Origin of the sequence: Streptomyces sp. NBC_00466 (assembly GCF_041433995.1) — a bacterium.
GTDB lineage: Bacteria > Actinomycetota > Actinomycetes > Streptomycetales > Streptomycetaceae > Streptomyces.
Window position 1 is genome coordinate 456,417 of record NZ_CP107896.1, and the last position, 461,373, is coordinate 917,789.

Sequence of the window (461,373 nt, forward strand, 5' to 3'; positions counted from 1 at the left end):
GCCAGCAGCCCCACCGCGCCGAGCAGGCCGCCGCCCAGCAGCCTGTCGACGCCCCGGGCGGTCTGGTCGGTGAAGACGGTGGCCCCCCACAACCCGAGTGCCTGGACGGCCACGAAGGAGACGCTGACGCCGAGGAGCGTGTACCAGAACATACGCGGCCGGGAGGTGTCCTGCGGCAGGTAGCGGCTGAAGTCGCTGGCGTACGGAGCCCACGACAGCGCCAGACTCAGGGCGATGGTACTGGTCAGTACGAACGCGCCGACGCGGTCGGCGCCGTGGGCACTGCCGGCGGCCGCGGGGTGGACGCTGTCCGGGAGCCTGAAGGCCAGGGCGACGAAAGCGGCGGCGAGCACGAAGGTCATCAGCTTCTGCAGCCGGTGGATCGCTTCGTAGCCCAGCACTCCGAGTGACCCTTGTCCCACCATCATCACCAGCACACCCAGCCAGAACGGCCAGCCGCAGAGCCGGGCCAGCGCGTCCCCGCCGAACAGCCCGATGAGCGCGTCCCAGGCCACCGACGACAGCCATTGCAGCAGGCCGGGCACCGTGACGGACCGGCCGAACGCGAGCCGGGCCAACGGCAGCTGGCCTGCCCCGGTGCGGCTGCCCCAGGTTCCGAGGTACGCGGTGGGAACAGCGCCGATCAAGGTGCCCAGCACAACGGCCAACAGGGCGGTGGGCAGGTCCAGACCGAGCGCGATACCGACGGTTCCGGTGAACACGCCGGTCATGGTGAGATTCGGGGCGAACCACACGGTGAAAAGCCGGCCGGGGCCGCCGTAGCGGTGCTGCCCGGGCACCGGCGCGATCCCGCGGGCCTCGATCCGCAGGTCGCCGGGCTCGGCGGGCATCCGGCCGTCGAAGACGGACCGAGGGCCTGTGGCCGTGCTGCTGGGAGCAGGTGGCAATGACATTGAGCGACATCCCTCCGCCAGTACTAACTGGTTCAGGTTCGGCGGGTGTGATCTCAGCCCCTGGGCGGGGCACCCCGTGTCCGGTACGACTGCAAGACTAACGGGCAGCGTCACGCTGTCCATGGAGAGGGTGCGTGGCTGCGGAGGGCGGCCCCGACGGGTGCCGGGTCTCAGTGGTCACCGGGCCGAACAGCCGCGCCCGGCCGCTCAGCTGGTGAAGAAGTCGCTGACCGCGGCCGAGAACTGTCCGGGCTCCAGGGCGTGCACGGTGTGGCCGACCGGGATCGTGATCGTCCGGGAGTCGGGGATCCCCGCCGCCATGTCGGGAATCCGCTCCTGCGACATGGAGCTGTCGGGGCCGCCGGCCACGATCAGTGTCGGGGCGACGATCTCGCCGAGCCGCTCGGCCCACTCGGGAGGAGGATCCCGGAGCTCGTTCTTGATGGCGAGCACCACGTTCCAGTCGTAGTCGACCGGCGCTTCGGGGCGCTCCGGTTCGGCCGCCTCCCTGGGGTACGGGGGCGGGGCCTCCTCCAGGACGAGCCGTTCCACCCGGTCCGCGTGCTCCTGGGCGAGCAGATAGGCGACGACGCCGCCCATGGAGTGGCCGACGACACCGACCCGGTCCAGTTCCAGTTCGTCCAGGAAGCCCAGCACGTCGTCGCGCATGAGCTCGAACGAGTACTCGTCCGGCCAGTCGCTCTCCCCGTGTCCCCGCAGGTCGAGGGCGTACACCCGCCACTCGTTGCCGAGTGCCCGGCCGGTCTCCTCCCAGGTCGCGGATGAGCCGCCGAGACCGTGCAGCAGCACCACCGGCGCGCCGAAGGGGTCGCCCCAGGTGCGGTACGCGAGCCGTACGTCGCCGACATCGACTACTGAGTGATCGTCCATACCGCAGACGCTACCGCGCGCGGGCCGGTACCTCCGCCGCCGTGGCGCACGGGTGTCACCCGGCGACATGGAGTCACATTCGGGCAAAATAGGCCATAGAACTCTCAGCCATCCCGACTCAACCCAGCGAGTCAGCGATCGGGAATGATCGAGGGCGCGCCCAATTCGCTCAACTCCTTTCTCCCCGGGGGGTGTACGGCCTCTTGGGCAGCTGATAGGAAAGCTTCCTAACAGAACACCGACGCTCGAACTCCCCTTGGAGGACCGGTGAAAGCCCCCCACCGCACCACCGCTGGACGCAGCAAGAGGATCATCACGCGCACCGTGCTCGGGCTGGCCCTGGTGGCCGTACCGGCCACCGCGTACGCGGCCAACGCCCCTGCGGACCACGTGAGTTTGCGCAGCATGCAGCACAGCACACAGCACGGCACGGCGCAGAGCGCACACCGCGCCGTCTCCGCGACCGGACTCGACGACCCGGCGAAGAAGGAGATCGCCATGCAGCTGGTCTCCAGTGCCGAGAACTCCTCGCTGGACTGGAAGGCCCAGTACAAGTACATCGAGGACATAGGAGACGGTCGCGGCTACACCGCCGGCATCATCGGGTTCTGCTCGGGCACCGGCGACATGCTGGACCTGGTGAAGCTGTACACCGACCGGGAGCCGGGCAACCCGCTCGCCAAGTACCTCCCCGCCCTGGAGAAGGTCAACGGCAGCGACTCGCACTCGGGCCTCGGCTCGGCCTTCGAGAGCGCGTGGAAAACCGCGGCCAAGGACACCAAGTTCCAGACCGCGCAGAACGACGAGCGCGACCGGGTCTACTTCAACCCGGCGGTCAAGCAGGGCAAGACGGACGGCATCGGGGTCCTGGGCCAGTTCGCGTACTACGACGCCATCGTCATGCACGGTGACGGCGACGACAAGACCAGCTTCAGCTCCATCCGCAAGAGGGCGCTGGCCAAGGCCAAGACCCCGGCCCAGGGAGGCAACGAGACCACGTATCTCAACGCCTTCCTCGACGCCCGCGTGTGGGCGATGCAGCAGGAGGAGGCCCACAGTGACACCAGCCGGGTCGACACCGAACAGCGCGTCTTCCTGAAGAACGGCAATCTCGACCTGCACACGCCGCTCAAGTGGAAGGTCTACGGGGACCCGTACAGCATCAGCTGACCGGTCCGCGGGTACCGGAGGGACCGGACGCCGATGGTCCTGCGGTCCGCGCACACCTGCGGGGCGCGTTCCGCACCAGTGGTGCGGTCCGCGCCCCGTATGTCATGCCACGGTCAGTCACAGCATTGTCGGTCACAGCACTGTCAGTGGAGTGCGGCTGCCGCCTTGGCCACGGCCTGGTGCGTCGCGTTGTCCTCGCCGGCCGGCCCGTCGGCATCCTCCGTGGACCCGGCGCCCTTCCTGCGCCCCAGGTGGTTGAAGGCCAGGTTGAGCACGATGGCCACCACACACCCGGTGGAGATGCCCGAGTCGAGCACCACCAGCACGTTCTTCGGGAACGAGTGGTAGAAGTCCGGCGCCGCGATCGGGATCAGCCCGATACCCAGCGAGGTGGCGACGATCAGGGCGTTCTCGCCCTTCTCCATGGCCGCGCCCGCCAGGGTCTGGACACCGCTCGCGGCGACCGAGCCGAAGAGCACGATCCCGGCACCGCCCAGCACCGGCAGCGGCACGAGCGCGATCGCGGCCGCGGCCATCGGACAGAGGCCGAGCAGGATCAGGATCCCGCCGCCGGTCGCCACGACGTACCGGCTGCGCACCTTGGTCATCGCCACCAGGCCGATGTTCTGTGCGAAGGCGCTCGCCATGAAGCTGTTGAAGAACGGGCTGATCAGGCTGGAGACGGTGTCGGCGCGCAGTCCGCCCTCGATGGTCCGCTCGTCGGCGGGCCGGCCCACCACCTTGCCGAGCGCCAGCATGTCGGCGGTCGACTCGGTCATACAGACGAGCATCACGATGCACATCGAGATGATCGCGGAGATCTCGAACTGCGGGGCGCCGAAGTGGAAGGGCGTCGGGAACCCGACCGGGTCGGCGTTGCGCATCGCGTCGAAGCTGGTCATGCCCATCGGTATGGCGGCGACCGTACCGATCACCAGACCCAGCAGGATGGCGATCTGCTGGAGGAAACCGCGGAGCAGTTTCCGCAGGGCCAGGACGATCACCAGGGTGAGCGCGGCCATGCCGATGTTCTTCATCGAGCCGTAGTCCGCGGCCCCCTGGGTCCCCTGCGACCAGCCGAAGGCGACCGGCAGCAGCGACACCCCGATGAGGGTGATGACGGTGCCGGTGACGACCGGCGGGAAGAACCGGAGCAGCTTGCTGAAATACGGGGCGAGTATGAACCCCAGCACGCTCGCCACGATGATCGCGCCGAAGATCACGGCGATGCCGTCGTGTCCACGGCCCTTGCCGATGGCGATCATCGGGCTGACTCCGCCGAACGAGACACCGTTGACGAACGGCAGCCGGGAACCGACCCGCCAGAACCCGAGGGTCTGGAACAGGGTGGCGATGCCCGCGGTGAACAGGGCCGCCCCGACGAGGAAGGCGGTCTCCTTGGCGCTGAGCCCCACGGCGGGGCCCACGATCATCGGCGGGGCGACAACTCCCGCGTACATCGCGGCCACATGCTGAAGGCCGCTGCTGAACATCTTGAAGGGCGGCAGGATTTCATCGACCGGGTGCTTCGCAGCGGTCCTTCCCTTGTCCGCTGAGATGGTGCCGGGGTCCTCGGAGGTCGCTCCGGGGGCTCCGGGTGATTCGGTGTCGGCGGCTGTTACTGCTGCATCAGTGCGAAACCTGGGCTCGGCGGCCACGGCGGCTCCTCCGGTCGGGTACACGTCGGCGGTGACGTGGGTGTCAGGGAGGTGGTGCGGAATGCAGGTGCGGCTGCGGGAGGGGTAAGGGCGGTACTGCTGTGTTTCTCGGTCAAGTACCGGGCGGGGCACGGGAGTTCCGGGGAGGGCTTCCGGGTACGTCACCGCCCCGGAGGGCGTGTGCACTCTGGGCACACACCCCCCGGTCACGGCTGCCGTGAACCCCGCTCGGGTTCGCGGCCGCCGGCCGGGGACCGTCCTCCCCGGCCGGAGCTTGTCGGACGTCAGGCCTGCGCGGCGATCTGCGCCAGGCGCCGGGCCTCGTCCCGCGTGGAGCGGGCGATGGCGTCCTCGTCCACCGTGGTCAGGTGGTTGTCCTCGACGACGGGCTTGCCGTTGACGAGGGAGAGCGTGACGGGGGCTGCGGCGCCGAAGACGAGCGCGGTCACCGGGTCGGCGATGGACGCGTGGGCGAGGGTGTCCATCTTCCACAGCACCAGGTCGGCCAGCTTCCCCGGTTCCAGCGAACCGATCTCCGCGGCACGGCCCAGGACCTGGGCTCCGCCGTACGTGCCGAGGCGCAGCGCCTGACGTGCGTTGAGGGCCGCTTCGCGGTGGGCGCCGAGGCGGTTGATGAGCAGGGCGTTGCGCAGTTCGGTGTGCAGCTCGCCGGACTCGTTGGACGCGGTGCCGTCGACCCCGAGGCCGACCGGCACGCCGGCCCTGAGCATGTCGGGGACGCGGGCGATCCCGGCCGCCAGGCGGGCGTTGGAGGACGGGCAGTGGGCGACGCCGGTCCCGGTCCGCGCGAAGGCGGCGATGTCGGAGTCGTTCATGTGGACGCAGTGCGCCATCCACACGTCGTCACCGAGCCAGCCGGTCGACTCGAAGTAGTCGGTCGGGCCCATCCCGAACAGCTCCTTGCAGAACTGCTCCTCCTCCACGGTCTCGCTGCCGTGGGTGTGCAGGCGTACGCCCTTGCGGCGCGCCAGCTCGGCCCCCTGCTTGAGCAGTTCGGTCGAGACGGAGAAGGGCGAGCAGGGCGCGACGGCGACCTGGGTCATCGAGTCGAACGAGGCGTCGTGGTGCTGGTCGACCGTCGCCTCGGTGGCCGCGAGCGCGCCTTCGAGGGTCTCGACGGCGAAGTCAGGGGGCAGCCCGCCGTCCTTCTTGCTGCGGTCCATGGAGCCGCGGGCCAGCGTGAACCGTACGCCCATCTCGGCGGCGGCGCCGATGACGGCGCTCGACAGGTCGCCGGAGCCCTGCGGGAAGACATAGTGGTGGTCCATCGCGGTGGTGACACCACCGCGGGCCATCATCGCGAGGGATCCCTGCGCGGCCGAGCGGACCATCTGCTCGTCGATGCGCGCCCAGGTCGGGTAGAGCGCGACGAGCCAGTTGAAGAGATTGTGGTCGGTGGCCACACCCCGGGTGATCCACTGGTAGAAGTGGTGGTGGGTGTTGACCAGACCCGGGGTCACCAGGTGTCCGGTGCCGTCGATCCGGCGCACGACGCCGGTGAGTCCGTCGGGGGCCTTGCCCGCGCCGACGGATTCGATGCGGTTCCCTGCGACCACGACATGGCCCGATGCGTACTCGGTGTCGTGGGCGTCGACTGTCGCGATGGCTACGTTCTCAATGACCGTGCGCGCGGCTGCCGTTGCTGCCATGGGGATACCTTCTCTCGCAGTGGCGATGTGGGCACGGCAGGACCCCAGGAGGATTTGAGTGCCGCAGCCGCGTGGCTCCGGGTGCCGAAGTAGTGAAGTGAAGTGGTGTGGCGGGTCCGGGTCCGGTACGCCGCCGCCGGCTGAGGCGGCCTGCGGCGGCGTACCGGCACGGGTTCAGAGGTTGGTCATGTCGACCGGGATACGGGGCTCGGCGCCGTCCCGCAGGATGGTCGCCTCGATGAGTCCGTACGGGCGGTCGGCCGCGAAGTAGACCTCGTTGTCGTTCTTGAGCCCGAAGGGCTCCAGGTCCACCAGGAAGTGGTGGCTGTTCGGCAGCGAGAAGCGGATCTCGTCGATCTCGCTGCGGCTGTTGATGATCCGCGCACCCATCTGGTACATGGTCTGCTGCAGCGAGAGCGAGTACGTCTCGGCGAAGGCCTGGAGCATGTGCTTCTTGCTCTGCTCGTAGGACTTGTTCCAGTTGGGCATGCGGTCCGCGTCGCTGGACCAGTTGTAACGCCACTGGGAGGAGACCGCGGTCGCGAGGATCCGGTCGTACGCCTCCTTGAGCGTCGTGTACTTGTCCTTGGCGTAGCCCCAGAACTCCGAGTTGGTGGAGTTCATCACCTTCAGGTCCTTCAGACCCGAGATGACCTGCCACTTCTCACCGTCGAAGGTGATCTCGGCGGTGCGCAGTTCCTGGCCCTTGCGGACGAAGGAGTGCTGCACCTCGTCGGCCCCGATGAACTGCGAGCTGGCGTCGGAGGTGGCGATGCGCTCCCAGGCGTACTCCTCGATCCGGATCCTGGCCCGGTGGATCCCTTCCTGGCTGGTCACGAAGTGCCGGGCCAGATGGATGCCGAACTGTTCGGCGGACTCGATGCCGTGCTCCTTGGCGAACGCGTACACCGTGTTCTTGGTGGTGTCGGTCGGCAGGACGTTGGCGTTGGAGCCGGAGTAGTGGACCTCGTCCATCTCGCCGGAGAGGGCGACCGAGACGTTCAGGTCCTTGATGTGGTGGGTGTCGCCGTCCCGCGTGATCTTGACTACGCGGTTCTCTGCTTTGCCGTACTGGTTCTGGCCGAGAATCGTGGGCATGTCGGTGCTAGCTCCCTCGGTATACGGAGTAGCCGAACGGGTTGAGCAGCAGCGGTACGTGGAAGTGCTCACCCGGGACGACGGCGAATGTGATCGCCACCTCCGGGAAGAAAGCGCCGCTGTCCCTTACGCGGGGGGCGTCCTGCTGTGCCTCGGCTTGTTTCTTGGAGAAGTACGCCTCGGTTTCGAAATCGAGGCGTACGTGGGTTGTTCCTTCCGGCAGGGCCGGCAGGTCCTTGCAGCGCCCGTCGGCGTCGGTCGCGGATCCGCCCAGCGCCGTCCACTGCTCGCCGTGGCCGCTGCGCGCGGCGAGCGAGATGGCGACACCTTCAGCGGGGCGTCCCACGCTGGTGTCCAGGATGTGCGTGGACACCGAAGCGGTGGTCTGCGTGCTCAAGACCTTCACTCTCCTTCTTCCGCGGCCGCCGCGTTCTCCGCGGTGGCCGCTGCGACCTGATTCAGCCGGATGCGGTTGATCTTGCCCAGTTCGGTGCGCACGATCGCGCACTCCTGCTCGGGCGTATTGCCGGACCGGGCCTTCATCGCGTCGCGCATCTGCTCGCCGGTGGCACCGGTCGCGCAGATCAGAAAGACATGTCCGAACTTCTCCTGGTAGGCCAGGTTCAGTTCGAGCATCTCGGCCTTGAGCTCCTCGGTGGCTCCGGCCATCCCCCGCTGTTCACGGGAGGACGTCGGGTCTCCGGGTTTCGGCCGCCCGATCGGCGGGTGCCCAGCCATCGCCTCGGCCAGATCCTCCGCGGTCAGCTCCGCCGTGGCGGCGTCACTTGCGCGAAAGAGGGCTTCAGCTGTGGCGTACGGGCGCTGGGCGAGGATTTTGCTCTCCCAGACCGAACTGGCGCAGACCTCGTGGAGCACGGCTCGCGCCGCACTGTCCCGCAGGGTGTTGAACCGGGCGAGACCCTCGGGGGTTCCGGGGTTCTCCCCCGGCAAGCGCTCTGGACTCGAAGTCACGGGGACCTCCGTGGCCTTGTATGGGCCTTGTGCTGGACGGGCTGCGGATAGCTAACGCCCTCGGAAACACCACGTCAACACTTTGTTGAAAACTTGGTGAGACAAAAACCGCCGCCCGGCATCCCGGACGGCGGTTGTCGGACGCGGCGGGGCCCACCCGGCCGCCACGGCGGCGCTCAGTCACCCTTGGCGACGTTTTCCCGGTTCAGGTAGTTGTAGACGGTGAAGCGGCTGACCCCGAGGGCGCCCGCGACGGTCTCCACGCCATGACGTACGGAGAAGGCGCCGCGCGCCTCCAGTATCCGCACCACGGCCTGTTTCGTCTTACGGTCCAGCTCCGAGAGCGGCACCCCGTGCCGTCGCTCCAGCGCCGCCAGGATGTGGTCGAGGGAGTCCGAGAGCTGCGGCAGCCGCACGGCCAGGACGTCCACCCCCTCCCAGGCGAGCACGACGTCGTCCTCCCTCGCCTGGTCCGGTACGAGGATCTCGGCCCCCATGGCGTCGACCAGCGGCTTCACCGCCGCGACGAGTGGGTGGTCTCCCGGCTCGGTCACTTCTGGTCCTCCCCGTCCTGCCCGATCACGTTCACCTGGAGGGAGACCCGGGTGGCGCCCGCGCCCAGCGCCCGGCGGAGCAGCGCGTCCACCGCGGTCAGCACCGCGTCGGACTCGCCCTCGGCGGTGTTGCCGAACGGTCCGACATCCACCGCGTCCAGCTCGGCGGCCTGGATGACCTCCCGGGCGACCACCGCATGGGGCGGCGCATCGTCCAGATCAAAGGGCTCCGTCGTGAATTCCACTCTCAATCGCACGCGCACAACCTACTGCGCGGGGGACAAAAAAAGGCAGGCCCACTTGACAGCTCAGCAGGACGACAGGCAATCTTCCATCAAGTAGAAAGTAACTTCCGCAATACGGAAGGAGCGCCGAACGCCTTATGGGCTACACGGACCAGCGCTTCGATGTGAACCTCTCGATCCTCTTCACGGAACTCCCGCTTCTGGAGCGTCCCGCGGCTGCCGCCGCGGCCGGTTTCAGCGCGGTCGAGCTGTGGTGGCCCTGGATCGAGACCCCCACCCCTCCGCAGGCCGAGCTCGACGCCCTCAAAAAGGCACTCGACGACGCCGGCACCCAGCTGGTGGGTCTCAACTTCTACGCCGGCCGGCTCCCCGGCCCGGACCGGGGCGCGCTCTCCGTTCCCGGCCAGGAGTCCGACCGTTTCCGCGCCAACATCGACATCGCGGCCGACTTCGCCGCGTCGGTCGGCTGCAAGGCGCTCAACGCGCTCTACGGCAACCGTGTCGAAGGTGTGGACCCGGCGGTCCAGGACGAGCTGGCCCTGGAGAACCTCACGGTAGCGGCCCGCGCCGCCGGCCGGGTGGGCGCGATCCTGCTCATCGAGGCGCTCAACAAGCCGGAGTCGCCGCTCTGCCCGCTGGTCAGCACTCCGGCGGCGATCGACGTGGTCAACAAGGTCAACGCCCTGACCGGGCTCGGGAACGCGAAGTTCCTGCTCGACCTGTACCACCTGTCGATGAACGGCGAGGACCTCAACGAGGTCATCGACACCTACGCCGCGCAGACCGGCCACGTGCAGATCGCGGACAACCCCGGCCGCGGCGCACCCGGTACGGGTTCGCTGCCGCTGGAGGACCTGCTCGACCGGCTGACCAAGGCCGGCTACGACGGCTGGGTCGGCCTGGAGTACAAGCCGGGCGACCGGCCGAGTGCCGACGCCTTCGGCTGGCTCCCCAACTGACCATCTCCACCCGCGTGTTGAAAGAGGACCCCCGCATGAGCAATCTCCCCAAGGTCGCATGGATCGGCCTCGGCATCATGGGCTCCCCGATGTCCGAGAACCTGATCAAGGCCGGCTACTCGGTGACCGGCTACACCCTGGAGCAGGACAAGCTGGACCGGCTGGCTGCCGCAGGCGGCACCGCCGTGTCCTCGATCGCCGAAGCGGTGCGCGACGCCGACGTGGTGATCACCATGGTGCCCGCATCGCCGCACGTCGAGGCCATCGCGTACGGTCCTGACGGCATCCTGGAGAACGCCAAGGCGGGCGCGCTGCTGATCGACATGTCGTCGATCACCCCGCAGACCTCGGTCGACCTGGGCAAGGCGGGCGGCGAGAAGGGCCTTCGCGTCCTCGACGCCCCGGTCTCCGGCGGCGAAGCCGGTGCCATCGAGGCCGTACTCTCCATCATGGTCGGCGGCGAGCAGGCCGACTTCGACGCCGCCAAGCCGATCCTGGACGCGCTGGGCAAGACCATCGTGCTCTGCGGTCCGCACGGTTCGGGCCAGACGGTGAAGGCCGCCAACCAGCTGATCGTCGCCGTCAACATCCAGGCGTGCGCCGAGGCCGTGGTCTTCCTGGAGAAGTCCGGTGTGAACCTCAGCGCGGCCCTCGACGTCCTGAACGGCGGGCTGGCCGGTTCGACCGTCCTGACGCGCAAGAAGGACAACTTCCTGAACCGCGACTTCAAGCCCGGCTTCCGGATCGACCTGCACCACAAGGACATGGGCATCGTCACCGACGCCGCCCGCAACGTCGGCGCCGCGCTTCCCGTGGGCGCGGTCGTCGCCCAGCTGGTCGCCTCGCTGCGCGCCCAGGGTGACGGCGGCCTCGACCACTCCGCCCTGCTGCGCTCGGTCGAGCGGCTCTCCGGCCAGCAGGCCTGACGCCCGCCGCCGCACCTCCGGGGCACCGTCCGGCCCCTTCCGAACTCCGGTCCGCGGCAGCGCTGACACCTGTCCTGTCGCGCCCAGGCGCTGCCGCGGTCCGGTCTCCTCACCTCAATTTCAACAAACTGTTGACGTAGCGTTCGCGGCGTATTTACGCTCCTCAAGCCGTCAGCAGCCCCAGTACGGAAGGTCCACGATGTCGAAGCGCGTGCTTACGACCGAGTCAGGCGCCCCGGTCGCCGACAACCAGAACTCTGCCACCGCCGGCGTCGGCGGTCCGATCCTCATCCAGGACCAGCACCTGCTGGAGAAGCTCGCCCGGTTCAACCGTGAGCGCATCCCGGAGCGTGTCGTCCACGCCCGCGGCTCCGGTGCGTACGGCTACTTCGAGGTGACCGACGACGTCACCGGCTTCACCCGCGCCGACTTTCTCTCCAGCGTGGGCAAGCGCACCGAGACGTTCATCCGCTTCTCCACCGTGGCCGACTCGCTGGGCGGCTCCGACGCCGTACGCGACCCCCGTGGCTTCGCGCTGAAGTTCTACACCGACGAGGGCAACTACGACCTCGTGGGGAACAACACCCCGGTCTTCTTCATCAAGGACCCCATCAAGTTCCCGGACTTCATCCACTCGCAGAAGCGTGACCCGTTCACGGGCAAGCAGGAAGCCAACAACGTCTGGGACTTCTGGGCGCACTCCCCCGAGGCCACCCACCAGGTGACCTGGCTGATGGGTGACCGCGGCATCCCCGCCTCGTACCGGCACATGAACGGCTACGGCTCGCACACCTACCAGTGGACGAACGCCCAGGGCGAGGCCTTCTTCGTCAAGTACCACTTCAAGACGAACCAGGGTGTCCGCAGCCTCTCCGCCGACCAGGCATCGGAGCTGGTGGGCAAGGACGGCGACAGCCACCAGACCGACCTGCTCCAGGCGATCGAGCGGGGCGTCAACCCGTCCTGGACGCTGCACGTCCAGATCATGCCGGCGGCCGAGGCGGCCGAGTACCGCTTCAACCCGTTCGACGTCACCAAAGTGTGGCCGCACAGCGACTACCCGCTGCAGCGCGTGGGCCGTCTCGTCCTGGACCGGAACCCGGACAACATCTTCGCCGAGGTCGAGCAGGCGGCGTTCTCGCCGAACAACTTCGTCCCCGGCATCGGTCCCTCGCCGGACAAGATGCTCCAGGGCCGTCTCTTCGCGTACGCCGACGCGCAGCGCTACCGCGTGGGCATCAACCACACGCAGCTGCCGGTCAACGCGCCGCGCAACGCGACCGCCGACAACTACGGCCGTGACGGCTCCATGGCGACCCGCTACGGCTCGCGCCACGACAAGAACTACGAGCCCAACTCCCACGCGGGCCCGGCCCAGACGGACGCGCCCCTGGCCGCCCCGCTGGCCGTGACCGGCTGGACCGGAGCGCAGGGCGCCGCCGAGCACGTGAAGGACGACGACTTCTTCCAGGCGGGCGAGCTCTACCGGCTGATGTCCGACGACGAGAAGTCGCGCCTGATCGCCAACATCGCGGGCGGCCTCTCGCAGGTCACCCTCGACGAGGTCATCGAGAAGAACCTCGCGCACTTCCACGCCGCCGACACGGAGTACGGCAAGCGCGTCGAGGAAGCGGTCCGCGCCCTGCGCGAGGACTGAGCGAACCAAAAGACGGCGCAGGTGACTTGACGGGAGGTCAGGTCGCCGGCGCAGTCCGGGCCACCGTCCCGATGAGGGGTGGCCGGCGGCCCGGACAAGCCTGCGGACCGCGGCGGAGTGACGATGCCAGTGCGGTGGTCAAGGCTCCCCCGGCGCTCTCCTGATGTGAAGGAGAGAGACCGGAGGGCCGATCGCACTCCGCCGCGGTCCCCTGCTGTCCCACTGCGGAAACCCTCCCCGCAGCCGCACCGTTCAGAGCACCACCCCAACAGCACCACCCCAATAGCTCCGCCCGGCGGCACGAATGTCCTGTCGCGCCCAGTCTCGTACCGTCGGGCGGTCACCAGCAGCACGAGCCGGAGTGCGGAACAGGGTCCACGATCCCTTGTTCCGCACTCCTTTCGTGTGCCTACCCACGCCCGTCGACCAGGCCGGATTCCCACGCCCAGGCGGCGATCTCCACGCGGTTGCGGGCGGACAGTTTGATCTGCACGTTGGCGAGGTGGGTTTTCACCGTGCCCACCGAGATGGTCAGTTCGGTGGCGATCTCGGCGTTGGTCAGCCCCCTGGCCACCAGCCGCACCAGGTCCGTCTCCCGTGCGGAGAGCGCGGTGTACGGCTCCCGTGCGGCGGGCACGGCGCTGTTGAGGCGCCGCAGCAGCCGTACGGTGATGGCCGGGCTCACCAGTGCCTCGCCCGAGGCGGCCGCCCTGATGGCCTCCACCAGCAGGGCAGGCCCGGAGTCCTTGATCAGGAACCCGGATGCGCCTTCGCTCAGGGCGCGCTGGACGTACTCGTCGTCGTCGAACGTCGTGACCACGACGACCTTCGGCGGACTCACCGTGCCGGGGCGGGTCAGTCTGCGCAGTGCCTCCAGCCCGTCCATGCGGGGCATACGGATGTCCATCAGCACCACGTCGGGCCGGTGGTGCCCGGCGAGTTCCACGGCATGTACCCCGTCCGCGGCCTCCGCGACGACGTCGATGTCGTCCTCCGCCGCGAGGATCATCGCGAACCCGGCACGGACCATGGCCTGGTCGTCGGCGATCAGCACCCGGATCGTCATGCCACCACTCCTGCCGTGGACACCGGGAGCGTCGCCTCGACGCCCCAGCCGCCGCCCGTCACCGGGCCCGCCTGGACGCTTCCGCCGATCAGGCCCACCCGCTCGTCCAGGCCCTTCAGCCCGAAGCCGCTCTGGGAGACATGGCGCGGCCGTCCGTCGTCGCTGACCCGTACGGTGATCCGGTCTCCCGAGCGGCCCACGCACACCCGTACCTCGGTGCAGCCGTGGGCGTGTTTGCGTACGTTGGTGAGGGCCTCCATCACCACCCGGTGTGCGGTGGTGGTCACTTCGACCGGCAGGTCGTCGAAGGTACCTTCCAGATCGAGCCGGGCCCGGGCGCCACCGACGGCCGAGAACTCCTCGACCAGTGAACGCACTTCGCCGATGCCCGCCAGCGGCGTCAGTGCCACTTCTCCGTCGGCGTCGCGCAGCATCCCCACCATGTGCCGCATGGAGGTCAGCGCCTCCGAGCCCGCCTGTTCGATCCGCTGCAGCGCGGGCGGCACCAGTTCGGGCCGCCGGTCCGCCATCACCTGGGCTCCCTGTGCCTGTACGACGATGCCGGTCACATGATGGGCGACGAAGTCGTGCAGGTCCCTGGCGAATTCTGTGCGCTGCTCCAGCCGGAGAGCCGCCGCCTGCCGCCGCCGGTCCACCAGAAGCAGACGCGTTCCGAGGCCGATGCCGAACGCCGTGACCGCTGCCAGGGCGAAGAGCAGCGCCATGATGGTGGTGGACTGCCGCACATCGACTGACACCGGCCGCACCACGACGGCCAGGAACAGTACGGGGACGGCCGCCGCCGCCCACGACGGCTTTCCCCGTCGGGCGACGAGCAGCAGGAGCCACACCAGCGCCGCCGGTTCGGCGAATCCCATCGCCTGCGAGCTGGCCCACATGGTCAGGTGCAGCAGGAACGAGAGGCACAGCGACACGAACGCGAGTGCGCAGGCGGCCACCGGCAGCGCCCGGCCGCCGAGCCGGGGCGATGCGATGACAAGACCGACGGCGAGCAGGGCGCCGGTCAGCTTGCCGGGGCCGTGTCTCTCGACCGAGTAGAAACCGGCGAACCCGTCCAGCAGGACGAGGGCGGCCAGGACCGTGATCAGCAGCAGCCATGCGGTCACGGGCAGTAGCCCGGTGCGCTCCTTGCCGCCGGCGGCCGTGCCGCTCCCCTTCCCCGCGGGTGCCCCCGCCGACCGGCCGAAAGTCGGATCCGGCCGCACATGATCTGTCTTTCGCCGGATCCCCCTCGGGACCCGGCCGAGGAGAGTTGTGTCCGCCGGGCGGCGTTCGCCATTCATCATCTGAGGAGCATGTCATGATCACGGAGTTCACACGCCCCGCGGGCGAACCGGCCTTCGAGGCCCATGGGCTCGGCAAGAAATACCGGCGCGGCTGGGCGTTGCGGGATGTTTCCTTCCGGCTGCCGGCCGGGCGGGTGTGCGGCCTTGTCGGCCCCAACGGCGCCGGCAAGAGCACTCTGATGGGTCTGGCGACCCACATGATCCGCCCGACGGCCGGCGACCTGCGGGTGTTCGGCGCGGTGCCGGGTTCGATGGAGGCGGTTCTGCGAACCGCCTTCCTGACCCAGGAGAAGCCGCTGTTCAAGCGCTTCACCGTGGCCGAGACCTTGCGGCTGGGCCAAGAACTCAATGCGCACTGGGACCAGGAAGTCGCCGAGGGGATCGTCAGCGCGGGCCAGGTGCCGCTGGAGGCGAGGATCGGAACACTGTCCGGCGGGCAGCGCACCCGCGTCGCCTTCGCGCTGGCCTTCGGAAAGCGTCCTGATCTGCTCATCCTCGACGAGCCGATGTCCGATCTGGACCCGCTGGTCCGCCGCGAGCTCATGGCCACGCTGACGGCGGAGGCAGCCGAACACGGCACAACGGTGCTGGTGTCCTCGCACATGCTCGCCGAGCTGGAGCACATCTGCGACTACCTCCTCGTCATCGCGAACGGCGGTCTGCGTCTCGCCGGTGAGGTGAACGAACTGCGCGCCGCACACGCCCTGTTCGCGTTCCCGTCAGACGGCTCGTCCCCCGCGGTCGCACCGCACCGGGTCATCGATTCCCGCAGCAGCGGCGATGGCCGGCCGGGCGTCCTGGTGCGGCTCGGCGGGCCGGTCGAGCACGGCAGGCAGGCCGAGCCTCCGACTCTGGAGGAGCTACTGCTCGCCTATCTGCGGTCACCCGACGCGCCCCCGCTGATCGCCCCCAGCGCCCGGGTCGGCGACATCCACGACATCATCACCCGCGACCCGAAGAAGGCTGTGACCACATGAGCACGCTCACCCGTAACCCGGCCCGTACGGCGCCCGCCGGACCCGCACGGAACAAGTGGATCCCCCGGCTCGGCGGTCCGGTCTGGCTCGTCTGGCGCCAGCACCGCGCCGCGTTCTGGACGCTCATCGCCGTCACCGTCCTCGGTGTGCTCGTCATGCTCTACCTGCGCGGGCAGATGATGGACTTCCTGGCCGCCCAGAACCCGGCCTCACGGAGGTCCGGCGGCTTGCCGCCCGAGTTCGAGACCTACGTCAACCCTCTGTTCAGCATCGGGAGTTACCTCAGCTACATCCCTGTCCTGGCAGGCGTCCTCCTCGGGGCTCCGCTCATCGCGGGCGACCTGGAGTCCGGCACCGCCAAGCTGGTGACCTCCCAGTCCGTCAGCCGACTGCGGTGGCTCATCACGAAACTCGCCCTTCCCGCCGCTATGCTCACGCTGTCGACCGGCGTGCTCACCGCCGTCCTCACCTGGTGGTGGAACCCGGTCAAGGGACTTTCCAGCGGCCTCATCTGGACCGCCTTCTTCAGTGTCACGGGGGTCACGCCGGTGGCCTACGCCCTGCTCACGTTCACCGTGGGCGTGGCGGTCGGCATGCTCCTGCGCCGCACGCTGGTGTCGATGGTGGTCACGCTCGGCATCGTCGGGGCCATCGGGTTCGTCTGGAGCGAGCTCTGGCGGAAGCTGGGACACATCATGACGATCAGCACCCACGAGGGCGTCGGACACGGCGCGGTGCCGCCGGAGCTGCCCGCCCAGGCGGAACAGCAGGGTCAGGGCACCTACTTCCTCACCAGTTCCGGAGGCCGTCTGGACTGGACCACCTGTCTCGATCAGTCGGAGCACGACAAGGCGCGCACCGCCTGCCTGGAGTCCAAGCACGTCATCGGCTACTCCATGGACTACCTCCCGGTCTCCCAGATGCACACGATGCAGTGGCTCGGAGCCGGCATCATGCTCGCCGTCGCCGCCGCCGTCACCGCTTTCGTCATCCTCTGGGGCCGCAAGCGGCTCCTGTGACCCCTGGCCTCCGGGCCCCCGGTGACACGGGCGCCGGAACGCGCAAAGGGCGGGCCGCCGTTGCCGGTGGCCCGCCCCTCTTCGTACGACGGTCAGGAAGTGATCAGCGGGCGGATCGCGGTCGGGGCGTGGCCCGGCTCGGTCGCGATGTCCTCGAACTCGTTGACCCCGGCGAGGTCGGTGCCGCTCATCGAGATGTTGGTGACCCGCTCCAGGATCGCCTCGACGACGACCGGCACGCGGTACTGCGCGGCCAGCTTCTTGGCCTCCTCGAAGGCGGGCAGCAGCTGGTCGGGCTCGGTGACCCGGATCGCCTTGCAGCCCAGCCCCTCGGCGACCTTGACGTGGTCCACGCCGTACACGCCGAGCTCGGGAGAGTTGATGTTCTCGAACTCCAGGTTGACCTGGAAGTCGATGTCGAAGTTGCGCTGCGCCTGGCGGATGAGGCCCAGGTACGCGTTGTTCACCAGGACATGGACGTACGGGATGTTGTGCTGCGCGCCGACGGCCAGCTCTTCCAGCATGAACTGGAAGTCGTAGTCCCCGGAGAGCGCGACGACCGTCGCACTGGGGTCGGCGGTGGCGACACCCAGCGCGGCCGGGATCGTCCAGCCCAGCGGGCCGGCCTGGCCGCAGTTGATCCAGTGGCGCGGCTTGTAGACGTGCAGCATCTGCGCGCCGGCGATCTGGGAGAGGCCGATGGTGGTGACGTAACGGGTGTCGGGGCCGAACGCGCGGTTCATCTCCTCGTACACACGCTGCGGCTTGATCGGCACGTTGTCGAAGTGCGTACGGCGCTGGAGCCTGGCCTTGCGGTCCTGGGCCGATGCGGCCCACTCCTTGCGGTCCGGCAGCTTGCCCGCGGCCTTCAGCTCCCGCGCGACCTCGACGAACAGCTCCAGGGCGGCCTTGGCGTCGGACGCGATCCCGAAGTCGGGGGCGAAGATCTTGCCCAGCTGGGTGGGCTCGATGTCGACGTGGACGAACTTGCGGCCCTTGGTGTACGTGTCGAGCTTGCCCGTGTGGCGGTTGGCCCAGCGGTTGCCGATGCCGAGGACGAAGTCCGACTCCATGAACGTGGCGTTGCCGTAGCGGTGCGAGGTCTGGAGGCCGACCATGCCCGCGTTCAGCTCGTGGTCGTCGGCGAGGATGCCCCAGCCCATCAGGGTCGGGATGACCGGCGTACCGGTCAGCTCGGCGAACTCCACCAGCAGTTCGGACGCGTCGGCGTTGATGATGCCGCCGCCCGCGACGATCAGCGGGCGCTCCGACTCGTTGAGGAGCGTGATCGCCTTCTCGATCTGGGCGCGGGACGCGACCGGCTTATAGACCGGCAGCGGGGTGTACGTCTCCGGGTCGAACTCGATCTCGGTGAGCTGCACGTCGATCGGCAGGTCGATGAGGACCGGTCCCGGGCGCCCCGAGCGCATCAGGTGGAACGCCTGCTGGAAGACGCCGGGGACCTGAGCGGCCTCCATGACAGTGGTCGCCGCCTTGGTGACCGGCTTGGCGATCGAGGCGATGTCGACGGCCTGGAAGTCCTCCTTCTGCATCACGGCGGTCGGAGCCTGGCCGGTGATGCAGAGGATCGGGATGGAGTCACCGGTGGCGGAGTAGAGCCCGGTGATCATGTCGGTGCCCGCGGGCCCCGACGTACCGATGCAGACGCCGATGTTGCCGGGGTGGGTACGGGTGTATCCCTCAGCCATGTGCGAGGCGCCTTCGACGTGGCGGGCGAGCGTGTGCCGCACGCCGCCGGCGGCCTTGAGGGCCGCGTAGAAGGGGTTGATCGCCGCGCCCGGCACGCCGAACGCGTTGCTGACGCCCTCGCGCTTGAGAATCTCGACTGCCGCTCGGGCAGCGGTCATACGGGGCATTGAATACTCCTGCTCGCCAGTCGGAGTGGGCCTCCTGTCGCGCCAACCTGAGATCGCCCAATTCCGCATTACGGAAGTTCATTTCTGCTATACGGAAGCAATGTAAGAGGTGGTCGTACCTGCCGTCAAGAGAAGGGGGACGGACGTGGGTCACCTGTGCGAAGTACGCCCGCCGGCCGGGCCCGTTGGTGGACGATGTCCCCATGGGAGAAGGAGCGGGAGAGGGAGCGGGGAGGGGTGCCGGAAGGGGCGCGGGCGAGTGGGCGACGAGCGCGGTCGTGCGCTGCCCGGTCTGCCTGGCGGAACACGCCTATCTGGCGACGGTCCTGCCCTGCGCCTGCGGCGCGCCGCTCGCCCCGCCGCTGCTGACGGACACACCCCCGGTGCCGATCACGCGCCGGAGCTGGTCGGACGAGTGGGTCGCGGTCCGCTGCGCCGCGTGCGGACGGGAGGGCGAGTGGCCGCGGCCCGAGATCGGCTGCTCCTGCGGTACGGTCCTGCGCCTGGCGGTGCGCCCGGTGACGGCTCCCCCGGCGGCCCCGGGCACGGCGGACCCGGACACCGCGGTTCCAGGCACCGCGGTTCCAGGCACCGCGGTTCCAGGCGCGGCAGCACCGGACGGCCCGGGTATGGATCCCGCCGGTCCCGATCCGGTCGCCGCCGACGCCACCGCCGCAGACTCCGCCGCCCCGGCCCACATCCCGCTGCCGCGCACGGCCGCCGCGCCCCGTCCCGCCTTCCGCCCCCTGGCGATCCGCACCGCGGGCGACGTGGTGTCGGCGGCGGCGCGCTATCTGGAGTGGCTGGGCTTCCGGGGGATCGTGCAGCCGGAGCGGCGGCCCCCCTCCGGGATCGATCTGCACGGCCCCGGCCTGATCGCCACGGTGGAAGCCACCACCCGGCCCGCCCTTCTGCGGGACATAGAGTGCCTGTGGCTGCACGGGATGAGTTCAGCGTCGGCGTGCGTCTTCTTCTCGCTCTCGGGGTACGCGGCCGACGCGCGCACCCGGGCCGACGAGCTGGCCGTGCCGCTCTTCGCGCTGGATCTCACCGGCACCCCGCAGCCGGTCAACGGACCGGCCGACGAACTGGTCAGTACGAGCGCGGCACAGGACTGAGCGCCGGCCCGGCCCCGGCCGGGAGCAGCGGGGCCACGGGCGTGCGTGCCAGACCCCGCGAGCCCGGCATGATCCAAACGAAGGGCTCTAGCCGTACAGCTTGCGCAGCTCCACCTTCCTGACCTTGCCGCTGACCGTCATCGGGAAGGCCTCCAGGATCCGCAGCCCGCGCGGGATCTTGTAGTGGGCCAGCCGGTCGCGGCAGAACTCCCGGATCCCGTCCAGCGTCGGCGGGTCGGCCGGATCCCGCGGGATGACACAGGCCAGCACCTCTTCGCCGTACCGCTCGTCCGGTACGCCGATCACCTGGACGTCGGCGATCTTGGGGTGGCCGTAGAGGAACTCCTCGATCTCACGCGGATAGACGTTCTCGCCGCCCCGGATGATCATGTCCTTGATCCGGCCGACGATCTGCACGTAGCCGTCCTCGCGGATGACGGCCAGATCCCCGGTGTGTATCCAGCGGCCCGCGTCGATCACCTCGGCGGTCCGCTGCGGCTCCTCCCAGTAGCCGAGCATCACGCTGTAGCCGCGGGTGCACAGCTCGCCCGGCTCACCGCGTTCCACCGTGACCCCGGTCGCCGGGTCGACGACCTTCACCTCGAGGTGCGGCAGGACCCGCCCCGCCGTCCCGGTCCGGCGCTCCAGATCGTCGTCGCGGCGGGTCTGGGTGGACACCGGCGAGGTCTCCGTCATCCCGTAGCAGATCGACACCTCGGCCATATGCATCTCGGCCACGACCCGCTTCATCACCTCGGCCGGGCAGGGCGAGCCCGCCATGATCCCGGTACGCAGCGAACTCAGGTCGTACGCCGCGAAGTCCGGGTGGTTCAGCTCCGCGATGAACATCGTGGGCACCCCGTAGAGCGAGGTGCAGCGCTCCTGCTCGACGGCGCGCAGGGTCGCCCCGGGGTCGAAGGAGGGCGCCGGGATGACGATGCAGGCGCCGTGCGACGTGGCCGCCAGATTGCCCATGACCATGCCGAAGCAGTGGTAGAAGGGCACCGGAAGGCAGATCCGGTCCTGCTCCGTGTAGCCCACCAACTCACCGACGAAGAAGCCGTTGTTGAGGATGTTGTGGTGGGAGAGGGTGGCCCCCTTCGGGAATCCGGTGGTGCCCGAGGTGTACTGGATATTGATCGGGTCGTCGCAGGACAGTGCCGCGTCGAGCTCCACCGGCCGTGCGGCGGCCGTCAGTTCGTCCCAGGTCGGGTCGCCGATGTAGTGGACGGACCGCAGCGCCGGGCAGTTGCCGCGCACCTCGCCGACCAGGGCCCGGTAGTCGGTGCCCTTGTGCTCGGTCGAGGCGATCAGTACCGAGATCCCGGCCTGCCGCAGTACGAACTCCAGCTCGTGCGCCCGGTACGCCGGGTTGATGTTGACCATGATCGCGCCGATCCGCGCGGTGGCGTACTGGACGAGCACCCACTCCGGGCAGTTGACCGCCCAGATCCCCACCCGGTCACCCTTGCCGACCCCGCTGCCGATGAACCCCCGGGCCAGCTCGTCCACCGCGGCGCCGAACCGGGCGTACGTCCACCGCCGCCCGGACGGGACATCGACGAGCGCCTCACGGTCGGGGAACGCCGCGACCGCGCGATCCAGATTCGCGCCGATCGTGTCGCCCAGGAGCGGCGTCGTACCGGTGCCGTGCGTGTACGAGAGGGTCATCGCAGCTCGCCCTCGTCGTACTCGGCGGTGGAGCCCTCCGCGGTCGCCCGGCGCAGTTCGATCCTGCGGATCTTCCCGGAGACCGTCTTGGGCAGCTCGGCGAACTCGATCCGCCGGATCCGCTTGTACGGAGCGAGCACCGCGCGCGAGTGCGCGAACAGCAGCTTCGCCGTGTCGGGGCCGGGTTCCCAGCCCTCCGCCAGGGCCACGTACGCCTTCGGGACGGCGAGCCGCAGCGGGTCGGGGGCGGGAACGACCGCAGCCTCCGCCACCGCCTCGTGCTCCAGGAGCGCGCTCTCCAGCTCGAAGGGCGAGATCTTGTAGTCGGACGCCTTGAAGACGTCGTCGGAGCGGCCGATGTAGGTGATGTAGCCGTCCGCGTCCCGCGAGCCGATGTCGCCGGTGCGGTAGTAGCCGCCGGCCATCGCGTCGGCCGTGCGCTCCGGGTCGCCGTGGTACCCGGTCATCAGGCCGACCGGCCGGGCGGAGAGGTCCAGGCAGATCTCGCCCTCACTCACCCCCGGCTCCCCGGTGACGGGGTCGAGCAGTTCGACCTTGTACCCGGGCGTCGGGCGGCCCATGGAGCCCGCCTTGAGGAGCTGGCCAGGGCTGTTGGCCACTTGGACGGCTGTTTCCGTCTGCCCGAAACCGTCCCGGATCGTCGCACCCCAGGCACGCCGTACGGCCTCGATGACCTCGGGGTTCAGCGGCTCGCCGGCGGCAACGACCTCGCGCGGCGGTGTGCGGAGCCGGGTGAGGTCGGCCTGGATCAGCATCCGCCAGACGGTCGGCGGCGCACAGAAGCACGTCACCCCCACCCGGTCCATCTCGGCCATCAGCCGTGCCGGGTCGAAGCGCGTGTAGTTGTGGATGAAGACCGTCGCCTCGGCGTTCCAGGGCGCGAACAGATTCGACCAGGCGTGCTTGGCCCATCCGGGTGAGGAGATGTTGAGGTGGACATCGCCGGGGCGCAGACCGATCCAGTACATCGTCGCCAGATGGCCGACCGGGTACGACGTGTGGGTGTGCTCCACCAGCTTGGGCCGGGCGGTCGTCCCGGAGGTGAAGTACAGCATCAGCGGATCGTCCGCGCCGGTGGCCCCGTCGGGCTCGAAGACGGCGGACGCGGTGGCGGCGTCCCCGTACGACAGCCAGCCGTCCGGGGTGTCCGCGCCGACCGCGATCCGGGTGTAATCGCCCGCCACCTCGGCGAACTTGGCGGTTTCCCCGGTCCGTACGAGCACATGGCGGGCGCCGCCGCGGTCGACCCGGTCGCGCAGATCTGCCGGTCCGAGCAGTGGAGTTGCCGGGATGACGACGGCGCGGAGCTTCATCGCGGCGAGGGCCGTCTCCCACAGCTCCTGCTGGTTGCCGAGTACGACCAGGATGCGGTCGCCGGCCCGGACGCCCTGCGCCCGGAGCCAGTTGGCGGCCCGGTCGGACCGCACGGCCATCTCCGCGAACGAGACCCTGGTCTCGGTGCCGTCCTCCTCGACGATGTGCAGCGCGGTGCTCTCGTTGTCCCGGGCGATGGTGTCGAACCAGTCGAGCGCCCAGTTGAAATGCTCGGGGCGCGGCCAGCTGAAGCCCTCGTAGGCCGTGCGGTACTCCGTACGGTGACGGAGCAGGAAGTCCCGTGCGGCCCGGAACTCCTCCGTCGCGTTGTTCGACACCATGTGTCCTCCTCATTGCGGGACTGCTGCCCAGCATCGTGTAATCAGTGCCCCGGGTCCCACCACCCCCGAACGGGGGGAAGGCGGCGTCCCGCCCGAGGAGCGCCGGAGTCCCGCCCCGGCGGAGAGGAGCGGCCGCGTGCCGGAGCCGGTCGAGGCAGTGGATATGCGGGCGGCGCTGCTGCGGATGCGCCGCGCCACCGGGCTGCCGGTCGCGTTCGGCGGCCTGCTGACGGGTACCGGGCAGCTGCGCATCGCCGAGCTCAGCGGTACGGCGACACCGGCGCTGCGCGGCCTCGCGGTATCGGCAGGCAACGGTCTCGGCGGCAAGTCGATAGCGCTGTCGCGGCCGTGCGCGGTGACCGACTACCGCTCCTCGCTCCACATCAGCCATGAGTACGACACGGCGGTGGGCGCGGAAGGGCTGCACGCGGTGCTCGCCGTGCCGGTGGTGGTGCGGCGGAAGGTGCGCGGTGTGCTGTACGGGGCGGTACGCGAGCGGCTGTCGTTCGGCGACCGGACGTACAACGCCGCGGTCGAGGCGGCCCGCGACGTGGAGCAGTCGCTGGTGGTGCGCGACGAGGTGCAGCAACGGCTGGCGGCGGCGCGCGAGCCGGTGGCCGAGCCCGGCGCGTGGGAGCAGGTGCGCGAGGCGCACAGTGAACTGCGCGCGCTGGCAACACGCATCGCGGACCCGGAGCTGCGCGACGAGCTTCTCGCCGTCTGCGCCCGGCTGGCCGGCGGCGGTGGCGGAGCCGGGCTCGAACGGCCGGTCGCGCTGGCGCCGCGCGAGGTGGACGTGCTGGCCTGGGTGGCGACCGGCGCGACGAACGCGGCGGCCGGCGCGCGGCTGGGGCTGAAGCCGGAGACCGTGAAGGGCTATCTCCGGTCCGCGATGCGCAAGCTGGGGGCGCACACCCGGCTCGAAGCGGTCGTGGCGGCCCGGCGGGCGGGCCTGCTGCCGTAACATCCCGGCCGAAGCCATGAGAAAAGCCCCAAGAGGAAGCTGCTGGAAGACAGGCGCCCAGCGGCTTCCGTCCGACGTCACTGAGCGTTCGTACGCCTTGAAACTCACGACTTAAAACTTGCGACTCACGATTCACAACCCACGACTCACACCTCACACACGACTCACACCTCACGACTTACGACTTACGGAGCAGGCATGACGTACTCATCCGCCGGGCAGCTCGTCGTCGGGCCGGCGGCCGAGGAGGACTGGCCCGTCATCAGCGGGTGGGCGCACGACGAGGGCTGGAACCCGGGGATCAGCGACGCGCGGAGCTTCTTCGCCCAGGACCCCGAGGGGTTCTTCCTCGGACGCCTCGACGGAGAGCCCGTCTCCGCTGTCTCGGTCGTCAACTACGATGCCCGCTACGCGTTTCTCGGCTGCTATCTGGTCCGCCCTGACCTGCGGGGACGCGGCCACGGCCTGGCCACCTGGCAGGCTGCGCAGGCCCACGCGGAGGGCCGGACCATCGGCCTGGACGGGGTCGTGGCCCAGCAGCACAACTACCGCAAGTCGGGGTTCACGCACGCCCACAGCACCTTCCGCCACACCGGCGTCCTGTCGCCCCGCGAGCCGACGGGTGTACGGCCGGTCCGGGCCGCGGACCACGAGGCCATCGCGGCGTACGACAGCGCGTGCTACCCGGCCGACCGCCCGCGCTTCCTGAAGCACTGGCTGACCACGGACGGACACCGCGCGTTCGTGTGCTTCGACGAGGGGCACCTGACCGGGTACGCGGTGATCCGCCCGGCGGCCGGCGGAGTCCTCCGTATCGGACCGCTGTTCGCCGATACGCCCGTGGACGCCGAGGCGCTGTACGGGGCGCTGGCAGCCGAGGCCGGTACGGCGCAGGTCGCCGTGGACGTCCCCGAGTCCAATGCGGCAGCCGTCGCACTGGTCGGGTCGCTGGGCCTCACGCCCTCCTTCGAGACGGCCCGCATGTACACGGGTCCGATCCGACCGGTCGCCGACCAGTGCGTCTACGGCATCACGACACTCGAACTCGGGTAGAGCCGGCCTCTTTCCCGCCGGGCCGGACGGTTCGAACGGGTCTGACGGGTTCGGACGGGTCTGACGGGTCGCTCTGCACATCCGCGCCCGCGGCCCACGGACAGTCCGGCCCACGGACAGCCCGGCTCACGCGTCGAGGGCGCCGAACCCGATGTCGTGGACCCCGGCCTCCGTCATGCCGGTGAGCATCCGCTCGCCTTCGTCCGCCAGGGCCGCCCGGTCGGCGCGGGTGAGCCGGGCGAACGGCTCGATGCGGAGCGTGGCCGTGGTCCGGTGCTCCTTCAGCCGCCAGATCCCGGCGAGGAACCCGTCGAGCAGGAAGCTGCCGAAGACCTGGTTGCCCACGCCGTTGCGGCCCCGGTACTCGACGGGGATGACGCGCGTACGGTCCGCGTGGGCGAGCAGCAGATTGTCGAACTCGGGCAGGAAGCGCGGTGGTGCGGGGGTGTCCTCGTCCGGCCGGGGCGCGTCGGGCAGATCGAAGAGCTCGGAGCCGCCGGGACCCCGGAAGGTGACCAGCTGCGGCCGCAGCCGCTCGAACACCGCGGCCAGCCGGGTCAGTCCAGCCCACATCTGCATGTCCTTGACCGAGGCGGGCCCGAAGGAACGCAGATAGCGCAGCACGGTCTCGTCGGGTGCCGGGGCGGGCGCCGACGCACGGCCGAGCCACTGCCCGACGGTGGTGAGCTCGACCTGCCCACTGCGGCCCCACAGGCCGCGCGGGGTCACCTGCACGAGCGGGAGGCGGCAGCGGGCGGCCACGGCGAGGGCGAGCGGGTCGGCATCCGGCCACTCCTTGAGCAGGTGCTCCCTGAGCTCCTTCATCGTGCGGGGACGCTCCTCCACCAGGCCGCGCGCCAGCTCCGCAAGACGGTCGATGTCGACCCCGGCCAGCCCGGTACGGAAGGCCTTCAGCTCACGTTCGCGTGCGGCCTGGACGAGCGGCCGCAGGGTGAGGGCGTCCTCGGCGGTGTGCAGATGAATGGTGGAGCGCAGGGTCACCATCCGTACGGCCGCACGGCTCTCCAGCAGCTCCGACAGCTCGTACGGGTCGAAATCCGCGAGCCGGGACCAGAGCTGGAAGTACGGCGGCCTGGTGTTCTGCGCCTGGAGCCCCAGCAGCCGCGTGACGGCCTCCTCGGCGGGCAGCTCGGCACGGCGCAGCAGAAGCTGGCGTTCCAGGGTGGCGCGGTTGAGTGCGCGGGTGCTGATCGGGGCCATGCGGGGCACGCTACCCGGGCGCGCGGACGCCGCCCGCCGGGACGCCACCCGCCCCGGCCGCGCCCGAGCCCGTACAGCTGGACAACACCAGCGTGGTGCAGGCGGCGCTGTACCGCGAGGGCCGCCGCGTCTCCGCCCCCGACTCGCTCGCGGAGACCTTCCGGCAGTTGCGCGAGTACCCGGACGGGATGGCCTGGATCGGTCTGCACCGTCCGACGGAGGGGGAAATCCTCTCGCTGGCCGCGGAGTTCGACCTGCGTCCGCTCGCGGTGGAGGACGCCCTGGAGGCCCATCAGCGGCCGAAGCTGGAACGGTACGGCGACACACCCTTCGTCGTGCTGCGCGCGGCGCACTAACTGATCGTTTCAGAATGAGGTTCTGAGTCGTCTCAAGCAGATGATGCTGCAGGCGAGTTGGAGGAGTCCCAGGTGGAGGTCGGCGCGTATCTCGTAGCGGATGCGGAGCCGTTTGAACTGGTGGAGCCAGGCAAAGGTCCGCTCGACAACCCACCGGGTCTTGCCCAGGCCGGAACCATGCGGGGCTCCACGGCGGGCGATCTTGGGTGTGATGCCGCGAGCTCGGATGAGACGGCGGTACTTGTCGTAGTCGTAGCCGCGGTCGGCGAACAGCCGCCGGGGCCGGTGCCGTGGCCGGCCGCGCAGACCACGGATACGGGGCATCGCGTCCAGCAGGGGCATGAGCTGAGTGACGTCGTGACGGTTTCCGCTGGTCAGAGAGACAGCGAGCGGAGTTCCGTTCCGGTCGACGATGAGGTGGTGCTTGCTGCCCGGCCGCGCTCGGTCAACCGGCGAAGGTCCGGTGTGAGCCCCCTTTGAGGGCCCTGACGTGCGAGGCATCGATCGCCGCGTCGTCCATCTCCAGCAGTCCCTCTCTACGAAGTTCTGCCAGCAGGACTTCGTGCAGGCGGGGCCACACTCCGGCCTCGGTCCAGTCCCGCAGACGACGCCAGGCCGTCACCCCACTGCACCCGACCAACTCAGCGGGGACGTCTCGCCAGCTCACACTCTTGCGCAGCACGTAAACGATCCCACGCAGAGCAGCACGGTCATCGGCAGGCAACCGCCCCGGGTAGCGGTGCCGACGCGGCGCACGAACCGGCAGCAGCGGAGACACACGTTCCCACAGGTCATCAGACACAAGATCAGCAGACACCCAACAGATCCTGCCGACACATCACCCAACTGCCAAGGGACACATGAAACTTCATTCTGAAACGATCAGTAACTCGACGCCCCCGAGGAGGTCGACTTCGGCGAGCTGCATGTCTTCACCGGCAGGGACTTCCTGATCACGGTCAGACACGGCGCGGCACCGGACCTGTCCGCGGTGCGCACCCGCATGGAGGAGACCCCGGACCTGCTGGCGCTGGGACCCGAGGCCGCGCTGTACGCGATCCTGGACGCGGTCGTCGACGGCTACGCCCCGGTCGTCACCGGCGTGCAGAACGACATCGACGAGATCGAGACCGAGGTCTTCAGCGGTGACCCGGCGGTGTCCCGCCGTATCTACGAACTCTCCCGCGAGATGGTCGAGTTCCAGCGCGCCACCCGGCCCCTCGTGGGAATGCTGCACGCTCTCATGGCGGGATTCGCCATACGGCACACACGAGGAACTGCAGCGCTACCTGCGCGACGTGGCCGACCATGTGACGCACACGAGCGAGCGCGTGGACGGATTCCGCCAAGCGCTGTTTCCTACCGGGCCCGTCCCGGGGACGACGAACAGGCGGCCGCCTGCGGCTAGCGCACGCCTCTTGCGGGCCCCGCCCCGTACACTCGTTGGACCCTGGCACACGTTCCCGGGACCAGTCAGCTCTGGTCCGGTCCCGGGAACGGAGTGGACTGCAGGCGTTGCATCCACAGGGAGCTCAGATACTGGCCGTTCTTCACGGCGTACTCGTGGAAGGTTCCGATTTCGGCGAAGCCGAACTTGCGGTGCAGGGCCACCGACACGTCGTTCGGCAGGGCGATGCCGGCGAGGGCGACATGCACCGGTTCGTCGGCCAGGAGGGCGAAGAGCCCACGGTAGAGGGCGGTTCCCAGCCCCTGTCCTCTGCTGTCCTCGCCGAGTCCGATGCTCACCTCGACCGTTTCCCGGAAAGCGTCCTGATCGCGGTAGCACTGGCTGCAGGCATAACCGAGAACCTGGTTGCCGCGCCGGGCGACGAGAATCCGGTACGGTCCCGTCTCCGCGAACTGAGCGAACCAGTCCCGCCGCTCCTCCATGCGATGCGGTCTGGTGGCGAACCGGGCGTGCGAGGTCGCGGCCATGTGATTCTGGATGGCGACGATCCCGGGCAGATCATCCGTAATCGCAGGGACGAGTTCAACAGTGGTCTCGTAAATCTCGTGCAAGAGAGGCTCCTCACCTCACGGGGGATGTCATACCGGCACGCTATGGGCGCCGTCGGCCACACAGAACCCCATGATCCGAGGGCGCTGGCCATAAGCTGCGCCTATGGCCCTGGAACTCGCGGACCTGCGCGTCTTCGTCACCGCCGCATCCGTCGGCTCGCTGTCCTCCGCAGCACGTGAGCTGCGCGTTGCGCAACCGTCCGTCAGCGAGCGGCTGCGCCGACTGGAACGGCTCGTCGGTCAGCCACTGCTCGACCGCTCCAGCCGAGGAGTGTCGCTGACGCCCGCGGGGGAACGGCTGCTGCCCCACGCGGAGCGGTGTCTGGATCTGGCGGCTCGGGCCCTGGACATTGCACGGGAGGACGACACCCAGGGCACCTTGCACGTGACCACCCACGCCAGCTACGCACCGCTGGCCGTCCCCTTCGTCATCGGTGCCCTGCAGCCGCTCAGATACGCCGTCGTGGTCGACGACCAGCACAGTCAGGACGCACTCCAGCGGGTGGCCGCGGGCACGACCGACATCGCCATCACACTGCCGATGCCGCACGCTCACGAGGTACGGCTGCACACGTTCCGCAGTGAGCCGGTCATCGCGGTCTGTCACCCGGACCACCCGCTCACGGCGCGCCCCTGCGACATTGCAGGGCTGAGCGGCCACCCCCTCGCCGTGAACCTCTGGGGCAGCGGTGCGCAGCTCTTTCAAGAACTGCTCCTGGACGCCCCCACCCGCGCGCATCAGCTCTACCGCATCAGTTCCGCCGAGACGGCAGCCGATCTCGCGCGCTCCGGGCAGGCCGTCGCCGTCCTCACCCGCGCCACGGTCGAACGCGACCTCGCCGCCCGCACCCTGGTCGAACTCGATGTGAGCGACATGCCCGAATGGCACGTCCACCTCATGGCAGCCCACCACCGCGAACGCGCCGCCGAGCCCGCCATCGCTGCCGTGATCAACGCCCTGGGCCACCTCAAGTCCTGACCCACCGCACCCACGGACACCACCACGCGGGAAGCGCCCCGTCCCCACGCATCACCAGCCTCGTCCAAGCCGTCCTCACTCTGCACCTGACCAGCTCTGACTGAAGTTGGAAAAGGCTCACTGCTATCAAGGCCCGAACCCTCTGCGAACCGGGTGCGGCGTGAGAGAGCCTGCCGTTGAAGACAGAGATCCCAAAGAGCGTCTCAGTAAGCTACTACGCTGGCAGGACTACGAGTTGAGGTCGCCGCCAACAGTCCGCCCTCATCAGACTGAGAATGATTGTGAAGCGCGTCGGGCGTGGGCGAGCGCACGAAGCCATCGGTCAATTACATCGAGCATGTCCAGCGCGGGCTGCCACTTCGGCCCGTGATGCTCGCCTTCGGGGATGCGGCAGCGGGCCCGACGGTTGGCAGCTTCGGCCTTTGTCCCAGCTGCTGGGCAGGAACAAACGCCACGACAGTGGGCACGACGCGGTGTCGGACGCGGCCTGGACACGGACCCCGATCTGGCAGTTCCCGACCTTGCCCAGGGTGGCGGAGTGCTGTCTGGCCACCCCGGGCGAGGACGTTCCGTCCTTCGGGAACCCGGTGTCGTCCACCACCCACACCTGCGGCCGCACCACCGCCACCGCCCGGCGGGCCACTCCGGCACGAACCGTGTTCACCGGCCAGGTTGACGACGTCATGAACTGCTGCAACTGCTGATGGTCCACACCCAGCCGCCCGGCCATCGGCTGCATCGACTTCCGACGCCCGTCCAACAGCAGGCCCCGCAGATACAGCCCACCCTTCACCCGCTGATCAGCACGCACCAAAGGCGCGAACACCTCCCCAGCGAACTCCTCCAACCGGCCCCTGCACGCTACGAGTTCATCAGCCCTCATACCAGCAGGAAACCACCAAGGCGACCACCTGCCTAGACACGTAACAAAGCCCTACTAGCGGTGAACCTCCACGACAGGACCGTGCTCGACGCCCTCTCGACCGGCCTCACTGGTCCTCGGCGCATCCTCACGGTCGATGCACTCACGACGGCTGCCGCCGATGCCGAACTCGGCCGTTACGTCCGGGACCGACTCCGCAACTGGGCGGAATCCAGCTCACAGAAGAAGATCGACCTCACCATCGACGTCTGCGGCGGCCCCTGGGGCTTGCAGCGGCCAGCTCTCGCTCTCACCCGCTGGGGCAAAGCTGCAGGTGGGACGCCATTCGGTGATGCCAATCCGGTCGGTGCCTTTGAGGAGCTCGCTCGCAGGGACCCCACGATGGTGCACAAGAACCTCGTTCAATGGCTGCAGAACGACGAAGCCGAGTCCGACGGGAATCCACGCCGACGGACATTGGGATCCTTCCTGGCGCTCGTCTCCAGCGACGTAGGTTCGGACGTGGTCCACGCCGCATGTCAGGACGTTCGGAGTCGGGAACGGTTCGTCCATGCCTGGCAATCACTGTTGTCCATCAATGAGTCTGCCGAAGGGGTACTCCGACAACTCACAAGGTGACAGAAGCGGTTCGAAGAGGACACGGACCATCGGGAAGTCGTCATCGCCCTGCTCGCGGAGATCTTCAGCCCGCCACGACCGCTCAGTGTTCACACCCCGATGTGTACGCTCTCAGCAGGGGCGTCGATTAGTGACGACTGCGGACTGCGCGGACATATCCATTATGATGTCCTGTTCTCTATTTTCCCCGACCACCCGGAACTCGTACCTCAGTACAGGAGGACTCTGATATGGCTTCATCTCATGCCCAGCCGCTCACCAGGCTCGGTGTGCTGACCTTCCAGGCTGACGACGAGACGCTCGCCCAGGAAGTGCGCGCTCTTGTCGATCCGGCTGCCACGCTGCGTCTCAACGGAAAGGAGTCTGACGTGGCGGGTTATCTCCGGCACGTGTCGGAGCTGCGTTCCGCTATGGACGAGGGGACGATCACTGTGCTCGACGAGGTCAGCGACGGGGCGACAGGCACCGTGGCGGCACGGGTCACGGTGCGGATGGCCATGAAGGACGGATCTGTTGTGCAGGGCGAATCGCATCTCATCGGTCGACTCGGCGACGATGGCCGGATAACGAAGATGGTCGAGATCGGTCGGCTGCTCACGCCGGAGGACGATCCGGTCGAGGCGGGCTAACCTCGATCTTGCATGACGGTCCGCCGACGAAGTCGGTGGACCGTTTCGCTTTCTGTGGTTGGTGGTGGGTATGCCGACTCTGGCGGACAAGGGCTACATCAGCGCAGGCATCGGCATCCGCATCCCCAGCCGCCGCCCAAAGGGGCAGGTCAGAGAAAGCACTTCACGTCGAAACCCGCGTGTTCAACGCTCTGGTCCGGCACGTACGCGCCCTGGGCGAACGCACCGCCGCCGAACTGAAGCAGCGACCGGGCCGACGACGTCGACGGCCTTCGCAATGAACTGCGGGTCGGCGGACCGCTCAATGGTGTGAGGCCACCGCTTGATGCGGGCGAGGCGAAGGGAACCGGGTGAACCGTCTTACGGCGAGCAGGGCCGCTGTCTCATCGAGCCGGGAGGGTGGCGTGATGTGGACACGTGGCCGGCGCTGACCGTCTGCGGGGGCTGATATGGGTCGCCCCTGGCGAGGAGCCCCATTCCCCGCGGGGCGGGTCCTTCTCGGAGGTGGGCCCTCCCGCAGGAAGCAGGGAGCGGCCCGGCCGGAGATCCCTCTTGCCGGGCCGCTTCGTGTGCACCAACTGCGTAGCCGCGCCTGGACCACGACGAGCTGACCTGACCTCATGCGGTCTCAACTGGACCACTCCGGCCCCCACAAGACGCGATCTACAACCTGCGCCACGTGGGACCGGAAACCGCCAGCGTCACCTCGCAAACTCAACTCCGTCAGCCGCTGACGGGGGCAGGCACGGCGCGCGGCGATCACTCAGCGTGCTGGTCATACAGCCAGAAGTGCTTTTGGCACCGGCGCGCTCGGCGATCTGCACGACCGCTGTGCCGCCGCACCCCTGCTCGGTGAACAGATCCCCAGCAGCCACGACAAGGCGTTCACGTGCGCCTGGTTCCCGCCGGCTCGTGGATCCATCCCAGGTGATGGGACTCTTGTGCCATCACCCTGTTAGAGTGACGGGACAAGAGTCCCATCGCTGGAGGGGGAGTTTCCATGCGTGTCTTTGTCACCGGTGGCACCGGTGATCCACCTGGCGTTCGCCAACGACTTCAGCAGCCCCGGCGCCCTCGCCAAGGCGGCCGCCGAGGAAAGCGCCGCCATCGCGACCCTCGGCGAGGAACTCGTCGGCAGCGACCGCCCCTTCGTCACCGTCTCGGGTACGCCCTCGGTGCCGGGCCGTGCCTCCACCGAGGCCGACCCGGTGTCGGCCGACGGGCCGGTCGGTGGCCGTGGCCGCGCCGTCACTTCGGCCCTGGGCCTGGCATCGCACGGTGTCCGGAGCACGGCCGTACGCCTGCCGCGCACGGTTCACAACCAGGGCACGGGCGGGTTCGCCGGGCTGCTGACGGACATCGCACGCCGGACCGGAGTGTCCGGCTACCCGGGCGACGGCGCACAGCGCTGGCCTGCCGTGCACGCGCTCGACGCGGCAGCCCTCTTCCGGCTCGCCCTGGAGCAGGCGGAAGCCGGTACCTCCTGGCACGCCGTGGCCGACGAGGGAGATCAGGTGCGTGACATCGCCGCGGTCATCGGCCGACGGCTGAACCTGTCGGTCGAGTCGGTCCCAGCGGAGACCTACGGCCCTCTCGGCCCGATCTTCGCGAACGACCAGCCCTCGTCCAGCACCCACACCCGGCAGTCGCTCGGCTGGGAGCCGAAGCACCCCAGCCTCCTGGAGGACCTGGAGAACATCCAGCCCTGACCGGCGACCGGGAGGCCCACTCACTCGGTACTCGCGCCGACAACGGCAGACCCTCACCTACGTCACCAGCGGCCGACCGTCTCGGCGCGGCGACGTGCTGTCCCCGTCCATACCCAGCCGACGCGCTCCGGCCCTTGACTTGATTCCCCCCTCATCGCCAACTCCCAAGCACGCTGACGCCGGACCACCAGCCGCGCGGCAGCAACACGTCCCGCACTGCCGGCATCCCCGTGGCGAAAGCGGGTTCCACAGCATCGCCGGCTGTGCAGCTATTCACGTCCACAACCAACAGGAGGTCCCGTCATGGTGGCAGTTGTCTTTGGTGCTCGCGGTAACGTGGGCCGTCACGTGGCCGATGGCCTGCGGGCCGCCGGTGAGCAGGTCAGAACAGTAAGCAGAACCCCAGCCGCGGGTTCGGCACCCGGGTGGGAAGCAGTCACCGCCGACCTGGATCGTCCCGAGACGCTGACCGCAGCGCTCGACGGCGCCGACAAGGTGTTCCTGTACGGAATGCTCGACCCTCAGAAGCCCTACGACATCGAGAAGGTCACCGCGACGGCCACGGCCGCGGGAATCCGGCAGGTGGTCCTGCTGTCGTCGGTGTCGGTCCTGGACCTCGATGCCGACCACCCGGTCCCCCGCCTGAACCGCACGATCGAGCAGACCATCCAACGGTCCGGCATGGACTGGACGTTCCTCAGGCCGGGGACATTCGCGACCAACACCTGTACCTGGTGGGCCGAATCGATCCGCACCGACAACGTCGTCCGCCTTCCCTATCCGCTCGCACAGTCGGCACCGGTGCACGAGAAGGACATCGCGGCGATTGCGGTGACCGCCCTGACCGAACCGGGCCACTCGCATCAGGCCTACACGATCTACGGGGCCGAGTCCCTGACCCTGCAACGGCAGGTCGAGTACATCGGCGAGGCCCTCGGCCGCCGCATCCGGATTGAACATGTCTCCGACGAGCAGGCTCGCGCGGAAGTGGGCAGAACAATGCATCCGGTCGTGGCCGAGGCGATCGTCAGTCAGTGGGCTGCAGCCAACGGCGTCCACGCCCCGACCTCCGCCATCGCCGAAAAGATCACGGGCGCGGCCCACACCTACGCCCAGTGGGCCGGCGACCACGCCGACGACTTCCGCTGAGTTGTCGTCAACCTGCGTTGCGGTCGCGCCGGTTAGAACTCCGGCCGCCGTCGACCCGCTTGGTGGCCGGCGTCGTCGGCTGGACGGGCCGGACCTCCTCCGCGGTCACCGACGTCCTTGCCGAACTGCGTGCACTGCCCGGCGGCGACCGCCTGGCCGGCATCCGCCGCCGGTACAGGGCGAGGCCGCCCCGGACCGGCTGCTGCGGTCCGAGGTGGACCGCGGCTTGGCCGCCGCCGGGGCTGCCGGTCCGGCGTACGCTGCACACCGGCGGCCTTCTACGGACGGGTGGTCAGCAATCACCAGCCCGGCTGGCCGAAGCCGATGCCGGGGGCCGTCGGGGCATGCATCAGCCCGTCGGCACCCACCACCGGCTCGCGCTGCACGGGGTTGCTGTACACCAGGGACTCGTAGTAGGTGGTGTTGGGAATCGCCATGCACAGGTGGGCGTTGACCACCCCGGGACCGTGTACCTCGGCCCGCAGTTGATAGCTGTCGGCCAGGTGCGCGATGCGCATGGCCCCGGTGATCCCGCCCTTGTACTGAGCGCTGGTCCTGACGCGTCCCGCCGAGCCGGTCGCGATGAAGTCGCCGACGTTCAAGTGCGCGCCGTCGGAGGTCTCCGCGACCAGCAGCGGGACATCGACCTGCTCGGCCAGCCAGCGGTGGGAAGTGACGCTGAACTCGCGCATCGGCTCCTCGTACCACAGGTAGCCGGCCTCGGAGATCGCACGGCCGAGGTAGACCGAGTCGGCGAGGTCGAAGCCGGCCGAGCCGTCGTACATCAGCGGGACGTCGTCACCGACGTGCGCCCGCAGCTTCTGGCAGAGGTCCGCGTCGGCCTTCGGGTCACCCCAGGCGTGCAGCTTGATGCCGACGTACCCCAGCTCCAGGCACTGGTTGGCGACGTCGAGGTACTCCTCGACGCTGCCGAAAGTGACCGTGCTCGCATAGGCGGGGATGGCCTCGCGGTAGGTGCCGAGGAGACGGTGGACCGGCTGTCCGACCGCCTTGCCGGCCAGGTCCCACAGCGCCACATCGACCAGGCCGAGAGCGTAGATCGGAAGCTCCTCGATCCGGTCCAGCTCCCACAACCGCTGCCACAGCAGCTCGCGCATCAGAGGATCGCGACCGATGAGGTCCTCGCGGATGCGACGGCCGACCAGGTCGGCGACTATCACCCCGCGTCTTGTGTGCGCCTCGCCCACCAGGCCGTCATCGGTGTGGACACGCAGGATGCCGCCCACCACGGACGGCTCCGATCCCGGAAGCCCGGCGCGCCACCGAAAGGGCGGTTGAGCCGGCAGGTCGACGAGTTCCATGGTCACATCGGTTATTCGCATGGGTATCCTTCACGGCTGCAAGTTGGACTTCAGGAGTCGGTGTCGCCGCCGGGCGCGACGCGACGCCAGATCTCCCGCTGGAACTGCTGAGCGGTCATGGAGATGTGCTCGGCCATCAGGCCCTCGGCCCTGTCCGGCTCCCCCGAGCCGATCGCGGCGGCGATCTCCTCGTGCTGCCGCGCGGCCACCAGCAGCGACCCGCCCGCGACCCCGGCCAGTCCGATGATGGTGGCCTGGCACTGCAGGCGCCGCACAGCGTCGAGGGTGGAGGCGAAGAACATGTTGGCCGCCGCATCCGCGATGCCGGCGTGGAACGCCTCGTCGGCGCTGTTGAATGCCTCGATATCCCCCTGCTCCGCCGCGAGGGACGACCGGTGTGCGGCTTCGCGCACCGCCTTGACCTGCGTCGGGGTGGCCCGCTGCGCAGCGAGGTTGGCCGTTGTGGTCTCCACGTGCCGGCGGAACTCGAACAACTCGTCCACCTGCCGCAGGTCCGCGGGGAGGAAGTTGGCCAGCGACGCCTGCCAGGAGGACTGCTCGGGCTCGGCCACGTAGATGCCGCGGCCCTTCTGTACGGACAGCCGCCCGATGGCGGAGAGGATCTTGACCGCCTCCCGGACCACGGTCCGGCTCATCTGTACCTCGTCCGCCAGATCCTTCTCGGTGGGCAGCCGCACGCCAGGCTGAAGTCCCTCCTGGACGACGTACTCAAGGATGCGTTCGGCCGCGACCTCGTATCCAGGACGGTAGGCACCCCCCGCGCCTGCCGGCGAAGGGGTCTTCTCTGAGCGGGCCAACAGTGTTCCCTCACTTCGCTCTTGCCGTCACTCGACGCCCGCTTGTCCCGGCGTCTGTCGGCCTTCATATGTTTCCTATATATCAGGCACTTCAGCTGCAGTGAAGCACATCCAGACCCTTGACGCCAAGGTCCGATGACTTCAGACTCTTCCCTGTCCAAGCCGGGCCGATTCGCCCGCTTCTTGGCACGACACCCGTTCTGAACAGCCGACTTGAGCCTCATGGCCTGCGGCACGCCTCCGGAAATTCAGCCCTGACCAGCCTTGCGGCCCTGATATGTATCAGATCTATACGCCGCGGTAATGCACTACAGATGGGATGTTCGAATGCACATTCGGCGTAGTAGCGGACACACCGGCCAGGCCGGCAGACGCTGGGCGGCACTCACCGCGGCCGCCGCTCTGGTTCTCGGTGCCACGGCCTGTTCGGGCGGCTCGGACGAGAGTAGCGCGGGCGGCAAGGTCCAGCTCACCTACCGGATATGGGACGCGACCCAGCGGCCCGCCATGCAGCACATCGTCGACGCCTTCGAGGCGGCCCACCCGTCGGTCAAGGTGAAGATCCAAGTCACCGCGAGCGCGGAGTACTGGACCAAGATGCAGGCCGACGCCACCAGCGGCAGCGCGCCCGATGTGTTCTGGATGAACGGGCCCAACGCCCAGCTCTACGAGTCGAACGGCATCCTGATGCCGCTGTCGGACAAGCTCGACGCCAACGGCGTGAAGCTCTCCGACTACCCCAAGAGCCTGGTCGGCCTCTACAACTACAAGGGCACCCAGTACGGAATCCCGAAGGACTTCGACACCGTCGGGCTCTGGTACAACAAGAAGCTGTTCGACGCGGCCGGTGTGAAGTATCCCGACGACACCTGGACCTGGAAGACCGTTCAGGACGCCGCGCGCAAGCTCACCGACGTCTCCAGGAAGCAGTACGGCATCCTGGCGCCCCCGTTCGGCCAGGAGAACTTCTACGACACCATCTTCCAGGCCGGGGGCTCGGTCATCTCGGCCGACAGGAAGTCCTCGGGCTACGACCAGCCGGCGGCCAAGACGGGGCTGAAGTTCTGGACGGACCTGGTCAAGGCGGGGTACTCGCCGTCACTGAAGTCCATGACCGACACATTCCCGAGCCAGCTCTTCGAGTCCGGCAAGGTCGCCATGTACTACGGCGGCAGCTGGGACACCCTGACGTTCGCCAAGAACAGCACCTTGAAGAAGAACATCGACGTCGCCGTCCTGCCGGAGGGGAAGAAGCGGGCGGTGGTGATCCACGGACTGGCCAACGTCGCCTACGCCAAGACCAAGCACCCCAAGGAGGCGGCCTCCTTCGTCGCCTTCCTCGGGTCCAGGCAGGCCGCGGAAATCGGAGCGAAGGAGAGCGGGGTCATCCCGGCCTTCAACAACACCCAGCAGGCCTGGGTGAAGGCCAATCCGCAGTTCCATCTGAAGTCCTTCCTGGACGAGGTCCCCTACGCGGTGCCGCTCCCCACCTCCAAGAACACCAACGTCTGGGCGAACGAGGAGCCCACCACATTCGCTCCCGCCTGGGACGGCAAGACCGACGTGGGGGCGGCCGCCCAGCAGATGGCCGGTCTGATGAACACGGCGCTGAGCAAGGAAAAGTGACCAGATGACCCGAACCGCGGCTCTCCAGCCCAGGGCCCGTGCCGCCCGTGCCGCCAACGCCGTCCCCCGGCGCGGGCGGCGCCACGGCCGCCGCCAGTGGGCCTGGGCCTCCCTCATGGTCGCGCCGATGACCATCGGCCTGGGGATCTTCTACCTGTGGCCCATCGCGCAGACCTTCTACTACAGCTTCACCCACTCCGGCCCGTTCGGCGGGCACACCTGGACCGGCACGGCCAACTACCGTGCGCTGGCCGACGATCCGACGGTGAGCCGGGCGGTGGTCAACACATTGCTGTACACCGTGATCCAGCTGGCCGGGATCCCGCTCGCGATCCTGGTGGCCGCACTGCTGAACCAGAAGAACCTGCGCGGCCGCGCGGTCTACCGGGTGCTCTACTTCCTGCCGGCCGTGACCATGCCGGTCGCCGTGGCGATGCTGTGGCGCTGGATGTACGACGGCAACTACGGCCTGGTGAACTACCTGCTGTCCACGGTGGGGATCCACGGACCGCACTGGGCCTCCGACCCCGGCGTCGCACTGTACGCGCTGGCCGCGATCGGCATCTGGATGTCCCTGGGCTACAACATGGTGATTTTCCTGGCCGGCCTCCAGGGGATACCCACCGAGTACTACGAGGCCGCGCGGGTGGACGGTGCGGGACCGGTACGGACATTCCTGCGCATCACCGTGCCCCTGCTGACTCCGAACATCTTCTTCGTCACCGTACTGACGATGATCAACTCTCTGCAGATGTTCGATATCGCCTACATGATGATGAGCACCCCCGGCTCCTCCGCCGGCGCCGCCAACCCCGCGCTGCCGAGCGTCCGGTCGATCTCGTATCTCTTCTTCCAGAAGGCCTTCGTCGAGCACGACATCGGGTTCGGGGCCGCGGTGGCCTTCATCCTGGTCGGCTTCATCGTCCTGATGACGCTCGTCCAGTTCCGTCTGCAGAAGAGGTGGGTGCACTATGCCTGAGCTCTCGTCCCGCTCCGGCCCTCCGCGCCACCGCGTCCGTTCGGTGGCCACCCACACGGTGCTCATCGCCGGTGCGGCGCTGATGATCGGCCCGTTCCTCTGGGAGGTGGTCACGGCGCTCAAGTCGTTCGCCGAGACCACCCAGTTGCCACCCACTCTCCTGCCGCACCACTGGCAGTGGTCGAACTTCACCTCGGTGTTCCACGCTCTGCCCTTCGGGCGGATGTTCCTCAACACCGTTCTGGTGACCGCCGGACGGACTGCCGGCCAGCTGCTCTTCTCGTCGATGGCCGGCTACGCCTTCGCCCGGATGCGATTCCGCGGCAGCGGGGTGCTGTTCGGGTTCTTCCTGTCGGTGCTGATGGTCCCGGGCCTGGTCTTCCTGATCCCGCAGTACGTGATCATCCAGAACCTCGGCTGGCTGAACTCCCTGCAGGGCCTGATCGTCCCGGGAATGTTCAGCGCCTTCGGCACTTTCCTGATGCGCCAGTTCTTCATGGCACTGCCGCACGACGTCGAGGAGGCCGCACGCCTCGACGGGGCCAACCCGTGGCAGATCTTCTGGCACATCGCGCTCCCGCTGGCCAGGCCCGGTCTGCTGGCACTCACCATCCTGACCACGCTGTGGTCGTGGAACGACCTGATGTTCCCGCTGGTGATCAACACCGACCCGGAGAAGATGACCCTCTCGGCCGGCCTGGCCACGCTCCAGGGTGAGCACTTCACCGACTACTCGATCCTGATGGCCGGGTCGCTCATGGCCACCGTGCCGATGATCGTCGCCTTCATCCTGCTGCAGCGCCACTTCATCCAGGGTATCGCCTTCACCGGCAGCAAGGGCTGAGCCCTGCTCGCCGCAACTCCCGGAAAGGGCAGGCACATTGAACGACATCAGGCTCGGCGTCATCGGCCTCGGCGTCCGCAGCGACCTGGCCGAGCTGGCCCACCGGCCCGGCTCCGGCTCGGTGCTGGCCGCAGTGTGCGACCGCGACCCGCGCATCCTCGCGCGCGCCGAGGACCGCTTCGGCACCCAGGTGCGGAGCACCTCGGACCACCACGAACTCCTCGATGCCGGGCTTGACGGCGTGTTCGTGCTGACCCCGGACCACACCCACGAGCAGATCGGCCTGGACTTCCTCGCGGCCGGCATCCCGGTCTTCCTGGACAAGCCGATGGCCATCACCACTGAGGGCTGCGACCGACTGCTCGCGGCGGCCCGCGAACACCGGACCCCGTTGTACGTCGGCCACAACATGCGCCACATGCCGGCCGTGGTGGCCATCCGAAAGCTGATCACCAGCGGGACCATCGGCGAGGTCAAGGCCATCTGGTGCCGCCACTTCATCGGCAACGGCGGGGACTACTACTTCAAGGACTGGCACGCCGACCGACGCAACACCACCGGGCTGCTGCTGCAGAAGGGAGCCCACGACATCGACGTCATCCACTGGCTGGCCAACGGCTGCACCCGGCGGGTGAACGCCATGGGCGGACTGACGGTCTACGGCGGCATCAGCTCACGCCGCGACCGCAGCGGGGAGCGGATGACCGAGTGGCTGTCGGACGGGAACTGGCCGCCGCTCAGCCAGACAGGGCTCAGTCCGGTGGTGGACGTCGAGGACCTGAGCATGATGCAGATGCAGCTGGACAACGGCGTTTTCGCCAGCTATCAGCAGTGCCACTACACACCGGACAACTGGCGCAACTACACCGTGATCGGCACCGAGGGGCGGCTGGAGAACTTCGGCGACACCGAGGGGGCGGAGATCCGGGTGTGGAACCGCCGTTCCACCTACCGTGCCGAGGCGGACCTGGTGGTGCCCGTACCCACCCCGCCCGGCCTGCACGGTGGCGCCGATCCGGTGCTGGTCGAGGAGTTCCTGCAGTTCGTACGCGAGGGCGGGGCCACCGTCACCTCGCCGGTGGCGGCCCGCGAGGCGGTGGCCACCGGCTGCGCGGCCACCATGTCGCTGCGGGACGGAGGCCGGGCCATCGATGTCGCTCCGGTCGACCCGGAGATGGCCGCGTACTTCGAGCAGGTCCGGCAGTAGGACCACCGAAGGGTGGGCGGCCACCCTCCGGGACCGGCGCGGCCCCCTGCTCCCCGGGGCCGGCGGACCAGAACCATCCCCCATGAACAGCCGGGCCTCCCGGCTTCCGGGCCGGCGCGTCTGCCGCCCGCGACCGTACGTCATGCCCTCCTGACCGGATCCCCGGTCACATCCCAGCAGAGGAGTTGGTTTTCCATGCCCAAGCGCCGGAACACCGCCTTGAGAGCGGCGACTGCAGCGTTCACCCTGGCCCTTGCGGCGGGCTTCGTACCGGGTGCCCAGGCGGCTCCCCACACGCCGTTCACCATCGCCGCGGGTACCCTGAGGATCGGCCTGGACCCGACCGGCACCGTCACCAGCCTGGTGGACGCGGCGAACGGCCACGACTACGCCAGCACCGACCACTTGGCACCGCTGATCAAGCTGGTCGCCGACGGCGCGGAGCAGCGGCCCACCGCCCTGTCCTACGACCATGTCCGGTCCACCTTCACCTTCACCTTCGGCGCCAAGGGGATAAAGGTCGGCATCCGGGTGGTCGGCAAGTCCGGCTACGCGACCCTGGAGGCGACCGGCGTCAGCGCTCCGCAGGGCGTGGACGTGCAGACGCTGCTGTGGGGGCCGATCACCACCGACATCTCCCAGACGGTCGGCGAGACCGTGGGTGTGGTGCACGACAAGGACTTCGCGATCGGCATCCACGGTCTCAACGACAAGACGCCGGCGGGCTGGCCGGAGGAGTACAAGGGCCTCAGCTACCCCGACGCTCCCGGGGATCCACTGTTCAACTGGGACTACGGCTGGTTCGCCGCGCACCGGACCACCTTCGGTGGCATCCTCCAGGCGTACACGTACGACTACACCAAGACCCGTAACCGGTACGTCGGTTGGGGTGACACCAACGAGCCGAGCTCGCCCGTCCCGCCGCTGAGCGGGGACGACGCCCGGATCGAGGGATCGAAGATAGCCCTGTTCGGCTCGGCCCCGGACGCCACGCTGGGCACGCTCTCCAGGATCGAGACCGGCGAGGGCCTGCCGCACCCGACGGTCGACGGACAGTGGCAGAAGACCGCGCAGGGGGCATCGCAGTCCTTCCTGGTGCTCGGAGACCTCAACAAGGACAACGTCGACCAGGCCAGTGCCTTCGCCAACCAGGCCGGGCTCCGCTACGTCTACTCGCTGCCGGGCTCCGACGGCCCCTGGCAGTCCGCCGGGCACTACCAGTTCGACTCCGCCTTCGGCGGCTCCGACGCGGGCGCCGCCCAGCTGGTCTCCAAGGCGGCGGACCACGGTGTCAAGGTCGGTGTGCACACGCTGTCCAACCTGGTCGACACCAACGACCCGTACGCCACCCCGGTGCCCAGCAAGGGCCTGGCCACCCTGGGTTCGGTGAAGCTGACCCGGCCGCTGGACGCGAGCTCCACGGTCGCCTACGTCGACGGCGATTCGGTCTTCAAGGACGGCCAGGAGAAGATCCTCAGGATCGGTGACGAGTTCGCCGAGTACTCCGCCGTGACGCAGGTGCCCGGTTCCGCCGGCGAGTACGAGGTGCGGCTCGGCTCCCGCGGCATGTGGGGCACCAGCGCCGTCGCGCACGCCGACGGCGACGCGATGGACCGTATGCGGCGCTACGCCTACGGCCAGTTCGTCGGCGGTATGCCGGTCATGGGCGACATCGCCGCCCGCTTCGCGCAGATCTCCAACACCACCGGCACCAAGTCGATGTCCTACGACGGTCTGGAGACCGGATCGCTGGCCGGTTACGGCCTGTTCGGCACCAACCGGCTGGTCAACGGCACCTACCGGAACCTCAAGTCCCAGGACGACTTCATCTCCGAGGCGAGCAATCTGCTGCCCGGCACGTGGGATGCAACCACCCGGGCGAGCTGGGGAGAGGATCATGGCCTGCCCGAGAGGGCGCCGCTGACCGCCCTCAAGTACATGCCGTACTTCGACCGCAACGACATGCCCGACATGATGGGCTGGCGCGGGTTCCGCTCCGGGTTCTCGACGCTTTCCCAGGAGTGGCTGCTGTCGAAGATGGCGGGCTACAACGCGGGCACGGGCCTTCAGACCACCGTCTCCACCCTGAAGAGCGCCGGCAACACCACCGAGGTCCTGGCTGCCTGGAAGGAGTGGGAGGCAGCACGCAACGCTCACGCGTTCACCAGCGAGCAGACGAAGGCCATGCGGGACACGGACTCCAACTGGCACCTGGAGACCGTGGTCCCCGGCAAGCAGTGGAATCTGTACGACGTCGACTTCCCGGCCGGCCCGCTGAGTGCGCCGAACGACGGCTCGCAGCACAGCTGGAGCTACACCAACACCCATGCCGCGCAGCCGGTGCAGTTCCAGCTGCAGGCGAGCGGCGGAACCGTCACCGACCCGTCGTTCACCGTTGACGGGCAGACCGTCGGCTACCGGACCACCGTGCCCTCCGGCGGTTACCTGGTCGCCGACGGCAGCGCGGATGCGAAGGTGTACGACGGCAGCTGGCACCTGGTCGACACGGTGGCCGCGCAGGGCTCCGCCACCTTCAAGTCCGGTGCCCAGAACATCGATTACCGTGCCACCGGCTCCGGCGGCACCTCCAAGATCAGCTTTCTGACCTACGGCAGCGCCCAGCGGGTGAAGGCACCGGTCACGATCGACAGTCCGGCGACAGTAAAGGGTGGCGGCACCGCGACGGTGACCACCCGCTACACCAACACCGGCACCACCACGGTGAAGAACGCCAGGATCGGCCTGGCGGTGCCCACCGGCTGGCGGGCCGAGCACACCGGCAAGGCCGGATTCCCGAGCATCGCCCCGGGTGAGACCGTCAGCGTCACCTGGCGGGTCACCCCGCCTGTGGACACCCGCGCCGGTGACAGCCAACTGGTCACCCATGTCACGAGCACCGGCGCACGGACCAGCTCGGAGGCGAGCACGCGGATCACCGTGTCCTGACCCGCTTCCCGGGCTGTCGGGGACCGCAACGGTCGGTCGGTCAGGGCGCTGACCGGCCGGTCCGGACCCGGCTGTTCTTCAACTCCACTCCTCAACTCCGAGCATCGTGTGTGGAAGAGCGCTGCGTCTGTACCGGACGTTCGAAGGGCTAGACCGGCGCGGTGGGTTTCGTGCTCATGGCGTCGGACCGGTCTCTGGTCCTGTGGCGCGGGCGTAGCGGGCGGCGAGCTCTGCGAATGCGGTGGCCAGTTGGGGTGGGCCGATGACGTCGATGTCCGTGTCGAAGCGCCCGATGGCCGAGGCGAGTCCGGTCCATGACCAGGAACCAAGGACAAGTCGGCAGTGCTGGGAGCCGAGTTCCTCGACGATTCCGTCCTGGGCGAAGGGCGCGACGTCGGCGGCCGGGAGGTGGAGAATGACTTCGCCTCGGCACGGCCAGTCGGTGGTGGTGCCGTCATTGCCGCGGAATCGGCTGATGACGAAGGTCGGGACGTCGCCGCCGGGGAGTGCGCGAGGGGCGAAGCGGGGGCCGGTGGGTGTGCGGGGCCGGATGCGGTCGACACCGAAGGTACGCCAGTCCTCGCGGTCGAGGTCCCAGGCCACGAGGTACCAGCGATGACGCCGGGTGACCAGGTGGTGGGGTTGCACGCGGCGGGGATCGTCGGCTGAGGTGCCGCCGCCCGGGGTGTAGTCGAAGCGAAGTTCCTCGCAGGCGTGGATGGCACGGCTCAGGTCCTCCAGGACCTGGGTATCGACCTGAGGAATGTCGCGGGCCGCGGGCGGTGGGACGGCGGTGACGCGCAACAGGTCGATGCGGTGACGCAGGCGGGGTGGCATGACCTGGCGGAGAGTGGCCAGGGCGCGGGTGGCGTCTTCGGCGACTGCGGTGCCGGCGACCGCGGTCTGGAGCGCGACGGCCAGGGCGACGGCCTGGCCGTCGTCGAACAGCATGGGTGGCATGTGAGCGCCGGCCTCCAGGCGGTAGCCGCCGGCCGGCCCTTTGACGGTCGTGATCAGGTAGCCGAGTTCGCGCAGCCGGTCGATGTCACGGCGCACGGTGCGCGAGGTGATGCTCAGACGCCCGGCGAGATCCTCGCCGGACCAGTCACGGTGCGTTTGAAGCAGCGAGAGCAGCGCGAGCAGCCGGGAGGAGGTCTTTTGCATGGGATCCATTCTCACCGCAGTACAGGACACATCCTGTCCTCTACCTCCGCCACAGTGGCACACGAGCCGTTCGGGAGGCATCGCTCCTGGTCACGGCAGCCGCCACCGACGACTTCGACCGTCGGCGGCGCATTCGTCACATCGAGGCAAGGAGCAGGCCATGTCCGTCACGACCACCACTCATCTGAACTTCCGGGGCGCCGCACGGGAGGCGCTGGACTTCTACCGGTCCGTCTTCGGCGGACGTACTGTCGCGGTCACTTACCAGGACGCGGGCGCCGTGCAGAACGAGAGCGAGGCGGACTGGGTGATGTGGGGCGAGGTGGCAGGCGACAACGGCTTCCACATCATGGCCTACGACGTGCCCTCGCAACTGCCCTGGAACCAGGGCGAGAACCCGTTCTTCGTCTCGGTACGCGGTGACAGCGCCGAGGAAATCAGCGCCCTGTGGGACAGGCTCGCCGAGGGCTCGGCCATCGTGCATCCGCTGGAACCCGCGCAGTGGGCGCCGCTGTACGGCATGCTCAGCGACCGCTTCGGCGTCACCTGGGTCCTGGACGTCACCGCCCCGTACAACGGCTGATCCAGCCCACCCTGAACATGCCTGCGCCGTCCGGGCCGCCGCAGCCCCACTGGCGGTCCGGACGGCGCAGGCACCAAGCACGTGGAGAAGTGGAAGGAAGCAGGGTCACCGTGCGGATGCGGAAGCTGGGACGGACCGGCATCGAAGTCAGCGCCTACTGCCTGGGCACCATGATGTTCGGCAAGATGGGCAATCCAGATCACGACGACTGCGTACGGATGATCCACCGTGCGCTCGGGGCGGGCATCAATTTCGTCGACACCGCCGATGTCTACGGCTACAGCGAGACCGAGGAGATCGTCGGAAAGGCCCTCAGGGGACGCCGTGACGAGGTCGTGCTGGCAACCAAGTTCAACGGACGGATGGGCGAGGGCCCCAACCGCAGCGGCAGTTCCCGGAGCTGGATCATCCAGGCGGTCGAGGGCTCGCTGAAGCGGCTGCGGACCGAGTACATCGATCTTTACCAGATCCACCACCCCGACCCGCACACGGACATGGAGGAGACCCTGTCCGCGCTCACCGACCTCGTGCGTGCCGGGAAGGTCCGGGCGGTCGGCTCCTCCAACCTGCCGGCCTCGGAGATCGTCGAAGCCCAGTGGGTGTCCCAGCAGCGTGGACTGCACCGCCTGCGTACCGAGCAGCCCACCTACTCCATCCTCAGCCGCGGCATCGAGCGTGAGGTCCTGCCTCTCTGCCGCCGCTACGGCCTGGGCGTCCTGGTGTGGAGCCCGCTCGCCATGGGCCTGCTCACCGGCCGCTACCGCAGGAACGCCCAACGGCCGGACAACGCCCGTATGAAGTGGGTCCCCGGGCACCTCACCGACGAACGCAAGCTTGACGCCGTCGAGCAGCTGCTCCCCCTCGCCGAAGAAGCCGGTCACACCCTCACGCACCTGGCCATGGCCTTCGCCACCAGCCACCCCGACGTCACCTCCGCCATCATCGGCCCGCGCACCATGGACCAGCTCGACGACCTGCTCACCGGCGCCACCCTCACCCTCGGCGACGACATCCTCGACGAGATCGACGCAGTCGTCCCGCCCGGCACCGACATCAGCCCGCTGGACGTGTCCTACACACCCCCCTCCCTCACACGCACGGACCTGCGCCGCCGCCCGCCCCACGAGCGAGCGGCGGCCTGAGAACGCCATGACCGTCCTCGACAGCCGCGCCCTCAACCGCGCCACCCTCGCCCGCCAGCACCTGCTCACGCGCAGCGACACATCCGCGCCCGAGGCGGTGGCCCACCTGTGCGGCCTGCAGGCGCAAGAGCCCCAGGAACCCTTCATCGGGCTCTGGTCCCGCCTGGCCGACTTCCAGCCCGGGCAACTGGACGATGCGCTGACCGGCCGCACGGTGGTGCGCACCCACCTGATGCGCCGCACCGTCCACCTCGTCGCATCGGACGACGCACTCGCCTGGCGAGCCCGTCACGACACCATGCTGCGCCAGCGGGTCCTGGGAACCTACCGGCGCGAACTGGCCGGCATCGACGTGGACGAGGTCGCCGCCGCCGGCCGCGCGGTCATGGCCGACCAGCGGCCCCGCACCATGAGCGAGCTCGTGCAAGCCGTCGAAGACCGCTGGCCCGGTCCACCACGCCGCGTCCTGGGCGAGTTGCTCATCGCGGCCCTCATCCCCATGGCCCAGCTGCCGCCCCGCGGTCTGTGGCACCGGACTGCCGGCGTGCGCAACCTGCCGTTGCCCACCTGGCTGGAACGGGACATCGCGCCCCTGACCACCGATGACAACGATCCCGTCGGGCAGCAGCTGCTACGCCGCTACCTCGCCGCCTACGGGCCCGCCGCCAGTTCGGACCTACGTGCCTGGTGCGGGCTCGCGGGACTTCCCGCCGCCGTCAAAGCCGCCCGGGAGGAACTCCTCGTCTTCCGCGACGAACACGGTCGCGAACTGCTCGACCTGCCCGACGCACCCCGCCCCCACCCCGACACCCCTGCCCCGGTCCGGTTCCTCCCGGCCTTCGACAACGCCGTCCTCGGCTACCGCGACCGCAGCCGCATCATCGACGCCGCCCACCTCGGTCTGTCCGTCGCGGGTCACCGCACCGTCCTCGTCGAGGGGCGCGTCACCGCCACCTGGACCGTGCGCGACCACCGGCTCCGCATCAGCCCCCTCCGGCCCCTCACCGCCCCGGAGCAGGAAGCCGTACGCGCCGAAGCCCAGGACCTGACCACTTTTCTGGACGAAGACATCGAGCACATCCAACTCGACACCGGAAACCGGTCGTAGGGGCCGACGGCGCACACGCGCGCCACCAGCCCCCCGCCCCACCTCGTGGCGAGGGTCTGTGATCTGCGGTGGCGTGCGTTTCGCCCGGTTGAAGGTGAAGTGCCCACAGGGCGATGACAGTGGCGGGCATCCGGTGCCGCCGATGTCAGGGCGACTTCGGCGGGTTCTTCGTGTCGAACGCGAAGAGAGTGTTCTTGGCCGCGGCCACGACCACCGCACGCCCCGCGACGGTCACACGCGGGCTTGCGCCCTGCTCGCCCGTCAGGCCGTCGGCCTGCGGATCCGTTGTCCACAGGGGTGCGCCGTCGCGCGGCGACAGCGCGACCACCCGGCCGGTGGCCGAGCTGAAGTACAGCGCCCCGGCTCCCGCCACCGGGCCCGACGCACCCTCCACGCCCGTCTGCCGCGACCACTTCTCCCCGCCGGTGGCGGGGTCGAGGGCCGTGACGCGACCGGTCTGCCCGCTCACGAAGACGCTGCCGTCCGCCATGCCGGGCGTTCCCTCGTAGGTCTTCGCCAGCCGGGAGTACGTGACCTTCCCCGAGGCCGGGTCGAACCGCGCCACCCCGTCGTAACCGGCCAGCGCCGTTCCGTCCATGTGCTCCTCGAGGAACACGAGACTGCCGTTGGCGACGCCCATCGGCACGGCGGGCCCCTTGACCGGGATGCGCCTGCCCAGTGTCCCCGAGGCGCGGTCGAGCGTGCGCAGGGTGGGGTGGCGCACCTCTGACGCATTCACCTCCGTATTCGTCGCGCACATCGCGTAGAGCTGTGCGCCCACCGGAACCGGGGCGCACTGCGCGCCCGCGGGGAACGGCGTCGTCCAGGCCACCTTGCCGCTGTGCGCGTCCCGGGCCTCGAAGCGGGAGTTGGAGGCGTCGACCGTCACGACGGTGGAGCCGATCACCACGGCGTCCCGTGTACGCCCCGTGACGGCCGTGGACTGTGCACCGGACGGCACGGACCACAGTTCCCGGCCCTTGGCCGCGTCGATGGCCACCACCTCAACGGGAGGGTTCTGCCTGTCGCCCTCGGCGGCGAAGCGGTAACCGAGCACCGTGTCGTCGGTGGCGCCCACCATGTGCATGCCCTGAGCGGGGACGCCCGGACTCTGCACCTTCCACACCTGCGAGCCGTCCACGGCCCTGATACGGGTCGCGACGACTCCGCCGCCCCCGCAGAACAGCGCATCGCCGCGCGCGACGCAGCGCAGCTCGTCGGGGATGTCCTTGCGGCCGCCCTGCACGGTCCGGTGCCATGGCGCGAAGCCGACCGGAAGTGCGACACCCGGCACACCTGGCGCCGCGGCCCTGCTCCTTGTGTCTCCGCCGCTGTTCCCCCCACCCCGGGCCGTCACCGCGGCGACCCCGCCGCCGATCGCTGCCACGGCGACCGCGGTCGCGAGCACGGGACGCCACCGGCGGCGCAGCCGGCGGCCGATGAGGGCGCCGGTGCTCCCTGTATCGGGACCGTCGAGGGTGGTCGGGGCGATCGGCGGCGGGGTGGCCTGCATCGCGAGGTGATGCTGGGTGTTCGTGTCGCGGGTGCGGCCCGCGCCTGCCCCGTCCGCGCCGGCGCCGCCGAGGTCGGCAGGCAGGTCCCGCAGCAGTACGAGGAGTTCGTCCGCCGTGGGGCGCTCCTCGGGGTCCTTTTCCAGACACGACTCGACGACCGCGCGCAGCGTCATCGGTACGGAATCCAGCGAGGGCTCCTCGTGCACCACTTGGTACGCCGTCATGTACGGGCTGTCGGCGTCGAAGGGCCCCTGCCCCGTCGCCGCGTACACCAGCAGCGTCCCGAGCGAGAAGACATCGGACCGCGGCCCCACACCACGCGGTGCCTGCAACTGTTCCGGCGACATGAAGGGTGGTGTGCCGATGACTCGCCCCGTCATCGTCAGCGTCTGCTGGTCCACCGCGCGCGAAATGCCGAAGTCGATGACGCGCGGCCCCTCGGGCGAGAGCACGACGTTCGAGGGCTTCAGGTCACGGTGGACGACGCCCACGCGGTGGATGTCGCGCAGCGCCTCCGTCAGACCGATGGCGAGTTTCCGCAGTTCCGAACCGGTCAGCGGGCCCTTCGCGGCGATGTGCTGGGCGAGCGTGTGCCCCTCGATGTAGGCCGTCGCCATCCACGGCTGCTCGGCCTCCGGGGCGGCGTCGACCACGGCGGCGGTGAACGCGCCGCTCACGCGCCTCGCCGCCGCGACCTCCTGCCGGAAACGGATGCGGAACTCGTCGTCCGCCGCGAACTGCTGGTGGATCAGTTTGATCGCGACAGGACGCCCCGAACTCGTACGGGCCAGAAAGACCGTGCCCATGCCGCCCGAGCCGAGCCGCGCCTCAAGCGGATAGCCGCCGATCTCGGCCGGATCACCTCCACGCAGCGACACTCTTCCCAACCTCTCGTCCCCCGTGCATCTCCGTCATCACGGGCCCGCGTACCTGTTCTGCCCCACAAACTAGCCGCTGGACGGTAGGGCAGAGCAAAGAGGGTGACGAACAGGGCCCCCAGGACGCCTGCTCCGTTTCAGTCGTGTTCAGTCTTGTTCAGTCGTGTTGACAAGTTCGGGTGAGCCCTCGACGACGGCACCCCGCCCGTGGCCCGAGGTCTGCTTGAAAACGGAAAGCGGTGACATGGCCGCGCCGACTCCGGGCGTACGGCGGCCGGAACGAACCTGCCGAATCCCGGCCTGGCTTCCCGTGGCATCTACACCTTCTTTTGTCTACAGAAATGTAGACCAACTACGCTGCGCATTCGAGGCGATGCCCGGTGTGACGGCGGCGCGTCGATGGCCGCACCACCGCGAGCCGCTCGATGTCCGCGCGCGGCAGCGCCGAACGGCAGATCAGGAGCGCGTTGTGGGAAAGCCGGAGTTCGCTGCCCAGGTGGATGCCACCTGCGACGGCCCGTATGTGATGAAGAAGCTGCCCGAGGTCACTCTGGCCTTCTGGATCACGAAAATCACCGCGACCACCCTCGGGGAGACAGCCGGAGACCTGTTCTCCCAGACCCTGGGAATGGGCTACTTCCTGACCACGGTTGCGCTGTTCATGCTGTTCGTGGCCACCCTGATCGTGCAGCTGCGCTCCACTCGGTACAACCCGGTCTTCTACTGGACCGTCATCCTCTCCACCAGCATGGCCGGCACCACCATGTCCGACTTCATGAACCGGGACGCCGCCGCGAAGTACCTTCCTCCGGGCACGGCATCGCTGGGCTGGGGCCCCCAGGGCCTGGGCCTCGGATACCCGGCGGGCGCCGCGATCCTGGTCTCCCTGCTGATCGCGGTCTTCATCGTCTGGAAGTTCACCGGGCAGACTTTCGCGATCACCGAGATCGTCACCTTCCGTGGCGAGGCCCTCTTCTGGGCCGCGATCCTGGTGTCCAACACACTGGGCACATCCATGGGCGACTTCCTCTCCGACAGCTCCGGCCTCGGCTATGCGGGCGGAGCACTGCTCGTCGTCACGCTCCTGGTCGTGCTCGCTGCCCTCATGCGTGTGCCGGCCGTGCCCCATGTCGCGCTGTTCTGGATCGCCTTCGTCCTCACCCGCCCACTGGGCGCCACCTTCGGGGACGCCCTCACCAAGCCGCTCGCGAAGGGCGGTCTCGATCTGGGCACCACGGGGTCATCAACGGTGCTGCTGGCCATCCTCATTGGCCTCACGAGCCACGCCGCACTGCAAGAACGCAAGCGGACCATCGCGCGCGAGACCCAGCTCGCCTAGCTACGGTGGTCCGGTTACGGTGCTCGCGTCACTGGCTCCCCGTCGGCGACGCCGTTCGCTTACCCGCCCGGAAGCTCTATGACATCTCCGGTGGCGAAGCTAGCGTGTCGGCGTGATCAGCATGGAGTGGGACGGCCTCACTGACTCCGATGTTCTCGGCGAGTGGTACCGCGAGGAGCGGAACCGGTTCGCGGACACAGCCCGGGACGCCGACTGGAACGGCCTGTTCGAGGAGTTGGGGAGGCACCCCGGGTGGGTCAACCTCCCCCGGCCCGGGAACCGCAGCGGCTTCGCGCCGCTGCATCAGGCGGCCTGGCACGGCGCTGACTTCGCCGTCGTCGCCCGGCTGCTCGCGCACGGTGCCTGGCGCACGCAGCGGAGCCGGGACGGGAAGCGCCCCGTGGACGTCGCCCGGGAGCACGGGCACACGCACCTGCTGGAGCTCCTGGAGCCGGTCGTGGTGCGGAAGCTCCCCTCCCCTCCGGAGATGCTGGAGCGTCACTTCCATGCGCTGCTGCGGGAGAAGACCGGCCACTGCTTCGAGAAGATCGAACATCTGCTGCCGCCGCTGGCTCCACTGACCGAGGGACCGGCTGTCCAGATCGTCTTCCCGGTGGTCGGCATGATGGGCGGATTCACCTACCGGCTTGAGGTGGACTGCCTGGATGTGCACGCCCACTCACGGATGGACGCCGACGACGGGCAGCACTACCGGGTCACCCCTGACGGCTGGTCCGGGGTCGAACGCCCGCACGCGCCGCCGCCTCCCCCGCCCACCTCGCAGGGCCCCGGGTCCTGACCGGCGGAGTGTCCAGGACCCGGACCCTTTCAGCGCTGCCGTCGGCGGACCAGCACTCCGGCGATCACCAGCAGCAGCGCACCACCCGCCACGTACCAGACGACCGAAGAGCCGGTCCTGGTACCTCCGTTACGGGACTCGGGTACGGGTACGGGTGCGGCCGGCGAGCGGGCCGGCAGGGCGGCGGCTTCCGGCACATCGTCGCCGACCGAGGTGAGACCGGTCGCCAGGGCTGAGTTCCAGGGCCGGTACGAACACCGCTCGCCCGGGATCCGGACGTACTCGGGGGCGTGCCAGGTGGAGGCGTTGTTGATGACGGCCGGGTCGTTGCCCCCGGCCGGTCGCCATGGCGGCGTCAGCGGGGTGGCGGAGTGCTGCCCGACGGCGCCCGGCAACTCCGCGCCGGCCGGTCCCGTACCGGTCGGCGGCAGCCCGTCGGGGTGTCCTTCGGCTTGCCCTTCGGGGTGTCCTTCGTTCAGCGAGATGTGCGCCCGTGAGCGGGGGATGAGGCTGTGCTGACCGGTCATCGGCCGGCCGCTGTCCTCGGGCCAGAACACTGAGCGTCCGTAAGCCGATTCCTCGCCCCCACCCCGTACCCGGATTCCGGCGGGGTACCGTCCGCCGTCACTGCTGCCCGCCTCGATGAGCAGGGCCGTCGGGTGGTAGTCCACGGGTGCGGTGAACACACTGGGTGTGTGCAGTGCGACGTGGTAGCCGTGCCCGGCGGGTGCGCCACCGGCGGCCATCGCCCTGTCGCGCTCGGTGGGAGCGGCGGCCGGGCACATGGCACAGGCGGTCACGGAGAGAAGGCTGGTGCGACTCATGCCCGGCACGTTAAGCACACGATTTACGGCTCACCGGGGTGTTGGGCTCTGCCGGGGACGAATGCCCTCCGCATGGGTGCGCCGGGTCCACCGGATGGCGGGTGAAGGGCGTCCGCCGCTCGGCCGGAGGGAGCCGCTCGGTCAGCTCGGTCAGCTCGGTCGAAGGGCGCCGGTGGGTGGTACGTGCGCGACAGGTGCCGCGGACGACGACGGTGGCGGACGGCCTCCCGTTAGCGGGACGTGCGCAAGGTCGTGTCCAGGATGGACATGAGCTGTGCGGCCCGGCTCGTGCCGGTCGGCGCGAGGGGGTACCGGTTGAGGACATCGATCAAGACCGGTGTGGCGCGTTGTCGAGCCTGCTCGATCAGCTTGAGCCCGACTGCGGCATCACCGCCCGCGCTCAATTCCCCCACGCGCGCCGCGCTTGCGGCGGCTCGCAGGATGTGACCTACCTGGGTGGCCTTCGCAATCGGATGGAGGTAAGCCGCAGAGGCGGCATCGCCGGCGGCACGCGCGGCGAGCCGTTCGGCTTCGGTGGCCGCTTCCTTCGCGGCGCGGTGCGCATCCAAGGAGGTGATGCGCTGGAGCTTGGTCCTTCTCGCACCGTTCACGAACTCCCGTGCGGCTTCGATGGCTGCACGAGGTCGAGGATCACTGGGGTTGGCGGCCTCGAATACAGGGAGAACTTCCTCAGCGCTCTCCACAACGTAGCGTGCGACAACGCGCAGCTCGTCCATGGTCAGCTCGAAGTCCCCAAATCCGGTCGTCACGGATCCGATCCTCCCACCAGTCAACCGCCTGAAGCCCCAAACGGTGCGCTACGACGGTAAGGAGCCACGCCCAACCGTCAACCAACCTGTGCAGCAACGTAGTTGAAGCTTCTCACTGCCATCGCCGGCCCCGATTCGCCAACTGTTAGTTAACTTTCCTGACGGTTTGAATCTTTACCGACCTGTCGATGCTCAGTCAAGGGTTGGGAGGCGAACTCGGCCACCCCGGTGGAACGGTTGACAGGCCGCCGCGCCGACGAGTAGGAATCTCCGTCAGCGGCCTGGCGCGGAAGTTCGTAACCCGACGCGCTCAGTTGATTCTGTCCCGGCTGCCCGCGGCCCGATGCCGCTCGCGCTCACTGCGGCACCAGCTCGCCGCAGCAACAAGCCAGCACTGACACCTGCGGCATGGCCGAAAACGCATCCGAATGCCCGCAGGCGTTCAGAGCTCCTCAGACACCTCCTCAGGCACGTCTTCAGGCACTCCCCCAGGTACCTCCCCCACGTCTGCCGAACCGACGGCAACCGCCCGTCAAGGAGATCCGTATGACGCCTCCCTACCCGCCCCTGCGCGCACGCCGCACCCATGACCCGTCCGGCGACGGCCCGGCCACCTCGGTTCCGGCCCGAACGCGCCGTGCCAGGAACGCCGTTGTCGCGGCCGGAACAACCGTGGCGCTCGGCCTGCTCGGAATGGCCGGATCCGCCGCATCGGCGGAGACCGCGCCTCCCCCGCCGAAGGCGCTGACGACCACCGCATCCGGGATACCCCAGTACGACCACGTCGTGGTGCTCATGGAGGAGAACAAGTTCTACGACGACATCGTGGGCAGCAAGGACGCCCCGTACATCAACTCCCTTGCCAAGCAGGGGGCTTCGTTCTCCGACTTCCACGGCACGACGCACCCCAGCCAGGGCAACTACGTGGCGCTGTACTCCGGTTCCACACACGGAGTCGCCGATGACGACTGCCCCCACGACTTCAGCGCCGACAACCTGGGCCACCAGCTGCTCGGCAGCGGCCACAGCTTCATCGGGTACTCCGAGGACCTGCCGTCCGCGGGGTCGAAGGACTGCGGTGACGACGGCGACAGCGGCTACGCCCGCAAGCACAACGGATGGGTGGACTTCGCCAACACCCCGGCCTCGTCCAACCTGGGATTCGACCGGTTCCCCTCGGACTACGGCAAGTTGCCCACGGTGTCCTTCGTGACGCCCAACCTGGACAACGACATGCACGACGGCAGCGTCAAGCAGGGCGACAGCTGGCTGAAGAAGAACCTCGACGGCTACGTCCAGTGGGCCAAGACGCACAACAGCGCCCTCATGCTGACCTGGGACGAGGACGACGGCGACGACTCGGACAACCAGATCGCCACCATGGTCGTCGGTGACCACGTGCAGCCGGGCGCCAAGTCGAAGGCCCACTACAACCACTACTCACTGCTCCGCACGCTGGAGGACATGTACGGACTCGCTCCCCTGGGGAAGGCCGCGTCGGCGAAGCCCGTCACCGACATCTGGAACACCTCCGTCGCGCCCCGGAAGGGCAAGGGAGTCGCACCGGCGGCCGCACCAGCACGCCCACCGGCCCCTGCGCCGGCCGGTAAAGCGGCAGGTGGAGCAGCCGATAGAGCAGCAGGTGGAGCAGCCGATTCGGCGGCGGATCTGACGGACCCGCACAAGAAGGACATCGCGATGCAGCTGGTGTCCAGCGCGGAGAACTCGTCGCTGGACTGGAAGGCGCAGTACACCTATGTCGAGGACATCGGCGACGGGCGCGGCTACACGGGCGGGATCGTGGGGTTCTGCTCCGGCACCGGTGACATGCTCGACCTGGTCCAGCTGTACACACAGCGGGAGCCGGGCAACCCGCTGGCCGCGTATCTGCCCGCCCTGCGCAAGGTGAACGGCAGCGACTCGCACGCCGGTCTGGGATCCGGCTTCGTCTCGGCCTGGCACACGGCGGCGTCGGACCCGGCGTTCCAGCAGGCCCAGAACGACGAGCGGGACCGGGTGTACTTCACCCCGTCCGTGGACCGGGCGAAGCAGGACGGGCTGCACGCGCTGGGGCAGTTCAGCTACTACGACGCGATGGTCATGCACGGCCCCGGGACGGACCCGGTCAGCTTCGGCGGGATCCGCGCCACGGCGATGAAGCACGCCAGGACCCCCGCACAGGGCGGCGACGAGAAGACGTATCTCAACGCCTTCCTCGACGCCCGCAAGGCCGCGATGCTCACCGAGGCCGCGCACGACGACACCAGCCGGGTCGACACGGAGCAGCGGGTGTTCCTCGCCGCCGGCAACCTCGGTCTGAACCCGCCGCTGTCCTGGAAGACGTACGGGGACCCGTACACGATCGCGCGGTGACAGCGCGGCTCACCGGGCCGGCCGGACTCTGACCGGTCCATCGACCCTGCCGGCCGGCACACACCGGTGCACGGCGTGCCGGCCGGCAGGCCCAGCGGGCATATCGGCCCAGCAGCAAGGCAGTTCAGCCGACGCGGCAGTTCCGCCGGCGCGACAGTTGCGTCGGCACAACGAGCACGAGCCAGCAGGGAGGACAGAGCCATGTACGTCTCATCGAGCCGGTCCACCCCGACGCCCGGCACCGCCGAGGGCGCGCGGCCGGGGTCCGGACGGGCGCGGGCGGCCGTGGCACCCAATGTGGTGGCCCTGGGATCGGTCAGCCTGATCACCGACATCTCATCGGAGATGATCACCGCCGTCCTGCCGATGTACGTCATCTTCACCCTCGGCCTGAGCCCCCTCCAGTTCGGCGCCCTCAACGGCATGTATTTCGGGATCACCGCTCTCGTACGCCTGGCCGGAGGGCACGCCGCGGACCGCTGGCAGCGGCGCAAACTCGTCGCGGGCAGCGGATACGCCCTGTCCGCCCTCTGCAAACTGGGCCTGTTCGCCGCGGGCGCCTCCGTACCGGCCCTCGGTGCGGTGATCGCCGCCGACCGTACGGGCAAGGGCCTGCGCACCGGACCGCGGGACGCGCTGATCTCGCTGAGCAGCACCCCCGGGACGCTGGGCCGCTCGTTCGGCATCCACCGGGCGCTGGACACCACCGGCGCCTTCCTCGGCCCGCTGGTCGCGTTCGGGCTGCTCCTGGCGGATCCGGACCGGTACGACACCGTGTTTGTCGCGAGCTTCTGCATCGCGGCGTTCGCGGTGGTGGTGCTGGCCCTGACGGTCCGCGACCGGCGCGAGACCCTGGCCGGCCCGCAGGGCGCGACCGTCCGCGCCGCGCTGCGGCTCCTCCTGCTGCCCCGCTTCCGCCGGGTGTGCATCGGCGCGGCCCTGCTGGGCACGGTGGCGCTGAGCGACTCGTTCGTCTACCTGCTGCTCCAGGAGCGCCTGGACATCGCCGTCGAGTACTTCCCGCTGCTGCCGCTCGGTACGACCGCCACCTATCTGCTGCTGGCAGTCCCGTTCGGGCAGCTCGCCGACCGGCTCGGCAGACTGCGGGTGTTCACCGGCGGGTATGTGGCGCTGCTCGGTGCGTACCTGCTGCTGTTCGGCCCGGTCGGCGGAGCGGCGCTGCTGGTCATCACTCTCGTCCTGCACGGCCTGTTCTACGCGGCCACCGACGGGGTTCTGATGGCCGCCGTCGGACCGCTGCTGCCCGCGGAACTGCGCGCCAGCGGCATGGCGCTGATCCAGACGGGCCAGTCCGTGGCGATGCTGGTCTCCTCCGTGCTGTTCGGCGCCGCCTGGACCCTCTGGGGTCTGCACGCGGCACTCGCGCTGGCGCTCGCCGCCCTGGTGACGGCGATCCTCGCCGCGCTGTGGATCCTCCCGCTCCGTGAAGAAGGCACCCGCACATGAGCCCACAGGCGAACACCACCGACACCACCGGCTCTCCGAAGAATCCGGGCCTGAGCACCAGGACGAGGGTGCTGGTCCTGGTCATGACCGCTCTGGTCCTGGCCACCACCGTCACCGGTTACGTCATGCACTCGCGGGGCGACACCGCCGCCGGGCCGACCGGCAGCATCCAGCTGGACCGGCCGGGCCGGATCCTGTTCCGCGACACCGCTCCCGGCGCCGGTTTCGGCCATGCCGCGACGGTGTCCGCGGCCCGCCCCGGCGGCGCCAGAACGACCGGAGCAGCGCGCTGCGACCGTCTCTACACCGCCCACGGAACCGGCATCTGCCTGCAGCGCAGAGGACCGGTTCCCGCCACCTACGTCAGCGTCCTCGACCGCGACATGCACCGGACCCGCCAGGTCAAGGCGGCCGGCTTCCCCAACCGTGCCCGGGTCTCCGCCAGCGGCGCGATGCTCTCCTGGACGACGTTCGTCCAGGGCGACTCCTACCTCCGCGACGACTTCTCCACCCGTACGTCGGTCCTGGACACCAGGACCGGCAAGCTCAGGAGCAACATCGAAGGGATCCCGCTCACGCTCGGAGGCAAGGCGTACCACGCGGCGGACGTGAACTACTGGGGCGTCAACTTCGCCGCCGACGACAACACCTTCTACGCGACGGTACGTACCGGGGGGCGCACCTACCTGGTCAAGGGCGACTACCGGAAGTGGACGGCGCGCACCCTGCGTACCAACGCCGAATGCCCGTCCCTGTCGCCCGACGGCACCCGCGTCGTGTTCAAGAAACGCGTCAACGCCAGCGCCAACCGCCCCTGGCGGCTGTACGTCCTGGACCTGGCGACCATGCGGGAGACCCCACTTGCCGAGGTCCACAGCATCGACGACCAGGCGGCCTGGCTGGACGGACACACGGTGATGTACGGCCGGCCCCGCGGTTCCGGCGGCGGCTGGGACGTGTGGGCGACCCCCGCCGACGGCACCGGCACCCCGCACATCCTCATCCATGACGCGACCTCCCCCGCCGTGATGAACGGCGGCGGGCAGGCGGGGCAGTCCCGGTGACCTCCCTTGCGCTGAAGTGAACTGCTCTGCGCTGACGTGAACTGCCTTGCGCTGAAAGCTGGTTCAGCCGGTCTTGCGTGCCACCCCGCCGTAGAAGCCGATCTCGTCGGAACCGGCAGGCGGCGGGGCGTCCGGGCGCCAGAACGGCACCTGGGCCAGGCCGGGTCCGATGAGCTCGAAGCCGTCGAAGAACCGCTCCACCTCGGCCCGGGAGCGCAGGTTCAGAGTGGCGGTGGCGTTGTTGTAGACGGCCTGGGCCGCACTTCGGTCGGCGAAGTCGCTCGTGGCATGCGAGAGCACCAGGAAGCTGCCGGCCGGCAGCGCGTCGCGCAGGGTGGCGACCACCTGCCCGGGCTTCTCGGCGTCGGTGAGGAAGTGGAGGATGGCGATGAGGAGCACGGCGACCGGCTCGTCGAAGTCGATGACCCGGCGGATGTCGGGGTGGTCCAGAATGGCCCGCGGGTCGCGCAGATCGGCGAGCACGACGCTGGTCGCGCCGGAGCGGCTGAGCAGTGCGTTGGCATGGGCGTTCACGATGGGGTCGTTGTCGACGTACGCGATGCGTACGTCCTGCGCCACTTCCTGGGCGGTCTCGTGCACGTTCGGCGAGGTGGGCAGTCCGGTGCCGATATCGAGGATCTGCCGGACGCCGCTGCCGATCACGTATCTGACGGCGCGCCGCAGGAAGGCCCGGTTCGCCCGTACCCCGATCCGCACCTCGGGCGCCGCGGCGGCGAGCCGCTCGGCCGCCTGCTGGTCGACCTGGTAGTTGTCCTTGCCGCCCAGCAGGTAGTCGTAGATCCGGGCGGGGTGCGGCCTGCTGGTGTCGATCCCCTCGGCACGGAAGCCGTCCTGTCTCACGCTGCGCCCCTCTCGACGACCGCCCCGGCTCCCCACCGGCGAGCGGTTGCCGACAGCTTCCCACATCAACTTCGCTGCGTATGACCGCAGTTTGTCGCGTCAGGGCCGCGGCCCGGAGCCCCGTTCCCCGGGAGGGGTTCCGGGTGTTCCGGGCCGGCGGCGTCCGGTCAGGCGAGGTCGAGGAGCTGCTCGTAGAAACCGCCGAAGCGGTTCTCCTCATCGACCAGATGGATCTCCAGGATCCAGTGGCAGCGCCATCCGGCGCGGTCGGTGCGGCGGAGCGGGGTGTCGTTGTCGGGCGTGATGTACGACTCCGCCTTCGCCCCGTCGATCGTCTCGTGCGGGAACTCGCCGACCAGATGGCCCGCGTGCCAGCCGCCCAGCGTCCAGCCCGCGTCGGCGGCCAGCCGCTCGACCTCCGCGTACAGCTGCTTCCCCGTGATGTCCGGGGCCGCCCGGAACGCCTCCCGGCCCGCCGCGAACACCGTCGCCAGGTCGTCGCGCAGCCGCTCCTTGTGAGGGTCGCCGCCGAGGACGAAGGTGCGCCCGAAGTCCGCCTCGTACTCCTCGAAGATCGGGCCGAAGTCGACGAACGCGATGTCGTCCGCACCGATCACCCGGTCCGGCGGATTCTCCTGGTACGGGAACATCGTGTGCGGGCCGGAGCGGACGATCCGCTTGTGCCAGTGTTTCGTCGTCCCGAACATGTCGTTCGCCAGGTCCCGGATCCGGTCGCTGACCTCCCGCTCACCGGCGCCCGGCGCCACCAGGTGCCTGGTCTCGACCTCCGCGAAGAGGGCCACCGCCTTGCGCTGCGCCTCCTCCAGCCCGAGCGCACGCAGTTGCTCGTCCATCCGATCAGGTACCGCCATGGTGCTGTTCCCCTGTTTCCTGGGCCTCTTGTGGTGTCGCGCGCACAATAACGAGCGACCCCTCATAGTGCGACTGGCTGCGCAGGTGACCGAAGCGCGCGTCCCATGCCCCGGACTCCAGATCCGCGCGCAGCCGGTCCGTGAACCGTTCGCGCACCCCGTCGTCCACGAAGCTCCATGCCGAGCACGCCTGCCGGGCGGCGGGGTCGAGCAGCATCTCCGGGCGCCCGTAGTACGCCTCGTTGAACCCGTCCGTGCAGTCCAGCGGGATCGGCACGGCCTGCACGCCGACGGTACCGCCGAGAGCCTCGGCCATCGCCCGGAGCGCAGGGTAGCGCCGTGCCTCGGTGTCGAGGACCTCGGGGGCGTACTCGTACAGCCAGAAGTCCCTGACCAGTTCCGGATCGCAGGTCAGCACGGCCACCGGGCCACGGGTCACCCGGCGCATCTCCCGCAGGCCCACGTCGACGTCGGACCACTGGTGCACGCTGAAGAGGGTCATCGCCCCGTCGAACTCCCCGTCCGCGAACGGCAGGTTCTCCGCCACCGCGTCCACCGCCCGGGGCAGCCCCGTGGACCGCTGGGCCCGCATCGACTCGGACGGCTCGACCGCCGTGACCGCCACTGCGGCGGACTCGTACGAACCGGCTCCCGCACCCACGTTGACGACCTTCCGGGCACCGCCCAGAGCGTCGGCGATGACTTGGGCGATCCGGGGATCGGGCCGCCGGTGGTTCGAGTAGCCGGTGCCGATGCTGCCGTAGTCGACATCACCGGCGCTGCCATCGGAGCTGCGGACATCCATGAAGATCCAAACCTCGCCTCGTGAGCAGGGAATCAGCGAAGGAGGGAAGGCCGGGCCACCGGCGGGCGCGCCGGGCCCGCGCGACGGCTCCCGCACCTCGGGCCTCCCCGCGACACCAGCCACCGTCTTCGCCTCCGCACCTATCGGGAATCCATCCCTCCTCATACTGCATCTGCCATAGCCTTGACGTAAATCAACTGGCGAATGCTCATCCCATCAACCAAACAGCTCGCAGATGTGATCCTGTGAACACCTCCAGGAAGCCGTCGCACGCCTCTGGTGGCGGAAGATACTGTGGGAGCCGTCCGGCACGGTGCCGCGAGAGGCACAGCTGACGCCGGACGGGCTGTCAAGTACGGGAATCCCAGAAGGATTGCGGAACGCTTTGAATTGCGCTAGCGGAACATCGCCGCGAGCCGCGAGCCGCGAGCCGCGAGCCGCGAGCCGCGAGCCGCGAGCCGCGAGCCGCGAGCCGCGAGCCGCGAGCCGCGAGCCGTCGTGAACGGGCGGCGCGTAATCTGGCGGGGTGGCCATGCACAGTAGTCCGCATCTGCGTGTCCCTGTGGGCCGGGATTCCCGGCGGTGGAGCACCTTCCACGCCGAGAGGACACTGGTCGTAGCGGCCCGTACGGTCACGTCCAGCGCACGCGTCCTGGAGTGCCTGCCTGCCGTACTCCGTGATGACAGCAGGGTCTCCGTCGTGTTCGCCCACGACCCCACATCCGCGTTCAACGACGGTGTCCTCGACCTTCTCCATGACGCCGGGTGCCGGGTCATGCCGTGGGACCAGCTGCGCGACGTCTCCGCGGATCTCATCATCTCGGCCAGCGAGAACGTCGACCTTCCGGAGGGCGACTGCCCGGTACTCGTGCTGCCCCACGGAGTGGGCTTCCAGAAGCTGGTACCGGACTCCCGCAGTGACCGGGCCCGGTTGTCCGGTGTGGTGCCGGACGCGCTCCTGGAGGCCGGGCGCGCCTGGCTCGCGGTGTCGCACCCCGGCCAGGAACAGCAGTTGCGCGGATCGCACCCCGGAGCCGCCGGCCGCACGCTCCTGATCGGGGACCCCTGCTTCGACGACCTCATCGCCAGCCGGCCGCACCGGGACACCTACCGCCGGGCGCTCGGCATCGCGGACCATCAGCGCCTCGTCATGCTCAGTTCGACCTGGGGCCCCACGTCCCTGCTGGGCCGCGATCCCGGGCTCCCGGCCCGTCTCCTCGGCGAGCTTCCGTACGACGAGTACCGGGTCGGCGCGATCGTGCACCCCAACGTCTGGGCGGGACACGGCGCTTGGCAGCTCAGCAATCTGCTGGCGTCCGCGCTGGAAGCCGGTCTGCTGCTGGTGCCTCCGGTGCACACCTGGCGGCCCGCCCTCGTCGCGGCCGATGCCGTCATCGGTGACCACGGCTCGGTGACGCTCTACGGTGCCTCACTCGGTATCCCGCTGCTCATCGGCTCGTTCGGCAGCGACGCGGTGCCGGGGACCGCCGTTTCCGAACTGGCGCGGGTCGCGCCCCGGCTCGATCCGCTCAAGGACCTGCGGGGGCAGGTCGAGAAGGCTGTCGATCTGCACGAGCCACGGCGATACGAGGCTGTCGCGCAGCAGGCCTTCGCCGAGCCGGGGCAGGCGCTCGCCCGACTGCGCAGCGCCGTGTACCGCCTGTTGGAGCTCCCGGAGCCGTCATCGCCGCCGCCCGGCGCGGCGGCTCTCGGCGCTCCGGAGATGGCGGTACGCGCGGTCCTGGCCTGGACCGTGACGACAGCTGTCTCCACGGACGCGGGCCAGTTGGCGGTCATGGTGGACCGCACCCCGTCGGCCGTGCACGGCGACCCCCGTGAAGGGCCCGCACAGTTCGCCCACTTGGCCTGCCAGGAGGGCGAGCGGGACGGACGGCTGGTGGACAGCGCTTCCGTGCTGTTCCGGTGCGCGCCCGCAGACAGCACCGAATCCGCCACGGGCTGGATCGCCGACACGCTCGCCCGGCTTCCCGGCTGCCTGATCGCAGCGGTAGCACTGCACGGCGGGCGCGTACTGACCGGCCTGCGGGACGGACGGATCGTGGAGGCGGCCGCGCAGACAGCCGGGCAGGTGCCTGCCCCGGATCCCGGTCTGGCGGCAGCCGTGGTCTACAGCTTCCTGCGGGCGGGAAGGCCGCTGGAGCACCCCGGGGTGGAACTGCGGCTGGGCGCCGCACGGACACAGATGCTTGCGCTGCGGGTCCTTCCCAGCGGCGGGGAATCGCGGACCGGGGCCCGGTTCAGCTGAGGTCCTCCGGATCCCGCAGCCGTTCGCGCAGCGCGTCGGCCAGTGGGCTGCCGCCCGCCTCGTAGATCTCCAGAGCCCGGGTCAGGTCGGCGCGCGCGGTGGACCGGTCGTTGCCCGGGCGCTGCGCGATACCGGCGAGCAGGACCAGAGCCTGGGCCTCGTAGTGGGTCGCCTCCTGCGCCCTGAGGGCGACCGCGGCCTCCCGCAGCGCCCGGACAGCCTCTTCCGTGTCGCCCAGGTGGTCGTGGACCTCACCGGTGGCCGCGGTCACCCGGGCCGCCATCCGCAGGTCGGAACAGGCCGTGAGCCCGGCGTGGGCGTGCCGGAGTGTGGTCAGGGCCGCCGCGGAATCGCCGTCCCGGTCCTGGGCGCGGCCCAGGAAGTAGGCGGCGATGGCGGCCCCCCGCCGCTCGCCGGCCGATTCGTTGAGTTCCAGTGAGCGCTGGTAGGCCGCGGCAGCGCGAGAGGGGTCGGCGTGGTCCAGGTACCGGCCCAGGAATTCCTGGACGGAGGCGCGCAGGGCGGTGTGATCGGCGATCTCGGCGCACGCGACGGCACTGTCGAGTTCGGTGCGGGCCCTGTCGTACTCCCCCAGGTCCATGAGCGGGCGGGAGAGCAGGCTGCGCAGCCGGCCCTCGGCGGCCGGTGCCATCGCCGCGGCGGCCGAAGCCGCGCCCAGTTCCAGTGACTCCATCCAGTCGCGAAGGTGCCTGCGGTGAAGAAAGAGCACAGTGAAGGCTTCGGACAGCTGCCACACCGGGGTGTGCAGGCCCTGCTGTGCCGCCTCGCGCAGGACGGCCAGAATGTTCGGCCGTTCGGCTTCCAGCCAGGCGAGCGGCCGCGGCGCGGACGGGGAGGCGAACGGGTCGGGGGCTCCGCCGATGACCTCGGACAGCTCGGCGATACGCAGCCGGTCCGCCCGTACCGCACGGTCGGCGAATGCGGTGAGGGCAAGGTAGTGCGTGGTGACTCTGCCGATCAACTGCCGGCGCGCGGCGGGGCTCTCCTCATCGGCGGCGCACTCCCTGGCGTGCAGCCGTACGAGTCCATGCATCCGGTAACGCCCGTCCGGCGTCGCCTCCAGCAGGCTCGCGTCGTCCAGCACGTCCAGCAGATCCTGGGCCGTGGCCGGGGGAAGTCCCGCGGCCACCGCTGCCGTGCCGGTGTCGAAGGTGCGGCCGGGGACCCAGCCGAGCAGCCGGTAGAGCCGGGCGGCGTCGGGCGGGAGCTGGGCGTAGGAGGTTCCGAATACGGCGGACACCGAATGCTCTCCTCGCAGTGACAGTGCGGCCAGACGGCCGGTCTCGTCGGCAAGTTCCGCGGCCAGGGCGGCCATGGTGAGGCGGCGGGTGGACATCAGACGGGCAGCGGCCACCTGCAGTGCGACCGGCAGCCCGGCGCACAGGCCGACCAGCTGCTCAGCGGCTGCCGGCTCGTCGTCGACGGCCTGCTGACCGCACCGCGCCGCCAGCAGTTTCAGCCCGCCGGCCGCGTCGAGCGGTTCGAGCGACATCAGCCGGGCCCCCTCGACGGCCGCGAGCTCCCCGAGTCTACTGCTGCTCGTCACCAGCACTGCGCTGCCAGGGCCTTTGGGTACCAGGGCTCTGACCTGGGCGGGCTGGTCAACGTCGTCCAGTACGAGCAGGATCCGCCGCCCGGCGGAGTGCGACCGGAACAGCTGGGTCCGCTCGGTCAGCGACTGCGGCAGATAGGCGTCTGCGACACCCAAGGCCCTCAGGCACATGCCGACCGCTTCGAAGACATCGGCTCCGCCGCCGGTCCCGCGCAGTTCAGCGAAGTCGACGTAGATCTGGCCGTCGGGGAACAGGTTCCGGGATTTCTCCGCCCACCGGCAGGCCATCGCCGTCTTGCCCACGCCCGGCAGGCCGTCGAGTGCTCCGATGTCGATGTGCGGGGAACCGTCCGCGAGCGCGGTGAAGAAGCCGTCGAGAGCGAGGAGTTCCTCGGTGCGGTTGACGAAGCGGCTGGTCCGGGCCGGCACCTGGTCGGGTTTCGCGTCCAGCGGCGCGGGCGGCTGGGCCTGGAAGACAATGCCGCCGTGGATCTGCGTGTTCTGGAAGACGGGACCGTTCTGCACTCCGCCGCTGATCTCGGCATGGGGACTCGCGTCCCACTCCACGCCCGCCTCATGAGCGAGTTCCGTCAGCAGGCTGCGGAGTTCCCGCGCGGCGGCAGGGTCCTCACGGAGGGCCCTGCGCAGTCTCTGCCGCCACTCCGCCTCGATGTCGGCCGCCGCACCTGTGTCGTCGGCCTGCCGGGCACTGCGGAGTTCGTCACGGGCGCTCTGGAGGTCCTCATCGGTCGCGCCCTCCGGGCCCGGCCGCCCGTGCTGCGCGAAGAACCGCGCCAGCCGGAGCTTGGCCCGGTCCCAGGATTCCGAGACCATGAGCCCCACCAGCGCGGTTGCCCCCGATGACGCGAGCGCCGCCAACTCAGCTTCCACCGAGCCCCCTTCGTGTCGACGTCGGGTCAGCGTACCGAGGTCACCACTGCCGTAGGGAGATCACCGCCCACTCGGGCGGTGCCGTGGGCCTTTCGTTTGCATCACGCCGCCTTCGAAGACCGCCCCGAACGCCGCCCGCGACGCGTACGGGACCAACTCCGGGGTGGCCCGCGCGCGCCGACGAATTCGTACGGGTATCAAGTGGCGTCCCGCAGGAGTTCCGCGATCCGGGTGTACCCGCGCTGCTCGGCATGGGTCAGGGCCGTCACCCCGTCGCCGTCCGGCAGGCCCGGCGTGGCACCTGCCGTGAGCAGCAGTCCGACGATCTCCTGATGCGCCGGACCCCCGTCACCGAGGATCACCGCCTCCAACAGGGCCGTCCAGCCGAGGTTGTTGACATGGTCCACGTCGATATCGGTCTCCCGCAGCAGGGCGCGTACGTAGTCGACATGGCCGCGCTCGGACGCCGGGATCAGCGCGATCCCACCGAAGCGGTTGCGCAGGGTCAGATCGGGGCCGGCCGGCAACAGCTCGCGCATCATCGCCACGCTTCCCGTGACACCGGTGGCCAGCCAGGGGCTGTCGTCGCGGTCGTCCTGGGCGTCGGGGTCGGCACCCTCGGCGACCAGGACGCGGGCGGCCCCGACGTGGTCGCCGATGGACGCGAGCAGGAGGGCGGTACGCCGGTGCCCGTCGCGGGCCTCCAGGGCGGCGCCGGCCGCCAGGGCGGCCCGCACCGCCGTCGTGTCTCCCCGGCCGGCCGCTTCCAGAAGGGTCCGGTCCTGCTCGTTCACTGTGGTCCTCCTCGGCCGGCCCGGGTTCACCCGGTGCGTGTTCGTCCCGCTCATCCTGCTCTTGTCCTCCGCTCGGCGCCCGCGCGGCGCCGCCTACTCGGTGAGAGCGGCGACGCCCGCCCGGGCGAACTTCTCGTCCAGGTCACCGGACGGGGCACCCGCGACACCGATGCCCGCGATCGGCGCGCCCTTCGCCGTGACGGATGCGCCGCCCGCGAGGAAGAGTGTGCCGGGGATGTCCTTCAGCTGAGGAGTCCGGCCCAGGCGCTTGACCAGCTCGGAGGTGGGGGCGTTCCAGGAGACCGCGGTGTACGCCTTCTTCTCGGCCGACACATAGGACTGCGGGCCGGCGCCGTCGCCGCGGAGGGTGACGACCGTGTTGCCGTCGCGGTCGACGACGGCGACCGAGACGTGCTGGTTCTCCTTCTCGGCGGCGTCGAGGGCGGCCTGCGCGGCCTTGGCCGCGCCGTCGATGTCCAGGTGGGTGGAGACCGCGAGGTCGCCCTGGTGGACGTCGCTCTGTGCCGCTGCGCCGGATGCGGCGCGGGCGGCCGGGGACGGGGAGGACGCGCTGGCGGAGACCGCGCCGAGCGTGGTGCCGGCGGCGGTCGCGGCGACGAGGGCACCGGCTACGGCGAGACGGGTGCGCCTGGAGGTGCGCTTGACGTGCTTCACGGGTCGGCTCCTGGTGAGGTGGGGTGGTGGTTTGCGGGGTGGGGTGGTGGTGCGGGGTGGGGCGGTGGTGCGGGGTGGGGCGGTGGTGCGGGGTGGGGCGGTGGTGCGGGGTGGGGCGGTGGCTCGCGGATGCGGCCGTGGCGGGGGCCGGCTGCCGGTGAGGTCCCGGCGCTGCCGTCCGCTCCTGGATCCATCCTGGGTCCGGGACCCCGCCCGGCCCGTCGGCGTACCGGCTGCAAGCGGAGCGCGGACCGGCTGATGCCCGGGTCATCCGATCGGTTGACGCAGCGCTCGCCGTGATCGACCACAATGAGGGTGTTTGCCCTGCGGGGCGGTACAGAACAGCACGGACCGCAGGAAACGGACCGCAGGAAACAGAACGTCACGACAGAAGACGACAGGACGAGGGGAGCCCCGCCGTGGCGCAGCACGCCGAAGCCGACCCGGACGCCGGATGGCTCGCCGCCGTCATGCATGTGGCTTTCTTCCTGCTGCTCGGCGGCGCCCTCACGCGCTTCCTGATCCGGCACGCCGGCGAGGCACGCATCCCCTGGATCATCGCCCTGTCCGGCGTCCTGGCCCTGCTGTACATGTTCGGACCCCCGCTCGGCGCCAGCGCCACTCCCCGCCGGCTGACCTGGCTGGCCCTGGTGGTCACCGTCTGGGTGGTCCTCGTCCTGCTGGCGCCCAGCTTCGCGTGGTGCGCGGTGCCGCTCTTCTACACCGGGCTGCGCACCCTGCCGACACGTGCGGCACTCGTCCTCGTCGGCCTGCTGACCGTCCTGGTCGTCGCCTCCCAACTGGAGCTCGCCGGCCGCTTCGACGCGGACCGGCTGCTCGCCCCGCCCGCTGTCGCCGCGATCGCCACCGCTGTCTTCCTCCACATGGAGCGGCAGACGGACCGGCAGCGCGCGCTGATCGACGACCTGATCCGTACCCGCCGTGAACTGGCCGCCACCGAGCGCCGCGAAGGGATGCTCGCCGAGCGCCAGCGCCTGTCCATGGAGATCCACGACACCCTCGCGCAGTCCCTGTCCAGCCAGCAGATGCTGCTCCAGGCCGCCGACCGGATCTGGGAGACCGACGGGGCGCTCGCCCGCACCCATGTCCGCACCGCCGAGTCGGTCACCGAGCGGGGCCTGGCCGAGGCACGCCGCTTTGTACGGGATCTGGCTCCCGCCGATCTCGCCGAGGCCGAGGCGGCCGACGGCGGCCTGGAAGAGGCGTTGCGGGCCCTGGCCGAGCGCGAGTCGGGCGCGGGGATCACTGTCCGTTTCCACGCCGAGGGCGCGTCGGCCGCTCTACCCGACCGGGTGCGGTACGCGCTGCTGCGGATCGCCCAGGGCGGGCTGGCCAACGTACGCGAGCACTCCGGTGCCACCACCGCCGCACTCACCCTGACCAGCCTGGACGACCAGGTGGTCCTCGACATCGCGGACGACGGCCGGGGCTTCGACCCCGATCGGCCCGCCGCGGACGGCCAGGATCCCCGCGGGCAGGATCCGCGCAGGCAGGGCCTGCGCGGGCACGGCCTGCCCGCAATCCGGGCACGCGCCCGCCAGCTCGGCAGCACCCTCACCATCGAGTCGGCGCCGGGCCGCGGCACCGTCCTGTCCGTGTCGGTCCCGCTGGCCGCACCCGCCCCGACTCCGATGGAGAGCCCGTGAGTACCCCGCCCCCGGTCCGGATCGTCGTCTGCGACGACCACGTCGTCGTCCGCGCGGGCCTGCTCGCTCTGCTGGGCAGCGCCCCCGGCATCGACGTGGTCGGCGAGGCCGGCACCGGGGAGGAAGCGGTGGCACTCGCCGCCAAGCTGGTCCCCGATGTGGTCCTCATGGACCTCCAGCTGGGCGCGGGCATCGACGGCGTCGAGACCACCCGCCGCATCACGTCCGCCGCGGTCCCCCCGCACGGCCCGCATGTGCTGGTCCTCACCACGTACGACACGGACGCCGACATCACCCGCGCCATCGAGGCCGGCGCCACCGGATATCTGCTGAAGGCCGTGCGCCCCGATGAACTCTTCGACGCCATCCACGCGGCGGCGCAGGGCCGCACCACGCTCTCCCCTCCGATCGCCAGCCGGGTGATGGCCCGGATGCGCAGCCCGCAGCCCTCACTCACCGGGCGGGAACTGGACATCCTCGGCCAGCTGGCCCACGGCCTCGGCAACCGTGACATCGCCCGCGCCCTGTTCATCAGCGAGGCGACCGTGAAGACCCATCTGGGCCGTATCTACAGCAAGCTGGGCGTCGAGACACGGGCGGGGGCCGTCGCGACGGCGAAGGAGCAGCGCCTCATTCCGTAATCGCTGTCCGGTTCCCTCTCCGACAGCCCATGCCCGGCACGCCGACGCCCAACCGCCCCTGCGGTGCTACGAGTTCCGCAGGGGCAAGCGGCGGGTCGGCGGGCGCGTCCGCTCGGTCAGGTCTTGCGCAGGTCGGGGGCCGGCACCCCGATGAGCACGCGGCGTACGGCATCCCACACTGCGCGCAGCGCACGGGTGACAGCCGGGGAGTCGCTGCCCATGACGCGCGCCCACGCGCCCGTGTCGTCGGGCAGCACGCTCACGCCGAAGACCAGGCCGGTGGCCGCCAGCGCCTCATGGAGGGTGTCGGCGACCAGGGCGGCGGGGGCCAGCGGTGTCAGCACGTACAGCGAGGCCATCAGGTCGTGGCCTGCGAAGACCGCGGGTCCGGTCACCCCGCCCGGGCCGTGCGGTTCGAGGCGTACGGTGTCGGCCGCGAGGAGCGTGCCGTCGGGGCGCTGGATCTCCAGATCGCTGAAGAGCATCCGGTAGGCGTGCCGCTCGTCCCGGGCCAGCCGCCCGGCCGAGATCGTCTCGCCCAGCAGTACGGTCGCCGACGGATCGGCGGTCACCAGGGTGTGCTGGTAGAAGCGCGCGTCCCGGTACGGGATCAGCGGATCGGGCAGGTACTCGACGTAACTGCCCTCCCCCGCCGTCAGGTTGACCTGCTGGGTCGCGTGGTCGAACTCCATGCGGTGCACCTTGGTGGCGGCCTGTGTCGTCAGGTGCACGGAGGTGCCGGGGCCGCAGCCGATGTCGATCCGGTTGCGGTCGGCCTGGAGGATGCCGCCGCCGGTCGACATCAGATAGGTCACCGGCATGTCGGGTCGGTGCGGGTCGATGTACAGCGGCCGCATGATCTGCAGCGGTGACTTCTGGTAGCGGTCGACGAGTTCGGTGCGGTCGCCGACGCGCGCGTAGCGCAGTTCGAGCAGGCCGACCTTGCCGGGGCGCCCGGCGGCCAGTGTGTCCGGCGGGCCGGCGAGGCCGAGCAGCCGGGCCGGTGTCCGCCGGGGTTCGTAGTGCGCGGGGTCCAGCCGCGCGGGCGCCGTGGTCACGCGGAAGCCGCCTCCTGGGCGGCTTCGTGGGCCAGGAGGAAGTCGGCGATGGTGTCGAGGCCGGCTCCGGTGAGGGAGTTGGTCAGCACGACGGGCCGCCCCTCCCGGACCTTGCGCGCGTCCGACTCCATGACCTCCAGATCGCACCGCACGTACTGGGCGATGTCGACCTTGTTGATGACGAGCAGTTCGCACTCGGTGATGCCGGGGCCCCGCTTGCGCGGCATCTTGTCGCCCTCGGCGGTGTCCAGTACGAACAGGAAGAGGTCGACCAGCGCGGGGCTGAAGGTGAGTGTCAGGTTGTCGCCGCCGCTCTCGAAGAGCAGCGTGTCCACGTCGGGGTGGCGCTCCAGGAGTTCGTCGGCCGCCGCCTGGTTCATCGTCGGGTCGTCGCGGACCGCGGTGTGCGGGCAGGCGCCGGTCTCGACACCGACGATCCGGTCCGCGTCGAGGATCCCGTCGAGCGTGCGCCGGACGTGGTTGGCGTCCTCGGTGGTGAAGATGTCGTTGGTGATGACGGCCGGGGTACGGCCGCGCGCGAACAGGATGGGGACGAGCGCCTCGATCAGAGCCGTCTTCCCCGAGCCGACCGGACCTGCGATCCCTACCCGCAGGACGCCGTCCTTGGGGCGCCGCAGGAGTTCGTCGTGGCTGTGGTGGTGCCGGGCCTGCATGGGGTCGTGCATGGTGTTCCTTCTCTGGTGTGGTGTCCTGGCCGGGGTGGCACCCCGGTGCTGTCCCTGCGGTACGGCCGTACGGCCGGGACAGCACCGGGGTGCGGCACTCCGCCTAACTGGCGAACAGCCGGGCCTCCGCCCGCTCATGGCGGCCTGCCATGATGTCCGCCATCGGTACGAAACCGCCGATGTCGGCCAACTCCCGCTCCAGGGCGGCTTCGGCGGTCTCCTCGATCACCGGCGCCGCCCGGTGCAGTACGACCTGCGCCTGACGGTGGTCGGTCAGCCGAAGCCGGAGGGCGGCCCCCACGAAACTGGCCGCGAAGGCGAACAGTTCGCAGGTGACTGCCTGCCGTACGGACACCGCGTTGCCCGCGTGGACCGCGGCGGCGACGACCGGCTGACAGCCGCGCACGGCGCCGTCCCGGTAGAGGGTGCGGTACTGCTCGATCTCCGGGGTTCCGTACACCTCCGCCGCCAGATCGAGGAGCTGCCGCCCGGTGCGGACACTCGCCTGCCGGGCCTCACGGCCCAGTTTGGTGGCGTGCAGCCGCTGCTCGACGGCGGTGACCTCCGCCCAGTCGCCGGCGGTGACCGCGCGGTGCGCGAGCGCGAGCGCGGTGGCGTCGGACGGTCCCGCGCTGTGGCGCAGCAGGTCGTTAAGGAGGGCGGGCAGCGTGCGCGGGGTCACCGCGCGGGCCTGCTGGAAGCCCTCCAGACCGTGGGAGAGGGTGTAGTAGCCGCTGGGGAAGGCCGAGTCGGTGAGCTGGAGCCCGGTCAGCAGCGCCGCTGTGGGCATCGGGTCGTTCACGCCGGGGCTCCGTTCGTGCGAGGGGGTGGTCCGCGGTGATCCGGCTGTCGGAGACCGCCGGGGGCGGTCAGACGATGTAGAAGAGGTGGTTGAGCGGGAGCCGCTCGGCGGGTTCGATCGTCGCGGGCTCGCCGTCGACGGTGACCTTGTACGTCTCCGGGTCCACCTCGATACGCGGCAGCGCGTCGTTGCGCACCATGTGCTGCTTGCCGATGGTCCGGCACCGCTGTACGGGCTCGGTCCGCCGCTGCAGGCCCAGTTCGGCGGGGACGCCCGCGGCGATGGAGGCCTGCGACATGAAGGTGACCGAGGTCTGCTGCTTGGCACGGCCGTACGAGCCGAACATCGGGCGGTAGTAGACCGGCTGAGGGGTCGGCAGCGACGCGTTGGGGTCGCCCATCAGGGCCCAGTTGACCATGCCGCCCTTGATGATCAGCTTCGGCTTGGCGCCGAAGGAGTGCATCGGCCAGAGCACGATGTCGGCGAGCTTGCCGGGCTCCAGGGAGCCGATCACATCGGCCGCGCCGACCGCGATGGCGGGGTTGATGGTCAGCTTGGCCAGGTACCGCAGCACGCGTGCGTTGTCGTTGCGGGAGCTGTCCTCGGCCAGCGGGCCCCGCAGCTCCTTGCAGTGGTGCGCGGTCTGGAACGCCCGGACGAACGACTCGCCGACCCGGCCCATGGCCTGGGAGTCCGAGGAGAAGATGCTGATCACGCCGAGGTCGTGCAGTACGGTCTCGGCCGCGATCGTCTCGGCGCGCACCCGGCTGTCGGCGAACGAGACGTCCTCGGGGATGTCGCGGGACAGGTGGTGACAGACCATCACCATGTCCAGCAGCTCGTCCACCGCGTTGACCGTGTACGGCAGCGTCGGGTTGGTGGAGGCGGGCAGGACGTTGGCCTCACCCGAGACCCGGATGATGTCCGGGGCGTGGCCGCCGCCCGCTCCCTCGGTGTGGAAGGTGTGGATGGTCCGGCCATTGATCGCGGACAGGGTGTCCTCGAAGAAACCGCCCTCGTTGAGGGTGTCGGTGTGGATGGCCATCTGCACGTCGTGCTCGTCGGCGACGCTGAGGGCGGTATCGATGGTGGCAGGGGTCGCGCCCCAGTCCTCGTGCACCTTCAGACCGGCCGCACCCGCCTCGATCTGCTCGCGCAGGGCCTCGGGCTGGCTGCCGTTGCCCTTGCCGAGCAGACCCACGTTGACCGGCAGGTCCTCCACGGCCTCCAGCATCCGGTGGATGTTCCACGGGCCGGGGGTGCAGGTCGTGCCGTTGCTGCCGTCGGTCGGCCCGGTGCCGCCGCCGAAGAAGGTGGTGATGCCGTTGGACAGACCCTCCTGGGCCTGCTGCGGCGAGATGAAGTGGATGTGCGTGTCGACGCCGCCCGCGGTGGCGATCAGGTGCTCGCCCGAGATCACCTCGGTGCCGGGGCCGATGACGAGCTTGGGGTCCACGCCGTTCTGGAGCTGCGGGTTGCCGGCCTTGCCGACCCCGACGATCAGACCGTGGCGGACACCGATGTCGCCCTTGACGACGCCGAGCACCGGGTCCATGACCACGACGTTCGTGATGACCAGGTCGAGGGCGCCCTCGCGGTTGAGCGCGGAGGGGTCCTGGGCCATGCCGTCACGGATGGCCTTGCCACCGCCGTAGACGGCCTCTTCCCCGTAGGAACCGGCGTTGTGGTCGTACTCGACCTCGACGACCAGGTTGGTGTCGGCGAGGTGGAACCGGTCGCCCACGGTGGGGCCGAACAGGTCGGTGTACTGCTTGCGCGGAATGATCGCCATCAGTGCTGAGTCCCCTCGGTGCCCGCGGTGCTGTCGGCGCCGGGCGTGTTCCCTGTGCTGTCCGTGGCTGCGTCGGCGTGGGTGAATCCCAGTTCGGCCGCGCGGCGCAGAGCGTTGCGCTTGGTGTCGGGCGCCGACAGGCCCCCGTTGACGAGTCCGGCGAATCCGACGAGCCGCCCGCCGCCGCCGAAGGCGCACAGGTCGACCTCGCGGCTGTCGCCGGGCTCGAAGCGCACGGCGGTGCCGGAGGGGATGTCCAGGCGCATTCCGAAGGCGGCTTCACGGTCGAAGCGCAGCGCGCGGTTGATCTCGAAGAAGTGGTAGTGCGACCCGATCTGGATGGCGCGGTCGCCGGTGTTGGCGACCGTCAGCCTGACCGTGGCCCGGTTGGCGTTGATCTCCACGGGGTCATCTCCGTAGAGGTAGTGGGCTCCGCCCGACATCTCTGTCTCCTCGGTGGTTCAGGCTTCAGACTTCAGGCGCTGATCGGGTCGTGACAGGTGACCAGCTTCGTCCCGTCGACGAACGCGGTCTCGACCTGAAGGACCGTGAGCATCTCGCGCACTCCGGGCATCACGTCGTCCTGAGCGACGACCTTGCGGCCCAGCTCCATGCACTCGGCGACGGTGTGGCCGTCACGTGCTGCCTCCAGGACGGCCTCGGTGATCAGCGCGGCGGCCTCGCTGTAGTTGAGCTTGGTTCCCCTGGCCCTGCGGCGGCGGGCCAGGTCGGCCACCACATAGACGTGGAGTTTGTCGATTTCGCGTGGTGCGAGATTCATGGCGTCACTCTGCTTTCTCGAACGAGATGCCGGGCCGGCCCAGCGCTGGACCCGCCGCGAGGAAGAGCCAGGTCGTCACAACGAACGGCCAGGTGAAGGGGGATCCGCCGGACGGCCGGGTGAACGCCTCCCAGGCGGCGGTGAAGGGGACCGAGGCCACGACGGCGAGCGCGGCATATCCGGCGGTCCACGGAGTGAGTGTCAGGAAGGTGGCTGCCAGCGCTATGGCGCAGAGCACCCCGTTGTAGCCGTAGAGCCCCTCGGTGATCCGGTCGGCCGGCAGTCCGGCGACGCAGGCGGTCAGCAGCGCGAGGGCGCTGGCGCCGGCCGCAGCGACGGCGGCGGCCCGCGAGGTGACGAGGATTCCGACGAGCAGGATCAGGCCCGCGTACCACTTGTCGAGGAAGAAGATCTGCCCGATGTTGTCGCAGAAGGCCCGGCCGGTCTCCGCGGCGGTCAGGGTGGTGAACCCACCGACCCGCGCGGTGGCGGTGGCCGCGGCCGGGGCCGTCGGCAGCGCGATCACCAGCGCTCCGGCGACCAGGCAGTACGGGGCCGTCAGCACGGGCAGTCCGACGCGCCCGAAGAGCCGGCCGGCCGCCGCGCTCAGTATCGGGCAGACCGCCGCACCGAGAACCGCGAGCAGGACGGTACGTCCCGACGAGCCGAAGGTGACGAGGAGAGCGATACCGGTCAGGCAACCGCAGTAGCCCTCAAGACCCTTGACGAGATTCCCGCGGTCGGCACCCAGCAGGGCGGCGGTCCCGGCGGACACCGCCGCGCCGAGCAGTCCGTACACGCCGGTACGCCATCCTTCGGCGAACAGCCCGACGGTGAACAGCAGTCCGGTCCACGGGTTCGCGCTGAAGGTGACCTGTGCGATGCCCCGCAGCTGCACTTGCCCGATCCGGAAGGGCGCCCGGCTCCTTGCCGGCACCACTTGTTCCGCCGCAGACATGTCTACTCCCTTGAGGACATGGCGAATTGGCCAGATACCCCCAGATCAGGGGGGATTGGCACTAGATCAACTTTCTGTTGAAAACCGTACGCCCGGCGCAAGCGGAGCAGAGTCCCCAAGATCGGACACCGAGCGTGTCCGGAGCGGTACGGTACGACATAACCGCTGTTGGGATGCGGCGCACCACCGGCCCACCGCGACCTGCCCCCTGTCGGCCCGGCAGCAAGTCTTGGTAAGAGGTTGAACGTCTTTTGAATGCTTCATACCTGTCATTTGACCGAACCAGGCCTGGACTGCCGGGCGCGCCGCCGACCAGGCCTTTCGGTCCGGAGGAAGCACCAGGTTGCGGGGCCGCCGTGCCGCGGCCATCCTGGAACGGCTTCGGCAGGCTCTGCCCCCTGCGTCTCCACCCGTGCATCCACCGCATGTGCGTCCGCCGCATGTGCGTCCACCGCCCCGGCAGAGCGGCATCGCCATCGGCGCGACGGTTTCCGACATCACCGTCGCCGTACCGGCCGTGTGAGGACCACCGCGGCCGCCCCCGGGGCGGCTCGCCCCGATCCCGCCTTCGACGAGCCGAAGGAGCACCGCCATGCACGCACTGATGCGTACCGCGCTCGCCACAGCAGCCCTGTGCGCCACCCTCACCGCAGGCGCGATCACCCCGAGCAATGTGCGCCAGCCGGCGGCCGCGCCGCCGTCGGCGCCCCGTACCGCGCCCCGGGCCGCGCCCCATACGGAGGGTGACACGAATCCGCCTCCGTACGACCGGCGCGCGTTCACCGAGCAGACCGTACGGCTCAGCTGGAAGGGCACCACGGCGGCCGGCCGCGCCCGTATGTGCGCGCATCCGGACAGCTTCGCCAGCCCGGCCCTCGACGCGCGCTACGCGGCGCAGCTGATCAGGGCGGAGTGCCGGTCGCACTGAGGCCGGGCCCCGGCGGCTGCCACACCGCCGGGGCGGCCCCCGGTACGGCGTTCCGGTTCAGGACGCGCCGTGGGCGGTACGGCGGCGCAGATGGAGGACTCCGCCGAGGGCCGCCGCGATCAGGACACCGCCCGCGACCAGCTCGGTGGTGTCCAGGTCGGTGAGCGAACCGCTGAGGACCGCTCTGATGCGCTTGTCCGGAGTGCCGGAGACCAGCAGCGGGACGCTGCTCCGCTGCCCCGCGCACGCGAACGTCACGTCGTACCGCTTCCCCGCCTTCGCGCCCGGGCCGACGACCACGGTCGCGGGGTGTCCGTGGTGGAGGGTGACCGGGCCGAAGGCGCCGGACGAGACAGTGACGCCGGGTGCCCGGCAGCCGGTGGCACCGAGGGTGACCGGGTCCCCCGGAGCCACCGAGCCGGGCGACACGGTGGACCCGAACGACGGGGCCCCGCCGTCGTCGCCCGCCATCGCGGCCGGGGAGGCCAGGGACAGCACGGCGGCGCTCAGCAGGGCGGCAGACCCGATACTCGTCAAGCGCATTGGGGGATACCTCCGGGCACACGATGCGGGTACAGGACCGCGGCAGCAGGCCGGTGCGGGGGCGCTGCGGCAACCGGGCTGCGGCCGGCAGGGGTGCACGGCAGAGGAACACGCGCACGGACCTGCCTGTGCAGCGGCCACGCGCTCAGCGGGAAACGCACATCACTGCGGGGCCACGGTAGGCGGCTCCACCGCGGTCTGGCGAGCCCCGCAACCCGAACGGGTCGTCAGGTTGCGCCGGACAGGCCAGCTGTACGGTCCGGCCGCTCCCCGGGGCCGGTCCCGCGCCGGGGACGGCCGGACGTCGGCCGTTCGGACTCCTCGGCGTACGCCTGAGATGCGGGCAACGCACAGTGTTTTTAACGTGACTGAATGATCATCAGACCAGCAGTACGAAGTCTCTGCACCGGAGCTGTGGTGCTGGCCGTCGGCGCCACCGCGATCGCTCCCTGTGCCGCGCTGGCCCCGCTGCCCGGCTACCGTCCACCCGGCAGCACGTCGGGGAGCGGGACCGAGGCCCCGGCGCTGCCGGGAGAGGTCTCGGCCCTGTCCTGGGTGGTCGCCGACGCGACCACCGGAGATGTGCTGGCGTCGAAGGACGCCCACCGCCATCTGCCCCCGGCCAGCACCCTCAAGACGCTCTTCGCCCTCACGGTGTTACCTCACCTGCCCGCGCGCCGGGTGCACACCGTGACCAGCGCGGATCTGAACGGCCTCGGCGCGGGGAGCAGCCGTGTCGGAGTGGTCGAGGGGCGCGCCTACCGGGTGGACGACCTGTGGCGCGGGGTCTTCCTCAGCTCGGGCGGCGACGCGGTGCACGTGCTGGCGTCCATGAACGGCGGCTGGCGGAAGACCAGGGACGAGATGCGCGAGCGCGCCGTTCAGCTGGGCGCCCAGGACACCCGTGTCATGTCCCCGGACGGCTACGACACACCCGGCCAGTACTCGTCGGCCTTCGACCTCGCGGTCTTCGGCCGCACCGGCCTGGCCGACCCGGCGTTCGCCCGGTACTGCTCGACGAGCGTCGCGGAGTTCCCCGGCGGCGTCGAAAGGTCCGGCCGGGCCGACGCCCCCTACGAGATCCAGAACACCAACCGCCTGCTGGCGGGCACCCAGGACGTCAGCCCCTACCCGGGTCTCATCGGGGTCAAGAACGGCTACACCACCGAGGCGGGCAACACCCTGATCGCCGCGGCGCACCGGGACGGCCACACGCTGATCGTGACCGTGATGAACCCTCAGGAGGGCACCGTCTACGACAATGCCCGCTCGCTTCTCGACTGGGGCTTCTCCGCGGCCGGCAAGGTGCGGCCGGTCGGCTCGCTCCGGCCCCCCGTCGCGAGGACCAGCACGACGTCGGCCGCCGGCCCCGCGCAGACCCCGGCGGACGCGGCGCTCATGGCTACCCACCACTCCACGACCAGGAAGGCGTCGGTACTGGGAGGCTTCGCGGCGGTCGGGGCCCTGCTGGCCTCGCTCTCCGCGTCGCTCTGGCTGCTGCGGCGGCGGATGCGGCGCTGAGGCGGCCAGGGCGCTCAGGCGTTCTGGCGTTATGGCGTTCAGGCGCTTGGGCCGTCACGCCGTCAGGGGCCGTCAGGGGCTCGCGCCGTCGGGTGCTCAGGCAGTCCGGTGCTCGGCCCGTCGGGTGCTCAGGCAGTCCGGTGCTCGGCCCGTCGGGTGCTCGGGTCGTCGGGTGCTCGGGCCGTAGGGGATGGCCGAGTTCAGGGATGGCGCGCGTTCAGACGATGGCGGCGCCGCTGAACAGCAGCAGCGCCACATCGATCGCGGCCACGACGACCGCCGAGGCGAACGCGGCCCGCTCCCTGCGCCGGCCCAGCAGCGTCCCCGCGACGGCGGCAGCGGTCGCCGCGGTGAGCGCGGCCAGGGACCGGCCGGAGGGCGGCCCGGCAGGTCCCAGGACCAGAACGGCGGACGCCGTGACCAGGGGGACGGGGAGCAGCAGCCGCGCCCCGTCGGGGCCGAGCCGGTGCGGCCAGCCGCGCACTCCGAGTGCCAGGTCGCTGCGGATGTCGGGCAGCACGTCGCCCAGGTGGGCGCCGATCCCCAGCAGCGCGCCCGCAGTGACGATCCACCAGACCGGCCACGGCTGTCCCGGCAGCCCCAGCGCGACGAACGCGGGCAGCGCGGCGAAGCCCACCGCGTAAGGCAGCCAGGACCAGACGCTCGCCTTGAGCCCGAGGTCGTACGCCCAGGCCCAGGCGACCCCGGTCAGATGGACGGCGCCCGCCCATGGCCCGCAGCCGAACGACAGTGGCACGCAGAGCGCCAGTGCGGTGAACGCGGCGGCCCACACCGTGCGTACGCCGACCGTGCCGTCGACGACCGGCTTGCCGCTGCGGCCCGCGGCAGTGTCCCTGCGGGCGTCGACCGCGTCGTTGCACCAGCCGACGGACAGCTGCCCGGTGAGCACGGCGGCGACGGTCAGCACACACCGCGCGGGGCTCTGCCCCGCGGACACGGCGAGTGCCGCCAGCAGCACGGTGACCGCCACGACCGGGCCGGGGTGGCACGACCCGGCGAGGGCGGCCACGACACCGCCCCGCCGGACGGCGGGCCCATCTGCCAGGGGCTGTTCGGGAGTTCCCACCCGGTGATCGTAGGCGCGGGCCACCCGCACACCGCGGTTCCGCGCGCTCTCCACACGTACGGGCGAACCGGCAGCCGGCGCCGGGGCACCGGCCAGGGTGTCGGGGGCCGTGCCCGGGGCAGGGATGCTGCAATGCAGGGCACGTCATCCCCGAGGTGGGAGAACACATTGACCCGGATCGCAGCCGTCCACGGTGTCCTGGCACCGCACCGCCACGCCCAGCACGAGATCACCGACATGGTGGCCCGCGCCTGTCTGCCCGAAGGCACCGACCGGCGGGTCCTCGACCGGCTGCACCAGAGCTCCCGGGTCCGCTCCCGCCACATGACGCTGCCGCTCGACGCGTACGAGAAGCTGGACGGGTTCGGGGCCGCCAACGACGCGTTCATCACCGGCGCGACGGAGCTCGGCACCACAGCGGTGCGGGGTGCGCTGCACGCGGCGGGGCTGCGCCCCGAGGACGTGGACCTGCTGATCTTCACTTCGGTCACCGGTATCGCCGCCCCCTCGGTCGACGCCCGGGTGGCCGGGCGGCTCGGGATGCGTCCCGACGTCAAGCGGCTGCCGCTCTTCGGGCTCGGCTGCGCCGGGGGCGCGGCGGGGCTGGCCAGGATGCACGACTACCTGCTCGGCCATCCGGACCAGGTCGCGGTGCTGCTCTCCGTCGAGCTGTGCTCCCTCACCTTCCAGCGCGGCGACAGCTCGATGGCCAATCTGATCGCCACCGCCCTCTTCGGGGACGGCGCGGGGGCCATCGTCGCCTGCGGCCCGGACCACGCCGCCGCGGAGCGCGGCCTGCCGGGGCCGACCGTCGTGGACACCCGCAGCAAGCTCTACCCCGACACCGGTTACGTCATGGGCTGGAACATCAAGAGCTCCGGCTTCCAGGTGGTGCTGGACCCGTGCGTGCCCGATCTGGTCCGCCGTCACCTCGCGGCGGACGTCACGGGTTTCCTCGCCGACCACGGGCTCAAGCCGAAGGACGTGGCCGCCTGGGTCTGCCACCCGGGCGGGCCCAAGGTGCTGGAGGCCGTGGCCGAGGCGCTCGGACTGCCACACGACGCACTCGGTGTCACCTGGCGCCACCTCGCCGACGTGGGGAATCTGTCCTCGTCGTCGGTGGTGCACGTGCTGCGCGACACCCTGGCCGGGGATCCCCCGGCCCCGGGCACACCGGGACTGCTGATGGCGATGGGCCCGGGCTTCGGCTGCGAACTGGTCCTGCTGCGCTGGTAGTCCGGCGCTCCCCCCTCTCATCAGCGAACGAGCAGGACTGAGCCGGCGAACCCCGTGATGCGGAGGACGCAGTGATTCGGAGGACCCCATGATCTGGTACGTGCTGCTGGTGGCCGCTGTCGCCGCCGAGCGCATCGCCGAACTCGTCGTCGCCCGGCGCAACGAGCGCTGGAGCATGGCGCGCGGTGCGGTCGTCGCCGGGCAGGGCCACTATCCGGCGATGGTCGCGCTGCACACCGGCCTCCTCGCGGCGTGCGTGGCCGAGGTCTGGCTGGGCGGCCGGCCGTTTCTGCCGGGGTTCGGCTGGACCATGGCTGCCGTGCTGGTGGCCGCCCAGGGGCTGCGCTGGTGGTGCATCGGGACCCTGGGGCCGCGCTGGAACACCCGGGTGATCGTCGTTCCCGGCCTGCCGCTGGTGCAGGGCGGCCCCTACCGGTGGCTACGGCATCCGAACTATGTGGCCGTGGTCGCCGAGGGCCTGGCGCTGCCGCTGGTGCACACCGCGTGGCTCACCGCGCTGGCATTCACCGGGCTCAACGCCGTGCTGCTGACCGTCCGTATCCGCTGTGAGAACGCTGCGCTGGCCGACGCGGCGTTCGCACAGCGGGCAGCGCGGTCCGGTCCCGCGGGGAACGTCACCGCGTGATCGACGTCCTGGTGGCGGGCGGCGGTCCCGCCGGGCTCGCCACCGCCGTCCACGCCGCGCAGGCCGGTCTGGAGGCGGTCGTCGTGGAGCCCAGGACCTCGCCGGTGGACAAGGCCTGCGGCGAGGGGGTCATGCCCGGCGGTGTCGCCGCGCTGCGTGCGCTGGGGGTGGCGGCGGAGGGGCGGGACCTGCGCGGCATCCGCTACCTCGACGGCCGGCACAGCGCCGAGGCGGCGTTCCGGGACGGGACCGGACTCGGGATCCGCCGCACGGTGCTGCACGCCGCGCTGCACGAGCGCGCCCGCGGGCTGGGCGTACGTATGGTCACGGGCAAGGTCGGCGAAGTGCGCCAGAGCGCCGACAGCGTGACGGCGGCCGGGCTCACCGCGCGCTGGCTGGTGGCCGCCGACGGCCTGCACTCACCGCTGCGGCGCGGCCTCGGGCTCGATCTGCCCGGCCGCTCCCCCGGCCGGTACGGACTGCGCCGCCACTACCGGTGCGCCCCGTGGACCGACTACGTGGAGGTGCACTGGTCCGCGCACGGCGAGGCGTATGTGACCCCCGTCGGCGAGGAGTTGGTCGGGGTCGCGGTGCTCAGCCGCAGCCGTCGCGGCTACGCCGAGCACCTGGCCGGGTTCCCGGCACTCAACGCGGCGCTGAGCGGGCCGTACGCGAGCGCCGTGCGCGGGGCGGGACCGCTCCGCCAGCGGGTGCAGCGCCGGGTCGCGGGGCGGGTCCTGCTCGTCGGTGACGCGGCGGGGTACGTCGATGCCCTCACCGGCGAGGGCATCGCCCTGGCCCTGGCGACTGCCGGGACAGCGGTGCGCTGCCTGGCCGCCGGCCGGCCCGCCGACTACGAGGGCGCCTGGCAGCGCCTGACCCGTCGTCACCGACTGCTGACCGGCGCCCTGTTGGCCTTCAGCGGCAGCCCGCGGACCGCGGGCCTCGTCGTGCCCGCGGCCGCCCGGCTGCCCGCCGTCTTCACGGCGGCCGTTCACGCGCTCCAGTAGCTGCCCCAGCACCTCACCGTGCCCGGGTGGGTACCGGCCGGCCGGCCGGTGTCTGTCCGCCGGTCCGGGCCGCGGTGTCGAACAGCTGGTTGGCGGGGCGCGGCAGGCCGTAGTGCTCGCGCAGCGTGCGCCCCGTGTACTCGGTGCGGAACAGTCCGCGCTCCTGGAGTATCGGCACGACCCGGTCCACGAAGGTCTCCAGCCCGGAGGGCAGCACCGCGGGCATGATGTTGAACCCGTCTGCCGCTCCGCTGTCGTACCAGTGCTCGATGGTGTCGGCCACCTGCTCCGCCGTACCGGCGAAGGTGCGGTGGCCGCGGCCGCCGCCCAGCCGTCCGATGAGCTGCCGCACGGTCAGCCGTTCGCGCCGGGCCAGCTCCACGACGAGGGTGTACCGGCTCTTCGCCCCCTCGATCTCGTCCTCGGTGGGAATGCCGTCGGGCAGCTCCTCGTCGAGCGCCAGGTCGTCCGGGGCGATCCTCAGCCGCTCGGCCAGCTGCCGCTTGGCGTACTCGGGCACGATCAACCGGTCCAGTTCGGCGTCCAGTTCACGTGCTTCGGCCTCGGTGTCGCCGATGACGGGGACGATCCCCGGCAGGATCCTGATGCCATCGGGGTCACGGCCTGCGGCCTGCGCGCGCCGCTTGACGTCCTGGTAGAAGGCGATGCCCTCCTCCAGTGTCTGCTGGGCGGTGAACACCGCCTCCGCGTAACGGGCGGCGAAGTCCTTGCCGTCCTCGCTGGAGCCCGCCTGCACCAGCAGCGGATATCCCTGCGGCGGGCGCTGGACGTTCAGCGGTCCGTCGACGCGGAAGTACGGGCCGACGTGGTCGATCCGGCGTACCCGGTCCGCCAGCGCGTGCACCCCGCGCTCCTTGTCGGCGACCACGGCGTCGTCGGCCCAGCTGTCCCACAGTTTGGTGGACACCTCGACGAACTCGGCGGCCCTGCGGTACCGGTCGCGGTGCAGCGGGGTGTCGTCGAGGCCGAAGTTGCGGGCCGCGTCGGCGCCCGCGGTGGTGACGATGTTCCAGCCGGCCCGGCCGCCGGAGACATGGTCGAGCGAGGCGAACCTGCGGGCCAGGTTGTACGGCTCGTTGTAGCTGGTGGAGGCGGTGGCGATGAGCCCGATGTGCTCGGTGGCGCCCGCCAGCGCGGTGAGCAGGACGGTGGGCTCCAGCTTGGACGAAGGCCGCCTGCCGGGGTCGCCCATCAGGACGGGGCTGTCGGCGAGGAACACCGAGTCGAGTCTGCCGCGCTCGGCGATCCGGGCGAGGTTCTTGTAGTGCTCGATGTCGGCGTTGGCGCGCGCCGGGCTCTCGGCGAGCCGCCAGGACGCCTCGTGGTGGCCGGTGGACATCAGGAACGCGTTCAGGTGCAGCGGGGTACGGCCGGGGATGGCGCCGGGGGTGCGTGGCATGACGGTGTCGTCTCCTCAGGAGGTACGCGGGTGTATGCGCGCGGGGTACGTGGAGGTACGCGCGCGGGGTGGCCAGGGGGTGCGGCGGGCGGGCGCGGGGACGACCGGGCGCCCGGGGCAAGCGCTGGGCCTACGGCTGGGGCTGGGGTTCTGCCACGCCGAGGGCGGCGAGCAGGGTGTCCCGGTACTCCTGGAACCGGGGATCGCGCCGGCTCCTGGGTGCGGCGAGGCCGACCGTCAGGTCCAGGGAGATCCGGCCGCCCTCCAGGACCAGGACCCGGTCGGCGAGTTCGACCGCCTCGTCGACATCGTGGGTCACGAGCAGCACGGCGGGCCGGTGGCGTTCGTAGAGCTCGCGCAGCAGCCCGTGCATCCTGAGCCGGGTGAGTGCGTCCAGTGCGCCGAACGGCTCGTCGGCCAGCAGCAGTTCGGGATCGCGGACCAGGGCGCGGGCGAGTGCGGCCCGCTGCTGCTCGCCGCCGGACAGTTCGTGCGGCCAGGACCGCTCACGGCCCGCCAGGCCGACCTCGTCGAGCGCGGTCAGCCCGCGCTCCCGGGCCCCGGGACCGCGCACCCCGAGCACCACGTTGTCCAGGAGGCGCAGCCAGGGCAGCAGCCGGGAGTCCTGGAAGGAGAGGGACACCCGCTCGGGGACGCTGAGTCCGCCCGAGCCGTCGACCGCGTGGTCGAGGCCGGCCACGGCCCGGAGCAGGGTGGACTTGCCCGAGCCGCTGCGGCCGAGCAGAGCGGTGAACTCGCCCCGGCCCAGCGTCAGATCGAGCTCGTGCAGGATGGTCCGGTCGCCGAAGCGGCGCACCAGCTTCGTCATCCGTACGGCCGCCGGACGCGTACCGGTCAGCCCGCCAGGGTGCGTCGCCACGACAGCGCCCTCCTTCCGATCGCCTGGACCAGGGCATCCGATACGAAGCCGAAGATCCCGTAGACCACCAGACCGACGATGATGACGTCGGACTGTGCGTACTGCTGAGCCTGGAACATCATGTAGCCGATTCCGCTGGTCGCGTTGATCTGCTCGACCACGATCAGGCCGAGCCAGGAGGCGGTCACGCCGAGCCGCAGCCCGACGAAGAAGCCGGGCAGCGAGCCGGGGCCGACCACCTTGCGGATGAACTGGAGGCGGCTGAGCCCGAGGGATTGAGCGAGTTCGACATAGCGGCTGTCGATGCCGGTCAGCGCGGCGTACGTGTTGACGTACACGGTCACCGCGACGCCGAGGGCGATGACGGTGACCTTCATCTCCTCGCCGATGCCCAGCCAGAGGATCAGCAGCGGCAGCATCGCCAGCGAGGGAATGGCCCGCTTGATCTGGAGCGGGCCGTCGAGCAGGTACTCACCGGTGCGGCTCAGTCCCGCCGCCACCGCGAGGACCGTCCCGGCCGCCACCCCAAAGAGGAGACCGAGCCCGGCGCGCTGGAGCGAGACCAGGATGTTCGCCTGGAGCCGTCCGTCGGCGGCCAGATCGCCCGCGGTGGAGAGCACGGTGCCGGGCCCCGAGAGGATCCTCGGGTCGAGAGAGCCGAGTGCCGACGAGGCCCACCAGACGAGGACCACCAGCGCGGGCCCGATCAACCGGCCGAAGGGCACGGCCCGCCCGGGCCCCAGCCGCCTGCCGGTGGCCCGGCCGGGAGACCTGGTGCGGGACCGGGGTGCGGGGTGTACGGAGCCGGGGTCCGCCAACTCGGCGTGCGCGGCCTCGGGGTGCCCGGACCCGGTCTGCACGGACCCGGACTGCGCCGGCTCGGTCTGCACGGACCCGGGCTGCACAGGCTCGGCGTGCGCCGGTTCCCGGACGCGGGTGTTCGGCAGTACTCCGGTCATGATCCCTCCCGGTAGGCGGCGGGTACGGCCTCGGCGGCCAGCCGCTCGAAGCGCCGGTCGAACAGCTTGGTGACGTCCTGCCGGGGTACGAAACCGCCCGATGCCAGCAGGTCGGCGGTCTCCTGTTCCCAGGCGATCGCCCGGTCCCAGCGCGTAGTGAAGACCGGTCTGGCGAGTGAGGCGACGATGCGTCTGCCGTCCGCCGCCGTGACGCCCTGGTCCTTGACGTAGTACCGGTCGATCCACCGGTCGGGGTGCTCCCACGCCCAGACCTGGCCACGGGCCCAGAGCGGGATGAAGTCACGGACGGCGGCGGCCCTGGCCGGGTCGTCCAGCACCTCGTCAGGTGCCCAGAGAACGGTGAGCAGGTCGACCACATCGGTGTGCACGCCCCGGGCGCCGTCCTTGCCGTACTGCCTGAGGTACTTGGTGAGCGTGGGCTCCGCGAGCGGGGCCACATCCACCTGCCTGGACTGGAGCGCGGTCAGGAACTGGGTGCTGGGCAGGGCCACGAGGGTGACGTCACTGTTGCGCAGACCGGCCTTCTTCAAGGCCCGCAGGACGACCACGCCCTGGGCCTGGCCCTGCGAGAAGCCGATCCTCTTTCCCCGGAAGTCTCCGGCCTTCGTGATCGACGAGCCGGGCGCTGTGGCGAAGACGTACGACGGGTGGTCGCGCTCCTGGACCGCCACGATCCGCGCGCCGACCCCGATCGCGGCGGCCTGGACCGGGGGAATTCCGGCATTGGCCGCGAGATCGATGGAGTGAGCACGGAATCCCTGGATGATATCGGGGCCCGCAGTCAGATTGGGCCAGTCGGAGACGGTGAACCGCAGATCCTTTTTCAGCCCGGACGGGGCGAGTTGGAGTTCTGTGGTCCGTACCGCAACCGAGAGTTCCGTTCCCGGTGGCGGGGCGCCGGACGGGAGTTTTCCGAGCGGTTTCCCGCTGGCGGCCGTCGTGGTCTGTGGGGCGCAGCCGGCGAGGCCGAGTGCCGCTCCGCCCATGAGGGCGAGAAAGGACCTGCGGCCGGCGGGAGCCGATGGCGGGAAAACTGGCATGGTGATTCCTGATCAGTGGGCGGTACGGACGGCGGAACGGTCAACAGGCTCAGAGCGGCAGGTAGTTGCCGTCGTGGAACACCAGCGGGCGCCGGCTCTCGTCGAGCCAGGAGTCCTCGACCCGGGCCACCACGATCCGGTGGTCCCCGGCCGGCACGATCTGCTCGACGCCGAGCCGCAGCCAGCCGGCCACCCCGCCGAGCACCGGCTCGCCGCCCGGCAGCCTCCGCCACTCGGTGGGCGCGGCGAACCTGTCGATGCCGCTGGTCGCGAACGTCCTGGCCAGCGACTCCTGTTCGGAGCTGAGGAAGTTGACGACGGCGGTCGTGGCGCGCTCGATGTGCGGCCAGCTGGAGGCGGTCACCGCGATCCCGAAGGACACCAGCGGCGGGTCGAGGGAGAGCGAGGTGAGTGACGTAGCGGTGAACCCGACCGGCCCCCGGCCGGAGTCGGCGGTCACGGCGACCACCCCGGCGGGATAGCGGCGGAACACCTGCCGGAACCGCTCGGGAGCGATTCCCGGAGCAATGCCGGGAGGGGAATACGTGGCCGGCGCGGGGGACGGAGTGGCAGGAGTGGCAGTGACGGTCATGATCTCCCCAGGAGGAATCGGCCCGCAGGCATGACGGATCGGCCCGGCACACCTGGGACAGGAAAGAAGAATGAGGAAGGAAGGAAAGCGAGAACCGGGAAAGCGGTGATTGCGTACGCTCATCAACGGAGCGGACGAGAACGCCCAGCGGCTATCGGGACACCCGGCCGGAGCGACAACAGAAAAGGCGGGCGAGGACGCCGGCCGACGCAGCCGCACGGCAGTCGCACACCCCGTAGGGCATGTACTGGCGAATACGCTGCGGTCCGGTCATGAATCCATCCTCGCGTCCTTTTTCCCGCCGGGTCAACAATGCAACCTTCTGAATTAATTCGGTGCACCGCGGGGAGCGTCAGCAGGCGGCGGTCACCACCGGCCAGGGGCCGAGCGGGTCCGCGTACAGGGCGCCGAGTGCCACCGCGCCGCCTGCGGTGGCCAGCACCGATTCGGTGAACGTGCCGGGCACCACGGTCTGTTCGGGGTCGTCGCAGACCAGAGAGCGCTCGCCCGCCTCCGCCCGCAGCACGGCCAGACACTCCGGCAGCCGGGCGGCTCCCGGCTCGACGACCACCAGGATTTCGGGGTCGAAGGTGTCCAGCAGCAGGGCCGCCGCCCGGCCGACGTACTGGGCCCGGCGCCTGAAGAGTTCCCGTGCGCGGGGTTCACCGGCCAGGGCCAGATCGAGCAGCTCCCTGAACACCGTTACGTACAGCCCCTGTTCGGCGGCCCGGCTCAGCAGTGCGGACTCCGAGGCCACGGAGTGGAGACAACCCGGCCTGCCGCAGGCGCAGACGGCGGAGGTGAAGGCCCCGTGGTCCGGGCCGACCGGCAGATGCGCCACACTCCCCGCCCCGGCGCGCGGCCCCAGATGGACGGTTCCGGCGGAGGTGAAGGCCGCGTCGATGACGGCGCCGACGAAGAGCAGGACCGCGCTGGTACGGGTGGTCACCTCACCGAACATCTGCTCCGCACGCGCCAACGCCCGCGCGTGGCTGTCGACATGGACCGGCAGCCCGGTGGCAGCGGTGAGGTACTCGCGTACCGGCACGTCGCGCCAGCCGAGTTGCGGATGGTCCACGATCGTCCCGGCCGCCGGGTCGACGCGGTTCCCGGTGGCCACACCGAGCCCGAGTACGGCCCTGCCGCCCGCGTGCGCGGCCACCAGCCGGGGCAGCCGCGCGGCCAGTGCGCGCAGCACCGGCCGGGGGCCGGTGTCCCGGTGGGGCTGCCGTACCTCGGCCACCACCCGGCCCCGCAGATCCATCAGGGAGAGCGTCGAGTGCGCCACGGCGATGTGCGCACCGGCCACCAGACACCGGCCGGTATCGATCTCCACCGGGATGTGCGGCCGCCCCAGACCTCGTGGCCCCGCGGTCTCCGCGGCCTCCCGGATCAGCCCGCGTGCCAGCAGCTGCCTGGAGTGACCGGTGACCGATGCGGGCGAGAGACCGGTGAGACGGGCGACGGTGGAGCGGGCGACCGGACCGTGGTCGAGGATCGCGGCGAGTACGGCGCCGGTGGCGGCACCGGCAGCACGGCGCTGCGGTCCGGCGGCCGGTATGTCGGAGCGGCGGACAGGGGTGGGACGGCGGACAGGGACGGGGCGGCGGGCGGGCGCGGGCGGACGGTCCACGGATGGCATCCCGTTGCTCGGTGGGGTGGCACTGCGGTACGGGGCTCCGCTGCGGAGCCCACACGGCAGACCCCGCCGACGAGGGCCGGCGGAGCTCTGCTTCTTCCGGGAAGGCGGCGCGCGGCCCGGGAAACCGGTGCGGGGAGGTGAAGTCAGCGGGCGGCGCGTACACCCAGGGCGGTCAGGCCCGGTGACACGCGGCGGAGCACACACGCTTCAGGTCGACATGACCACGCGTCGTCAGGTGTGCGGAAGGCTGCATGGCGCGCAACGTATCCGGCACGGCTGAACCCGGTCAAACAGCCGACCACATCATGGACAGCCGGGGCAGCGAAAGGGCTCCGCACCGGTCACCTCCTTTACGAGTAAAACACCTGCTAACCTTTTACTATGCCCAAGCACGCCAGGAGAGGACCGGAGGGCGCACGTCCCCCGCGGATCCGCCCGCTCCCCGTCAGGACCACCTTCACGCTGAGGCGCCCGGCCGACATCTGGCACAAGCCCGCACTCAGCGCGGCGGTGGCCATCGCCGTACCCGACGCGGCGCTGCTCGCGCTGGGCCGGATGGACCTCGTCCTCTACACGTCGGCCGGGGCGATGTGCGCCCTGTACGCGCACGGCCTGCCCTACGCCGCACGCGCCCGCACGCTGGTGTGGGTGGTGCTCGGCATGGTCGCGAGCCTCGCCGCCGCGCTGCTGGGCGCATCGCTGATCACCTCGCCCGCCCTGCTGGTGCTGCTCGCCTCGGTGCTGGCCGCCGTCCACAAGATGGCCTGCGACGCGACCCGGATCGGACCGCCGGGCAATCTGATCTTCACGTTCATCGCCGCATCCGCCTTCTTCGTCCCCCAGCACCTGGGGCAGCTGCCCCTTCATCTGGCCCTAGCGCTCGGCGGCGGAGCGGTGGCCTGGGCCGTCGGGATGGCTCCGGTGCTGCTCCGCCCGCGCGGGCCGGAGCGGATCGCGGTCGCCCGGGCCCTGGAGGCGGCTGCCGCGCTGTGGCGCGCGGAACAGCGCGGCTCGCTCCCCGGCCGGCGCGCCACAGCGGCGGCCGTCAACGCCGCCTGGCACACGCTCTTCCTCGTCCGGTCGGGAGACGAGGAGCGGGCCGCGCTGGAGCGACTGCTCGTCCACGCGGAGTCCGCGCTGGCCGCGCCGGCGGCGTTCCTGGCCCAGGACCGAGCCGCCGGCCCGCCTCCTGACCGGGCCCCGGACCTCATGACGGGCCCCGTGCCCGGCCCCGTGACGCACCCTGTTCCGGGCCCGGTGCCGGATCCCGGCAGGGAGGCGCAGCGGTGCGCCGACCTGGCGCGCGTCCTGCGGCGCGGCAGGTCGCTGCCCACGGTCGGGCTCACCCCCGCCGAGGACCGGGCGCTCGCCCTCCGGCTGAGGCTCCCGCCGCCCGACCGCGCCCACGGGATCCGGCCGGTGCTGGCGCGGCTGCGTCCCGGGTCCCCGCTGCTGCCCATCGGAGCGCGGGTGGCCGCCGGGTGCGCGCTCGCGGGGTGGGCCTCGCTCGCCGCCGGGGTGGGGCACCCGTACTGGGCCGTGGTCACAGCGGCCTCGCTCTTCCAGGCCAACATCACGCTCTCCTGGCAGCGGGCCGTCCAGCGCCTCATCGGCAACGTGCTGGGTCTGGCCCTCTACTTCGGGCTTCTTCCGCTGATCCACACCGGCCGGCTCGCCATGGTGCTGCTGGCGCTGGCCTTCCAGCTCGGCGCGGAGGCCTTCATGACCCGCAACTACTGGCTGGGGTCGGTGTGCGTCACCCCGATGGCACTGCTGCTGACCGAGTTCGGTACCGCCATGCCCGCCCGCACCCTGATCGCGGACCGCGCCCTGGACACCCTGACGGGCGCGGTGCTGGGGCTGCTCTGCTGCCTGCTGGTCACCAACCGCCGGGCCACCGACCGTATCGATGCGGCCCTGGTACGTGTCACGGCGGCCGAGGCCGCCGCACGGCGCCTGGTCGAGCTGCGGGCCGTCCCCGACCACACCACGGGGTGGGCCCGGGACCGCCTCGCTCTCGCGCTGGTCGAGCTGCGCGAGGCAGTCGATGTCGCCGCCGGCGAGTGGTGGCAACGCGCCCTCCCCACCGGCCCGGTCACCTCGGCCGAGCAGGACGGCCACCGCACCCTCGCACTGCTGGTACGCCGCACCGCGCCGCCGGTACCGGCCGCTTAGGAAGACAGCTCCGCCAGGGGGCAGAATCGACCCGGACCGAGAGCGAGGAGGGTGTACATGGCCGAGGACATCGTCGCGGGGGTGATCCGGCAATGGGAGCAGGTGCTGCCCGGGCTCGACACCGGCCCGATGGCGGTGATCGGACGGCTCAACCGCTGCTCCGCGCTGCTGCAGCAGGCCGCCGACGCACCGCTCCGCCGGGAGGGGCTCTCCCGGCCGGAGTTCGACGTACTCGGCACCCTGCGCAGGGTGGACCGTGAGCTCACACCGGGCCGGATCGCCCGTGAGACCTTCGCGTCGGGGGCCGCGGTGACCAAGCGCGTACGGCAGCTGGAGGAGCGCGGGCTCGTCTCCCGGCGGCCGGACGACCGCGACCGCCGCGTCTCCCACCTCTCCCTCACGGAGGAGGGCCGCACGCTGCTGGACCGGCTGCTCCCCGTCCAGCTGCGGTACGAGGCGGCCCTGCTGGACGGGATCGACGCCCAGGGCCGCGCCGAGCTGTCCGATGCGCTGAGCGAACTGCTGGTGCTGCTCGAAGGGCGGCTGGGCAGCCTCGTGGAGTGACACCGGGGCCCGCCCGGGGCGCACCCGCGCCGCCAGTCCGGCGGGGGCGGTGCTCCCCGGGCGCCTGTCCGAGGCCCGCCGCCCCGGCACGGTGCGGCGGATCGTGCATGGTCCGGCTCTTTCCGGGCACCAGCCGCTGGACAGGAACCCGAGTTGTAAGGAACGTACGACCGTGAGCTATCTCTCCACCCCAGGTTCGCCGATATACGACCAGCTGGTCCAGGAGCAGGGCGACGTGCTCGCCGAGGCGCGGAAGCTCGCCGAGGAAGCCCTCCAGCAGGCGGACCCCGCGCAGTACTGGCACGGCGCGCTGGCCCACCGGCGCCCGCCCGGGAAGGTTCCGCAGGCCTGAGCAGGCCTGCGCCGTACACCGGCCCGCATCTCCGCGGCCGGTCCGACTCGCCACCGTTCGGATCCTTTTCGATCGTGATGGCCCGGTGACGCAAAGTCTGAATCGGTTTGGTCACGACAGGCAACCCCGCCGCCCTCACCACCGTTCTTCATGGGTAGCGATTTCCGGAGGGAGATCGCCGTTCGCAAACAGACCGGAGTGAATGACGATGGTGCACCTTTCGGTTGTCGTACCGTGCTACAACGAAGCGGAGGTGGTCGGCGCCTTCCACACCGCGCTGGTCGCCGCGCTCGAACCGACCGGAGAGACCTTCGAGATCTGCTACGTCGACGACGGCAGTGGAGACCGGACACTGAGTGAACTCCGCCGGCTCGCAGCCGACGACTCACGAGTGCGCTACACCTCCTTCAGCCGCAACTTCGGCAAGGAGTCGGCGATGCTCGCCGGCCTGCGGATGGCAGCGGGCGACGCGGCCGTCCTGATGGACGCCGACCTCCAGCATCCGCCCACGCTCCTCCCGCGCATGCTCGACCTGCACCGGCACGGTTACGACCAGGTCGTCGCCCAGCGCGACCGTACGGGCGAGGGCGCGCTGCGGTCCGCGCTCAGCCGGACGTACTACCGGCTCGTCCGGCGCTGCATGGACGTCGAGGTCATCGACGGTGCGGGCGATTTCAGGCTGCTGTCCCGCCGCGCCGTGGACAGTGTGCTGTCGCTCCCGGAGAGCAACCGCTTCTCCAAGGGGATCTTCTCCTGGATCGGTTTCGACACCGTCAGCTTCACCTACCAGAACGTCGAGCGAGCGGCCGGGGAGTCGAAGTGGGGCGGGCGCCACCTGCTCAACTACGGCATCGACGGTCTGCTCTCGTTCAACAGCAAGCCGCTCCGGCTCGCCATCCACACGGGCCTCTGCCTCTTCCTCTCGGCGCTCGTCTACGCGGTGTACATCATCGGGAACGTCGTGCTCGACGGGGTGGACACCCCCGGATACACGACGCTGATCACCGCGATCGTCGCGCTCAGCGGGATCCAGCTCGCCACCCTCGGGGTCATCGGCGAGTACGTCGGGCGGATCTACCACGAGTCGAAGCGCAGGCCGCACTACGTGGTCAGCGAGACCGACGACCGCCCCAGGGACTTCTCGCCGCGCTCGGCGCTGGAGGCCGCGGGCCAGGTGCGGCCGACCTCATGAGCCCCGACGAAACCCGCACGCCCTCCGCACCTCCCCCGCCCCCGGCCGAGCCCCCGCCGCCCCCGAAGAAGGGCCGCACGCTCGGGCAGTTCGTCACGTTCGCGGCGATCGGGGTCGCCAATACCGGCGTCTATTACGCGGTGTTCGCCACGCTGAACCAGTGGATGCCGTATCTGGCGGCCCATGTGCTGGGCTGGGCCGTGGGCATCACCGTGTCGTTCCTGCTCAACTCGTACATCACCTGCCGCACCCGCCCCACCTGGCGCGCCTTCGCGCGCTACCCGGTCTCCGGCCTGGTCAACGTCGTGGGCAGCGGAATCCTGCTCTATCTCGCGGTGAGCATGCTCGGGATGAACGAGGACATCGCCGCTGTCGCGGCCGGTGTCCTCGTCACTCCCGTCTCGTTCCTGCTGGCCCGCTGGGCCATCGACTCGGGCACGGCCTCCGCGCCCGGAGAGGACCGGGTCAGGGCAGCCGCTTCGCGTGGGTGACCCGGTCCACGTGGTAGTAGTCGGCGACGCAACTCGCCGGCCAGCCGTTCGGCTTCATACCGAACGGCTCCAGCATCTTCCCCACATGCAGCGGCTTGTACGGCAGCACCTTCGCCCCGGCCGCCGACTCCTTCCGCATCCACTGGTCCTGGCGGTCCCACTTCTCGGCCCTGACGTGCATCTGGTGCCCGAGGGTGTGCAGCGGCACGGCCAGCGAGACGCAGACCCCGGCGCAGACGACGCCCGCCGCGGCCGTCAAGGCCAGCGCCCCCTGCGGGCGCAGCCGGATCGCGCGGCCCAGCAGCGCGCCGATGCCGACGAGCAGCAGGACGTACAGCAGCAGATAGTCGTTCCAGGTCCGCTGGGTGGTCAGGACGTGCTTCCCGAACACCGGGTACGTGATGACGGTGCACAGGAAGCCGGAGACCAGCAGGGCCAGCGCGCCGACGCCCGCGAGCAGGAACGGGCGGCACGGCAGCAGGGCCCCGGACCTCTCCCGGCGCGCCACCAGACCGATCACCAGGCCGACCGCGACCGCACCCAGGTACTGCCAGGTCGACACGACCGTCCAGATGATGTGGACGTACAGGTGCAGGGAGGTCGTCAGCGAGTCGGGGGACACCATCGAGGTCCCGGCGCCGAACTTCTGGCGGCGCTCACGCGAGCCCGGTGACGTCACCAGCAGCAGCACACCGATGACGACTCCTGCCATCGTGGCGAGCGCCCAGTGGCGGACGTGGCGCCGTGCGTCGGCGGTGAAGACCTGGCCGGCGAAGAGCACGACGGCCGACAGGACCACCAGGAGCACGACCGAGGTCTCCTCGGACAGCGTCCCGAGGAAGGTGCCCGCGAACACGGCGATGACCAGGGCGGCGATCCTGCCCCGGGGGCTGCGGGCCAGCAGCGCCGGGATGACCGCGGCGAGGGCGAGCACGGGGGCCACGGTGTGCGAGACGGAGGCCGCGGGCCAGAAGAACGTCTTGTACGTGTTGGTGGTGGCGAAGAGGAAGACCACGGCCGTGACGGAGGCCACGAGCAGGGGTACGCCGCGCGGCACGGTGAGCCGGCCGGCCCGGAAGGCCAGGGCGATCACCGCCCAGAGCAGCCCCACCATCAGCACGCCGCTGACCAGTCCGAACCACTGGTGGCCCGGGACTCCCGGCTCGGCGTAGAGGCCGACGAGCCAGCCGTTGGCGATCCGGCCGTTGTCGTGGAAGTAGAACTTGCCGGTGAGCCCGGAGATGCCGTGGTCACGTACGTACGGCAGGAAGCACCACTCGTCGGCGCTGGGGCGCACATACTGCCCGTACCAGGCCGCCACGGCGAGCAGGCCGAGCGGTACCAGGGAGAGGACGAGCGCCCAGGATCTGGCCAGTTCCCGGAGCGGTCCGCCGCGCCCGGGGCCTCTCGACGTCAGGTCTCCGTCGCCCGGTTGCCTGGGGACGGTGACGCTCGATGCGTCGACGGCCATGTTCACCACTGCCTCTCGGGGTTATTACCGGTCGGCCCCCAAGACGGAATTCGATGCCTGCTCGTTCCATCCCGTACCCCCTCAGGCCACGTAATTGCCCCGATCGGGTGAAGCCGGGCAGTGCGTGCCCCCGGGTCACGCACCGCCCGGGGGCGTGTCAGGCGACGGAGCCTATCCGGCCGGCCGGGCCCGTCGAGCTGTCGTGGTGGATGGGCGTGTGCGCGCCGGTGAGCGGGGCCCCGGTGCCGCCGCGCCGGTGGGCGACGATCTCCGCGCCGATCGACAGGGCGGTCTCCTCGGGGGTCCTGGCGCCGAGGTCCAGGCCGATGGGCGAGCGGAGGCGGGCCAGTTCCATCTCGGTGACGCCGACGTCGCGGAGCCGGGTGTTCCGGTCGAGGTGGGTACGGCGTGAGCCCATCGCGCCCACATAGGCGACCGGCAGGGTGAGGGCCAGTTTCAGCAGCGGCACGTCGAACTTCGCGTCGTGGGTGAGGACGCAGAGCACGGTCCTGCTGTCGACATCGGTGGACTGGAGATAGCGGTGCGGCCAGTCGACGACGATTTCGTCGGCGTCGGGGAAGCGGGTGGCGGTCGCGAAGACCGGGCGCGCGTCGCAGACGGTGACCCGGTAGCCGAGCAGTTTGCCGACGGTGACCAGGGCCGACGCGAAATCGATGGCGCCGAAGACGATCATCCGGGGCGGCGGCACGCTCGACTCGACCAGCAGCGTGAGCGGGCGCCCGCAGCGGGAGCCGTCCTCACCGATCGTGATGGTCTCGGTGCGGCCCGCGTCCAGCATGGCCAGCGCTTCGGAGACGGCGGTGCGGTCCAGCTCCCGGTGGCCGCCCAGCGTCCCCTCGTACGATCCGTCGGTGTGGACCAGCACGGCGCGGCCCAGCAGCTCGTCGGGGCCGTCGGTGATCCGGGCTACGGCCGCCGACGTGCCGGCCGCGGCGGCGGCCAGCGCGGCCACGTACGTCTCCCGCGAGGCTGCGCCGACGCGGAGCGGGGTGATCAGTATGTCGATGACTCCGCCGCAGGTCAGACCTACGGCGAAGGCATCCTCGTCGCTGTAGCCGAAGCGTTCGACGACGCTGCGGCCCGTTTCCAGGGCTTCCTGGCAGAGCTCGTAGACCGCCCCCTCCACACAGCCGCCGGAGACCGACCCGATCGCGGTGCCCTCGGTGTCCACCGCGAGTGCGGCTCCCGGGCGGCGCGGTGCGCTTCCGCCGACCGCCACCACGGTGGCGACGGCGAATTCACGTCCCTGCTCGACCCACCGGTTCAGTTCTTCGGCGATGTCCAGCATGTCGGTCTCCTCACGGATATGTGAAAGGGGGCGGGCGGCTACTTGACGCCCAGCCAGCTCTCAATGGGATGGAGTGCGAAGTAGGCCAGGAACACTGCGGTGAGTACCCACATCAGCCAGCCGATCTCCCGGAACTTGCCCTGGACGGCCTTGATGAGGACGTGGGAGATGACACCGGCCGCGATGCCCACGGTGATGGAGTAGGCGAACGGCATCAGAACGGTGGTCAGGAACACCGGGATGGAGGTGGCCTGGTCGTTCCAGTCGATGTGCTTGGCGTTGGTCAGCATCATCGAGCCGATGACGACCAGCGCGGCGGACGCGACCTGGGTGGGGATGAGCTGGGCGAGCGGGGTGAAGACCAGGCAGAGTGCGAAGCCGAGGCCGGTGACGACGCTGGCGAGGCCGGTACGCGCACCGTCGCCGACGCCCGCGGTCGACTCGACGAAAACCGTCTGGCCCGACGCCCCGGCGAGTCCGCCGACGATGCCGCCGGCGCCGTCGATGGTCAGGGCCTTGCTGAGGCCCGGCATCTTCCCGTCCTTGTCGACGAGGTTGGCCTGCTGGCCGACGCCGACGATGGTGCCGATCGCGTCGAAGAATCCGGCGAGCACCAGGGTGAAGACGATGACACCGACGGTGATGCCACCGACGTGACCGATACCGCTGAACGAGACACTGCCGAAGAGACCGAAGTCCGGCGCGCTGACGGGCGAGCCCTTGAGCGCCGGGGCGTTGAGTCCCCAGTCCTTCTGGCTGAGGCCGGCGAGCTGGTGGACGATCGCGGCGAAGACGGTGCCACCGACGATGCCGATCAGGATCGCGCCGGGGACCTTGCGGACCTGGAGCGCGAAGATCAGCAGGAGGGTGACCGCGAAGCAGAGCACCGGCCAGCCGGTGAGCATGTCACTGGTGCCCAGCTGGAGCGGCTTCGCTCCCGCGATACCGCCGGGGCCCTTCATCCCGGTGACGAAGCCTGCCTGGACCAGGCCGATGAGGCAGACGAAGAGGCCGATGCCCATCGTGATGCCGTGCTTCAGCGCCAGAGGGATGGCGTTCATGATGAGTTCGCGCAGGCCGGTGACGACCAGGAGCACGATGACTGCGCCGTAGATGATGCACATCGCGAACGCGTTGCCCCAGGTCATCTCCGGGGCGACCTGGTACGCCATCACAGCGGAGACACTGAGCCCCGCCGCGAGGGCCAGCGGCACATTGCCGATGAAGCCCATCACAAGGGTGGTGACGGCCGCGGCGAGCGCGGTGGCGGTGGTGATCTGGCCGCCGTTGAGATGGTGGCCCGTGACATCGGCGCCGGAGAGGATCACCGGGTTCAGGAGGATGATGTACGCCATCGCCATGAAGGTGGTGATGCCGCCGCGCACCTCCGTCGCGACCGTCGACCCTCTCTTCGTTATGTGAAAGTACCGGTCCAGCCAGGACCTGCCGGCCGGCTGGCGCGTGCCCGCGCCGGCGTCTTCCGGCACGGTCTCTGGCTCAAGGGACTGCTGGGTCATGGTGCCTACTCCCAAGGTTCAAAGGGGCACCCGCCTGGAGATTGGAGACGCGGGATTTGGGATGCTGCGTGGGCTGCACGACCCGGGGGACGGCCCGAGACGAATGGGTACTGCACTGTGGGGGCAAGGACCGCGAGCGGGGCGGTACTGGTGACTCCGGGCGGCGCACGCTGGGAAGTGTGACGTTCCTAGGAGGCATACGCCGCCCGGAGAGCTTGGGGCCGGTCAGGTGGCCGTGAGGTGCTCCGGCCTGACCGGGGTCCGGTTCAGTTCGAGTCCCGTCGCGTTGCGGATCGCCGCCAGAACGGCCGGCGTCGAGGACAGCGTGGGGGCCTCGCCGATGCCGCGCAGGCCGTACGGGGCGTGCTCGTCGGCCAGTTCGAGTACGTCGACCGGGATCGTCGGCGTGTCGAGGATCGTCGGGATCAGGTAGTCCGTGAAGGAGGGGTTGCGCACCTTCGCGGTCTTCGGGTCGACGATGATCTCCTCCATCACCGCGACGCCCAGGCCCTGGGTCGTACCGCCCTGGATCTGGCCGACGACGGAGAGCGGGTTGAGCGCCTTGCCGACGTCCTGGGCCACCGCGAGCTCGATGACCTTGACCAGGCCGAGTTCGGTGTCCACCTCGACGACCGCGCGGTGCGCGGCGAACGAGTACTGGACGTGCCCGTCGCCCTGGCCGGTCACCAGGTCGAAGGCGACCGTGGGACGGTGGCGCCACTCCAGTTCCAGGTCCACCGCCTCGTCCTCCAGTACGTCGACCAGGTCCGCCAGGACCTCGCCGCCGTCGGTGACGACCGTGCCGCCCTCCAGGAGGAGTTCGGCCGTCGCCCAGGCCGGGTGGTACGTGCCGAGCTTGGCCCGGCCGATCTCCAGGACCTTCTCCCGGACGGCCTCCGCGGTGTTCTTCACCGCGCCGCCGGTCATGTACGTCTGCCGGGAGGCGGATGTCGAACCGGCCGAGCCGACCTGGGTGTCGGCCGGGTGGATGGTCACCTGGTTGACGCCGAGTTCGGTGCGGACGATCTGCGCGTGGACGGTGACGCCGCCCTGGCCGACCTCGGCCATCGCGGTGTGCACGGTCGCGACGGGCTCGCCGTTGATGATCTCCATCCGCACCCGGGCGGTGGAGTAGTCGTCGAAGCCCTCGGAGAAGCCGACGTTCTTGAGGCCGACCGCGTAACCGACACCGCGTACGACGCCCTCGCCGTGCGTGGTGTTGGAGAGGCCGCCGGGCAGGGCGCGGACGTCCGCGTCCTCGCCGGCCGAGAGCCACTGCTGCTCGGGCGGCAGCGGACGCGACTTGACCAGCCGCAGCAGCTCGGCGACGGGCGCCGGCGAGTCGCAGACCTGTCCTGTCGGCAGCTTCGTGCCCTGTTCCATGGCGTTGAGCTGGCGGAACTCCACCGGATCCATGTCCAGCTTCGCCGCGAGCCTGTCCATCTGCGCCTCGTATGCGAAGCACGCCTGGACCGCGCCGAAGCCGCGCATGGCGCCGCAGGGCGGGTTGTTGGTGTAGAGCGCGAGGGCCTCGATGTCGACGTCCTCGATGACGTACGGGCCGACAGCGAGCGATGAGGCGTTGCCGACGACGGCCGGGGAGGCGGACGCGTAGGCCCCGCCGTCCAGCACGATCCGGCACTTCATGTGGGTGAGCTTGCCGTCCTTGGTGGCCCCGTGCTCGTAGTGGAGCTTCGCCGGGTGGCGGTGGACATGGCCGAAGAAGGACTCGAACCGGTTGTAGACGATCTTGACCGGCTTGCCGGTGCGGAGCGCCAGCAGGCAGGCGTGGATCTGCATCGACAGGTCCTCGCGGCCGCCGAACGCGCCGCCGACGCCGGAGAGCGTCATCCGGACCTTGTCCTCGGGCAGACCGAGGACCGGCGCGATCTGCCGCAGGTCGGAGTGCAGCCACTGGGTGGCGACGTACAGGTCGACACCGCCGTCCTCGGCGGGCACCGCGAGGCCGGACTCCGGGCCGAGGAACGCCTGGTCCTGCATACCGAAGACGTAGTCGCCCGTAACGATGACGTCGGCGCGCTTGGCGGCCTCGTCGGCGTCACCGCGGATGATCGGCTGGCGGTGCACGATGTTGGGGTGCGGGACATGGCCGATGTGGTGGTCGTCGCGGCCCTCGTGGACGAGCAGCGCGTCCGGCGCGAGCGCCGACGCCTCATCGGTGATGACGGGCAGCTCGACGTACTCGATCTTGATCTTGGCCGCGGCCCGGCGGGCCGTCTCCGGGTGGTCGGCGGCGACCAGCGCCACCGGCTCGCCGTGGTGGCGGACCTTCCCGTGGGCGAGAACCGGGGTGTCCTGGATCTCCAGGCCGTAGTTCTTCATCTCGGTGGGCAGGTCGTCGTAGGTGAGCACGGAGTAGACGCCGGACGTCGCGAGCGCCTCGGAGACGTCGATCGACCTGATTTCGGCGTGCGCGGTGGTGGAGCGGAGGGTGAAGCCCCAGAGCATGTCCTCGTGCCACATGTCGGACGAGTACGCGAACTCGCCGGTGACCTTGAGCGTGCCGTCGGGGCGGAGCGTGGACTCGCCGATGCCGCCCTTGGTCTTCGAGCCCTGCTTGATGTTGGTGGGTGAACCAGTGACGCCCATGATCAGACCGTCTCTTCCTGGCGAGCGGCCGCGAGACGGACCGCGTCGAGGATCTTCTCGTAACCGGTGCAGCGGCAGAGGTTGCCGGAGAGCGCCTCACGGATGTCCGCGTCGGACGGTGAGTCGTTCTGCTCCAGCAGTTCGTCGGCGGCGACCAGCAGACCCGGGGTGCAGAAACCGCACTGCACGGCGCCGGCGTCGATGAACGCCTGCTGGATCGGGGAGAGGTCGCCGGCCTCGCCGGTACGGCCGTCGGTCGGCTTGGACTGCCAGCGCTTGGCGGCGTCCAGGCTGGTGCCGCAGTCGGACGAGGCGCAGCCGGTGCCGGGGTGGGCGCCGTCGCGGTGCTTGGAGTAGTCCGCCAGGCCCTCGACCGTGACGACCTCGCGGCCCTCGGCCTGCCCGGCGGCGACCAGGCAGGAGCAGACCGGGACGCCGTCGAGGCGCACCGTGCAGGAGCCGCATTCGCCCTGCTCGCAGGCGTTCTTGGAACCGGGCAACCCCATGCGCTCGCGGAGCACGTAGAGCAGGCTCTCGCCCTCCCAGACGTCGTCGGCCTCCTGCTGACGGCCGTTGACCGTGAAGTTCACGCGCATTATGCGACTCCCTCTGTGCTGCGGCCGTTGCCGCGGTACGACTCCCAGGTCCAGCCGAGCGTGCGGCGGGCCATGATGCCGACGGCGTGACGGCGGTAGCCGGCCGTGCCGCGGACGTCGTCGATCGGGTTCGCCGCACCGGAGACCAGCTCCGCGAACTGCTTGGCGATCGACGGGGTGATGATCTTGCCGTTCTCCCAGAAGCCGCCCTCGTCGAGCGCCGCGTTCAGGAAGTCCTCGGCCGCCTTCGCCCGGATCGGGGTCGGGGCGGCCGAGCCGATGCCGGTGCGGACCGTGCGAGTCTCGGGGTGCAGCGCGATTCCGAAGGCGCACACCGCGATGACCATCGCGTTGCGGGTGCCGACCTTGGAGTACTGCTGCGGGCCGTCGGCCTTCTTGATGTGGACCGACTTGATGAGCTCGTCGGGTGCCAGCGCGTTGCGCTTCACACCGGTGTAGAAGTCGTCGATGGGGATCAGCCGGGATCCGCGTACCGACTCGGCCTCCACCTGGCAGTCTGCGGAGAGCAGCGCCGGGTGGGCGTCACCGGCGGGCGACGCGGTGCCGAGATTGCCGCCGACACCGCCGCGGTTGCGGATCTGCGGGGAGGCCACGGTGTGCGAAGCGAGCGCGAGACCGGGCAGCTCCGTGCGCAGGTGCTGCATGATCTTCGCGTACGGGACGGACGCGCCCAACTGGACGGTCTCCTCGCCGACATGCCACTCGCTGAGGAGGCCGATGCGGTTCAGATCCAGGAGGTACTGGGGCCGGCGGTGGTCGAAGTTGATCTCCACCATGATGTCGGTGCCACCGGCGATCGGCACAGCCGTGGGGTGCTCGGCCTTGGCGGCGAGCGCCTCCTCCCAGCTGGCGGGGCGAAGGAAGTCCATGTAGCGGCTCTCTTCTTCTCATTCGGGGTTGTTCGCTGGGGCCCGGGACGGCCGGCCCTCGACTGGATGTTCATCTGCTGTTAACGCTTGACGGCACAAGTACACAAGCCGGGCCGCGCGGGGTGCAGTCACCGAAACCATGAAGGAGTTGGCTGGTGTGCTTGGTCGTCTTGTATGTTCGAACGAAAGACGGGGTTGAGTTACCTCTTGGCTTTCCTCTGGAAACGACAAGTTCCGCCGACCGGCTGTACCAGGACGGCGGACGATACGGATCGGCGGCGACGAGATGCGGCTGCGCGCACTGCTGGACACGGACGCGCTGGGCCTGCGGCTGCTCGGCGGCGAGGACGAGCTGGACCGCACGGTCCGCGGCGTGATGACGACGGATCTGCGTGATCCGAGCCGGTACCTCACCGGGGGTGAACTGGTCCTCACGGGGCTCGCCTGGCGGCGCTCAGCCGAGGACTCCGAGCCGTTCGTACGGATCCTGGCGAGCGCCGGGGTCGCGGGGCTCGCGGCGGGCGAGGCGGAGCTGGGGGACATCCCCGACGACCTGGTGGCGGCCTGTGTGCGCCACCGGCTGCCGATCTTCGCGGTGGAGGAGTCGGTCGCCTTCGCCGTCGTCACCGAGTACGTGGTGCGGCAGGTCTCGGGCGAGCGGGCCGGGGACCTCGCCGCCGTCGTGGACCGGCACCGCAGGCTGATGACGTCGGGCCCGGCGGGCGGCGGCCCCGACGTGGTGCTCGACCTGCTGACCACCGACCTGGATCTGCACGCGTGGGTGCTCTCCCCCACCGGCCGGCAGATCGCCGGGGCGGGCGACCCGCTGCCGGAAGGGACCGGCGCCGTACTGGCGGCCGGGCACCTCGCCGCGACCCGGACCGGGCGGCGGGGGCCGCACCGGGTCACGGTGCACTCCACCTCGTACTCGCTGTTCCCGGTGCGGGGCGGCGGGCGCGGCGCGGCCTCCGGGCTCCGCGACGTCCGCGAGACGGTGCTCTCCGACTGGCTGCTCGCCGTGGAGGCGGACGCGGGCGACTGGCCCGCCGCCCGGCTGGACCTGCTCCAGGGCGTGACCCAGCTGATCGCCGTCGAGCGCGACCGGCGCGACGCGGCCCGTACCGTACGGCGCAGGCTCGCCCAGGAAGTTCTCGAACTGGTCCAGACGGGTGCGCCGCCCGCCGAGATCGCCGCCAGGCTGCGGGTGGCCGCGCCGGTGCTGATGCCGGGGATCGGGACGGCTCCGCGCTGGCAGGTGGTCGTCGCCCGGGTCGACTGGGACCAGCAGGACGGACCGGCGATCGACGGGGGCCCGGTGGCCCAGTCGCTGCTTGAGGAGATCCTGGTCGAGCAGGCGCTGCCAGGCGGCTCGGGCCCCGGTTCGTCCGACCGGATCGCGGTGGCCCACACGGGTGACGAGGCCATCGCGCTCGTGCCCCTGCCGCCGCTCGCGCCGGATGCCGGGGACGACGAGGCGGTCCAGGACCCGGGCGCCGGACTGCACGCGGACGAGCTGCTCACCTCGGTGCGCGAACCGCTCACGGCCGGGCTCGCCGACGACGGTCGGCTGACGCTCGGGGTCTCCGCGTCCGTGCACTCGGCCGAGGGGCTGCGCGGCGCCCTGGAAGAGGCCAGGCACGCCCGGCGGGTGGCCGCGGCCCGGCCCGGCCGGGTCTGCGCCGCGGGCCACCACGAGCTCGCCTCGCACGTGCTGCTGCTGCCGTTCGTCCCCGACGACGTACGGCGGGCGTTCACCGCCCGGCTCCTCGACCCGCTGCGGGACTACGACAGGCGGCACCGGGCGGAGCTGATCCCGACCCTGGAGGCGTTCCTGGACTGCGACGGTTCATGGACCCGCTGCGCGACCCGGCTGCATCTGCACGTCAACACGCTGCGCTACCGTGTCGGCCGGATCGAGCAGTTGACGGGACGTGACCTCTCGCGCCTGGAGGACAAGCTCGATTTCTTCCTGGCCCTGCGGATGAGCTGACGCACGGGGCCCTGCGGGGGTCCGCGCGGAGCCGCACATTGTGAATTGATTCACCCAACCCCTTGGCCCGGCGTGCCAATCCGTGCTGAGATGCGCCCAGACTCAACAGCTCAATGGTGCGCTCGGGGAGGGCAATGTGGCCTATACCGCCATGTCTGGTTACGGAACGACAGCTGATGACGATCCTCCACTCCAGACCGCGGTATGGCGGCTGCGCTCGCGCGGCTGCTGGGCAGACGCGGCCGCCCTGCTGGAACCGCACGCGAAGCACGACGCCGATGCGGCCCTGCACCGGGCCGCGCTGCTGATCGAGCGGTGTCTCTACACGGAGCAGGGCTGGACGGACGCGGAGGACGCCCTGCGGACGGCCGAAGCGCTCGCCCGCAGCGACGAGGCACGCGGTGCCGCGGCCTGTGAGCGCGGCCAGCTCGGTTACGCGTCAACGCTGTTGGGCGTACGGGACCGGGCCGACGAGGCGAGGGCCGCGATGGGCAGGGCGGCCGCCCTGCTCGCGCCGGGCTCGCCTGGCCGGCCGCTCCTGGACTTCCGCCGCGGGCTGATCGCCCAGAACCTCGCCGACTCGGCCCAGTCGGCGCGCGCCGCCTACCGCCGGGCCCACGCGGGCGCCACGGCGCACGGCCAGACGCTGCTGCTCTCCTTCACCTGGCGCCATCTGGCCTCGCTGGCCCTGCGGGAGGGCGAACTCGCCGAGGCCAGGCACGGCTTCACGGAGTCCCTGCGGATACGGGAGGAGCTGGGCTACCTCGTCGGTACGGCGCCGGCGCTGGCCGCGCTCGCCGACGCTGAGCCCGAACCGGAGGCGACCAGGCTGCGGGCCGAGGCGGCCCGGCTGTTCCGGCTGCTCGACGGCGTACCGACCTGGCTGGCCGCCCAGCTCACCCCACCGGCCGCGGCGGTGTGAGCGCGGCCGCGGAGTGAGCGCGGCCGCGGTGCGGGTCGGCGGTGCAGGTCGGCGGCGCGGTGCGGGAGCGCTTCGCCGGCGGCGCAGGGGCAGTTGGCGCGCGGGGCCGGCCGACGCCCCGTTCCGGTCGGCGCTCCGGTTCAGCCGGGCGCCCCGGTGAAGTGCTCCCGTACGAGCGACTGGACGACCGCGAGGTCGCGGGCGATCAGAGCGTCCAGCAGGGCGGTGTGCTCCGACGCGTCGGCGAGCAGGTCGGCCCGCCGGGTGACGGGCGCGCTCACCAGCGGCCACTGGGCCTTGCGGTGCAGGTCGTCGGCGACGGCGACCAGCTGCTCGTTCCCCGAGAGCCCGAGCACGGCCCCGTGGAAGGCACGGTCGGACTCGGCGTAGCGGGCGCGGTCGCCGACCGCGGCGGCGGAGACCGTGGCCTCGGCGAGCGGCCGCAGCCCGGCCCAGTGGTCCGCCGGGACGGCGCGCGCCAGCCGCAGCATCACCGGAACCTCGATCAGGGCCCGCACCTCGGCCAGTTCGGCGAGTTCCCGGGCGCTCCGCTCGGCGACCCGGAAGCCCCGGTTCGGCACGACCTCGACGGCACCCTCGACCGCGAGTTGCTGCATGGCCTCCCGTACCGGGGTGGCGGAGACACCGAAGCGTTCGCCGAGCGCCGGACCCGAGTAGACCTCGCCGGGGACCAGTTCGCCGTCCACCAGCGCGGTGCGCAGCGCGTCCAGGATCTGGCCACGCACCGAGTGGCGCCGCACCGGCTTCGCCCCGGCGGACCCGGGCGCGAACAGCCCGTCGGGCACCGGCCGTACGGCGGCCCCGGCCGGCCCGCAGCGGATGTGCTCGCCGCTGGCCGGCTCCGCGGCTTCCCGCTGCTCGGGGCTGCGGGCGGGATCGGGGATCCGGGCCGGGCCGGACCGGTGCGCGGACGCGTACGGCTGTCCCGCATCGCGTGCTCTGCCCTGTTCCACCTGGGTCCTCCTCCGGCGTCCTGTTCAGCACGATAGGCGGACGGGGCCTCAGTTCAAACATCGACCGAATCGGCTAAGGTAAGGCTTACCTGCCAACGATCGCGATTCGGTGGTCCCTGCATGACCGTCTCCACCTTGCTGCGCTCCCCCGTCGCCGCCTCCTACGAGCGACTGGCCGAGGTGTTCCCCGGCCTGTCCGTCACCGAGCCCGCGGCCGGACTCCTCCCGTCCGGCGACGACTGGGTGACCGCCGCCGGCCTCGCGTCGGGCGGCAGCGAGCTCGACGCCTTCCTCGACTGGGACAGCGCCCAGGTGCTCCGCGACTACGGGCAGCGGGCCCGGCCCGACGTCATCGCCGGCTTCGGCTTCCACCGGTACGCCTGGCCCGCCTGTCTGCTGATCACGGTCCCGTGGTTCCTGCACCGCAGGGTGCCGAGACTCCCGGTCGGCGCCGTCTCCTTCCAGCGCACGCTGGGCCGGATGGCCGTACGTACCGGCGATTTCGCCTGCCTGCCGGACGACCCGGCCGCCGGGGCGCCCGGCGCGTACGTGGTCGCGGACGAGGACGCGCTGCGCGCCGAGGTGCGGGCGGCGGTCACCGAGCATCTGGAACCGGTGCTCGACGGCTTCGGCCCGCGGATGCGCCGCGGCCGGCGGGCGCTGTGGGGGATGGCGACGGACGAGATCGTCGAGGGCCTCTGGTACGTCGCCCATCTGCTCGGCGAGGAGTCGCGCGGGGTGGCGGAGCTCGAACTGCTGCTGCCGGGCGCGACCGCCCCGTACGTGGGCACGGCGGGCTTCCGGGAGCTGGCCGGACCGCAGGGCCGGCCGCTGCCGACCCGCGACCGCGCGAGCTGCTGCCTCTTCTACACCGTGCGCCCCGGGGACACCTGCGTTACCTGCCCGCGCACCTGCGACGCCGACCGAGTGGCCAGGCTCAGCGCCGACACCCCTCCTTCGGCTGAGTGAATTCGAACCCAACACAGCCAGCACGCAAGGCAGTTCGATCAGATCGCCCCTATCCGGTGCTCCCCGCACTCCGTTGGCGTGCTCTTGTCCCGAAACGCTCTGGGCGCCCCGGGATCTGGGCCAATATTGCGGCCGCAATGCACTGACGCGATGCAAGGGACACCGCATGCGACTGACCGACATATCTCTGGACTGGCTGCTTCCCGGTGGCGTGATGATCGCGGGGGTCCTGGTCGCGGTGGCGGTGCTCGTGCGCGGCAGGCGCTCCGCCGACAAGGGATCAGCCGACGACACCTGGGAGCGCAGCGAGGAACGCAGACGGCACAAGGAGGCGGTCTACGGAACCGCCTCGTATCTGCTGCTGTTCTGCTGCGCGGCGGTCGCCGCCGCGCTGTCCTTCCACGGACTGGTCGGCTTCGGCCGGCAGAACCTCAATCTCACGGGCGGCTGGGAGTATCTGGTCCCGTTCGGCCTCGACGGCGCCGCCATGTTCTGTTCCGTGCTGGCGGTGCGGGAGGCGAGCCACGGTGACGCGGCGCTCGGCTCGCGGCTGCTGGTGTGGACGTTCGCCGGAGCGGCGGCCTGGTTCAACTGGGTGCACGCGCCGCGCGGCCTGGCCCACGCGGGCGCCCCGCAGTTCTTCGCGGGGATGTCGCTCTCGGCCGCGGTCCTGTTCGACCGCGCGCTGAAGCAGACCCGGGTGGCGGCGCTGCGCGAGCAGGGGCTCGTCCCCCGGCCGCTGCCGCAGATCCGGATCGTACGGTGGCTGCGCGCTCCCCGGGAGACCTTCGGCGCCTGGTCGCTGATGCTCCTGGAGGGTGTGCGGACGCTGGACGAGGCGGTCGACGAGGTCCGTGACGACCGGCGCCAGAAGGAGCAGAACCGGCTCCGGAAGCGGGAGCACGAAAAGCTGGAGCGGGCCCACCTCAAGGCGATCAACAGGCAGCACCGGTCGCTGGGGCGCGGCCGCGGCAGCCGCCAGGTGGAGGTGGCGGGCACGGCCCCGGCTGTGGGCGCGCCGAAGGCGGTCTCGGAGCCTGCCATACCCGAGCCGGGACAGCTGCCTTTACGCTCCAGGCCCTCCCTGCAGGCCGTGAAGGGTCCTGAATCCGACCGCGCCGCGGCGGGAACCGATGCCGTGACGGTCGACCTCACCGCCGAGGACGACACCCAGACGCTCCCCCGCCTCGACTCCCTGGAGCAGAAACTGAAGGACCTGGAACAGCAATTCGGCTGAGCGACGCTGCGCGATACAGCCGGGTGTCCGAACAGCCGGGTGTCCGGTTGAACGCGCTGCCGGATTCCGCCGCGCGGCACGGAGGCGGTCAGGTGTGATTCACGCCTGACCGCCTCCAAGTTCGAACCAGACCGACTTCCCCACCTCGTGCGTCCGTACGCCCCAGGCGTCCGCGAGCGCCTGCACCAGGAGCAGCCCCCGGCCGTGCGTGCTCTCGTCGGTGGCGCCCCGGGACTCCGGCTGCCCGTTCGTGAAGTCCCGTACCTCCACCCGGAGTCCGGCCGGGCCGACCCCGGCCGTGACAACCGCTCCCCGGTCCGTGTGGACCAGCGCGTTCGTCACCAGTTCGCTGGTGAGCAGCTCGGCCACATCGGCGCTGCTCTGCCTTCCGCACCGCCGCAGCAGCTCCCTGAGCCCGTGCCGTACGTCCTTCACCGCCGGCAGATCCCCCCGGCCGAGTCTGCGGTGCAGCCGTCCGCTCCGGCGCCTCCCCGGCGTGCCGGATCCCTGGCCGCACCGGTCAGGTGCGGTACTCGTGCCACTGTGACGCCCCGTCATATCCCCCGCCTGCAAGTCGTGGTGCTCTGTCGTGCTCGAACAGCCTCACGGAATGCATGCCCGGCAGGCGGGTACTCACGCATCGCGGGCGGGTGCCGTGCGCTCCGCCGGGGAAGGCAAGCGGGGAACGTCACGCCGAGCCGATCCCGTAGGAGCCGCGATGCACGACGACCGATCGCTGGTTGAGGGCCGCCTGGAGCGGGCCCTGAACCAGTTCATCCGCCCCGCGCAGTACCCGGACCGGGTGGCGCTCACCCTGTCCGTCTGGCATGCGCCAGGTGAGCCGGTGCCCGTGGCGGAGGCGTTGCGCGGCACGTACGAGCCCTTCGCGGCCGGAACGGAGTGGGGCAGGCCCTGGTCGACCAGCTGGTTCCGGCTGGAGGGCGCCGTCCCCGACGCGTGGGCCGGCCGCCGGGTCGAGGCGGTGATCGACCCGGGATTCACCGGCCAGGGACCGGGGTTCCAGGCCGAGGGGATGATCTACGACGCCGAAGGCGTGCCGGTCAAGGGCATCCATCCGCGCAACCGCCAGGTGCCCGTCGCGGCGCCGGCCGCGGGCGGCGAACCGGTGTGTCTGCTCCTTGAGGCCGCCGCCAACCCCGCGGTGCTGCAGCACGGCTTCGAACCGACACCGCTGGGCGACGTCCTGACCGCGGGCGACGAACCCGTCTACCGCTTCGCGTCAGCGGATCTCGCCGTACTGGACGAGAACGTCTGGCAGCTGGTCATCGATATCGAGGTGCTCTCCGAGCTGATGCGGGAGCTGCCCACCGACCGGAGCAGGCACCACGAGATCCTCCGCGCCCTCGAGGACATGCTGGACGCGCTGGACCTGCACGACGTTCCGGGCACGGCGGCGGCCGGACGGGAGGCGCTCGCACCCGCGCTGGCCAGGCCCGCCGAGGCGGGCGCGCACCGGATCTCGGCCGCCGGCCACGCCCATATCGACTCGGCCTGGCTGTGGCCGCTGCGCGAGACCGTACGGAAGGCGTCGCGGACCTTCGCCAATGTGACGGCGCTGGCAGCCGACTACCCGGAGCTGGTCTTCGCCTGTTCGCAGGCCCAGCAGTACGCCTGGGTCAAGGAGAACCAGCCGCATATCTGGCAGCGCATCAAGAATGCCGTGGTGGACGGGAACTGGGCTCCGGTCGGCTCCATGTGGGTGGAGTCGGACGCCAATATGCCGGGGGGCGAGGCGCTGGCCCGCCAGATCGTGCACGGCAGGCGCTTCTTCGCCGAGGAGCTGGGCGTCGAGACCGAGGAGATCTGGCTGCCGGATTCCTTCGGCTACACGGCCGCCTTCCCGCAGCTGGCGAAGCTCGCGGGGATCAGGTGGTTCCTCACCCAGAAGCTGTCCTGGAACCAGGCGAACCGGATGCCGCACCACTCCTTCTGGTGGGAGGGCATCGACGGGACCCGGGTCTTCACCCACTTCCCGCCCGTCGACACGTACAACTCCCAGCTGCATGGGGCCGAACTGGCGCACGCCGAGCGGAACTTCGCGGACAAGGGGCGTGCGACGCGCTCCCTGGTGCCGTTCGGCTGGGGTGACGGCGGGGGCGGCCCCACGCGGGAGATGCTGGAGAAGGCGCGCAGGCTCCGGGACCTGGAGGGCTCGCCGCGCGTCGAGATCGAGAAGCCGTCGGCGTTCTTCGCTGCGGCCGAGGAGGAGTACGGGCGGCAGGCGCCCGTCTGGTCCGGCGAGCTCTATCTGGAGCTGCACCGCGCCACGTACACCACGCAGGCGAAGACCAAACAGGGCAACCGCCGCAGCGAACACCTGCTGCGGGAGGCCGAGTTGTGGGCGACGGCGGCCGCGCTCCGGTCGGACACGTACAGGTATCCGCACGACGAGCTGGACCGGATCTGGAAGACCGTGCTGCTGCACCAGTTCCACGACATCCTGCCGGGTTCGTCGATCGCCTGGGTGCACCGGGAGGCGCGTGAGACCTACGCAGGGGTACGGGAGGAGCTGGAGGCGATCATCGCCGGGGCGTTCGACGCGCTCGAACTCGGCCCGGATGTACGGCCATTGACCGGAAGCCACTCCCCCAGGTCCGTGCTCAACGCCTCACCGTACGGGCGCCGCGAGGTCGTCCGCACGGCGGACGGAACCGGGGTCGCGGCGGACAGCACGGGAGGCACGGCGGACGGCACAGGCGACACGGGAGGCACGGCGGACGGCGTCCTCGCCTTCGCCGAGGTACCGCCGCTCGGTTCCGCGCCGCTCGGCGGTACGGCGCCCGGCGCCCCCGTGGTCGTGACGGCGGACGGGCCGGCGATCGTGCTGGACAACGGGCTGCTGCGGGTCACCGTGGACGCGGACGGGCTGCTGTCCTCGGTACGCGACCTGACGGCAGACCGCGAGGTCCTGGCCCCCGGCAGCCGCGGCAATCTGCTCCAGCTGCACCCCGACCACCCCAACAAGTGGGACGCCTGGGACATCGACCGGCACTACCGGCGCAGCCGCACCGACCTCACCGCCGCCGATTCGGTGGAGGTCGCCAGTGAGGGGCCGCTGCGGGCCGTGGTGCGGGTGGTGCGGACCTTCGGGGCCTCGCGTATCACCCAGGAGCTGCGGCTCGACGCGGAGAGCCCGCGCCTGGACATCGTCACCGAGGCCGACTGGCAGGAGTCCGAGAAGGTACTCAAGGCGGCCTTCCCGTTCGATGTGCACGCCGAACGGTCCACGGCCGAGATCCAGTTCGGCCATGTGCACCGCGCCACGCACACCAACACCAGCTGGGACGCGGCCCGTTTCGAGATCTGCGCGCACCGGTGGCTGCGGGTGGCCGAACCGGGGTACGGGGTCGCCGTGCTCAACGACTCGACGTACGGCCACGATGTGACGCGGGCGGAGCACCGGGACGGGCTCGGCACGACCGTACGGCTGACGCTGCTGCGCGCCCCGCACAGCCCGGACCCGGAGACCGACCTGGGGACCCACCGGTTCAGCTACGCGCTGTATCCGGGCGCCGGGGTGACCGACGCCGTACGGGAGGGTCTCGCGCTCAATCTGCCGCTGCGGACGGCGGACGCCCCCGCGCTGGCGCCGCTGGTCGCCACGGACCATCCGGCCGTGACGGTGGAGTCGGTGAAGCTCGCCGAGGACCGCAGCGGGGATGTGGTGGTGCGGCTCTACGAGTCGGCGGGCGGACGCGCGGACACCGCGGTCAGGTTCGGGTTCCCGGTGGGGCGGGCCGAGATCACCGACCTGCTGGAGCGGCCGCTGCGGGAGGTGACGGCGGACGGCGACGCGCTCACGGTGACGCTGCGCCCCTTCCAGATCCTGACCCTGCGGCTGCGCCCGGCCTGACCGCCGCCGCCCGCCCCGGGGGGGGACCACGGGGCGGGCGGCGCGCACTTCTCCCTCACGACCGGTGCACCGGCTCGACCGAGGGGCGGGCCGACTCGGTGGTTGTCGGACAGCGCCGCTCGATCCGGCCGGGAAGACCTCGGCAGACCGGATTTCCCGCGGCACGGCCGACGGCGACGACCTCGTCTATGTGACGTCGAAGGGGGCCGGGTCGTTTCCCTCCCAGATCCGGCGGGAGGCCTCTTCCGGGTAGGGCAAGGTCTTCGACTCGGTGTCCAGGACGCGAGTCAGCCGTCGATCGGGCCGGTGGGCGGGCCACCCGGGGTCGCCGGCCGTGGCGAAGCGGACCCATCCCCGCTGCAGTTCCCGGGATACCGCCGAGACCTCCGGCGTCGGCCGGTCGCCGAAGACGTGCCGGCCGGTGGGGCTGTCCAACGTGCCGAATGCCAGGGGAACGTCGATGCTGTGGCAGGCGCCCAGGACTCCGCCGGCCGCCGTGGCCGCCAGTTGCAGCTCGAAGAGGAACGACGTGCCTCCGGCTGCCTGGTTCGCCTGGGCCAGCTGCAGTGAGGGCATCCGGAAGAGGGCATCGGAGTAGACCAGTTCGAGCAGTTCTTCGGAAGTGGCCTGCGAGTGGGCGGCCCGGTAGGCCTCGGCGCCGCCCGGTCCCGGGGCGAACAGCTCAAGGGCCGTACGGGCGTCGTCGTCGGTGAAGGTGCCCAACCGCCCCATCATGACGCTGAACAGCCGGAACTCGTCGCGGGTGTGGCCGACGAGAAGCTCGATTCCGTCCGCACGGCCGCCGGCCAGCGCCCTCCAGGGCGTTTCGGTGAGCACCACGCCGTCGAGGACCGGGCACACGGCGACACCGAGCTGCGAGAACCGGCCCCAGCTCTCGCGGCGGCCGGGAAGGTCGGCGCCGAGGGCGGTGAGCTCACCGGCCAGGCGCAAGGGGTCGATGCCGGACAGGGCTTCAGCGTCAGGTGTCACACCGACCCGGCCCGCGAGCTCGGCGGCGACTTCTTCCGCCAGCGCGCGGGTGCACAGCGATCCCGGCACCGAGTGCACGATGGCCCTGCGGAACAGCCCGCGCGCCCGCTCCATCGTCAGCAGGGCCGCGATCGACCCCGCCCCGGCGGACTGTCCCGCTACCGTGACCCGGCCAGGGTCTCCGCCGAAGGCGGCGATGTTGCGCTGCACCCATTCCAGGGCCACGATCTGGTCGAGAAACCCGCGGTTGGCCGGGGCGCCGTCGACCAGGGCGAAACCCTCGACTGCCACCCGGTAGTTGATGCTCACCACGACCAGGCCCGCGTCGGTCAGGGCCGCAGGGTCGTACATCGGATCGCTGGAGGCCCCCGCGATGTAGGCACCACCGTGGATCCACACCAGCACGGGCAGCCCGGCCGTTCCCAGGGCCGGGGTGCTGACGTTGAGCGTGAGCCAGTCGTTTCCGGTCGAGCTCTCGGCCGTCGGTCCCGCCTGCGGAACCACGGGGCCGAACCCGGTCGCCTGCCTCGTCCCGTCCCACCCCTCGGCCGGGGCAGGCGCCTGGAAGCGCAGCGGCCCGACCGGCGGCCGGGCATAGGGGATGCCGCGGAACACCGCATGCTCTCCCCGCCAACACCCTGCGACGAGGCCCTCCGCAGTCCGTGCTCTCGGTTGTCCGTACATGCCACGCCCTTCCTCCACGAACGGACTCCCAGCTTTTACCGGTCAGATGTAATATGTCAACTGTATTGAAACAGGAGAGGTCAACGATGCCCAAGCAGGTGGATCACCGCGAACGCCGCGAGACGATCGCCCGAGCCCTCTGGCGCGTAGTGGAACAACGCGGCTTCACGCACGCGAGCGTCCGAGAAGTGGCCCAGGAAGCGGGCATCTCCCACGGCGCGGTGCAGCACTACTTCGCCACCCGGGAGGAGATGCTGGTCTTCGCCATGGACTTCGCGTCCGAACAGACATCACTGCGCGTCGCCGAAGGCATCAGAGAACTCGGCGACCCACCACACCCCCGTGACCTGCTCCGGGTGATGCTCACGGAGATGCTCCCGCTGCATCCCGACGCACGCGCGACGAGCCGGATGAGCGCCGCCTACGTCCTGGAGGCACTGCACAACGCGAACATCCACACCCGCGCACGCGACGGGTTGACCCACGGCCGCGACCTCGTCGAGCAGATCGTCCGCCAGGCAGTCGCCGATGGCCGCATCAGCGCCGACCGCGACCCGGCGGCAGAGACCAACCTGCTCCTGGCGCTCACCGGCCTGACCCCGCTCATCGAACTGAACGTGATCGAGCCGGCAGCGGCCCTGACCGCCGTCGACCAGCACCTCGACCGGCTGTTCAGCAACAAAACCTGACCGGCGGAGCCCAGGAACGCCGCTCCGGGCCCTGCGGCTCTGCGGCCCTACGGCCTCGGCATGTTCCGCAGGTTGGAGCGGGCCATCTGCACCATCCGGCCCACGCCGCCGTCCAGCACGATCTTGGACGCGGAGAGCGCGAAGCCGCTGACCATGTCGGCGCTGATCCGCGGCGGGATGGACAGCGCGTTCGGGTCGGTGACCACGTCCACCAGCGCGGGGCCCTTGTGCTTGAAGGCGTCCGTGAGCGCCCCGGCCAGCTGTTTCGGCTTCTCCACGCGGACGCCGTAGGCTCCCGCCGCGCGCGCGATGGCCGCGAAGTCGGAGTGCTGGTGGGTGGTGCCGTACGCGGGGAGGCCGCCCACCATCATCTCCAGCTCGACCATGCCGAGCGCGGAGTTGTTGAAGACGACGACCTTCACCGGCAGGTCGTACTGCACGAGGGTCAGGAAGTCGCCCATCAGCATCGAGAAGCCGCCGTCCCCGGACATCGCGACGACCTGCCGCTGCCGGTCGGTGAACTGGGCGCCGATGGCCTGCGGCAGGGCGTTGGCCATCGAGCCGTGACTGAAGGAACCGATCACCCGGCGGCGGCCGTTGGGTGTGAGATAGCGGGCCGCCCACACGTTGTTCATTCCGGTGTCCACCGTGAACACGGCGTCGTCGTCGGCCACTTCGTCCAGGACGGACGCAACGTACTCGGGGTGGATCGGGGTGTGCTTCTCGACCTTGCGCGTGTAGGCCTTCACGACGCCTTCGAGGGCGCCGGCGTGCTTCTTCAGCATCTTGTCGAGGAACTTGCGGCTGGTCTTCGCCTTCACCCGCGGTGTCAGCGCCAGCAGTGTCTCGCGCACATCGCCCCAGACCGCGAGGTCCAGCTTGGTACGGCGGCCGAGGTGCTCCGGACGGATGTCGACCTGGGCGATCTTCACGTCGTCGGGCAGGAAGGCGTTGTACGGGAAGTCGGTGCCGAGCAGGATCAGCAGGTCGCACTCGTGTGTGGCCTCGTAGGCGGCCCCGTAGCCGAGGAGGCCGCTCATGCCGACGTCGTACGGGTTGTCGTACTGGATCCACTCCTTGCCGCGCAGCGCGTGGCCCACCGGGGACTTGATCCGCTCGGCGAACTCCATCACCTCGGCGTGTGCGCCCGCGGTACCGCTGCCGCAGAAGAGCGTCACCCGTTCCGCCTCGTCGATCAGCCGGGCCAGCTTCTCGATCTCCGCCTCGCCCGGACGCACCGACGGTCGCGAGGTGACCAGTGCGGTCTCACCGGTCCGGTCCGGGGCCGGGGCGCCCGCGATGTCACCGGGGAGGGTCACCACGCTGACACCGCTCTGGCCGATGGCGTGCTGGATGGCGGTCTGGAGCAGTCGCGGCATCTGCTGCGGGCTGGAGATCATCTCGCTGTAGTGGCTGCACTCCTGGAACAGCCGGTCGGGATGGGTCTCCTGGAAGTACCCGAGGCCGATCTCGCTGGAGGGGATGTGCGAGGCGAGGGCGAGCACCGGCGCCATGGAGCGGTGGGCGTCGAACAGGCCGTTGACCAGATGCAGATTCCCGGGGCCGCAGGAGCCGGCGCAGGCCGCGAGCCTGCCGGTGACCTGGGCCTCGGCTCCTGCCGCGAACGCGGCGGTCTCCTCGTGCCTGACCTGGATCCAGTCGATGGCCGAGTTGCGCCGGATGGCGTCCACGACAGGGTTCAGGCTGTCGCCGACGACTCCGTACAGGCGCTCCACACCCGCGCGGACGAGGATGTCGACGAACTGCTCCGCAACGTTCTGTTTGGCCATGCCTCCATCAACCCATGCGCGCCAGGGTCGCGCCTGCGCTATTACGCCTTTTCATGACCCCGGTTCTGCTGGAACTGGTCCTCATGGCGCCGGTTCTCATTGCCCCGGTCTTCATGACCCCGGTTCTCATCGCCCTGGTCCTCATCGCCCTGGCGTTCGCCCGCCCGGGACTCCTGGAACTCCACCACGGCGCCGCCGTGCACGTGGCCCCACTCGGTCAGCACGGCGATCGGCTCCACCAGCGTCCGGCCCAGGCCGGTCAGCGCGTACTCGGCCTTGCCGCCCCCGGCGCGGCGGTCGACCAGGCCGTACCCCTGCAGCCGCCGCAGCGTCTGGGTCAGCACCTTCCGCGAGATCCCGCCGATAAGGCCGACCAGCTCACCGTGCCTGCAGGGCTCCCGGCTCAGCGCGAACAGCACGGCCACGGCCCACTTGTCGGCGATGATCTCGACCGCCAGCCGGGCAGGGCAGTCGGCGAGGAAGACGCTACCGGGGTACTCACGCACCCCCCGACGGTAGCCCGCCGCCGGGAACCAGGAGGTACCCGGCGCCCTACTAGCGTCCCCGTCAGGAGCTGCCGAGGAGGGGAAGCGAATGACGGTCGGTATCGACTGGCCGGGCGGGCGGAAGGTCGCCGCGCTGGTCACGGTCGCACTGGAGCTGTGGTCGCCCGGGCACTGGCCCGCCTATGCGCCGATGGCGGCGGCGTGGCCGCTGCCCGGCGCCGACGACACCCACAGCACATCCTGGGTGGACTACGGCGTCACCACCGGGATCCAGCGGCTGCTCGACGTCCTCGGTGACCTGCCCGCCACCGTCGGCGTCAACGGCCTCGTCGCCGAGCGGCATCCCGGCACCGTGGCGGCCGTACACGATGCGGGACACGAGATCGCCGCGCACTCCTGGGCTCAGGACGTCGTGCCCGCGCTGCTCGACACCGAAGCCGAGCGGGACAACATCCGTCGCTGCACCGAACTGCTCGGGCGAGTCACCGGCGTCCGCCCGACGGGGTGGATCAGCCCGCGCGCCACCGGTTCGAAGCACACCCCCGGCCTGCTCACCGAGGCCGGCTACCGCTGGACCGGTGACTACAGCGACCACGACCTCCCCCGGATCCTGCCCACTGCCCACGGTCCTCTGGTCTCCCTCATGCACAGCGACCACTCCGATGTCCGGGGCGCGACGGCGGGCCCGTACGCCTACCGCGACCTGCACCAGGAGCTGCTGGACCAGCTGCTCGCCGCCCCCGGGCCAGGTGTCTTCCACCTCACCGTGCACGCCCACGTCGGTGGCCGTCCGCCCCTCTCGGGCATGGTCGCCCAGATCCTCGACCGCGTCCGCGCGTCCGGCGACATCTGGGCCGCCACTCACGCTCAAGTAGCCGAGCACGTCCTCACCCACCAGGGAATGAAGCCATGACCCGCATCCTCGTCGTCGGCGGCACCGGGGCGATGGGCCGGCAGGTGGTCCGCCACCTGCTCGCCACCACCGACGCCTCCATCACCGTCCCCACCCGCGACCCGCGGTCCGCCCACGCCACTGAACTCGCCGCCACCGCCCCTGACCGGGTGAAACTGGTCCGCTCCGGCCCGGATGTCCTCGGCGTCCTGGCCGGGGAGGTGGACCAGGTGTTCGCCAACACCGACTTCTTCTCGACGGGCAGCGCCGTGGGCGAGTACCGGCAGGGCCGGGACCTGCTGGCCACCGCGCGGACGGCGGGCGTGGAACGCTTCATCTGGTCCTCGCTGGACAGCGCGGTGTCCCTGACCGGCCGCCCCGTCCCGCACTTCGACAGCAAGGCCGCGGTAGCCGCCCACATCAACCTGATGCGGTCGGAGGAAATGCTCCGTCAGGAGACCGACGGCTGGTACACGAACCATGTGTCGGTACTGACCACGGCACCGTACTTCGAGAACCTGCGGCACCGCCTCGCCCCCAGGCCGGACGGCCGGGGAGGCCTGACCTTCGTACTTCCCCTCGGCTCCGCCCGCTACCCGCTCGTCGCCCTGGAGGACATCGCCTGGTTCGCGGGCCACATGTTCGAGCACTGGCAGTCCTGGGGCGCCCGCGACCTCGCGGTGATCGGCGACAGCCTCACCGGCGACGAGATCGCCGCCACCTTCGCGCGGGCCACGGGCGTCCCCAGCGCCTACACCCCGATGCCGCACGACGAACTGCGCGCCGCCGTACCCGACTTCGCCCACGACTACGCGGCGATGTTCCAGTTCTTCGCCGACCGGGACCTCTACACCCGCGACCGGGACATCGCCCTCCTGCGCCGCCTGCACCCCGGGCTGATGACCTTCGAGGACTGGCTGCACCGCACCGGGTGGGCGGGCCGCCGGTGAACCTCAGCTCTCCCAGACCGCCGCGGCGGTGCGGTCGTCGGCGTACCCCTTGACGCGTACCTGGGCGTCGGCCAGGAACTCCGTGAGCCCCGGCGGCTCGGCCGGCGCCCAGCGCGCGGCCAGTTCGCCGGAGAGTTCCGGCTCGCCGCGCAGCGGCTCGGCGAGGCCCGCGCTGCACAGCAGCAGGGTGTCTCCGGGCCGGGCCACCGACGCGCGGAAGCGGAACGGCTCGGTGGGCGGGAGCTGCTGCGGGGTGTCCGGACGGGCGGGGAGCGGCGCCGCCGTACCGGGGTCCATGCCCGGCCAGTCGCCGGACAGGGTCCCGGACGGCGCCGAACCGAAGCCGACCACCGCTTCCCCGGCGGGCTCGGACGGGCCCGGCACCGCGGGCTCCAGGTCCTGCCAGGCGCCGTCACGGAGGCGGAACAGCCCGCCGTCCCCGACCCCGAAGAAGACCCGGGTGCGGCATTCGGGGTCTCCGGAGAGCAGCAGGCAGCGCAGGGACGCCGTGTACTCATGGGGTCCGAGGCCCAGTTCGGCGGCGCGGGCACGCAGTTTGCCGAAGCCGCGCCCGGTCAGCCGGTGCAGGCCCGATTTGAGGTCGTCCCTGCGGCCCGCCCTGATGTCCTCGGCGAGCCGCAGCCTGCTGCGTCCGACGGCTCCGCCGATCCAGCGGCAGGCGTCGGCGGCTGCGAGGTGCGCGCCTTCCGACGCGCGGGCTCCGCTGGCGACGGCGACCAGCACGAGTGCGCTGTCGCCGCTGCCGAAACGGGCGGTGAGCAGGGCGTCCCTGCGGGGCTCGCCCCGGTACCGCGCGGAGTCACCGCGTACGGAGGTGGCGCGCACGGTGTACGAGCCATAGCAGGCGCCGTCGAGGACGGTGTCGGCGACGAGTTCGTCCAGGGCGTCGGGGTGCGCGTCGGGCAGGGCGGTGGGCTCGGCGTCGTAGGTGGGCGGCCCGTCACCCACATGGGCGACTGCGGGGCGCGCGGCGGTGACGGAGGGGGCGGTGCGGGGAGCGGGGGGCGGTGCGGATGCGGGGGCGGGCGCGGATGCGGGTGTCGGTGCGGATGCGGGCGCCGGTACCGGCGCTGGGGCTGGTGCCGGTGGCGGGGTCGGCGCTGGGGCTGGTGCCGGTGGCGGGGCCGGTGCGGGCGTGGCACCGCTCCTCCCCCGCTGGAACGGGAAAGTACGGGAGGGCAGTACGCCTTCCGCAGGCGGCTCCCACGGCGCCCGGTCCCCCGGTTCGGCCACCGGCCACGGAGCGGGAAAGGAAGCGGGCCCTGAAGCGGGAACGGAAGCGGGCCCGGTCGGCGGGTACACCAGGGGCGGCAACTCCGCCTCCGTATCCGGTGGTTCCTGACCGGCCGCGCCGGGAGCCGCGTCAGCATCCACACCCCGCGCGGCGCCCACCGTCCCCGCCGCGGAGTCGAAGCGGTCGTCAAGGCTGTCGCCCTTGTCGGCGGTCGTCTGGTCCTCTGCGGTCTCGTCGTACAGCCGGCCCCACCAGTCGTCGGCGGTGGCGGGCTGCTCCCCCTGCTGACTCATGCCCCTATTGTCCATCGATGGGGTGGTCCCGGTACAGGGTGCGCGGAATTGCCCGTTGGGCCGCACCGCCCCCCACGGGGGTGCGGCCCAACGGAGTTGCGGAGAGAGGCGCCGCAAACCGCCCGATACGGTCAACCGGGCCTGCGCGGAAGCGGGTTTCTGTTACACCAGTTCGATCACCCTGGCAGAAACCGGAGTTCAACGGCGATGATGTGCCGCGGCGGAAACCCGCCGTGACTCAAAGCCGCCAGCGGATCGAGGTTCCCTTGCTCGGTGTCATAGGTCTGGACGACCTCCAGGAGTCGGCGTACCGCTCACTCGTCGCGCTGGGCGCGGCCGAAGTCGCCGATCTCGCGCACCGGCTCCAGCTCTCGGAGACCGACACGGAACGCGCCCTGCGCTCCCTCGAACGGCACGGTCTGGCCGCGCAGTCGTCCGCACGGACCGGCAGGTGGGTGGCCGCTCCGCCGGGTGTCGCGCTGGGCGCCCTGCTCACCCAGCACCGCCACGAGCTGGAACAGGCCGAGCTGACGGCCGCGTTGCTGGTCGAGGAGTTCAGGGCGGAGGCGAAGGAGCCCGCGGTACTCGACCTGGTGGAGGTGGTCACCGGGGCGAACGCCGTGTCCCAGCGTTTCCTGCAGTTGCAGCTGGGCGCAGCCGACGAGGTCTGCGCGCTGGTGACCGGCGGAAATCCGATCGCGGTGTCCAGCGGTGACAACGATGCCGAGGAACGGGCGGCGAGCCGCGGGGTCTCGTACCGGGTGGTGCTGGAGCGAGTGGTCCTGGAGGAGCCCGGCGGGATAGCCGAGCTGGCCGCGGCGCTCGGCCGCAAGGAGCAGGTACGTGTCATCGACCGGGTGCCGACGAAACTGGTGATCGCGGACCGGAGCCTGGCGATGGTGCCGCTGACCGGCCGGGGCGCGCAGCCTTCCGCCCTGGTCGTCCACGAGAGCGGGCTCCTGGAATCACTGCGGGGACTGTTCGAAGCCGTGTGGCGGGAGGCGCTGCCGCTGCGGCTGGGTCACAGTGGAGAGGTCGCCGAGGACGGCGAGCCGGGTCCCGATGCCACGGATCTGCAGATCCTCTCGCTGCTGCTCGCCGGGATGACCGACGCGAGCGTCGCCAAGCAGCTGGAGCTGGGGCTGCGGACGGTGCAGCGGCGGGTGAAAGGCCTGATGGAGCTGACCGCGGTCTCCACCCGGCTACAGCTCGGCTGGCACGCGTACGAGAAGGGCTGGGTCGCCAGGACCCCCGACCGGAACACGCCTGGACGGAACACGCCGGCCGACTCGGCCGACGGGAGCGGCTGACCGGAGCCGTGCGGCCGTGCCCCGCGCACCTGCCGGGCGCACCCGCCGGATTCGTACCGCCTCACCCGCTCCGGCGGCCGGAGGCCCGGCGCCGCGCTGCGCGAGACGGTCGCTTCCGGCACGCTTGGCAGATGAGTCTGTGGCAGCTCGTCGCGGTGGGCCTGGTGATGCTGCTCGGCCTGGTGGGGGTCCTGGTTCCCGGTGTGCCGGGGCCGGCGATCGTGTGGGCCGCCGTCGCGTGGTGGGCACTGACCGACACCACCGGCCTGGCCTGGGGCATCCTCGCCGGTGCCACGGCCCTGCTGCTGCTGAACCAGGCGCTGCGTCCGCTGCTGCCCACCCGCCGTCCGCGCGAGTCCGGGGCGCCGCGCAGGACGGTGTACATCGGCGGGGCCGCGGGCATCGTGGGCTTCTTCATCGTGCCGGTGCTCGGCGGTATCGCCGGTTTCATCGGAGGGATCTACGGGGCGGAGCGGGTGCGGCTCGGCAGCCACCGGGCCGGCCGGGCATCCACCCGTACGGTCATGCGGGCCATCGGGACGGCGGTTCTCGTCGAGCTGCTCGCCTGTCTGACCGTCATCGGCGCCTGGCTCGGCGCGCTGATCTGGGGCTAGGCCCCTTCGTTTGGGTCAGGCTGCAATACATGGGATCTCTCCCGACTCATTGACGCACCTCAGTGCCGTGTCTACCTTTCTCCGGGGGATAGCTCGGATGATTTCTTGGGTTACGAGCCGCCGGGAGGCGTCATGGCCGCTGCACCTGAACCACCGAAAAGACGGACCGTCCTCGCCACCGGCACCGCCGTCGGCGGCGCCCTGCTCACCGGGGGCCTGTCCGTGGTATCCGCGCAGGCCGCCCCGGGCGCCGCCACCGCTGCCTCACCCGCGATCACACCGACCGCCGCCCAGTCATCGGACGACAGCTGGAAGGCGATTCTCGACGACGCCGACCTCGTCTGGCAGCGGATGCCGAAGACCTGGTACGAGGGCCCGTACCTCGGCAACGGATTCCTCGGTTCGGGCATCTACGCCGAGCCCGGCCGCAACGCGGTCCGCTTCAACGTCCAGCACTCCGAGGTCACCGACCACCGCCCCGAGTTCGGCTCGCTCTTCGGCCTCGCCCGGCTGCCCATCGGCTACTTCACGCTGGAACCGGCCGGCACCATCACCGGCATCGACTGGCGTCTCGGGCTGCGCGACGCCGAGCTGACCGGCACGCTGACCACCGACCGCGGCACCCTCACCCTGCGCGCCCTGGTCCACAACTCGCTCTCGGTACTGGCCGTCGAGATCACTCCGAGCGAGGGCGAGCAGGACTTCCGCTGGGTCTTCCACCCGGCCGAGGCGATCAGCCCGCGCGCCGCTTCGAAGCCGCTCCCCGACGGCTACACGGCCAATCCGCCCGCCGTGACCGAGGAGCACAGCGGGGTGACGACCGCCGTGCAGCCGCTCCTCGCGGGCGGCCAGCATGTGACCGCGTGGCAGGAGCGCACCCACGGCACACGGCGCACGCTGTACGCCACCGTGGCGCACTCCCACCCGAAGAACACCGCACTCGACCGGGCCGTACGGCTGATACGCGGTGTGGCGCCGGTCCCCCTCGGCGTACACGCGCTGACCCACCGCGCCTGGTGGCACGGCTACTACAGCAAGAGCTTCCTGTCCGTACCCGACGCCCGCATCCAGCGCTTCTACTGGATCCAGCTCTACAAGGTCGCGTCCGCCGCCCGCGCCGACGCCCCCGTCATGGCGACGTCAGGGCCCTGGCTGGAGCCGACGCCCTGGCCCAACACCTGGTGGAATCTCAACGTCCAGCTGGAGTACTGGCTGATCCACGGCTCGAACCACCTGGAACTCGACGCGGTGACACGGGCGTTGGGCGAGTTCCGGGAGAACCTGTCGAACCAGCTGGCGGCGCCGTACCGGAAGGACTCGGCAGGCATCCCGCGCACCACCGACCCCCAGCTGGCCAACGGGGCGACCGTCGCCAACGGCGGCTACGGCGTGGGCATCCCCGGCGAGGACCCGCCGACGCCCGAGGTCGGCAACCTCACCTGGGCGCTGCACAACGTCTGGCTGAGCTACCGCCACACCATGGACGAGCGGATCCTGCGCGACACGCTCTTCCCGCTGCTGCGCAAGGCCGTCAACTACTACCTGCACTTCCTGACCCCGGGCAAGGACGGCAAGCTGCATCTGCCGGCCACCTTCTCACCGGAGTACGGGGTCGACGCCCCGGACACCAACTACGACCTGATGCTGCTGCGCTGGGGCTGCCGCACCCTGGTCGATTCGGCCGCCGTCCTGGGCATCAGGGACCCGCTGAAGGAACGCTGGCAGGAGGTGCTGGCCAGGCTGACGCCGTACCCGGTCGACGAGAACGGCTTCATGATCGGCGCGGGCGTCCCCTTCGCGATGTCCCACCGCCACTACTCGCATCTCCTCGCGGTCTACCCGCTGTACGAGCTGACCGGCCGCACCCCGGACGAACGCGCGCTGATCGAGAAGTCGCTGGCCCACTGGGTCGGCTTCGAAGGGGCCCTGCAGGGCTACACGTTCACCGGCGCCACCTCGATGTCCGCGCTGCTCGGCAAGGGCGAGGACGCGCTGAAGTACCTGGGTGAGCTGATGGCCCGCTTCATCCAGGCCAACACCATGTACAAGGAGTCGGGCCCCGTCATCGAGACGCCGCTGTCCGCGGCGCAGTCGCTGCACGACATGCTCTGCCAGTCGTGGGGCGGTGTGATCAGGGTCTTCCCGGCGGTCCCGGCGGCCTGGCGCGACCTCGTGCTCCACGACTTCCGTACCCAGGGGGCGTTCCTGCTCAGCGCGGTACGGGAGAAGGGGGTGAACCGCTGGGTCAGGGTGACCAGTGAGGCGGGCGCACCGTGTGCGGTGCGCCACGGGATCACCGGACCCGTCGACGTACGCGACGGCCACGGGCACCCGCTGCGCTACGAGGACGGGGGTGACGGCACCGTCGCCATCGCGCTCCGCAGGGGCGAGTCCGCGCTCATCACCGCGGCGGGCGACCGCCCGGATCTGACGGTGCGGCCGGTCGCTCCGAACGAACAGGCCGCCCGCTGGGGTCTGCCCGCGTGACGTGGCGGGAGGCCCACAGGCCGTGAGGGCGGGGTGTTCACTCCCCCACCGGTGAGTGAACACCCCGCCCCTGTCGGGTCCTTGCTCAGCTGAGGGTCCGGTACTCAGCGCTTGGTGCTGCTGTTGAAGAGCGACCGCGACCAGACGTAGCCGACCAGGGCGATACCGGCGCACCAGGCGAGCGAGATCCAGCCGTTGTTGCCGATCTCCGAGCCGGAGAGCAGGCCGCGCAGTGTCTCGGTCATCGGCGTGAACGGCTGGTACTCGGCGAACCAGCGCAGGCCCGGCGACATCGACCCGGCCGGTACGAACGCCGAACCGAGGAACGGCAGGAACTGGACGAGCAACGGCTTGTTGCTCGCCGACTCGACGGTCTTGGAGATCAGGCCGAGCGCCGTGGACAGCCAGGTCACCGCGAAGGCGACGGCCGCGAGGAGGCCGGCCGCGGCAAGCCACTCCAACGGGGTCGCCCCGGACCGGAAGCCGACGGCGAGCGCGACGCCGACGACCAGCACGGTGCTCAGCATGGTCTGGACGACGCTGCCGATGACATGCCCCGTCATGAACGACGAGCGTGTGATGTTCATGGTGCGGAAGCGGTTGATGATGCCCTCGGTCATGTCGGTGCAGACCGCGATCGAGGTCGACATCGAGCCGGCGGCCACCCCCATGATGATGATGCCGGGCGTCAGATAGTTCAGATACGCGCCCCGGCCACCGCCCATGCCGGCGCCGATCGAGTCACCGAAGGCGTACACGAACAGCAGCAGCATCAGGATCGGCGTCATGGCGGTGCCGAGCCCCACGGACGGATAGCGGATCGCGTGCTTGACGTTCCGCCGCAGCATCGTCATCGAGTCGTGCACGGCGTAGGTGAGGGTGCTCATCGCAGGGTCTCCTTCACGTGGAGCGCGGGGTTGGTGCTGCCGTCGCCGGTCAGGGCGAGGAACACGTCGTCGAGGTCAGGGGTGTGCACGGAGAAGTCGGCGGCGCGGGAACCGGCGGCGTCGAGCCGGTCGAGCAGGGCGCGCAGCGCGTCGAGGCCGCCGTCGCCCGCGACGCGCAGGGCGAACTGCTCGTCGTCCCGGGCCGCGCCGGGGAAAGCGGCGGCGGCGCGCTCGTACGCGTCGGGGTCGGTGAACCGCAGACGTACATGGCTCCCGGGGATCTGCGCCTTGAGCTCGTCGGCGGTGCCCTCGGCGACGATGCGGCCGCCGTCGAGTACCGCGATGCGGTCCGCCAACTGGTCGGCCTCCTCCAGGTACTGCGTGGTGAGGAAGACGGTGACGCCGCCGGCGACCAGCGAACGCACGGTCTCCCACATGGTGCGGCGGCTGCGCGGGTCCAGCCCGGTCGTCGGCTCGTCGAGGAAGATCACCCGCGGGTCGCCGACCAGCGTCATGGCGAGGTCGAGCCGGCGCCGCATACCGCCGGAGAAGAACGCGGCGCGCTTGTGTGCGACATCCGCGATCTCGAACCGCTCCAGCAACTCCCCGGCCCGCTTGCGTCCTTCGCGCTTGCCGAGGTGCAGCAGGTCGGCCATGAGGAGCAGGTTCTCCTCGGCGGTGAGCAGGTCGTCGAGTGCGGCGAACTGGCCGGTGACTCCGATCGCGTCACGCACACCGTCCGGCGACGTGGCGATGTCGTGGCCCGCCACCTGGGCCTGGCCGCCGTCGGCGGAGATGAGCGTGGACAGGATCTGCACGGTGGTGGTCTTGCCTGCGCCGTTCGGCCCGAGCAGGGCGAAGACGGTGCCGGCCGGGATGCGCAGATCGATGCCGTCGAGGACGGTCTTGTCGCCGTACGACTTGCGCAGTCCTGCGGCGGAGACGGCGAGCGGCTGTCGGCCGGCCGGCTTGGTTGTGGGCATGACAAATGAAGCCATGGAGTCCTCCATTTCGAAGGCGTGAGGGTGTGAGGGCGTGACGGCGTGACGGCGTGACGGCGCGACGAGCGGTGAAGTGGCTCTGGCCGTACGAGGGCCGGGCGGGTCAGGTCACGTCAGGGCCGAGCAGGTCAGGCCCGGGCGCGGCGGATGTCGATGTTGCCGTTCCGGGTACGGGCCCTGACCTCGACGGTGTCCTCGGACTCGTCCGGGCTGCTGGACGCGCCGAGCGCGTTGTGCACCTGGCCGAAGGCCGAGCCGGCGTCGAGCCAGGCGGCCGTGCCCTCGCGGATGCCGATCTCGATGGCACCGTTGGATGTCTCCAACTGAACGGTGCCGCAGGCGACTTCAGCGACGCGCAGGGTGCCGTTGGCGGTGGTGGCGGCGACCGAGCCCCGGGCGCGCTCGATGGAGATGTCACCGTTGGCGCCACTCACCCGCAGGTCACCCATCGCGTCACCGACGGTCGTGGTGCCGTGCGAGTTCTTCAGGACGGCGGCGCCGTCGACGGCACCGACGCGCAGACTGCCTGAGCTGGTGGAGATCTCCGCCGGGCCCTCGACGCGGTCCACCGTGATGCTGCCGTGGGACGCGGTCAGGTGCAGCGGCCCGGTGGTGTCGAGGCGGACGTCACCCGCCGAGGTCTTCACATGGACCTCGCCGAGCCGGCCCTCGCCGCGCACCTGCACCCAGGCACCGGTCATGTCCACCTGCGAGCCCGTGGGCAGTTCGACCGTCACGTCGACGGTGCCGGTGGGCCCGATGAGATAGCGCCCCTTGGGCGTCCTGATGGCCAACAGGCCGCTCGCGTACCGCACTTCGGTCTGCTTCGCCGCCTGTACGTCCCGGTCCTTCTTCGGGTCGCGGGGCTGCACATCGACGAGGGTGTCGAGCCGGTCGGCGGCGATGAACCGGATGGATCCGGCATCCATGCGGGCGGTGACCGAGATCGGTTCGGGGGTGTCGAAGGGAGTACCGAAAGGAGCGTCGAAAGAAGGCATGGCTGTCCCGTCCTCTTGGGTCTTCGTGGCGTCCCTGCTGGTGGGACGTGGTGTGGGTGAAGCGGAGTGGGGTGGGGCGAGTGAAGCGGGATGGGCGGGACGCGGTCAGCGCACCCAGCCCGTGAAGCTCTGCCCGACGGTTCGGGCGGTGCGGGTCTTCTCCGCGGTACGCGACGGGGCGCCGCCGTCAACCGCGGCCGATACGGCCCGTACCAGCCACGCGTTGGCCGACAGCCCCTCGCGGCTCGCGGCCTCCTCGGCGCGCGCCTTGAGATGGGCGGGCAGCCGCAGATTGACGCGGGCGGTGCCGCCACCGTCGTCGCCGTCGACGGGTGCCGGGGCCGGGGCCTTGAGCGGCTCGGCAGGCCCGCCGCTGCCCTCGTACGCCTCGTCGCCCGCCGGCCGCGTCACCACGAAGTCGGGGTCGAGCCCGCGCAGTCGTACGTCGACCGACCCGGGGGCGAGTTCACGGGTGACCTCGCCCATCGCGGCGGAGAGCACATTGAGCATCGTCAGGCGGGTCGCCGACTCCAGGGGAGCGGTGAGCCGCTCGGCCAGCTCCCGGGCTTCTTCGCCACCGGCTTCGGCGGCCACCGCGAGTTCGCGGCGGAGGTTGTCGACATACGGCGTGAGGTCCATGACGCCATAGTGGCACCACAGTGGCGCCATACGCAAGCCCGCAAGGGCAGACGATGACCGACCGGAGCCACCGCAACGACTCCGAACGGTCCTGACCTGCGGAAATACCTCTGTCATGAAGTTGCATCAATACGGCACCACGTGGCGCCGCCGCCTCTCCCGCACATCCGATGGCACCACGTGGTGCCAAGTGGCGCCATGTGGCACCACGTGGTGCCACCGAGGTCGCCGATGCGGCGGCGGGGTCCCCGCGCGATGCTGGGCGCATGAGCGAATTCACCGACGCCGAACGCGCCTATCTCGCCACCCAGCGCCTGGGGCGGCTGGCCACCGTCGACCCCAGGGGGCAGCCGCAGGCGAACCCGGTCGGCTTCTTTCCGCAGGAGGACGGGACCATCCTGATCGGCGGATACGCCCTCGGCACGACCAAGAAGTGGCGGAATCTGCAGACCAATCCGAAGGTCGCGCTGGTCGTGGACGACGTGGTGAGCGTGCAGCCGTGGGCGGTGCGCGGGGTGGACATCAGAGGTGAGGCCGAGTTGCTGACCGGCCCGCACGACCTGGGTTCGCACTTCAGCGACGAGCTGATCCGCATCCACCCCGCGAAGATCCACAGCTGGGGCCTGGAGTAACCCGGCAGGCCCTCCCCTGGCTGCTCACGGCTGATCGAGCCAGATGTGCCGCAGGGCGTACGAGCGCCAGGGCCGCCAGCTCTCCGCGCCCGGCTCACCGGTGAACGCCACATCGGGGTCGCCCAGCGCCCGCATCCGGATCAGCGCCGCCCCGCGCGGGGTCATACCGGGCAGCGCGAGAAGCGCCTGTTCGGCCTCGTCGCGGTCGGCTCCCGGGTCGAGGCGTACGGCGGACACCGCGCCCAGCGACGGCTCGTCGGCCAGCAGTCCGTCCGGCGCGGGGAAGAGATGGGTGAGTCCGCCGCAGGGCCGGTCGAGGGCTGTGCCATAGCGCTCGACCAGCCACTGCGACTTCTCCCGCCCGGCCAGCACCCGTACCGCGAACTCCTCGGGCTCCGCGGTACCGGGCGAGCGCAGCCCCGGGCGGCGGGCGACGAGCGGCGCGAGGCGCGGGTCGGCGGAGAGCCGTTCGTCGATGGCGTACGGATCGGCGTCCAGGTCGAAGAGCCGGCGCAGGCGCTGCACCGCGGTGGTCAGGTCCCGCAGATCGGTGAGGTGGATCCGCGCGTCCAGCCAGCGCCCGGCCGACCGCTCGCCGACGGCGGCGATGCCCGAGCCGTACGGCAGCCGCAGGGTGCGCCGGTAGGTGCGGAAGCCGGGCTTGCCCAGCACCTCCTCGATCCGCGGGATCGCCTCCCGCGCCAGCAGGTCGAAGACCTCACGTGCCGCATAGGGGCCGCGGTGGGCGAGCCGCAGCGGGATACCGGCAGCCGTCCCGGCGGCGGCCCCCGGCGCCGATGTGGCGGCCTCGGCCCTCAGCTCGCTCGGCGTGCGGGCGTAGATCTGCCGGATGGTGTCGTTGAACTGCCGCACGCTCGCGAAACCGGACGCGAACGCGATCTCCGTAACAGGCAGCCCCGTGGTCTGGAGCAGGACGCGCGCGGTGTGCGAGCGCTGTGCGCGGGCCAGCGCGACCGGGCCCGCGCCGACTTCTGCGGTCAGCTGCCGCTGGACCTGACGGGTGCTGTAGCCGAGCCGTACCGCGAGGCCCGGCACACCCTCGCGGTCGACCACCCCGTCGCCGATCATGCGCATGGCGCGGCCGACGACGTCGGCGCGGACGTTCCAGGCGGCGGAACCGGGCACGGCGTCCGGCCGGCAGCGGCGGCAGGCGCGGAATCCGCCGCCCTGGGCCGCCGCCGCCGTCGGGTAGAAGCAGACGTTCCGGCGTTTGGGTGTCACCGCCGGACAGCTGGGCCGGCAGTAGATCCCCGTGGTGCGCACAGCGAAGAAGAACTCTCCGTCGAAGCGCGCGTCGCGGCTGCTCACCGCCTCGTACCTGGTCTCTTCGTCCATCACGGTGACCAGTCTGCCCCGGCCCCCGGCCCCTCGCTGGCGGAAATCGGACAGCGCGTCCGGGACCGCGGTGCCAGGGGCCGGGGAGCGGATCCGTTCAGGGCTTGCGGACCTTGCCGCGCTTGGCCTCCATGTTGGCCCGGCCCTCCGCGCCCTTCAGTTTCCAGTCCCGCCGGATCTCGGCGCGCATCCGGGCATCGGTCCTCGCGAGGATGCGCTGGTTCTCCCGGAGCAGCTTGCGGTAGCTCTCCAGGCGGCGGACGGGCAGCGAACCGTCGTCGATGGCCGCGAGCACCGCGCACCCCGGCTCCGACTCATGGGCGCAGTCGTGGAAACGGCACTGCTCGGCGAGCGTGTCGATCTCGGAGAAGACCTGGCTGACCCCGCTCGACGCGTCCCAGAGCCCGACACCGCGCAGCCCCGGGGTGTCGATGAGGACGCCCCCGCCCGGCAGGACGAGCAGATTGCGGGTGGTGGTGGTGTGCCGGCCCTTGCCGTCCCTGTCCCGGGTGGCCTGGGTGGCCTGCACCTCCATCACGTCGGCGCCGATCAGTGCGTTGGCCAGGGTCGACTTGCCCGCGCCGGAGGCTCCGAGCAGCACGCTCGTCCCACCGGCGACCACGGCGGCCAGGACGTCCAAGCCGTCGCCGGTGGCGGAGCTGACGGGCAGCACCTGTACGCCCGGTGCGGTGGTCTCGACGTCGTCGACGAGATACGAGAGCCCGGTGGGGTCCGGTACCAGGTCGGCCTTGGTGAGGACGACCAGTGGCGTGGCGCCCGACTCCCACGCCAGAGCGAGGAACCGCTCGATCCGGCCGAGGTCGAGCTCGACGGCCAGCGACACGGCGATGATCGCGTGGTCGACGTTGGCGGCGAGGATCTGGCCCTCGGACCGGTCGGACGACGTCGAGCGCACGAAGGCGGTCCGGCGCGGCAGCAGCGCCCGTGCGAACTGCGGGTCACCGGCCGGGTCGACCGCGGCCCAGTCGCCGGTGCACACGACCCGCATGGGGTCGCGCGGTACGACGTACTCGGTGTCGGCCCGCACGAGTCCGGCCGTGGTGATGACATCGCACCGCCCGCGGTCGACGCGTACGACCCGGCCGGGCAGCAGCCCCTGTGCGGCGTAGGGGGCGAACTCGGCCTCCCAGCGCCCGTCCCAGCCGTACAGGGCGAGCGGGTGCGCGGACGCGGCGGAGGCCGCATCGGAAGAGGAGAGACCGGAAGCGGAAGAGGAGAGAGAAGACAAGGGGGAACCCTTCAAGGGGCAGCCCCGGCAGGCGACTTACAGAAGGGTCACCCGGGGACCGCGGGAGAGAGGAACGACTGGCTGAGTGCGGGCAACGCCCACCGCGGAAACGACAGTCATCGGTCACACCTCCCGGATCACACATGAAGCGGCCACAGCCATGGCGTACTGCGCCACCGCCGTGCGGAACGAGTGGGACACTAGCCCGGCCACCGCGCGCGGCACCACCTGTTTTTTCGGCCGGGCTCAATGGACGAGGTGGGCGAGGTGGCGATCAGGTGGACAGCCCCGCCGTACGGGGACTCCGGTGCGCCAGCGTGCTGCCCACCACGACGGTGGCGGCGGTGACGAGGCCGGCCAGCGGCACCGCCCAGTGGCCGGCGAAGGTGGTCGCGAGCACCAGTGGCACGCTGACCGGCAGGACCGCCTGCTGGGCCGCGCCCCGTTTGAAATGGCGTGTGTGCAGCAGCGAAACCGTGAGCAGGAACAGCGCGGTGGGCACGGTGGCTGCCGCCGCTGCCGCGACCGCCGTGATGTGCGCGTGGCCCGTCACCTGCTCGACGGTGACCTCGATACCCGAGCCGATCGCGGCGGCCGACCCGAAGACCAGATAGTGGCCGTAGCCCCAGAGGAACGCCTGCCGGTTGGAGACCAGGTGCTCGTGGATGGGCACCGCGAAGTAGATCCAGTAGGCGGCGAAGACGATGACGAGACCGCCCGCCGCGATCGGCAGCAGTTCGCCGAGTGCGGCCGACTCGTCCACCGCCGACTGCACCGCGACGGTCGCGGCGGCGACGGTCTCACCGAGCATGATGATGGTGAAGAGCCCGTAGCGCTCGGCGATGTGGCGCGGATGCCAGTGGGTCCGGTGGCGGTGTTCGGCGAACGCGGGCACCGACAGATCGGCGACGGCCATGGGCACGAAGCCCCACTGCCACACGGCGTGGGGCAGCAGCAGCAGAACGACCCAGCCGATCTGTACGACGACGAGCCCGGCCGCGTACCGCAGGGCCGTGGTCCTGGCGTCGCCCGTCTCGCTGTGCGCCGCCCGGAGCCACTGGAGCGTCAGCACGACGCGCATGATCAGGTAGCCGACGACCGCGACCCCGAAGTCGGCGTGGTCGAAGGCGCGCGGGACCCCGGCGGCGAGGACGAGCACCCCGGCGATCTGGATCAGGGTGGCGATCCGGTAGAGCACGTCGTCGGTGTCGTACGCGGACGCGAACCAGGAGAAGTTGACCCAGGCCCACCAGATCGCGAAGAACACGAGCAGATAGCCGGTGATCCCGTGGGCCGGGTGGCCTTCGGCCAGCGCGTGCACCAGACGGCTGCCCGCCTGGGACACCGCGACGACGAAGCACAGGTCGAAGAAGAGCTCCAGCGGGGTGGAGGCACGGTGCGGCTCGTCGGGGTCCCGGGCCCGCATCCGCACTCCTGGCAGCGGGAACCCGCCATGTCCCGCCCCGGACGCCGCTGTCTCTTCGCTCATCAGCGCGCCGTTCCTCCACTCGCACCCGGCACCGGCCCCGTCCCGGGCCCCTCAACACCTCACCCTGACACGCGAACCGGCCCGCAGCGAGAACTGCGGGCCGGGAAACGCGGGCCGGGCCGGGGTGCACCGGGCCGGTGCGGTGGGTCAGCCGGTGGCCGTCGTCTGCTGACCGCTGCCGCTGTCCTTCAGCCACTGCTCCCAGGAGAGGTTGAAGTCGGCGTAGCCGTTGTCACCGGCCGCCTTGCCGCGCGGGGAGCCGGTGATGGTGATCGGGTCGCCCTGCTTGACGTAGTCGTAGAACCACTTGGCGTCGGCCATCGAGAGGTGCACGCAGCCGTGCGAGCCGTAGCTGTGGCCCGGGTAGGGGTCGCCGGTCGAGTAGTGGATGTAGGTGCCGGAGTTGGTGAGGTGCACGTCCCAGGGCAGCGTCAGGTCGTAGAAGTCGGGGCTGCCCTTGGTGCAGCTGATGCCGACGCTGCACGAGGTCATGTGGACCTCCTTGGCCTTGTCCATCACGGCCATCGTGCCGTCCCAGGAGGGGAAGCTGGGGCTGCCCGCGTCGATCGGGAGGGTGCGGACCGTCTTGCCGTTGCGCGTCACCTTCATCGAGTGGCCGGGCACCGAAGCCGTGGCCTCGACGTCGTCACCGATGGTGAACTTGTGCTGGTAGTTGTGCGTGCCGTAACGGCCGTTGCCGTTGCTCACGTCCTTCAGGTCCGCGTCCAGCGTCACCTTGGTGCCGGGCTGCCAGTACTTCTCGGGCCGCCAGTCGGCGCGGGTGCTGCTGAACCAGTGCCAGGCGCCGGTGACCGGCGCGGACGTGGAGACCTTGAGGTGCTTCTCGACCTTGGCACGGGCCGAGGTGGCGACCGGGTTGGTGAAGACGACCGAGATCGGCATCGCGACCCCGACGGTCGTACCGGTCTTCGGAGCTATCGTCTCCAGCAGCATCGGCGGGCCCGCGGGGTGAGTCGGTGACGGGTGTGCGGCCGCCGACGCCTTGGGCGACCCCCCGTTCGCCGAGTCGCCCGACGCGGACGCCGAGGCACTTCCCCCACAGGCGCTCGTGCCCGCCAGTACCGCGCTGACCAGCAGTGCGATCCCTATGCCGCCCTTGACCCGCCCCATGCTCATGCTCCGCTCACATCACTGCCCGCTGAATACAACACCAGTAGAGACATTAGCCGGGGCGCGGCGGTTGCAGAACTTCTCGTAAAGCGCAGGCCAAGTCTTGGTACGGAACAGGGCACTCGGCGTGCGGCCCGTCCGGGAACGCCGGTCCAAAGAGTTTCGCCCCGGACCAATACACCTGTCCGGTGACGCTCGTTGGCCCTGATGGCCCGTAGACCAAGTACCCGCGTCAGGAGACGGCACGCATGAACAGGAAGTCCGGCAGCCGGAACGGTCGCTTGCCGCTGACCGCCGCACAGACGGGGATGTGGTTCTCCCAGGAGCTGGACGCGGAGAACCCCAACTACCGCGCGGCCGAGTTCGTCGAGATCCGGGGCCCGCTCGACCTTGAGCTGCTGGAGGAGTCCCTGCGCGAGGCCGTCGGCGAGACGCAGGCGCTGCGGGCCGGGTTCGAGACCGACGGCGAGGGCCGCACCTGGCAGCTCGTCGGGCCCGCGCCGCAGTGGTCGCTGCCGCTGGTGGACCTGCGCGGCGCTGACGACCCGTGGGCCGCCGCACACACCTGGATGTGGGACGACATGCGGTGCCCGCTGGACCTCGGGCGTCCGCCGCTCTTCACCTTCGCGGTGCTCAGGACGGCCGACGACTGCTTCCTGCTCTACATCAGCGTGCACCACATCGCGCTCGACGGTTACGGCTTCTCGCTCTTCATCCAGCGGGTGGCCGAGCTCTACTCCGCGCTGGAGTCCGGCCGGTTCCGGCCCGACCCGTCCTGGGGGACGCTGGAGGAACTGCTGTCCGACGAGGCCGCGTACCACGCGTCGGAGCGGTTCGCCGAGGACCGGGAGTACTGGGCGGCGCAGCTCGCCGGCCACCCGGCCGTGCCCGACGCGGCGGGCCGGCTGAAGTCGGTCCCGCACCGCTTCGTGCGGGAGAGCGGCCCGGTCGGCGCCCCGGCGGCCGCCGGGCTGCGGGCCCTGGCCCGGCAGGCCAGGACGAGCCTGCCGTCGGTCGCGATGGCGGCGCTCGCGCTGTACGTGCACCGGCTGAGCGGACGGGACGAGGTGTCGCTCGATCTGACGGTGACCGGCCGCACCGGAGCGGTCGCCCGTACGGTCCCGGTGATGCTGGCCAACGTACTTCCGCTGTCGGTACGTCCCGAGCCCGGCGGCACGGTCTCCGAGCTGGTACGCCACACCGCGCGGCAGGCCCGCGGGCTGCTGCGCCACCAGCGCTACCCGGCGCCGTACCTCGTCAAGGACCTCGGGGGTATCCCCACCGGGGGGTACCTGGGCGACTGGGGCATCAACATCATGGGATACGACCCGCAGTTGGCGTTCGGCCGGCACCCCGCCGTCCTGCACAACCTCTCCAACGGCCCGGTGACCGGGCTCGGCGTGAACGTGTACGACCGCCCGGCGGACGGTTCGCTGCGGATCGACTTCAACGCGGACCCCGCCCTGTACAGCGCGGAGGTCACGGCCGAGCACCACCGGCGGTTCCTGGCCCTGCTCGACACGCTGGCCACGGCGGGTCCCGACCGGCCGGTCGCGGAGATCGGGCTGCTGACGTCCGACGAGCGGCACCGGGTGGTGAGCGGCTGGAACGACACCGGGCGCCCGGTGCCCGCCGCCACGCTGACCGAGCTGTTCGAGGCCCAGGCCCGCCGTGCGCCGGAGGCGACCGCGCTGGTGTGCGGTGCGAGCGTCCTCACGTACGGCGAACTGAACGCGCGCGCCAACCGGCTGGCCCGGCTGCTGATCTCGCGCGGCGCCGGTCCGGAGACCTTCGTCGCGCTGGCGCTGCCGCGCACCGCCGACTACCCGGTCGCGCTGCTCGCGGTGCTCAAGTCGGGCGCGGCGTGCGTACCGGTGGACCCGGAGCACCCCGCCGAACGCATCCGGTATCTGCTCACCGACGCCGCCCCGCTCTGTGTCGTCACCACCGCAGCTGCCGCCCCCGGGCTGCCCGCCGCCGTGCCCGCGCTGCTGGTCGACGCCCCCGGCACCGTCAGCGAACTGGCAGCCGGGCCGGACACCGACCCCGGCGACAGCGACCGCCGGGCCCCGCTGCTGCCGCACCACCCCGCGTACGTCAGCTACACCTCGGGGTCCACCGGGGCGCCGAAGGGCGTGGTCGTCGAGCACCGCTCGCTCAGCAATCTCTGCGCCGACCACCACAGCGAACTGATCGCGCCGGCGGTCGCGGCGGCGGGCCGGCCGCTGCGGGCCGCGCTGACCGCGACGTTCACGTTCGACACCGCGTGGGAGGGTCCGCTCTTTCTGGCGGCGGGCCAGGAGCTCCATGTGATCGACGACGCCGTACGGCTGGATCCGGCGGCGCTGGCCGGCTATGCCGACCGGCACGGAATCGACTTCCTGGATGTCACGCCCTCCTATCTGCACCAGTTGATCGCCGCCGGTCTGCTCACCGGCGCCCGGCACCGCCCCCGGCTGCTGATGGTCGGCGGGGAGCCGCTGGACGAGGCGCTGTGGCAGACGCTGCGGGAGTGCCCGGACACGGCCGCGTACAACTACTACGGCCCGACCGAGTGCACGGTCGACGCCGTGTACTGCCGGCTGGACGCGGAGGGTGAGCTGCCGGTCATCGGGCGGCCCGGTCACAACGTCCGCGCCTATGTCCTGGACCCCGCCCTGAACCCGGTGCCGCCCGGGGTGCCCGGCGAACTGCACCTGGCCGGCCCGCAGGTGGCGCGCGGCTATCTCAACCGGCCCCGGCTCACGGCCGAACGTTTCCTCGCTGATCCGTTCGGTGCGCCGGGCAGCCGCATGTACCGCACAGGCGATCTCGTGCGGTGGACCACCCGGGGCACGCTGGAGTACCTCGGGCGCACCGACGACCAGCTCAGCCTCCGGGGGCTGCGCATCGAGCCGGGCGAGATCGAGACGGTGCTCACCCGCCACCCCGGGGTGGCCCGCGCGGCGGTCGCGGTACGTGAGTCTCCGCGGGGCGAACCGGTCCTGGCCGCCTATGTGGTGCCGGCCTGCCGGCAGGTCCCGGTCCCGGCGCCGAGGGCCGGGGCCGACGGTGCCCCGTCCGCCGCCGAGCTGCGGGCCTGGGCGACGGAGCGGCTGCCGGGCTACCTGGTCCCCGGCGCGTATCTGCTGCTCGGCACGTTGCCGCTCACGCCGCACGGAAAGCTCGACCGGGCCGCGCTCCCGGCGCCGGAGGCGGCGGTCGAACAGCCCGGGAGGCCCGCCCGCAGCGCGCAGGAGAAGACGCTCTGCGCGCTGTTCGCCGAGGTACTGGGCGTCGGCGACGTCAGCATCGACGACGACTTCTTCGCCCTGGGCGGGTACTCGCTGCTGGCCGCCCGGCTCATCGGCCGCATCCGTTCGTCGCTGGGCGCGGCCCTGTCCATCGGCGCGGTCTTCGAGGCGCCCACGGTGGCCGGACTGGCCCGGCTGCTCGACAGCGGCGCCGCCCAGGACCCCTTCGCGATGCTGCTGCCGCTGCGCACCGACGGTTCCCGGCCGCCGCTGTTCTGTGTCCACCCGGCGGGTGGTCTGAGCTGGTGCTATGCGGGAATGCCGCGCCATCTCGCAGCCGACCTCCCGGTGTACGGGCTGCAGGCGCGGGGGCTCACCGGGCCGGGAGGGCTGCCCGCGACCTTCGAGGAGATGGTCGCCGACTATGTGGCGCACATCCGCTCCGTACAGCCGTCCGGCCCGTACCACCTGCTGGGCTGGTCCCTGGGCGGCGCGCTGTCGCACGCCATCGCGGTCCGGCTCCAGGACCGGGGCGAACAGGTCGCCCTGCTGGCCATGCTGGACTCCCGCCCCATCGACCCGCGCAGCCGGCTCCGGTCGCTGCCCGACGACCACGCGGCCCTGGCGCTGCTGCTCGAAGCGGCCGGGCACACCCCGCAGGGCCCCGGTCTCTCGGCGCTGACCGCCACGGATGTCGCGGCGATCCTCAGCAGCGACGGCGGGAACGGGCGCCCTGCCCCGCTCACCGAGCACGACGGACTCGCCGAGCACCATGTGGCGGCGATGACCTCGGTCCTCACCAACTCGGTCCGGCTCCAGCCGACCTTCGTCGAGGGCGTGTTCGAAGGGGATCTGCTGTACTTCCACGCGACCCAGGGAAAGTCGGCGCAGTCCCTCACCGGGGAGGCGTGGCGCCCCTGGGTGACCGGGCGGATCGAGTCGCACGACATCGCGTGCACCCATCACGCCATGACCCAGGCGGCGCCGCTCGCGCACATCGGGCGGTCCCTCAACCGCCATCTGGACGCCGCCACCGCGTCCTCCGTCTGACCGGACGCAGGACGCGGTGGGGCGCCGGAAACCGTCCCCGGCGGGGCCTCCCCGGAGACATCACCACGAAGGAATCGGACACACTCAGAGGTATGAGCACCCCGGAGAGAGAAGCATTCGACGACGAACGCGTGGGTACGAGGTACCGCGCCGAAGTGGAGGCGGCGTACCGGAAGGTGGAAGTGGCAGCGGCTCCCGACGCGCAGACGCCGCTCTCGCGCGGTGTACTGACCGGGTATCAGTGGGCCCTGGGCCGGGCGGACGCGGCACCGGCCACCGGCATCACCGGCGGCGCCCCGGACCTCGGACGGCTGACCGCCGAGGTGGACGCGGTGACCGTTCAGCTGGAGGACGCGGTGCAGCGCGGTGTCCCGGACGACTATGCGCGCGGGCTGTACGACGCGCTGTCCTGGATCTGCGGCCAGAGCGACCGGCGCCCCTGACGCCGCTGCCGGCGGCGGACCCTGCTGCCGCCGGCCGGCGCTGCCCCGGGGCGGGCGGCGCCGGGCGGGCGGCTACTGCGGTGGCGCCGCTTCCGGGCCCGTGGCCGTGACCGTGACTTGGGGGTGCCCCGCCAGTGCCGCGATCTGCGCGCGGGACGAGAAGCCGAGCTTGGCCAGGATGTGTTCGACGTGGGCGTCGGCCGTGCGCTTGGAGATCACCAGCTGTTCGGAGATCTCCCGGTTGGTGAGCCCTTCGGAGACCAGCGCGGCCACCTGCCGCTCCCGGCGGGTCAGCATGTCGCCCGGAGCCGATTCCGGCTGCCGGGGCAGGCGGGTGGCCGGGGTGTCGGCATCCATGAGCGCCAGCTCGACGGCCCGGTCCAGCGGGAGTTCGGCACCCTGCGCGAACAGCCGGGCGAACTCCGCGTCCCCCAGCTCGGCGCGGACGGCTCTCTCCACCCGTGCGTGGTCGTCGAGGTACACCGCGGCCCCCATCATCGGGGAGCCGACCTTGCGCCACAGCGCCCCGGCGGCGCCCAGCAGCCAGGCCGCCCTGCTGGGGTTCGCCAGGTCGGCGGCGCCCCAGGCCAGCAGCTCCAGGCTGTTCGCCGCGCCGAACATCTCCCGGACCTCGCGGCTGCGATGCAGACCGGAGCGGGCCAGCGCCACACACTCCGCGGGCTCCCCCCGCCCCCAGGCCGCCATGGCCTCGATGACCAGGATCTGGCCCTTGATGATGCATTCGCCGCTCTCGTCGCCGAGCAGCAGCAGCGCCTTCTCGCACTCCTCGACCGCTGCGTCCGAGTCGCGCAGCACCGCGTGCATGTAGCCCTTCTGGTAGTGGAAGACGACCAGTCCCAGCCGGTCGTTGATCCGGTGCTGGCGGGCCAGCGCCTCGTCCAGCAGCCGCTGTCCCGTCTCGGGGTCGCCGAGGAGCCAGCGGACGCCGCCGGTGTAGCCGGTGGCGAGGGCGAGATCGAGCTCCGAGCCCGCCTGTCCTGCCATCTTCCTGGTCGCCTCGAATCCGGCCAGTGCCGGTTCGAGATCGCCCTGGACCAGGGCGAGAAGACTGCGCCAGAGCATCGCGAGCGCCCGTTCGCGGCAGGGTTCGGGGTCGGCGTCGATGCCCTTGCCCAGCCAGTAGCGGCCCTCCTCGGAGAGCCCGGCCGTCAGCCAGAACGGCCAGAGCCTCGCGGCCATCTCCAGTCCGGGCCTGATGCCGTCGGGCCGGGAGAGCGAGTAGTCGAGTGCGCTCCGTAGATCAGGGAGGTCACGGTACAACTCCCAGTAGAGCGTGACCTGTTCGGACGTCAGCACGGTCTCGTAGAAGTGCTGGACGCGGGTCAGATAGTGGGTGCGGTGGCGGGCGCGGCAGCGTTCCTGCTCGTCGCCCAGCGCGGCGCAGCGGTCCGCTCCGTACTCCCTGATGGTGTCGAGCAACCGGTAGCGGGAGCCGTCGTCGCCGTCCCGCTGCACCCGCAGCACCACCGACTTGTCGACCAGGGCGATGAGGTGCTCCAGGATCTCGTCGCGCGGCAGCCCGGCGCCCGAGCAGACCTCTTCGACGGCCGCCAGGTCGAACGGCCCGGCGAACACCGACAGCCGCGCCCAGAGCAGCCGTTCCTCGGCCGAGCACAGGTCGTGGCTCCAGTCGATCGCGGTGCGCAGCGTCTGGTGGCGGGGCAGCACGGCACTGCGCCGGCCACCGGTGAGCACCCGGAAGCGCTGTTCGAGCCGGGCGGTCAGCTGGTCCAGCGGGATGGCTCTGAGCCGTACGGTGGCCAGCTCGATGGCGAGCGGAATGCCGTCCAGGCGGCGGCAGAGCGCCAGCACGTCCTGGTGGTTGCCCGCGTTGATCCGGAAGCCGGGCACCACCGCAGCGGCCCGCTGCTCGAAGAGCGTCGTCGCGTCGTCGCAGGCCAGCGGTGGTACGTACAGGGTGTGTTCGCCCGGGACGTCCAGCGGCTGCCGGCTGGTGGCCAGCACCGTCACCCCGGGCGCCTCGCGCAGCAGCAGGTCGGCGAGGAACGCGCAGGCGTCGAGGTGGTGTTCGCAGGTGTCCAGGACGAGCAGCAGCCGGCGTTGCCGCAGATGCTCCATGACGACCTCGAGCAGGACCCGCCCGGACGGCTCGGCCAGCCCCAGCGCGGTCGCCACGGCCTGGGGCAGCAGCTCCGGGTCGTGCAGCGAGGAGAGCTCGGCCAGGACGACACCGTCCGCGTAGTTCCCTTTGAGGGTCAGTGCGGCGCGCAGCGCCAGCCGGCTCTTGCCGACTCCGCCGGGGCCGACGAGGGTCACCAGTCTCGCCCGCGCCACCAGCTCGCGCGTCCGATCGAGCTCCGCGGAGCGGCCGACGAATCCGGTGACTTCCGCGGGCAGTTCGCCGGTGCGCCGGCTGTAACCGAGTGCCATACCGCCCCCGCCGCGCTTCCTGAACGTCTCTGCGTACACCGCGCGTCTCTGTCGCGCACCTCAGAGTACGGGGTCCACCACGGTCAGTGACAGCGGGCGACCGGCAGAGCCACCGGACGAGCGACCCGGGCGGGCCGGGCGGGAACGTTTTCCGTAAGGGCGTTCCCAAGCCTTTCCCAAAGCCGTAACCCGCGGTACCCCGGGGACGGTTGCCCGGGGGCAGGACGCCGCGCGGTCCGGGGCGGGGATGGCGCCCTCGCCCCGGGACGGCGTACGGAGAGTCCAGGGGGCCGGGGCGTCACGTCCGATTCGTACAAGACTCCCGGCGGCCCGCTGCCTACGGTGGCGCCATGACTCAGCCGGCCACCTCAACCACCGCCCCCGCCGCGCGATTCGACGCGATCGGCCTGGTCGTCGCCGACATGGCCGCTTCGCTGGCCTTCTACCGCCGGCTCGGTCTGGACATCCCCGCCGGGGCCGACAGCCTGCCGCACGCGGAGGCGGTGCTCCCGGGAGGTCTCCGCGTCCTGTGGGACACCGAGGAGACGGTCCGCTCGTTCGACCCGGAGTGGCGCCCGCGGCCGGGCGGGCGTACCGGGCTCTGTTTCGCCTGCGACTCCCCAGCCGGCGTCGACGCCTTGTACGCGGCGCTGGTCGGGGCGGGGCATCGCGGGCACCTCAAGCCCTGGGACGCGGTCTGGGGCCAGCGCTACGCGACGCTGCTCGACCCGGACGGCTGCGAGGTGTCGCTGTTCGCCGAGACTCCGCGGGCCGCCAGGTAGGAGCTGAGGGACATACCGGCCAGGCTGCGCATCTCCCGGGCGAGATGGGCCTGGTCGGTGCATCCGGCGGCCGCAGCGGCGACCGCGTACGGCACCCCGTCAGTGACGAGGGCCAGTGCGCGCTGGAGGCGCAGCACCCGGGCGAGGGTCTTCGGGCCGTAGCCGAAGGCGTCCAGCGAACGGCGGTGCAACTGGCGGGCGCCGAGCCCGACCGCGTCCGCCGCCGCGGCCACGGTCCATCCGGCACCGAGATACGCGGCGACGGCCTGCGGCAGCGGGTCGGGCGGGGCGGTGAACGCCGCGCGGCGCAGGGCGAGCCGTTCCAGCGCGGCGGCCGGATCGGGGGCCGCGTCGATCCGCTCGGTGAGTCTGCGCGTGCCGGCGCCGGGCCACAGGGTGCTCAGCTCGACCCGCCGGTCGCGCAGTTCGTGCGCCGGCACACCGAGATACGCCGGTGCCGTGCCGGGGGCGAAGCGCACTCCGGCGTACCGGTCGGCGGGTGCGGCGTCCGGTACGAAGGCACGGGTGTCGGGTCCGGCGACCAGCAGGCTGCCGCCGGTCCAGAGCAGGTCCACGCACCCGTCGGGCAGCACCGGGTACGCGGCCCCGCCGCGCACGGTGCGCGTCCACACGACGGCTCCGGCCAGCCGGGAGGCCCACTCTGCGTACACCCTCGCCAGACTAGTGCCGGCTCGGTGGCGTGGGGACGCCGTCAGTCCTGGTCCGGTGTCGACCGTCTGTCCTCGGGCTTCTTCGTGCGCAGGCGGGCGGTGACGTCCTCGGGGGGCAGGAATTTCGACCAGCGCTCGGGGAATTCGGACGGCATGTCCGACCCTTCGTCGTCGGCCTCGGGGGCTCCGGCACCCGGGTGGTCCGGGGTGTGCGCTCCGCCCTCGGGGCGGGCGGTCTGCTGGAGCCGGAGCCGCTCGTTCGCCGCGCGTGCCGCCGCTTTGGCCACCGAGGGCCAGATCCGGTCGATCGCCGCGTTGACCGCGGCGCCGACCAGGACGGCGAAGGCCGAGACCCCGATCCACAGCAGTACCGCGACCGGCGCGGCCAGTGAGCCGTAGATCGTCGGTCCCTCGACCGTGCTCGTGAGGTAGATGCGCAGCAGCAGGCTCCCCAGGAACCACATGCACAGCGCCACCAGGGCCCCCGGCGTGTCCTCGATCCAGGGCGAGCGCACCGGTACCGACACGTGGTAGAGCGTGGTGAGGAAGGCGATCGACAGCAGGATGACAACCGGCCAGTACAGGACCGCGATGACCTGTTCGGCGCCGGGCACGAACTGCACGACCCGGTCGGGGCCCGCCACCGCGAGGGGCAGCACCACCGCCCCGATCACCAGCGCGACGACGTACAGCACGATGGAGAGCAGCCGGGTCATGACGATGCCGCGCCGGCCGTCCAGCCCGTACATCACCGTGATCGTGTCGATGAAGACGTTCACCGCCCGTGATCCGGACCACAGGGCGAAGGCGAAACCGATGGAGACGACGTCGGGGCGCTTGCCGTGCGTGACGTTCTCCAGGAGCGGCTCGGCGAAGTCGTGGACACCCCGGTCGGAGAGGACCGTGCTCGCCGCGTGCAGGATGTTCTTCTCCAGGCTGGCGACGGTATGGGTGTCGGTCCAGCCGTCGACGTAGCCGAGCAGTGCGATCAGACTGAGCAGCAGCGGCGGCAGGGAGAGCAGCGTGAAGAACGCCGCCTCGGCCGCGAGCCCCAGGATCCGGTACTCCATGCACGAGTTGATGGTGTCCTTGAGGAGCAACCACGCCATTCTGCGTTTGGAGACATTGCGATAGAGGGCTCTGGCCCGATGGAGCAGACCCGGATGCTGCTCCCCTGTTTCATTTGCTGCCTGCACCTCCATACCGTAGCCCCATGGCACCGAGCACTCACACAGTGACCAACCAGCCTCCGCCGCTGGTGGGACATGACGTCTTCACGACCGACCGGGTCCTGGCCGAGGCCGTGGACCGGCACACCGCGCCGGAACTCGTCGACGGCGTACGGGAGGAGCTGGCCGAGCTGGGCCGCAGCGCCGGGTCCGCGCAGGCGCGCGAGTGGGGATTCCAGGCGAACGAGAACCCGCCGCGGCTGCGGACCCACGACCGCTACGGGCACCGGATCGACGAGGTCGAGTTCCATCCGGCCTGGCACCGGCTGCTCGGCAAGGCCGTGTCGGCGGGGCTCACGGACGCCTGGGGCCGGCCGGCCGGGCATGTGCGGCGTGCGGCCGGGTTCCTGGTGTGGTCGCAGGTCGAGGCGGGGCACGGCTGCCCGGTGTCGATGACCCATGCGGCGGTGCCCGCGCTGCGGGCCGACCCCGCCCTCGCCGCCGAGTGGGAGCCGCGGCTCACCTCGCACGTGTACGAACGGGAGCTGGGGTCCCCGGGCCGGAAGCCGGGTGCGCTGTTCGGGATGGCGATGACGGAGAAGCAGGGCGGCAGCGACGTCCGCGCCAACACGACCGCCGCGGTGCCGGCCGCGGGGGACGGCGGTGCATATCTGCTCACCGGCCACAAGTGGTTCTGCTCGGCGCCGATGTCCGACGGTTTCCTGGTGCTGGCGCAGGCGCCGGACGGGCCGACCTGCTTCCTGGTGCCCCGGGTGCTGGCGGACGGGGAGCGCAACGTCTTCGCGATCCAGCGGCTCAAGGACAAGCTCGGCAACCGGTCCAACGCGTCGGCGGAGGTCGAGTTCGACGGGACCCGGGCGCGCCGGGTGGGTGATGAGGGCCGGGGGGTGCGCACCATCATCGAGATGGTGGCGGCGACCCGGCTGGACTGCGCGATCGGTTCCGCCGCGCTGATGCGGCAGGCGGTGGCGCAGGCGGTGCACCACGCCACGTACCGCAGGGCGTTCGGCGGGGAGCTGATCGACAAGCCGCTGATGCGCAACGTCCTGGCCGATCTGGCGCTGGAGTCGGAGGCGGCGACGACGCTGGCGATGCGGCTGGCCGCCGCGTACGACAGCGACACGGAGGAGGAGCGGGCGTTCCTCCGGCTCGCGGTGCCGGCCGCCAAGTACTGGGTGACCAAACGCTGTACGCCTGTGGTGGCGGAGGCTCTCGAATGCCTGGGCGGCAACGGCTACGTGGAGGAGTCGGGGCTCCCCCGGCTGCTGCGCGAGTCGCCGCTCAACTCCATCTGGGAGGGCTCGGGGAACGTACAGGCGCTGGACGTGCTGCGGGCGCTCCAGCGCGAGCCGCAGGCGCTCAACGCGTTCCTCCAGGAGGTGGGCAGGGCGCGCGGCGCCGACCACCGGCTGGACCGGGCGATCCGGGACCTGCTCACCGAACTCGCCGATCTGGACGGCATCGAGGCCCGTGCGCGCCGGGTCGCCGAGCGCATCGCGCTGGTGCTCCAGGGGTCGCTGCTGGTGCGCTGGGCGCCGCCGGAGGTCGCCGACGCGTTCTGCGCCTCGCGGCTGGGCGGTGACTGGGGTACGGCGTTCGGGACGCTGCCGCACACCCTGGATCTGGGGTCGGTCGTCGACCGGGCACGGGCCGCCGCGTAGGGCCTTTCGTTTGGATCAGGCCGGATCAGGGAGCGGGGTCTGGTGCACTGCGTTCGCTTCGCTCACTTCGTCTCGGCTCTTTGATTGCCCTTTGGATGCCGAGCGCAGCTGCAAGGCGGAGGATTGAGGCGATTGGGGCCTCCCCTGTTCGAGCGAAGCCGAGAACTTGGGGAAGGAGCCATGGTGATTGACGACAACGCCGCAGATGCGCGTGCCAGACCCCGCGAGCCCGGCATGATCCAAACGAGAGGCCCTACGCGGAGCCGGCGGACCCGGTCCAGGGCGCCTGCGGGCAGCACGGGGACCAGCCGGGGTTGATGCTGCGCCGACACGGCACCACCCCGGCTGGGCAGCCCCCACCCTCGTACAACCGGGGGTACTTACGCCAGGGTTGCAGACGGTTGCACAGGTTCTGCTGAAGTCCGGTGCGCCGGGTCCCCGGAGATGCACGATGGGGCACCGCGTCAACCGGCCCAGCTGGACCATCAGTCCGACGTCCAGTGCGACGTCGTGGATCACATTCGGGAGTACCCATGAGGACCGGAGCCACCAACGCGGCCGGCCCCCCGGCCCGGCACACCCGCGAGACCGCCCGCACCCTGCACGGGATACGTGAGGCGACGCTGGCCGGGGACCGTCCGGAGGTCGCGCCGCGCCCCGTCATCGGCGCTTCGTGGCAGCGGATGCTCCGGATCGGCCTCGACCCGGAGCGGGACACCAGCAGTGTGCTGCTGGGTACGGAGGAGCTGGAGCACCGGCGCAGATCGACCGCGCTCGGTGAGCTGCTGCCGACGCTCAGCCGCGGACTCGCCTCGGTCGCCGACGCGTCGATGCAGGTCATGGTGGTCACCGATGGAGACGGCCGGGTGCTGTGGCGGGAGGGCAACCGGGCCGTCCTGCGCCGCGCCAACGGTATCTGGCTGCAGGAGGGCGCCGCCTGGAGCGAGGGCTCCACCGGGACCAACGCGGTCGGCACCGTCCTGGCGACCGGCCAGACCGTCCAGGTGCACTCCGCCGAGCACTACGTCCGAACACTGCAGGAGTGGACCTGCGCCGCCGCGCCCGTGCAGGATCCGCGCGACGGGCGGCTGCTCGGGGTGATCGACGTCAGCGGCCCCGACTCCACCTTCCATCCGGCGATGCTCGCGCTGGTGGACTCGGTGGCCCGGCTGGCGGCGGCGGAGCTGCGGGACCGGCATCTCGAATCCGTCGAACGGCTGCGGTCGGTGGCCGCGCCGATCCTGAGCAGGGTGGGCGGCCGGGCCCTGGTGGTGGACGCGCACGGCTGGCCCGCCGCGGTGACCGGGATGCCGCCGGCCGGCCGCCTGCCGCTGGCCAAGTCCTTCGGCCCGGGGCGGGTCTGGCTGCCCTCGCTCGGGATGTGCTCGGTGGAGCCGCTGCCCGGGGGCTGGCTGATCCGGCTGGACGAGGAGGGGCCCGGGGTGCGGGAGCCGGCCGGCGGGGCCGCGGTGAGCCGCGTCGTTCTCGATCTGAGCGGACGAAGGCGCTGGTCGGTGACCGTGTCGGGAGCGTCCGGCAGCTGGACCCAGGATCTGACGCCCCGCCACGCGGAGCTGCTGTACGTGCTGAGCCTGCACCGCGAGGGCCGCACAGCGGCCGAGCTGGCGGACGACCTGTTCGGCGACGCGACCCGGACGGTGACGGTGCGCGCGGAGATGTCGCGGGTGCGCCGCGGTCTCGCCGAGGTGCTGGCGCACCGCCCGTACCGGTTCGCCGAAGGGGTCGAGGTGGCGGTCACGGGCCCGGACGACCCGGCGGAACTGCTTCCGCACTCGACGGCGCCCGCCGTGCGCCGGTCGGTTCCGCAGGCGGGAATTGTCTCCTGAACAGACATCCATTAGCTTAGGTGAGCCTAACCTAATGGAACGGGGACAAGGGTGAGCACCGAGCTGCACCGCGACCACTGGGGCATTCCGCATCTGCGGGCGGACAGCGCGGCAGCCCTGGCCCACGCGCAGGGCCGCAACGCGGCGACGGACCGCGCCTGGCAGCTGGAGACCGAGCGGCACCGGGCCCAGGGAACCAGCGCCGCCTTCCTGGGCCCCGATGCCGTCGCCTGGGACAGCTTCGCCCGGCAGGTCAGGCTGGCGGACACCGCCCGACGCTGCTACGCGCGCCTCGACGCGGACACCGCCGGATGGGTCCGCTCGTACACCGACGGCGTCAACGCCGGACTGGCCGAAGGGGCCAGGAACGCGACGGAGTTCGCCACGGCCGGTCTGGAGCCGGGCAGTTGGCAGCCGTGGACGCCGCTGGCGGTCTGGCTGTCCACTCACATCCTCTTCGCCGGATTCCCCGCCAAGCTGTGGCGCGAGGAAGCGGCCGCCGCGCTGGGCGACCGGGCCCTCGGCCTCTTCGCGACCGACGGCCCGCGCACCGCGGGCAGCAACGGCTGGCTGGTCACCGGGGCACGCACCGCGAGTGGCGCACCGATCCTCGCGGGCGACCCGCACCGCTTCATCGAGGCGCCAGGCGTCTACCAGCAGATCCACCTGGCCTGCCCGGAGTTCGACGTGGCGGGCCTCGCCGTGCCGGGCGTTCCCGGCATCGCGCACTTCGGGCACACGTCGGCGGTGGCCTGGTCGATCACCAACGCCATGGCCGACTACCAGGACCTCTACCGGGAGCGCCTGCGGCGCACCGGCGCGGGTGTGGAGGCGTGCGGCCCGGACGGCTGGGAGCCCGCCCCCTCGCACACCGAGACCATCGAGGTGGCGGGCGGCGAGCCGGTCGCGGTGGAGGTGACCGAGACCGCACGCGGCCCGGTCATCGTCGGCGGCCCGGGCGCCCCTTCGGCGATCAGCCTCCGCTATCCCCCGCGGGTGACCGGTGAACTCGGCTTCGAGGCACTGCCGTTGCTGCTGCGCGCCCGTACGGTCGCCGATGTGGACCGGGCCTTCGACCGGTGGGCCGAGCCCGTCAACGTCGTCCAGGCCGCGGACACCCGGGGCGGTCTGCTGCACCGGGTCGCCGGGGCGGTTCCGGTGCGCGACCGGGAGAACGGGCTGGGTGTCGTCCCCGGCTGGGAGGCGCGGTACGCCTGGCGCGGTACGCGTGCGCCCCTGCCGCGCGAGGCAGTCGACGGGGCGGCGGCCGACGGGGTAGCGGCGGACGGGCTGACAGCGGACGGGACGGCGGCCGACGGGCTGGCGGCACACGGGATCGCGGTGATGGCCAACCAGCGGGGACTGGCCGCCCCACTCGGGGTCGAGTTCGCTCCCCCGCACCGGGCCCGGCGGATACGGGAGTTGCTGGCCGGGGCGGAGAACTGGTCGGCGCCCGGCATGGCCGCGGTGCATATGGACACCCGGCTGCCCGCGGAGCAGCCCCTGCTCGATCTGCTGGACGGGCTCGACGAGCCGGGTCCCGGTGCGACCGCCCTGCAAGAGCGGCTGGCCGGCTGGGACCGCAGGATGGATGCCGCGAGCAGGGAGGCCGCCGCGTACGCCGCTCTCCGTGCGGCCGTGGTGCGGCGGCTGGCCGGACACCCGGCGCTCGCCGCCCTGGCCGGGCCCGGGGTGGCCGGGACGTATCCGGAGGTCTTCCGCCCCTGGCTGGCCCTGGTCACCCGGGTCGCCTTCGCACTGGACGGCCTGCTCACGTCGGAGCTGCTGCCGGAGACCGAGCGGGCGGCGCTCGTCCGGGCGGCGGCCGAGGAGACCGCGCCGCCGGACGTCCCATGGGGCGAACTGCACCGGCTCGCCCCGTGGCAGGCGCTGCCCGGCGAGCCGGGCGGCCCGTCGGGACCGCCGCCCGGCGGATGGCCCGGCCTCTCCGGCGACCACGACTGCGTCCTGTCCACCTCCAGCGTCCCCGGACTCACCCACCGCGCCGCCCGGGCATCCACCGCCCGGTATGTCTGGGATCTGGCCCGGCGCGACGACAGCCTCTGGGCGGTACCGCTCGGGGCGTCCGGCGTACCCGGCGATCCCCACCGGCTCGACCAGCTGCCGCTGTGGGTACGCGGCGGGCTCGTCCCCGTGATCACCGACTGGCAACAGCTGAGGAGCTCCATGACCACCGTGCACGAGCAGCGGGTGGACGGATTCGGGACCGTCCGGATCAGCCCGGTCGACCCGCGGCGGGACAGCGCCCTGATCCACAGCTGGGTCAGCCAGGAGCGGGCCCGCTTCTGGGGCATGGGCGACGCGAGCCCGGCGGACGTCCAGGAGACGTACGCGTACGTCGACTCGCTGACCACGCACCACGCGTATCTGCTGTACCGCGACGGCGTACCCGCGGCGCTCTTCCAGAGCTACGAGCCGGAGGCCGACCCGGTGGGCGACTGCTACGACGTCCAGCCCGGCGACCACGGGATCCATCTGCTGATCGGCCCCGCCGACGGCAGGCCCGAGCACGGCTTCACCACCACACTGCTGAGCGTGTTCCTGCGCTTCGTCCTCGCGGATCCCTCCCGGCAGCGCATCGTCGTCGAACCGGATGTCCGCAACCAGAAGGTGATCGACCGGCTGGCGGGCTTCGGCTTCGAACTCGGCCCGGAGATCGACAAACCGGAGAAGCGGGCCCGTCTCGCGTTCCTGCGCCGGGGGTCCGCGGGGCTGCTGTGAGCCACCGCGCCACCGCGTGATTCGCTGGTCCTCATGAAGAGCGAGCGCACCGTCACCGTGACCACCTGGTACCTGGAGCAGACCTCCCCGGCCGATCTGCGCCCGGCCGCCGAGCCCGCCGGCGACATCCGGATCGTCCGGGCCGAGGTCCCTTCCCCCGAGTTCAGCCGGTACCTCTACGCCTCCGTGGGCGGGGACATCCGCTGGACGGACCGGCTCTCGATGCCGTACGCCCAGTGGCAGGAGCTGCTCGCCCGGCCGGGCACCGAGACCTGGGTGGCGTACGACCGGGGCACCCCGGCCGGATACGTGGAGCTCTGCGCGCACGACGACGGGGCCGTGGAGATCATGTACTTCGGGCTGATCCCGGCCTTCCGGGGGCGGCGGATCGGCGGCCACCTCCTCACGTACGGCATCCGGCGGGCCTGGGACCTCGCCGACCGCACCCCCGGGCGGGCGGCGACCGAGCGGGTCTGGGTGCACACCTGCAGCAAGGACGGCGCCCACGCGATGGACAACTACCTGAGCCGCGGGTTCCGGCTCTTCAGGACCGAGACCGAGGAGGAGCCGGACGTCGAGACTCCGGGCCCGTGGCCGGGCGCGGACGTATGAGCCCGGCTGCATGAGCCCGGCCGTATGAGTCCGGCCGTATGAGCCCGGCCGTATGAGTCCCGCCGCATGAAGCAACCGCATGACCCCACCGCGTGACGGACACCACACCGTCCCATGATACGAGACCATCTCGTCCACATAATGGATAGTAGTGGACTGGCGCGAGATCGCCGTGACACGCTTCCGTCATGTCTGGAACTGGAATTGCCTTGGTGAGTCGACGCCACGTCGATCTCGGCCGCATGTCCAGCGCCATCTGTCCGGCGCGCTGATCTCCACCAGCCACGCCGTTTTCCCGCCGTCCCCGTCGTAGCGGACGAGCGAAGTCCCCCGCTGGGGTCCTGCAATCCCACCGCCACCGTGCCCTGCCGTGAACCGGCAGGTCACAGGGGTCCCTTCAGCGTGATCAACCGCCCCGTCGAGCCGCCACAGAAGGACGAAGCATCATGGCCGCCAGCCCTGGAACACCCCCGCCAGCCGCGCCCCGACGCAAGGTCAGCCGTCACCGTGGCGAAGGCCAGTGGGCCAAGGGCCACTTCACCCCGCTGAACGGCAACGAGCAGACCAAGAAGGACGACGACGGTCTCAATGTGCGGACACGTATTGAGACGATCTACGCCAAGCGCGGGTTCGGCTCCATCGACGGCGGCGATCTGCGCGGCCGGATGCGCTGGTGGGGTCTCTACACCCAGCGCGAGCAGGGCATCGACGGAGGCAAGACCGCGGTCCTCGAACCGGAGGAGCTGGACGCCGAGTTCTTCATGATGCGGGTGCGCATCGACGGCGGCCGCCTCACCACCGAGCAGCTGCGGGTCATAGGCGAGGTCTCGCAGGAGTTCGCACGCGGCACCGCCGACCTCACCGACCGGCAGAACATCCAGTTCCACTGGATCCGGATCGAGGACGTCCCGGAGATCTGGCGGCGTCTGGAGGCGGTCGGCCTCTCGACCACCGAGGCGTGCGGTGACACCCCCCGTACGATCCTCGGCTCCCCGGTGGCGGGCGTCGCCGAGAACGAGATCATCGACGGCACCTGGGCCATCGACGAGATCCAGCGCCGCTTCATCGGCAATCCCGCGTTCTCCAACCTGCCGCGGAAGTTCAAGACCGCGATCTCCGGTTCCCCGCAGCTCGATGTGGCGCACGAGATCAACGACGTCGCGTTCGTCGGTGTCGACCACCCCGACAACGGCCCGGGTTTCGACCTGTGGGTGGGCGGCGGGCTCTCCACCAACCCGAAGCTCGGTGTCCGGCTCGGCGCCTGGGTGCCGCTCGACGAGGTGCCCGATGTCTTCGAAGGCGTCATCTCGATCTTCCGGGACTACGGCTACCGCCGGCTGCGCAACCGCGCCCGGCTGAAGTTCCTGGTCGCCGACTGGGGTCCGGAGAAGTTCCGGCAGATCCTGGAGGACGAGTACCTCCAGCGGAAGCTGACCGACGGCCCCGCGCCCGAGCAGCCCGCCGGCGTCTGGCGCGACCACCTCGGAGTGCACAAGCAGCAGGACGGCCGCTTCTACGTGGGGTTCGCGCCCCGCGTGGGACGGGTGGACGGCACGACCCTGACGAAGATCGCCGAGGTCGCCGAGGCACACGGCTCCGGGCGGCTGCGGACCACCGCCGAGCAGAAGATGATCGTGCTGGACATCGAGGAGTCGCAGGTCGACTCGGTGGTCTCCGCTCTCGAAGGGCTCGACCTCAAGGTCAACGCCTCGCCGTTCCGGCGCTCCACCATGGCCTGCACCGGCATCGAGTACTGCAAGCTGGCGATCGTCGAGACCAAGGCGCGCGGTGCCTCGCTCATCGACGAACTGGAGCGCCGCATCCCGGAGTTCGACGAGCCGATCACCATCAACATCAACGGCTGCCCCAACGCCTGCGCCCGTATCCAGGTCGCCGACATCGGCCTCAAGGGCCAGCTGATGCTGGACAGCGAAGGCAACCAGGTCGAGGGCTTCCAGGTGCACCTGGGCGGCGCGCTGGGACTCGACGCGGGATTCGGCCGCAAGGTCCGCGGGCTGAAGGTCACCGCGGACGAACTGCCCGACTACGTCGAGCGGGTGCTGAAGAACTTCCAGGCCGAGCGCGCGGACGGCGAGCGGTTCGCGACCTGGGCCGCACGCGCGGACGCGGAGTCCCTCTCATGAGTGAGCGGGCGGCGCCCTTCTTCTGCCCGTACTGCGGCGACGAGGACCTGCGCCCCCACGAGACAGGGCACGGCGCCTGGGAATGCGCGGCGTGCAACCGCGCATTCCAGCTGAAGTTCCTCGGGCTGCTGGCCCGCGGGCTCCAGCACCACGCGGCCAACAGCGTTGAAGGGGACGGGATATGACCGGCACTGCGGCGACCGAGGATCCGAAGGCCCTCGCCGAGCGCGCGGGCCGCGAACTGGAGGACGCGTCGCCCCTGGAGATCCTCACCTGGGCGGCCGGCACCTTCGGCAAGCGCTTCTGCGTGACCTCCTCCATGGAGGACGCGGTGGTCGCCCACCTGGCCTCCCGCGCCTTCCCCGGGGTGGATGTCGTCTTCCTCGACACCGGCTACCACTTCCCCGAGACCATCGGCACCCGCGACGCGGTGGAGGCCGTGATGGACGTCAACGTCATCACGCTGCTGCCCTGGCAGACCGTCGCCGAGCAGGACGCCGAGTACGGCCCGGAGCTGCACGACCGGGACCCCGACCTGTGCTGCGCGCTGCGCAAGGTGAAGCCCCTGGAGGACGGGCTCAGGAACTACTCGGCCTGGGCGACCGGCCTGCGCCGCGACGAGTCCCCCACCCGGGCGGACACCCCCGTCGTCGGCTGGGACGAGAAGCGGCAGAAGACCAAGATCTCGCCGATCGCCCGCTGGACGCAGGACGACGTGGAGGCGTACGTCGCCGAGCACGGCGTCCTCACCAACCCGCTGCTGATGGACGGATACCCCTCCATCGGCTGCGCACCGTGCACCCGGCGGGTCGCGGAGGGCGAGGACGCCCGCGCCGGCCGCTGGGCCGGACGGAACAAGACCGAGTGCGGGCTGCACGGCTGATGACGAAGGATCAGGAGAACGAGATGACGACGGACCAGGGAGCCACTGTCTGGCTCACCGGTCTGCCGAGCGCGGGCAAGACCACCATCGCCCACGAACTCGCGGACACCCTCCGCGGCGAGGGCCACCGGGTGGAGGTGCTCGACGGCGACGAGATCCGCGAGTTCCTCTCGGCGGGCCTCGGCTTCAGTCGCGAGGACCGGCACACCAACGTCCAGCGGATCGGCTTCGTCGCCGAACTGCTGGCGTCCAACGGCGTGAAGGCGCTGGTGCCGGTCATCGCGCCGTACGCGGACAGCCGCGACGCGGTGCGCAAGCGGCACGCGAGCACCGGCGCCGCGTATCTGGAGGTGCATGTCGCGACCCCGGTCGAGGTGTGCTCCGTACGCGATGTGAAGGGCCTGTACGCCAAGCAGGCGGCAGGCGAGATCTCCGGTCTCACCGGCGTTGACGACCCCTACGAGGCGCCGGAGACCCCGGACCTGCGCATCGAGTCGCACACCCAGACCGTGCAGGAGTCCGCAGCCGCGCTGCACGCGCTGCTCACCGAGAGGGGCCTGGCCCGATGACGACCGCCGCCACTGTCACCGAAGGTACCGACAGCCCGTTCGCCCTGAGCCACCTGGACGCCCTGGAGTCCGAGGCCGTCCACATCTTCCGCGAGGTCGCGGGCGAGTTCGAGCGGCCGGTGATCCTCTTCTCCGGCGGCAAGGACTCCATCCTCATGCTGCATCTGGCGCTGAAGGCCTTCGCCCCGGCCTCCGTGCCGTTCTCGCTGCTGCACGTCGACACCGGGCACAACTTCCCCGAGGTGCTGGCCTACCGCGACCGCGTGGTGGCCGAGCACGGGCTGCGGCTCCATGTGGCCTCCGTCCAGGAGTACATCGACGCCGGGAAGCTGCGTGAACGGCCCGACGGGCTGCGCAACCCGCTCCAGACCGTCCCGCTGACCGAGGGCATCCAGCAGCACCGATTCGACGCGGTGTTCGGCGGCGGACGCCGCGACGAGGAGAAGGCGCGCGCCAAGGAGCGGGTCTTCTCGCTGCGCGACGAGTTCTCCCAGTGGGACCCGCGCCGCCAGCGCCCCGAACTGTGGCAGCTCTACAACGGCCGCCACGCGCCCGGCGAGCACGTCCGGGTCTTCCCGCTCTCCAACTGGACCGAGCTGGACGTCTGGCAGTACATCGAGCGGGAGCAGATCGCCCTTCCGGAGATCTACTTCGCGCACGAGCGCGAGGTGTTCAAGCGGTCCGGCATGTGGCTGACCCCCGGCGAGTGGGGCGGGCCCAAGGACACCGAGACCGTCGAGACCCGGCTGGTGCGCTACCGCACCGTCGGCGACATGTCCTGCACCGGCGCCGTCGACTCCGACGCCACCACGCTCGACGCAGTGATCACCGAGATCGCCGCCTCCCGGCTGACCGAGCGGGGCGCGACCCGCGCCGACGACAAGATGTCCGAGGCCGCGATGGAAGACCGTAAGCGCGAGGGGTACTTCTAAAATGACCACGTCAACCGACCGGTCGGCCGAGCAGCTTTCGGCCACCACGCTGCTGCGCTTCGCCACCGCGGGCTCCGTCGACGACGGCAAGTCCACCCTGGTGGGACGGCTGCTGCACGACTCCAAGTCGATCTTCACGGATCAGCTGGAGGCCGTCGAGCAGGCATCGATAGGCCGTGGCCAGGAGACCCCCGACCTGGCACTGCTCACCGACGGGCTGCGCGCCGAGCGCGAGCAGGGCATCACCATCGATGTCGCGTACCGCTACTTCGCCACGCCCCGGCGCCGGTTCATCCTCGCGGACACCCCGGGCCATGTGCAGTACACCCGGAACATGGTGACCGGCGCCTCCACCGCCGAGCTCGCCGTGGTGCTGGTCGACGCCCGCAACGGCGTGGTCGAGCAGACCCGCCGCCATGCCGCCGTCGCCGCGCTGCTGCGGGTGCCGCATGTGGTGCTCGCCGTGAACAAGATGGACCTGGTCGAGTACGCCGAGCCGGTGTTCGCCGCCATCGCCGAGGAGTTCACCGCGTACGCGGCCTCGCTCGGTGTCCCGGAGATCACCGCGATCCCGATCTCCGCGCTGGCCGGTGACAATGTGGTGGAGCCGTCCGCCCACATGGACTGGTACGGCGGCCCGACCGTCCTCGAACACCTGGAGACGGTCCCCGCCAGTCACGACCTCACCGGCTGCAAGGCGCGCTTCCCCGTCCAGTACGTCATCCGCCCGCAGACCGCGGAGCACCCCGACTACCGCGGATACGCGGGCCAGATCGCCTCGGGCGCACTGCGGGTCGGTGAGGCGGTCACGGTGCTGCCGTCCGGCCGTACGTCGACCATCGCCGGCATCGACGTACTGGGGCAGAGCGCGGACATCGCCTGGGCCCCGCAGTCGGTGACCGTGCGGCTCACCGACGACCTCGACATCTCGCGCGGCGATCTGATCGCACCGACCGAGCACGCCCCGGTGCCGACCCAGGACGTCCTGGCGACGGTCTGCCATGTGGCCGACTCGGCGCTGTCGGTGGGCCAGCGGGTGCTGCTCAAGCACACCACCCGCACGGTCAAGGCGATCGTCAAGGACATCCCGTCCCGGCTGACCCTGGACGACCTGTCGCAGCACCCGGCGCCCGGTCAGCTGGTCGCCAACGACATCGGCCGGGTCGTCATCCGCACCGCCGAGCCGCTGGCGCTCGACGCGTACGCGGACTCGCGGCGCACCGGCTCCTTCCTGCTGATCGACCCGGCCGACGGCACCACGCTGGCCGCCGGGATGGCGGGCGACGCGTTCGCCGCCGCGGCTGAGGCCGTGGCGGAGACCGCCGAGACCGCACCGGACGAGGCCGGGTGGGACTTCTAGTGTCACGGCAGGCCATGGCAGTGGACATCTACGCCACCTTCGCGAAGGAGGGCGGCCGGATCGGCAGCGGCGCCCTGGGCAGCGGGCAGGGCGGGGTCGGGCGATGTGCGTGAAGGCGTACGCGCACTGCCTGCGCGCCCGGAATCACCACTCGCCGCACCAGACCCGGCGAAGACCTGGAAGACCAGCCGACCGCCCGGCGGTGTCCTGAGGGACGCCCGCACCGGGCCATCGAGAGGAAACCCTCCCGTGCCTGCCACTCCCCCCCTGCGCCGCGGCCTCGCGGTCGCCGCCGCCCTCCCGCTGCTGGCCGTGGCGCTCACCGCCTGCGGCTACGGATCGGCCAAGGCCAAGGACGACCCGGGCACGTCCCACGTCGCGGCCGGGGCCAAGAAACTCTCCGCCGACTCGGTGCGGATCGGTTACTTCCCGAACCTCACCCATGCCACCGCGCTGGTGGGCGACCAGCAGGGGATATTCCAGAAGGAGCTGGGCGGGACCCAGCTCAAGGCGTCCACCTTCAACGCGGGGCCCTCCGAGATCGAGGCGCTCAACTCCGGCTCGATCGACATCGGCTGGATCGGCCCGTCCCCGGCGATCAACGCGTACACGAAGTCCCAGGGCAAGAGCCTGCGCATCATCGGCGGCTCCGCCTCCGGCGGCGTCAAGCTGGTGGTCAACCCGAAGAAGATCAAGACCCTGGACGACGTCAAGGGCAAGAAGATCGCCACCCCGCAGCTCGGCAACACCCAGGACGTCGCGTTCCTCAACTGGATCGCCGGCAAGGGGTGGAAGACCAATGCCACCAGCGGCAAGGGCGACGTCTCCGTGGTCCGCACGGACAACAGCGTGACCCCGGACGCGTACGCCTCCGGTTCCATCGACGGTGCCTGGGTCCCGGAGCCGACCGCGTCCAAACTGGTGGCGAAGGGGGCCAAGGTGCTGCTCGACGAGAGCGACCTGTGGCCGCAGAAGAAGTTCGTGATCACGAACATCGTGGTGTCGCAGAAGTTCCTCAAGGAGCACCCGGACGTCGTCGAGGCCGTACTGCGCGGTTCGGTGAAGACCAACGCCTGGATCAAGGCCCACCCGGACGCGGCGAAGGCGTCGGCCAACGCCGCGCTGAAGAAGCTGTCCGGCAAGGCACTGCCCGCCGATGTGCTCGACCCCGCGTGGAAGTCGATCCAGACCACGGACGACCCGCTCGCGGCGACGCTCAGCACGGAGGCGGGCCACGCGGTCAAGTCCGGTCTGCTGCAGCAGCCCGACCTCAAGGGCATCTACGACCTGCGGCCGCTCAACAAGGTCCTCAAGGCCGCCGGGCAGCCGTCCGTCCCCGACGCCGGTCTCGGCGTCAAGTAGCCCCGGATCCAGACCCGTTCCCAGGAGGTGACGACCATGGCCACAGCACTCGCCAAGGCCGACGACCGGACCGCGGTGACGCACGCGGCCCGTATCGGCCACGTCTCGAAGTCCTTCGGCGGACCCGCCGGGCAGCTCGTACTCGACGACATCACCCTCGACGTCGCACCGGGCGAGTTCGTCACGCTCCTGGGGGCGTCGGGCTGCGGGAAGTCCACCCTGCTCAATCTGGTGGCCGGACTCGACGCGCCGACGTCGGGGACCATCACGACCCCGGGCGGCCGGCCTGCGCTGATGTTCCAGGAGCACGCGCTGTTCCCGTGGCTGACCGCGGGCAAGAACATCGAACTGGCGCTGCGGCTGCGGGGCGTGCCCAAGGCCGGCCGGCGGGACGAGGCGGAGCGGCTGCTCGCTCTCGTACGGCTGGAGGGCGCGTACGCCAAGCGGGTGCACGAGCTGTCCGGCGGGATGCGCCAGCGGGTGGCGCTGGCGCGCGCGCTGGCCCAGGACAGCCAACTGCTGCTGATGGATGAGCCGTTCGCGGCGCTCGACGCCATCACCCGCGACGTACTGCACGACGAACTGACCCGGATCTGGCGCGAGACGAGCGTCTCGGTCCTCTTCGTCACCCACAACGTGCGCGAGGCGGTGCGGCTCGCCGAGCGGGTGGTGCTGCTCTCCTCGCGGCCGGGCCGGGTGGCGCGCGAGTGGGCGGTGGACATTCCGCATCCGCGCCGGATCGAGGACTCCGCGGTCGCGGAGCTCTCGGTGGAGATCACTGAACAACTGCGTGGGGAGATCCGCCGACATGGCCGACACTGACGTCAGGACGGACGAGCTGGCCGGCCTGGAAGCGGGTCTGGACGCGCTCGACACCGTACGGGTGGACCGGGTCCCGGTCCGCCAGGTGCTGGTGGGGAAAGTACTGCCGCCCGCGGTGGCGGTGGTGCTGGTGCTGGTCGTCTGGCAGATCCTGATCTGGGCGAAGGTCACCGACAGCTACAAACTGCCCTCGCCCGCCCAGGTGTGGGGCGAGGTGACCGACGCCTGGGCGCAGGGCACCCTGCTCGGCTTCATCTGGACGAGCGTCTCGCGCGGCATGCTGGGCTTCCTGCTGGCGCTCGTGATCGGGACTCCGCTGGGGCTCCTGGTGTCGCGGGTGAAGTTCGTCCGCGCGGCGATCGGCCCGGTCCTCTCAGGCCTCCAGTCCCTGCCGTCGGTCGCCTGGGTGCCGCCCGCGGTGATCTGGCTGGGGCTCAACGACACGATGATGTACGCGGTGATCCTGCTGGGCGCGGTCCCCTCGATCGCCAACGGCCTCGTCTCCGGCGTCGACCAGGTCCCGCCGCTCTATCTGCGCGCCGGCCGTACGCTCGGCGCTTCGGGTCTGCGCGGCACCTGGCATGTGGTGCTGCCCGCCTCGCTGCCCGGATATCTGGCGGGCCTGAAGCAGGGCTGGGCGTTCTCCTGGCGCTCGCTGATGGCGGCGGAGATCATCGCGTCGTCGCCCGATCTGGGCGTGGGGCTCGGCCAGTTGCTGGAGCAGGGCCGGGAGACCAGCAGCATGTCGATGGTCTTCCTGGCCATCTTCCTGATCCTCATCGTCGGTATCGCCATCGACCTGCTCATCTTCAGTCCGCTGGAGCGGCGCGTGCTGCGCGGCCGCGGTCTGCTGGTCAGGAGCTGAACGGGGATGTACGACGACCGTCCGGTGCTCCTCGTCGTCGCGCACGGCAGCCGTGACCCCCGCCATGCCGCGACCGTCCGTGCGCTGACCCGGCGGGTGCGGTCACTGCGCCCCGGGGTTCGGGTGGAGACCGCGTTCCTGGACTTCGCGGTGCCGTCGGTGCCGCGGGTGCTCGAACGGCTGGCCTCCGAAGGCGTACGGGATGTGGTGGCCCTTCCGCTCCTGCTGACCCGGGCCTTCCACGCCAAGTGGGACATCCCGGGGGTGCTGCGCGGGGCACCGGCCGGGATGCGGGTGCGCCAGGCGGAGGTGCTCGGCCCGTCCCCGCTGCTGCTGACCGCGCTGGAACGGCGGCTGTACGAAGCGGGGCTCACCCCGTCCCTGAAACGCTCGACGGGGCTGGTCCTGGCCTCGGCGGGCTCCACTGACCCGGAGGCGATCGCAGTGATCGCTGAAATTGCGCGGGAGCTGCGGCACACCGGTTGGTGCGCCGTGCGGCCTGCGTTCGCCTCCGCTGCTCTGCCCCGTACGGAGGACGCGGTACGGGAGTTGCGGGCATACGGCGCCGACCGCGTCGCGGTGGCGCCGTATGTCATCGCGCCGGGCCGGCTGCCGGACCGTATCGAGGCGGGTGCCCGCGCGGCCGGCGCCGATGTGCTGGCCGGTGTGCTGGGTCCCTGCGGTGAGCTGGCCCGGCTGCTGCTGGCCAGGTACGACGAGGCACGGGTGCGGGCGCCGGCGGCACTGAGCGCCTGACGCCGGGCGACGACGTGCGTGGCCCGTACCGTCACCGGCACGTCGGCGGGCACCACGCGGGTGCGCGGTGCCCGCCGGCGTGCGGTGGTTCTGCTGTCCGGCTTCCCTATCCGGCGCTGGTGGTCGCCGTGACCGTGGCCGCCGGGCCCACGCCCGCCGCGGTGACGGAGGCGACTGTCACGGTGTAGCCGGTGCCCGGCTTGAGACCGCCGATCACCCGGAACATCCCCTTGCCCGAGGGCTGTCCGACCATCGCGTCCCGGCCGGTGACCTCGATGGTGCGGCCGTCGGAGACCGTGAGGCGGTAGCCGGTGAGCTTGGCGTCACCCATGTTCTTGGGCGGCGTCCAGGCGAGGGTCGCGGCCGTCGCCTCGGTGCGGAGCTTCGGGCCCGTCGGCGCGTCGGGCAGCACGGTGACCGCCGTCGGGACGAGCGGGGCGGATGCGAGTGAGGGCGCGCTGCTCCCGTGCGCGTTGGCCGCGGTGACAGTGACGGTGAAGGGGCCGCCGCCGGCGGGGAGTCCGCCGATGCGAATGTACGCCAGCCGCTTGTAGTCGGCTGCCGACACGGTCTGCCGCGCGGCCTCGGTGCCGTCCGGCCGCAGGGCGTGCGCCGTGTAGCTGAGGACCGGCGAACCCCCGTCGGCGAAGACCGGGTTGAAGATGGCGTACAGGGCGTCCGCCCCTGCCGTGCTGGTACCGACCCTGGACGGCGCCTCGGGAACGGAGACGGCTCCCGCGGTGCGGCTGAGGACGTCCCGGTACGCGGGCTCGATTCCCGCGGCGGCGACGATCGCGGCGGGGGCGTCCGACGGTGCGGCCATGATGTGGTTGCCGGTCGTCACCAGCCCCTTGTTGTCGCCGTCGGCGGTGCCTTCCTCCCACCAGTTGTCCTTGACGAGCGTCGGGTCGTTGTTGCCGAGCTGGTCGCGGTAGTCGGTGTGACGGCTGGCGACATTGGCGTACGAGGCGCCGTAGAGCACATTGCCCTCGACGGTCTCGTAGGTGCAGCCGTTGTCGGTGTAGACGCTCTTGCCCAGGCCCCACTGGTCGTGGATGACATTGCCCGTGACCTTCTCGCCGTCTGCCAGCGAAGTGCCGGTCAGGCCCTGGGTGTAGATCCCGCCGCCGTCGTCGAACATCTGCATGTAGTCGAAGATGAGGTTGTCGCTCACCGCGTTGTCATGGCTGGCGTTGGGGGTCGCGGGTGAGCCGACCTTGTCGGGCCAGCCGCCCCAGCCCATGGAGATCGCGCTGTAGCCGAGATGGTCGAGCTGGTTGTGCGCGATGGTGTTGTGCTGGGTGTACCCGTTGAGAATGCCGACCGAGCCGTGGAACTCGCGCGGCAGGGCGTACAGATGGTTGTCCGTCACTTCGACGTGGTCGGCGGGGGTACTGCCGTCGACTCCACCGATCTCCAGGCCGTTGCCCGAGATGTCGGTGAAGGTGTTGCCCCGGACCCTGGAGTCGCTGGTTCCGGTGCCCAGTTGCAGGCCGGCGGCGCCGAGGTGGGTGAAGTCGTCGTCGCTGAATTCGATGCGGGTACCGTAGGTGAAGGAGACGTTCCCCGGCATCGGGGTCCAGGAGGCGAACGGGCAGGTGCCGCCCTTCACGAACCCGCAGAGGCCCTGGGTGGCCCAGCCGTTGGCGCCGGTGATGGTGTAGCCCGCCTGGATCTCGGAGAAGCCCTCGGGCTTGGACGGGGTCAGCCAGGTCGCGTAGCTGAACTGCACCCCGCGGAAGGCGACATCGTGGACCGGGGCGGCTGCGGTGCCCCGCCCGTCGACGAGCTTCTCCGCCGCCGCGGCCTCGACGTCCGCGTGCCGGATGTCCTCCCCCTTGCGCGGGAGGTAGTAGACCGTGTGGGCTGTACGGTCCAGGTACCACTCGCCGGGCTGGTCGAGGAGTTCGTAGGCGTTCTCGATGTAGGACGCCTTGGCGTCGTTGGTGAGATGTCCTGGGCCGACCATGGAGACGGTGCGCCCGGGGATGTCCGGGAACTCCACCCGCTTGTTGGAGTTGTCCCAGCAGGGCTGGGCCATGGTGAGCGTGGTGCCCTTGGCCGCGGCGATCCGGCAGCGGGGCTCGGTCCACTGGCCCAGGCCGTTGCGCTCGACGTTCCAGAGCTCCTCGCCGCTGGAGTACACGAATTCGGCGTCGGACGGGTGGCGCCAGTGGGCGATGGTGTCCACCGTCGTGGTGTACCCGGACGCGGTGGCGGTCAGCCCCACGGGCACCTCGCCCCGCGTGCGCTGGGCCCGGACTCCGTCGACGTACAACTGGCGGGTGTCGGTGAGCCCTTGGGGTGCGGGCGCCGAGTAGAGGCCGGGGCGCCCGTGGACCGGCTTCCAGCCCTGGACCTTCTTGCCGCCGCTGATGACGGTGGAGCCGGTGCCCTGCCAGATGATCCGGTGTCCGCCGCGCCCGGAGTCCCTCGCATCGAGGACGAGCGGCTCCGTCGTCCGGTAGGTACCCGACGCGAGGTGAACGGTGAGATCTCCGTCGTGGCCGGCGGATCTGACCCGGGCCAGATCCCGGGCGCGCTGAAGGCTTCTGACGGGGTGGCGGGCGGTGCCCTGGGCGTGGTCGTCGCCGGACGGGGTGACATACACGTCCGCTGAGTGCGAACCGGCGGAGCCGCCGGCACCGGAGTCGGCTCCGGCCGCGGTCACGCTGCCAGGGACGCCGAGCGCCAGGACGGCGGAGAGAGCCGCGACAAGCGTGGCTCTTCGGGGTGCGAGCATCTTCCCTCCCATGGAATCAGGTTCATATGGCAGGAGAAAGGTAGGAGGGTTGAGATGCAGCGGTCAACGGATCCGACAAGAATGCCGATAGGATCCGACTGATTCCTTTCAGATCATCGGAGGACTCCGGGCGTCCGAACAGCCAACAGCAGGCCCCCGCTCAGCCGAAGTCGAGGCTGCCGGTGCGGGTGCGCTTCAGCTCGAAGAAGTCCGGGCACCCGGCGAGCACCCGCACGCTGTCGAAGATCCGGGCCGCCTCCTCGCCGCGCGGGATCGAGCCGAGAACCGGGCCGAAGTAGACGGCGCCGTCCAGGTGGAGCGTCGGGGTCCCGACGTAGGCACCCTCCGCCGGGTCCTTCCCCGCGTCGTGGCTGCGGCGGACCGCGTCGTCGTACGCCGTCGAGTGCGCCGCGTCCGCGAGGGCGGCGGGCAGTCCGGTCTCAGCGAGGGACTCCGCGATCACCTGGTCGAAGTCCTCGTTCTTCCCGGCGTGGATCCTGGTGCCGAGCGCGGTGTAGAGGTCGCGGAGCACCTGGTCCCCGTGCTCCTGGGCAGCGGCGACGGCCACCCGTACCGGGCCGATCGACTTGTCGACCAACTCGCGGTACCAGTCGGGCAGTTCGTTGCCCTCGTTGTGGAGGTAGAGGCTCATCACCCGGAAGCGGACGTCGATGTCCCGGTGCTGCTCGACCTCCAGGATCCAGCGTGAGGTGATCCAGGCGAAGGGGCAGGCGGGGTCGAAGTAGAAGTCGAGAGTCGTCATACGGACGAGGTTATGGCCGCAATGGCCTCCCCACGTGGGCCACTTGGGGAGGGATTCAGCGGGCCACTCCGGCCGGTCCTCGCAGCGCGGGGCGGCCGGGCTCACTTCATGCGGCACGTTCAGCACCGCTCCGCGTTCAGTACCGCTTCGCCGTTCAGTGCTGGGTCGCGTCGGCCACCAGCGCGGCCAGCTCGGCGGCCGGCATGGAGCCCGCGGGCCGGCGCTCTCGCGCGAAGGTGTTGGCCACCCGCTGGAGTACGTCGTTCACCGGGGTCCGCACCCCGTGCAGCCGGCCGAGCAGGGCGATCTCACCGTTGAGGAAGTCGGCCTCGATGGTGCCCGTGCCCCGGCTGAGGCTCTGCCACGAGGACCCGCCGCCGCGCGGCTGCCCCTCGACCGGTAGCTGGGTGATCCTGTCGCCGCGCGCCCGCTGCTGCTCCTCGGCACTCGCGGCCTCGATCCCGGCTGCTGCGTAGACGGCGCGCCCCTCGGCATCCGCCTGCCGGAGCAGCTCCTCCACGATGGCGTCAGCGGTGGGGTCCGTGCCGTGGATCCCGCAGGCCGCCGTGAGCGAATTGACCAGGTTCGAGAGGAGTTTGCCGTACTTCCAGCGCATCACGTCGGGGACGACCGGCGCCTCGAACGGGGCCTTCTCCAGATCCGCCGCGATCTGCCGGGCGGTACGGTCCGTGCCCTCCGGATAGCGGCCGATGTGCAGTATCCCGGAGAGCGGGGAACCGCCCGCGGCGACGGAGCCCGGCTCCAGGAAGGTCGCGGGCAGCCAGACGCACAGGCCGTACACCCGGCGGAAGCTGCGCAGCGCGAGGCGTTCGCTCTCCACACCGTTCTGCGCGCAGACCAGCGGGAGCACCTCGGCGGCCGTCGCGCCGGTCCCGGCCACCGGGCGCGGGCCCCAGGCGTCGAGGGCCGCGACGCTGTCCTGCGTCTTCACCGTCAGGACCAGGACGTCATCGGGGCGCAGTTCCACCGCTTCGGGGCCGTCGGCGACCGGCAGTGCGAGTGTGCGGGCACCCTCCGGGGTCGCGATCCGCAGCCCGCCGTCCCGGAGTGCCTCGTAGTGCGCCCCGCGGGCCACCAGAACCACTTCGCTGCCGCTCTCGGACAGCTGTCCGCCGATGATGCCGCCGACCGCGCCGGCTCCGATGATGATGTAGCGCATCCCCGGACTCTGGCACAGCCGGACGGCGCCGGGCCATGATCCAAGGCACATTCCGGCCCCTTGCCGGGCCTCCCGTACGGCGTCCCGGTCCCCGTACGGCGTCCCGCTCCCGGCACCGCGCAGCCGGCCGGACCGGGAGCAGCCGGGCGCCGTCGGCGCGCTGCGGCCGGAGGGTAGGATCCGGTACATCGGCCTGGACACGATGACCGCCGACCAGCTTGAGCAGGCGCTGTCCCCGACCGGGACCGTCTCGGCGCAGAGCCGCCTCCCTCTCCTCGACCGCGCGTCGGCTGGCGTACGAGCGGAGTGCGAGACGCGCGGCCTCGCCTTTCTGCCCTGGTTCCCGCTGCCGGACGGCGCGCACCGGCCGGTGAGGCCCCCTCGGTACTCACCCCGGCAGCGGGCCGCCATGGCGCCGACCGAGAAAGAGACTGAAGGAGCTGAACGACCTGTGAGCACCGTCGTGATCCGTGCGGACGACGTCGATTTCGTACGGGACGGGAACCTGCTGCTGGACTCGGTCTCGCTGACCGTGCACAGCGGGGAGCACTGGGCGCTGCTCGGTGCCAACGGCGCGGGCAAGTCGACCCTGCTCGGGCTGTTGGGCGCGGTGGCGCACCCCACCCGGGGCAGGGTGGAGATTCTCGGGCGGACACTCGGCCGGGTGGACCTGCGGGAACTCCGCTCCCATCTGGGGCACATCAACCCGCGCCATCCGCTGCACTCACCGCTGCGGGTCCGCGATGTCGTGCTGACCGGTCTCACCAACTCCATCGAGCCCGTGCCGCGCTGGTCGCCGACCGATGAGCAGGTCAAGCGGGCCGACCGGCTGCTGACCATGCTGGGTATGGGCGGCGAGAAGGCCGAGTCGCGCTGGCCGACGCTGTCGCAGGGCGAGCGGGGGCGGACCCTGATCGCCCGCGCGCTGATGCCGAGCCCCCGTCTCGTACTTCTCGACGAGCCGGCCACCGGACTGGACCTGGCCGCCCGCGAACAACTGCTGACCAGCCTGGACGAGCTGCGCGCCGAGCACCCGGAGCTGGCGACGATCCTCGTCACCCACCATCTGGAGGAGCTGCCCGCGTCCACGACGCACGCGATGCTGCTACGCGGTGGCGCCTGCCTGGGCTCGGGGCCGGCCGACGAGGTCCTCACCACCGACCAGGTCAGCAAGTGCTTCGACCATCCGGTGCGGATCACTCGCACGGACGGCCGCTGGGCGGCCCGTTCGGAGCGGGCCGCCCAGCGCTGACGGCGGGTCACGGCGGATGGCGAGGGGCGCCGGTCAGCCGCCGGTCATCTCGGCCAGCTTGAGCACGGTGTTCCAGTTGCGGGAGGTGCCGATGACTCCCTTGTTCACGCCGGGCCTGCTCAGGGCCTGAGCGAGCTTGGAGCGGCCGAGCCCGTCCGGGGCGTACAGATAGAGCGCCCTGTCGCCGAGCCTGAACTCCTCGGGCAGATAGGCTTGCTGGTCGATCGCGGCGTACCGCTCGGGCCCGACGGGGCCGGACAAGTAGGTGACATGCAGCTGCTTGCCCTGGAGTCCGGCCGACTGGAAGGGGCAGTCGTCGGCCACGGCCCGCAGATAGCGGGCGCCGCGGACCAGGCAGTCCACCGTGAAGCCGAAGCGGTCGGCGATGGCCTCCTGCACTGCGGCCGCCAGCTTGTCCTCGCCGGCCGTTTCACTGCTGAAGACGGCGTTCCCGCTGTTGAGGTATGTACGGACGTCGTCGTGGCCGAGTCCGGTGAGCAGCTCTCTGAGGTCCGCCATGGGGACCTTCCTGGTGCCGCCCACGTTGATCCCGCGCAGCAGTACCGCGTATCTGGTCGTCATGGGGACGAAGATAGACGGCGCGCTCCCCGCGGGCAGCCGCTTCCCCCGGCTGCTGCTGCGGCAGCGCGCGCTGCCGGTGCGGGGGCGCGGGGGCACCGGCCGGCAGGGCCTACTGTGCGGGCAGTTCCGCCTCGATGAGGTCGGCCGCGCGCCGGGTGCCTCCTTCCGCCGCCATCTCGGCACCGATCCGCGCGAGCCGCCGGGCGACCTCCGGGTCGTCGGCCAGGGCGAGCACCGCTTCGCGCAGTGTCGCCGCGGTGGCATCGGCCATCGGTATGTGCCGGGCCACGCCCAGCGACTGGAGCATGTCCGCGTTGGAGAACTGGTCCACGGCCTGCGGGACGGCGACCATCGGGGTCGCCGTGGCCAGCCCCTCCTGGCTGCCGCCCGCACCCGCGTGGGTGATGAAGGCGTCAGCCTGCCGGAGCACGGCCGGCTGCGGGACCCAGCGCGCCACCTCGAAGTTGTCCGGGACCGGGCCCAGTTCGGAGACCTCGACGTACTTGCCGATCTGGAGCACCACATGCCAGCCGGGCAAGTCACCGAAGGCCGCTATGCACTCGCGGTAGAAGCCGGGCTGCTTGGTGAAGGTCGAGCCGAGCGAGACGAGCAGCACCTTCTCGGCGCCCTCCGGACGCTGCCAGTCCGTCTGGGCCTCGGGGTCGCCCTGGCAGCTGCCGACGAAGGTGTACGTGGTGTCGTCCACCCGGTCGGCGTTGGGCTGCATCGCGCGCGGGATGAGGACGATGCTGCGGCGGGGGCGGCCGACGAACGGGTCGGGGTGCTCGTCGATGCCGTTCTCCTCCAGCCAGGCGTGGAAGCGCGCGTAGTAGGCCCGGCCCCGCTCGGTCGCCATGAGCTGGGCGACCACCGGCTCGCCGACCTCCTCCTCGTACCCCTGCCAGGCGACAAGGTTCGGGGAGAGCGAGATGCCGGGGATGCCCCAGCGGCGGGACAGCACCCTCGCCGGGTAGGAGGTGATGTCGTGCAGGATCAGGTCGGGTATGCCCACGCCGTCCGGCCCCTCGTGCGCCTCGGTCAGCTGCGGCAGCGCCGCGATGGCGTCGCGGAGGAACGGCTCGATGTTCTCGATCACCTCGGTGCCCCAGGCCTCGGGGTCGTCGTCGGTGGGCAGGGTCGACGTGTAGATGACGGGCTCGGCGCCGGTCTCCGCGACCTTCTCGGCGAAGGAGGCCGGGATCGCGTAGGTGACGCGGTGGCCGCGGGCGACGAGTTCCCTGATCACTTCGATGCTCGGGTTCACGTGCCCGGCGGCCGCGATGGAGAACATGGCGATATGGGCACGCTTCGGTGAAGTCATGCCACGACGGTAGGCGAGACGAGACGTCTCGTGCAACTTAATTGGACGGAGCCCAGGACCACCCTCGGATGCCGGGCCCCGCCTGCACGGATGCGAAACTTGGCCCGTTCCAACGAGAGCGGGAGACACCACATGGACGAGTCAACGGCGCGGGACATACTGCGCACGGCCGGTCTGGCGAAGGACGCGGAGCTGCTGGCGCTGGGCGAGAACGCGGTCTTCGCGGACGGCGGGCTCGTCATCAAGGTGGGCAGGGCCCCGGAACTGCTGGAGCGCGCGGAGCGCGAACTGTCCGTGGCGGGCTGGCTGGCGGAGGCGGGCATCCCCGCGGTGCGCGCGGCCGAGCCGTCGCCCCGGCTGGTGGACGGGCACCCGGTCACGCTCTGGCACCGGCTCCCCGACGCGGTCCGCCCGGCCGGACCCGCGGACCTCGCGACACTGCTGCGCTCCGTCCACACGCTGCCCGCACCGGACTTCGCGCTCCCCCGGCGCGAACTCCTGGGCGGGGTCGAACGCTGGCTGCGGCTCGCGGGCGACGCCGTCGACCCGGCGGACGCGGACTACCTCCGCGAGCGCCGCGACGGCTTCGCGTCGGCGGCGGCCGCACTGACACCCCGTCTCACCCCGGGCCCGATCCACGGCGACGCGCTCCCGCGCAACGTCCATGTCACCCCGCAAGGGCCGGTCCTGGTCGACCTGGAGACGTTCTCGTCGGACCTGCGGGAGCACGATCTGGTCGTCATGGCCCTCTCCCGCGACCGCTACGGGGTGCCCCCGGAGGCGTACGACTCCTTCGTCCGCACCTACGGCTGGGACGTCCGCGAATGGGAGGGCTGCACGGTCCTGCGCGGCGCCCGCGAGACGGCAAGCTGCGCCTGGGTCGCCCAGCACGCCCCGGCCAACCCCCGGGCGCTCGACGAGTTCCGCCGCAGGGTGGCATCACTGCGCGAGAACGACCCCGGGGTCCGGTGGTATCCGTTCTAGAGGCCGCATCGGCCGCTCAACGGCGCCGCCCGGCCCTGGCCAGCACCCGCCGTCCGGTCCCTGCGCACCGCAACGAGCTTCTGCGTACCCGCCCGTTCCGCCCCACCGGCTCCGCCCGGCCCGCTCCGTCTCACCGGCTCCGGGGGATGACCGGCCAGGCCGCCTCGACGACCGCCGCCGGGTCGGCGGTGCGTCGCAGATATGCCTCCAGCGAGGCCGACTGCTCGGCTGCCGCACGTACCTGGAGGCCGTGCAGGTCCGCCAACGGCATCGTCCCGACGGGCTGGTGCAGCTCCCCCATGCGGCGCACCACCCGGACGGCGGCCACCGCGTCCGCGCTCGCGTCGTGCGCGTCGTCGAGCGCCACCCCGTAGTAGGCGCACAGCGCCTGGAGGGCGCGCTTGCCCCTGCGGTACTTGTCGACGTGTTTGTCGATCACCAGCGGATCGATGACGGGCGACGGCACAGTGCCGAGCCGCTCGCTGACCGACGCCACCCCGTGACGCCGGCACTCACGGTCCAGCAGCGACAGGTCGTACCGCGCGTTCATCACCACCACCGGGACCCCCGAGCGCAGCACCTCGGCGACCGTGTGAGCGATCTCCTCGACGGCGGAGGCCGCCCGGGCCCCGTGCTCGCGGGCGTGGTCCGTCGAGATGCCGTGGATCGCCGCCGCCTGCTCGGGTATCGCGACCCCGGGGTCGATCAGCCAGGTGCGCTGCTCCTCGATGCCGCCGTCCGCGTCCAGCCGTACGACCGCCGCCGTGACGATGCGGTCGGTCTCGACGTCGGTGCCTGTCGTCTCCAGGTCGAAGCCGACCAGTGGTCCCCGGTGCCAGCTCATGGCGGCCCTCCTTGATGGTGCGTCGTTGTACGTCCCCCAGCTGGTGACCACCCTCGCACGCGCCACTGACAACGGGTCCGGCCGCCCGGTCACCGGGCCGGCGGCGCGCCCCGGGGCGGTCGAGCGCGGCGAATCCCCCGGCCGCCGGACGGCCCCGTACCCCCTGAGGGGCACCGCACTCCCGGTGAGGCCCTGTCAGGAAACCGGCCGCGAATCGCCCCATACGGACTCGAACTCGTCCCGGTACGTCTCGAAGAGGCCGTGCTCCGAGTCCTGCCCGTGCCGGACCACCGCACGCCCGCCGCCCCGTAGCACCAGGACCGGCGCCTCCATCCCGCGCGCCCGGCGCAGATACGACTGGACGACCGCGAGACCGTCCGCACCGTCGCCGTCGACCAGGCAGGCCATGAAGCGCGGCGTCTCGTCGAACACATGGATCTCGAAGGCCCCGGGATCCCGGAGCCGGGACCGCACCCGGCGCATGTGCAGGATGTTCGTCTCCACCGCGCGGCTCAGTTCACCCTTCTTGAGCCCCAGTTCCCGCTCGCGCCGCTTGACCGCGCTGCTGGCGGGGTTGAGGAAGAGCAGCCGGACCCGGCACCCCGACTCGGCCAGCCGGACCAGCCTGCGGCCCGAGAAGTTCTGGACGAGGAGGTTCAGGCCTATCCCTATCGCGTCGAGCCTGCGCGCCCCGCCGAACAGGTCCTCGGCGGGGAGCTGCCGCTGGAGCCGGACGCGGTCCGGGTGGACGCCGATGACGTCCGCGTACCGGTCCCCCACCAGGTCCTCGACCGCGTCCACCGGGAGCCGGTCGGCGGACGGCGCGCCCGACCCCGCGCCCAGGATGTTCAGCAGGCGTGACGAGGCCCGTTCGGCCTGGGCCAGCACCGCCTCGGAGAGCGCGCGGTTGCGGGAGACCACGTTGCGGGTGACCTCCAGCTCGTCCAGGGCCAGTTCCACGTCGCGCCGGTCGTCGTAGTACGGCTCGAAGCACGGCCAGTGCTGGACCATCAGCTCGCGCAGCTGCGGCAGGGTGAGGAAGCTCAGGACGTTGTCGTCGGCCGGGTCGAGCAGATAGCCCTTGCGGCGCGAGACCTCCCGTACGGCTACGGCGCGCTGCACCCACTCCTGGCCGGCCGGGCCCGCGGCCGCGACCACCCAGTCGTCGGCGTGCACCGGTTCGTAGATGGGGCGCAGCACGGCGGCCACCACCGCGCGGAGGCGCTGCTCGACCAGGTTCAGCCAGATGTAGGCGCGCCCCGCGCGCTGCGCCCGGGTCCGCACCTCGTTCCAGGCGCCGGCGTCCCAGTCGAGTTCCGCCCCGATCTCCACCGGCCTCGCCAGGGAAACCGCCCCGGGTGGGACACCTGCGGAGCCCCCGTCGTGACCCGGGTCACCTGGGGGCAGCTCCAGCCCTCCCGAGCCCACCCGCGTACCGCCTTTCACTGCCCCTGCAACGATCAAGGAAGGGTACTCCGCGCGCGGGAGCCGGTGCAGCCGGATGCACAGCCTACTTTCCCAACTCCCGTATTCGCGGTGACCGTTCTCCCCGGCCGCACGGGGCCGAGTGAGGGGATTCATAGTGGTTCGTGGCGAGGACGCGCTGACACGCGTGACTCGGTGCCTGATGTGGAAGAGTCGTGCCCATGCAGGTCTGGCCGGGACAGACATACCCGCTCGGTGCCACGTACGACGGCGCCGGGACCAATTTCGCGGTCTTTTCGGAGGCCGCCGACCGAATCGAGTTGTGCCTGCTGCACGACGACGGCTCAGAGACGGCGGTGGAGCTGAGGGAGACGGACGCCTTCGTACGCCATGCCTATCTGCCCGGCATCATGCCGGGCCAGCGGTACGGGTTCCGGGTGCACGGCCCGTACGCGCCGGAGAGCGGGCAGCGCTGCAACTCGGCGAAGCTGCTCCTCGATCCGTACGCCAAGGCGGTGAGCGGCGAGGTCAGATGGGACGAGTCGGTGTACGGCTACCACTTCGGCCGGCCGAACTCGCGCAACGACCTGGACTCCGCCCCGCACACCATGACGTCGGTGGTGGTCAACCCGTACTTCGACTGGGGCGACGACCGGCTGCCACGGACCCCGTACCACGAGACGGTGCTCTACGAGGCCCACGTGAAGGGCCTGACCATGCTCCATCCGGCGCTCCCCGACGAGATGCGCGGGACGTACGCGGCGCTGGCGCACCCGGCGGTCATCGAGCATCTGACCGGGCTCGGGGTCACAGCGCTGGAGCTGATGCCCGTTCACCAGTTCGTCAACGACCACCGGCTGGCGGACAGCGGGCTCTCGAACTACTGGGGCTACAACACGATCGGGTTCTTCGCCCCGCACAACGCGTACGCCTCCTGGGGTGACCGCGGTGAACAGGTGCTCGAATTCAAGCAAGCGGTACGGGCGCTGCACGAGGCCGGGATCGAGGTCATCCTCGACGTGGTCTACAACCACACGGCGGAGGGCAACCACCTGGGCCCGACGCTCTCCTTCCGCGGCCTGGACAACGCCTCCTACTACCGGCTGACGGACGATCCGCGCTACTACATGGACACCACGGGCACCGGCAACAGCCTGCTGATGCGCTCCCCGCACGTCCTCCAGCTGATCATGGATTCGCTGCGCTACTGGGTGACCGAGATGCACATCGACGGCTTCCGCTTCGACCTGGCGGCGACCCTGGCCCGGCAGTTCCACGAGGTGGACCGGCTGTCGTCCTTCTTCGACCTGGTGCAGCAGGACCCGGTGGTCTCCCAGGTGAAGCTGATCGCGGAGCCGTGGGACGTGGGCGAGGGCGGCTACCAGGTGGGGAACTTCCCGCCGATGTGGACCGAGTGGAACGGCAAGTACCGCGACACCGTACGGGACCTGTGGCGGGGCGAGCCGCGCACGCTCGCGGAGTTCGCCGGGCGGCTGACCGGCTCGTCGGACCTGTACCAGGACGACGGGCGGCGCCCGCTCGCCTCGATCAACTTCACCACCTGCCACGACGGGTTCACGCTGCACGACCTGGTGGCGTACAACGACAAGCACAACGAGGCGAACGGCGAGAACAACCGGGACGGCGAGAGCCACAACCGGTCCTGGAACTGCGGCGCCGAGGGCGACACCGACGACCCCGGGGTGCTGGAGCTGAGGGGCCGCCAGATGCGGAACTTCGTGGCCACGCTGCTGCTCTCGCAGGGGGTGCCGATGCTGAGCCACGGCGACGAGTTCGGCCGTACGCAGCACGGCAACAACAACGCGTACTGCCAGGACAGCGAGCTGGCCTGGGTGCACTGGCCAGGGTCGGAAGGGGCCGCGGCGGAGGAAGGCGGCTCCGCGGAGGAAGGCTCAGGCACGAGCACCCTGCTGGCCTTCACCCGTGCGATGGTGGCGCTGCGCCGCGAGCATCCGGTCTTCCGGCGGCGGCGCTTCTTCCACGGCCGCCCGGTGGAGGGCACCCACGACGACCTCTCCGACATCGCCTGGTTCACCCCGGAGGGCGAGGAGATGGTCCAGCGCGACTGGCAGGCGGCGAACGCCAAGGCCCTGTCGGTCTTCCTGAACGGGAACGCCATCTCGGAGCCGGGGACGCGCGGCGAGCGCATCGCCGACGACTCGTTCCTGCTGATGTTCAACGCGAGCGCGGAGGAGATCGAGTTCCTGGTGCCGGTGAACCACGGCAGGCAGTGGGAGGTCGTCGTGGACACGGCCCATGAGGACGGTGTGCCGTCGGGGCCCGGCCCGAAGGTGGACGCCGGGGACCGGCTGGCGCTGATCGGACGGAGCCTGGCCGTGCTGAAACGGCCGGCCTGACCGGCTGCGGTGGGGTGACACCGGTCTGACGGGCCGCCAGGTGGACGGCGCCGGCCTGACGGGCCGCCGGGTGACAGGGAGCCCGCGAAACGGGGTACGTAGGTTCCCATGACGCCCACTGCGACGTACCGGCTCCAGATCCAGCCGGAGTTCCCGTTCCCGGCCGCCGAGGCAGCGGTGCCGTATCTGGCGGCCCTCGGTGTCTCGCACCTCCATCTGTCGCCCGTGCTGGACGCCGTCCCCGGCTCCACGCACGGCTACGACGTCGTGGACCACACCCGGGTCCGCGACGAGCTGGGCGGCGAGGCCGGGCTGCGGGCGCTGGCCCACACCGCGCGCACGCACGGGCTCGGGCTCGTCGTGGACATCGTGCCGAACCACATGGCGGCGGCCCCCCGGTTCAACCGGCCGCTGTGGGAGGTGCTGCGCGAGGGGCCGGTCTCGCCGTACGCGCGCTGGTTCGACATCGACTGGGAGGCGGGCGGCGGCAAGGTCCTGCTGCCCGTGCTCGGCCACCGGCTCGGTGACGAGCTGGAGCGGCTGCGGGTCGACGGGGAGGTGCTGCGCTATTACGGCCAGGCCTTTCCGCTGCGCGAGGGCACGGCGGGGCTGCCGCTGCCCGAGCTGCTCGACGCCCAGTGGTACCGGCTCACCTGGTGGCGGCTCGCCCGCACCGAGCTCAACTACCGCCGCTTCTTCACCATCTCCGACCTGATCGGGGTGCGCGTCGAGGACCCGGCCGTCTTCGACGCCACCCACGCCAAGATCCTGGAGCTGATGGACGACGGCGTCATCGAGGGGCTGCGGATCGACCACCCGGACGGGCTCGCCGACCCCGGCGCGTATCTGCGGCGGCTCGGCGAGGCGACGGGCGGGCGCTGGACGGTCGTGGAGAAGATCCTCACCGGCGAAGAGCAGCTGCCCGCCGACTGGGCGGTCGCGGGGACCACCGGTTACGACGCGCTGCACCGGATCGACGGCCTGTTCACCGACCCGGCGGGCGCCGACGAGCTGGTGCGCCGCTACCGGGACTACGCGGGTGCCCCCGGCGACCGCGGCGGCTACTGGGAGTCGACGGTCCGCCGGGCCGCGTACAAGGTCATCACCCATGAGCTGGCGGCCGAGACCGCCTTCCTGGTCCGCACCGCCGAGCGGATCTGCGCGGCGGACCCGGCGCTGCGCGATCACGCGCCGTGGGCGCTGCGGGCCGCGCTGCGCGAGCTGCTGGTACGGATGCCCGTCTACCGGCCGTATGTGACCGCGGGCGGGCCGACGCCCGACACCGCGGAGGCCACGCTGGACCCGGATACGGTACGGCAGGCCGCCGCGTCCTTCACCGTGCCCGAGGAGTCGGCCGCCGTCGGGGTCGTACGGGACCTGGCGCTCGGCAGGCTGGGCGGCGGCCCCGACCGCGCCGCCTTCTGCGCCCGGTTCGCGCAGACCGCTTCGGCGCTGCGCGCCAAGTCCGTGGAGGACACCGCCTTCTACCGGTACGCGCCGCTGGTGTCGGCGGGCGAGGTCGGCGGCGACCCGGGGGCTCCGGCGGTGAGCCCGGCGCGGTTCCACGCGTTCTGCGCGCGGGCGGCCCGCGACTGGCCGGCCGGCGGGACGGTACTGACCACGCACGACACCAAGCGGAGCGCGGACGTCCGGGCGCGGATCGCGGTCCTCACCGAGTGCCCGGAGCAGTGGGCCGCGCTGCTGGACCGGCTGACCACTCCGGCACCCGATCCGCAGCTGGCGTGGGTGGCCTGGCAGAGCGCGTTCGGCTTCGGGCTGCCCGACCGGGACCGGCTCGGACCCGCGCTGCTGAAGTCGGTGCGCGAGGCGGGGCTGCACACCAGCTGGACCGAGCAGGACGAGGCGTACGAGCAGGCGGTCGCCGACTTCACGGCGGCGGGGCCCGCGGGTCCCCCGCAGTCGGCCGTCGCCGCGTTCGCCCGCGGGCTGGCCCCGTACGTACGGGCCAATGTGCTGGGCGCCGCGCTGGTCCACCTCACGATGCCCGGCGTGCCCGACGTCTACCAGGGCACGGAGGGCACGTACATCGCACTGGTGGACCCGGACAACCGCAGGCCGCCGGTGCCCGTCGACCCGTCGGACGAGAAGCTGGCGCTGACGACCACGGCGCTGCTGCTGCGCCGCGACTGCCCGGAGGTCTTCGGCGAGTCGGGGACGTACGCACCGCTGGCGCCGGAGGGCCCCGCGGCGGACCACTGCCTGGCCTTCTGCCGCTCGGGCGAGGCCGTCACCGCGGTGACCCGGCTGTCACTGCGGCTCGAACAGGAGGGCGGCTGGCGCGACACGGAACTGCCGCTGCCCGCCGGGGTGTGGCTCGATCTGCTGGCGCCTGAGCGGGAGTTCACCGGGCGGGTCGCCCTGAGCGAGCTGTTCGCCGTACGGCCGGTGGCGCTGCTCAAGCGGGTCGTACCGGCGTCCGCGGCCGGGTGAGCGTCCCCGGCCCCCGCTGAACCTCCGTACGCAGCACAGTGGTTGAGCGGCCACCGGGGTCACTGCGCCGAGAGCCGGAAGTGGATCCGTCCGAAGCCGACCGAGTCCCCGTCGCGTACGGCGACCGCGCCGGTGACCCGGTGTCCGTTGACCGTCGTCCCGTTGGCCGAGCCGAGGTCGCGCAACACCCACAGCCCGGCCTGCACACCGAGTTCGGCGTGCATCCGCGACACCGTCTCGTGGTTCAGCCGCAGGCCGTTGACCGGGTCGCGGCCTATGCGCAGCGGGTACGGACCGGGCGCGGGCAGCAGCAGCTTCGGCAGCCGCTCGGTGACCCAGGCCCTGCGCATCCGGCCGGGGAAGGCCGACACCTGGCCCACCGCGCCCAGCAGCCGGTGCGACCAGCCGGTCCCGCTCTCCAAGTCCGCGGTGAGAGCGGCCAGTTCGTCGGACCTGCGGGCCGCCAGGGCCAGTTCCATCCGGTGCATGAAGGTGTCGTGGGAGAGCTTGCCCTGGACCGCGCCCTCCTTGAGTACGCCGACCACCCGGTCGCGCTCGACGTCGGACAGCCGGGCAGGAGCCGTGTTCGGCTCATGGGCGGGCGCCGGGGGCTCTGAAGAGGACATCACAGGATTGATTGTCGGCCGGACCCGATCGAGGTGTCCAGGCGCCCCCGGGTTTGCGATATCCATGTGACCACGCCGGACATCGATTGTTACGGTCTGCGGACATCCCCCTGTCCCAGGAGCCGAATTGCCCGACCAACCGCACGGCCACGAGCTGGTGATCCGCCCGTTGACCGGGCCGGACGAGCTCGCCCTCTTCCGCAGCCTGCCCTACGTCCTCGACCATGAACTCGCCGACGACCTCGCGGGCGGCCTGCGCCGTCCCGAGTGGATGTGGGTGGCACTGCGCGGCGACCGCGTACTGGCACGGGCCGCCTGGTGGGCCCCCGCGCCCGGCGCCGCCCCGTACACGCTCGACTTCTTCGATCTGGACGACAGCCTGCCCGAGCCGGAGCGCGGCGAGACCGGCGTGCGGCTGCTGGAGACGGCGATGGCGCGGCTCTTCCCCGCCGGGTCGGAGCGCCCCGAGTACGGCCGGTTCATCCCGCCGGACTGGCATACGGACCCGGTCGCACGCGATGTGGTCGAGGCGCGGATGCGGGCGGTGGAGCGGACCGGGGCGCGGCTGCTGGTCGAACGGCTCCGGCTGGAGTGGACGCCCGGAGCGGCGGTGGCTCCGGTGCCCGGTGGCCGGCTGGCCTTCCGCGCGGTGCGCGACCGGGAGGAACTCGTCTCGCTGATGACGCGGGTCGCCGAGGGCTCACTCGACGCCCATACCCGGATCTCGCTGGCGTCCGGGCTGAGCCCGCGCGCGGTGTCCGATGCGCAGTACGACGAGGAACTGGCCGGCTACCGCAGTCCGGGCGACTGGTGGCGGATCGCGGAGCTGCCGGACGGGGATCCGGTCGGTTTCGTGATCCCCGCACGCAACAACTACCACGCGATCATCGCGTACATCGGGGTGCTGCCCGGCCACCGGGGACACGGGTACATCGACGAGATCCTCGCCGAGGGGACCCGGATCCTCGCCGGCCAGGACGTGCCGCGCATCCGCGCGTCGACGGACGTGGGCAACGTCCCGATGGCGCGGGCCTTCGAGCGGGCCGGCTATGTGAACTTCGGGCGGGCGGTCAACATGGTGTGGGAGTGACCTGAACCGCCGGGGCGGCCTACGGATTGGAGCCGGCCCCGGCGGCTTCGCCCAGCCAGTCCAGGCGGCGCTGCTGCTCGGGCGGGATGGCGGCGTCCTCGCCGCGCGGGCCGACATTGAGCAGCAGGTTCCCGCCGTCGGACCGGACCGTCCCGAGCAGCGCGGCCAGCGCGTCACGGCCGATGAAGGAGTCCTCGCCCGAGTTCCGGTTGTAGCCGAAGCTGTGGTCGATGCCGCGGGTGATTTCGAAGGGGTCGGGGCCGGTGTAGCGGGAGTACTCCGGTGTCCTGAAGTCGTAGTACGGCGGCTTCTTGGGTACGAAGCCCTCGTCGCTGACGACGGTGCGGCGCTCCCAGCTGTTGTACGCGGCCCGCAGACCGGGCATCCGCAGTGCCCGCCACAGCGGTGTGTACGGGTAGAGCCGGTCGTTGACGACGCCGTGCGGGACGGTGAACCGGTAGTACTCCACCAGGCTCCGGATCGCGGCGCGCCCGGCGGGCCAGGCGATGTCGTTCCAGAGGATGTCCGGGTGGTACCGCCTGATCAGCTCCCGCAGTTGGGCGTCCGCGTACGCCGGGTAGGCGCCGCGCGGGACGGCGGCGACGGTGTCGGCGCCGGTCGCGATGGGGCGCGGCTGGAACGTCCAGTCGAGGCCGCCGGAGTAGTAGACACCGAAGCGCAGCCCCTCGGCCCTGACCGCTTCGGCGAACTCACCGACGACGTCGCGCGGGGTGTGCCAGCCGGGGCGGTGGGGGTTGCGCACCTCCGACGGCCAGAGGCAGTAGCCGTCGTGGTGCTTGGTGACGAGGACCGCGTAGCGGGCCCCGGCCGCGCGGAAGCGGCGCGCCCAGTCCGCCGGGTCCCAGCCGCTGAGCGCGTCGGCGAAGTCGCCGCCGAACGCGGTGTACGGGCGGCTGCCGTAGGTCTCCCGGTGGTGTGCGGAGACCGGGCTGCCGGGGAAGCGCAGGGAGTTCTCGTACCACTCGCCGTACGAGGTCCAGCCGAGGTGTGCGCGCCCCGCGGGGTCGTACGGCGGGGCCCACCCCGGCACGGACGCGGGCGTCCAGTGCACAAAGATCCCCAGCCGAGCCTGTTGCCACCACGGAGCGAGCATGGTTGAAGTATTGATCATTTCTGGGGGTGTTCGTAAGGGCGTCCGGCCTGTGAACTGCGGATCACCTCGCGGTACCACCGGTAGGAGTCCTTCGGGGTGCGCCGCATCGTCTCGTAGTCCACATGGACCAGCCCGAACCGCTGGGCGTTCCCCTCGATCCACTCGAAGTTGTCGGTGAGAGACCAGGTGAAGTAGCCGCGGACGTCGACGCCCTCGGCCATGGCCGCGTGCAGGGCGCGCAGATGACCGTCGAGGAAGTCGATCCTGCGGGAGTCCCGCACGCCGTCGTAGCTGCAGCCGTTCTCGGTGATGTAGAGCGGCGGCAGCCGGTCGCCGTAGCGGCTCTCCAGCTGGATCAGCATGTCGCGCAGCCCGTCGGGGACCACCGGCCAGCCGAAGTCCGTGACGTCGTACCCGTCTATCTCCCTGATCCCGAAGGGCAGTTCGGACGGTATGCCGAACCCGGCGAAGGTGTCGAGGGCCTGCGGGGCCGGCGCGCCGACGAGGGTGGGGTTGTAGTAGTTGACCCCGTACCAGTCGAGCGGGGCCGAGATGATCTCCAGGTCGTCGGCGACCGGTCCCGGCATCAGGGCCGCGAAGTTCTCGTCGGGGTAGGCGCCGGTGAGGAGCGGGTCGGCGAACAGCCAGTTGGAGACCGTGTCGTAGAGCCCGGCCCCGAACCGGTCCTCCTCGCTCTCGCCCGCCGTCCAGACCGGGGTGTGCGAGACGGCGATCCCGATGTTCGAGGCCCCGGCCGCGCGCAGCGCCCCGACGGCGAGGCCGTGCGCGAGCAGCTGGTGGTGGGCGGCGGGCAGCGCGTCGAAGAGCAGCTTCCTGCCGGGGGCGTGCTCGCCCAGCGCGTAGCCGAGGAGCGTCACCTCGGCCGGTTCGTTGATGGTGATCCACATCGGGACCCGGTCGGCGAGGCGTTCGGCGACGGCGCCCGCGTAGTCGGCGAAGCGGTACGCGGTGTCGCGGTTGAGCCAGCCGCCGTCCTTTTCGAGTGCGAGCGGGGTGTCCCAGTGGTAGAGCGTCGGCGCGGGGGTGATGCCCCGGTCGCACAGCTCGTCGACGAGCCGGTCGTAGAAGTCCAGGCCCGCCGGGTTGAGTGCGCCCGAACCGTCCGGGACGACGCGCGGCCAGCTCACCGAGAAGCGGAAGGCCCCGGCGCCGAGCCCGGCGAGCAGCGCCACGTCCTCGCGGTAGCGGTCGTAGAAGCCGGTGCCGAGCGAGCCGTCGGCGCCGTCCTTGATACGGCCGGGGCGGGCGGCGAAGGCGTCCCAGCCGGACGGTCCCTTGCCGTCGGTACCCGCCGCGCCCTCTGTCTGGAAGGCGGAAGCGGAGGCACCCCACAGGAAACCGGGCGGGAAGGCGGGCAGTGGCGGAATCCTCATGGCTCGCGACCCTAATGGCCCGAGTGCGCTCGCTCCAGCCCCTGATCTTGTCAAGATGAGAGCTGCCGGCCGGCCGATGGCGGTCCCGACGACACGACCTGGTCCCGACGACACGACCGAGGGGAAGCTGTGCTGTTCGAGGTGTGGGCACCGGAGAAGAGCGAAGTCACGCTGGAGCTGGCCGGGCGGGAGCTCGCCATGGAGCGTGATCCGCTGCGGGCGGGCTGGTGGGCCGTCACCGCGGATGCCGCGGACGGCGACCACTACGGCTTCCGGCTGGACGGTGGCCCTGTGCTGCCCGACCCGCGCTCGCGCCGTCAGCCCGCGGGTCCCGACGGGCTGAGCGCCGTCGTCGCGCACGACGCGTACCGGTGGCACCAGGAGTGGCCCGGCCTGGCTCTGCCGGGCGCCGTGCTGTACGAGCTGCACATCGGCACGTACACCCCCGAGGGCACCTTCGACGCGGCGTCCGGGCGTCTTGACCATCTGGCCGCGCTGGGCGTCACCCATGTGGAGCTGATGCCGGTCTGCCCCTTCCCCGGCCGGCACGGCTGGGGGTACGAGGGGGTCTCGCTGTGGGCGGTGCACGAACCGTACGGCGGCCCGGACGGGCTGAAGCGCTTCGTCGACGCGGCTCACGAACGCGGGCTGGGGGTCGTGCTGGACGTGGTCCACAACCACCTGGGCCCGTCCGGCAACCATCTGCCCTCCTACGGCCCGTACTTCACCGACACTCACCACACCCCGTGGGGCTCGGCGGTGAATCTGGACGCGCCCGGCTCCGACGAGGTCCGGGCGTATCTGCTGGGGAGCGCGCTGGCCTGGCTGCGCGACTACCGGATCGACGGGCTGCGTCTCGACGCCGTCCACGCGCTCACCGACGGGCGGGCGCTGACCTTCCTGGAGGAGCTGTCGGCCGCCACCGACACCCTCTCGGCCGGGCTCGGGCGACCGCTCTTCCTGATCGCCGAGTCGGATCTCTGCGATCCCCGGACCACGACTCCGCGCGGGGCGGGCGGTCTTGGTGTGCACGCCCAGTGGAACGACGACTTCCACCACGCCCTGCACACCTCGCTGACCGGTGAATCCCAGGGGTACTACGCCGATTTCGCCCGCGCGCCGCTGGCCGCCCTGGCCAAGACGCTCACCCGGGTCTTCTTCCACGACGGTACGTACTCGACGTTCCGCGGCCGGACCCACGGCCGGCCCGTGCACCGCGTGTCGACGCCCGCGCACCGCTTCGTCGGCTTCTCGCAGAGCCATGACCAGATCGGCAACCGGGCACTCGGCGACCGGCTCTCGGCGACCCTGCCGCCCGGTCTGCTGGCGTGCGCGGCAACCCTGGTGCTCACCGGGCCGTCCGTGCCGATGCTGTTCATGGGCGAGGAGTGGGGGGCGGCCACTCCGTGGCAGTTCTTCACCGACCACACCGATCCGGACCTGGCGGAGGCCGTACGGAACGGCCGGCGCCGCGAGTTCGCCGAGCACGGCTGGGCGGAGGCGGACATCCCGGACCCGCAGTCGCCCGCCACCAGGGAGCGGTCCTGTCTGAACTGGGGCGAGCTGGACGGCGGCCACCACTCGCGGCTGCTCGCCTGGTACCGCGAGCTGATCGCGCTGCGCCGCACCTGCCCCGACCTGGTCGACCCGGATCTGGCCGCGGTCAAGGTGGCGTACGACGAGGACGACCGCTGGCTGGCACTCCGCAGGGGCGATCTGCGGATCGCGGTCAACCTCGGCGCCGGGGCCGCCCGGATCCCGCTGAACGGGCGCGGCGGCCGGATCCTGGCCTCCTGGGAGCCGGTCCGGCCGCCGGGCCCCGACGGTCTCCTCCTGCTGCCGCCGGAATCGTGTGTCGTACTGACGGATTCGTAGCGGCCCGTCATCGGTGAGGTGATGCGGGGCGGCTACTCGACGATCGCCAGCTCGCGCCGGGTGGTGTTCAGCCGCCGCCCGCCGTCCCCGGTGACGGTCACGATGTCCTCGATCCGCACGCCGAAGCGGCCGGGGAGGTAGATGCCCGGCTCGACGGAGAAGCACATACCGGGCACCAGCGGCTGCTCCTCGCCCTCGATCATGTACGGGGGCTCATGGGTGGTGACACCGATGCCGTGGCCGGTGCGGTGGATGAACCGCTCGCCGTACCCGGCTTCGGTGATGACCGCGCGCGCCACCCGGTCGATCTCCTGGCAGGCGATGCCGGGACGCACCGCCCGGCAGCCCGCGTCCTGCGCCTCGCGGACAATGTCGTGCACCCGCTGCTCCTCGGCGTCCGGGGCGCCGACGTGGACGGTGCGGGAGGTGTCGGAGCCGTACCCCTCCTTGAGGCCGCCGAAGTCCAGGACGACCATGTCGCCGGTCCCGATGACCCGTTCGCCCGCCTCGTGGTGCGGGTTGGCGCCGTTCGGGCCGGAGCCGACCACCGTGAAGTCCACCTGCGAGTGCCCGAACTGCCGCAGCAGCGCGGCCAGATCGGCCGCGACGTCGGATTCCCTGCGCCCGGAGAAACGGACCTTGAGGATCTCCTCGTACGTGGCGTCGGCCGCGGCGCCCGCCGCTTCGAGGCGGGCCAGCTCGGGCGCGTCCTTCACGGCCCGCAGCATCGGCAGGGCTTCCGTCAGCGACTGGTACGAGCTGTCGGGCAGGGCGCGCTGGAGCCCGAGCAGATGCATCGCCCATCCGTTGTCGCTGACCGCGAACCGGCCGTCCGGGCTGAGGAGCTCGGCGGTGATGCCGTACGGATCCTTCCCGTCCGTCCAGTCCAGCAGGGTGAGCGCGGGGGCGCCGACGGCGTGTTCGGCGTCCGCGGCCTCCAGCGTCGGTACGACGAGGACCGGGTCCTGGCCTGCCGTGATGACCAGCATGGTCATCCGCTCGGTGGCTGCGGTCGGCCGGTAGCCGGTGAGGTGGACGAGGTCGGGGCCGGGGGCGACGAGCACTCCGGCGAGTCCGGCGTCGGCCGCGCTCTGTGCGGCACGGGCCATACGGGCGCGGTAGTCGTCGGCGGTGAACGGTACGGGTTCGGTGGACATGGCCCCATCCTGCCGGGCCGCGCCCGCGGACGCGACGCGTTGTCGTGAGCAGTGTGCCTCTCAGAGGTGCGGCACGAGCAGGTCGGCCCGGTCCCTGGTGCGCTCGATGAGCCGGGCGTTGGCCTCGTCGGACCGGTGCACCCAGCGCTCGGCCTCCGCGCGGCTCCTGCCGTACCGGATGTGACGCTCGACGAGTCTCCGGACGCGGGCCTCGTTCCCGGGGCTCCGGGGGCTTTCGTCACCGATGAACCACGCCTCGTCGAGCAGGGCCCTCACACGCGGCCAGTGCAGCAGATAGTTCCCCTCGGTGATCACGAGCGGCACGCCGGGGTCGACCGCCACCGATCCCGCGACGGGTTCCTCCAGCGCGCGGTCGAAGGCGGGCGCGTACACCACGTCGCTGCCGGGCGTACGCAGCCGGGCGAGCAGTGCCACGTACCCGGCGTCGTCAAAAGTGTCGGGAGCGCCCTTGCGGTCGGCGCGGCCGAGGCGGCGCAGTTCGGCCCCGGCGAGGTGGAAACCGTCCATCGGCACCACGACGGCACTCGGCCCGAGCGCGTCGGCGAGACCGGCGGCGAGCGTGGACTTCCCGGCGCCCGGCGGGCCGGCGATGCCAAGGATCCGCCGGTGCCCGGCCCCGGCGAGCAGCCGGGCACGGTCGATGAGGTGCTGCGCAGTCATGGCGGCCATTGTCGCCACAGCTGGCGCCTCCGCGCGAGCGGGTACGTGAGCCGTACGGTTCGGTCGCCGTCCTCGAGGACCTCCACGGGAACCGGTGGGACCTTCTGCAACCGGCGTGAGAGTCATGTCGGACATGGCTGTTACGTTTCCCGTATGACGTTTTACGGACGTGCCATCGCTCTCCTCGTGGACCGGCCGGAGCTGGCCGAAGTGGCGGCGTTCCCCTTCGGTTTCGACGTGGCCGGGGCTGCGCACGGCGCGGCGGTCCGGCTGGCGTCGGGCGCCCCGCTGGAGGCGGTGGCCGGGGACGGTGCGGGTGGCACGTTCTTCGTGTGCGGCGGAGGGCCCGTGCTGTACGCATCGGGTGACGGCACGGCCGGGCTCGTCGCCGCGAGCGCCGACGAGGCGCTGGAGCTGGCGGTCGGGCTGCCCGGGTGGCTCGGTCTGGTGCGTCTGTCCCCCGCCGGGGCCGGGGCGGGACTGCCTGCCGCGGTGACCGCGTCGGAGGAGGCGATACGGGAGTCGCAGCCGGATCTCGACGCCCGGCGGGCCGCACTGCGCGGGGCGCTGGGGCTGCCCGTCCGCTCCCCCGCCGAGCTGTTCGCCCGGCTGCACACGGCCCTGCTCCGTACCGAGCCGGACCATCTGCTGCTCGACACGGCCGGCGGCCGGGCCCGCGCGCGGCTCGATCCGCATCCGCGCACGCCCCTGCGCGAGACGGTGCTGAGTCCCGGTCTGGCGGATCTGGCCCGGCTCCGCGACGACACGGCGCAGTGGGCCGAAGTGACGGGCGACAAGGCGCGGCGCGCCACGGTGCTGCGTGCGGCGCAGTTCGACCGGCAGGACCGCGATCTGCCGCTGCTGCGCTGTCTGCTGGCGGCCGAGACCGCTGATGCGGGGACGAGTGAGGAGCTGCGGCTCGCCGCCGTACTGGTCGCGCTGCACGGCAGCGCGGAGGATCTGCCGCTGCTGCGCGCCGCCCATGCCGCACCTCAGGCCGCCCGTTGGGGCCTGCCCGAGATCCCCGAGCAGCCGGGAGCCGTCGCGGAGTGGGCGCGCGGGCTCGACGGCTCGCACCTGGGCGATGACCCCGCACGGGAGCCTGAGCTGACCTGGATACGGCTGGCCAGGCGGCAGGGCCGCACCGAGCTCGCACGGGTGGCGCTGCTGCGCATCCTGGACGCAGCCGTAGCAGCCGCCTCCGGTGAACAGGCCGATCTGCTGCGGGTGCTGAGCGTCGAGCTGGAGGCGCTCGGCGACCTCGGCCAGGCGGCGCGCGCCCAGTCCGGGCACGCCGCTCTGGTGGACGAGCCGCGCGACCGGGGGGTGGCGTGCCGCAGGCTCGCCGAGCTCGAGCGGCGCACCGGTGACCTGCCGGCGGCCTGGCGGACCCTGCGGCCGGTCCCGGAGATCCTCGACACGGACGGTTCCGAGCGGCGGTGGCGGCGGCTGGGCCTGGGACGGATGGTCGCCGCCGAGCACTTCGAGCTCGCCCGGGCGGCCGCCGGCGCGGGAATCGCGCCGATCGCCCTGGAGTCGCTGGCCGTCGCCAGAGAACTGCACGCCGGAATGGGCAAGTCCGCCCAGCGGAGCCTCGGCATGCTGGCCCAGGAGACGAAGTGGGCCGTGGCCCGGCTCAAGTAGCACCGCGGGTGGGCCGTGGCCCGGCTGAAATCGCACCGCGCGGCAGCAGGCGGCGCGCTGTTCGGCTGTCCGGGCTTCGGCGGCAGGCACGCTTCCGTACCTGCCGCCGGAGCAATCCGTGTCCGCACAGCCGCGTCCGGCTCACGGTGCCCCCCGTCCCGGCGCCGCGACCGGCCCCCGGCCCGTCTCGTCAGACGGTGCTTCCGACCAGCTTGACCAGCCCGGTGACGGTGTCCGCCATCGCCTGCCGCCCGGCCTTGAGGTACTTCCGCGAGTCGACCGCATCGGGCTGCGCCGTCAGCACCTCACGGATCGCCGCGGTCATGGCGATGTTCAGCGCCGTACCGATGTTGACCTTGGCGATACCGCCGGTGACGGCCGCCGACAGTTCGGCGTCCGGCACCCCGGAGGAGCCGTGCAGCACCAGCGGCACGCCGACGGTATCCCGCAGCCTGCCGAGCAGTTCGTGGTCGAGGACCGCGGTGCGCGAGGTCATCGCGTGCGAGCTGCCGATCGCGACGGCGAGCGCGTCCACCCCGGACTCGGCCACAAAGGCGGCGGCCTCCTCCGGACGGGTCCGCGCTCCGGGTGCGTGCGCGTCCAGCGGCGCCGCCCCGTCCTTGCCTCCGACCTCGCCCAACTCGGCCTCGATCCACAGCCCCTGGGCATGCGCCCAGGCGGCCGCATCACGGGTCGCGGCGAGGTTCTCCGCGTACGGAAGGTGCGCTGCGTCGTACATCACCGAGCTGAACCCGGCGTCGGCGGCCTGCCTCAGCAGGGCGTCGCTCTTCACGTGGTCGAGGTGGAGGGCGACCGGTACGGCTGCCGCCCCGGCCAGTTCGGCGGCGGCGCGGGCCAGCGGAAGCACCTGGCCCTGCCGGTACTTCACCGCGTTCTCGCTGATCTGGAGGATGACCGGGGAGCCAGCCGCCTCGGCCCCGGCTATCACCGCCTCGGCGTGCTCCAGCGTGATGATGTTGAACGCGGCCACCGCGCCGCGCCGCGCGGCGGCGTCCGCGACCAGCGCGCCGCTCTCGGCAAGGGACATCGCTCAGCCCTCGGCGAGGATGACGGAGCGGGTGAGGTGACGCGGCGAGTCCGGGTCGAGGCCGCGCGCGGCCGCGATGGCGACGGCGAGGCGCTGTGCCCGTACCAGCTCGGCGAGCGGGTCGAGACCGCCGGCCACCCACATCCCGCGGGTGGAGCGGACCTGCTCCTCCAGGCCCTCGGGGGTCTCGCCGAACATCCAGGTGGCGGTGCCCTCGGTGGTGATGCTGATCGGACCGTGGCGGTACTCCATGGCCGGGTACGCCTCGGTCCAGGAGAGCGACGCCTCCCGCATCTTCAGCGCGGCCTCCTGCGCCAGGCCGTTGCTCCAGCCGCGGCCGAGGAAGGTGAACTGCGAGCAGTCCACGAGCCCTTCGGGCAGCGGCTCGGCGAGCGCGGTCCGCGCGTCGGCCACCACGGCGTCCGTGTGCAGGCCGAGGTGGGCGCGGAGCAGGGTGAGCGCGGTGGTGGCGAACCGGGTCTGGACGACGGACTGCTCGTCGGCGAAGTCGAGGACGACGATGTCGTCGGCGGCCTCCATGACCGGGGTCTTGGGGTCACCGGTGATGGCGGTCGTCCGGGCCTGTCCCCGTACCCTGCCGAGGAGTTCGAGCACCTCGGTCGTGGTGCCCGAGCGGCTGAGTGCGATCACCCGGTCGTAGCTGCGGCTGAAGGGGAACTCGGACGCGGCGAAGGCGTCGGTCTCCCCCTGGCCCGCCCCCTCCCGCAGCGCGGCCACGGCCTGCGCCATGAACCACGAGGTACCGCAGCCGACGATCGCGACGCGCTCCCCGGCGGCCGGCAGCGCCGCCGCCTGGCTCCCGGCCAGCGCCGCGGCGCGCTCCCAGCACTCGGGCTGACTGGCCAGCTCGTTCTGGACATGGCTCATGCTGATCCACCCCTCAAGGTAATGATTGTTTCTGCAAGATACTGCGTTGTTTCAAGCACAATCAAGCAAGTAAGCGTTTCTGGGTTAAGGTCACAGCGTTCCACCGAAGAGGAGAGTGCGAGAGATGTCCCAGTCCCGCGACGCGCGTTGGAAGGCACTCCTGGAACTGCTCGTCGAGCAGGGCCGCCTCGATGTCGAAGCGGCGGCTCTCGCCCTCGATGTCTCGGCCGCCACCATCAGGCGCGATTTCGACCAACTCGCCCAGCAGCAGATGCTGGTGCGCACCCGCGGCGGCGCCGTCGTCCACGGTGTCAGCTATGAACTCCCGCTGCGCTACAAGACAGCCCGGCGCGCCTCCGAGAAGCAGCGCATCGCGCAGGCCGTGGCCGAGCTGATCACCGCGGGCGAGGCGGTCGGCCTGACCGGCGGCACCACCACCACGGAGGTGGCCCGCGCGCTCGCCGTCCGGCCCGACCTGGCGTCCGGCACCCCGGCGCTCACCGTCGTGACCAACGCGCTGAACATCGCCAACGAGCTGGCGATCAGGCCCCAGTTCAAGATCGTGGTGACCGGCGGGGTGGCCCGCCCCCAGTCGTACGAGCTGACGGGCCCCCTCGCCGACGGCGTACTCGGCCAGATCACCATGGACACCGCCGTGCTCGGGGTGAACGGCTTCGATGTCGTCCATGGCGCCGCCGCGCACCACGAGGACGAGGCGGGCATCAACCGGCTGCTGTGCGAGCGCGCCGAGCGCGTGGTCGTCGCGGCGGACTCCACCAAGCTCGGGACCCGTGCCTTCGCCAGGATCTGCACCACCGACCAGGTGGACACCCTGGTCACGGACACCGGCATCAGTGAGGAGATGACCGCTCTCTTCACCGATGCCGGTGTCGAGGTCATCGCGGTGTGAGCCCCGGAGCCGCGTCCCGCGCGCCCCGCTGCTGCCCCGACTCGAAGTAGGCGATCAGCTCCGGGTCCAGCGGCGGTACGTCGTACGGCGTCCCGCCGGACCGCAGCGACTGCGTGGCCATCACTCCGGCGGCCACACTCATCCGGGCGGCGACCGGCGAGGTGTCGGTCACCCCGCCGTCCCTGGCGAAGCGGCAGAACTCACCGATGATCCGCTCGTCCGAACCGCCGTGCGAGCCCTTCGAGTCCGGCACCTTGTAGACCACGTCGGCGTCGGCCCGGTAGCCGGTCGGGCCGGTGTTCCAGACCTTGACCTCGTCGCCCGGCCGGTCGCCGAAGTTCTCCAGACGTCCCTCGGTCCCGATGACCGTGTAGTTGCGGAAGTAGTCGGGGCTGAAGTGGCACTGCTGGTAGGCGGCGATCACGCCGTTGTCCAGCCGCATGTTCATGACCGACACGTCCTCGACGTCCACCACGTGGTGGAGGTCCTTGCGGGTGGCCGGCGGCCAGTCGAACTCCCGCAGCCAGCCGTCGGGCCGCGGGGTGCCCGGCTCGCGGCGCGGCAGGTCCCCGTACATCATGAGGTCGCCCATGGCGTTGACGCGCGAGGTGTAGCCGTTGGCCAGCCAGTGCACCACGTCGATGTCGTGGGCGGCCTTCTGGAGCAGCAGCCCGGTGGTGCGGGTGCGGTCGGCGTGCCAGTCCTTGAAGTAGTAGTCGCCGCCGTACGAGACGAAGTGCCGCACCCACACGGTCTTCGGCTCACCGATGTCGCCGCGCGCGATGATGTCGCGCATCAGCCGCACCACACCCATGTGCCGCATGTTGTGGCCGACGTAGAGCCGGGTGCCGGTCTCGTGTGCGGTGCGCAGGATGGTGTCGCACTGTTCGACGGTGATGCCGAGCGGCTTCTCCACGTACACCGGCTTGCCCGCGCGCAGGATGTCGCAGGCGACGGCCTCGTGGGTGTCGTCGGGGGTGGCCACGATGACGGCGTCGACCGTGTCGTCGTCGAGCAGCTTGCGGTAGTCGTCCACGGCGACCGCCCCGGCGAACCGGTCCGCCACCGTGGCCCGCACGGCGGGGTCGGTGTCGGCGACGGCGGTCACGACGGACCCGGCGCCGGGACGGTGGGCGGCATCGGCCAGATTGGCCCGCAGACCGAGGCCGACCACGCCGATACGGAGGTCTTGCATGGTGCTCCTTGAACGCAGTTGTGCGGATGCGGCGGTGGTGGCGGTGGCGGTACCGCCGGTCACTTGGTGGTCAGCGCGATGGACTTCTCGAACTCGGCGCGGATCTTGTCTCCGCCGCCGGAGCGCCAGGTGCGCACCAGGCCGTCGTATGCCGAGACCGGCTTGCGCCCGGCGACGATGTCCTTGATGCCGTCGTTGACGGCCATCGTCAGCGAGGCGCCCTGGCTGGCGTTCGTGTCGGAGTAGTGGCCGACCGTCGGGTTGATCACGGCCATGGCGATGAGCTTCTTCTGCCAGTCGTGGATCCGGCGGGTCAGATCGGCCTGGCCCGGCAGGTAGAGGTACTCGGGTGCGTTGGCCAGGAAGGAGACCGGCATCCCCGTCGTCACGGCTTCCGCGTTGCCCTTGTCCGTCAGCTCGACGTCGCCCTTCGCTGTGCGGTGGAAGTGCGTTCCCTCGATCCCGTTGTCGAGGAACAGCCGCTCCTCGGTGCCGAACGGGGCAGCGAGGTAGTCGAGGACCTTGAGGAGCATGTCCAGACGCTTCTTGTCGGCCTTCTTGTTGATCGCGGTGAAGCCGACCGAGCCGAGACCGTAGTAGAAGTGCGGGGTCACCCCGGCCTTGGCGGCGAACGGAAGGATCATCCCGAAGGGGAAGTTGTATGTCTTGACGTCCACCAGGAAGGAGGGGAAGGACTGGACGTACGCGCCGAGGGAGCCCTGCGCCATCTTCTCGCGGGTCGTGGTGAGGTTCGGGTCCGGCCAGAACAGCCCGGCCTTGCTGACCTTCACTCCGAATTCCAGCGCCTCGCGGTATTCGTCGGTCTCGAACTGGTGGACCAGTTTGCCGTTCTTCAGGGACCATCCGGAGGGGGCGCCGAACCACTGGGCGTACATGCCGACATGGTTCACATAGGCGGGCTCCAGAACGTACTTGTGGCGCTTGACGTCCAGCAGTTCCTTGCCCTTGGCGAGGAAGTCATCGGCGCTGGTGAAAGTGGCACCGCCGACCGGCTTCCAGAAGTCCTCATTGGTGACATAGACCTGGCCCATACGGCCGTACGCCACCGGTACGCCGAAGATCTTGCCGTTGATGACGGCCGTCTTCCAGGCGAATTCCGGGAGGTTGGCGAGGTTCGGGTACTTCTTGACCGCGTCGCCCGAGAGATGCGCGGTGAGGTCCTGGAACTTCGCGTCCAGCAGTTCGGGAATCCGGCGCAGCCCCTGGTTCGGGGGAATCCACACGAGGTCGGGAATCTCGCCGCCCGCTATCGCCGCGTTGAACTTGGACGAGTAGCTGTCGTCGGTGGTCTCGACGACGATGTTCATCCTGAATTCCGAACCCAGGCGCTTGTTGAGCTCCTTCCAGTAGGCGTTCTTGCCCATCGCGGGAGCCGGCGTCGTGAAGGTCTCCGTCAGAGCGGTGATCGGTGAGCCGTCGCCGGGCGGCGCGGCGACCGACTTGACCAGGTTCTTCGGGTAGCGGAGGTAGGCGGCGTCCAGGCCCTCAGCGCTGCCCGCGAGGTCCGGCGCCGCGACCTTGGCGGGCACGTACGTCGGGAGCTTGACCTTGTTGAACGCTTCGGCGCCCTTGCCCGCGGCAGCGGTCCCGGTGGAACACCCGGTGAGCGTCGACATTCCGGTGGCGGCGAGTCCGACGACACCCGCGGCGCCGAGGAACGTACGCCGGTTGACGTGCTGAGAAGACATGATTCTCCTGGGAAGGCAGGACCGGTGAGAGGGATCGGCCGGTGAGAGAGGTCAGCCCTTGACGGCGCCCGTGAGGACACCCTTGGCGAAGTGCTTCTGCAGGAACGGGTAGACCAGCAGGATCGGCACGAGCGCGATGATGAGCACGGCCATCTGGAGTGAGATCGAGGGCGGCAGCACATTCACGCCGAGTGCGTGGGCGTTGATCGTCTCGCCCTGGACGACATACGAGCGCAGGATGACCTGGAGCGGGTATTTCCCCGAGTCGTTCATGAACAGCAGGGCGTTGAAGAAACTGTTCCAGTAACTGACCGCGTAGAAGAGTCCCGCCACCGCGATGACGGCCTTGGAGAGCGGCAGCACGATGCGGCAGAGAATGGCCAGTTCACCCGCGCCGTCGAGACGTGCGGCCTCGTACAGCTCGGTGGGAATTCCCTGGAAGAACGCCCGCACCACGATCACGTTGAACACATTGAGCAGGACCGGCAGGATCAGCGACGCATAACTGTCGAGCAGACCGAGCTGCTGCACCACGAGATATGTGGGGATGATGCCCGGCGCGAACAGGAAGGTGCCGAGCACGATCAGCAGGATGGGCTTGCCCATCAGCATCCCGGGCCGGGAGAGGCCGTAGGCCAGCGTGACCGTGCAGAGCAGGCTGAGCGCGGTGCCGATCAGGGTGATCCCGATGCTCACCAGCGTCGCCCGGGTCACCACACCGCCCTGGAGCAGCACGCTGTACGCCTGGAACGTCGGGTGGTGCGGAATGAGCACGTAACCGCCGCGCGCCTCCAGCTCCTTCTGGCCGGCCAGGCTGGTGCCGAGCGCCAGCAGGAACGGGTACGTCACCATGACGACGATCAGCGCGAGCGCGAGCGCCTTCGCGCCCTGGCCGAACCAGCTGGGGCGTTCCATCCACGGTGGGCGCTGCCCGCCGGACCGCAGCCGGGCCAGGTAGTTCTCTCGCTTCGGAGCGACTGACGTGGTCATCGGTAGACCCCCTGCTCACCGAAGCGGTGGGCCAGCTTGTTCGCCGCGACGATCAGCCCGAGGCCGATCACGCCCTTCATCAGCCCTGCGGCCGTGCTCATGCCCCAGTCCCCGTCGATCACGCCGTGGTAGTAGACGTAGGTGTCGAGCACTTCCGACGCATCGGGTCCCACCGCGTCGCGCTGGAGCAGCATCTGCTCGAAACCGACCGAGAGGATGTCGCCGAGGCGCAGGATCAGCATCATGATGATCACCGGCCGGATCCCGGGCAGGGTGACGTGCCACATGCGCCGCCAGGTGCCCGCGCCGTCCATCGCGGCCGACTCGTACTGCGTCATGTCGATGGAGGCCATCGCGGCGAGGAAGATGATCGCGCCGTAGCCGCAGTCCTTCCAGATCATCTCCGAGGTGACGAGCACCTTGAAGGTGTCCGGGTTGCTCATGATGTTGCCGACCGCGAGGCCGTGGTTCTGCAGCAGGCTGGTGACCGTGCCGGTACCGCCGAAGACCTGCTGGAACATCGCCACGACCACGACCCAGGACAGGAAGTGCGGGAGGTACACGACGGTCTGGACGAGCCGCCTGACCTTCTCCCCGACCAGGGAGTTGAGCAGCAGCGCCAGGGCGATGGGGGCCGGGAAGTAGAGGATCAGCTGGAGGACGGTGATCTCCAGCGTGTTGCGCACGGCGGACCAGAACTCCGGCTGGGCTAGCAGCGCGGTGAAGTTCTGGAAGCCGACGAACGGGCTCGACTTGAAGCCGAGGAACGGCTGGTAGTCCTGGAACGCGACGACGTTGCCAGCCAGCGGCAGATAGAAGAACACCGCGAAGTACAGGACGCCCGGCACACACAGCAGCAGAAGCATGCGGTCACGCCGGAACCGCTGACCGAACGACTTCCGCCCGCGAGGGCTCCCGGCCGGGGGTACGACCGGGGAGGACGGCTTGTCGTCAGGGGCTTCCGACTGAGATGTGGACGGACGGGGCGAAGTGGGCGCAGCGGCCGACACAGTCACCTCCGCGTAGAGGGTGGTCAGGGGACGCAGACCTGCCGAACCCCGTCCAAAAGCGGAATCTGGTGTTCTGGCCTGCAAGATGCACTGATCCTGCACTGCCCGAGATGGAAATGACAAGAGCTGCTCGGAAAAACCTTTGACAGCGCAGTTACGAGCACGTTTCACGCACTCTTCGAGCACGGAACGGTCTCTGACCTGCACGGCAGGGGCTCACGGGGGTCGCTTCGGCCGCCCTCGTCCCCAACTGGGCGGCGGAGAAACGGAGTACGCGGGGACGGAGACGGCCGGAGTTCACCCGGGCGCGCCGGTGTCAGTGGCCGACGGCGACCGCGGTGCGGATCAGTCCGTCCCGTATCGTCCAGGTTCCGTCGAATCCGGTGAGCGTCTTCCCGGCGACCACGGGTCCTGGCACGAGCAGCCGTGCGGTGAACGTGCCGGAGTCCGGGTCCGGGGTGATCACGGCATCCTCGAAACCGAGCCACCGGCCGGTGATCGGGTACCAGGCCTTGTACACGCTCTCCTTGGCGCTGAAGAGCAGCCGGTCCCAGCAGACCTCCGGGCGCCGGGCGGCCAGCTCCGGCAGCTGCCGCCGCTCCTCGGCCACGGTGACCAGCTGCAGTTCTCCCTGACCCGGCATCGGGAGGTGCGGCTCGGCGTCCATGCCGAGCGCCACCACATCGGCCGCGCGGGCCACGGCGGCCGCACGGTAACCCGCGCAGTGCGTCATGGCGCCGACGATCCCGGCGGGCCACAGCGGCTCGCCCCGGGCGCCGCGCAGGATGGCGGCGGGCGCCACTCCGAGCTGGGCCAGCGCCGCCCGGGCGCAGGCCCGCGCCGTCGCGAACTCGGCCCTGCGGGAGGGCACCGCGCGCGCCACCAACTGCTCCTCCCCGGGGAGGAGCGGGGCCGTCTCCACGGGGTCACCGTAGGACTCGACCAGCACGACCGAACCGGTCACCGGCTCCCTCGCGCCCGGCTCCCCCGCCTCCGCCTCCGCCTCCGCCTCCAGTGCGAACGCCCCGAACCTGCCGGTTCGCAGACCGGGCCCCGGGATGCCCCCCGGCTGTGTCATCCGCACGTCAGATCCTCAACCCGGCCGAGAGCAGGGACAGTTGACGGTCGAAGAGCGCGGCGAGATCCTCGGCGCCGCCGCCCTCCGTCCAGTACCGGACGACCGCCGAGAAGACAGCGGTGATCGCCGCGGCGGCGCAGTGCACCTCAAGGTCGCCCGGTTCGCGGCCCGTTCGCTCCACGATCAGTGCGGCGACGGCGTCCTGGCTGCGCAGCTGCTCGTCCGCCGCACGCACCCTGATGGCGGGGACGGTGAAGGCGAGCCGGGTTCTGAACAGCAGCTCTTCCCGGTCGGCGCCCAGGAGTTGGGCCAGCGTGCCGGTGAACGCGTGCCGGACGGCCTCCACGACCGGTTCGCCGGCCGGCCGGGACTTCAGCGCCTCCGCGAGCACCGGGGCGTACTCGTCGACGAGGACCACGTCCTCCTTGGTGGGGAAGTACCGGAAGAAGGTGCTGGGCGAGACCTCGGCCGCCTCGGCGATCCGGTCGACCGTCGTCGCCGCGTACCCCTGCTCGGCGAAGAGGCGGTACGCCTCACGCCGGATGGTCCGCCGGGTCTTCAGCTTCTTGCGCTCGCGCAGCCCGGGAGCGGGCGTCGCGGAGGCGGTCGGGGTCTCCGTGGGGCTCATACGGTGATTCTCCGTGCCGGGGCGCTCGTGTGGCCACCTCGGTGCCGCTTCCGCAGCCAAGGCCGGAGAGGGCGGGCGCGGGCAGGGCCCCGCGGCGCTGTGGCCGCGGGGCCCTGCCCGGTTTGCTCTCAGCCCGGTACTCTCAGCCCGCGTCCGGCGTGAGCCGCAACGAGATGGAGTTGATGCAGTACCGCTGGTCGGTCGGGGTCGGATAGCCCTCGCCCTCGAAGACATGTCCGAGGTGCGAGCCGCACCTCGCGCAGCGCACCTCGATCCGGCGCATCCCGTGCGAGGTGTCCTCGATCAGTTCAACCGCGTCGGTGTCCTTCGGATCGTAGAAGGACGGCCAGCCGCAGTGCGATTCGAACTTGGTGTCCGAGCGGAAGAGCTCGGCGTCACAGGCCCGGCACGAGTAGACACCGGTCGTCTTCGTGTCCGTGTACTCGCCGACGAAGGCGGGCTCGGTGCCGGCCTTGCGCAGCACTGCGTACTCCGCTTCGGACAGCTCGGCCCGCCACTGCTCGTCCGGCTTCTCGATGTCGTACGGCATGGCGCTCCCTCAGCTCGACAGGTGGTCCAGGATCCGCGGGCCGAGGTCGGTGACGTCGCCCGCTCCCATGGTGAGAACGAGATCACCGGGCTTCGCCATTCCCGCGACGGTCGCCGGGACCTGCTCCTTGTCGTGGACGGCCGTCACGTCGGCGCCCGCCGCGCGGGCTGCATCGATGATCAGCTCGCTGGTGATGCCCGGGATCGGGTCCTCGCGGGCCGGGTAGATGTCCAGCACCACCGAGGCGTCCGCGAGGCGCAGCGCCTGGCCCATCTCGATGCCCAGCTCCTGGGTGCGGGAGAACAGGTGGGGCTGGAAGACCACCAGGATCCGCGCGTCGCCGACCGCGCCGCGCATCGCTTCGAGGTCGGCGGTCATCTCGGTGGGGTGATGGGCGTACGAGTCGACGACCTGGACCCCCGCCGCCTCGCCCTTGAGCTGGAGGCGGCGCTTGACCCCGGTGTACTTGCCGAGCGCGGACGCCAGGTTGTGCGCCGGGATACCGAGGGCGACACCGGCCGCCAGGGCGGCGACCGCGTTGTGGGCGTAGTGGCGGCCGGGGACCGAGACCGTGAAGGTCAGGAACTTCCCGTTGAGCAGGACCGTGACCTCGCTGGTCAGACCGCGCGGGGTGACCTTGTGGACGCGTACGTCGGCCGTGTCGGACGCGCCGTAGGTGACGACCTTCAGGGTGGAGAGGTCGCGGACCCGGGCGGTCAGTTCGACCGCGCCCGGCTGGTCGGCGTTGATGACCAGGGTGCCGCCGGGGACGATCTTGCCCACGAAGGTCTCGAAGGAGTCGTAGATCTCGTCCATCGAGGCGTAGTTGGCGTGGTGGTCCAGCTCGACGTTGAGGACGACGGCGACCTCGGGGTCGTACTTCTGGAAGCTGCGGTCGCTCTCGTCGGCCTCCGCGACGAAGATGTCGCCCTTGCCGTGCCGGGCGTTCGTACCGGGGCCCGCCAGGTCGCCGCCGATCGCGTACGCCGGGTCGAGCGCGAGCTCGGTCAGGGCCACGGCGAGCATCGAGGTGGTCGTCGTCTTGCCGTGCGTGCCGGCCACCGCGATGGAGCGCAGCCCCCTCATCAGCGAGGCGAGCGCGTCCGAGCGGTGCACCACCGGGATGGACAGCTCCGCGGCACGGACCAGCTCCGGGTTGTCCTCGCGGATGGCGCTGGAGACGACGACGCAGGTCGCGTCCTCCGCCAGATGCCCGGCCGCGTGGCCCACGTGCACCGTCACACCCAGCCCGCGCAGCGCCTCGGCGGCCGGGGAGTCACGGGCGTCGCTGCCGGCCACCTGGGCGCCGCGCTGGGCGAGGATCTTCGCGATGCCCGACATCCCGGCGCCGCCGATGCCGATGAAGTGCGGTCGGTCCATGGCGGTCGGGCTACCGGGTGCCATACGGGTGTCTCCCCAAGCTGTACTTCTGCGGAATGGAAGGCCCCAGCCTATTCGCTGTGCGCGAAGAGTTTGAGCACCGGTACGCCCACCTTGTGACGGGCCCGCGAGGCCCAGTCCCGGTGGAAGAACTCCTCCACGTAGTGCGGCGCGGTGAGCACGATCACCTCATCGGCCGACTCCTCCATGACCACGGACTGCAGCACATCGAGCGGATGCTCCTCGACGACCCGTCCTGCCGCCTTGCAGCCGGTGGCCCGCAGCGCCTCCAGCGACTGCAGGAGCGCGGATTCCGCCGGGATCCTCGCCGCCTGCCCTTCCGGCACCTCGGTCTCGCGGCCCGCCTCGTCGAGTTCGCCCAGGGCCACGTCGTCGATCGCCCGGAGCAGGAAGTCCGCCTGGTCGCCTCGTGGCTGCATGAGCACGATGAAGGAGACGGGATCGTCCCCGTGCAGCGTGGTCACGAACTCCACGTCCTCGGACGTCAGAGGTTTCTCGATCATCAATACGCTCGTGAACAACTGAGGGCCCTTCTGCTGAAACCATCCTTCCCCGTGCCCGCACGGGGTCTGCGATCTAAGTCTGCCCAAAGAACGGTAAGCGGAACGGTAGATTCCGCAGATTGTCAGATACGAACGTATCGGGCAAAAAGGAACCCGGCCTCTTCCAGCAGTGCGGCCAGGGCGAACCGGTCGGGCACCGCGAGCCCCGGACCACCCACGATGCGCTGGGCATCACCCGATGTGAGCATCGGCGAGAGCGTCAGGCACAGCTCGTCCAGCACCCCGGCCGACACGAACTGACCGAGCATCCGCGGCCCGCCCTCGGTCAGCAGCCGCCGGAAACCGAGAGCGACCAGCTCCCGCACGGCCCTGGCCGGGTCGACCGCACGCGCGTCCCCCGCGATCACGACCCGCGCACCCGCCTGCCGCGCCGCTTCCAGCCGGTCCTGCGGAGCCCCTGCGCCGGTGATCACCAGGGTCGGCACGAGCGGAGCGGTGAACAGCGGAAGCGAGAAGTTCAGGTCCAGACTCGCGCTGACCACCGCGATGGCCGGCGCGGGGCCCTGCCCGGCCGCCTCGCGCCGCTCGGCGAAGGCCGCCCGCGCCTTCGCCGGGCGGTACCCCTCCAGACGTACGGTTTCCGCGCCGACCACCACCACATCGGCGAGCGCGCGCAGGGTGCCGAAGATCCGCATGTCCGTCTCGGTCGAGATCGGCTGCGAGCGTCCCTCGTGCTGGGCGGCGCCGTCGAGCGAGGAGACCATGTTGGCGCGCAGCCACCCACGGTCCTGTCCGGTGTCCGCCGGATACGCGTAGGCCTCGGCGAGCTCGTCCAGGCTCCACTCACGAGCAGCCCCGCCGGGCTGCTCCGTTCCGGGAGCGGCAGGTGTCTGGTCGGTCACAGGGAGCAGGCGTCGCATGTCAGGCAGTGTGGCATGGCCATTACGCTGGGGTCGTGTCGTCGCCCATAGCTGAAGTGGTCCCCCAGTCCCTGTGCGCCCGCGAGCCGCGCGTCCCGGCCGACCGTCTGGTCGCCGAGATGGTGCCGCCACCGCGCTTCGACTCGGTCCGCTTCGATACGTACGTACCGGACCCGAACCAGCCGAGCCAGAGCGAGGCGGTGACCGTGCTCAGCGCCTTCGCCGCGGGGCTCGGCGGGGCGACGGCCAGTGGCGCGGGCCGCAAGCGCTGGTTCGGCGGCCGCAAGCCGGCCGCGCCCGCGGGGCCGCGCGGTGTCTATCTCGACGGCGGCTACGGCGTGGGCAAGACCCATCTGCTCGCCTCCCTCTGGCACGCCACGCCCGCCCCGGCGGAGCACAAGGCGTTCGGCACCTTCGTCGAACTGACCAATCTGGTCGGCGCGCTGGGCTTCCAGCAGACCGTCCAGACGCTGAGCAGCCACCGGCTGCTCTGCATCGACGAGTTCGAGCTGGACGACCCGGGCGACACCGTGCTGGTCTCCTCGCTGCTCAGCAGGCTGGTCGAGGCGGGCGTCGCACTCGCCGCCACCTCCAACACACTGCCCGGCAAGCTCGGCGAGGGCCGGTTCGCGGCGGCCGACTTCCTGCGGGAGATCCAGGGGCTCTCGGCCCACTTCAGGCCGCTGCGGATCGATGGCGACGACTACCGCCACCGGGGTCTGCCCGAGGCCCCCGCCCCGTACGACGACGAGCAGGTCACCAAGGCGGCGTACGCGACCGCCGGCGCCTCGCTCGACCCCTTCCCCGCCCTCCTCGACCATGTCGCCCGGATCCACCCGAGCCGGTACGGCGCACTGACCGAGGGCATCAGCGCGGTCTGCCTCACCGGTGTGCAGCCGGTGGACGACCAGTCGACGGCGCTGCGTCTGGTCGTACTCGCCGACCGGCTCTACGACCGGGAGGTCCCGGTACTCGCCTCCGGGCTCCCCTTCGACCGGCTCTTCAGTGACGAGATGCTGAACGGCGGATACCGCAAGAAGTACTTCCGGGCGATCTCCCGGCTGACGGCGCTGGCACGCGACGCAAAGCCGCTGGTGGGCCAGTAGGTTGGAAATCCGCCACCGGATCCGCCACCGGATCCGCCGCCTGAAGGGAATCAACATGGCCACCACGCGTGTCGCCCACACGGTCTGGGAGGGCGAGCTCTTCAAGGGCTCGGGCACGGTCACCCTCGACACCTCGGGCATCGGCGAATACCCGGTCACCTGGGCCTCCCGTGCCGAGACGGCGAACGGCAGGACCAGCCCGGAGGAGCTCATCGCGGCCGCGCACTCCAGCTGCTTCTCGATGGCCCTCTCGAACGGCCTGACCGGTGCGGGCAATCCGCCCACCAGGCTGGTCACGCAGGCGGAGGTCACCTTCCAGCCGGGCGAGGGCATCACCGGTATCCACCTCACCGTAGAGGGCGAGGTTCCGGGCATCGACGCGGACGGCTTCACCGCGGCGGCCGAGGACGCCAAGGCCAACTGCCCGGTCAGCCAGGCCCTCACGGGTACGAAGATCACGCTGAGCGCCAAGCTGAGCTGAGCCGCCGTTCCCGCCGGCCGGGCACGCCCCGGCCGGCCCGCTCTCAGCCGGAGCAGGCGGTCCGGCCCGCCTCCTGCCACTCGCAGACGGGGCAGAGCGTCGCACCGCGCGTCGACTCCGGGTACTCGGTCGGCTTGCGGCACAGCACGCACTCGGCGTAGGGAGGGCCGCCCGGTGCGGCTCCGGGTGCGGGTGCGGGTGCCGCAGGGGCCTCGCAGTAGGACTCGTCCATGCGTACGAGCCTACTCAGCCGCGCCTCTGCCTCAGCCGGGCGCTGTCTCAACCGGCCACTGTCCCAACCGGCCGCTGTCTCAGTCGGCCGCTGTCTCAGTCGGCCGCTGTCCCAACCGGGCCCCCGCCTCAGCCGGGCCGGCCGCGCTCGGCCCAGCCCCTGCCCGGCCGGGCTCCCCCGCTCAGCCCCGCCGTGCGGCGAGCGCGCTCGCGACCGCGGCCGCCGGGGCCGCGACCAGCACCGCGACGAACAGAGGCAGCACCGGGGTGTGCACGGTGCCGGTGCGCGACCCGGAGACCAGGCCGTACACCGCAGTCCGGGCGGGCGAGCCCCTGGTGACCAGCAGCAGGAGCGCGGCGAGTGAGGTGGCCGCGACCGACCAGCCCCTGCCGTGCAGCACCGGGCGGGTGAGGACCGCGCCCGCGGCGGCGCCGGTCAGCACGGAGACGAACGAGGCGAGCAGCCCGGCCACCCCGGCCGGGAGCAGCGGAACGGCCACCTGGTGGCCGGTGTCGGTCGGGGAGCTGATCAGCGTGATCACCAGGGTGCCCGCGCAGCCGAGCAGGGCCGCGCACCCCGCGGCGACGCCCAGCGAGGCGAGATGGCCCCGGCGCGGGCCGGTCGCGGCCGCGACGCAGTCGCGGGCGGCCGCAGGTTCCTGGTTGACGCAGATCCGTACCAGCCAGGCCGCGACCGGCAGCAGCGCGGCGGCGCCGTAGCCGAGCGAGTCGAGCACCGGATCGCCGCTCCCGGCGCCCACCGCGAGGAAGATCCCGTACAGCAGCACGGGCGGCAGCCAGCGCTGGGAGCGGAGCAGCAGAGCCGCCTGGTAGCGGAGCAGTGCGGTCATCGTTCCCCGTCGGTGAGCGGCTCCGCGAGAGAGCCGGCGGCGGTGACCGCGCGGATGTGCCAGGGCGGGCGCGCCGCGAGCAGGGCGCGCAACAGGGCGTCGGAGTACGCGGCGGAGACGGTGAACACCGTGGTGTCCGCCCGGCTTTCGTGCGCCGGGCTCCCCGGCAGCCCGGCGGGGACCACCGCCCCCGGCGGCCCGCCGGCCTCGATCCGGACCGCGCGCCCCCGGGCCGCGGTCTGCTGTGCCGGCACCGCGGGGACCTGGACGAGCGCGGTCCCCTCGACCCGCAGCCGCAGATCGGCCGCGCCTGCCAGACGCTGCGGATCGTGGTCGACGAAGACGGCCGTGCCACCGGCCGCGACCCGCTCGGCGACCGCGCGGTCGAGCTCCGCACGGGCCGCCGTGTCCAGGCCGGTCCAGGCCTCGTCGAGGATCAGCAACTCGGGCCCGGCCAGCAGCGCCTGGGCGACCGCGACCTTCTGTGCGGTGCCCTTGGACAGCTCGCCGATCGGTGTACGGGCATGGTCCGCCGCCCCGAAGCGGGTCAGCCACTCCTCGGCGCGCGCCGCGGCGACGGCCCGCCGCAGACCGTGGATCCGGCCGAGGTGCACGAGATAGCCGGTGGCGGTGAACGGCAGGGCGGCGGGGAAGCGTTCGGGGACGTACGCGGTGCGGGGGCGGCCCGTGATCCGGCCCGCTGTCGGGACGTCGATCCCGGCGAGCAGCCGGAGCAGGGTGGATTTTCCGCTGCCGTTGGGGCCTTCGACCCGGACCAGCGAGCGTGTGGGCAGGTCGAGGCCGACCCCGCGCAGCACCCAGGGGCCGCCGAGGCCGTACCGGCGGCCCACCTCTTCGAGCCTCAGTGCTGCTGCGGCTTCTCGGGCTTGGCCTCGCTGGGCCGTACGATCACGAATCCCTCGCCCTGGAGCATCAGTTGGACGGCTTCACCGGAGCCGCCGCGGATCATGGAGCCGATCGACTGCGAGCGGTGCAGCGAGGTCTGCAGCTGGGCGGACCAGCCGACCACCGCGTCGGTGTCGACGTAGACCGGCTGCTGCGGGGTGACCGGGATGACGATGGGGTTGCCCTCGCAGATCAGCCCGAGCTTGCCGTACCCGGTGAAGAGGCTGTTGAAGAGCCCGCCGCCCGCGATGCCCGAGCCCTTCACGGTCTTGATCTCGTACGAGAGCGTGGAGTCGAAGCACAGCACGTTGCGGCCGTTGATGGTGATCGCGTCGCCCTGCTCCACGTCGACGATGAAGCAGTTCGCCGCCTCGTGCGCGAACCAGGCCTCGCCCTGCCCGGTGACGGACATCAGCGGCAGCCCCTCGCCGGTGACGGCCCGCTTGAGCATCCCGCCTATGCCCTGGCCCTTGCGCTCGAACTGCAGACTCCCCCGGTAAGCGATCATCGCGCCCTGTCGCGCGAGCATGTCACCGTTGACGGTGTACTTGATCGACTTGGCGTTCTGCAGGGACATCCCGGGGGCTGTCGCCTGCTGCGCCATGTGCTCGGTCTGGAAAAGATCGCTCTTCATGGGGGCATCCTCACCCGGAAGATTGCCCTCCGCCAAGAATCCGCCGACAATCCGCCGGGCACCGCCGGGAATCCGGGGGAATGCGCGGGAAACCCGCCGGGACCCGACTGGCAGACTGGGGCGGATGAGCAGCAACGACAGCCCCTTCCAGGCGGAGCCGACGGCACGCGACGAGGCCCCGCAGTTCGTCCTTCCGCTGGTGGTCCACATCGAGAAGGCCGAACCTCCGGCCCGTACGGACGCACTGGAGACGGCGGCGCGTGCGGTGCTCGTGATGCTGTCGGACGAACGCTCGCTGGGCGACGGCGAATGGGCGCGGGCGATGGCGGACTGGCAGGACGCCCGGATCCGCAAGGTCGTACGGCGGGCGCGCGGCGCCGAGTGGCGCAAGGCGTCGGCGCTGCCGGGCATCACGGTCACCGGGTCCGCGGCCGAGGTACGGGTCTTCCCTCCGGTGCCGCTGGACGGCTGGCCGAAGGAGCTGGCGAAGCTCCAGGTCAGCGGCACCGACCTGGACGATTCCGGGCCGCTGCCCGCGCCGGACCGTACCGCGCCGGTCATCTGGCTCAACCCCCGGCTGGACATGTCGGCGGGCAAGTCGATGGCGCAGACCGGCCATGGCGCCCAGCTCGCCTGGTGGGAGCTTTCGGACTCCGAGCGGGACGCGTGGCGGGCCGCCGGGTTCCCGCTGTCGGTACGGACGGCGGCCCCCGGCCACTGGGGCGAACTGACCACGAGCGGGCTGCCGGTCGTGCATGACGCGGGATTCACCGAGATCGCGCCCGGGGAAACCGTCGTGACCGAAGGGGGCAGCCGCTTCTGCCCGCTCCCGCGCGGACGACGGCCGTAGGCGGGGCTGCCGGATGTCCTGGCCGGCTCGGCCGGCACGGCCGGCACCCTGCTACGACCAGTGGGCCGTCAGCCCGGGTGTGCCGGCCGGGCAGGAGTACAGCACGCCGAGAGGATGCGATGTGCCGCCCCTGGCTGTGCTCGCGCCCACCAGAAGTACGTTCCAGGGCAGTGCGCTCGCGGTCTCCACGACGATCTCGTCCCCCGACCGCCGGGTGGTGAAGACGGCCGCCTCTCCCGAGCCGTCGGGCAGCGGGACGGCCGTCACTGCCGTCGACCCGTCGGCGGGGGCGTGGACGCCCAGCGTCACACCGTCCGCCCAGTCGTACACCGGCCTGTCGGCGACCGCTCCGAACGGCACGACGGCGCCCTCCCTGGCGAGCAGCGGAAGGGTGTCGAAGCCGTGCGTCTCCCGCCGCCAGCCCCGCCCCGGGATCCGTTCCCCGGTAAGAACGTTGGTCCAGGTGCCGGCCGGCAGGTAGTACTCGACGGTGCCGTCCTCGGTGAAGACAGGCGCCACCAGCAGGTCGTCGCCGAGCATGTACTGCCGGTCGAGGAACCGGCAGGCCGGGTCGTCGGGGAACTCCAGCACCATGGCGCGCATCACCGGTGTACCCGCCCCGGCCGCCTGGACGGCGGCTCGGTACAGGTACGGCATCAGCCGGTGCTTGAGCCGGGTGAAGGAGCGGGTGACGGCGACCGCCTCGTCGCCGTAGTCCCACGGGACGCGGTAGGACCTGCTGCCGTGCAGCCGGCTGTGCGACGACAACAGCCCGAACTGGACCCAGCGTTTGAACAGTGCCGGTGTCGGCGTGCCCTCGAAGCCCCCGATGTCGTGGCTCCAGAAACCGAAGCCCGAAAGGCCGAGCGACAGCCCGCCCCGCAGCGATTCGGCCATCGCCTCGAACGACGATTCGCAGTCGCCGCCCCAGTGCACCGGCAGCCGCTGGCCTCCGGTGGTCGCCGAGCGGGCGAAGACGACGGCCTCCCCCTCGCCGCGCACCTCCCGCAGCAGGTCGAAGACGGTCTCGTTGTACAACTGCGTGTAGTAGTTGTGCATCCGCTCCGGGTCCGAGCCGTCGTACCAGGCCACGTCGACGGGCACCCGCTCGCCGAAGTCGGTCTTGAAGCAGTCCACACCCTGGTCGAGCAGCAGCCGCAGCTTGCCCGCGTACCAGTCCCGCGCCGCGGGGCTGGTGAAGTCGACCAGCGCCATGCCGGCCTGCCACCTGTCCCACTGCCATACGTCGCCGTCCGGCTTCCTCAGCAGATGCCCGAGCGCCATGCCCTCAGCGAACAGGGGTGACTTCTGGGCGATGTACGGATTGATCCATACGCAGATCCGCAGGCCCTGCTCCTTGAGCCGGGCCAGCATGCCCACCGGGTCGGGGAAGACGTCCGGGTCCCAGACGAAGTCGCTCCACTGGTACTCGCGCATCCAGAAGCAGTCGAAGTGGAAGACGCTCAGCGGAATTTCGGCCTCGGCCATGCGCGTGACGAACCGGGTGACCGTGGTCTCGTCGTAGGAGGTGGTGAAGGACGTGGACAGCCACAGGCCGAACGACCAGTCGGGCGGCAGCGCGGGGCGGCCGGTCAGCGCCGTGTAGCGGGCGAGAACCTCCTTGGGTGTCGGGCCATACACGACGAAGAATTCCAGCGACTGGTCCTCGACGCTGAACTGGACCCGCCCGACGGACTCCGAGCCGACCTCGTAGGACACCCGGCCGGGGTGGTTGACGAAGACTCCGTACCCCCGGTCGGTGAGGTGGAACGGGACATTCTTGTAGGCCTGTTCGCTGCTCGTCCCGCCGTCGGCCTGCCAGATGTCGACGCTCTGGCCGTTCCGTACGAACGGCGTGAAGCGCTCGCCGAGGCCGTACACACTCTCACCGACGCCCAGCGACAGCTGCGTGAGCATGAAGTGCCGGTCGTCATCGCCGACCGCGAAGCCGGTGCCGCGCGGGCCGACGGAGGTCAGGGCCCGGCCGCCGCCGCTGAAGTCCAGCTGCCACGGCGCCTCGGTGTCGACCGTCAACGACAGCTCACCGGAAGCGAGTTCGATGACGGATCCCCGGCGCACAACCCTGGCCGCGGAATCCTCCGACGGGCTGAGGGCGAACTCGGGCCGCCGGGGAGCCCGTCCGCCGTGGTGGGTGGTGCGGACGCCGATCACACCTTCGGCGGGCGACCAGCATTCCACCGTCAGCAGCGGCCCGTTGAGGGTGTCGCCCCGGGACGCGACCCGGCCCACCGGCGCGTACAGGGTCAGCCGGTCGCCGGTGACAACGGCGTCCGCCACGGAGACCGCATGGTGGGCACTGACGCCGGGGCGCATGAGCCAGTAGCCGTCGGTGAACTTCATCGGTTCTCCTGCTCGGGTGTGTTCCGCGATGCGTGCGGGGCTATTTGACGGAGCCGCCGGTGATCCCGGCCGCGACGTACTTCTGGGCCACCACGAGCAGGATCGCGGCCGGTACGGCGGATACGACCGCCGTCGCCATGACAGCGCCCCAGTCGCTGACGTGTGCGCCGATGTACTCGTACAGGGAGAGCGTGACCGGCTTGACGTCGTCGGTGGTGTTGAGGGTCAGCGCGAACATGAAGTCCGACCAGGCGAAGAGGAATGCGAAGAGGCCTGAGGTGATCAGGGCGTTGCGGCTCATCGGCAGGACGATGCGCCAGAACGCGGTGAACCGGTTCGCCCCGTCGACCAGCGCCGCCTCCACGACCTCCCGTGGTATGGACACCATGAAGGCCCGCAGCAGCACGATGGAGAACGGCAGCCCCAGCGAGGCATCGGCGAGGATGAGACCGAACGTCGAATTGACCAGGTTCAGATCGACGTAGGCGCTGTAGAGCGCGTTGGCGATCACGATGCCTGGCACCAGCTGCGTGATCAGGGTGCCGAAGACAATGGTGCGGCTGCCCCGCGGCCCGAGCTGGGCGAGGCCGTACGCGGCGGGTGCGGCGAGCGCCAGACACACCACCACGGCGCCGAGCGCGACCACCAGGCTGGTGCCGAGCGACCCGCCCTGGCTGCTGAGCGCGCGGTGGAAGTTCTCCCAGCCGGGCGCCGTCGGTAGCCAGTCGGTCGAGGCGAGGCTCTCGCCCGGCTGAAGGGCGATGTTGAGCATCCAGTAGAGCGGGAAGAGCAGGATGACCAGAATGATCAGTGCGATGACGGTGTTTCCGCCCCGGCGCAGTCGGCGGGTGGACATGGCGATCACTTCCCCTGGCCGAGGTTGGCGCGGTTGAACCGCAGATAGAGCACGGCGAACACCGCACTGACAAGAACGAGGATGTCGCCGACCACCGCACCCTGCCCGAAGTCCAGTTGCTGAAAGGAGAGTTGGTAGGTGACAGTGCCGAGGGTCTGGGTGGAGTCGGCGGGGCCGCCACCGGTGAGTGCGAGGATCAGGTCGAGGATCTTCACCGTCGACATGAAGCCCAGCACGAGGACGACGGTCACCACGGGACGCAGCAGCGGCAGTGTGACACTGCGGAACGTGCGCCAGGCTCCGGCGCCGTCGAGGGCCGCCGCCTCGTACAGATCGCGCGGTATCTCCTGGAGACCGCCGTAGAGGATCACCATGTTGAACGGGATGCCGATCCAGATGTTGACCAGGATCGCCGACAGCAGGGCGACGCCGGGGCTGCTGAGCCAGGACACCGGCGACGGGACGATGTGCAGATTCATCAGCAGGCTGTTGATGACACCGGTGTCCTGGTCGAGGAGTTTGCGCCAGACGACCGCCGACACCACCATCGGCACCAGCCAAGGCAACAGCAGCACCGCACGGACGAATCCGGACAGCCGGAATCGGCGGGAGAAGAACAGGGCGAGTGCGAGGCCCAGGACGAACTGGCCGAGCAGCGAGCCGAGGGTGAAGACCAAGGTGTGCCAGAGGGAGCCGGTGAAGAGCGGGTTGGCGAACACACCACGCCAGTTGTCGAGTCCGTTGAAGGGCGACTCACCGGTGAAGAAGGAACGCGGCGTGTAGTGCTGGAAGCTCATCACGACATTGCGGACGAGCGGGTAGCCGAAGAAAGCCAGCATGTACAGGACGGCCGGAGCGGCGAAGCCCCAGCGCAACAGTGTGTCGCGGCGTCTGTGCGCCCCGGGTGTCCTGGCTGCGGTGCTTCCTGCCGGTGGCGCCTGGACGGCGGCGGTGATCGTCATGGCAGTCGTCTTCTCACTCGCCGGCCGTGGCCCGTGACTGGGCCTGCTTCAGGGCCGCTTCAGGTGTGGAGCGGCCGGTCAGAACGGACTGGAAGGCGCCGGCCAGGGCGTCGGACACGGCCGGCCAGTCGGCACCGACCCGGTCGGTGCGCGAGCGTGCCGTCGCGACCTCGTCGGCGAAGGCTCCGAGCTTTGGATTCTGGGCCTTGTACGCGGCAGCCGCCGAGGTACGGGTGGGTACGTTGTTGACGGCTTCGCCCCAGGCGACCTGGTTCTTCCGCTCGTTGAGGCAGTTGATTATCTTCGCGGCGGTCCCCTGCCGCTGCTTGTCCTTGGTCTGCGGCACCGTCATCACGGTGCCGCCGATCGGCGGCACCGGCGGGCGACCGCCCTGTGGCACCGGTATCGCGGCGACCGCCCAGTGCAGATCCTTGTGCTCGCTGAGCACCGGGACCTGCCAGGGACCGTTGATCATCATCGCGGTGCGGCCCGCGATGAACTGGTCGTTGACGTCCTGCTGGTTCCAGGTGACCGCAGCGCTCGACGCCGATTTCTGGTCCACCAGGTCTTTCCACAACTGCAGCGCGGGCGCGCCCCTGCCGTTGTCGAGATGGGCCTCGTCGCCGCCGCCCGACCAGAAGAACGGCAGGAACTGGTAGACCCCGTCGGCGTCCGGCGTGGCGCTGAAGGCCATCCCGTACGTCCTGCCGTGCGTGAGCTTCCTGGCCGTCGACTCGAGCTCGTCCCAGGTGGTGGGCGGCCCCACCCCGGCCTTCTTGAGCAGGTCCACGTTGTAGATCAGGGCGAGCGAGTTGACCGAGCGGGCAATGCCGTAAAGGGTGCCGTCGAAGCTGCCCATGGTGATGGCACTGCCCGACAGCCCGGACACGTCGACACCGGCGTTCTTCAGCGGCACGAGGCCGCCCGTGTCCGCGAACTGCGGCACATCGGAGCCGTCCAGCTCCAGGATGTCGGTCAGCGAGCGGGACGAGGCCATCCGCAACGCCTTCGAGACCACTTGGCCGGCCGGGACGCTGGTCTGTCTGACCTTGACTCCGAGCGGCTTCGCGCACCCGTCGAAGAACTTCTGTTCCTGATCGTGTTCGAGGGTGTCCGTGGCCGAGTTCAGCACAGTGATCGTGCCCGGGTCGGGGACATTCCCGCAGCCGACGAGGCCGGCCACGGTCAGGAGGGCGGTGGCGGTGGCGATCGCGGCCGACGCCGCCGGGCGTCGGCGGAGGAGGTGCATGGTGGCTGCTCTCCGTTCGGTCTACGGCTCGGTGAGAAGACGGAGGTTCGATGTGCCTACATGTCGATCCGGTCGATCCGGTCGATCCGTCGAATCGATTCGATAGATCGCAGTGATGCTAAACGCTCACAGAGATGCCGACAAGAGGTGCGGCAACGCGATGAAGTGGGCCCGGCGGGCCAGGAGTTCAGCGCGGCGGCGCGGTGAACGGCGCCGCCCCCGGCAGCAGGACAGGCGCGATGAGCAGATGCCCGATGGAGGCGGCGAGCAGCTGCGCGCCGGGCTCGGATTCGCCTTCGCCTGCAGCACGCTCGCGCAAGGCCGCGGCGGCGGACACGGCGAGCCGGGAGACCTCGGTTGCCAACGTCTCGACGGGCAGTTCGATACGGGGCAGCCGGCGGCTCGACGGATCCCCCGGGAGCGAACCGATGACCACCACAGTGAGATCTTCCGGTACCCGCAGACCGGCCGCGGCCACGGACGCCATGATGTGGTGGTGCGCCGATGGATGCTGCACGACAAGAGCGGTCGGCGGCCTTCCGTGCGCGTTGCCCGCGGGCCCCGGCAGCAATGTCCGCAGCCTGCGGGCGAGCTTCGCTGCATCGTCCACGGAGTGGATCAGCCTGACGGAAGCGCCTGTTGCGCGGGCCCCTCTCCGCGCCCCGGCCATACCGCGCAACGCGTAGCTGCGCCGGGCCCCGACCTCGGCCTCGCTAGGCGCGAGATACACCATGTCGCTGTGTCCCGCGGCCGCCAGTTCGCGTACGGCGAGGGCGGCGGCCTCCTCCCAGTCGAGGTCGGTCCACGGCAGGGCGTCCTCGTCAGCGGGCCGCCCGATCAGGGCCGATGGGAAGACCAGCTCCCGTACGACGTCGATCCGCGCGTCCTCCATGTCGACGGCCATCAGGATCGCGGCGTCCGCGAGGCCGCTGAGCGCCACGCGCCGCAGCCCCCCCGCCTTGTCCTGGGAGGTGGTGAGCAGCAGGTCGTAGCCAAGGCTGCTGACGGCGTCACTGACGTCGATGGCGAATCTGCCGTCCACGGAATGCTGCACACCGGCCGCGCGCGGCAGGGCCAGGGCGATCACCTGTGTACGGCTGCTGCGCAGCGTCCGCGCGCTGGCCCGGGGGTGGTAACCGAGGGCGTCCACCGCCTCCTGGACACGTCCGCGCGTCTCCGCGGAGATGCTCCTGGAGCCGTTGAGCACATACGAGACGGTGCTCGGGGCGACACCCGCCCGCTGCGCGACGTCCCTGATGGTAGCCATCCTCGACCCCTTCGGTGGCCCGTCATCGTACCCAACACGGCACCCGGCGCCGGGCCCCCCGGCAGGTGGCGGCGTCCACGAGGCGCCGGCCAGTCGCTCCGTATGCCGCGGCGCACCGCCGGGCTGACGCACGGGCCGCAGCAGCCCCTGCCCGGCCTTCACCCCGCGGGCCGGGAACCTCAAATCAAGCTCTGAACGTCCCACCGGGTGGATTCGCCGCGGCCCCGCGGGGTCATCACCCCCGCACGCGCCCCGGCAGCGGCGGCGGAGGGGGAACCATGGAGAAGCTGGGAACCGGTATCGGATGGCGGCCGGAGATCGCCACGGCGGTGGAGGAGCTGCCGGGCATCGACTGGGTCGAGGTGGTCGCCGAGAACCTCTGCCCCGGCCATCTCCCGGACTCCCTGCTGCGGCTGCGCGAGCGCGGGGTGACGGTGGTTCCGCACGGCGTGTCCCTGAGTGTCGGCGGCGCCGAGCGCCCGGCTGCCGACCGGCTCGCGGCGCTGGCCGAGCGGGCCCTCCTGCTGGAGTCACCGCTGGTCACGGAGCACATCGCCTTCGTCAGGGCCGGGGGCCCGCTCACCGCGTCCCCCGGTCTTGAGGCCGGCCATCTGCTGCCCGTCCCGCGCACCTGGGACGCGCTGCACGTGCTGTGCGAGAACGTCCGCGTGGCCCAGGACGCCCTGCCCGTCCCGCTCGCCCTGGAGAACATCGCCGCGCTGATCTCCTGGCCGGACGAGGAGCTGACGGAGGGGCAGTTCCTGGCGGAACTGGTGGAGCGCACGGGCGTACGGCTGCTGATCGACGTGGCCAACCTCCACACCAACCACGTGAACCGCGGCGAGGACCCCGCGGCCGCCCTGGACGAACTCCCGGTGGAGGCCATCGCGTACGTCCATGTCGCGGGCGGCGTGGAGAGGGACGGTGTCTGGCACGACACCCATGCCCACCCGGTGACCGCACCGGTCCTCGACGTGCTGGCCCAGCTGCGGGACCGGGTGGACCCGCCGGGCGTGCTGCTGGAGCGGGACGACGACTTCCCGCCGGCGGCCGAGCTGGCCGGTGAACTGTCCGCGATTCGGGAGACGCTGGCGGCCCGCGGGGCCGCGCCCGCCCACAGGACCGTGACCGCCGGGGAAGGCGCCACCGCCCGGGAGACCGCGCCCGCTCGCACGACCGCGCCCGCCGAGGCCCGGGAGACCCCCGCACAGCGCCCAGCGGCGGCTTCCCCTTCCACCACCGCATCCCGGCAGCGGCTCGCCCTCACCGAGACCGCGCTGCTCTCCGCCCTGGTCGCGGGCACCCCCGCGCCCGAGGGGTTCGACACCCGGCGGCTGGGGGTGCAGAGCCGTGCGCTGGCCGCCAAGCGTGCCGACGTCGTGTCACAGGTCGCCCCCGAGTTGCCCGCCCTGCTCGGCGCCGGGTACCGGCCCGCGTTCCTGGCGTACGCCAAGTCCCGCCCGATGAGCGGTGGTTACCGGCGCGACGCGCTCGACTTCGCGGAGCAGCTGCTCCGCACCGGGCTCCCCGCCGACGCCGCGGCCCGGCGCCGGCTCACCCTCTGGTGGCAGGAGCGGTCGGCCCCGCGCCGGCCGGCCAGGGCGGTCAGGTTCGCCCGCGCGGCCCGGACCCGGCTCGGCCGCGCCTACCGGTGACTCCGGCCCGTCCGCCACCGGTCGGCCGGGTCAATGGACACCGACACCGCCGAGCGGTCCTTTACAACGTCAGCTGCCGGACGAATTATCCCTTTTATTAGCAGTTATACGAAGGGAACCCGATGAAGGCAGTCGCGCTGTACGGAACGGCGGGCGTTCTGGTGCTGTCCGGACTGGCCGCCCTGGCCGCGGCGCCGCCCGGCAGCGCGGATGCCCCGGCAGGCGCATACGCGGACGGCGGCGGCCCGGGCGGCGGCGGAACAGCCACCGCCCCGGGCACCGGAGCGGCCGAGGCCGCGGGCACCCTGACCGCGGCCGCCCGGGCCGCCGCCGCGGGGATCGTCTTCGGCAGCTGCCCGAAGAGCGAGTCGCTGCCCGCGTCCGTGCGGTGCGGCAGCGTCCGGGTCCCGCTCGACTACGCCCGGCCGGACGGCGCGCAGATCTCCCTGACCGTCAGCAGGGCGCACGCCACCGGCAAACCGGCCGACCGCCAGGGCGCGCTGATCTACAACCCGGGCGGCCCCGGCGCCTCCAGCATGTTCTTCCCGATGGCGACCGCGGTTCCCGCGTGGAAGCCGCTGGCCGCCGCGTACGACCTGGTGGGGTACGCGCCGCGCGGCGTCGGCCGCTCGGCGCCGCTCTCCTGCGAGGACCCCGCCGCGTACGCGAGGCCCGCGAAGGCGGCCCCGATCTACCCGTCGGAGGCGTTCAAGCAGCAGAAGATCGCCCAGGCGAAGGCCTACGCCCAGGGCTGCGCCCGCCGGGCGGGTGCGGCCCTGGGGCAGTACAACTCGCTGAACAACGCCCGGGATCTGGATGTGCTGCGGGCCGCGCTGGGCGAGCGGAAGCTGACCTTCATGGGCGCTTCGTACGGCACCTACTTCGGTGCGGTCTACGCGACGCTCTTCCCCTCGCACGTGCGCCGCATGGTCTTCGACTCGGCTGTCGACCCGGATCCCGCCAAGATCTGGTACCGCGACAACCTCGACCAGTCACTCGCCTTCGAGCGGCGCTGGGACGACTTCCGCACCTGGGTGGCGCTCCACGACAAGACGTACCACCTGGGGCGCGACGCGTCGGATGTGCTGGCCGGTTACGAGACGGCGCGGGCCCGGCTCGCGGACAGACCGGAGAGCGGCGTCGGCCCGGCGCAGCTGCAGAACGTCTTCCTCCAGGCCGGTTACTACGACGACGTCTGGCCTGCCGCCGCCCATGCGCTCGCCCGGTATCTGCGGGGGGATCCGAAGCCGCTGATCAAGCTGGCCGCTCCGGATCCGGCGGCGGCGAAGGCGGACGAGAACAGCACAGCGGTCTACACGGCCGTCGAGTGCAACGACGCGCACTGGCCGGCCGACTGGCGTGTCTGGGACAGGGACAACACCGCGCTGGCACGCCGGGCGCCCTTCGAGACCTGGGACAACGTCTGGATGAACCTGCCGTGCGCCTACTGGCCCGCGCCGCGGCAGCAGCCGCTCGATGTGCGCAGCTCCGACGGTGCGCTGCCGCCGACGCTGATCCTGGCCGCCGAGCGGGACGCGGCCACCCCCTACCCGGGGGCGCTGGAGCTCCAGCGGCGGCTGCGAGGGTCGGTACTGATCACTGAACGGGGCGCGGGTACGCATGGCATCGGCGGCGGCCCCAACAAGTGCGTCAACGCGTATCTGGACGGCTACCTGCTGACGGGGCGGACGCCGGTGCGGCGCGCTGTGTGCGCGCCGCACCCGCTGCCGGACCCGGTGTCGCTGGAGAAGCGGACGCTGCCGAGGCCGCGGCCCGCTCTCTGATCTTCCGGGTCATGGGTGACCGGGTCCGCCTCAGGCGAGCCCGGCCACCAGGTCGGCCACCGACTTGCGCCGGCCGGTGAAGAAGGGGACCTCTTCGCGTACATGCATCCGGGTCTCGGAGCCCCGCAGATGACGCATCAGGTCGACGATGCGGTACAGCTCGTCGGCCTCGAAGGCCAGCAGCCACTCGTAGTCGCCGAGCGAGAACGACGCGACAGTGTTGGCCCGCACGTCCGGATAGCCGCGGGCCATCTTGCCGTGCTCGGCGAGCATCCTGCGGCGGTCCTCGTCGGCCAGCAGGTACCAGTCGTAGGAGCGCACGAAGGGGTACACCGAGATGTAGTCGCGGGGGGTCTCGTCGGCGAGGAACGCCGGGATGTGCGACTTGTTGAACTCGGCGGGGCGGTGCAGCGCCATGTTCGACCAGACCGGCTCAAGAGCACGGCCGAGGCGGGTGCGCCGGAAGAGGTTGTACGCGGTCTGGAGCTCGTCCGAGGTCTCCGCGTGCCACCAGATCATCAGGTCGGCGTCGGCGCGCAGCCCGGAGACGTCGTACGTGCCGCGGACCGTGATGTCCTTGGCGGCGAGCTGGTCGAACAGCTCCTGGACCTCACCGGCCACCGCGGTGCGGTCGGTGTCGCCGGGGAGCACGTCGCGCAGCTTGAAGACGGACCACAGCGTGTAGCGCACGACCTCGTTGAGGTCCTTGGCCTTCTTGCCCGCGTTCGGGGCCTTGGGGGACGTCACGGTCTCCGGAGCATCAGTCATGCCGCTATTCTCCCGCGCCGTCGGTGGTGCCCGACGCCAGGGTTGCTGTGATCTCCTTCGCAGCCCGCTCGGCACTGGCGACACAGGCCGGAATGCCCACCCCGTCGTAGGCCGCGCCGCAGATCCGCAGGCCCGGCAGGGCGGCGACCGCGTCCCGCACCCGGGCCACCCGTGCGAGGTGGCCGACGGGGTACTGGGGCAGTCCGCCGATCCACCGGGTCACCTCGGTGGCGACCGGCTTCGCGGTGAGCCCGACGGCCTCGCCCAGGTCGCGCAGCGAGAGGTCCACCAAGTCGGCGTCCTCGCGGTGCAGATGCTCCTCGTCGCCGTAGCGGCCGAGCGAGGTCCGCAGCACGACGAGGTCCGGGTCGGCGTCGGACCAGGCCCACTTGCGGCTGGAGAAGGTGGACGCCTTGATGGAGTGGCCGTCCACGGGCGGTACGAGGAATCCCGTGCCGTCGGGGAGGTCCAGCTCGGTACGGCGGAAGGCCAGGGTGACGAGCGACATCGAGGCGTACTCGACGGCGGCCAGCTCCGCTGAGGCGGCGGGCGCCTCGTCGGCCAGCAGCGCGGAGGCCGCCCAGGCCGGGACGGCGAGCACCACGGCGTCGGCCTCAATGCCGAGGCCCCCGTCCTGCCCGCCGGTGCGGATCAGCCAGCCGTCCGGGGTGCGCCGCAGCTCCAGCGCGGGCCGGTGCAGCAGGACTTCGCCGCCCCGGGCGCGTACCGCGTCGGCCACGGCGGGCGGCAGGCTGCCGATGCCGCCGTCCAGGCCCATGAAGACCGGGCCGGACGCGGGGGTGACGCGCTGCTGGAGCGAGCGCACGGCGGCCCCGAGCGTGGGCTGGGTGCGCGCGGCCTCGTAGAGCGCGGGGACCGCGGCGCGCATCGAGGTGCGGTAGACGTCGCCCGCGTAGACCCCGCCGAGCAGCGGCTCGACGAGCCGGTCGACGACCTCGCGGCCCATCCGGTCGGCCACGTACGCGCCGAGTGCGATGTCCTCGCCGATCTCGGCCGGCGGCAGTTCGGCGTCCCGGCCGATCCGGCGGAGCCCCTCGTCGGAGAGCACGCCGCCGAGCCTGTCCGCGTCGGCCGGTACGCCCATGACGTGGCCGGTGGGCATCGGGGTCAGCGCCCCCCTGTTCCAGAGGGCGGCGCCGCTGGTGGCGGGCGGCTGGAGCGCGTCGCCCAGACCGGCCTCACGCGCGAGGGCCACCGCCTCGGGGCGCCTGGCGAGCATCGACTCGGCGCCGAGGTCGACCCGTACGCCCTCGATCTCGCCAGTGTGGAGCTTGCCGCCGACCCGGCCCGCGCCCTCCAGGACCGTCACCCGGACCCCGCTGCCGGCCAGCCGGTGCGCTGCCGCGAGACCGGAGATCCCGCCTCCGATGACGACGACATGGGCCGTACGCGTGTCCGCATTCATGCCCCCACTCTCTCAAATCCTTTCCGGCGGGCCGAACGTGGCCGTGGTCCGGTGACTCCCACGCGAGACCTCCCGCGCCGCGGGGGAATGTTCCGCGGCCCGCACACGTACCGTCCCAGAGGGATACGGAGCTGGCAGCGCCCGTACGACAGCGGCAGCGGACAGCGGCAACAGCCACGGAGGTACGCGCAATGGCAGCGGAGCGACTGGTGGTCATCGGCGGGGACGCGGCAGGCATGTCCGCCGCGTCCCAGGCCCGCAGGCTCAAGGGCCCGGAGGAGCTGGAGATCACCGCCTTCGAGCGCGGCCACTTCACCTCGTTCTCCGCGTGCGGCATCCCCTACTGGGTGGGCGGCGAGGTCGGCGAGCGCGACGACCTCGTCGCCCGCACCCCCGACGAGCACCGCGAACGGTCGATCGGCCTCCGGACGCGGACCGAGGTGACGGAGATCGACGTCGCGGGGCAGCGGGTGCACTCCCGCGACCTGGAATCGGGCGCGGCAGGCTGGACCCCGTACGACAAGCTCGTCATCGCCACGGGAGCGCGTCCGGTACGCCCCGCGCTGCCCGGCATCGACGCGCCGGGCGTGCACGGCGTACAGACGCTGGACGACGGCCAGGCCCTGATCGACTCGCTGCGGGCGGCGTCCGGCCGCCGCGCGGTGATCGTCGGGGCCGGGTACATCGGCGTCGAGATGGCGGAGGCGCTGCTGCACCGCGGGTACGAGGTGACGGTCCTGACCCGCGGCGCCCAGCCGATGTCCACGCTCGACCCGGACATGGGGACGCTGGTCCACGGCGCGATGGACGGCATGGGCATCTCCACGGTGACCGGCGCGGAGGTCACCGCGATCCGCACGGACGAGCGGGGACGAGCCCGCGCCGTCGCCACGGACGCCGCCGAATACCCGGCCGATGTGGTGGTCCTGGGGATCGGTGTGGAGCCGCAGACCGGCCTCGCTGCCGCCGCGGGGCTGCCGCTGGGCGAGTACGGCGGGCTGCTGACCGATCTGTCGATGCGGGTGCGCGGCCACCGGAACATCTGGGCGGGCGGCGACTGCGTCGAGGTCCTCGACCTGGTCTCCGGCCGGAACCGGCACATCGCGCTCGGCACGCACGCGAACAAGCACGGCCAGATCATCGGCGCCAACGCCGGTGGTGGATACGGCACGTTTCCCGGTGTGGTCGGCACCGCGGTGAGCAAGGTCTGCGATCTGGAGATCGCCAGGACCGGACTGCGGGAGAAGGACGCGGACGCGGCCGGGCTGCGGTACGTCACAGCGACCATCGAGTCGACCAACAGCGCCGGTTACTACCCGGGCGCGGCCGTGATGACGGTGAAGATGCTCGCCGAACTGCGGACCGGGCGGCTGCTCGGCACCCAGATCGTGGGGCGGGAGGGCGCGGCGAAGCGGGTGGACATCGCGGCCGTGGCGCTCACCGCGGGGATGACGGTGGAGCAGATGGTCTCGCTGGACCTGGGGTACGCGCCGCCGTTCTCACCGGTCTGGGACCCGGTGCTGGTGGCCGCGCGGAAGGCGGTCACAGCGGTGCGCCGGGCGGGCGCGTAGCCGGGCGGGGTCCTGCCGGTCGCGCCCCGGTGTGCCGGACGGTACGGGCCGTCCGGCACACCGGGAGCGGAACGGTTCAGCGGGCCGTGCGGGTGTGGACGTGCTCCACCAGCCGGGTCAGCGCGTCGGGGTCGGTCGTCGGCAGGACGCCGTGGCCGAGGTTGAAGACATGGCCTTCGAGCCCCGCCGCCGCTGCCAGTACCTCGTCCGCCTTGGCCGCGACCACCTCCGGGGTGGAGAAGAGGACGGCCGGGTCGAGGTTCCCCTGGAGCGCCTTGCCGGGGCCGACCCGGCGGGCCGCCTCGTCCAGCGGCACCCGCCAGTCGACGCCGACGACGTCCGCGCCGGCCTCACCCATCAGCCCGAGCAGCTCACCGGTGCCGACACCGAAGTGGATGCGCGGGACCCCGTACGGCGCCACCGCGTCGAAGACCTTCGCCGACGCGGGCAGCACCGAGCGCCGGTAGTCGGCCGGGGCGAGCGCGCCCACCCAGGAGTCGAAGAGCTGGACGGCGCTCGCGCCCGCCTCGATCTGGACCCGGAGGAAGGCGGAGGCGATCACGGCGAGCCGGTCGAGCAGCTCGGCCCAGAGCTCCGGGTCGCCGTACATCATCGCCTTGGTGTGCTCGTGATTGCGGGACGGGCCGCCCTCCACGAGGTAGCTGGCGAGGGTGAAGGGCGCACCGGCGAAACCGATGAGCGGCGTCTGTCCGAGCTCGGCCGTGAGCATGCCGATCGCCTCGGTGACGTACCAGACGTCGGCGGGCTCCAGATCGCGCAGCTGCGCGAGGTCCGCGCGGGTGCGGATCGGCCGGGCGATCACCGGGCCGACACCGGGCTTGATGTCGAGGTCGATCCCGATGGCCTTGAGCGGTACGACGATGTCGCTGAAGTAGACCGCCGCGTCCACCTTGTGGCGGCGGACCGGCTGCAGGGTGATCTCGGTGATCAGGTCGGGCCGCATGCACGAATCGAGCATGGCGATGCCCTCACGCACCTTGAGGTACTCGGGGAGTGAGCGGCCGGCCTGCCGCATGAACCAGACAGGCGTGTGGGACACCGGCTCCCGCCTGCACGCCTTGAGGAAGACGGAGTCGGCTGTTGGGTTCTGGGCGCCCGTGGGGCGGTCGTTGACACTCACGCCGAGAAGTTTCGCATGTGCGGGGGAAGCGGTGAGCCCGGGCCGGGTGTCCCTCCCCCCGCAACTGCCTCGTTCCGCCTAGTCTTCCCGGCATGGCTGCGGCTCAGGGACGACTTTCAGATAGCGCTGACGGTACGAACAGCGCGGAGACGGACTCCGTCCCGCCCGCGTTCAGGCAGGCGGTCGAGGCCTTGCAGTCCGCGCGTCTGAGGCCGGAGATGGAGATCGACCCGACCAAGCCGCCCCGCAAGCTCGCGCCGTACGCCTACGCGCTGGAGGCGGCGGTCGTCGAGAACGACAACGACCTGGCGGACGGCAGGCTCGTCCTGCTCCACGACCCCGCGGGCCATGACGCCTGGCAGGGGTCCTTCCGCCTGGTGACACTCGTCCGCGCGGAGCTGGAACCCGAGATGGCCGCCGACCCGCTGCTGCCCGAGGTCTGCTGGTCGTGGCTGACCGGCGCGCTGGAGGGGCGCGGACTGTCGTACGGGGAGGCCAGCGGCACGGTCACCCGCGCCGGGTCGCACTATTTCGGCGGGCTCTCGGAGCGCAAGCCCGCGACCCAGATCGAGATCCGGGCGTCCTGGACCCCGCGCGAGGGGCTGAGCGGGGTGCCGGACACCGGGGCGCATCTCGCCGCCTGGTGCGATCTGCTCTGCCAGATCGCCGGGCTGCCGCCGGTCGGGCCCCCGGACGCCGGTGTGGTCTCGCTGCCGCAGCGGCGCGGGCCCCGCGCGCACTGACGCGCTCCTCCACCGGCCCAGCTGACACCCCGGCCCGCCGGTCCGCCGGCGCACTACCCGGGGGCCCGGCCGGCGCACTGCCTGACGCGCCGGCGGACCCACCGGCCGGCGCACAGGCGGCACGAACAGCGCCTTCGCAAACACGGGCATCTTTCGAACGATCGGTCAGGCATCCGATTTGCCCGAATTGTTACTCACTAAATCGTGATCATTCTCTAAAGGCGGGCGGGTTTGCTGCCGAAGAAGTCTGTGACCCTTCAAGCACGGTTCGCCCCGGCTCTTCCCCCGGCCGGCGTTCGTTCCGCACCTTCCCAGGAGGCCTGGTGTCCGTTCTCCTTGAGCAGCCCGCAAGCCTGGTCGCCTACCGCCCGAACAAGCCGACGGCCATGGTCGTCGTGGCCGACCCACGTGTCCGCTCCACCGTCACCCGCCACCTGTGGGCCCTTGGAGTACGTGACGTCATCGAGGCGTCGTCCATCGCGGAGGCCCGTCCCCGCGTCGGCAAACCACGTGACATCTGCGTGGCCGACGTCCACCTGCCCGACGGTTCCGGGCTGACCCTGCTGTCCGAGACCCGGGCCGCAGGCTGGCCCAACGGTCTGGCCCTCTCCGCCGCCGACGACATCGGCGCCGTGCGCAACGCCCTCGCGGGCGGCGTCAAGGGCTATGTCGTCACCGGCACCCGCAACAACATCGGCCATCCGACCCGGCCCGGCGCCGCACCCATCGGCGCCGCCCGGATGCAGCGCCGCCCCCCGGGTACCCCGAGCCACCCGGGCGGCTACCGCGAGCTCTCCGGCCGTGAGGTCGAAGTGCTGCGGCTGGTTGCCGAAGGCCAGTCCAACAAGGCCATCGGCGTCTCCATGGGGCTCTCCGCCCTGACCGTCAAGAGCCACCTCGCCCGCATCGCGCGCAAGCTCGGCACGGGTGACCGGGCCGGGATGGTCGCGGTGGCACTCCGTACCGGAATCATCCACTGACGTGACCCGTCCGACAGGGCCGGCCACGAATCGGAACTGACTGGTTTCAGCCCCCTCAGCACCCGCCGACGCAGCGTTACGTCGGCGGGTGCTGTGCGTTCACCGATACCCTTGACGGGTGACCGACGCTCAAGAGACCGCAGCAGAGACAGCACTGCGAACCACTGGGGGCGCTCCCCCGGACGACGTCGAACAGGCGCCGATCCCCTTGCTGGAGCCCCGCGAGGGCATTCCGCCGGTGGTAGCCACCGATGAAGCACTGGCCGCTGTCGTGGCGGCGTTCGCCGCGGGGACGGGGCCTGTCGCCGTCGACGCCGAGCGCGCGTCCGGCTACCGGTACGGGCAGCGCGCGTACCTGGTGCAGCTGCGCCGCGAGGGCGCGGGCAGCGCCCTCGTCGATCCGGTCGGCTGCCCCGACCTCTCCTCCCTCGGAGCGGCCATCGCCGACGCCGAGTGGGTGCTGCACGCCGCGACACAGGACCTCCCGTGCCTGCGGGAAATAGGCATGATTCCCACCCGGATCTTCGACACCGAGCTGGCCGGGCGGCTGGCCGGTTTCCCGCGGGTCGGCCTCGGCGCGATGGTCGAGAGCGTGCTGGGCTTCACGCTGGAGAAGGGCCACTCGGCGGTCGACTGGTCGACCCGCCCGCTGCCCGAGCCGTGGCTGCGCTACGCCGCGCTCGACGTGGAACTGCTGGTCGACCTCCGGGACGCCCTGGAGGAGGAGCTGGAGCGGCAGGGGAAGCTGGGCTGGGCGATGGAGGAGTTCGACGCCATTGCGTCGGCGCCGCCCGCCCCGCCGCGCAAGGACCCCTGGCGCCGTACGTCCGGGATGCACAAGGTGCGCAGGCGCCGCCAGATGGCGGTGGTACGGGAGCTGTGGAACACCCGCGACGCGGTGGCGCAGCGGCGTGATGTCTCCCCCGGGAAGGTCCTCGGGGACGGTGCGATCGTCGAGGCCGCCCTCGGCCTCCCGGTGAATCTCCAGGAGCTCACCGCGCTGCCCGGCTTCGGCCACCGCATGGGCAAGCGCCAGCTGGAGCAGTGGCAGGCGGCCGTCGACCGGGCCAAGGCACTCCCCGACACCGCGCTTCCGCAGCCGGGCCAGCAGGTGGCGGGTCCGCCGCCGCCCCGCGCCTGGGCGGACAAGGACCCGGCGGCCGCGGCCCGGCTCTCCGCGGCCCGCGCTGCCGTGTCGGCCCTCGCCGACGAGCTGAAGATGCCGCAGGAGAATCTGATGACCCCGGACACCGTGCGCCGGGTGTGCTGGGAGCCGCCGCGGGAGCGGACCGAGGAAAAGATCTCAGCCGTTCTTTCCGAGCTCGGCGCCCGGCACTGGCAGATCGAGCAGGTCGCGCCGCTGCTGGTGAGCGCACTTCAGGACGTTCCGCAGCAGGGCTGACAACCCGGGCCTGCGGCGTCCGCCGCCGCAGGCCCGAAACCCCCAGGACCGGACCGTATCCAACACGCTTCAACAGCTTTAGGCTGTGCGACGCATCAGATTCCTTCAGCAACGCCCTTGCGAACAGAGGACTGACATGCGCACGTCATTAAGACGGTCTCTCACCGCCGCCCTCGCCGTGCTGGCTCTCAGCACCGGAGGGCTCACCGCCGCCCGGGCCGCACCCGCGACAGCCACCGCCAGGCCCGCCGCCGCCCACACCGTCGGGTACAACGACACCGCCATGACCATCGACGGCAGGCCGCTCACCATCTGGTCCGGCGAATTCCACTACTGGCGGCTGCCCAGCCCCGACGCATGGCGTGACGTACTGCAGAAGATGAAGGCGGGCGGGTTCAACGCCACGTCCATCTACTTCGACTGGGACTTCCACTCCCCCAAGCCCGGGGTGTACGACTTCAAGGGCATCCGCAATGTCGACAAGCTCCTGGACATCGCCCAGGAAGTCGGGATCTACGTCATCGCCCGCCCCGGCCCGTACATCAACGCCGAGACCGACGGCGGCGGCTTTCCCGGCTGGCTGACCACCCAGAAGGGCAAGGCCAGGACGACCGCGCCGGACTACCTGGCCGCCGCCGACGAGTGGCTGTCGAAGATCGACCCGATCATCGCCCGGCACCAACTCACCAACGGAACCGGTTCGGTGATCGCCTATCAGGTCGAGAACGAGTACTACCAGGACACCCCGGACGGGCACGCCTACATCAAGCACCTCGCGGACAAGGCGCGCGCCGACGGGATCAAGGTCCCGCTGACCGGCAACAACAGCGGCGTATTCGCCAAGGAACTGGACATCGACGGGCCCGACGCCTACCCGCAGGGCTTCAACTGCTCCAGCCCCGACAAGTGGAGCGGGCTGCCCGATCTCTCCGGCGCGAAGAAGGCGGGCAGCCCGCTGTTCCTCCCCGAGTTCCAGGGCGGGTCCTTCGACCCATGGGGCGGACCCGGATTCGACAAGTGCCGGCAGCTGACCGACGGGGACTTCGAGAAGGCCGCGTACGAGAACAACATCGCGTCCGGCGCCACCATGCAGAACTTCTACATGGCGTACGGCGGCACCTCCTGGGGCTGGCTGCCCTCTCCCGGCGCGGTCTACAGCTCGTACGACTACGGCGCGCCGATCCAGGAGGACCGGCAGCTGAGCGAGAAGTACCTCGTCGACAAGCGGCTGGGGTATCTCGTGCAGTCCGTGGCCCCGCTGACGAAGACCGGGCAGGTGACTGCGGCGGCGCCGGACAACGCGGCCGTGCAGCGGCGTGACCGGCGCAACCCGGACAACGGGACCGGGATCACCGTCGTCCGCCACAAGGACGTCAACAACAAGGCGAAGGACACCACGCATCTGGCCCTCGGCGGCTACCCCTCGGTGCCCCAGGAACCGGGAACCGCGCTGACCGTCGACGGGCGCGACTCCAAACTGCTGGTCTCCGACTACGCGATGGACCATCAGCAACTGCGGTACTCGACCTCGGAGATCATGACGCACGGCTCCTTCGGGCCGCGCGACGTGGCGCTGCTGTACGGACGTCACGGGGAGGACGGCGAGACCGTGCTGCGGTACGCCGCGAAGCCGGACGTACAGGTGACCGGCGGGACGGTGAAGCAGAGCTGGGACGCGAAGTCCGGCGATCTGCGGCTCGACTACCGGCACGATGGGCTCGCGAAGGTGCTCATCACCCCGCCCGGTGCGAAGACCCCGCTGCTGCTCCTGCTGGCCGACGACGCGACCGCCGACACCTACTGGCGGCTCGACACCCCGCAGGGTCCGGTGCTGGCCTCCGGTCCCGAGCTGCTGCGCACCAGCGCGTACGCGAACGGCGTGCTGAAGCTGACCGGCGACACCGGCAAGGCGTCGAAGCTGAACGTCGTCACCGGGGCACCCGCCACCGCCGTGACCTGGAACGGAAAGCCCGCCGATGGCGCCCTGGACACCACCGGGGCCACCCTCGCGGGACCGGAGCCGGTCACTCTCCCGAAGCTGGGCAACTGGAAGTACCAGCGCGAGACCCCGGAGGCGCAGCCCGGCTTCGACGACGCCGCCTGGCGCGCCGCCGACCAGCAGTCCCTGGCCGCCGACAACTACGGCTTCCACGCGGGCTCCGTCTGGTACCGGGGGCACTTCACCGCCCGGGGCACGGAGAGCGCCGTACAGGTCAACGCGACCACCGGCAGGGCCGGTTCGTATCTGGCCTGGCTCAACGGCAGGTATCTGGGCAGCTCCGACTCGGGCCCGCACACCTTCACCGTCCCGCCGGCCACGCTCAGACCCGGCAAGGACAACGTGCTCTCGGTGCTGGCCGCCGACATGGCGCACGAGCAGGACTGGTCGGTCGATGACGGCCACAAGCAGCCGCGCGGGCTGACCTCGGTACGGCTGGTGGGTTCGGCGAAGCAGATCAGCTGGCGGATCCAGGGCGCGCTCGGCGGCGAGAACCTCGTCGACCCGGTGCGCGGACCGCTCAACACCGGTGGTCTGTACGGCGAACGCCAGGGCATGCATCTGCCCGGCTACCCGGACGCGAAGTGGCCCGGTGTCCAGCTGCCCGACACCCGGAAGGGCGCGCCGGGAGTCTCCTGGTACCGGACCGGATTCGACCTGAAGCTGCCGAAGGACCAGGACGTCCCGATGGGGCTGACATTCTCGGACGACAAGACCAGGAACTACCGGGCGATGGTGTATGTCAACGGCTGGATGGTCGGCCTCTACATCAACGGCCTCGGGCCGCAGACCAGCTTCCCGGTCCAGCCGGGGATGCTGCGCACCGACGGCCACAACACGGTCGCCATCGCCGTCATCGGCGAGGACACGGCCGGGGACGGACTCGGCAAGGTGTCGCTGGAGGCGTACGGGAACCACACGACGCCGCTGCGGTACGGCGACATCGCGTCGCCGGGCTGGTCGGCCGCGGTGAACCACGACCCGAAGGCGACAGCGGACGTACGGATCACCGCGCCGGACACGCTCGCGCAGGGCGGCACGGGGACCGTGAACGCGACGTTCGCACCGCGTGGTTCGACCGCGCGCGATGCCTCGCTCACCCTGCGGCTGCCAAAGGGATGGACGGCCGAACCGGCGGCGAAGCAGCCGCTGGGGGACGTACGGGCCGGGCGGACGGTGGGCCGCTCCTGGAAGGTCACCGCGCCCGCCGGGTCGCAGCCGTGGTCGGCGGTACTGTCCGCGGCGGCGCAGTACGCGGGGCACGGTGCGGCGGCTGCGGCCGTGGAGGTGGCCACCCCGCCGCCGGCACCGGGCGCGGGGAGCCACGACCTCGCGGATCTGGACTTCACCGCCACCAACGGCTGGGGCCCGGTCGAACGCAACATGTCCAACGGTGAGGCGGAGGCCGGGGACGGCAGGCCGATGTCGATCGCGGGCACGGCGTACGCGAAGGGCATAGGGACGAACGCCGACAGCGACGTCACCGCCTATCTGGGCGGGGCCTGCACCCGCTTCACCGCGTCGGTCGGGGTGGACGACGAGACGGACGGCGGCGGCTCGGTGACCTTCACCGTGCTGGCCGACGGAAAACAGGTCGCCACCACTCCGGTACTCAGGGGGAAGCAGGCGGCCGTCGCACTCGACGCCGACGTGTCGGGCGCCCAGGTGGTGGACCTGGTCGTCGGTGACGGCGGGGACGACAACGGACTCGACCACGGGGACTGGGGGTCCGCTTCGGTGAGCTGTACGGGCTGAGCGCCCACCCATCGGGGCACACCGGGCGGGTCCGTTCGCGGGCCCGCCCGGTGTGTGACCTTCGACGCTCCCGGCCCGGGGACTGGGCAGCATGGTTACCCGTGGGTAGCATGGCCTGGTGCAGCGCGCTCCGGCGCGCCCGCAGCAGCAGTGCCATCCCGCACCCTGGAGGAGAGCCATCGTGCCTCGTACCATCCGGGACGTCGTCTTCGTCGACGGCGTCCGCACCCCGTTCGGCAAGGCGGGCCCGAAGGGCATCTACCACGAGACCCGCGCCGACGATCTCGTCGTGAAGGCGATCCGGGAGCTGCTGCGCCGCAACCCGGATCTGGACCCCGCGAAGATCGACGAGGTGGCCATCGCGGCGACCACGCAGATCGGCGACCAGGGCCTCACGCTTGGCCGGACCGCGGGCATCCTCGCCGGTCTGCCGCAGTCCGTACCCGGCTACTCGATCGACCGCATGTGCGCGGGCGCGCTGACCGCCGTGACCGCCACGGCCGGCTCGATCGCCTTCGGTGCGTACGACGCCGTCATCGCCGGTGGCGTCGAGCACATGGGCCGCCACCCCATGGGCGAGGGTGTCGACCCGAACCCGCGGTTCGTGAGCGAGAAGCTCGTCGACGAGTCCGCCCTCTTCATGGGCATGACCGCCGAGAACCTGCACGACCGCTACCCCACCATCACCAAGCAGCGCGCCGACGAGTACGCCGTGCGCTCGCAGGAGAAGGCGGCGAAGGCGTACGCGAACGGGAAGATCCAGCAGGACCTGGTCCCGATCTCCGTACGCAACACCAACGCCGAGGTGGGCGAGACCGGTTGGGGTCTGGTCACCGCCGACGAGCCGATGCGTCCCGGGACGACCCTGGAGAACCTCGCCGGGCTCAAGACGCCGTTCCGTACGCACGGACGCGTCACCGCGGGCAACGCCGCCGGTCTCAACGACGGTGCCACCGCCTCGATCATCGCCTCCGAGGACTTCGCACGCGAGCACAACCTCCCGGTGAGGATGCGCCTCGTCTCCTACGCCTTCGCGGGCGTCGAGCCGGAGGTCATGGGCTACGGCCCGATCCCGGCCACCGAGAAGGCACTCGCCAAGGCGGGCCTCTCGATCGAGGACATCAACCTCTTCGAGATCAACGAGGCCTTCGCGGTCCAGGTGCTCGCCTTCCTTGAGCACTACGGCATCGCGGACGACGACACACGCGTCAACCAGTACGGCGGCGCCATCGCCTACGGCCACCCCCTCGCCTCCTCCGGCGTGCGTCTGATGACGCAGCTGGCGCGGCAGTTCGAGGAGCAGCCGGAGGTCCGCTACGGCCTGACGACGATGTGTGTCGGCTTCGGCATGGGCGCCACGGTCATCTGGGAGAACCCGAACCACAAGGACGCCGGAGGCGAGAAGTGAGCACGTCCACCACCGAGCTTCTGAAGGGTGCAGCGGAGCTGTTCCCCGGCGAGGTCGTCACGTCGGCGCACGTACGCCACCTCGATCTGCCGTACGGCGCGGGCAAGTTCGCGCTGATCACGCTGGACAACGGCTTCGACCACACCAAGCCGACCACCTTCGGCCCGGGTTCGCTCGCGAACCTGAACGCCGCCATCGACCAGGTGGAGAAGGAGGCGGCCGAAGGCGCGATCGTAGGTGTCGGTATCACCGGCAAGCCGTTCATCTTCGCCGTCGGCGCCGACCTCAAGGGTGTCGAGCTCCTCAAGAACCACGACGACGCGCTGGCCATCGGCAAGGGCGGTCACGAGGTCTTCAAGCGGCTGTCCGGCCTGGCGGTCCCGACCTTCACGTACTACAACGGTGCCGCGATGGGCGGCGGTGTCGAGGTCGGTCTGCACTGCACCTACCGCACCGTCTCCAAGGCGTTGCCCGCCTTCTCGCTCCCCGAGGTCTTCCTCGGTCTGGTTCCCGGCTGGGGCGGCTGCGCCCTGCTGCCGAACCTGATCGGCGCCGAGCGTGCGGTCTCGGTCATCATCGAGAACTCGTTGAACCAGAACCGGCAGTTGAAGGGCAAGCAGGTCTTCGAGCTGGGGATCGCCGACGCGATCTTCGAGGGCGCGGACTTCCTGGAGCAGTCTCTGACCTGGACGGCGAACGTCCTCAAGGGCGACGTCAAGGTCGAGCGCCCCGCGGTCGACCGCGGCGAGTCCTGGGACCAGGCCGTCGCCAAGGGCCGCTTCATCGCCGACTCCAAAGTGCACGGCGCCGCTCCGGCCGCGTACCGCGCGCTGGACATCATCGCCGCCGCCAAGAGCGGTGACCTGCAAGCGGCCTTCGACGCCGAGGACGCCGCGCTGGCCGACCTCATCATGGGTGGGGAACTCCGCAGCGGCATCTACGCGTTCAACCTCGTACAGAAGCGCGCGAAGCGCCCGGCGGGTGCGCCGGACAAGAACCTGGCGCGTCCGGTGACGAAGGTGGGTGTGGTGGGTGCGGGCCTGATGGCCTCGCAGCTCGCGCTGCTCTTCCTGCGCCGCCTGGAGGTCCCGGTCGTCCTCACGGACATCGACCAGGAGCGGGTCGACAAGGGCGTTTCGTACGTCCACGCCGAGATCGACAAGCTGCTGCTGAAGTCCCGTATCAACCAGGACAAGGCCAACCGCCTCAAGGCCCTGGTGAGCGGTGTGCTCGACAAGGCCGAGGGCTTCGCGGACGCCGACTTCATCATCGAGGCGGTCTTCGAGGAGATCGGTGTCAAGCAGCAGGTGTTCGCGGAGGTCGAGGCGGTCGCCCCGGCGCACGCGATCCTCGCCACCAACACCTCGTCGCTCTCGGTCTCCGAGATGGCGTCGAAGCTGAAGCACCCCGAGCGGGTCGTCGGCTTCCACTTCTTCAACCCGGTCGCGATCCTGCCGCTCCTGGAGATCGTGCGCGGTGAGCAGACCGACGACGCCTCGCTGGCCACGGCGTTCGGTGTCGCGCGGAAGCTGAAGAAGACCGCGGTCCTGGTGAAGGACGCCCCGGCGTTCGTCGTCAACCGCATCCTCACCCGCTTCATGGGCGAGATCCAGAACGTCATCGACGAGGGCACCCCGGTCGAGGTCGCCGAGAAGGCCGTGGAGCCGCTCGGTCTTCCGATGTCCCCGCTGGTGCTGCTCGAACTGGTCGGCCCGGCCATCGGTCTGCACGTCTCGGAGACGCTGCACCGCGCCTTCCCCGAGCGCTTCACCGTCTCGGAGAACCTGGCCGCCGTCGTCAAGGCGGGCAAGCGCGGCTTCTACGTCTACGAGTCGGGCAAGCCCGAGCTGGACCCGGAGGTCGCCGCACTCCTCAAGCAGGGCACATCGGTGCTCACCGCCGAGCAGACCCGTGACCGGGTCCTGGACGCGGTGGCGCAGGAGATCGGCCTGATGCTGGACGAGGGTGTCGTGGCCGAGGCCCAGGACATCGACCTCTGCCTGATCACCGGCGCCGGCTGGCCCTTCCACCTCGGCGGCATCACGCCGTACCTGGACCGTGAGGGTGTGTCGCAGCGGGTGAACGGCAAGCCGTTCCTCGCGCAGGGTGTGGCGAGCGTTCCGGTCTGACCCCGGGTCTCCGCAGATCCGGAGCCCGTCGTGTGTGTGCCCGTCCCGGCGATGCCGGGGCGGGCACTCGCCGTTGCGGGGCGGCCGTCGTGGTGTGACAAAATGACCTTTCCCCGGGTTCGTGGGGATTGGGAGTCGAGTACCTGCCGGACGGCGGACGCTGGGGGGCAGGACGGTTCGTGGAGCGGCAGCGGAAGTACTCACGCAGGACCGCGCTGTGGGCGGGCGTCTCGGCGGCGGCCGCGGCCGGCGGTCTGGCCGGCGGCCGGTGGTACGCGGAGCAACAGGCGCACGGGGACGGCACGTTCGAGGCGGCGGACCGCTCGCAGATCCTGGCCCCCACCGCGCTGCACCAGACCACGGTGCCCCAGTCGTTCGCCTTCGACGACAGCCGGGGCGACATCTACGCGGTGCAGCTGGCCCAGGGCGGTCTGCGGCTGCCCGGTGAGCCGTACCGGCTGTCGAGTGCGGAGCGGGAGAAGCGCGGCGACCTCTGTGTGACGCGGCTGTCCGCGGGCGGGCGGCCGAGCGGCCATATGTTCCTGCGCGGGTTCGGCCACGGTGTCTCCCTCGGCGTCGAGCCGTCGGCTTCCGGCGCGCTCCTCTGGACGGAGTCGCAGGCCGACCCGGCGACCGGGTACGGGCGGGCCGTCACCCGGTTCCCGTTCCGGGACGGCGCTGTGCTCGACAGCGACCACCCCGGTCTGCGCCACCACCGCCCGGTGCCCGGCTCACTGGCCAACCAGCCGAGTGTCGACATGGCCGCGCGGCGGGTGATGGTGAGCTACTGGACGGTCCCGGCGTACGGGAGACGGCAGCAGTGGTACGCGGTGTACGCCATGGCCGACTTCCTCGCGGGCCGCTACGAGCCGCTGCACACCGTGCCCCAGCGGGGACGCGGCGCGGCCGAGACGTTCCAGGGGTGCGTGCTGTACGGGGACCGGGTGTACCAGCTCGCGGGCAACCCGTACACCCGGGCGTCCGGCGCCAACCCGGCCGTCTCCGGGGGCAATACCCGGGTCACCGCGATCGGCCTGAGCGGCGGCCCGGTGCCCGCTCCGCGACGGATCACCGTGGCGGCGGACCTCGCCTACCGGGAGCCGGAAGGGCTCGCCGTCAGGCTGGCGGGCGGCCCCCGGCTCTGTGTGGGCTTCGCGACCGGCAGCTCGCGGGCCAGGATGCTGGCGATCCACTCGTGCGGCCGGGCGTGACGGACCCGGGCAGGAAGAGATGCCTGGCGTGGACGTGTCGGGCCTCGTCGTCGAGGCGGTTGCCCTGCCGACGGCTTCGGCGCATGACAACGCCGTGGGCGTCGCCCTGCTGAACGGCGTACAGCGGACGGGCGGGTGCGGGGGCGGTGCCCCCGCACAGGTCATTGACCCGGCCGGGGGCCGCGTCCGAATCCCATGCGGCCGAGCAGCCGGTCGCGCCTGACCAGTGTGTGGAACAGCACCGCGCACATGTGGGCGGTGAAGACCGCGAACAGCAGGTAGGCCAGCACCGTGTGGGTCTCCCGCAGCGCCGCGTACAGGTCCTGGCCGGCGGGCAGCACCGTCGGCAGGTGCAGCGACCCGTACAGCTCGACGGGTGTACCGGCCGCCATCACCATGCCCCAGCCGACGAGCGGCTGGGCGAACATCAGGGCGTACATGAGGTATTCGGAGCCGGTCGCCGCGAGCCGTTCCCACCGGCCCATACTCGGGGGGTGGGGCGGCGGCCGGTGCAGCAGGCGGTTGATGAAGCGGATCACGACGAGGATCAGGATCAGCACCCCGAGTGGCTCGTGGACCGACCGCAGTACGGCGTAGTGGTCGAGCGAGGTCACTATGGCGACCCCGATGAACAGCATGGCGACCACTGCCGCCGCCATCGCCCAGTGCAGCAGCCGGGAGAACAGCGCGAACCTCGGCGGGGCCTCCACCTCTCCGATGCCGCCGTCGGTCCCACCGCCTGCCGTACTTCCGGAAGCATCCTCGCGAGCGTGGTCGTTCACAGGTGTGTTCACCGCAGCACCTTCGATACGTCGACGGGACTGGGCTGCTTGGGCTCGCCTGCGCGGCGCCTGTACGACTGGGCGTAGACCGCCGAACGGGCGCTGAGCAGCGGATCGTCGGATGCCGCGATCCCGTCCGGCAGGACGAGAGGGTCGAAGTTGATGTCGCGGGCATTCCCCTCGGCCTCGGTGCGCACCGCGTCGAGGGTCAGCGTCCCGGCCTCGATCGTCCTGCGGTCGGGCGGCCACGGCCGGGTGGCGTCGTGCGTGGGGTCGCCGGGGCGCCCGACCGTGAGCATCAGCCGCCAGCGCAGGGGGCGTTCCGCCAGGTTGGAGATCAGCCCGTCGAACAGGTAGTTCCTGTCCGGTGCCTTGCCCGCACCCCCTCCGTCGCCCGCCGTGCCCGGTCCGGCCGGCTGCAGTGGCGTCAGCGACCACCGCACCGGGACGGTGGCACCCGCCGCATTGGTGAAGCGGAAGGCGTTCAGGCCGTTGAAGGTGCTGTCGCCGAAGCCGGACGTGGGCGGGTGCCTCCTGTTGAACGCCATCGCCTCGGCAGTCTCCGGGTGCGCGGCGAGGAAGTCGGCCATCTTCCGTGGGTCGGGTTTTCCCGTGGCGGGCAGCGGTTTGGACGCGAGGATCCGCTCGTAGAAGCCCTCGGGCGTGCTGTCGGGGAAGACCGGAGTGTTGATCATGGCTGTGCGCCACTGCTCGCTGTTCGGGAGAGCGAAGAGGAGGCCGAGCCCCCGCACGAGAAGGCCGGCGTCGGCGATATCCGGCGCGCCGCCCGAGAGGGAGAACCGTCCCGTCACGGGGGTGGTCCGCCCGGACTCGAACACCACGGCCTTCGACACGTCGCTTCCGTCGCCGTTGGCGGTGAAGTGCCCCGAGACGCTCACCCCCTTGGCGTGGTTGCGCCGGAACCCGGGGTGTCTGCCTGCGACCTGCTCGAAGCGGTCGACGAAACGGGCGGGGGTCAGCCTGTCTTCGGGGAACAGGTCGCCGGCGTAGGCGAAGGCGCCGACGTTCGCCGCCCCGACGCCGGCCGTCGCGGCGAGCCCGAGCAGGGCGCGCCGGGTCAGGGCCGGCGTCGGGGGCGGCCGGAATGAGGGAGGGGGCTCGGCCCTCCCGCTGTCCTCGTTCACTTTCCCTCTTCCTCCGTCACTTGCCGGCGTCGAGCTTGACGACATGCCAGGCGCCCTTGACACCTTCGCCGTTGGTCTGGCCGGGCTTGGTGTCCATCGCGAAGCGGTACACCGGCTTACCGTTGTAGGAGGCCTGGACGGTGCCGTCCGCGCGCGTGAAGTGGCCGAGCGTGCCGGGGAGTTCCTTGCTGCCGACGGCGTGCGGCGTACCGGCCGTCGGCGGCCACAGGTCGGCGCACTTCCCGGAGCACGCCGACGTGCCGGTGGAATCCTTGTCGAAGGTGTAGAGGGCGAAGCCCTTGCCGTCGGTCAGCACAGTGCCGAGGCCGGTCTTCCGGGAAGCCAACTCGGCGTGCCCCGCCGTGCCGCCGGCCTCCGCGGAGGCCGAGGGCTTCTTCACCGGCTTCCCCTCGGGCTTCTGCGACTCCTGCGACCCGCCACCGCCGCAGGCCGACAGCAGAAGGGCCCCGCCCGCCGCCGTCGCCAGGGCGACGCCTGTCCGCCTGCCCACCATCCGCCTGACCGTCCAGCTGAACATCGCAACTCTCCGTCCGTGTCTGTTGAATACGAGCAACAGGGGATACGGGCCCTGCACGGCGCGCGTTCACGGGCGCCGGGTGTGCGACATGTCACATGGACGGAACGGGCGACGGGGTGAAGCTTTCTGCGGCACGGCCCGTATACCCCCTGAGATCCGGTCTTCCGGCCATATGACGATGACCTCGGAGGTGATGCCATGCTGCGGCCGGTTTCGCGCAAGCGGAGGGGTCGGCTCGACGACGAAGTGGTGCTGCGCGAGGCGTACGAGGACCACGCCGGAGAGCTCTTCACCTTCGCCCGCCGCTCACTGAGCGATGCGGGGGTGGCCGAGGAGGCCGTACAGGAGACGTTTCTGCGGGCCTGGCGGTCGGCCGACCGGTACGAACCGGCGACGGCGTCGTTGCGCACCTGGCTCTTCTCGATCTGCCGCAACATCGTCATCGACGCCCACCGGGCCAGGGCCGCCCGCCCCCAGGCGGCAGACGCCGAACCGGAGGACACCGCGCCGGCCGACGCCCCCGTCCATCAGCCGCTGGAGCAGCTTCTGGTCGGGCTGCAGGTGGAGGAGGCCCTGCGCCGGCTCTCCGACCAGCACCGTTTCGTCCTCGTAGAGGTTTACCTGCGCGACCGGCCCGCCGCCGATGTGGCGGCCCAACTGGGTATCCCGGAAGGCACGGTCCGCAGCCGCGTCTACTACGCGCTCAAGGCACTCAAACTCGTCATGGAGGAAATGGGGTGGCAGGGTGACTACTGACCAGTGTCGGCACCACCGGACCCTGCTCGGCATGCACTCCATCGGGCGGCTGGATGCCACCCGGTCCGTGGCGGTGCAGGCGCATCTCGACGGCTGCCCGGACTGCCGCGCCGAACTCCGCGAACTGCGCGGCGTGGCCGGACCACTGGGCCAGGCCGACCCCGACCGGGTCGCCGAACAGCCGCCGGCCCCGCCCGCCTCCCTGCGAACCGCCATCTTCACGGAGATCGCCAAGGAGCGGCAGCCCCGGCGCCGCCGCCCCAAGGTGCTCATGCTCGCGGCCGCCGTGATCGCCGTGTGCCTCGGGGCAGGAGCCGTGGTCGCCCAGCAGGCGGCCTCGCCCCACGGCCGGCCCGTCTCCTTCACCGCCCAGCCCGCCGGCGTACGGGCGTCGGCGACGGTCGAGGGCAAGGGCTGGGGCACGATGGTGCACCTCGACATCGCCGGCCTGCCGCAGGGCAAGCGGTACATGGTCTGGCTGGAACAGCCCGACGGCAGCCGCATGCCCGCCGGCAGCTTCATCGCCGGAGGCCCCCACACCATGTCGATGCAGCTCGCGGTCGGACTTCCCATGCCCGACGCCATGGCCCTGGGCATCAGCACCCCGACCGACAAGCGCCCCCTGCTGCGCGCGCCGCTGCGCACGTGAGTCGGTGATCGCTTGAGTCCCGTGGCTTCCGGCGAGGAGCGCCCGTCAAAGGCGCATCCAGGGATGAAACAACGGGACGAAACGACCGCTGAGGGACCCGCACCTGAGGGGCCCGCACCGCGGCGTCACTGCGGCAGCGGGCGCCTCGCGGAGACCTCGGCGGTGAGGTTCCCGGCCTTCGTGGCGTAGAGGTGGCAGACCGTCTCCAGGCCGGACGCGTCGGCCGGGCCGACCACGACACCCTGCCGCGTCCGGTCGGTGACCGTCTCCGCGCGGGCCCCGCCGAGCCGCACCTCCTTGCCCACCCCCTGGTACGCAACGTGCAGGAACAGGTCCCAGAGCCCGGGGGCGACGGGCTGGAATCCGTCGGCCGCCGACAGGTCGAGCCTCGCTTCGAACCCGGCCTGCGCACGGTCGGCGCGGGTGGCGGCGTCGAGCTTGGGGGTGGGCGTGGAGTAGACGCGGAAGCGGTACTCAGCGCCGCTCGCGCGCTCGCGCAGCACCACCCGGACGGCCGGATCACGGGTCGGCAACTGCTCGATGTAGCAGTGGCCGTGCACCCTGAGCACGGTGCCCGACCAGCTCAGCCGGGTCAGCCGGTGCTTGGCCCGCAGGGTGTGGGTGATCTCGAAGTACGCGTCGGGCAGCCCCACTTCGGGGTCCCGGAAGAAGGGGTACCTACGGAAGGCGCGCCCCTCCTCCACCAGCAGGGCGGCCTTCTCCTTGCCCTGCTCGAACGCGATCATCCGCTCGGCCTCGGCGAACAGGCCCCGGCGGATCAGCTCCAGGCGTACCGAGAGCGGCCGGGGCAGCTTCCGGAACACCTCCTGGCCCGCGTGGAGTTCGAGCAGTCCACGGCATTCGGTGAGCGCGGCCAGCCGCAACTCGTGGTCCTCGCATGCCAGATAGGCGGACCCGGTGGCCTTGCCGAGCTCCAGCTCGAAGTGGCGGGCGAGCAGCTGGTCCCGGAGGGGGCCCGGCTGGACCCGTTCCGTGACGAGGGAGACCATCCGGCGGGTGAGCGCCATCCGGTCGGCGAGGGAACCGCTGAACCGGGAGGTGTTCACCCCGGCGACCCGGCGGGCCTGCTCGACGCAGACCTGTCCGGCGACGACGGAGATCCGGTCCGCGTAGAGATAGGCCAGCGCGGTGAACGCCTGGTCGTCGCCGAGGGACCAGTCCTCGGGGAAGCGCAGTCCGCAGCGGTCCACCAGCGAGCGGCGGAACAGCTTGTCGGCGCTCAGCGACCAGTACACGCGCGAGGTCGCGACATCGGCGTCGGCCACGCTCCGGGTGAACATGGAGGTGCCGACCTTCTGCCCGTCCAGGCCCGCCACCTTGCCGAGTACGACATCGGCGTCGTTCTCGTCGGCCGCCCGGACCATGGCCTTCAGCGCGCCGGGGGCGAGCCGGTCCGTGCCGCTGAGGAACAGAAGATGACGGCCGGTGGACTGCTCGATGCCCGCGTTGCGCGCCTGCGCCGGAGTGTCCGTCGCGGTGGGCGCGGACGAGCACTTCAGCGCCGGGTACCGGGCCGCCCACTGCTGGAGCGCCTCGCGGGTGCCGTCCTGGGAGCCGCGGTCGAGGACCAGCACCTCCACCAGGAATCCGTCGTCGCCCTGGGCCAGCACCGATTCGAGGCAGCCGCCGATCCGGCCGACGGCGTCGGCCACGTCGACGACCACGCTGACGTCGGGCTGTTCCTTGGGGTGGATGGACACGGGGTTCACGACGCTGATCACCAGACTTCATTGCGTACGGGGGTGGTGCGAGCGGGGCGCGGTTCAGCCGGGGAGCGCCGCGCCCTCGTGCGGCCAGGGCAGCGCACCGTGGATGTTCGGCTGCGTCCAGGGTGCGTGCGCTGTGGTGCCGGCCCCGTTGAAACCGGGCGGGGTCAGCAGCCCCGGGGTTTCGGAGAGATCACCGATGTGGATGACCACCCGGCCCTCGGCCCGCTCCCCCGACGGCGACTGTACGGCGTACTGGAAGTGGTCGTAGCCCACCGCCCCCGGAGCCGCCTGGAATGCCAGGACGCCGTCGTGGGTGACGGTCACCTGCCCGGAGCGCGGCTGGCTGTGTCCCACCAGGACCGTGCCCTGCGGCAGGCCGTCCCGTACGTCGACGAGCGCGGGCGCGTACGCGGCGTGCTCGGAGACGTTCAGGGCGCGGCCGGGGGCGGAGAAGCCCCGGATCCGCACGCCCTGGTCGGCCAGCGGTTCGGTGCGCAGCAGTCTGCGGGGGTCCCGGCCGGGGATCGCGACGGCGACCGCCGGACGCAGCGCGTGCTCCGTACTGTCCTGGCGGATCCGCAGGGTCAGCACGGCGGTCCCCGAACCGCCGCCGTCGGCGCGGGCCCGGTAGTGCCGCAGCAGGGAGGAGTACTCGGCCCCGTGGACCCCCACCACGTCCGCGGCCCCGGCGAAGGAGTCCTCGGCGAGGTAGCCGTAGGCATGTCCGATGCCCGGGCCCGCCTGGACCGTGAGGGCGATCCGGACGGTCTGCCCGGGAGCGACGGAGGCCAGGGGGTGCGCGTCGCAGTGCACGGCCGCCTGCGTCGCGCTGTCCGGGAAGCCGGGTTCCTGGATGCGGACCACGCCCAGCAGGAAGGTCATCGCCCGGCTCCTATCCGTGCCTCGCCCGGCACCTGCGCCACTCGCTCCTTGGTCAGCCGGTTGAACGTCGCTGTGTCCAGCCAGCCCATCTCGTCGGTGGTGAAGTCCGACCGGTCGAGGCTGTGCACCCAGGACGCGGGGACGAGCCCCTGGTCCCGCAGGGCGCGGGCGATGAAGCGCGAGCACTCCACCGCCGCCTCGGCGCGCAGATGGGTGTCGTCCGCGCCCTTGAGGTTGGCGACGGGGTTCTCGTACGGCCGCAGATGCGCGAAGAGCTCCCTGGCGGCGTCGCTGCCGAGCTCCTCCCACCAGGCCATGCTCTGGGCGTAGAGATCGACGAGCGGTACGGACAGCTCCTGGGCGACCTCCCGCATGGCCATCGGGTAGGTGCGCAGGAAGCGCCGCAGATTGCCGTACGCGTCGAACTTGCGCCGCTCGTGGGTGAGTACGAGGACGGGGTGCGCCTGCGCCTCCCTGGTGAGGTGCACCATCTGCCGGAGGTACTGCTGGTACGCCTCGAAGGGCTCGGTGTGCAGGCCCTCCTCCGGCTCCCAGTCGACCTGCCCGAAGCTGATCAGTACGTAGTCACCGGGGGCGGCCCGTTCGCGGATCCACTGGAAGCGGCCCCGGTCGTAGAAGCTCCGGGAACTCGCCTTCGCACGTGCGCAGTTGACGACCTCCACCGCCGGGCCGAGGAACAGCGGGAGCGTCTGCCCCCAGCCTGCCATCGGGAGGTAGTCGACGGATCGCGTCACCACCGTGGAATCGCCCGTGACGAACATCCGCCTGCGGGGCATCTCCTGCCCGTACATCGCCGTACCCTCCATCAGATCGTGTCACCGCCCACAGGTCAGAAGTACTGTTCCATCGATTCCTGCGGCCCGAGCTGCTGCCCGATCCAGCCCAGCTGCGGGAGGGGCGCGGTGGACTCCAGCGGCTGTTCCGGTACGGCGGCGGTCCCCCGGGTGAACGGGTTGGCGAGGATCGGCTCCGCGGTGTCCCCGGCCGGGAATTCGGCGATGCCCCGCGCGAACAGCTGGTTCACCGCGTCGTTGAACCGGACCATGGAGTCCCCGTCGCCGAGCAGATAGCGCTTGAGGTGCTCCCGGTGCCCGGCCAGCCGGTCCCGGCCGCCGGAGCGTGCGGCCTCGACGCAGACGGCGAGCTCCTCGCAGGACGGGCCGAGGATGTACGCGGCGGACGCCGCGGGGTTCAGCTGCTTGAAGAGCTCGGGGTCCGAGTCGGACGGGTTCGAGACCGCGTACGGCTTCTCGCTCGCCACGAAGTCGGACACGACGCTGGAGATGTCGCTGATCAGCATGTCGGCTTCGTTGAAACAGCTGTAGAGGGACGGGAGTTGCCCGGTGACCACCTGGTGGCGCTCACCGCCGCCCGCGGCCCAGAAGGTCTCGTGCCACTGGGCCTGCAGCTCCTCCCAGGTCTCCTTCGGTGGCCGGGCGAGCATGGACCTGTCCTTGTGCCAGAGGCCGTAGACCCCGACCACGGTCCATGCCTTCAGCCGGGCCATCCGGCTCTCCAGGCCGGCCAGCTTCTTGTCGCCGCCCGCCTGCGATGCGCGGGAGTTCCGGCCTTCCCTGGTGCGGTCGCGTTTGGCGTTGTCGGCTTCGAGGAGCGCCATGATGCGCCGGTGCACCCGGGTCGCCTCGGCCGACCGCTTGCCCGTCAACGGGTGCGGCTTGTAGAGGATCCGGACCGGTTCCTGCTGGTTCAGCAGCATCCGGATGAGCTTCTCGCCCATCAGGATGAGCGAGGTGTGGAACGGGTCGGCGGTCCACCCCTCCCAGGTGGGCGCGTACAGCACGGTGGTCATCCGGCCGTGCGGCCGGGCCGAGACCGACTCGACCGCGCTGAGCTGCGGGCGGCCCACCGGCACGAGGGCGGAACCGGGGATGGTGCCGCGGAGCCGCTGGTAGCGCTCCTCGCCGCCCTGGCCCGCCGTCCATATCTCGTCGTAGACCTTGCTCACCCGGTTGCTGCTGGCCAGCTTGTCGCTGTCGCCGTGTCCGATGAAGACGTGCTTGGCCTCGGCCACCCGCAGCATGTGGACGTTCTTGCCCGCATTCGCCGGATAGAGGATCACCCGGACCTCGGGCAGTTCGAGCAGGCTCAGGTCGTCGGCCTTCGGGAGGCAGACGACCGGCAGCGAGGTGTACGCGAGGAAGCGCAGCGTGGTGACCTCGCGGAGCACGATCAACGGCCGCCTGCCGAGCCGGGAGAGGGTCTCCAGCCACATGTTGACCTGGTAGGCGGAGTCACGCGCGCCGGCCGCGTAGGTGAAGTAGAGGACGACCTCGGGGCGGTACTTGGCGACCTGCTTGTTCAGGATGCGGAAGGTGCGCTCATGGCTGGGCACCCGGCGGCACTGCCTGATGGTCGGCAGCAGGATCACCATGCCGAGGACGGCGACGGTCACCGCCAGCGCGCCGCCGAGGACACAGAAGCCGATCACATGCGTGGCGCGGGATGCGATGGCGCCGGCGATGACCGCGCTGTCCAGGTGGAGCAGCTTCCGCTCGTAGGACTTGAAGGCGATCGGGGGCGGCGGCTCCGGCATGTTCAGGGCGCTGAGATCGAGGTTGCGCACGCGCACCGGGAGCGCACGGCGGCGCTTGATGAACATGCAGAGGAACGTGTACAGCAGGCGCAGCGAGTGCACGGCGGCGAAGCCGAGGAAGACCACCGTGAAGATGTCGCGGTCGTCACCGACGGTGTCCCGCAGCAGCACCAGCATGCCGAGTTCCCGTGTCAGTACACGGATGCTGAGGCCCCACTTGAGCTTGCCGAGGAAGCGGATCAGGTCCGGTTCGGCGCGGTGCAGGTAGAAGTCGGTCGCGTAGCTGAGGAGCAGGGCCGCCGTGAAGACCCAGAGGAGACCGAGGGCGCCCGAGACCAGCATGCCGAAGTAGCTCGCCAGCAGCAGGAACAGGACAAGGACGTTCTTGCCCTTGGCTATTTCGGCATGCCGGATCAGTGCGGCTATCAATCTCGTCCTCTTCTCATCGGCACAACGCACACCCGGACCCGCATCTCCCCCCAGGGCATGCGTGCGCGACAGAGCGCGGACGCGAAGCGGCACCACAGTGACGGCAAAGCTTCAGGGGGCCCCACCCAAACGTTAACCTGAGCTTTACCTGGGGTCAGAATAGTACCCGGATCAAAGATCGGGACAAGCCACCAGTACGTTACGTATCGGTAGGTTCCGGCTGTGCCCGCAGGCTGTCCGGACGCCGGTACCAGGCCCCACTACGCCCAGGGGCCGAGATCCAGCCCCTGTCCGCCCGACATCTGCCGCGTGACGGCGAGCCGGGCGTCGGGCCCGAGCGCAGCGATCGTGATCCGGCCGAGCCGGTCCCGTACCAGGGCCGGCGGAACCAGGCACCACTGCTCGGTACCCGACCACCACACACCGGAATCGGGCCGTCCGTCGACATGGAAGCCGGCCAGGCAGTATCCGTGCGCGTCGGTGGAGACCAGCACGGTACAGGCCCAGCCGCCGATGTCGACACCGGTCGCACCGGTGACCCTGCCCATCGCGTCGGAGCTCTGCAGCGCCACGGGGCCGGGGGCGTTCCACTGCCACTGGCAGAGCTCGCCGGTCCCCGCGTACCGGTAGCGCAGTGCGCCGCTCTCCGGCGCGGGCGCCAGACTGTCCGCCGCGGCATGGACGTTGGCCCCGGTGTCCACGGCCCAGGCGCCGTCGCGCCCCGTCCGGCTCCAGCGCGCCGTCCCGGGGACGTCCCGCAGCCGGGCGAAGAGCTCCACCCTGCCGTCCGGCACCCGGAGGGCCACCAGCTCGTCGGCGGTCTTCGTGCCCCGCAGATGCTGCCAGGACGACCACGAACCGTTGGGCTTCTCGTGGCGGGTGTTCACGGTGTGCTCGTCGTTGCGGATGAAGACGTGGAGCGTCCCGTCGTCGTCGAACGCGGCCACGGGGAAACCGACATGGCGGCCCCGCTGCGGTTCGGCACGGTGCGGGTTGCCCAGCGAGTGCCACGGTCCGGCCGGACGCCCCGTCTGGTACTGGGTCGCGCACACGACGTCGACGGTGACCGCGCCGCCGCGGCCCTCGGTGCGGCGCAGGCCGACCAGGCGTACATAGCCGTCCGGTCCCTGGACCACGGTCAGGCCCGGCAACAGGCCCGGCGCTTCGAGCCGTTCGGGGCCCGACCACCCGCCGCTCACACCCTCGGTCCAGCGCAGCACCGCTCCCGCGGTAGGCAGATAGCCGGAGAGACGGCCGTCGTTGCCCCTGATCAGCCAGGTGCCGGGCGGCGCGTACCGGGGGCGGAGCGCCGTGCCGGACGCGCCGGGCAGCGCCGGGGCCCGGCAGTCGACGAGGAGGGGCCGGCCGCTCTCGCGCTGGTAGGCATCGGCCGCCCGGAGAGCGGCGCACGCGGCGGCGCTGCGGCGCTGCTCCGCACCCGGGTCCACAGCGGGAGCTCCGGACGGTGCGTCGGGCCCCGTGGTGATGACCAGCACCGGTCGTACGGTGCGGAGTTCGGCCAGGACCGCCCGCGTACTGTCGTCGCGCGACGCGAGGACGCGGGGCTCTGCCTGGACCCGCCGGCCCTGCCGTACGGCGTCGGACACGGCCCGCTCGAACAGCTGCCGCTCCTGCGGTCCCCCGCTCTCCAGGCAGACCACGGTGACCTCGCCGGGACCGCCCGTACCGGCGAGCAGGTCGGCCGCGTCGGCGGGTGTGGCCGCGACGAGCAGCACCGCGCCCGCCTGCCGGGCCCCGGCCGGCCCCGCGGCCCGCGGGTCCCGCCGCCCGTACTCCTCGGCACGGGGTCCGGTTGATGCCACCATCGCGCTGTCGCTCCCTTCCGCCGCGGAGTCCGCGGTACCCGCCCCTTGGAGCCTGCCGGACAACCTCCGGGTCGGGCGGCCGCCCGCCAGGCTCTCACGCACACCAGCACGATAGACGCACACAAGAAGCACACAATTGCCTATATGCTCTGGTGCCAATTCAAACCGGCGGCAACGACACCCCCCTTCTTTTATGCGCTGTCGCACTCGACCGACCGCCAGTCCCCCCATGCCAGACGCGGTCGTCACTCCGCCACAAAGCCGATTACCGGGACCAGAGGACAACTACGGCATGACTCAGGCCACCGCCACCCCGCCCCACTCGCGCAAAGCCCCCCGGCAGCGCCGTCGTGGGCTCCGCATCGTTCTGCTCGTACTCCTGGTGCTGCTGCTCGCCGCGGGCGGGACCGCATGGTGGCTGTACAGCAACTTGAACGGCAATATCAAGGGCGTCGACATCAACAAGTCGCTCGGCAAGGACCGTCCGGAGAAACTGCCCACAACCGGGCAGAACCTGCTGGTCCTTGGATCCGACTCACGCGCCGGGGAGAACGGGAAGATAGCCGGCGGCAACGTCAGCGGCGCCCGCTCCGACACCGCGCTGGTGATCCACGTGCCCGAGGGGCGCAGCAGGGCGACCGCGGTGAGTATCCCGCGCGACACCCTGGTGACCCGGCCCGAGTGCGCCAAGTCGGACGGCTCGTCGATGCCTTCCGCGAACCGGGTCATGTTCAACTCGGTCTACTCACAGGTCGGTCCGGCCTGTGTGGTGAAGACCGTGGAGCAGATGTCCCATGTACGGATCGATCACTACATGGAGGTCGACTTCGCCGGGTTCAAGGGCCTCGTCGACGCGCTCGGCGGCGTGACCGTCAATGTCCCCCAGGACATCCACGACGGTGCCAGCGGCCTCGACCTCAAGGCGGGTCCGCAGAAGCTGAACGGCACCCAGTCGCTGGAGTTCGTACGGACCAGGCACGGCATAGGCGACGGCAGCGACCTGGGCCGGATAGGGCTCCAGCAGCAGTTCCTGCTCGACCTGCTGAGCGAAGTGCAGAAGCAGGACGTGCTGGGCAGCCCCGCCAAGACGTACAAGATCGCCAACTCCGCCACCAAGTCGCTGACCACCGACTCGGATCTGGCGTCGCTCACCAAGCTGGCGGAGTTCGCCCGCAGCATGAAGGGCGTCAACCCGGACACCATGGAGACGATCATGCTCCCGGTGCAGTACGACAAGGTCGACCCCAACCGGGTGGTGGCGGCCGAGCCGCAGGCCACGCAGTTGTGGAAGGCCATCCACACGGACACGGAGATCCCCGCGTCGGCGAAGAAGTCCCCGGCGCACGGCGGTTGATGACTGGTGCGGCCCGGATCCGTACGGACCGGTCCTGATCCAGTTCTGCTTCCGGGCTGATTCCCGTTCTGATTCCGGTACGGCCCCGCCTCCAGCGGCCCGTGCCGGAATCAGGCCCGCGAGCCGACCGCCGGACCGGCTGTTCCGGGAACCACCTGCCCCGGGTACCACCCGCCGCAGGACCGGAAGTTCAGGCCCTGGTCCACGCCGCCAGTGCGAGGCCCGGTTCCGCCTTCTGCCGGGCCACCCGCAGTGTGCCGTCATCGGCGATGGCGGCGAGCACCACCCGCCCCTCCCCGTCCACCGCCAGCGCGGGCGCGCCGACCGACGGCTCGCCGGTCTCCGTCCACCACAGGCCGTCCGCCTCGCCCTCGGTCGGGCAGGCCGCGATGGCCGGGCGGCCGTTCCTGGCGCGGTAGGCGAGGACCGTGCAGTCATAGCCCTCTATGGAGGTGCGCAGCACGGCAACCGGACCGCCGTCCGGCGCGCCGCCCAGCGCCAGCGCGCCGGCGCCCTCGCGGTGCGCGGTCACCCCGGCGCCGCCCGGGGCGCAGCCGTAGTACGTGGCGCGGCCGTCCGCGGTGCACAGGCCGGTGACGGATCCGGCGGCGGCCGTCGCCGGATACGGTTCCGCTTCGGTGAAGTCGCCGCCGGGCTCCTCCTGGTACCAGCGCGACAGCTGCTCAACGGCGGGGACCAGCAGCTCGACCCGGTCGCCGACGGCGACCGCCGCGGGCATCGCGTCCAGGAGGTGACTGCCCTTCAGGTCCTTCCACCCCTCCCACTTGCCGGAGTTGCCCTGTCTGCGCAGGCTGACACCGCCGGCCGCGTTGCGTACGAAGACATGGACCCGGCCGTCGGCGCCGACCGCAGCCGCCGGGGCCCCGACCGCGCGTGCGCGGTCCTGCTCCTTGTGCGGGTTGCCGAGGGAGTGCCAGGGGCCGAACGGCCGGCCCGTCTGGTACTGCGTCGTGTGCATCAGCTCGACACCCTTGGCGGTGGTGCGCCGGGTGATCAGATGGACATAGCTGTCCGGGCCCTGGGCCAGCGTGGCGTGGGTGAGGCCGGGGGCCTCGATGAAATGGGGCCCCGTCCAGTCGGGCCCGCCGGGCCGCTGTTCGGTCCAGCGGAGCAGACCGCCGTCCGCGGGGGCGTACGCGCTGAGGCTGCCGTCCTTGCCCCGCAGCAGCCAGCAGCTCGTGGCGGGGCCTGCGGCCTGTGCGGAACGCGACGACATGGCTGGCTGCCAGCTTTCCCTCAACCGGTCGAACGGTACCGCTGAGAATAACATTCCGCCTGGTGAGAGCGGTGAGAGCGGCGGTTGCCCGAGCCTGGCGAGGCCCGGGCACCGGCTCGGCTACTTCCGCGCCCGCTGGGACATCCGGCTGTGCCCGCGCCCGTACCAGACGTACACGACGCCGCCGATGACCATCCAGATGCCGAACCTGATCCAGGTCTCGGCCGGCAGGTTCAGCATCAGCCAGAACGAGGCCAGTGCCGAGAGGACGGGCACCAGCGGGACGAGCGGGGTCCGGAAGGCGCGCGGCAGATCCGGGCGCTGCCGGCGCAGGATGATGACTCCGACAGCCACCAGGATGAACGCGAACAGCGTCCCGATGTTGACCAGGTCGGCGAGCACGCTGATCGAGGTGAAGCCCGCCACCAGCGCCACGATCAGGCCGAGCAGGATCGTGGCGCGGTAGGGCGTACCGAACTTGGGATGCACCCGCGAGAAGACCTGGGGCAGCAGTCCGTCACGGCTCATGGCGAAGAAGACCCGGCTCTGGCCGAGCAGCAGGATCATACAGACGGAGGTGAGGCCGACGGCCGCGCCGAAGCTGATCACGCCCGCCCAGAAGGGGTGTCCGACCGACTTGAACGCGTCGGCGAGCGGGGCGTCCGTGGACAGCTGGGTGTACTTCTGCATCCCGGTGACGACGATCGAGACCGCCACGTACAGCACGGTGCAGACCGCCAGCGAGCCGAGGATGCCGCGCGGCACGTCACGCTGCGGGTTGCGGGTCTCCTCGGCCGCCGTGGCGACGATGTCGAAGCCGATGAAGGCGAAGAACACGACGGCGGCCGCGGTGAAGATGCCCATCACGCCGAAGGAGCCGGGGTTGAACCCGAAGAGCTGTACGAGCGGGGCGCTGAGGCTGCTGCTGCCCGAGCCGTGCACGGCGGGCGGGATGAAGGGGTGGTAGTTCGACCCGGTGATGAAGAACGCGCCCACGATGATGACCAGCAGGACGACGGTGACCTTCACAGCCACGATGACCGTCGTCACGCGCGAGGACAGCTTCATGCCCAGGACCAGGATCCCGGTCAGCACCAGAACCAGGATGGCCGCCAGCAGGTCGAAGCCGAACTTGCCGTTATGCGTCCCTGAGAGGACCTGCGGCATACCGATGCCGGCCGTGTCCATCAGCGAGCGCACATATCCGGACCAGCCGACCGCCACCACCGCACAGCCCAGGGCGAGTTCGAGGATGAGGTCCCAGCCGATGATCCAGGCCGGCAGTTCGCCGAGCGACGCGTACGAGAAGGTGTAGGCAGAACCCGCGACCGGCACCGTGGACGCGAACTCGGCGTAGCAGAGCGCCGCGAGGGCACAGACGACACCGGCGACCACGAAGGCGAGAGCCACCGAAGGACCCGCGGTCTCCTTGGCGATCAGCCCGGTCAGGACGAAGATCCCGGTACCGATGACGACTCCGATACCGAAGACCGTCAGATCCAGTGCGGACAGGGATTTCTTGAGGGCGTGCTCCGGCTCCTCCGTGTCCCGGATCGACTGCTCCACGGATTTCGTCCGGAAGAGACTGCTGCTCACGGGTGTACCTCCACGCTTGTAGTCCTCGCCATGATTGGAGCGCGTGAGAGCCATGTACCCCTTGGCGAGAACCTTTCACACGAATGAGCCGGCGGGACCACCCGTACAGGTAGGCCCACCGGCTCGTCCGGCGCCGCGCGGCCGCGCGCGGGCGTGGTGCGGTCAGTCGCGCGCGGGCTCGGCCGACGCGGCCGACGGGCTGTCGTACCGGCCGTCGATCTTCGCGACAAGGCCGGTGACCTGGCGCGCGATGTCCGGGGCGGTCAGCCCGATCTCGGCCATGACCTGCTTGCGCGACGCGTGGTCGAGGAAGCGCGGCGGGATGCCGAAGTCCCGCAGCGGTACGTCGACACCGGCGTCGCGGAGCGCCTGCGCGACCGCTGAACCGACGCCCCCGGCACGGCTGTTGTCCTCGACGGTGACGACCACCCGGTGCTGCTCGGCGAGCGGGGCGAGCGCCTCGTCGACGGGCTTGACCCAGCGCGGGTCGACCACGGTGGTGGAGATGCCCTGCTTGTTGAGCAGTTCGGCGATCTCCAGGCACATCGGGGCGAGCGCGCCGACGGAGACGAGCAGGACGTCCGGCGCGGTGGTGCCCGCCTCGCGCAGCACGTCCATCCCGCCGACCCGGCCGACGGCGGGGACGGCGGGGCCGACCACGCCCTTCGAGTAGCGCACCACGGTCGGCGCGTCCTCGACCCTGACGGCCTCGCGCAGCTGGGCGCGCACCTGCTCGGCGTCGCGCGGGGCGGCGATCCGCAGTGTCGGGACGCACTGGAGGATGGACATGTCCCACATGCCGTTGTGCGAGGCGCCGTCGTCGCCGGTGACCCCGGCCCGGTCCAGTACGAAGGTGACACCGCACTTGTGCAGGGCCACATCCATCAGAAGCTGGTCGAAGGCGCGGTTGAGGAAGGTCGCGTAGACCGCGAAGACCGGGTGCAGCCCGCCCGTCGCGAGACCGGCGGCGGAGACCGCCGCGTGCTGCTCCGCGATCCCCACGTCGTAGACCCGGCCGGGGAACTCCTTCGCGAACTTGGTCAGGCCGACCGGCTGGAGCATGGCCGCGGTGATGGCGACGATGTCCTCGCGCTCCCGGCCGAGTTTCACCATCTCGTCGCCGAAGACCGAGGTCCAGCTGGCGGCGGCGGCCTTGATCGGCAGGCCGGTGTCCGGGTGGATCGGGCCGATGCCGTGGAAGTGGTCGGCCTCGTCCTGCTCGGCGGGCTGGTAGCCGCGGCCCTTCTCGGTGAGGCAGTGCACGATGACGGGTCCGCCGAAGCCCTTGGCGCGCTCCAGCGCGGACTCCAGGGCCTCGATGTCGTGGCCGTCGATCGGGCCGACGTACTTCAGGCCGAGGTCCTCGAACATGCCCTGCGGGGCGATGAAGTCCTTGAGGCCCTTCTTCGCGCCGTGCAGGGTCTCGTAGAGCGGCTTGCCGACGACCGGCGTGCGCCCCAGGAGGTCCTTGCCGCGGGCCAGGAAGCGCTCGTAGCCGTCGGTCGTGCGGAGCGTGGCGAGGTGGTTGGCCATCCCGCCGATGGTGGGCGCGTAGGAGCGCTCGTTGTCGTTCACGACGATCACGAGCGGGCGGTCCTTGGCGTCGGCGATGTTGTTCAGCGCCTCCCAGGCCATCCCGCCGGTGAGCGCGCCGTCACCGATCACGGCGACGACGTGGTCGTTCTTCTTCAGTACCTGATTGGCCTTGGCGAGGCCGTCGGCCCAGCCCAGCACCGTCGAGGCGTGCGAGTTCTCGATGACGTCGTGGTCGGACTCGGCGCGCGAGGGGTAGCCGGAGAGGCCGCCCTTGGTGCGCAGCATCCCGAAGTCCTGGCGGCCGGTGAGCAGCTTGTGCACGTAGCTCTGGTGACCGGTGTCGAAGAGCACCCGGTCCTTCGGTGAGTCGAAGACGCGGTGCAGGGCGATGGTCAGCTCGACGACACCCAGATTCGGGCCGAGATGGCCACCGGTCTTGGACACGGCGTCGACGAGGAAGGTCCGGATCTCCCCGGCCAGCTGTTCCAGCTGCTCCGGGCCCAGCCTGTCCAGATCGCGCGGTCCCCTGATGCGGGTCAGCAGCGGCACCCGTGCCTCCTTGCGTTCGAACTGTGATCGAGCTTTGCCGGGTCTGTCGAGTCTAATGTTCCATCCGGGGCACTCGTCATCGGGCGGTGCGTCGTACGTCACCCGTTCGGCGGACCGGGACGCACGGGAGCCCGGCGCGGGAGTGCCCCGGCCGGGCGTCCGATGCGTGCGGGTCGTCCGCCGGGCGGTCAGGCGCGGCCCGCGGACTTCTGGGTCTTGCGGGTCACGGCGTCGATCACGACCGTGGCGAGCAGGACGCCACCGGTGATCATGTACTGGATGGGCGAGGCGATGCCCTGCAGCGACAGGCCGTACTGGATCGAGACGATCACGAGTACGCCGAGCAGCGCGTTCCAGGTACGGCCGCGGCCGCCGAAGAGGCTGGTACCGCCGATGACGGCCGCCGCGATGGCGTTCATCAGCAGGTCACCGCTGCCGGCGCCCTGGTTGGCGGTGGCGATCTTGGAGGCCAGGAAGAGTCCGCCGACGGCGGCGAACGTCCCGGCGATGGCGAAGACGGAGATCCGGATCAGCGTGACGTTGATACCGGCGCGCCTGGACGCCTCGACGCTGCCGCCGAGTGCGAAGACCTTGCGGCCGTACGTGGTACGGCGCAGGGCGAAGTCCGTGCCGACCAGCACCACCAGGAAGATCAGGACGGCGAGGGGCAGGCCCTTGTACTGGTTGTACATGTAGGCGACGGCGAGGCCGACGACCGCGAGCACGGCGGTCCGCAGCACGATCTCGCTGAGCGGCCGGGACGGCACGCCCGCGGCCTCACGGCGCCGGGCGTCGAGGAACGAGGTGAGGAAGAAGATCACCACGGCGACCACGGCGACGGCGTAGGCCACCGCCACGTCGGAGAAGTAGTAGCCGGTCATGTTGGCGATCGGGCCGCTGTCGGGCAGGTTGATCGTGCCGTTGTCCCCGAGGATCTGGAGCATGAAGCCGTTCCAGAACAGCAGACCGGCCAGGGTCACCGCGAACGCGGGAACACCGATGCGGGCGAAGAAGAAACCGTGGATCGCGCCGGCGACCGTGCCGGTGAGGATGGCGAGCACCAGGGCCAGCCACTGGTTCATCCCGTGTGTGACGTTCAGTACGGCGAAGGCGGCACCGGAGACACCGCTGACCGAGCCGACCGAGAGGTCGATCTCGCCGAGCAGCAGGACGAAGACGATACCGACGGCGATCATGCCGGTACCGACCATGGTGACCGAGATGTCGGTGAGGTTGCCCGCGGTGAGGAAGCGCGAGTTCACGCTCTGGAAGATCGCGGCGATGACGATCAGGCCGACGATCACCGGGATGGAGCCGAGCTCACCCGCGCGTATCTTGCGCCGGAACTCGGACAGATAGCCGGCGAAGCCCTGCTCGCGGACGAGCAGCCGGGGGTCGACGGCGGCCACGGCGTCGGCGGCCGGGGCCGGGGCGTCCACCGCGGCCGGCGCGACGTCCACGGCGGGGGTCTTGTCGATGCTCACTTCTGAACCTCCACACCGCGCGACGCACGACGGGTCACAGCGTTGTCCGTGGCGCCGGTGATGGCGGCGATGATCTCTTCCTGCGAGGTGGTCTTCACGTCGAAGACACCGTTGTTGCGGCCGAGCCTGAGCACCGCGACCTTGTCGGCGACGGCCTTGACGTCCGCCATGTTGTGGCTGATGAGCAGGACCGCGTGGCCGCGCTCACGGAGCCGCTCGACGAGGTCGAGGACCTGCGCGGTCTGCTCCACGCCGAGGGCCGCGGTCGGCTCGTCGAGAATGACGAGCTGGGGCTCACCGAGCATGGAGCGCGCGATGGCCACGGTCTGGCGCTGACCGCCGGAGAGCGAGGCGATCGGGATGCGCACGCTGGGGATACGGATCGAGAGCGTGGTCAGCAACTCGCGGGAGCGGCGCTCCATTTCGACCTCGTCGAGGACACCGCGCTTGCGCAGCTCCCGGCCGAGGTAGAGGTTGCCGACGACATCGATGTTGTCGCAGAGCGAGAGGTCCTGGTAGACGGTCGCGATGCCCAGGTTCTGCGCGTCGTGCGGCTTGTTGATCTGTACTGCCTTGCCTTCCCACTCGATGACACCGTCATCGATGGGGTGCACGCCTGCGATCGTCTTGACCAGCGTGGACTTTCCGGCTCCGTTGTCGCCGACCAGGGCGAGCACTTCACCGCCGTAGGCTTCGAGCTCCACATCGGTGAGCGCCTGGACGGCACCGAATCGCTTGGAGACCCCACGCAACGCCAGCACGGGCGTAGCGGACACTTGAACCATCTCCTTCGCCGCCTGACCGGCGGGGATACCGCGCTGCCATGAGAGCGCGGTGGCGTAAGGGACCCCTTGACCGGGGTGTACCGTCCGGCGCCCCGCCCCGGTAGCGGGACGGTTGGGGGGCGGGGCGCCGGACGGGCTTCAGTGAGGCGTAATTCCCTTGCGGGGCAGGGGAATTACTTCAGACCGATCTTGTCGCACGCGGCCTTGTAGGCCGGGGTGCAGATGTCGCTGACCGTGTAGATGCCGTCCTTGATGACGGTGTCCTTGATGTTCGTCTTGGTCAGTGAGTAGACCGGGAAGATCACCGAGGGGATGTTCTTCTCGCTGGCGCTGTCGACCTTGGTCTTGACGATCGAGTCGAGCTTCTGGCCCTTGGCGAGCGCCACCGCCATCTCGGCCGCGACCGGGCCCTCACGGAGGTAGGGCTTGTAGACGCTCATGTACTGCGTACCGGCCACGATGCGCTGCACACCGGCGAGTTCGGCGTCCTGACCGGTGACCGGCGGGATCGGGCTGACACCGGCGGACTTGAGGGCGGTGATGACGCCGCCCGCCATGCCGTCGTTGGCGGAGAGGACACCGATGACGTTCTTCTTGCCGATGGCGGTGATCGCGCCCTCCATGTTGGAGTTGGCGTTCTCCGGCTTCCACTCCTTGGTGTCGTACTCCTTGCCGATGTTCACCTTGCCGTCGAGGACGGAGTGAGCGCCCTTCTTGTAGTCGGCGGCGTTCGGGTCGGTCGAGGAGCCGTTCATCATGACGATCTTGCCGGACTTGGCCTTGGAGCCGAGCGCCTTCAGCAGCGCGGTGCCCTGCGTCTTGCCGACGGTCTGGTTGTCGAAGGAGACGTACGAGTCGATCGGCCCCTCGGCGAGGCGGTCGAAGGCGACGACCGGGATGCCGGCGTCCTTGGCCTTCTTGACCGAGGCGGCTATCGACTTGGCGTCCACGGCGTCCACGATGATGGCGTCCACCTGGTTGGTGACCATGGTGTCCATCTGCTGGCTCTGCGTGTCGGCCTGCTGCTTGGCGTTGACGTAGGTGATCTTGCCCTTGCCGTGCGTCAGCTCCTTGACCTTCTTCTCGATCAGGGGCTTGTCGAACTTCTCGTACCGGGCGGTCTGGTTCTCCGGCAGGAGCAGACCGATGTTGAGGGCGTCGCCCTTCTTGGCGGAGTTCGAGGACGCCTTGTCCTTCCCGCCCGACTCCTTGGCGCTGCCACAGGCCGCGAGAGAGACAGCCATAGCGGTGACGGCCACGGCCACGGCGGCACGACGCATCTGCGTGTTCACTTCAGAAACCTCCCTGACGAGGCCGCGACATTGCGGCCGAGGTGCCTGGAGTCAACTCGGCTGCCAGGCCAGCGTCAAGGAGTAAATCCTTAACGAGATGGCAACGGTGTCATTCGTTATCTAAGTGAAGGCAGGAGTGCTGGTGGGCAGCGCTGTGTCCAAAAGACTTGAATCGCCCATTTCACTGAGGACGAGCGCCAGCGCGCCGAGCACCTCGGCCCGGGCTCCGAGCGCCCCGGGGAGCACCGACAGCTGCCGTGCCGCGCTGGGGATCGCGTACCTGCCGACCGACTCCCGGATGGGGCCGAGCACGAGCTCACCGGCCTCGGCGAGGTCCCCGCCGAGCACCACCCTGGAGGGGTTCAGGAGGTTGCAGAGGTTGGCCACGCCGCTGCCGATGTGCCGGCCGACGTCCGCGATCACCCGGCGGCAGCCCGGATCGCCCCCGCGGGCGAGCTGGACGACCCGCTCGATGGTCAGACCGGTGCCGTGGCTGGACTCCAGCAGGGGCAGGACGTACCGGGCCGCCGTGAAGGTCTCCAGGCAGCCCCGGTTGCCGCAGCGGCAGACAGGGCCCGACTCGTCGAGCGTGATGTGCCCGATCTCGCCCGCCGTGCCGCCGGGGCCCCGGTAGATCTGCCCGTCGATCACCAGGCCGGCTCCCACCCCGCTGGCGACCTTGATGTAGGCGAGGTCCCTGACCCCGCGCCCGCTCCCCCAGACCAGCTCGCCGAGGGCGCCCAGGTTGGCGTCGTTGTCGACGTACACCGGCACGCCGAGCCTGGACGCCAGCTCGTCGCTCGGGTTGATGCCGGACCACCCCGGCAGGATCGACGTGGAGCCGAGGGTGCCCGACTCGACGTCGATCGGCCCCGGCACTCCGAGCCCCACACCGACGACCTTGTCGGCGCCGATGCCGGTGGCCTCGATCAGCCGGTTGACCAGCTCCTCGGCCCGGCCGAAGCCCTCCGCGGACGAGGCGTCCACATCGAGCGGCTCGGACTCCTCGGCGAGCACCTGATGGGCGAGGTTGCCCACGGCCACCCGCAGATGCGTATGCCCGAAGTCGACCCCGATCACGATGCCGGCGGACCCGCTCAGCGAGACGCTGCGGGCCCGGCGGCCGCCGGCCGAGGTCGGGGTGACCTCCACCGTGCCGCCCTCTTTCAGCTCCCGGACGATATTGGAGACCGTGGCTGCCGAGAGCCCCGTGCTGCGGGCGATCTCCGCCTGAGTGAGCGAGCCCGCCATACGCACCGCGCGTACGACCCGCTCAAGGTTGGCCCGGTGCAGAGATGTCTGCGACCCCGGAGTCTCCATCGACTCATCCACTCCTGCCACTGGCGGACGGCACGACGGCCGTCCCCGCGCGGGGCGCGTGTGTTGAACCCCGCCCTATCTCCAACATGTGAACCCTCAGCTGACCCTTTGGCGCTCTCTCCCGTCAAGACCTTGAGCAAGACCTTGAGCAAGGGCAGACACGGATGAGCGGGCGGCCCCCGGGGTGAAACGGACGAACCGCCCGACAGCGGATGCCGTCGGGCGGTTCGGGGTGGAGATCCGTCGCGGGACCGGCGCGGGACCGGCGCCGGAGCGGAAGAGGAAGTTCTACTTCAGTGCTCCCGCGGTCAGCCCCGCGACCACCTGCCGCTGGAAGATGATGTACGCCGCGAGAACCGGCAGCATCGCCATCACCAGACCGGCGAAGAGGCCGGAGTAGTCGCCCTTGTACCCCTGGCTGGTGGCCAGTTCGACCAGGCCCTGGGCCAGCACCCGCTGCTTCGGGTCGGTGTTCAGCACCGTGGGCAGCAGGTACTGGTTCCACTGGCCCAGGAAGTTGAAGATGCCCACGCTGATCAGACCCGGCTTGGCCATCGGCAGCATCACCTGGAAGAAGGTCCGGGTGTGCGAGGCACCGTCGAGCGTCGCCGCCTCGGCCACTTCTCCCGGCAGGGTGCGGAAGAACGAGGTGAGGAAGAAGACGGTGAACGGCAGTGAGTAGGCGATGTAGACCAGGATCAGGCCCTGGGTCGTGTTCAGCAGACTCATGTTGTTCATGACGAAGAACAACGGCACCAGCGCCAGGATGATCGGGAAGCTCATCCCGCCGACGAACAAGAAGTAGATGAACCGGTTCCCGGGGAAGTCGAAGCGCGCCAGCACATAGGCCGCCATCGAGCCGAGCAGCAGCGTGCCGATGAGCGAACCGCCGACGACCACGATGGTGTGCCCGAAGTACTGGCCCATGTGCGCCTGGCCCCAGGCGCGGGACCAGTTCTCGAAGTGCAGCCGGTCGGGCAGGCTCCACGGCTTGGCGAGGATGTCGTGGTCGTTCTTGAACGAGGACATCACCGCCCACAGCAGCGGCACCACGACCAGGACCGCCCAGATGATGAGCACGCCGTGCGAGAAGACGTTGAGGGTGCCGCCGCTCTTCTGCTCCGGGGGCGCGACGGGCTTGGCCGGCGGCGCGGGCTCGCGGTCCTTGGTGAGCTCGGCCGGAGGGGTGTCAGTAGTCATCTCAGAACTCCAGCCGCTCGCGCCGGCCCAGTCGCATCACGATGGCGGCGAACACCATGGTGAGCACGAGGAGGGCGACACCGATCGTTGTCGCGTATCCGGCCGCTCCGTCGCGGAACGCCGTCTGGTAGACGAACAGCGGCAGCACGGTGGTCGATTGGGCGGGGCCGCCCGGCCCCACACTCATGATGTTCACCGCGGCGAACGCCTCGGCGCCGAGGGACAGGATGCCCATGTACACCCAGCCCGACTGCACGGTGTCCCAGAGCAGCGGCAGGGTGATCCGGAAGAAGGTCGTGACCCGGCTGGCGCCGTCCAGCAGCGCCGCCTCGTAGAAGTCCTTCGGGATGGACGCCATACCGGCCGAGAAGAGCACCACGAAGAACCCAACCTGGGACCAGACCAGGACCGCGAAGATGCACCAGAGGGCCAGCTTCGGGTCGCCGAGCCAGTCCGGCTGGATGCTGTCGAGATGGATCGCGCTCAGGGCCCCGTTGAGGATGCCCCCGTCGGGGTTGTAGATGAACCTGAAGAGCAGGGCGACGATCGCGATCGACAGCACCTGCGGGAAGAAGTACGCGATCTTGTAGAACCCCGAGCCGCGTACGCCCGCGATGGCCGCGCCCTTACGGCGGCGGCCACCGACATTCAGCATGAAGGCGAAGAACAGCGCGAGGCCGAGCGTCACCAGCGGCAGCAACAGCACGAAAAGGACGCTGTGTTCCAGGGACTTCCAGAAAGTGGAGTCGTGGAGCATCCGGCTGTAGTTGTCGAAGCCGACCATCTTGAAGTCCGGGCTCAAGCCGGTCCAGTCGGTGAACGAGTAATAGATCGACTGAATGAACGGCCATATGACGAAGACGACGTACAACGCCAGTGGGACTATCAAGAATCCCACAATGAACCGGTACTTACCTTGTTGCATGGTTACCGACCCCGATCTTCCGGCGGGTGCCGCCGCTGGTGACGCGTGCTCACTGGTGCTTGTAGTGCTTGATCGACGTGTCCTTGGCCGCCGCGTCCGCGTACTGCTGGCACTTCTTGACGGCCTCGGCCGGGGTCATGCGGCCGGCCATCATCTCGCCGAGTACGGAGACGCCGATCTGCTCCTTCTGGAGCTTCACGTACCAGTCCTGGAGGCGCGGGTTGAGTACGTTGTCACCCGCGGCCTTCAGCACGTCGAGGCCCGACTGGAGGGCCGTCGACAGCTTGAGGCCGTCGGTGCCGCCGTTGAAGGCGGACAGCGACTTGACCTTGGACGTGAAGGTCTTGGACGAGGCCTCGCTGAGCATGATGCGGAGCTGGTCCATGCCCGCCTGCGGGTTCTTGGCCTTCCGCGGCACGATGAAGGGCTCACCGCCGGAGGCCCAGAGGGTGCCGTACGGCATCTTGTCCGAGGAGTCCAGGCTGGACGGCGCGCCGACCTTCATCTGGAAGTTCTTGGGCGTGGTCTTCGCCGACTCGTTCTCCACCCAGGAGCCGTTGGGGATGAAGAGCGCCTTGCCGGCGGTCCAGGCCGTCTGGGACTGGATGTGGTCGATGCCGGGCGTGCCCTTGAGGATGTAGCCCTTCTTGAAGAGCTCGTAGTAGGCGTCGAACGCCGCCTTGACCGCCGGGTGCTTCCAGGCGTTGGGCGCCAGGTCGTCGATATCGTCGAGGACCTTGCGGCCGCCGATCTTCCCGATGAAGGGGAAGAGCGAGAACGGGATGTAGTACGGGTACTTGCCCGCGTACGTCCAGCCCGCGATGCCCTTCTTCTTCGCCTTCGCGCAGACGGCGAGCATGTCGTCCCAGGTCTTGGGGTACTCGACGCCGAGGTTGTCCAGGGCGGTCTGCGAGTACCACACGCCGTAGACGGTGTACGCGTAGTTCATGATCCAGCACGGCTGACCGTCGTACTGGCCCATCTCCACGATGCCCGGCCGCAGGGTGTCCCTGACCTTCTTGCTGGGGTCGTCGACGGACGGTGCGTCCAGCAGCGGCGTCAGGTCGGTCAGCTGGTTCTTGCCGACCAGGACACCCATGTCCATCTGCTCGGCGCCCGAGTTGTCGATCAGGTCGGGCGGGGTGCCGCCATTGAAGCGCGGCTGCAGCTCCGACTGGATCTTCTGCGTGGCCGAGAAGTTGACCTTCGACTTCGGGTGCGCCTTCGAGTACAGCGCGTTGGCGGCCCTGGCGTAGTCGGTGCCGAAGCCACCGTCGAAGACGACCATGTCGAGCGGGGCGGTCTCGTTCACGCCGAGCGGGTTACTGGCGCTCGTCTTGCCCTTTTTGACCTGCTTGTCGCCGCTGCTGTCACTGCTCGCGCAGGCAGAGAGAAAACTCATCGTCGGAACGGTGATCAGGCCGAGAGCGGCAGACCGCTTGATCAGATCACGACGGCCGAGGCCCTCATTGGTGCGGGCGGAGGTGGATCCCATGCTCAAGTCCTCGCCTTCTACAGGACTCAGGCGGTGTACCGGTCGCCCGTTGAGAATTCGCCTCAGGCGAAGGGCCCCGCCACCGCGGTCAGTTGACGCTGGGGGTTGCACTGGCTGCAGGAGGGAAAGCTGGGAATGCGGCCGCGGTGCCGTGAAGCCCCCCGCCCCGATCCCCGCCCCCCTGGCCCGCCGCCAAAGACACGGCTAGGCGGACGTCGACAGGTATAGTCCACTTCCCTTCGACTGGGCAAGATCGAATGCAGGTTTGAACGTCAGTCTTTCCCGAGTTGAGACCTCACAGACATCTGGTGCACTCCGCCCACCGAGTGACACCCTCTCGTGAGAGCGCGTCCAATTCTTCCGCCCGCGCGTCGTCAACACCCTTGACTCAGATGTCACTTACCTTCCTACTGGACCTTGCGTGTCAGAGTGACAACGTTGTCCAAAGCATTCAGGCGAGAGGAAAAACCCTCATGCAGACCAGACCTCGGCACAGGGCCGGCCCGGCCGCCGCCCTGGTGGCGGCCGCTTTTGTGCTCGTCGTGGCGGGGCAGGGCGCGGCCGTCGCCCAACCCGCCCAACCCCATGTAGGGGACAAGGGGTTCAGCTCCTCGTTCGAAGCGGGCCAGCCACAGCCGGACTGGCGCAATACCGTTGAAGTAGGCCCGGACGGCCATAAACGCGCATCCGGCATCGATGGCACCATCAATGCGGGAATACCAGGCAATGTCACGGACCATGTCGTCACTCTGCGCGCCAGTGACGAGAACGCTGGAAGCGGTGAGGGCAAGGGCAGCCTCATCGATATCAATCCGGACACCAAGTGGCTGGCATTCCACCCCACGGCATGGGTGGAGTTCGATCTCGACGAGGCGGTCAAGCTCAAGACGTACGCCATGACGTCCGCCAACGACCACGACGAGCGCGACCCGAAGGACTGGACCCTCCAGGGCTCCACCGACGGCAAGGACTGGAAGACCCTCGACACCCAGCAGGGCCAGGACTTCGACAAGCGGTTCCAGACGAAGTCGTACGACATCGCGGGCGCGGACACCGCGTACGCGCACTACCGCCTCGACATCACCGCCAACCACGGGGCGACCGACGCGGTGCAGCTCGCCGACGTCCAGTTCTCGAACGGCGACACGAGCACGCCCCCGCCGTCGGACATGGTGACCCGGGTGGACAGCGGACCCACCTCGTCGCCGACCGCCAAGACGGGCGCCGGGTTCACCGGCATCAGGTCACTGCGGTACGAGGGCACGCAGAAGGGCACCGGCCGCGCGTACTCGTACAATAAGGTCTTCGACGTCAACACCACGATCAGCCGGAACACCGAGCTGTCGTACAAGGTCTTCCCGGAGATGGGCAAGACCGACCTGAACTACCCGTCCACCCATGTGGCGGTCGACCTCGCCTTCACGGACGGCACCTATCTGAGCGATCTGAAGGCCACCGACTCCAACGGCGGGCTGCTGACGCCGCAGGGGCAGGGGGCCGCCGAGCGGCTGTACGTCAACCAGTGGAACGCCGTCTCGGCGGACATCGGGACGGTCGCCGCGGGCAAGACCGTCGACCGGATCCTGGTGGCGTACGACTCCCCCAAGGGCCCGGCGACGTTCCGGGGCTGGATCGACGACATCTCGCTGGCCGCCAAGAAGGCGGAGAAGCCTTCCGCGCACCTATCGGACTACGCCCTCACCACCCGGGGCACCAATTCGAGCGGCTCCTACTCGCGCGGCAACAACTTCCCGGCGACCGCCGTCCCGAATGGCTTCAACTTCTGGACACCGGTCACCGACGCGGGCTCCACCAGCTGGCTCTACAACTACGCGAACGGCAACAACGCCGACAATCTGCCCACTCTCCAGGCCTTCAGCGCCAGCCATGAGCCGAGCCCCTGGATGGGCGACCGGCAGACCTTCCAGGTGATGCCGTCGGTGGACTCCGGCACCCCGGACGCCTCCCGGACCAAGCGCGCCCTCCCCTTCAAGCACCAGAACGAGGTCGCGAAGCCCGACTACTACGGGGTCACCTTCGAGAACGGCCTCAAGGCCGAGATGACGCCGACCGACCATGCGGCCATGATGCGGTTCACCTACCCCGGTGACAACGCAAGCATGATCTTCGACAACATCTCCAACGCAGGCGGTCTCACCCTCGATCCGAAGACCGGCACCTTCAGCGGCTACTCGGACGTCAAGAGCGGCGGCTCCACCGGCGCCACCCGGATGTTCGTGTACGGCGTCGCCGACACCCCGGTCACGGCGAGCTCGAAGCTCACCGGCGGGGGCGGCGACAACGTCACCGGCTACATGCGCTTCAAGCCGGGCAAGAACCGCACGGTCACCCTGCGCATCGCCACCTCGCTCATCGGCGTGGACCAGGCGAAGGCCAACCTCGCCCAGGAGCTCCCCGCGTCGTCGACCTTCGCGGGGACCGAGGCGAAGGCCCGCTCCCAATGGGACGCGATCCTCGGCAAGATCGAGGTGCAGGGCGCCACGCACGACCAGCTGACCTCGCTCTACTCCTCCATGTACCGGCTGTACCTGTACCCGAACTCGGGCTCGGAGAAGGTCGGTTCGAAGACGGAGTACGCAAGCCCATTCTCGGCCAAGGCCGGGGACAACACCCCGACCCACACCGGCGCCAACATCGTGAACGGCTCGGTGTACGTCAACAACGGCTTCTGGGACACCTACCGGACGACCTGGCCCGCGTACTCCTTCCTCACCCCGAAGAAGGCGGGGAAGCTGGTCGACGGCTTCGTCCAGCAGTACAAGGACGGCGGCTGGATGTCCCGCTGGTCGTCCCCCGGCTACGCGGACCTGATGACCGGCACCAGCTCCGACGTGGCGTTCGCGGACGCCTACGTCAAGGGCGTGAAGTTCGACGCGAAGACGGCGTACGAGGCAGCTGTGAAGAACGCCACGGTCGTCCCGCCCAGCTCGGGCGTCGGCCGCAAGGGCATGGACACCTCTCCCTTCACGGGCTACGCCTCCACCGCGACCAACGAGGGCATGTCGTGGTCCATGGAGGGCTACGTCAACGACTACGGCATCGCCCGGATGGGCCAGGCGCTCTACAAGAAGACCCACGAGGCCCGTTACAAGGAGGAGTCGGAGTACTTCCTCAACCGGGCGCAGAACTACGTCAAGCTGTTCGACCCCGAGATCGGCTTCTTCCAGGGCAGGACCCCGGACGGCAGCTGGCGGCTCCCGGCCTCCTCGTACGACCCGAAGGTCTGGGGTTACGACTACACCGAGACCGACGGCTGGGGGTACGCCTTCACCGCTCCGCAGGACTCGCGCGGTCTGGCCAACCTCTACGGCGGCCAGGCGGGTCTGGCGAAGAAGCTGGACACCTACTTCGCTACACCGCAGACGGCGGGCCCCGAGACCACCGGCTCGTACGGCGGTGTCATCCACGAGATGATCGAGGCGCGCGACGTGCGGATGGGCCAGTACGGCCACAGCAACCAGCCCGCCCACCATGTCACCTACATGTACGACGCGGCCGGCCAGCCCTGGAAGGCGCAGGAGAAGATCCGCTCCGTGCTCAGCAGGCTGTACGTGGGCAGTGACATCGGCCAGGGCTACCTCGGCGACGAGGACAACGGCGAGCAGTCGGCCTGGTACATCTTCTCGTCGCTCGGCTTCTACCCCCTGGTGATGGGCAGCGGCGAATTCGCCGTCGGCTCACCGCAGTTCACCAAGGCCACCGTGCACCTGGACAACGGCAGGGACCTGGTGGTCAAGGCTCCGCAGAACAGCGCCAAGAACATCTACGTCCAGGGCCTCAAGGTGAACGGCAAGGCGTGGAACTCCACCGCGCTGCCCAACGATGTTCTGCAGCGCGGCGGCACCCTGGACTTCGCCATGGGTCCCCAGCCGTCGAAGTGGGGCACCGGGAAGAACGCGGCCCCGGTCTCGATCGCCAAGGACGACAAGGTGCCGTCGCCGCGCGAGGACGCCACGAGCGGTCCCGGTGCGCTCATCGACAACACGTCGAAGACGGACGCCTCGTTCACCTCGGCCGACCTCCCTGTGAAGTCGGCGACGCGGACCGTGCAGTACACCCTCACCTCGTCGGACCGGACCAAGGCCCCGACCGGGTGGAAGCTGGAGGGGTCCACCGACGGCACGACGTGGACCACGCTGGACCAGCGCTCGGGTGAGTCGTTCGGTTACGACAAGCAGACCCGGGTCTTCTCGGTGGCCCACCCCGGCACGTACCAGAAGTACCGCCTGGTGAGCACCGGGACGGCGACGCTGGCGGAGGTGGAGCTGCTGTCCTGACCGGCGGGTGACCGACCGTACGGAGTGAACTGCTGGGGCGGGGCCTGGACTTCCGGGCCCCGCCCCTCGGTCCGTACAGAGCCCCTGTCACCGCTCCGGGCTCTGGAAACATCCGCGGCGATGCCGTATTAGTAGTGTCGGCAAACAAATTGGCCGGGGCGGCAGTCCGCGGCCACCCGGACCCTCGTCGACAAGAGGCTGAACATGCCGGACCGCTTCACCCCCACCCCCGCTGACAGGTTCACCTTCGGTCTGTGGACCGTCGGCTGGAAGGGCAACGACCCCTTCGGCGACCCGACCCGCCCCGCCCTGGACCCCGTCGAGTCCGTGGAGCGCCTGGCCGGACTGGGCGCGCACGGTGTGACCTTCCACGACGACGACCTGATCCCGTTCGGCGCGTCGGAGAGCGAGCGTTCGGCGCTCGTCGCGCGTTTCAAGGATGCGCTGGACCGCACGGGTCTCACGGTCCCGATGGCCACGACGAACCTGTTCACGCACCCCGTCTTCAAGGACGGCGGCTTCACGTCCAACGACCGCGACGTGCGCCGCTTCGCGCTGCGGAAGGTCATCCGCAACATCGATCTGGCCGTGGAGCTGGGCGCGCGGACCTATGTGGCCTGGGGCGGCCGTGAGGGCGCCGAGTCCGGGGCCGCCAAGGACGTCCGGGTGGCGCTCGACCGGATGAAGGAGGCGTTCGACCTGCTCGGCGAGTACGTCGTGGACCAGGGGTACGACCTGCGCTTCGCCATCGAGCCCAAGCCGAACGAGCCGCGCGGCGACATCCTGCTGCCCACCGTCGGCCACGCCCTGGCGTTCATCGAGCGGCTGGAGCGCCCGGAGATGTACGGCGTGAACCCGGAGGTGGGCCACGAGCAGATGGCCGGGCTGAACTTCACCCACTCCATCGCTCAGGCGATCTGGGCGGGCAAGCTCTTCCACATCGACCTCAACGGCCAGTCGGGCATCAAGTACGACCAGGACCTGCGCTTCGGAGCGGGCGACCTCCGCCAGGCGTTCTGGCTGGTCGACCTCCTGGAGAGCGCCGGTTACACCGGACCGCGCCACTTCGACTTCAAGCCGGTCCGCACCGACGGGTTCGACGGAGTCTGGGAGTCGGCGAAGAACTGTATGCGCAACTACCTGATCCTCAAGGAGCGCGCGCTGGCGTTCCGTGCCGACCCGGCCGTGCAGGAGGCGCTGGCCGCCTCGCGCCTGGACGAGCTGTCGGTACCCACAGCGGCCGACGGGGTCAAGGGCCTGCTGGCGGACCGCTCCGCGTACGAGGAGTTCGACACCGGTGCGGCCGCGGAGCGCAGCATGGCCTTCGAGGCGCTCGACCAGCTGGCCATGGAGCACCTGCTCGGCGTCCGCTGAGCCGCGCGCACGGAGAAAGGGCCGTACCCCCGCCGTGTTCAGCGGGGGTACGGCCCTTCGCGGCCTCGCGGCCCGTCCGCCCTACTTGCGGATCAGGTTGCGCAGCACGTACTGCATGATGCCGCCGTTGCGGTAGTAGTCCGCCTCACCGGGGGTGTCGATGCGGACGACCGCGTCGAACTCCACGCCGGTGTCGGTGGTGACCTTGACCGTGCGGGGCGTGGTGCCGTTGTTCAGCTCGGTCACACCGGTGAAGGAGAAGGTCTCCTGGCCGGTCAGACCGAGCGACTCGGCGGTCTTGCCCTCCGGGAACTGGAGCGGCAGGACGCCCATGCCGATGAGGTTCGAGCGGTGGATGCGCTCGTACGACTCGGCGATGACGGTCTTGACGCCGAGCAGCGCGGTGCCCTTGGCGGCCCAGTCGCGGGACGATCCGGAGCCGTACTCCTTGCCCGCCAGGACGGTCAGCGGGATGCCGGCGGCCTGGTAGTTCTGGGAGGCGTCGTAGATGAACGACACCGGCCCGTCCTCCTGGGTGAAGTCGCGGGTGTAGCCGCCCTCGGTGCCCGGCGCGATCTGGTTGCGCAGGCGGATGTTGGCGAAGGTGCCGCGGATCATGACCTCGTGGTTACCGCGGCGCGAGCCGTAGGAGTTGAAGTCGCGGCGCTCGACGCCGTGCTCCGTGAGGTACTTGCCGGCCGGGGTGTCGGCCTTGATCGCGCTGGCCGGGGAGATGTGGTCGGTGGTGACCGAGTCGCCCAGCTTGGCGAGGACCCGGGCGCCGGTGATGTCCTCGACCGGGGTGGTCTCCATCGTCATGCCCTCGAAGTACGGGGGCTTACGGACGTAGGTGGACTCGGGGTCCCACTCGAAGGTGTTGCCGGTCGGGATCGACAGCGCCTGCCACTGGGCGTCACCCGCGAAGACGTCCAGGTAGGACTTGTTGAACATGTCCTCGCCGATGGTGTTCGCCACCACGTCGTTGACCTCGGCCTCGGTGGGCCAGATGTCCTTGAGGTAGACCGGCTTGCCGTCCTGGTCGGTGCCCAGCGAGTCCTTGGTGATGTCCACCTTCATGGAGCCCGCGATGGCGTACGCGACGACCAGCGGCGGGGACGCCAGGTAGTTCATCTTGACGTCGGGGTTGATGCGCCCCTCGAAGTTGCGGTTGCCCGAGAGCACCGACGTCACGGCCAGGTCGTGGTCGTTGACGGCCTTCGAGACCTCCTCGGGCAGCGGGCCCGAGTTGCCGATGCAGGTGGTGCAGCCGTAGCCGACGAGGTTGAAGCCGACCTTGTCGAGGTACGGGGTGAGCCCGGCCTTGTCGAAGTAGTCGGTGACGACCTTCGAGCCCGGGGCGAGGGTGGTCTTGACCCAGGGCTTGCGGGTCAGGCCCTTCTCCACGGCCTTCTTCGCGACGAGCGCGGCGGCGACCATGACGTACGGGTTCGAGGTGTTGGTGCAGGAGGTGATCGCGGCGACGGTGACGGCGCCGTGGTCGATCTCGTACGTCGAGCCGTCGGGGGCCGTGACGGTGGTCGGACGGCTCGGCACGCCGTTGTGGGTGGCCGGGGCGTCGGAGGCCGGGAAGGACTCCTTGCCGGACTCCTCGTCCTCGGAGACGTAGTTGCGGACGTCCTGCGCGAACTGCGCCTTGGCGTTGGCGAGGACGATGCGGTCCTGCGGGCGCTTCGGGCCGGCGATGGAGGGGACGACCGTGGCGAGGTCGAGCTCCAGCTTCTCGGAGAAGTCGGGCTCGGCGGCCGGGTCGAGCCAGAGGCCCTGCTCCTTGGAGTACGCCTCGACGAGCGCGACCTGCTTCTCGTCGCGGCCGGTCAGGCGCAGGTAGTTCAGCGTCTCGGCGTCGATCGGGAAGATCGCGGCGGTGGAGCCGAACTCCGGCGACATGTTGCCGATGGTGGCGCGGTTCGCGAGCGAGGTGGCGGCGACGCCCTCACCGTAGAACTCGACGAACTTGCCGACGACGCCGTGCTTGCGCAGCATCTCGGTGATCGTGAGGACCAGGTCGGTGGCGGTGGTGCCGGGGTTCAGCTCGCCGGTCAGCTTGAAGCCGACGACGCGCGGGATGAGCATCGACACCGGCTGGCCCAGCATCGCGGCCTCGGCCTCGATACCGCCGACGCCCCAGCCCAGCACACCCAGGCCGTTGACCATGGTGGTGTGCGAGTCGGTGCCGACGAGGGTGTCGGGGTACGCCTGGCCGTTGCGGACCATGACGGTGCGGGCCAGGTGCTCGATGTTCACCTGGTGGACGATGCCGGTGCCCGGGGGGACGACCTTGAACTCGTCGAACGCGGTCTGGCCCCAGCGCAGGAACTGGTAGCGCTCCTTGTTGCGGCCGTACTCCAGCTCGACGTTCTGCGCGAAGGAGTCCGACGTACCGAACTTGTCGGCGATGACGGAGTGGTCGATGACCAGCTCGGCCGGGGCGAGCGGGTTGATCTGCGCCGCGTCACCGCCGAGCTCCTTGACGGCCTCGCGCATGGTGGCGAGGTCGACGACGCAGGGAACGCCGGTGAAGTCCTGCATGATCACGCGGGCCGGCGTGAACTGGATCTCCTGGCTCGGCTGGGCCTGCGAGTCCCAGCCGCCGAGCGCCCGGATGTGGTCGGCGGTGATGTTCGCGCCGTCCTCGGTACGCAGCAGGTTCTCCAGCAGCACCTTCAGGCTGTAAGGGAGGCGCGCGGAGCCCTCGACCTTGTCCAGCTTGAAGATCTCGTACGACTCGTCGCCCACGCGCAGCGTGCTGCGGGCGTCGAAGCTGTTCGCCGACACGACAGTCTCCTTCATCAAAGTGCGCGTTCTACCGTCGCCGCGCCTCATGAGCGCCGGCGCCGCGTGGTGCCGCCTGCGGCTGCTCGGCCATCCACTACAGTGAGGATTAGTTAGGTAACCCTTACCGAGCGATGACCGCGATGCGCCTCGGCAGATATCTCGATGTCGAGATAACTCTAGTACACGTCCGCGCGGAGGTCATGTGGGGCCGCCCCCTGACCGCTCTCATCCACGTGAGGCGTCTGACAGCGGAGCCAGTCGTTCCGGCTTCCTTGCCGGCGAACCCAGTCAGCGTGCACCAGCCGCAGGCCGGCGGACGGAGGCCGGTGTCACCCGGGGGACGCGCCGTCATCGTGCGCGAAGAGGCTCACCACGACCTGCCCCCTCCTGCTGCCCACAGGTCGCCCCGGGACCGGTGAAAGTCCCGTACGCCGCGCCCTGCCGCGTGATCGAATAGGGGATGAAGTCATTCTGGACCGGCACACGGGTACGTCTGCGCGGCATCGAGCCCGACGACTGGACCGCCTTCATGCGCTTCGCGGAGGACGAGGAGCGGCTGGGAGATCTGCTGCAGCCTCCCCGTTCCGCCGAGGGCTTCCGCGCCTGGGCGAAGGAGCAGGCCGCCGCCAGTCCGGACGGCGACCGCTTCCAGTTGGCGGTCGAAGCCGTCGAGACAGGGGAAATAGTCGGTGCGGTCGGCTCGCACCAGGCTGATTCATCCGCGGGCTGGTTCGAGTACGGCGTCACGATCGGCGCCGATCACCGGCGCAAGGGCTACGCGGCGGAGGCCGTGGTGATGCTGCTGCGTTTCATGTTCGCCGAGCGGCGCTATCACAAGTGCGGAGCGCGGATCTTCGCGCACAACGAAGCTTCGCTGGCACTCCAGCGCCGGCTCGGCTTCGTCGAGGAAGGCCGCCTCCGCGATCAGGTGTTCTTCGACGGCCGGCACCACGATGTCGTCATGATGGGCATCCTCGCGGACGAGTTCGCCTCGATGAACGAACGCTGATCGCCGGCCCCGGTCCAGGGCCGGCTGCCGCGCCCGGCCTCCGGCCCTGCTCGATTGCATCCTCTTCGTTCTCCTCCTCAATCTCTCCTGCCTTCCCGGCGCGGTCGGACAGTGATCACACGGGTCGGGTCTGTGCTTCGGACTGTTCGAGCAGGGCGGCGACGCTGATCAGCAGGCCCTCGCCGTGGCGCGGGGCGACGAGCTGGACGGCGACGGGCAGCCGGTCGGGGGTGAGGCCGGCCGGGATGCTGATGGCGGGGTTGCCGGTGTCGTTGAAGACGGAGGTGTAGGCCACGGGGAGGGTGCGGTCACGGAGGGCTGTGTCGAGGTCGGGACCCTCGGCGGGCCATGCGGTCGTCGGTGTGGTCGGCATGAGCAGCACGTCGTAGCGGGTGAAGACGTCGGCGGACCACTGATCGAGGAGTGCGCGGTGGGTCCAGTAGCGGGCGTGGTCGTCCGTGGTGAGGGCGCGTGACTGGTCCAGGGCGTCGGCGATCCACGGCTCGAAGTCCGCACGCCGGGCAGTGAAGGTGTCGAGGTGGGCCATGAGCCGGGCGTGGGCCAGGACCTGCTGACGCAGCCGCAGCGCCATCGGGAAGTTCTCGGCATCCGGCAGCGCGATGTCCTCGGGGGTGACCTGGTGGCCGTGGTGGCGCAGCGTGTCGGCCGCGTGGTCGACGGCCCGGCGGATCGCCGGTTGCGGCTCGGCGACTCCGAGGGTGTGCAGGACACCGACGCGCAGGCGCGGGACGGCCCGGTCGGCGCACTGGAGGTAGGAGAGGCCGGGCGCGGGAAGCGAGAACGGGTCGGCGGGGTGGTGGCCCGCGGCGAGGTCGAGGTGGAGCGCTGCGTCGCGGACGGTGCGGGTCATGCTGCTGAGGACCGTGTTGCGGGGCCAGTTGGGGAAGCGGGACGGTCCTTGCGGGATACGGCCGCGCGTCGGTTTGAGGCCGACCGCTCCGCAGAGCGCGGCGGGGACGCGGGTGGAGCCGCCGCCGTCGCCGCCGGTGGCCAGGGCGACGAACCCGGCGGCCACCGCCGCTGCGGAGCCGCCGCTGGAACCGCCGGGCGAGAGCTCCGGGTTCCACGGGTTGCGGCTGATGCCGAAGGCGTCGTTCGCCGTGTGGATCCCGGCGCCCAGCGGAGGCATGTTGGTCTTGCCGATGATGATCGCTCCGGCCGCCCGCAGCCGGGCCACGTGCACGGTGTCGCGGGTGGCGGGCGGGGCGTCGCGGAAGGCGCTGGTGCCATGACTGGTGGGGAAGCCGATGGCGTCCTCGTTGTCCTTGACGAGGATCGGCAGCCCGGTGAGGGGGCCGGGTTCCTGATCGCCCTGGGCGAGGCGTCCGGTCGCCTCGGCGGCTTCGGCCAGGGCCCGCTCGGGGTCCAGGCGGACCACTGAGTTGAGGTCGCTGTCGAGCCGCTCGATCCGCTCCAGGGTGTGGCGCATCAGCTCGGTGGGCGACAGCTCGCGGCGGTGCATCAGATCGAGGAGAGCGGTCGCGGAGGCGTACGACAGGTCGGTTGCTGGGGTGGGGGTGTTCACGGGGCGGGGTGCTCCTCGGTAGCGATGGCGGGGAAGGAAACGGGAGGGGTGGCGGTTCCTGTGTCCTCCAGGCTCAGCCCGGTGGTGCGCGGGCCGAAGGCGATGGCGACGATGCCGCCGACGAGACTCAGGACGGCCAGGAAGACGAAGACGGCGGTGTAGCCGAGCCCGGCGAAGATGGCGGCGACCAGCGACGGGGCACCGAAGTTGACGAGACGGGAGACCGCGTTGGCCGTGCCGGAGCCGAGGGCGCGGATCCGGGTGGGGAAGACCTCGGCCGAGTAGACTTGGAGGAAGGGGACGGCCATCTGGAAGAGCAGGCTGATGACGCTGCCCAGCACGAGGACGGCCGCCGTCGTGCGGGCCACTGCGAACAGGAGCAGTGTGCCCGCGGAGAGGAAGCCGAGGACGAGCTGGGTCACGCGGCGGTCCCACCGGTCGATCAGCGGGACCGCGACGAGTGCGCCGAGCGGTGCGGCGGTGGCCAGGACGGCGGACAGCAGAAGCGTGTCGTCCAGGCTGAGACCGTTCTCCGAAAGGAGCGTGGGCGTCCAGGTGTTGAAGGCCGAGTAGGCCAGCAGGCCGGCCACCCACATGGTCGTGACCGTCAGGAAGACGCGGCGGTCCGCGCCTTTCAGCAGGTCGGACGGGCGGGCCCGGCGCGCAGGCGCGGGGACGTCCGGTGTTGCCCCGGCGGGCGGGGGCGAGCCCGGCTGCACTGCGCACCGGCGCTCCACGGAGCGGACGATCTCCTCTGCCTGTTCCGTCTGTCCGCGCGAGACGAGCCAGCGGGGGCTCTCCGGCACCCAGCGATGGACCAGCCAGCCGAACACGATGCCGAACAGCCCGAGCGCGAAGACCAGACGCCAGCCCCAGCTCCACTGCGGCACGAGGAAGTAGCCCGACCAGGCGGCGACGGGGATACCGAGCGAGGCGACGACCACCTTGTACGTCTGCAGCCGCCCGCGTACGGCTGCCGGGACGAACTCGGAGAGGACGACGATCGCGACGACTGCCATGCCCTGGGCCCCGAATTGCGTGGCGAACCGGGCGATCACGAGTTGCCAGGGACTCTGTACGAGGACGCACAGGACGGCGGCCGCGCAGTAGACGGTGACGCAGCCCAGCATCGTGCGCCGGCGGCCGATCCGGTCGGCCAGAAAGCCGCCGAGTACGCCGCCGGCGAAGGCGCCGAGGGAACTGACGCCCACGATCACGGCGACGACGGACAGGGACAGGCCCCACTGGTCGCGCAGCGCGGGCGCGACGAAGGCGAACGAATACGTCTCGACCCACTCGAAGAGGATCATCCCGGCCAGTGCGAGGACCAGCCTGCGGTGGAACGGGCTGAGCGGGAGCCGGTCGAGCCGCCGGCCGAGGGCGGCGGCATGGTCGGTAGGGGTGGCGCTCATGTGTGCGGGCCTCCGGGTTGGCACGGCGCGGCGGGGGCGGTGTCAGATGACGCCGTCGGCGTGGAGGTCCGCGACCTCCTGCGAGCTCAGGCCGAGCAGTCCCTCGTAGATCTCGGTGTTGTGCTCGCCGAGTGCCGGTCCTGTCGTACGGATCTGCCCGGGGGTCTCGGACAGGCGCGGAATGGGTGCCGCCATGGGGAGCCGCCCGAAGTCCGGGTCGTCGACGGTGGTGATGGTGCCGCGCTCCAGGTAGTGCGGGTCGGCGGCGATGTCGGCGATGTTCATCAGCGGGGAGGCGGGGATGCCCGCGCTGTTGAGGAGTCCGGTGAGCTCGTCGGCGGTGTGGCGGGCGACCCAGTCGGCGATGGTGGTGTACAGGCTCTCGGCGTTCTCCGCCCGCGCGGCCCGCGTCGCGTACTGCGGCAGGCCGGGCAGTTCGGGGCGCTCCATCAGCGCCGCGAGCTTGCGGAACAGCGGGTTCGTGCCCGCGTGCAGGGAGATCCGCCGCTTGTCGGAGGTGGTGAAGTCGCTGGCGGGGACGATCTTCGGATTGCGGTTGCCGAGCCGCTCGCGAACGCGGCCGGTGGTGGCGTACGAGGTCAGCGCGTCCTCCGACGCACGGAACCCGGCCTCGTACAGCGCGAGGTCGATGACCTGGCCGCCGCCGCCCGCCGTGTCACGGTGGTAGAGCGCGGTGACCACGGAGAAGGCGCCGAGGTAGGCGGCCATGTAGTCGATGGTGGAGTATCCGCTGCGGACCGGCTCCCGGTCCGGATCGCCGGTCACATACGTCAGTCCCGCGAAGGCGCTGGCTATCCGGTCGAAGGAGCCGCGGTCGCTGTACGGGCCGGTCAGCCCGTACCCGGTGACATAGACCAGGATCGCGTCCGGCGCGATGGCACGCAGCGAGTCCGGGTCGAGGCCCCATGAGCTCAGCGTGGACGGGCGGTAGTTGGTGATCACCACATCGAAGAGCGGGACGAGGGAGCGCACCAGTCCCTGACCGTGCGGGGTCCGCAGATCCAGCGTGACCGACTTCTTGTTGCGCGCCTCCTGCGCCCAGTACGGGGAGCGTTCACCGGTCGCCGTGCCCCGGGTGAAATCTCCGTGCCGGGGCTCCTCGACCTTGACGACCTCTGCGCCGAAATCGCCCAGGAAGGTGGCGGTGACGGGGGCCGCGAGGACCGTCGAGAGATCGAGGACGCGGATACCGTCCAGGGGAAGTGCCGGTTTCGGCGGGTTCGGCGGGCTCATCGGTTTCGGCGGGTTCAGCATGCGGTGGCGCCCTTCACGCAGTACTAACGTTTCGTTATTAACGAAACGTTCTTAGCGAGACCATAGGCTGGTCACCGACGACGGGCAAGACCCTTGCGGAGGCGGGAACCGAATGAACGGCGAGAGCGGCAAACGAGCACAGAGCGCCGCTGACGAGGCGGACAAGCCCCGGCGCAGACGCCGCAGCCGCCAGGAGACGGAGGCCGACCTCCTCGCGGCGGCCCGCCGCCTGCTTCAGCGCGACGGGGTGCTCGCGGGCGTCAATCTGCGGGAGATCGCCACGGAGGCGGGCGTCAATCACGGCCAGATCTACCAGTACTTCGGCACCCGCCAGGCCCTGCTACGCGCCTCCGTCGCCGACCTGGTGGAGCGCCGGACGGCCGGGCAGCACGGACACTGGGACCTTCCGTTCGCCGAGCGCCGGAGGATGATGTTCCGCCACCGTCTCTCCGACCCCGAACTGGTCAAGCTGGAATCGCTGCTGGCACTCGACGGCGACGAGGACTTCCATCCCCTGCCCCGCTTCACCCAGACTCGCCGCAGCCTCGAACGCGACCAGGAACAGGGCGCCCTGCCCGCCGAAGCCGACGCGGTCATGGCCCATGTGATGACGGCGGCGGCACAGATGGGCTACGTCATCTTCCGTGAAGCCTATGCCCGCGACACCGGCATCCCCCTGGCCGAACTGGATGAACGGGCGGAACAGGTCTACGCGTTGATGGTGACGGCACTCACTCGCGTGGCGTCGGACGACAACGGATCCGGGGACGGAACCGAGGACGGACCCGGGGGCAAACGTGGAGACGGACCCGGGGACGAAGCGACCTGAGCTTCACCCGGCCGCCCGGGTCAACCGCAGCGGTCAGCCGCCGCGCCCGCGCCGACGACGGGACAGGGCGCCTCACCCGCTCACGCAAGCATCCAGGGGCCTCTTCGGCCGAGGCGCAGCAGTACGCCAACTCGCCACCAGGGCGGCCCACTCCGTCGGTGGGCGAAGGCGACAGGCCGCGGACAAACCGGCAGGGCAGGTCCTCCTGTGCGGCGGCGGCCCAGCTCTCCCCGCGTCGCTGGCGCAGGGAGAGCGGCGGGCAGCTCTACCGCTCCTTACGGGTTGGTCTCGGGGTGGGCGGCGCGGGACCGTACGCCGGTTGAGGTGTGGTCATGCCGGGGTGCGGTCATGTCGAGCAGGAGCACGGCGTCATGGTCGGGGGTGCCGGGTTCGGCGGTGTAGACGCCGATGCGCCGGCCGGGGGTGCCCTCCACCTGCAGGGACTGGGACGTGAGCGTGACCATGCCGACCTGGGGGTGGTGGAACGTCTTCTGCGCCGGCTTGCGTCCGGTCACCTCGTAACGCTCCCAGAGACCTGCGAAGTCGGGGCTTTTGAGGAGGAGTTCGCCGACCAGGTTGGTCAGGTCGGGGGCGTCGGGTGCCGTACCGGCCATGGCCCGCAACCGGGCGACGCAGCCGGTGATCTGCCGGTCCCAGTCGTGGAAGAGGTCGCGGGCGGCGGGGTGGAGGAAGAGGTAGCGGGCGAGGTTGCGCTGCTTGACCGGCCGGTCCTCAAGCCCGTAGTAGAGGGCGAGGCCGCCCGGATTCCAGGCCAGCATGTCCATGCTGCGGCTGATGACGTAGGCCGGGTTCGGGCGCAGCGATTCCAGCAGCAGTTCGAGGTGGGGGCCCACGGTGCGGCTGGGGGCGGGCGGCGGCTCGGGGGCGTAGCGGGCAGCGCGGGCGGCGAGCTCGCGCAGGTGCTGGTGTTGCTGGTCGTCCAGGTGCAGGGCGCGGGCGAGGGCGTCGAGGACGGAGGGGCTGGGGCGGGTCTCCTTGCCGCGTTCCAGCCGTACGTAGTAGTCGATGCTGATGCCGGCGAGGGTGGCCAGTTCCTCTCGGCGCAGGCCCGGGGTGCGGCGTACTCCGGCACCGATGGTCAGGCCGACGTGCTCGGGTCTGGTCTGGGTCCGGCGGGCGCGCAGGAAGCGGCCCAGCTCGGCGCCCTCGCTGTTCGCGCTGTTGCCGGAATCGGTGCCGTCGGATGCCATGCCTTCAGTCTCACACCGTACTGACCTGCGGCGCAGACCCGAGAGGGGCCCTGTCGTTACCCCCGAAGAACCCGCCCTGCCACATCCGTCCGATCCGGGCGAAGGTGATTGCACAAGACACCGGCAGGCCAGCCATCGCGGCCCGTGGCCGACGTCGCCGGCAGGCGCGACGACCGCGGGCAGGTGAGAGCGGAGCTGCCGGGTATGCCACGGACCGGAGACAGCGAATGCGTGCAGCAGTGATGTACGGGGCCGGAGACGTCCGCGTCGAGGACCGTCCCGACCCGAAGATCGTCCAGCCCACCGACGCCGTCGTGCGCACCCTCGCGTCGTGCGTGTGCGGCAGCGACCTGTGGCCCTACCGGTCCATGCCGGCCACCGGCACGGGACGCCCGATGGGGCACGAGTTCCTCGGCATCGTCGAGGAGACCGGTGCCGACGTGCGCCGCCTCAGGGCGGGCGACCTGGTCGTCGCCCCGTTCACGTACAGCGACAACACCTGCGACTACTGCGCCAAGGGCCTGCACATCTCCTGCCGGCACGGCGGCCGCTACGGCCTGGACGGCGTCGACGGTGGCCAGGGCGAGGCGGTGCGAGTCCCGCACTCCGACGGCACTCTGGTCAGGCTGCCCGTCGCGGCCGACTCGGCCCTGCTGCCCTCGCTGCTGGCCTTGTCGGACGTGATGACGACCGGCCACCACGGTGCCGTCACCGCCGGTGTCGCTACCGGGGACACGGTTCTGGTCATCGGGGACGGCGCGGTCGGCCTGTGCGCGGTGGCCGCCGCCGAGCGGCTGGGGGCCGAACGCATCCTCGTCATGGGCCGCCACACCGCCCGTACCGACCTGGGCCGTGAGTTCGGCGCCACCGACGTGATCGCCGAGCGCGGCGATGAGGGCATCGCCCGGGTCCGCGACCTGACCGGCGGCGTGCAGAGGGTCATCGAGGCGGTCGGCACCCGCCAGAGCCTGAACGCCGCCCTCGGCGCGGTCCTCGACGGCGGCACGATCAGCCGGCTCGGAGTCCCGCAGTACGAGGAAGGCCCCATCGGCCCGTCCGCCTTCATGCGGAATATCACGCTCACCGGCGGCGCCAGCCCTGCCCGCGCCTACATCGAGCAGCTACTGCCCGACGTCCTGGACGGCACCATCACACCCGGCCGCGTCTTCGACCGCAGCTTCCCGCTCGACGGGACCCCGGACGCCTACCGGGCCATGGCCGACCGGCAGGTACTCAAAGCCCTCATCACCCTCTGACCCCCACACCCACCCCCTCACCCACACCCACACTCTCAGGAAAGGGGTCGGCCTCCATGCGGTACGTGCCCCTGCACAACGGTGTTGAGCAGCAACGTTCCCCGCGAGGAGCTGTTCGTCACCCACAAGCTGTGGGTCCCACGGTGGCGCGCGCCCCTCCCGCGTGAGAGCTGAGACGGCACCCGTCGCCCCACCCGTCACTCCAATGGCCTACCCGGAAGAGTCGGCATCTCATATGTGAGATAGCGTCTGCTGCATGGCAGATGACTACCTCGTACGCATCGGCAAGCTCATCCGTGTCGCCCGTCAGCACCGGGGCTGGACACAGACTCAGCTGGCCGATGCGCTCGCCACGAGCCAGAGTGCCGTGAACCGCATCGAGCGCGGAAACCAGAACATCAGCCTTGAGATGATCGCCCGGATCGGCGAAGCTCTCGACAGCGAGATCGTTTCGCTGGGCTACGCCGGACCGATGCATCTGCGGGTGGTCGGCGGACGCCGGCTCTCCGGCGCGATCGACGTCAAGACGAGCAAGAACGCCTGTGTGGCGCTGCTCTGCGCCTCGTTGCTGAACAAGGGGCGGACGGTGCTGCGCAGAGTCGCACGCATCGAGGAGGTGTACCGCCTGCTAGAGGTGCTCAACTCCATCGGCGTGCGCACCCGTTGGATCAACGACGGCAAGGACCTGGAGATCGCCCCTGGCGCCGACGTGGACATGGCCGCCATCGACGCATCGGCCGCTCGCCGCACCCGCTCGATCATCATGTTCCTCGGCCCGCTGCTGCACCGCCTGGACAACTTCAAGCTGCCGTACGCGGGCGGCTGCGACCTGGGCACCCGCACCATCGAGCCCCACATGATCGCGCTGCGCCGCTTCGGTCTTGAGATCACGGCGACGGAGGGGCTCTACCACGCACAGGTGGAGCGGGGCGCCACCCCCGACCGCCCGATCGTGCTGACCGAGCGCGGCGACACCGTCACCGAGAACGCGCTGCTCGCGGCCGCGCGCAGCACCGGCGTGACCGTCATCCGCAACGCGTCCTCCAACTACATGGTCCAGGACCTGTGTTTCTTCCTGGAGGCGCTGGGCGTACGGGTGGACGGCGTGGGCACGACGACGCTGACCGTCCACGGGGTGCCGGACATCGACGTGGATGTCGACTACTCCCCCTCCGAGGACCCGGTCGAGGCGATGAGCCTGCTGGCCGCCGCCGTCGTGACGGAGTCGGAGCTGACGATCCGCCGGGTCCCCGTCGAGTTCATGGAGATCGAGCTCGCGGTACTGGAGGAGATGGGCCTCGACCACGACCGCAGCGCCGAGTACGCGGCCGACAACGGCCGGACCCGGCTGGTGGACCTGACCGTACGGCCCTCCAAGCTCGAAGCCCCGATCGACAAGATCCACCCGATGCCCTTCCCGGGGCTCAACATCGACAACGTGCCGTTCTTCGCGGCCATCGCGGCGGTCGCGCAAGGCCAGACCCTGATCCACGACTGGGTCTACGACAACCGCGCGATCTATCTGACGGACCTCAACCGGCTGGGCGGCAGGCTGCAACTCCTCGACCCGCACCGGGTACTGGTGGAAGGCCCGACCCGCTGGCGCGCCGCGGAGATGATGTGCCCGCCGGCGCTGCGTCCGGCGGTGGTCGTACTGCTGGCGATGATGGCTGCCGAGGGCACGTCGGTGCTGCGCAACGTGTACGTGATCAACCGCGGATACGAGGAGCTGGCGGAACGCCTCAACTCCGTGGGCGCACAGATCGAGATCTTCCGCGACATCTGACGGGCGGGAATTTGTGCCCCTTGGACCCAAGGGGCACAACACCTCAACATGCCAACTGAACTGCGAATACTCACCTTCACAGCCCTTCACTGATCACTGTCGCTTTTCAGTACCTTGTGCAACGCACGTGCAAGATGATCTTGAATGGCTGACAGGGCGTCAAAGATACCTGAGTAACCGTCAGTCTTCACGGAGGGTTGTCGCCGAAGTGGCCTCGCAACATCCGATGCCTGTCGGGTCACGCCGACCGGGTCTGGGCGACGAGGTGAACCGCCATCTGCCCGACGGCTCCGGCCTCGCGACGCAGCCCGGGGTCCGACCGCGCATCCAAGTCCTCCGGCTGACCCCTTCGCCACGCAGAAGAGGACCCGCACCACGCGGGCGCGTCCTCTGTCGTAGACGGGCGCCGTGTCACGGCCTGAGCCTGCGCCCACCCCGTGGGAGCACCCGCTGCGACGTCCGGGCCGACGAGGTGTCGGGCCGCCCCACGATGAGCAGCGTGACAAGTCTCCGCGCCCCAGGCTCTGGCCCTCAGCACAAAGCCCGTTCCGCCCCCGGCAACCGCGGGACACCACCCGTTTCACCTCCTGCGGCGCCCGCGTCGAATCCGACGGCACCACGCCGTTCCCGCTGACGCCTCTAGCCTCGCGATTTCGTGAAGCGGGCTGTCCGACGGGTGGTCAGGTAAGCGAAAAGTGCCTCTGACCAGCAAGAATGAGGATTGTCGAGGTCCTTGTTCCTGCTCCAGCCGGAGGCACTTCTCAGGTGAAGAAGAGTATCGGGTCGTACCCGCGTGTCCGTATCGAGGGTGGTGGCCGGGCGGTGGTCTCGCAGGCCGGGAGTGTGCTGCTGGTCGAGACCGTTCGCAAGGCCGGTTTGGACACCGCGATATCAGCGGCGCTGACGCCGTGGCGGAAGGCTCGGGCGGTGCACGATCCGGGCAAGATCCTGTTGGACGTGGCTCTGGCGGTTGCGTTGGGTGGGGACTGCCTCGCGGATGCCGGGGTGTTGCGGGCCGAGCCGGCGGTGTTCGGGCCGGTGGCTTCCGACCCGACGGTCTCCCGCCTCATCGACACCCTCGCAGCCTCCGGGGAGAAGGCCCTGCGGGCCATCCGTGCCGCGCGGGCCGAAGCGCGCGGGCGAGTCTGGCGGTTGGCCGGCGGGGAAGCGCCTGATGCGGGCGGGACGGTGACCGTCGATCTCGACGGGGTGCTGGTGATCGCGCACTCGGACAAGGAGGACGCGGCCCCGACCTGGAAGCGGACCTACGGGCATCACCCCCTGATGGGGTTCGTCGACCACGGGCCGGGCGGCACTGGTGAACCGGTCGCGGCCCAGCTCAGGCCCGGGAACGCGGGCTCGAACACGGCGGCCGACCACATCACCGCCACCCAACTGGCGTTGGCCCAGCTACCGAAGAAGTACCGGCGCGGGCACCGGACCCTGATCCGCACCGACTCCGCGGGCGGCACCCACGACTTCGTCGCCTGGCTCGCCCGGCGAGGACGGTGGCTGTCCTACTCGGTCGGCATGACAGTCACCGAGCAGGTCCACCAGCACGTGCTGAAAGTTCCGGCATCGGCCTGGACGGCGGCCGTCGAAACGGACGGAGAGATCCGCGACGGCGCCTGGGTCGCCGAACTCACCGGCGACGTCCAGGACGGCTGGCCCAAGGGCATGCGGCTGATCGTCCGCAAGGAACGACCGCACCCCGGGGCCCAGCCGCGGCTCACCGATGCGGACGGCATGCGGCTGACGTGCTTCGCCACCAACACCTCGGACCGGCCGATCGCCGAACTCGAGCTCCGTCACCGGCTGCGGGCCCGGGCCGAGGACCGCATCAGGGCCGCCCGGGCCACCGGCCGCGCAACCTCCCCCTGCACCGCACCGCCCAGAACCGCATCTGGCTGGAGATCGTCCAGATCGCGCTCGACCTGCTGGCCTGGATGCCGATGCTCGCCCTGACCGGCAAGGCCCGCCTCTGGGAACCCCGCCGACTACGGCTCCGCCTGTTCACCACGGCCGGACAGCTCGTCACCACCGGCCGTCGGCGGATCCTCCGCCTCGCCCGGCACTGGCCCTGGACCCGTCACATCACCGCAGCCCTCGACCGGCTCGCACTCCTACCAAACCCGGGATGAGCAGCGGATCACCCACCCCTACGAGAGAACCCTCCAGCCGGAGCAGTGGAACCCGGCGTCCATCCGAGACGACACTCGGGCCCTCAACCTGCCCACTCTCAACCCACGGCACGAAAACGGTCCACCGACACCGTCGACGGACCGTCACGAAAATTCGAGGCTAGCACCGATTTCCGGCGGGGCCAAACCGGCCGGTCGCCGGATCCTCGTGGAACGTCACTCCCCCTCTACCAGCCCCACGCGCCTGCGGCCCGGCCACGGAGAAAACCCCCCTATGCGCCTCGATCAGCCCCTGGTCATCCTCCGGCAGGAGGGCACACACGTCACCGCACGCACCATCGACCCCCTCACACACCAAGCCATTGCCGACGCCTCGCGGCGGGAGCACGGGTACGGGCCCTTCACCGTTCCCCTTCGCCAGCGTGGCCTGGAGTGCACCGTCGAGTACGGCCTCAGCGACTACATCGTCCACGCCGCGCTTCCCGACGGCAGCTCGCTGATCATCTCGCCACCCCAGGAACCGGCTACCGACCACCCGCCCGGTTACCCCGAAAGCTGGTTGGTGCTCCACGGGCACGACAACTCCCCAACCCACGAAGCGATCTACGACTCGGAGCCCGGCGGCCCCGATGCCGTGTGGGGTGAAAGTATCCCGAGCCTGCTCTCCGTCATCGACGCGCGGCTGGACCGGCTAAGCATGCCTCCACGACCGGAGCCGAAACGATTCGCTCGGGAGAGCGCCGCCGACGCGGTCCTTCATCGCGCGGGTTTCGTCCCTGCCTATGTCTTCGGTGAGCATCACCGGCTGCCCAGGGCTATGACCGACCCGGCCGAGCAGCGGCTGGTGGTGACACGGGCCTTCGACATGCTGCAGGCCGAGGGCTTTGACGTCTCATGCGACCCCGCTCTGCTGGACTCCGGCCTGCCTCCCGCCCGCGCCCACGAGATGGGCCTCGGCGACCGGCTAGGACACCTGGATCAGTCCATCCAGGCGTCGGCGCATACGAGCGAGGCGGTTGCCTCGCTGAGCGAACTGACCGCCCCCGGCGACGGAGTTCTCCAGCGGGTCGTGGAGATCCTCGGCACGACAGCCGACTGGTGGGAGGGGCTCGGCGACGCGACCGATGCTCACTACGCGAACCGTCTGCGCTCCATAACCGAAAGCTCGCCGTCACCACGGCGTCACGGCGGATCAGCGCTTTCCGGCGGTGGCTACGCGGCCGGCGTAGCGTTGCGTCCAGGTGGTGTCGGTGTCGACGGTGACGACCACGTCGTAACGGCCCTCCTGGGTGGGCCACATGACGACCTTCGTCCTGCCCTGGGCCACTGTGACCTTCTGGGTACGGCCGAGGTAGTCGTGGGCGGTGAGCGTGTAGGTCACCGGCTTGGTGCCGTCGTTGTGCAGCGTGAGTTTCACCTGGGCCTCGTGCTTCACGCCCTGGCCCTTCAGCAGGTCGGCCTCCGCGCGTGGGAGGCCACCGTGCCTGCTGCCCGCGGACGCGACCTGGCCGGCGAAGGAACGCACGAAGCCGTCGTTGGAGTAGATCGAGAAGGCGTACTTGCCATCGGTGGCCTTGGTGTCCCAGGTGTAGTCGCGCGGCTTGCGCGCGGTGACGGTGTACGGCGTGTTGGAGAACGCCCGGTATTTGTCGGGGAACACCTGGAAACTGAGTGCCTTGTCTTTCGGGCCACCGGCCAGGGTCATCCTGGCGGTGACCGTCCCCGACGCGCGGTCCTCCGAGATCGTCGCGTGCGGATGGAAGCTCAGCGGGCGCGGCTTCATGTGGTCGGCGGCGATCGGCTGAGAGCGCTCCACACGAGGGTCCGGGAAGGCGGCCGGGCCCGGTTGGGGGTGGGTGAAGTCGAGGGCGCTGGTCAGATCGCCCGCGATCGAGCGCCGCCAGTCGCTGATGTTGGGGCAGCGGAACGGCTTGCCGAGGTGGGCCGCCCAGGTCTCAAGGAACTTGATCGTAGAGGTCTGGTCGAATACTTCCGAGGCGACGTGCCCACCGCGCGTCCACGGCGAGACCAGCAGCATCGGCACCCGCGCCCCGAAGCCGAGCGGGTAGTCACCGGCGTACTCACGCGCCGTGCCCGGCTCGGGCCACGGCGGGAGCACGTGGTCGAACTTCCCGTCGTTCTCGTCGTAGTTGAGAATGAAGAGGGTGTGGTTCCAGATATCGGGGTTGCTCTGGAGACTGTCGAGCACCTTCTTGATGTAGCGCTCGCCGTGCTGGGTGTCCGCGCTCGGGTGCTCGGACCAGCCGTACGGCGCCACGAGCCAGGAGACTTCCGGCAGTGGGTGCTCCGCACCCGGCTGGCAGGCGTCATGGAAGTTCTTGAGGACCGCGTCGAGGTTCTCGTCGGAGTCGTCATCCGGCGTGGTCGTGCCGGAGTAGTACGTGGCATTGCCGCGCCAGATCAGCCGACGGAGCGGGTAAGAGCCAGGACGCCTGGACGAATGGGCGCATGGGGGCCGGGCCTTGGCAGCGAGGGTCAGCTGCCCGCTTCCGGCTCGTCGGGAAGGTCTGCCGGCTTCGGGGCCGGGTCAGAGCCACCCGCGGCGCCGGGCGATGCGAACCGCGTCGAGTCGACTCCTGGCTCCAGCCTTCTGCACGGTGGACAGGAGATGGTTGCGCACGGTCCCGACGGACAGGTGCAGATGCGCGGCCGTCTCCTCGGGGCTTTCGCCCTCGGCGGCCAGGCCGAGGATCTCCGACTCCCGAGGAGTCAGCGGGTTGCGTGTCTGGGCGCTGCCCATGACGGCCACATCGGTGCCGACGATGCGCTCACCCCAGCTCAGGCGTCTGATCGTCTCGACCAGCTCATCGGCCGAGGCATCGTCGGAGATCACTCCGGCGATGTCGGCCTTCAGGGCACGCTGAATGCCCCCTGCGGACAGGGTTCCCATGACCAGAAGGATCGCGGATCCGTGAAATGCCTCGCGGGTCCGCCCGAGCTTCTCGAACTCCGCCCTGCTGCCGTCGGCGAGGCAGAGGACCAGCACATCCGGGCGGGGCTCCCCGCCCGCCGGAACGGACACCACGTCGTCCGCACCTCCCAGAACCCGGATGCCCGGCCGGGACGAAAGCATGGCGGCGATGCCACTGCGCGAGAGTGCGCCCTGCGCGATGATCAGTACGCCGATGGTGTCCGGCTCGCTGTCGACCGGCGCACAACCCTGGAACCGTTCCACGGTCATCAAGGCCGAGAAGGCCCCCTCGCCCCCCTCCTCGTCTCCGCGCAGACACAGCCGGCTTGCTTCTCTTTCCGTGATGCTCACGAAACCCCCGCCCCCTCAGTACGGAAGATCAGGCCCGTTCCCTGCCGGACCTGAGCCAGGACCTGGCACCTGCTTCACGGCCACCAACCGCTGATTGATCAACGCCCCGCCCCAGCAACATGAGTTGATGCCGCGAAGCAGGAGGCTAAGCCGCTGATCCACGTCCGTCAACTCATGTGAACGAGTCAGCCATCGACTCGCACACGAGTGTGCCGCTAGATTGAGGTGGGGACGGAGGCGTGATGTGACTGATCCAGAGGGCGTCGGTGAGCGTTCGCTCGCCGCCAAGTTGAACTACCTGTTTGAGACAGTTGTGCCGGCGGGGCGCGGTCCATACAGCACGGAAGAGGTGGCACGCGCCATCTCTTCCGGCAGCGTCTCCATTTCCGGCAGCTACATCTGGCTGCTGCGCAAGGGGCAGCGCGACAACCCCACCCTCAAGCACGTCGAGGCGCTCGCCCGGTTCTTCGGGGTACCGCCGGCCTACTTCTTCGACGATCAGGTGACCCAGGACGTCGACCGCGAACTCGCTCTGATGGTCGCGCTGCGGACCGCTGGAGTGCAGCACGTGGCGCTGCGAGCCGCAGGTCTGTCACCCAAGACCCTCCGGACCATCAAAGAGATCATCGAGCATGCCCGCGAGCTCGAAGGGCTTCCGGGAGAATCGGTCACGGGGCCCGGGGGCGAGTAGTCCGGAAGCACCCATGAGGTGACTGTTTCCGGCCATCGCGGTCGAGCGGCAGCCGACGGCGACGGCTACCATTCGGGTGCCCAAACCGCTCTACGGCCACGTGACTTTGCCATCGGGTTGGAGGACGCATGCCCCAGAACGTACAAGCCCGGGAGCTTCCTCTCCTGCCGGAAGGCCGCCGGTACTGTCCTGCGGGCGGAATCGGTCAGTGCCTGTGAAGTTATCGGTGCCTGCGCAGTTGTCCGCCGTCTCCCGCTGGTGGATCGCCCACAGGAAATTCCGGCGACTGCGCCGTACGTCCGAAGAGCTGCTGGACCGGCTGGATCTGCCCGCCGGGAGCGGGATTTCGACACTCATCGACCGGCTGAGCCATACGCGCAACCGCCCCATCCAGGTGATACCGACTACGCTGGGCGCGGGCGAGCCCTGCGGAATATGGCTGGCGACGGACAGCGTCGACATCATCGTCGTCGAGGCCGACACCACTGAGTTCCACCGGGACCACATCATCGCGCACGAGTTGGCGCACATGCTGTGCAGCCATTCCGGCTCCCAGGAGTGGGAACCGGAGGACATGAGCCTGCTGTTCCCGCACCTCGATGTCGTGCGCGTGCTCGATATTCTCGGCCGGACCGCCTATCCGACCGAAGACGAACAGGCGGCGGAGATCGTCGCCTCACTGATCCTTGAGCGCGTCACCCGCCCGCCCATGGAGTCCAGATGGGCAGTGCCCTCCAGCGATGCGGAGACCGTCGCACGGATCGACCAGTCCCTGAGGCCCCCGAAATGACCGGTGTGGACTCTGCGGGCGCGTCCAGCGGAAACCCCGACGGTCTGGAGTTGCGTTGCTCGAGGTCAAGAGCACGGTCTTTCCGCTGTGCACCGCCCTCTGCGTGCTCGTTCTGCTCTACAAGCTGCGCGACGTACGCGCCCACCGCACCGACCCGGCGCTGCTGGCACTGCTCATTGCTTTCTCCTGCAAGGCAGCGTCTTTCGCACTGTCCACGCCGTGGGTCTCGGAAGCGGTGGACAGCCGTACGGGGACTCCCAATCTGGGTGCGCTGGGCATCCATCTCTTCGGCGGCGTAGCCTCCAGCGCAGCCATCCTCATCGCGATCGCCTACTGGGTCTATCCGGCGCACGAGGCTCGCCGCAAGGCCCTCTGGAGACTGCTCAGCAGCGCGCTGTGCGCCACTGTGATGGTGGCGATGTGGTTCGTGGCCGGCTCCGGGGCCCAAGGGCGGGCCACCCACTACCTGCTGCAACAGGCACACCGGCTGCCTGTCGCCCTCTACCTGCTGGTCTATGTGACCGCTTTCGGATCCGGGATGGTCGAGATCATCCGGCTGTGCCGACGATTCGGGCGTGTGGCCGGACGCCAGTGGCTGCGACGGGGTCTGTACGCCACCGGGATCGGCGCGGGTGCCTACCTCATCTACTGCATTCATCGCGCGACGGCAGTGCTCGCCGTACAGTTCGGGCTCGATCCGCTGCGCTGGGAGCTGCTCACACCGCTGGCCAACGGCATGGGAATTCTCTTTCTCTCAGTGGGGCTCACCATGCCTTCCTGGGGGCCGACGGCCTCCGAAACGCACCGCAGAATAAGCAACTTCATCAGCTACCAGCGGCTGCAACCGCTGTGGCGCGCCCTCAGCACGGCGCACCCCCACATCGTGCTGGAGCCACAGCAGTCCGCCCCTCTTGTCCGCATGATGCCCGGCAACATCAGCTACCGCCTCTACCGTGAGGTCATCGAGATCCAGGACGGGTTGCTGGCCCTCCGCCCCTACATGGATCCGGCGATCGCCACGAGCGCCCGGAAGACCGCCTTGCTGGCAGGCCTGTCGGGGAGAGCCCTGCAGGCAGCGGTACAGGCCACGGTGCTCAGCCAGGCCTTGCGGGCCAAGAGCGCCGATCCCGGCCTCCGGGTCCCCGAGGTACCCGCACCCGGGGGACCGTCTCTGCGCAAGAGTGGCGACTACGCCACAGAGGTGACCTGGCTGCTGAGTGTGGCCAGGGCATTCTCCAGTCTTCCGCCCGCCCGAAAGACCGCCCGAAAGAGGAGTTCCTCGTGAAATACCGCACGCTCGGCACGCACGGGCCACGTGTGTCATCCGTGGGTCTTGGCTGCATGGGCATGTCGATCGCCTACGGGGCCCCGGACGACACAGAGTCCGAACGCACCCTGGACCGGGCGCTCGATCTGGGTGTCACTTTCCTTGACACGGCCGACGCCTACGGACGGGGCGCCAACGAGGAACTCCTGGGCACCTGGCTGCGACGCCGGGCGGCCGACCGGGAACGCGTCGTACTGGCGACGAAGTTCGGACTGCGTCACGACGCGGATTCGGGCCGGGTGAACGTCGTGGACACGTCGGCGGGATACGTACGAACCGCCTGTCACGCCTCGATGCGACGCCTGGGTGTTGAGTACATAGACCTCTACTGCGTGCACCGCCGCGACCCCGCGACCCCCATTGAGGAAACGGTCGCCGCCATGGCCGGGCTGGTGGCAGCGGGCGACATCCGGCACCTGGCCCTCAGCGAAGTGAACGCCGGCACGCTGCGCAGGGCCCACGCCGTCCATCCCATCAGCGCCGTCCAGTTGGAGTATTCGCTCTTCACCCGGGATGTGGTGGAGGGCGACATGCTGGACACCTGCCGGGAGTTGGGCATCGCTGTGGTGGCGTACGCACCCCTCGGCCGCGCCATGCTCACCGGGAACATCACCTCATCCGGCGAGTTGAGCAGCGACGACAATCGCAGGCGATGGCCACGGTTCGCCGAGGAGAACATCCGGCACAACCTGACACTCGTCGACGCGGTGCACCAGGTCGCGGCCCGGATCGGCTGCACTCCCGCCCAGGCGGCTCTGGCCTGGCTGCTGGCCCAGGGCGAGGACATCGTCCCCATTCCCGGCACGAAGAAGAGGCACTACCTGGAGGAGAACGCGGCGGCTGCCGACGTGGCCCTGAGTACGGAGCACATCGGCCTGCTCAGGGATGCCGTGCCGGACGGCTCGGTGGCCGGCGGTCGTTATCCGGACCAGGCGATGTCCCGGCTGGGGCACTGACCCCGGCGCGGCCCGCCCCGACGTGACGCAGCCAGGATCTCCGGCACCCGGGGCGCCACCCGTGGGTATCCCACGATTTCTCCGGTGAACCGTGTTCCGCCGGTGTACCGGACCGATCCTGTGGAGAAACAGGAGCGATCAATGGAGGGGAGCGAGCCGTATGGGGTCGGAGAGGAAGCCAGCACGCCGCGTCGCCGGCACGTGGAAGCGAACCGCCGGCCTGCTCGCGGCTGCGATGGTGCTACTGGCCCCCGGTACCGGTACGGCTGTCGCGGAGGGCGCTGGTCTCACCCGTGCCTCCGCCGTGCACGCCGCCGACGCGGCCGGTGAGCCGTCGATAGCCGTGCCGTACCGCGTGGACGGACTGTGGCGGCGCGGCATCACCGGCCAGGGTGCCACCGTCGCCGTGCTCGTCTCCTTCGGAGACCCGGGCATGGAGAAGTTCATGGCGGACTACGACGAGCAGTACGCACTCCCCCCGGCCGACATCCGGCGGGTCGAGCCCTTGGGCAAGCCGCCCTCCTGCACCGACCCCGGAGTGAACACGGAGAACTGCCTGGCCTGGGTGTCGGAGAGCCGGCTCGATGTGGCGATGGTCCACTCGCTGGCACCGGGGGCGCGCATCGTGATCGCCGCGTCGCCTGTGGACGAGACCCAGGGCGACAGCGGCATGCCCGAGATGATGCGCACCCTGGACCATCTCACGCGGCACCGTCTGGCAGATGTGGTGTCCATGAGCTTCGGTTCCGTCGAGGAGAACTTCAACAGCCCCGATTCCATGCGCCGTTACGGTCGGACACTTGCCCGTGCCCGCGCCGCCGGCATAACCCTGGTCGCCTCGTCGGGAGACCATGGAGCCAGCGGCCCACTGCGCGACGACCCCGCCCTGCACCATCCCCGGCGGGTAGTGGCCTGGCCTGCGTCGGACCCCCGGGTGACCGCCGTCGGCGGCTCACTGCTGCACGTCGACCCACAGGGTCACCGCACTTCCCCCGACACACTGTGGCCCAAGTCGGGGGCGGGCCACTCCTCCGTCTTCCCGCGGCCCCCGTGGCAGCACTCCGTGGCGGGCACCGGCTCCGTGTCCGGCCGTTCGCTTCCGGACATCACGATGCAGGGAGCGGCCGGAACATCCCAGTCGGCCCCGCTCTTCGCCGGAGTGCTCGCCCTTGCGGTACAGCTGCACCACGGACCTCTGGGAAACATCAATCCGGCTCTCTACCGACTGGGCGCCGCGGGGCCGGAAGCCGGGATCGTCGATGTCACGCAGGGCGCCAACTCCTATGCCGAGGTACCGGGGTTCACGGCGGGAGACGGCTTCGACACGGCCAGCGGCTGGGGCACGGTCGACGTGCCCCGGTTCGTCCGTGCGCTGGCCCTCGCCGTGACATGAACCGGCCAGGGGACCGCCGTCCCCACCCGCTCGGCACGGCCGGGCGGACGCGGCTGTGTCAGGACGAGCGGTGGCACTTACCCGGCGGTCACCGACCGCCGGACAGGAAACGCTGGAGCGAGAGAGAGTGCACGTGAACGAGCACGCAGGCGCTGGAGCCGGTCTTCACCTGGGCGCATCGGCGCACAACCGGCCACCGGGCGGTGGCGAGGCGACACCTGGACAGCGTCCCTGGGCAGTGCGTCTCAGCGCGGTGCGCAAGGTGCACGGCAGTGGGCGCTCCGCCGTGACGGCACTCGACGGGGTCACCACGGAGTTGCCGTACGGAACGTTCACCGCTGTGATGGGCCCCTCCGGTTCGGGCAAGAGCACATTCCTGCACTGCGCGTCCGGTCTGGAGCGCCCGGACCAGGGCACCGTCGAGATCGGTGGCCGTGAGCTGGGCCCTCTGGGCGAGCGCGAGCTGACGATGCTGCGACGGGAGCGGGTCGGCTTCGTATTCCAAGGGTTCAACCTCCTCCCCGCGCTGACAGCCGAGCAGAACATCACCCTTCCCGTGCGGTTGGCGGGCCGCCGCATCCGGCTCGACCGCCCCTGGCTGGAGCGACTGCTCGAATACACCGGGCTCACTGATCGCCGCGGGCACCGGCCGGGTGAACTCTCCGGCGGTCAGCAGCAGCGGGTGGCGATCGCCCGTGCGCTCATCACCCGCCCTGAGGTGGTCTTCGCCGACGAGCCCACCGGAGCCCTGGACACCACATCGGCCCGCAAGGTACTCGAACTGCTCCGAGGCCTCGTGGCCGACATCGGCCAAACGGTCGTGATGGTCACCCACGACCCGGTGGCCGCCTCGTACGCGGACGCCGTCCTGGTCCTGACGGACGGACGCATCACCGAGGTGCTGCACGGTGCTTCGGCCGGTGCCATCGCCGAGCGCATGGCGCGACTGGGGGCCTGAAGAAATGCTTCTCCTCTTGGCATGGTGGACCATCCGTACCCGGAAGGTCTCCTTCGCCGGGTCCTTCGTGGCCATGGTCTGCGCACAGGTGCTGATCACCGCCTGCGGGGTACTGCTGGACGCCGGAAGCAGGGCAACTCCCGTCCAGGGTGGCGCGGATGTGGTGTCCTTCGTCGTACCCTTCGGCTTCGTCTGCCTGTTCGTCATGGCATTCGCGGTAGGGGGCGCGTTCTCCCTCTCCGTCCAGCAGCGGATGCGGGAGATCGCCCTCCTGCGAGCCGTCGCCGCGACACCCGGTCAGGTCCGCAGACTCATCGGGTACGAGGCGCTGGTCGTCACCGTCGTCGCCGCCGTCCCCGGGTGCGGACTCGGCGTGCTGCTCGCCGGGGGCCTGCGCGCCTGGCTGGTCGCCCAGGACATGATCCCGGACGCCTTCCCTCTCCACTTCGGCCCGCTGAGTATCCTGACCGCCCTGCTGATCTGCTGGGTGACCGCCGAAGCCGCGGTGTGGAGCAGCGGCAGAAGGGCCTCCCGGGTGCACGCCGTACAGGCGCTGGGCGAGGCCTCCCTGCCGCGCCGCCGGGCAGGTGTGGTGCGTACCTGCTGCGGTCTCGCGGTCCTGGGCGGAGGCGTCTGGGGACTCGCGGCGATCGGAAGCTCCGGGGGGTCCGACGCGGCGAACAGCGCTGTGGCGATGGTCATGGTGCTGATGGTCGCCGTGGGGCTGCTCGCCCCCTGGATCGGGAAGCTGGCGGGCGCCGGGCTCGGCCTGCTGTGTCAGGCCCTGTTCCCCGTGGTCGGTCTCCTGGTGAGGACCAACCTCGTCGCGGGCTACCGCCGGCTGGGTGCCGCGGCCACTCCGCTCGCCCTCACCGTCGCCTTCGCTGCCGTAGCGCTGTTCGTACCGCAGATGAAGTGGCACGAGCAGCAGGAGCAGGACGGGCAGCGCATGATGGCCGATCAGGTGGTCCAGAGCAACGGCAACGGACTGCCGGCCACCGCTGCCCGAACTCTCCTCAAGACTCAGGGGGCTGGTGCCGTGCTCGGCACCACGGGCACCTATGTGACGGTTCCCGTCGGCGACGACGCGTCGCAACCGGGGCCCGGCGGTATCGCGCAAGCCGTCACCGGAGGCCCGCTGGACGAGGTCCTCGACCTGGGCGTTGTACAGGGCACGATCCACGGACTGGGGCCACGGGACGTCGCGTTGAGCAGGGACCTGGCGCACCGGGCCCATGTGCGGGCCGGTGACGAGGTGCGGCTGGCCATGGAGGACGACCGGACGGAGAAGGTCAGGGTCGCGGCCGTGTACAGCCGCTCCCGCGGCTTCGGCGAGGCCGTGATTCCCCAGGGACTGACCGCCGGGCACCTGGGCGGGCAGTTGCTCCAGGATGCTGTGTACGTGCGGGCCAAGCCCGGCCGGCGGCAACAACTCGCCCATGGTCTGGTCGAGTTGCGCCGCGAGAAGCCGTCCTGGCGGGTACTCGACCGCGACGCCTACCGGGCCGAGGCGCTGCGCCGGCAGGATGCCTCCATGATCGCCACCTATCTGCTCCTGGTGGTGGTGACGGTCTTCACTTCGATCTCGGTCGTGAACACCCTGGTGATGACGACGATGGAACGCTCGGGCGAGTTCGCCCTCCTCCGCCTCGTCGGCGCCACTCGCAGACAAGTCGCCCGCATGGTGCGCCTGGAGAACGCGGTGATCGTCCTGGCCGCGCTTCTGGTCGGAGCGCTGGTCGCCGGGGCCGTCCTCGCCGTGTTCAGTCACGCGCTGACCGGATCGGCCCGCCCGCAGCTCGCGGGCACCACCCTCGCCCTCATCCTGGGCGGCGCCGGCATCCTCGCACTCGCCACCGGTGTCTCCACCACCAGCATCGCCCTCCGGCAGCGCCCCACCAGCGCCCTGCGCGGGGCCGAGTAGGCGGCTCGGCGGCACAGACCGAAAGTCGGACGGCCGCCGGCCCGAGCGGATTCCACCGCTCGGGCCGGCGGCTTTCTGCGGCGATGAGCGCACGCCATGGGAAATCCATGGAAAGACTTCCGTCGTGTGAAATCCATGCGCACAACCATGCGGAACACACTTGTCCGGCACCCACCCTCTGACCGAAAATATTACCTGTCGGCACAACAACCCGGGAGATTCCAGGAGGAATAGTGGACAAGCGCTATGACGTCTACTGCCTAGCAGACCGCTATTTCTACGACCTGCCGGACCAGAAGGCAACCGCTGAAGATCTCGAAAAGCTCTCCTTCCCTGCGGGCTCCACCGAACTTCCCACTGGATGGCGCAAGTTCGCAAAGGAGGACTGGACCGTCTGCAACCCGCCCGCGCAGCAGCTCCCGATGCAGGGATGGAAAATCCACGTCTCGGCACACGGTGGAAATGCGGATTCGATCCTGGAAGCCGTGTACGACTACTGCCTGCCGCGCGAGATATCCTTCAAGTATCTGTCCGGTCGACATGTTCTGCGGAACAGGAACCTGAAGTACTCGGACCGCGGCTCCAGCGGAAAGTTCATCACGCTGTACCCGCTGGACGAGCGAATTCTGCGTACCACTCTGGAGGAGCTCGGCGTCGAGCTCGACGGCCAACAGGGCCCCTACATCCTCAGTGATCTGCGGTGGGGGAACGGCCCCCTGTACGTGCGTTACGGGGGCTTCATCGAGCGGCACTGCATATCGGACACGGGTGCGCTGGTCGGGGCCATCGAGGACGACCGGGGAACCCTGGTGCCGGACCGCCGCGACCCGGTCTTCCACGTGCCGGCGTGGGTCTCCGTGCCCGAGTTCCTCATGCCGCACATCGAGGCGCGCAAGGACGGCACGACGGACGACATCGCCTACACCGTCGAGCGCGCCGTGCACTTCTCCAACGGGGGCGGCCTGTACGAGGCGCGGCACCGCGAGAACGGGCGCAAGGTGATCCTCAAAGAGGCACGCCCCCACGCCGGCCTCACCATGGACTCCGCTGATGCCGTGGAACGCCTCCAGCACGAGAGGGAGATCCTGGAGCGCCTCAAGGGCATCGAGGGAGTACCCGAACTCATCGACTACTTCGAGTGGGGTGGCCACCACTTCCTCGTGCAGGAGTTCATCGAAGGGGAAACACTCAGCAAGACCTTCGCTCTGCGCTACCCGCTCAACGAGCGTGCGACCAGCGCCGCCGAAGCAGCCCGTTACACGCGATGGGCTCTCGACGTCTCCCGGCAGATCGAAGCGACCGTCGCCCAGATCCACGGACGCGGCATCGTCTTCGGAGATCTGCACCCGTTCAACATCCTGGTAGGCGAGGACGGCAGAGTCTCGCTGATCGACTACGAAGTGTCGTCGGACGCTGCGGAGGGAGCCAAGCCCAGCCTGGTGAACCCCGCGTTCGCCGCACCCGCCGACCGCGTCGGATTCGACCACGACCACTACGCCCTCGGCTGTCTCCGGCTCTCGCTGTTCATGCCGCTCACCACCTTGCTGCGGCACGACTTCGGGAAGGCACACCACTTCACGGAACAGATTCGGCAGGTGTTCTCCCTGCCCGACGGCTATCTGGAGGAAGCCGTCGAGAGAATCACCGGAACCGGCCGGAAGCCGACGTCGGCGTCCGCGCCTCCGGCGCGGACCGCACTGGACCGGATACCGCGGATCACAGCCGATCCAGCCGACTGGGCGCACCTGCGCGACGCGCTCGGCCGGGCCATCCTCCACAGCGCGACCCCGGCACGCGACGACAGGCTGTTCCCCGGTGACATCGAGCAGTTCCACACCGGAGCCCTGAACCTCGCGCACGGCGCCGCCGGAGTGCTCCTCGCACTGGCCGACGCGGGGGTCGACTACCCACAGGAGTACGGGACGTGGCTCGCCCACCGCGCCCTGGCGCCGAGACCGCAGGACCGGCTCGGCCTGTACGACGGGATGCACGGGGTGGCCCACACCCTGTTGAGGCTGGGTGACGAGGACTCCGCCCGCGAGCTCGTCGCGCTGTGCCTCAAGGAGAAGTGGGAGCTCCTCGGCACCGACCTGAAGGGCGGTCTCGCCGGCATCGGGCTCAATCTCCTGGCGTTCAGCCGGCGGACGGGCGACACGGAGTATCTGCAAGCCGCGCTGCACGCCGCCGAGCTGATCGGCGAACGGCTGGGCACGGTCGACTCCGTCGCTACGACCAGCGGCGGCGGGCGCCCCTACGCCGGGCTGATGCGCGGCTCGTCCGGCCCCGCCCTCTTCTTCCTGCGCCTGTACGAGAGCACCGGCGACACCGCGGCCCTCGCGCTGTCCCGCAAGGCCCTTGAGCAGGATCTCCGCCGTTGCGTCACCCGCGACAACGGGATGATGCAGGTGAACGAGGGGTGGCGCACCATGCCGTACCTCGCGACAGGAAGCGTCGGCATCGGTCTCGTACTTGACCAGTACCTGCGGCACGACCGCGACGACCGGCTGGTCGCGGCATCGGACGCCATCGCGGAAGCCGCCTCGTCCCAGTTCTACGTGCAGTCCGACCTGTTCAACGGGCGAGCGGGGATCATCCTGTACCTCGCCGAACGCGACAGGACGCGTCCCAGCGAGCGGAGCCGCGGCGATCTCGACCGCCAGCTCGGCCTCCTCAACCTGCACGCCCTGTCCTACGGGGACGGCCTCGCCTTCCCGGGCGAGATGCTCATGCGCCTGTCCATGGACCTGGCCACCGGCGACGCCGGCGTGCTCACCGCCCTGGCAGTGGCGCTGGGCCGCAACCACCCCGGACTGCCCCTCCTCACCGCCGCCCCTTCCGCCACGCCGGAGCGGCCCGCCGCCTTCCCGGCACGGACAGCGGGACGGCGGTAGGCGGCGCCCCCGAAGCTCCCGCCCACCCGATGGGCGGGTTCCCACCAGCCGATCAGCCGAAGGGAGGTGAATCCGATGGCACTGCTCGACCTCCAGGGACTGGAGCTGCCTGAGGGCGACGATATGGCGCCCATGAGCGGCAACAGCAAGAACTGCAGCAACTCCAGCTACATCTTCTGCAACTGAACCCACGTCGGTCACGGCCGCACCGGCCGTAACGACGAGAGATGAACCGAGAGGAGGGAAGACCAATGGCGATCCTCGACCTGCAGGGCCTCGAGCTGCCCGACACGTCCGCGCAGCCGCTGGGCAGCTCGAACAGCCTGGCTTGCTCCAGCCACAGCTGGGTGGGCTGTAACTGATCGAGTAGTCCGTCCGGGTGAGCGGCATTCCATGACCGTCACCCGGTCGTCCGGCAGCGCCTCGGGGAGACTCAGAGTCCCCCCGAGGCGCTGGCCGCGTCCAGGGCCGGTCCACGGCCTTGACGATCCGCGGAAGCGAGGGGGAGACGGGTGATGGGTGGTACGGGAACACGGCTGTTGCGCACCGCGGCACGGGCGCAGGCCGGCGGTACGACCGTGCTCCTCGTCACCGGCTGTGTGAGCGCCGCCGCCCAGCTCGCGCTGCCGGCCGTCCTCGGCGAGACGGTCGACGGTCTCGTCGGCGGTGACGATTTCACGCGGTGGCTGGGGGTGTGCGGGGCGCTGGTCGTCGTCTACGTGGTCTCCGAGACGTACAGCGACTACACGGCGGGCGTGGTGCAGGCGCGTTCCGCACTCTTCCTCCGGCGGCTGGCCACCGCCCGGCTCGTGGGCGCCGGGCCCCACGCGCAGACGGCACGGGGCCCCGGCGGCTTCGCTGCCCAGCTGCTGGAAGGCGCGGGCGCGGCAGCCATGGGGAGCAACGCCGCGGTGTGGCTGGTGCTCTCCCTGCTTCCCGCGCTGGTGAGCCTGGTCATGCTCTGGCGGACGGATGTCTGGGTCGGGCTCGTCTTCAGCTGCGGACTGCCCATCGTCGCCTGGTGCCTCAGGTCGTTCGCCGCCGACAGCTCACGCCTGATCACCCGCTACCTGGAGGAGCAGAGCACGGTCTCCAGCCGGCTCGCGGAAGCGCTCGGAGGAGCCCGCACCATCGCCGCGTCCCACACCCTGGAGCGGGAGGTGGCCCGCGTCGTGGAGCCGCTGCCCAGGCTGCGCCGCAGTGGGGACGCGCTCTGGCGACTGCAGGCCAGGACCGCCGCCCGGGGAAACGTGCTCTTCCCTCTCCTGCATGTCGCGGTCCTGGCCACGGCCGGCCTCGCACTCGGACGCGGGCGCATCTCCGCGGGACAGCTGCTGGCCGTCTCGGAGTACGCAGCCATGGGAACCGGCCTCGGTATGTCCCTGCTCTTCGTCAACCAACTCGCCCGGGCCCGGGCAGGAGCGGATCAGTTGCACGCCTACACGGCGCTGGCGCCCATGGCGTATGGCGGCTCGACCCTGCCGGAGCCGACGGGGGCGCCGACAGCAGGCGTGGGCGTCGAACTCAAGGGTACGGCCGTACGACGTGACGGCCGGTCCCTCCTCTCCGGCATCGACATCTCCGTACAGGCCGGAGAACTGCTGGCCCTGGTCGGACGGTCGGGGTCGGGCAAGTCGACGGTGGCCGCGCTGATGGGCCGTCTCCTCGACCCCGACCAGGGGGAAGTTCTCCTGGACGGTGTGCCAGTACGTCAACTGACCAGAGCGGCTCTCCGCCGCTGTGTCGTGTTCGCCTTCGAAAGGCCCGAGTTGGTCGGCATGGACATCGCGGACACCATCGCCGCCGGCGCACCGCACGCCACGCTCGACGACGTGGCCCGTGCCGCCGGGCTCGCCCGCGCCGCGTCCTTCATCGAGAGGATGCCGAACGGATACCGGACCGAGGTCGAGTCCGTGGTCCTGTCCGGCGGGGAGATGCAGCGGATAGGTCTGGCCCGGGCGTTCGTACGGCCCGCGCGGCTCGTGCTGCTCGACGACGCCACGTCGAGCCTGGACATGGCGACGGAACACGAGATCGACCGGGCGTTGGCCACCGACACCTCGGGGGCCACCCGTGTGATGGTCGCCCACCGCGCCTCGAGCGCGGCCCGTGCGGACACCGTGGTCTGGCTGGAGGCCGGCCACGTGCGGGCGGTCGGTACACACAGCGGGCTGTGGGATCTGCCCGGCTATCGGGCCGTGTTCCAGGAGAGGGCAGAGTCCGGCGCGGCTCCGGGCACGGCTCCGGGCGCGGCAGGAGCCGGGCGATGACCCGGTCCGGCGGTCGCGCTGCGGGGGTGTTCCTGTGGCAGCGACTGCGCGGCGACCGGGGCCCGTTGATCCGTTTTCTGCTGTGGGCCGGTGTGGAGTCCTTGCCCGCCTTCCTCGCGGGTCGCGCCGTGGCCTCGGCGGTCGACCAGGGGTTCCTGGCCGGTGAACCGCTCGTTGGTGTCGCCTGGCTGGCCGTCCTCGCCCTGGCCTCGGCCGTGGGCGCGTTCGGGGCCCGCGGGGTGCTGCTGACCACCGCGGTGATCGTCGAGCCGCTGCGGGACACGCTGGTGACCCGCACCGTCGAGACCACCCTGCGGCACGCGCTGACCGGCAGCCGCATGCAGCAGGACCGCTCGGGTGTCGCGCGACTCACCCGCCAGGTCGAAATCGTGCGTGAGGCGGCCGGCAGCCTGCTGTCCGTGGTGTGCCGGTTCGCCTTCTCCTTCGTCGGCGTCTGCATCGGCACCCTCACGCTTGAACCCACGGCAGGGCTGCTGGTCTTCGCCCCGGTGGTCCTCGGGGTCGGCTGTTACGTCGTCTCCCTGCGCGGTGTGGTCCGCGCTCAGGTACGCAGCATCGTGGCGACCGAGTCCCTGGCCCACGAAGCCTGGCGGCTCTCCGCGGGCCTGCGTGACATCACCGCTTACGGCCTGGAGGAACCTGCACTGCGCCGCGTCGACGACGCGGCGCGCGAGAACGCGCAGGCGGAGATCGCGCTCGCCCGCCTCGCCGCGCTGCGCACGCTCGCCCTCGGCGTGGGGGGCTGGCTGCCGCTCGTCCTGGTCCTGCTCTGGGTCCGATGGGGCGCCGGTGCGATGAGCGCGGGCGCGGTGCTCGGCGTACTGACCTACATCGCGCAGAATCTCCGCCCGGCGGTGCAAGCACTGGTCCAGGGAGTGGGCACCACCGGCATCAGGCTGTTCGTCACGCTCGGCCGACTGCTCAGGGACCAGGAATCGCAGCCGGAGGAGGCCGGCCGTGGCACCGCACTCCCGCCGCCCGCCACCCCACGCGTGTCTGCCGTTCCCGACCCCCGCACCGGTGTCGGGCAGGAGAGCGCCGGAGTCGCGGTGGCCCTGGATTCGGTGTCCTTCTCCTACGCCGGGGGTACGAACGAGGTCTTCAGCGGTATCGGCCTGCGCGTGAATCCCGGGGAACACATCGCAGTCGTCGGCCCCAGTGGCATCGGCAAGTCCACACTGGCCTCCTTGCTGGCCGGCACCAACAGCCCCACACACGGCCAGATCCGCCTCGACGGCGTCAGTCTCACCACTCTCACGCCTCGCCAACAGGGTCTGATCCGCACCTACTTGCCCCAGGAGGCGTACGTCTTCACCGGGACACTCCGGGAGAACCTCCTGTACCTGACGGACGGCCCGACGGACGATCACCTGCTGGACCACGCGGTCGAAGCGTTCGGCGTCGACCGCCTGGTCTCGGAGGCGGGTGGCTACGACGGCCCCCTCCTGCCGAGTCAACTCTCCTCCGGTGAACGCCAGTTGATCGCTCTGATACGTGCGTACCTCTCACCGGCCCGGCTGACCGTCCTGGACGAGGCGACGTGCCACCTGGACCCGGCCACGGAGGCCCGAGCCGAGGGCATCATGCGGGAGCGCCCGGGCACCCTGGTCGTCGTCGCTCACCGGATCAGCTCCGCGCGGGCCGCGGACCGGGTGATGGTCCTGGACGGGGGCACCCCGCGCATAGGAAGCCACGAGCACATGCTCGCGGAATCCGGTCTCTACCGCGATCTCGTCGGCTTGTGGTCCCCGATCAGCACCACTCCATGACACGGAACGGACCTGTATCAGGGACTCAGGCGCGAGCCGGGGACCAGGGGAGCGTCGCCTCGACGCCCCAGCCGCCTGCCGCCACCGGGCCCGCCTGGACGTCTCCGCCGATCAGGCCCGCCCGCTCGGCCAGACCCTTCAGCCCGAAGCCCTTCTGGGAAACGTGGCACGGCCGCCCGTCGTCGCTGACCCGTACGGTGAGCCGGTTTCCCGAGCGATCCACGCGCACCCGCACTTCGGTGCATCCGTGGGCGTGTTTGCGTACGTTGGTGAGGGCCTCCATCACCACCCGGTGCGCGGTCGTGGTCACCTCGACCGGCAGATCGTCGAAGGCCCCTTCCAGTTCGAGCCGGGCCCGGGCCCCGCCGACGGCCGAGAACTCCGCGACGAGCGTACGCACTTCACCGATGCCCGCCAGCGGTGTCAGCGTTACTTCGCCTTCGGTGTCGCGCAGCATCCCCACCATGTGCCGCATCGAGGTCAGTGCCTCCGAACCGGCCTGTTCGATCCGCTCTAGCGCGGGCGGTACGAGTTCGGGCCGCCGGCCGGCCATCACCTGGGCTCCCTGCGCCTGTACGACGATGCCGGTCACGTGGTGGGCGACGAAGTCGTGCAGGTCCCTGGCGAACTCCGCGCGCTGTTCGAGGCGGAGGGCCGCCGCCTGCCGCCGCCGGTCCACCAGGAGCAGGCGCATACCGAGGCCGATGCCCAGCGCCGTGACCGCCGCCGGGGCGAAGAGCAGCGCCATGTTGGTGGTGGACTGCCGCACCGAGACCGACACCGGCCGCAGCACGATCGCCATGCCCAGCAGAGGACTCCTACACGACGCAGATTCGAGCGATACGCGGCGTCCTGGCCGACCGCCACACGGCGCACCCCGACAAGATCCCGGTCCGGGAGGACCGAACCACCCTGCGGGAGCCTGCCTCTCCCCGCGTGAACGCTGCTCGCGCAACCTCGCCGACCGCCCGGCGCACGGCTCCCACACCACCGTCGGCAGATTCCGCTATACGCCCCGCGCAGCCGCCCTCCCCTCCGCCCTATTCCATCCCGGTCGCTGACCGCATCCCGCCTCGGAGTGCCCCATGTCCAGTACCAGCAGAACCATCGCGGCCCTCGATCGCCCCGCTTCCCGAGCCCGCACCGGATGGATCCGCCATGCCCGCCCCCGAGCACGACCAGCTTCCCGACATCGCAGTCGGCCACCACCCCGACTTCGGCATTACCGCCACCAGCCCCAGGCAACTCGCCGCCAATGCATGGATGTTGAAGGGATTCGACTTCCACCCCGTCCCGGGTCACTCCGCGCTGTACTCGCTGGCCGATCAGCAGAACGATGGACAGGGCTGTACCACCCGGGCCGTTGCTCTGCTGCGCAAGGCCGGCTACCAGGTGGACGCGGACATCGCGTTCGACCCCTCGCTCGCCTCCTGACCCGGGCCAGTCCGCGACCGCCCCGCGCACGTGGAGCCGGACGTCGCGTTCGGCGAACACCCCCAGCTCGGCATGGTCGCCGCCACCGCCGACCATTCCTCCGCTCTCGGCGGCCGAGCCATCCTGGAAGAGCATGGCTGGCGGCACGATCCGGGCCTGGACATCTACATGCTGCCCCTGGTACCGACCCCGGCGAGGCCCTCGGAAAGTCGCCGCCGCCACCGTGTCGATGCAGCGGTCCGACTTCCAGGTGGCCGTGCAGCCGCCTCGCTCAGGACGTAGCCGCGCGCCACCCTGCCGCACGCACCACGGCGGACGCCTACTGGGTAGACGCCGGGAACAACCAGTAGTCTACTGGCAATAATATGGCGGTAATTTCCGGCCTGCCAACGAAGGACCGGGAATTACCGCCATATTGCATCTAATTTTGGAGACTTTTAATGAATGCAGAAACATTCCCGAACTCGCAACTTTACGAGAATGGATATTGCGTTGTTTTCGCGAAGCGGATAACCCCACACGAGCTGCTTACCAGGGTGGAGTGCGGCACCATCAATCCAATTCTCTTGAGCAGATCAGAGTCTGAAGCCATCAAGGCATTCGGGGAGGACCTGTCGGAAGATGACGTACCAGACCTGGATATGGACGAGTTGAACAGTAGTGAGATGACCAGAAACGATGGCCCGCTAATACGCGCTGGCTCCTATTCGTGACAATGGTGCGCAGCTCTTTGCGGCCGGCATGGTCGGTGACGTCCAGGGTGAAGTAGCGCAGGGCTGCGAACTGGGCCTTGATGCGGTTCAGCCAGGAGGAGTTAGTAGGGGTGTAGGCGATCTCGACATTGTTAGCTGCCGCCCAGGTGCCGACCCGCTGGCACTTTCTTCGTGGTCAGGTGAGGTGAGGTGAGAAGTTGTCGCAGACAATCGCGATCCGCACCGTCGGTGGGTAGAGCGAGCGCAGGTAGCGGCAGTACTCCAGGAACTGGGTGCGCCGCACGATGGGCTTGATGTGACCGTAGAGCTTGTCGTTGGTCAGGTCGAGTGCGGCGAACAGGTGTCGTACCCCGCCGTAGCGGTTGTGGTTTGCCCGCCGTCGGCGCGGTTCGCGGTCGGGGTCCTTGTGCTTGGTCAGACTCCAGGTGGAGAACGGCAGGTCGTGCTCGGTCGGCTCGGACTTCGCGATCTTCTTGATCTCACGTCGCTCGGGCAGCGTGAACGTCTTGGGCCGGCCACCCTTGTACTTCGGATAGAGCAAAATCGAAGCCGTCGGCGTTGAAGTTGTGGACCACATCCCGGACCCGGTCGTCGCCGGTGAACGACACCTCGGCAATCTTCGCCACCGGCATGCCCTGCGCGGACAGCAGCACCATCTGCGCCCCCCGCCAGGTCACACCGACCCGGTGCCCCAGCGGATGACCCGCAGCAGCCGACTGCCCTCGTCGTCGATCTCACGCACGTGTACTCGGTCTGCCACCCGCACAGCCTGACGCCCGTGGGCTGCCCAGGGCCAGGACCCGGGCGGCGCGTCACATCACAACAGGGCGAACGTTGCCTGATGCGGCACCAGTTAGGCTTTGGGTCGCCCTTGGGAGCGGCCCACAGTTTGTCAGGTACACCGGCAGAAATCCGTGCCGCTACCCACCTTCCTCGTTCCGCGCGGGCCTGAGCAGAATCCGCCACCACCTGCGCCCGCAATGCGCCCTGGACATCTCTCAGCGCCATGGAGCCCACTGCCCGCGAAGGCGGCCTGCGATAAACCGCGTTGAAAGACATGAGGCCGACGGAAACCCCGGGCACCGAACCGCGCTCCCGCCAACCGCCAACCGCCAACCGCCACGGATCCTGGCCCCGACCCTGGCCCTGGCCCTGAGGCATCTCATCCATGCCCGGCAGTTCAAAGTCGCCCGCGCCGAGGACGGCAATCACCAATCCGCCGGGGTCGTTCGCCAAGCCCCCTGGGCGACGGTCCCGCAGGTCGTCACGGCAGTGCGGTGCTGAAGCAACTCGGCATGCACGGACTGCTGTTCGCGATCGACGTCCACGATCCGCTCCAGTCCGAGCGCCGCAGCGGCAGGTCGCTGGCGATCGCCACGATAGGCAACCGCATCGAGTTGTTCATCGAGTGGGTGAACACCCATGCTCATCATCGGGGCCGCCAGGCGGCGGCAATCCCGGCCGCAACGCGAAGAGCGAGACTCTCAGCTGGACCGCTGCAAGGCCAACTTCGCGAGCATTGCCCGCATCGACACTCACGCACATCAACTCCAGTCAGCAGCCGCAGACTTGGGCCGCCAGATCACCTCTGGTCTGGTTCCGGAACCGCTGGCCGACCGGCTGCGGGAACGGGCCCCATCGTTGCAGGTCACCGTGCTGACTGGTCTCTTCCGCAACATCTGAAAGCCGTCGGAGACAACGTCGGAGACAACACCGTCACGCCCCTCCTGGCTGGCATAAATGCGAGGCGAGGGCACGCACGTATCACCGTGCGCGGCCGACTCGGCTCCAACGTGCCGGCTGCGGGTATCACGGCTCAGTTGACGGTGTGGGTGGGGTAGACCTGGACGTCGGTGTAGGCGCCCTTGATGTCGCTTGCGCCGGTGGGCCAGTTCAGGGTCACGGTGTGGGTCTCGTTCGGGGGTGTGACCAGGATGTTGGTCGGGGAGGAGAGGCTGTTGCCGCTGTTGTCGGCGGTGTAGGCGATGTCGAAGACAGCGGCGTCGCCGGGCTTGAGGGTGGTGATACGGGGCTGGGCGTGGCCGCGCTCGATGGGGTTCGAAGTGTGGTCGGCGTCCTTGATGTCGACGCCCGCGAAGCCTGTTGCCGAGCAGGTGGTCGCCCCCCGGTTCATCATGGTGATGTTGACCCTGCCGGGGTCCGCCGAGTCGGGCGCGGCGTCTATGGCCAGGTCCTTGGTCTTGCAGAACGTGGTCTTGCCGCCGGCCGCCGTGCCGTTCGAGGTTGTCTCTGCCGCGGTGCCCTGACCGGAGCCCGACTTCGCGTTGTCGGCCTGCGAGCCGTCGGAGCCGGAGTTGCTCTGCGACTTCGAGCCGGTGTCCGAGGACGACTGGTTGTCCGAGGAGGAGGAGCCCGCGGTGGACGAGGAGTCCTTGGATACCGAGCCCTGCGCGGAGTTGTCGCTGCCACAGGCGGTGAGCGAGAGGGTGGCGGCGAGGCTGACGGCGGCGAGAGCGGCGATGCGCGTGTGCTTCATGGTGTTCCCCAGGAGTGGTGATGCGGTGCATGCGGTCGGGTGTATTTCTATCTCGCACCGAGTCACAGGGGATCCTCAGCGACGTCTTCGTTCTGTCACAGGGGTACTGACCTCGCGGTCCGCCAACGCGTCACCGTACGGTCACCAGCCCGACCCCCGAGTTCGACCACCGGGGCCTGGTCCTGAGGGGTGAACTTGCTTGCCACAGCCGGTCGCCGCATCGGATCACCGGGCACCTGACCGCCTCGCGGCCCCTCATCGCGAAGGACACCGGCCTTCCGCAGTACGACGGTTCGCAGGTGTCACGCCCCAGCGCACGGTAGTGACCAGCTTGCCCGTGGTGCGGCCCGCCTCCCCCAGGCCGTGGGCACGAAGCCTGCCCCGGGCGACGAGCTCGGCCACGGCGCACATCCCGGCCTGGCCGTGCTCAACTCACAGGAGTACGACGCGGACCTGTGCCCTCTCGGCCGCCGCCCCGGCGGTGTCCTCGTCTCCCCGTGACGTGCGCGCCCCACTCCTTGGCGATCCGCCCGGCGAGATGACCGACTCCGCCGGCCGCGGCGTAGATCAGCACCCGGTGCCCTCCTACCGGATGACAGGCAGTCCCATGCGCTGACGATTCTCTGGCGCTGACGTTTCTCTGGCGCCGACGCTTCCCTCGAACTCTGCGCCGAAGCCGAGTTCTCTCCAGTGCACCACCCGCTACAGCCCTGAATGCCGTGCTGTCAGCCCACATTTCGGCAGGTGCGTCTTTGCCCGTACCGCACCGCACCGCACCGCACCGGCGGCTCTCCCGCCCGCCGGATCAAAGCGCCTCCCGGGTGCGATACCGGCAGAATTCGGGCGCCGTTCGCGGCGAGTTGTCCGTGATCCTTCCGGGGATTGTCCGCGATCGGTAACGGACGCATCCGTCGGACCGCATTCCTCGTCCTGCCAAGTGGTCGCGAGGTGACCGGGATCGGCGTGGGACTGCGAGATATGGGGCGGACATGGCACGGCACGGTGGGCGGGGCTGGTACGGCAAGGTGCTCGGAGCGGGACTCGGGGTGACGATGCTCGCCGTCGGTGCCTCCGCATGGACCGCGCAGGCCCGCTCCGCGGACCACCCCAAGGCAGCCGCCCCGGCCATGCCGGGCCGTGACGTCACACCGGTCGCAGCGACCATCGCCCATGCCTCCGACAAGGGGACCGGCGGAGTCAACATCACCATCGACGACGGCCCCGACCCCACCTGGACCCCTCAAGTACTCGACCTGCTTCAGGAGTACGGAGTGAAGGCCACCTTCTGCATGATCGGACCAGAGGCCCAGGCCCACCCCGACCTCGTGAAGAAGGTAGTCGCAGCCGGACACCGGCTCTGCGACCACACGGTCTCGCACAACACCGCCATGGACAAAGCCTCCGAGGCCTACCAGTCACAGCAGATCCTCGACGCGGAACGCATGATCACCAAAGCCTCCGGCGGCGTACGCCCCATGTACTACCGAGCCCCCGGCGGAGCCTTCACCCCCTACAGCCGCAAACTCGCCGCCTCCCACGGCATGCGGCCCCTCGGCTGGAACGTCGACAGCAAGGACTTCGAGCGCCCCGGCACCAGCACCATCATCGCCACCGTCGAAAAAGAACTCCCCAACGGACCGACAATCCTCTTCCACGACGCCGGCGGCGACCGCGCCCAGACCGTCCAGGCCCTGCGTCAGCTCCTCCCCCAACTCAAGCAAGAGGGCCACTCCTTCGGCTTCCCGGTGCGCTGACACCCGCCCCCGGACAGTCCCGGCGTTTCGTGGCCCCGGCCCCGAAACGCCGGGCACACCGGCAGCTTGCTCCCCGGCACGGGCATCCGAACCTGGCCTCAAGGGCGTTGACAAAGGGTTCGGGGCCTGTCGACCATGGAACTCACATCAAGGCTGACAACGTTGTCGGACGACGCATCGGGAGCGACGTGACCCAGTTGAATCGCAGGCGGTTCCTGTCCAGTGGGATCGCCACCGCCGGTGGTGGTGTTCTCGGCGCGCTCGGACTGTCCGGCATCGCCGACGCAGCACCGGGCGGCACCACAGGAACCGCAGGCACCGCAGGCACCGCAGCCACCCAAGGCGCCCACCTCCCCTGCATCGACAGCCACGAGATCACCAGCGGCTGGACCTTCACCGCGGCGGACGGAACGACGCCGCCCGGAGACCAGGTGGCCAGCGCGCAGCGCATAGCCGGTCTGAAGCCGGCTGTCGTGCCGGGCACACCGCTCACGAGCATGATCGCCAACGGCGAGTACCCCGACCCGCTGTACGGCCACATCGTGACCGACGCGGTCCCGGACACCCTCAAGGACACCGACTACTGGTACCGGGTCGCGTTCCCCGTACCGCGGCTGGTCCCGGGCCAGCGGTTCTGGCTGCAGTTCGACGGCATCAACTACCTCGGGACCATCTGGCTCAACGGCACCCGGGTGGGCACCATCGAGGGTGCGTTCAAACGGGGCGTCTTCGACGTCACGGACATCATCGCGAAGGCCGACGGCACCGCCCACCTCGCGGTGCTGATCGGCAAGCTGGACTACGCCGACCCCCCGGCGCTGCCGAGCTACGCCAGCGGCGTGACCCGCGGCGGGCGCAACGGAGGCGAGACCGGGATCACCTTGAAGAACGGGCCGACGTTCTTCTGTACGGCGGGCTGGGACTGGCTGCCCACCATCCCCGACCGGGACCTGGGCATCTGGCAGCCGGTCACCTGGTCCACGACGGGTCAGATCCGGCTGACCGATGTGCACGTCGATCCGACGCTCTCCGCCGATCTGAGCACGGCCGACATCGCGATCGGCCTCACCCTCGACAGCGCCTTCGGCTCACCCCGGTCCGTGGTGGTCAGGGGCACCCTCGACGGCCGCGAGTTCACCCGGACCGTCACCGTGCCGGCCGGCGCGTCCACGGTGACGGTGACGTCGCAGGACATCGCCGGCCTGCGGCTGAACCGCCCGAAGCTGTGGTGGCCCAACGGGTACGGCGACCCCCACCGCTACCGGCTCTCGATCGGCGTCGAGTCCGGCGGCCAGGTCCACGACGAGCGGACGGTGGACTTCGGCGTCCGGCGGATCGAGTACACCAAGCCGATCCAGTCACAGACCGGCACACCGACGGACTGCCTGGCGATCACCGTCAACAACCAGCCGATCATGGTGATGGGCGGCAACTGGGGCCTGGACGAGGCGCTCAAGCGCATCCCGCGGGAGCGGCTCCGCGAGCAGGTGTGGCTGCACAGCGAGGCCAACCTCAACCTGATCCGGAACTGGAACGGCCAGAGCAGCACCGAAGACTTCTACGAGGCGTGCGACGAGTTCGGCATCCTCGTCTGGCAGGACTTCTTCTGCTCGACCGAAGGCCCCGCGCCGGCGAACGTCACCCGCGACCTGGACAACATCCGGGACTGCATCGTGCGGTTCCGCAACCACCCGTCGGTCCTGCTGTGGTGCGGCGGCAACGAGGGCCCGCCGCCGCAGCCGCTCGTCGACGGTCTGGACGCGCTGGTCGCCGAACTGGACCCCAAGCGCGCCTCGCTGACGAGTTCGGCCGGCGACACCGGCAAGAACCCCATTGGCGGGTACAGCTCGGGCGGGCCGTACCACTGGGTCACCCCCAGCACCCACTTCGGCCTCAACGACGGCACGCACTGGCCGCCGTTCCACAACGAGGTCGGTTCGTACTCGATCCCGACGCTGGAGTTCATCAAGAAGATGATCCCCGAGGCGTCGTGGGAGCACCCGGACGACTCCTGGGCCGACCGGGACGTCAACGGCAATGGCGGCAACGGCGGCGGCGCGGGCTATCTGCAGCTCACCGCGGAGCGCTACGGCGAGCTGCAGAATCTCCCGGACTTCGCCCGCAAGTCCCAGCTGATGAACTACGAGTGCATCAAGGCGATCTACGAGGCGCACGCCGCGAACATGGAGAGCGCTTCGCCGGGCAAGCCGTACCCGCGCACCGGCGTCATCATGTGGATGACCAATCCCGCGCAGCCCAGTTTCGTCTGGCAGATGTACACCCACGACCTGGAGGCGCACTCGTCGTTCTACGCGGTCCAGCACGCCTGCCGGCGGGTCAACGTGATCCTCAACAGCAAGACGTACGACGTGGTGGTGGCCAATCACACCCGGGCGGCTGTGCGGGGCACCATCGCCGTCACCCTCTACGACCTGGACGGGAAGGCGTTCGACAACACCTCCTGGCGCGTCGGCGGGGCAGCGGCGTCCGACCACACGGTGATCGGCAACCTCGCCACGCAGCTGAACGGCGCACCTTCCGACGTGGCCTTCGTCCGGCTCTCGTTCAAGGACGCGCACGGCGCCGAACTGGTCCGCAACTTCTACTGGATCGAGAACCCGGACCGGGCCGCCGGATTCCTGAGCCTGAACGATGTGGCCCCGGCCGCTGTCTCCGTCGTGGCCGACGTGAAGCACGGGAGGGACAGCATCGAGCTGACGGCGGAGGTCGAGAACATCGGCAAGGCCGTGGCACTGATGGTGCACCTGCAGGTGTACGACACCCGGACCGGTGAACGCATCCTGCCGGCGACGTTCGACGACAACTACCTGAACCTGGTGGGCGGCGAGTCGAGCACTGTCAGGGTCCGGCTGGACACCGGTCAGGTCCGCGACCACAAGGACATCGGGGTGCGGATCGACGGCTGGAAGATCGATCAGCGCGCCTCCCGGCTGCGGGGACACGGCCTGGCCGTCACCTTCAACAAGGCAGCGCTGTCGACCCAGCCGCCGGCGAAGACCTTCGGCGGCTGACCGGAACGCCCGGGTATGGCCGGCCGCGGCCGGCCATACCCGTCATCCGGGCCCTCGCCCGCCCCGCTCAGGTCGGGGGCACATCACGTCGACGGCGGCGGGACACAAGTCCCGTGCCGGCGACCACGCATCCGATGGCCAGAACCTTGCCCGCCCCGTAGTAGAAGGACCAGTCGCCATCGGCCGTCTTCCCGGTCAGCAGCAACCACAGCAGCAGCGCGATACCGGCCGCGACGAGCAGTACGCCTCCCGGCCGGCCGAGGCCGGCCCACCAGGGTTCGTCGCTGATCGGCGGGTTCTCGGCCTCCTGCGGTCCTCCGCCGTCTCCCTCGGCATCCCTCACCTGTTCTCTTCCCCTTCGACGGTCGCAGCGTGTTGATCGACTACAGGGCAGGACGAAGTCCGCTCCGGAAAGGTTCCGGCCCGACAAGGTTCCGGCCCGGTCCGGACGGGAGGCCTTAACTGTTCTGTCCAGCCCCGTCGTGGACCCGGACGATGCCGCTGTAGGTGGAGATGTAGGCGGAACCGTCGGGACCGAGGGTGATCGGGGACCAGTTGTTGTTGTAGGTGTCGCCGGTCCCGGTCAGGGTACGGAAGCGGGTCGTACCGGTGCGCCAGTCGATGGCGGTGAGGTACCAGGCGTCAACTCCCTTGCTGCTGTACGGCTTGGAGTAGGCGTACAGCAGGCCGTTGGAGCGGGAGAGCTTGGTGACGACTGTGGGCGACTGTTCCTTGCTGGTCCAGGCGACGTTGCAGCCGTCGCCCGCCTTGTCGACCTCGATCTTGGTGATTCCGCCGGGGGTGCTCATGCCGCCCTGGGTGCTCTTGATGGACGTGTAGCCGTAGTCGTTCTCCACCGTGAAGCCGTTGCCCCACGCGGTCAGCGAGTTCTCGGTGGCGGATGCGCCGGGCCGGAAGACGGGAACGGAGCAGACCAGGCGGTTGCCGTTGACGTGGCTGCCGCGCCGGTAGACCAGGACGTGCATGCGTGGGTCTGCGTTGTCGGTGATGCCTACGTAGCTGTTGCCCAGCAGGGCGGGGGTGGCGCCTGTGCCCTGGTTGATCTGGCCGGGCTTGGTGCGGGTCCCTCGGTCGTACGTCTCGCGCCAGTCGGTCCGCGGCGTCCCGTCCGGCGCCGCGTGCATCTTGTACAGGGCGTGGTCGGTGGCGATGAAGGCGCCGTCGGGGCCGGTGGAGAAGGAGTTCTCGATCTGCTCGCCCGTGAGGCCGGCCGTCCTGACCGTGCCGGTCTTGGGGTTGACGGTGCCGACGCGGCCGTGGTCGCTGACCCACCACAGCAGACCGCGGTAGTCGGGCTGGACCGCGGTCACCGGGTCGCACTCCCCCACCGGGTCCGGGTCGGCCGCGGTGGCGCAGTCGTGCGGCAGATGGCTACGCAGGTTCCAGTCGTCGGCCTGCTTGAACTCCCACCTTCCGGAGGTGGTGCGCCGCACCGTCAGCCGCTGGATGCGCTGGTCGGCGCCGGCGATGACGATCCGGTCGTGGTTGTCCAGGTAGTAGTAGGAGCCAGAGGTGTCGGAGAACATCAGGGCGGGGTTGTGGGTCGCCGCTGCCTGGTACGTGGAGGGGCGGACCGGCAGGGGGTAGGTCGCCAGGTCCTTGAGGGTGCTGGGGTCTTCCAGCCGCAGGGTCGGCCGGTGCGACGCGGCGCCGCAGTTGAGGACCATCAGCCCGTTGCGCAGAAACGTGGCCGCCGCGCACTGGCCGGGCTCGCCGGGGTCGGTGACCTTGCCGGCACTGGTGACCCGGGGGTGGCGCCCCAACGGACCTTCCTGCGGCTGGGTGTTGCTCGCATAGCTGTCGCCGTGCATGGCGCTCCGCCCGTCCTGCGCCATGAACGGGTTGTGGACCTCGCTGCCCGGCACGGGGTGAGGGCCGGCCGGGCGGCCGGTGGAACCGCGGGCCTGACTCATGCCGGGGCCGTCCGGCAGTGGCCCGGCCTGTGCCGCTCCGGCGGCGGCGAGCACCAACGCGACGGCCCCGGCTTGCGATACGGCCCGCGTCGCGACGCGACGCAGCTTCGAGGTGCGGAATTTCATGAGGGATCCTCCCCAGGCGCTCAGAAATAAGGCGAGTGCCTTAGCAACGTACACGAACCTTTAAGGCGAGTGCCTTACAATGGGGTTCATGACCAGAGGGAACACGACACGTGAGGCCATGGCCGAGGTGGCCCTGCGCATGTTCGCCGAGCGGGGGATCGACGCCGTCTCACTCCGGGAGATCACCGCGGCGTCGGGTCAGCGCAACAAGTCAGCGGCCCAGTACCACTTCGGCAGCAAGGAACAGCTCGTCCGGGAGATCTTCGAACGCCATACGGGGCGGGTGAACATGCACCGCCGGCAGCTGCTGGCCGCCCTGTACGAGAACGGCCGGCAGCCCACCCTGGAAGGACTGGCCGACGCCCTCATCCATCCGCTGGCCGACACGCTCATCGAGCACGAGCACAGCCATTACGCGCGTTTCCTCGCCCAAGTAGCCACTCCCCCATGGACGTTGGTCCTCGTACCGGCCGATCCGGCGGCGACAGAGAGCGTACGGACGGTCTTCAGTGAAATCGTCCGGCTCCTGGACGACCTGCCCCAAGCCGTCCTGCGCACCCGGCTCGCCCTGGCCATGATGCTCACGGTCCGCGCCCTGGCCGCGTGTGAGCACGCCATGGAACACAGCGGGTCCGACAACGCGCGGCGAGTCGCGCTCCTCACCGCCAACCTCATCGACAGCGCCATCGGAATCCTGCGGGCACCCGTCTCCGAGGCCACGCGCAGGCTCCTCCCCCCGGACCCGGAGCCGGTCACCGGCGACGACAACTGGTCCTGGCACTTTCTCGTCGGCGCCGAAGCGGGGTTCTGACCACAGAGCGGGTCCACATTGTGGCGCCATGTTCGAGCAAATCAAAGTTCCGCGTGAAAACGCTTCGTCGCCGGCCCTCAGGAGCACAGGGCCGGCGACGAATGCAACAGGAGCGGATCAAGCCCCTTGCGCGATATGGCTCGACAGCAGAAATGTCACCGCACAAGAGGTCTGTCTGCCGGGGTTCAGCAGAAGTGCGGAATGGCACCGATGTTGGCGATGTACCGCGCCGACACGAAGTTGCCCTTGGGCGTCTTGTACCAGAGGTCATTACCCTGCACGTTCTGGCCGCGCACCTTGCACACGATCGGAACGATCGAGTTGAACGAGTAGGAACCGACGACCCGGAAGCGCTGGCTGGGCCCGCTCCGCACCAGCACACCCGTCCTGGAGATCACGCGGCCCTTGAACAGGGACATGGCTGCGGGGGCAGTCATCTGGTCCTTGTTGGCCGTGCCGTTGCTGAGGTCGCCGGCCAGGGCGGGACCGGCGGCCAGGCCGACGGCCATCGCACCGGCAGTCAGTGCCATGACGAGCTTGCTGGTCTTGGGCTTGGGGAACACGCATTGCCTCCACGAGGTCACAGACCGATGGGTAGATGCCGTGAGACGACGCCCCCGTATACGCGCCGACACGGACGGCTCACTGCTCGCACAATCCGCCGTCGAACGGCCAACAGAGGGAAACGAATCGCCTCAGCAAGACGAAGCTACTGCGGCCGCCACAGCAACCACCCCAGCGCGCAATTCGACACACGGCGCGATCTCCTGAATGGGCGTACGAGCTTGGTCCGTTCGGGGGAATTCAACTGTGCAGCCGGATCTCAGGGCGGATCAGCGGCTTCAACGACTCCGTACGGTCAAAAGGCTCGACCGGCCTCCGTACCGCTACGGGCGGAACAGGCGCCGTCGGGCGATCAGTTCGACGGTCACGGCAACGGCGACGGCCTGCACGGCCATGAGGGCGATCAGGACGAACAGCTGCGCAGCGCCGGCCATCAGCGGACTCGCACCCCCCAGGAGCATGCCCACGAACGCCCCGGGAAGGGTCACCAGCCCGACGGTACGCGTCTGATCCAGCCCCGGGAGCAGGGCGTCGGATGCCGCGGGCCGCGCGATCTCCATCCGCGCGTCCCGGTCGTAGAAGCCCAGAGCCATCGCGGCCTCGACCTCTCCCCGGCGCTGTTCCAGCTGGTCGAGGGCGCGGCGTCCCGCGAGCACCGTCGCTGTGAGGGCGCCGCCGATGAGAATGCCGGTGATCGGAATGAGCACGAGGCCCTTGAGGGGAACCAGCCCCGTCAGCAGCAGAGCGGCCACCGTGGGGACGACGCCTGCGGCGAGGGGCGCGGCGGTGAGCCACCAGGTGTGGTTGCTGGTCAGCCGTCGGCCTGCCGTGCGTACGGCGACGGCGAACATCACGACCAGGAACGCGCCCAGCCCCGCCACCCTGGTGACCGCCCAGGTGATGATCAGGGACACCGCGGCGAGCTGAGCGGCCGCACGCACTCCTGCGATCAGGATTTCCCGCGGGCGGGCGGTCGAGGAATCAGGGGACAGCCGGCAGAAGTAGGCGACCCCCGCCGCCACCGCCAGCAGCACCATCAGCAGTACGCCGAGGGTGATGTTGACCGGCAGAAGAGACTTCGCGCTCAGGGGCACATGTCTCACCGTAAGGGGCACCATCGGCACTTGCAGCCCTGTCGGCCCGGGCAGACCTGGCCCGTCCTGCTCACGCCCCCTCCAACAGCCGTGCGGGAAAAGGCCGTTGACGATCACCGGCCGACGCCGGGCGCTCAGTGGCTCAGGATGTTCGCCGCCACGATCAGGAGCCCGAGCAGCATGTCCACGCCGCCGGTCCGGGACGCCCTGCCCCAGCCGCGGCCGGCCACGCGTGCGGCCCAGAGCCCCCAGCCGAACAGCGCCACCGTGTTGATCCCCAGGGAGACCGCGATCGCGCCCTCCTCGCCCCACCAGCCCTCGTGCGCGCCGAGCAGGGCGGCCACCGTGGGCAGTACCGCGGCGGCGAGCGGCCACTCGGTGAGCACCGACCGTACGGTGCTGCTGGTGACCGGTACTCCGTCGGCCGTCCGGTGGGCGATGGCATGGGCGTAGCCGTGCGCCGCCGCCGACGCGAGTGACGTGAGCAGCACCCAGAGCGCGTCGTACCCGGGGTCCGGACTGCCGTTGTCGTTGCCCAGCGCGGCGGCCAGCGCGCTGGCGAGAATCGTTCCGTAGATACCGCCGAACAGCAGCCGCTGCAGTGGTTCGGCGCGCCGAGCCGGGGGGACGGGAACACTCAGGCTGGCGGGCAAGGCGCATCCTCCATGGCGAGCGGGCCACTCCGCATGGATCAGTACAGATCAGCGCGGATCAGCACGGATCAATACGGGTCATTACGGGTCATTTCTATGTTGGCGGCTATTCCGTATAGAGAGATACAACCGCATACCGCCGCGATTCCCCCGTATCTGTTTACGGGAGCCCCGCGACCCGTCCGCCTGCTCGCCCCGGAGCGCGGCGGGGCGGCGGGGCGCGTGTGAGGCTCCCGTGCGGTATCCAGAGACATGAGCCCGCTGCGGATACTGCGCCCGCTCCACGAGGACCGACCACGCCCGAGGGCGCTCATCGCGGTGCCGTTCGCCCTGATCGCCGTCGTCACGGTGCTCGACATCTTCGCGCCACCGGACGTCCACCTCGGCCCTTTTCTCGTGGCGGCTCCGGCGATCACGGCGTCGTTCGCCGGACCCCGTATGACCGGCTTCGTCGGTGCGGTCGCCGTCCTGGCCCAGTCGCTGGTGGGTATCGCGCGCACCAGCATCAACGACCTCAATCACACGTACCAGATCGCCGCGCTGTTCCTGATCTCCGTCTTCGTCACCTTCTTCGCCCATCTGCGGGAGCGGCACTCACGGGAGATGAACCACCTCCGCTGGGTGGCACAGGCGGTGCAGCGCGTGGTGATGCCTCCGCTGCCCGAGCAGAGCGGGACGCTGCGGATCGCGTCGCGCTATCTGGCCGCGGAGGCGGAGGCGCAGCTCGGCGGCGATCTGTACGCGGTCGCCCGTACGGCCGGGGGCTCCCGCGTGATCGTCGGAGACGTACGCGGCAAGGGGCTCGACGCGATGGGCGAAGCCGCCCAGGTCCTGGGCTCCTTCCGGGCCCTGACCCACCAGGAACCGGGACTTCCGCAAGCCGTGGCCCGGCTGGAGGCCGGGGTCGCCGCGTACGGAGACGGGCTGCCGCCCACGGAGGGGGACGACGGTCGCGGTACGGAGGCCTTCGTGACCGCTGCCGTGCTGGACATCCCGGACGCCGACCCGGAACTCCGCCTGGTCAGCTGCGGGCATCCGCCACCCCTGCTGCTGCGGTCCGGCCGGGTCCTCTCGCTCGACGTCCGGGAGCCCGCGCCGCCTCTGGGACTGGGAGCTCTGACCGGTTCCGCCTTCACCGCCCAGACGTTCCCCTTCGGCGTCGGCGACATCCTGCTCCTGTATACGGACGCCGTCATCGAGTCCCGCGACCGGGCGGGCCGCTTCTACCCGCTGCCCGACCGGATCGCGTCGTTCCGCGCCGAAGGGCCGGATGCGCTGCTGGACGACCTCTGCGCCGATCTGCTGCGCCATGCGGACGGCAGCCTGGGCGACGACGCGGCCATGGTCGCCATCGAACGGCTCGCGGCACCCTGACCGCACGGGGCTCCGAACAGCCCCTGTTCCAGGCATCCGCGGACCCAGCACGGGCCCTGTGCGGGCCCGGACCGGCACTCGGGGACATTCATCCTGAAGGATTAATAATCATGATCAATCGGGCACGTCCGGCAAATAGCCAACGACCACAAGACCCTATATGGGCACCTTGCTGAATTTCCGTCAGATGCCAGAAAGATAACGCTTCCCCAGGAACGTCACCCCATCCCGTGGTGCTAAGATCATCACGCTTGCCAGGCGGTACCAAACCCGCTATGGCGCTTAATCGCGCAGCGCGTCGGGCCAGAATTCCGCCACCCCGGGGGGAACTTTGCCATCAGCCGGGCCTATCAAGGCAGTCGGGCAGGAGAACGCGCGCGACCGATCCCGTATGTCTGCGGCCACGAGTGCACTCGACCGCGCCCCCGAGACATTCAGAGCCCGGCGGCCCCGCCACCCGAAGAGAGCCTTATGACTCAGTACCTCCAGGATCCAGCACTCTGGGCTTTGATAGCTGGTACTCCTGTCGCCGCTACCGCGATCGTTCGCGGAAGAAAGTCGATTTCCAAGCTCCGCACGGAAAAACAGGAACTCCGAAGCCACTACTCCACCCTGGAAGAACACTACGCGGAATCCGTCGAAGAGGCGAAAGAGCGGGCCGAGGAGGCCACCAAGACCGCTCTTAAATCCGCAATGCGGACGCTTCAGGGCCTCGCGAGTGAGCAGCAGCTCGCAATTTCGAAACTCCAGGACAAGTACGGAGAACTTCATATCCTCCAGGATCTCCTGGACATCGACCATATGAACTCCCAGTTCGCACGGCGCGCCCAGTCCATTGCCGTGCTCTGCGACGGCTGGCTCGGCCGTCAGCGCACCGACGCGTCGCTCTATGACGTGGTCCGCAGCGCGAAGGGCCGTATCCGCCACTTCACCCGTGTGGAGATCCGGACCCAGAGCCATTTCGCCATCGTGAGCCGCGCGGTCGAACCGGTCGCCCTGACACTCGCGGAACTGCTCGACAACGCCACCAGTTACTCGGCGCCGGAAACCATGATCGAGATCAACATCCGGCCGGTCCCCAAGGGCGTCTGCATCATTGTCGACGACGCCGGTGTCGGCATGAACGAGGAGGAGAAGAGCCGCGCGGCCAAGCTGCTTTCGAGTGAGCGCTCCCCCGGTGTCGCGGGACTCGGCAACCCGCCGCAGTTCGGATTCACCGTGATCGGCGTGCTCGCCGCACGCTACGGATTCAGTGTCTCCGTGGACACCACGTCGCCCTATGGCGGTGTGCGCGCGGTCGTGCTCCTGCCCGACGACCTCCTTACGTCGATGCCGGAACCCGCCCCCCAGCCCCAGGCGAAGGAGATACCCACCGTGGCAGCGTCCTCCCCGATGCCGCCCGAAGAGGGTTCGGCGGCAGCACCGGAACCGGCTCCCGCGACCACCTTCGGCGGTCTGCCGAAACGCAGCAGAAGGGGGCCGATCTCCATCGTGCCGGAATCCGGCCCCGAGGCCGCCCCTGCCAGGTCGACCGAGCAGATCGCCTCGGTCATGGGGGCGTTCCAGCGGGGGACCCAGTCGGGACGCCGTTCCACCAGTGCAAGCAGCGAAGGGCCTGAGACTCAGTGAACTACGACCTGTCATGGATGCTTGACAGCGCCCTGGAAGTCCCCGAAGCGCGGCACGCGATCCTCGTCTCGGCGGACGGTCTGCTCATGGCCCGCTCGAAGGAGGTCGGCAAGGACCAAGGCGACACCATCGCCGCCGCGATGAGCGGCATGCAGTCGCTGAGCCGCACGGTGGCCGACTTCTGCGGCCGCCCGCCGAGCGACCGCCCCCAGTGGCGCCAGACGCTGGTCGAGTTCGAGCACGGCTGGGTGTTCCTCAACTCCGCAGGGGAGGGCGCCTACCTCGCCGTCTCGGCCTCCCCCGAGGTCGACATGGCGGAGATCTCCTTCCGTATGCAGCAGTTGGTCGGCCAGCTCGGCAAGGCACTGACCAGTCCCCCGCGCGAGATTGCCGACGCCGACGCATGACGACGACAGAGGAGCCGGACCAGGAGCCGGAAGCCCCGCAATTAGTGCGTCCGTACGTCATCACGAACGGCCGCAGCCTGGTGGACGATCACGAGCTCTCGCTGATCACGCTGGTCACGGTGGGCGAGAACTGTCCCGCGATCGGCCATCTCGACCCGGAGAAGCGCCGGTTGGTCGAGCTGTGCTCGGGGGGATACCTCGCGGTCGCCGAGATCGCAGGGCACACCCAGCTGCCCGTCGGTATTGTCCGCGTCCTGCTCGCCGATCTCACCGATGCGGGATACCTCTACACGCGCAAACCCATTCCGCGGGCCGAGCGTGTCGAACGACGCATACTCGAAGAGGTGCTGAATGGCCTTCAAGCCCGTTTCGGATAGCGGCGTCTATCTGAACGAAACAGTGCAGACCGCGGCGAAGATCCTGGTGGTCGGGCACTTTGCTGTCGGCAAGACGACATTCATCGGAACGATGTCGGAGATCCCTCCGCTGCGGACCGAAGAAGTCATGACCCGGGCCGGCGAGGAAATAGACGACCTCAAGGGAACGCGCGGCAAGACCACGACAACCGTCGCGATGGACTTCGGACGTCTCACGCTGAGTGAGAATCTGGTGCTCTATCTCTTCGGAACACCGGGGCAGCAGCGCTTCGTCCAGGTGTGGGAAGACATGTCGCGCGGGGCGCTCGGAGCTCTCGTACTGGTCGATCCCGAGCGGCTCCAGGAGTCGTTCCCCGTGATGGACCTGGTGGAGCAGTACGGCATTCCGTACACCATCGCCGTCAACCGGTTCGACATCGGGACGAATCACGAGGACGCGGAGATCAGAGAAGCTCTCGACCTGCTTCCCGAGACACCTCTGGTGAGTTGCGACGCGCGCGATCAGCGCTCGTCCGCGAATGCTCTGATCGTCCTCGTCCGCTATCTTCAGTCGCGCCTTTCCTAGGAGTTCGGCATGCAATACCGTTCCGAAGCCCAGGGCCCGCCCCCGGGCTGCCCCGCCCACAACAGCGGCAAGAGCGTTCCGCTGTACGGGCCCGAGTTCGCCGCCGATCCCGATGCCTACTACGAGCACATGCGGGCGTACGGCACGGCGGCACCTGTCGAGCTGTCCCCCGGCGTGGAGGCTCATCTCGTCACGGACTACGCGGCCGCGCTCCATGTACTGCAGAATCCGGACGTGTTCGCGCGGGACTCGCGCCGCTGGCGCGCCCTGAACGAGGGTCAGGTACCGCTGGACAGCCCGATCCTGCCGATGATGGCGTACCGGCCGAACTGTCTGTTCACCGACGGCAGCGATCATCTGAGGTTGCGTCAGGCCGTGACCTCGTCGCTGGGCCGGATCGACACGCACCGGGTGAGCCGGCACGTCGACCGGGTGGCGATGTATCTCATCGAGCAGTTCAGCGGCCGCGGCCGGGCCGATCTGATCGCCGAGTACGCCCAGTTGGTGCCGCTGCTGGTGTTCAACGATCTCTTCGGCTGCCCCCCGGAGATCGGCGACCGGCTGGTGTACGGGATCTCCTGCCTCTTCGACGGCGTCGACGTCGAGAAGGCCGGCGAGATCCTGACGGAGTCCCTGTTCGAACTGGTCACGCTCAAGCGCGCCCAGCCCGGTGAGGACATCACCTCCTGGCTGATGCAGCACGAGGCGCGGCTGTCGGACGAGGAAATGATCCACCAGCTGGTCATGCTCATCGGGGCCGGAACCGAGCCCACCCAGAACATCATCGCCAACGCACTGCGGCTGCTCCTCTCCGACGACAAGTACTCGGGCGGCCAGCACTCGGCGGGGCTGCTCGTCGAGGACGCCATCAACGACGTCCTCTGGAACGGGCCGCCGATAGCCAACTACGCGGCGCACTACCCCCTGTACGACGTCGACCTCTCCGGTACGACGCTTCGCGCCGGCGACCCGGTCGTCATCAGCTTCGCCGCAGCCAACAGCGATCCGGCCCTGTCGGTGAGCCGTCAGACGCTCAGCAAGCGCGCGCACCTCGCCTGGGGTGCGGGCGTGCACGCCTGCCCAGCCAAGGATCCCGCGCTACTGATCTCGGTCCTGGCGATCGAGAAGCTCCTCAACACCCTGCCGGACATCGACCTGGCGGTGCCCACCGACACCCTGACCTGGCGGCCGGGCCCCTTCCACCGTGCGCTCGCCGCACTGCCCGCCCGCTTTACGCCCGAACACAGGGAAAAGCACACATCCAGGCCTTACGCGACCGGCCCGCGCATACCGGAAAACACACCCGCACCACAGGGCCGTGGAAAGCCGGAAAAGGGTAGCTGGTGGAGTGGATTCCTGACCTGGTGGAAGGTGTGACATCCACAACACCATGAGTGACTTTACCGTCGCATGAACGTTCAGGCGGACGGGTAGACAGGGTTGGCAAATCTTACGTGATCTCTGCAGCAAGGAGTCGCAGTGAAGCTTTCTCTGGCTACCCGGCCCGTCGAAAGGCGCACGATCGTTTCGCTTTTCTCGCGTATGCGAACGCCGGCAGGCCAGGCGAATCCTTTCCCTTTCTACACGAAACTCAGGGAAATGGGGGACGTGTTCCCGGCTCCATGGGGCGGGTACCTGGTCACCCCCTACGACCTGTGTGACCAGGTGCTTAGGGACCGTTCGTGGACTGTTCCGAGCAGCGAGTGGCGTACTCGGCAGGAGGACGCCGCTCGCTGGAGCGCACCCGCCTCGCTCCAGATGGGCGACACCCTCCCCATGCTCAATCCGCCGGATCACACCCGAATGCGGCGCTCCATGGGGCACATGTTCGACCGCAAATCACTTGAGATAATGAGTCATTCGGTCGACAGGAACACCGATCGACTGCTCGACCGGCTGACGGAGAAATTGCAGGACGGTGAAGCCGATTTCTGCAAACTGGTGAGCGATGAATTGCCAGTCGCTGTCATCGGCGAATGGCTCGGCCTGCCACCTGACGATTACCCTCTCATGCGCGATCTCACACACGACCAGGTATTCACTCAGGAATTATTTCCCTCGCACAGTCAGCTCGCGCTCTCGGATTCCGCTACAGCCCGACTGCGGGAGTATTTCACTGCCCTGATCCGGGAGCGCCGCCGGAACCCGGGGAACGATCCAGTGTCGGGCTGGATCCGGACCTGGGACGGGCTGGAGCCCGACCGGGGCGCCGCCGACGAAGCGGTCTACTCCCTCGCGCTCTTCGTGGTGCTCGCCGGACTCGAAACCACCTCCCACCTGCTCTCCGCCTCGGTACGGCTGCTGCTTGAACACCCGCTCCAGCTGGAGTGGCTGCGCGCGCACCCCGAGCACCTGCCGGACGTGATCGACGAGGTGCTGCGCTACGACCCGCCGATCCACATGATCAGCAGGATCGCCCCGGCGGACACCGTGCTCGGCGACGTGCTGATCCGCAAGGACGAGATGGTGCAGCTGCTCGTCGGCACCGCGCACCACGATCCGGCGAAGCACGACGACGCCGAATTGTTCAACATCCACCGCAGGGCTTCGCACTTGAGCTTCGGCGGCGGAATTCACTACTGCCTCGGGGCCCCGCTCGCGCGGCTGGAGGCAACATCCCTGCTGACCGGTGTGCTCAGGCGACTGCCGGGGCTGCGTATCAGCGGCTCCCCGGTCTGGGCGCCACGCGTGGCATTCCGCCGGCTCACGGAACTCATGGTCGTCCAGGACTGAAGGGCCGACAGGCCGACCGGCCCTTCGGAAAATCGGAATGCCTCAGTCAGCCCGAGGGAACTGCATATGCCACGGGCAAGAGCAAAAGGAATAGAAGCACATCGTGGAAGATCTCAAGACTCTCCGTGTGACGCATGAAGGTGCCGTACTGAAAGTGGAGTTGAGTACTCCGGAGACCGGCAATGCGATCTCCGGTCGCATGCTCGACGAACTCCTGTCCGTACTCGATGACTTGCACGACGATCCCGGAATCAGAGTGCTGGTGCTGTCCGGCTCGGGGGACAATTTCTGCCTCGGCGGTGAGCGCAGCGAATTCGCCACGCTGCTCGCCACGGAGCCCGGCGGCGCCGGGCTCCACGCGCTGGGCAACAAGGCGCGCCGGGTCTGCGACGCGCTCGCCACCGCCCACGCGGTGACCATCGCCCGGCTGCACGGCGGCGTGATCGGCGCCGGTCTCGGACTTGCCGTCTTCTGCGATCTGCGGGTCGGCGCGGACACCAGCCGGTACCGGATGCCCGAGCTGGGGCTCGGCGTTCCGCCCGCCTGGGGTGGCGTACTGCCCCGGCTGCTCAACGAAGCGGGAACCGCCAGAGTCCGCGAACTGATCCTGACCTCGGACAACTTCGGCGCGGCGAAGGCGGCCGAGCTCTCCGTACTCCACAAGGTCGTTGCGGAGAGCGAGCTGGACGGCGCCGTCGCCCGGTGGATCAGACCGCTGGTCCGCCGGTCGCCCGCCGCGCTGCGCAGCGCGAAGGTCATGCTCAACGCCTACGCGGGGGCCAGCCGGCTCGCGGACGCCTCGCTCTTCGACACGGAACTGCTGCTCGCATCGGTGACCGCCGCCGAAGCGGCGCGGCAGCGCTGACGCGACGGCCGTACGGAGGGGCCGCCGGGCCACCCCCCGGCTCAGCCCCCTCAGCTGTCACCGGCGATGAACTCCCGCAGCGCCGCGACCAGTTGTTCCGGATGGTCCTCCGCGATCAGCGTCCCGCTGTCCTCGATCTCCAGGAGCCGTCCCTGCGGCAGCAGTTCGGCGAGGCGCCGGCCGTGGGCCCTTGGCATCATGCGGTCCTCCAGTGCCCACACCACCAGCGCGGGCTTGTCGAACGTCCGCAGTCCCTCCGCGGCCTCCAGCAGCTCGCCCTTGCGTACGCCCAGACCGTAGCGGCGGAAGTCCTCACGGATCGCCTTGTCGGTGAGGAGCGGGCGCAGCCAGCCGTCGACGATCTCGTCGGGCACGGGCCGCTTGGTGAGCGCTCCGAAGCCCACCGGCAGACGGCGCAGCGGCTTGATCGCGAGCGTACGGACCAGCAGGGGGATGCCGCCCGGCATCCGGCAGGCCAGCACGATCAGCTTGCCCGGGATGCCCGGCGGGTAGTTGTCGAAGGCCTCACAGGACGTCAGGACCAGCCGGGCGAGCCGCTCCGGGTGCCGGGCGGCGACGGTCTGGGCGCGGCCGCAGTCGTTCTCGACGAGGGTGACGTCCCGCAGCTCCAGCCGGTCGAGGAACTCGGCGATGAGCTCCGCCACCGAGCCAGGGGTCAGCGGTACGTCGCGGCGCATCGGGGTGCGGTGCGCGCCGTACGGCAGGGTGGGCGCGAGCACGCGGTGGCCGGGGCGCAGCCCCTCGATCACCTTGCGCCAGACCGTGGCGTCGTGGACGAGCCCATGGAGGAGGACGACGACGGGGCCTGCGCCACCGGTGTCCACGTAGTCGACAGTGCCTGCGGTGAGTGAGATCTCGGGCATGTCAGGACAGTACGGCGACTCCGTCGATTTCCACCATCGCCTGCTCGTCCCAGAGCCGCGTGGCGCCGATCACCGCCATGGCCGGGTAGTCGCGGCCGGCCAGCTTCCGCCAGATACGGCCCAGTTCGGCGGCGTGGACGCGGTAGGCGGCGACATCGGTGGCGTACACCGTGACCCGCGCGAGGTCGGACGGACCGCCGCCGGCGGCGCGCAGCGCGGTGAGCAGGTTCGAGAGCGCCACCTCGAACTGGGCCGGAAGGGTGGCTCCGGTGACCTCGCCCGCCCGGTCCAGCGCGGTCTGCCCCGCCAGGAAGACCAGCCGGGTCCCGGTGGCGGCGACGGCGTGGGAGAACCCGGTGGGCGGGGAGAGATCCGGCGGGTTGACTCGGTCGAGGCTCATGCGTACAGCTCCTTGGCGATGACGGTCCGCTGGACCTCGGTGGCGCCCTCGTAGATCCGCGGGGCCCGGACCTCGCGGTAGAGGTGTTCGAGGAGGTGGCCGCGCTGGAGGGCGCGCGCGCCGTGCAGCTGGACCGCGGTGTCCACGACGTACTGGGCGGTCTCGGTGGCGAAGAGTTTCGCCATGGCGGAGCGTTTCGCGATGCCGGGGTCGCCCGCGTCGCAGGCGGCCGCGGCCGCGTGGACCAGGAGGCGTGCGGCCTCGGTGCGGGTGGCCATCTCGGCGACCTGGTGGGCCACCGCCTGCAGGTCCTTCAGCGGGCCGCCGAACGCGGTACGCCGGGACGTGTGGCCGATGGTCGCGTCCAGGGCGGCCTGTGCCATGCCGACGGCGAATGCGCCCACGCTGGGGCGGAAGAGGTTCAGGGTGTTCATCGCGACCCGGAAGCCCCGGTCCGGCTCGCCCAGGACGTCCTGTGGCCCGACCGGCACCCCGTCGAAGTCGAGCGTCCCGATGGGGTGCGGTGAGAGCATGTCGAGCCGCGAACCCGTCAGCCCCTGGCGGCCGGCCGGCACCAGGAACGCGGTGACCCCGCGGGCTCCGGCGCCCTCGGTCGTACGGGCGAAGACGGTGTAGAAGTCGGCGTCGGGGGCGTTGGAGATCCAGCACTTCGCACCGGTCAGCCGCCATCCGCCGCCGTCCGGGGCGGCGTTGAGCTCCAGTGCGGCGGCATCCGACCCGGCGCCTGGCTCGCTCAGCGCGAAGGCGGCGACGGCCCGGCCCGCGATCACTTCGGGCAGCAGCCGCTCGCGCTGGTCCGCGGTGCCGGCCTGGACGAGGGCGTAACTGCCGAGCCCCTGGAGCGCCAGCGCGGTCTCCGCCTCGGTGCAGCCGTACGCCAGCGATTCGCGCAGCAGACAGAGGTCCAGCGCGCCCGCGCTGAACAGCCGCTCCAGCAGGCCCAGTTCGCCGAGGGCAGCGACCAGGGGGCGGTTGACCCGGCCGGGCTCCCCGGCCGCGGCGAGCGGACCGAGCCGTTCGGCGGCCAGGGTGCGCAGTTCGGCGCACCACTTCCGCTGGTCCGGATCCAGTGCGAATGCGGTCATCCCCGATCCCCTCTATCGTGAACCGTTGACTGTCGTCACGCAAACGATACGCTCCATATGCGATGCCGCCTAAGGGGGCGATCCTGTGATGGAGCTGAAAACCTCAGCGCACGTCGACACTTTTCCCCGCGACCAGCTGCCGCCCGCCGACCGGTGGCCCCGGCTGCTCCTCGATGATCTTCCCGGGCCGGCGTATCCGGACCGGCTCAACTGCGGGGCGGAGCTGCTGGACCGGACCGTCGAGCGCTTCGGCGCCGACCGCCCCGCCTTCCGTACCGGCACCGGTGAGCTGTGGACGTACGGCGAACTCCGGGCCGAGGTCGGCCGTATCGCCCATGTGCTCACATCGGATCTCGGGGTCGTGCCGGGCAACCGGGTGCTGCTGCGCGGTCCCACCACACCGCATCTCGCGGCCTGCTGGCTCGCGGTGATGAAGGCGGGCGCGGTGGCGGTGACCGTACTGGCCACCCAGCGCCCGCACGAGCTGGCCGAGGTGTGCTCCCTCGCCCGGATCAGCCATGCGCTGTGCGACATCCGCGCCGTCGACGACCTGGTGAAGGCGGAGGCCCCCGCGCTGCGGATCACCACGTACGGCGGCGAGGGGCCGCAGGACCTGCTGCGGCTGGCAGCGGCCAGACCCGATGTGTACGAGGCCGTCGCGACCTCCGCCGACGATGTGGCGCTGATCGCCTTCACATCCGGCACCACCGGGCGGCCGAAGGGCTGTATGCACTTCCACCGCGATGTGCTGGCCGTCGCTGACACCTTCGCGCGGTACGTGCTGAAGCCCCGCCCCGACGACGTCTTCGCGGGCAGCCCGCCGCTCGGTTTCACCTTCGGCCTGGGCGGTCTGGTGGTCTTCCCGCTGCGCGCCGGCGCCTCGGCCCTCCTGCTCGAACGGTCCGGGCCGCGCCAGCTGCTGCCCGCGCTCGCCAGGCACCGGGTGTCGGTGCTGTTCACGGCGCCGACCGCGTACCGCACGATGCTGGACGGGCTGGACTCGTACGACCTCTCGGCGCTGCGGCGCTGTGTCTCGGCCGGGGAGCATCTGCCCGCGGCCACCTGGCACGCCTGGCACGAGCGGACCGGACTGCGCATCATCAACGGCATCGGTGCGACGGAGCTGCTGCACATCTTCATCTCGGCCGCGGACGAGGCCGTGCGCCCCGGGACGACGGGCGTTCCGGTGCCCGGCTGGCAGGCGCGGGTGGTGGACGGCTCCGGCCGCCCGGTGCCCGACGGCGAGCCGGGTCTGCTCGCGGTGCGCGGCCCGGTGGGCTGCCGCTATCTGGCCGACGAACGCCAGTCGGAGTACGTGCGGGACGGCTGGAACCTCACCGGCGATACGTATCTGCGCGACGGGGACGGCTACTTCACCTATGTGGCACGCGCCGACGACATGATCATTTCCGCCGGGTACAACATCGCGGGCCCCGAGGTCGAGGGCGCGCTGCTGCGCCATCCCGACGTCCTGGAGGCAGCGGTGGTGGGCCGCCCGGACCCGGAACGGGGGCAGGTGGTGGTGGCGCATGTGGTGCTGCGCGCGGGGGCGGCGCGGGAGGCGGAGCCGCTGCGGGAGTTCGTGAAGTCGGAGCTGGCGCCGCACAAGTGCCCGCGGGTGGTGGTGTTCGCGGACGCGCTGCCGCGGACCGGGACGGGGAAGCTCCAGCGGTTCCGGCTGGGGTGAGCGGGTCGACGACGCGGGCCCCGCCCCGGAAACTCACGTGCCGCGCGCGCCACCGCCCCGCACCATGGGCAGCATGACATGGACCTTCACCCGGGACCTGGACGACTTTCTCACCACCGCGGAGCCTGCCGTCGCCGCACACCCCGCCCAGAACACGCTCCTCCTGACCATTACCGCTGCCCTCAAGCGCCATGGTCCGCGCTTCTACGGGGACGGCGCGCCGCTTTACGGCTGGTGGCGCTCTCCGGCCGGTGCGGTGGACGGCGCCGTCGTGTGGACGCCGCCGCATCCTCTGCAGGTCGGGGTGGTGCCCGACGAAGCCATGCCATCGCTCGCGAACGCCTTCGACGAGTGGGGGGTGACCGCCGTCAACGCCGAACGGTCCGTGGCCGACGCGCTCACCGCCTCGTGGCCCGACCGGACCACCACTCAGGAGCAACGCCTCTACCGGCTGTCCGAGTTGATCCCGCCGTCGCCCTGCCCTGCCGGGCGGGCCCGGGCCGCCACGGCCGCCGACCGTGAGCTGCTGACGGAGTGGCACCGCGCCTTCGGCCGCGACACGGGGCAGCCGGTGGCCCGGGTCGCGAGCTCCGTCGACGACCGGATCTCGTACGGCGGGCTGGCTCTCTGGGAGCACCGGGGCGTCCCGGTGTCCATGGCCGGGGTGACCCGTCCCACCGCGGGCACTGTCCGCGTCGCCCCCGTGTACACCCCGCCCGGCCTGCGCGGTCGCGGCTACGCGGCGGCGGTCACCGCGCACATCAGCCGCGCGGCGCTGGACGCGGGCGTGGCCGGTGTGCTGCTCTTCACCGACGTCGCCAACCAGACCAGCAACGGCGTGTACCGGCGCATCGGATACCGTCCGGTTGCCGACCGGGCCGTCGTCACCAGGACGCTCGGCGCAGCCGTCACTTGAGGGTGAGTCTCGGCTTCGGGGCGTCGGTTCTGCCGGTCCTGGGGGCGCGGCTGCCCGCCCGATACGGGAGGGGCCAGGGTGCGGCCGGGCCCTCGTACCCCTGCTCCGCCGCCGCGTGCAGGGTCCAGTGCGGGTCGTACAGGTGGGGGCGGGCCAGCGCGCAGAGGTCCGTACGGCCCGCGAGCAGCAGCGAGTTGACATCGTCCCAGGAGGAGATCGCGCCCACCGCGACCACCGGTATGTCCAGTTCGTTGCGGATCCGGTCGGCGAAGGGGGTCTGGTACGAGCGGCCGAACGCGGGTTTCTCGCCAGGGACGACCTGCCCCGTGGACACGTCGATCGCGTCCGCCCCGTGGGCGGCGAAGGCGCGGGCGATCCCGACCGCCTCGTCGGGTGTCGTACCACCGGGTGCCCAGTCGGCGGCGGAGATACGGACCGTCATCGGCCGGTCGTCGGGCCAGACGGCCCGCACCGCGTCGAAGACCTCCAGGGGGAAACGCAGGCGGCCCCGGAGCGGGCCCCCGTAGCCGTCGGTGCGCAGATTGGTGAGCGGGGAGAGGAAGCCGGAGAGCAGATAGCCGTGCGCGCAGTGCAGTTCGAGCAGGTCGAAGCCCGCCCGCGCGGCGCGGCGGGCCGCCTCGGTGAACTGTTCGCGCACCGCGCTGAGTCCGGCCGCGTCCAGTTCCGCCGGGACCTGGCTGACGCCCGGCAGGTACGGAAGCGGGGACGCGGCCGACAGCGGCCAGTTGCCGTCCGGGAGCGGCTCGTCCATGCCGTCCCACATGAGGCGGGTGGATCCCTTGCGGCCGGAGTGCCCGAGCTGGACCCCGATGGCGGTGCCTGGCGACTGCTCGTGCACGAAGGAGGTGACGCGGCGCCAGGCCGTCGCCTGTTCGCCGGAGTAGAGACCGGTGCAGCCGGGTGTGATGCGGCCCTCGGGGCTCACGCACACCATCTCGGTCATCACCAGACCGGCGCCGCCGAGGGCGCGGGCGCCCAGGTGGACGAGGTGGAGGTCGCCGGGGACACCGTCGTGCGCCGAGTACATGTCCATGGGCGAGACGACGACGCGGTTGCGCAGTTCGAGACCGCGCAGCCGCAGCGGGGTGAACATCGGCGGTGTGCCGTCCCGGCAGCCGAAGTCGCGTTCCACGGTGTCCGTGAAGGCGCGGTCGCGCAGCCGCAGATTGCCGTGCGTGACCCGGCGGCTGCGGGTGAGCAGGTTGAAGGCGAACTCCCGTGGTGGCTGTCCCAGATACATGTCCAGCTGCTCGAACCACTCCAGGCTGGCTCCGGCCGCCCGCTGGGTGGAGGCGACGACCGGGCGGCGCTCGCTCTCGTACGCGGCGAGGGCCGACGGCAGGTCGGGCTGCTCCTCGATGTTCGCCGCCAGCGCGAGGGCGTCCTCGACGGCGAGCTTGGTGCCGGAGCCGATGGAAAAGTGCGCGGTGTGGGCGGCGTCGCCGATCAGCACCGTGTTCCCGTGCGACCAGCGGTCGTTGACCACGGTGCGGAACGCGGTCCAGGTGGAGTTGTTGCCGGTGAGCGGCCTCCCGCCGAGCGCGTCGGCGAAGATCCGGGCGCACCGCCCGGTGGACTCCCGCTCGTCGCAGCGGTCGAGCCCGGCGGCCCGCCAGACCTCCTCGCGCATCTCGACGATGACGGTGGAGGCCTTGGGCCCGTACGGGTAGCCGTGCAGTTGCATCACGCCGTGCGCGGTCTCGGCGATCTCGAAGCGGAAAGCGTCGAAGGCGAAGGGCGCGGAGAGCCAGATGTAGCGGCAGCGGTGGGTGGTGACACGGGGCGCGAAGACCTCGGCGTAGGCCCGGCGGGTGGCGCTGTGCACTCCGTCGGCGGCGACCACCAGGTCGTGGTTCGCGGCCAGTTCGGCGGGCGGGGGTGCCTCGGTGCGGAAGCGGATCCGTACGCCCAGCGCGCGGCAGCGCTCGTGCAGGATCTCCAGGAGGCGGCGCCTGCCGAGCGCCGCGAAGCCGTGGCCGCCCGAGGTCAGGGTGGTGCCGCGGTGGACGATGTCGATGTCGTCCCACCGTACGAACTCATCCTGGAGCGCGCGGTGGACGGCCGGGTCCGCCTGCTCGATGCCGCCGAGGGTCTCGTCGGAGAGGACGACACCGAAGCCGAAGGTGTCGTCGGGGGCGTTGCGCTCCCAGACGGTGACGGACCGGGCGGGATCGAGCCGCTTGAGCAGGGCCGCCGCGTAGAGCCCGCCGGGCCCGCCGCCGACGACCGCGACCCGCAGGGCGGCGCCGGGGCGCTCCCCCGTACCGGCCGCCACGGCTACCTGCCCTGCCACTTGGGGGGCCGCTTCTCGGTGAAGGCGGCGTGGAACTCGGCGTAGTCCTCACCGTTCATTAGCAACGCCTGGGTGGTGGCGTCCAGTTCGACCGCGGCGGCGAGCGGCATGTCGAGTTCGGCGGTGAGCAGCGCCTTGGTCTGCGCGTACGCGAGCGCCGGGCCCCCGGCGAGGCGGCGGGCCAGCGCGGCGGCCCGCTCGTCCGCCCGGCCCTCGTCGGTCAGCTCGCTGATCAGGCCGATCCGCTCTGCCTCCGGCGCCAGTACGGGTTCCCCCAGCATCAGCAGCCGGGTCGCGTGCCCGAGGCCGACGACGCGCGGCAGCAGATAGGCGGCGCCCATGTCGCCGCCGGACAGCCCGACCCGGGTGAAGAGGAACGCGAAGCGGGCGGTCGGGTCGGCGACCCGGAAGTCGGCGGCCAGCGCGAGGACCGCGCCCGCGCCCGCCGCGACCCCGTGCACGGCGGCGATCACCGGGAAGGGGCACTCCCGCAGCGCCCGGACGACCTGTCCGGTCATCCGGTTGAAGTCGAGGAGCTGGGCGGTGTCCAGGGCCAGGGTGGCGCCGATGATCTCCTCGACGTCGCCGCCCGAGCAGAATCCGCGCCCCTCGCCGGCGAGAACGAGCGCGCGTACCGACCGCTCGCGGGACAGCTCGGCGAGCAGATCGCGCAGATCCGCGTAGGCGCCGAAGGTGAGGGCGTTGAGCTTTCCGGGGCGCGCGAAGGTGACGGTCGCGATCCCGTCCTGCCTGGTCACACGGAGATGGTCCCAGTGCTCCACAGAGTCTGCTGAGCCGGAAAAGGGGCTCATGGTGTGCGGCCTCCTTCGGTCGGGGGACTCGTCCGGAGACCGGTCGGAGACCCGGTGGAAGAGCGGCGTGCCCCATCAAATTATCACTCCCCCGTGACTACCGTCACGAGTACGCGATAAAGAAAATGACGGAGAACGTGACAGAGCCTCCCACCGGAAGTCCCGTCAGAATGTGGCACAGGTCCCATTTCCTCCCGGCCGCTGCCTCTACTCGCAACGCCTCCGGCTCCGTATCGTTGAAATCAGGACAACCCCCTCCACACCGAACGGAACTCCAGCCGTGCCGGACACCTCGCGCCCCGCCTCGTGGCGCATCGCTCTGCCGCACACCGCGGCCGCGGTGCCGATAGCGCGTGCGCTGATCCGTACGGTGCTCGCCGACCTGGAGGGCGAGGACGCCGCGGACTCCGACACGGCCGAGCTCCTCACGTCCGAGCTGGTCGCCAACGCCGTGGAGCACACGCTCGGCAGCGACCCCATCGAGCTGGTCGTGGAGGTCCTGCACACCGGCTGCCAGGTCGAGGTGCATGACCGGGACCCGGTGGCGCCCGGCGCGCTGACCCGGACGCCGCCGGCCGGCCCGCCCGACCCCTTGCAGGAACACGGCCGCGGCCTGCTGCTCATCCGGACGCTCAGCTCGTCCTACGGCCACCGCCCGACCGAGCACGGGAAGGCCGTCTGGTTCACGCTGCCGGCGGGTCCTGCGGACTGAGGGGTCCTTAAAGCTGCTGCGCTCCGAGCCGCGAGCGGCGGCGCCCGTAGGCGGCGTAGACGACTGCCCCCGCCAGCAGGAAGCCCGCGAACTGGAGCCAGGTCCGCCAGCCGGTCCCGTACATCAGGTACACACAGAACCCGACCCCCAGCACAGGGCTGACGGGGAACAGCGGCACCCGGAAAGTGCGCGGGAGCTCCGGGTGGCTGCGGCGCAGCGCGATCACCGCGACGTTCACGGCCACCATCGTGGCCAGCGCCCCGATCGTTGTCAGGTTCACCACCACGTCGAGCGAGGCGAACGCGGCCGGAACGGCGACGACGGTCGCCACGATCCAGGTATTGGAGACCGGCGTCGAGGTCTTCGGGGAGACCTTCTCGAAGACCGCGGGGACCAGCCCGTCGCGGGACATCGACATCAGGATGCGGGTCTGCCCGTACATCACGGCGAGCACCACCGATGCGATGGCGACGACCGCGCCGAACGCGATGACACCGCCGCCGACCGATGAGCCGGTGACCTGGTTGACGATCAGGGAGAGCGCGGCGGGCCGGTCGGCGACGGCGGGCGCCCCGAACGCGCCGATGGCCGCCACGGCGACCGCGCAGTAGAGCACAGTGACGATGCCGATACAGATCATGATCGCGAGCGGGATGTTGCGCCGAGGGTTCCTGACCTCCTCGCCGGCCGTGGTGATCGCGTCGAAGCCGATGTACGAGAAGAACGCGATCGAGGCGCCCGAGGTGATGCCGCCGACACCGTCGGGTGCGAACGGCACCAGGTGGCCGTCCCGGAACGCGGTGAAGGCGATGGCGCAGAAGGCCAGCAGGATGCCGATCTTCAGGACGGCCATCGCGGCCGTGGCGCGGGCGCTCTCCCGGACACCGCGCACCAGCAGCACGGCGGCGAGTCCGATCACCACGACGGCGGGCAGATTGATCACTCCGCCGTCGCCGGGGCCGCTGGAGAGCACGGCCGGCAGCTGCCATCCGGTGAGGCTGTTCAGCAGTTCGTTGAGGTACTGACTCCACCCGACGGCGACCGCGCTCACCGAGATGCCGTACTCCAGGAACAGGCACCAGCCGACCAGGAAGGCGGTGCGCTCGCCGAGCGTGGCGTACGCGAAGGAGTACGAGCTGCCCGACACCGGGATCGCGCCCCCCAGCTCGGCGAAGGAGAACGCCGTGAAGACACAGGTGATCGCGGCGAGCACGAACGAGACCATCACCGCGGGACCCGACTTGGCCACGGTGTCGGAGAGGCCGACGAAGATCCCGGTCCCGACGATGGCCCCGACACCGAAGCACACCAGCTGGAAGAGCCCCATGGTGCGCCGGAGGCCGTGCCCCTCCAGATCCGCGCCGGATTCGGCGATCAGGAGTTCGGGGGACTTGACGCGCAGTCCCGGCGAACGGGGCAGCCGGGGCGGACGCGGTTCTGCGGGGCGGGGGGAACGCATGGGGGCGGGTCTCTTTCCGGACGTGCGCGGAGCGGCGCGCACAGCAGCACACACAGCGAAGTGGGGTTCGAGCGTGCGAGCCCGAACCCCACCAATGGACGACATAGTAGCCGCCTTATCGCATATTCACCCAATTGGGCGTATGACTATCCCTTGCCCGCCAGGGTGGCGACCAGGACGGCCTTGATCGTATGCATCCGGTTCTCCGCCTCGTCGAACACGACCGAGTGCTCCGACTCGAAGACCTCGTCGGTCACCTCGAGCTCGCTCAGCCCGAACTGCGCGTGGATCTCGCGCCCGACCTTGGTACCCAGGTCGTGGAAGGCGGGCAGGCAGTGCAGGAACTTGACCCCCGGGTTGCCGGTGGCGCGCAGCACGTCCATCGTCACGGCGTACGGCCTGAGCGCGGTGATGCGCTCGGCCCAGACCTCCTTCGGCTCCCCCATCGACACCCAGACATCGGTGACGACGAAGTCACAGCCCTGCACGGCCTCGGTGATGTCCTCGGTGAGGGTGACGGTCCCGCCGCTCGCCGCGGCCAGCTTCCGCGCCTGCGCGACGACGTCGTCGGCGGGCCAGTAGGTGCGGGGTGCGGCGATCCGGACGTCGAGTCCGAGGAGCGCACCGGTGATCAGGTAGGAGTTGCCCATGTTGAAGCGGGCGTCGCCGAGATAGGCGAAGGCGATCTGCTCCAGCGGCTTGTCCGTGTGCTCGGTCATGGTGAGCACGTCGGCCAGCATCTGGGTGGGGTGCCAGTCGTCGGTGAGTCCGTTGTAGACGGGGACCCCGGCGTGCTCGGCGAGCTCCTCGACATGCGGCTGGCTGTCACCGCGGTACTCAATGGCGTCGAACATCCGGCCGAGCACCCGGGCGGTGTCCTTGAAGGACTCCTTGTGCCCGATCTGTGAACCGGAGGGGTCGAGGTACGTCGTCGACGCCCCCTGGTCGGCGGCGGCCACCTCGAAGGCGCAGCGCGTCCTGGTCGAGGTCTTCTCGAAGATCAGGGCGATGTTCCGGCCGCGCAGCCGCTGCACTTCGGTGCCCGACTTCTTGGCCGCCTTGAGCTCGGCGGCCAGCTCGACCAGAGCGCGGAACTCCTCCGCGGTGAAGTCGAGCTCCTTGAGGAAGTGGCGGCCTGCGAGGTCTATCGCCATGGTGGCTGCTCCTTGGGGCGCGAATAGAGGGAGAGGGACGGGACGCAATGGAATTCTATGCGATTGAACGCATCACTATACGGTACGCCGTCAAACGGCATCCCGCTGGACCGGGCAGCTCATGCACCGCGGCCCTCCCCTGCCCCGCCCCAGCTCGCTGCCGGGAATCTCGATGACTTCGATGCCCTCCTTGCGCAGATGCGTGTTGGTGGTGAAATTCCGCTCGTACGCCACGACCACACCCGGCTCGACGGCGAGGACGTTGCAGCCGTCGTCCCACTGCTCGCGCTCCGCCGAGTGCACGTCCTGGGTCGCGGTCAGCACCCGGATACCGCTCAGCCCCAGCGCCCCGGCGATGGCGTCGTGCATCCGCTCCGGCGGGTGGTCGGTGACCTTCAACTCCTGGTCACCGTCGCCCGGTTCGATGGTGTACGAGCGGAGCATCCCGAGTCCCGCGTACTGGGTGAAGGTGTCTCCGTCGACCATCGTCATCACGGTGTCCAGATGCATGAACGCCCGCCGCTTGGGCATGTCGAGCGCCACGATGGTGCGCGCGGAGCCGGCCGCGAAGAGTCCGCGGGCCAGCATCTCCACCGCCTGCGGGGTGGTCCGTTCGCTCATCCCGATCAGGACGGCGCCGTTGCCGATGACCAGGACGTCGCCGCCCTCGATCGTGGACGGGTAGTCGACCTGCCCCTGCGACCAGTGGTGGAAGGCGCCCGAGCCGGTGAAGAGCGGGTGGTGGCGGTAGATCGCCTCGAAGTGGACGGTCTCGCGCTGCCTGGCGGGCCAGCGCATCGCGTTGATGGAGACACCGTCGTAGATCCAGGCCGATGTGTCCCGGGTGAACAGGTGGTTCGGCAGCGGATCGAGCAGGAAGTCGTCCAGATCCATCACATGGAAGCGGACCGAGACCGGCTCCCGGTACCGCTCCAGGAACTCCCGTTTGGTCATTCCGCCGACCAGCACCTCCGCCAGGTCACCGACGGACAGGTCGTCGAAGACCGTCCGCAGATGGTGGGTGGCGAGCGGGCCGTACTCCTTCTCGTCGAAGACCCGGTCCAGGATGAGCGTGCGGGCCTCGGGCACCTCCAGCGACTCCCGCAGCAGGTCGTCGAAGAGATGCACCTCCACACCCCGCTCCCGCAGGACGTTGGCGAACCCGTCGTGCTCCTGGCGGGCGCGGCGCACCCACAGCACGTCGTCGAAGAGCAGTGCGTCCTTGTTGCTGGGGGTGAGCCGCTTCAGTTCCAGACCCGGCCGGTGAAGGATGACGCGGCGCAGCGGCCCCGTCTCGGAGTCGACGTGGAATCCCATCCCCCCATCCTGTCCCCGGTCGGCCCCGCTCACCCCTGAAGGTGCGGGGATGAGCGGGGCGTGTCCGGCCGCGCCCGTGTCCGTCTCCCGGGGGCGGGCGCCGCTCAGAGCCTCGGGTCCACCGGCTCCGACTCCAGGGCCAGCACGGCGAAGACCGCCTCATGGATCCGCCAGAGCGGTTCGCCGTCGGCGAGCCGGTCCAGCGCCTCCAGGCCGAGGGCGTACTCGCGCAGGGCGAGGGAGCGCTTGTGGCCGAGGAAGCGCTGACGGAGCCTGGCCAGGTTGTCCGGGCGGGTGTACTCGGGGCCGTAGATGATCCGCAGGTACTCGCGGCCGCGCACCTTGATGCCCGGCTGGACGAGCCGGCCCTTGCCGTCGCGTACCAGCGCCTGGAGCGGTTTGACGACCATGCCCTCACCACCGCGCCCGGTCATCTCCAGCCACCAGTCGGTGCCCGAGCGGACGGACTCCTTGTCGCCCGTGTCGACGATCAGCCGGCGGGTGGTCCGCAGGAGGCCGCTCTGGTCGTGCTCGACCAGCCGGTCGAGCCAGGCCAGCTGCTCGTCGTGGGGTACGGCGGCGAGGGAGCGGCCCTCGGCCGCGAGCAGCTGGAACGGTGCGAGCCGTACGCCGTCCAGGCCGTCCGTCGTCCAGCAGTACCGCCGGTACGCCTCGGTGAAGGCGACCGCGTCATCGGCCCTCGCGCGCTGCCCGGCGAGCAGCCCCCCGACCTCCACGCCCCGCGCGGCGGCGGCTTCCAGTGCCCCGACGACGCCGGGGAACACGGCGCGCGACGCGGCGCCCACCGCCGCGTACTGCTTGCGCAGCAGCCCCGTGGCCTTGAGCGACCAGGGCATCAGTTCCGCGTCGAGCAGCAGCCAGCCGGTGGCCAGTTCGTCCCAGAGTCCGGCGTCGGTGACGGCCGTGCGCAGCCGTCCGAGGATCTCCTCGGTGACGGCGGGGTCGTCGAAGAAGGGGCGGCCGGTCCTGGTGTGCAGCGAACCGGTCGGCCCGGACACCCCGAAGCGCTCACTCGCTGCTTCGGCATCCCGGCAGACGAGGGCGATCGCGCGCGAGCCCATGTGCTTCTCCTCGCACACGACCTTCGCGACACCGTCCGTCCTGTACTGGGCGAAGGCCTCGGCGGGATGTTCCAGATAGCCGTCCAGATGCGAGCTGCCCGTGGGGGACATGGTCGGCGGAAGGTACGCGAGCAGCTGCGGGTCGACCGCGAAACGGCTCATGACCTCCAGCGCCGCCGCCGCGTTCTCCTCGCGGACCGCGACCCGGCCGGTGTGCCGGGTCTCCACGACGCGCCGGCCGCTGACGTCGGCGAGGTCGAGCGGGCGGCCGTCGTGGCCGCCCGGCGCCTCGGTGGTGAGCGGGCGGACCGGTTCGTACCAGACCTGTTCCGCGGGGACGTCGACCAGTTCGCGCTCGGGCCAGCGCAGCGCCGTCATCCGCCCGCCGAAGACCGCGCCGGTGTCCAGGCAGAGGGTGTTGTTGATCCAGCTGGTGCTCGGGACGGGCGTGTGTCCGTAGACGACGGCGGCGCGGCCCCGGTAGTCCTCGGCCCACGGGTAGCGCACGGGCAGGCCGAACTCGTCGGTCTCGCCCGTCGTGTCCCCGTACAGCGCGTGGGAGCGGACCCGGCCGGAGGTGCGGCCGTGGTACTTCTCGGGCAGCCCGGCATGGCAGACGACGAGCCGGCCGCCGTCCAGGACGTAGTGGCTGACGAGCCCGTCGACGAACTCCCGCACCCGCTCGCGGAATTCCGGGTCCCGCGCGTCCTCCTTCTCCAGCTGCTCGATGGTCTCGGCGAGTCCGTGACTGTGCTGGACCTTCCGTCCCCTGAGGTAACGGCCGAGCTTGTTCTCGTGGTTCCCGGGCACACAGAGCGCGTTGCCCGCGGCGACCATCGACATGACCCGGCGCAGCACACCCGGGCTGTCCGGGCCGCGGTCCACCAGGTCGCCGACGAAGACCGCGGTACGGCCTTCGGGGTGCGCACCGTCGGTGTAGCCGAGACGGGTGAGCAGGGATTCCAGTTCGGAGCTGCAGCCGTGGACGTCACCGATGATGTCGAAGGGGCCGGTGAGATGGGTGAGGTCGTTGTACCGCTTCTCCAGGACGACTTCGGCCGCATCGGCCTCCGCCGCGCTGCGCAGGATGTGCACCTTGCGGAAGCCTTCGCGCTCCAGGCCGCGCAGCGAACGGCGCAGTTCGCGGCGGTGCCGCTGGATGACGTGGCGGGGCATACCGGCCCGGCCGGGGCGTACGGCGTTGCGCTCGGCGCACACCTCCTCGGGCAGGTCGAGCACGATCGCGATGGGCAGTACGTCGTGCTCGCGCGCCAGCCGCACCAGCTGCTTGCGGCTCTCGGGCTGCACGTTCGTCGCGTTCCCTGTCAAGTTCTACTGTTCACATCGAGCGAATCCCGGCGGGGCCATGAACGCGGTTGACTCACTGCCTCAGTTGGTGGACGGGGCGCAGCCTGCGGTGCTTAGCGGTCGGTTTCTTCGAGAGGGCTCGGGAATTCCAATCGGGAAGCTGGATCCCCCCAAGGAGCATGGTCGCCTCCGCATGCGCCAAGTAATGTGACTCCGCATGATCGAAGCCGAATATGAGATCAGCGAGGATCTGGTCCGCGACCTGCTGCGGGACCAGCATCCGGACTTGGCCGCGCTGCCCATCCGCGAGGTGGTGGGCGGCTGGGGCAACCAGATGTGGCGCCTCGGGGACGAGTTGGCGGTCCGCATGCAGCGGATGGACACCAACCCGGATCTGCAGCTGAAGGAGCGCCGGTGGCTGCCGACCCTGGCCTCGGGCCTGCCGCTGCCGATCCCGGTCCCCGTGCGGGACGGTGCGCCGTCCGAGCGCTTCCCCAAGATCTGGACCGTCATGACATGGGTTGAGGGCACGCCGCTGGACCACGGCTCGATCACCCGCAGCGACCATGCGGCCGACATCCTGGCGGCCTTCCTCAAGGCACTGCATGTGGAGGCGCCCGCAGAAGCGCCGGACGCCTCGGACCGCGGCGGTCATCCCAAGGAGTGCACGGAAGGCTTTGAGCACTTCCTGAGGGCGGTGGATCTCGGCGACTTCGCGGAGGACGACATCCGGGCCGTGTGGGACGACGCGGCCGCGGCTCCCGGGTGGGAGGGCCCGCGGGTGTGGGTTCACGGCGACTTGCATCCCGCGAACGTCGTCGTCGCGGAGGGGACACTGGCGGGCGTCGTCGACTTCGGCGATGTCTTCGCCGGCGACCCGGCATGGGACCTGGCGGCCGCCTGGGTGCTGCTCCCTGCGGGCGGCTCCTCGCGGTTCTTCGACAGCTATGCGCAGGCGGACGAGGGGGCGGTCCGACGGGCGCGTGGGCTGGCCGCAATGAAGAGTCTGTTCCTGATGCTGATGGGCCAGAACGGGGACCGCGGCCTGCCCGGTGGCAAGCCGAACTGGGGGCCCGCAGGCCGGTCGGCACTTGATCGTGTCCTGAAGGGCCTTTGACACCGGCATCGATCGACCGGGCCTCTCTGGCCGCCGTGCACTCGGCCGCCGCGTCGCTCACCCCCGCTGTCACTTCGAAGCAGCTCCCGCAGTCACGCAGAATGACAGCCCTGGGAGCCTGACGGCTTCAGGCCTTCGGCGGGCGGAGCGGAACGACGTTGTTCGGTGCAGGTGCGTTTCCTGCTTGCCTGTCGTCCTCTTGAGTGAGCACAGCGCTGGCGAGGGCGAGCCTCGTCACCTGCTGGCGGAGCTCTTCGATCTCGGCTCTCTGATTGGCAATGGTCTTCTTCAGCTTGGTGACCGTTTCCCGGAGTCGTTTCTCGGTCTCCGGGACTTGGTGGGTTTCGACGCGGACACGTTCGTAGAACTCGTTCTTCAGGTCGACGTGCCGTTTGAGGAGGGCCATGCGGTGGACGTCGGCCTCGGCGGCGAGGGCGACGACGGTGAGGCTGCCGTTGGAGGCGGTGGCCTGTCCGGTCAGGAGTCGGTCCATGGCCTCGCGGATGCGGGCGCGCTCGTTCTGGTGCTGGTGGTTCATGTGAGGGCCTCTGCGGGGTGCGCGGTGCTGTCGTGGGTGGCGGCCGTCTCGCGGAGTCGGTGGGCGTTGGCCCGCAGGCGTCTGCTGACCGGGCCGGGGGTGTGGGCGGCGAACTGGTCGAGTTCGTTGGCACGTTCACGAAGAAGGCGGGCGTGGGTGTCCGTGCGGACCGTGTTGCCGCAGCCGGGCCGGCAGTCGTACTGCCGTGGGGCGGTCGCGCCGGGCTCTGGCTCGCAGAGCGCGTTGTCGTGCTTGAAGGCACAGATCAGGAACGCGTCGGGGTTGTCGTAGAGCACGATGCCGTCGCGGGCCAGAAAGGTGCTGGCCTTCCTGGCGAAGGTGCGGGGGACAATACGCCCCTCGAAGCGAGGGGTATGGGCGGCGGCGGTCAAGGCTCGGCGGGCTGCGGGCCCGGATACCTTCTCTCCGGCGGCAACGCGGTCACGCAGCCGCGCTGCGGTGTCGGCGGCGGCGAGGGCCGTTTCGACGTCGAGGATGGCGTGGATGCCGCGGCGGCCGCGGGCGCCGTAGCCACTTGAGGTGCGGGCATCGAGGACGGTCCGCATGTGCCCGTACTGAATGGCGAGCGCGATCAACCCTCCGGGACGTCGGGCAATGTGCCAGGCAAGAGATCTTCTGAACCGCCCCAGACCGATCGCGCCGTGGGGATCGTTCGGGATGGCCTGGTCGGACAACTCCTGCGCCCTGGCCTCGCGGTTCACCCAGGTCACGAAGGCTTCGATGCGCAAGGCCAGCGTGGACTTCTTCAGCGCGCCCCCATATCCGTGGCGCGAGTGGAACTCGTGGTGGGCGGTGCCGAGGAGGAGTTCCCCTTCCGGAACCATCCGCTCCAGCACGCGGATGGCGTGGACCACCGGCGTGATCGCGACCCAGGGCACTTGGCGTACTTCACCAGCCGAGATGTGGTTGCCGTCGTCGTCTGTGACGGTCTTGTAGTGATGGCTGTGGATCAGGTGCTGACCCTCGGCGCCGTCAACGCCTGGTTCGGGGTCGGGGCAGCAGCCGGAACGCAGTCCCTGCATCTCCTGCGGACGCATCCCGGTCAGGTAGAGCAGGACGATCGTCGCGGCCGTACCCAGGTTCCGCATCAGTTCGGCGGCCTCGTTGAAGTCCACATGCTCGCGCCATGGCTTGCCGTTGATCTGCCCGGTGACCGGCACCCGCAGCGGACAGGGCCCTGGCCGCGACGCGGCGATCTCCGCGAGCCCGTGCTGCTTGACGAACCTCCAAACCTGACCGCGGTTGGAGCCGGTGAGTGCGGCGATGTAGGTGGCGGCCACCTGGATCTCGCGTTTGCCAGAGCTCGCCGGCAGCGGGTGACCGGCCCGCGCCATGGGCAGCAACCACTCCTCAAGCCCAGCCCATCCGGCTGGCGTGGCCTTCGTGGCGGCGGCAACGGCGATCAGTCGGCGGCGCTCGGCCCAGGCCGCCAGGATGTCGTCGGCGAACTCGTCGACAAAGCGGATGGCCCAGATCAACAGCGGCCCGAGAACAAGCGGGTCCAACGGCTCCGTCGCGTTCTCCCCGCCCGCGGCCGTCATGGCTGGGGGCAGGAAGTCGTCGACTCCCTCTGTCTCCCATGGAGGTCGGGTGATGCCCGTGGAGCGGGCGCTGAGCTGGTCGAATGCCCACAGGTTCGTCAAACGGACAGCGATGATCGCTGCGGTGTCACGGGACACTCGGACCATGCGCTCGCTTGCATAGGCTCGCCACTGTGTGTCGGTGCAGGCGTGCAGGCTGGTGATCTGGCGTTCGTGCAGCCAGCGGGCGAGGCGCATCCACTCCTGGCAGGTGGCGAGCATATCGGTGCCGCCCGAACGAGATCGCGCCTGGACGCCTCGGGTTTGGAGGTAGGTGGGCCTCAACTGGCCGTTGATCATTGTCCAGGTGGCTAGTTTCACCTGGTCCCGAAGGGGGCCCGGGCAGTTCTTCCAGTGGAGGTTGACCAGACCGGTGCCAGGATTGTCGATGAGCGGCGCCATGGACCACACCTCGTCCTGGTAACGCGAGTTCGGGTGCGTGTTGCCGGGGCTGATCCACTCAGGCAGCACCACGGGACTGTCCGGGCGGGGCATGGCGAGCACGTACGTATCGGTCTCGGCAGCGGTGCCGACGGCGGTCATGGGGCGAGCTCTCCCTTCAGTAGAAGGTGGACCAGGGTGCGGTCCTCGTCGTTCACGCGGGCGAGCGCCGCGTTCCAGGCCACCGGGCCGACCTTGTCGCGCAGGTCCTCAAGACGGAGCACGTGTTCGCTCCACCGCTCGTGCCACGAGCGGTCGGGCAGGACGGAGCGGAGACTGTTCAGCTCTCGGTGCAGCTGGGCGAGCCGTGGGTGATGGCCGGGATGGACACGGGCGTTGGGGCAGGCCAGGCAGAGCATGAAGTCCGCTCCGCAGCCGCCTTGCGCGTCGGGCCAGGGGCTGGACGTCTCGTCCGCGCAGTCCGCGGCCACGGTCTGTCCGTGCCCCGGGTCCGGGGTGTCGGCGATGTCGCCGGCGAACATCACGGCCTGGGCCTGGGCGAGGGCCTCTTTGGCGCCAGCCTCGAAGACGCTCCGCGAGGCCCTTTGAACATGCTCATCTGGCAGCATGTAGATGCTCTCGTGAGTGCCCTGCGCGTGCTGAAGGGGACGCCCCTCTCGTGTCACCGCGGTTCTGCGGGTCCGCTGGAACGGCGCCCCTCCCAGACCATGCGTGATCCCCCAGTGCTGTGCGTCGCCGTTTCCGATACCGAACGACAGAGGGCCCACTGGGCGGGGCCGTTCCGTGTGCTGATGTCGCTTGCTGGGGTAGTGCATACGCGCGACCATCAGAAAGTCGGTGCCGGGCTCCAGCCGGGCGGCAAGAGTCCGTCCGTGTGCGGTGGCCTCCAGCGCCTGAGTGATCAGCCTGCCAGCCGAATCGGCTCCGGAGTCGGTGGCGTTCTCCGTGGAAAACCACCAGCCTCCGCCTTGCCGGCGCTTCTCCACCTGAATCTGGTAGGTCACCGTGGCCGTCCCTCCGGCCGACGGGGCCGTGGTCGGGGCCGGCAACCGGTCATAGACCGATAGATTCCAGCCGAACCGGGCGGTCAACAGCACGGCCAGCGCCGTGAGCTCGGAACGGGAGAGAAACAGCCTGCCCCACGTGCACTCCGAGCCGGTGCCGCCCAGAAGTCGGCGTTCTCTCACGTTCACCGCTCCGCTCGGCGAGACCGTGTGCGGGACGTAGCCGGTCCGCGCAAGGTGGTCGAGAATTTCACCGAGGCGCCCCTCCCTGCTGCCCTCAGTCAGGTCACCGGCCCGCCAGCTCTCCAGCAGGCGTGTGTTCTCACGGATCCGCAGCAGAGCGGTTCGGAACTGCCGCTGTGCCGCCAGCAGCACCCGCTCCCGCTCATCCTCTCCGTACGACTGCTTGATCGGCACCTGCTTAGGAATGCGGCGAGCCAGTTCCTCACCCACCGGCCCGCCGGCCAGCCTCGGATCCGCCCGCAGCAACGGCCTCACCTGACGCAGCACACTCTTCCCGCTGTTGGTGCCGATGTGCGCCGCGCGCCAGCGCTTGAGCATGGCGGTGGTCAGATCCCCCAGGTCTTCCGGGGGATGCTCCAGCTCGGAGACGAAGCGCGCGAACGCCTTCACCGTGATCCAGGAAGCCTGCGCGGTCATATGACTGTTCCAGCCCGCAGACCGGGCCGCGAAGACCCTGGCCAGTGACCGCTGCATCAGCTCGGCAACCGGCAACTCGGCGAAGTCGAACGGCATCTCGTATCCGGCCTTGTTGACGACCGCCACCACGAGCCCGTCGGGAGCCAGCGGCGGCTCGGTGCGGTGATCGGCCGGCGGCAAGGCGGCTCGCCGTCCCCGCCCGGTCACCGGGCCGCCTCAAGGACAGCGTCGATGTCCTGGATGCCCTGCGACTCCCGGGCGAGCCGGGTGAACACACCCTCCAGGTCCTCGACCTGCTGTTCCTCCTCACCGACGGGTTCGGCCGCAGCCAGGATCGACTCCAGTTGCAGGTGCGCGACCGGCGCGAGGTAGTGCCGTTTCGTCACCTCCACGTCCGCATGACCGAGGAGGGTCTTCACCAGCCACCACGGATCGCCGAACAGCAACGCGAAGTCCCGCCGGTCCGCGGCCGAGAGCCCATAGCGTGTCTCCACCAGCTGGTTCAGCAAGACCAGCATGTAGAGGGCCATCGAATGACGCGCGGCGTGCGGCGTGGCGTACGGGCTCTTGCCGCGTACCTCCGCCAGCCGGAAATCCCGCTCGACCTCCCGTTCTCCCACGGTGAGCAGGACTTCCTCACAGCGCAGGTTCGCCGCCCTGAACACGCCGTTCCACCGGTCCGGGGCCATCGGCAGGCCCTGCTCCGTCAGCCACAACCACGCCGGCTCCGGCCCGTCCGGGCCATCCAGGAACAGCCACTGCCGCTCACGCCATCCCAGACGGCTGAGTTCTTGCTCACCGGCGACGCCGTTCGCGTCGACCCACTCGATCTTCGGTCTCAGGCCCCGCGTCACCTTCGTGACCAGCCGCATCATGGGCAGCCGCTCGTAGCGGCCTTCCGCCTGGGCGCGCTGCACCGCCCACGCGCGCTCCGACTCGACGTATGCCTCGGCCTGGCCGACCGCGTCCACCGACACGTAGAAGACCCGGCTCTGCTTCGACCGCGTGACCGCCGCGGCGACGCGGCCATGGCAGTAGCGGCCGAACCGCAAGCGCTGGCTGGGCAGTTCGAAGGTGAGCAGCGAACCACCCTCCTGCCGGCGCAGGCCGGAGCTGAGCAGCAGCTGCACGAAGCTGGTGTTGCGCAACTCCGTCCGCGACTCCCACCCTGGCACCGGCATTCCTGTACGACTGAGGCCGCGGAGCCCGATGTCCGACCACAGACCCCAGGTCCGCGGCGTCAGCCACAGCACCCGCGAGCTCACCGAGTCCGCCGCCCGGTCCCCGCGCCGCACGATGTCCACCGGCATCGGGGCCACCTTCGCCCACCGGAACAGCTTGGTGAACGCGGCCGCCTCACGGTTCCACTTCGTCCCGCTGATTTGGCGCGGATTCTGCGGAGCCCGGCATCTCCAGTGCCGGTAGTCCGCCAAGTCCTGCCTGGTCGCCTGCTTCCATAGAACTCCGCGCGAGGACAGGAAAGTCAACAACGGCCGGATATCCGTCGCGTAATTCCGCTTGGTTTCCCGCTCCAGATCCCGGAATTCGACGGACCGAACGAAATACAGCAGGTCCCGGTCCACCGTTCCGTCCGGCGCCACGAACACCGGATCACCAGGCCGCAGACCGATCCGGGCGACCTCGACCGGCAGGTCCCGTATCCCAAGGACACCCTCAGGCGGCAGCGATCCCCACTGCCCCGGATCGGGCACCCACACCACGTACCAGTCGTGCAACTGACGCCTCCCCTGACGCTTGAACACGCCCAATCATCAGGGAAGTGGCGTCCACCACGGTCAGCCGCCCGGCGGCCAGCCGCTTCCCGGCGATGTAGTGGAGGACGTCGAAGGCGTCGCCGCTGGCGCTCTGGTCGTTCTCGTCGTCGGCCACCAGGCCGCGGCAGAAGTCCGACGAGATGATCTCGGTGGGCTTGAAGTGCCGGTGCGCGAAGGTGGACTTGCCCGAACCGGTGGCCCCGATGAGGACCACGAGGGAGAGGTCGGTCACCGGGAGGACGCGCGGGCCGGGACTTGCAGCGCTGCTGGTGTCGCCGCTGCTTCTGGTGTAGTCAGTACCGCTCATGCCGCTTCCGCCTCCTTCGGGGCTGTGGTGGATTCCTGGGCTGTCGTGTATCCCGGAACTGTCGTGGATCCCGGAGCCGCGGCGGACTTCGAGGTCATGGTGAACACGGCGAGCTGGGTCGGCGGGCCCACCTCGGGGTCGTCGGGCCCCACGGCCCTGAACTCCACGCCGTATCCGTGCCGTTCGGCCACCTTTCCGGCCCAGCCCCGGAACTCCTCGCGGGTCCACTCGAAACGGTGGTCCCCGTGGCGCGCCTGCCCGGCGGGCAGGCTCTCCCAGCGCACGTTGTACTCGACGTTCGGCGTGGTCACCAGGACGGTCTGCGGCCGCGCGGCGCCGAAGACCGCGTACTCCAGCGCGGGCAGCCGCTCCGGGTCGACATGCTCGATGACCTCGCTCAGCACCGCGGCGTCGTACCGCCTGAGCCGCTTGTCGGTGTACGCGAGAGAGCCCTGGATGAGCTTCACCCGGGCCGCACGGCGCTCGCCGAGCTGGTCCAGACGGAGCCTGCGGGCCGCGATGTTCAGCGCGCGCATCGACACATCCATGCCGACGACTTCGGTGAAGCGGGTGTCCTTCAGCAGCTCCTGCACCAACTGGCCCTGGCCGCAGCCCAGGTCGAGCACCCGGCCCGCGCCGGCCGTGCGCAGCGCGTCCAGGATCGCCGCACGGCGCTGCGCCGCCAGCGGTACCGGCTTCTCCTCGGTGTCCGTGGTCTCGTCGACGGCGTTGTCGATCGACTCGACCTCGGTGTCGTCGGCCTCCGCAAGCCGCACCAGCTCAAGGGCCTCCATCGCCTGCCGGGTCAGTCCCCAGCGCCGCGACAGATAGCGGCTGGTGATCAGTTTCTGCTCGGGGTGCCCGGCCAGCCAGCCCTCGCCCGCGCGCAGCAGTTTGCCGACCTCGTCGGGTGCCACCCAGTAGTGCTTGGCGTCATCGAGGACGGGCAGCAGCACATAGAGCTGGCGCAGCGCGTCGGCGAGCCGCAGCTCGCCTTCGAGCACGAGACGCACGTACCGCGATTCGCCCCACTCCGGGAACTTCTCGTCCAGGGCGACCGGCTCCGCCTTCACCCGCTCCCAGCCGAGCGGGGCGAAGAGCCTGTGCACCAGGCCCGGGCCACCGCCGGCGGGCAGCGCGGGCACCTCGATCCGCAGCGGCATCGGGGTCTCGGCCCGCTCCGGGAGCGCGGTGCACACGCCGCGCAGAGCGCTCTTGAAGACCGTGGTCATGGCGACGGACAGCAGCGAGGACGCGGCGTACGGCCGGTCGTTGACGTACTGGGCGAGCGCCGCGTCGGGTGCGCCGCCGCGCCCCTTGCCCTTGCCGCGCCGTACCAGCGCCACCGGGTCCACCTCCAGCAGCAGCGCGGCCGTGCAGCGCTCGGCGGTGGCCTCCGGATAGAAGACGTGCGCCGTGCCGTGCGAGGTGGAGAACGCCTGCGCCTTGTCGGGATGCTTGTGCAGCAGGAAGCCGAGGTCGGTGGCGGGGCGCTCTGGGGTGCCGGTGGTGCTGATCGTCAGGAACACGGGTCCGAGTATCACCCGGTTGGCCGGGCCCGACCAGAGGTTTTCATGGTCTTCGAGGCGGCTTCCGGAGCCGTGCCAGTGCCGCGATCTCCGCCGGGCCGACCCGGCAGCAGCCGCCGATCAGTCTGGCTCCTGCCTGCTCCCAGCCGTCCACCTTCGCGGCCGCGAAGGTGGAGCGGCCACGCCAGCCGCGGCCCTCCGCGTCCCACTGCTCGCCACTGTTCGGATAGACCACGACGGGCTTGCCGGTGGCCGACGACGCGAGCTCCACGGCCCGGTCCACGTCCCCCGACACACAGCAGTTCACGCCCACGGCGACGACCTGGTCCCGGCCCGCCGCGAGTGCGAAGGCCTCGGCCAGCGGCTGCCCGGCCCGGGTGCGCTCACCTGTGACGCTGTACGAGAGCCAGACCGGCGTCCCGGATCCGGCGGCCGCCCGCAGCAGCGCCTCGGCCTCGTCGGTGTCCGGCACCGTCTCCAGCGCGAGCACATCGGGACCGGCCGCGGCCAGCGCCTCGATCCGCGGCCGGTGGAAACGCTCCAGCTCCCGGACGGTGAGCCCGTACCGCCCGCGGTACTCACTGCCGTCGGCGAGCATCGCGCCGTAGGGACCGACGGAGGCGGCGACCCAGACCTCGCGGTCCGCCGTCCCGGTGGCCTCCCGGGCCAGCAGCACACTGCGGGCCAGCAGCCCGGCGGCCTCGGCCCGGCCGACGCCGCGCCGCGCGAAGCCCTCGAACGTGGCCTGGTAGCTCGCGGTGATGAGCACCTGGGCGCCCGCCCGTACATAGGCCGTGTGCGCCGCCACGATCTGCTGGGGATCGTCGGCGAGCAGCCGCGCCGACCAGAGCGCGTCGGAGAGATCACAGCCCTGCGCCTCCAGCTGGTTGGAGAGTCCACCGTCAAGGACGACGGTGGACTCGGCCAGCGCGGCGGCGAGTGTACGGACGGGGCGCACTACGTCAGCTGGGAGAGGACCTGCGAGGAGATCAGCTCCAGGTGGTCCAGATCGTCGAGGTCGAGCACCTGGAGGTAGATGCGTGACGCACCGATGGCCTCATAGCGGCCGATCTTGTCCACGACCTGGGCGGGCGAGCCGCCGAGCCCGTTCGCCTTCACGTCCGCCGTGTCACGCCCGATGGCCTCCGCGCGGCGCGCCACCTCGGCATCGTCCTTGCCGACACAGACGACCAGCGCGTTGGAGTACACCAGGTCGTCCGCCCGGCCGGCCGCCTTGGCCGCTTCCCTGACCCGTCCGAACTGCCGCTCGCTGTCCTCGATCGAGGCGAACGGGATATTGAACTCATCGGCGTACCGCGCGGCGAGCCGCGGGGTACGGGTCGCCCCGTGCCCGCCGATCAGCACAGGCACCTTCGCCTGGGCGGGCTTGGGCAGCGCGGGCGAGTCGCTGAGCTGGTAATAGGTGCCGTCATAGCTGAAGGTCTCACCGACCCTGGTCTCCCAGAGCCCGGTGATGATGGCCAGCTGCTCCTCCAGGCGGCCGAACTTCTCCCTGGGGAACGGAATCCCGTACGCCCGGTGCTCCTCCTCGAACCAGCCCGCGCCCAGGCCCAGTTCGACGCGGCCTCCGGACATCTGGTCGACCTGCGCCACCTGAATGGCGAGGACACCGGGCAGCCGGAACGTGCCCGCCGTCATCAGCGTCCCGAGACGGATCCGCCGGGTCTCACGGGCGAGACCGGCCAGCGTGATCCAGGCGTCGGTGGGGCCGGGGAGGCCGTCCCCCGATCCCATCCGCAGATAGTGGTCCGAGCGGTAGAAGGCATCGAAGCCGAGGTCCTCGGTTGCCTTGGCGACGGTCAGCAGAGTGTCATAGCTCGCCCCTTGCTGGGGCTCAGTGAAGATTCGAAGATCCATGCATCCATCCTGCACCTTCGACCGCCCCCCGACGCCTCCCGCAGTGCCCGCCGGGCTGGTGTCCGGCGATTCCCCGCACCGCCACCGGGAGACCACCGACCCGACCGGTCGGGCCCGCCTGCACCCGTCTCGCCCCTCCCCGCGGAACAACCCCCGTCTCCACCCGCGTCTCCGCCTCACACCCTGGGGCCTCCCCCTCCCCCTCCCCTCTCCCTCCGGCTCTACCTCGGGGTCCTCTCCGCGTCCCGCTCCTCCAGCTTCCGCAGCATTCCGCGCACCCGGTCACCCGACTCGTCCGCCGCGTCCATTGCCTCGATGCACTGCCAGTAGACCGACTCCTCGTCGGTCCCGCAGGCGACACCGACCAGGGCGATCCCCACCTCGCCGAGCAGCACCCCGAGCGCCGTCAACACCTCCCGCACATCGGATACTTCGGTCAGCTGCGCGGCTCGTATCAGTCCGCCGCGCACCGTCGGCACTTCGAGCGCCCCGCAGCCCCGGCCGCCCGATTCGCTGAGCGCCCGCGCTTCGGCCCGCAGCTCCTGCGGACCGCGCAGCGCCAGATGCCCGCCCACGGCGCCGGAGAGCGCCTGCGCCTGCCAGGCCTCCACCATGGTGTCCCGTTCCGGAAGGCTCCGTGCCAGAGCGTCCCGGCTGATTGCGATGAGCCGCACCCCGTCCATCCCTGTCCCCGTTCGTATGACTTACCGTCTCCCCTTTCATTACCCAGAGTGAGGGTGGATGGACCATAAAGCCAGAGGAATTCGGAAATCTGTGGACGCAAGACGCATTGTTGATAACTCACTCACTCCGGAGAGTGACGATCCACGGTGCGCTTCGCTGGAAAACGTGACTCATTTCGGTCAATTTTGTCCGAAAGTGCCGTAAGGACATCGATCTCCAGCACCTCGCAGAACTGCAGCAGATACGCGAAAACATCGGCGACCTCGTCCGCCACCCGGTGCGCCGACCCGGGATCGTCCATCACCCGCGCCGACTCCTCGGGCGTCAGCCACTGAAAGATCTCGACCAGTTCGGACGCCTCGACGCTCAGCGCCGCGGCCAGGTTCTTCGGTGTGTGGTACGGCTGCCAGTCCCGCGCCGCGGCGAACTCGGCCAGCCTGCGCTGCAATTGCGCTACATCCAGTTCAGTCACGCGCCCAGGTCTACCACCGAGACACCCGCCAGCTCACCGGCCCACCGGGCGTCCGACGCCGTGCCCACCACCCTGATGTGGCCCTGGCCGCAGATCGCCGCGGCGAGCGCGGTGAGCTCGCGCGCCTGCCGCGGATCGAGGGAGCGGTCGAACCCGTCGGCCAGCACTGTCAGCGACTGCATCGCGGGCGGCACCTCACCCGCGGGATCCACCGCGAGCACGCCGGGCCCGGTGAGCAGCACAAGTGCGAGCGCGAGATAGCGCAGTTCGCCCTCGCCCAGCCGCTCCACCGGTGTGCCCGCACCACTGCCCCGGCCGAGCACCGCCCGTACCCGCCCGTCGGTCAGCTCCTTCGCCACGAGCCCCGCCACCGGCCCCGCGCACCCCGCACGCGCCGCGGCGACCAGCTGCCGGTGCCGGTTCGCGCACTCGGACTGGGTGCGGTACAGCACCGAAGCCAGGTTGTCGCACCCCCGCCGCAGCAGCCCCGCACCGGCGGCCACCGGACGGCGCATCCGGTGCGGCTGGGGGTCGCAGGCGAAGACCGAGCGCAGCGCCACCACCACCTGCTCGGCAGCGGCCAGCACCTTCAGCTGTCCGTCCGTCTTGCCCGCCACCCGCAGCGGAAGCAGCGCGGTCCCCATCCGGTCGTCGGGCAGCGGCGCCCGGGTCACCGGGACCGCGCCCGCCGTGTGCCAGGCGGCCTGCACCGTCCTGCGGGCCGGATCACGCAGCGCCGTGGAGAGCAGCAACTGACCGTCGGCGGTGAGCCGTTCGCCCACCACACGCAGTTCGGGCTCGGCCTGCACCGCCAGATCGAGGTGTACGGGGCCGGCCAGGCCGTCGACGGTGCAGCCGATCCGGAATCCCCGCCGCCCCTGCGCGTCCGCGCCGGCCCACTCCGGGACACAGCTGCCCGGGTCCTCGAAGACCTCACCGAGCTCGTCCCCCGCGCCGAGCCGCGCCAGCGCCTCGTACACCTGGAGCGCGCTCGTCTTACCGCTCCCGCTCGCCCCGGTGAACAGGGTCAGCGGGGCGAGCGGGAAGGCGGCGGCGCGGTGCGACTTGAAAGCCGAAAGCCGCAGTTCGGTGACCGTGGGGCGTGCGTAGGTTGCGTCCATGGTCCGGACCGTACGCACGCGTCACGGTGGCGAACCGTTCCGCCTGCATGACCTTCCTACGATCGGGGGACTGCGGCCGCCGCGATCCCCTCCACCTCCATGCCGGCCGGGGCCAGCAGGAAGACGTTCTTGTCGACCCGGTGCATCCCGCTGCCGAGGCCGAAGACCACGCCGCTGCTGAAGTCCAGGATGCGCTTGGCCACTTCGGTCTCCGCCCCGGTCAGGTCGAGCAGCACCGGCACCTGCCCGACGAGGTACTCGGCGACTTCACGGGCGTCCGCGAAGACCTGGACGCGCAGGACCACGAAACGGCGCTGCTCGGCCGCGTACTCGTTGGGGATCGTCTCGTGATCGACTCGCGAGGGCCATTCGTTGCGCCCGCGCAGCGGCACCACCTGGGCGAGCCCCTCCCACTGCTCGTCGGTGACGTCGTACTCGTCGTACCTGCTCACCGGACCACCTCGGCTGGACTTTCTATCTGCATCAGCCAATTCTGACCCCCTTCACCCGTTCGGCCCAACACCGACACGGATGAGTGCCTTGATCAGCGCCGGGTGTGAGCGCACTCACTCCGCATACTCACTCCGCGAGAGCCTCCAGCGCATCGGCCACCGAGGCGAAGAACCGGGTGTGGGATCTGGCGCTGTCCGGGGCTTCCGGGTTCCACGGCAGGACCCGGGCGCAGCCGATGAGGCGCAGCCAGTCGTGGTTGCCGCGCAGTTCACCGAGGGATGTGGCGTTCGACCGGACGTCCGCGAGCACGACACCGGGGCGCAGCGCCGCCGCCTCCGCCCAGCTGACGGTGGCCCAGTTCGCACCCGCGCCGTCGGGCGGCCGCACCATGCCGACGCCGTGCTCCGTCAGCTCGCGCAACTCGGGCCAGGCGCCTGGGCGTGCCAGATGCACCTGGTCGGGTCCGGCGGGCGAGAGCGCGAGCACCCCCGGCCGGGACGGCAGGTCCGCCGCCAGGCGGAGCCGCTGGTGTGCGGCGTCCAGCGCCTGCTGCTGTTCTCCGTCGCCGCGGGCCCCCAGCGAACGGGCGAGCGCGCCGAACCGGCCCCTGATCCCGTCCAGCGTGTGGGTCTGCCCCACGTCGATGACCACGACGGGAACCTGCTCCCCCAGATGTTTGGCGGTGTCCGGGTCCAGTCCGTACACCTGGCCGCCGCCGTAGCTGACCGCCACCACGAGGTCCGGGCCGCCGCTGAGCAGGGTGTCCAGGTCCAGTGTGCCGCCCGCCCCCAGATAGCGGACGTCGTCGGGCGGCAGCGACCCTGCCTTCGCCGGGTCGACCGCCGCCCCGTCGTGCAGTGAGCCGAAGACCGCGTGCGGGGCCAGTCCGTGGTCCCACAGAGTGGCTCCGGCCCGGATGTACGCCGTCACTCTCGACGGTGTCCGCGCGGCCGTCGACAGCTGTCCACGGTCGTCGGAGAACTGCCAGCCTGCTGGTTCCATGACGTTTCGCGCCCCCTCCGGGTCAGCGCCGTCCGGCCTTCCGGGCGCCGCACACCCGTACCTGCCCAGCGCGTCTGTACGGCATTCGGAGCGGGTACGGCATTCCGGGCCGGCCGGTCGGCCCACGTCCGGGATCCGCGCACCGCCGGGATCCGCGCACGTACGGGATCCGCGCACCGCCGGGATTCGCGCACCACCCCGTACTCGGCCACGGTTGAGTAGCGGTACTCACGTCACGGCCGCCCGGTTCCGGCAGTCTGGAAGCAACGGGAAGCAGCGGGAAGCGGGGGAACGCGACCCACGAACACGCATACGCGGGGCCTGCGGTGACAGGCAGGAGCGGCATCCCGGTCACAACGACACGACGGTGGTGGAGAGACGATGAACGGCAAGAACCTGGTGCGGCGGATCGGCCGGACAGTGGCGGGTGACTGGGTCTCGCGCGGGTACCTCGTGGTCATCGCGGCCCTGCTGGTCTGGGTGTGGGTGGACACCACACTGGTCTCACACCCGGACGCGTCGTTCTCCGGCGTGTACCCGATCCTGCTCACCATGCCGACCAGCCTGCTTCTGCTGCTGCCGGGCGTCGGGGCACCGCTGATGTGGGTCGTGCTCGTGGCGGCGGCTCTGGTCAACTCGACGGTCATCAGCCTGACCGTCCGCCGGGCCTTCGGACACGGGCAGGGTCACGGGCCCAGCAGCAGCCGCCGCGTCGGCCCCGGTGCGGCCTCGACCCGGTGACGTACCCATTGACGTACCCGTGACGTGCCCGGCCGGAGGACCCGGCCCCTGCCGGACCCGCCCGCCCGGTGCCGTCCGCCCGGTCCCGTCCGCGTTGCCCGGGCGGGCGGATGCGGGAGAATGACGACATGCAGAGACTCTCTCTCGAAGCCCTGGCCCGCCAGCAGATCGAACTGGCGGCCACGGCCGGTGGCGGTCACACAGCGGACACCGTCTACGGCGGTCATGAGAAGGTCCTGCGCCAGACGGTCATCGGGATGACGCGCGGCTCGCACCTCGCCGAGCACGAGAATCCCGGCGAGGCCACGGTGCAGGTACTGCACGGCCGGGTACGGCTCTCGGCGGGCGACCTGTCCTGGGAGGGCCGTCAGGGCGACCTGATCATCGTGCCCGACAACCGCCACCGGGTGGAGGCCCTGGAGGACTCCGCCCTTCTGCTGACCGTGGCCAAACTGCTCTGACGGCACCGGACGCACCGCCTGACGGGCGGACCGTAGCTGCGGCACCGGAGCCGGTGCCGGTGCCGGTGCCGGTGCCGGTGCGGGGTAGCCTCAGCGGCCGGAATGTTTCGGCCGAACGGGCAGCGGGGGTACGGCAGTGAGCGGCGAGCACGATGGTATACCGGGAGAACCCCAACGCGTCCGGCCGGAACGGTCGTTGGGCAGGCTGCCCGCGGTCGTCAGAGGCGGCGCGACCCTCGCCCTGCTGATCGCGGTGGCAGCGGTGGGCCTGCTGTTCCTGCCGATGTCCCCGACGGTGCCCGATCCTTTCGAGCGCGCCGATGTCAACTCCACCGTGCAGGTGACCTGCGGCTCGGTTCTCAACCCTGCGGGCGACGACGCGCTGGCGGACCACCGCGACACCGCGCCGGCCTGCGGATCCGCCCGCGTCCAGCGCGCGGGATGGTCAGGCGTGGGGCTCGGCGCCGCCTTCGTCGTGCTGGTGCTGTCACTGCTCATGGGCGACGGGTTGTCCGACGACCCCGCGACGGCCCAGGAGCGGCCCGGCGTCACACCGGGGCAGGGCGGCACGGACACCAGGTAGTTCATGGTGCCGGCTTGGTGCGCCTCACTCCGGGCCGGTGCGGGCGTCCGGTTCCGAGACGACATCGAGCAACAGCGGCAGAAACGTGACAGCCAGGTGCTCCGGGGCCAGGGTGTCCGATTCGACGAGGCTCTGGGTCAGCGCCCCTTCGTGAATGGCGGTCGTCAGGCGGGCCAGCGAGTCGAGGTCGACGGTCGGTGTGCGGCCGAGGCGCTCGAAGAGACGGCTCAGGAGGGCGACGATCCGTTCGCGCAGAAGGCGGTCGTGCTCCGCCAGCGTGCGGGCCGCCTCGGGATGCCGGATGGCGTGCAGGGTGAACTCCGTCGACAGCAGGAACCACCCGCGCTCGGCCTCGTCGACGGCGCTCATGCGGGTGATCAGGGTCCGCAGCGGATCGTCCATGGTGTCGGGCACGGCGTCGGGCATGGTGTCGAGTTCGTCGACCGCTTGGGCCAGCCGCTCGGTCACCCGCTGTGCCTGCAGGTCGAACAACGCGAAGAACAGCTCTTCCTTGGTGCGGAAGTTGGAGTAGAACGCCCCCCGCGTCAGCCCGGCACGCTCGCAGATCACCTCGATGGAGGCCCCGTAGAAACCGCGCTCGGCGAAGGTCTCCCGGGCCGCTTCGAGCAACCGCGCGGTGGTCTGCGGGCGGCGCTTGGTGGGCCCCTTCGGCATGGATTCCCTCCCGGCCATTGACACCTCGGTGCGACTCTCCGCATGATACAGCACTGTATCCGATACAGATCTGCATCCGATACGACTCCGTATCTCACGCGTCAACACGTTCACGTACCCCGATCGGTACTCACCGGTACCAATTCACCGGTACTCACCGGTACTCATCGGTACTCGACGAGGAGGCCACTCCATGAAGACGTCCACCGCAGCACCGCACCCCGGCATCGGTCCGGTCCCGCCCGGATTCGAGGCGATGCTCCCGCCCACGTTCGACTCCGTGGCCGAGGAGCGGCTGCACCGCAAGCAGGAACTCGCCGCCGCGTTCCGCCTGTTCGGCATGTTCGGGTTCTCCGAGGGCGTGGCCGGCCACATCACCGCGCGCGACCCGGAGAACCCCGACTGGTTCTGGGTGAACCCCTTCGGGATGAGCTTCCGCCAGATCAAGGTCTCCGACCTCATCCTGGTCGACCACGCCGGCGCCGTCGTCGAGGGCCGGCGCCCCGTCAACCGTGCCGCCTTCTGCATCCACTCCGAGGTTCACCGGGCCCGCCCGGACGTCGTGGCCGCCGCTCACGCCCATTCCGTCCACGGCAAGGCGTTCTCCACGCTGCGCCGGCGCCTCGACCCGCTCACCCAGGACGCCTGCGCCTTCTTCGAGGACCACGGGCTCTACGAGGACTTCCGCGGCGTCGTCAACGACACGGAGGAGGGCCGCAGGATCGGCGCGGCGCTCGGCCCGCACAAGGCCGTGGTCCTCGCCAACCACGGTCTGCTGACGGTCGGACAGAGCGTGGCCGAGGCGGCCTGGTGGTTCATCACGATGGAACGCTCCTGCCAGGCACAGCTGCTGGCGATGGCGGCCGGCACCCCGTACTCCATCGACCGGGAGACCGCCCTCCAGGTGCGGGAGCAGATCGGCAGCCCGCTGTCGGGCTGGTTCCAGCTGCGCCCGCTGTGGGACCAGATCACCGAGGAGCAGCCGGACCTGTTCGACTGACGGCCGGAGCGGCCGGCTCACCTCCGGGAGAACGCGGTGTGGCGGTCCCGCCGCTCCTCGGCGCCATCGCCGAAGCGGCCACTTCCGAAGTCGCCTTCGCCGTACTCGCCCCCGGCCCGGTCCTCACCATCGTGAGGGCCCTTCTCACACCGCAGGACACGCACGGTTTCACCACTGCCCTGCTCCGCACCACCCCGCCCGGCCTGTCCGTCCGTATCGCGAAGGAATCTCAATGATCGTGTCAAGCCGCCTGCGTGACCGGTGGGGCGGAGGTGAAGAGCCTTCCGTCACGCAGCATCGCCCAGAGCACGTCGATCCGGCGTCGGGCGAGCGCGAGCAGGGCCTGGGTGTGCAGCAGTCCTTCGCCCCGCTTCTTGAGGTAGTAGTCCCGGGAGGGACCGGGTCGCATCATCGCGGTCTGTGCGGCCATGTAGAAGACGTGTCGCAGGCGACGGTTGTAGCGCTTGGGCCGGTGGTGGTTTCCGGTGCGGCGGCCGGAGTCCCGGGGCACCGGTGCCAGGCCGGCGTGCGAGGCCAGGCGGCCCGCATCGCGGTAGCCGGACAGGTCACCGACGATGGCGACGAACTCGGCACCGAGGATCGGGCCCATGCCGGGCATGGACTCGATGATCTCCGCACGGTCGTCGGATCGGAAGGTCTCGCGGATCTCCCGGTCGTTGTCCTTGATCCGCTCGTCCAGGGCCAGGAGCTGGTGAGCGAGATCGCAGACCAGTTTCGCAGCCCGCTTCTCGCCGGGCAGCGTGATCTGCTGGGACCGGGCGGCCTCGAATGCCCTGGCCGCTACGGTGTCGGCGCCGCGGACCTTGCGTCGTTCCAGCCAGGTGGTCAGCCGCTTGACGCCAATCCGGCGCAGGGCGGCCGGGGTCTGGTACTCGGTCAGCATGACGACCGGGCCCTTGGCCGAGGAGTAGTCGAAGGCACGTTCCAGTGCGGGGCAGATGCCGACCAGCAGGTCGCGGAGCCGGTTGATGATCCTGACCCGGTCGGCGATCAGATCGGCCCGGTAGTTCGTCAGCACCCTCAGATCCGAGACCAGCTCGGGGGGTGTGTCGAGGGGAGCGAAGTCCCGCCGCATGCGGGCCTGGTCGGCGATGACCCGGGCGTCCTTGGCATCGGTCTTCCCCTCGCCCTTGTAGGCGCCGGTCATGCGGTTGACGGTCCGCCCGGGCACGTAGACAACCTGCTGGCCGTGCGCGACCAGCAGGGCCACGAGCAGGGTGGAAGCCCGGCCGGAGATGTCCACCGCCCACCGCACCTCGTCCGCCTTCTCGCGGGCGGTCTCGATCAGGGTGAGGATCTGCGTCTCGTCGTTGATGACCTTTGTGGAGAACAGCGTCTCGCCGTCCGCGTCGAGGGCCACGGCCCAGTGGTGTCCCTTGCCGGCGTCGATGCCGACCCATATCCGCCTGCCAGACGTGCTCAAAGCCGTCGCTCCATGTCCCTCGTGACCAGCACTTCACGGTCCGAAGAACACCCCGCCGACAGGTCCCTAACCAGCGATAACCGCAGTTCTCAATCAGTGGTCGGAGCGTCCCGGAGGACCGGGCGGCCATTCCTTCCAAGTCATCAACGACAGACCCTCATCAGCCACACCCGGTCCTCCCGGACCGCCTCACATTCTTAGGGAGCCCTCATGACGACCGCACCGCCCAGTGCCCTCCTGGTCGGCCTGGACCGGCAACTGCCGGATCTGACCGCCTTGTACCGCGATCTGCACGCCCAACCGGAGCTGTCCCACCAGGAGTTCCGCACCGCGGGCGTCGTCGCCGCCCGGCTGCGTGCCCAGGGGTGGCAGGTCACCGAAGGCGTCGGCGGCACCGGTGTGGTCGGCGTGCTGACCAACGGGGACGGGCCCGTGGTGCTGTTGCGCGCAGACATGGACGCGCTGCCCGTACGGGAGGAGACCGGTCTGCCCTACGCCTCCACGGCGACCGGCACCGACCCGGACGGCAACGAGGTGCCCGTCATGCACGCCTGCGGGCACGACCTGCACGTGACCTGCCTGCTGGGAGCCTGCGGGCAGCTCGCCGGCCACCGCCACGCCTGGCGGGGCACGGTCGTGGCCGTCTTCCAGCCGGCCGAGGAGGACTGCGGGGCCCCGGCGATGGTCGCGGACGGGTTCCTCGACCGGTTCCCGCGCCCGGACGTCTGCCTGGCCCAGCATGCGGCGCCCGCGCCGGTGGGCATAGTCGGCACCCGGCCCGGCACGGTGATGGCCGCGTCGGACGCGCTGGCCGTCCGGCTGTTCGGCAGAGGCGGGCACGGATCGACCCCGGCGGCCACCGTCGACCCCGTCGTCATGGCTTCCGCTGTCGTGATGAGGCTGCAGACGGTCGTCGCCCGCGAGGTACCCGCGGACCAACTGGCCGTCCTCACCGTGGGATCGATCCACGCGGGCACCCGGGAGAACGTCATTGCCGACACCGCCGACCTCAGGATCAGCGTCAGGAGCGCGACCCCGGCCGTACGCGGCCGCCTCCTCTCGGCGATCCGGCGGATCGTCCACGCCGAAGCCGCAGCTTCGGGCGCGCCGAAGGAACCCGAGATCACCGCCCTGGCCGAATTCCCCGTGACCGTCAACGATCCGGAGGCCACCGAGACCGTACTGGGTGCGTTCCGCGCCACGCTCGCGTCCCCGAGCGTGATCGCACTGCCCCAGCCCCTCACCGGCAGCGAGGATTTCGGGGCCTTCGGTGCGGCGCTCGGCGCGCCATCGGTGTACTGGATCTTCGGCGCTCTCGACCCCGCGGCGTTCGGTGACGCCGACCTGTCGGCCGACGGGGTTCCCGCGGAGATACCGCACAACCACTCCCCGCGGTTCGCCCCGGTCCCCGACCCGGCCATCGGGCTCGGCGTACGCCATCTGCTCACCGCCGCGACGCCCTGGCTCGCCCCCGGCGTCCACCCGGCCCCCGGGGGCCATACGGCGCGTCCGCCCCGCACCGTGGACCGTTCGCACGGCCGGGGGCTGCCTCCGTCAGGGGCATGACCAGGTGAGATGCTGCTGACCGGCGGCAGCCGCAGCACACGGGAGGACAGTACGTTGAAGACCGCGACAGCGACCACGGTGCCGGAGGGTGCGGTCGTTCACTTCGGGAGGCACGCATGACCTCCCGGGCCTACCTTTCCGAACTGTTCTCCCTGGACGGCCTGGTCGCCGTCGTGACCGGTGGGAGTTCCGGCATCGGCCGCAGCATCGCCGGGGCACTCGGCCGGGCGGGTGCGAGCGTCGTCATCGTGGCGCGCAGGGAGGCGGAACTGGCCGCCACCGTCGGCGAACTGACGGCCGACGGCTGCCGGGCGGCCTGGGTGAGCGCCGACCTGGGCACCCGCGCAGGCGTGCGCGCGGCGGCCGAAGAGGCAGTCGGGGCGTTCGGCGAGCCCGACATCCTCGTCAACTCCGCCGGGGTCAACCTGCGTCCGCCGATGGGTGAGCTGGACGACGAGGTGTGGGACACCACGATGTCCGTGAACCTGGAGGCGCCCTACCTGCTGGGGCAGCGGTTCGGCCCCGGCATGGCCGGGCGCGGCTTCGGGCGGATCATCCACGTCACCTCGCAGCAAGCACACCGGGCCTTCGTCCAGAGCGGTGCCTACGGGGTGTCCAAGGGGGCCTTGGAGTCCCTGGCCCGTTCGCAGGCCGAGGCATGGTCGCCGCACGGCGTCACCTGCAACACGCTCGTGCCCGGTTTCGTGATGACACCGCTCAACGAGCGGCTCTCGTCCGACCCCGCGAAAACAGCCGAACTGGCCGCGCGCACGATGGTCGGACGCAACGGCCTGGCCGAGGACTTCGAGGGCGCGGCGGTGTTCCTGGCCAGCCGCGCCTCCGCGTATGTCACGGGTCAGGCGATCTTCGTCGACGGCGGGCTGTCCGTTCACTGACCTGCGGCAACTCCGGCTTCATGGCTGCCGGGTGCGCGGTTCCGGGTAGCGGCAGTGCACGACGAGCCAGGTGAACGTATCGAGGTCGGCCAGGTCGAGACCGAATGCGGTCTGGATCTTTTCGATCCGGTAGCGGGCGGTGTTGACGTGAATACCGAGCGCCGCGGCGGTCGCGGTGAAATTGCGGTTGTTGTCGACATGGACCTGAAGCGTCCGGAAGTTACGGCATGTGAAGAAGACCTTCGGCAGCGTGAGCGTTCTCCGCGACGTGACGCTCGACGTCGAGCAGGGCCAGGTGGTGTGTGTCCTCGGCTCGTCCGGGGCCGGCAAATCGACTCTGATGCGCTGCGTCGCCCACCTCGAACCGGTTGACGCAGGCACGATCAGCGTGCGGGGCCGGCCAACTCCTCGGCTACGAACGGCGCGGCAACCGCCTGCACGAGATCCGGGAAGCCGAACCGTGCCGGCAGCGGCGCGGAATCGGCATGGTCTTCCAGCACTTCAACCTGTTCGGCCATCTCACGGCCCTCGCCGCGCACTCCCCGTCCCCCTGGGCCGGCCAGCGCTCAGCGGATGAGCGTCAGCTCAGGAGCATCTGAGCGTCCAGTGCCGCCACCCACTCGTACCACTGGTCCATCCCCTCACCCGTCGTCGCGGACACCGTCAGCACGCGTACGTCCGGGTTGACGGAGCGCGCGTACGCCTCGCACCGGGCCACGTCGAAGTCGACGTACGGCAGCAGATCGGCCTTGTTGATGAGGACCAGGTCGGCAGCGCCGAACATATAGGGGTACTTGAGCGGCTTGTCGGTGCCCTCGGTGACCGAGATGATGACGATCCTGCTGCTCTCGCCCAGGTCGAAGAGGGCCGGGCACACCAGGTTCCCCACGTTCTCCACGAGGACCAGCGCCCCCTCTTCCGGTGCGAGGGCCGTCAGTGCGCCCTTCATCATCCCGGCGTCGAGGTGGCAGCCCGCGCCGGTGTTCACCTGCACCACCGCGCATCCGGCGCGCTTGATGCGGTCGGCGTCGAGCATGGTCTCCTGGTCGCCCTCGACCACGGCCACCGGCCGCCGTCCGGAGAAGTCCCTGATGGTGCGCTCCAGCAGGGTCGTCTTGCCCGCGCCGGGTGAACTCATCAGGTTCACCGCCAGGATGCGCCGCTCGGCGAGCCAGGCCCGGTTGCGCTCCGCCTGGAGCTCGTTCTTGGCGAGCACCCGCTGCTCAAGGGTGACTGTCTCGCCGGTGTCACGGGCGCCCTCGTCCTCGTGACGGCCGGGACTGTGGTCATGGTCGTGGCCGTGGTCGTCGTCATGGTCGTGGCCGTGGCCGTGGTGCGGACGGCCGGTGGCCCGTGTGTGGTCCTCGCGGGGCAGCGAAATCCGCGTGCCGCCGCCCTCGTCGCCGCAACCGCAGGTACCGCACATGGGTCAGCCCACTTTCATCGAGATGATCTGCAGTTCACGCCCCGACGTGATCTCCACGTCGGCGCTGCCGCACGGACAGAGCAGTACGGGATCGGGCAGGGCGAAGTCCTGTTCGCAGGTACGGCAGCGTGCCGCTCCCGGCGGCTGGTCGATCTCCAGTCGCGCGCCCTCGGCCACCGTGCCCGCCGTGATCAGGTCGAAGCAGAACCGCATCGACTCGGCCACGACCGCCGTGAGCACTCCGACCCGCACACTGACCGTGCGGACCGGTCTGCCTCCGGCGCGTTCGCAGACCATGTCGACGACGCTCTGCGTGATCGATAATTCATGCATCTCTGCCTCGTTCCCGCATCGGTGGCACGACCGTAGGACCTGAATCCCGGGCGTGCCTCTTACGGTTGGTTCGGTCGGCCCTTTTCCCTTTCCCGGTTCATTCGACCGGCGCAATCAGGACCTGGGCGCAGGGAGAAATGGCCGCGAGTTCTGTCCTGCCGGTTCGTATCCGGTGTTCACACCGCCGAATGGCACGGCCCTGGGGCGCCCATACGGATTTCTTCTCGCGTTGACAGGACGCTCACACCGGGCCTAGATGGTAGCAATGTGATCGAAAACATACTCGTGAACCAGGCGCCCCGGTCCAGTGCTGACTGGAAAGGGGAACGCCGGTCCCGGAAGGCGGCAGAGCTATGCCGACAGAAGCAGCGGTAAAGGCAGAAGAGACGCTGATCCACGTTCTCTGGATCAATGCTGGACTCAGTTGTGACGGCGATTCCGTGGCGCTGACGGCGGCCACTCAGCCCAGCATCGAGGAGATCGCGCTCGGCGCCCTGCCCGGCCTTCCCCAGGTCGCGGTGCACTGGCCGCTGATCGACTTCGAGTGCGGGCCGAACGGCGGCGCCGACGACTTCCTCGAGTGGTTCTTCAAGGCCGACCGAGGAGAGCTGGAGCCGTTCGTCCTGGTCGTGGAGGGGTCGATCCCCAACGAGCAGTTGCACGACGAGGGGTACTGGTGCGGCTTCGGCAACGACCCCGCCACCGGACAGCCGATGACCACCAGCGAGTGGATCGACCGGCTCGCGCCGAAGGCCACCGCGATCGTCGCGGTCGGGACCTGCGCGACCTACGGTGGTATCCACGCCATGTCGGGCAACCCGACGGGTGCGATGGGAGTGCCCGACTACCTGGGCTGGGACTGGAAGTCCAAGGCGGGGATTCCGATCGTGTGCGTTCCCGGCTGCCCGATCCAGCCGGACAACCTGTCCGAGACACTGACCTATCTGCTCTACATGGCCACGGACCAGGCCCCGATGATTCCGCTCGATGACGCGCTGCGCCCTTCCTGGCTGTTCGGACAGACGGTCCACGAGGGGTGCGACAGGGCCGGCTACTACGAGCAGGGTGATTTCGCCACCGAATACGGATCGCCGAAGTGCATTGTCAAACTCGGCTGCTGGGGACCCGCGGTCAAGTGCAATGTGCCGAAACGCGGCTGGATGAACGGTATCGGCGGCTGCCCCAACGTCGGCGGAATCTGCATCGGCTGCACCATGCCCGGATTCCCGGACAAGTTCATGCCGTTCATGGATGAGCCGCCCGGCGGGAAACTCTCGTCGAACGCGGTCGGACTGTACGGCGCGACCATGCGCCGGCTGCGCAACCTGACCACTCACACGCTGGACCAGGAGCCCAAGTGGCGCCGGCCCGGCAGGACTCTCACGACCGGTGCCACCCGCAACTGGTAACCGACCACAACGGACAGAAAGATGAGGCGGCGCAATGACCGCGACGCAACGCAGGGGTGGCAGCGGGAAACAGGGCAAGGACGGCCTTGTCGAGATGGCGTGGGACCCCATCACCCGCATCGTCGGCAGCCTGGGCATCTACACGAAGATCGATTTCAAGCAGAAGGTGGTGGCCGAGTGCCACAGCACCAGCTCCATCTTCCGCGGCTACTCGGTCTTCATGAAGGGCAAGGACCCGCGCGACGCGCACTTCATCACCAGCCGCATCTGCGGTATCTGCGGAGACAACCACGCCACGTGTTCCTGCTACGCGCAGAACATGGCGTACGGGGTGAAGCCGCCGCACATCGGTGAGTGGATCGTCAACCTCGGCGAGGCCGCGGAGTACATGTTCGACCACAACATCTTCCAGGAGAACCTGGTCGGGGTCGACTACTGCGAGAAGATGGTCGCGGAGACCAACCCGGGCGTGCTGGAGCAGGCCAACCGCACGCCGTCACCGCACGCCGAGGCCCACGGGTACAAGACCATCGGCGACATCATGCGCTCGCTGAACCCGTTCACCGGTGAGTTCTACCGCGAGGCGCTCCAGGTCAGCCGCATGACCCGGGAGATGTTCTGCCTCATGGAGGGCAGGCACGTACACCCCTCCACGCTCTACCCGGGCGGCGTGGGCACCGTGGCGACCGTGCAGCTGATGACGGACTACATCACCCGGCTCCAGCGCTACGTCGAGTTCATGAAGAAGGTCGTGCCGATGCACGACGACCTCTTCGACTTCTTCTACGAGGCACTGCCCGGCTACGAGAAGGTCGGCAACCGGCGCATCCTGCTGGGCTGCTGGGGCTCGTTCCAGGACCCGGAGCACTGCAACTTCAAGTACCAGGACATGACCGAGTGGGGACGGAAGATGTACGTCACCCCCGGTGTGGTCGTGGACGGGAAACTGGTCACCACCGACCTGGTGAAGATCAACCTGGGCATCCGGATCCTCCTCGGCTCGTCGTACTACGGCGACTGGGAGGAGCAGGAGATGTTCGTGAGCCACGACCCGCTCGGCAACCCCGTCGACCGCAGGCACCCGTGGAACCAGCACACCAACCCGCAGCCGCAGAAGCGGGATCTGGACGACAAGTACAGCTGGGTGATGTCGCCGCGCTGGTTCGACGGCAAGGACTACCTCGCGCTCGACACCGGCGGCGGCCCGCTGGCCCGGCTGTGGACCACCGCGCTGGCCGGGCTCGTCGACATCGGGTACGTCCAGTCCACCGGCAACAGCGTCAAGATCAACCTCCCGAAGACCGCGCTCAAGGGCCCGGTGGAACTGGAGTGGCACGTCCCGAAGTGGAGCAACACGATCGAGCGCAACCGGGCGCGCACCTACTTCCAGGCGTACGCGGCCGCCTGCGCGCTGCACTTCGCGGAGAAGGCCCTCGTGGAGATCCGCGCGGGCCGGACGAAGACCTGGGAGAAGTTCGAGGTCCCGGAGGAGGGCGTCGGCTGCGGCTTCACCGAGGCGGTGCGCGGCGTGCTCTCGCACCACATGGTGATCCGGGACGGCAAGATCACCAACTACCACCCGTACCCGCCGACCCCCTGGAACGCGAGCCCCCGCGACAACTTCGGTACGCCGGGGCCGTACGAGGACGCGGTGCAGGGCCAGCCGATCTTCGAGGAGAACGACCGGGAGAACTTCAAGGGGATCGACATCATGCGCACGGTGCGCAGCTTCGACCCCTGTCTGCCCTGCGGTGTGCACATGTATCTAGGCGAGGGCAAGAAGCTGGAACTGCTGCACTCCCCCACCCAGTCGGCTGGCAGCGAGTGATGGCACAGGAGACCGTGTCCGCACAGGAGACCGTGTCCGGGCCCGCCGACTGGCGGGCGGCCGGCGACCGTATCGACACCCTGATCGCCGCCAGCGCGGCGGGCGGCGCCGTCGCCCGCGAGCGCAGCGAGGAACTGGTCCGGCTCGTCACGGACTTCTACGGCGCGGGTCTTGAGCGGCTGCTCGGCCTGGTGCACGAGCACGGCCGGCTGGACGACGAGGTGCTGGCGGCCCTGGCGGCCGACGACCTGGTGGCCAGTCTGCTGCTGGTGCACGGGCTGCACCCGTACGGGGTGGAGACCCGGGTCGAGGAGGCCCTGGAAAGCGTCCGGCCGTATCTCGGTTCGCACGGAGGCGATGTGGAGCTGCTGGGCGTCACGGCCGACGGCGTCGTGACGCTGCGGCTGCTCGGCAGCTGCGACGGGTGTCCCTCGTCGTCCGCCACGCTCAAGCTGGCCGTGCGGAGCGCGGTCGAGGCCGCGGCCCCGGAGATCACCGGGATCGAGGTGGAGGCACCGGCCGCGGGCGGTGCCGGCGGACCCGGGCCGCTGGTCACGGTGGACTCGCTGTTCTCCCGGCTCCACGAGGCGGCCTCGGCTCCGGGCGACGGCGGTTCGTCCTGGGAGGCCGTGCCGGGTCTCGACGCCCTGGAGCCCGGTGGCGTACGGCACTTCACCGCGAGCGCGATCCCGGTGCTGGCCTGCCGGATCGGCTCCGACCTGTTCGCCTTCCGTGACTGGTGCGCGCGGTGCGAACGGTCCCTGGAGGGCGCGGTGCCCGCCCGCCGGCTGGGCGGCGCGTCCGGTGACGGTGTGCTGCGGTGCCCCGGCTGCCGTGCGCACTACGACGTACGTCGGGCCGGTGCCTGTCTCGACGAGGACGGGCTGCACCTGGACCCGCTGCCCCTGCTCGTGGACGGCCCGACGGTCTCCGTCGCGGTGCCAGCCCCGGTCTCCGCGTGAGCGCCCCGGGCCGTACGGCGACCCCGGTGTCCGCGCTGCGGCGGATCACCCGCGACCGCCCTCAGTTGGCGGCCGGTGAGCGCTGCGAGATGTGCGCGGAGCCGGTCGCCCCCGAGCACGCGCACGTGGTGAACCTGGAGAGCCGCGCGCTGATGTGCAGCTGCCGTGCCTGCTATCTCCTCTTCACCGATGAGGGCGCGCAACTGCGCTACCGGGCGGTGCCGGAACGGTATCTCCGCTTCGACGGGGTGCCGTTGGACGCACGGGCCTGGGACGAACTCCAGATCCCGGTGGGTCTGGCGTTCCTCTTCCGCAACTCGGTGCAGGACCGCACGGTCGCGTTCTACCCCGGGCCCGCGGGCGCCACCGAGTCCGAACTGCCGCTGGAGGCCTGGGATTCCATCGTCGGCGCGGCGCCCGCGCTCGCGGTGCTGCGCCCCGACGTGGAGGCGCTGCTGATCCGCCGCCCCGGCACCGGGGACGGCTCGTGCCATCTGGTCCCCATCGACGCCTGCTACGAGCTGGTCGGCCGGCTGCGGACGCTGTGGCGCGGCTTCGACGGCGGCCGTGAGGCGCACGCGGCGATGGACGCCTTCTTCACGCAGGTACGGGACCGCAGCAGGACCGTCCCGGTGGAGGGGGTCTCGTGAGCGGCACGGACTTCTCCGTACTGGACTTCTCGGTGCTCGACGTGGTGGCCGAACCGTACGCGGCAGCACCCCAGTTGACGGCGAGGCTGCGGATCGAGGAGAGCAGCGGCGAGCGGATCCACGCGATCGTGCTGCAGTGCCAGGTCCGTATCGAACCGCAGCGCCGCTCGTACGACGCAGCCGAGGAGGAGGGGTTGCGCGGGCTGTTCGGGGAGCGGTCCCGGTGGGCGGACACCCTGCGGCCGTTCCTCTGGATGCAGTGCAACACCACGGTCCAGGGGTTCACCGGCGCCACCGAGGTCGACCTCGCGCTGCCCTGCACCTACGACTTCGACGTAACCGGCTCCCGGTATCTGCACGCACTCGGGGAGGGCGCGGTCCCGCTCACGCTGCTCTTCTCGGGCACCGTCTTCACCAAGGGCAGCGCCGGTTTCGGTGTACGGCAGGTGCCCTGGGACTGCGAGGCCCGTCATCCGATGCCCGTCGCGGTGTGGCGGGAGATGATCGCCGCCCACTTCCCGAACGCCGGGTGGATCAGGCTCGACCACGACGTCATCACCGAGTTCGCGGGCTTCCGCGCCCAGCGCGGGCTGATCAGCTGGGAAGAGACGGTCCACACCCTGCTGGCCGAGACCGGAGAGGTGGTCCCGTGACCCCCGTGAACGCCCTGAGCCTGGACCACGTCCGTACGGTCGCCGACGCGGTGCTGTACGAGGGCTACCTGCTGTATCCGTACCGGGCCAGCTCCCACAAGAACCGGTCCCGCTGGCAGTTCGGGGTGCTGGGGCCGCCCTCCGCGGCGCCCGCCTGCTTCGGCGAGGAGCCGGACATGGCGATGCAGTGTCTGCTGGCCCCGGACGGGTCCCCCGCCGCCGTCACGGTTCATCTGCGCTTCCTTCAGGTGCAGATGCGTGAGGTGCAGCGCCGCGAGACGGACGGCGGCCACACCCCGGTCCCCGAACTGACCGTCGACGGCGACCGGTTGCTGAGCTGGGAGGAGGCCGTCGAGCAGGAGATCGTGCTGCCCGGGCTCTCTCTCGCGGAGCCGGTCGATGAGCGGCGGACGGTGGCCGGTGGCGAGGACGTGGAGCAGCTGGCGGACGCGGACGGCGCACCGGTCGGGCGGATCGTACGGCGCCGGCTTCCGCTGGACGTCCGGATCCGGGTGGGCGCCACCGCGGACGACGGTCTGCTGCGGCTGTCGCTCGCCGTGGCCAACGAGCACCCGGGAACGCCCGGATCCAAGGATGAAGCGATCCGCAGCTCGCTGATCGGGGCGCATCTGATCCTGCGGGCGCACGGCGGCGAGTTTGTCTCGCTGCTCGAACCGCCGGAGCACGCGGTGGCCGCCGCCGCCCGCTGCCGGCAGCGCAGGTGCTGGCCGGTGCTGGCCGGGGCCGAGGGCTCGGCCGACACCGTCCTGGGCGCGCCGATCATCCTCTACGACTACCCGGAGGTGGCCGAGCAGAGTCCGGGCGCCCTCTTCGACTCCACCGAGATCGACGAGATCCTGACCCTGCGGGTCATGACCATGACCGAGCAGGAGAAGGCGGAGGCGCGGGCCACCGATCCCCGGGCCAGGGAGATCATCGAACGCTGCGACGCCATGTCCGCCGCGGATCTCCAGCAGTTGCACGGGCTGCTGCGCGAACCGCACGCGCCGGCGGCTCCGGGCTCGCTGCCGCAGCTGAACGCCGACGTCCGGGACAGTGAGCCGCCCGCGTTCGACACCGGCGGCGCGCCCTGGTGGGACCCCGCGTCGGACGCGGCCGTCCGTCCGGCGTCCGACGCGGTGGTCATCAACGGCGTCAGCGTCTCGCAGGGCAGCCTGGTGCGGGTGCACCCCTCGCGCCGCGCGGACGCCCAGGACCTGTTCTTCGCCGGTCAGGTGGCGCGGGTGACCGCGGTGCTCTCGGACGTCGACGGCGGGACGCATGTCGCCCTGGTCCTCGTCGACGACCCGGCGGCGGACATGCACGACTGGTACGGCCGTTACTTCTATTTCGCCCCCGACGAGCTGGAGCCCCTGCCCGCCGGGACCACCCTCGAAAACCGAGAGGAGAGCTCATCGTGAAGACCCTTGGCGTGATCACCGCAGTCGCGGGCGCAGTTCTGGTGGCAGCCGCTGTGGCCGTGGGAGTCCAGTCGATCCCGGACATCCGCCGGTATCTGCGAATGCGTTCGATGTGAACGCCCCGTCGGCCCCGGCGCCCGGCCCGGCAGCAGCCCGGACGTGGCGCCGGTGACGGATCGCGTATTGGTGGCCGGGGTCGGCAACCTCTTCCTGGGCGACGACGGCTTCGGCCCCGAGGTGGTCCGCGCGCTGGCCGGTGCGGACACACTGCCGCCCGGCGTCCGCGTCGTGGACTACGGAATCCGGGGCATGCACCTCGCGTACGACCTGCTGGACGGGTACGGCGCGCTGGTGCTGGTCGACGCCTGCCCGGGCGGGGGGCCGCCCGGCGAGGTGACCGTACTCGAAGTGGGGCCGGACGACCTCGGTTCGGGTGAATTCGATGCACACGGTATGAATCCGGTCGCAGTGCTGGCAAATCTGGAACAACTGGGCGGTACCCTTCCGTCCACCTACGTCGTGGGCTGCACCCCCGCCGACGTCGGTGAGGGCATCGGGCTCAGCCCCGCGGTACTCGCGGCGGTGCCCGCGGCCATGGACGCCGTACGGATTCTGGTGGGCCGGCTGCTGCCCGCCGAGCCCGCCCCGACCAGGAGGTCCTGATCATGTGCCTTGGCATTCCGGGGCGGGTCGTGGAGCTCGTCGACGGATATGCCGGCCAGCTCGCGCTCGTCGATGTCGAGGGCGCGCGGCGGCGCGTCAACGTCGGGATGCTCGACTCCCCTCCGGCCGACGGCGACTGGGTGCTTCTCCACATGGGCTTCGCGCTGGAGGTCATCGACGCGGCGAAGGCCGGGGAGGCGCTCTCCGGCCTGGAGATGATGGGCCGGGCCCGCGACGAGCAGCCCGCGCCCGGTGACTCCCCGCCCGTTGATGTCGTGCGCGTTGAAGTCTCGCCCGGTGAGCCCGCGACCGTTGTTGAGGTCGCGCCCGGTGGGCCCGTGCCCCGTGCGGCCGCGGTGGACCGGCTGCGGCGGCGGTTCGAGGTGCACGGTGTGGTCCAGGGGGTCGGGTTCCGGCCCTTCGTCTACGTCAGCGCCCGTGAACTCGCCCTCAGCGGCTCGGTGGTGAACACCGGCTCCGGTGTGGTCGCCGAAGTCGAGGGCGCGGCAGAGGCGGTGGCCGAGTTCGGCAGGAGACTGCGTACGGACGCGCCGGTGCTCGCCGTGGTCGAGTCCGTCCATGAGTCGGACCTGCCGCCCCTCGGCGGAACGGAGTTCGCCATCGGCGAGTCCCGTGGGGAAGGGCCCGCCCGCACCCTGGTCTCACCCGATGTCGCCACGTGCTGGGAGTGCCTGGACGAGATGCGCGATCCGGCGAACCGCCGCTACCGCCATCCCTTCATCACCTGCACCCACTGCGGCCCCCGGTTCACCATCGTCACCGGTGTGCCGTACGACCGGGCGGCCACCACGATGGCCGCCTTCGAGATGTGCGCCGACTGCCGGGCGGAGTACGGCGATCCGGGCGACCGCCGCTTCCACGCCCAGCCGGTCGCCTGCCACGCGTGCGGGCCGACGCTCGAACTGGTCCGCAAGGACGGGGCGCCGGCGGCCGCCGGCGAGGACGCGTTGCGGGGGGCCAGGGAGCTGCTGGCCGACGGCCGGATCCTCGCGGTGAAGGGGCTCGGCGGCTACCACCTCGCATGCGACGCCCGCAACGAGGCGGCGGTGGCCGAGCTGCGGCGGCGCAAGCGGCGCGGGGGCAAGCCCTTCGCGGTGATGGTCGCGGACACCGGTGTGACGGCCGGGCTGGTGACGCTGACCGGGGACGAGGAGCGGCTGCTGACCAGTGCCCGCCGGCCGATCGTGCTGCTGCCGCGGCGCGGGACGCCGGAGGGGGCCGGGGTCGCCGGTTCGGTGGCGCCGGGCAGCCCGGATCTGGGGCTGATGCTCCCGTACACCCCCCTGCATGTCCTGCTCTTCGGTATCGGGGACGACCGGCCGGGTCCCGACGCGCTGGTGATGACCTCGGCCAACCTGGCGGGTGAGCCGATCACCACCGACGACGATGCGGCCCTCACCGGACTGGCGCCGCTGGCCGATGCCTGGCTGCGGCACGACCGGCGGATCGAGGTGCCCTGCGACGACTCGGTCAGCCGGTTCGTGGCGGGCGCGGAGCTTCCGCTGCGCCGGTCCCGCGGGTACGCCCCGCTGCCGCTGGCGCTGCCCTTCGACGTACCGCCGCTCCTCGCGGTCGGCGCGGATCTCAAGAACACCTGCGCGCTCGGCGACGGACGGTACGCCTGGGTGAGCCAGCACATCGGTGACATGGACGATCTGGCCACGGCCGACGCGTTGACCAGGACCGAGCGGCAGCTGGAACGGATCACCGGGGTCGAGCCCGGACAGCTGGTGGCCGATCTGCACCCCGGCTACCGGTCGGGCGCCTGGGCCGTGGCGCACGCCGGGTCCCGGCCGGTGCGGCGGGTGCAGCACCACCACGCCCACGTCGCGTCGGTCATGGGCGAGCACGGCGTCGGGGCGGACGAGAGCGTGATCGGTGTGGCCTTCGACGGCACGGGCGCCGGTACGGACGGGGCCGCGTGGGGCGGCGAGGTGCTGATCGCCGGGTACAAGTCGTTCGAGCGGGCGGCGCACCTGGGGTACGTGCCGCTGGCGGGCGGCGACGCGAGTGTGCTGCGGCCGTACCGGATGGCGCTGGCCCACCTCCGTGCGGCCGGGGTCGCCTGGGACGAGCGGCTGCCGTCCGTACGGGCGTGCCCGCCGAGAGAACGGGATGTGCTGGCCCACCAGTTGGGTACCGGGTTCGGCTGTGTGCCGACGTCGAGCATGGGCCGGCTCTTCGACGCGGTGGCCTCGCTGGCCGGGGTCCGGCACGAGGTGGAGTACGAGGCCGAGGCCGCGATCGGCCTTGAGGGTCTTGCCAGGTCGGCCGGGCCGGACGGAGCGGGTGCGGACGGCCGGTACTCCTTCGGGATCCGGGAAGCGGTGGACGGCGGGCCCGCCGTCGCCGACCCCGGCCCGGTCGTGCGCGCGGTGGTCTCGGACGTACGGGCGGGGGCGCCGGCCGAGCTGATCGCGGCGCGCTTCCACGCCTGCGTCGCCGCCCTGACCGTCTCCCTCGCCGAACTCGCCCGCGCCCGTACGGGGCTCGGGGTGGTGGCTCTCGGCGGTGGTGTCTTCCAGAACGCCGTACTGCTCGGAGCGGTCCAACAGGGCCTGGAAGCAGCGGACTTCACTGTCCTGCGGCCGAGGCTCCTGCCCCCGAACGATGGAGGCATCGCCCTGGGGCAGCTGCTGATCGCCGCGTCGGGCTGACCCCCGTACGCCAGGTCATCCGTACAGATTCACGCGATCCACGGGGATCCACAGAGAAGAGGGACCATGTGTCTGGCAGTTCCGGGGCGCGTCCTGAGTACCGCCGACGTCGACGGCACGTTGATGGCCGATGTCGACTTCGGCGGAGTACGCAAAGAGGTGTGCCTCCAGTACATCCCGGATGTGACGGCCGGTGAGTACGTCATCGTGCACGTCGGGTTCGCCATCCAGCGCCTCGACGAGGAGTCGGCCCGGCGGACCCTGGCCGATTTCGACAGGCTCGGCATCCTGGAGGAGGAGTTCGGCGACGGCTTCGAACTCGCCGCACGGGCCGCGCAGCAGGAATACCCCGAAGGAGTCGGCCGGTGAAGTATCTCGACGAGTTCAGCAACCCCGACCTGGCGAAGCGCCTGATCGACCAGATCCACGCGGCGACCACGCGGCCGTGGGCCATGATGGAGGTCTGCGGCGGCCAGACCCATTCGATCATCCGGCACGGAATCGACCAACTGCTGCCCGAAGGCGTTGAGTTGATCCACGGGCCGGGGTGCCCGGTCTGCGTCACCCCGCTGGAGATCATCGACCGGGCGCTCGCCATCGCGGCCCGGCCGGGGGTCATCTTCTGCTCTTTCGGTGACATGCTCCGGGTGCCGGGCAGCAGCCAGGACCTGTTCTCGGTGAAGAGCGCGGGAGGGGACGTCCGGGTGGTGTACTCGCCACTCGACGCGCTGAAGCTGGCCCGGGAGAACCCGGACCGGGAGGTCGTCTTCTTCGGGATCGGCTTCGAGACCACGGCCCCCGCCAACGCGATGACCGTGTACCAGGCCAAGCGCCTGGGCGTACGGAACTTCTCCCTGCTGGTCTCCCACGTCCTGGTGCCGCCCGCGATCTCGGCGATCATGGAGTCCGCCACCTGCCGGGTGCAGGCCTTCCTGGCCGCCGGGCATGTGTGCAGCGTGATGGGCACCGCGGAGTACCCGCCGCTGGCGGAGAAGTACCGGGTGCCGATCGTCGTCACCGGCTTCGAGCCGCTGGACATCCTCGAAGGCATCCGGCGCACGGTCGTCCAGCTCGAAGAGGGCCGGCACGAAGTGGAGAACGCCTACTCCCGCGCCGTACGCGAGGAGGGCAACCTGCCCGCCATGGAGATGCTGCGGGATGTCTTCGAGGTGACCGACCGGACGTGGCGCGGCATCGGAATGATCCCGCGCAGCGGCTGGCGGCTGGCGCCCGGTTACGCCGAGTTCGACGCGGAGCAGCGCTTCGACGTGACCGGTATCCATACGGCCGAGTCGTCCCTGTGCCGGTCGGGCGAGGTCCTCCAGGGCCTGATCAAGCCGCATGAGTGCGCGGCCTTCGGCAAGGAGTGCACCCCGCGCAACCCGCTGGGAGCCACGATGGTGTCGTCCGAGGGCGCCTGCGCCGCCTACCACACGTACCGCCGACTGGAACTGGTCGAAGCCAAGTGACCGAAACGACGCAGTCCCCCGCCGAGCTCGACTTCGAGAGCTGGGTCTGTCCGGTCCCGCTGCGCGAGACGCCGTCCGTGGTGATGGGCCACGGCGGCGGCGGCGCGATGTCGGGCGAGCTGATCGAGCATCTCTTCCTGCCCGCGTACGGTGCCGCGGCCGCGGCCGAACTGGGCGACTCCGCGGTGCTGTCCGTCGGCGGCGGCCCCCGGCTCGCCTTCTCCACCGACTCCTATGTGGTGAAGCCGATGTTCTTCCCCGGCGGGTCGATCGGCGATCTGGCGGTGAACGGCACGGTGAACGACCTCGCGATGTCGGGCGCCGTACCGCTGTTCCTGTCGACGGCCTTTATCCTGCAGGAGGGCACCGGGCTCGGTGAACTCGGCCGTATCGCTGAGGCGTTGGGTGCCGCGGCCCGGTCCGCCGGGGTGCGGCTGGTCACCGGGGACACCAAGGTCGTCGACAACGCCAGCGGCGACGGTGTCTTCATCAACACCGCCGGAATCGGCATGGTGCCCGACGGCGTCGACATCGGGCCGCGCCGTGCGCGCCCCGGGGACGCCGTGCTCGTCAGCGGTGACATCGGGGTGCACGGGGTGGCGGTGATGAGCTGCCGGGACGGCCTTGAGTTCGGCACCACGGTCGAGAGCGACACGGCCGCGCTGCACGGCCTCGTCGCCGGCATGATCGCCACCGGCGCGGATCTGCATGTGCTGCGGGACCCGACCCGTGGCGGTGTCGCGGCCTCACTGAACGAGATCGCCCGTGCTTCGGATGTCGGTATCGAGCTGGTGGAGCGGGAGTTGCCGGTTCCGGACACGGTGCGCGACGCGTGCAGTCTGCTGGGGCTCGACCCGCTCCAGGTGGCCAACGAGGGCAAGCTGATCGCGGTGGTCCCCGGCGAGAGCGCGGACCAGGTCCTCGCGGCGCTCCGGGCCCACCCCCTGGGCCGCTCGGCCTGCCGGATCGGCACCTGCGTCCCGGACCACGCCGGGATGGTGGTGGCCAGGACCGGGCTCGGCGGCAGCCGGGTGGTCGGGCTGCCGATCGGCGAGCAGCTGCCCCGGATCTGCTGAATGAGCGCCGCCGGCGCGCTGCTGTTCGCGCGATACGCCTATCCCCCCAACGAACTCGGCTACTGCGGTCCTGACGACGCTGCCGCGCTGCTGCGCCCCGGCGCGCCGGCCGGGATGGAGGAGCGGGCCCGGCAGTTCGACGGTGCCTGGTGCTATCTCGAATTCCTGGCGGAATCCGCGGGCATCCCCGATCCGCTCGATGTCCGGGTGGTGGAGGCGTACTGGATCGGCAACGAACTGCTGGACCTGGCCGACTCCGCGGCGCTGGTGGACCGGCTGCTCGAACGGTTCCGGGGACAGCCGGGCGGCACCTGGCGGGAGGCGGCGCACCGGGCCCTCCCGCACCACAGCTTCCAGGTGTTCGACGTGTACCCGTGGGCGGAGCTGCTGCGCGCGGGCGGCAGCCCGGTCGCGCTGTCCGTGCTCGACCAGTGCCGTATCCGTACGGGTGTGGTCGTCGGCGTCGACGGCGAGTCGGCCACGGTGGAGTCCCGTCCGCTGACCTGGGACGGGAAGGTGCTCGTACCGGGGCCGCCACGGCGGGAATCGGTCCGCTGGTCCACGGGCGGCAGGTCACTGATCGCCGGGGTCTCCCCCGGCGACCGGGTGGCGCTGCACTGGGACTGGGTCTGCGACGTGCTCAGCGACGATCAGGCCGCGCGCATCGAGTCGATCGAGGGCCGGCGGCACGGCGCGGTCCCGGAGAGCGCCGTCTCATGCTCTGACCGGGAAGGTTCGACCAACCGCGAACCGCAGCCCCCGAACGCCGACGGGGCAGGTTCAGGAGAAGGACAGCGGCAGAAGGACGACTCAGGAGGCGAACTGCTCGATCTCCCCCGCGAAGACGATGACCTGGTCGATGAGGCTCCGTCGCAGATGGACGACATCCGTTCCCGCCAGGCGGGGGCCTCCATCGGGCGTGGTGAAGACCCACTGGTACCGGGCCCATTCGTCAGGCATGTCCACCGCTGAGCAGCGCACCATCGTGCCGGTCCCCGCCGGGTGGCGCCGGATGTCCAGCACGAACCGCTCGACCGCCGCGATTCCTTCGCTGCGACCCAACGGTCCCCAGAAGACCACGTCCGAGGTCAGGGCCTGGGAGAGCAGGGCAGTCACATAGCTGTCGTCCGAGGCGTTGAACGCGGAGATGAACGTGTCGATCGCGGAGCGTGCGGTCTCTTCCTGCATGCCTCAGTAATACCAGCGTTTCGCGTGCGCTCGTCCCACGAGCCACCTTCCGATCACGGTGAGCCATCCCGGTCACAGCACCAGCGGCAGAGGCCCGGGGTGCGGCGGTCCGTACGTCAGGACGGCGCCCCGGGCGGTACGGCGCCCGGCACCACCTCACGCACCACGTCCATCAGGGCCCGCGCCCGGTGCGTCTGGCGCACTCCGGCGACCTGGGCGAGCACCAGGTCCAGCGGGGTGTGCGCACTGGACAGCGGGAGCGCGACGACCTCACCGCCGCTGTACGTCTGAGCCGTGGCCGGCAGCTGGTTGAGGACCGAGAACCCGTGTCCGCGCGCCACCAGCGAGCGCACCGTCTCATAGCTCTGGGTGCGGTGGCGGACGACCGGGCGGGTGCCCGTCGCGTTCACCATCGACCAGAAGTAGTCGCGGCTGTACGGCAGATCGAGGAGTACGAGCGGTTCGCCGGCCAGCTCGGCCAGGTCGACCGATTTCCGTCCGGCCAGCCGGTGGTCCGCGGCGACCAGGGCGTGGGCGGGCACGGTGGCCACGGTCTCCCGCTGGACCTCGGGGCCGAACCCGAGGTCGTAGGTCAGCGCCCAGTCGATCCGGCCCTCGCCCAATGCCCGGCCCAGCTCGGTCGCTTCGGCCTCCAGCACGCTCACCTCGACGCCGGGGCAGCGGTCGGCGAACTCGGTGAGCAGCGCCGGGAGGAAGAACGGCGCCAGCGTGATGAAGCAGCCCAGCGCCACCGGCCCGGTCAGCTCCGCGCCCGTCCCCTTCGCCTCGTCGGCGACCTCCCTCGCGTGCGCCAGAAGCTTCCGGGCCTCCTGCAGCAGACGGCTTCCCGCAGGGGTCGGTGTCAGCCCCTTGGCCCGGCGCCGGAGGAACAGCTGCACGCCGAGCTCGTGCTCCAGGTTGGACACGGCCGTGGAGACCGCCGACTGGGCGATCAGCAGGCGTTCGGCGGCGCCCGTCATGCTGCCCGCCTCGGCCGCGGCGACGAAGTAGCGCAGCTGGACCAGGGTGAACGCGACAGGTGGCATGGGCAGTCCCTCTGCTGGATCCGGTGCGGAGAACGGTGCGGAGAACGGTGCGGAGAACCGTATCTCTATTTCCGATGAACCGGTTCCAAAAGATTAGCTTTACCGATGCCGATCGCTCCTCCCATAGTGGTCCCACCACACGCGGCCGCTCCCGGACCGCCGAGCTCCGTCCGTCACACCTCCGGGCAGCCGGTGACCGTGCGGGCGTAACCGGCGATCATCCGCAGCGCGGCCGTGCGGTCCACCGCGGTGTTGCGGCTGACGATGTGCAGGCCGTAGCCGTCCTCCAGGGTCACCAGATTGCGGGCGGTGTCCTGGAGGGGTTCGGTCAGCGTGAAGTCGCCCGACGCGGCGCCGAGTTCGAGGATCGTCGCGTACAGCGCGGTCTCCCGGGCGAAGAGCGAGCCCATGAGCGCGGCGTGCGAAGCGCTGCGGTCGGCCCTGCTGTGCAGTTCGTACAGCAGCCGGTGCGCGGCGTCGTCGGCGTCGGCCGGCAGGCCGGAGGCGATGGCCTCGCGCAGCCGTGCCACCGGGTCCGCGATGTGGTCCGTACGGCTGTGCCGGTCGGCGAGGAACCGCTCGACGGCGCCCTGGTGGACCTCGAAGACGAGGTCGTCGAGGTCCGGGTAGTAGTAGAGGACCGAACCGGCGGAGACGCCCGCCTCGGCCGCGATGTCCTTGATCCGCAGGCCGGCGATGCCCCGTTCGGAAATCGCCCGGCCGGCCGCGTCTATCAGCGCCTCGCGTCGGGCTCCTTGGTTCTTGGGTCGAGCCATGAAGTCATTCTCCGTCCGTCGATTCAAGTTACCTGATTTCAAGATGCCGTTGGTATTGACGGCATCATTCATCATTGTTTGAATCTCGCATCAAAGAATCCGGCCCTTGCAGGGCGCCCGCCGAACGGCGCCGAGGAGGCAGCATGGAAGACCACTCGCCGCCCGTCCCGGGTGTCGTGGAAAGCCGCACCATCGACGCTGTCCCCGCCGCCGAGCGGCACGGCCGCACCCGCGACCTGTTCACCATCTGGTTCAGCGCGAACCTGGGCCCGCTGACCGTCGTCACCGGCGCCCTCGCCCCCACCGCTTTCGGCCTCTCCTTCTGGTGGAGCCTGGCGGCCCTGCTGGCCGGCCATCTCGGCGGCGGCTTCCTCATGGCCCTGCACTCGGCGCAGGGCCCGCAGCTCGGCGTGCCGCAGATGATCCAGAGCCGGGGCCAGTTCGGCTCGGTGGGCGCCCTCGCCGTGGTCGTCGTCGTCATCGTCATGTACCAGGGGTTCTTCGCCTCCAATCTGGTCGTCGGCGCCCAGTCGCTGAGCGAGGTGACCCCGGTGGGACAGCACACGGGCGTGCTGCTCGGCGCTGTGGTCAGCCTGGTCGTCGCCGTGGTGGGGTACCGCCTCATGCACCGGATCGGCGCCCTCACCAGCTGGGTGTTCGGAGCCGTCCAACTGGTGGGCGCCGTATGGCTGTTCACCGGCGGCCTGCCCGACGGCTTCCTGACCCGGGGCGGCTTCAGCATCGGCGGGTTCCTCGGCGTGGTCTCCGTCGGCGCGCTCTGGCAGATCGCGTACGCGCCGTACGTCTCGGACTACTCGCGCTATATGCCGGCCGACCGCGCCGGCGTCCGCTCGACGCTGTGGTGCACCTACGCCGGGTGCGTACTCGGCAGCCTGCTCCCGATGGTGGTCGGCGCGGCGATCGGCCTGGCCGGCGGCGACAACCCGATCGCGGCGCTGGACGGTCTGCTCGGCCACACGCTCGGACAGCTCACCCTGTGGAGCTTCGCCCTGGTCACCATGCTCACCAACTCGATGAACCTGTACGGGGCCGTGCTGTGCGCGGTCACCGCGGTGCAGACCTTCGCGCACCGCTGGCTGCCCCGCGCCACCGGCCGCGCCGTCCTGGGGACCCTGCTCACCGCACTCTCCGTCGTCCTGGCACTCTGGCTCGCCGGCTCCTTCATGAGCAGCTATCTCGATCTGATCTACGTCCTGCAGTACGTCCTGATCCCGTGGACGGCGATCAACCTCGTCGACTTCTATCTGATCCGGCACGGCGACTACGACATCGCGTCGTTCTTCGCCAGGGACGGCGGGATCTACGGCCGCTGGAACCCGACAGCCCTGGGGGTCTACGTACTCGGCATCCTCGCCGAGATCCCGTTCATGGCGCAGTCCCTCTACACCGGGCCCATCGCCCACGCACTCGGCGACACCGACCTCGGCTGGATCGCGGGGCTCGTGGTCACCGTCCCCGTGTATCTGCTGGCCGCCCGGCTGACCGAGCGCAGGCGCCGCGCGGCCGCCCGTACCGAATCCGCCGGCACCGAATCCGCCGGCACCGAGTCCCCCGACACCACAACACCGCCCGCATCCCCCGCACCGACCTCCGGAGCCCCGACCGTATGAACACCCACGCCGACTGGCTGCGGCGCGCCGCAGCCCTCGACTTCCGTACCCGCGTCTTCACCGACGGCCGCTGGACCGACGCCGCCGACGGAGCCACCTTCGCCACCGTCGATCCGGCCACCGGCCGGACCGTGGCCCGGATCGCGCAGGGCGGCGCGCCCGAGATCGACGCCGCAGTCCGGGCCGCCCGTACCGCCTTCGACGACGGCCGCTGGTCCCGCACCGACCCCGCCGTCCGCAAACGGGTGCTGCTGCGCCTCGCCGCACTCATCGAGGCGAACGGCCCCGAACTGGCGCTCCTCGACACCCTCGACATGGGCAAGCCGATCACGGAGTCGTACGGCACCGACGTGCCCGGCGCAGCCGGCTGCTTCGCCTGGTACGCGGAGGCAGCCGACAAGCTGTACGACGAGGTCGCCCCCACCCCGCCGGGCAGTCTCGCGCTCGTCCGGCGCGCGCCGCTCGGGGTCGTCGGCGCCGTGGTGCCGTGGAACTTCCCGCTGGACATCGCCACCTGGAAGCTCGCGCCCGCGCTGGCAGCGGGCAACAGCGTCGTCCTCAAGCCCGCCGAGCAGTCCCCGCTCTCGGCGCTGCGGCTGGCCGAACTCGCCGCGGAGGCCGGGCTGCCGGACGGGGTGCTCAATGTCGTCCCCGGCCCCGGTCCGACGGCCGGGCGCGCGCTCGGGCTGCACCCGGACGTGGACACTCTGGTCTTCACCGGCTCCACGTCCGTCGGCAAGCAGTTCCTGTCGTACGCGGCCGAATCCAACATGAAGCAGGTGTGGCCGGAAGCCGGCGGCAAGAGCCCCTGCCTGGTCTTCGCCGACGCCGACCTGGACGCCGCGGCGGAACGCGCCGCGTGGGGCTTCCTCTACAACGCGGGCCAGGTCTGCTCCGCCAACACCCGGCTGCTCGTGGACGCCTCGATCGCCGACGAGTTCACGGACCGGGTCGTCAAGCACACCGCCGCCTATGTGCCGGGCGATCCGCTCGATCCGGCCACCCGGCTCGGCCCGCTGGTCGACGAGCGGCAGGCGGCCCGGATCCTCGATACGGTCACCGGGTCCGGCGGCCGTATCGCCTGCGGAGGTACCCGCCCCGAGCGGGACGGCGCCTATCTGGACCCGACCGTGGTCACAGGTCTCGCCCCGGACGCGCCGCTGGCCCGCGAAGAGCTCTTCGGGCCGGTGCTGACCGTGCTGCCGTTCACCGGTGAGGCGGACGCGGTACGGATCGCCAACGACTCCCCGTACGGGCTCGCCGCGTCGCTCTGGACCCGCGACCTCTCCCGCGCCCACCGGGTCGCCGACGCGCTGCGGGCCGGGACGGTCTCGGTGAACACCGTCGACGCGCTGAGTCCGGCCACCCCCTTCGGCGGGTTCAAGCAGTCGGGCTTCGGACGCGATCTCTCCCTGCACTCCTTCGACAAGTACACCGGCCTGAAGACGACTTGGATCGACTACGCATGAACACACGTGTTCTGGACGAGATCGACCGGCGCGCCGACGACCTGGTCAGCCTCACCTGCGACCTGGTGGCCTTCGACACGACCGTGCGCGGCAGCGCGGACGAACCCGCCCGCGACGAGGCCGACCTCCAGGAGTACCTGGCGGGCCGGCTGCGCGCGGCCGGTGCCACCGCCGATGTCTTCACCCCGGCCGCCGGCGGCCTGCCCGCGTCACCGCAGACGCCGCCCGGCCTCGGCTTCGACGGGCGCCCGCAGCTGATCGCCCGCTTCCCCGGCACGGGCGGCGGCCGGTCGCTGCTGTTCAACGGCCACATCGACGTGGTGTCCGCCGAGCCCAGGGCCGCCTGGACCAGTGATCCGTTCCGCGCCGAGGTCCGCGACGGGCGGCTGTACGGGCGTGGCACCTGCGACATGAAGGGCGGCATCGCGGCTGCGGTCGTCGCCGCCGAGGCGCTCGCCGCCCTCGGTGTCCGGCTCCCCGGCGACCTGCTGATCAACACCGCGACCGACGAGGAGTGGAACGGCGCGGGCACCCTCGCATCGGTCCACCACGGCGTACGCGCCGACGCGGCGATCGTCCCGGAACCGACCGACCTCGACGTCGTCACCGCGCAGCGGGGCATTCTCGGCGGCACCGTCACCGTCGCGGGCCGCCCCGGGCACGCCGAACACCCGCCGGGAGACTGGCGGGCCGGGGGCGCCGTCAACGCCATCGAGAAGACCCTTCCGGTACTCGCCGCCCTCCAGGGGCTGCGCGAGCGCTGGGCGGCCGACCCCGCGCACCGGCACCCGCTGCTGCCGCCCCCTTCGATCGTGCCGACCACCGTCCACGGCGGCGAGTGGTGGGTGACCTACCCGGCCTCCTGCGAAGTCGGCCTCGACATCACCTATCTGCCGGTCCAGGCCGACGACGGAGGCTGGGCGAGCCGGGTACGGGACGACATCGAACGGACGGTACGGGCGGCCTGTGCGGAGGACGGCTGGCTCACCGCGCATCCGCCCCGGTTCGCCTGGGACACCGAACTGCCGCCCGCCGAGGTCGGCTCCGGCCATCCGCTGGTCAACCGGCTCGCCGCCTGCGCCACGGCGCTGGGCCGCACGCCCCGGGTCCTCGGCGAACCCTCCTGGACCGACGCGGCGACGCTCACCCGCATCGGCGGCACGCCCGCCGTCTGCCTGGGCCCCACCGCGACCCGGCCGGACGGATCGCCGACCCTCCACACCATCGACGAGTACATCGAGGTCAGCGATCTCGTCGACACCGCGAAGGCGCTGGCACTGGCCGCCGTCGAACTGACCGGCCCCGCCTGACCGCCCACACAGCTCTTTCCGTCACCACACCTCAGCGCACAGGAACGAAAGGACGCACGGCCATGCCCTTCAGCCATGCCGAACTCGCCGCCACCGACCGGGCCCACATCATCCATCCATACCTCCCCGGGACCGCCGAGGAGCGGGTCGTGATGACCGGCGGCGCCGGCTGCCGGCTCACGGACGCCGAGGGCCGCTCGTACCTCGACGCGACCGGCGGGCTCTGGCTCGCCCAGATCGGCCACGGCCGTGAGGAGGTCGCCCAGGTCGCCTTCGACCAGATGAAGCAGCTGGAGTACTTCACCAGTTTCTGGGAGTTCTCCAACGACAAGGCCATCGCGCTCGCCGCCCGGCTGGCCTCGCTCGCCCCCGCGGGCCTGGACCACGTCTACTTCACATCGGGCGGCTCCGAGGGCAACGAGGCCGCCATCAAGATGGCCCGCTACTACCACCACCGGCGCGGCGACACCGACCGCACCTGGATCCTGGCCCGCGACAAGGCGTACCACGGCATCGGCTACGGCGGCGGCTCCGCCACCGGATTCCCCGTCTACCACGAGGGGTTCGCCCCGATGATGCCGCACGTCTCGCATCTCACCCCGCCGTGGCCGTACCGGACCGAGCTGTACGGCGGCCAGGACCCCACCGACTTCCTGATCGCCGAACTGGAGGCCCGTATCGCGGAGATCGGGCCCGGCAACATCGCCGCCATGATCGGTGAGCCCATCATGGGCGTCGGCGGGATGCTCGTGCCGCCGGCCGACTACTGGCCGCGGGTGCGCGAAGTCCTCGACCGGCACGGGATCCTGCTCATCTTCGACGAGGTCGTCACCGCGTACGGGCGCGTCGGCGAGTGGTTCGCGGCCCAGCACTTCGATGTCACCCCCGACATCATCGTCACCGCCAAGGGCATCACCTCCGGGTACACCCCGCTCGGCGCGCTCCTCGTCGCCGACCGGGTCGCCGAGGTGCTGCTGCGCGACCACGGCTTCCCGATGGGCTACACGTACAACGGCCATCCGGTGGCGGCGGCCGTGGCCCTGGCCAACCTCGACATCATCGAACGTGAGGGGCTGCTCGGCCGCGCCGTCACCATGGGCGCCCGGCTGCACGCCGAACTGGACGCGCAGCTGGGCGAGTTGCCGATCGTCGGCGAGATCAGGTCGGTCGGCATGATGCTGGCCGTCGAACTCGTCGCCGACCGCGGGACCCGTGCCCCGCTCCCGCTGGATCCCGCCCGGATGCCGCACGACGTCATCCGGCGCGAGACCGGGGTCATCGTCCGCGACTCGGCGCACAGCCTGGTGCTGTCGCCGCCGCTGATCATGACGGACGCCGAGGCCAAGGAGGCCGCGGTGGCGCTGCGTTCGGTCCTGGAACGCACCCTCCCCACCGGCGAGGTCCAGGCCTGATCACCACCGGGCGGGACCATCCCGGGACTCCCCTCCGCACGGGAGGCCCGGGGTGGTCCCGCCTGCCGCCGGGAACGCCATCAGCCGACCGCAACCGTTCGCCACGTGCCTGCCCGCGGCGCGTGCCCAGCAGGAGGACCCAGTGTCTGCACCACCGGCCTCACCCGCACCAGCCGCCGTGCCCCCGCCACCCCATCTCTCCCGCAGCCTGCGCCGCTTCGACATCATGGCCATGGGCATCGCCGCCGTCATCTCCTTCGACGTGGTCGGCCAGATCGCCACCGGCGGCGGCGAGGCAGTCACCTGGACCGCCGTCATCGCGCTCCTCTTCCTCGTCCCGTACGCCCTGCTCTTCGCGGAGACCGGCGCCGCCTTCCCGCAGGAGGGCGGCCCCTATGTCTGGGTCAAGCTCGCCTACGGCAAGGCGACGGCCGCGCTCACCACCCTCTTCTACTGGGTCACCAACCCGGTCTGGCTGGGCGGTTCGCTGGTCTTCGCCGCTTCCGACGCGTGGAACAGCTATGTGTCACACCTGGGCAGCGGCACCTTCGCCGACTACGCCTTCAAGCTCGTCTTCATCTGGGCCTCGATCCTGACCGCCGTCGTCTCGCTGCGCCGCGGCAAATGGATCACTACGGCCGGTGCGGTCGTCAAGGTGGGCTGTGTGCTCCTGTTCACCGGAACCGCCCTGGCCTACGGTCTGCAGCACGGTTTCGCGGGCCTGCACCACGCGCGGTTCACGCCGACCACCGCGGGATTCCTCTCCCTGGTCCCCGTCCTGCTCTTCGCGTACGTGGGCTTCGAGGCCCCGAACGCGGCCGGTGACGAGATGCACGACGCCAAGCGCGACGTCCCCGTCTCCATCGCGGTCTCCGCGTCCGTCGCGACCTGCTGCTATCTGCTGCCCGTGCTCGCCATCCTGTCCGTGGCACCCGCCGACAAGGTCACCGGCATCGGCGGGTTCATGGAAGCCGCGGCCCTGGTCTTCGGGGTGTACGGCTCCTGGAGCGGCCCGCTGCTGACCGCGGCCGGGGTGATGTTCGCCTTCGCGCTGCTCACCCAGGGCAGCGCCTGGATGATCGTCAGCGACCGTATGCAGGCCATGGCGGCGGCCGACGGCGGCTTCTTCGGCCGCTCGCTCGGCGCCTTCCACCGCGGGCTCGGCACCCCGGTACGGATGAACCTGGTGTCGGGGATCACCGCCACGATCTTCATGATCGCCGCGACGAACCTCGTACGGGGCGACAGCGCGGCGGTCTTCGGCGTCGTCCTCACCGTCGCCATCACCACACTGCTGCTCTCGTACCTGGTCGTCGTACCGGCGCTCGTCACCCTGCGCCACCGCCACCGCGACGTCCCCCGCCCTTACACGGTGCCCTTCGGCACCGCGGGCTTCCGGGTCTGCGCGGTCCTCGTCTACGCCTGGATCCTGGTCGGCTCCTGGGTCGCGCTCTTCCCCGGCACCCTGGAAGCGGTCCTCGGTGTCGGCTACGGCTTCCGGCAGACCTGGGGCGTCACGCGCACCACGTTCGAGGCGTTCACGCTCGGCACGGTGCTGCTCCTGCTCGCCATCGGCGCACTCGGCCGGGGCGTGGGTGCGGTCCGGGACCGCGCGGCGCGTACGGAGGAGGCGTCCGGCACCGCCGGATCCGCCGCGCGCGTACACACCACGGCCCCGTAGGCACCCGCCTCCAGCCCGCTCCCCCACCCTGCCGCCGACCCCGGTCGCACCGCCGGTCGCACCGCCGGTCGCACCGCCGTCAAACATGGGATGTTAGGTTGATTGGAGGTATTGGACCTGGAGGTGGACATGCCGCTACGCGCGACGGAGCGCTCCAGCCTGGTCGGACGCGTGATCGACCAGCTGCAGACCCTGATCGAGTCACGGGAGTGGCCGGTCGGTACGAAGATTCCGGCCGAGCCGGTCCTGGTGGAGCTGCTGGGGGTCGGCCGCAACACGGTGCGCGAGGCGGTGCGCGCGCTGGTGCACAGCGGCATGCTGGAGCCGCGCCAGGGCGACGGGACCTATGTACGCGCCGCCGACGACCTCGGCGCCGCGCTGCTGCGGCGGCTGCGGCGGGCGAGCCATCTGGAGGCGCTGGAGGTCCGTGCCGGTCTTGAGCGCGACGCCGCCCGGCTGGCGGCCGAACGCCGCACCCCCGAGGACGTGGCCGCGCTGCGGGCAGCCCTGCGGCGCCGCGACGAGACCAGGCGGGAGCCCGATCCCGCCGAGTTCGTGGACGCGGACGTCTCCTTCCACCACACGGTGGTGGCCGCAGCGCACAACGGGATGCTCACCGATCTGTACAGCCATCTCACCGACGGGCTGCGCGCCACGGTCACCTCCGTCACCGACGCTCCGCTGCCGGACGGGCCGCGCTTCCAGCTGGATTCGCACGCCGCCCTGGTGGACGCGATCGAAGCGGCGGACGCCGACCGGGCGGTCCACTGTGTCGAGCAGTACATCAACGAGACCATCGCCTCCGTACGGACCCTGCAGGACGCGGACCCCCTGCCCGGCGGGCCCGACGGCGGCGGAACCGGCCCCGGTACGAGCACCGGCGCGAACACCGGAGGCCGCTCATGAAGGGCACCCCCGCCGGCATGAAGGGCGCGCCCGCCGAGCAGGGCGCGACCCGGCCGCCCGGCGAGCGGATACCGGCCGCACCGGCGTCCGCGCCGGCCCGGGACGCGGTGCGGCCGGGCGGGCTGCTCGCGTTCGGCGTGATCGTCCTGGCGCTGAATCTGCGCCCCGCCCTGGTCGCCGCGTCGCCGCTGCTCGACACCATCCGCACCGACACGGGCATGTCCGCCACCGCGGTCGGGCTGTTGACCACCCTGCCGCTGCTCTGCTTCGGCCTGCTGGCCCCCTTCGCACCGCGCCTGGGACGCAGGTTCGGCATGGAGCCCGCGCTGCTGGGCACCATGGTGCTGATCTGCGCCGGAACCGCGCTGCGGCTGGTGCCGTCGATGGCGGCGCTGCTCGGCGGCACCGTCATCGTCGGCGCGGGCATCGCCGTCGCCAACGTCCTGCTGCCCGGGGTCATCAAGCGCGACTTCCCGCACCGGGTCGGCCTGATGACGGGCCTCTACTCGATGTCGCTGTTCGGCGGCGCCGCTCTGGCGGCCGGTATCACCGTCCCCGTCGAGCACGCCGCGCACCTGGACTGGCGCTCCACGCTGGCGCTCTGGGGGCTGCTCGGTGTGCTGGCGGTCATCGTCTGGGCCCCGCAGATCCGCCGCCACAGCCGGGCCACCGCGGCCGAGGCCCGCAGCGCGGCGCACCCCGTGCGGGGGCTCTGGCGGCACCCGGTCGCCTGGCTGGTCACCGGCTACATGGGCCTGCAGTCCCTCTCGTACTACGCCGCAGCTGCCTGGCTGCCGACCATCCTGGGCAACGCGGGGATGGCCGAAGGCACCGCGGGATGGATGCTGTCGTTCTCCAGCCTGCTGGGGATCGCCGGGGCCTTCGTCTCCCCGGTCCTCGCCTCACGGGGCGTGCGGCCCGGGCTGCTGGCGACGGTCGGTGCGGTGCTGACCATGGGCGGCTTCGCGGGTCTCGTCATGGCCCCGGTGAGCGGGGCCTACCTCTGGATGGTGCTGCTCGGGCTCGGCCAGGGCGCGGCGATCTCGCTGGCGATGCTGTTCATCGTGCAGCGGGCGCCGGACGGCCGCCACGCCGCACAACTGTCCAGCATGGCGCAGTGCTTCGGCTATCTGCTGGCCTCGGTGGGGCCGCTCGCGCTGGGCGCCGTGCACCAGCTGACCGACAGCTGGACGGTGCCGCTGGTGATGCTCATCGTGCTGCTCGTGCCGCAGGCGGTCATCGGCGTCGGTGCCGCCCGCGACCGCCACGCGGCGCCGGAGCAGGGCACGCGGGACCGGGGAACGCGGGACTGACGGACCTGCCGGGACACCACCGCCGGCCGGACGGTGCTGTGCGGGCCACTCGCCCGCACAGCCGGTCCGGCCGGCGGTTCGTTCTGCTGCCCGGCTTACTGCCCCGATGCCGGGTGGAGCCGGATGTCGTGGTGCATCTCGCCGTCCGTGCGCGTCACCGAGAGGAACTCGGCGCGCGGAGCGTGGGACGAGCCGGCCGCGATGAGCGTGTACGTGCCGGGCTCCAGACCGGTGATCCGGTAGCGGCCGCCTGCCGCCCGGACGCCTGCCTGGCGCTTGCCCCGGGAACTGACGACCGTGATCCAGGCACCGCAGTCGACCGGGTGGTCGTCGCACCGGACGGAACCGCTGACCGTGACCGAACCGCCGGTCCTCGAACCGCCGGTCCTCGAACCGCCGGCGTTCGGGCCGCCGCTGTTCCGCGCCCGGTCCGGTCCGCTGCCGACCGTGCGGGCGGCGTCCTGCGCGGGCACCGCCGTCCCGGGCCCTGCCGGGTGCCCGGCCCGGGCCGTGACCGGTCCGCGCGGTCCAGGCGTGCTGCCCGGCTTCCGCTCGTCGGCCTGCCGCCGGGTGTGTGCGGCCCACGCCGCGAGGACCTCCTGGGTACGGCGCTCCCGTGGCGTGGTGGGCGGCGTCCCTGCGGCTGCTTCGGCCGGCGCGGTGACCGGCTCGGCGGACGCGGTGACGGTCTCCAGACCGCGGCCCTCGGCGAATCCGGCCAGCACCTCGTCCAGCGCGGCCAGTTCCCTGAGCGCGGTGTGCAGCCGGTCGGCGCGGGGACCTGCCGGGGCGCCCCGCAGCTGCCCTTCGAGGTCACGGACGAGCGGGCTCACCCGGACCCAGGTGCCGCCGGGCTCCCCGGTCGAAAAGTGCCGGTCGAGCTCCCGCAGCGACTCCAGGAGCGTCTGCGTGATCCGCTCGACGTGCCCGGTGAGCCGGGGCCCGAGATCGATGTCGACATCGGCCGCGGCGGCGAGTGCCCGTGCGTGCGCGGTGGCGGTGGCGAGGAGCGCGAGCCGGTTCTCGGCACCGCGTCCCCGTATCCCCAGCGGCATCCGGACCAGCGGCCGGGCCACACTGCGGACCTGGAACAGGGCCGCGTCGACCCCGCGGGCCGCGCCGCGCAGCCGGACCGGGGCCTCGGGGTCCTCCCAGCGTTCGCGGACCTGGCTGATCAGGTGCTCCAGCGCCGCGACATAGCCGCGATCGGCCTCCTGGGCGACCTTCCGGGTGGAGAGCGGGAAGATCAGCGCGGCGCAGGCGGTGGCGACGAGGATGCCGAGCCCGTTGTCCAGCAGACGCTCGCCCAGCAGGTGGTCCATCCTGCTGTACGGGGTCGACATCCCGTACAGCTGGACGAGAGCGGTGACGAGTCCCACGACCCAGTAGGCGTACTGGCGCTGCATGCCCCAGGCGCCCAGGGCCAGTCCCGCCACGATGACCAGCAGGGTCCAGTAGATGTGGCCGGGGCCGATGACATGGAGCAGCCAGATGCCGATCACCGCACCGGCGACCGTGCCGACCATGCGGTGGGCGAGCTTGCGCAGCCGCTCGTGTGTGGTGTTGGTGCCGAACAGCGTGATCATCACGCCGACCAGTCCCCAGTAGAAGCGCCGGGGGTCGATGGCGTCGGTGATCGGGCAGACGATGGCGCAGGCGACCGCCGCGTGCAGCGGTACGCGTACGTACGGGACGACGCGCCGCCAGCCCTTCAGCTCCTGGGCCGCCGCGACCCGCCGGGCGACCGCGCCGGTTCCGGCCGGGCGGTTCTGCTCCAGGGCGACCGTGGGCTGGAAGGGCACCTTGGCGCGGGCCTTCGGCGCGTTCCAGCCGAGTTCGAGCCAGTGCGCGAGTGAGTCGGCGAGCGAGTCGAGGAGGTGGCCGACCCTCCGGGCCAGCATCGCGGCCTCGGCCTCGTCGGGGCTCGCGTTCCGGTCGGAGAGGACCTCGGTGGCCTGCTGCTGGATGAGCCGGGCCGCCGGGTGCAGGGCGTCGGCCCGGCCGAGCGGGGTGTCGCGGGCGACGACCAGCGCGACGACCAGCGCCTCGCGCAGCCGCGGCGGCACGGGCATCCGGGCGAGCCGCTGCACCGCCTGGCCTATGCCCTGCAGGGCGAGCTCGGCGTCGAAGAGGTACTGGTGCAGCAGTTCGGCGGTGTGCGGGTCGGCGGCGACCTCGGGCTGGGCGAGGCGGCCGTCGATGGTGACGGTGGTGATGTTGAGACGGCGGAGGCTCCGCCGCATCCGCTTGATGGCGACGTCGTGGTCGGCGTCGGGGTCCAGCGCCGCGGTGGCGGCGTCACCGACCCGGCGCGCCTCGACGACGAACGCGCGCTGGGTACGGAGCAGGTCCTCGCGGGGCATCGGGCAGCAGAGCAGCAGCCGGGTGGCGAGGATGGCCACCGCGGACACCAGCGCCACGACGAACAGCTTCCCGCACAGGTTCAGCGGGATGGCCGCCATCATGCCGACCATGAACGAGTTGAAGAGCATCATGCCGGTGAGCAGCCCGAGCCGCCCGAACCGCGCGAGGAAGAACGTCAGCGCGAGCGCCACCACCATCAGGGTGAGCTGCAGCGCACGGTCGTCGCTCAGCCAAGCGGCGAGCGGCAGCACGGCCGAGTAGGGGAACGGCATCCACAGGATGGCGCGGGTCAGCCGGAGCGGGGTGTTCTCCGCGATGGCGAACGCGCTCATCAGGCCCATCATGCCGCCGACCATCATGCCGAGCATGGCCGGCAGGGTCAGGGCGTGGGACATCCCGTAACCGACGGCGAGGCCGGTGGTGACGGCGACCAGCGAGCGCCACCCGGACTGCAGCTGGCCGAGACCGGGGTCGGCGGCGAGTACCCCGTCCCACCAGCGTCTCGGCCCGCCGACCCGGCGGGGTGCGACGGAGCCTCCGGTACGGGGTGGCCTGCCCCCGTCCCCTTCGGCTGCGGATTCGGTGGCTTGCGCGGCTTCGGTGGCTGGGGTGGTCAACTGACCTCCGGTTCGACGGCCTGCAGAAGGGTGGACACCGCATCCCGGGCCAGTCCCACAGCCCGCTCCGGATCGTCGACGTTCGTGCCCAGCCCTTCGAGAAGGGCCGACGCCATACGCTGCCGCGCCCGCTCCAGGAGCTCTCCGCCGGCAGGTGTGAGCGACGCCTCGACAACGCGCCGGTCCTTGGAGCAGCGTTCGCGCCCGATGAGTCCGCGCTCCTCCAGCTCCTGGAGGAGCAGGGTCACCCGCGGCTGGGCGATGCCGGTGTAGGCGGCGATCTCGGTGACCCGGCGCGGCCTGGGTTCCAGGGCGTCGAGTACGGCGGCGTGGCTGCGCGGAAGTCCGAATTCCCCGGCCCTGAAGAGCGCCTGGGAGAGCCGTCCGATGCCTCGCAGGAGTCCTCGGGCGGCGTCCTCGATCCGCTGCTCGTCGGATGCCGAAGATAGATGCATATCGCAATTATATATTGCCGTCAGGTGTGCTCATCGACGTACCGGCGGCCGGGCGGCACCGTCAGCCCGCGCGAACGGTGCGGCCCCGGCGGATGTCAGCCCCGCTTGTCCCCACCGTTGTGCCGGGCCCACGGGTGCCGCAGATGGATCCACACGTCCCGCGCCCGGCGTCCGGCCTCGGTACGGCTGGCGGCGACCAGCGTGCGCGCCTGGTCCGGGGTCTCCACCATGGGGCCCGAGCCGCGCAGCGGCCGGCCCGCCGTCTCGTGCAGGAAATAGGTGGCGATGAATCCGATGACCCCGGCGACCATCAGGTAGTACGCGGGGACCATGTCGTTCTTGGTGACCTCGACCAGGCCCGATGCGATCAGCGGCGTCGTACCGCCGAAGAGCGAGACCGAGACGTTGAACGAGATCGACAGGGCCCCGTAGCGCAGCCGGGTCGGGAAGAGCGCGGGCAGGGTGGACGCCGACGTACCGGCGAAGCACACCAGCAGCAGACCCAGGATGAGGCAGCCGAACGCGGGCTGCAGGATGCCGCCCTGCTTGATCAGGAGGAACGCCGGAATCGAGAGGGCGATGAGCGCGATACTGCCCGCCATGAAGACGGGCCTGCGGCCCCAGCGGTCGGAGCTGCGGCCCACCGTGGTGATGGTGAGCACCACCACGATCATGGTGCCGAGCACCAGCAGCTGGGCGGTGAGCGCGTCCTGGCCGAGCGTCTCGGTCATGAAGGTCGGCAGGTACGAGGTCACCATGTAGTTGGTCACGTTGTAGAGCAGGACAAGCCCCATGCAGATGAGCACCGCCTGCCAGTGCTGGGTGAAGATCTCCTTCAGCCGTCCGTGGCCGGACTGCCGGGCCACTTCCACCGGGTCCTCGTCGCCCTCGTCGTGCGGCGCCTTCGCGTACTCCGCCGCGGCCTCCTCGGCCTGGCGCTTGAAGGCGGGGGTCTCCTCCAGCCGCAGCCGCATGTAGAGGCCGATCAGCCCGAGGGGCCCGGCCACCAGGAACGGGATCCGCCAGCCCCAGTGCACCATTCCGTCGTGCCCGAGCGCCGCGGTCAGGATGGTGACGATGCCGGAACCGAGCGAGTAGCCGACGAACGTACCGAAGTCCAGCCAACTGCCCAGGAATCCACGCCTCTTGTCGGGTGAGTACTCGGCGATATAGGTGGTCGCTCCGGCATATTCACCACCGGTGGAGAAACCCTGCACGAGCCGGCAGACGAGCAGCAGGATCGGCGCGGTGAACCCGATCGAGTCGTAACTCGGCAGGAACGCGACGGCGAATGTACTGATCGCCATCATGATCATGGTCGCGGCGAGTACGCGTTTACGGCCGATACGGTCGCCGAGCGGGCCGAACACCAGGCCGCCGAGAGGCCGCACGAGGAATGCCGCGGCGAACGTGGCGAAGGTGGACACGACCTGCGCCCCGGGCGAGCTGGAAGGGAAGAAGACCTCGCCGAGGATGCCCGCCAAATAGGCGTACACACCGAAGTCGAACCACTCCATCATGTTGCCGAGAGCGGATGCGGACACCGCCCTGCGCACTTCGGGTTTGTCGGTGACCGTCACGTCCTCGACACTCAGTGACCGTTTGCGGCGCCGTAGCAGGATACGGAGGAGCCGGTCGTTGGCGGAGTTCGATCCGCCGGACGGCCTTGATTCTCGTCGGGGGCGTCCCTTGCTCATGTCATCCCGTCTGCAGAGCGGCATTTTCCGCGTTCATCATCGCTTCGGTCTCCCCTGTCCAGTTTCTTCGGGGAAACACAGAGACCGCGTGTCGGCGCGGCCTCGGGCACAACCGTCCGCAATACGGAGTGCCGGACCACTCCGTACCCCGTATTGCCGGGACAATGCAGCTGCGAAATCCCGGCCGCCCACGCCAACCGCGCCATCAGTGCAGTACAGCGCGCGGACGGCCGCACCGCAGCCGGTACGGACCACGGGCCGCCGGTCACCGGCCGCCGACCACGACCGCGAACCACGAACAGATCCGGAGAAAGGCATGATCCCCCAGGAGACAGGCGATTTCGGTACGGCCGCTGGGGAAACGGCGGACGGCGAGGCCGGAAAAGTCACATCCGAGCAGTGGAAATGGTCGGTGCTGGCCGGTATGGCCTCCTACATGGACGCCGGATCCATCGTCGCGCTGGGCGCGGGGCTCGTGATGTTCCAGTCGTATCTGCACCTGAGCTCGAATGCCGTGGGGCTGCTCGCGGCGCTGGGACCCAATGCGGTCGGCTGTGCCATCGGCGCGTTCATCGGGGGCCGGCTGGGTGACACGCTGGGCCGCAAACGCATCTACAAGTACGATCTGCTGGTCTATGCGGCGGGAATTCTCTGCATCGCTCTCGCGGTCAACCCGCTGATGCTTTTTCTGGGCACTTTTGTCGTAGGACTCGCCGTGGGCGCGGACGTCCCCACTTCTCTCGCGCTGGTGGGTGAGTTCGCACCGGCGTCGGCGCGTGGAAAGCTGCTCGGATTCACTCAGATCGCCTGGAGTCTGGGCCCGGTCATCGTGCTCCTGCTCGCGCTCGCCCTCGCCCCGTTCGGCCTGCTCGGCATTCGACTGGTGTTTCTCCAGCTGTTCGTCGTGGCACTGGTCACGTGGGCGCTGCGGCGCGGTCTGGCGGAATCGGCGCGCTGGAAAAGGGCGTTCGCCTCGGGAATGCAGGCACGGCCCACCGCGAGGGCACTCTTCCGGGGGCCGAACCGGAACGCGCTGATCTGGACCGGGACGATCTACCTCTTCTGGGGACTGGCCGCCGCGACCAACGGCATCTTCACCCCGTACATGATCAGGACCCTGCACGCGGGCAGCCAGTCGGCGGGGGTGGGACTCGCCTGTGCGGGGTTCGTGGTGAGCATCGGCGCGGCGCTGCTGTTCATGAGCTACGTCGACCGGAGTCACCTCACCCGCAAATGGATGTGGGGTGCGGGCGGCGCCATGCAGGTCATCGCCTATGTCAGCTATCTGGTTCTGCCGTTCACCATCCCGGTGATCATCCTGAACATCGTGCTCTTCGCGGTGGGCGGGACATTCGCCGGGGAGCCGCTCTACAAGATCTTCAGCCAGGAGCTGTTCCCGACCATGCTGCGCGGCACGGCCCAGGGCTTCACCTTCGGCCTCTCGCGGACCTTCGTCGGCATCTGGAGCCTGTTCGTACCGGCGCTCGCCAGCACCGGCATCCGGCCGGTGGCCGCGCTGCTGGCCGTGTTCCTGGTGATCAGCGGGGCGGTCGGCTTCTTCTTCATGCCCGACACGGCGGGCAAGTCGCTGGAGGAGATCGAGGCGGAGCGCGCCTTCGCCTGAGCGGGCCCGCCCCACTTCTGCCACCGCGTACGCACGTGGCGGATCTGGGCGGATTTACCGTGAACTTTCTGGCTGTCTTCCGCATCCCACTGCTTGGAAACGTGAAGAACGCGCACCGCATTGCTGAGAAGCGCACCATTTGAGAGTGGAGATCGATCGACATGGCTGAGCAGTATCGGAACAGCACCGCCCGGCGCGCAGGCGCCCGCACCCGCATCGCCCGCCGTATAGGCGGCGCGGGGCTCGCCGTCGTCGCTGTCGCCGGACTCGGGCTCGCCGGTGCCGGGGCCGCCCAGGCGGCGTCCGTGCCCACCTGCGCCACCTCGGGGCTCACTGCCTCCTTCGGGCAGGGGCTGGCCGGCGGCATGAACCACGAGGGCGTCGTCCTCAAGCTCAAGAACACCAGCGGCCACACCTGCGACCTGCGCGGCTACCCGGGACTCGGCCTCCAGGACGCCGGCCACCACACACTGGCCTCCAAGGTGCACTGGGGCAGCACGTGGTATGCCAAGGGCCCGGCCAAGCAGACGCTGACCCTCAAGAACGGCCAGAGCGCCGAGTCGGTCATCGCCTGGACGCACGCCAACACCGGTACGTCCGACGCCCGGCACGCCTCCTACCTGGTGGTCACACCGCCCGCGTCCACCACGCACAAGACGCTGAAGTTCCCGCAGTGGGTCGACAACGGTGAGCTCGACGTCACCGCGCTCGCCACGCACATCAGCGTCAACGGCTGATCAGGGCACCAGGGCACAGAGGAAGGGGGCGGGCCGCAGGTGCGGCCCGCCCCCTTCCGGTTCCTGCTCCTGGTTCCCGCGTCCTGTGCTCAGCTGCCCGAGCCTGCCGAGAACGCCCCGACCTGCGGCCCCGAGTTTCCGTCCGTCGGCACCGGGCCACCGTTCCACGGCACGATCAGCGCGACCTGCTCGTCCGGCGGAGTGACCCGTACGGTCGGCGGTGTCACCTTGCCCGACCCCGACACGTCCGGGTTGCTGAACGACAGCGGCGCCCAGGCGCTCGCTCCGGGTGCCACCTTCACCGGCCCGCCGGAGGAGCCGGTGCGTGCGGGATCCACCGAGACCTGGCCGCCCCCGTTGTCCACGAAGGCCAGGCCCGGGAAACCGCTGACGGTGCAGGTGTGGCCGGACTTGTTGGTGAGGACCAGTGCGAAGTTCTCCTGCCCCGCGCCGGGGTGGTCGTCGCCGATCGAAAGACCGAGTTCCGAGGTGTGGCAGCGGGTCGAGCGGTTCGGTGCGGGTGAGTTCCCGCCTCCGCCGCCGCTGCTGCTCCTCGGCGGAGTCGCACCGCTGGTGCCGGAGCTCTTCGACCCGGACGGGGTGACAGGCGGCTCCGATCCGCTGCCGGACCCCACCGGCTGCGGGGGCGGTCCCTTGCTGCTGTCGGCCGCGGGGACCGAAGCGCCGCTGGTCACCGGGCCGCCGACGCTGGCCACCTTCTGCGGACCCGAGTCGGCGTTGCCGCACCCGCTGAGCAGCAGCGCGCCCGCGACGGCCGCGGTCGCGGCGCCGGCGAGCAGGCCCCGGCGGGCGGCGAATCCGGTCCTCTCGCCGGCCCCGGTCAGATGGTCGTCGCTGCCCCGCTGTCCTGGATTCGGCATGGTGCCTACCGTCCCTTCTGTGACGTCCCTATGACTACCTCCGATGACCGGAAGGACCGAAAAGTTCACGCAGTAGCCCGCACACTCCGCAGAATGCGGTCGGTGGCGTCGGCGCCGAAACTCTCGGCGCACCTGATCTGCACGTACACCGGCGGACTGCCCTTGGCGACCGGGACCAGCGCGACTTCCTTGAGGCTCCTGCCCTCGGTTCCGCAGACATCCCAGGTGCGGACGGTGCCGTGCCACCGGCTGTCCGAGTACGTCGTCGTGGCGGCGGCCTTGCAGCCCGGGTGCGTGCTCTTCTTCACCTTCGCGGTCAGGGCCGCCGAACTGTCAGTGCCGGTACCGGCCGTACCGGCGAACACGCCGTCGTCGTCCGTCCGCAGATCGGACCAGCCCGAGACGGAGTCCGCCACTGTCAGACCGGGCCGGTGCGTACCGTCGAGGCCGAGGACGCCGGGCGACCAGCCGGAGTCGGCCAGTTGCACGGCCCAGGCGTGCGGGACTTCCAGACTGAGCTTCCCGGTGGCGTCGCTGACCTTCTCCGTACTGGGCGGCCTCTGCTCCCACAGGGTCAGCGCCGTTCCCGCCCCGGCGGCGACGGCCACGGCCGTCAGCACGATCAGTACGGTCCGCAGGGTCCGGGGACGCCGCGTACGAGCATGCGGCGAGTCACCGGCCCCGCCGGGTGCGGCAGGCACCGGCGACGCGGAGGCCCCCGGCTGCCCAGGAGTCCCGGGCGAAGTGAAGGACGCCGGGGCCCCCGGCGAGGCGACGTATTCGGGTGGGCCGAAGACCCCGGAGAACGCAACGGCTTCCGGGGAGGGCGACGGTGCCGCGGATGCGCCCGGATCCGGGGGTACGGGCGAGCCGAACACCGGACCCGGAGGCACGGGCGTCGGGTCACCAGGGACCGAAGGTGCACCGGAAGCCGTCGGTACGGGCGAACCGGCAGGAGCCAAAGGTGCACCGGAGGAAGGAGGTATGGGTGAACCAGCAGGGACCGAAGGTGCACCGGAGGAGGACGGTATGGGCGAACCGGCAGGGGCCGAAGGTACGGGCGAGCCGCCGGGGACGTCCGGCACCGGCGAGCCTGCCGGGGCAGAAGCCACGCCCGAGCCCAGCGGGACGCCAGGTACGGGCGAGCCCGCCGTGGCAGCAGAGACGCCCGAGCCGCCCGGGGCCGGTTCCGCCGCCCCGGACGTGAGCAGCTCCCGCACCCTCTCCAGTTCCGCCGTGAACGCCCGCGCGCTCTCCCAGCGACGCTCCCGGTCCGGGTCCATGGCCCGCTGCACCGCTGCCACGACCGGCGCCGCCAGGCCGGGCCGCAGCTCGTCGGCCGGGAGCACCTTGCCAGGCGGGCCGGGGACCGTGCCGGTGAGCAGGTGGTGGAGGACGGCGCCGAGACTGTAGACGTCGGCGCGCGGGTCGATGCCGTCGTACGGCTGCGCCTGCTCGGGTGCCATATAGCCGCTGCTGCCCGCGATCACGGTGAGGCCGGACGCCTGCGCCAGGTTCTTCGCCAGGCCCAGGTCCGCGATGAGTACCCGCTCGGTGCCGCCCGGCCGGCCCTTGAGCAGGATGTTCGACGGTTTGATGTCCCGGTGCACGATGTCCGCGTCGTGCAGTGCGGCCGCGCCGCGCGCCGCCTCGGCGGTCAGCCGCAGCGCCTCGTCCACATCGAGCTCGCCCGCGGTCAACAGGTCGTCCAGGGTGCCGTGATCGGCGTACTCCATGACGAAGTAGGGCCGCCCGTCAGGGAGATCACCGATGTCGAAGACCTGGACCACGCCACCCGAGTTCGCCCTGCGCAGCAATCGCGCCTCCGCCACGAAGCGTTCCCGGATGTCCAGGCGGTACGACCAGTTGTCGGCCATCACCTTCACCGCGACCTCGGCGTGCAGCCGTTCGTCGTGGGCCAGCCACACCACGGCGAAGGCCCCCGTGCCGAGGCGCCGCAGTACGCGGTACCGGCCAATCTCTTCTGGTACGGACATGTGGCTATCATGCATGGGTGATCCCCCAGCGAGTCCAGCCGGCCCGACCGGCGGACACCCTCCCGTGACCCGGCCCGCCGATGGAACAGAGGCCCTGGCCATCCAGGCGTCCGGCGGCGACCAGGCAGCCCTGGACGCCCTGCTCCGGGACATCAGTCCCGATGTGCTGCGCCGCTGTGCCCGGTTCCTCCTGTACCGCGAGGACGCCGAGGAGGCCGCCCAGGACGTGCTCGTCCAAGTGGCGCGCAACATCCACCGCTTCGAGGGCCGCAGCAAGTTCAGCACCTGGCTGTACACGGTGGTCGCCAACTGCTCGCGGCAGAAGTACCGCGAGCTCAAGCGGCGCTCGGCGGAGACCCCGCTGACCACGGCGGAGACGACCCACCCCGACCCGCGTACCACCAGCGTGATCGCGGGCTCGCGCGTCGATCTGCTCGAAGCGCTGGAGCGGCTGGAGCGCGAGGCCCCGCAGCTGGTGACGCCGCTGATCTACCGCGACATCTGCGAACTCGACTACGCGGAGATCGCCGACCGGATGAACCTGCCCGTCGGCACCGTGAAGTCCCGGCTGCACCGCGCCCGCCAGCAGGTCAGGCCCTGGCTGATCGGCGGGGACACGGCCGAAGGGCCGGGCGGCGCCGAAGCCTGAGGGCCGGCGCAGGCCATGCCCGGGTATGCCGGACATGACGGGTTCGGAAACCCTCGACGAGACCGAAGAACGTGATGAAGCTTTCACAAGGCGTGGAGTGGGGTCTGCACTGTGCCACGTTGCTCGCCCAGGTGCCGCCCGGCGGGCTGATGCGCCGCGACGCGCTGGCCGGCCACTTCGGCCTGCCCGAGGCGTATCTGTCCAAGCACCTCCAGGCGATGACCAGAGCCGGTGTGCTGTACGCCAACTCCGGCCCGAAGGGCGGCTACCGGCTGGCCCGCGCCCCCGAGTCGGTGTCCGTCCTGGATGTGGTGGAGGCCATCGAGGGCGCCGCGCCGCCCTTCGTCTGCCAGGAGATCCGGCAGCGCGGAACCGGCGCCTCCTCTCCCGCGGAGTGCCGGCGCCCCTGCGTGGTCAACACCGTGATGAACGAGGCCGACGAGGCCTGGCGCGCCTCGCTGCGCTCGGTCACCATCGCCGGACTCGTCGCGCGGCTGCCCGATTCGGTGCGTACGCGCAACGAGGAGACGCTCCCGCGGTCGGCTCACTGAGTGCCGGTCGGGCACCGGCCGGCTTCATTCCACGAGAGGCCCCGTAGCCCTCCCGGCGGCCAACCCCAGGCGCCGCGCGTCGTGTTCGGGCCGGATCGCGGCGATGGCCACCGCTCCCGCGACGAACATGACGCCCGCGGCGAGGAGAAAGGCGGTGCGATAGCCCGCCTGCTGGGTCGCCCCCGCGTCGATGAGGTGGCCGGTGACGGCCGGAACCACGAGGCCGGGAAGGGTGCCAGTGGCGGCGACGATACCGAACACCGCGCCTCGCTGGGAGGTGGGGACGGCCTCTGCCGTGGTCATGTAGTGCAGGGGAACAGCTACGGAGCCACAGGCGAAGGCCACACCGATGAGCAGGACGCGGGGGCCCTGTGCGTCGATCAGGGGGAAAACCGCCATGGCCACCGCCGCGACGCACACGGCAGCGCCCTGCAGCCCACCGCACGACCAACGACTCGGCACACCACGGGACTTGAGCAGGTCGACGAACGGCGAGACCGTCAACAGCAGGACGAGGCTGAAGGCCGCGACGACGCTGATGGTGGTCGCGGCGGTCCCCGCCGTCATACCGAGCTGTGTCCGGAGGTAGGCGGGCAGCCACGCCTGGCTCAGGGACAGCGCCCAGGAGGCTCCGAAAGCGCTGGATATGCTCCCCAGCACCGTGCCGTTGAGCAGCAGTCTGCGGTAGGGCAGCCGGTCGGAGGTCTGTGGCGCGGCGGGGCTGTGGGGCGTCCGGCGAGTCTCGTCGTACGGACCGTCATGTCCGCCCTTCCACCACACCAGGCTCCAGACCGCGCTGGTCACGCCGAGGGCCGCGAAGGCCGAACGCCAGCCGAAGGCGCTGATGAGCCAGGTGACCACCGGCGCGGCGACCAGGGTGCCCAGGGCCGCGCCGCCGATCTGCAGCGCCGATGGCAGCCCGCGCCGCTCGGGCGGGAACCACTTGTACAGGGCGTGCATGGACATCGAGGCGGCGGGCCCTTCGGCGGCGCCGAGCAGCAGGCGGCCGGCGACGAGGGTGGGGACCGTGGCCACGACGAGAACCGGGAGCTGAGCCACCGCCCACAGCAGCCCCATGGCGAACAGCAGCAGCCGGCTGGACAGGCGCGCCGAGAAGAACCCGACGACCAGGCCGGAGAGGCTGAACAGCAGGAAGAAGGAGCTGGAGACCAGCCCGTAGGTGCTGTTGCTGATGTGCAGCTCGTCCATCACCGGGACTGCGGCCAGTCCCAGGACGGACTTGTCGGCGAAGTTGACGACCATGAAGGCCACGATCAGGGCCGTGACCAGCCAGGCGCGGCGACGGTCGTAGGAGGGTGAGGGAGATGGCGCTGTGCGGCCGTCGGTGTCTCCGTCGGCAGAAGACCGGAGTTGGGGGCGGGGCCGGGATCTGGGTCGGGGTGCCAAGAGTGACTCCTGCGGGTTCGGGGAAGAGCAGGGGGCCGGGGTGCCGGGCAGGTGCGTGCCCGGCGGGCGGCTCGCCGGCCGGCGGCTGCCCGGCGGGCGGAGCAGGGGGGCGGAGCGCTGGACGGTTCCCCGGCGCACACCTGCCCGGCCGGCGGCGGCCGTTCAGATCAGCGACTTGGCTATCGCGTTCTTGTGGATCTCGCTGGTGCCGGTGACGACACGGAACATGCGCAGCGTCCGGAAGATCTGCTCGACCTCGTGGCCTCGGGTGAGCCCGGCCTTGCCGTGGATCTGTACGGCCTCGTCGGCGACGCGGAAACAGGACTCGGCGGTGAGCAGCTTGCACATGTTGGCCTCGACGGCGATGTTCGCCCCCTGGTCGGCGCGGGCTGCCGTGGCCATGACCGCGGAGCGGGCGGCGTAGATGTCGGTGGCCATGTCGGCGAGCTTGTGCTGGATGGCCTGGAGGGCGAGGAGCGGCTGCCCGAAGGCGATGCGGCTCTTGGAGTACTCCACCGACAGGTCCCAGGCGCGCCGTGCCGCACCGATGAGCGAGGGGCAGTGCAGGAGGCGGTTGAGGGTGATGCGGCCGATGCCGATGCGCAGTCCCTGGCCGGTCTCGCCCAGCAGGTTCGCGGCGGGGACGCGGCAGCCGTCGAAGTCCAGGTCCCCTTCCATCTGCTGTCCTGACATGGGGACTTCGCCGTCGAGGACCCGGCAGCCGGGGCTGTCGAGGTCGACGAGGAACGCGCTGTACGACTCCTCCGTACCGGCCATGCGGGCGACGACGACGGCGAAGTCGGCGAAGGGGGCGGCCGAGCTGAACACCTTCCGTCCGGTGAGCAGGTAGGAATCGCCGTCGGGTGTGGCGGTGGTGGTCATGCGCCGTACGTCCGAGCCCGCGTCCTGCTCGGTGATGGAGAAGCAGCAGGCACGTTCGCCCCGGATGACGGGGAGCAGATAGCGCTCCAGCTGGTACTCGGTCGCGTACTTCACGATGGAGCCGGCGCGCAGCGGTCCGCCCATGTCGCCGAGGACCGAGTGGGACAACACGGCGCCGGATGCGGTCAGTTCCTCCTTCAGAGCGCAGAGTTCGACCAGGCTCAGCCCCTGCCCGCCCAGCTCGGTGGGCAGGCTGACGCCGTAGAAGCCGAGTTCGCGGCTGCGTTTCCAGACGTGTTCGAGAGTCGGCCGGTCCAGCTTGGTCTCGGGGGTCAGGCCCCGCTCGCGCTCGTACGGGATGAGTTCCTCGTGGAGGTAGCGGCGCAGGTCGGCGACCAGTGCCTGAAGGCGCGGGTTGTCGTCGTAGGAGGGTTCGAGGGTGAAGGGCATGGGGTGGCTCCTGTTCAGCGGAGTGCGGCGGGCTTCGCGGGGCGGGCGGCGGCAGACCTCAGTGGACGCGGCGCTCGGCGCCCGCCCAGTAGGGGTCGCGGATCGCCCGGCGGTCGACCTTGCCGTTGGGGTTGTGGGGCAGCGCGGCGACGAAGTCGACCGAGCGCGGCTTCTTCATGCTCGCCAGGTGTTCGGCGCAGAACTCGATGAGCCCGGCCTCGGTCGGCGTGCTGCCCTCGCGCGGCACGACGACGGCCTTGACCGCCTCGCCCCACCGGTCGTCCGGGACGCCGACCACGGCAGCCGCGTACACCTCCGGATGCTCGTGCAGGACGGACTCGACCTCGACGGCGTAGATGTTGAAACCGCCGGAGATGATCATGTCCTTCTTGCGGTCGACGATGAAGACGTAGCCGTCCGCGCGGCGGCGCGCGAGGTCGCCGGTGAGGAACCAGCCGTCGCGGAAGGAGGCGGCGGTGAGGTCCGGTTCATTGAAGTACCCGGGTACGACGTCGGGGCCCCGTACGGCTATCTCCCCGACCTCGCCGTCCGGCACCGGCACCCCGTGTTCGTCCACGACCGCGACCTCGGCCTCGGCACGCGGCCGGCCGCAGGACAGCAGCAGCTCCTCGTCCTCGCCCTCGATGGCGCGCCGGTGGTCCTCCGTCGACAGGAACAGCACTCCCGATGTGGTCTCCCCGCAGCCGTACCCCTGGGAGAGCACCGGACCGAACAACTCCCAGGCCTCGCGGATGCGCTGGGGCGACATGGGCGCGGCCCCGTAGATCAGCTGGCGCAGCGTGGAGACGTCGTAGGAGCGGGCGTCCGGCAGCGCGAGCACGGTGTTGACCATGGTCGGGACGACGAACGCGTGCGTCGCGCCCTCCCGTTGGACGGCGGCGAGGAAGCCCTCGGCGTCCCAGCTCGGCAGCACCACCGCGCACCCGCCCGCGAAGAAGATGCCGAGCAGCGGCATACCCGAGGCGTGGGTCACCGGCCCGGCCAGGATCTGCCGGTCGCCGGGGCCGACACGGGTGTCCGGGCCCATCACCATCTTGCGCATCACCGCGGCACGGTTGCCGTACGTCTGGATCGCGGCCTTGAGCTTGCCCGTCGAGCCGGAGGTGAAGTGAAGGACGGCGGGGTCGCCGTCGTCGCAGTCGGTGTCGACAGGCTCGGGCGCGGTTTCGGCGAGGAGGCCGGCGTAGCCGGGACCGAGGTCGCTCGGCCCGTCGTAGCCGATCACCGTCCCTACCCCGCTGACGGGCACCGCGTGCCGCGCCGCGTCCAGGTGGGCGGCGTCGGCAAGGAGGACGCGCGCCCCCGACTCGCGCAGCAGATGGGCCACTTCCCGCTCACCGAGCCGGGCGTTGACCGGGGCGCGCACCAGCGCCGCCTTGTAGAGGGCCATCTCCGTGACGACGAGTTCCGCGCGGTTGGCCGCCAGGGTCGCCACACAGTCGCCCTTGCGGAGACCCAGGCCGCGCAGTGCGGTTGCCAGCCGGTCGCTGTGCTCGTCGAGGGCCGCGTAGGTGAGCCGGGTCGTCCCGCAGACCACGGCTTCGGCGTCGGGCTGATGGCTGGTCGTCCTGCGTAGGTACCGTCCGAGGTTCATCGCGCTCCATCACCAGTTCCTGGGCAATCGTTTCTGAACACTCCGTCCAGTAACAATCTTGATGTATGGGAACGTAAATGCAGCGTTAGTGTCAGGTCAACGGTTCGCACGAAGAGGAAATAATCCGGCCATGAAGCCCGCAGCCCCGAAACCCGCCGAGGACCGCCGCGTCCGCCGCACCCGCCACGCACTGCGCTCGGCTCTCGTCGACCTTGTCCTGGACCACGGGTTCCACGCGATCACCGTGGAGGAGCTCACCGAGCGCGCCGACGTCGCCCGCGCCACCTTCTACGCCCACTACCGCGACAAGGAGGACCTGCTCGTCGATGTCGTCCGGGAACTCGCCGCGGACCGGGACCGGTTGCTGCCGGCCGTCGAACAGGCCCAGGCCCAGGGCTTCACCGGCCTGCCGGTTCTCTACATCTTCCAGCACGCGGAGCAGGAGAAGCCCGTCTACCGGGTCATCCTCCGGGGCGAGGGCGACGGCCGGGCGCTGCGGGAGTTCACCGAGATCATCTGCGACCGCGTCGAGCGCCTCTTCCGCGAACGCGCCGGAGAGCTCGGCGTCACCCCCCGCATCCCCTTCGACGTCATCGCGCGGGCATGGACGGGCGAGCTCATCGGGATGCTGACCTGGTGGGTGGAGAACGACACGGGCTACAGCGCGGCCGAGATCACCGGGCATCTGCGGGACCTGTCCGTGTACGGACGGGTGTGGGCCTCGGGGCTGACACCGTCGGACGCGCCGGGAGCCGTCGACAGCGCACCCTGACCGCTCGCCCCTCCCTCAGCCGCTCACCCCCCTATTTACTGAACACTTCGTATGGTATCTATCGGTACTTCAGGCCGCTGGACAACCGACAGGAGTGAGCGCATGACGCAGCCGGTGGAGATGTCCTCGTTGGGGGACCTCGTCTGGGCACGAGGTTTCACGGATCCGGCGTGGGTGCGCCGGCACAATGCCGCAGGCCGTGAGGCGGTGCCCAGCCGCCGGGTCTGGCGTGGCCGGAACCAGCCGTGGGAACTGCCCGCGACAGAGCGGGACTCCGGCATCGACAGCCTCCGGCTCACCACGCCGGACGGCCGCGCGATCCCTCTCCCCGAGGTGTTCGCCGCGGCCCAGACGGACGCCTTCGTCGTCCTCCACCGGGGCACCGTCGTGCACGAGAGGTACCTGCACGGCTACGAGGCCCACGTGCCGCACTTCAACGCATCGGCGGCGAAGTCGTACGCAGGCCTGCTGGCGGCGGTACTCGAACACGAGGGACTGCTCGACCGGACGGCCCGGGTCACCACGTACGTCCCCGAACTGGCGGGAACCGCCTTCGGCGAGGCCGAGGTCGGCCACCTGCTCCACATGGGCACGCGGATGAGTTACGCGGGCCGCCCCTACGACAAGGCGCTCGAAGCCCAGCGCTACGCCGCCATCCTCGCCCCGCGACTGCGCCCGTACGGCTACACGGGCCCGGTGACCATCCGCGAACACCTCGCCACCGCACGGGCGACCGGCGCCCCCGGCGCCGGGTTCCGCTACGAGAACGGCAATGTGGAGGCGCTCGCCGAAGTCCTGCGCCGGATCACCGGAACAACCACATCCGCGCTGCTGTCCGAACTCCTCTGGTCCCGCATCGGGGCGGAGGAGGACGCCTACTACATCCTTGACTCCGAAGGCGCCGAGGCCGCCTGCGGCGGTTACAGTGCGACAGCGCGGGACGTGGCCAGGCTCGGCGAGATGATCCGCTGCGGCGGTGCGGCCGGCGACCGGCAGGTGGTGCCGGAGTCCGTCGCCGCCGGCATCACCGCCCCGGTCCCGGAGTACACCCGGCGCGTCCGCTTCCCCGCGGCCCCCGCGACCACGCCCGCCACCCTCTCGTACCACGACCTGTGGTGGATTCCGAACGACCCGCACGGCTCCTTCATGGCCAGCGGCATCCACGGCCAGCGCCTGTTCGTCTCGCCCGGACTCGACCTCGTCATCGTGCACTTCGCCTCCCAGGTCATGTCACCCGCGGTGCCGCAAGTCCCCCTGATCGAGGCCTTTCTGCTGGTGGGCGCCCACCTCAACGGCACCCGTCCGCACAGCTGAGGGGCAGGCCGTCCACCGGGTGCGCCGGGGGCCGCCGCGCGCCCCGGCTACCAGGGGGCGATCGGCTGCACCCCCACCCGGCGCCCCTCGGCGTCGAGCAGATGACCCATGCGTTTGACCGTGTGCAGGCCGACGATGCGGTCGGTCACCGTGAGGGTGGGCAGCCGGGCGCACAGCGCGGTCTCACGGCGCTGGATGTCACCGAGGTCGTGCACCCAGAGCGTGACGAATATGTTCGCGGGACCGGTCACGGCCGCGACCAGGCGGCATTCGGGCAGGGCGGCCAGGGTGCGGTGGACGGTGCCGATGTCGCGCGCCGGCACCTGGCCGAGCAGCGAGACCGGGACCGGATGCCCGGCCAGCGCGGAGGCGATGTCGCAGCGGAAGGTCAGGACCGACGAGTCCGTGAGACGGCGCAGCCGGCGGCGGACGGTGGCCGGGCTGGCGGCCGTGCGCTCGGCGAGTTCGGCCAGCCCGAGCCGGCCGTCGCGGACCAGCTCGTCGAGCAGGGCCCGGTCGACGGCGTCGAGTGCGAGCGTACGGGCGTGCTCCCCCACCGCCGCCGGGCTGCCGAGCGCCGTCAGCTGGGCGGGGGCCAGGGAGCGCAGCCGCCAGCGGCTGCCCTCGACATACAGCGACGTGGCGAACAGGCAGGTCACCGATGTGATGCCCGGCATCGGGTCCAGCTTCTCGCTGAGGAACCGGCTGAGCGCCGTCAGATCCGGAGCGAGCACATCGAGCAGCAGATCGGCGGTGCCGTGGCCGGTCAGCTCGATCGTCACGGCCTCCGGGAGCGCGCTCAGCTCCGCCATCAGCCGGGGGCGGTCCCTGGGGAGGCAGCGCAGCAGGACGAAGGCCGAGCAGCGGTTACGGGAGAACTCGCGCCCGGGCGCCGCGTACACCCAGGCGAGCCCCTCGCCGGTCAGCCGTTCCCAGCGCCGGGCCAGCGTGCCCGCGGTCACGCCGAGCAGCGGCGCCAGCTCCGACCAGGAGGCTCTGGGCCGCAGCTGGAGGGCGTTCACCAGGGCGAGGTCGAGTTCGCTGGTGGTGACCGTTTCTCGCATCACAAGGCCTCCCTACGGACGAATCCATGAATATTCGAGGTCGTTCGTGCCTCGGCCCGCACAGTAGCGACGACATTCGGTTCCGGCCACCCATGATCCACCGGCCCCCAGTCATCCAGAGGTGAAGCTGTGCTTCCACGTATATCGGGAACGGGACGCGGATCCGGAACTCTGAGTTCCGGACCGGGCATGCTCGCGACGATGGCGTTCGTGATCCTGCTGAGCGGCATCGCCCAGGGCTATCTGACGCCGCTGCTGCCCGCGGTGGGCCTCAGTCTGCACATCAGCACCGTGGGGCAGAACAACATCTATCTGCTGTCCCAGGTGGCCTTCGCGGTGATGACACCGCTGCTCTCGCGCCTCGGTGACCTGTACGGGCACCGCAGGCTCCTGCGGGTGTCCATCGCGATGGTGGCGGGCGGCTCGCTGCTGATCGCCGTGCATCCGGCCACCGTGACGCTGGCCGTCGGGGTCGTGCTCCAGGGCGCCGTCGTCGGCTTCTTCCCGCTGCTCGTGGGCATCCTGCGCTCCCGCGCACCCGAGCGGAACCGCAGCGGGATCTCCCTCCTGGTGGGGGTCCTGCTTCTGTCGATCGGCGTGGGGGGCCTGGTGGCGGGCGCGCTCAGCGAGCGGCACGCCGAGGCCGGACTGTGGACGGCAGTCCCGGTCGCCGCCCTCGCCGTGGTGGCTGGAATTGTGCTGCCCGCCAGCGACGCACCACGCGGCGGCCGCTTCCACTACGGGGCGGCCGTGCTGCTCACCGCGGGTCTGGTGGCGCTCGTCCTGGTCCTCGCGCAGGGCGGTACGTGGGGCTGGGGAGCACCTCGTACGCTCGCTCTCGCCGTCGCGGCCGTCGTCCTCCTCGCGATCTGGGTGACGGTCGAGCGGCGCTCGGCGAACCCGCTGGTCAGCGTGCGAATGCTGAGCAATCCCCGGCTCGCGGTGGTGAGTTGCTTCACCTTCTGCGCCTCCTTCGGCACGATCGGCTTCCTCGGCGCCAACGCCCTCTTCCTGGGCGCTTCGCGGTCCGCGACCGGTTACGGCATGGACCTGGGACCGCAGGCCATCGCCACGATCTCGCTCGCCATGGTGACCGCCGGATTCGCCGGTTCCGCGCTGACCCCGCGCCTCACCCGGCAGCTCGGCGACCGCGCCGTGCTCGCCTCGGCCGGCGGCCTGGTCGCCATCGGCTTCCTGGGGATGATCCTCTTCCACCGCACCCTCACCCAGTACGTGATCTGCGCCCTGGTGGTGGGGCTCGCCACCGGACTCTTCGAGTCGATCACGCGGACCCTGTCCGCCGAGGCCGTCGCGGAACAGGAGACGGCCCTGGCCGTCGGCCTCAACGAACTGGCCCTGTCCCTGGGCGCGGCCATCGGCGCCGCCGTGATCGGCGCGTTCTTCGCGGCCCACGTCAAGGCCGGCACCACACACATCGCCGAGTCCGGCTACCTGTGGGGCTGGGGCGCGTGCGCCGTCATCGCCCTCGCCGGCACGGCACTGGCGCTGCGCTACCGCAGCCCGCGAGAGACCGACCCCGCGCATGAACAGCACCTGACACAGAGCGGAGAGCTCGCATGACGGACACCCCCGACGTTCGAAGGACCGTGGCCGAAGCGGTCAGCTCCTGGAGCGAGCAGCTCGTGGCCCTCAGCCACGGACTGCACGACGAACCCGAGACCGCTCTCCAGGAGCACCGCGCCGCCGCCAGGATCGGGAACCTGCTGGAGACGGCGGGCTTCACGGTCGACCGGGGGGTCGCGGACCTCCCCACGGCCCTCGTCGCCACGTGCGGGACCGGCGACCTCGTCATCGGGTACTGCGCCGAGTACGACGCCCTGCCCGGCATCGGCCACGCCTGCGGGCACAACGTCAACGGAGCCTCGGCCGTCGGCGCCGCCCTCGGCCTCGCCGCCGTGGCAGACGAACTCGGCCTGACGGTCAAGCTGATCGGCACACCGGCCGAGGAGGACATCGGCGGGAAGGTACTCCTCCTCGACGCCGGAGTCTTCGACGACGTGGCCGCAGCGATGATGGTGCATGCCGCGCCGGAGGACAGCGTCGGCGCCTCCTCACTGGCCATCGGCTCCTGGGACATCACGTACCGGGGCAAGCCGTCGCACGCCGCGCTCGCCCCCTGGGAAGGGGTCAACGCCCTCGACGCGATGACCGTCGCGCAGACCGCCGTCGGGCTGCTCCGCCAGCAGTTGCCGCCCGGTGTGGTCGTCCACGGCATCGTCACCGACGGCGGCCAGGCCGTGAACGTCATACCGGCCCGCACCCGCGCGCGCTGGGAGGTCAGGGCCCTGACGGTGGAACAGCTCGCCGAGGCGTGGCAGCGGGTACGGGCCTGCTTCGAGGCCGGGGCCCTCGCCACCGGGGCCGAGCTCGAAGTGGCCCCGCACGGAAGGGACTTCGCCGATCTGCGGCAGGACGCCGACATGACGCAGGCGTACGTGGAGGCCCTCGGCGAAGTGGGGCGCACGGCGACACTGCGGCACGGCGAGTCGATGGCGTCGACCGACATGGGCAACGTCTCGCGGCGCGTACCCACGATCCACCCGACGATCGGCTACGAGACGGGCGGCGCCAGGCAGCACACCCCCGAGTTCACCGCGTACGGCAAGAGCCCGGGCGCCGACCGGGCGGTACTGGACGGCGCCACGGCCCTGGCCCTGACGGGCACCGCTCTGGCGGCGTCGCCGGCCCGGCGGAACCGGCTGTTGGAAGGGGTGCGGGAGCGGCAGCCGAGCCGGGCGAACCACCAGGCGGCGCAGCAGCCCGCCGGCACGGAGACGGCCGCGCGCGCCGCTGCCGGGGCCGCGTAAGGGCCGCACGAGGGGGCGTCGGGCCACGCGTCGCCGCGACGGGGGGGACGTCAGGCCGCGCGTCGCTGCCGCACGGCGTTGATCCGTCGCATCCCCGCGAAGACCGGCAGGACGGCTGCCACCAGCACCTGCAGGGTGCAGCCTGTGACCATCAGCGACTCACCGCCCGCGATACCGGTGGCCCAGGCCACCAGGCACCCGATGTTGGCCGATCCCCACACGATGGTGGCCACCGCCAGCTTGCCGGTGGGCTTCGGGTACTCGACCCGGCTCACCATCAGCCAGGCGACGCCCAGGACTGCGAGCAGGGTTGGCACGAACGGCAGTTGAAGCAGGACGATCGAGACGACGGTGAGGGCGGCGAAGGGAATCGGCATGCCCTGGAACATGCCGTCCTGCATCGTGGTGCAGGAGAACCGGGCCAGCCTCAGCAGCCCGGCCAGCAGCACGGCGAGGCCGGCCACGACGACGAGGCCCGGGTAGTCGGTGCCGCTGACCAGCCCCCAGACGACGACGAAGTAGGCCGGTGCGAGACCGAAACTGATCAGGTCGGAGAGGTTGTCGAGCTCGGCCCCCATGCCGGAGCTGCGGAACCTGCGTGCGACCAGCCCGTCGCACAGGTCGAACAGCGAGGCCATCAGCATGAGCAGGACCGCGGTGGCACCGGCCTGGCGCACCTGCCCCACTCCCTGGCCCGGACCGTCGCCGAGGTAGGGGACCAGGACGTTGGTCGTGATGAAGTACACCGAGGCGAAGCCGCATACCGCGTTGCCGAGGGTCAGCACATCGGCGATCGACAGCCGCGAAGGGGACACCGTGTTCTGAGCGTGCTCAGCGGGTTCCTCTGTTGTCCATGACGCCGGAAGCTCGGAATCGGTAACGCTCAACGGTCTCTCCTTCTGGACTCTCTGGCAGGGGACGGAGCCGACCGTGCGGATGGCCGCAGCCGGGCGGCGGCGCCGGTGGCCAGGACGGTCGAAGCCCTGACCGTACAGCCGAGCAGCACCGTCGGCCCAATGCACCGATCAGACCGGGATCTCGGTCAACCAGTCCATGTACTGCGGGGATTGATCCCGGTCGGCGGGATGGTCACCACTCCGGGCCAAGGCCACGGATCAAGAGCCGGACCGGAAATGACACCCTTGCCGCTTCCTTGCGTACGTCATACGCTGAGCGTACGCGATACGCCTCGCGTGTGGCGTACGCACCTCGAAGGGGAGAGCGATGAACACCAAGACCAAGGCAGGAACCAAGGAGTGGGCGGGCCTCGCGGTCCTCACCCTCGGGTCGCTGTTGATCATGCTGGACATCGGCGTGCTGAACTTCGCCGTACCGGCCATGAGTGCCGATCTGCGGCCCAGCGCACCCGAGTTGCTGTGGATCATGGATATCTACCCGTTCGCACTTGCCGGGTTACTCATTCCGATGGGGTGGGTGGGCGACAGGATCGGCCGGCGCAAGCTCCTGATCACCGGTGCGCTGCTGTTCGGCGCTGCCTCGGCCTGCGCGGCCATGGCGACCACCCCCGAGGCCCTGATCGCCTCCCGGGCCCTGCTCGGTGTGGCGGCCGCGCCGGTGACACCCACCGTGCTCGGAATGATCCGCGTCATGTTCGACGACGCCGACCAGCGCAGGACCGCCATCGCGGCCTGGACCGGCGTGCTCACCAGCAGCACCGCGTTCGGCCCCGTCATCGGCGGCCTGTTGCTCAATCACTTCTGGTGGGGGTCGGTCTTCCTCATCAACATCCCGGTCATGGTCCTGCTGGTGGCGCTCGCGCCGTTCCTGCTCCCCGAGCACCGCGACCCGTCGCGCGGCAAGCTGGACGCGATCGGTGCCGTGCTCTCCTTCGCGGCGATCCTCACGGTGGTGTACGGCGTCAAGGAGTCCGCCGTGAACGGCTACAGCCCGAGCGCGGTGCTCAGCATCGCCGCCGGGCTCGCTCTCGGCTTCGCTTTCGTACAGCGCCAGCGCACGGTGGCCGGCCCGCTGCTCGACCTGGAACTCTTCCGCTACCGGGCGTTCAGCGGTTCGGTGGCCATCACCCTGATCGTCCACGGCACGCTCATCGGCATCAACCTGCTGGTGAACCAGTACCTGATGTCCGTCCTGGGGATGCGCCCCTTCACGGCGGCCCTGTGGTCGCTCGCGGCGTTCCCGGTGGTCGCCATGGCCGCGCCGATCACGGCCACGTACTCACGCCGCGTTCGCCCAGGCAACTTCCTTGCCTGCGGCATGGTGGTCATGGCGGTCGGCTGCGGGCTGCTGTTCTTCGTCCGGGCGGACTCCCCTGTGCTGTTCGTCATGGCGGGTGTCGCCCTCATCGCTGCCGGTCTGCTGATGGTGAAGGCACGGGTCGCCGACATCGTCCTGACCGCCGCGCCGCCCGAGCGCGCCGGCTCGTCCGCGGCTGTGTCGGAGACCGCCAACGAACTGGGCAACGCCCTCGGCTTCGCCGCCTTCGGCACCATCGGCCTGGCCGTGTTCCACCATCGGATGGCCGACGTACATCCCCGCGGCCTGTCCAGCAGCGATCTCGACGCGGCCCGGGGCAGCATCGGCGGCACCACGTCGGCGGCCGGCCGGCTGACCGGCGGGACCGCCGACAGCCTGCTGCACGCCGGACGTGAAGCCTTCACCCACGGTCTCGACCTGGCGGCGCTGACAGCTGCGGGCGTCCTCGGGGTGACCGCCGTGCTCAGTGCGATCCTGTTGCGCAAGGAGCCGATCGCCGCTCCCGCACCGGCCGGGGCGGCCGGGGCGGCCGGGGCGGCCGGGAGCGTGCCGCCCCGGGTGGCGGATGCCGCACGGTGAGGACCGGCACGGCTCCGGCGGTGTCCCGTCCGCGACCGGACGGGACACCGCCGGACAGTAAAATCCAGCGAGGAACGACGGACCATGCAGACTGGAGCCAGGTGAGGCGGGACGCCTGCGAAGGCCGCGCCGCCACCGTGCGGTCGTCCGCGCGCCATCACCTTCCATTCCTCTCCCCCGAAGGCGAGCATCAGGTGAGCACCGTAGACAAGGGGAGCGCCCTCCCGCCGAGCGTGGCACGGCTCTGGGAGTCCCGGCGCCGTGTGCCCCGGAGCTCCCTGCCCGAGCTGAGCCAGGAGCGCATCGTCGCGGAAGCGGTCAGGTTCGCCGACTCCGACGGCCTGGCGAAGCTGTCCATGGCCCGGCTCGCCGAACGGCTGGGCTGCGCGACCATGTCGCTGTACCGCCATGTGGCGACAAAGGACGACCTGCTGGTCTTCATGCTCGACACCGCGTACGGGAAGCCGCCCTTTCCTGAGACCCCGGTGGAGAACTGGCGTGCGGGACTGGAGCGTTGGACGACCGAGCTGCTCGCCGTCTACCGCCGCCACCCCTGGATGCTGCAGATCCCGACGGCCGGCCCGCCGCTGGAGCCCGGGCAGCTGTCCTGGATGGAGTGCGGGCTGCAGATGCTGCACAGCACCGGGCTCAGCGCGACCGAGAAGTTCTCCGTCGTGCTCCTCATGAACGGCTATGTGCACGCCGGTACGAAGCTGTCCACGGCGGCCCTGCAGCTGCCGGGCGACGACGGGGCCACGATGCCGCAGTACGGACGGCTCCTGGCGAAGCTCGTGGACGCGGACCACTTCCCTGTCCTGAGCGAGCTCATCACGGCCGGCGTCATCGACGCCCCCACCGATGAGTTCGTCTTCGGACTCCAGCGGGTCCTCGACGGTGTCGAGGTCATGGTGAACGCGCGCCAGGAGAGCCCGGGGGCCTCCTGACGCGCGTCAGACACGCGCGCATCAGGCACTGGCACGTCGGGCTCGGCGGAATGTCAGACCTGTCTGCCAGGCTCCGGTCATGGAGATGACGCTGCAACTGACGATCGACTGCACCGACATACAGAGACTGGTGGCGTTCTGGAGCGAAGCTCTGGGATACGTACCCGAACCTCCGCCGGGCGGCCATGCCACGTGGCGGGAGTACTGGGCGGCCATGGGGGTGCCCGAGGAGGAGTTGCCTGCCGGTGCGGGCGACACCCCGGAGTCGATCGTCGATCCCGCAGGGCAGGGGCCGCGGGTGTGGTTCCAGCAGGTGCCGGAGCTCAAGGCCGCCAAGAACCGGATACACCTCGACCTGAAGGTCGGCGGCGGGCGCGACGTCCCGTTGACGGTCCGCACCCAGCGGGTCACCGCCACGGTGGAAAGACTGACCGAAGCCGGCGCCGGAGTACTCCGGATCACGGATGAGCCGGACATGGGGCACTACGGCGTCGTACTGCAGGACCCGGAAGGCAACGAGTTCTGCGTGGTCTAGGAACCGTGGGCCGGACAGCGGTGGCGGCCGACGGCTCGGCTCACATCGTGGTGTCGCGTGCGGCGACCACCGCTTCCACCAGGCCGAGTCCTTCGGCGCGGTGTGCCGCGATCGCGTCGAACCAGCCCCGCAGAGCGGACCGGACATCGTGTACGAACTGCTGCGCGGCCGGGGCGAGTACCCCGGAGCGGTGCACGACTCCGAAGGGGGACTCGATCAGGGGGTCTGTCTCGACGACGCAGGCGCCGGCGTCCAACGCGGTCGCGCACATGCGCAACGGCAGAAAGGCCTGGAACCCCGAGCCCAGCACGAAGGCCAGCTGTGCAGTCCGGCTGGGGACGTTGGCCCCGATCACCGCCTCGATCCCGTGCGCGGCCAGGGCCGTGCGCACCGCGTCGTCCTCGTTGGGGGCGGCCTGCCGGCAGGCCAGTGGCAGGTCACCGATTTCCGAGAGGGGGACGCTGCCGGCCTCCGGCGGCCGGTGCCCCTGCGGCCGTACCAGCAGCAGCCGTTGCACGCCCAGCTCGACGAAGTGGAGGTCGCTGCGGAGTTCGGACTCCAGGGTGAATCCCAGCTCGGCCTGGCCGTCCGCCACCGCCGTGACGAGTTCGTGCCGGGATCCGACCTCGCTGATGTCCAGCCGGACGGCCGGGTACTTGTGGGTGAACCCGCCGGCCCAGGAGGCCACCGCCTCACCCGACATGTCCGGCGTGCACATCACAGTGAGGACTCCCCCGCCGACCTCGCGGGCGCTGCGCATGGCGTCCTGAGCGGCGACCACGTCGTCCAGCACCCGGCGGGCCAGCGGGACAAGTTCCAGGCCCGCGGAAGTGGGCACGAGACGGCGGCCTGTGCGGTGGAACAGGGAGACCTTCAGCTCCCGTTCCAGGGCACGGATCGAGCTGGAGACGGTGGGCTGGGACAGGTAGAGCCGCTCTGCGGCACGGGCCAGACCGCCGTGGTCCACCACTGCCATGAAGTGCTCCAGCTGTCGCAGTTCCACGGTGGTCCCGCTCCTTTCCCGCTTTCCCTGCTTTCCCACAGCACAGCACAACACAGCGCGCCCGGGTGTCCGGTGACCGCCCGTGGTCCGTCCCTCAACCGGCCCTGCGGTGTCTGCGGTGCCTGCGGTGCCTGCGGACCGATTGCGCCCCGTCCCCGATCCCGCCGATCCCGCCCCTCGTCGAGGCCGCTCACCCGCTCGCGGCCTGCCCGCGGGTCGCGCGGTAGGTGTCGGGAAGTGTGCCGTCCCGCAGCACCTGCCGGGTCACCGCCCGCCCAAGGTTGCGCTCGTGCACCGGAGATGAGCCCTCATAGATGCGCAGCGCCCGCACGTCCCGCCACATCCGGGGCACGGGGTGGTCGCCGACGATGCCCTCGCCGCCGAGCAGTTGGACGCAGCGGTCCGCCACCCGGCTCGCCATCTCGGAACAGAACAGCTTGGCCGCGGCGATGCGGTGCCGTGGGACGGTTGCCGAGTCGAACGCCCGCGCCGCCTCCATGGTCAGCGCCCGTCCGGCTTCCAGTTCCGCGAAGCACGCGCCGAGGTCCGCCTGAACCGCCCCGAGGTCGGCGAGCGGCGCCCCGAACTGCCTTCGGCCCAGCAGGTGTTCGGCGGTCTCCTCCAGCATCCGGGTGGCCTGTCCGACGCAGGTGGCCGCGACGTGCAGACGGGCATGGTTGATGCCGCGGAGCGCTGCGGCGAACCCGGTGCCGGGTGAACCGCCGAGGAGGGCCGAGTCGTTCACCCGTACGCCTGTCAGCTCGATCTCGGCCACCGGGGCCTCGGCGTGGCCGTTCATCCGGGTGGGGAGGCGGGTGGTGACGCCGTCGGCTGCACGCGGAACCAGGAAGGCGGATACGCCCCTTGCGCCGTCGGCCGCCTCCCCGGTCCGGGCGAAGACGACCAGGTCGTCCGCCCAGTGGGCATTGGTGATGTAGCGCTTGCGGCCGTCGATGACCCAGCCGCCGTCGACCCTGCGCGCGGTCGTGGTCAGCGAGGCGGCATCCGAACCCGCCTCGGGTTCGGTCAGGGCGAACGCGGTGATGTGCTCGCCCGCCGCCATCTTCGGCAGGAGCCCTTCCCGCTGCTCATCGGTGCCGTGGTCGAGGATCGCCTGGGAGCACAGCCCGATCACGGTGGAGAAGCGCGAGCGGTAGACGCATGAGGCACGGGTGAACTCCATGGTGAGCCTGACCTGCTCGGTCATGCTCCACTCCAGGCCACCGAGGTGCCGGGGAATCGACACCGCGAACAGTCCGTTGTGGGCGAGCGCCCGCATGACGTGTTCCGGCACCGCGCCCGCCGCCACCATCTCGGGCTCGGCGGGGATGAGTACCTCGTCGGTCAGGGTGGCCACGCGCTTCAGGTACTCCTCGAAGCCGAGCGGGAAGACGTCCGGGTCGATCATGCTGGTTCCTCCTTCGGTGCGGCGGCTCCGGCGTCCGCGCAGACGACGACACCGTCCTCGGTCAGTGCACGGATCTCCGCCGGGGTCCTGCCCAGTTCGGCCAGGACGCGGCCGGTGTGCTCCCCCACGCCGGGCGCGGGCAGTGAAGTGGCGGGGCGCGTCCCGCCCAGGGAGAAGGGTGTGGTCGGCGCGGTGTAGGCGGCCCGTTCGCCGGTGCAGTCGGCGATCAGCCCGGACGCGAGCACATCGGCGTCCCCGACGACCTCGTCGAAACGCCGTACCGCCCCGCAGACGATGCCCGCGGACCGCAGCCGCTCCACGGCCTCCGCCCGGTCGAGCCGCCCCAGGGTGTCGTGCAGCAGGTCGAGCAGTTCCGGACGGTGGGCGACCCGGGCGGGATTCGTGGCGAACCGCGGGTCGGTGACGAGACCGGGGCGGCCGATCAGCTCGCACAGGGCCGCGAACTTCTCGGCGGTGTACGCCGAGACGACCAGCGCGCCACCATCGCGGGTGCGCACCAGATCGGCGGCGGGCGCCGCCAGCGCCTGCCCGTTGCCGCGCCGTCGCGGGGCGGCACCGCTCAGCTCGTACTCGGCCCAGGTGGCCGCCTGGGCGTGCACCACCGCCTCCATGAGCGAGGTTTCCACCACCTCGCCCCGGCCGGTGGCGGCACGCTGCAGGAGTGCTGCCAGGATCCCGGAGGTGAGCGCCTGGGCGGCCAGGACGTCGGCGATGGTGAAGCCCACCCGCTGCGGTTCGCCGTCCGCGGCCCCGGTGAGGTCCATGACGGCGAACTCCGCCTGCGCGGCGATGTCCAGACCGGCCCGGCACGCCGACGGTCCGCGGGTGCCGAAGCCGGTGACGAATCCGTAGACGAGTCGGGGGTGGCGCGCCAGCAGGGTGTCCGGGCCGAGGCCCAGTCGCTCGCTCACGCCGTGCCGGAAGTTGTGCAGGAGCACATCCGCCGAGGCCACGAGGTCACGTACCACCTGCCGGCCGGCCGGAGCCCGCAGGTCGACGGCGATACTGCGCTTGCCCCGGTTGTTGGCCCGCACCATCGCCGTACCGAAGTGGCCGATGCCACGTGCCTGGTCCCCTGCCGGAGGTTCCACCTTGATGACGTCGGCGCCCAGGTCGGCGAGGTTCTGGCCGGCCCCCGGCGCCGCTATGTACTGACCGAAGTCCACCACGCGCAGGCCGGCCAGCGGGCGGATGCCCGTCGTGGTGCTCATCGGGCCACCTCCGCGGTCACGGCCCGGCGGCGTGCGGTCTCGGCCAGCAGCGCCGCGCGGGAGCGTGCCGGGTTCAGCAGGAGGCCCCCGGCGACGGCGAAGACCACGATGGCGGTCCCGACGACGAGGAAGCCGTCGGCGTAGCCCTGGGCCACGGTGCGGGCCGCGTCCACGATGGCGCCGAGCGCCCAGGGGGCGACGATGCCGGCGATGCTGTAGACGGCGATGATGCAGCCGAAGAAGCCGGGGCGGTGCCGGCGCGGCAGAAAGTCCGCCGCGCCGGCGAAGGCTACCGAGAACGCCACACTGTTGATCGAGAAGGCGGCCACCACCAGGACCAGTTGCGGGATCCCCGGCGAAATCTGCGTGAAGGCGACCATGGCCAGCCCCGCGAAGCAGAGGAAGCCCATGGTGAGGTAGCCGCGTGCGGCCCGGGCCGAGTATCCCGCCCGCAGCAGGCGCCCGGACAGCAGCCCCGCGCCGAGCAGGACGACGATTGCGAACCCGTAGGGCAGCGTGACCAGCAGGCCGACGGTCTGCTGGGAGTAGCCCATCCCCCCGTGCAGGAACGACGGCAGCCAGGCGACCTTGAGCGAGGTGATGAGGTACCCGGCGAACGAGAGCAGCGCCAGCCCCCAGAAACTCCCGTCGCGCAACAGCGTTGTCAGCGGCACGTCGATGTCGCCGTTGGGATCCTCGGCCTGCTCCGCGCGGGCGGACCGGCCGACGGGTGTCCCCTGCGGCCCCATGCCCGGCTCCCGGCGGGTCACGAGCCACCAGATCACCACCCAGACCAGGCCGACCACGACGAACACGGAGAACGCGACATGCCAGTTCCAGGTGAGGATCACCCAGGTGACGAGGGGGGCGGCGGCCAACGGCCCGACCGATGAACCCGCGTTGACCACGGCCCCGGCGAAGGCCCGCTGCTCCGGCGCGAAGCGGTCCGCGACGACGGACTGGCACAGGACGTGCGCCGGGCCCTCGAAGAAGCCGAGCATCATCCGCGAAACGATCAGCACCGTGAGGGTGGTGGGCACGGCGAGCGGCGCCATGCTCAGCATCCAGGCGAGCATGAGCAGCGCGGCGGACCATCGCCAGCCGATCCGCCGGAAGCCCAGCGCGAGTACGACCGCGCCCGCGGCGAACAGCCAGAAGAAGGAGCTCGACACCAGGCCGTACTGTCCGGCGTCGAGCCCGAGTTCTTTCTCGACGTCGGGAGCGGCGAGCCCGATCGCCGCCTTGTCCGCGAAGTTGAGCGTGAAGAAGGCGAGGAGCAGGCCGATGATCCACCAGTCCTTCGGCAACACCCCCCGCCGGGGGCTCCTCCCCTCCCCGGGCCCGGCCGTCACCTGCGACGCTGCGTGCGCGGTCACGTTCACCTCCACAGTCCCGCATCACCGGGAAGAGCGATGCAGACCACAGGCAACCGGAGGAGAGCGGTCCGCAACAACCACGGGTTTCCGCAGGGAGCCTTCGGCGATTCCGAAGTCCCGCTGCCGATGGGGTTGGCCGCACACCGGCCCAACGCGGAGGGCGTCGCCCAGTTCTACGAGACCCGGGCCGGAGGTGAGCGCGGCCTGATGGCAGCCAACCTGTACCGCTCGGCCGCCTCTTACGCACGCTCCGGCCGGGCTTGAACACCGCCGGGGAGGTCAGCTCTCGAATCAGCTCTCGAATCAGCTCTCGATGCGCAGCTGAGGCTGCAGCACTCTGAAGCGGCACCCTTCGCCTGGTGCCGAGCGCAGTTCGATGCGGCCGCCGTGGGCGGTGACCAGGGCATGGACGATGGCGAGCCCGAGGCCGGAGCCTCCGCCCGTGCTACGGCTGCGTGAGGTGTCTGCGCGGTAGAAGCGCTCGAAGACCCGCTCCTGTTCGTCCGCTGTCAGACCCGGACCCGTGTCCTCGATCTCAAGCACGGCCCGGCCGTCGAGGGAGCCCACGCCGATGCGGATGCCGCTGTCGGACGGTGTGTGGTTCAGGGCGTTGCCGACCAGGTTGCTGACCACTTGGCGCAGCCGGGCCTCGTCCGCGAGCGCCGGAGCCGAGGCTGCCTTTCCCTCATCGGGGCCGGTCAGGCTGACGGACCGGGTGGGGGCCATGGCCTGGATATCGTGCAGGGCGTCGATCGCGAGGGTGCGCAGATCCATGGGGGCCAGGTCCAGCGGGTACGGCGCAGGGGTCGCCGGTGCGGACTGTGCCGGGGGGTTGCTCTCGTCGAGTTTCGCGAGCAGCAGCATGTCCTGGACGAGCCTGCCCAGGCGTTCGGATTCCCGGGCGATGCGTTCCATGGTCTCGTCGACGCTCTCCCGGGTCGGCAGCGCGCCCATGCGGTAGAGGTCCGTGTATCCCTTGATGCCGACCAGCGGGGTACGCATTTCGTGACTGGCGTCGGCCACGAAGCGGCGCATACGCGCCTCGGCCTCCTCTCTGGCCTGGAAGGCGGTCTCGATCTGGACGAGCCTCCCGTTGAGCGAGGCAGTGAGCCGACCCGTTTCGGTGCGCGGCCCGGCCAGCGTGGGCACACGGCGGGACAGGTCGCCGTGGGCGATGGCCGCCGCGGTCTCCTCGATACGGGTCAGGGGGCCGAGGCCCGAGCGCACGGCGAGCCAGCCGACCGACGTGAGGACGCACAGCAGGACGCTGCCCACCGTTGCGGAGATGCTCCGGATCTCGTTCACGATGTCGTCCACCTGGCTGAGAGACGCGGCCACAACCACGTTGACCGGCGTGTTGAAGGCGGCATCCAAGGGGCCGTTGGGTGCCTGGTGAGGCACTGCGTTGACCCGCCAACGCCCCGTACCGTCCCGGGAGTCGACGGTGAATGGTTTGCCCTGCCTCACCGTGACGGCGTCGGCGTCGAGAACCGGCAGATCGGGACCACCGCCGGGCGATGTCTTCTCCGCGGGGAGCTCGTTCAGGACTTCCCCCTGAGCGTTCACGTACAGGACCGGGTGCTGAACTGGTTCCACCGCGAGGGAATCTGTGGGCCCTGTGCCGGTTCCAGAGCAGCGACGGGCAGCCGGGCGCAAATCTGCGTGGTGACGTTCAACCGGGAATCGGCCTGCTTCATCAGGTACCCATCCAGCGCGTTGATCACGAAGAACCCGTTGGTCAGCAGGCCGACAGCCAGCAGTGTCGCCGCGAGGAACAGCAGGCGGGCGCGGAGGGAGTAACGGTTCACGGCCGGCCGGGTCCGGACGTCGCCGCACTCACGATCACGGGCGCGGTCCGCGCATGACGTAGCCAACCCCGTGCACCGTGTGGATGAGTTTGGGACCACCGTTGTCGATCTTGCGCCGCAGGTAGCTGAAATAGCTGTCCACGATGCTGGGGTCGCCACCGAAGTCGTAGCGTCAGACGTGTTCCAGGATCTGCGGTTTGGACACCGTGCTCCCCGGGTTGGAGAGGAGGAAATGCAGGAGCCGGAATTCGGTCGGAGAAAGCCGGATCGGAACACCTGCTCTGGTGACCTGGTGCCCCTCGGGATCGAGTTCGAGGTCGGCAATCACCAGCGTCGCATGAGGATTTCCTTTGGTCCTTCTCAGGATGGCTTGAATACGGGCAATCAGCTCTTCGAGGTCGAAGGGTTTGGTGACGTAGTCGTCACCGCCCAGGAGGAGGCCGTTGACCTTGTCCTGGGTGGCCTCTCGCGCGGTGAGGAAGATGACGGGGACGGGACCGAGGCGATGGATGTCTGCCGGGTTCGGCTGCTCACGCAGGCGCCGGATGACTTCGAAGCCGTCCATGTCCGGCAGCATGACGTCGAGCAGCACCAGGTCAGGGGGGTTCTGGGCTGCCCTGTCCAGGGCCTGTTCGCCGTTGGCGGCCGTATCCACGGTGAAGCCGGCATGGCGCAGTGCGGTCGGCAGCAGCTCCCGGACGGTCTGCTCGTCGTCGACGACGAGCAGGTTCCCGCCGGCTGCCGGAAGGGGAGTGGTCATCCTCGGCATCCTGGACAGCGGTGTTCGCCTTGCGGCGCGGTCATGAGTTCTTGGCTGCGGCAGCCCGGGGCCGTGCCCGTTCCGTGGGCGGGGACAGGTCCGGGCGGCCCTTCTCATCGGGAGGTGTGGTGGACCGCCGCATTCGATACAGACGGTGGAGATGGTGGAGATGGCTCCCGGCATACCCTGCGGCACCGCCGAGGATGCCGCCGATGAGAATGGCCGGCAGCCAGTTACCGCTCAGGTCTGCTTCGGCACCGCCCATCTGCATCCCCATGATACCGATGCCGAAGGATCCGGAGGCTGTGGTGAGCCAGGAGAGCAGCACGATGCACAGGGACGTGATGACCGAGATGCGTATCGCGATCTGCAGATGGAAACCGAACAGGGCGTTCGCGGCCTGACGCGCGGTGGGCGCCGGTGTGCGCGCAGTGGCTCGGTAGCCGCAGATGAGCAGCGCGGCGAGGAGCAGCACCAGTCCGACGGCCCACAGGGGGATGCCCGCGACCGCGATGTCCATGACGTTCTTGCCGCGCGGCGGGGATGAGGGGGCCGCCTGGCCCTGGCCGAGCATGGCCCCCATCCCGCCGCCCTGGCCCTGTTGCCTCTGCATCGTGCCCTGCCAGGCGGAGCCCGCACCCGTGGTCAGGAGAACGGCCAGGAGGTTGGGTGCGAGGAGCAGGAGCGCCCCACCGGCCTTCGCGGCCTGCCCCGGCAGTTCCTGGCCGGCCAACGCCAGGCCGACCAGCAGGGCCGACAGCACCAGCGGTACGAGGACCAGCGCCAGGAAGACTCCGCCGACCGCCGAGGTGGCGGCTACGACGGAGGCCGCTCCTTCCAGAAGATGACGGGTGACGGTGCCGGGGCTTTTCGGTGCGACTGCCTTTACGGATTCCCTCTTCGCGGATTGTGCGGATTCCCTCGCGGATTCCTCTGCGGATTCCTTTTCGGGAGTCTTCTTCTTCGAGGTTGCCATCGCGGCCTTCTCTCCGTATGCCGTCTTCAGGTATGGGTGCCGGGAAGAACGGCGGCGAGCTCTTCGTCCTCCTCTTCGTCGTGCCGGTCGTCCCCTTCGATGTCCACCCGGGGAAGTGCGGCATCGAGGCGCAGGGGCAGCCACCACGCCTTGTCGCCCATGAGGGCGAGTACGGCCGGCACGAGGGTCATCCGCACGATGAAGGCGTCGATGAACACGGCGGCGGCCAGGCCGAAGCCGATGGTCTTCACTATTTGCTCGTCCGACCCCATGAACCCCGCGAAGACGGCGATCATGATCAGTGCTGCGGCGGTGACCACTCGCGCGCTGTGCCGGAATCCGGTGACAATCGCCTCGCGGGCCGTCCGCCCGCCGGTGTAAGCCTCGCGGATCCGGGTCACCAGGAACACCTCGTAGTCCATGGCCAGTCCGAAGACGATTCCCACCATGAAGATCGGCATCATCGACATGACGGGCCCGGGATCCGTGACCCCCAGGAGCGAGGAGAACCAGCCCCACTGGAAGACCGCGACGACCGCTCCGAGCGACGCGGCGACAGAGAGCAGGAATCCGAGAGCGGCCTTCAGCGGTACCGCGAGGGAACGGAAGACCAAGACGAGGAACAGGAAGGCGAGGCCGACGACCAGAGCCAGGTAGGGCAGGAGCGCGTCGTTCAGTTTCTGCGACACGTCGATGTTCATCGCCGTCGTGCCGGAGACCATCAGCCGTCCGCCGTGTTCATCCATGACGTCACCGCCTTCGGCACGGATGGCGTGCACGACGCTCTCCGTCTCGCTGCTGCCGGGACGGGTCTCGGGAATGACGGTGATCATCGCCGTGTCGCCGGCCTCGTTGAAACGGGCCGGGCCGACGGTGGAGACGCCGTCGATCCCCTTCAGTGCGGCGGACACCTCTCTCACTGCCTGCTTCGGGTTGTCGCTGTCCTTCGCGTCGGCGATGGCGAGCAGAGGTCCGTTGAAGCCGGGGCCGAAGTTCTCCGAGATCAGGTCGTACGCCTTGCGCTGCGTGCTGCTCTCCGGCTGAGAGCCTCCGTCGGGCATTCCGAGCTTCAGGGATGCCGCCGGGACGGCCAGTGCGCACAGCGCGACGACGCCGACGATCAGCACGGACACGGGGCGGCGGATGACGAAGGCCGCCCAGCGGCTGCCCATGTTCGGTGCCGCCGCCGTGGTCCCACCGTCCTCGGCTCCGGCAGTGTGTACCGACTTCTTACGCTGCCGGAGCGCCTTGATCCGGCTGCCGGCCACGCCCAGGAGTGCGGGCACCAGGGTCAGCGCGACCAGGACGGCGAGGACCACTGTCCCCGCGGCGGCGACGCCCATCTTCGTCAGCAGCGGGATGTTGACCACGGCCAGACCCGCGAGGGCGATCACCACGGTCAGTCCGGCGAAGATCACGGTCGAGCCGGCCGTGCCGAGCGACCGCCCGGCCGCGTCCTCCCGTCGCCGTCCGTCGGCCAGCTCGCTGCGGTAGCGCGAGACGATGAACAGCGCGTAGTCGATCCCCACGGCCAGGCCCGGCATCATGGCAAGGACGGAGGTGGTGGAGTCCAGTTCGAGGGTCGACGCCAGCGCGGTGATGGAGCACACGCCGATGGCGACGCCAATGAGGGCGGTGACCAGCGGCAGCCCGGCGGCGAGCAGCGAACCCAGGGTGAGGAGCAGGACGACGGCCGCGATGGCGAGCCCCGTGGCCTCGGCGGCGTGCGACCCCTTCGTCTCGTTCTGCACCGCGCCTCCGGCCTCGACCGTCATCCCCGACCGCGAGGCCTCCGCCATCGCGCCGCTGAGGTCTTCGCGGGAGTGGTCCGACAGCTCCGCACTGGAGACCTTGTAGGTCACCTGGGCGTACGCGGCCAACTGGTTGGCGCTGACGGCCTTCGCCTTGAACTGGTCGGCCACCTGGGCCACTTCGGAGCCGGAGGCGAGTTCATCGACCGTGCTCTCGACCACCTTTCGCATATCCGGATCGGTGATCTTGCGGCCTTCGGGGGCCTTGAAGACCACCTGCGCCGTCGCGCCGTCCGCCTTCCGCCCCCCGAACCGCTCATCGATCAGGTCGTAGGCGCGCTGGGATTCGGTGCCGGGCATGGCAAAGGTCGTAGGGCCGGAGGCGGGGGCCTGGGACGCGGCGATGCCGCCCAGGGTGAGGAGCGAAATCCACAACAGGGCCACGAAATAGCGGTGCCGAAAGGCGAACCGGCCGAGTCTGTAGAGAAAGGCCGCCACGGGTAACTCCTGGAAAGGGAATTGAGGGTCCGGAAGGGCGGCCGGATCGGACGGTCCGTGCGGGTGCTCATCGCGAGTCCCTGGCACGGCACATGTGTGGGGTCCCGGCGCACGTCACGGTCCGGGGGCTGTCGTGACGTGACCCGTGGTGCCATCCGTCGGCGTGGCTGAACTCTGGCAACCCCACATCGCCGCTTCCGGGGAGTCCCTGGGAGTTTCCTGGGAATCCCCGGTCACCCTTGTCCTGAATTGAGGCGGATCGCAGCGATCTCCCCCGCCCCTGCTTCCGCGGATTCCCGGAGAACACACAGAACACGGCAGCCTGGAATGAAAATGTGGTCTCCGCCACGGCCGGACTCTCCCCCAGCAGCGGAACGTCCCCGGCAGGACTGCTCGCCGCAGAGGTCGTCGGCGCCTCGCCTCTCAACTCCGTTTCGTGGAGGGCGATCCAGGACTCCGTGAGCGCGTTGTCCGGGGCGTCACCGGCTGCACCGGTCGAGGCGTGGATGCCGAGCTTGAGGAATGTGCGGTGAACGCGTACGACGTGTATTGACTGCCCGCATCCGAGTGCAGAACCAGGGCCGGCCGTGGTGCCGGCCCGGTCAGGTCGAACGGGCGTCACGCCCCGGAGCTACGTCCTGGTCGGTCATTGCTGGGGATTTCAGGCTCCCTGCCAGTACAGCCGACCGCTTGGCCTCCACGGCCCAGTGCAGGATCTGCAGCTGTCGTACAGCGGACGAGCGAGCCGCTTCATCACGTCGATGGACCAAGTTGGACCAACAACGCGGGAGACGCAGCAGTGGGCGCCGCCCAGGAGACACCGTCGAGCAGATCCGCCAGCAGCTCTACGGAGCTTTACGCTTCCTGCGGGGTGACTTCATAGCGTCGGATTTCCCGCTCCTCCGTGAGGGCGTCTTCGAAGCAGTGGCCGGAGAGCTCTCGTCCACCATGAGTGGCCTGACGGCGTGCGGCTCGCGCGCCTCGATCCCCTCGGTCCCAGGGATGGGGTCAGTCTGTGCCGGTGCGGGCGCAGAACGGCGTGCGGCGTCCGGGACGGGCAGGACGTTCCGACGCTGCAACTCGGCGACGCTTACCAGAGGTGACATGAGAACACCGTCGAGTAGCTCAGCCTGAGCCGGCTGCAGCTCGATCAGATGCCATAGGACGGCCAGTACGTGCTGGAGTTCCTCGCTCCAGGCGGGCTGCCACCGGGCGGGGCGAATGTGGTCCAGCTGGCTGACGGCCCTGCGAGACGGCCGTCCGGTCCTGCGTTTCAGCCAGCCGTCGAGAACATTCTGTCCGCTGACCCGATACTCCCGCATCTCCCGAGTCACCGGACCGAAGACACCCTGGCCGAAATGGATTTCGAGACCTTCGGGATCGTGGACGAAAGCCTCGGGTAGTTCGTCCGCACCAACCTGCCTCCTATACGTGATCTCCGGCTGCGCGGTCGCCCAGACCTGCCGGGCCCCACCAGGCCTCTTCGCTACCGGGTCCACAAACCTCTCGCCGAAAGTCGAGGCCCAGATCACCATCCGCCCAAGATGCAGCGCCTCCGACCACAGTGCGACATCGCCGGTCACGGGCACGCGGACGCCGTTGGTGGTGAGTTCGTCGTCGAAGCGGGAGCGGAAACCGGGGTGGGCCGTGATCGCGGCTATGTACGCGGCCAGGTCCTCGGCGGTGACAGGCATACCACGGTAGGAGTTGCGAAGGTGCTGGAGAAGGCCGGGAGTCACATTGGGGGTGCCATCCTTCTGCAAGAGGGGAATCACCCTGCCACCACCCCAGCCGGCGAAGTGATCCATATCCGGCATCAGCGCGGTGAACAGCGTGGCAGGGCCGTCACCGAAACGTCCGGAGTGCTTCTCGACGATGTGAATTTGGCCCTCGGCCCGGTTCTCCCACAGCTCCGGCGAGCATCTGTCGAGGATCCTGTTGTCCGGAATAATCCACTGCCGATCGAAGGGACGGAAGGCGAAGAGTGCCGGTTCCGGGCACTCGGTGCCCGCCTCCAGCATCGACCGCCGTCGCTGCGCTGCCCCTGGGAGGGGCTTGACCTGCCGGTCGACGGTACGGCTCTGAGTCTCTCTGAACAAGGCACGCTTCTCGACAATGTCCGTCGCAGCGGTCAGTCTCCGCCATCGGGAGCGCAGTGTGTCGGGGTCGGGAGAGTAGACCCATGTCCGTTTGGGCAAGATGCCGGGCACAGTCCATGGCAACAGGTCACCCAATGCGGGGTACGTGTCCCACGCTCCGCGTGCGGTGGGCGTGAACGGGTCATGGACGTCCTGGCGCACCGACCGCCACTGGTGGCTGTCCGGCTCGAGAGCCTCGAGCTGCGCGTACTTCTCCTCACGAGAGCCTCCGTCCAGGGCGACGTACCTGATGTGGGCGAGTTCGGTGTCCGCCCTGCTGCGGACGAACACGGCGATCGCCAGTGGCTGCTGTACGCTTTCGAAGAGACGTGTCCGCATCGGCGGCTGGATGCCCTCCGGGCTGAGGTCGATGATCCAGCCCTCCGAACAAGTCTCACGCAGGTACTTTCTCATTCCCCGGAGACCAGGCCCGCTCAGGAAGCCCGCGGTACTGATGAAGGCCACGATTCCGCGGTCCGACTCGGAACGATGCTGTTCAAAAACCTTGAAGGTGGCCCAGCGCCAGAAGTAGACATAGAGGTTCTTGAGCTTGTTCTCGTGCACTCCGTTTCTGCCACCGAGGCGGAAGTCATCCAGCAGAGGTGCTCTGTCGTCCCCCTCGCGGCCCTTCTCCACCCAGCCGCCCTCACCCTCGGCTCTCTCCCGGTCCGGCGGGTTGCTGATCATGACAGTGACCTTCTGCTCCCGCTTGATCCAATCCGCCTTGCGGGTGTTCTCGACCAGAGGATCACCATCGGGCAAGAACGTGAAGAGCGTTGCCCTCTCGTAGGGGTCTGCGAGGGTGTCGGCCAGATGGAGTCGCAGATCACTGAGTTGAGTGTCGGTGTCTTGCTTGCGCAGGGTTTGCGTGATCCGCATCTGAGCCACGGCGTAAGCGGCCATCTGGCGCTCGAAGCCGATCAGCCGGTCCGCCAGCTGTTCCACCGCTTCGCCGCGGAAACCCTGCCCCCGGCGGGAGCGTTCCTCGGCGACCCTGTCGATGATCTCGCTGAGGAACGTCCCTGTACCCATGGCGGGGTCGACGATCGTCACCTGCTTGTCGGCAAACCCCTCCTCGCAACCCAGGCGGGTTCGCAGTACGGCGTCGGTAAAGCGGACCATCTCCTTCACAAGGCGGGGCGGCGTATAGTACGTGCCGGAGCGTTTGCGTAGCTCGCGGTCGTATTCCTGTAGAAAATTCTCGTAGAGGTGAACGTGGGCGTCGGGCTTCTGAGCTCGGATCGCCTCCCAGTCGACGGCGTCGATGACCTGCACGAGCGTGTCAATTCGGCGGGCGAACTCGGCGTCCACCGTCTCCGTCAGCAACTGCAGGGCTCGGCCCATGACCATGTTCTCGGCCTTCAACTCACGTGCAACGTCACCGAAGTTCCGGTTGGCGAGCGGTACGTTCTCGATACGGGCCAGCAGCAGGGCGAAGGCAATCGTCTGGGTATAGCGGTCGGCGAAGAGGCGGTCGGGATCCTGTCCATCGGTCGAGGGGAAGAGCACCTCTCTCCAGTGGTGAGCGAGAGCAGTGAAGGGCTTGGGGTCACGCCGCCGACTGCGGGAGCCGTCCGGTGCTCTGCGTTCGAGGGCAAGCTGCTCCAATGCCTCCTCCCGCAAGTACTGGCACAGCGAAGCGAGGGACGTCACCAACTGACTCACGGTGGTGATGCGTTGGGGCTGCCATCCGAGAAACTCCCGGAACAGATCCCGAAACGCGGCACCGTCGGCTTCACGGGTACGCAACCGACTGCCGGACCGGTAAAGATCGCCGTCGAGCCGGACCGTGCGGAGAGGCCGTGAACCGCCTCGGTACAAGCACCATGTGTGACCGTTGCTGTACAGCACGTTGGGCAGCCGGTGCATCAGCTCCCACTGCTCGCGGTCTCGCTTCGTAAAGCCGTCGGGCGTCACGTCATGCCCAGGAGCCTTGACCTCCAAGAAGCCGACAATGCGCCCCGAGGTCTCCACCGCGTAGTCCGGGCGCACCCGGGCCTCGGGCAAAGGGTATTCGGGGTGAAGACGGGGACTCAGCTTCCAGCGCGCCCCGATTGCCTCCACCAGCTTCACCACCGGCGGACTGATGGACGCCTCAGTGTCGCTGACCCGCAGACGCTCCCTGCACTCGGATCCGAAGTCCGCCACGAGAGCCTGTATCCACTCCTCCGGCACGTTATCCCCTTCCAAGCGATGGACGCGGGCGGTGAATCACCGCAGACACAGACTTGTTGGAGGTGAAGGGGCCGGCTCAGTACGCACGGGGGGCGCGCGAAATGCACGGACGGCGCGTTCCGTGACCGCTGGGAAACCAGATGCGGGTGTTGGTCAGGAGGGCCGCTTTAAGCCGACGTAGACCTGCCGATGTGCGAGGGGCCGTTGTGGAACCGCACGCGGATGCGACGGCGTTGCCGCTACCAAAATGGACGCGAGCCTCATTCACACGCGTTTCAACTGATCCACTCGGCGATAAGGCGCGCTCCGCGCGCCACTTCCGGTTGCGTCACGCCTGGTCGTGCACAGCGGAACGACCAGGCGTGACGAGGTTTCAGCACGAGCGTCACTTGAGCGTCAATCGTGCGAAAAAACGCCTAGAACTACGGCACGGCCGGATTTCCGCCGGGGCCTGAAACCGCAGCTCAGAGCACCGAGCGAATGGCGGCTTGTCCGATCCGTTGTGCGGAGGAAAATAGGTCGAGGGATCCCCCGGCCAGGCAAATCCACAGGTCAGGCGTCCTTCGGGACCGGCTCCAGGATCGCCACGCACTCCACATGGTGCGTCATCGGAAAGAGGTACCCGAACGTGGAAGCAGCATAACCGCAGGTCAGCGCAGGTTCACGGCCGGGCCGCCTGCCCCGGAGCGTCAAACGAGCGTCACCTTACTTGCTGCAGCATGGACCAGGCGAGACCGGGAGGTGACCAAGGAGCGGTGCCAGGACCCGGAAGCGACGGTAAGCGCCGCGATCCGGACGGCCCAGCGTCCGTTCGCCAGATCCTGCGTCCAATTGATTGACAAAGGAGGCTATATAGCCTCGAAGGAGATCTGATATCCCCAAAAGAACGAGATGCTCACGAACTCTGTGCTCGCCATACCAGAAAGCGCGGCAGGCAACATTGACAGTCAGGTTCGGCGACTCACCAGTGGGCGAACAGGGCTGAACGGCGCGGGAGGAGTCCCCTGCCGGCTTCGAGGTCCAGGGGCGGCAGCGAAATCGCATCGCGAGCGGGCAGTCGGGACTCTGGACTGGGCGTGCCTGCCCACACTGGAGGACAGTTCCGCCCCGAGAGCGTCACCGCCCGGTTAGCCCCGGGTCGGTCCCGTGGTGCCGGTTCCTCGGCCGCGAGGCCGTGGAACCGGCCCACTGTCAGTGGGACACCGACGGGTGCGGCAGTACCTGCGGGATTTCGCTGGGACCTCGCACGTGTCGTACGCCGTTGGATCCGACCGCTCTGGAGCCCGGTCCGCCGCGACGGAGCTTCCACCGATGCCCGGGACCCGTATGTCGCTTCTCGGCCAGTGCCTGATCCGATCCGGCCTCTCGGCTCATTGACCAGCCCGGGCACTGGGAGAAGTCGCGGCCGCCCGTCCTAGACTGTCAGCAGCTGTGCGCGCCGTCGGCCGCCCCGGCCGCCGCGTGTCTGCTCTTCCAAGGCCGAACACACCGCCGACGACACCACATTCAGGGGACGACGGCGGTGGGGGAACGAGCCATGTACGAACTGAACGAGGAGAAGGATCCGGCGGTACTGGGTCCGTTCGAACTGCTCGCCGTACTCGGACAGGGCGGCATGGGCCGCACCTATCTCGGACGCAGGCTCCCCCTGGAGAACCTCGGTCCCGAGCTGGAGACGGGGTACCACCTGACCGAGTTCGAGGAGTCGGCCCAGCCACCCCTGGCGGCGGTCAAGGTGATCAAACCGTCGAAACTGCGGGACAGTTCCGAGCACTCCGAGGAAGAGGCCAGGGCACGGTTCGCGCAGGAGATCGAGACGATGCGTACGGTGGCCAGCGCGCGGGTCCCGGTGCTGCTCGGCGCCGATGCCGATGCCGAACAGCCCTGGCTGGCCATGGACTACGTCCACGGCCCGACCCTCCACAAGCTCGTCCACACCTGTGGCCCCCTGGCCGTGGGACCGTACGGGGCGCTCGGTCTCGCCCTGGTGGACGCCCTGCGCGCGATTCACGGTGCCAAACTGCTGCACCGCGATCTCAAGCCGGGCAACATCGCCGTCGGGCCCGACGGCCCCGTCGTGCTCGACTTCGGTCTCGCCGTCCTCACCGAACGGGACAGCGACGCGGCTCTCACAAAGACGGGCGCCGGATTCGGCACCCCGACCTATATGTCGCTGGAGCAGGCGAGGGACACCAAGCACGTCACCGAGTCGTCGGACATCTACTCGTTGGGTGCCGTACTTTTCTTCGCGGCCGCCAAGCGTCCGCCGTATCCTCTCTTTCCCCTGCAGGCCGCACCGAAATGGAACGGCGTGTACGGGCATTGCCTGCCGCTGCTTGGCCGGATTCTCGTGCAGACGGCGGAGCAGCGGCCGTCCCTCGACGAGATCGAGAGCGACCTTCGCCAGTTGCTCGCCGATCACGGGGTAACGGAGGTGGCTGCCGCGGACCAGCTGCGGGACCTCGTGACGGAGGCCGGGCTCATCCCCGAGCTTCCCGCGAAGGCGCTCTCCGACCTGCCGGACCCCGACGTCCAGCACGCGGCCCAGCAGGCCGTCGACGACGGGGGCTCGCCGGACGACCCGTGGGCGCCCGATCTCTTCGACGAGTTCCTGAAGGCCGAAGCGCCGGACCTGGCAGCCCTGGACCCGGCGGCCGAGCCCGCACCCGGCCCCACCGGGTACGTGCCAACGGTGGTGGACCCCGCTGCGCAGTCGGCTCCGCAAACCCTCGCGCCGGTCCCCGCGCAGTCCCCGGTCACCAGCTACCCTCTCGCACCGCCGCAGCCCCCCGCAGTGCCCGAACTCGACGTGGCTCCGCCCCTCGCCCGGCGGGCCGCCGAGCGGCTGCGCAAGGCGTACGCCCACAGCGGGCGCCTCTGACCTGACGCGGCCCGGTCCCGGCCCTGGCTACGAGAACGGGCCCGGGACCGAGAGCGCCTGTGGCCGTTTAGGCTTCGAAAGGGCCCGCGCCGCCCTCCGCACCGGTAGAAACAGAACCTCGTGCGCACCCCGAGTCAGGCGTGCGTCCCGCCTGTCTGTCGAAAGGAACCGCCCGCCATGCCCGACGCAGCGTCCGAACCCTCCTCGGGCCCGCCCCCGGCGGGCACGGTGATCGAGGTACGGGACGAGGAGTGGCTGGTCCGCAGCAGCAGCCGGATCCGCGCCGACGAGATCCTGATCGAGGCCACCGGCGCCTCCGAGCTGGTGCGCGGGCACCGGGCGCGTTTCCTCACCTCGCTCGACGGCATGCCCCGCGTGCTGCGCCCCGAGAACACCCGGCTCGTCCACGACGGGTCCGAGGGGTTCCGCCTCAGCCGGCTGTTCCTGGAAGCCGTGCTGCGCAAGACCCCGCTCCCCCAGATCGAGCGACGCCTCGCGCTCACCGAGGGCTTTCTGCTCGATCGCATGGACTACCAGCTGCGTCCGGCCGAGAAGGCTCTCGCGAATCCACTGCGGCCTCGTCTGCTGATCGGCGATGTGGTCGGCCTCGGCAAGACCCTGGAGATCGGGATCCTGCTCGGCGAGCTGATCCGCCGGGGACGCGGCGAGCGCATTCTCGTGGTCACCCCGGCGCCGGTGCTGGAGCAGTTCCAGCACGAGATGTGGACCCGTTTCTCGCTGCCCCTCGTCCGCCTGGACAGTGTGGGCATCTCCCGGATCGAACGGAAGATCCCGGTCGGCCGGAATCCGTTCACGTACTACAAGCGCGTCATCATCTCCATGGACACCCTGAAGAACGCCAAGCGCTACGGAACGTGGCTCCAGGGCATCGAGTGGGACGCCGTCGTGATCGACGAGTCCCACAACCTGATCAACCGGGGCAGCGACCGCCGCGTGCTGGCCGAGCTGCTGGCGAAGCAGACGGACGCACTGATCCTCGCGAGCGCCACCCCGCACAACGGTGTGATGCGGGACTTCACCGGTCTGGTCCGGCTCCTGGACCCGATGGCGGTCAAGGACGAGCAGAACCCGAAGGCGTCCGAGCTGCACCACCTCATGCTGCGCCGTACGAAGGTGAGCACGGAGGTGGCCAGGGCGTTGGAGGACTCCTGGGCGCCTCGCGGTGCGTCGGAGCCGATCCCGTGCACGGCGGGCGAACTGGAGGAGCGCGTCTTCGCCGAGCTGACCGAGGGCTGGCTCGGCAGCCCGGACCTTCACGGGGCCGATCATCTCTTCCCGTACGTACTGCTGAAGTCCTTCCTGTCCTCGCACCGCGCCCTGTTCGCGACGGCCCGCAAGAAGCTGTCCGGCCTCGGTCACGCCCTGCCCGACGGCCACAAGCACGTCACCGATCCGCCGCTGACCGGCGCGGAGACGCACTCGCCGGTGCCGGAGGTCGCCTCGCTGCTGCGGCTCACGGAGCTCGCCCGCGAGATCGAGCAGGCTTCGACGGCCGGACCCGGTCCCACAGCCACAGCCAAGCTCGCCGCACTCGTCGCCCACCTCCGGGAGATCAAGGTCGGACCCGGCGGCCGGACCCGTGCGGTCGTGTTCTCCGAACGGCGCGAGACCCTCAACTGGCTCGGCTCCGTGCTGCCCGCGCTGCTGGGCTGGAAGAAGCGCGAGGACGGCGAGGCAGCGGTGAAGGTGATGCACAGTGAGGTCTCCGACACGGTTCAGATGGACTACGTGGACGAGTTCGCGCGGGCCGGCAGCGATGTGCGGCTGCTGCTGACCGGCGACGGCGCCTCCGAGGGCGTCAACCTGCACCGGCAGTGCCACCACCTCGTTCACTGGGACCTTCCCTGGAGCCTGATCCGCGTCGAGCAGCGCAACGGCCGCATCGACCGCTACGGACAGACGAAGAGCCCGGAGTTCCGGGCCCTGATCCTGCGGAGCGAGGTCGAGGGCGCCCTGGACGACCGGACCGTCGCGGAGAAGGTCCTCGCCCGCGAGGCCCGGGTCCACGAGGTACTCGGTGCGGTGGAGGCCGCCACGAGGGAGAACGACTGGGACAAGGAGGAGCGGCGCGTGATGGAGGCGCTGCTCCGCGAGGCCCCTCCGGAGGAGGCGGTCGCCGGCCTCCAGGCCGTCGATGTGGACGCGCTCGCCGAGGGCGGCGGCCCGGGCGCCGCGTTGCCCGTCGCCCGGCAGACGATGAGTGAGTTCGGTACGGGCCCGGCGCCGGTGGAGGCCGGTGACACCGCCCCGGACACGGATTTCGACGCCGACTTCGATTTCGACCTGGACCTGGACGACTACGGGTCCGACGCACAGGACGACTCCGTTCCGGCGCAGGACGGCCGTGAATCGGCCCCGGCGGAATCCGGCGTCCCGACCGTCGACGAGCTGCGCCTGTTCGACACCGCTCCGGAGCAGAACCGCCTCCAGTACGTACGCACCGGGCTGAAGGAGCTGGCCAAGCTGGAGGCGCTTCACCTCAACGCCACCTTCACCGGGACCGACCTGAGCTTCGACACTCCCGAGGACCTGGCCGACCGGCTCGACGTGCTGCCACCCGGCTATCTGCGCGACCAGAACATCGCCCGCCGAATGAAGCTGACCTTCAGTCGCGAGGACGCGGCCGATTCCCTCAAGAGGGCTCGGGAGGACTCGAATTCGTCCTCGCTCTGGCCGGACGCCCACTACGTCGGCGAACTGCACCCGGTGGTCGAGTGGATCACCGACAAGGTGCTCGTCCAGCTCGGCCGTCAGCAGGCCCAGGTCCTCCAGATCGATCCCGAACGCGCTTCCACGCCGGTGGTCCTCACCCAAGGCGTGTGGTCGAACGCCGAGGGGCGCCCGACTCTGGTCGCCTGGCGTGCGATCGACCGGCTCGACGGGCCGGAGCCGCGCATCCGCGAACTGACGCCGAAGCTTCTCGCCGATCTGGGCATCGGCCCGGACATGCCCGACCACTACACCCCGGGCCCTCTGGACGACCTTCAGCGGCTGGTTCCGAAGGCGGTGGCCGAGACCCGCCGCGAACTCGACGGTCTGCGGGACATCGCCGACCGGGAGGTCGACGCCCCGCTGCGCACGTACGCGAAGCAGGTCGGCGACTGGCGACAGGAGCTGCTTCCGGGCTTTACCCGGTCCACCCGCGACGACGCCGCGGACCGCCTGGCCGGGGCCGCCGCCCGGCTGCACACCTCGGGCGAGCCGATGATCCGGGTCCTGGCCGTGCTGGAGCCCGGCGCATGAGTCCCCATCCCCACGACCTCACCCCCATGAACAGCGAGCAGGAGCAGCAGGCGTGACGTTCGACTCCCTGATCAACGAGCGCGAGTACTTCCCGTCCTTCTACCTGGACGACATCCTGCCGAAGCAGCTGGCGAGCGGCCCCCTCAAGGAGTGGTCGGCGCGCGAGCGTCAGGGTGAGGCCACGCCCCGGCAGAACGTGCGTGATCTGACCCGCCCCTACATGGACGCGCGAGCCTTGCTCGGCCCGGACGCCGAGAAGTACAACGGGCTGCAGTACGCACCGGCTGTCGCCGCGCAGTCGGCGGCCGCAGCCGTGCTGAAGGCAGCGGGCCCGGACACGGATCTGCCGGTCTTCCAGCCACTGTCGCCGGAGACCGAGTCCGACACCACGCCCGAGGGCGAGTGGCGGAACGCGCTGACCGGCTGGCACGAACGCCTACTGAAATCACTGGACTTCGCCCCACGCCCCGGCCACTTCACGGCCCGCACCCCGACCGGCCCGGTCGCTGTGCCCGTGGCCCACTCGGAGCCCGGGGTCCTCGTCCTGACCGGCGGTTTCACGGAGGACCTGGATGCCACACGCGGCGACGGTCCCGCCAACCTCCTCGCAGCACCGGTCCGTGTCTCGGCCTCGAAGACCCTGACGACAGTCCGCGAGCTGGCCTCCTGGGTCCTGAACGCGGAGAACGCCCCGCGCTACGCCCTGCTGCTCTTCGGCGGGGTACTGATCCTCGCCGACAAGCAGGCGTTCTCCCGGGGCCGCTATCTGGCCGTGAACCTGGACACCGCCCTGCCCCGCAAGGCGGCGAAGGGCGTTAAAGCCAACGAGATCGACCTGATCGCGGCGATCTTCGCGGCCTCTTCCCTGCGCCCCGGGGAGGACGGCTCGGACGACGAGATCGCCAAGCTGGTGGCCGAGTCCCGGGACCACTCGGTGGGCGTGACCGCCGAGCTCCGCGTCGGCCTCCAGAAGTCCGTCCAGCTCATCGCCAACGAGGTGTTGAGGCGGGCCCGCGAGGAGTCCGGGGCCCACCCCGAGGACCTGCCGGAGTGGCTGCCCGACGCCCTGCCGGAGCCCGGCGACCTGCCGCGCCTGCTCACCGAGGAGTCGCTGCGTTACCTGTACCGGATCCTGTTCCTGCTGTACGCGGAGGCCCGGCCGGAGCTCGACATCCTGCCGGTGAAGAGCGAGGAGTACGCGACCGGGTACAGCGTGGCCCGGCTGCGCGAGCTCGTCGTCCAGGAGAAGCTCGGCAGCGCGTCCCGCGACCGGTACCACTTTCACGAGTCGCTGGCCCTGCTCTTCGAGAAGGTGTTCACCGGTCACCCGGTGGCGAACACGGTCACCGACAGGAACGCACCGGTCGAGGAGTCGTCCGAACTGCCCGAACCGGCCGAGGACGACGGCCATGAGAGCGTACGCATCGAGGCGCTGCGCTCACGGCTCTTCGACCCCAAGTCGATAAGGCTGGTCGGGCAGCGGATCGACTACCCGGAACCGACTCGCCCCGACGGCTCACCGGCCCCCGCGAAACCTCTGGACCTGCGCCTGCGCAACAAGGTGCTGCACCAGGTCCTGCGCAACCTGACCCTCGTCGAGGGTCGGGGCAAGGGCCGGGGCGGGTTCATCAGTTACGCCAACCTCAGCATCAACCACCTCGGTGCGGTCTACGAGGGCCTGATGTCGTACACCGGTTTCATCGCCACGAAGCCGATGTACGAGGTCGCCAAGGGCGGCAACCCGGAGGGCGGGTCCTGGCTGATCACGACCGACCAGGTGCGCAGCGGGCTGTACTCGGACGCGCCGGGCGACAGCGTCTTCGTCAAGGAGGACGGCATCAACCCGGAGACGGGCGTGCCGGACTCGGTGGTGCACGAGGTCGGCTCGTACGTGTACCGGCTGGCCGGCCGGGACCGGCAGACCAGCGCCTCGTACTACACGCCGGAGTCCCTGACCCAGGCGACGGTCGAGCAGACGCTCCGCTTCCGCCTCGACGACGAGGGCCGCGTCGACCCCCGCGAGCCGGAGAAGTCCGACGTCACGGCGGAGCAGGTGCTGCGCTGGCGGGTGTGCGAGCCCGCCCTCGGCTCCGGAGCGTTCCTGAACGAGGCGGTCAACCAGCTGGCCGAACTGTACTTGAGGCTGGCGCAGAAGGAGCAGGGCGAGCAGGGCAAGCAGATCGACCCGGAGGAGTACCCGCGCGAACTCCAGAAGGTCAAGGCGTACATCGCCCTCCACAACGCGTACGGCGTCGACCTCAACAGGACGGCGGTGGAGCTGGCGGAGATCTCGCTGTGGCTCAACACCATGTACCCGGGGATGCGGGCACCTTGGTTCGGGCTGCACCTGCACCGGGGCAACTCGCTGATCGGGGCGGCGCGAAAGGTGTACCCGGGCCAGTCGCTGGGTGACGGCGGCTGGCTGAAGTCCTCCGGCCAGCAGGCACCGAGGGCGGTGCCGCTGACGGAGGCGTTGGGGGGCAGTGGCGTTCACCGGCCGGTACACCAGTTCCTGCTGCCGGCGCTGGGGTGGGGATCGGTCGGCGACTCGGTGTCGGTACGAAAGGCCACCGGGAAGAGCGTGGTGGCGGGGGCGGAGGCCGAGTGGCTGGAGCCGTCGCTCATCGAGGCGATGAGGAAGTGGCGTTCGGGGATGCGGCGGGCGCCGAAGGGCGAGAAGAAGTCGTCGTCCACGTCGGCGTCGGCTGCGGCCTCGGGGAAGGCCCCGACCAGTCAGGCCACTGTCCTGAAGAGGGAAGCACGGTCCGGGCAGGGGGCGCTGGATCTGGGCCTGGAGATCTGGGAGCAGTCGGGGTTCGACTTCGCGGCAGCGTCGGCGGCCGAGACGGTGGCGCCGACTCCCGCGAAGCGCGTCACCCCGTCGGCGACCAGTACGGGCGCGGACGACGGCTCGTACGGGCAGACAGGGCGTCTGCGGGCGCTTGCCGAGCGGGTGGAGTATCTGTGGGGCCTCGTCAAGCTGCGGCTTGAGCTGTCGGAGCGGGAGATCTCGCGTGACATCCCGGTGTGGCCCGGTACGGACAGGCGTGCGCAGCGGTCGGCTCCGGTGATGGACCGGGAGGCCGTGCTTGAGGCTCTGCTGATGGAGGGCAGTCCGTACTGGCGGCTGAAACAGGTCATGGACGCGTGGTGCGCGCTGTGGTTCTGGCCGCTGGAGGAGGTCTCGCTCCTGGACGGCACGGCGCCGGACTACTTCAACGGGGCGCAGGACCTGAAGAAGCTCAGCAAGGGCGGCCGCGACCGGAAGGTGGCGCTGCGGAACCTGGACGAGTGGATCGAGTTCGCGGAGTCGGTCGTCGGCAGGGTGGATGTGGAGCCGGGGAAGGATGGCACCGGTTCGCTGTTCGAGATCCCGAAGGTCAACGGCCTTGAGAGCCTCGACAAGTTCGAGCAGGCCCTCGACGAGAAGATGAGCGAGATCTCGGGCTGGGTGGACTTCCTGAGCCTGGGAGATCTCTTTCCGTGGCACGGGACGGCTGTGCGGATCGCGAAGGAGCGGGGGTTCCTTCACTGGGAGTTGGACTTCGCGCATGTGTTTGCGGGGGGTGGGTTCGACTTGATGGTGGGGAATCCGCCGTGGGTCAAGCAGGAGTGGAAGGAGAGCGGGGTCCTTGCGGAGTTCGAGCCGTGGTTCGAGCTCGCGGAGAAGCCGAGCAACGAAGCTTGGGCCGAGCGCAAAGCGGATGTGCTGGGCGGGGCGGCGGCTCGGTCGGCGTTCCTGGGGGAGCTGGCGGACTCGGCTGCTGTGTCGGGATACTTGGCATCGGTGGATACCAACCCGGAGCTGGTGGGGACACAGCCAGATCTGTATCGGGCATTCATGCTGTTGGTGTGGCGCGCGACGGGAGAACGCGGCGCTGCAGGGCTCATCCACCCCTCGACCCACCTGACCGGGTCCAAGGAGGGAGTTCTCCGGACGGCCGCATACCGGCACCTTCGCTTGCATGCGGACTTCGTGAACGAGCTCTACCTGTTCGCCCGGCCCGTAGATCACAGCACGCACTTCAGTGTGAACATCTACGGACGAGGACAAGAAGTACGATTCCAGCACCTCAGCTGGCTAGTGCACCCGCTGGTGCTTTCTGAGTCACTGCGGCACAACGGCCGGGGTGACGCGCCCGGAATCAAGTACGACGGCACATGGGACAAACGACCGCACGCAAAGCGTGTCGTCACCGTGGATCACGCCACACTTGTCAGCTGGCGGAAGCTGGCCGGGGAGGAAAACCCTCCGCCTGTCGACGAGACCAAGCTGCTCTTCCCCGTCACCGATTCTGAGAAGACGGCCATCTCTGCCCTCGCCAGGTGGCCGCGTCGGCTCGGTGCACTGAGGCCCCGCATCAGCCGTGGATTCGACGAGAAGAACGACCGGACGGCGGGCTACTTCACCTGGGACTCCGGCCCTGCGGATAGCTGGAACGACGTCATCCTTCAGGGGCCGTTCTTCGGTATCGCCACGCCCTTCGCCAAGCGGCCGATCGATGGTGCGCGCACCTCACTTGAAGTGGAGCCCTGGGCTGCAACGAATCTCGCAGATGACGAGGTGCCACGTACGAACTACAGGAAGCCCATGAGTTGCACTGCCGAGGCGTACCTCGGAGCCTTGGCAAGGCGGACGTGGGAAGACATCGAGCTGCGGCAAGAACTGCTCACCGAGGGGAGGGTGGCGGCGCAACTGAGTGCTCTCGTTTCCGACGAGGGCGAGCAAAGTGCGCTACTCGACGCCTGGTCGTCGCGGCCTTATTCGCGCTTCACTCGCCTGGTCTGGCGTCGCCAAATCGCCTCGAACACCGAGCGCAGCCTCTTCGCCTCGATCATGCCTCCCGGACCGGCCCACGTTCATATGGTCCACAGCATGTCACTGAAGACGGAGCGCGAGACTGCTCTCACTGCTGGGTTCTGGGCCTCCCTGCCTCTCGACTACTTCCTGCGTGCCACTGGGCGCTCAGATCTCCAGGTAGGCGAGGCCCAGGTCATGCCGGCTCCGACTCCTGGGCATCCCCTGGAGCCAGCGCTACTCCTGCGAAGTCTGCGGCTCAATTGCCAGAGCAACGCCTATGCACGGCTCTGGTCCAAGCTGCACGACCCCGCCTGGGCAGACGACTCATGGGCTAGTAGTCTCTGGCCACTCGCCTTGGGCACCCTCGCGGTCGGCTTGACACCGGGTTGGTCCTCGTCCACCCCGCTTCGTAGTGAGCTCGCACGCCGCGCAGCTCTCGTGGAGACCGACGCCCTCGTAGCCGTATGGCTCGGCATCAGCGCCAACGAACTCGTCGCCATGTATCGCGCCCGGTTCCCCGTGCTCCAACAGTACGAGGAGAACATGTGGTTCGACGCGAACGGGCGGCGGATCGCCAAGGCGCACCAGCAACACGGTTACGGCCAGCCGAAGGACGCCTGGAAGCAGCTCGGCGCCCACGAACACTTCCCGCTCGAAGCCAACGTGCCCGACGGGTACGAGGGGCCCCTGTACCGGGCGAACCGGGTCAAGGAGATGCGTGCCGCGCACGCGGAGTTCACGCGGCGGATGCGGGCCGTCGGGTGGGAACCCGGGGACACCGAGTCGCCGGCGTCCGCTGAGCAGTAGGCGGGTGCCGAACGTCGTCCGCCCCGCCTCCCCTCAGGGAGAACGGGGCGGACAACCGGGCCGCGCTACGGCACCAGTGACGCAAGGGTCACGGTGGGCCCGGGGTCAGAACCCGGCGGGATAGTCGTCAGTCCTGATCACGCGGGCCAGGTAGAACCCGCGCTCCCCCTTGCCCGTTGCGGTCTCGTGGAACTCGATGAGGCCGAGGCCTCTCGGCATGGCCGAGACATACGCTCCGGGGACACCCGGGAGCGGCCGGCCGCTGGGAGGAAGCACGCCCAGTTCCAGGGCCTCGCGCAGCTCGACCATGACGGACGAGACGGCCGACATCACGTCGGCGGGAGTGTCGAAGCCGAAGAGGACGTCTTCGACCTGAGGCGAGAGGATCAGAGGATCCTCCTCCTCCGGTCCCCCATACAGGTCGCCCCCGTCGCTCACCGCCCGCGCTCCCGCAGCTCCCGCATGACCGCGGAAGCCGAGCGCCCCGCTGCGGTGCCCGCCTTCACCGCAGCGGCTGTACGCGCGGTCTGCGGGTCGCCCGCCACCTGGACGAGGAGCCACCAGTTCGTCAGGACGTGGCCGATCGTCTCGGGGGTGGCTTCGCCCATCTCGCGGTAGAACTCCATCCGCTGCGCAGGCGGCAACGCGGCGGCGACGGCGTTCTGCGTGCGCGGGATCGGCTGCGGATCGGAGTGGATCGGTTGCGTACTCACAGTGACCTCCAGGGTGGGCCCAGCCAGCGTATCCGGCGGAGCCGTGGACACGTCGGGGCCGACGCGTACTGCCTTGGTCCACCCCCGGTGGAACGCGAGCACCGACACCCCGCCTCCCGCCCTCACGCGGCACCGTCCCCGGTCCGGCCGCGCCGGCTCGGGAAGAGGTCGATCACGTCGGGCACCGGCGGGAGGTGCGGCGCGCACTCCGGGCACGCGTACATGTTCCACCCAGGCCCGGAATTCTGGTGCACCTCGGCCACTACCACGGGCTCGTCCGTGACGTAGTGGCAGCGCACGCACATACGGACGGGCTTCCGCGCCGGCGTACTGGGGATCGACTCGCTCACCAGGCCACCCCCATCGCGTGCACATCACGGGCATCAAGGTCGATGCCGAAGTCCGCCGCCATCACGAGGTTGAGGCGCCGCAACCGTTGCCTGGCACGCTCCTCCTGTCGCTCGTACGCGACGAGGTAGGGACGGATGAGGGCGGTGTCCTCCCCCGCGAGCCTCTCCGCGAGTGCGTACTGGGACCTCGGCCGCGCGGCCCGTTCCCGCACCTGACCGAACCGCTCACGCGCGCCGTGCCTGTCCGGGGAGCCGGTCCGGCCAGACTCTTCCGCCGCCCACCGGACGTATGGCGCGTTGGTCGGCAGCAAGCCGCCCCGGCACCTCCCGGAGCCAGGCCCAAGCACGCTCAACAGCCACGCAAGCAGCGCGGCGATAGGGTTTCGCATATCCGAAGCTCCATTCTTCGGTAGGCCCCTGGGGATCGGCCCTTGCCCGGCCACCCTGGGGGCATTTCTGTGCTTGACCATCACTGTAGCCGCAGTTATCCACGGTTATCTACGGATGCGCAGAAAGCCGCGGTAACCCACGCTGACGCCATGGACCTTGATCGCACTCGCCCCCTATGGAGACAGATCGCGGCGGAGATCGCGCGGCGCATTCAGGACGGCACCTACCCACCTGGGAGCCGGGTGCCGTCCACTCTGGAGATCGCCCAGGAGTTCGGCGTGGTGAACGCGACCGCGTCGAAGGCCATGCGACAAGTGCGGGAGCAAGGATGGACGCGGGGCGAGGTCGGGCTGGGAACGTTCGTCGTTGACCCCCTGCCACCCACCGCAAGCCCCACCAGGGACTGACCCGCCCCCACCGCACGCCGCCCCCTCCCACCAGCACCCTCCCGGCCGATTCCGGCCCCCCTGTCGGACCCCGCACGTAAAGTGGTCAGGACCGGGGGCGGAGTGATCATCCACGATCGGTGACAGGGGCTGCGGCACGGGTCGTGAGACCACTCCGAGGCAGGCCGGGGGCAAGAAACACGGGGAGGGCCGGCGGGCCATGAGACCTACACTCGCCGCGCAGGCACTGCGCGACACCACGGTCGAGTATCTGACCACCACGTTCGCGCTGGCCGAGCCCGGCACCCAGAAGGCGCTCACCGGTTTCCTCACGGACCCGGCCGACGGGCTCTTCCGCGGGCCGTACCACCGGATCCGGCGGCCGTTCCGCGCCGCCGAGGACGGCTGGCAGCGGCACCTCGACTGGTACAAGGGCGGTTTCCGGCCGTACGCGCACCAGGCCGAGGCGTTCGCCCGGCTGACCACCAAGGACGGGCACGTCCCGCAGCCCACCCTCGTCACCACCGGTACGGGCTCCGGCAAGACGGAGGCCTTCCTCGTCCCGGTCATCGACCACTGCCGACGTGCCAAGGCGGCCGGGAAGCACGGGATCAAGGCCGTGCTGCTCTACCCGATGAACGCCCTCGCCGGCGACCAGGCCGGCCGCATCGGCGACCTGCTGTCGAAGGACGAGCGGCTCCAGGACGTGACCGCCGGGCTCTACATCGGTGAGGCGAGCTCCGCCAAGAACGGCTCCCCGTACGGGCGGGTGGCCGTGGACCGGGCCGAGATCCGGCGGAATCCGCCGGACATCCTGATCACGAACTACAAGATGCTGGACCTGCTGCTCCAGCGGCAGCAGGACGCCCCACTGTGGGTGGACGCAGAACTCGCGTACATCGTGATCGACGAGTTCCACACCTACGACGGCGCCCAGGGCACCGATGTCGCCATGCTGCTGCGGCGGCTCGGCGCCGTCGTGGGGGCTGCCAGGGAGGGCCGGCCGCTGGGCTCGATCTGCCCGGTGGCCACCTCGGCGACCCTCGGCGAGTCGCCCGTGCGGGACAGGCAGGACCAGGGCGGCGCGGGCGGCCCCAGGGCCATGCTGGACGTGGCCTCGCAGGTGTTCGGGGTGCGTTTCCCCGACGATGCCGTGGTCGGGGAGGACCGGCGGGATCTGAACTCCTTCCTCTCCCCCGTCGACCTGTCGTTGCCGCTGCCCTCCCCCGCCGAAGTCATGGCCCTGCCCGATCCACCCGCCCGTGACCGCGGGCTCGACGAGGTCTCGCGTCTGGCGCTGGGCTGTGACACCTCCGACCCCCGCGAAATGGGGCGCCGCCTCCTCGCGCACCCGCTCACCCACGATCTGCTGACCGCGGACGTGGACCAGCCGCTGACGGCCGAGGAGATCCTGGCGGCCTTCCCCACCAATTCGGCGTGGCGGGTGACGGCGGCCCAGGACCCGGAGACCGCCGCCAAGGCGCTGGCCCGGTTCGTCGCGCTGATCTCCGTGGCGCGAGACCCCGGTGCGCCCGACGGCGAGGACCGGCCTCTGCTGCTCGTCGAGACGCACCTGTGGGCGCGCTCGCTCTCCCGGGTCCTGCGGTTCGTCGCTCCGGAACCCGTCTTCTCCTGGACGGAGGCCGACCAGGCCGCCTCCGCCTCCGTCGTCTCCGCCGCGCAGGCGGAGCGGCGCCGCGCGGTGGCGCGTGCCGGGCGCCTGCCGTCGGCGTACTGCCGGCACTGCGGACGCTCCGGCTGGAGTGCCGTCAGCCCCGAGCGGAATCCGACGTCCCTCGTCTCCGCCCCCGATGACGTCTACCGGCTCAGCGCAGGCGGAGGCACCGGCAAGGCCCGGGTGCGGGCGCTCATCGCGGCGACTCCCGCCGAGGCGGCGAAGCAGGCGCGGCAGGCACTCGGCCGGAGCATGCGGCGCGGGAAGCGGGCGGCGGTCCGCGAGGCGACCGTGCTCGTCCTGGAGGACAGCGGGGAGGCGCTGCGCCGGATCGACCCCGACGAGGTGCTGCGCGCCGACGGCTCGATCGCCGAAGCCCCGGAGAGCGGGGTGTTCGTCAAGACGTGGTTCGACAACGCCGACCAGGACGAGTACGCGAAGCAGGACCGCTGCCCGGCCTGCGGTCAGGCCCAGGGCATCCGCTTTCTCGGTGCCGGTGTGGCCCCGCTCGCCTCGGTGGCGGTCACGCAGCTGTTCACCGGTGGTGAGTTGCCGAAGGAGGACGCGAACGGCAACGACGCGCGCAAGACGCTGATCTTCAACGACTCGGTGCAGGACGCGGCCCACCGGGCCGGGTTCGTCGCGTCGCGGGCCTGGAAGTTCTCGCTGCGGTCGCTCGTCCATGAGCAGCTGGCGGAGCGCTCGGACGAGGAACCGGGCCTCGCCGCCGAGGGCGTACCGCTCAACGAACTGATCGCTGCGCTGGTGAAGCGGGCCTCCGTGGACAAGGAGAAGCTGCTCGCCTCGGTCGTGCCGCCCGACCTGCACGACGTGGACCGGGTGAAGCGGCTCCTGGCCGGCAAGAAGCGGCTGCCCAAGGGGACGTGGGACCTGGTGGGTGAGCGGCTGGCGTTCAACACCCTGCTGGAGTTCGGGCTGAACTCGCGGATGGGCCGCACTCTGGAGCTCACCCGCACGGTGGCGGCCGAGGTGTATCTGCCGGACCCGGAATCCGCTGCGAAGCTCGCCGAAGGGCTGTACGAGGAGCACCTGCGGCGGCAACTGCCCGTGGACCCTCAGAAGGCGGCCGAGGACGACGGGCCCGCCGGGGAAGGGGAAGCCGTACGACCGGTCCTGCCCGCTTCCGGGCCGGAACGGCTGCGCCGCTTCGAGGGGTTCGTGCGCGGGATCCTGGAGCACGTGCGGATCAGTGGCGGCATCCGGCACGAGTGGCTGGACAAGTTCATCGACGCCGAGGGGCGCAGCCGCTACACGATCTGGGGCGGGCGTCCCGAGGGGATGCAGGCCTTCGGCTGGAACTCTGACGCGCCGGCGTTCGTCCTGGTGGGGTCGCGTTCGGGCCGCACAGACTTCGAGCGGGTCGACACCAAGGAGAGCTGGTACGCGGACTTCGCCGAGCGCTGCCTGGGGATGGACCGGTCCCTGGCCGCCGGCTACCTCGCGGAACTGCTGCCGCGGCTGGCCGACGCGGAGATCAGCGCCCTGGCCCACCGGCGCACCGGGGAGGAGAAGGCCGGCCGGGGCAGCCAGGAGCACGGGACCTACGGGCTCACGGCCGGGCACATCCGGGTACGGCCGCTGACCGACGAGCAGACTGCGCACGCGGCGCTGGCCTGTCCGGAGTGCGGCTGGACACAGACCGTGCCGCCGGAGCGGGTCGGAGTGTGGCAGGGCCTGCCCTGTCCGCTCAAGGGCTGCGCCGGCCAGCTGGCGGTGCCGTCGGCCGAGGCCCCCGGCCGGGCCGGGCGGGACTTCCGGTCGGACTACTACCGGCAGCTGTACCGGGACGCGGAACCGTACAGCGTGGTCGCCGCCGAGCACACCGGTGTACTCACCCGCAAGGAGCGCGAAGAGGTCGAGAAGGGCTTCCGGCAGGGTGTCCGGCACACCGACCCGAACGTGCTCTCCTGCACGCCCACCCTGGAACTGGGCATCGACATCGGCCAGTTGGAGGCGGTCGTGCTGGCCTCGCTGCCGCCGAGCACCGCCGGGTACGTCCAGCGGGTCGGCCGGGCCGGCCGCTCGACGGGCAACGCGCTCATGGTGTCACTCGCCGACACCAGCCCGCGCGCCCTCTACCACCTGGCCGAACCAAGGCAGTTGATCGCGGGACGCATCCTGCCGCCCGGCTGCTTCCTGTCGGCGGGTGAGCTGCTGCGCCGTCAGTACGTCGCCCATCTCATCGACCTGGCCGCGCGCGGCCGCCTGGAGGGTGTGATCCCGCTCCCCGACCGGGTGACCGCCCTGTTCGGGCGGGTCGGCTGGCTGCGGCGGTTCTCCCAGGCCGTGACCGGGCGCAGGGACCTGGTCGACGACTTCCTGAAGCTGTTCCCCGAGATCGACCGTGTGCCCGACTCCGGGGTCTCCCGGGACGCCCGTAGCTCGCTGCACCGCCATGCGGCGGGGAAGCTGGCCGAGGCCCTGCGGGACGCCGAGGAGGCGTGGGAGGCGGAGCGGGCCGAACTCGTGGACCGGCACGCTCAGATCAACGAGGCGGCCGAGGCGCTGCACGAGAACGTGGAGGACGAGGCCCGGGAACAGCGCAACCTCGCCCGGGAGGCGGTGGGGGTCGCGAAGCAGCTCCAGGAGTTCGCACAGGCCGGAGCGCAGGCGTTCCTGGTCGAACGGGGTCTGCTGCCGAACTACAGCCTGGTGGAGGACGGCGTGCGCCTCGAAGCCGCGCTGACCCGCAAGGAGCCCGCCCGGCGCGCCCGGGGTGCCGCCGGCGCCGACGCGGAGAAGGCGCCCGCGTCGCAGTGGCGCACCGAGAGCCGGACGTACACGCGGCCGTCCGAGTCGGCGCTGACCGAGCTGGCCCCCGGGAACTCGTACTACGTCCTCGGCTACCACCACACCATCGACGGCTTCGATCTCGGTCCGCGCCCCAAGGACGGCGAGGAGGACCCGCGTTCGGCGGTGGCCGCCTGGCGGGTCTGCCGGGAGTGCGGGCACGTCCGCACGAAGGACGCCGAGGCCGACACCTCGCCCTGCCCCCGCTGCGCCGGTCCCGGCATCGGCGGCCGGGCCGCGCTGCACCACGTGATCGTCCCGCGCAAGGTCACCTCCCGGGACAAGCGGGACGACGCCCGGATCATCGACGACCACGACTCGCGCAACCGGCGCTACTACTCGACGGCCACTGCGGTGGACATCGATCCGGCCGCGGTCAAGGAGAGCTGGCGGCACTCGGGCGCCACCTTCGGCGTCGACCACGTGCGCGAGGCGATCATCCGGCGGTTCAACCTGGGACCTGCCAAGCTGAGCCGTCGCCCCGACACGTATTTCGCCGGCACCGAGGTCACCGTCACGCCCTTCGTGCTCTGTCCGCTGTGCGGCGGCGCCACCGACCGCGACCCCGGACACGCCCCCGTACAGGAGGAGCTGTCCGAATCCCTGGCCGGGCGGCCGGAGTTGGCCCACCACCGCCCCTGGTGTCCCACCCGGCGCCGCGGCCGGACCGTCCAGGCCCAGGACCGGCGGGTGATCACCGCCACCGAGCACCGCACCGAGGCGCTGCGCATCCTGCTGCCCGCCGCGACCCTGCACGTGCCAGAAAGGCTGGCTTCGTTCTCCGCCGCCCTGCACCTGGGGCTCGCCCTGCGCTACGGCGGGGATCCGGCACACATCCGGTCCACCCCGAGCACGGAGCCGGACCGCGAGAGCGGGCTGACGCGCAACTACCTGGTGCTCTACGACTCGCTGCCCGGCGGTACGGGATATCTCCAGCGGCTCGTCGAGGGCGTGGGCGAGGAGTTCCGGGCGGTGCTGGCGGCGGCTCAGAAGTACCTGCGGGACTGCCCGTGCAAGGACGGGTCCCGGCGTGCGTGTCACCTGTGCCTGCTGGGATACGCGCCGGAGCGCGAATACCCGCTCCTCGACCGCAGCGAGGCCCTGTGGATGCTCGATGACGTGCTCGGTGAGGACGGGCGCAGCCGGTGGGACGTCAAGCCGCTCCGCAAGGACCGGGCCGGCCGCGCGGAGACCGAGGAGGAGGACCGCAGGCGCTTCGCCCGGCAGGCCCAGAGCGACCTCGAGCGGCGCTTCATCGACTGCCTCGACCGCTGGCTCGACGATCCTGCCAACCAGGCCGACGTTGAGCACGAGGAGACCCCGACCGGCCGCCACGGCAAGCAGTTCACGCTGCGCCGCCGGGACGGCTCGCCGATCCGCTGGGAGTCGGTCGCGCAGAAACCGCTCCACGCCCAGGGCACGGTGCCGGATCTGCTGCTGCGCCCCGTCGCGGGTGAGACCACATCGGACGGAGCTCCGCCCATGCCGGTGGCCGTCTACCTGGACGGCTACCGGTGGCACGCGTCCGCGGCGACGAACCGGATCGCGGGGGACGCAGCCAAACGGGCCCGGCTCCGCGCCGACGGCATGCTGGTCTGGCAGATCACCTGGGACGACGTCATGGCCTGGGAGAAGGAGCTGCGGGCCCGTGCCGGCCGCGGTGCGGCAGCGGAAGGGGACGAGGGAGCGCAGGCGCTCACCCCTGCCCTGGCCGGGCCATCGGCACAGGCCGCGTGGCCGCCGTACGCCATCGACGGAGAGGGCACACCGGGTGGCCGGGCGCGGAGCAACTGGGTGCGGCAGCGGCAGGACCCGGCCGAGATCGACCGGCTGTTCGCCGGTGCTGTCCCCGCCCTGCTCGCCTTCCTCGCCGATCCCGATCTGCGGCGCTGGCACGCACTGGCCCGGCTCTGTGTAGGGGGGCTGCTCCCGCTGGCGAAGCGGGAGGAGGTGGTGGACGCCTCTCCCGAGGCCGCCGTTGCATGGATAGAGGCGACGCTGCGGGGCAACGTCCGGCCGCCCGTGAGCGGTGAGGGACTGAAGCTCTATCCGGTGCGCGACGGCTCCGGTCTGCCGCTGGCGTTGATCGGGGACGCCCGGGCGAAGCCGCAGGGGCTGAGCGCGCTGGCCGTGCTCGACGACCGGACCGAGGCGGTCGCCGGGGACGGTGACACGCACCGGCGGCGCTGGAAGGCGTGGCTGTGCTGGGGCAACGTACTCCAGTTCCTGGACCCGACCGGAACCGGCCGGGCCGACGGGCTGCAACTCGCCCGCAGCGAGCTGGACTCCTTCGACGCGGGATTGCTCGCGGCCACGGCCGTACGGGCCGACGGGCTCCTGACGGCCCTGCGTGAGGAGTTGCCGGGTACCGGACTCGTAATTCCCGAGGAGGAGCGGCAAGACCAGGACGGTGCGCCGGACGCTGCGGCCCAGGTGGCTCCGAGTGCCACGGTCGAAGGCGTTGGGGAGCGTGCGGTTCCCACCAAGCTGGAACGCGCCGCCTGGGATCTCGTCCTGCGCGAGCTGTCGTACGTGGGCGATCCGGAAATCGAGGCCCTCGCCAAGGCGCTCGCGGAGCAAGGTGGAGTGCGAGCCGCCGAGGCGGGCTGGGATGCTCCCGGTGTATCCAGGCCGCTGGAACTCGCCTGGCCGGACCGCAGAATCGCGGTCGTCCTGGATGAGGACGCGGCCGACGAGGCCTACATGGCGCAGTGCGTGGCAGCGGGGTGGCACGTCCGGGCCCCGGGCGCCTGGGACGAGAAGGAGCTCGCCGCCCTGCTCGACGGCCGGCGGGAGAGCGCGTCCGGAGAAGGAGAGGGAGGGGGCCGGTAATGAGCCATGGGGTCAGGACACAGGTCACGGTCACGCCGCAGGCCAACGAGGACATCCGGCGCCTCGACGCGGCCACGAAGAACGCGGTGGGCGACTTCGTCCGCCGGCTGCGGGCCGACCGGTCCAACCGGGCGCTGCGGCTGACCTTTCTGCGGGAGGCGGGCGGAAACGGGCGCCTGTCGCTCGCCGCCGTCGACAGCAGTCGCATGGGGCTGCTCCTCGAGACCGAGGAGAACCGCTTCAGTCTCCTGGCGGTCCGTACCGGGTCGGCGGCGCGGGACGAACTCGCCCGGCTGACCGTGGAGATCAACGCAGTCTCGGGCGGTGTGGAGCTCGTCGACCAGAGCGAGGTCAGCGCCCAGGTGGTGGCGATGCCCGCACGGCCGGAGCCTGGTCCGGAACCGGGCGCCGCGCCGCAGGAGTCCCCGCCTGCGGGGGCAGCCGGGTCTTCGTCCGACGTTGCGGCCGCCGTGGAGGCCGCAACACCCTCCGAGGCCGTTCCGACCACCCTGCCGGTCCCCCTCTTCGCCCGCTACGGCGACGAGGAGCTGGTCGGGCTCGGAGTCATCGCCTCCCTGCTGCCCGCCCTGCGACGGATCACCGACAGCCGCCAGCTGGAAGCCGTGCTCGGTCACAACCTCCCCGGACTCACCCGGGAGGTGCTGCTGGCGCTGCACGACGGCATGGAGCCGTCCGAGGTACGCACGTTCGTCACCGACCAGTGGCGTGCCGAGGAGAGAGTCGATCCGCAGGACTGGGCCCGCGCGGCACGACGCCCCGTCTCGCAGGTGAGCACGGAGGACTCGGCGGTTCTGGACGCGCTCGGGGACAGCTTCGAAGCCTGGCGGCTCTTCCTCCATCCCGAGCAGCGCAGACTCGCCACCACATCGTTCAAAGGTTCGGCGAAGGTCACGGGCGGACCGGGCACCGGCAAGACCGTCGTGGCGCTCCACCGGGTCCGGCACCTCGTCGACAAGCTCCCACCGGGACAGACCCGTCCCGTGCTGCTGACCACGTACAACACGAACCTCGCCGCCGACCTGCGGGAGCGCCTGCACCGGCTCGGCGGTGACGCACTCGTACGCCGGGTCGACGTCAGGTCGGTGGACCAGCTGGCCCGGGAAGTGATCGAGCAGCACCCGGGGTCGGTACTCGGTACGCCCATGGTCGATGAGGAGGCCATGGCCCTCTGGCACCGGGCGTGCGCCGAGGCGGGTGTCTTCGACTACGACGCCGACTTCCTCGATTCGGAGTTCAAGCACGTCATCCTCGCGCAGGGCTGCGGAACGGAACGTCTGTACCTCCGCGCGGAGCGACGGGGCCGGGGTGTGCTGCAACGGGCCGACCGGAAGCGGGTGTGGGGGCTGGTGGAGACGTACCGCGCGCTGCTGGACGGACCGCCCCGGCGCACCACGTACGCACTGATCGCCGACGAGGCCGCGCGGATCGAGGGGCGCCGCATGGCCAAGGCAGTTGAGCAGGCGCGCTACAAGGAGGAACACGGCGGCCTGGACCTCGTCCACCGTGAGGCCGGCAGCGGCATGTGGCTCAAGCCCCGCTACCGGCATGTCGTGGTCGACGAGGCCCAGGATCTGTCGGCCTCGCACTGGCGGATGCTGCGGGCGATGACGGCACCCGGGCCGGACGACATCTTCCTGGTCGGCGACGCCCACCAACGCATCTACTCGCACCAGGTGGTGCTGGGCAGACTCGGCATCAGTACCCCCGGACGGGCCTCCCGACGGCTGACCCTGAACTACCGCACGACGCGGGAGATCCTGGGCAGTGCACACGGCCTGGTGCACGGTGAAAGCTTCGACGATCTCGACGACGGTCGGGACACCCTGGACGGGTACCGGTCCGTACTGACCGGGCTGGCTCCTCAGTACTGGCGTGCTCCAGACTGGGAGACCGAGATGCGTGCGATCGCCGCCCTGCTCAAGGAGCGCCATGAGCGCTACGGCACTCCGTACGCGGCCATGGCCGTCAGCGTGCCCGACAAGGACGCCGTCACCCAACTCGCCTACACCCTGGCGCGCAAGCCCTTCCTGATCCCGGCGAGCGAGATCGGCCGGGAGGGGCCCCGCGACGTCGATACCGTGAGTATCGGCACGATGCATCGGTTCAAGGGGCTGGAATTCCAGCGGGTGTTCCTGGCCGGTGTCAGCGAAGGACTTGTTCCCCATCAGCGCATCGAGGCATTCCGGCTGAGCGGCCCCGATCGATACCGCCAGGAGGAACAGCGAGCCCGTTCCCTGCTCTTCGTGGCAGCGACCAGAGCACGGGACGAACTGATCGTCACCTGGCACGGCCGAGCAAGCCGTTACCTACCCCGGCATGCCGACCGTGACGCCGGCCGTGCGTCGTCCCTGTTGCGGGACGACGGTCCGCCGTCGGGCTCGAACGCGGCTTGACACCGTCACAAGGCCACCTGCCTCCTCATCTCATCCGAATCTCATTCGAGATCGGCCAGCAGGTCGTGCAGTACCGCCTCCTCCTCCACGCGCACACCCGCCTCCTGCAACGCGTCCGGCAAGGCGGGGTCCCACGGGGCATCGGCCCTGGCCCCGGAGAGGGGCGGGCCGGCGGGCCGGATGTGCAGGGCGGCGCGATAGTCGGCCGCGGTGTAGCGCCACGGGGTCCAGGGGACCCGTCGCAGCAGGGCGGCGGCGATCCGCAGGCCGCCCCAGTCGAAGTCGCCGTGGTAGCGGAAGCGGCTGCCGTGCGTGTGGAGATGGCTCAGGAGGGCGAGGGCGGCGGCGGACGGCTGGCCCTGGAGGCAGACCAGCGGCGCGCACCGGGTGCCGTACGTGTCGGCGGCCGCGGCGAGCACGGCCGGGTTCTCACAGATCCGGACTGACGGCGGCGCCGAGCGGGGCGGGTGCCGGGTCAGCTGCCGCAAGGTGAGGACGGCGGGCTCGCCCGCGTCGGCCATCCAGTCCAGGGCCGGCGTGCCCCGCACGTTCAGAGCGAGCACGGTCGAGGACAGCTCGTCCCTCAGCAATCCCACCGATGCCCACGCCTCGCGCCGCCCCTGCGCGCCACCCGCGTCGGAGGCCCCGGTCAGCGCTCGGACCCCGGAAAGGGTGAGGGTGCAGAGCGGAGTCCCGTCGTCCAGGGCGTGGGCGCTGCCCAGGAGCCGGGAGGCGAACGCGGGGAGCGACACCGCCGGCTCCACCGGAACGGCTCTCACGACAGTGGCCACCTGGCCGAGCAGGTCGGCCGCTGCGGTGGGTGTGCCGACGAGGCGTCGTACGAGACCGTCGCTGCGGAGCCGTTCGGCCCAGGGTCTGAGGGCGGGGACCTCGTCAGCCAAGACTTCGAGCGGAGCGTACGCCTGGGCCCAGGCCCGCTGCTCCTCGGCGCGCGCCCGGCCGAGGACGGTGACCGGGCCAGTGAGCGCCACCACGGCGGCGGCCAGTCCCGCCGGGCTGACGCCTGAGCGGCGCAGCAGGTCGTCCACCGCTTCGAGGCGTACGGACAGGGACCGCCCGCCACCCGGAGCTCGCCCCAACAGCCTTTCCGCCGCCATCCGTTGGTCCGCCGTGGGCGCGCTCAGCGCTACCGGTCCCGTGAGCGGTTGCCCGCGCTCCAGGCGTCGGCGCGCACGGTCGACCAGCCAGCTGAGGCCGGGTGCGCCGAGGAGTCTGCGCAGCCGTACGTCATCGATCGTCGACGCAGTCCCGGGGGTCACTTCCACTGAGGTTCCGACGCCTCGGTGCGGGGTGCGGGCACCGCACCATCGGGCACCGCCGGGTCCGCACCGCGCCGCCTTCGGGTGCCGTCCCACTCCCACCGGGTGACGAGCACCGCCGCGACCTCGTCGATCCGCGACAGCTGGGCGATGGCGATGCCGGGCACCTGCGGGTAACAGGCCCACTCGCGCTCGCTCGTCATCACGACGTCGAGGTCGAAGGCGTGCAGCAGGCCCAGGCACTTGGCGCGGGAGTCGTCGTCCACTCCGGCGAACGCCTCGTCCAGGGTGACCAGGCGCGGTGCGTACGAGCTGCCCGCACTCGCGTAGTGGGAGGACGCGGCGGCGAACAGCGGCACCGACACAGCCAGCACCCGCTCACCTCCGGAGGCGGGTCCCGTGGCCGGGATCCAGCGGCCCTGCTGGTGCCGCTCGACGCCGAACTCGTGCCAGGTCCGGTAGTCGAGTGCGGCGGAGAGGTGGTCCAGCCAGCTGCCCGAGGCGTCGTCGGTGTGCTGGCGGGCGATCTGCTCCTGGAGGAACTCGCCCACGGCCGCGCGGTCCTCGGCGGTCCAGACATCGGCCGACCGGCGCAGCCGCTCCCTGGCCGGGGCGAGCCCGGCGGGGGCCTTGCGGGATGCCCGCCACACCAGCCTCAGCCGCATGCCGGTGGAGGTCGGCCGCTCCTCCAGTTCGACGTTCATGTCCCGCACCTGCCGCTCGGCCGCGCCGATCAGCTCCTGGAGCGTCCCCGCGACCTCCGTGACCAGGTGGGTCTCCAGGATCTCCCGCTCCCGTGCGGACAGGATGCGGGACAGTTCGCCGACCTCGACGGCCAGTGCCGCGGCCAGGTCCGGTACGGCCCGTTCGCGGCCCTGATACGTGATGTCGATGACCATGCCGTCCTCCACCATCCGGGCGGACGCCCGGTGTCCGTGCCGGGACAGGGTGTCCTGGAGGGTCTTGAACTCCTCGCTGAGCCGGCGCTGGACCCGTTCCCAGGCGCTGTCGGAGTCGTCGGTGGAGGACAGTTCCGCGTCGATGGCGCGGGCCAGCGTGATCGCAGGGGTCGCGGCCCACGCTCCGGCTTCGCCTATGGGTACCTCGATGTCGGGCACCGCCACAGTCATGAGTCCGGTGGCGGTGAACCGCTGAAGTGCAGCAATGGCCTCCGTACGCGCCTCGGCCGCCTCCGCCAGCCCTTCGTGCAGCTGCTCGATACGGCCTTCGGCCCTGCTTGCGGCCCGATCGGCTTCGGCGTGACGCCGGTGGGCGGCCTGCTGCTCGCTCTCGCAGGTGCGCGACGCCTCCGCGGTCCGCGCCAACATGCGCTGAAGCTCGTCGACGGCGGCGCCCACCGTGGAACGCAAGGTAGTGAAGCGTTCGTCGGCCGCTGCCGCCTCGTTCTCCGCCTCCTTCGCGCGCTCCGTGAGCTCCGCGGCACGCTCGGCGGCCTGCTCGGCCTCGGTACGCTCCTCGGCGACCTGGCCGTCGGCCTCATTGCGCTCGCGCAGGGCGGGCCAGAGGGCTGCCAGCACCTCCGCGAGCGCGCCAAGTGCGTCACGTACCGCCGTCAGCCCGTCCTCGTCGGACGGCATCCTCAAGTCCTCTGCGGTCCGGGCGAGTTCCTCCGCCGCCGCCTCGCTCCGCCCGGTCGCCTCCAGAAGGGCGGCGGCTCGCTCCTCCTGCCGTTCACCGGTCCGGCGCAGGGATTCCGCGGCAGCGGCTACGCGGGCGTGCGCGCGGGTGAGGGCCATCTCGTCCGGTACGTCCGCCACCTCCGCGTCCAGCACCTCGCGGCGGGCGGCCACCGCGCCGGCCAGTTCCGCGAGCGTCGACAACTCACCTTGGAGAACGACGAGTTCACCGTGGATCGTCTCGAGACGGGCCCGCCTGGCCGCCTCCCGCGCACCCTCGCCGATGTACGCGGCGGTGGCCTTGGCCCACCGGCCGGTCAGCGCGCCGACCCGGAAGCGGCCGTCGACCGCGGCCCAGCTGGCAGCTTCATCCTCCGGCCCCGCTTCCCCACCGGCGCCGATCGCGGCAAGCACCCGGGCCACGGTCGCCTCGCCCACAGCCGCGGCCCCCGCGTCCCCGTGGTCAACGGCCGGGCGCAGCAGGTGCGCGAGCGACGGGCCCCGCACCGGAGCGCCTGCCGGGGCAAGCAGCACCTCGTGGCTGTCCGCGGTGAGAACCGTGCCGCTGGGCAGCACCCAGGCGTCGAGCATCCCGGACGCCTCCAAGGCGGCCTCAAGACCGGCCTGTTCCGCTGCGGAGAGCCCGTTCTCGAAGTCCACGAGCCGCCACAGCGGGGCGCCCGTCAGACGCCCGCGCAGGCCGGGGGTGCGGGTGTGCGGCAGTTGCGGCGGACGTCGCCCGCCGGCCTCCAGCGCGGCGAGTTCCTGCCGCAGCCCGTCGGCCCGCTCGGTGAGTTCGGCCTGCCGACGGTCGGCGGCGGCGGCCTGCTCGGCCAGCCGAGCGGATGCGGCGCTGTGGGCGCGCGCGGCCTCGGCCCGTGCCGGGTACGGGCCGTGGAGACGGCCCACCCATTCCTGGAGTTCGTCCAACAGGCCGGGCTCGTCCGCGTAGGCGAGCTCGGTCCAGCCACGGGCGCGGGTGCGAACCTCGTCCAGCAGCGCCCGGCCCGCGCGCACCGCGTCCTCCTCTGCCCGGCCGAGCTCCTCAGCGGCCGAGGACCGGTCCGCATCGGCTTCGTCCAGCCGGACGGCGTGCGTGCGCCGTTCCTCCGAGGTGCGGGCTGCGGTCCGGGCGATGTCCGTCACATGGGCGAGCGCACGGCGACCCCGTTCCACGGACTCCTCGACGGCGCTGCGCAGTTCGCTCGGGGCGCGTCCGTCGTCCGGCAGGTCGTCCGCCGGGAGGACGACCCGGGCGGTCGCCGCGGCCTCGGCCGCCTGCCTGCAGGTGTTCCGGGCGTGCCCGTCGGCGGCCCGCAGCCGGTTCTCGGCGGCGCCGAGCCGCTTGAGGCCCTTGTCGTGCAGCCGCGCTGCCTGGTACCGGTCGCTGTCCGCGCGCTCGGCCGCACGCGCCGTGCGCTCCACCTCGTGGTGTGCCTGCTCCAGATTTCTGGCGCTGCGCATCTCGGGGCTCTCCCGCAAGGCCGCGTCCTGGGCGCGAAGCCGGTTCTGCTGCTCCTCCAGCGTTGCGATGAGCCCGGCTGCCGCCTGTCGTTCCTCCTCGGCCCCAGCCTGCTGTGCCAGTGCCTCGGCGAGGTCGCGTTGGCGTTGCTCGTAGCGGGAGTGCTCGGCGCGTGGCAGCCGGGCGCGGCGGCGGGTGGCGACGCGTGCGTAGCGCCGGTAGTGCTCCAGGAAGCCGGCGGCAGCGCGCTCCGCGGCGGAGGCCGCCGCCAGTTCGGACTTCTCCTCGTCGAGTGACCGGAACGCCTCGGCCACGTCGGCGATCACGGCCTGGTCCACCGGTGGCAGCGCCTCGGTGAGGGCGCGGGACAGGGCTGCCTCGTTGGGACGCTTGGACAGCTGGGGCTGGCGCAGCTGGACGAGCAGGTCGACCAGGGCGCCATACCGCTGCTCGCCGAGCCCGAAGAGGGCCTCGTCCACGGCTCTGCGGTAGGTCTTGGCCTGGTCGTACACCATGCCGTGGCCAGAGACGGCTTCGACGAGACGGTCCCTGGTCAGAGCCGTGCCGGTGGCGTCGACCAGGCTGAGGAAGCCCTCCACGGGTGTGCCGGATCCGTGCTGGACGCGCAGGTCGGTGACCGCGTACCAGTGCCGGGCGATCCCTCGTCCGCTCACCGCCTTCAGCCCGCAGAGCAGCGTACGGAAGTGGCTCTTCCCGGTGCTCGCGTCGTGTCTGCCGAACTCGATCCAGGTGTAGCCGAGGCGCTCGGTGTGCGGGTGCTCGCCGCCGAGGAGGAGGTTCCACTCCATCCGCTTCCCGGGGTCCCCGTCCGGCTCCACCCTTCGCGGGCTCAGGTCGCCGTCGAGGAGGAAGGGCAGGGTGAGGGCGAGCACCTTGGACTTGCCGGTGCCGTTGTTGCCGCGCAGCAGCAGTCGCCCGTCGCGGAAGTGGAACTCCTCCACGTCGTAGTGGAAGAGGTCGACGAGCCCGATACGCAGGGGCTGCCAGCGGGTGCGGAGGGGTTCGGGGAGCGGGGTGGTCACGCCTGACCGGCCTTTCGCTGTGCCGGCGTGCTCGCGCTGCCGGGTGTGCCTGCGGGTGGTGTTCCTGGTTCGAGGACGACGGCTTCACCGACCGCGTATCGGGCCAGCGCGGGGCGGGGTTCGGCTCCGTCGGCGGTCCGGGAGACCAGGCCGAGGGCGGCGAGCCGGGCGACGGCCTGCTCGACGAGTTCGGCCTCCGTGCCCGGTTCCCGCGCGGCCTTGGACCAGAACGTGCCGTGTACGAGGGCGAGTTCCCGCACCCGCTGGGCGAGCTGGTGCGTGGTGACGGGCCCGGCCGCCCGCGCCAGGTACTCGGCGAGCAGCAGGGTGATGTGGCCATGGGTGCCCTGGTCGGGCATCCGTACGTCGGTCAGGTCGTCGTCGGGGTCGACCATGGCGATGCCTTCGGCCCGGATCTCCGGGACCAGACCGGTCAGTTCGGCGACCCGGGCCGTGAGGAACCCCCGCTGCCTCGTGAGGTAGCCGAGTTCGGCGTCGCTCAGCTCGTCGTAGTAGACCACCGGGTCGTCCAGGAGTCGGCGGGTGAGTGCGTGCCGCATCGCACGGAAGCGGAGCTCCTCGCTGTCGAGGGCGGTTTCGGCGACGAGCTGCGCCAGCCGGTCGGCGGTGGCCTCGGCCTGCACGGTGGAGGGCCCACGCCGTGTGGCGAGGAGCCCCGCCAGTACCCGGCGTTCGACGTCGTAGAGCACGTCGCCCGCCCCGTTCACGTACGCGTCCTCGTCCCCGGCGACCCGGCGCAGCACGCCGAGACCGAGCAGGAGCCGCACGACGGCCGCGAGGTCGAGGCGCTCGTCCCTGCGGTCGAGGGTGAAGTGGATGCCCGACGCGACCAGCCCGGGGTCGGTGGCATCGAGGACGACCTGGTCGGCGAGACGGCCGAGGGCGATCTGGGACTCGCCGCGCTCCAGGGCTGCCAGGGCCAGACAGAGCAGGACATAGCGGCGACGGGTGAAGGGGGCTGCGGCGCGGGTCGCCTCGCGTGCGGGATGCGTGGAGTCGTGGAGCACGCCGGGGATCTTGCGCAGCCGGGCGGTCCCGGCGTCCACGTGGAGTGGCCACCCGGTGTTGCGGTCGAACCACTCGCGCAGTTCGGCCGCGTGCCGTCGCACGAGCCGGAACTCGTCGGCGTGCTTGCCGTGGGCGAGCAGGAGCGGCTGTTTGAGCAGGGCGCGGACCGCCTTGCGGAGCTCCGCGGCACGCTGTCCTTCGAGCACTTCGGCCGGGGCCGGTGGCGTGGTCATCGTCCGCTTCCTCCGTGCAACGACCTGTCGTCGTCGGTCAGATCGACGATCGCGATGAGGTGATCGGGCCCGTGGAACGTCCCCGACGGCGTACGGATCTCAGCCGGCGGCCCCTCCGCCAGAGCGCTCAGCCTGATCTCCATCGAGCCGTCGTTGCTGGTGGCCACGGTGTGCCGCATGCCGGGGCGCCAGGTGGCCAGTGCGTCGCCGAGCAGTTGGAGGAAGAGGCCGAAGGAGACCGGGTCGAGCTCGCCGAGTTCGGACAGTCTGACCGCTCCGTCGGTGACGAGGCGGTCCCGGGCAGCGGCGGTCTCGGCCACCTGCTTGGCCGCCACCTCGGCGAGGTGACGACGCCGCTCCTGGCGGTCCTCGACCTTGCGGGGCTTGCCCCGCCGCTCGTAACTTCCGGTGCGGCGCAGCTGAGGGCTGATCCGCAACGGTTCGGCGGCGGCCCAGGGAGTCGCTGCGGGCACCGGTACGGCAAGCCGGGCGGCCAGGGTGTCCGCGTCGGCCGTGAGGTGCCGGGCGGGGTGGAGTCCGAAGGCCGCCCGCCACAGCTGGTGCCGCGACGCGTCGTCGGGGGCCTCGGCGAACCAACGGGCGAGGGTGCGGAAGTCGGCGGACCGGTCCGACCGGCCTGCCCGGCGCTCCCCCAGCACCCGGACGACGGCCAGCATCTGCGGAATGGCCCCCAGCGCACGGCCACGCAGCAATCTGGCCTGCGACTCGCGGCCGTCCCGGCTGAGGAACCACACCGCGAGCCCGTCCCAGCGCCCGGCCCAGTGGGCGTATGCCTTCTGCGCGGCAGGCTCCGCGTCCTCGGGCGCGGCGTCGGCCGCCTCCCGTCCCGCGGCGGCCCTCAGCAGGACCTGGATCCGGCCCGAGTCCTCCAGCTCCAGGATGAGCTGGGCGATGCGTCCGCCCAGGGTGATCAGGTCCTGGATGAAGCGCTCCAGATACTGGATGAGGCGGTCCTTGTACGCGAGGAAGACCGCCTCCTCCACCTCGTGCAGGTCGATGGTGCGCTGCAACGAACTCATGAACGCGCGCGCGTTGTCGGCGAGAGCGGAGAACCGGCTCGCGAGCGCGTCGAACGCGAGGTACGTCTTGCCGGGGTCCGGCTGCTCGTCGGCGGTGAGCACGAGAAGGGCCCGCAGCTGCATGACGATGTCGTGCAGAGCGATGGCCTGAAGGGCGCCCCGCCGCCCGAGCGCCTCGTCGTAGGCGGCCAGGGCTTCCTCGGCCGCCTCCCCGGCCCGGGTCAGCTGGTAGATGAAGCGTTTGCGGTAGAAGTCCTCGACGGCGCTGACCCGTCCGGTGTCGGGGTCGGCCCGCAGATTCCCCCACTCGACCAGCTTGTCCAGTGCCTTGACGACCGCGTCGAGCTCGCCCGGCCGGACCTCCCCGGGCAGTGCGGCGTACACGTCCTCGGGACGCAGATGCACGGCGAAGTGTTCCTTGGCCATGACGAACGCCCGCATCACCTGCCGGTAGAGGGCGGTGTTCTGCACCGTGAGGTGGGCGAAGGGGCTGAACCCGTCCGGCCCGGGGCCTGGAGCGGTGGTGCTGGTCATCACTCGTTATTGTGCCGTGGCGGCGGTGCTCCTGGACAGGAACCAGAGTGATTGTCCGGTTGACGCCGATATGCGGGGCGACGTAACCGTCTCCAGGCACGAGGTCATCCCCTCCCGGTCAAAGAAGCCGACCATGAGGATGCTCATCCCCAGTGATCCTCCTTGTAGCGCAGGAGGTCATCACCGTGGAGTTGTTTCGTGGCATTGCCGACCCGGACCCAGAAGTCGGTGGCGCCGTTGCCGCCCTTGGCGGGCTTGGCGAACACCGGCATACCTGCCGCGGCGACACTGATCTGACAGACGAAGTTGCCGGCGATTTCAGGGAAGCCGACGCGGACGGTGGTGGCTGTCGGGGTCGACAAGCTGCTGTCGATGAGTTGGCGCACGAAGAGCTCGTATCCGTCGACGCTGGCCTGCGACTCCAGAGTGGTGAGGTCGTTCTCGATACCGAGGACGGTCCCGTCGTCGGCGACTCCGATATACAGGTTTCCGCCCTCGCCGTTCAGGAAGCCGCAGACGGCCTTGACGATGTTGTGCCGCAGAGACTTGTCGGCCTGCCGGGTGTGCACGTTCCAGCGCGCGCTGGCCTTGAACTCGGTGCCCTGGGATTCGCCGGCGGCGATCATGTCGGCCGGGGTGGTCGGGACGTATGCAGGGCGTTCCCCTCTGAGGGTTTCGAACGCTTCCCGCACAACCTTGGCGATCAGCTGGCGCCGCCGTTCCAGGAAGGTGAAATAGTCGAGCTGTTCCCAGCCGACCGGGAGCGCGTGCCACCGTACCTGCCGCTCGAGCACCTTCGGGTCCATAGCGTCCGTGATTCTCGGCCAGTAGTCATGTGGTGCGTCGCTGTTGGACAGCTCGTCCGTCGGCCACGTCACATACGCCATGTTCGCGATGGCATTGACTTGGCGTCGGTCGGTAATACCCAGTCCGGCGAGCACCTTGCCGTGGAACAGATTGTCCCGGCCGACGGCCTTGACGGGTTTGACTGAGGGATCCAGCAGATCACGGATCCGTTGGTCGCCGAGAAGCATTTCGGCGTCGAGGATGTCGAGCGCAGCCTGGTAGGCGAACAGCACCGGTGAACGCGACGAGGACGTGTCCAACCGGTTCGGCAGAGAGATGTCCCAGTAGTCGCCGGTGAAGTTCGCTGCGATGATCCGGTCGAGTTCCGCAGCGAAGGCTCGGCCGTCACCTGGCGGCAGACTGCCGATGCGCCCCAGGTCGGACTCCATCTGCGACTCCGGCGAGTTGGAGTACCGGCCGGTGGTGTGCGCCATGAAGAACCACCGTCCGATCAGGGGACGGAGTTCATCGGCCGTCAGCCCGAAATCGTGGCGTCCAATCAGCCAGATCGTGTAGCTGTACAGCAGGGCGTTGTCCGAGGTGATCATCTTGCGGCTGCGGAAGCCGGCCATCCTGACGCACTGGAAGAACTCGTGCCAGCTGGTCAGATCCAGGACCTTCGTGTGTGCTTGGGCGAGCCGATCGAACTGCTCCTGCCGTCGCGCGGCGGTGACCTTTCCGGTTCCGAGGTCCTTTCCCCGCAGGACGCTGTAGACGTGCTGCAGCCGGGCGCGCCGGAAGGCGAAAGCGACCGCTACGCGCAGCAGTTGGTCCGGACTCGGGTCCAGAAAGGCGTTCCGAGGGCTCGGATCGGGGAGCCCTGAGATCACCGCGCCGCGGCTGAACTCTTCGAGCTGACGGCGCCCCTCCTCCCAATGCACTGACATCAGAGTGAGGATGAAGTCGGACTGATTGAGCTTCACGCCTTCGGAGTTGATGCGCACGAAGATGTCGGCGACCTGCTCCTCGTCGGCCGAAGCACCCAGCTCCACAACCTGGAAGAGAAAATCGTGCAGGTCCCGGACCCCATCTATGCGTTCTTCGAGCTCATCTTTGGCAGCCTCCGACAACGGCTGTCCGTCGGCCTCTTCGAGCCGTTGAAAGAAGCGACGGACGGTGGGCTTGTAACCGCCTTGGGCCCAGAGCGCGGTGATGTCCGGAATGAAGTGGGCATCACGCTCGATCGCTGCGTCAGCGACCTCGAATGTCTGGTCCTCCGGGTGGAACGCGATGCGAACGTTGATCTCGTCGAATGACTTGGTGACGATCTTGCGCCCGGTGAGGACGGCGAACAGGGCGGTGAGCCGCTGCTGCCCGTCGACGACCAACAGCTGCGGTGCTCGATCACTCACTTCCGTTCCGATCTGCCGCGTCCCCACCTCAGCGCCGGTCTCCCAGAACATCAGAGTGCCGATCGGGTAGCCCCGATACATCGAGTCGAAGAGATCGCGGGTCTTCGCCGCGGACCAGACGAACGGGCGTTGAATGTCGGGGAGCCCGATACGGCCGCCTTCGATGTTCTCGATCAGGTGCCGGAGCGTGTAACCGGTGTCGCGATACAGAGTGGATGGCACAGCCGAGGGCTCCAAACGTCCGAGGATAACTGGTCGGTGGAAGTAGTACGAGCGTGGGCACAGCATCAGGTTTCTACCACGTGGACAGACCGCGCCACAGGACCAATGGCGCTGGCCGCAAGGAGGAATGCACCGCCGCGTGGCCCAACTGAGGGTTGTCCCGCCCAAGTCCGCAATGCCCCGGGCCAGGCCTCGGGGCCGACCATCCGGTCAACGGAATACCACACCTGCTGGCCCGGACGGGCCGGCTGAAAGCACGACCTCGGATCGGCGCCACGCTCTGCCGCTTGGACTGGCTCGCACTGGGCTCAAGGAAGCCGGGAACCTGTACAGGCAGCTCGCGCCGCCGCCGGGTTCCTTGCCCTCCGTGCCGAGGGCCCGGCCCGCACAGCCCCAGCCGGAGAGGTCCGTGGGGTTGAGACCCCGATTCGAGCGTCATACGAGCGTCAAGAATCTCCGAACGGGACTTGAAGGCGTGGCCGACGCGAGCGACTCCCTGATGAATTCGCAGTTCAGGAGGCTTCGCGGGTCGAGCCGGGCACTCGACCCGCGCCACGGAGGGAAACAGGTCGACTATCTCACCCAAATCACAAAACCGCAGGTCAGTCGTCCTTCTTCACCGGCTCCAGGATCGCCACGCACTCCACATGATGCGTCATCGGAAACAGATCGAACGCCCGCAGCACCCGCACCCGGTACCCGCCCTCCCGGAAGTAAGCCAGGTCCCGGGCCAGCGCCGCCGGGTCGCACGCGACGTAGGCGATGCGGCGGGCGCCCAGGGATGTCAGGTGTTTGACCGTCTGCTTACCCGCGCCCGCCCGGGGCGGGTCAAGGACGATCAGGTCGGTCTCCGTGATGCCCGTGCGGGGCAGGGCCGCCTCGACCTTGCCGTGCTCGATGCGGACCCTCGGCAGTTCCTTCAGGTTGTGCCTGGCGTCCTCGCACGCGCGCTTCGAGGACTCGATACCGAGCACCGCGCCCTGCTCGCCGACCCGTTCCGCGATGGCGCCCGCGAACAGGCCGACGCCGCAGTACAGGTCGAGCGCCGTGTCGCCCTTGCGGGGCATCAGGCCCTGCATCACTGCCTTCAGCAGGGTGTCGGCCGCCTGCGGGTGGACCTGCCAGAAGCCGCCCATGCCGACGCGGTACGTGCGCCCGTCGGCCCGTTCGCGTACGAAGGGGCGGCCGTGGACGCGGTGCACTCCCCCGTCGTGCTCCTCGACGCGCAGCACGGAGACCGGCTTGTCGAGCTCGACCAGGGGCAGCCGGCCGCCCGGCTTCGGGGTGAGGACGACCTGGCGGTCGCTGGAGCCGGTGGCCGCGATGGCCTCGACGGACGCCAGCTGCGGCCACTCGCGCTTCTCGATGCCCAGCTCCGTGACGCCCGGCGCCGCGATCATGCAGTGGTCGATCGGCTCGACCTCGTGCGAGCGGTGCTTGCGCAGGCCCGCCCTGCCCTGGTCGTCCACCGTGTACTGGACCCGGGTGCGCCACGCGGGCACCTCGCCCGCCGGCAGTTTGTCACCGGCCGCGGGCATCACGGTGCCGTCCCAGCCCGCTTCCTCCGGGGTCAGGCCCGCCAGCCGCTGGAGCTGCTCGGCGATCACTTCGCCCTTGAGCCTGCGCTGTGCGCCCGGCTTGGCGTGCTGCCAGTCGCAGCCGCCGCACCGGCCGGGGCCGGCGAAGGGGCACGGGGCCTCGACCCGGTCCTTGGACGCCTCGATGATCCGGACGGCGTCGGCCCGCAGGAAGCGTGAGCTCTCCTCGCCGTCGGTCACGCGGGCGATGACCTTCTCACCGGGCAGGGTGTGCCGTACGAAGAGGACACGGCCCTCCTCGTTGCGGGCGATGCAGTGGCCGCCGTGCGCGACGGGGCCGACCTCGACCTCGTACTCCTCCCCGACCAGCGATGACGTGGGTTCTGTCTGCATGGCGGGGGGACTCCAGAAGGTCAAAAGGGAACAGCCGGACAACGACCCACCAGTCTACGTGGGTGCTGCCCGGCTGTTCACCAGCCGGATACCGCGGCGCCGTGCCGCCGCGCTA

Annotated in this window: 369 protein-coding genes, 8 pseudogenes and 1 riboswitch (1 of these 378 cut by a window edge); of the genes and pseudogenes, 179 read left to right on the forward strand and 198 right to left on the reverse strand. The window is 70.4% G+C overall.

Going from position 1 to position 461,373, the window contains the following annotated elements; all coding sequences use genetic code 11:
* Both OG210_RS02090 and OG210_RS02095 read right to left on the reverse strand, forming a co-directional pair.
* On the reverse strand, positions 1 to 914 hold the 5' portion of the coding sequence (locus tag OG210_RS02090; RefSeq protein WP_371534881.1) for a cytosine permease. 505 nt of this gene lie to the left of the window's left edge; the window shows 914 of its 1,419 coding nt (coding positions 1–914); its start codon is at positions 912 to 914; its stop codon lies beyond the left edge, outside the window.
* Positions 907 to 1,001: riboswitch (TPP riboswitch) on the reverse strand. (Overlaps the previous gene by 8 nt.)
* A 120-nt stretch (positions 1,002 to 1,121) precedes the next feature.
* Positions 1,122 to 1,805 carry an alpha/beta hydrolase gene (locus OG210_RS02095; RefSeq protein WP_328332980.1) on the reverse strand — a complete coding sequence of 228 codons (684 nt, stop codon included), beginning with the start codon at positions 1,803 to 1,805 and terminating at the stop codon, positions 1,122 to 1,124.
* Between the two features lie 405 nt (positions 1,806 to 2,210).
* Here OG210_RS02095 and OG210_RS02100 point away from each other — a divergent pair, with 405 nt between their 5' ends.
* Positions 2,211 to 2,975, forward strand: a complete 765-nt coding sequence (locus tag OG210_RS02100; protein ID WP_371540140.1) for a chitosanase — start codon at positions 2,211 to 2,213, stop codon at positions 2,973 to 2,975.
* 143 nt (positions 2,976 to 3,118) lie between these two features.
* On the opposite strand, the gene OG210_RS02105 is transcribed toward OG210_RS02100, so the two are convergent.
* From OG210_RS02105 to OG210_RS02135, 7 genes are all read right to left on the reverse strand, one after another.
* Positions 3,119 to 4,633, reverse strand: coding sequence for a nucleobase:cation symporter-2 family protein (locus tag OG210_RS02105; protein WP_371534882.1), 1,515 nt, complete (start codon positions 4,631 to 4,633; stop codon positions 3,119 to 3,121).
* 284 nt (positions 4,634 to 4,917) lie between these two features.
* A complete protein-coding gene (locus OG210_RS02110) occupies positions 4,918 to 6,303 on the reverse strand; it encodes an 8-oxoguanine deaminase (protein WP_328332977.1) in 1,386 nt (461 codons plus the stop codon).
* A 174-nt stretch (positions 6,304 to 6,477) separates the two neighbouring features.
* Positions 6,478 to 7,401 carry a factor-independent urate hydroxylase gene (gene pucL / locus OG210_RS02115; RefSeq protein ID WP_328332975.1) on the reverse strand — a complete coding sequence of 308 codons (924 nt, stop codon included), beginning with the start codon at positions 7,399 to 7,401 and terminating at the stop codon, positions 6,478 to 6,480.
* Positions 7,402 to 7,408: 7 nt separating this feature from the next.
* Positions 7,409 to 7,798, reverse strand: coding sequence for a hydroxyisourate hydrolase (gene uraH, locus OG210_RS02120; protein WP_327294414.1), 390 nt, complete (start codon positions 7,796 to 7,798; stop codon positions 7,409 to 7,411).
* 5 nt (positions 7,799 to 7,803) lie between these two features.
* Positions 7,804 to 8,373: a 2-oxo-4-hydroxy-4-carboxy-5-ureidoimidazoline decarboxylase gene (gene uraD / locus OG210_RS02125; protein ID WP_328332973.1), complete on the reverse strand. Its 570-nt coding sequence runs from the start codon at positions 8,371 to 8,373 to the stop codon at positions 7,804 to 7,806.
* A 176-nt stretch (positions 8,374 to 8,549) separates the two neighbouring features.
* Positions 8,550 to 8,927 (reverse strand): helix-turn-helix domain-containing protein, encoded by a 378-nt coding sequence (locus OG210_RS02130; protein WP_328332971.1) that lies wholly within the window; start codon positions 8,925 to 8,927, stop codon positions 8,550 to 8,552.
* A complete protein-coding gene (locus OG210_RS02135; RefSeq protein ID WP_328332969.1) occupies positions 8,924 to 9,184 on the reverse strand; it encodes a hypothetical protein in 261 nt (86 codons plus the stop codon). The genes OG210_RS02130 and OG210_RS02135 overlap by 4 nt, the downstream gene beginning before the upstream one ends.
* 125 nt (positions 9,185 to 9,309) lie before the next feature.
* Between OG210_RS02135 and OG210_RS02140 the strand changes: the two genes are divergently transcribed.
* The 3 genes from OG210_RS02140 (at position 9,310) to OG210_RS02150 (ending at position 12,714) form a co-directional block, all read left to right on the forward strand.
* Positions 9,310 to 10,131, forward strand: coding sequence for a TIM barrel protein (locus OG210_RS02140; RefSeq protein WP_328332967.1), 822 nt, complete (start codon positions 9,310 to 9,312; stop codon positions 10,129 to 10,131).
* 35 nt (positions 10,132 to 10,166) lie between these two features.
* A complete protein-coding gene (locus OG210_RS02145; protein WP_328332965.1) occupies positions 10,167 to 11,057 on the forward strand; it encodes a 2-hydroxy-3-oxopropionate reductase in 891 nt (296 codons plus the stop codon).
* Positions 11,058 to 11,256: 199 nt separating this feature from the next.
* Positions 11,257 to 12,714 carry a catalase gene (locus OG210_RS02150; RefSeq protein ID WP_328332963.1) on the forward strand — a complete coding sequence of 486 codons (1,458 nt, stop codon included), beginning with the start codon at positions 11,257 to 11,259 and terminating at the stop codon, positions 12,712 to 12,714.
* 409 nt (positions 12,715 to 13,123) lie between these two features.
* Here OG210_RS02150 and OG210_RS02155 read toward each other — a convergent pair whose 3' ends face one another.
* Positions 13,124 to 13,780 carry a response regulator transcription factor gene (locus OG210_RS02155; RefSeq protein ID WP_328332961.1) on the reverse strand — a complete coding sequence of 219 codons (657 nt, stop codon included), beginning with the start codon at positions 13,778 to 13,780 and terminating at the stop codon, positions 13,124 to 13,126.
* Positions 13,777 to 14,907: a sensor histidine kinase gene (locus OG210_RS02160; protein WP_371534883.1), complete on the reverse strand. Its 1,131-nt coding sequence runs from the start codon at positions 14,905 to 14,907 to the stop codon at positions 13,777 to 13,779. The genes OG210_RS02155 and OG210_RS02160 overlap by 4 nt, the downstream gene beginning before the upstream one ends.
* Before the next feature lie 194 nt (positions 14,908 to 15,101).
* Here OG210_RS02160 and OG210_RS02165 point away from each other — a divergent pair, with 194 nt between their 5' ends.
* Together OG210_RS02165 and OG210_RS02170 are read left to right on the forward strand one after the other, a co-directional pair.
* Positions 15,102 to 16,064, forward strand: coding sequence for an ABC transporter ATP-binding protein (locus OG210_RS02165; protein ID WP_328332957.1), 963 nt, complete (start codon positions 15,102 to 15,104; stop codon positions 16,062 to 16,064).
* Positions 16,061 to 17,083, forward strand: a complete 1,023-nt coding sequence (locus OG210_RS02170) for an ABC transporter permease (protein WP_328332955.1) — start codon at positions 16,061 to 16,063, stop codon at positions 17,081 to 17,083. The genes OG210_RS02165 and OG210_RS02170 overlap by 4 nt, the downstream gene beginning before the upstream one ends.
* A 92-nt stretch (positions 17,084 to 17,175) precedes the next feature.
* On the opposite strand, the gene gcl is transcribed toward OG210_RS02170, so the two are convergent.
* Positions 17,176 to 18,960, reverse strand: coding sequence for a glyoxylate carboligase (gcl, locus tag OG210_RS02175; RefSeq protein ID WP_328332953.1), 1,785 nt, complete (start codon positions 18,958 to 18,960; stop codon positions 17,176 to 17,178).
* A gap of 203 nt (positions 18,961 to 19,163) precedes the next feature.
* Here gcl and OG210_RS02180 point away from each other — a divergent pair, with 203 nt between their 5' ends.
* Positions 19,164 to 20,078, forward strand: coding sequence for a hypothetical protein (locus OG210_RS02180; protein WP_328332950.1), 915 nt, complete (start codon positions 19,164 to 19,166; stop codon positions 20,076 to 20,078).
* A gap of 87 nt (positions 20,079 to 20,165) precedes the next feature.
* Here OG210_RS02180 and OG210_RS02185 read toward each other — a convergent pair whose 3' ends face one another.
* Both OG210_RS02185 and OG210_RS02190 read right to left on the reverse strand, forming a co-directional pair.
* On the reverse strand, positions 20,166 to 21,749 hold the full coding sequence (locus OG210_RS02185; RefSeq protein WP_328332948.1) for an AMP-binding protein: 1,584 nt from the start codon (positions 21,747 to 21,749) through the stop codon (positions 20,166 to 20,168).
* Positions 21,746 to 23,425, reverse strand: a complete 1,680-nt coding sequence (locus OG210_RS02190) for an AMP-binding protein (RefSeq protein ID WP_371534884.1) — start codon at positions 23,423 to 23,425, stop codon at positions 21,746 to 21,748. Before OG210_RS02190 ends, OG210_RS02185 begins: the two co-directional genes overlap by 4 nt.
* Before the next feature lie 136 nt (positions 23,426 to 23,561).
* On the opposite strand from OG210_RS02190, the gene OG210_RS02195 reads away from it, so the two are divergent.
* Entirely contained in the window at positions 23,562 to 24,389 is an 828-nt protein-coding gene (locus tag OG210_RS02195) for a LuxR C-terminal-related transcriptional regulator (protein WP_371534885.1), read from the forward strand.
* A gap of 198 nt (positions 24,390 to 24,587) precedes the next feature.
* Positions 24,588 to 25,442 carry a GNAT family N-acetyltransferase gene (locus OG210_RS02200; protein WP_328332942.1) on the forward strand — a complete coding sequence of 285 codons (855 nt, stop codon included), beginning with the start codon at positions 24,588 to 24,590 and terminating at the stop codon, positions 25,440 to 25,442.
* A gap of 126 nt (positions 25,443 to 25,568) precedes the next feature.
* On the opposite strand, the gene OG210_RS02205 is transcribed toward OG210_RS02200, so the two are convergent.
* Entirely contained in the window at positions 25,569 to 26,663 is a 1,095-nt protein-coding gene (locus OG210_RS02205; protein WP_328332940.1) for a winged helix DNA-binding domain-containing protein, read from the reverse strand.
* 92 nt (positions 26,664 to 26,755) lie between these two features.
* Between OG210_RS02205 and OG210_RS02210 the strand changes: the two genes are divergently transcribed.
* Positions 26,756 to 27,019, forward strand: coding sequence for a CorA family divalent cation transporter (locus OG210_RS02210; protein WP_371534886.1), 264 nt, complete (start codon positions 26,756 to 26,758; stop codon positions 27,017 to 27,019).
* Between the two features lie 9 nt (positions 27,020 to 27,028).
* Here the strand turns inward: OG210_RS02210 and OG210_RS02215 are convergent.
* Positions 27,029 to 27,836, reverse strand: a protein-coding gene (locus OG210_RS02215) for an IS5 family transposase (RefSeq protein WP_371534863.1) whose coding sequence is annotated in 2 segments (ribosomal slippage) — positions 27,029 to 27,485 and positions 27,484 to 27,836 — 810 coding nt in all. Because the reading frame shifts where the segments join, the coding sequence is not laid out codon by codon here.
* A 72-nt stretch (positions 27,837 to 27,908) separates the two neighbouring features.
* Here OG210_RS02215 and OG210_RS02220 point away from each other — a divergent pair.
* Positions 27,909 to 28,440 (forward strand): annotated as a pseudogene (locus OG210_RS02220) (CorA family divalent cation transporter); the annotation flags it as partial.
* Positions 28,441 to 28,492: 52 nt separating this feature from the next.
* On the opposite strand, the gene OG210_RS02225 reads toward OG210_RS02220, so the two are convergent.
* The gene (locus OG210_RS02225; protein WP_371534887.1) at positions 28,493 to 29,038 is read right to left on the reverse strand and encodes an N-acetyltransferase family protein; all 546 of its coding nucleotides are present in this window, start codon (positions 29,036 to 29,038) and stop codon (positions 28,493 to 28,495) included.
* A 103-nt stretch (positions 29,039 to 29,141) separates the two neighbouring features.
* Here OG210_RS02225 and OG210_RS02230 point away from each other — a divergent pair, with 103 nt between their 5' ends.
* On the forward strand, positions 29,142 to 30,017 hold the full coding sequence (locus tag OG210_RS02230; RefSeq protein ID WP_328332936.1) for a LysR family transcriptional regulator: 876 nt from the start codon (positions 29,142 to 29,144) through the stop codon (positions 30,015 to 30,017).
* Between the two features lie 322 nt (positions 30,018 to 30,339).
* On the opposite strand, the gene OG210_RS02235 is transcribed toward OG210_RS02230, so the two are convergent.
* Positions 30,340 to 30,900, reverse strand: a complete 561-nt coding sequence (locus OG210_RS02235) for a transposase (protein WP_371534888.1) — start codon at positions 30,898 to 30,900, stop codon at positions 30,340 to 30,342.
* A gap of 81 nt (positions 30,901 to 30,981) precedes the next feature.
* Between OG210_RS02235 and OG210_RS02240 the strand changes: the two genes are divergently transcribed.
* From OG210_RS02240 to OG210_RS02255, 4 genes are all read left to right on the forward strand, one after another.
* Complete coding sequence (locus OG210_RS02240) at positions 30,982 to 31,518, forward strand: hypothetical protein (RefSeq protein WP_328332932.1); 537 nt, start codon at positions 30,982 to 30,984, stop codon at positions 31,516 to 31,518.
* Positions 31,519 to 31,787: 269 nt separating this feature from the next.
* On the forward strand, positions 31,788 to 32,147 hold the full coding sequence (locus tag OG210_RS02245; RefSeq protein WP_328332930.1) for a hypothetical protein: 360 nt from the start codon (positions 31,788 to 31,790) through the stop codon (positions 32,145 to 32,147).
* A 1,004-nt stretch (positions 32,148 to 33,151) separates the two neighbouring features.
* Positions 33,152 to 33,856 carry a 3-beta hydroxysteroid dehydrogenase gene (locus tag OG210_RS02250; protein WP_371534889.1) on the forward strand — a complete coding sequence of 235 codons (705 nt, stop codon included), beginning with the start codon at positions 33,152 to 33,154 and terminating at the stop codon, positions 33,854 to 33,856.
* A 303-nt stretch (positions 33,857 to 34,159) separates the two neighbouring features.
* Positions 34,160 to 35,005 carry an NAD(P)H-binding protein gene (locus tag OG210_RS02255; protein ID WP_371534890.1) on the forward strand — a complete coding sequence of 282 codons (846 nt, stop codon included), beginning with the start codon at positions 34,160 to 34,162 and terminating at the stop codon, positions 35,003 to 35,005.
* Between the two features lie 299 nt (positions 35,006 to 35,304).
* Here OG210_RS02255 and OG210_RS02260 read toward each other — a convergent pair whose 3' ends face one another.
* The gene (locus OG210_RS02260) at positions 35,305 to 36,348 is read right to left on the reverse strand and encodes an enolase C-terminal domain-like protein (RefSeq protein WP_371534891.1); all 1,044 of its coding nucleotides are present in this window, start codon (positions 36,346 to 36,348) and stop codon (positions 35,305 to 35,307) included.
* 29 nt (positions 36,349 to 36,377) lie between these two features.
* A complete protein-coding gene (locus tag OG210_RS02265; protein ID WP_328332922.1) occupies positions 36,378 to 37,145 on the reverse strand; it encodes an FCD domain-containing protein in 768 nt (255 codons plus the stop codon).
* A 327-nt stretch (positions 37,146 to 37,472) separates the two neighbouring features.
* On the opposite strand from OG210_RS02265, the gene OG210_RS02270 reads away from it, so the two are divergent.
* The 5 genes from OG210_RS02270 to OG210_RS02290 all read left to right on the forward strand — a co-directional run bounded on the left by OG210_RS02270 (position 37,473) and on the right by OG210_RS02290 (position 44,747).
* Positions 37,473 to 38,771 carry a sugar ABC transporter substrate-binding protein gene (locus OG210_RS02270; protein ID WP_371534892.1) on the forward strand — a complete coding sequence of 433 codons (1,299 nt, stop codon included), beginning with the start codon at positions 37,473 to 37,475 and terminating at the stop codon, positions 38,769 to 38,771.
* 4 nt (positions 38,772 to 38,775) lie between these two features.
* Complete coding sequence (locus OG210_RS02275) at positions 38,776 to 39,750, forward strand: sugar ABC transporter permease (RefSeq protein WP_328332917.1); 975 nt, start codon at positions 38,776 to 38,778, stop codon at positions 39,748 to 39,750.
* Positions 39,743 to 40,594, forward strand: coding sequence for a carbohydrate ABC transporter permease (locus tag OG210_RS02280; protein WP_328332915.1), 852 nt, complete (start codon positions 39,743 to 39,745; stop codon positions 40,592 to 40,594). Before OG210_RS02275 ends, OG210_RS02280 begins: the two co-directional genes overlap by 8 nt.
* 37 nt (positions 40,595 to 40,631) lie before the next feature.
* On the forward strand, positions 40,632 to 41,801 hold the full coding sequence (locus OG210_RS02285) for a Gfo/Idh/MocA family protein (RefSeq protein WP_371534893.1): 1,170 nt from the start codon (positions 40,632 to 40,634) through the stop codon (positions 41,799 to 41,801).
* Positions 41,802 to 41,996: 195 nt separating this feature from the next.
* A complete protein-coding gene (locus tag OG210_RS02290) occupies positions 41,997 to 44,747 on the forward strand; it encodes an NEW3 domain-containing protein (protein WP_371534894.1) in 2,751 nt (916 codons plus the stop codon).
* Positions 44,748 to 44,921: 174 nt separating this feature from the next.
* On the opposite strand, the gene OG210_RS02295 is transcribed toward OG210_RS02290, so the two are convergent.
* The gene (locus OG210_RS02295; protein ID WP_371534895.1) at positions 44,922 to 45,911 is read right to left on the reverse strand and encodes a helix-turn-helix transcriptional regulator; all 990 of its coding nucleotides are present in this window, start codon (positions 45,909 to 45,911) and stop codon (positions 44,922 to 44,924) included.
* A gap of 160 nt (positions 45,912 to 46,071) precedes the next feature.
* Between OG210_RS02295 and OG210_RS02300 the strand changes: the two genes are divergently transcribed.
* From OG210_RS02300 to OG210_RS02310, 3 genes are all read left to right on the forward strand, one after another.
* Positions 46,072 to 46,494 carry a VOC family protein gene (locus OG210_RS02300; protein ID WP_371534896.1) on the forward strand — a complete coding sequence of 141 codons (423 nt, stop codon included), beginning with the start codon at positions 46,072 to 46,074 and terminating at the stop codon, positions 46,492 to 46,494.
* A 110-nt stretch (positions 46,495 to 46,604) separates the two neighbouring features.
* Positions 46,605 to 47,636 (forward strand): aldo/keto reductase, encoded by a 1,032-nt coding sequence (locus tag OG210_RS02305; RefSeq protein ID WP_371540142.1) that lies wholly within the window; start codon positions 46,605 to 46,607, stop codon positions 47,634 to 47,636.
* A 7-nt stretch (positions 47,637 to 47,643) separates the two neighbouring features.
* Positions 47,644 to 48,744 carry a winged helix DNA-binding domain-containing protein gene (locus OG210_RS02310; protein WP_328332905.1) on the forward strand — a complete coding sequence of 367 codons (1,101 nt, stop codon included), beginning with the start codon at positions 47,644 to 47,646 and terminating at the stop codon, positions 48,742 to 48,744.
* Positions 48,745 to 48,889: 145 nt separating this feature from the next.
* Here the strand turns inward: OG210_RS02310 and OG210_RS02315 are convergent, their stop codons facing one another.
* Positions 48,890 to 51,136, reverse strand: coding sequence for a serine/threonine-protein kinase (locus OG210_RS02315; RefSeq protein WP_371534897.1), 2,247 nt, complete (start codon positions 51,134 to 51,136; stop codon positions 48,890 to 48,892).
* 469 nt (positions 51,137 to 51,605) lie between these two features.
* Here OG210_RS02315 and OG210_RS02320 point away from each other — a divergent pair, with 469 nt between their 5' ends.
* Both OG210_RS02320 and OG210_RS02325 read left to right on the forward strand, forming a co-directional pair.
* Positions 51,606 to 52,475: a hypothetical protein gene (locus OG210_RS02320; RefSeq protein WP_371534898.1), complete on the forward strand. Its 870-nt coding sequence runs from the start codon at positions 51,606 to 51,608 to the stop codon at positions 52,473 to 52,475.
* 121 nt (positions 52,476 to 52,596) lie between these two features.
* A complete protein-coding gene (locus OG210_RS02325) occupies positions 52,597 to 53,274 on the forward strand; it encodes an ankyrin repeat domain-containing protein (RefSeq protein ID WP_328335660.1) in 678 nt (225 codons plus the stop codon).
* A 29-nt stretch (positions 53,275 to 53,303) separates the two neighbouring features.
* Here OG210_RS02325 and OG210_RS02330 read toward each other — a convergent pair whose 3' ends face one another.
* The gene (locus OG210_RS02330; RefSeq protein WP_328332899.1) at positions 53,304 to 54,098 is read right to left on the reverse strand and encodes an LPXTG cell wall anchor domain-containing protein; all 795 of its coding nucleotides are present in this window, start codon (positions 54,096 to 54,098) and stop codon (positions 53,304 to 53,306) included.
* Positions 54,099 to 54,328: 230 nt separating this feature from the next.
* A complete protein-coding gene (locus OG210_RS02335) occupies positions 54,329 to 54,868 on the reverse strand; it encodes a putative immunity protein (RefSeq protein WP_328332897.1) in 540 nt (179 codons plus the stop codon).
* Between the two features lie 795 nt (positions 54,869 to 55,663).
* Here OG210_RS02335 and OG210_RS02340 point away from each other — a divergent pair.
* The 3 genes from OG210_RS02340 to OG210_RS02350 all read left to right on the forward strand — a co-directional run bounded on the left by OG210_RS02340 (position 55,664) and on the right by OG210_RS02350 (position 59,772).
* The gene (locus OG210_RS02340) at positions 55,664 to 57,241 is read left to right on the forward strand and encodes a chitosanase (protein ID WP_371540145.1); all 1,578 of its coding nucleotides are present in this window, start codon (positions 55,664 to 55,666) and stop codon (positions 57,239 to 57,241) included.
* 201 nt (positions 57,242 to 57,442) lie between these two features.
* Positions 57,443 to 58,708: an MFS transporter gene (locus OG210_RS02345; RefSeq protein WP_328332895.1), complete on the forward strand. Its 1,266-nt coding sequence runs from the start codon at positions 57,443 to 57,445 to the stop codon at positions 58,706 to 58,708.
* The gene (locus tag OG210_RS02350) at positions 58,705 to 59,772 is read left to right on the forward strand and encodes a TolB family protein (protein ID WP_371534899.1); all 1,068 of its coding nucleotides are present in this window, start codon (positions 58,705 to 58,707) and stop codon (positions 59,770 to 59,772) included. The genes OG210_RS02345 and OG210_RS02350 overlap by 4 nt, the downstream gene beginning before the upstream one ends.
* 63 nt (positions 59,773 to 59,835) lie before the next feature.
* Here OG210_RS02350 and OG210_RS02355 read toward each other — a convergent pair whose 3' ends face one another.
* The 3 genes from OG210_RS02355 to OG210_RS02365 form a co-directional block, all read right to left on the reverse strand.
* Positions 59,836 to 60,633, reverse strand: coding sequence for an SAM-dependent methyltransferase (locus OG210_RS02355; RefSeq protein WP_371534900.1), 798 nt, complete (start codon positions 60,631 to 60,633; stop codon positions 59,836 to 59,838).
* 167 nt (positions 60,634 to 60,800) lie between these two features.
* Positions 60,801 to 61,505 carry a M24 family metallopeptidase gene (locus OG210_RS02360; protein ID WP_328332889.1) on the reverse strand — a complete coding sequence of 235 codons (705 nt, stop codon included), beginning with the start codon at positions 61,503 to 61,505 and terminating at the stop codon, positions 60,801 to 60,803.
* The gene (locus tag OG210_RS02365) at positions 61,492 to 62,310 is read right to left on the reverse strand and encodes a class I SAM-dependent methyltransferase (protein WP_328332887.1); all 819 of its coding nucleotides are present in this window, start codon (positions 62,308 to 62,310) and stop codon (positions 61,492 to 61,494) included. Before OG210_RS02365 ends, OG210_RS02360 begins: the two co-directional genes overlap by 14 nt.
* A gap of 532 nt (positions 62,311 to 62,842) precedes the next feature.
* On the opposite strand from OG210_RS02365, the gene OG210_RS02370 reads away from it, so the two are divergent.
* A complete protein-coding gene (locus OG210_RS02370) occupies positions 62,843 to 64,576 on the forward strand; it encodes a hypothetical protein (protein WP_328335658.1) in 1,734 nt (577 codons plus the stop codon).
* On the opposite strand, the gene OG210_RS02375 is transcribed toward OG210_RS02370, so the two are convergent.
* The 3 genes from OG210_RS02375 to OG210_RS02385 all read right to left on the reverse strand — a co-directional run bounded on the left by OG210_RS02375 (position 64,569) and on the right by OG210_RS02385 (position 68,509).
* On the reverse strand, positions 64,569 to 67,040 hold the full coding sequence (locus OG210_RS02375) for an NB-ARC domain-containing protein (protein WP_371534901.1): 2,472 nt from the start codon (positions 67,038 to 67,040) through the stop codon (positions 64,569 to 64,571). The genes OG210_RS02370 and OG210_RS02375 overlap by 8 nt on opposite strands.
* Before the next feature lie 197 nt (positions 67,041 to 67,237).
* Entirely contained in the window at positions 67,238 to 67,834 is a 597-nt protein-coding gene (locus OG210_RS02380; RefSeq protein WP_328332883.1) for an ankyrin repeat domain-containing protein, read from the reverse strand.
* 93 nt (positions 67,835 to 67,927) lie between these two features.
* The gene (locus OG210_RS02385) at positions 67,928 to 68,509 is read right to left on the reverse strand and encodes a heme-binding protein (protein WP_328332881.1); all 582 of its coding nucleotides are present in this window, start codon (positions 68,507 to 68,509) and stop codon (positions 67,928 to 67,930) included.
* A gap of 470 nt (positions 68,510 to 68,979) precedes the next feature.
* On the opposite strand from OG210_RS02385, the gene OG210_RS02390 reads away from it, so the two are divergent.
* Entirely contained in the window at positions 68,980 to 70,176 is a 1,197-nt protein-coding gene (locus OG210_RS02390) for a sensor histidine kinase (protein ID WP_328335657.1), read from the forward strand.
* Positions 70,173 to 70,817 (forward strand): response regulator transcription factor, encoded by a 645-nt coding sequence (locus tag OG210_RS02395; RefSeq protein WP_328332879.1) that lies wholly within the window; start codon positions 70,173 to 70,175, stop codon positions 70,815 to 70,817. Before OG210_RS02390 ends, OG210_RS02395 begins: the two co-directional genes overlap by 4 nt.
* 116 nt (positions 70,818 to 70,933) lie before the next feature.
* Here OG210_RS02395 and OG210_RS02400 read toward each other — a convergent pair whose 3' ends face one another.
* The 7 genes from OG210_RS02400 to OG210_RS02430 form a co-directional block, all read right to left on the reverse strand.
* Complete coding sequence (locus OG210_RS02400; protein WP_371534902.1) at positions 70,934 to 71,875, reverse strand: urease accessory protein UreD; 942 nt, start codon at positions 71,873 to 71,875, stop codon at positions 70,934 to 70,936.
* Positions 71,872 to 72,549, reverse strand: coding sequence for an urease accessory protein UreG (gene ureG, locus OG210_RS02405; RefSeq protein ID WP_328335655.1), 678 nt, complete (start codon positions 72,547 to 72,549; stop codon positions 71,872 to 71,874). Before ureG ends, OG210_RS02400 begins: the two co-directional genes overlap by 4 nt.
* A 115-nt stretch (positions 72,550 to 72,664) precedes the next feature.
* Entirely contained in the window at positions 72,665 to 73,351 is a 687-nt protein-coding gene (locus OG210_RS02410; RefSeq protein WP_328335654.1) for an urease accessory UreF family protein, read from the reverse strand.
* 79 nt (positions 73,352 to 73,430) lie between these two features.
* Positions 73,431 to 75,155 (reverse strand): urease subunit alpha, encoded by a 1,725-nt coding sequence (ureC, locus tag OG210_RS02415; RefSeq protein WP_328332877.1) that lies wholly within the window; start codon positions 75,153 to 75,155, stop codon positions 73,431 to 73,433.
* Positions 75,155 to 75,598: an urease subunit beta gene (locus OG210_RS02420; RefSeq protein WP_328332875.1), complete on the reverse strand. Its 444-nt coding sequence runs from the start codon at positions 75,596 to 75,598 to the stop codon at positions 75,155 to 75,157. The genes ureC and OG210_RS02420 overlap by 1 nt, the downstream gene beginning before the upstream one ends.
* A gap of 32 nt (positions 75,599 to 75,630) precedes the next feature.
* Positions 75,631 to 75,936: an urease subunit gamma gene (locus OG210_RS02425; protein WP_266851657.1), complete on the reverse strand. Its 306-nt coding sequence runs from the start codon at positions 75,934 to 75,936 to the stop codon at positions 75,631 to 75,633.
* Positions 75,937 to 75,940: 4 nt separating this feature from the next.
* Positions 75,941 to 76,894, reverse strand: a complete 954-nt coding sequence (locus tag OG210_RS02430; RefSeq protein WP_328332873.1) for an urea transporter — start codon at positions 76,892 to 76,894, stop codon at positions 75,941 to 75,943.
* Between the two features lie 592 nt (positions 76,895 to 77,486).
* On the opposite strand from OG210_RS02430, the gene OG210_RS02435 reads away from it, so the two are divergent.
* Positions 77,487 to 77,822, forward strand: a complete 336-nt coding sequence (locus OG210_RS02435; protein ID WP_328332871.1) for a hypothetical protein — start codon at positions 77,487 to 77,489, stop codon at positions 77,820 to 77,822.
* Between the two features lie 57 nt (positions 77,823 to 77,879).
* Here OG210_RS02435 and OG210_RS02440 read toward each other — a convergent pair whose 3' ends face one another.
* Positions 77,880 to 78,365 carry a hypothetical protein gene (locus OG210_RS02440; protein ID WP_371534903.1) on the reverse strand — a complete coding sequence of 162 codons (486 nt, stop codon included), beginning with the start codon at positions 78,363 to 78,365 and terminating at the stop codon, positions 77,880 to 77,882.
* Between the two features lie 372 nt (positions 78,366 to 78,737).
* Here OG210_RS02440 and OG210_RS02445 point away from each other — a divergent pair, with 372 nt between their 5' ends.
* The gene (locus OG210_RS02445) at positions 78,738 to 79,886 is read left to right on the forward strand and encodes a D-alanyl-D-alanine carboxypeptidase family protein (protein ID WP_371534904.1); all 1,149 of its coding nucleotides are present in this window, start codon (positions 78,738 to 78,740) and stop codon (positions 79,884 to 79,886) included.
* A gap of 217 nt (positions 79,887 to 80,103) precedes the next feature.
* On the opposite strand, the gene OG210_RS02450 is transcribed toward OG210_RS02445, so the two are convergent.
* On the reverse strand, positions 80,104 to 80,973 hold the full coding sequence (locus OG210_RS02450; protein WP_328332865.1) for a UbiA family prenyltransferase: 870 nt from the start codon (positions 80,971 to 80,973) through the stop codon (positions 80,104 to 80,106).
* A 168-nt stretch (positions 80,974 to 81,141) separates the two neighbouring features.
* Here OG210_RS02450 and OG210_RS02455 point away from each other — a divergent pair, with 168 nt between their 5' ends.
* The 3 genes from OG210_RS02455 (at position 81,142) to OG210_RS02465 (ending at position 83,865) form a co-directional block, all read left to right on the forward strand.
* A complete protein-coding gene (locus OG210_RS02455) occupies positions 81,142 to 82,209 on the forward strand; it encodes a 3-oxoacyl-[acyl-carrier-protein] synthase III C-terminal domain-containing protein (RefSeq protein ID WP_328332863.1) in 1,068 nt (355 codons plus the stop codon).
* An 88-nt stretch (positions 82,210 to 82,297) separates the two neighbouring features.
* Entirely contained in the window at positions 82,298 to 82,855 is a 558-nt protein-coding gene (locus OG210_RS02460) for an isoprenylcysteine carboxyl methyltransferase family protein (RefSeq protein WP_328332861.1), read from the forward strand.
* The gene (locus OG210_RS02465) at positions 82,852 to 83,865 is read left to right on the forward strand and encodes an NAD(P)/FAD-dependent oxidoreductase (RefSeq protein ID WP_371534905.1); all 1,014 of its coding nucleotides are present in this window, start codon (positions 82,852 to 82,854) and stop codon (positions 83,863 to 83,865) included. Before OG210_RS02460 ends, OG210_RS02465 begins: the two co-directional genes overlap by 4 nt.
* A gap of 13 nt (positions 83,866 to 83,878) precedes the next feature.
* On the opposite strand, the gene OG210_RS02470 is transcribed toward OG210_RS02465, so the two are convergent.
* The 6 genes from OG210_RS02470 to OG210_RS02495 all read right to left on the reverse strand — a co-directional run bounded on the left by OG210_RS02470 (position 83,879) and on the right by OG210_RS02495 (position 90,419).
* Positions 83,879 to 85,285, reverse strand: coding sequence for an LLM class flavin-dependent oxidoreductase (locus tag OG210_RS02470; RefSeq protein ID WP_328332857.1), 1,407 nt, complete (start codon positions 85,283 to 85,285; stop codon positions 83,879 to 83,881).
* A gap of 130 nt (positions 85,286 to 85,415) precedes the next feature.
* Positions 85,416 to 86,165, reverse strand: coding sequence for an ABC transporter ATP-binding protein (locus tag OG210_RS02475; protein ID WP_328332855.1), 750 nt, complete (start codon positions 86,163 to 86,165; stop codon positions 85,416 to 85,418).
* On the reverse strand, positions 86,141 to 87,124 hold the full coding sequence (locus tag OG210_RS02480) for an ABC transporter permease (RefSeq protein ID WP_328332853.1): 984 nt from the start codon (positions 87,122 to 87,124) through the stop codon (positions 86,141 to 86,143). Before OG210_RS02480 ends, OG210_RS02475 begins: the two co-directional genes overlap by 25 nt.
* Entirely contained in the window at positions 87,121 to 88,185 is a 1,065-nt protein-coding gene (locus OG210_RS02485) for an ABC transporter substrate-binding protein (RefSeq protein ID WP_371534906.1), read from the reverse strand. The genes OG210_RS02480 and OG210_RS02485 overlap by 4 nt, the downstream gene beginning before the upstream one ends.
* A 49-nt stretch (positions 88,186 to 88,234) precedes the next feature.
* Positions 88,235 to 88,777, reverse strand: a complete 543-nt coding sequence (locus tag OG210_RS02490; RefSeq protein WP_328332849.1) for a flavin reductase family protein — start codon at positions 88,775 to 88,777, stop codon at positions 88,235 to 88,237.
* A gap of 352 nt (positions 88,778 to 89,129) precedes the next feature.
* Positions 89,130 to 90,419 (reverse strand): ROK family protein, encoded by a 1,290-nt coding sequence (locus OG210_RS02495; RefSeq protein ID WP_371534907.1) that lies wholly within the window; start codon positions 90,417 to 90,419, stop codon positions 89,130 to 89,132.
* 381 nt (positions 90,420 to 90,800) lie between these two features.
* Here OG210_RS02495 and OG210_RS02500 point away from each other — a divergent pair, with 381 nt between their 5' ends.
* The 5 genes from OG210_RS02500 to OG210_RS02520 all read left to right on the forward strand — a co-directional run bounded on the left by OG210_RS02500 (position 90,801) and on the right by OG210_RS02520 (position 95,193).
* Positions 90,801 to 92,594 (forward strand): FUSC family protein, encoded by a 1,794-nt coding sequence (locus OG210_RS02500; RefSeq protein ID WP_371534908.1) that lies wholly within the window; start codon positions 90,801 to 90,803, stop codon positions 92,592 to 92,594.
* 57 nt (positions 92,595 to 92,651) lie between these two features.
* Positions 92,652 to 93,158: a MarR family transcriptional regulator gene (locus tag OG210_RS02505; protein WP_328332843.1), complete on the forward strand. Its 507-nt coding sequence runs from the start codon at positions 92,652 to 92,654 to the stop codon at positions 93,156 to 93,158.
* Positions 93,159 to 93,330: 172 nt separating this feature from the next.
* Positions 93,331 to 93,510 (forward strand): hypothetical protein, encoded by a 180-nt coding sequence (locus tag OG210_RS02510; protein ID WP_328332841.1) that lies wholly within the window; start codon positions 93,331 to 93,333, stop codon positions 93,508 to 93,510.
* A 208-nt stretch (positions 93,511 to 93,718) separates the two neighbouring features.
* Entirely contained in the window at positions 93,719 to 94,702 is a 984-nt protein-coding gene (locus OG210_RS02515; protein WP_328335653.1) for a glycosyltransferase family 2 protein, read from the forward strand.
* The gene (locus OG210_RS02520) at positions 94,699 to 95,193 is read left to right on the forward strand and encodes a GtrA family protein (RefSeq protein WP_328332839.1); all 495 of its coding nucleotides are present in this window, start codon (positions 94,699 to 94,701) and stop codon (positions 95,191 to 95,193) included. The genes OG210_RS02515 and OG210_RS02520 overlap by 4 nt, the downstream gene beginning before the upstream one ends.
* On the opposite strand, the gene OG210_RS02525 is transcribed toward OG210_RS02520, so the two are convergent.
* The 6 genes from OG210_RS02525 to OG210_RS02550 form a co-directional block, all read right to left on the reverse strand.
* Positions 95,168 to 96,664, reverse strand: coding sequence for a DUF6056 family protein (locus OG210_RS02525; RefSeq protein ID WP_328332837.1), 1,497 nt, complete (start codon positions 96,662 to 96,664; stop codon positions 95,168 to 95,170). The genes OG210_RS02520 and OG210_RS02525 overlap by 26 nt on opposite strands.
* 157 nt (positions 96,665 to 96,821) lie before the next feature.
* Positions 96,822 to 97,973, reverse strand: coding sequence for an XdhC/CoxI family protein (locus OG210_RS02530; RefSeq protein ID WP_328332835.1), 1,152 nt, complete (start codon positions 97,971 to 97,973; stop codon positions 96,822 to 96,824).
* A 38-nt stretch (positions 97,974 to 98,011) separates the two neighbouring features.
* Positions 98,012 to 99,490, reverse strand: coding sequence for an NCS2 family permease (locus OG210_RS02535; protein WP_328332833.1), 1,479 nt, complete (start codon positions 99,488 to 99,490; stop codon positions 98,012 to 98,014).
* Positions 99,491 to 99,715: 225 nt separating this feature from the next.
* On the reverse strand, positions 99,716 to 102,100 hold the full coding sequence (locus OG210_RS02540; protein ID WP_371534909.1) for a xanthine dehydrogenase family protein molybdopterin-binding subunit: 2,385 nt from the start codon (positions 102,098 to 102,100) through the stop codon (positions 99,716 to 99,718).
* Positions 102,101 to 102,102: 2 nt separating this feature from the next.
* Positions 102,103 to 102,696: a (2Fe-2S)-binding protein gene (locus tag OG210_RS02545; RefSeq protein ID WP_328332829.1), complete on the reverse strand. Its 594-nt coding sequence runs from the start codon at positions 102,694 to 102,696 to the stop codon at positions 102,103 to 102,105.
* Positions 102,696 to 103,586, reverse strand: coding sequence for an FAD binding domain-containing protein (locus OG210_RS02550; RefSeq protein WP_328332827.1), 891 nt, complete (start codon positions 103,584 to 103,586; stop codon positions 102,696 to 102,698). Before OG210_RS02550 ends, OG210_RS02545 begins: the two co-directional genes overlap by 1 nt.
* A gap of 286 nt (positions 103,587 to 103,872) precedes the next feature.
* Here OG210_RS02550 and OG210_RS02555 point away from each other — a divergent pair, with 286 nt between their 5' ends.
* The gene (locus OG210_RS02555; protein WP_371534910.1) at positions 103,873 to 105,576 is read left to right on the forward strand and encodes a PucR family transcriptional regulator; all 1,704 of its coding nucleotides are present in this window, start codon (positions 103,873 to 103,875) and stop codon (positions 105,574 to 105,576) included.
* Between the two features lie 151 nt (positions 105,577 to 105,727).
* Complete coding sequence (locus tag OG210_RS02560) at positions 105,728 to 106,498, forward strand: hypothetical protein (protein ID WP_328332823.1); 771 nt, start codon at positions 105,728 to 105,730, stop codon at positions 106,496 to 106,498.
* 140 nt (positions 106,499 to 106,638) lie between these two features.
* Here OG210_RS02560 and OG210_RS02565 read toward each other — a convergent pair whose 3' ends face one another.
* Positions 106,639 to 107,472: a GntR family transcriptional regulator gene (locus OG210_RS02565; protein WP_328332821.1), complete on the reverse strand. Its 834-nt coding sequence runs from the start codon at positions 107,470 to 107,472 to the stop codon at positions 106,639 to 106,641.
* Positions 107,473 to 107,592: 120 nt separating this feature from the next.
* Here OG210_RS02565 and OG210_RS02570 point away from each other — a divergent pair, with 120 nt between their 5' ends.
* Together OG210_RS02570 and OG210_RS02575 are read left to right on the forward strand one after the other, a co-directional pair.
* Positions 107,593 to 108,441, forward strand: a complete 849-nt coding sequence (locus tag OG210_RS02570; RefSeq protein ID WP_371534911.1) for a (2Fe-2S)-binding protein — start codon at positions 107,593 to 107,595, stop codon at positions 108,439 to 108,441.
* A 166-nt stretch (positions 108,442 to 108,607) separates the two neighbouring features.
* Entirely contained in the window at positions 108,608 to 109,678 is a 1,071-nt protein-coding gene (locus OG210_RS02575; protein WP_328332817.1) for a DUF2637 domain-containing protein, read from the forward strand.
* A gap of 99 nt (positions 109,679 to 109,777) precedes the next feature.
* Here the strand turns inward: OG210_RS02575 and OG210_RS02580 are convergent, their stop codons facing one another.
* Positions 109,778 to 110,236: an ATP-binding protein gene (locus OG210_RS02580; RefSeq protein WP_371534912.1), complete on the reverse strand. Its 459-nt coding sequence runs from the start codon at positions 110,234 to 110,236 to the stop codon at positions 109,778 to 109,780.
* Between the two features lie 160 nt (positions 110,237 to 110,396).
* Here OG210_RS02580 and OG210_RS02585 point away from each other — a divergent pair, with 160 nt between their 5' ends.
* Positions 110,397 to 113,552 carry an alpha-mannosidase gene (locus OG210_RS02585; RefSeq protein ID WP_371534913.1) on the forward strand — a complete coding sequence of 1,052 codons (3,156 nt, stop codon included), beginning with the start codon at positions 110,397 to 110,399 and terminating at the stop codon, positions 113,550 to 113,552.
* A gap of 186 nt (positions 113,553 to 113,738) precedes the next feature.
* Here OG210_RS02585 and OG210_RS02590 read toward each other — a convergent pair whose 3' ends face one another.
* Entirely contained in the window at positions 113,739 to 115,226 is a 1,488-nt protein-coding gene (locus OG210_RS02590; protein ID WP_328332811.1) for a carboxylesterase family protein, read from the reverse strand.
* An 86-nt stretch (positions 115,227 to 115,312) separates the two neighbouring features.
* Between OG210_RS02590 and OG210_RS02595 the strand changes: the two genes are divergently transcribed.
* Positions 115,313 to 115,915, forward strand: coding sequence for a TetR/AcrR family transcriptional regulator (locus OG210_RS02595; protein ID WP_328332809.1), 603 nt, complete (start codon positions 115,313 to 115,315; stop codon positions 115,913 to 115,915).
* A 47-nt stretch (positions 115,916 to 115,962) separates the two neighbouring features.
* On the opposite strand, the gene OG210_RS02600 is transcribed toward OG210_RS02595, so the two are convergent.
* Positions 115,963 to 117,705 (reverse strand): pyruvate dehydrogenase, encoded by a 1,743-nt coding sequence (locus tag OG210_RS02600; protein ID WP_328332806.1) that lies wholly within the window; start codon positions 117,703 to 117,705, stop codon positions 115,963 to 115,965.
* A 41-nt stretch (positions 117,706 to 117,746) separates the two neighbouring features.
* Entirely contained in the window at positions 117,747 to 118,211 is a 465-nt protein-coding gene (locus OG210_RS02605) for a helix-turn-helix domain-containing protein (protein WP_328332804.1), read from the reverse strand.
* Positions 118,212 to 118,299: 88 nt separating this feature from the next.
* On the opposite strand from OG210_RS02605, the gene OG210_RS02610 reads away from it, so the two are divergent.
* Entirely contained in the window at positions 118,300 to 119,124 is an 825-nt protein-coding gene (locus OG210_RS02610) for a polysaccharide deacetylase family protein (protein ID WP_328332802.1), read from the forward strand.
* On the forward strand, positions 119,121 to 120,053 hold the full coding sequence (locus OG210_RS02615) for an NmrA family NAD(P)-binding protein (RefSeq protein WP_371534914.1): 933 nt from the start codon (positions 119,121 to 119,123) through the stop codon (positions 120,051 to 120,053). The genes OG210_RS02610 and OG210_RS02615 overlap by 4 nt, the downstream gene beginning before the upstream one ends.
* 3 nt (positions 120,054 to 120,056) lie before the next feature.
* On the opposite strand, the gene OG210_RS02620 is transcribed toward OG210_RS02615, so the two are convergent.
* Entirely contained in the window at positions 120,057 to 121,601 is a 1,545-nt protein-coding gene (locus tag OG210_RS02620; RefSeq protein WP_371534915.1) for a protein phosphatase 2C domain-containing protein, read from the reverse strand.
* Positions 121,602 to 121,867: 266 nt separating this feature from the next.
* On the opposite strand from OG210_RS02620, the gene OG210_RS02625 reads away from it, so the two are divergent.
* From OG210_RS02625 to OG210_RS02635, 3 genes are all read left to right on the forward strand, one after another.
* Positions 121,868 to 122,911, forward strand: a complete 1,044-nt coding sequence (locus OG210_RS02625; protein ID WP_328335652.1) for a helix-turn-helix domain-containing protein — start codon at positions 121,868 to 121,870, stop codon at positions 122,909 to 122,911.
* A 131-nt stretch (positions 122,912 to 123,042) separates the two neighbouring features.
* A complete protein-coding gene (locus tag OG210_RS02630; protein WP_328332796.1) occupies positions 123,043 to 123,525 on the forward strand; it encodes a DUF456 domain-containing protein in 483 nt (160 codons plus the stop codon).
* Between the two features lie 132 nt (positions 123,526 to 123,657).
* On the forward strand, positions 123,658 to 126,012 hold the full coding sequence (locus OG210_RS02635; RefSeq protein ID WP_328332794.1) for a Tat pathway signal sequence domain protein: 2,355 nt from the start codon (positions 123,658 to 123,660) through the stop codon (positions 126,010 to 126,012).
* A gap of 104 nt (positions 126,013 to 126,116) precedes the next feature.
* Here the strand turns inward: OG210_RS02635 and OG210_RS02640 are convergent, their stop codons facing one another.
* The 4 genes from OG210_RS02640 to OG210_RS02655 all read right to left on the reverse strand — a co-directional run bounded on the left by OG210_RS02640 (position 126,117) and on the right by OG210_RS02655 (position 129,537).
* Positions 126,117 to 126,899, reverse strand: coding sequence for an ABC transporter permease (locus OG210_RS02640; protein ID WP_328332792.1), 783 nt, complete (start codon positions 126,897 to 126,899; stop codon positions 126,117 to 126,119).
* Entirely contained in the window at positions 126,896 to 127,882 is a 987-nt protein-coding gene (locus OG210_RS02645; RefSeq protein ID WP_328335651.1) for an ATP-binding cassette domain-containing protein, read from the reverse strand. The genes OG210_RS02640 and OG210_RS02645 overlap by 4 nt, the downstream gene beginning before the upstream one ends.
* 146 nt (positions 127,883 to 128,028) lie before the next feature.
* Entirely contained in the window at positions 128,029 to 128,898 is an 870-nt protein-coding gene (locus OG210_RS02650) for a DUF4097 family beta strand repeat-containing protein (protein WP_328332790.1), read from the reverse strand.
* A gap of 105 nt (positions 128,899 to 129,003) precedes the next feature.
* Entirely contained in the window at positions 129,004 to 129,537 is a 534-nt protein-coding gene (locus OG210_RS02655; RefSeq protein WP_328332788.1) for a hypothetical protein, read from the reverse strand.
* A gap of 266 nt (positions 129,538 to 129,803) precedes the next feature.
* Here OG210_RS02655 and OG210_RS02660 point away from each other — a divergent pair, with 266 nt between their 5' ends.
* On the forward strand, positions 129,804 to 130,169 hold the full coding sequence (locus tag OG210_RS02660) for a PPOX class F420-dependent oxidoreductase (protein WP_328332786.1): 366 nt from the start codon (positions 129,804 to 129,806) through the stop codon (positions 130,167 to 130,169).
* A 24-nt stretch (positions 130,170 to 130,193) separates the two neighbouring features.
* Here OG210_RS02660 and OG210_RS02665 read toward each other — a convergent pair whose 3' ends face one another.
* From OG210_RS02665 to OG210_RS02680, 4 genes are all read right to left on the reverse strand, one after another.
* Positions 130,194 to 131,525, reverse strand: coding sequence for an AlkA N-terminal domain-containing protein (locus OG210_RS02665; protein ID WP_328335650.1), 1,332 nt, complete (start codon positions 131,523 to 131,525; stop codon positions 130,194 to 130,196).
* 97 nt (positions 131,526 to 131,622) lie between these two features.
* The gene (gene rsgA, locus OG210_RS02670; protein ID WP_328332784.1) at positions 131,623 to 132,774 is read right to left on the reverse strand and encodes a ribosome small subunit-dependent GTPase A; all 1,152 of its coding nucleotides are present in this window, start codon (positions 132,772 to 132,774) and stop codon (positions 131,623 to 131,625) included.
* Positions 132,775 to 133,048: 274 nt separating this feature from the next.
* On the reverse strand, positions 133,049 to 134,263 hold the full coding sequence (locus tag OG210_RS02675) for a low temperature requirement protein A (RefSeq protein ID WP_328332782.1): 1,215 nt from the start codon (positions 134,261 to 134,263) through the stop codon (positions 133,049 to 133,051).
* 147 nt (positions 134,264 to 134,410) lie between these two features.
* Positions 134,411 to 135,394: a L,D-transpeptidase gene (locus tag OG210_RS02680; RefSeq protein WP_328335649.1), complete on the reverse strand. Its 984-nt coding sequence runs from the start codon at positions 135,392 to 135,394 to the stop codon at positions 134,411 to 134,413.
* A gap of 248 nt (positions 135,395 to 135,642) precedes the next feature.
* On the opposite strand from OG210_RS02680, the gene OG210_RS02685 reads away from it, so the two are divergent.
* Positions 135,643 to 139,677 (forward strand): amino acid adenylation domain-containing protein, encoded by a 4,035-nt coding sequence (locus OG210_RS02685; protein ID WP_371534916.1) that lies wholly within the window; start codon positions 135,643 to 135,645, stop codon positions 139,675 to 139,677.
* A gap of 92 nt (positions 139,678 to 139,769) precedes the next feature.
* A complete protein-coding gene (locus tag OG210_RS02690; RefSeq protein WP_328332778.1) occupies positions 139,770 to 140,120 on the forward strand; it encodes a hypothetical protein in 351 nt (116 codons plus the stop codon).
* 72 nt (positions 140,121 to 140,192) lie between these two features.
* Here OG210_RS02690 and OG210_RS02695 read toward each other — a convergent pair whose 3' ends face one another.
* Positions 140,193 to 142,571 carry a LuxR C-terminal-related transcriptional regulator gene (locus OG210_RS02695; RefSeq protein ID WP_328332777.1) on the reverse strand — a complete coding sequence of 793 codons (2,379 nt, stop codon included), beginning with the start codon at positions 142,569 to 142,571 and terminating at the stop codon, positions 140,193 to 140,195.
* Positions 142,572 to 142,882: 311 nt separating this feature from the next.
* Here OG210_RS02695 and OG210_RS02700 point away from each other — a divergent pair, with 311 nt between their 5' ends.
* On the forward strand, positions 142,883 to 143,314 hold the full coding sequence (locus tag OG210_RS02700; RefSeq protein ID WP_328332776.1) for a VOC family protein: 432 nt from the start codon (positions 142,883 to 142,885) through the stop codon (positions 143,312 to 143,314).
* On the opposite strand, the gene OG210_RS02705 is transcribed toward OG210_RS02700, so the two are convergent.
* Together OG210_RS02705 and OG210_RS02710 are read right to left on the reverse strand one after the other, a co-directional pair.
* A complete protein-coding gene (locus tag OG210_RS02705) occupies positions 143,242 to 143,985 on the reverse strand; it encodes a DUF6597 domain-containing transcriptional factor (protein ID WP_371534917.1) in 744 nt (247 codons plus the stop codon). The genes OG210_RS02700 and OG210_RS02705 overlap by 73 nt on opposite strands.
* Positions 143,986 to 144,026: 41 nt before the next feature.
* Entirely contained in the window at positions 144,027 to 145,181 is a 1,155-nt protein-coding gene (locus OG210_RS02710) for a YihY/virulence factor BrkB family protein (RefSeq protein ID WP_328332774.1), read from the reverse strand.
* Between the two features lie 17 nt (positions 145,182 to 145,198).
* Between OG210_RS02710 and OG210_RS02715 the strand changes: the two genes are divergently transcribed.
* From OG210_RS02715 to OG210_RS02785, 15 genes are all read left to right on the forward strand, one after another.
* A complete protein-coding gene (locus tag OG210_RS02715) occupies positions 145,199 to 146,836 on the forward strand; it encodes an acyl-CoA dehydrogenase family protein (protein WP_371534918.1) in 1,638 nt (545 codons plus the stop codon).
* 533 nt (positions 146,837 to 147,369) lie between these two features.
* On the forward strand, positions 147,370 to 148,683 hold the full coding sequence (locus OG210_RS02720; protein WP_328332770.1) for a GAF domain-containing protein: 1,314 nt from the start codon (positions 147,370 to 147,372) through the stop codon (positions 148,681 to 148,683).
* Positions 148,684 to 148,734: 51 nt separating this feature from the next.
* On the forward strand, positions 148,735 to 151,425 hold the full coding sequence (locus OG210_RS02725; RefSeq protein ID WP_371534919.1) for a GNAT family N-acetyltransferase: 2,691 nt from the start codon (positions 148,735 to 148,737) through the stop codon (positions 151,423 to 151,425).
* Positions 151,426 to 151,458: 33 nt separating this feature from the next.
* The gene (locus tag OG210_RS02730) at positions 151,459 to 152,037 is read left to right on the forward strand and encodes a GNAT family N-acetyltransferase (protein ID WP_328332766.1); all 579 of its coding nucleotides are present in this window, start codon (positions 151,459 to 151,461) and stop codon (positions 152,035 to 152,037) included.
* Positions 152,038 to 152,225: 188 nt separating this feature from the next.
* On the forward strand, positions 152,226 to 152,309 hold the full coding sequence (locus tag OG210_RS02735; RefSeq protein ID WP_310591794.1) for a putative leader peptide: 84 nt from the start codon (positions 152,226 to 152,228) through the stop codon (positions 152,307 to 152,309).
* 174 nt (positions 152,310 to 152,483) lie between these two features.
* The gene (locus OG210_RS02740; protein ID WP_328332764.1) at positions 152,484 to 154,181 is read left to right on the forward strand and encodes a nitrite/sulfite reductase; all 1,698 of its coding nucleotides are present in this window, start codon (positions 152,484 to 152,486) and stop codon (positions 154,179 to 154,181) included.
* A complete protein-coding gene (locus OG210_RS02745; RefSeq protein WP_328332762.1) occupies positions 154,178 to 154,366 on the forward strand; it encodes a hypothetical protein in 189 nt (62 codons plus the stop codon). Before OG210_RS02740 ends, OG210_RS02745 begins: the two co-directional genes overlap by 4 nt.
* On the forward strand, positions 154,363 to 155,064 hold the full coding sequence (locus tag OG210_RS02750; protein ID WP_328332760.1) for a phosphoadenylyl-sulfate reductase: 702 nt from the start codon (positions 154,363 to 154,365) through the stop codon (positions 155,062 to 155,064). Before OG210_RS02745 ends, OG210_RS02750 begins: the two co-directional genes overlap by 4 nt.
* Positions 155,064 to 155,633: an adenylyl-sulfate kinase gene (gene cysC, locus OG210_RS02755; RefSeq protein ID WP_328332758.1), complete on the forward strand. Its 570-nt coding sequence runs from the start codon at positions 155,064 to 155,066 to the stop codon at positions 155,631 to 155,633. Before OG210_RS02750 ends, cysC begins: the two co-directional genes overlap by 1 nt.
* Positions 155,630 to 156,565 carry a sulfate adenylyltransferase subunit CysD gene (cysD, locus tag OG210_RS02760; protein ID WP_328332756.1) on the forward strand — a complete coding sequence of 312 codons (936 nt, stop codon included), beginning with the start codon at positions 155,630 to 155,632 and terminating at the stop codon, positions 156,563 to 156,565. The genes cysC and cysD overlap by 4 nt, the downstream gene beginning before the upstream one ends.
* A 1-nt stretch (position 156,566) precedes the next feature.
* A complete protein-coding gene (locus tag OG210_RS02765) occupies positions 156,567 to 157,925 on the forward strand; it encodes a GTP-binding protein (RefSeq protein WP_328332754.1) in 1,359 nt (452 codons plus the stop codon).
* Positions 157,926 to 158,174: 249 nt separating this feature from the next.
* A complete protein-coding gene (locus OG210_RS02770) occupies positions 158,175 to 159,287 on the forward strand; it encodes an aliphatic sulfonate ABC transporter substrate-binding protein (protein WP_371534920.1) in 1,113 nt (370 codons plus the stop codon).
* A gap of 36 nt (positions 159,288 to 159,323) precedes the next feature.
* The gene (locus tag OG210_RS02775; RefSeq protein WP_328332750.1) at positions 159,324 to 160,109 is read left to right on the forward strand and encodes an ABC transporter ATP-binding protein; all 786 of its coding nucleotides are present in this window, start codon (positions 159,324 to 159,326) and stop codon (positions 160,107 to 160,109) included.
* Entirely contained in the window at positions 160,096 to 160,974 is an 879-nt protein-coding gene (locus OG210_RS02780) for an ABC transporter permease (RefSeq protein WP_328332748.1), read from the forward strand. Before OG210_RS02775 ends, OG210_RS02780 begins: the two co-directional genes overlap by 14 nt.
* Before the next feature lie 6 nt (positions 160,975 to 160,980).
* Entirely contained in the window at positions 160,981 to 161,730 is a 750-nt protein-coding gene (locus OG210_RS02785) for a sirohydrochlorin chelatase (protein WP_328332746.1), read from the forward strand.
* Positions 161,731 to 161,836: 106 nt separating this feature from the next.
* Here OG210_RS02785 and OG210_RS02790 read toward each other — a convergent pair whose 3' ends face one another.
* The 3 genes from OG210_RS02790 to OG210_RS02800 all read right to left on the reverse strand — a co-directional run bounded on the left by OG210_RS02790 (position 161,837) and on the right by OG210_RS02800 (position 166,416).
* A complete protein-coding gene (locus OG210_RS02790) occupies positions 161,837 to 164,485 on the reverse strand; it encodes a fibronectin type III domain-containing protein (RefSeq protein ID WP_371534921.1) in 2,649 nt (882 codons plus the stop codon).
* Positions 164,486 to 164,633: 148 nt separating this feature from the next.
* Positions 164,634 to 165,236, reverse strand: a complete 603-nt coding sequence (locus OG210_RS02795) for a DsbA family protein (protein ID WP_328332743.1) — start codon at positions 165,234 to 165,236, stop codon at positions 164,634 to 164,636.
* 154 nt (positions 165,237 to 165,390) lie between these two features.
* Positions 165,391 to 166,416: a 2-dehydropantoate 2-reductase N-terminal domain-containing protein gene (locus OG210_RS02800; RefSeq protein ID WP_328332741.1), complete on the reverse strand. Its 1,026-nt coding sequence runs from the start codon at positions 166,414 to 166,416 to the stop codon at positions 165,391 to 165,393.
* A gap of 409 nt (positions 166,417 to 166,825) precedes the next feature.
* Here OG210_RS02800 and OG210_RS02805 point away from each other — a divergent pair, with 409 nt between their 5' ends.
* Positions 166,826 to 167,668: an ABC transporter ATP-binding protein gene (locus tag OG210_RS02805; RefSeq protein ID WP_371540152.1), complete on the forward strand. Its 843-nt coding sequence runs from the start codon at positions 166,826 to 166,828 to the stop codon at positions 167,666 to 167,668.
* 33 nt (positions 167,669 to 167,701) lie between these two features.
* On the opposite strand, the gene OG210_RS02810 is transcribed toward OG210_RS02805, so the two are convergent.
* Together OG210_RS02810 and mgt are read right to left on the reverse strand one after the other, a co-directional pair.
* Positions 167,702 to 168,250 (reverse strand): DUF1697 domain-containing protein, encoded by a 549-nt coding sequence (locus OG210_RS02810; protein WP_328332739.1) that lies wholly within the window; start codon positions 168,248 to 168,250, stop codon positions 167,702 to 167,704.
* Between the two features lie 109 nt (positions 168,251 to 168,359).
* Positions 168,360 to 169,571 carry a macrolide-inactivating glycosyltransferase gene (gene mgt / locus OG210_RS02815; protein ID WP_328332737.1) on the reverse strand — a complete coding sequence of 404 codons (1,212 nt, stop codon included), beginning with the start codon at positions 169,569 to 169,571 and terminating at the stop codon, positions 168,360 to 168,362.
* Between the two features lie 132 nt (positions 169,572 to 169,703).
* On the opposite strand from mgt, the gene OG210_RS02820 reads away from it, so the two are divergent.
* Complete coding sequence (locus OG210_RS02820) at positions 169,704 to 170,555, forward strand: aminoglycoside phosphotransferase family protein (RefSeq protein ID WP_328332735.1); 852 nt, start codon at positions 169,704 to 169,706, stop codon at positions 170,553 to 170,555.
* A 130-nt stretch (positions 170,556 to 170,685) separates the two neighbouring features.
* On the opposite strand, the gene OG210_RS02825 is transcribed toward OG210_RS02820, so the two are convergent.
* Positions 170,686 to 171,399: a 3'-5' exonuclease gene (locus OG210_RS02825; RefSeq protein ID WP_328332734.1), complete on the reverse strand. Its 714-nt coding sequence runs from the start codon at positions 171,397 to 171,399 to the stop codon at positions 170,686 to 170,688.
* A 195-nt stretch (positions 171,400 to 171,594) separates the two neighbouring features.
* The gene (locus OG210_RS02830) at positions 171,595 to 172,827 is read right to left on the reverse strand and encodes an SAV2148 family HEPN domain-containing protein (RefSeq protein ID WP_328335646.1); all 1,233 of its coding nucleotides are present in this window, start codon (positions 172,825 to 172,827) and stop codon (positions 171,595 to 171,597) included.
* Positions 172,828 to 173,045: 218 nt separating this feature from the next.
* Here OG210_RS02830 and glgX point away from each other — a divergent pair, with 218 nt between their 5' ends.
* A complete protein-coding gene (gene glgX, locus OG210_RS02835) occupies positions 173,046 to 175,202 on the forward strand; it encodes a glycogen debranching protein GlgX (protein ID WP_328332732.1) in 2,157 nt (718 codons plus the stop codon).
* 108 nt (positions 175,203 to 175,310) lie between these two features.
* Positions 175,311 to 177,653 carry a malto-oligosyltrehalose synthase gene (gene treY, locus OG210_RS02840; RefSeq protein ID WP_328332730.1) on the forward strand — a complete coding sequence of 781 codons (2,343 nt, stop codon included), beginning with the start codon at positions 175,311 to 175,313 and terminating at the stop codon, positions 177,651 to 177,653.
* A 59-nt stretch (positions 177,654 to 177,712) separates the two neighbouring features.
* On the opposite strand, the gene OG210_RS02845 is transcribed toward treY, so the two are convergent.
* The gene (locus OG210_RS02845) at positions 177,713 to 178,279 is read right to left on the reverse strand and encodes a DUF1707 and FHA domain-containing protein (RefSeq protein ID WP_328332728.1); all 567 of its coding nucleotides are present in this window, start codon (positions 178,277 to 178,279) and stop codon (positions 177,713 to 177,715) included.
* A gap of 127 nt (positions 178,280 to 178,406) precedes the next feature.
* On the opposite strand from OG210_RS02845, the gene OG210_RS02850 reads away from it, so the two are divergent.
* Entirely contained in the window at positions 178,407 to 179,369 is a 963-nt protein-coding gene (locus OG210_RS02850) for a GNAT family N-acetyltransferase (protein ID WP_328332726.1), read from the forward strand.
* A 19-nt stretch (positions 179,370 to 179,388) separates the two neighbouring features.
* Here OG210_RS02850 and OG210_RS02855 read toward each other — a convergent pair whose 3' ends face one another.
* Both OG210_RS02855 and OG210_RS02860 read right to left on the reverse strand, forming a co-directional pair.
* Positions 179,389 to 180,483 (reverse strand): alpha-L-fucosidase, encoded by a 1,095-nt coding sequence (locus OG210_RS02855; RefSeq protein ID WP_328332724.1) that lies wholly within the window; start codon positions 180,481 to 180,483, stop codon positions 179,389 to 179,391.
* Between the two features lie 14 nt (positions 180,484 to 180,497).
* A complete protein-coding gene (locus OG210_RS02860; RefSeq protein WP_328332722.1) occupies positions 180,498 to 181,877 on the reverse strand; it encodes a GH1 family beta-glucosidase in 1,380 nt (459 codons plus the stop codon).
* A gap of 129 nt (positions 181,878 to 182,006) precedes the next feature.
* On the opposite strand from OG210_RS02860, the gene treZ reads away from it, so the two are divergent.
* A complete protein-coding gene (gene treZ / locus OG210_RS02865) occupies positions 182,007 to 183,752 on the forward strand; it encodes a malto-oligosyltrehalose trehalohydrolase (RefSeq protein ID WP_328332720.1) in 1,746 nt (581 codons plus the stop codon).
* A 32-nt stretch (positions 183,753 to 183,784) separates the two neighbouring features.
* Here treZ and OG210_RS02870 read toward each other — a convergent pair whose 3' ends face one another.
* Together OG210_RS02870 and OG210_RS02875 are read right to left on the reverse strand one after the other, a co-directional pair.
* Complete coding sequence (locus OG210_RS02870) at positions 183,785 to 184,909, reverse strand: aminopeptidase P family protein (RefSeq protein ID WP_328332719.1); 1,125 nt, start codon at positions 184,907 to 184,909, stop codon at positions 183,785 to 183,787.
* A gap of 60 nt (positions 184,910 to 184,969) precedes the next feature.
* The gene (locus OG210_RS02875) at positions 184,970 to 185,590 is read right to left on the reverse strand and encodes a nucleoside/nucleotide kinase family protein (protein WP_328332717.1); all 621 of its coding nucleotides are present in this window, start codon (positions 185,588 to 185,590) and stop codon (positions 184,970 to 184,972) included.
* Between the two features lie 47 nt (positions 185,591 to 185,637).
* On the opposite strand from OG210_RS02875, the pseudogene OG210_RS02880 reads away from it, so the two are divergent.
* Positions 185,638 to 185,709, forward strand: a pseudogene (locus tag OG210_RS02880) (VOC family protein); the annotation flags it as partial.
* A 34-nt stretch (positions 185,710 to 185,743) separates the two neighbouring features.
* Positions 185,744 to 187,234, forward strand: coding sequence for a hypothetical protein (locus tag OG210_RS02885; protein WP_371534922.1), 1,491 nt, complete (start codon positions 185,744 to 185,746; stop codon positions 187,232 to 187,234).
* A gap of 190 nt (positions 187,235 to 187,424) precedes the next feature.
* Here the strand turns inward: OG210_RS02885 and OG210_RS02890 are convergent, their stop codons facing one another.
* Both OG210_RS02890 and OG210_RS02895 read right to left on the reverse strand, forming a co-directional pair.
* A complete protein-coding gene (locus OG210_RS02890) occupies positions 187,425 to 188,282 on the reverse strand; it encodes a class II fructose-bisphosphate aldolase (protein WP_328332713.1) in 858 nt (285 codons plus the stop codon).
* Positions 188,283 to 188,285: 3 nt separating this feature from the next.
* Positions 188,286 to 189,170 carry a sugar isomerase gene (locus tag OG210_RS02895; protein ID WP_328332711.1) on the reverse strand — a complete coding sequence of 295 codons (885 nt, stop codon included), beginning with the start codon at positions 189,168 to 189,170 and terminating at the stop codon, positions 188,286 to 188,288.
* A gap of 124 nt (positions 189,171 to 189,294) precedes the next feature.
* Between OG210_RS02895 and OG210_RS02900 the strand changes: the two genes are divergently transcribed.
* Positions 189,295 to 190,080 carry a DeoR/GlpR family DNA-binding transcription regulator gene (locus OG210_RS02900; protein WP_266851854.1) on the forward strand — a complete coding sequence of 262 codons (786 nt, stop codon included), beginning with the start codon at positions 189,295 to 189,297 and terminating at the stop codon, positions 190,078 to 190,080.
* Here the strand turns inward: OG210_RS02900 and OG210_RS02905 are convergent.
* The 10 genes from OG210_RS02905 to OG210_RS02950 form a co-directional block, all read right to left on the reverse strand.
* A complete protein-coding gene (locus tag OG210_RS02905; protein WP_328332708.1) occupies positions 190,067 to 191,275 on the reverse strand; it encodes a Gfo/Idh/MocA family oxidoreductase in 1,209 nt (402 codons plus the stop codon). The two genes, OG210_RS02900 and OG210_RS02905, sit on opposite strands and share 14 nt — an antisense overlap.
* A gap of 59 nt (positions 191,276 to 191,334) precedes the next feature.
* Positions 191,335 to 192,984 (reverse strand): extracellular solute-binding protein, encoded by a 1,650-nt coding sequence (locus OG210_RS02910; RefSeq protein WP_328332706.1) that lies wholly within the window; start codon positions 192,982 to 192,984, stop codon positions 191,335 to 191,337.
* A gap of 51 nt (positions 192,985 to 193,035) precedes the next feature.
* A complete protein-coding gene (locus tag OG210_RS02915) occupies positions 193,036 to 193,974 on the reverse strand; it encodes a carbohydrate ABC transporter permease (protein ID WP_371534923.1) in 939 nt (312 codons plus the stop codon).
* Complete coding sequence (locus tag OG210_RS02920) at positions 193,971 to 194,984, reverse strand: ABC transporter permease subunit (protein ID WP_328332704.1); 1,014 nt, start codon at positions 194,982 to 194,984, stop codon at positions 193,971 to 193,973. The genes OG210_RS02915 and OG210_RS02920 overlap by 4 nt, the downstream gene beginning before the upstream one ends.
* A 316-nt stretch (positions 194,985 to 195,300) precedes the next feature.
* Entirely contained in the window at positions 195,301 to 196,062 is a 762-nt protein-coding gene (locus OG210_RS02925) for a 4'-phosphopantetheinyl transferase superfamily protein (RefSeq protein WP_328332702.1), read from the reverse strand.
* 7 nt (positions 196,063 to 196,069) lie between these two features.
* Complete coding sequence (locus OG210_RS02930; RefSeq protein WP_328332700.1) at positions 196,070 to 196,690, reverse strand: TetR family transcriptional regulator; 621 nt, start codon at positions 196,688 to 196,690, stop codon at positions 196,070 to 196,072.
* Between the two features lie 142 nt (positions 196,691 to 196,832).
* Complete coding sequence (gene msrB, locus OG210_RS02935; RefSeq protein WP_328332698.1) at positions 196,833 to 197,240, reverse strand: peptide-methionine (R)-S-oxide reductase MsrB; 408 nt, start codon at positions 197,238 to 197,240, stop codon at positions 196,833 to 196,835.
* 9 nt (positions 197,241 to 197,249) lie between these two features.
* Positions 197,250 to 198,644 carry a UDP-N-acetylmuramate--L-alanine ligase gene (murC, locus tag OG210_RS02940; protein ID WP_328332696.1) on the reverse strand — a complete coding sequence of 465 codons (1,395 nt, stop codon included), beginning with the start codon at positions 198,642 to 198,644 and terminating at the stop codon, positions 197,250 to 197,252.
* 47 nt (positions 198,645 to 198,691) lie between these two features.
* The gene (locus tag OG210_RS02945; RefSeq protein WP_328332694.1) at positions 198,692 to 199,162 is read right to left on the reverse strand and encodes an indole-3-glycerol phosphate synthase; all 471 of its coding nucleotides are present in this window, start codon (positions 199,160 to 199,162) and stop codon (positions 198,692 to 198,694) included.
* Positions 199,163 to 199,266: 104 nt separating this feature from the next.
* Positions 199,267 to 200,064: a pyrimidine reductase family protein gene (locus OG210_RS02950; protein WP_371534924.1), complete on the reverse strand. Its 798-nt coding sequence runs from the start codon at positions 200,062 to 200,064 to the stop codon at positions 199,267 to 199,269.
* 35 nt (positions 200,065 to 200,099) lie between these two features.
* On the opposite strand from OG210_RS02950, the gene zapE reads away from it, so the two are divergent.
* Complete coding sequence (gene zapE, locus OG210_RS02955) at positions 200,100 to 201,170, forward strand: cell division protein ZapE (protein ID WP_328332690.1); 1,071 nt, start codon at positions 200,100 to 200,102, stop codon at positions 201,168 to 201,170.
* Positions 201,171 to 201,225: 55 nt separating this feature from the next.
* Positions 201,226 to 201,651, forward strand: coding sequence for an OsmC family protein (locus tag OG210_RS02960; RefSeq protein WP_328332688.1), 426 nt, complete (start codon positions 201,226 to 201,228; stop codon positions 201,649 to 201,651).
* Positions 201,652 to 201,694: 43 nt separating this feature from the next.
* Here OG210_RS02960 and OG210_RS02965 read toward each other — a convergent pair whose 3' ends face one another.
* The 4 genes from OG210_RS02965 to OG210_RS02980 all read right to left on the reverse strand — a co-directional run bounded on the left by OG210_RS02965 (position 201,695) and on the right by OG210_RS02980 (position 204,273).
* Positions 201,695 to 201,883, reverse strand: a complete 189-nt coding sequence (locus OG210_RS02965) for a hypothetical protein (RefSeq protein ID WP_328332686.1) — start codon at positions 201,881 to 201,883, stop codon at positions 201,695 to 201,697.
* 181 nt (positions 201,884 to 202,064) lie between these two features.
* Positions 202,065 to 202,733 (reverse strand): ABC transporter, encoded by a 669-nt coding sequence (locus OG210_RS02970; protein ID WP_328332684.1) that lies wholly within the window; start codon positions 202,731 to 202,733, stop codon positions 202,065 to 202,067.
* On the reverse strand, positions 202,730 to 203,599 hold the full coding sequence (locus tag OG210_RS02975) for an ABC transporter ATP-binding protein (RefSeq protein WP_328335644.1): 870 nt from the start codon (positions 203,597 to 203,599) through the stop codon (positions 202,730 to 202,732). The genes OG210_RS02970 and OG210_RS02975 overlap by 4 nt, the downstream gene beginning before the upstream one ends.
* Positions 203,596 to 204,273, reverse strand: coding sequence for an AIM24 family protein (locus tag OG210_RS02980; RefSeq protein ID WP_328332682.1), 678 nt, complete (start codon positions 204,271 to 204,273; stop codon positions 203,596 to 203,598). The genes OG210_RS02975 and OG210_RS02980 overlap by 4 nt, the downstream gene beginning before the upstream one ends.
* Positions 204,274 to 204,397: 124 nt before the next feature.
* On the opposite strand from OG210_RS02980, the gene OG210_RS02985 reads away from it, so the two are divergent.
* Positions 204,398 to 205,123, forward strand: a complete 726-nt coding sequence (locus OG210_RS02985) for a peptidyl-tRNA hydrolase (protein WP_328332680.1) — start codon at positions 204,398 to 204,400, stop codon at positions 205,121 to 205,123.
* A gap of 51 nt (positions 205,124 to 205,174) precedes the next feature.
* Here OG210_RS02985 and yicI read toward each other — a convergent pair whose 3' ends face one another.
* From yicI to OG210_RS03010, 5 genes are all read right to left on the reverse strand, one after another.
* Positions 205,175 to 207,484 (reverse strand): alpha-xylosidase, encoded by a 2,310-nt coding sequence (yicI, locus tag OG210_RS02990; protein WP_328332678.1) that lies wholly within the window; start codon positions 207,482 to 207,484, stop codon positions 205,175 to 205,177.
* A 40-nt stretch (positions 207,485 to 207,524) separates the two neighbouring features.
* Entirely contained in the window at positions 207,525 to 208,340 is an 816-nt protein-coding gene (locus OG210_RS02995) for a carbohydrate ABC transporter permease (RefSeq protein WP_328332676.1), read from the reverse strand.
* A 5-nt stretch (positions 208,341 to 208,345) separates the two neighbouring features.
* Positions 208,346 to 209,302, reverse strand: coding sequence for a sugar ABC transporter permease (locus OG210_RS03000; protein ID WP_328332674.1), 957 nt, complete (start codon positions 209,300 to 209,302; stop codon positions 208,346 to 208,348).
* 13 nt (positions 209,303 to 209,315) lie between these two features.
* Positions 209,316 to 210,551, reverse strand: coding sequence for an extracellular solute-binding protein (locus OG210_RS03005; protein WP_328332672.1), 1,236 nt, complete (start codon positions 210,549 to 210,551; stop codon positions 209,316 to 209,318).
* A 187-nt stretch (positions 210,552 to 210,738) separates the two neighbouring features.
* Positions 210,739 to 211,818 (reverse strand): LacI family DNA-binding transcriptional regulator, encoded by a 1,080-nt coding sequence (locus OG210_RS03010; protein ID WP_328332670.1) that lies wholly within the window; start codon positions 211,816 to 211,818, stop codon positions 210,739 to 210,741.
* A 278-nt stretch (positions 211,819 to 212,096) separates the two neighbouring features.
* Here OG210_RS03010 and OG210_RS03015 point away from each other — a divergent pair, with 278 nt between their 5' ends.
* Both OG210_RS03015 and OG210_RS03020 read left to right on the forward strand, forming a co-directional pair.
* Positions 212,097 to 213,473 carry a DUF692 family multinuclear iron-containing protein gene (locus OG210_RS03015; RefSeq protein ID WP_328332668.1) on the forward strand — a complete coding sequence of 459 codons (1,377 nt, stop codon included), beginning with the start codon at positions 212,097 to 212,099 and terminating at the stop codon, positions 213,471 to 213,473.
* Positions 213,474 to 213,595: 122 nt separating this feature from the next.
* Positions 213,596 to 215,257, forward strand: coding sequence for an alpha/beta hydrolase (locus tag OG210_RS03020; RefSeq protein WP_328332666.1), 1,662 nt, complete (start codon positions 213,596 to 213,598; stop codon positions 215,255 to 215,257).
* Positions 215,258 to 215,287: 30 nt separating this feature from the next.
* Here OG210_RS03020 and hemQ read toward each other — a convergent pair whose 3' ends face one another.
* Both hemQ and hemG read right to left on the reverse strand, forming a co-directional pair.
* On the reverse strand, positions 215,288 to 216,025 hold the full coding sequence (gene hemQ / locus OG210_RS03025) for a hydrogen peroxide-dependent heme synthase (RefSeq protein WP_328332664.1): 738 nt from the start codon (positions 216,023 to 216,025) through the stop codon (positions 215,288 to 215,290).
* A gap of 4 nt (positions 216,026 to 216,029) precedes the next feature.
* On the reverse strand, positions 216,030 to 217,451 hold the full coding sequence (hemG, locus tag OG210_RS03030; protein ID WP_328332663.1) for a protoporphyrinogen oxidase: 1,422 nt from the start codon (positions 217,449 to 217,451) through the stop codon (positions 216,030 to 216,032).
* A gap of 191 nt (positions 217,452 to 217,642) precedes the next feature.
* Here hemG and OG210_RS03035 point away from each other — a divergent pair, with 191 nt between their 5' ends.
* The gene (locus OG210_RS03035; protein ID WP_328332661.1) at positions 217,643 to 219,022 is read left to right on the forward strand and encodes an FAD-dependent oxidoreductase; all 1,380 of its coding nucleotides are present in this window, start codon (positions 217,643 to 217,645) and stop codon (positions 219,020 to 219,022) included.
* 76 nt (positions 219,023 to 219,098) lie between these two features.
* Here the strand turns inward: OG210_RS03035 and hemE are convergent, their stop codons facing one another.
* A complete protein-coding gene (gene hemE, locus OG210_RS03040; RefSeq protein WP_328332659.1) occupies positions 219,099 to 220,163 on the reverse strand; it encodes a uroporphyrinogen decarboxylase in 1,065 nt (354 codons plus the stop codon).
* Positions 220,164 to 220,255: 92 nt separating this feature from the next.
* Here hemE and OG210_RS03045 point away from each other — a divergent pair, with 92 nt between their 5' ends.
* The 7 genes from OG210_RS03045 (at position 220,256) to OG210_RS03075 (ending at position 231,790) form a co-directional block, all read left to right on the forward strand.
* Complete coding sequence (locus OG210_RS03045) at positions 220,256 to 220,906, forward strand: DUF3000 domain-containing protein (protein WP_371534925.1); 651 nt, start codon at positions 220,256 to 220,258, stop codon at positions 220,904 to 220,906.
* A gap of 323 nt (positions 220,907 to 221,229) precedes the next feature.
* A complete protein-coding gene (locus OG210_RS03050) occupies positions 221,230 to 221,886 on the forward strand; it encodes a response regulator transcription factor (RefSeq protein WP_164259399.1) in 657 nt (218 codons plus the stop codon).
* A 118-nt stretch (positions 221,887 to 222,004) separates the two neighbouring features.
* Positions 222,005 to 223,288, forward strand: a complete 1,284-nt coding sequence (locus OG210_RS03055; RefSeq protein WP_328332653.1) for a ribonuclease D — start codon at positions 222,005 to 222,007, stop codon at positions 223,286 to 223,288.
* A gap of 136 nt (positions 223,289 to 223,424) precedes the next feature.
* Positions 223,425 to 227,042 carry a beta-galactosidase gene (locus OG210_RS03060; RefSeq protein WP_371534926.1) on the forward strand — a complete coding sequence of 1,206 codons (3,618 nt, stop codon included), beginning with the start codon at positions 223,425 to 223,427 and terminating at the stop codon, positions 227,040 to 227,042.
* A gap of 181 nt (positions 227,043 to 227,223) precedes the next feature.
* On the forward strand, positions 227,224 to 228,450 hold the full coding sequence (locus OG210_RS03065; protein ID WP_328332649.1) for an acetyl-CoA C-acyltransferase: 1,227 nt from the start codon (positions 227,224 to 227,226) through the stop codon (positions 228,448 to 228,450).
* Positions 228,447 to 230,579: a 3-hydroxyacyl-CoA dehydrogenase NAD-binding domain-containing protein gene (locus OG210_RS03070; RefSeq protein ID WP_371534927.1), complete on the forward strand. Its 2,133-nt coding sequence runs from the start codon at positions 228,447 to 228,449 to the stop codon at positions 230,577 to 230,579. The genes OG210_RS03065 and OG210_RS03070 overlap by 4 nt, the downstream gene beginning before the upstream one ends.
* A 179-nt stretch (positions 230,580 to 230,758) precedes the next feature.
* Positions 230,759 to 231,790, forward strand: coding sequence for a signaling protein (locus tag OG210_RS03075; protein ID WP_371534928.1), 1,032 nt, complete (start codon positions 230,759 to 230,761; stop codon positions 231,788 to 231,790).
* Positions 231,791 to 231,951: 161 nt separating this feature from the next.
* On the opposite strand, the gene OG210_RS03080 is transcribed toward OG210_RS03075, so the two are convergent.
* The 3 genes from OG210_RS03080 to OG210_RS03090 are packed head-to-tail and all read right to left on the reverse strand — an operon-like array spanning position 231,952 to position 234,255.
* Positions 231,952 to 232,584, reverse strand: coding sequence for a cytochrome b (locus OG210_RS03080; protein ID WP_371534929.1), 633 nt, complete (start codon positions 232,582 to 232,584; stop codon positions 231,952 to 231,954).
* Positions 232,581 to 233,717, reverse strand: coding sequence for a catalase family peroxidase (locus OG210_RS03085; protein ID WP_371534930.1), 1,137 nt, complete (start codon positions 233,715 to 233,717; stop codon positions 232,581 to 232,583). Before OG210_RS03085 ends, OG210_RS03080 begins: the two co-directional genes overlap by 4 nt.
* Before the next feature lie 16 nt (positions 233,718 to 233,733).
* Positions 233,734 to 234,255 (reverse strand): hypothetical protein, encoded by a 522-nt coding sequence (locus OG210_RS03090; protein ID WP_328332638.1) that lies wholly within the window; start codon positions 234,253 to 234,255, stop codon positions 233,734 to 233,736.
* Positions 234,256 to 234,453: 198 nt separating this feature from the next.
* On the opposite strand from OG210_RS03090, the gene OG210_RS03095 reads away from it, so the two are divergent.
* On the forward strand, positions 234,454 to 235,011 hold the full coding sequence (locus OG210_RS03095; RefSeq protein WP_328332636.1) for a sigma-70 family RNA polymerase sigma factor: 558 nt from the start codon (positions 234,454 to 234,456) through the stop codon (positions 235,009 to 235,011).
* A gap of 31 nt (positions 235,012 to 235,042) precedes the next feature.
* The gene (locus OG210_RS03100) at positions 235,043 to 235,660 is read left to right on the forward strand and encodes an anti-sigma factor domain-containing protein (protein ID WP_328332634.1); all 618 of its coding nucleotides are present in this window, start codon (positions 235,043 to 235,045) and stop codon (positions 235,658 to 235,660) included.
* Positions 235,661 to 235,785: 125 nt separating this feature from the next.
* On the opposite strand, the gene OG210_RS03105 is transcribed toward OG210_RS03100, so the two are convergent.
* From OG210_RS03105 to OG210_RS03125, 5 genes are all read right to left on the reverse strand, one after another.
* Positions 235,786 to 237,402: a glycosyltransferase family A protein gene (locus OG210_RS03105; RefSeq protein ID WP_328332632.1), complete on the reverse strand. Its 1,617-nt coding sequence runs from the start codon at positions 237,400 to 237,402 to the stop codon at positions 235,786 to 235,788.
* 42 nt (positions 237,403 to 237,444) lie between these two features.
* Entirely contained in the window at positions 237,445 to 238,272 is an 828-nt protein-coding gene (locus OG210_RS03110; RefSeq protein ID WP_328332630.1) for an Ig-like domain-containing protein, read from the reverse strand.
* A complete protein-coding gene (locus OG210_RS03115; protein WP_328332628.1) occupies positions 238,269 to 239,084 on the reverse strand; it encodes a rhamnogalacturonan acetylesterase in 816 nt (271 codons plus the stop codon). The genes OG210_RS03110 and OG210_RS03115 overlap by 4 nt, the downstream gene beginning before the upstream one ends.
* Before the next feature lie 38 nt (positions 239,085 to 239,122).
* Complete coding sequence (locus OG210_RS03120) at positions 239,123 to 241,276, reverse strand: hypothetical protein (RefSeq protein ID WP_328332626.1); 2,154 nt, start codon at positions 241,274 to 241,276, stop codon at positions 239,123 to 239,125.
* Between the two features lie 260 nt (positions 241,277 to 241,536).
* A complete protein-coding gene (locus tag OG210_RS03125; RefSeq protein ID WP_371534931.1) occupies positions 241,537 to 243,102 on the reverse strand; it encodes a hypothetical protein in 1,566 nt (521 codons plus the stop codon).
* Positions 243,103 to 243,394: 292 nt separating this feature from the next.
* On the opposite strand from OG210_RS03125, the gene OG210_RS03130 reads away from it, so the two are divergent.
* The gene (locus tag OG210_RS03130; protein WP_371534932.1) at positions 243,395 to 244,456 is read left to right on the forward strand and encodes an LCP family protein; all 1,062 of its coding nucleotides are present in this window, start codon (positions 243,395 to 243,397) and stop codon (positions 244,454 to 244,456) included.
* Positions 244,457 to 244,646: 190 nt separating this feature from the next.
* Here OG210_RS03130 and OG210_RS03135 read toward each other — a convergent pair whose 3' ends face one another.
* The 10 genes from OG210_RS03135 to ngcE form a co-directional block, all read right to left on the reverse strand.
* The gene (locus OG210_RS03135) at positions 244,647 to 245,693 is read right to left on the reverse strand and encodes a hypothetical protein (protein WP_328332620.1); all 1,047 of its coding nucleotides are present in this window, start codon (positions 245,691 to 245,693) and stop codon (positions 244,647 to 244,649) included.
* Positions 245,694 to 245,813: 120 nt separating this feature from the next.
* Entirely contained in the window at positions 245,814 to 247,289 is a 1,476-nt protein-coding gene (locus OG210_RS03140) for an amino acid permease (RefSeq protein WP_371534933.1), read from the reverse strand.
* A 162-nt stretch (positions 247,290 to 247,451) separates the two neighbouring features.
* Positions 247,452 to 249,374: a 1-deoxy-D-xylulose-5-phosphate synthase gene (dxs, locus tag OG210_RS03145; RefSeq protein WP_328332616.1), complete on the reverse strand. Its 1,923-nt coding sequence runs from the start codon at positions 249,372 to 249,374 to the stop codon at positions 247,452 to 247,454.
* A 188-nt stretch (positions 249,375 to 249,562) separates the two neighbouring features.
* Positions 249,563 to 250,858, reverse strand: a complete 1,296-nt coding sequence (locus tag OG210_RS03150) for a sugar ABC transporter permease (RefSeq protein ID WP_371534934.1) — start codon at positions 250,856 to 250,858, stop codon at positions 249,563 to 249,565.
* Positions 250,855 to 251,643 carry an ATP-binding cassette domain-containing protein gene (locus OG210_RS03155; protein WP_328332614.1) on the reverse strand — a complete coding sequence of 263 codons (789 nt, stop codon included), beginning with the start codon at positions 251,641 to 251,643 and terminating at the stop codon, positions 250,855 to 250,857. Before OG210_RS03155 ends, OG210_RS03150 begins: the two co-directional genes overlap by 4 nt.
* 173 nt (positions 251,644 to 251,816) lie before the next feature.
* Positions 251,817 to 252,923 carry a sugar ABC transporter substrate-binding protein gene (locus OG210_RS03160; RefSeq protein WP_328335642.1) on the reverse strand — a complete coding sequence of 369 codons (1,107 nt, stop codon included), beginning with the start codon at positions 252,921 to 252,923 and terminating at the stop codon, positions 251,817 to 251,819.
* 132 nt (positions 252,924 to 253,055) lie between these two features.
* Positions 253,056 to 254,255, reverse strand: a complete 1,200-nt coding sequence (locus OG210_RS03165) for an ROK family transcriptional regulator (protein WP_328332612.1) — start codon at positions 254,253 to 254,255, stop codon at positions 253,056 to 253,058.
* A gap of 288 nt (positions 254,256 to 254,543) precedes the next feature.
* Complete coding sequence (locus tag OG210_RS03170; RefSeq protein ID WP_328332611.1) at positions 254,544 to 255,455, reverse strand: carbohydrate ABC transporter permease; 912 nt, start codon at positions 255,453 to 255,455, stop codon at positions 254,544 to 254,546.
* A 1-nt stretch (position 255,456) separates the two neighbouring features.
* Positions 255,457 to 256,380, reverse strand: a complete 924-nt coding sequence (locus OG210_RS03175) for a sugar ABC transporter permease (RefSeq protein WP_328332609.1) — start codon at positions 256,378 to 256,380, stop codon at positions 255,457 to 255,459.
* A 49-nt stretch (positions 256,381 to 256,429) separates the two neighbouring features.
* Entirely contained in the window at positions 256,430 to 257,875 is a 1,446-nt protein-coding gene (gene ngcE / locus OG210_RS03180) for an N-acetylglucosamine/diacetylchitobiose ABC transporter substrate-binding protein (RefSeq protein ID WP_371534935.1), read from the reverse strand.
* 473 nt (positions 257,876 to 258,348) lie between these two features.
* Between ngcE and OG210_RS03185 the strand changes: the two genes are divergently transcribed.
* Positions 258,349 to 262,173 (forward strand): GH92 family glycosyl hydrolase, encoded by a 3,825-nt coding sequence (locus OG210_RS03185; RefSeq protein WP_328332605.1) that lies wholly within the window; start codon positions 258,349 to 258,351, stop codon positions 262,171 to 262,173.
* Positions 262,174 to 262,377: 204 nt separating this feature from the next.
* Positions 262,378 to 263,547: a xylose isomerase gene (xylA, locus tag OG210_RS03190; protein WP_328332603.1), complete on the forward strand. Its 1,170-nt coding sequence runs from the start codon at positions 262,378 to 262,380 to the stop codon at positions 263,545 to 263,547.
* Between the two features lie 81 nt (positions 263,548 to 263,628).
* Here the strand turns inward: xylA and acnA are convergent, their stop codons facing one another.
* Positions 263,629 to 266,343, reverse strand: coding sequence for an aconitate hydratase AcnA (gene acnA, locus OG210_RS03195; protein ID WP_328332601.1), 2,715 nt, complete (start codon positions 266,341 to 266,343; stop codon positions 263,629 to 263,631).
* Between the two features lie 460 nt (positions 266,344 to 266,803).
* Here acnA and OG210_RS03200 point away from each other — a divergent pair, with 460 nt between their 5' ends.
* Complete coding sequence (locus tag OG210_RS03200) at positions 266,804 to 267,352, forward strand: GNAT family protein (RefSeq protein ID WP_328332599.1); 549 nt, start codon at positions 266,804 to 266,806, stop codon at positions 267,350 to 267,352.
* 115 nt (positions 267,353 to 267,467) lie between these two features.
* Here OG210_RS03200 and OG210_RS03205 read toward each other — a convergent pair whose 3' ends face one another.
* Genes OG210_RS03205 through OG210_RS03215 form a run of 3 tightly spaced genes read right to left on the reverse strand, consistent with a single transcriptional unit; the run spans position 267,468 to position 271,585 of the window.
* Positions 267,468 to 268,898 carry an amidase gene (locus OG210_RS03205; protein ID WP_371534936.1) on the reverse strand — a complete coding sequence of 477 codons (1,431 nt, stop codon included), beginning with the start codon at positions 268,896 to 268,898 and terminating at the stop codon, positions 267,468 to 267,470.
* Positions 268,895 to 270,310, reverse strand: a complete 1,416-nt coding sequence (locus OG210_RS03210; RefSeq protein ID WP_371534937.1) for an MFS transporter — start codon at positions 270,308 to 270,310, stop codon at positions 268,895 to 268,897. The genes OG210_RS03205 and OG210_RS03210 overlap by 4 nt, the downstream gene beginning before the upstream one ends.
* 42 nt (positions 270,311 to 270,352) lie before the next feature.
* On the reverse strand, positions 270,353 to 271,585 hold the full coding sequence (locus OG210_RS03215; protein WP_371534938.1) for a CaiB/BaiF CoA transferase family protein: 1,233 nt from the start codon (positions 271,583 to 271,585) through the stop codon (positions 270,353 to 270,355).
* A 112-nt stretch (positions 271,586 to 271,697) separates the two neighbouring features.
* Between OG210_RS03215 and OG210_RS03220 the strand changes: the two genes are divergently transcribed.
* Positions 271,698 to 272,414, forward strand: a complete 717-nt coding sequence (locus OG210_RS03220; RefSeq protein WP_371534939.1) for a TetR/AcrR family transcriptional regulator — start codon at positions 271,698 to 271,700, stop codon at positions 272,412 to 272,414.
* 275 nt (positions 272,415 to 272,689) lie between these two features.
* Here OG210_RS03220 and OG210_RS03225 read toward each other — a convergent pair whose 3' ends face one another.
* Complete coding sequence (locus OG210_RS03225; protein ID WP_371534940.1) at positions 272,690 to 273,625, reverse strand: helix-turn-helix transcriptional regulator; 936 nt, start codon at positions 273,623 to 273,625, stop codon at positions 272,690 to 272,692.
* 227 nt (positions 273,626 to 273,852) lie between these two features.
* Here OG210_RS03225 and OG210_RS03230 point away from each other — a divergent pair, with 227 nt between their 5' ends.
* From OG210_RS03230 to OG210_RS03240, 3 genes and pseudogenes are all read left to right on the forward strand, one after another.
* Complete coding sequence (locus tag OG210_RS03230; protein WP_371534941.1) at positions 273,853 to 274,881, forward strand: zinc-binding dehydrogenase; 1,029 nt, start codon at positions 273,853 to 273,855, stop codon at positions 274,879 to 274,881.
* A gap of 256 nt (positions 274,882 to 275,137) precedes the next feature.
* Entirely contained in the window at positions 275,138 to 276,667 is a 1,530-nt protein-coding gene (locus tag OG210_RS03235; RefSeq protein ID WP_328332585.1) for a UDP-N-acetylglucosamine 1-carboxyvinyltransferase, read from the forward strand.
* A 765-nt stretch (positions 276,668 to 277,432) separates the two neighbouring features.
* Positions 277,433 to 278,808 (forward strand): annotated as a pseudogene (locus OG210_RS03240) (IS1380 family transposase).
* Between the two features lie 1,192 nt (positions 278,809 to 280,000).
* Here the strand turns inward: OG210_RS03240 and OG210_RS03245 are convergent.
* Entirely contained in the window at positions 280,001 to 281,308 is a 1,308-nt protein-coding gene (locus OG210_RS03245) for an alkaline phosphatase family protein (RefSeq protein ID WP_371540153.1), read from the reverse strand.
* Positions 281,309 to 281,356: 48 nt separating this feature from the next.
* Positions 281,357 to 282,091, reverse strand: coding sequence for a DNA-binding response regulator (locus OG210_RS03250; protein ID WP_371534942.1), 735 nt, complete (start codon positions 282,089 to 282,091; stop codon positions 281,357 to 281,359).
* A 244-nt stretch (positions 282,092 to 282,335) separates the two neighbouring features.
* On the opposite strand from OG210_RS03250, the gene OG210_RS03255 reads away from it, so the two are divergent.
* The 12 genes from OG210_RS03255 (at position 282,336) to OG210_RS03310 (ending at position 297,081) form a co-directional block, all read left to right on the forward strand.
* On the forward strand, positions 282,336 to 282,782 hold the full coding sequence (locus OG210_RS03255) for an XRE family transcriptional regulator (protein ID WP_371534943.1): 447 nt from the start codon (positions 282,336 to 282,338) through the stop codon (positions 282,780 to 282,782).
* A gap of 226 nt (positions 282,783 to 283,008) precedes the next feature.
* Positions 283,009 to 283,572 (forward strand): hypothetical protein, encoded by a 564-nt coding sequence (locus OG210_RS03260; protein WP_371534944.1) that lies wholly within the window; start codon positions 283,009 to 283,011, stop codon positions 283,570 to 283,572.
* 55 nt (positions 283,573 to 283,627) lie between these two features.
* Positions 283,628 to 284,857, forward strand: coding sequence for an MAB_1171c family putative transporter (locus tag OG210_RS03265; protein WP_371534945.1), 1,230 nt, complete (start codon positions 283,628 to 283,630; stop codon positions 284,855 to 284,857).
* Complete coding sequence (locus OG210_RS03270; RefSeq protein WP_371534946.1) at positions 284,854 to 285,855, forward strand: aldo/keto reductase; 1,002 nt, start codon at positions 284,854 to 284,856, stop codon at positions 285,853 to 285,855. The genes OG210_RS03265 and OG210_RS03270 overlap by 4 nt, the downstream gene beginning before the upstream one ends.
* Before the next feature lie 160 nt (positions 285,856 to 286,015).
* A complete protein-coding gene (locus tag OG210_RS03275) occupies positions 286,016 to 287,248 on the forward strand; it encodes a S8 family serine peptidase (protein ID WP_371534947.1) in 1,233 nt (410 codons plus the stop codon).
* Positions 287,249 to 287,381: 133 nt separating this feature from the next.
* A complete protein-coding gene (locus OG210_RS03280; protein WP_371534948.1) occupies positions 287,382 to 288,206 on the forward strand; it encodes an ABC transporter ATP-binding protein in 825 nt (274 codons plus the stop codon).
* Between the two features lie 16 nt (positions 288,207 to 288,222).
* Entirely contained in the window at positions 288,223 to 290,130 is a 1,908-nt protein-coding gene (locus OG210_RS03285) for an FtsX-like permease family protein (RefSeq protein WP_371534949.1), read from the forward strand.
* Between the two features lie 233 nt (positions 290,131 to 290,363).
* Complete coding sequence (gene lanKC / locus OG210_RS03290) at positions 290,364 to 293,021, forward strand: class III lanthionine synthetase LanKC (protein WP_371534950.1); 2,658 nt, start codon at positions 290,364 to 290,366, stop codon at positions 293,019 to 293,021.
* A gap of 75 nt (positions 293,022 to 293,096) precedes the next feature.
* Positions 293,097 to 293,207 (forward strand): SapB/AmfS family lanthipeptide, encoded by a 111-nt coding sequence (locus OG210_RS03295; protein ID WP_371540155.1) that lies wholly within the window; start codon positions 293,097 to 293,099, stop codon positions 293,205 to 293,207.
* Positions 293,208 to 293,272: 65 nt separating this feature from the next.
* A complete protein-coding gene (locus tag OG210_RS03300; RefSeq protein ID WP_363030662.1) occupies positions 293,273 to 293,383 on the forward strand; it encodes a SapB/AmfS family lanthipeptide in 111 nt (36 codons plus the stop codon).
* Between the two features lie 153 nt (positions 293,384 to 293,536).
* Positions 293,537 to 295,291, forward strand: coding sequence for an ABC transporter ATP-binding protein (locus OG210_RS03305; RefSeq protein ID WP_371534951.1), 1,755 nt, complete (start codon positions 293,537 to 293,539; stop codon positions 295,289 to 295,291).
* Positions 295,288 to 297,081 (forward strand): ATP-binding cassette domain-containing protein, encoded by a 1,794-nt coding sequence (locus OG210_RS03310; protein WP_371534952.1) that lies wholly within the window; start codon positions 295,288 to 295,290, stop codon positions 297,079 to 297,081. The genes OG210_RS03305 and OG210_RS03310 overlap by 4 nt, the downstream gene beginning before the upstream one ends.
* A gap of 25 nt (positions 297,082 to 297,106) precedes the next feature.
* Here OG210_RS03310 and OG210_RS03315 read toward each other — a convergent pair whose 3' ends face one another.
* The gene (locus tag OG210_RS03315; protein ID WP_371534953.1) at positions 297,107 to 297,883 is read right to left on the reverse strand and encodes a sensor histidine kinase; all 777 of its coding nucleotides are present in this window, start codon (positions 297,881 to 297,883) and stop codon (positions 297,107 to 297,109) included.
* A gap of 356 nt (positions 297,884 to 298,239) precedes the next feature.
* Here OG210_RS03315 and OG210_RS03320 point away from each other — a divergent pair, with 356 nt between their 5' ends.
* Complete coding sequence (locus OG210_RS03320) at positions 298,240 to 298,515, forward strand: hypothetical protein (RefSeq protein WP_371534954.1); 276 nt, start codon at positions 298,240 to 298,242, stop codon at positions 298,513 to 298,515.
* A 711-nt stretch (positions 298,516 to 299,226) separates the two neighbouring features.
* Here the strand turns inward: OG210_RS03320 and OG210_RS03325 are convergent.
* Positions 299,227 to 299,988, reverse strand: a pseudogene (locus OG210_RS03325) (transposase); the annotation flags it as partial.
* Between the two features lie 662 nt (positions 299,989 to 300,650).
* Between OG210_RS03325 and OG210_RS03330 the strand changes: the two are divergent.
* Positions 300,651 to 300,911, forward strand: coding sequence for a hypothetical protein (locus OG210_RS03330; protein WP_371534955.1), 261 nt, complete (start codon positions 300,651 to 300,653; stop codon positions 300,909 to 300,911).
* Positions 300,912 to 301,044: 133 nt separating this feature from the next.
* On the opposite strand, the gene OG210_RS03335 is transcribed toward OG210_RS03330, so the two are convergent.
* Positions 301,045 to 301,725 (reverse strand): DUF4232 domain-containing protein, encoded by a 681-nt coding sequence (locus OG210_RS03335; protein WP_328332579.1) that lies wholly within the window; start codon positions 301,723 to 301,725, stop codon positions 301,045 to 301,047.
* A gap of 255 nt (positions 301,726 to 301,980) precedes the next feature.
* Positions 301,981 to 302,308: pseudogene (locus OG210_RS03340) on the reverse strand (hypothetical protein); the annotation flags it as partial.
* A 406-nt stretch (positions 302,309 to 302,714) separates the two neighbouring features.
* On the opposite strand from OG210_RS03340, the gene OG210_RS03345 reads away from it, so the two are divergent.
* A complete protein-coding gene (locus tag OG210_RS03345; protein ID WP_371534956.1) occupies positions 302,715 to 303,479 on the forward strand; it encodes a polysaccharide deacetylase family protein in 765 nt (254 codons plus the stop codon).
* A gap of 188 nt (positions 303,480 to 303,667) precedes the next feature.
* Positions 303,668 to 306,511 (forward strand): glycoside hydrolase family 2 TIM barrel-domain containing protein, encoded by a 2,844-nt coding sequence (locus tag OG210_RS03350; RefSeq protein WP_371534957.1) that lies wholly within the window; start codon positions 303,668 to 303,670, stop codon positions 306,509 to 306,511.
* A gap of 67 nt (positions 306,512 to 306,578) precedes the next feature.
* Here the strand turns inward: OG210_RS03350 and OG210_RS03355 are convergent, their stop codons facing one another.
* Together OG210_RS03355 and OG210_RS03360 are read right to left on the reverse strand one after the other, a co-directional pair.
* Complete coding sequence (locus OG210_RS03355; RefSeq protein WP_328332576.1) at positions 306,579 to 306,854, reverse strand: hypothetical protein; 276 nt, start codon at positions 306,852 to 306,854, stop codon at positions 306,579 to 306,581.
* A 115-nt stretch (positions 306,855 to 306,969) separates the two neighbouring features.
* Positions 306,970 to 308,571, reverse strand: coding sequence for a hypothetical protein (locus OG210_RS03360; protein WP_371534958.1), 1,602 nt, complete (start codon positions 308,569 to 308,571; stop codon positions 306,970 to 306,972).
* Between the two features lie 88 nt (positions 308,572 to 308,659).
* On the opposite strand from OG210_RS03360, the gene OG210_RS03365 reads away from it, so the two are divergent.
* On the forward strand, positions 308,660 to 309,382 hold the full coding sequence (locus tag OG210_RS03365) for a helix-turn-helix domain-containing protein (protein WP_328332573.1): 723 nt from the start codon (positions 308,660 to 308,662) through the stop codon (positions 309,380 to 309,382).
* Positions 309,383 to 309,567: 185 nt separating this feature from the next.
* On the opposite strand, the gene OG210_RS03370 is transcribed toward OG210_RS03365, so the two are convergent.
* The 3 genes from OG210_RS03370 to OG210_RS03380 all read right to left on the reverse strand — a co-directional run bounded on the left by OG210_RS03370 (position 309,568) and on the right by OG210_RS03380 (position 311,693).
* Positions 309,568 to 309,945, reverse strand: coding sequence for an SH3 domain-containing protein (locus tag OG210_RS03370; protein ID WP_328332571.1), 378 nt, complete (start codon positions 309,943 to 309,945; stop codon positions 309,568 to 309,570).
* A gap of 324 nt (positions 309,946 to 310,269) precedes the next feature.
* Positions 310,270 to 311,064, reverse strand: coding sequence for an ABC transporter permease (locus tag OG210_RS03375; protein ID WP_371534959.1), 795 nt, complete (start codon positions 311,062 to 311,064; stop codon positions 310,270 to 310,272).
* 110 nt (positions 311,065 to 311,174) lie between these two features.
* A complete protein-coding gene (locus OG210_RS03380) occupies positions 311,175 to 311,693 on the reverse strand; it encodes a hypothetical protein (RefSeq protein ID WP_327294667.1) in 519 nt (172 codons plus the stop codon).
* A 252-nt stretch (positions 311,694 to 311,945) separates the two neighbouring features.
* Here OG210_RS03380 and OG210_RS03385 point away from each other — a divergent pair, with 252 nt between their 5' ends.
* The 8 genes from OG210_RS03385 to OG210_RS03420 all read left to right on the forward strand — a co-directional run bounded on the left by OG210_RS03385 (position 311,946) and on the right by OG210_RS03420 (position 319,643).
* Positions 311,946 to 313,067, forward strand: coding sequence for a PP2C family protein-serine/threonine phosphatase (locus OG210_RS03385; protein ID WP_371534960.1), 1,122 nt, complete (start codon positions 311,946 to 311,948; stop codon positions 313,065 to 313,067).
* A gap of 471 nt (positions 313,068 to 313,538) precedes the next feature.
* On the forward strand, positions 313,539 to 314,696 hold the full coding sequence (locus tag OG210_RS03390) for an ATP-binding protein (protein ID WP_328332565.1): 1,158 nt from the start codon (positions 313,539 to 313,541) through the stop codon (positions 314,694 to 314,696).
* The gene (locus tag OG210_RS03395; protein WP_328332562.1) at positions 314,693 to 315,103 is read left to right on the forward strand and encodes a roadblock/LC7 domain-containing protein; all 411 of its coding nucleotides are present in this window, start codon (positions 314,693 to 314,695) and stop codon (positions 315,101 to 315,103) included. The genes OG210_RS03390 and OG210_RS03395 overlap by 4 nt, the downstream gene beginning before the upstream one ends.
* Entirely contained in the window at positions 315,100 to 315,480 is a 381-nt protein-coding gene (locus OG210_RS03400) for a DUF742 domain-containing protein (RefSeq protein ID WP_328332560.1), read from the forward strand. Before OG210_RS03395 ends, OG210_RS03400 begins: the two co-directional genes overlap by 4 nt.
* Entirely contained in the window at positions 315,455 to 316,045 is a 591-nt protein-coding gene (locus OG210_RS03405) for an ATP/GTP-binding protein (protein ID WP_328332558.1), read from the forward strand. Before OG210_RS03400 ends, OG210_RS03405 begins: the two co-directional genes overlap by 26 nt.
* 9 nt (positions 316,046 to 316,054) lie before the next feature.
* Entirely contained in the window at positions 316,055 to 317,422 is a 1,368-nt protein-coding gene (locus OG210_RS03410) for a cytochrome P450 (protein ID WP_328332556.1), read from the forward strand.
* Between the two features lie 165 nt (positions 317,423 to 317,587).
* Positions 317,588 to 318,778, forward strand: a complete 1,191-nt coding sequence (locus tag OG210_RS03415; protein WP_371540159.1) for a cytochrome P450 — start codon at positions 317,588 to 317,590, stop codon at positions 318,776 to 318,778.
* Positions 318,779 to 318,878: 100 nt separating this feature from the next.
* Entirely contained in the window at positions 318,879 to 319,643 is a 765-nt protein-coding gene (locus OG210_RS03420; RefSeq protein ID WP_328335641.1) for an enoyl-CoA hydratase/isomerase family protein, read from the forward strand.
* 50 nt (positions 319,644 to 319,693) lie between these two features.
* On the opposite strand, the gene OG210_RS03425 is transcribed toward OG210_RS03420, so the two are convergent.
* Genes OG210_RS03425 through OG210_RS03435 form a run of 3 tightly spaced genes read right to left on the reverse strand, consistent with a single transcriptional unit; the run spans position 319,694 to position 322,033 of the window.
* Positions 319,694 to 320,527: an alpha/beta fold hydrolase gene (locus tag OG210_RS03425; protein ID WP_371534961.1), complete on the reverse strand. Its 834-nt coding sequence runs from the start codon at positions 320,525 to 320,527 to the stop codon at positions 319,694 to 319,696.
* Position 320,528: 1 nt separating this feature from the next.
* Positions 320,529 to 320,927: a RidA family protein gene (locus OG210_RS03430; protein ID WP_328332550.1), complete on the reverse strand. Its 399-nt coding sequence runs from the start codon at positions 320,925 to 320,927 to the stop codon at positions 320,529 to 320,531.
* Complete coding sequence (locus tag OG210_RS03435; protein ID WP_328332548.1) at positions 320,924 to 322,033, reverse strand: acyl-CoA dehydrogenase family protein; 1,110 nt, start codon at positions 322,031 to 322,033, stop codon at positions 320,924 to 320,926. The genes OG210_RS03430 and OG210_RS03435 overlap by 4 nt, the downstream gene beginning before the upstream one ends.
* 88 nt (positions 322,034 to 322,121) lie before the next feature.
* Between OG210_RS03435 and OG210_RS03440 the strand changes: the two genes are divergently transcribed.
* Both OG210_RS03440 and OG210_RS03445 read left to right on the forward strand, forming a co-directional pair.
* Positions 322,122 to 323,720, forward strand: a complete 1,599-nt coding sequence (locus tag OG210_RS03440; protein ID WP_328332546.1) for an AMP-binding protein — start codon at positions 322,122 to 322,124, stop codon at positions 323,718 to 323,720.
* 73 nt (positions 323,721 to 323,793) lie between these two features.
* Complete coding sequence (locus OG210_RS03445) at positions 323,794 to 324,636, forward strand: GNAT family N-acetyltransferase (RefSeq protein ID WP_328332544.1); 843 nt, start codon at positions 323,794 to 323,796, stop codon at positions 324,634 to 324,636.
* On the opposite strand, the gene OG210_RS03450 is transcribed toward OG210_RS03445, so the two are convergent.
* Positions 324,629 to 326,950, reverse strand: a complete 2,322-nt coding sequence (locus OG210_RS03450; protein WP_328332542.1) for a bifunctional salicylyl-CoA 5-hydroxylase/oxidoreductase — start codon at positions 326,948 to 326,950, stop codon at positions 324,629 to 324,631. The two genes, OG210_RS03445 and OG210_RS03450, sit on opposite strands and share 8 nt — an antisense overlap.
* On the reverse strand, positions 326,935 to 327,762 hold the full coding sequence (locus tag OG210_RS03455) for an enoyl-CoA hydratase family protein (RefSeq protein ID WP_328332540.1): 828 nt from the start codon (positions 327,760 to 327,762) through the stop codon (positions 326,935 to 326,937). Before OG210_RS03455 ends, OG210_RS03450 begins: the two co-directional genes overlap by 16 nt.
* Positions 327,763 to 328,042: 280 nt before the next feature.
* Here OG210_RS03455 and OG210_RS03460 point away from each other — a divergent pair, with 280 nt between their 5' ends.
* Positions 328,043 to 328,474 (forward strand): ATP-binding protein, encoded by a 432-nt coding sequence (locus OG210_RS03460; protein ID WP_328332538.1) that lies wholly within the window; start codon positions 328,043 to 328,045, stop codon positions 328,472 to 328,474.
* 7 nt (positions 328,475 to 328,481) lie between these two features.
* On the opposite strand, the gene OG210_RS03465 is transcribed toward OG210_RS03460, so the two are convergent.
* The 4 genes from OG210_RS03465 to OG210_RS03480 all read right to left on the reverse strand — a co-directional run bounded on the left by OG210_RS03465 (position 328,482) and on the right by OG210_RS03480 (position 334,794).
* Complete coding sequence (locus OG210_RS03465) at positions 328,482 to 329,933, reverse strand: amino acid permease (protein ID WP_328332536.1); 1,452 nt, start codon at positions 329,931 to 329,933, stop codon at positions 328,482 to 328,484.
* Between the two features lie 146 nt (positions 329,934 to 330,079).
* Positions 330,080 to 331,087 (reverse strand): ornithine carbamoyltransferase, encoded by a 1,008-nt coding sequence (gene argF / locus OG210_RS03470; RefSeq protein WP_371534962.1) that lies wholly within the window; start codon positions 331,085 to 331,087, stop codon positions 330,080 to 330,082.
* A gap of 90 nt (positions 331,088 to 331,177) precedes the next feature.
* Positions 331,178 to 332,404, reverse strand: a complete 1,227-nt coding sequence (locus OG210_RS03475; protein WP_328332532.1) for an arginine deiminase — start codon at positions 332,402 to 332,404, stop codon at positions 331,178 to 331,180.
* A 104-nt stretch (positions 332,405 to 332,508) separates the two neighbouring features.
* The gene (locus OG210_RS03480; protein WP_371534963.1) at positions 332,509 to 334,794 is read right to left on the reverse strand and encodes a polynucleotide kinase-phosphatase; all 2,286 of its coding nucleotides are present in this window, start codon (positions 334,792 to 334,794) and stop codon (positions 332,509 to 332,511) included.
* A gap of 217 nt (positions 334,795 to 335,011) precedes the next feature.
* Here OG210_RS03480 and OG210_RS03485 point away from each other — a divergent pair, with 217 nt between their 5' ends.
* Complete coding sequence (locus OG210_RS03485; protein WP_331719856.1) at positions 335,012 to 335,911, forward strand: aminoglycoside phosphotransferase family protein; 900 nt, start codon at positions 335,012 to 335,014, stop codon at positions 335,909 to 335,911.
* Between the two features lie 127 nt (positions 335,912 to 336,038).
* Here OG210_RS03485 and OG210_RS03490 read toward each other — a convergent pair whose 3' ends face one another.
* The 13 genes and pseudogenes from OG210_RS03490 to OG210_RS03550 form a co-directional block, all read right to left on the reverse strand.
* Complete coding sequence (locus tag OG210_RS03490) at positions 336,039 to 336,449, reverse strand: hypothetical protein (protein ID WP_331719855.1); 411 nt, start codon at positions 336,447 to 336,449, stop codon at positions 336,039 to 336,041.
* Entirely contained in the window at positions 336,446 to 338,593 is a 2,148-nt protein-coding gene (locus tag OG210_RS03495) for an integrase (RefSeq protein ID WP_331719854.1), read from the reverse strand. The genes OG210_RS03490 and OG210_RS03495 overlap by 4 nt, the downstream gene beginning before the upstream one ends.
* Positions 338,590 to 340,296 carry a hypothetical protein gene (locus OG210_RS03500; RefSeq protein ID WP_331719853.1) on the reverse strand — a complete coding sequence of 569 codons (1,707 nt, stop codon included), beginning with the start codon at positions 340,294 to 340,296 and terminating at the stop codon, positions 338,590 to 338,592. The genes OG210_RS03495 and OG210_RS03500 overlap by 4 nt, the downstream gene beginning before the upstream one ends.
* A 23-nt stretch (positions 340,297 to 340,319) precedes the next feature.
* Positions 340,320 to 341,852: a site-specific integrase gene (locus OG210_RS03505; protein ID WP_331719852.1), complete on the reverse strand. Its 1,533-nt coding sequence runs from the start codon at positions 341,850 to 341,852 to the stop codon at positions 340,320 to 340,322.
* Positions 341,836 to 342,198: pseudogene (locus tag OG210_RS03510) on the reverse strand (AAA family ATPase); the annotation flags it as partial. The pseudogene OG210_RS03510 and the gene OG210_RS03505, both read right to left, overlap by 17 nt.
* Positions 342,195 to 343,727, reverse strand: a complete 1,533-nt coding sequence (locus tag OG210_RS03515) for a 3' terminal RNA ribose 2'-O-methyltransferase Hen1 (protein WP_328332528.1) — start codon at positions 343,725 to 343,727, stop codon at positions 342,195 to 342,197. The pseudogene OG210_RS03510 and the gene OG210_RS03515, both read right to left, overlap by 4 nt.
* 43 nt (positions 343,728 to 343,770) lie before the next feature.
* A complete protein-coding gene (gene mmuM, locus OG210_RS03520) occupies positions 343,771 to 344,685 on the reverse strand; it encodes a homocysteine S-methyltransferase (protein WP_328332526.1) in 915 nt (304 codons plus the stop codon).
* The gene (locus OG210_RS03525) at positions 344,685 to 345,605 is read right to left on the reverse strand and encodes an LLM class F420-dependent oxidoreductase (RefSeq protein WP_328332524.1); all 921 of its coding nucleotides are present in this window, start codon (positions 345,603 to 345,605) and stop codon (positions 344,685 to 344,687) included. The genes mmuM and OG210_RS03525 overlap by 1 nt, the downstream gene beginning before the upstream one ends.
* 221 nt (positions 345,606 to 345,826) lie before the next feature.
* On the reverse strand, positions 345,827 to 346,288 hold the full coding sequence (locus OG210_RS03530; protein WP_328332522.1) for a DUF6099 family protein: 462 nt from the start codon (positions 346,286 to 346,288) through the stop codon (positions 345,827 to 345,829).
* A gap of 122 nt (positions 346,289 to 346,410) precedes the next feature.
* Positions 346,411 to 346,761, reverse strand: a complete 351-nt coding sequence (locus OG210_RS03535) for a nucleotide pyrophosphohydrolase (protein ID WP_328332520.1) — start codon at positions 346,759 to 346,761, stop codon at positions 346,411 to 346,413.
* Positions 346,758 to 347,882 carry an ATP-binding protein gene (locus tag OG210_RS03540; protein ID WP_328332518.1) on the reverse strand — a complete coding sequence of 375 codons (1,125 nt, stop codon included), beginning with the start codon at positions 347,880 to 347,882 and terminating at the stop codon, positions 346,758 to 346,760. The genes OG210_RS03535 and OG210_RS03540 overlap by 4 nt, the downstream gene beginning before the upstream one ends.
* A gap of 56 nt (positions 347,883 to 347,938) precedes the next feature.
* A complete protein-coding gene (locus tag OG210_RS03545; protein ID WP_164266402.1) occupies positions 347,939 to 348,334 on the reverse strand; it encodes a cell division protein SepF in 396 nt (131 codons plus the stop codon).
* Between the two features lie 127 nt (positions 348,335 to 348,461).
* Positions 348,462 to 349,337, reverse strand: a complete 876-nt coding sequence (locus tag OG210_RS03550) for an ABC transporter substrate-binding protein (protein WP_328332516.1) — start codon at positions 349,335 to 349,337, stop codon at positions 348,462 to 348,464.
* A 381-nt stretch (positions 349,338 to 349,718) separates the two neighbouring features.
* On the opposite strand from OG210_RS03550, the gene OG210_RS03555 reads away from it, so the two are divergent.
* The 3 genes from OG210_RS03555 to OG210_RS03565 all read left to right on the forward strand — a co-directional run bounded on the left by OG210_RS03555 (position 349,719) and on the right by OG210_RS03565 (position 351,122).
* Positions 349,719 to 350,078 (forward strand): SCO4225 family membrane protein, encoded by a 360-nt coding sequence (locus tag OG210_RS03555; protein ID WP_328332514.1) that lies wholly within the window; start codon positions 349,719 to 349,721, stop codon positions 350,076 to 350,078.
* Between the two features lie 128 nt (positions 350,079 to 350,206).
* A complete protein-coding gene (locus OG210_RS03560) occupies positions 350,207 to 350,539 on the forward strand; it encodes a cupin domain-containing protein (RefSeq protein WP_328332512.1) in 333 nt (110 codons plus the stop codon).
* Between the two features lie 196 nt (positions 350,540 to 350,735).
* A complete protein-coding gene (locus OG210_RS03565; RefSeq protein WP_328332510.1) occupies positions 350,736 to 351,122 on the forward strand; it encodes a hypothetical protein in 387 nt (128 codons plus the stop codon).
* Positions 351,123 to 351,146: 24 nt separating this feature from the next.
* Here the strand turns inward: OG210_RS03565 and OG210_RS03570 are convergent, their stop codons facing one another.
* Complete coding sequence (locus OG210_RS03570) at positions 351,147 to 351,797, reverse strand: TetR/AcrR family transcriptional regulator (RefSeq protein WP_328332508.1); 651 nt, start codon at positions 351,795 to 351,797, stop codon at positions 351,147 to 351,149.
* A gap of 193 nt (positions 351,798 to 351,990) precedes the next feature.
* Here OG210_RS03570 and OG210_RS03575 point away from each other — a divergent pair, with 193 nt between their 5' ends.
* Entirely contained in the window at positions 351,991 to 352,797 is an 807-nt protein-coding gene (locus OG210_RS03575) for a class II aldolase/adducin family protein (RefSeq protein ID WP_371534964.1), read from the forward strand.
* Between the two features lie 38 nt (positions 352,798 to 352,835).
* Positions 352,836 to 353,033, forward strand: a complete 198-nt coding sequence (locus OG210_RS03580) for a hypothetical protein (protein WP_328332506.1) — start codon at positions 352,836 to 352,838, stop codon at positions 353,031 to 353,033.
* Positions 353,034 to 353,038: 5 nt separating this feature from the next.
* On the opposite strand, the gene OG210_RS03585 is transcribed toward OG210_RS03580, so the two are convergent.
* Entirely contained in the window at positions 353,039 to 354,241 is a 1,203-nt protein-coding gene (locus OG210_RS03585; RefSeq protein ID WP_328323284.1) for an IS110 family transposase, read from the reverse strand.
* A 210-nt stretch (positions 354,242 to 354,451) separates the two neighbouring features.
* On the opposite strand from OG210_RS03585, the gene OG210_RS03590 reads away from it, so the two are divergent.
* Together OG210_RS03590 and OG210_RS03595 are read left to right on the forward strand one after the other, a co-directional pair.
* Entirely contained in the window at positions 354,452 to 355,807 is a 1,356-nt protein-coding gene (locus tag OG210_RS03590; protein WP_371534965.1) for an amidohydrolase, read from the forward strand.
* Between the two features lie 116 nt (positions 355,808 to 355,923).
* On the forward strand, positions 355,924 to 356,703 hold the full coding sequence (locus OG210_RS03595) for an SDR family oxidoreductase (protein WP_328332502.1): 780 nt from the start codon (positions 355,924 to 355,926) through the stop codon (positions 356,701 to 356,703).
* A gap of 18 nt (positions 356,704 to 356,721) precedes the next feature.
* Here the strand turns inward: OG210_RS03595 and OG210_RS03600 are convergent, their stop codons facing one another.
* Positions 356,722 to 357,084, reverse strand: a complete 363-nt coding sequence (locus tag OG210_RS03600) for a helix-turn-helix domain-containing protein (protein ID WP_328332500.1) — start codon at positions 357,082 to 357,084, stop codon at positions 356,722 to 356,724.
* Here OG210_RS03600 and OG210_RS03605 point away from each other — a divergent pair.
* Positions 357,002 to 357,280, forward strand: a complete 279-nt coding sequence (locus OG210_RS03605) for an ATP-binding cassette domain-containing protein (RefSeq protein WP_371534966.1) — start codon at positions 357,002 to 357,004, stop codon at positions 357,278 to 357,280. The two genes, OG210_RS03600 and OG210_RS03605, sit on opposite strands and share 83 nt — an antisense overlap.
* A 3-nt stretch (positions 357,281 to 357,283) precedes the next feature.
* Here the strand turns inward: OG210_RS03605 and hypB are convergent, their stop codons facing one another.
* The gene (gene hypB / locus OG210_RS03610) at positions 357,284 to 358,129 is read right to left on the reverse strand and encodes a hydrogenase nickel incorporation protein HypB (RefSeq protein WP_371534967.1); all 846 of its coding nucleotides are present in this window, start codon (positions 358,127 to 358,129) and stop codon (positions 357,284 to 357,286) included.
* A gap of 3 nt (positions 358,130 to 358,132) precedes the next feature.
* Positions 358,133 to 358,462, reverse strand: a complete 330-nt coding sequence (locus tag OG210_RS03615; protein WP_328332494.1) for a hydrogenase maturation nickel metallochaperone HypA — start codon at positions 358,460 to 358,462, stop codon at positions 358,133 to 358,135.
* 353 nt (positions 358,463 to 358,815) lie between these two features.
* Here OG210_RS03615 and OG210_RS03620 point away from each other — a divergent pair, with 353 nt between their 5' ends.
* The 13 genes and pseudogenes from OG210_RS03620 to OG210_RS03680 form a co-directional block, all read left to right on the forward strand.
* Positions 358,816 to 359,871 (forward strand): hydrogenase expression protein HypE, encoded by a 1,056-nt coding sequence (locus tag OG210_RS03620; protein WP_328332492.1) that lies wholly within the window; start codon positions 358,816 to 358,818, stop codon positions 359,869 to 359,871.
* A 34-nt stretch (positions 359,872 to 359,905) separates the two neighbouring features.
* The gene (locus OG210_RS03625) at positions 359,906 to 361,699 is read left to right on the forward strand and encodes a nickel-dependent hydrogenase large subunit (protein WP_328332490.1); all 1,794 of its coding nucleotides are present in this window, start codon (positions 359,906 to 359,908) and stop codon (positions 361,697 to 361,699) included.
* A complete protein-coding gene (locus OG210_RS03630) occupies positions 361,699 to 362,661 on the forward strand; it encodes a NifU family protein (protein ID WP_371534968.1) in 963 nt (320 codons plus the stop codon). The genes OG210_RS03625 and OG210_RS03630 overlap by 1 nt, the downstream gene beginning before the upstream one ends.
* Complete coding sequence (locus OG210_RS03635) at positions 362,658 to 363,311, forward strand: DUF5947 family protein (protein WP_328332486.1); 654 nt, start codon at positions 362,658 to 362,660, stop codon at positions 363,309 to 363,311. The genes OG210_RS03630 and OG210_RS03635 overlap by 4 nt, the downstream gene beginning before the upstream one ends.
* Positions 363,308 to 363,964, forward strand: coding sequence for a DUF6084 family protein (locus OG210_RS03640; protein ID WP_328332484.1), 657 nt, complete (start codon positions 363,308 to 363,310; stop codon positions 363,962 to 363,964). Before OG210_RS03635 ends, OG210_RS03640 begins: the two co-directional genes overlap by 4 nt.
* Positions 363,961 to 365,385 (forward strand): hypothetical protein, encoded by a 1,425-nt coding sequence (locus tag OG210_RS03645; RefSeq protein ID WP_328332482.1) that lies wholly within the window; start codon positions 363,961 to 363,963, stop codon positions 365,383 to 365,385. The genes OG210_RS03640 and OG210_RS03645 overlap by 4 nt, the downstream gene beginning before the upstream one ends.
* On the forward strand, positions 365,382 to 365,501 hold the full coding sequence (locus tag OG210_RS03650; RefSeq protein WP_371534969.1) for a hypothetical protein: 120 nt from the start codon (positions 365,382 to 365,384) through the stop codon (positions 365,499 to 365,501). The genes OG210_RS03645 and OG210_RS03650 overlap by 4 nt, the downstream gene beginning before the upstream one ends.
* 52 nt (positions 365,502 to 365,553) lie before the next feature.
* A complete protein-coding gene (locus OG210_RS03655; protein WP_328332480.1) occupies positions 365,554 to 366,048 on the forward strand; it encodes a hydrogenase maturation protease in 495 nt (164 codons plus the stop codon).
* Between the two features lie 2 nt (positions 366,049 to 366,050).
* Positions 366,051 to 368,726 carry a carbamoyltransferase HypF gene (gene hypF / locus OG210_RS03660; protein WP_371534970.1) on the forward strand — a complete coding sequence of 892 codons (2,676 nt, stop codon included), beginning with the start codon at positions 366,051 to 366,053 and terminating at the stop codon, positions 368,724 to 368,726.
* A 66-nt stretch (positions 368,727 to 368,792) separates the two neighbouring features.
* Positions 368,793 to 369,095 (forward strand): HypC/HybG/HupF family hydrogenase formation chaperone, encoded by a 303-nt coding sequence (locus OG210_RS03665; protein ID WP_328332476.1) that lies wholly within the window; start codon positions 368,793 to 368,795, stop codon positions 369,093 to 369,095.
* Positions 369,092 to 370,195: a hydrogenase formation protein HypD gene (gene hypD, locus OG210_RS03670; protein ID WP_328332474.1), complete on the forward strand. Its 1,104-nt coding sequence runs from the start codon at positions 369,092 to 369,094 to the stop codon at positions 370,193 to 370,195. The genes OG210_RS03665 and hypD overlap by 4 nt, the downstream gene beginning before the upstream one ends.
* Positions 370,192 to 371,271 (forward strand): hydrogenase expression/formation protein HypE, encoded by a 1,080-nt coding sequence (hypE, locus tag OG210_RS03675; RefSeq protein ID WP_328332472.1) that lies wholly within the window; start codon positions 370,192 to 370,194, stop codon positions 371,269 to 371,271. The genes hypD and hypE overlap by 4 nt, the downstream gene beginning before the upstream one ends.
* A pseudogene (locus OG210_RS03680) lies at positions 371,272 to 371,937 on the forward strand (DUF6390 family protein); the annotation flags it as partial.
* A gap of 144 nt (positions 371,938 to 372,081) precedes the next feature.
* Here the strand turns inward: OG210_RS03680 and OG210_RS03685 are convergent.
* The 3 genes from OG210_RS03685 to OG210_RS03695 all read right to left on the reverse strand — a co-directional run bounded on the left by OG210_RS03685 (position 372,082) and on the right by OG210_RS03695 (position 374,281).
* Positions 372,082 to 372,459, reverse strand: a complete 378-nt coding sequence (locus tag OG210_RS03685) for a nuclear transport factor 2 family protein (RefSeq protein WP_328332470.1) — start codon at positions 372,457 to 372,459, stop codon at positions 372,082 to 372,084.
* A 116-nt stretch (positions 372,460 to 372,575) separates the two neighbouring features.
* Positions 372,576 to 373,505: a LysR family transcriptional regulator gene (locus OG210_RS03690; protein WP_328332468.1), complete on the reverse strand. Its 930-nt coding sequence runs from the start codon at positions 373,503 to 373,505 to the stop codon at positions 372,576 to 372,578.
* Positions 373,506 to 373,678: 173 nt separating this feature from the next.
* Positions 373,679 to 374,281: a TetR/AcrR family transcriptional regulator gene (locus tag OG210_RS03695; RefSeq protein WP_371534971.1), complete on the reverse strand. Its 603-nt coding sequence runs from the start codon at positions 374,279 to 374,281 to the stop codon at positions 373,679 to 373,681.
* Positions 374,282 to 374,424: 143 nt separating this feature from the next.
* Here OG210_RS03695 and OG210_RS03700 point away from each other — a divergent pair, with 143 nt between their 5' ends.
* The 7 genes from OG210_RS03700 to OG210_RS03730 all read left to right on the forward strand — a co-directional run bounded on the left by OG210_RS03700 (position 374,425) and on the right by OG210_RS03730 (position 384,003).
* On the forward strand, positions 374,425 to 375,912 hold the full coding sequence (locus tag OG210_RS03700) for a cytosine permease (RefSeq protein ID WP_328332464.1): 1,488 nt from the start codon (positions 374,425 to 374,427) through the stop codon (positions 375,910 to 375,912).
* A complete protein-coding gene (locus OG210_RS03705; RefSeq protein ID WP_371534972.1) occupies positions 375,909 to 377,381 on the forward strand; it encodes an aldehyde dehydrogenase in 1,473 nt (490 codons plus the stop codon). Before OG210_RS03700 ends, OG210_RS03705 begins: the two co-directional genes overlap by 4 nt.
* Positions 377,378 to 378,691 (forward strand): ArgE/DapE family deacylase, encoded by a 1,314-nt coding sequence (locus tag OG210_RS03710; protein ID WP_328332460.1) that lies wholly within the window; start codon positions 377,378 to 377,380, stop codon positions 378,689 to 378,691. Before OG210_RS03705 ends, OG210_RS03710 begins: the two co-directional genes overlap by 4 nt.
* A gap of 62 nt (positions 378,692 to 378,753) precedes the next feature.
* On the forward strand, positions 378,754 to 380,103 hold the full coding sequence (locus OG210_RS03715; protein ID WP_328332457.1) for an aspartate aminotransferase family protein: 1,350 nt from the start codon (positions 378,754 to 378,756) through the stop codon (positions 380,101 to 380,103).
* 142 nt (positions 380,104 to 380,245) lie between these two features.
* A complete protein-coding gene (locus OG210_RS03720) occupies positions 380,246 to 381,784 on the forward strand; it encodes an APC family permease (protein ID WP_328332455.1) in 1,539 nt (512 codons plus the stop codon).
* 129 nt (positions 381,785 to 381,913) lie between these two features.
* Positions 381,914 to 382,690: a FadR/GntR family transcriptional regulator gene (locus tag OG210_RS03725; RefSeq protein ID WP_371534973.1), complete on the forward strand. Its 777-nt coding sequence runs from the start codon at positions 381,914 to 381,916 to the stop codon at positions 382,688 to 382,690.
* The gene (locus tag OG210_RS03730; RefSeq protein ID WP_328332451.1) at positions 382,687 to 384,003 is read left to right on the forward strand and encodes an MFS transporter; all 1,317 of its coding nucleotides are present in this window, start codon (positions 382,687 to 382,689) and stop codon (positions 384,001 to 384,003) included. Before OG210_RS03725 ends, OG210_RS03730 begins: the two co-directional genes overlap by 4 nt.
* Positions 384,004 to 384,098: 95 nt before the next feature.
* Here the strand turns inward: OG210_RS03730 and OG210_RS03735 are convergent, their stop codons facing one another.
* From OG210_RS03735 to proP, 3 genes are all read right to left on the reverse strand, one after another.
* Complete coding sequence (locus OG210_RS03735) at positions 384,099 to 386,984, reverse strand: FUSC family protein (RefSeq protein WP_328332449.1); 2,886 nt, start codon at positions 386,982 to 386,984, stop codon at positions 384,099 to 384,101.
* Entirely contained in the window at positions 386,981 to 387,439 is a 459-nt protein-coding gene (locus OG210_RS03740) for a MarR family transcriptional regulator (protein WP_328332447.1), read from the reverse strand. The genes OG210_RS03735 and OG210_RS03740 overlap by 4 nt, the downstream gene beginning before the upstream one ends.
* Before the next feature lie 95 nt (positions 387,440 to 387,534).
* Positions 387,535 to 389,160, reverse strand: coding sequence for a glycine betaine/L-proline transporter ProP (gene proP, locus OG210_RS03745; RefSeq protein WP_371534974.1), 1,626 nt, complete (start codon positions 389,158 to 389,160; stop codon positions 387,535 to 387,537).
* A gap of 292 nt (positions 389,161 to 389,452) precedes the next feature.
* On the opposite strand from proP, the gene OG210_RS03750 reads away from it, so the two are divergent.
* Positions 389,453 to 390,760, forward strand: coding sequence for an MFS transporter (locus tag OG210_RS03750; RefSeq protein ID WP_328332443.1), 1,308 nt, complete (start codon positions 389,453 to 389,455; stop codon positions 390,758 to 390,760).
* Positions 390,761 to 390,921: 161 nt separating this feature from the next.
* Positions 390,922 to 391,497 (forward strand): DUF4232 domain-containing protein, encoded by a 576-nt coding sequence (locus OG210_RS03755; RefSeq protein ID WP_328332441.1) that lies wholly within the window; start codon positions 390,922 to 390,924, stop codon positions 391,495 to 391,497.
* 89 nt (positions 391,498 to 391,586) lie between these two features.
* Here OG210_RS03755 and OG210_RS03760 read toward each other — a convergent pair whose 3' ends face one another.
* Together OG210_RS03760 and OG210_RS03765 are read right to left on the reverse strand one after the other, a co-directional pair.
* The gene (locus OG210_RS03760; protein ID WP_371534975.1) at positions 391,587 to 392,378 is read right to left on the reverse strand and encodes a DUF4232 domain-containing protein; all 792 of its coding nucleotides are present in this window, start codon (positions 392,376 to 392,378) and stop codon (positions 391,587 to 391,589) included.
* 65 nt (positions 392,379 to 392,443) lie between these two features.
* Positions 392,444 to 394,375, reverse strand: coding sequence for a protein kinase (locus tag OG210_RS03765; RefSeq protein WP_328332437.1), 1,932 nt, complete (start codon positions 394,373 to 394,375; stop codon positions 392,444 to 392,446).
* Positions 394,376 to 394,388: 13 nt separating this feature from the next.
* On the opposite strand from OG210_RS03765, the gene OG210_RS03770 reads away from it, so the two are divergent.
* Positions 394,389 to 395,024 (forward strand): RNA polymerase sigma factor, encoded by a 636-nt coding sequence (locus OG210_RS03770; protein WP_371534976.1) that lies wholly within the window; start codon positions 394,389 to 394,391, stop codon positions 395,022 to 395,024.
* A 74-nt stretch (positions 395,025 to 395,098) separates the two neighbouring features.
* A complete protein-coding gene (locus OG210_RS03775; protein ID WP_328332433.1) occupies positions 395,099 to 395,575 on the forward strand; it encodes an Rrf2 family transcriptional regulator in 477 nt (158 codons plus the stop codon).
* A 24-nt stretch (positions 395,576 to 395,599) separates the two neighbouring features.
* Here the strand turns inward: OG210_RS03775 and OG210_RS03780 are convergent, their stop codons facing one another.
* From OG210_RS03780 to OG210_RS03790, 3 genes are all read right to left on the reverse strand, one after another.
* Positions 395,600 to 396,982 carry an MFS transporter gene (locus tag OG210_RS03780; RefSeq protein WP_371534977.1) on the reverse strand — a complete coding sequence of 461 codons (1,383 nt, stop codon included), beginning with the start codon at positions 396,980 to 396,982 and terminating at the stop codon, positions 395,600 to 395,602.
* A 162-nt stretch (positions 396,983 to 397,144) separates the two neighbouring features.
* A complete protein-coding gene (locus OG210_RS03785) occupies positions 397,145 to 398,314 on the reverse strand; it encodes an acyl-CoA dehydrogenase family protein (protein ID WP_371534978.1) in 1,170 nt (389 codons plus the stop codon).
* Between the two features lie 58 nt (positions 398,315 to 398,372).
* Positions 398,373 to 399,929, reverse strand: a complete 1,557-nt coding sequence (locus OG210_RS03790) for a long-chain fatty acid--CoA ligase (RefSeq protein ID WP_371534979.1) — start codon at positions 399,927 to 399,929, stop codon at positions 398,373 to 398,375.
* Between the two features lie 130 nt (positions 399,930 to 400,059).
* On the opposite strand from OG210_RS03790, the gene OG210_RS03795 reads away from it, so the two are divergent.
* Positions 400,060 to 400,701: a TetR/AcrR family transcriptional regulator gene (locus OG210_RS03795; protein ID WP_328332425.1), complete on the forward strand. Its 642-nt coding sequence runs from the start codon at positions 400,060 to 400,062 to the stop codon at positions 400,699 to 400,701.
* 102 nt (positions 400,702 to 400,803) lie between these two features.
* The gene (locus OG210_RS03800) at positions 400,804 to 402,015 is read left to right on the forward strand and encodes a serine hydrolase domain-containing protein (RefSeq protein WP_371534980.1); all 1,212 of its coding nucleotides are present in this window, start codon (positions 400,804 to 400,806) and stop codon (positions 402,013 to 402,015) included.
* 47 nt (positions 402,016 to 402,062) lie between these two features.
* Here OG210_RS03800 and OG210_RS03805 read toward each other — a convergent pair whose 3' ends face one another.
* Positions 402,063 to 403,079 carry an Lrp/AsnC family transcriptional regulator gene (locus OG210_RS03805; protein WP_328332421.1) on the reverse strand — a complete coding sequence of 339 codons (1,017 nt, stop codon included), beginning with the start codon at positions 403,077 to 403,079 and terminating at the stop codon, positions 402,063 to 402,065.
* 201 nt (positions 403,080 to 403,280) lie between these two features.
* Here OG210_RS03805 and OG210_RS03810 point away from each other — a divergent pair, with 201 nt between their 5' ends.
* Positions 403,281 to 404,660, forward strand: a complete 1,380-nt coding sequence (locus tag OG210_RS03810) for an MFS transporter (RefSeq protein WP_328332419.1) — start codon at positions 403,281 to 403,283, stop codon at positions 404,658 to 404,660.
* A complete protein-coding gene (locus OG210_RS03815) occupies positions 404,657 to 405,907 on the forward strand; it encodes an amidohydrolase (RefSeq protein ID WP_328332417.1) in 1,251 nt (416 codons plus the stop codon). Before OG210_RS03810 ends, OG210_RS03815 begins: the two co-directional genes overlap by 4 nt.
* Positions 405,908 to 405,957: 50 nt before the next feature.
* On the opposite strand, the gene pssA is transcribed toward OG210_RS03815, so the two are convergent.
* Positions 405,958 to 406,794: a CDP-diacylglycerol--serine O-phosphatidyltransferase gene (gene pssA / locus OG210_RS03820; protein WP_371534981.1), complete on the reverse strand. Its 837-nt coding sequence runs from the start codon at positions 406,792 to 406,794 to the stop codon at positions 405,958 to 405,960.
* Between the two features lie 337 nt (positions 406,795 to 407,131).
* Between pssA and OG210_RS03825 the strand changes: the two genes are divergently transcribed.
* The 3 genes from OG210_RS03825 (at position 407,132) to OG210_RS03835 (ending at position 410,200) form a co-directional block, all read left to right on the forward strand.
* Positions 407,132 to 408,721 (forward strand): MFS transporter, encoded by a 1,590-nt coding sequence (locus OG210_RS03825; protein ID WP_328332413.1) that lies wholly within the window; start codon positions 407,132 to 407,134, stop codon positions 408,719 to 408,721.
* A 194-nt stretch (positions 408,722 to 408,915) separates the two neighbouring features.
* Positions 408,916 to 409,665: a TetR/AcrR family transcriptional regulator gene (locus tag OG210_RS03830; RefSeq protein WP_328332411.1), complete on the forward strand. Its 750-nt coding sequence runs from the start codon at positions 408,916 to 408,918 to the stop codon at positions 409,663 to 409,665.
* 79 nt (positions 409,666 to 409,744) lie between these two features.
* Positions 409,745 to 410,200 (forward strand): VOC family protein, encoded by a 456-nt coding sequence (locus tag OG210_RS03835; RefSeq protein ID WP_328332409.1) that lies wholly within the window; start codon positions 409,745 to 409,747, stop codon positions 410,198 to 410,200.
* A 40-nt stretch (positions 410,201 to 410,240) separates the two neighbouring features.
* On the opposite strand, the gene OG210_RS03840 is transcribed toward OG210_RS03835, so the two are convergent.
* From OG210_RS03840 to OG210_RS03855, 4 genes are all read right to left on the reverse strand, one after another.
* Positions 410,241 to 411,203: a LysR family transcriptional regulator gene (locus tag OG210_RS03840; RefSeq protein WP_328332407.1), complete on the reverse strand. Its 963-nt coding sequence runs from the start codon at positions 411,201 to 411,203 to the stop codon at positions 410,241 to 410,243.
* 190 nt (positions 411,204 to 411,393) lie between these two features.
* On the reverse strand, positions 411,394 to 412,611 hold the full coding sequence (locus OG210_RS03845) for an acyl-CoA dehydrogenase family protein (RefSeq protein WP_371534982.1): 1,218 nt from the start codon (positions 412,609 to 412,611) through the stop codon (positions 411,394 to 411,396).
* Positions 412,608 to 413,843 carry a CaiB/BaiF CoA transferase family protein gene (locus OG210_RS03850; RefSeq protein WP_371534983.1) on the reverse strand — a complete coding sequence of 412 codons (1,236 nt, stop codon included), beginning with the start codon at positions 413,841 to 413,843 and terminating at the stop codon, positions 412,608 to 412,610. Before OG210_RS03850 ends, OG210_RS03845 begins: the two co-directional genes overlap by 4 nt.
* Positions 413,840 to 415,219: an MFS transporter gene (locus OG210_RS03855; protein WP_328332401.1), complete on the reverse strand. Its 1,380-nt coding sequence runs from the start codon at positions 415,217 to 415,219 to the stop codon at positions 413,840 to 413,842. Before OG210_RS03855 ends, OG210_RS03850 begins: the two co-directional genes overlap by 4 nt.
* Before the next feature lie 36 nt (positions 415,220 to 415,255).
* Between OG210_RS03855 and OG210_RS03860 the strand changes: the two genes are divergently transcribed.
* On the forward strand, positions 415,256 to 415,483 hold the full coding sequence (locus OG210_RS03860) for a hypothetical protein (protein ID WP_328332399.1): 228 nt from the start codon (positions 415,256 to 415,258) through the stop codon (positions 415,481 to 415,483).
* Positions 415,484 to 415,522: 39 nt separating this feature from the next.
* Here OG210_RS03860 and OG210_RS03865 read toward each other — a convergent pair whose 3' ends face one another.
* From OG210_RS03865 to OG210_RS03890, 6 genes and pseudogenes are all read right to left on the reverse strand, one after another.
* Positions 415,523 to 416,785 (reverse strand): sensor histidine kinase, encoded by a 1,263-nt coding sequence (locus OG210_RS03865; protein ID WP_371534984.1) that lies wholly within the window; start codon positions 416,783 to 416,785, stop codon positions 415,523 to 415,525.
* On the reverse strand, positions 416,782 to 417,027 hold the full coding sequence (locus tag OG210_RS03870) for a hypothetical protein (RefSeq protein ID WP_328332395.1): 246 nt from the start codon (positions 417,025 to 417,027) through the stop codon (positions 416,782 to 416,784). The genes OG210_RS03865 and OG210_RS03870 overlap by 4 nt, the downstream gene beginning before the upstream one ends.
* A gap of 34 nt (positions 417,028 to 417,061) precedes the next feature.
* A pseudogene (locus tag OG210_RS03875) lies at positions 417,062 to 417,796 on the reverse strand (response regulator transcription factor).
* A gap of 31 nt (positions 417,797 to 417,827) precedes the next feature.
* Complete coding sequence (locus OG210_RS03880) at positions 417,828 to 418,763, reverse strand: streptophobe family protein (protein WP_371534985.1); 936 nt, start codon at positions 418,761 to 418,763, stop codon at positions 417,828 to 417,830.
* Between the two features lie 26 nt (positions 418,764 to 418,789).
* Positions 418,790 to 421,012, reverse strand: coding sequence for an MMPL family transporter (locus tag OG210_RS03885; protein WP_371534986.1), 2,223 nt, complete (start codon positions 421,010 to 421,012; stop codon positions 418,790 to 418,792).
* An 845-nt stretch (positions 421,013 to 421,857) separates the two neighbouring features.
* Positions 421,858 to 425,325, reverse strand: coding sequence for a type ISP restriction/modification enzyme (locus OG210_RS03890; RefSeq protein ID WP_371534987.1), 3,468 nt, complete (start codon positions 425,323 to 425,325; stop codon positions 421,858 to 421,860).
* A gap of 1,537 nt (positions 425,326 to 426,862) precedes the next feature.
* On the opposite strand from OG210_RS03890, the gene OG210_RS03895 reads away from it, so the two are divergent.
* From OG210_RS03895 to OG210_RS03905, 3 genes are all read left to right on the forward strand, one after another.
* Positions 426,863 to 428,206 carry a serine/threonine protein kinase gene (locus OG210_RS03895; RefSeq protein ID WP_371534988.1) on the forward strand — a complete coding sequence of 448 codons (1,344 nt, stop codon included), beginning with the start codon at positions 426,863 to 426,865 and terminating at the stop codon, positions 428,204 to 428,206.
* Between the two features lie 177 nt (positions 428,207 to 428,383).
* Positions 428,384 to 431,470 (forward strand): SNF2-related protein, encoded by a 3,087-nt coding sequence (locus OG210_RS03900; protein ID WP_371534989.1) that lies wholly within the window; start codon positions 428,384 to 428,386, stop codon positions 431,468 to 431,470.
* Between the two features lie 52 nt (positions 431,471 to 431,522).
* A complete protein-coding gene (locus OG210_RS03905) occupies positions 431,523 to 437,078 on the forward strand; it encodes an Eco57I restriction-modification methylase domain-containing protein (RefSeq protein ID WP_371534990.1) in 5,556 nt (1,851 codons plus the stop codon).
* Positions 437,079 to 437,183: 105 nt separating this feature from the next.
* On the opposite strand, the gene OG210_RS03910 is transcribed toward OG210_RS03905, so the two are convergent.
* From OG210_RS03910 to OG210_RS03925, 4 genes are all read right to left on the reverse strand, one after another.
* Positions 437,184 to 437,516 (reverse strand): hypothetical protein, encoded by a 333-nt coding sequence (locus tag OG210_RS03910; RefSeq protein ID WP_371534991.1) that lies wholly within the window; start codon positions 437,514 to 437,516, stop codon positions 437,184 to 437,186.
* A complete protein-coding gene (locus OG210_RS03915) occupies positions 437,513 to 437,791 on the reverse strand; it encodes a hypothetical protein (protein WP_371534992.1) in 279 nt (92 codons plus the stop codon). The genes OG210_RS03910 and OG210_RS03915 overlap by 4 nt, the downstream gene beginning before the upstream one ends.
* A gap of 122 nt (positions 437,792 to 437,913) precedes the next feature.
* A complete protein-coding gene (locus OG210_RS03920; protein WP_371534993.1) occupies positions 437,914 to 438,141 on the reverse strand; it encodes a hypothetical protein in 228 nt (75 codons plus the stop codon).
* The gene (locus OG210_RS03925) at positions 438,138 to 438,452 is read right to left on the reverse strand and encodes a hypothetical protein (protein ID WP_371534994.1); all 315 of its coding nucleotides are present in this window, start codon (positions 438,450 to 438,452) and stop codon (positions 438,138 to 438,140) included. Before OG210_RS03925 ends, OG210_RS03920 begins: the two co-directional genes overlap by 4 nt.
* A gap of 228 nt (positions 438,453 to 438,680) precedes the next feature.
* On the opposite strand from OG210_RS03925, the gene OG210_RS03930 reads away from it, so the two are divergent.
* From OG210_RS03930 to OG210_RS03940, 3 genes are all read left to right on the forward strand, one after another.
* Complete coding sequence (locus OG210_RS03930) at positions 438,681 to 438,938, forward strand: GntR family transcriptional regulator (RefSeq protein WP_371534995.1); 258 nt, start codon at positions 438,681 to 438,683, stop codon at positions 438,936 to 438,938.
* A gap of 199 nt (positions 438,939 to 439,137) precedes the next feature.
* Positions 439,138 to 446,235, forward strand: a complete 7,098-nt coding sequence (locus OG210_RS03935; RefSeq protein WP_371534996.1) for a DEAD/DEAH box helicase — start codon at positions 439,138 to 439,140, stop codon at positions 446,233 to 446,235.
* Positions 446,235 to 448,649, forward strand: a complete 2,415-nt coding sequence (locus OG210_RS03940) for a UvrD-helicase domain-containing protein (protein WP_371534997.1) — start codon at positions 446,235 to 446,237, stop codon at positions 448,647 to 448,649. Before OG210_RS03935 ends, OG210_RS03940 begins: the two co-directional genes overlap by 1 nt.
* Positions 448,650 to 448,690: 41 nt before the next feature.
* Here the strand turns inward: OG210_RS03940 and OG210_RS03945 are convergent, their stop codons facing one another.
* The 6 genes from OG210_RS03945 to OG210_RS03970 form a co-directional block, all read right to left on the reverse strand.
* On the reverse strand, positions 448,691 to 449,929 hold the full coding sequence (locus tag OG210_RS03945) for a TIGR02679 family protein (RefSeq protein WP_371534998.1): 1,239 nt from the start codon (positions 449,927 to 449,929) through the stop codon (positions 448,691 to 448,693).
* Complete coding sequence (locus OG210_RS03950; RefSeq protein WP_371534999.1) at positions 449,926 to 454,071, reverse strand: TIGR02680 family protein; 4,146 nt, start codon at positions 454,069 to 454,071, stop codon at positions 449,926 to 449,928. Before OG210_RS03950 ends, OG210_RS03945 begins: the two co-directional genes overlap by 4 nt.
* Positions 454,068 to 455,333, reverse strand: coding sequence for a TIGR02678 family protein (locus tag OG210_RS03955; protein WP_371535000.1), 1,266 nt, complete (start codon positions 455,331 to 455,333; stop codon positions 454,068 to 454,070). Before OG210_RS03955 ends, OG210_RS03950 begins: the two co-directional genes overlap by 4 nt.
* Positions 455,330 to 456,907 (reverse strand): TIGR02677 family protein, encoded by a 1,578-nt coding sequence (locus OG210_RS03960; RefSeq protein WP_371535001.1) that lies wholly within the window; start codon positions 456,905 to 456,907, stop codon positions 455,330 to 455,332. Before OG210_RS03960 ends, OG210_RS03955 begins: the two co-directional genes overlap by 4 nt.
* 143 nt (positions 456,908 to 457,050) lie before the next feature.
* Positions 457,051 to 459,327 carry a DUF262 domain-containing protein gene (locus tag OG210_RS03965; RefSeq protein WP_371535002.1) on the reverse strand — a complete coding sequence of 759 codons (2,277 nt, stop codon included), beginning with the start codon at positions 459,325 to 459,327 and terminating at the stop codon, positions 457,051 to 457,053.
* Between the two features lie 602 nt (positions 459,328 to 459,929).
* The gene (locus OG210_RS03970; RefSeq protein WP_371535003.1) at positions 459,930 to 461,258 is read right to left on the reverse strand and encodes a class I SAM-dependent RNA methyltransferase; all 1,329 of its coding nucleotides are present in this window, start codon (positions 461,256 to 461,258) and stop codon (positions 459,930 to 459,932) included.
* Positions 461,259 to 461,373 lie beyond the last annotated feature (115 nt).

Coding starts and splice junctions, on each gene's coding strand:
- OG210_RS02095 (WP_328332980.1), bottom strand. CDS start 1,805: ATGGACGATCACTCAGTAGTCGATGTCGGCGACGTACGGCTCGCGTAC.
- OG210_RS02100 (WP_371540140.1), top strand. CDS start 2,211: ATGCAGCACAGCACACAGCACGGCACGGCGCAGAGCGCACACCGCGCC.
- OG210_RS02110 (WP_328332977.1), bottom strand. CDS start 6,303: ATGGCAGCAACGGCAGCCGCGCGCACGGTCATTGAGAACGTAGCCATC.
- pucL (WP_328332975.1), bottom strand. CDS start 7,401: ATGCCCACGATTCTCGGCCAGAACCAGTACGGCAAAGCAGAGAACCGC.
- OG210_RS02140 (WP_328332967.1), top strand. CDS start 9,310: ATGGGCTACACGGACCAGCGCTTCGATGTGAACCTCTCGATCCTCTTC.
- OG210_RS02145 (WP_328332965.1), top strand. CDS start 10,167: ATGAGCAATCTCCCCAAGGTCGCATGGATCGGCCTCGGCATCATGGGC.
- OG210_RS02150 (WP_328332963.1), top strand. CDS start 11,257: ATGTCGAAGCGCGTGCTTACGACCGAGTCAGGCGCCCCGGTCGCCGAC.
- OG210_RS02155 (WP_328332961.1), bottom strand. CDS start 13,780: ATGACGATCCGGGTGCTGATCGCCGACGACCAGGCCATGGTCCGTGCC.
- OG210_RS02165 (WP_328332957.1), top strand. CDS start 15,102: ATGATCACGGAGTTCACACGCCCCGCGGGCGAACCGGCCTTCGAGGCC.
- OG210_RS02170 (WP_328332955.1), top strand. CDS start 16,061: ATGAGCACGCTCACCCGTAACCCGGCCCGTACGGCGCCCGCCGGACCC.
- gcl (WP_328332953.1), bottom strand. CDS start 18,960: ATGCCCCGTATGACCGCTGCCCGAGCGGCAGTCGAGATTCTCAAGCGC.
- OG210_RS02180 (WP_328332950.1), top strand. CDS start 19,164: ATGGGAGAAGGAGCGGGAGAGGGAGCGGGGAGGGGTGCCGGAAGGGGC.
- OG210_RS02185 (WP_328332948.1), bottom strand. CDS start 21,749: ATGACCCTCTCGTACACGCACGGCACCGGTACGACGCCGCTCCTGGGC.
- OG210_RS02190 (WP_371534884.1), bottom strand. CDS start 23,425: ATGGTGTCGAACAACGCGACGGAGGAGTTCCGGGCCGCACGGGACTTC.
- OG210_RS02200 (WP_328332942.1), top strand. CDS start 24,588: ATGACGTACTCATCCGCCGGGCAGCTCGTCGTCGGGCCGGCGGCCGAG.
- OG210_RS02205 (WP_328332940.1), bottom strand. CDS start 26,663: ATGGCCCCGATCAGCACCCGCGCACTCAACCGCGCCACCCTGGAACGC.
- OG210_RS02230 (WP_328332936.1), top strand. CDS start 29,142: ATGGCCCTGGAACTCGCGGACCTGCGCGTCTTCGTCACCGCCGCATCC.
- OG210_RS02235 (WP_371534888.1), bottom strand. CDS start 30,900: ATGAGGGCTGATGAACTCGTAGCGTGCAGGGGCCGGTTGGAGGAGTTC.
- OG210_RS02255 (WP_371534890.1), top strand. CDS start 34,160: ATGGTGGCAGTTGTCTTTGGTGCTCGCGGTAACGTGGGCCGTCACGTG.
- OG210_RS02260 (WP_371534891.1), bottom strand. CDS start 36,348: ATGCGAATAACCGATGTGACCATGGAACTCGTCGACCTGCCGGCTCAA.
- OG210_RS02270 (WP_371534892.1), top strand. CDS start 37,473: ATGCACATTCGGCGTAGTAGCGGACACACCGGCCAGGCCGGCAGACGC.
- OG210_RS02275 (WP_328332917.1), top strand. CDS start 38,776: ATGACCCGAACCGCGGCTCTCCAGCCCAGGGCCCGTGCCGCCCGTGCC.
- OG210_RS02280 (WP_328332915.1), top strand. CDS start 39,743: ATGCCTGAGCTCTCGTCCCGCTCCGGCCCTCCGCGCCACCGCGTCCGT.
- OG210_RS02290 (WP_371534894.1), top strand. CDS start 41,997: ATGCCCAAGCGCCGGAACACCGCCTTGAGAGCGGCGACTGCAGCGTTC.
- OG210_RS02295 (WP_371534895.1), bottom strand. CDS start 45,911: ATGCAAAAGACCTCCTCCCGGCTGCTCGCGCTGCTCTCGCTGCTTCAA.
- OG210_RS02300 (WP_371534896.1), top strand. CDS start 46,072: ATGTCCGTCACGACCACCACTCATCTGAACTTCCGGGGCGCCGCACGG.
- OG210_RS02310 (WP_328332905.1), top strand. CDS start 47,644: ATGACCGTCCTCGACAGCCGCGCCCTCAACCGCGCCACCCTCGCCCGC.
- OG210_RS02325 (WP_328335660.1), top strand. CDS start 52,597: ATGGAGTGGGACGGCCTCACTGACTCCGATGTTCTCGGCGAGTGGTAC.
- OG210_RS02330 (WP_328332899.1), bottom strand. CDS start 54,098: ATGAGTCGCACCAGCCTTCTCTCCGTGACCGCCTGTGCCATGTGCCCG.
- OG210_RS02340 (WP_371540145.1), top strand. CDS start 55,664: ATGGAGGAGAACAAGTTCTACGACGACATCGTGGGCAGCAAGGACGCC.
- OG210_RS02345 (WP_328332895.1), top strand. CDS start 57,443: ATGTACGTCTCATCGAGCCGGTCCACCCCGACGCCCGGCACCGCCGAG.
- OG210_RS02350 (WP_371534899.1), top strand. CDS start 58,705: ATGAGCCCACAGGCGAACACCACCGACACCACCGGCTCTCCGAAGAAT.
- OG210_RS02360 (WP_328332889.1), bottom strand. CDS start 61,505: ATGGCGGTACCTGATCGGATGGACGAGCAACTGCGTGCGCTCGGGCTG.
- OG210_RS02365 (WP_328332887.1), bottom strand. CDS start 62,310: ATGGATGTCCGCAGCTCCGATGGCAGCGCCGGTGATGTCGACTACGGC.
- OG210_RS02370 (WP_328335658.1), top strand. CDS start 62,843: ATGCACAGTAGTCCGCATCTGCGTGTCCCTGTGGGCCGGGATTCCCGG.
- OG210_RS02390 (WP_328335657.1), top strand. CDS start 68,980: ATGCATGTGGCTTTCTTCCTGCTGCTCGGCGGCGCCCTCACGCGCTTC.
- ureG (WP_328335655.1), bottom strand. CDS start 72,549: ATGCAGGCCCGGCACCACCACAGCCACGACGAACTCCTGCGGCGCCCC.
- OG210_RS02410 (WP_328335654.1), bottom strand. CDS start 73,351: ATGCCCACAGCGGCGCTGCTGACCGGGCTCCAGCTCACCGACTCGGCC.
- ureC (WP_328332877.1), bottom strand. CDS start 75,155: ATGGCGATCATTCCGCGCAAGCAGTACACCGACCTGTTCGGCCCCACC.
- OG210_RS02420 (WP_328332875.1), bottom strand. CDS start 75,598: ATGTCGGGCGGAGCCCACTACCTCTACGGAGATGACCCCGTGGAGATC.
- OG210_RS02425 (WP_266851657.1), bottom strand. CDS start 75,936: ATGAATCTCGCACCACGCGAAATCGACAAACTCCACGTCTATGTGGTG.
- OG210_RS02430 (WP_328332873.1), bottom strand. CDS start 76,894: ATGTCTGCGGCGGAACAAGTGGTGCCGGCAAGGAGCCGGGCGCCCTTC.
- OG210_RS02435 (WP_328332871.1), top strand. CDS start 77,487: ATGCACGCACTGATGCGTACCGCGCTCGCCACAGCAGCCCTGTGCGCC.
- OG210_RS02440 (WP_371534903.1), bottom strand. CDS start 78,365: ATGCGCTTGACGAGTATCGGGTCTGCCGCCCTGCTGAGCGCCGCCGTG.
- OG210_RS02445 (WP_371534904.1), top strand. CDS start 78,738: ATGATCATCAGACCAGCAGTACGAAGTCTCTGCACCGGAGCTGTGGTG.
- OG210_RS02460 (WP_328332861.1), top strand. CDS start 82,298: ATGATCTGGTACGTGCTGCTGGTGGCCGCTGTCGCCGCCGAGCGCATC.
- OG210_RS02470 (WP_328332857.1), bottom strand. CDS start 85,285: ATGCCACGCACCCCCGGCGCCATCCCCGGCCGTACCCCGCTGCACCTG.
- OG210_RS02480 (WP_328332853.1), bottom strand. CDS start 87,124: ATGACCGGAGTACTGCCGAACACCCGCGTCCGGGAACCGGCGCACGCC.
- OG210_RS02485 (WP_371534906.1), bottom strand. CDS start 88,185: ATGCCAGTTTTCCCGCCATCGGCTCCCGCCGGCCGCAGGTCCTTTCTC.
- OG210_RS02490 (WP_328332849.1), bottom strand. CDS start 88,777: ATGACCGTCACTGCCACTCCTGCCACTCCGTCCCCCGCGCCGGCCACG.
- OG210_RS02495 (WP_371534907.1), bottom strand. CDS start 90,419: ATGCCATCCGTGGACCGTCCGCCCGCGCCCGCCCGCCGCCCCGTCCCT.
- OG210_RS02500 (WP_371534908.1), top strand. CDS start 90,801: ATGCCCAAGCACGCCAGGAGAGGACCGGAGGGCGCACGTCCCCCGCGG.
- OG210_RS02505 (WP_328332843.1), top strand. CDS start 92,652: ATGGCCGAGGACATCGTCGCGGGGGTGATCCGGCAATGGGAGCAGGTG.
- OG210_RS02515 (WP_328335653.1), top strand. CDS start 93,719: ATGGTGCACCTTTCGGTTGTCGTACCGTGCTACAACGAAGCGGAGGTG.
- OG210_RS02520 (WP_328332839.1), top strand. CDS start 94,699: ATGAGCCCCGACGAAACCCGCACGCCCTCCGCACCTCCCCCGCCCCCG.
- OG210_RS02525 (WP_328332837.1), bottom strand. CDS start 96,664: ATGGCCGTCGACGCATCGAGCGTCACCGTCCCCAGGCAACCGGGCGAC.
- OG210_RS02530 (WP_328332835.1), bottom strand. CDS start 97,973: ATGCTGGACATCGCCGAAGAACTGAACCGGTGGGTCGAGCAGGGACGT.
- OG210_RS02535 (WP_328332833.1), bottom strand. CDS start 99,490: ATGACCCAGCAGTCCCTTGAGCCAGAGACCGTGCCGGAAGACGCCGGC.
- OG210_RS02540 (WP_371534909.1), bottom strand. CDS start 102,100: ATGGGCGTCACTGGTTCACCCACCAACATCAAGCAGGGCTCGAAGACC.
- OG210_RS02545 (WP_328332829.1), bottom strand. CDS start 102,696: ATGCGCGTGAACTTCACGGTCAACGGCCGTCAGCAGGAGGCCGACGAC.
- OG210_RS02550 (WP_328332827.1), bottom strand. CDS start 103,586: ATGGACTTCCTTCGCCCCGCCAGCTGGGAGGAGGCGCTCGCCGCCAAG.
- OG210_RS02555 (WP_371534910.1), top strand. CDS start 103,873: ATGCGGCTGCGCGCACTGCTGGACACGGACGCGCTGGGCCTGCGGCTG.
- OG210_RS02560 (WP_328332823.1), top strand. CDS start 105,728: ATGTCTGGTTACGGAACGACAGCTGATGACGATCCTCCACTCCAGACC.
- OG210_RS02570 (WP_371534911.1), top strand. CDS start 107,593: ATGACCGTCTCCACCTTGCTGCGCTCCCCCGTCGCCGCCTCCTACGAG.
- OG210_RS02575 (WP_328332817.1), top strand. CDS start 108,608: ATGCGACTGACCGACATATCTCTGGACTGGCTGCTTCCCGGTGGCGTG.
- OG210_RS02580 (WP_371534912.1), bottom strand. CDS start 110,236: ATGACGGGGCGTCACAGTGGCACGAGTACCGCACCTGACCGGTGCGGC.
- OG210_RS02585 (WP_371534913.1), top strand. CDS start 110,397: ATGCACGACGACCGATCGCTGGTTGAGGGCCGCCTGGAGCGGGCCCTG.
- OG210_RS02590 (WP_328332811.1), bottom strand. CDS start 115,226: ATGTACGGACAACCGAGAGCACGGACTGCGGAGGGCCTCGTCGCAGGG.
- OG210_RS02595 (WP_328332809.1), top strand. CDS start 115,313: ATGCCCAAGCAGGTGGATCACCGCGAACGCCGCGAGACGATCGCCCGA.
- OG210_RS02600 (WP_328332806.1), bottom strand. CDS start 117,705: ATGGCCAAACAGAACGTTGCGGAGCAGTTCGTCGACATCCTCGTCCGC.
- OG210_RS02610 (WP_328332802.1), top strand. CDS start 118,300: ATGACGGTCGGTATCGACTGGCCGGGCGGGCGGAAGGTCGCCGCGCTG.
- OG210_RS02615 (WP_371534914.1), top strand. CDS start 119,121: ATGACCCGCATCCTCGTCGTCGGCGGCACCGGGGCGATGGGCCGGCAG.
- OG210_RS02620 (WP_371534915.1), bottom strand. CDS start 121,601: ATGAGTCAGCAGGGGGAGCAGCCCGCCACCGCCGACGACTGGTGGGGC.
- OG210_RS02630 (WP_328332796.1), top strand. CDS start 123,043: ATGAGTCTGTGGCAGCTCGTCGCGGTGGGCCTGGTGATGCTGCTCGGC.
- OG210_RS02635 (WP_328332794.1), top strand. CDS start 123,658: ATGGCCGCTGCACCTGAACCACCGAAAAGACGGACCGTCCTCGCCACC.
- OG210_RS02640 (WP_328332792.1), bottom strand. CDS start 126,899: ATGAGCACCCTCACCTACGCCGTGCACGACTCGATGACGATGCTGCGG.
- OG210_RS02645 (WP_328335651.1), bottom strand. CDS start 127,882: ATGCCCACAACCAAGCCGGCCGGCCGACAGCCGCTCGCCGTCTCCGCC.
- OG210_RS02650 (WP_328332790.1), bottom strand. CDS start 128,898: ATGCCTTCTTTCGACGCTCCTTTCGGTACTCCCTTCGACACCCCCGAA.
- OG210_RS02655 (WP_328332788.1), bottom strand. CDS start 129,537: ATGGACCTCACGCCGTATGTCGACAACCTCCGCCGCGAACTCGCGGTG.
- OG210_RS02660 (WP_328332786.1), top strand. CDS start 129,804: ATGAGCGAATTCACCGACGCCGAACGCGCCTATCTCGCCACCCAGCGC.
- OG210_RS02665 (WP_328335650.1), bottom strand. CDS start 131,525: ATGGACGAAGAGACCAGGTACGAGGCGGTGAGCAGCCGCGACGCGCGC.
- OG210_RS02675 (WP_328332782.1), bottom strand. CDS start 134,263: ATGAGCGAAGAGACAGCGGCGTCCGGGGCGGGACATGGCGGGTTCCCG.
- OG210_RS02680 (WP_328335649.1), bottom strand. CDS start 135,394: ATGGGGCGGGTCAAGGGCGGCATAGGGATCGCACTGCTGGTCAGCGCG.
- OG210_RS02685 (WP_371534916.1), top strand. CDS start 135,643: ATGAACAGGAAGTCCGGCAGCCGGAACGGTCGCTTGCCGCTGACCGCC.
- OG210_RS02690 (WP_328332778.1), top strand. CDS start 139,770: ATGAGCACCCCGGAGAGAGAAGCATTCGACGACGAACGCGTGGGTACG.
- OG210_RS02700 (WP_328332776.1), top strand. CDS start 142,883: ATGACTCAGCCGGCCACCTCAACCACCGCCCCCGCCGCGCGATTCGAC.
- OG210_RS02715 (WP_371534918.1), top strand. CDS start 145,199: ATGGCACCGAGCACTCACACAGTGACCAACCAGCCTCCGCCGCTGGTG.
- OG210_RS02720 (WP_328332770.1), top strand. CDS start 147,370: ATGAGGACCGGAGCCACCAACGCGGCCGGCCCCCCGGCCCGGCACACC.
- OG210_RS02730 (WP_328332766.1), top strand. CDS start 151,459: ATGAAGAGCGAGCGCACCGTCACCGTGACCACCTGGTACCTGGAGCAG.
- OG210_RS02735 (WP_310591794.1), top strand. CDS start 152,226: ATGTCTGGAACTGGAATTGCCTTGGTGAGTCGACGCCACGTCGATCTC.
- OG210_RS02740 (WP_328332764.1), top strand. CDS start 152,484: ATGGCCGCCAGCCCTGGAACACCCCCGCCAGCCGCGCCCCGACGCAAG.
- OG210_RS02745 (WP_328332762.1), top strand. CDS start 154,178: ATGAGTGAGCGGGCGGCGCCCTTCTTCTGCCCGTACTGCGGCGACGAG.
- OG210_RS02750 (WP_328332760.1), top strand. CDS start 154,363: ATGACCGGCACTGCGGCGACCGAGGATCCGAAGGCCCTCGCCGAGCGC.
- cysC (WP_328332758.1), top strand. CDS start 155,064: ATGACGAAGGATCAGGAGAACGAGATGACGACGGACCAGGGAGCCACT.
- cysD (WP_328332756.1), top strand. CDS start 155,630: ATGACGACCGCCGCCACTGTCACCGAAGGTACCGACAGCCCGTTCGCC.
- OG210_RS02765 (WP_328332754.1), top strand. CDS start 156,567: ATGACCACGTCAACCGACCGGTCGGCCGAGCAGCTTTCGGCCACCACG.
- OG210_RS02775 (WP_328332750.1), top strand. CDS start 159,324: ATGGCCACAGCACTCGCCAAGGCCGACGACCGGACCGCGGTGACGCAC.
- OG210_RS02780 (WP_328332748.1), top strand. CDS start 160,096: ATGGCCGACACTGACGTCAGGACGGACGAGCTGGCCGGCCTGGAAGCG.
- OG210_RS02785 (WP_328332746.1), top strand. CDS start 160,981: ATGTACGACGACCGTCCGGTGCTCCTCGTCGTCGCGCACGGCAGCCGT.
- OG210_RS02790 (WP_371534921.1), bottom strand. CDS start 164,485: ATGGGAGGGAAGATGCTCGCACCCCGAAGAGCCACGCTTGTCGCGGCT.
- OG210_RS02795 (WP_328332743.1), bottom strand. CDS start 165,236: ATGACGACTCTCGACTTCTACTTCGACCCCGCCTGCCCCTTCGCCTGG.
- OG210_RS02800 (WP_328332741.1), bottom strand. CDS start 166,416: ATGCGCTACATCATCATCGGAGCCGGCGCGGTCGGCGGCATCATCGGC.
- OG210_RS02805 (WP_371540152.1), top strand. CDS start 166,826: ATGGCGCCGACCGAGAAAGAGACTGAAGGAGCTGAACGACCTGTGAGC.
- OG210_RS02810 (WP_328332739.1), bottom strand. CDS start 168,250: ATGACGACCAGATACGCGGTACTGCTGCGCGGGATCAACGTGGGCGGC.
- mgt (WP_328332737.1), bottom strand. CDS start 169,571: ATGACTTCACCGAAGCGTGCCCATATCGCCATGTTCTCCATCGCGGCC.
- OG210_RS02820 (WP_328332735.1), top strand. CDS start 169,704: ATGGACGAGTCAACGGCGCGGGACATACTGCGCACGGCCGGTCTGGCG.
- OG210_RS02825 (WP_328332734.1), bottom strand. CDS start 171,399: ATGAGCTGGCACCGGGGACCACTGGTCGGCTTCGACCTGGAGACGACA.
- glgX (WP_328332732.1), top strand. CDS start 173,046: ATGCAGGTCTGGCCGGGACAGACATACCCGCTCGGTGCCACGTACGAC.
- treY (WP_328332730.1), top strand. CDS start 175,311: ATGACGCCCACTGCGACGTACCGGCTCCAGATCCAGCCGGAGTTCCCG.
- OG210_RS02845 (WP_328332728.1), bottom strand. CDS start 178,279: ATGTCCTCTTCAGAGCCCCCGGCGCCCGCCCATGAGCCGAACACGGCT.
- OG210_RS02855 (WP_328332724.1), bottom strand. CDS start 180,483: ATGCTCGCTCCGTGGTGGCAACAGGCTCGGCTGGGGATCTTTGTGCAC.
- OG210_RS02860 (WP_328332722.1), bottom strand. CDS start 181,877: ATGAGGATTCCGCCACTGCCCGCCTTCCCGCCCGGTTTCCTGTGGGGT.
- OG210_RS02870 (WP_328332719.1), bottom strand. CDS start 184,909: ATGTCCACCGAACCCGTACCGTTCACCGCCGACGACTACCGCGCCCGT.
- OG210_RS02875 (WP_328332717.1), bottom strand. CDS start 185,590: ATGACTGCGCAGCACCTCATCGACCGTGCCCGGCTGCTCGCCGGGGCC.
- OG210_RS02885 (WP_371534922.1), top strand. CDS start 185,744: ATGACGTTTTACGGACGTGCCATCGCTCTCCTCGTGGACCGGCCGGAG.
- OG210_RS02890 (WP_328332713.1), bottom strand. CDS start 188,282: ATGTCCCTTGCCGAGAGCGGCGCGCTGGTCGCGGACGCCGCCGCGCGG.
- OG210_RS02895 (WP_328332711.1), bottom strand. CDS start 189,170: ATGAGCCATGTCCAGAACGAGCTGGCCAGTCAGCCCGAGTGCTGGGAG.
- OG210_RS02900 (WP_266851854.1), top strand. CDS start 189,295: ATGTCCCAGTCCCGCGACGCGCGTTGGAAGGCACTCCTGGAACTGCTC.
- OG210_RS02905 (WP_328332708.1), bottom strand. CDS start 191,275: ATGCAAGACCTCCGTATCGGCGTGGTCGGCCTCGGTCTGCGGGCCAAT.
- OG210_RS02910 (WP_328332706.1), bottom strand. CDS start 192,984: ATGTCTTCTCAGCACGTCAACCGGCGTACGTTCCTCGGCGCCGCGGGT.
- OG210_RS02915 (WP_371534923.1), bottom strand. CDS start 193,974: ATGACCACGTCAGTCGCTCCGAAGCGAGAGAACTACCTGGCCCGGCTG.
- OG210_RS02925 (WP_328332702.1), bottom strand. CDS start 196,062: ATGACACAGCCGGGGGGCATCCCGGGGCCCGGTCTGCGAACCGGCAGG.
- OG210_RS02930 (WP_328332700.1), bottom strand. CDS start 196,690: ATGAGCCCCACGGAGACCCCGACCGCCTCCGCGACGCCCGCTCCCGGG.
- msrB (WP_328332698.1), bottom strand. CDS start 197,240: ATGCCGTACGACATCGAGAAGCCGGACGAGCAGTGGCGGGCCGAGCTG.
- murC (WP_328332696.1), bottom strand. CDS start 198,644: ATGGCACCCGGTAGCCCGACCGCCATGGACCGACCGCACTTCATCGGC.
- OG210_RS02950 (WP_371534924.1), bottom strand. CDS start 200,064: ATGCGACGCCTGCTCCCTGTGACCGACCAGACACCTGCCGCTCCCGGA.
- OG210_RS02960 (WP_328332688.1), top strand. CDS start 201,226: ATGGCCACCACGCGTGTCGCCCACACGGTCTGGGAGGGCGAGCTCTTC.
- OG210_RS02965 (WP_328332686.1), bottom strand. CDS start 201,883: ATGGACGAGTCCTACTGCGAGGCCCCTGCGGCACCCGCACCCGCACCC.
- OG210_RS02970 (WP_328332684.1), bottom strand. CDS start 202,733: ATGACCGCACTGCTCCGCTACCAGGCGGCTCTGCTGCTCCGCTCCCAG.
- OG210_RS02980 (WP_328332682.1), bottom strand. CDS start 204,273: ATGAAGAGCGATCTTTTCCAGACCGAGCACATGGCGCAGCAGGCGACA.
- OG210_RS02985 (WP_328332680.1), top strand. CDS start 204,398: ATGAGCAGCAACGACAGCCCCTTCCAGGCGGAGCCGACGGCACGCGAC.
- yicI (WP_328332678.1), bottom strand. CDS start 207,484: ATGAAGTTCACCGACGGCTACTGGCTCATGCGCCCCGGCGTCAGTGCC.
- OG210_RS02995 (WP_328332676.1), bottom strand. CDS start 208,340: ATGTCCACCCGCCGACTGCGCCGGGGCGGAAACACCGTCATCGCACTG.
- OG210_RS03000 (WP_328332674.1), bottom strand. CDS start 209,302: ATGACGATCACCGCCGCCGTCCAGGCGCCACCGGCAGGAAGCACCGCA.
- OG210_RS03005 (WP_328332672.1), bottom strand. CDS start 210,551: ATGCACCTCCTCCGCCGACGCCCGGCGGCGTCGGCCGCGATCGCCACC.
- OG210_RS03010 (WP_328332670.1), bottom strand. CDS start 211,818: ATGGCTACCATCAGGGACGTCGCGCAGCGGGCGGGTGTCGCCCCGAGC.
- OG210_RS03015 (WP_328332668.1), top strand. CDS start 212,097: ATGGAGAAGCTGGGAACCGGTATCGGATGGCGGCCGGAGATCGCCACG.
- OG210_RS03020 (WP_328332666.1), top strand. CDS start 213,596: ATGAAGGCAGTCGCGCTGTACGGAACGGCGGGCGTTCTGGTGCTGTCC.
- hemQ (WP_328332664.1), bottom strand. CDS start 216,025: ATGACTGATGCTCCGGAGACCGTGACGTCCCCCAAGGCCCCGAACGCG.
- hemG (WP_328332663.1), bottom strand. CDS start 217,451: ATGAATGCGGACACGCGTACGGCCCATGTCGTCGTCATCGGAGGCGGG.
- OG210_RS03035 (WP_328332661.1), top strand. CDS start 217,643: ATGGCAGCGGAGCGACTGGTGGTCATCGGCGGGGACGCGGCAGGCATG.
- OG210_RS03045 (WP_371534925.1), top strand. CDS start 220,256: ATGGCTGCGGCTCAGGGACGACTTTCAGATAGCGCTGACGGTACGAAC.
- OG210_RS03060 (WP_371534926.1), top strand. CDS start 223,425: ATGCGCACGTCATTAAGACGGTCTCTCACCGCCGCCCTCGCCGTGCTG.
- OG210_RS03090 (WP_328332638.1), bottom strand. CDS start 234,255: ATGTTCAGCTGGACGGTCAGGCGGATGGTGGGCAGGCGGACAGGCGTC.
- OG210_RS03095 (WP_328332636.1), top strand. CDS start 234,454: ATGCTGCGGCCGGTTTCGCGCAAGCGGAGGGGTCGGCTCGACGACGAA.
- OG210_RS03100 (WP_328332634.1), top strand. CDS start 235,043: ATGCACTCCATCGGGCGGCTGGATGCCACCCGGTCCGTGGCGGTGCAG.
- OG210_RS03110 (WP_328332630.1), bottom strand. CDS start 238,272: ATGACCTTCCTGCTGGGCGTGGTCCGCATCCAGGAACCCGGCTTCCCG.
- OG210_RS03115 (WP_328332628.1), bottom strand. CDS start 239,084: ATGTACGGGCAGGAGATGCCCCGCAGGCGGATGTTCGTCACGGGCGAT.
- OG210_RS03125 (WP_371534931.1), bottom strand. CDS start 243,102: ATGGTGGCATCAACCGGACCCCGTGCCGAGGAGTACGGGCGGCGGGAC.
- OG210_RS03130 (WP_371534932.1), top strand. CDS start 243,395: ATGACTCAGGCCACCGCCACCCCGCCCCACTCGCGCAAAGCCCCCCGG.
- OG210_RS03135 (WP_328332620.1), bottom strand. CDS start 245,693: ATGTCGTCGCGTTCCGCACAGGCCGCAGGCCCCGCCACGAGCTGCTGG.
- OG210_RS03155 (WP_328332614.1), bottom strand. CDS start 251,643: ATGGTTCAAGTGTCCGCTACGCCCGTGCTGGCGTTGCGTGGGGTCTCC.
- OG210_RS03160 (WP_328335642.1), bottom strand. CDS start 252,923: ATGCGTCGTGCCGCCGTGGCCGTGGCCGTCACCGCTATGGCTGTCTCT.
- OG210_RS03165 (WP_328332612.1), bottom strand. CDS start 254,255: ATGGAGACTCCGGGGTCGCAGACATCTCTGCACCGGGCCAACCTTGAG.
- OG210_RS03170 (WP_328332611.1), bottom strand. CDS start 255,455: ATGACTACTGACACCCCTCCGGCCGAGCTCACCAAGGACCGCGAGCCC.
- OG210_RS03175 (WP_328332609.1), bottom strand. CDS start 256,380: ATGCAACAAGGTAAGTACCGGTTCATTGTGGGATTCTTGATAGTCCCA.
- ngcE (WP_371534935.1), bottom strand. CDS start 257,875: ATGGGATCCACCTCCGCCCGCACCAATGAGGGCCTCGGCCGTCGTGAT.
- OG210_RS03185 (WP_328332605.1), top strand. CDS start 258,349: ATGCAGACCAGACCTCGGCACAGGGCCGGCCCGGCCGCCGCCCTGGTG.
- xylA (WP_328332603.1), top strand. CDS start 262,378: ATGCCGGACCGCTTCACCCCCACCCCCGCTGACAGGTTCACCTTCGGT.
- OG210_RS03200 (WP_328332599.1), top strand. CDS start 266,804: ATGAAGTCATTCTGGACCGGCACACGGGTACGTCTGCGCGGCATCGAG.
- OG210_RS03210 (WP_371534937.1), bottom strand. CDS start 270,310: ATGAGCGCCACCCCTACCGACCATGCCGCCGCCCTCGGCCGGCGGCTC.
- OG210_RS03215 (WP_371534938.1), bottom strand. CDS start 271,585: ATGCTGAACCCGCCGAAACCGATGAGCCCGCCGAACCCGCCGAAACCG.
- OG210_RS03220 (WP_371534939.1), top strand. CDS start 271,698: ATGAACGGCGAGAGCGGCAAACGAGCACAGAGCGCCGCTGACGAGGCG.
- OG210_RS03225 (WP_371534940.1), bottom strand. CDS start 273,625: ATGGCATCCGACGGCACCGATTCCGGCAACAGCGCGAACAGCGAGGGC.
- OG210_RS03230 (WP_371534941.1), top strand. CDS start 273,853: ATGCGTGCAGCAGTGATGTACGGGGCCGGAGACGTCCGCGTCGAGGAC.
- OG210_RS03235 (WP_328332585.1), top strand. CDS start 275,138: ATGGCAGATGACTACCTCGTACGCATCGGCAAGCTCATCCGTGTCGCC.
- OG210_RS03275 (WP_371534947.1), top strand. CDS start 286,016: ATGGGGTCGGAGAGGAAGCCAGCACGCCGCGTCGCCGGCACGTGGAAG.
- OG210_RS03295 (WP_371540155.1), top strand. CDS start 293,097: ATGGCACTGCTCGACCTCCAGGGACTGGAGCTGCCTGAGGGCGACGAT.
- OG210_RS03300 (WP_363030662.1), top strand. CDS start 293,273: ATGGCGATCCTCGACCTGCAGGGCCTCGAGCTGCCCGACACGTCCGCG.
- OG210_RS03305 (WP_371534951.1), top strand. CDS start 293,537: ATGGGTGGTACGGGAACACGGCTGTTGCGCACCGCGGCACGGGCGCAG.
- OG210_RS03310 (WP_371534952.1), top strand. CDS start 295,288: ATGACCCGGTCCGGCGGTCGCGCTGCGGGGGTGTTCCTGTGGCAGCGA.
- OG210_RS03315 (WP_371534953.1), bottom strand. CDS start 297,883: ATGGCGATCGTGCTGCGGCCGGTGTCGGTCTCGGTGCGGCAGTCCACC.
- OG210_RS03320 (WP_371534954.1), top strand. CDS start 298,240: ATGCCCGCCCCCGAGCACGACCAGCTTCCCGACATCGCAGTCGGCCAC.
- OG210_RS03330 (WP_371534955.1), top strand. CDS start 300,651: ATGCTCATCATCGGGGCCGCCAGGCGGCGGCAATCCCGGCCGCAACGC.
- OG210_RS03335 (WP_328332579.1), bottom strand. CDS start 301,725: ATGAAGCACACGCGCATCGCCGCTCTCGCCGCCGTCAGCCTCGCCGCC.
- OG210_RS03345 (WP_371534956.1), top strand. CDS start 302,715: ATGGCACGGCACGGTGGGCGGGGCTGGTACGGCAAGGTGCTCGGAGCG.
- OG210_RS03360 (WP_371534958.1), bottom strand. CDS start 308,571: ATGAAATTCCGCACCTCGAAGCTGCGTCGCGTCGCGACGCGGGCCGTA.
- OG210_RS03365 (WP_328332573.1), top strand. CDS start 308,660: ATGACCAGAGGGAACACGACACGTGAGGCCATGGCCGAGGTGGCCCTG.
- OG210_RS03375 (WP_371534959.1), bottom strand. CDS start 311,064: ATGGTGCCCCTTACGGTGAGACATGTGCCCCTGAGCGCGAAGTCTCTT.
- OG210_RS03385 (WP_371534960.1), top strand. CDS start 311,946: ATGAGCCCGCTGCGGATACTGCGCCCGCTCCACGAGGACCGACCACGC.
- OG210_RS03390 (WP_328332565.1), top strand. CDS start 313,539: ATGACTCAGTACCTCCAGGATCCAGCACTCTGGGCTTTGATAGCTGGT.
- OG210_RS03400 (WP_328332560.1), top strand. CDS start 315,100: ATGACGACGACAGAGGAGCCGGACCAGGAGCCGGAAGCCCCGCAATTA.
- OG210_RS03405 (WP_328332558.1), top strand. CDS start 315,455: ATGGCCTTCAAGCCCGTTTCGGATAGCGGCGTCTATCTGAACGAAACA.
- OG210_RS03410 (WP_328332556.1), top strand. CDS start 316,055: ATGCAATACCGTTCCGAAGCCCAGGGCCCGCCCCCGGGCTGCCCCGCC.
- OG210_RS03415 (WP_371540159.1), top strand. CDS start 317,588: ATGCGAACGCCGGCAGGCCAGGCGAATCCTTTCCCTTTCTACACGAAA.
- OG210_RS03425 (WP_371534961.1), bottom strand. CDS start 320,527: ATGCCCGAGATCTCACTCACCGCAGGCACTGTCGACTACGTGGACACC.
- OG210_RS03430 (WP_328332550.1), bottom strand. CDS start 320,927: ATGAGCCTCGACCGAGTCAACCCGCCGGATCTCTCCCCGCCCACCGGG.
- OG210_RS03435 (WP_328332548.1), bottom strand. CDS start 322,033: ATGACCGCATTCGCACTGGATCCGGACCAGCGGAAGTGGTGCGCCGAA.
- OG210_RS03440 (WP_328332546.1), top strand. CDS start 322,122: ATGGAGCTGAAAACCTCAGCGCACGTCGACACTTTTCCCCGCGACCAG.
- OG210_RS03445 (WP_328332544.1), top strand. CDS start 323,794: ATGACATGGACCTTCACCCGGGACCTGGACGACTTTCTCACCACCGCG.
- OG210_RS03455 (WP_328332540.1), bottom strand. CDS start 327,762: ATGAGCCCCTTTTCCGGCTCAGCAGACTCTGTGGAGCACTGGGACCAT.
- OG210_RS03465 (WP_328332536.1), bottom strand. CDS start 329,933: ATGCGTTCCCCCCGCCCCGCAGAACCGCGTCCGCCCCGGCTGCCCCGT.
- argF (WP_371534962.1), bottom strand. CDS start 331,087: ATGGCGATAGACCTCGCAGGCCGCCACTTCCTCAAGGAGCTCGACTTC.
- OG210_RS03475 (WP_328332532.1), bottom strand. CDS start 332,404: ATGGGATTCCACGTCGACTCCGAGACGGGGCCGCTGCGCCGCGTCATC.
- OG210_RS03485 (WP_331719856.1), top strand. CDS start 335,012: ATGATCGAAGCCGAATATGAGATCAGCGAGGATCTGGTCCGCGACCTG.
- OG210_RS03490 (WP_331719855.1), bottom strand. CDS start 336,449: ATGAACCACCAGCACCAGAACGAGCGCGCCCGCATCCGCGAGGCCATG.
- OG210_RS03495 (WP_331719854.1), bottom strand. CDS start 338,593: ATGACCGCCGTCGGCACCGCTGCCGAGACCGATACGTACGTGCTCGCC.
- OG210_RS03525 (WP_328332524.1), bottom strand. CDS start 345,605: ATGGATCTTCGAATCTTCACTGAGCCCCAGCAAGGGGCGAGCTATGAC.
- OG210_RS03530 (WP_328332522.1), bottom strand. CDS start 346,288: ATGGACGGGGTGCGGCTCATCGCAATCAGCCGGGACGCTCTGGCACGG.
- OG210_RS03540 (WP_328332518.1), bottom strand. CDS start 347,882: ATGGACGCAACCTACGCACGCCCCACGGTCACCGAACTGCGGCTTTCG.
- OG210_RS03550 (WP_328332516.1), bottom strand. CDS start 349,337: ATGGAACCAGCAGGCTGGCAGTTCTCCGACGACCGTGGACAGCTGTCG.
- OG210_RS03555 (WP_328332514.1), top strand. CDS start 349,719: ATGAACGGCAAGAACCTGGTGCGGCGGATCGGCCGGACAGTGGCGGGT.
- OG210_RS03560 (WP_328332512.1), top strand. CDS start 350,207: ATGCAGAGACTCTCTCTCGAAGCCCTGGCCCGCCAGCAGATCGAACTG.
- OG210_RS03570 (WP_328332508.1), bottom strand. CDS start 351,797: ATGCCGAAGGGGCCCACCAAGCGCCGCCCGCAGACCACCGCGCGGTTG.
- OG210_RS03575 (WP_371534964.1), top strand. CDS start 351,991: ATGAAGACGTCCACCGCAGCACCGCACCCCGGCATCGGTCCGGTCCCG.
- OG210_RS03590 (WP_371534965.1), top strand. CDS start 354,452: ATGACGACCGCACCGCCCAGTGCCCTCCTGGTCGGCCTGGACCGGCAA.
- OG210_RS03595 (WP_328332502.1), top strand. CDS start 355,924: ATGACCTCCCGGGCCTACCTTTCCGAACTGTTCTCCCTGGACGGCCTG.
- hypB (WP_371534967.1), bottom strand. CDS start 358,129: ATGTGCGGTACCTGCGGTTGCGGCGACGAGGGCGGCGGCACGCGGATT.
- OG210_RS03615 (WP_328332494.1), bottom strand. CDS start 358,462: ATGCATGAATTATCGATCACGCAGAGCGTCGTCGACATGGTCTGCGAA.
- OG210_RS03620 (WP_328332492.1), top strand. CDS start 358,816: ATGCCGACAGAAGCAGCGGTAAAGGCAGAAGAGACGCTGATCCACGTT.
- OG210_RS03625 (WP_328332490.1), top strand. CDS start 359,906: ATGACCGCGACGCAACGCAGGGGTGGCAGCGGGAAACAGGGCAAGGAC.
- OG210_RS03630 (WP_371534968.1), top strand. CDS start 361,699: ATGGCACAGGAGACCGTGTCCGCACAGGAGACCGTGTCCGGGCCCGCC.
- hypF (WP_371534970.1), top strand. CDS start 366,051: ATGTGCCTTGGCATTCCGGGGCGGGTCGTGGAGCTCGTCGACGGATAT.
- OG210_RS03665 (WP_328332476.1), top strand. CDS start 368,793: ATGTGTCTGGCAGTTCCGGGGCGCGTCCTGAGTACCGCCGACGTCGAC.
- OG210_RS03685 (WP_328332470.1), bottom strand. CDS start 372,459: ATGCAGGAAGAGACCGCACGCTCCGCGATCGACACGTTCATCTCCGCG.
- OG210_RS03690 (WP_328332468.1), bottom strand. CDS start 373,505: ATGCCACCTGTCGCGTTCACCCTGGTCCAGCTGCGCTACTTCGTCGCC.
- OG210_RS03695 (WP_371534971.1), bottom strand. CDS start 374,281: ATGGCTCGACCCAAGAACCAAGGAGCCCGACGCGAGGCGCTGATAGAC.
- OG210_RS03700 (WP_328332464.1), top strand. CDS start 374,425: ATGGAAGACCACTCGCCGCCCGTCCCGGGTGTCGTGGAAAGCCGCACC.
- OG210_RS03705 (WP_371534972.1), top strand. CDS start 375,909: ATGAACACCCACGCCGACTGGCTGCGGCGCGCCGCAGCCCTCGACTTC.
- OG210_RS03710 (WP_328332460.1), top strand. CDS start 377,378: ATGAACACACGTGTTCTGGACGAGATCGACCGGCGCGCCGACGACCTG.
- OG210_RS03715 (WP_328332457.1), top strand. CDS start 378,754: ATGCCCTTCAGCCATGCCGAACTCGCCGCCACCGACCGGGCCCACATC.
- OG210_RS03725 (WP_371534973.1), top strand. CDS start 381,914: ATGCCGCTACGCGCGACGGAGCGCTCCAGCCTGGTCGGACGCGTGATC.
- OG210_RS03730 (WP_328332451.1), top strand. CDS start 382,687: ATGAAGGGCACCCCCGCCGGCATGAAGGGCGCGCCCGCCGAGCAGGGC.
- OG210_RS03740 (WP_328332447.1), bottom strand. CDS start 387,439: ATGCATCTATCTTCGGCATCCGACGAGCAGCGGATCGAGGACGCCGCC.
- proP (WP_371534974.1), bottom strand. CDS start 389,160: ATGCCGCTCTGCAGACGGGATGACATGAGCAAGGGACGCCCCCGACGA.
- OG210_RS03750 (WP_328332443.1), top strand. CDS start 389,453: ATGATCCCCCAGGAGACAGGCGATTTCGGTACGGCCGCTGGGGAAACG.
- OG210_RS03755 (WP_328332441.1), top strand. CDS start 390,922: ATGGCTGAGCAGTATCGGAACAGCACCGCCCGGCGCGCAGGCGCCCGC.
- OG210_RS03760 (WP_371534975.1), bottom strand. CDS start 392,378: ATGCCGAATCCAGGACAGCGGGGCAGCGACGACCATCTGACCGGGGCC.
- OG210_RS03765 (WP_328332437.1), bottom strand. CDS start 394,375: ATGTCCGTACCAGAAGAGATTGGCCGGTACCGCGTACTGCGGCGCCTC.
- OG210_RS03770 (WP_371534976.1), top strand. CDS start 394,389: ATGGGTGATCCCCCAGCGAGTCCAGCCGGCCCGACCGGCGGACACCCT.
- OG210_RS03775 (WP_328332433.1), top strand. CDS start 395,099: ATGAAGCTTTCACAAGGCGTGGAGTGGGGTCTGCACTGTGCCACGTTG.
- OG210_RS03785 (WP_371534978.1), bottom strand. CDS start 398,314: ATGCCCTTCACCCTCGAACCCTCCTACGACGACAACCCGCGCCTTCAG.
- OG210_RS03790 (WP_371534979.1), bottom strand. CDS start 399,929: ATGAACCTCGGACGGTACCTACGCAGGACGACCAGCCATCAGCCCGAC.
- OG210_RS03795 (WP_328332425.1), top strand. CDS start 400,060: ATGAAGCCCGCAGCCCCGAAACCCGCCGAGGACCGCCGCGTCCGCCGC.
- OG210_RS03800 (WP_371534980.1), top strand. CDS start 400,804: ATGACGCAGCCGGTGGAGATGTCCTCGTTGGGGGACCTCGTCTGGGCA.
- OG210_RS03805 (WP_328332421.1), bottom strand. CDS start 403,079: ATGCGAGAAACGGTCACCACCAGCGAACTCGACCTCGCCCTGGTGAAC.
- OG210_RS03810 (WP_328332419.1), top strand. CDS start 403,281: ATGGCGTTCGTGATCCTGCTGAGCGGCATCGCCCAGGGCTATCTGACG.
- OG210_RS03815 (WP_328332417.1), top strand. CDS start 404,657: ATGACGGACACCCCCGACGTTCGAAGGACCGTGGCCGAAGCGGTCAGC.
- OG210_RS03825 (WP_328332413.1), top strand. CDS start 407,132: ATGAACACCAAGACCAAGGCAGGAACCAAGGAGTGGGCGGGCCTCGCG.
- OG210_RS03835 (WP_328332409.1), top strand. CDS start 409,745: ATGGAGATGACGCTGCAACTGACGATCGACTGCACCGACATACAGAGA.
- OG210_RS03845 (WP_371534982.1), bottom strand. CDS start 412,611: ATGATCGACCCGGACGTCTTCCCGCTCGGCTTCGAGGAGTACCTGAAG.
- OG210_RS03850 (WP_371534983.1), bottom strand. CDS start 413,843: ATGAGCACCACGACGGGCATCCGCCCGCTGGCCGGCCTGCGCGTGGTG.
- OG210_RS03860 (WP_328332399.1), top strand. CDS start 415,256: ATGCAGACCACAGGCAACCGGAGGAGAGCGGTCCGCAACAACCACGGG.
- OG210_RS03880 (WP_371534985.1), bottom strand. CDS start 418,763: ATGGCAACCTCGAAGAAGAAGACTCCCGAAAAGGAATCCGCAGAGGAA.
- OG210_RS03895 (WP_371534988.1), top strand. CDS start 426,863: ATGTACGAACTGAACGAGGAGAAGGATCCGGCGGTACTGGGTCCGTTC.
- OG210_RS03900 (WP_371534989.1), top strand. CDS start 428,384: ATGCCCGACGCAGCGTCCGAACCCTCCTCGGGCCCGCCCCCGGCGGGC.
- OG210_RS03930 (WP_371534995.1), top strand. CDS start 438,681: ATGGACCTTGATCGCACTCGCCCCCTATGGAGACAGATCGCGGCGGAG.
- OG210_RS03935 (WP_371534996.1), top strand. CDS start 439,138: ATGAGACCTACACTCGCCGCGCAGGCACTGCGCGACACCACGGTCGAG.
- OG210_RS03940 (WP_371534997.1), top strand. CDS start 446,235: ATGAGCCATGGGGTCAGGACACAGGTCACGGTCACGCCGCAGGCCAAC.
- OG210_RS03955 (WP_371535000.1), bottom strand. CDS start 455,333: ATGACCACGCCACCGGCCCCGGCCGAAGTGCTCGAAGGACAGCGTGCC.
- OG210_RS03960 (WP_371535001.1), bottom strand. CDS start 456,907: ATGACCAGCACCACCGCTCCAGGCCCCGGGCCGGACGGGTTCAGCCCC.
- OG210_RS03970 (WP_371535003.1), bottom strand. CDS start 461,258: ATGCAGACAGAACCCACGTCATCGCTGGTCGGGGAGGAGTACGAGGTC.